Below are 461,373 nucleotides of genomic sequence, written 5' to 3' on the forward strand. Positions count from 1 at the left end.
TTCACATTCGGCTTTCATAAGCAGTACATCTGCGTAACGCATTACTTTGAAGTTAATACTTGAGCGAGTCGCTTCATCTTCTCTTATGTAATAGTTTTGATATTTTTTCCAGCCTGCTCTTCTAATACCTGCAGAGGTTGTAAAATTACTTGCCAGCATTACCTTCGTTCCTTTCAAATAGCTTGAACCCGGTACATAAAAAGTATCTCCAAAACGTTCATCACCTGCTTCATACGAATCTAACAAATCGTCTGACGGATACACATTATACCAGCTTAGGTTACCATATTCCTGTCCTCTAAGTGTAGACTCCTCAAAACCAGTTCCCTGGCTATCACCAACTGCACCCCATTGATCACCTGTTCCATTTTTCTCGTCAAACTCAATCTCAAAAATGGATTCTTTACCGTGTTCTGTTTCGGCCATAAAGTTGTTGTAAAAACTGCCTTTATCCTCCAGACTGAATCCTGTAACACTATTAAAAGCAACTAAAGCTTCGTCATATTTTTTTTCATATAACAATACTTTTCCCAGATAGGCATAAGCCGCTTCTCTATTAGCTCTTCCTGCTGCTTCTGTTGCTCTTGGCAAAAGATTTTGAGACGCAAATACAAGATCTTCTTCTATCAAGGCATAAACATCTGTTTTAGGGCTTCTTGCATTGCCGATAATAGTCCCTGTTTTATAAATTGGTAAATCTCCAAATCGTTTTACTAAAAGGAAATAATAATAGGCTCTTAAAAAATGAGCTTCTCCTAAATATTTGTTCTTTTTCTCTTGTGATAAAACAGAATTTGGAAGAGCATTTATTTTTGCCTCATTATCCAGTACAAAATTAGCTCTCGATATCCCTATGTAACAGGCTTCCCAATAATATTGAATAATATCATTTCCTCCATTAAAAGAAAAATCCTGAAAAGGTTTTTTATTTCCTTCTAATTGTGGGTTTCCTAAAGCATCATGAGCCATTAGATCCATTGCAAAAGAAAAATTTCTTCCATAAAGTCCTCTTGTCTGTAGACCCGCATAGGATGCATTTACAGATGACTGCACCTGTGATTCACTTTTAAAGAAAGTTTCAGGTGATAAAGTGTTGGGATTAGTTAATTCTAATTCACCAGTGTCACATGAAGTTATGGTTAAAACTCCGGACAGAACTATAAGTATATATTTTATTTTTTTCATTATCTTTTATATATTAAAATGTAACATCAAGTCCAAAAATCACAGATTTTGGCTGTGGATATCTTCCTAAATCAATACCTGCAGAATTTGCATTTGCGTCTGCACGTCCAATCTCAGGGTCTAAACCGTCATATTTTGTAACTGTAATTAAGTTCTGCCCGCTTATATAAAATCTTATTTTTGAAAAATAAGCCTTAAATGCATCTCCGGAAAATGTGTATCCCAAGGCTATATTTTTTAGTCTTGTATACGATCCATCTTCAATATAACGCTGGTTTGCAGACGACCAGTTGATATCTGCTCCTTGTGCCCTTGGTAAAGTAGCAGATGGATTTGTGACAACACCATTTACAACAATTGCTCTGTCTAATACAGCAGTACTGGCATTAAACAAACGATTCATACCTTCCAGGTCAAAAGTATTTGCATTGTAAATATCGTTTCCTTGAACTCCTGAAATAAAGCAGTTAAAATCGAAATTTTTGTAAGCTGCATTAAGGTTTAAACCGTAAGTAAAATCCGGATATGGATTTCCAATATTAGTTTTGTCATTTGAATTGATTATTTTATTACCATCGCGGTCAATAATTTTAATATCTCCTGGTTTAATAGTAGTTTGACCTGGTCCGAAAACGGCATCTACTTCTGCCTGGTTTTGATAAATTCCATTGGTTTGATATCCATAAAAATAGAATAACGGCTGGCCTACTTCTAGTCTCGAAAAGTTTTCAAGACCAGCTCTGGCCGATGGTCCGCCTAAAACACTGGTTACTCCCGGTGCTAAACCGGTTACTTCGTTTTTACTTGTTCCTAAATTAGCTATAGCAGACCATGTGAAATCTCCTTTTCTGTCATTGTAGCCTAGTGATACTTCAAATCCGCTTACTTTTACATCGGCAATATTTTGAATTTGAGTTCCGCCGCCAGCAGATCCTACAGAGGCAGGAAGAGGCACTGCAAAAAGAATATCACTGCTTTTATTGTTGAAATATTCAAAAGAACCTGTGAATTTTTCATCAAATAAACTAAAATCTAAACCTATATTTCTGTCTAGTTTTGACTCCCATTTCAAATCTGGGTTGGAAGCAACTCCTAAAGATACACCAGGTGCATTTGCCCCGCCAATTGGGTAATTATAATTTGCAATTAATGTTGCACTATATTGATAGTTATCTATTCTGTCATTTCCTGTTGTACCAGTACTGGCTCTAAGCTTTAATGTGCTGAAAATAGAATTTTCCATAAAACTTTCTTTTGCAATGTTCCAGCCTAAGGCAACTGAGTAGAAGTTACCCCAGCGGTTATTGGCACCAAAACGAGAGGAAGCGTCTCTTCTGCCGGAAACAGCAAGGAGATATTTCTCATTGTAATCATAATTGATACGGGCAATGTAACCAATGTTTTTTTCTACAAAATTGGCTGAACCTAAACTACCTTCATTATATCGCAGCTGATCTATTTCGTTTGAAATACTATAACGGCTTCCTGCTGTTAAAGTTTGCGATTTTCCATCAATTTTAGTAATAACTCCTAATACTTCAATATTATGTTTTCCTGCAATAGTAGTTTTATACGTTAAACTATTATCAAATACAATAGTCTGACCTTGTCCATTTGTTTCATTTGTTGTAGAAAATGCTTGTTTATGATAAGAACCATCCTGAAAACTAGGAACAAAAGTATGGTCCTTACTTGTGTAATAATCTAAGGAGACCTGTGACCTGAATTTTAAGCCTTTGTAAATTTCCAATTCAGCAAAGATGTTTCCAATTATAGATAATCCGTTAATTTTTTGATAACCCAAATTGGCTACACGCACAGGGTTTTCTGCATCGTTACCATCAATAGCACTGGGACCTTGATATCCGCCTAAATTATTTGCATTGTATATAGGGAAATAAGGTGCCATTTTAATAGAATGCTCTAATAATGTTCTACCTCCTGCACTACGTTCCGGATTAGTGGTACTGAAAGATACACCTATATTGCTTCCTACTTTAAGTTTTCCAATATCCTGCGTATTATTAGCTCTAAAAGAATAACGTTCAAAACCAGTGTTGACAATAGCGCCTTCTTGTTTCATGTATTCGGCAGAATAACGGCTTGTTGAAGTCTCTGTACCATTTGAAAAACTTAAATTATAATCCTGCATAAGACCAGTTTGAAAAATCTGATCCTGCCAATTGGTATTTATATTTCCAAATTCAGCAGCTCTTACTGTTAAATCACTTCCTAAGTCTTTTGCATATTGCAGATATTGCTGTGTATTTAATACATCATATCTTTTTGTAACCGTTTGTCCACCCACATAGGTACTGAAAGTTAGCTGCCCCGGACCTTTTTTTCCTTTTTTTGTAGTAACCACAATTACCCCATTAAAAGCTTTTGAACCGTATAAAGCGGTTGTTGAAGCATCTTTTAAAACTGATATACTATCAATATCATTAGGGCTTAAACCTGAGAGGTTACCTGCTAAAACACCATCAATTACGTACAATGGAGCACTGTTACCCATTGTGGCTAAACCACGAATACTAACGGCAGGACTTGAACCCGGCGCACCATTTACAACAGTAACACCTGCTGCACGTCCTTGCAAAGCAGACTCAGCATTAGTAATAGGCACAGCAGCAATATCTTTTGAACTTACTGTTGAAATTGCTCCGGTTACCTTGGCTCTTTTTTGAGTACCATAAGCTATTACTACTTCATTTAAATTTTGTGTCGATTGTACTAATGTTACATCAATTATACTTCGACTCCCTACAGTAATGGTCTGCGAAATTAATCCTACATAAGAATATGTAATTTTATCTGTAGGATTAACGCCTTTTAAAGTATACTTCCCGTCAAAATCTGTAGAGGCGCTATTCTGCGTACCTTCTACATTAATACTGGCACCCGGCAGAGGAAACCCTGAGGGATCTGTAATCACCCCTTGTATGGTCTTTGACTGTGCCATCATATTATGACTGCTGATTATCAGCAATGTGATTATTGCATATTTTAATTTTAACATCATTTCAATTGGTTTTTTGATTAGTTTAAATAGTTATTTGGTTGTAAAGTTTTAGTTATTGTAATGCCTATTCTAAAATTTAAAAGTGGTTTTTATAGCTCTTAATTTTTAATACAAATAAGGATTCAATGCATCATTTGGTTTTCATTTCATATTATAATTTTTAAAAAGATTAATACTTGTTTTCTGGGTTATTTAATTTTTCTTACATCCAAAAATATAAGCTTAACCTAAATTTTGTCTATTAAAAATGATGCAAAAACTATCAATTTTGTAGCATGATAACTACAGAAATAGGCATATTGACGGTTTTTAAGTGATTTATCGAAAAAAACAGAAATAGGATTTTAATAATAATGTTGTTCCTTTTTTAAGCATGAAATAAAAAAAGGATTCAATTACAATTATTCAATAATTACTTAAAAAGGATTTTAAGTGTTAATTACTTTGATTTTTAATATTTAAGGCATTGAAAATCATAAATAAGAAGTCTATTTATTTGAACAAAAAAAAGACGGCATAAACCGTCTTTAAGTCTAATTCAAAATGAATAAATTATTTGCTGTGTGTAGGCAGCTGCCCGTATTTTTCTTTATAACATTTTGTAAAATAAGAAGGAGAACTAAAACCAACCTTAATACTGATTTCGGTTATATTGTCATTGCCCAGCTCTATTAATTCTTTTGCTTTTTCTAAACGAACATTCCGTATAAATTCATTTACAGAAACGCCTGTTAATGTTTTAATTTTCCGATACAGCTGGCTTCTGCTTAAAAATACCTTTGATGCCAGAACCTCAACACTCAATTCATATTCATTGATATTTTCATTAATATAATTCAGGACATTTTTTATGAATTTGTTATCCAGTGTTGTAGTTTTTTCTTTTGCCTTTGGAGTAATGCCGTTATAGAATTTATTAAACATAATCTGCCTGCTTTTAAGCAGCTGCACTAAACTGGACCGTAAAATATCCATATCAAATGGTTTGCTCAGATACATATCGGCACCGGAATCTATTCCTTCTAATTTATCTTTGACTAATGCTTTTGCAGACAGCATCATTAACGGAATATGACTGGTTTTTAAATCTGCTTTAATGTTTTTGCATAACTCTAAACCATTCATAACAGGCATAATTACATCGGTCAAAATCAAATCAGGCTGTTTTTGCAAAGCTGCTTCTAAGCCAATCTGACCATTTTCTGCCGTAATTACTTTATATTCTTTTTTAAGTTCATTTTTTAAATAATTCCGTAATTCTACATTATCTTCAACAATCAAAATGGTATAAACACGATCTTTATGTTCCAGATCATCTGGTGATTGAACAGTTTCTTTTTCAATAGTTGGTGTAAAACTTAGTTTTTTCTCCTTTTTAAATTCTCCCTGCAGTATTTCATTTTCATTGAAGAAATCTTTCCCAATCGGGAATATCAATTTAAAAGTGGTTCCGGCTCCTAATGCACTTTTTACTTCAATAACCCCTTTGTGCAGTTCTACAAATCCGCGAACTACTTCTAAGCCTATCCCTGTGCTTCCGTAATACGCTTTATTTAAATTGTTTACCTGATAAAAACGGTCAAAGATTCGCTTAATGTCTTTTTTATCTAATCCCGCACCGGTGTCTTCAACAATAACCGAAAAAGAAGGATTACTATAGGCAGGTTTTAGTAATGGAAAATAAATTAATTCCTCATTGATTACTACTCTTATTGTTATTTTCCCATTATCCGGAGTAACCTTAAAAGCGTTTGAAATCACATTAAAAATAATTTTCTCAAACATTTTGGGATCTACCCAATCGTTTAATGTTTTTTTATCTGATTGAAATTGCAGCTCAATTCCGCGGCTTTGCGCTTCTTCATCAAAATAGCTTACAATTTCTTTTGTAAAACCAACTACCTCTAATTGCTGTACTTTTAGCGGCATTTTATTAAACTGAAGCTGATTAAAATCCATCAGCTCGTTGATTAATCTTGAAAGCCTGTCAGAGCTTTTTTGAATTGTCTGCAGTTTATTCAAAACACCTCCTGAAAGTTCCTGCGCATTGTTCTTGAGTATATCTGCTAAAGGATTTAAAATTAAGGTAAGCGGTGTTCTAAACTCATGCGAAATGTTGGTAAAGAACTGTAATTTTTTATCATTTAATTTTTCAATCTGAGCCGCTTTTTTCTGTTCAAATTGTATTAATTGTTTTTGTTTGAACCTATTTTGATAATATTGATTTCCAAAATAAATTGCCGCCAGCACTAACAGCGAATAAAAGAGATAAGCAAATGATGTTTTCCACCAGGGCGGTAAAATTTCAATTTTTAATTCTAATGGCTTCTGGCTCCAGGCTCCGTTTTTTTCGGATGCTTTAACCTTAAAAACGTACTTGCCCGGAGCTAAGTTGGTATAAGTTGCAGAGCTTTTACTGCCCACATAATTCCACGAATCTTCAAAACCTTCTAAGTAATAAGCAAATTCATTTCTGGCGGGAAAAGAATAATTTATACCAATAAAATCAATTGTAAATACAGACTGATCATGTTTAAGTATTATTTTTTTTGTTTCTGATATTACTTTTATTAACGGCGAATTTTTTTCAAGCGGCTTTACTGATTTATTGAAAAGTTTCAGATCTGTAAAATAAATGGGAAGCTGTTTTTTGCTTTTTACCAAATTTTGAGGATTAAAACAATTTAAACCTTCGTAACCTCCAAAATACAGCATTCCGTTTTCATCTTTTAGAACAGAATTGTTGTTGAAATCATTTCCAAGCAAACCGTCGTAAGTAGAGTAATTGACTGTTGTTTTATTTTTTAAATCCAGTCTGCTGATTCCCTTTTTTCCACTTAACCAAATTCGTCCGTCATTAGATTCTATAATTGAGGCTATTGATTTTTCATGAAGCCCATTAAAATTTATATACCATTTTAGAGCATCTGTTTTTTTATTGTAGCTGAACAATCCCGCCCCGTCTGTACCAATCCAGATTTCTTTGTTTTTGGCCTGATATAAAGTATTAATAGTGTGTATGCTTTTATGATTTTTGAGCTTTTCTGACATTTTATCGCGTAAAGAAGTCACAGAGAAAGTAACAAAATCCTTTGTACTGACTTTGTATAAACCCGTTGTTGAACCAACCCAAACAGCATCATCTGAATCTACCATTACTTTTCTAATGTCTAAATTCACCATTCCATTGGCATAAAATGGTTTCTGATTGCAATGATGAAAACGACCATCTGACGGAGTATAATAGTGTAGTCCTTTTGCAAAAGTTCCAATCCATATTACACCTCTTGAATCCTCGGCAATACTCATAATATTGTCTGAGGCTAAATCAGGAGTATTTTTTGTGTTGTAATTAATAAAGTTCCGGCTTCCTTTTTTCAAAAAAAAGATTCCCTCATTCCAGCTCGCCAGCCAGACATTTTGCTTTTTATCTATAAAAACTTTAGTAATGTTATTATTCGTTAATCCCGAATAAAATTGACTGTCAGACTTGGCAATATGTTTAAAGTTTTTGGTTTCCGGATTGTAAACATCTACGCCTCCGCCTTCCATAGAAATCCACAACTGACCTTCATGATCTTTGGCAATCCCGGTAACACAATTGGTTTGCAGTGACTGCGGATTTCCGGCTAAACTCTCAATTCCTATAATCTTATTGTTTATCCTGTCAAAAACACCTAAACCCTTATTATAATATCCCAGCCATATTCTTTTTTCTTTGTCTGCATATAACGACCAGACAGAATTAGAACCTAAACTTCGATTATTATATTTACTGTTTTCGTATTTTTTTTGAACAACACCTTCGCTGTTTACAATGATTAATCCGTCATTTTCTGTTGCGCAAAGAATAGTTTCGGGATCTACTGCCAAAATTGACATAATTCTTTTTCTGGTAATAGGATAAGTAACAGCCTGTTTTTCTTTAGAATATAAATTGGCTTTAACCAGACCTTTGTATCCGTTACCAATCCATAAGTTTTGTTTACTGTCAAAAAACATAGATATAATGGTGCCTGACAGTAATTCATTGTTTTTGGCAATTTTTACCTTTTTTACCTCATTTTTTATAGGATCAACTACTTTTAAACCAGAATTAGTTCCTAAATAAATGGTTCCTTTTTTATCCTTTACTAAACAATGGATCAAATAATTTACTGCATTTGGGGTGTCTAATTTAAGGCTTGTAATTTTCCTTGACTTCACATTCAGTTTTAGCAGGCCGTTGTTAAACGTTCCTAAAAAGAGATTGCCTTTATTGTCTTCAATGATACTTCTTACAGAAATTACAGTTTCTTTTTGGCTTTGTTTTCGAAGGTCGATATTCTCAAAAGTATCCAAATTCCGATTATAAAGACATAACCCTTCATCAGTACCTGTCCACAAGCGGTTCTGCGTATCTACATAAACAGTATAAATTAAATTGCTGTTAATAGAATTACTGCGTTTTGAGTCTTGCTCGTAACCCACATAATTTATTCCATCATATTTATATAAACCTGCACCATTTGTTCCCATCCACATAACGCCAAATTGATCTTGTGTGATGGTATAAATACCGCTTTTTGAAGTCTCTTTATCTACCAGACGAAATTGATAGTTTTCAAATGTATTTTGAGAAAACAAGCTGTTGATTATAAAAAACAAAATAGCAATGGCTCTAAAACATTTTTTTGAAGACATTATAAAATGATTATTAAATTAAAATTCAATTTTATATTGTTTTATAAAACACAATATTGGGGCTGTTTTATTTTGATAAAGAAATTTAAAATGCAATATTTAGTTTATTGAATATCCATTTTAATCATTTTTAAATCTTTAGTATCAGAACTGCTGCCATAATACACCTCGTATTCTCCAGAAGTAATATTCATTGTTCTGTTTTTAGCATCATAAAACTCAAATGAAGAAGCCGGTAAATTGATCGTTACATTTTGTTTTTCGCCCCCTTTTAGCTCAATTCTTTTAAATGCTTTTAATGTTTTTAACGGCCCGTCTGTATCATTTAATTTTCGAACATAAACCTGAACAATCTCTGTTCCGTCGCGTTTGCTGCTGTTTTTTATTGAAAATTTTAGCTGCGTATCTTCATTAGATTTTATCTTGCTCTTGCTTAAATTCCCTGCTCCAATATCGAATTTAGAGTAGCTTAAGCCAAAACCAAACGGAAACAAAACATCGGTTGTATAACGGTAAGTTCTTCCTTTCAGCGAATAATCTTCGAAGTCGCCTAATTTATCTGAGTTTTTATAAAATGAAACGGGCAGTTTTCCTGCTGGGTTATAATCTCCAAAAAGAACATCGGCCACAGCCTGACCACCAGATTCTCCCGGATACCAAGCCTGCAAGATAGCGTCGCAGCTTTCTGTTTCAGGTGTTAAAGCAATGGCAGATCCTGAACAGTTTACAAAAATTACTTTTTTACCAGCTGCTTTAAGTTCTTTTAAACATTTTCTTTGTACGGCAGGAAGTTCAATATTAGTTCGGTCGCCGCCTTTAAAACCTGGAAAGGAAACCGGCATTTCTTCTCCTTCCAGTAAAGTCGAAAGTCCGCCTGCAAAAATTACGGTATCTATGCCTTTTAATTTTTGAATCAGGGTTTTGAAATCAATATCTAACTCTTTTCCAAAATCAAATTCTAAATTAGCCTGCCAATTGTTGGATTGAGCAAAAAGAATTTCGATTTTATATTTTCTGCCTGCTTCAACTGCAAACGGAATTTTGCCGGGAACAATGCGCCAGTTGGTATATTTTGCTATAGATTTACCATCAACAAATAATTCAAAAGCTCCGGCAGCTCCGGTTTTAAAAACAAGATTTTCGGTTTCTTTCGCTGTAAATTCGGTTTCGTATTTTGCCGAAAATCCTTCTAGTTTAACTCCCGAAGCAAATTCATGCTGACCTGCAGTGGTCATTTTTATAGGATTTAAAATTTGCTGCGAAACAACACTATTCCCTTCTCTATTAGGATTGTTCCAATAGGTGGCTTTCATTCCTTTTTTCCCATCAAAGGAGAATTGATCAAAATAAGTATCCGTTACTTTATCCTCGACTAAATCGCAGGATTTATCGTATAGGACTTTATTTTCAGTAAGTTTTCCTTCAATTCCTTTTTTAATGGTAATGGTTTTATTGGGCGTTCCGTTATAATTTCCCCATAACATAGGTTCATTATCTGCATTTGGACCTATAACGGCCACTTTATTTATGCTTTTGTTTAATGGAAGTATATTGTTTTTATTTTGTAAAAGCGTCATTGATTTTTGTGCCATTTCCAGTGCTAACTGCTGATGTTCCTTACTGTTAAGCACCGTTGCCGGAATCTGAGTCCAGGGCACAATCGAGTCATCATCCATTTCGCCCAAATCAAAACGGCCAATTAAAACACGAAGCAGACTTTTATTGATTTCTTCTTCTTTAATTAAATCTTTCTCAACGGCTTCGGGCAATTTTTTAAAGGGGTATTTATCCCAGACACATTCTACATCAGTTCCTGCCAGTACGGCTTTTGATGCGGCATGTACATCATCTGATGAAACTTTATGGGTGGTATAAAAATCAGTAACTGCACCGCAATCTGAAACTACCAGATATTGAAATCCCCAATCATCTCGAAGAATACGCTGTAAAAGTCTTGTATTGCTGCAGCAAGGTTCGTCGTCTAAACGCTGGTATGCACACATTACCTGACGAACATCGGCTTCCTGAACCAATGCTTTAAATGCCGGAAGATAGGTTTCGTATAATTCACGCGGATTTACATTATTCAAATTCAATTCATGTCTGCTCCATTCAGGGCCGGAATGAACGGCAAAATGTTTCGCACAGGCCAAAAGCTTACGATATTTTGCATCAGCTGGTCCCTGAAGTCCTTTTACAACCGAAATTCCCATTCGTGAAGTAAGATAAGGATCTTCTCCATACGTTTCTTGTCCGCGCCCCCAGCGCGGGTCCCTAAAAATATTGACATTTGGCGTCCAGACTGAAAGGCTTAAAAAACGTTTATTTTCATTTCCGTTTTGAATCCATTGGTTGTATTTTGCACGGCCTTCATCAGAAACTGCATCAAATACACGAAAAACCAATTGATCGTCAAACGAAGCTGCCATCCCTATGGGTTCAGGAAAAACAGTAACATTATCATTATTAGCATAACCGTGCAATGCTTCACTCCACCAGTTAAACTTTTTGATTCCCAATCTTGGTACAGCGTCACTCTGATCGCACATTAATGCTGCTTTTTCTTCGAGCGTTAATCGGGAAATTAAATCTTCTGCACGCTTTTTAGAACTTAGCGACGGATCTTTATAAGGATATTGCTGTGCGTTTAAATTGAAAAAGCATACTAAACTTAAAAGATATAGATAATTATTTTTCATGTTTTTTCTTTTGATTAAAGATTTTACTGTTTGTTTATCATTTAATTTTTATTGTCAAGATGGAAATAATCAAAATCAACATAACCTCCTAAATCTTTCTCTGCATAATTAAAAAGGCCAAATCTATAGCCCATAAAATGAGGAAGTGTGTAGGGCATTTTTATTATGTTTCCTATAGCAATCCATTCTTTTCCATCCAGACTATAGTAAAACCTGCCCAAATCTGCTTTGTCTTTAAAATTGCATGCAGCTTTAAAATAGATTTTAGTTCCGGTGAAGGAAACGCTTTGAATTTCTTTTGAAATGCCATCTATGGTTTCAACCATGACAATTCTTTTTGATCCGTTTTCGGCTTTTATGCCTACCAGACCAAAATCTTTTTGAAGTAAAGAAAGCCCTGCAAAATCGCCTTCTTTCATTTTAGAAACTTCCAACAGAGTTATTCCTGAACATTCTGGCCCAAACGTTCTTTGTGTGAGCGTATTTTTAGCCTGTGTAAAAGTGTTTGTTTTTGAAGCTGCCTTTAATCTTAAATAGCCTTTTCTTTCTTTTACTGACCAAAATGAATTATCAGGATTGTGGTTCCACTGCCAGACTAAGGGCAGATCTTTGTCTCCTTTCTTTCTGTCAAAATCATCAGAGTTCACAATCCCCGGAATTAACCCTTTACTTTCAGGTAAATCTAAGTATTGAGGTACTTTATTATTTTCGCCCAAAATTGGCCAGCCGTCTTCCCATTTAACCGGAACAAAATAGGGAATTCGCCCTACGCCTCCGTAGTCTCTAAATAAGTACGAAAACCATTTTCCGTCAGGAGTATCGATTAACCCTCCTTGTGCGACTCCTAAATCCTGCAAGCCAATCTTTCCTTCCCACGGCCCCGTAATTTTATCGGCTCTGTGAATAAGCACTGTACGCATTCCGTCTTTTGGCCAAACAATATTAAATAGATAATATTTACCTTTTATTTTATACAATTGAGAACCTTCTGCGCCAAGCATAATAGCATTTCCTGCCGGACTGCTGGCATTTTCTATTAAAACCTGATCTAATCCGTTTTCTTTTATTCCTGATAAATCAGATTTTAATTCTTTGATAAAAAGTCTGCCATTTCCGTACACCATATAAACTCTGCCATCATCATCAAACAAGATACTGTGATCGTGATATGCCGGGCTAAAACTAATTTCTTTCCACGGTCCTTTTTCGATATCTTTTGTCGTGTATACATAAGTCTTTCCGGTAGTCTGGGCAAAAGTGGTTACATAAAATGTATTGTTGTGAAATCTAATATTACTTGCCCAAGAACCCCGCCCATAGTTGTTTTTATCATTATCCAGATTTAGTTCGTCTGTATTTCCTAAAGTATTAGAGGCATAATTTATTATTTTCCAATTAATTAAATCTTTTGATTTCATGATTGGAACGCCCGGGCTCATGTGCATCGTCGTACTGCTCATATAATAATCACTGCCAACTCTGATGATGGACAAATCAGGAACATCTGCAAAAATTACAGGGTTCTGTGCTTTTTGTGCAGCTAATGAAATCCCAAAAAACAGTAATATGCCACTTAAATATTTTTTCATATTCTTTCTAATTGAATTAAAAACGTTTACACTTTTATATTACTTTCGGAGACTTGTAATCTTCTAAAAAGATTTCAATTGAATAACAATGGGGCAAACTTAAATAAATCGTGTCTCCATACCGGCCAGGTGTGTCCGCCCGGATATTCACTATATTTGTATTTAATTCCCATCTCGTCGAATTTCTTCATCATTATTTTACAATTTTCATAAGCGATATCTTCTTTACCGCCCATTGAAATCCATAATTCTTTAATATTTGAATTAATTGTTGCTGCATTGTTTTTCATAAATTCATACTGAGGTTCTGATAAAGCCGAATTATTGGCCCACCATCCTGAACTAAATACACCAATGCTGGAAAACATATCTGAATTTTTAATCCCTGCATAAAGTGTCTGCAGTCCTCCCATCGACAAACCGGCCAATGCTCTGTTTTTAGGATCTTTTGCTGCTTTAAAATTAATTTCTACAAAAGGTACTGCCTCTGTTTTTAATTCATTTTCAAAGGTTTTAAGTGCATTTTCATTGAAGCCTGCACTTCCTGCTACATTTCCGTCAAGCATTACGATCAGCATTGGTTTTGCTTTATTTTCGGCTATTAAATTGTCTAAGATTAAATTTGCTTTACCCTGAGAAGACCATCCTGTCTGATCTTCGCCTCCTCCATGCAATAAATATAAAACCGGATATTTTTCGCTGGCATTTTCATAACCTGGCGGCGTGTAAACATACATTTCACGCCACGAATTGGTTACTTTTGAAAAGTATTGTTTGATTCTTACCTCTCCATGCGGAACGTTTTTTAAGGTATAAAAATCTCCTTCTTTATTGGGAATTTCAATGCCGCTGGCCATACGTCCCATGCCATAAAATGATTTACTTGCCGGATCAGCTACAGCGACACCATCAATAAGTAAAGAATAGTAATTAAACCCTGGATTTATGACATTAGTTGTTACAGTCCATAATCCTTCAGAATCTCTTACCATATCATATTTCTTACCTAAATCAATTTGCAATCTTGAGGCCTCCGGAGCTTTCATTTTAAAAATAACCCTGTTATCCGGTAATATTTGAGGATATTCAGCATTACGAATATTGGTCTGTGCCAGATTGCCTAAAATAGTATAGGATGCAAATTTTGACTGATCTACAGGCTTAAATAAAAACTGCGAAAACATATATAATCCATTTTTCCAGACTTTAAAATCATGTACGCCCGGTTCGATGTAATAAATATGAGGTACATTATTTTTTGATAAATAATCATGTGTACGGGTACTGTTTTCTATAAGCCAGTCTTTATCGCCGCATGAAATCCAAAGCAGTTTGAGTTTCTTTTTTGCTTCTTCGGGATTAGGCAGTAAATCTTGCGGCATCTTCGTATTTGGCGCTGCCGAAAATGCCCCCACCCAGTCAAACTTATCTAAGTTCCCTAATCCGAAATTCAAAGACTGTCCGCCTCCCATAGATAATCCGGCAATTGCACGGTGTTCCCTGTCTTTTAAAACCGGATATTTTTTTTCAATAAATGGAATTAAATCATGTAGAAGATCTTGTTCAAAAACGCTGAAGGCTTTTACCTTTTCAGGGTCCATTATATTTCCAGCAGCACTGTCATCTTTCATTGCCCTTCCATTTGGCATAACTACAATCATGGGTTCAATTTTTCCTTCGGCGTAAAGATTATCTAATATAACCTGCGGATTTCCTCCATTCAGCCATTCTTTTTCATCGCCTCCTATTCCGTGTAAAAGATACAGCACAGGATACTTTTTCTTTTTGTTGAAACCAGGCGGTGTATAAACAGTTGCTTTTCTAACGGAACCTACCGTTTTAGATTCGTAAGTTACGGTTTCGATTTTTCCTTGTTTTGCATTTGGGTCAGCCACATCAAATCCAAGTGGAGCCTGCACTATAAAAGGTTCTTTGCCATTAGATAATGCATAACCGGATAACGATAACATTTTTTCGGCGTAACGTCGGCCTAATTCTCTGTAACCATCAACATTAAAATGCAGAAAATCAGGTTCAGCCTTACATCCTTTTGAAGAAATAACATAGGCGTTTGGTATAACCTGAGGCAGTTTTGCAATAATCTTGTTCATACTGCTGCATTTACCGTTCTGATCTTCATTTACGGTTTCTCCAGAAAGTAACGGTACTTTTTTAGGATCAAGATTTAAGTCTTTTATTAAATTATCATATACAATTTTCACTTTTTGAGGCCAAAGCGTATCGCCTGTATTCGATTCTCCCTGATGCAATAAAATGCCTTTTATGACGCCTTTTTGCTGCGCAATTTTTGCCATTGCTACTAATCTTGCGTATGGATTTCCATCATATTCTTTTACAATGTTTTTTAGCCAGTCTGGAGAACCTGCAACATAAGTTTCGAAATTATTTTTATCAAAAAGTTCTATCTTACAGCCTCCAACAGCAACATTTATAACACCTATTTTTATTTTTTCAGGAAGATTGGATACCATTGTTCTTCCAAAATAATCTATTGGAGTAAGTCCTGTTGTACATCTGCACAAAGGCGGGACTGCTGTGTACCATTTTCCCATTTCACGTCCCATTTCAGGACAGTTAACTGTGGCTAAAACCTGAAAACGCGGATTTACATTTAGCTTATCCTGTGGTTCAATTTTAGCATAACCTTCCATATTGGATTGTCCTAAACTCAAATAAACATGAAAATCTGAGTCTTGTGAATACCCTTTCTGTACTATTAAAAAAAGAATTACGAATTTTAAAAACCTAATTATTGATTTCATTTGTTTTTGGTTTGAAGATTTAAAAAATGAACAACTATTGTGGATGAGCATCATTGGCAGCGGTAACATATAAACCTATCAACGCTCCGGTAAAACCTCCGGCGATATTGGTTGAAAGAATATCTCCGGAAACTGGCCCGCCTAAGTTTTCAAAATTAACGCCATTGACAGCATAACTAAATTCATAATTGTCTCCTTTGGCTTTTACCTGCAATCGTAATGAATTTGTTATTTTGATTTTAGAACTTGCTATAATTTTTGACTGTCCTTTTTCTGTTCTTTCTAATAAAATAAAAGTATCATTTCCTTTTTTTGTGATTCCAAATACATAATTAGAGCGCTCATTCTGAAGACAGGCAATACCTGCCAAATCTTTATCTGACTGCGGTTTGTAATCAACGGTGGCAGTAAATGAAAATGTGTTGTGCTGCTGTCTGTAAAAAAGTGTAGAAGTGGGTTTAACTTCTTTAATATTTACTTCAAATGGTGTTATTTCTAAGCCTTTTTTACTTAATGAAATAAAATTTTCCCGAGGCCCCCGCAATCCTATCCATCTGTAATCTAATTTTTTAGAGGTAAAATTTTCGGTAAAAGTGAAATTTCCGTTCGGAAAAAAACCGTCTTTTCCTGTTTTATTTGTAACTCCTGCAGGCATTTTTAATTTGGGCTGCAGGGGAATTAATCCGTTTTCAAAAACAGGAAAATCACCAGACCAGTCTACAGGCAGTATAAAAGTTTCTCTTCCTGTGTTTACCCTGTCTTGATTATTAGGACGAATCCCTAAAAAAACGCCATAGTATTTATTTTCCGGCCCCTGAATTAAATCAGCATGACCCGCCCAATCTACTTTGCTGCCTCTGTCTTTTGGAAAATAACGCTGTGTAAGTATTGGATTATTTGATGCCGGTTTGAAAGGCCCTTTAGGATTATCACTTACAAAAATAACTTCACTGTGATTGTCTCCTGTTCCGCCTTCAGCACACATCAAATAATATTTTCCGTTTTTTTTATACAAATGCGGGGCTTCAATCCAGATCGGTATTTTAGAAAGATCAACGCCTCCGTCTACAATAATTTTATCGGTGCCGGGAATTACTTTATCTGTATTGAGATCATACTCCCAAATTTTTATTACACGATGTCCTTCATACAATTGTTTTCCTTTATCAGGCGCATCATTATGAACAATATAACCTTTGCCGTTGTCATCAAAAAATATAGAAGGATCAATGCCCCCAAAATCTAATTTTATAGGACTTCCCCAGCCTTTCACAGGATCTTTAGTCTTCACAATAATATTTCCCAGCCCGCCAGAAAATGCTGTTACAATCATATAAAAGGTATCATTATGGGAATTATAAGTAATCCCGGGAGCATAAACGCCTTCACTAATTCCTGTATCATGCGGATTAAACTCTGCAGCATTATTTAAAACGCCTCCCAAATCTGTCCAGTTGATTAAATCTTTAGAATGGAAAATGGGTACACCGGGAAACATAGCAAATGAAGAACAGACCATGTAGTAATCATCGCCTTTTTTTGTAATGGCAGGATCAGGATAACAGCCTTGTAAAATTGGCGTATAAAATTCATCCGGTTTTAATGGGTTGTCGTAATAAACCTGATCGTCGCCAATATAACTGACATTAGAAAAAACAGCAGTTTTTTTAGCTTGCATTTTTTTCTGGATCGCGCTTTGAGCTGTCCCTTTAAAAAAACACAAAAACAGTGCAGCTGTTAAAAAAAAGATATTTCTTTTAATCATTTTGTATACTCTTTATTTATTAGAAAATATTAAAAGCCGGGAGAATGCCTCCCGGCTTTAACTAACAAAACCAAAACCAGTATAAGGTAACTGTAATATCAACACTCATTACTATAATTAAATTTGTTATATAAGTTAAATAATGCCCGAATTTTAATAACCGCTTTTCGGCAGCTTACGATAAAAATGTTAGTCCTAAAATTGATTTAAATTAAGTCAGAAATCGACTTATTCAATAAGTGTATTTAAAACAAATATAATAAAAAACAAAACATACACAATCGGTTGTGTATTAATTTTATTAATGATATTTAAAAAAATAAAGCATAAATAATAATTAATTAAATTTTATAGCTAAAATTATAAATTATATTAAAAAAAGTATTTCCCAAAAGACGCTTCATTATCAAATATAAAATGATCCTTTAAAAATTTTAGTAAAAAAACAAAATGTACTGAAAAACATAAAAATTGAGAAAAAATAAATAAAAAAATATTTTTAAATAAGTTATTTCGTATAATTTATTTAAAATTCGTGCATTTTAAAAATAGAAAGCAATATCAGCCAAAACAACAAATTCAATAAAAAATCAATTAAACAATCGGTTGTTATAAAATACTCCGGAAATTAAAATATCAAAATGCATTCTACTTATTACTGCTCTATTTTTTATTTAAAGTAAGTGAAAACATTAAATACAAAATCAGTCTCGATTTTGCTATTTTTTGTTTTTATCTCTTGTAAAGATTACAAATACATCATTTCTATCATATAATGCTTCAAATCTACTATTCTAATTATTACTTCCAAAACTACTTTTACAAGCTTGTATTGAAAAACTATCTAGTATAAAACCAAAAACACAATGATGAAAAAACAAATTAAAAGATATGCATTTTTACTGCTGATCGTTTATGGAAGCGGTTACGCCCAAACAAAAAAACATCTTGGTACCAGTAAACCAATAGAAGACCGCATTACACTTTTGATGAAAGAAATGACATTAGAAGAAAAGGTTGGACAAATGAATCAATACAACGGTTCATGGGATGTCACCGGGCCAAAACCGGAATCTGGTTCTAATGAAGAAAAATACAACAATATAAAAAAAGGATGGGTAGGCTCTATGCTGACCGTAAGAGGTGTTAAAGAAATTAGAGCAGTACAAAAAATCGCTGTTGAGGAAACCCGTCTTGGGATTCCGTTAATTTTTGGTTTTGATGTAATACACGGTTACAAAACCCTCAGCCCTATTCCATTGGCAGAAGCCGCAAGCTGGGATTTAGAAGCCATTAAAAATTCGGCACGAGTGGCTGCTCTTGAAGCCTCTGCTTCTGGATTGAACTGGACTTTTGCACCAAATGTTGATATAGTCAATGATGCACGATGGGGAAGAGTTATGGAAGGCGCTGGCGAAGATCCTTATTTGGGAAGCAAAATTGCTGCGGCAAGAGTTAAAGGTTTTCAGGGTGAAAATTTCGACAATACCTCAGTTATAGCTTGCGCGAAGCATTTTGCTGCTTATGGCTTTGTAGAAGCTGGCCGAGAATATAACAGCGTTGATATGAGTAATTCAAAGCTATACAATACGGTATTACCGCCTTTTAAAGCAGCTGTCGATGCAGGGATTCGTACTTTTATGAATTCGTTTAATACTCTAAATGGAGTTCCTGCAACCGGAAACAGTTTTTTGCAGAGAGATATTTTAAAAGGAGCCTGGGGATTTAAAGGCTTTGTTGTTTCAGACTGGGCTTCTATAGGCGAAATGATTACACATGGTTACGCGGCTAATGCAGCCGATGCAGCTAAAAAAGCAGCCATAGCAGGTTCTGACATGGATATGGAATCAAATGTATATGTGACTGAATTAGTTCAATTAGTAAAAAAAGGGTTGCTCAAAGAAAGTGTGATTGATGATGCTGTACGCAGAATTCTTCGCGTAAAATTTGAATTAGGTTTGTTTGACAACCCTTATAAATATTGTGATGAAGCTCGTGAAAAAGCAAACATTGGCAGTAAAGCAAATAATGATGACGTTCTGGACATGGCCAAAAAATCTATTGTTTTGCTGAAGAATGATAAAAATCTTCTGCCTTTGAAAAAAACAGGTACTAAAATCGCTTTAATTGGTGCTTTGGCAAATGATAAAAACAGTCCGCTGGGAAGCTGGAGAATTGCTGCCGAAGACAATACCGCAGTATCAGTTTTGGAAGGAATGCAGCAATATAAAGACAACTCATTAGTTTATGAAAAAGGAACGGATGTCGCTGTAAACAAACAATCATTTTTAGACGAAGTAAAAGTTAATACAACTGATTTTTCTGGATTTGAAGCTGCAAAAACAGCTGCAAAAAATGCCGAAGTTGTCGTTATAGTTTTGGGTGAAATTGGTTTTCAAAGCGGTGAAGCCCGCAGCAGAACTGAATTAAGCTTACCGGGAAATCAACAGCAATTGTTAGAGGAAGTTTATAAAGTAAATTCTAATATTGTCTTGGTTTTAAATAATGGGCGTCCGTTAACGTTCCCTTGGGCAGCAGAGCATATTCCTGCTATTGTCGAAGCGTGGCAGTTAGGAACCCAAACCGGAAATGCAGTTGCACAGGTTTTATATGGAGATTATAACCCAAGTGGTAAACTGCCAATGTCTTTTCCAAGAAATGTAGGCCAATGTCCTATTTATTACAATTTGTATAATACCGGAAGGCCGACTGATAAAGACCAAAATGTTTTTTGGTCACATTATTCAGATGTAGAAAAAACACCTTTATATCCTTTTGGCTACGGATTAAGCTATACTTCTTTTGCCTATAAAAATTTAAAAATAGCAAAACCTTCTTTTCAAAAAGGAGAAAAAATTGAAATTTCTGTTGACGTTACCAACACAGGAAACTTTGACGGAAAAGAAATCGTTCAATTGTATATAAATGATCCCGCTGCAAGTATTGTAAGGCCTGTTAAAGAATTAAAAGGTTTTGAGCTTATCGAATTAAAAAAAGGAGAAACAAAAACAGTACATTTTACCTTAACAGATAAGGAAATAGGTTTTTATGACAACGATGGCAAATTTTTAGTAGAACCGGGCATATTCAATGTTATGGTGGGCTGGAATTCAAATGAAGGACTTACGACTAAGTTTGAGCTAAAATAAAGTATTTCAAGAAAAAAAATTAAACACATAGAAACATAGGTTTATTATTTGTGAGGAAAGAAGTTAAAAAGAAACTCGTTTCTCACACATAGCTATGTGTATTAAAACTAAGTGAAACACCTTTTTTTAAGTAAACAAAAGCTATGTTTCTATGTGTTAAAAAAACTACTCCAGCAGGTTAATATATTTTTTTTTACAATTTTATATCCTGAGTACGATAATTCCTTATAAGGTTATTAATTGTACTCAGGATTTTGGCAATATGCCAAATTTGGACAAAAAAAATTAAGTGTTTTATTTACTTTTATTAATATTGCTTCAAATATTCTCAAAAAGAATCAATTACCCATTTTATTTTCAATGAAAATTGATAATAATAACATTAAAATGTAAATGAAAAATATCAAATATATTCTTTTATGCTTCTTTTCACTTATCAACTGCCTGTTTTCTCAAGGAAAATTTGACAGTTACCAATTTAGAAGCATACAGGAAACTACCACAAAAAGAGCTGTTTCTTCTATTAATCAGGATAACAATGGTTTTATCTGGATAGGCACAAACGGTGCTGGTTTGTATCGATATGACGGGGTAAATTATTTTGGATATAAATACGATAAAAAACCCGGATCTGTAAACAGCAACTTTATTTACACCACTTTTATTGATTCTAATAATAATTTATGGGTAGGTACAGATGAAGGATTGTGTTTGTACAACAGAGATTTAGATAATTTTACAAAAATCAATATTGAGGATGTAATTACAAAAGGATATAGTGAACCCATTACCGTAAAAACAATTATTGAAGACAATAACGGCAATTTATTCTTAGGGGCTTATGGTTTTGGATTATTCAAACTTAATATAAAGACTTTAAAAGCTTCGCTGGTTCACTCAAAGGTGTTGGACAAACCTAATTTTCTAATAAAATCTTCGGTAAAAAATAAGCAGGGAATTATTTATTTAGGAACCAGTTATGGTCTTTTAGAGATCGATTTAAACGGAAAAGTTAAACAGGTTTACAAAGACAAATTTAAAAGAGAACCTTTGCTGGACGATATAGAAAGCCTTGTTATTGATAAATTTGGATATCTGTGGATGGGAACGACTGAAAACGGTCTGATAAAAATTAAACCCGAAACTGATAATTATCAATTTGAAAAATACACTATTACCAAAAACAAAATCTTATCGATCGTACAAAGCAATCTGGATTACATCGTATGCGGTACAGAAAATGACGGATTACTGGTTGTAAATTATAAAGGACAAGTCCTTCGAAAATACCTGCACAGTAAATACGATAATTTTAGTTTAAAATCTAATTCCGTTTGGTCGTTATACGAAGACAAAGAAAAACGGCTCTGGTTAGGATATTTTAATAAAGGACTTGGTGTTTTTGATAAACCTAATAACAAATTCAATTCTCTTGAATCACTTGTAAATAATGATAATTCTTTGCAGACTAGTCATGTAACTTCAGTTATAAAAGATAAAAAGGGAAATTTATTAATAAGTAATGAAGGCGGCGGACTCGACATTTATAATCTTACGAATAAAAGTTACATTCACGTTAATCAAAATAATCAAAACTATTACTCTGGTTTAGATGCTTTTGACATTCAGACCATATTTGTAGACAGTAAACAAAATATCTGGATAGGAAGCTGGGATCGAGGAATCTATTTTTTAAAAAATGGCACTACCCGATTCATAAACTACAATACTACAAATACTACAGGATTAAAATCGAATCGAATTTTTAGTTTTTCGGAAGATTCAAAAGGCCGAATCTGGATTGGAACTTTTATAAAAGGGCTGCATTATTTTGATAATAAAAGCAGCACATTTGTGCATTGCGACTCTAAACCTTTTTCAGATAATGCTTTAGACAATGCTTTTATCCGTAAAGTTTTTGTAGACTCAGATAATGTATTGTGGGTAGGAACAATCTTAGGATTATATCAGGTAAGTTTAAAAGACGAATCCGGCTTTAAAGTGGCAAAAATGCGCGATGCAATGTTTAGCGGCATAAATAAACACAATAGTATTCAAACTATTTTATCCATTTATGAATCTAATGATAAAACGATATGGATAGGAACTGACGGGCAGGGATTATTTAGTTATAATAAAAAAAATAAGGTATTTTCTAATTATGATGATTTTCCGGGTTTTAAAGAAAAATCTGTTCGTGCCATAATTTCAGACAATAACGGTTCATTATGGGTAAGCGGCGGATCTGGTTTAACAAAACTGGATTTTAAAAATAAGAAAAGCACCAATTTTAATAAAGATGATGGTCTTATTGATAACGATTTTAATAATAATGCCGTCTTTAAAGATGGAAACGGAGAGTTGTATTTTGGCGGTTATGAAGGCGTAAATTATTTTAATCCTAACGAAATTAAAAAAGCCGAAAAAGCACCACGCTTGTATTTCAGTGATTTTAAATTATTCAATCGATCCGTAAAACCAAATGAAGAGGCTTCGCCTTTAACCAAAGTAATTTCGCAGACTAAAGAAATTACGCTTAACTACACACAATCGGTTTTTACGATTGAATATGTGGGAATTAACTATAATTATTCTAAAAAAAATCAATACGCCTATTATCTCGAAGGTTTTGAAAAAGACTGGAATTATGCCGGAAATAACAGAACAGCAACCTATACAAATCTTGCGCCGGGCAATTATACTTTTAAAGTAAAATCGGCCAATGCAGATGGTTCCTGGAGCAATAACCAATTAGAACTAAAAATAAAAATTCTTCCCCCGTGGTGGAAAACCTTTTGGGCTTATTTAATCTACGTCACTATTTTAATTTTTCTAATTAGATATATTAATAAGATTTATCAAAATCGTTTTAAAGCGAAGCAGGCCATTATTTTAGAAAAAGAAAAAACCATTCAGTTAGAGAAATTAAACAATAAAAAATTACAGTTTTTTACCAATATCTCGCATGAATTCAGGACACCATTAACGCTGATTATTAATCCGCTAGAAGATATTTTAAGAAGCAAAAAATTGTCTCCAGAAATACATAATAAATTAAAAATTGTACACAAAAGCTCTGACAGGCTTTCCAGGCTTATTAATGAGCTTATGGATTTTAATAAATTAGAGTTTAATAAAATTTCGCTTCAGGCGAAGAACATTGAAGTCGTAGCCTTTACAGAAGGAATCATTGGCTATTTTGATGAAGAAGCCGCTGCCCGAAACATTAAAGTTAATTTTGAGTCATCACTTGATGAACTTGAAGACTGGCTGGATCCTAAAATGCTTGAAAAAATACTCTTTAATATTATTTCAAACGCATTTAAATTTACGCCGGATAATGGTTCTATAACTATTTCTATAGATACATCAGATACAGATAATGCATTGATAATTAATGGAGAAAAAGTTCCTTCGTTTTCAATAACAATTACAGATACAGGTTCAGGAATTCGTAAAAAAGATTTAAACAGAATTTTTGACCGGTTCTACCAGGTCAATAATGTAAATAAAGATTATTACGGCAGCACCGGAATTGGTTTAGAGGTTGTCAAAGAATTTATTGAGCTGCATAAAGGAAAAATTGAAGTGGAAAGTGAAGTTGGAGAAGGCACAAAATTTAAGGTAACATTTCCTTTAGGCAGGTCTTTTTATAAAAAAAGTGAAATAATAGATGAGATTTTTAAAACAGAAAAAAACAAAAATCAATTTTTATTTGACACTGCTGATAATCAAACCAATGAAGATGATTTTACGGATGAAGCCATCGACAACCCTGCAGAAAAAACTGCAAAACCTTATACAGTTTTGATTGTCGAAGACAATCCTGAATTAAGAGGTTATTTAAAAGAGGAACTGAGTAAAACCTACAAAGTTATTACAGCCGAAAATGGTAAAAAGGGCTACGAACTTGCGGTGCAAAAATTACCGGATTTAATAATTACAGATGTTATTATGCCGGTTATGGATGGACTGCAGTTGTGTAAAAACATAAAAGGAGATTTAAAAACAAGTCACATTCCGTTACTGATGCTTTCGGCAAAAGCAATGGTAAAAGACAGATTAGAAGGTATCGATTCTGGTGCAGATATGTATTTGAGCAAACCATTTGAACTGGATATTCTAAAATCAAGCCTGGCACAGCTTATTACAAGCAGACAGATCATGTTTAAGAAATTTTACAGCGGCATTACAAAACAAGGAAAAGAAAAAACAACGTCGCTGGATAATGATTTCATTCAAAAAATCCTGCATTTTATTAATGAAAATATCAGCGAACCAGAATTGACTGTAGAACTTTTGTCTTCTAAAATCTTCCTGAGCAGAAGTCAGCTGTATCGAAAAATAAAAACATTAACAGGCATTTCTGTTAACGAGTTTATTAGAAATGTACGATTAGAGAAAGCAAAACAGCTTATTGAACAAGGCAACAATAATATTAACGAAATAAGCTATAAAGTTGGGTTTACTTCTCCCTCCTATTTTGCCAAATGTTATAAAGTTAAATACGGTCATTTACCTAATCAGGAAAAAAAGACAAAAGAATAAACTATACAAAAACAATTTAAAAAAGACAATAATTAACCCGTTGGGTGAAATTAATTTAACACATAGAAACATAGATTTAGAATGCTTAAAAAAGGCGTTTCACTTGTTTAACATAGTTGGCTATGTGTTAGAAACGAGTTTCTTTTTAAGCTCTTTCTTAGTAGAAAAATCTATGTCTCTATGTGTTGAATAAAAATATATGAATTACACCCAACGGGTAATCATTAATTAGTAAAGAGCTTCGGTTTAAAACTGAAGCTCTTTTTTTGTCAGTCAATTTTTTCAAAAATCGCAGCTTTAAACTTCAAATAAAAATCAACATATAAAAAATATTACTGCTGTTTTTTAAATAAACAATATTTTTTAAGCAAAAATTTTAGCAATAGCTCAGTACCTGTTTTTAATGCATTAGAAGCTTATTTTACTGATAACAGGGATTCAGAAGTTTTTTTTGCATCATCTGTTGCACAATATGCATCATCTGTTCTATAATACAACATCTCTACAATTTACTTTCGTTAAGAAAAATTTAAGAAAAAAGTTCTCTTGTCAAAACTCAAAATAATCAACCGGCAAAAGATCAAAATTTTAAATGTTTTTCTAAAACTTAGCGATTAACTAATTATTTCAAGTAAACTAACAACCAAATTTTATGCAGAAAAGAACATTAAAAAAACTATTGTGTTTAATAGTATGTATGTGGGGGAATTTTTTCTTCGCTCAAACTGTTAAAGGTAAAGTAACATCAGGCGGAGCCAACCTGCCGGGTGTTAGTGTAATAGTACAAGGAACAAAAAACGGAACAGTTACCGATTTTGACGGCAGCTTCGTTTTAAACAATGTAGAATCAAAAGCTATCCTGCTTTTTAGTTATGTAGGATATAGAAATTTATCACTGCCGGCAGATACAAAATCTGTTATGCAGGTTACTATGGTAAATGACCTGGAGAAATTAAATGAAGTAGTGGTTATAGGATACGGAACTTCCAAAAGAAAAGATATCAATGGAGCGGTTTCTTCTATTAAAGCCTCTGAAATTCAGGACAAGCCCTTTGTCTCTATCGATCAGGCTCTTGTAGGTAAAGCCGCAGGGGTAAACGTTACCCAAAATTCAGGTACGCCGGGAGGTGGAATTTCGGTACAGATTAGAGGAATTACCTCTATTAATGGTAATGAGCCTTTATATGTTATTGACGGAACGCCGGTTTTTGCAGATAAAAACAACGATTCATTTTCATTCAGCGCATTAGGCGGAGGAAGCGGACAAACTAAAAATTCTGCTTTGTCTGGTTTAAATATTTCAGATATTGAAACTATTGACATCTTAAAAGATGCGTCTGCTACTGCAATTTATGGTTCGAATGGTGCAAATGGTGTTGTTTTAATTACAACCAAAAAAGGAAAAAAAGGAAAATCAAAATTTGCATACGAAACGTATTTAGGTACACAACAAGTAACCAATACAGTTGATGTTTTAAACTTACCTCAGTATGCAGCTTATCAGGCAAAAATTTTCAAATTAAATGGTGAACCTGTTCCTTATCAATATCAAAAACCTAATTTATTAGGAAATGGAACAAACTGGCAGGATGAACTTTTTAGAACAGCTACAATGTATAATCATCAGCTTTCATTCTCTGGTGAAAAAGAAGGAACACGTTTTTACACCTCTTTAAATTATTTTGATCAGGAAGGAATTGTTTTAAATTCAGATTTCAACAGATTATCGATGCGATTAAATGTTGATTCTAATGTAAAATCATGGCTGAAAATTGGTAACAGCTTATCAGTAAGTAAAACATCTCAGCAAGTAGTAAGAAACGATGACAGAGGCGGTTTAGTTATGAACGCATTAAGACAATCTCCAGAATTACCGGTTAGGTTTCCTGATGGTTCTTATGCAGGGCCGACTAGTGGTTTAGGATCTTCGGCAAATGAAGCAACTAATCCAATTGCTTTGGCAGAATACAACAATTCTACTACAGAAAGATTTAAAATTAATGGTAATTTATTTGCTGATTTTACGCTGATCAAAGGATTGGTTTTTAGAACAGAATTAGGGTATGATTTGAATTTTTCAAAAAGTGCCACTTTTGTACCTAAATACACTTTAGGAAGTGTAACTGAAACTTTAAACAAATCATTCAAACAGCAGGATCAAAGCTATTATTGGAATATTAAAAATTATTTGACTTATAATAAAACAATAAACGATAATCACAATTTTACTTTCTTATTAGGTCAGGAAGCGCAGGAAAGCCGTTATGAATATTTAAGCGGTTACAGAACTGGTACCTTTTTAAATAAAGATTTTACAAACTTAAACATAGGAGATATTGATACTGCACTGAACGGAAATGGTTCTGGAAGATGGTCAATGTCATCTTATATTACGAGGTTAAATTACAGTTTTTCTGACAGGTATTCTTTCTCTGCTTCTTTAAGAGCCGATGCTTCATCAAACTTTGGGCCTAATAACAAATGGGGTTATTTCCCTTCATTCTCCGGAGGTTGGACAGTTAGTAATGAAGAGTTCTTTCAGCCTTTATCAAACAGCATAAATTACTTAAAATTTAGAGCAGGTTACGGTTTGGTAGGAAATCAAAATATTCCGGCAAACAGATATCAGACTATTTTATCATTGCTTGCATCTCCTTTTGGAGGTGTTTCTCCAACAATTGACAATTTAGGAAACCCTGATATTAAATGGGAATCTCTTAAATCTTTCAATGCTGGTTTTGAATTGGCAACACTTAACAACAGAGTAAAATTAGATTTTGATTATTATATTAAAAATTCATCAGATTTCCTTACTAAACAAATCAATGACGAATCGAATCAAAGTGCACTTAATTATTACCTGAATACTGGTGAAATTGTAACAAAAGGAATCGAGCTTACATTAAATACAAGAAATATCGTTACTGATAATTTTACATGGGACAGCACGATTATTTTTTCAAAATACAATAATGAGCTGACTAGTTTTCAAGGTCAGGGCAAATCTTTATTAGGAAAAGTACAATTCGATTTATATAACGTTACCAAAACTACTGAAGGACAGCCGGTAGGGCAATTTTATGGATATGTAACAGATGGTTTGTTTAAAAATGCTGCAGAATTAGCCGCAGGGCCAGTTCAGGAAACTGGAACAGGAATTGGGGATATTCGTTTTAAAGACCTTAACAACGATGGAAAAATTGATAGTAAAGACCAAACTGCCATAGGAAGTGCAATTCCTGATTTTACTTATTCATTCACCAATAACTTTAAATACAAAAACTTTAATTTATCAGTTGTTTTGACAGGTAGTCAAGGTAATCAGATTTACAACTTTACACGCCATTATACTGATGGGATTTACCCGGGATTTGGCGATAGATTTGGAAATGTCAGCACTCAGGCACTGCAGGCTTTTGAACCTGGGGTAAACGAAAATACTGATGTGCCGAGAATTACGCTTAATGACCCAAATGGTAACGGTAGAATTTCGAATAGATTCGTTGAAGATGGTTCTTATTTAAGAATTCAAAACGTTTCTTTGAGCTACGATTTACCAAACAAGATATTCGATAACTCTTTTATATCTAAAGTAAGATTGTATGTAAACGTTCAAAATTTATACACGTTTACAAAATATAGCGGTTTTGACCCTGCCCTTGGAAATTTAGATCAAAATATAACACTAAGTGGTATTGATTTAGGACGTTATCCTGTGCCAAGAACAACTTCAGTAGGAGTAAATTTAGAATTCTAAGATTGATAAAAAACATATTTAACTTAATGATTCATACTCATTAACATAAAAAAATAGTTATGAAAAAACTTTTTAAACTTTTTATGATGGGAATGCTGATACCATTGCTGTCTTTATTTTCTTGTTCAGATGATTTTTTAGATGCGCCATCTGAAAATCAGTTAACACCAGCTGATTTACCTGAAGGGGTTACAGCTTTTGACGGAATTGCTGAGAGTTTGTACTTTAAACCGTGGTTTACTTTTAACGATAAATTCCTGATTGCTGTAGGCGATATGTATGCCGGCAACGCTTTTACATTTGACGGTGCTTATGCGCAGTTTAAAGATGCTCAGGTAACCTCACAAAACCCAATCCTTACAGAAGGATACGTTTCGTTATTTTCGGTTGTCGATCAATCTAATAATTTAATGAGTTTAGTAGAAGCCCGAAAAAGCGAACTGCCTGAAGCATCCTATAAAAATGCTATTGCAATATCAAGATTCATGAGAGCAAATGCTTATTTCTATCTGGTAAGAACTTTTGGAGCTGTGCCTATTATTAATAAAGCAGGTTCTGCAGCACAGCCAAAAAGAAATCTTATTTCAGATGTTTATAAATTCATCAAACAAGATTTAGAATATGCTGTCGCAAATTTACCTGAAAAAGCAGCAAAGAAGGGGTACGTTACTAAATATGTGGCTATGGGTATTCTTGCAAAAGTACATTTGACTTTAAATGAATATGGAGAATGTGCCGCTTTAACCCAGAAAATTATTGGAAACCAATATACTTTAATTAAGGATTATGGAAACTTGTTCAGCAGTCCGGAAAATAACAACAGTGCAGAGAGTATGTTTGCTTTACAATGGAAAGCTATTGCAACAGAATGGGGAACACAAAATACAAATCAGGCTTATATAGTTCCCGCAGGTACAGGAATTACAGGCGGTGGTGACGGATGGGGAGTTTACCTTCCTTCTATTTCATTACAAAATGGTTTTGAACCAAACGATACCAGAAAAAAGAGTACTATTATGACCGATGGTGACTTTTACCCTGAATTGTTAAAAGATAATGGTGGTTTTCTTTATAAAAAAATATACTCTTCTACAGCGGCTAATTTTAGAAAATACATTGTAGGTTCTGCTGCTGAAAGAAACGATGTATTTTTTATGAAAACTTCACAAAACACCATCATATTAAGATATTCTGATATTTTATTAATGAATTCTGAGGCGATTTTGGCCGGAGCCGGTTCAACTACTTCCCCAGCTGCTTTAAGTACTTTCAATCAAGTAAGATCAAGAGCAGGATTACCTACTAAAACTGTATTAACAAGAGACGACCTTTTTAATGAAAGAAGAGTTGAGTTTGCTCTTGAAGGACAATATTTCTTTGATTTAAAACGCCGAGGTCTGGCCGAAGCAACAGCAATTATTTCACAGCAGGAAGTTGGTTTTTATTCTGATGATGCCAGAACAGATCTGGTTTCCAGAAAAATAACTCCGGGAAGTAATTATTTTGAACTGCCATTACCGCAGTCTGCTATTGATACTAATCCATCATTATTAGAACCTCCGGTTCCTTTTAACTTTAACTAACTTATATTATGATCAATAAAATAAAATATAGAATTCTAATTCTTTTCGCATTGGCTTCATTTACAGCTTGCCAAAATGACGATGCGGTTACTGCAAACGTAGATGCCATGGTTGCTGAACCCGGAGATTTACTTAATCAGGCCTTTCCATTAAATAAAGTCAGAGTTGAAGGCAAAGGTTTAGAGGGATTAAAAAAGATTACACTGGATAATAAAATTAACATCAGTTTCAATCCAAACTATAACTCAGATAAATCTTTTATTTTCACGATTCCTTTTGATGAAAAACTAGGAAGCAGATTTGGGGTACAGCCTATTACATTTGTAACCGCATCTGGTACGCTGACTAAAAATATTGAAATTTTACAGCCTGTTCCAACGATTACAAAAACAATTCCGGCTGTAGCAACTCCGGGATTTCCTCTGGAAATTGAGGGTACTTGGTTTTATAATATTTCATCGGTAACTTTAGGAGGAAAAGCGTTAAGTTATACTGTAAAATCGTCTTCTTCGATTATTATCGGTTTACCATCAGATGCAGTTTCAGGATCAGAACTTGTGATTACTACACCCGGAGGTGACGCAAAAAAAACAATAAATTTTGCTACGATCGTTCTTGTATCTGATTTTGACGGAAATGGCGTAAGAAAAGATTGGTTCTCTTATGGTGATGTCGCTTCTTTTGATGCAAATACTGCTGGCGGGCCAACAGGCAATTATGCAACATTTACCTGGTCTGGTGCTACCGCAAATGGCTACAACGGAAGCAGCGCCGGAGGAGGAAGCAGTTTCTTAAGCGCAGGTAATACAGATGCTAAAAAAACTTATATAGATATTGATATAAGTGCGAATGTTGCAGGGGCACAATTTGCCATTCAATTAAATACTATTGATGGTAAAGACTATGCCTATAATTTTAAAATCACCGATGTAAACTGGGCGACCAAAACAATTTCAATAGCCGATTTTAAAGATAATTATGGTTATGGGTCAAATTCAGCAGTTACATTAGATGTTTCTAAAATAAATGAAATCAAAATTGGCGTTATTCAAAATGATACTCCTAATCCAAGTGTAATAAAATACGATAATATTAAAATTCGTTACCAATAATTGATTGGCTTTGTATTCAAACTTAAAAAAAGAGGTTGTAATCAAAAACAGCCTCTTTTATAAAAAGTAAACCAAATAAATAACTATAAATAAGGATATTCTCTCTAAAAGAATATTCTATAATAAAAAACAGTATGAAAATTAAATTTTTACTAATGCTGACCTGCTTCGTCTTCCTTTTAAATGCCTGCTCAAAAGACGATAACGAAGCTGCTGATACTTTAGAAACCCCAATTGCAAACGCTCCAAAAGATGTAAATGATAATGGTTTTAAAGCAAAATGGAATTATGTTTCCAATTCAAAAAGCTATCTTTTAGATGTTTCAACCAGCGCAGATTTCACCACTTTTATCTCAAATTACAATGCAAAAGAAGTTACTGATTTAAATGAAGTCGTAGCAGGTTTAACCGGAGGAACACAATATTATTACCGAGTAAGAGCCAAAAATGAAACAGAAATTTCAGGTTATTCAAATGTAATTAGTGTTGTAACAACAGGTTCAAGCGGTATTCCTGAAGACCCTGCTTTTTTAAAGGTAAAAGCAAATAAACTAGCCAGCCCATTTTTTATAGGTATGTCTATAAAAGCTTCGCAATTAACGAATGGAAGTCCTTATGATATCATTTTGAAAAATGAATTCAGCAGTATTTCTGCCGAATACGAAATGAAAATGGATAAAATTTCTACAGCAAGCGGAGTTTACGACTGGACTGTAGCTGATAAAATTGTGGCGTACGGAAATGATAATGGTATTAATGTTCATGGTCATGCTTTAGTATGGCATAATGCAGTGCCACAGTGGTTAAAAGATTTTTCTGGTACTGATGCCGAATTTGCTGCAGAAGTAAAAAAATACATCACGGCTGTTGTTACCCATTATGCAGGAAAAGTAAAATCCTGGGATGTGGTTAACGAAGCGGTAGATGACAGCGGCGCTATGAGAAATACTATTTTTCTACAGCGAATGGGCCCTAATTATGTAAAAGACTGTTTTCAATGGGCAAGAGACGCTGCAAATGCAGCTGGCGACACATCATTATTATTATTCTACAATGATTATGCTACCTCAGCCAATACTGCAAAACAAAATAAAGTTTTTAGCCTTGTCGATGATTTAAAAGCAGGCAATGTAATTGATGGTATTGGTTTCCAAATGCACAACACTTATTTAAGCCCAACCAAAGCTCAAATAGAAGCAGATCTTAACAAAGCTGTGTCAAGAGGTTTGAAAATTCACGTTTCAGAATTAGATATACAAGTAAATCAATTTAATGATATTTCTAGTTTTACAAACGAAAGAAGATTAGCCCAAAAAGAAAAATACAAAGAAATGGTGAAAATTTATAATGCGCTTCCGACAGCAAATAAATATGCCTTAACAATTTGGGGAATGAAGGATAATGAATCATGGATTCCATTTAACGCTGAACTGGGCCACCCAGGAAATGACTGGCCATTACTGTATGATTCAAATTTTGCAATCAAAAGTTCGCATACCGGATTCCTTGAAGGTTTAGATTAAATTTTAAAAAGAGGCTGTCTCAAAAGTCAGAGCAGCCCCTATTTATTTTACACGTTTCTTTGTTCCGTAGGAACATTTCATAGGTAGAAATTATATTATTATCATCGTTTAGTTTGATATACCAGATTATTAAAAAACGATGTCAAAATCAAACGTTCCTACGGAACGTAAATGTGGATGACCTCTATTTTTTCTACCTATGAAACATTCCTAATGGAATGAAACCCGAAATCAAAAAATAACAAGTTATATTCTTTGTTCCGTAGGAACATTTCATTTGCAGAAACAAGTTAAGTTTGCTTTAAAAACAAACAAATAATTATAGTAAAAGAGCTGTCTTGACCTTTGAGACAGTCTCTTTTTTTTTACTAAGAATCTACTAGAAACAAAAAACACCACTTGAAAAAGCGGTGTTTTTTTATGCCTATTTTACTTTCTTATTATATCGGCTTCTTATATACCGTAACATCATCTACCCACATCATAACAGTTGTAAACAAATTAATTTTATTAGGGTTTATAAAATTTGAATCATTTGAACCTACATTCAAGTTGAAAATTATATTATGATTCTCAAATTTATTTAAATTAAGATTAGATACGCTGCTGTTAGTATATGTAGAAACTGTTGTATTATCGACCTTTATAGTTACCGTCACCACATTATCTTTCATTCTCCAAAAACATTCATATAAGTGCCATCCATTGTTTCCGTTTATATTAAATCCACCGGGATATTGTCGCTCTGCTGCGTTTCCTAATTGGTTCGCACCCACAGCAGTACCATAAAAAAGATTCGATGTAAAACGAGATGCATTTGGCGCAAAAGAATATCCTTCCATAATATCAATTTCTCCATGTGTAGGCCATCCATTTTCCTGAACAGTCCAGAAAGCGGGCCAGGCTCCATAAGTATCTGTAAATGATCTGTAATTAGCTCCATCCATTGCTAATAATTTAATATTGGCAGACAGCATATATTCGGTGTTATTTTCAGGTTTATATTGATAAACAGACTTAATAAATCCCGATTGGTATTTAGTGGCACTCAGCTTTGTAGTTTTAATTTCCAGACAGCCTCTTCCATCTCTTGATTGTATTGAAGGCACAGAACTATTGTAGTCACAATATCTGGAGTTGTAATCCGTACGCTGTACCTTTGTCCATTTTGAAAGTGAGGAGCCTACATTAAATGTATCTTCGAATTGTTTTATCCAGGGAGCTCCCGCTACTTTACTAGTACTTCCATTAGTACTTATATTATCCGTCATTTTTTCTGTTTCAGAATTTTCAACGCACGAAGAAAACCCTAAAACACATGTTAGCATTAATGTAATCATGTTTAATTTTTTCATAATTTTTTGGTTTAGATGTTAGTATTTAATTGTAATAATTGTTGGCTTTTAATTTCTTTTATATAATCCAGATTGTTTATAAACTGAAGAGCAGCCCCTCTATACAGTAATTTTTACAATACACATTTGGAGGATATTAGTTCGAAATCAACAGCAAAATTATTACTGATAAAAGTAAGTTTATATGAAAAAACTGAATAGTACATTTGACGCAGTTAATAGCATAGATGTTGTATTTTAATGTTATTTCAATAAAATATAACAGCAATTCCAAGTTCTGGACAATTTGTATGAACTATGCGTAAATAAAAATGTTTTTTTACGTGTTCTTTGATAACGATTTCGAGAATTGTAAAAGTCTTCTAAATAATTATCGCTATCTATTATTTACTAACTATTAAATTATTTATTAACCTTTAATTATTAAAAATGAAAATATAACTGTCAAATATCAGTTAAGTTAAATACTAGGTCAAATACGAACAGATATATAGGCGGCAGTCAAGAAATCTTATTAATTAAAAAATAATACGCTATTTAGGGCGAAATACCCAATAAAATAGAGGCTGCTTCACAAATTGTGAAACAGCCTCTTATATTTTGTAAAGAGAACTCTAATTCAACTTCTAATTTCTAATATAAATAATTCAGAGCTGTAACATCATTAGTATTGAAAGCTCCAGTCTCACTTGAAGTGAAACATGCTCTCATATAAGAAGTTGAATCATACCCTGTAGGTGTACCCGGGATATGAATTGCTCCAACACCGGCTGCTCCTTCATTTGAGTTCTGACCACAGCTCTGACGGCTGAAATAGTCTGTATGGCGTAAACCAATACAGTGTCCAATTTCGTGTGCGGCTACGTGTGCATTTACGTTTGTTGAGTAAGAATCTAACCCGGAATATAATGTAACTGAATTATAAGGTGCCCCTCCTGAAGGGAAACCTGCTACCCCGCCGGCAGATCCGGTTTGTCTCCGGACAACAATGTTTGCACCTGAAGTACTTGAACTAAAAGTAAGTGTAAAGTTAATAGACAATCCTAAATTATTATATCTGTTTATTGCAGCTGTCAATCCATTACGCATAACTGTACTAAGAGCTGTTGTACCAGTGCCTGTTAATCCAACAACTTTAATAGTTCTTGGGGCAGATACTAAATTAGTAGTGCGGTATTGTTCTGTAGTAATACCTCCGTGAAGATCCATTTTATTTAATTGTTCTTCTGTCACTATAATGTCACCTTCTACCAGGAACGCATCCTCAGTGGTGCCATCTAACTTAGTGTTTTTAATCACTTGAACATCTTTGTTATTTAGTGCAAGTGCATCTATTTTATTTAACACATCTTGTGTTACTTTAAGAGATTCTTGATTTGATTGACCTGCTTCTTCTTCTTTATTACAGGACAATACGGCTAGCGCTATAAATGACAACGCTAAAATTGATTTAATTTTCTTCATAATAATAGTTCTTTTTGGTTGTTTAAACAAGTTGATAAATCAGGGGTCTTTACAAAATATTAACAATATTTATATTCAAATTTATATAAATTTTAATCTTAAAATACTTATAAATAAATTATTTAACAAATTTAACATATTTTGTTATATTATTTTTATTAGATTTTTAATAATAATTATCTGATTATTATGGCAAGCCCAATAAAATCAATATTTAAATATAAATCAGCTTGTTAGACAGAATAATCCTGTTTCTAAATTTTATTTTGTTTAGCAGGTATTAAAAAATGATTTTACACTTTTGCATACCGTTTAAAATAAAAAAAGGGCTGCAAAAAGAGAATTACTCTTACAGATTTTGAAGATTTTGAATGAAATAAAAACTAATAAAATTTTTACAAATATTTTAATAACTTTGAATTATCTGCACAGATAAATATTTCAAATAGAAATCATTAAACATTAATTTCATCTTTGCTTTATCTCAATTAAGAAGTAAAAAGATCTGAAACAGTCAATTTTTGAGCGATTGATAACAATGTTACGATTGCCCTAACATTTACAATAAATGAAGAAACCAATTACTTTTCTCCTTTTTATGATAACGACAATCTGTCTCTCGCAAAATGCTGAAAGATGGAAGCAATACATAGAAAAAGAAAACGAAAGAAAATTTGAGAAATACTATTTTACATCTTTAAAAAATGCACATCACAACAAATACAAGGTTGTAAAAAAATTGGACAGTACTTTTTGTATTGTCGAAAATGAAAGTTTAAAATCTAATCGGCCTTTAAAAAAAATTCTACCGGTTAACAATTTATGGAAATTACCCTCAAATTTTTCAAATCATAAGGAAGACAAGCAGTATATAATAGCAGCTGATTCTATCAAAGGGTTAATTATTGACTTGAAATCAATGAACATTTCTGATATCAAAATACTTAATAACCATCTTGTAATCATAAAAAGTGATTCCCAAAAAATTATTGATGAAGTTATAGCTTTGAATAGCGCATCTTCTGTTTCACAGGAATCATTATTGCCAAAAGGTGAATCTAAAATAATAGATCAAAATTTCAGCATCAATTATATAAATAAAGCCATTGTTAATTTCCCTCTTTTAACAGGCGAAAATCAAATTGCATCTGTCAAAGATGATTTTTTTGATTTAAATGATATTGATCTATTAAATAAGCACATTCCTTCTTCAACACAATCTGCTGTTGTATCGAGCCATGCAACGGCTATGGCAACTATAATTTCCGGATTAGGAAACAGTTCTGCATTAGGAAAAGGAGTCGCTCAAAAGGCTAAGATACAATCGTCTGACTTTTTGAATATCTATCCTGATGAAGTAACAACTTTACAAGGTGCTGCCACTCAAAATCATTCCTATGGTACAGAGATTGAGAATTTTTATGGTTCACTCGCTAATGCTTATGATTCTCAGTTATCCTTAAATACTGTTTTAACACATTGTTTTTCCTCCGGTAATAGCGGACTTCAAGGTTATAAATCTATTACCGGTAATTTCAAGCAGTCCAAAAATAGTATCGTATTCGGCTGTGTTGACCAAAACGAAGTAATTATGCCGTTTTCTTCAAAAGGCCCAGCCTATGACGGTCGGATAAAACCAGAGTTAACGGCCTTTAGCACACAAGGAACTTCAAATGCTGCAGCATTAGCTGCAGGCATTATTACGCTTATGAAACAACATTATAAAACTATAAACAATGTTTCTTTGACGAACGCCCAAACAAAAGCAATTTTAATTAATAGTGCAAAAGATTTAGGCAGTAAAGGTCCGGATTTTACCTATGGTTATGGTAATATCAATGCTGATAAAAGTTTAAAAACGATCAGCGAAAACAGAATTATATCTGGCAATTTAATATCTGGAAAGACAAATTCACATATCATAACGCTTCCGGTAAATGCAAAAAACTTAAAAATTACATTAGTGTGGAACGATTTACCCGCTGCAATCAATAGTAATATAAGTTTGGTAAACGATTTAGACATAGAAGTTATTTCGCCAGACAACACTACTTTTTTGCCCTGGATTCTTAATCCTGATGTTCCTGATCAGCCAGCGGTAAGAGGAAAAGATAAAATTAATAATATTGAGCAAGTCACTGTTGAAAACCCTGTATCAGGAATTTATACTATTAATGCTATTGGTTCATATGTCTCGAATACGTCTCAAGAATACAGCATCGCTTATCAATATGAATTGGAAAATCAATTTGAATGGAATTACCCCGTTAAGAATGATAATTTCCCTTATGATGGCAAGACTATTTCCCCTTTCAAATGGAATTCATCTTTTTCCGGTACCTCCGGACAATTGTCTATTAGCTACAATAATGGACAGACTTGGGAAATTATCGCAAATGGCATAAATCTGGATAGTGAACAATTTACTTATACCCCTGCAGGGCAAAAATTTTCAAAGGCAAAATTAAAAATGACCATTGATAATACCGATTATATCTCTGACAGCTTTACGATTTCTTATGATTTAAATATCAGAACCAGCTTAGTTTGTGATGGCACAACAGAAATTAATTGGGACAAACCTGCCGATGTTGCTTCATTTAATATTTATCAGCTGACAGGAGATCATTTAGAATTTAAAGAGCAGACAACAAACACCAATTATATCTATACTGATGGAAAAATTTACACCGTAATTCCTGTATTTGACAATAGCGAAGGAATAAAAAGTGAGTCAACATTACAGTATGCACAAAACTCAAATTGTTATTTCGAGCTGGCTTTTGCGGAAGTTTATGAGGAGAACAAAGTAAAGATTAATGCCAGTCTTTTTAGCTTATTTAATATAAAAAGAATTGACTTAGTAAAAATAATTAATAATGACGAAAATGTTATTAGCGCAATAAATGATATCAATTCAAAAACATTTTCTTTTTTAGATACTGCCCCCATAAAAGGCAGTAATAAATATAAAATAAATATAATTTTAGAAAACAATAATGTAGTAAGTTCTCTAATTCTTGATACTAATTATTTGGGTGATGAGTTGTTTTTTGTCTACCCCACCCTATTAAGCAAAAATGCAGCATTAAATATTGAAACCCAAAAAGAGGAAAACGCTATTTTCTATTTATACAATATCAGCGGGCAAAATATTATCACTTCCCCATTACTTTCTAAAAACAATAACATCAATCTAAAAAATCCTTCCTCTGGAATTTATCTCTATAAAATAATTACAAGCTTAGGCGAAATTCAAACAGGAAAAATTGAAGTTTTTTAAGCTATCGTTAGATGTTTATTTTTTAGGGCAAGGCAAAGAGCCGTGAAATAGATTTATAAAATAACAGATCTTACAAAATTCAGGTATTTTTGTTCTTCCCTATCTCTACTCAAAAAAATAAATTTTAATTATTGTAAAAGAATAAAAATGGATCAACGGCATATAAGAAATAGGCTTTATATTACTCCTGAAGAACAGGAAATCATAAAAAATACCCCAATATTACTAGGCGGTGCAGGTATTGGAAGTGTTATTGCAGAATGTTTATTAAGATTAGGTTTCGAAACCCTGACCATAATCGATGGAGATATTGTCGAATTATCAAATTTAAACAGGCAGAATTATACTGAAAAAAACATCTCACAACCAAAAGTAGAAGCCCTTAAGGAAAGATTACTTGCTATTAACAGCAACGCAAAAATTACGGTTCATAATTGTTTTTTAACGCCTGAGAATGTTGAAGAGCATATAACAGATTATAAAATTGCAATTAATGCTCTGGATTTTACTTCAGATGTTCCGCTTATGTTTGATTCCATCTGTCAGAAGAAAAAAATACCCGTTTTGCATCCGTATAATTTGGGATGGGGCGCATTGGTATTAGTTATTTCAGATGAAGAAGGACTGGAATCTTTAAGAAAACCAAATGAAAAATTTACCGAAATTAATGTAGTCGATTATGTTTTAGATTATATGAGATTTTGGGAAAAGCCTCAGCGATGGCTTGAAGAAATCCTTGAGCAATATAAAAATGAAGGTAAAAATCTTTCTCCTCCCCAACTCTCCATTGCATCCTCGCTAGTTGCCGGAATTTGTACCAATATTGCGTTTGATATCGCTGCTAATAACCCCGTAAAAGTATTTCCTGAGTTTTATTTGACCACTATTAAATAGAAAATTTACAAAATCTGTTTTCATAGTTTATTTTCTCCAATATAAAAGATTTTTCTTAAAAGCTGCTTTCAAAACTCAATTTTGAAGCAGCTTTTTTATTAGTATTTTGAGTTCTATTTTCGATTTTCTTTCCGCTTTTTAAATAACTATTGCAAAAAGAAAAGATAAAAACTGCAGCCTTTTTGTCAGTCTATTTGGCAATTCTATATCACTTAATGCAAATAATTTTACAATAGCAGAATAATTAGGTCTAATCATAAATTATAAAAAAATGGAATTAACTAACGAACAAAAGGTTTTAGAATCTATTGTAAAAAAAGCATGGAAAGATCCGGTATTTAAGGACAATTTAATAAAAAGTCCTGTTGAGACAATAGAAAATTTCTTAGAACATCCAATCCATTTACCAGAAGGAAAAACATTAGCCTTTGTAGATCAGTCCAATTCTTCTACAATCTTTATTAATATTCCTGCTGAACCAGACTTTGAGGATATGGAATTGAATGAAGAACAACTGGATATAATTTCAGGAGGAGCAGAAGCAGATCATACACCGCCTATTATTGTGAGTGCTAGTAATTATTCCACAGGTATTTTTGGATAAAACCAAATACCGCAGGATAATTAACGTGGAATAAAACGTATGTGCTCGCTATGAACATATGCGTTTTTTTAATTTAAAACTACTATTGTGAAAATCTTGTTTACATATTTATTGTTTTTTTTATTTCTGGTAAACGGAACAGGTCTGGATGCACAATCAAAAATGTCATCTAAACATGCCCTGGAAAATATTCCTGAAAATAAGCAAACTGCTGATAGTTTATTAAACGCTGGAGAAAAACACCAAAATGCCGGGAAATTTTTAGAAGCAATGGCTTTGTTCGAAAAAAGTTTGAAAATCTATCAAAAATCAAACAATCAAAAAGGTATTGGAGACAGCTACAATAAAATAGCAACAAACTATTATTATCAGGGAGATTATTTAAAAGCCCTTTCATACTTTACAAAGTGCAAGAAAACGTATGAAAAAGCCAATTTTCATAAAGGAGTTGCCGCAGCATTAAATAACATGGGCGCTGTTTATTATTACTTAGGCAACTATCCAAAGGCATTGGACTTTTACAGCCAGGTAATCAAAATTCAGAAAAAAATAGGCGATAAAAAAGTCATTGCCGCCGCCACACAAAACATTGGAGGAATATACGTTGATATTAGAGATTATACTAATGCGATGGTTTATTCTCAAAAAGCCAATGCCATTTACAGAGAATTAAAAGATTCCATAGGAATTTCTCATAACCTAAATGGGGCAGGTAAAATTTATATGATGCAGAAAGAATATGCAAAAGCCTATGATTATTTCAATCAGGCTTTGGCTATTGCAAATAAAATAGACGATAAACAAAAAACAATAGAAGTACTTTATAATTTGGGAGAACTTTTTAATACTCAGGGCGATCTTACCAAATCCTTGTCGTATTATAATCTTTGTTTGGCCTCTTCTCAAAAAATAAACAGTTTACAATATATAGGCATTACACAAGTTGCTATTGGCAATATATTAAACAAATTGGGAAATACCGACAAAGCGCTCAAAAAATGCAAAACAGGGCTCGATATTGCCGAAAGTCTTGGAGCGTTATCCGTTAAAAAAGATGCCTGCAAATGTCTTTACGAAACTTACAAAGCAAGAGGCAGCAATAATCTGGCGCTTAATTACTACGAAAAATCAAATGATTATAAAGACAGTTTACAATCTGAAGAAACATCTAACAAGATATTGAATATGGAGTTTCAAAAAGCAATGCTTATTGACAGTATAGCCTATGTTACAAAAGTGCATAAAATTGATCTTAAACATAAAGAAGAAGTTCAGAAGAAAGAAAAACAACGAAACTTAATCATTATCTCTCTTGGCTTTATCATACTGATTACTATCGCTTTATGGAATAGATTAAACTATGTTCGAAGATCCAGAAAAGCATTAACGATAGAAAAAGACCGTTCAGAAAAATTACTGCTAAACATTCTTCCGGAAGAAATAGCCGAAGAACTAAAAGAAAAAGGCTTTGTAAATGCCCGCGATTTTAATCTGGTTTCTATTCTTTTTACTGATTTTAAATCTTTTACACAGACTGCAGAAAAAATGACGCCGCAAAATCTTGTTGAAGAAATAAATGTCTGCTTCAAAGCTTTTGATTTTATCTCTGATAAGTACAACATCGAAAAAATTAAAACCATTGGAGATTCTTACATGGCTGCAGGCGGCATCCCTAATCCAGATAAAAATTCATTAAAAAACATTGTTTCGGCCGCATTAGAAATGCAGGAATTTATGATTCAGAGAAAAATAATCAATATAGCGGCAGATGTTCCGGCTTTTGAGATGCGTTTGGGCATTCACGCCGGACCTATTGTAGCAGGAATCGTGGGAGTAAAAAAGTTTCAATACGATGTTTGGGGAGATACTGTGAATACAGCAAGCAGAATTGAAAGCAACGGAATGGTAGAAAAAGTTAACATAAGCGAATCGCTGTATAATTTAATCAAGGATGAAAAATGTTTTGTATTTGAATACCGCGGTAAAATTTATGCAAAAGGCAAAGGAGAGATCAAAATGTATTTTGTCGAGAAAAGCGCAGTTTCACTGGTAAATACTCCTATAGTATTAGATCACAGCTATATATAAATAATATTTTGTCGGTTTTTTTGGCATTTTTATAATATTTTGAAGGACTAATTTTACATTATACAAAAGGAAATAAATCATGGAACAGAACAAAGAAGAAGAGGTTTTACGATTGGTAATTTCTAAAGCCTGGGAAGATGTTAATTTTAGAAAAAGCTTAATTGCAGATCCTATAAAAGCAATCGAAAATTTAACCGGAGCTAAAATTGTATTACCCGAAGGAAAAACACTTGTTGTAAACGATCAGACAGATAAGTCTAAAGTTTACATGAATATTCCAAGTGAACCCAATATAGAGGATATTGAACTAACAGAAGATCAGTTAGAGATTATTGCCGGAGGCGGACAAACAGTTTGGATTGATTTAGTTAATAATTTATTTCCTGCTTTAAAAGATTACATCATAGTTTAAAAATAAAAGGGCAAATTAAATAGTAACCATTTAATTTCTGAACCAGCCCTCTTAAATACTTTAAATCAACGATTACTATTAATCAACTTTAAAAATTTATTATCATGGAATTTACACAAGAACAAAAAATGTACGCACAGATCGTACAAAGAGCATGGGAAGATGCAGATTTTAAAAAAGAATTAGTAGCAAACCCATTAGCTGCAATTGAAAAAGTAATTGGTAAAAAATTGAATTTACCAGAAGGAAAAACATTAGTAGTAAGAGATCAAACTGACGATTCTACAATTTACATCAACCTGCCTGCAAAAGCAAATTTAGATGATGTAGAATTAACAGAGAAAGAATTAGAAGTTGTTGCCGGAGGTTATACAACTCCTGCCGACTTAGCTCTAGAATATATAGCTGTTCCACTTGCTAAATGGCTGTTAAGCTAAAAAACTAACCAATATAAATTTAAGTATCATGGAATTAACTCAAGAACAAAAGATTTACGCAGAAATTGTGCAAAAAGCATGGGAAGACGCTGCATTTAAAAATGAATTAGTATCAAACCCGATAGCTGCAATTGAAAAATTTACTGGTAAAAAATTGAATCTGCCTGCAGGTAAAACATTAGTAGTAAAAGATCAAACCAACGATTCTACTATTTATATCAACATTCCAGTTTCTACAAAATATGCAGATACGGAATTAACTGATGATCAACTAGAAGCTGCTGCCGGCGGTGTTATTGAGGGAGGATGTTTCCCGCCAGATTTTCCAGGCGGAATATGGCACCCAACTCCAACATTCCCAAAAGACATTATTCTTTTCTAAATAAATTAACCAATCTAAAATATTATATCATGGAATTTACACAAGAACAAAAGCTTTATGCAGAGCTGGTACAAAAAGCATGGGAAAATGCCGAATTTAAAAAAGAGTTAATTGCAAATCCTGTTGCTGCAATTGAAAAATTTACAGGAAAAAAATTGAATATGCCTGCAGGTAAAACAATCGTAGTAAGAGATCAAACTGATGATTCTGTTGTTTACATCAACATTCCTGCTGCGACAAAACAACCAGCAGATGCACAATTAAGCGAAGAACAGTTAGAGTCTGTTGCCGGAGGTGTTTCCATATGGCCTCCAATTGGAACATTCCCTTGGGATCCTACACCAACTTTTCCAACTATTCCAATTGAAACAATCTAATCAACCACTATTCTATTAACAATATAAAAAAATATAAAGATGAAATATACTAAAGAACATCAGGAAAAAGGAGCAGAATTAATGAAAAGTCTTATAGAAAAAGCATGGGAAAGTGCTTCTTTCAAAGATCAATTAATAAAAAATCCTCTGGCAACAATTCAGGAATTTACTAACAAAAGCTTTGTATTGCCAGAAAACCAAAGCATTGTAGTAGAAGACCAAACCAACGAATCTGTAATTTATTTTAATATTCCTGCAGAGCCAAACTTGGACGGTTTAGAATTAACTGAAGAGCAGTTAGAATTAGTTGCAGGCGGACTTACACCAGCAGTTGTTATAGGACTTTATGCATTAGGTGTAGCAGCATTTGCAGCAGGAGTACAACTTTATAATCAATAATTTAAATCTTACAGACATGAAAATTTCACAAGACGCTCAAATACAAGGACAAGAATTATTAAAAACTCTAGTCGAAAAAGCATGGCAAAGCCCTGACTTTAAAAATCAATTATTAACTAACCCTCAAGCAGCTATTGAAGCGGTTACTGGTAAAAAATCATCAAGCAATAAAAAAATTGTAGTTGAAGATCAAAGCAGTGATTCTATCATTTACTTCAATATTCCGGCTGAACCAAAATTAGACGAGTTAGAATTATCTGCTGAGCAATTAGAAATCGTTGCCGGTGGTCTTACTCCTTTGACTTTAGTTGTTGTTGTTGGTACTGTAGCCGGCGGCTTTGGAGCTGCAGCTTTATGGGACTACATTAATTAAGAAATAAGAATATAATGTTAAAATAAAAACCCTTGAACGATTTCAGGTTTATTAAATTTTGAAATTAAAGTTCAAGGGTTTTCTCTAAAATTAAAAAAGATGGAAAAGCAAGGGCAAATATCATTATTCGCAGGGATTTTTTTAGTAATTTCCGGATCAATATTAGTGAGCTTTAAATATAATTTCCTTGGCACAGCCAGTTTTATTTTGGCAATTATAGTACTATTTTACAGCGTTGTTCAGCTAAACAAGAATAAGAAATCGTAAACTTATTCGATTAAAAAATATAATACACCCTGTGTGCAAGCGAAGGGTGTTTTTAATTTTTAAACATTCCTACAGCTTTTTTTTTAGCAAATAAAAAAAGCATTACTTCCCTTATCACTCAGCATTCTTTTCACACTAAAGCCTTAGAAAATGAATAATCAATCTACCTGTTTTATCAGCAAAAATTTTGAAACGATTCCTTTCGTGGAAATCATTCTTCCTTATGCAGAATGTTTTCTGGAAAGTCTAAAATCAAAATTACCGGATAATGCCAAAGAAAAACTGCATTTGGAACTGGTAAAAGAGCTGAGCACTTTTTCTGAAATTATTTTACAGCATTCATTAGATTCATTCGTTCTCGAAGGCAATACAGAGATAGAAATTTTTACAGCAAAAATGAATCAATCGTTAGCTGTAGATTTTCCCGTTTTAGATTATATGATGAAACAAAAAACAGCCAATTTTTCTCGTCATATTTCCAAAATCATTGATCGCTTTTATAACGATTATGAAAAGATAAAAGCTGTATTTAAGCTAAGTGAAGTACAAATTACAGATATTGACGCAAGTCTTGGTGACGGTCATAACGGCGAAGGAACTGCTTTGATTCATTTATCAAATAAAACCAAACTGATCTACAAACCCAGAAATGTCAATTTGACCAATTCTTATAATGTACTAATCAATTGGATCAATCAAAAATTAAAATTAGATTTAAAAACATTTCAGGCACTTGATTGCGGCGAATATGGATGGCTGGAATTTGTAAATAACGAAGAAATAACTTCTGAAAATGATTTAGAAGAATATTATCATAAAGCAGGGGCTTTGCTTGCTACGGCCTATCTTTTGGGAAGTAAAGACTGCCATCGCGAAAATGTTATTGCATCTGGAAAAAACCCTGTTATTATAGATCACGAAACCATTATTCAGCCTTTTTTATCAAATGGTCTAATTAATAATTCCTGGGATGACCAATGTAAAATACCTAATTTATCGGTTCTGGAAAACGCTTTGATAGTTAATGACGATACCGGAGTTCCAATACATTTTGCAGGTTACGGTGTTCACAATAACTTACAGGCAACAGAATTGGAAAAAAGAATTATCAACCCAAATACTATAAACTCTAAAAGGGTAACGCGTTTTTTATTCACAAAAATTGCAGAAAACAATATTCCGAAATTTAAAGACAATTACGTATTTCCAACCAATTACAGCAGTAGTTTTCTCGAAGGGTTTTCTATAGTGTATGACCTGTTTTCGAATAATAAAGAAGAATTAAAATCTCTTAATTCACCAATTGAGGTGTTTAAAAATCAAGAAGTAAGGTATGTTTGGAGACCTACTTTTATATATTTTAAGATATTAAAATTTATGCGTACTGCGGCTCTCATGACGAGTTTTGAAGTTTATAATGCCAAACTGGAAGAGTTACTGTCTAAGGCTTACATTGGACAAAATATGGAAAGGTATAAATTTATATTTGATTTCGAATTACAGCAGATGCTTAACGGAGACATTCCTATTTTTAGCCTAAATAGTCTGGATAATGCTCTTAATTGTAATGAATCTTTCAAAATATTCGAATTCAATTGTATTGAAAATATAAAAAGAAGAATTGATGCAATTTCTCCTGAACATAAAAAGGAACAATTAAAATTTATTAATCGCTGGATTAATATTAAAGGAAATTAAAGAGACAATATAGCCCTAAAACGTACTTATTATATCAGCTTATTATTTGTAGCATACGCAATCGCTTCTGTGATACTGGTTACCTCCAGTCTTTCAAATAATTTTCTGCGGTGAAATTTTACAGTATCGGGAGAAACAAATATTTCATCGGCAATTTCGTTTATCGTAAAACCTCTTGTAGAAAGCTGCAAAATTTCTTTTTCCCTTTTTGATAAAGAAACTTTTTTAGATTCTTCCCAATGGTCTTTATCCAGATTATAGTTGTACACTTTATTCTCGCCGTTTTTATGAATTTTAATGTTTCCCGCCTTACGTTCAGATGATAACGAAATAATACAGATCGCTTTCCATATTTTCCCGGTATTGGTTAAAAAAACCGGAGTAAGTTTCTGGTTGATTAAGATTAATTTTCCTTCCTGGTTTTTTAAATGAAAATCATAAGAGATCGTATAGAGAATTCTCTCATTCAGTGGTATTTTTTCATAAAAATCAAATCCAACAGAATTGATCTTCAATAATAACTCCAGATCTATTGAGGGAACGTGTTTAAAATAAAAAGCATATCCCATTTCCAGAACTTCCTCTGCTGTATTTCCGCATAAAAATAACGGATTATCTGAAACAAATTCAAAACCTTGTTCCAAATAATCTATAACATAAATGCTCGTATATGTTGCCCTTGCAAATGCCTTTATAGGTTCTAAATAATTATTTTTTTGTACTCTCTCTTCATCTGTCAAGCCATCAATTGTATTTCTGGAATCAAAAAATGAATTTAAATCTGGTTCTTTCATCATACCTAATTTTAATTCAAATTTAACTTTTTTTTATTATGTCTGAAAAAAATTACAAGGCCATTAGGTAATAATAACATTAAAACTTACTGACTTTCAATTTGTTACTATGCCTTTTCTAAAATGACTGCAGATTTTCTATAAAAGTCATATAAAATCAGGGGTTATCCAAAAATTGACTCATTTACCTTCATTAAATATTCTTTTCTTCTTTGCATTACAATTTAAAACTGCCACTACACAAAAGTGTAGTTTATTGATTTTCAAATAAATACTACTATTTAGTGTAGTAAAATAATGACATATGAAAATTAGCTTTGTTAGGAACCAACGAACCAAAGAACTCATGATTATAACTCAAAATTACCTAGAAAGACTAGAACTAGACCAGCTGAGTGAATTAGCCAAGTTTGTAGTCGAAGAGAACTTCAGTCATCATTGTGAAGATGTAAATAGTAATGAACTTGTAACAGACACTCAGGAAGTGTATGATGAAGAATTAAATTATTTTAAAGATTCTGAAATTTTCGTTGCAAAAGATTTTTCAGGAAATATTCAGGGATCGATTAGAGTAATTAAATGGGATTATAAAACAAAACTCCCCCTTCAGAAAATTTTTAATATCGATCCATTAAGCGTCTTCGGCTATTCTGACCAGTTCTCATCCGTTTGGCACATTGGCCGATTTGCAACTAAAAAAAATCTCAAGGATAAAACTCTTTTTAAAAAATTAATGGTTTGTGCCATTGCTCCCATTTGTGAACAAAAAAATGGTGTTGCCTTTGCCGAGTGCGACAGCAAATTATTAAGAATTATGAACCTGCTGGGAATAAAAGCTCAGGTTATAGGAGCCTCTGCTCACTATCTGGGTTCTGAAACTATACCAATAGCATTGAATTACGATGGCTTAAAGGAGTTTTATAATAACAATAAAAATTTTGTAACCTCCTTCTCTATCGATAAAATATCCCCTAAATCCTTTAAAAAGAGAAAGTATCACTCCCAAGCATGTTAATTCTTCCTCCTAAATAAATTAAGATATAAGCCAAAACCACTATACCCCAAATACTGCACAGTAAAAGACCCAATTAAGATTTTTCAAATTATTGATTAACAGTTAATTCTATTAGAATCATGAATGAAATGATAAAAAATACCACAATAGATTGGTCTTCTCCAGATATTTTGAACCAGATAGTTCAGAATATTAAAAACCCGTTAGAAAACATTATTGAGGCCAGCAAGCCCAGTATAACAGATACTAAAACACAAAGTGAAATTATTTTTTCGAGCAGCAAACAAATTAATGACCTGATTGATGAAATTTTAGATGGAATCAAATCTAAATCGGTAAGCCTGACAGTTCAGGGACGTCCGGAAATTTTTGACATTTATGAATCTAATAAAAATGTTCAGGAATTGTGTGTAAATAAAATTAATCCACAAAAAGTGACAAAATTAGATCAGGACTGGTTACTGAATTTAGAAAAAGAAATTTACAATTCTATCAGCCAAAATGATATGAACCTTTATGAACTGTCTTATAAAATGGCAGTAAGCGAAAGACAGCTGCATAGAAAAATTGCAAATTTAGTTTACCTCACACCCAATAAGTACATCCGAATATTGAAACTTCATAGAGCTAAATACATGATTGACAATTATATACAAAACTCAATTTCACAAATAGCCTATTCTGTTGGGTACAACGATGTACATTATTTCTCAAAATTGTTTTCGTATCAATATGACATTTCACCTAAAGAACTAATAAATTCTTTACGGTAAAACGCTGTTAATCAAAACCATAAAAAATTAAACAAAATATAAATTTAAGACTAAATAAAATGATTTTAACAGAAGAACAAAAAAAGGGTCAGGATGTTTTTTTTAGGATAATTACAGAAGCCTGGGTAAACGATGATTTTAAAAAATCATTAATTACAAACCCCGAAGAAACATTAGAAAAGTTTTTTGGCAGAAAATTACCCATCGGAAAAAAGATCAAAGTGACAGACCAGTCTGATCCCGAATATCTGTACATCAATATTCCTATAAAGATGCAGCAAAAGGATCAGGAATTAGATGAAAAAAAGCTGGACAAATTAAGCGGAGGAACTTCTAATCGCACTAGTAGTACTACTGACTATGAAGGTTTATACGATTCTTTGGGGAATATGTATAAATAGAAAATTTCAGGTGTCAGAAATCACAGATTCTTTGTCTTAATCAACAAACGAATTACAAATAAATTAGTATAACCTTAAAAAAAATAAAATTATGAAAAAAGCACTTTTTTTCTTAGGTCAGTTTAATAACAGAGATGTAGAATGGTTCATTAACAATGGCCAGAAAATAGAATTAGGAAACGGTGAAAGACTTATCCAAAAAGGCAATTTTATTGATAGTCTATACATCGTGTTATCAGGTCAATTATCTGTATGTGCAGAGAATGGTGATAAGCAAGACATTGCAACATTAGGATCTGGAGAGGTTGTTGGCGAAATGTCTTTTTTAGAAACAAGACCGCCGTCAGTTTCTGTAATTGCTAAAAAAACATCCGTAGTTTATAAAATATCCCGCGAGGTGATCGAAATGCGGCTTACAACAAACCCGGATTTCAAAGCCAATTTTTATTATGGTTTAGCCTTGTTTCTGTCTAACAGATTAAGAAAAACAACAGATCAATTAGGTTACGGAACACCGGAAGAAGAAGATTTAATCGATACAAAAATTTTAGATGGTGTTGCACAGGCCGGCTCACGTTTTGGGCAGATTCTGCATCGATTTTCGGAGGCATAATAAAATATAAATTTTAAGACCAAAATTTAAATGAGATTATACTATTCCTTTTTTGCGATATGGATTGCAGCTGTTAATAACTTACAAAGCCAGTCTAAAATTAAATGTGATTTAACTGAAATTTCCAGCATAGCTTTTGACAAAAGCCCAAATATTAAAAGGACTTACTATGCGATACAAAATGCCGAAGGAGAACTTCAGGTACAATGGAGCACATTTGATTTTAATTTAAACTCGGCACTTTCTTATCAAAACAGCAGGCTGAATCTCTATGATGCTGATCCAAGAAATCAGTATATAGACAGATCGCTGAAGTCAAATTCAGTAGATTTTTCAGCTGGTTTGCAAAAAAGATTTAGGACTTCGCAAATTGCCGAAGTAAGTTTAAGATATCTCTATAATGACAGTAATTTTCCGCTTAATACATTCAATCAGTTTGTAGGGCCGTTTTATGGAAATCATACCGGGGTACTTAATTTTTCATTAACACAGCCTCTTTTAAGAGGAAGAGGAAAAAAAACAGCAACAACAGGAGAGAAAACAGCAAGCCTTTATATTGATAAAAACAAATTTGATTACGAGTTTACAAATTCATATGAAATCCTGCAAATTGGTATTGCTTATTGGACTTATTATACCGCATTTAAAAGCCTGGATGTTTACAAACAAAACGAAAGCCGGGTAAGGAACGTATTAGAAATAACAAAAGAATTAATAAAAGCAGACAAAAAACCTGAAAGCGATATGGCTCAGGTAAATGCCGATTTAACCAATCAGGAAAGGTTAACCTTTACTGCACAGCAAAATTTATATAACGCAAGATTAAATTTAGGAAGAGCAATAGGTTTATCTGACGAAGAAAGCCAGCAGCTGGGTGATCCTGCAAGCGATTTTCCGGTGGTTACAGAAAGTGGATACAAGGAAAATATCGATAAAAAAGCACTCATTAAAAGAGCCAAAGACAATCGAGGCGATTTAAAAGCCATTCAAAAAGTTACAGAAGCGGTAGAACTCCAATATCAATTGGCCGAAAATAATTTGAAACCTCAGCTGGATTTAACCGGTTTTGCCTATTACGGCAGCACAAGTGTGGGAAACGGAGTCGATAAAACATTCTCTTCATTTGTAAACAACCAGGGTCAGGATCTTGGCGTGGGAGCAAAATTGACCTTCACATTTGCTTTAAATAATAATCTGGCAAAAGGAAATTATTCGATTAATAAAATTGCTGTACAAGATCAGGCTATAATAAGCGATAATACCCGGCGAAATGTCGATTTAAATATAAATGCAGCACTTAATAACTTAAACAATAGTGTCTTAATTCTTGAAAAAGCAAAAGAATCTATGGGATTTCACAAAGAAGCTTTTGACAACGAACAAATAAAATTTCAAATGGGCCTAACCACTCTTTTAAATTTAATGTTGTTTCAGGAAAGATTCACCTATTCAGAATTAGAATATCTAAATGCAGAACAGCAGTTTTCAAATGCAATTATAAGCCTCAGACACGAAACAGGTACACTTGTCTCTAAAGAAAACCTTGATTTTAAAGTTATTCCAAATGCATTTTACACTGTTCCAAATACAGAAAATTAATAAAAAACCCAGAAACTATGTCAGCAAGTTTTTTCAGAAAATCAGCATTAGAAAAGCTTTCTACTCCAGAAAAATTAGATCAGTTAATTAAAGTTACAGGACCCAAAGCCTGGATCGCGCTTGTTACCGTTGCAGCAGCACTATTTACAGGTGTATTATGGGCATTTATGGGCACAGTAAAAACAAAACTAGATGTAATTGGGGTTGTTCAGGGAGGCGAAGTTCACGAAGTTGTAGCTACATCGCAGGGGCAGCTGGTAGAATTAAAAGTGGCAATTGGAGATCATGTAAAAAAAGGTGATGTCATTGCCACGATACAGCAGCCGGAACTGCACCAGCAAATAGAAGATGCAAAGGCAGTAGTATCAGATCGAAAATTTGAAATGGGAAAACTGGCTTCTTATGGAAGTCAGGGAACACAACTGCAAAGTGAATTGATTAAACAAACGCGCGTAAGTATTCAGGGCGAAATTGAAGCAGAAAAAAAGAAATTAATTTTCCTGAACAATCAGCTGGAATCAGAGAATGGTCTTCTTAGCAAAGGTTTAATAACCAAATCTGAAGTGGCAGTTACGAGACAGCAAATTGAAGCTTCAAAAAATACTATTGAACGTTTAAAAGGACAAACTGTAGAAACCTCGACACAGCAGCACAATTTAGGTTATGATCTGCAGCAAAAAGTAACATTGCAAAGCCAGAGAATTGCTGAAGCCGAACGAAATCTCCAATTTTTAACCGAAAGATACGATCAGCAGAAAAACATAAAAAGCCCGTATGACGGAGAAGTTATAGAGGTTTTAACAGATGCGGGAATTGTTGTCGCTGCTGGAACTCCCCTATTTAAACTCAAAAACCTCAGCGAAGCAAAACTAGCTGTGTTAAAAGGAGTTTTATACATTCCGTCACAAGATGGAAAAAAAATACGAAAAGGCATGGAAGCTTTAGTAGTTCCGTCGACCGTTCAGCCGCAGGAATATGGATTTATAAAAGGAAAAGTAACTTATGTTTCTGATTTTCCTGTTACACAGCAAGGTATGCTGACTTCTGTTAAAAACGATCAGCTAGCAAAAGGACTTTTGGCACAAGGCCCATTATTTGAAGTTCATGTTGATTTTGAAAAAGACCCAAAATCGTATAGCGGATTTAAATGGACATCGGCAAAAGGACCGGATATTTTTATAAAAGAAGGTACTTCATGCATGGGAAAAGTAACCATAAAACAAGAACCTCCTGTAACGATAGTAGTTCCCGCATTCAAGAAATTTTTTGATTTATATTAATAAATACAAATGGGAGATATTGCAAATTTTGTTATTGAAAAACAAGCCCGGCCAGTTAAGGTTCCAACTGTATTACAGATGGAAAGCGTGGAATGCGGCGCGGCAGCTTTAAGTATTATTTTAGGACATTTTGGTAAATTCGTTCCTTTAGAAAAATTAAGAATAGCTTGCGGTGTTTCCAGAGATGGGCTTAAAGCAACTAACATCATTAAGGCCGCTAAAGAGTTTGGGTTAGACGCAAAAGGATATGCCAAATCTATTGAAAAGCTAATGCAGATTAAAACGCCTGCCATCATTTTTTGGAATTTTAATCACTTCTTAGTACTCGAAGGTTTTACCAAAAAAAAGGTATACTTAAGCGATCCTGCCCAAGGAAGATACTCCGTAAGCCATCAGGAATTTGATGATGCTTATACCGGAGTGGTTTTGACTTTTGATCCTAACGAAAGTTTTGAAAAAGGAAATGAGAAAAAAGGACTTATGGGTTCTTTACTTTCAAGAGTAGCCAGTTCTAAATTAAGCATAACTTACATCATTATTGCCAGTTTATTTTTAGTAATTCCGGGTTTAATAATTCCTTCGTTTCTTACCGTTTTTATAGATAAATATCTGGTCAACAATTTTTCTGGTTTTGTAATGCCGTTATTGTTGATAATGGGCGGAATCTTAATTATTAATTCGGTTTTAGTATATCTTCAGCAATACTTTTTACTCAAGCTGGAAACAAAATTAGCCTTAGTTACTTCCAGTAAATTTTTGTGGCATGTTTTTCATTTACCAATTGCTTTTTTCACACAGCGTTATAGCGGAGAAGTTGGCAACAGGGTTTCTTTAAATGATAAAGTTGCCAAATTATTAAGCGGTGATTTAGCTAATGCAGCCTTAAATGTTATAGTGGTCATTTTTTATGCGATATTAATGTTTTCTTATGATGTTACGCTGACCTTAATCGGGATTTTTATGGCGGCATTAAATATCATCATCTTAAAATGTGTGGCCACAGCCAGAAAAGACGGAAGCCGCCGATTGAGTAATGAAACCGGAAAATTGTTAGGTACAACTACTTCTGGAATCAGCATGATTGAAACCTTAAAAGCATCCGGAAGAGAAAATGATTTTTTTACCAACTGGATTGGATATTTGGCCAAAGTAATGAACGCACAGCAAGAACTGGGCTGGTTAACTATTCGATTAAATGTTCTTCCTAGTTTGATCACATCATTAACAAATTTCTTAATTCTGGGAATTGGAGCTTTACGAATTATGGACGGCGAAATGACCCTTGGAGCATTAGTAGCCTTTACTTATTTGATGAACAATTTTATTACACCCGTTAACCAATTGGTAACCGTAGGTAATACACTGCATGAAACAGAAAGTGACATGGGCCGAATAGATGATGTATTGAATTATGAAATTGATAATCAGTTTAGAGAAAAAGAATCCAATAAAAACTCACAGTCTGACCATAACGAAATTCCTAAAAACAAACTAATTGGGTATTTTGAAATGAAAGATGTCACATTTGGGTATAACACAACAATGCCGGCATTAATAGAAAATTTCAATTTAAAATTAAAACCCGGAAGCAGAGTTGCCTTAGTAGGAGGTTCTGGAAGTGGAAAATCAACAGTAGCCAAAATAGCTTCAGGACTTTATGATCCGTGGAAAGGTGAAGTTTTATTAGATGGAAAAAAAAGAGAAACCATTGCAAGAAACATCATTACAAGTTCATTAGCCGTAGTAGATCAGGATGTTATTGTATTTAATGGTACAATTAAAGAAAACATCTCTTTTTGGGATTCTATGATTTCAGAAAAACACATTATAAATTCTGCACGCGATGCTGCAATTCACGATGTTATTTCTGCCAGAAGTGATGGTTATGACAGCGCTGTAATGGAAGGCGGAACCAATTTTAGCGGCGGACAGCGTCAGCGTATCGAAATTGCCAGAGCCTTATCCGGTAACCCGACTATCTTAGTTATGGATGAAGCCACCAGTGCCCTTGATCCAACTACTGAAAAAACGGTAATGGATAATATCAAGAAAAGAGGCTGTACCTGCCTGATTGTAGCGCACAGACTAAGCACTATTATTGATTGTGACGAAATAATAGTAATGGAACTGGGAAAAATAGTAGAACGTGGTTCTCATCAGGAATTGCTAAAACAAAATGGAGTTTATGCGCATCTGATCGAATCAAAATAAATTTAATACCATGTCAGTGAAAGAGAAAATACATATAGGCGTTGAAAATCCATTGATTCTTAATAGTACAGACAGTTTCTGGATGGTTATTTCGGGTGAAGTAAATGTGTTTCATACTAAAATTGATAAAGACGGAGAGTATTTATGCCCTTTAAAATTCCTGTATGCTGCAAAACAAGGCGAATTACTATTTAGCTTATTACCTCGGGATTGTACCCAAAATATTAGATTAATCGTTTATTCGAATGAAGCTAAATTACTGGCAATTCAAAAAAGTGATCTTTTGAATATTGATCCTTTCTTTTTGAAAAATCTGATCAATAAATGGATATCAAAAACATCCTCCGAATTAAATTTTCAAAACACACCAAGAGTTTATACCGCCCTTGATGACTTTAACACAATAAATTTAAAAGAAAATACGGTTGCATATCCTTCACACGGCATAAACTGGGTAAGCTTAAACTGCGGAAGTCTTTCTGCCTTTTCATCTGATATTGTTGTAAATTTTGATGATACTTCTAATTTTCCAATTCCTGTATCGAATAAATTATGGGTAAAATCCCTATCTGACCAAACAGAAATTAAAATACTAAGCACCAGAGAAGTTATAGAGGAAGAAGTGAATCTTTTGATTTCTTTAGAAAAAATACAATCTTATTTTTATGCACAGCTTTGTAAAACAATAGAAAACAATAGTGTTTTTGAAAATGAGCATTTTAATGCTAAACTGGTCAGTGAAGAAGATGAGTTAAAAAACACACTCGAAAAAATAAAATCTATAGTAACAGGCAATAAAAAAAGTGTACCGCATGTAGCCCCTTCAAAGCTAAATAAACAAAACATACTCTATTCTACATGTCAGGTTATAGCAGATCACAGCCAATTTAAATTTGAAGAACCCAAACATATTGATGCAAACGAAACCAGCGCAAAAAACCTGCTGTATGCCATTGCAAAAAGTTCTAAAATAAGAGTCCGCAAAATCATTTTAAGAGATGCCTGGTGGAAAGAAGAAAACGGGCATTTACTGGCCTTTACCAAACAAAAAAACGAACCCGTTGCGCTTATACAAAAAACGTCCAGTTCTTATCTAATAAAAAATTTATCCGATGGCTCTGAGTCAATTGTCAACAACGAAATAGCTGACTCTTTAGAACCAATTGGTTATATGTTTTTTTCTGGGTTCGATGTCAAAATGGATTCCATGAAAAAGGTATTAAATTTTGCTATGAATGGCGTTAAAAAAGATGCCAAATTATTAATTCTGGCTTCATTTGCAGGAAGCCTGATTGGGCTGTTAGTCCCTGTTTTATCAGGAGTTATTTTTGATGATGTTATTCCGGCGGCAGACAGATCCATACATTTAGAAATATTTAGTATCATGATTGTGATCGCTTTTGTAACTGCAGGACTTCAGCTTGTACAGGGTGTATTGCAAATGAGAGTAGAATCAAAATCCAGTATTAATCTCCAGGCAGGTGTAATGGATTATATATTGCGACTACCGGTAACTTTTTATAAAAAATATACCGCAGGAGATCTTACTAACAGGGTTTTGAGTATCAATTCGATCCGGCAAATACTTTCAAATACCTTAATGACGGCAGTATTAAGCGGAGCATTCTCTTTTGTAAATCTGATACTTCTTTTTTATTATGACTCCAGTTTAGCCTGGATTGGTGTAGGTTTAGCTGTAATTGCTATTGTTTTTATGATAACTATTGGCTGTTTAAAATTAAAATACGATCGGGAAGTTTCGAAATATCAGGGAGAAATTCAGGGTTTTCTTTTTGAATTTTTATCCGGTATCAGCAAAATAAGAATAACAGGCGGAGAACGAAGAGTTTTTACCCTGTGGGCAGAAAAATTTTCAAAACTAAAACAATTAGGATTCAGTTCTGGCAGTTATCAGAATTTTGTTGAAATTTTCAATAGCTCCTATCCCCTTTTTACCAGTATTTTCTTTTTCTCTTTTATCTACTACAGTGTAGTCAACCCAGGTGCTGCAGGAGCAAACATAATGTCTGTAGGTTCATTTATGGCATTTATTACAGCTTTTAATAAATTTTTAGGCGATAGTTTAAGGTTAAGTATGGCATTTATAACTTCCTTAAATGTTATTCCGCTGTACGAAAGGGTAAAACCAATTTTAGAAGAAGAAGCAGAATCTATGGATCAGAGTATTGATCCGGGCGAATTGGCCGGAGATATCGAAATGAATTCCGTTTCGTTTAGATACAACGAAAATCAGCCTTTGATTTTAAAAAATATTACCTTCAAAATTAAACCGGGCGAAATGGTTGCTTTTGTTGGCCCTTCGGGTTCCGGAAAATCAACTATTATGAGACTGCTTTTAGGATTCGAACATGCTGAAATGGGCTCTATATATTATGATGGAAATACTTTTGACACCATGAACAAAGAGCTTGTAAGAAGACAAATAGGTGTTGTACTGCAAAATGGAGCATTGATGGCCGGCAGCATTTACCAGAATATTGTCGGGAATTCTGAATTGACCTTAGATGATGCATGGGATGCGGCGCGTATGGCAGGAATGGAAGAAGATATCAAGAATATGCCAATGGAAATGCACACCCTTGTCAGCGAAGGTGCAGGAACATTTTCTGGCGGACAAAGACAACGACTTATGATTGCAAGAGCGATTGTGCATAAACCAAGATTACTGTTTATGGATGAAGCCACAAGTGCGCTCGATAACAGGACCCAAAATATTGTAGCCGAAAGTTTAGACAAACTTCAGGCTACACGTATTGTGATCGCACATAGATTAAGCACCATACAAAACGCAGATCGTATTTATGTTCTGGATCAAGGAGAAATCAAAGAATGTGGCACTTATGAAGAGTTAATGCAGCAAGATGGCATATTTACACAACTGGCTAAACGCCAAATTTCGTAATGATCATGAATAATTCATTTCTCCCCGAACCAATTGATCAAGCTGCATCAATTGATTTATCAGACAAACTTAAAGCTTATCTTTTTAATAAGTTTCCTTTAAATGATGACTGCACAGCTTCAAGTTTTACCGAAGGCACAGAAATTCAATTCTGGGAAGATTTTTTAATGAATTTTTCAAATGGAAAAGATATTTTTAATGCGCTAAAAGAATGTTATCCGTCATTAAATTTTCTAATTGATAAAGAAATTGATAAAGCCGAATTGTATAACAACATGCTTTTAAAAGGAACAACAAACGATATAAAATTAACTTCTTACATAAAATTAGAAGACACAAAAAATATCAGTTTAGAACTTCATGAAAGTATTGCAGGCAAAATCCCGGTTTTAACCATTCCTAATAATGAAGATTTTGTAAAAATACTACAGTCCATAATACATAAAAACAATCCCTTGCCTATTCCTGCATCAATGGGAGCTGTGTTATTAAATGGTCTTAATAACTCGAAACGGTTTAATATCATTAAAAAAAACTGGCTGCAGAACAATCCTTTTGGAGACTGGAATACCGAGTTTTCAAACAACATTATGCTTAAAAAATCTTTGTATAAAGATAAATTGATCATTTTAAGTACAAAACCTTACAGCAATGTAACTGCAAGTCAATTGGGACTGGAAGAAGATTTATGGATTTCATACTCCATTTCTATTCGAAAAGAACATGAATTTACGCATTTATATACGCTCAAAAAATACGGACAGGCAACTAATAACCTGCATGATGAGCTGATAGCAGACTATATTGGAATTGTTAAAACAATATGGAATTATAATAAAGTCTGGATGCTGACCTTTATGGGATTAGAAAATTATCCCCATTACAGAGAAGGTGCCCGACTAGAAAATTATGTAAAAGAAAGTAAATTATCACCGGATGATTTTAAACAATTGATTACCATAATAAAAAATGCTATTGAAAACATTGCCATTTTTGATAAAGCTGTGGGTAAAGTAAAATCGATTAAAGATCAAACATGCAGAATAGATGCGCTTTGTGAAATAAGTTTAATTGATTTAGCATCTGCAAATGGTGCCGCTTTATTGATTGATATTTATTATGAAAATTTTCATCGGACCTTATTTTAATAACTCATTTTAAAAAATAAGCTCAAATAAACATTAAAAGAAAAGCAAAAAAAAATTCCAAATCCCAATCTAAAAATTGGAATTTGGAATTTAATATTATTTGGAATTTAAATTATTTAGTCAAGAATAAAACTTACACTAACATTTGCAGTAATTTCGATTTCTCCAATTGCTAATGTTTCGTTTGAAGCTCCTGCACTATCAGCCTCCATTGACTTCATAGCCGCATACATTGGCTGTGGATGATAAATTTGTGAATTATCTGAAATAACATAAGCTTTCCCTACTTTTTGACCTAAAACTGAAACGTAATCTTCTGCCTTTGCCTTAGCATCTTTCATCGCTAATTTTCTGGCTTCTGACTGTAATGATGTTAATTTAGAAGATTCAAAAGAAACTCTGTCTATACGATTAATTCCCTGCTGTACCAAACCTTCCATCAATTCATCATATTTAGATAAATCTTTTAAAACGATTTCTACAGTTTGTCTCGCATTGTAGCTTGTTTTCTTTTTCTCGTAATCGTATTGCGGATTAAGTGCAACTTGTTTTGTTTTGAAATCTGCTGCAGGAAGGTTCATTTTTTTTATGAATTTTAAAACAGCATCCATTTTTTCGTCATTTTGCTTTTTGACATCTTTAGCATTATTCCCTTTTGTTTCAACCGTAGCTGAAATACAAACCTGATCAGGTGCTACTTTTACTTTTCCTTCTCCATTTACATTAATTTGAGGAATTTGTTTGGTTTCTTGGCTGTAAGACATAGTCATAAACATGATTGTTAAAAATAATACTAATTTTCTCATTTCTGTTATATTTTAAGTTATTGATAAAGGCCTGTCAAAAGTTATGCCAGCATTACAATTTCCCCAATTTAGCCATTCCAAAAAGAATCAAAATTGGAATTAATAATAAAACAACCATAAAGGTTTCATTATAGATTAATGAAGGCTCTTTTATCAAAGTAATTAAGTATCCGCCAATTGCACCTCCAAAATGCGCTGTGTGGCCAATATTGTCATTTTTAGCTTTCATTCCATAAATAGAATACAATAAATATAAAATTCCGAAAAGGTAAGCAGGAATCGGAATTATACCAAAAATTCCAAGCATCATATCAGGGTGAAGCAAAATCGCAGAATACAAAACCCCGGTTACAGCTCCAGATGCTCCAACAGCACGATAACTGTAATCGTTTTTATGAAACAGCATTGTCAATAAACTTCCAAAGATCAAACTTCCAAAATATACTAAAGCAAAGGAAACTTTTCCAAGCCCGTTAGTAACAACCGGAGCAAAAAACCAAAGTGTCAGCATATTAAACGCCAAGTGCATAAAATCGGCGTGTAAAAAACCAGACGAAAGCATTCTGATTTGTTCTCCCGCTCGAATGCTTCCTACATGAAATTCGTATTTTCTAAAAAAATAAAGATCGTTAAAACCTTTATAGCTAATCAGTACATTGGCTACTATAATTCCAATTAAAATGATATTCATAAATAATATTTAATGTGAATGGTAAAGATAATCAATATCAAACATAAGTTGATGAGAATCCAAAATATCGAGCTTATTCATTTTTACATTATATTTGCAGAAAAATTTTTAGATGCAATTTATTGTTTATATAATAGCCTTCCCCTTACTTTGGCTTATCTCTATACTCCCATTTCGTTTATTTTATTTGTTTTCAGATCTTGTCTGCTTTCTTGTTTATAGAATTATTGGATATCGTAAAAAAATAGTACGCGAAAATCTGGCACTTACTTTTCCTCATTTAAGTAATGCTGAAAGAAAAAAAATTGAGAAAAAATTCTACCACCATATGTGTGATATGTTTTTAGAGATGATAAAAACAATGAGTATTACACCTGAAGAAATGGAAAAAAGATTTCATGTAACTAATATTGAATTAGTACATGAATATGCAAAACAAGGTAAAAGTGTAATTCTTGTCGCTTCACATTATGCAAGTTATGAATGGCTTTTAACAATAAACCCTAAAATTGGTTTTCAGGGAATTGCAGTTTATAAAAAAATTGCCAATCCTTATTTTGACAAATTGATTCGAAAAATTCGTTCAAAATACAATACCGAATTAGTCGAAACAAGAAAAGCAATCCCAACAATGGCCCAAAATCAGCGTGATGGAAAACTAAGCATGTATGGACTTGCCAGTGATCAATCGCCTAAATTGGACAGGATTTTTCATTCGATGAAATTTATGGGCATAGAAGTTCCCGTGCATACAGGAGCCGAAATGCTTGCAAAAAAATATAATTTAAGCGTAATCATGGTAAAAGTAAAAAAAGTTTCAAGAGGTTATTATGAAGCTGCTTTTTTATCTATTGCTGATAATCCTAATGATTATAAAAATTTTGACATTACAGAAAAATACCTGAAAGAGGTAGAAAAACAAATTCTTGAAGCTCCAGAATTTTATCTATGGACACACAAAAGGTGGAAACACCGCGTGAATAAATAATTTACAAAAGAAAATCCAAAAAGTAATTACTGCTTTTTGGATTTTCTTTTTTACTGAAATCTACAGTTTTCATCATAAGATTTTTAAAGGCTTTAAAATACATTTTGATGGGTTTTTGTAATATTTTTTTTTGACTTAAAAACTACCCAAACCATATAAATTTGGAGTTAACTAAATCTAATAAAAAAACCTCATCAAAATTTTAACCATGATTAAAAAGTTACTTTTTATATTTTCGTTAATAACAATTACAACATTTGCACAAAGTCCAAAACGCGGAATTGCTTATGGAAATAATTCAACAGCCGATTTATTAGCGCTTAAACCCGGGATTTCCTGGTGGTACAATTGGGGATCACTTCCTGAAAATGACGTTAATGCTAATTATCAAACTCTTGGTGTAGAATATGTTCCAATGGTATGGGGCAAAATAAGTGATGCCGAAGTACAAGTATTTATAGATCGTATTAAACCTGGAGCAAAATATCTTTTAGCTTTTAATGAACCAAATTTTAATGACGGTGCGCGTTTAACTCCGCAGGAAGCTGTAAATGCATGGGTAAATGTAGAGAAAATCTCCGCTGCAAAAAATCTCGAAATTGTCAGCGCCTCTCCCGCTTATAACGGCCCTGATAATTATGGCGGATACAGTGACCCCGTAGCCTGGCACAATCAGTTTTTTCTTTTATGCCCAAATTGTAAAGTCGATTATATTGCTTTTCATACTTATGATAATTCTGCAGGTTCAGTTATTGGTGTTACCGGAAACCTTAAAAATTTCAATCGTCCGGTTTGGGTAACAGAATTTGCAAACCGGGTTATTCAGTCTGAAACAGATAAAATTTCGTTTATGAAACAAATCGTAAACAGCTTTGAAAATGATCCGGATATTTACAGATATTCATGGTTTACCGGCCGTGTTCCTTCAAATTGGACAGATATGCTCGAAGGACAATTACTAAGCCTCACAAGCGGCATTTTAAAACCAATTGGAACTACTTACATAAATGAGAGTTTCACAGCAAAAAAAATGAATGTTCCAGGTAGAATAACTGCCAACAAACATTATAGAAGAAAAGGAACCGGATTACAAAATACTACAGATTCTGGAACCGGACAAAATGTATGTTTTATAGACAGCGGCGACTGGAACGAATTTATGCTAAATGTCGCCAATGCCGGAAGTTATAATCTAACTTTTAGAGTTGCTTCGCCAGCTATTCCCGGAAAATTTGACATTCTGGTAAATGATATTGTAGTAAAAACAGATGAAACGTTTCCTGTAACTGGCGGATATCAAACTTATGCAGACAAAGTTGTAAACGGAGTTACATTACCAAAAGGTGAAGTTTATTTGAAAATTAAATTCAAATCAAACGATATGAATTTTAATTATATTGATGCAGCCTCAGGAAATTTGGGTGTAAATGATCCGAAAACTGATAGTGATTCTTTTACCGTTTATCCAAATCCAATTAAAGTTGAGTCTACACTTCATATAAAATCATTTACAACAGAACCTATATCTCTAAAAATAGTGGATATGAAAGGAAGTGTGTGTTTCTCTTCTAATGATTACTCTACAAATGAAGATATTAAGATTGGTGATAAATTAGCCGCTGGGGTTTATATTGTAAATATTTCGTATGGTTCGGTTACCAAATCAATGAAAATTATAAAGAACTAATTTTTAACTATACAAAAAACGCCTTCCATAAATTTGAAAGGCGCTTTTTTTATTTGTCATTGCAAAAGTTATATTCCTGCAATTACTTTTATTTCATCAATAATTCGAAGTGCTAAAGTATCAGCTTCTTTTTGAGAAGGTGCTTCAGTATAAATTCGAATAATTGGTTCTGTATTAGATTTTCTTAAATGAACCCATTCATTAGCAAAATCAATTTTAACGCCGTCAATTGTCGAAATATCTTCGTTTTTGTATTTCTCTGTCATAGTAGTTAAAATCGCATCAACATCAATTTGAGGTGTTAATTCAATTTTATTTTTGCTCATATAATATTCCGGATAAGAAGCTCTCAATGCCGAAACTGCTATTTTTTTATTCGCTAAATGCGTTAAAAACAAAGCAACTCCCACCAAACTGTCACGTCCGTAATGCAATTCAGGATAAATAATTCCACCGTTACCTTCGCCGCCAATAACTGCATTGTTCTTTTTCATTAATTCCACAACATTTACCTCTCCTACTGCACTTGCTTCGTATTTTCCGTTATGTCCGTTTGTTACGTCACGCAATGCACGGGACGAAGACATATTCGAAACCGTATTTCCCGGAGTTTTACTTAAAACATAATCTGCACAGGCAACTAATGTATATTCTTCACCAAACATTTCGCCGTCTTCACTAATAAAAGCCAAACGATCAACATCCGGATCAACAACAATTCCTAAATGCGCTTTTTCTTTTACAACTAATTCAGAAATATCCGTCAAATGCTCTTTTAAAGGTTCTGGATTATGCGGAAAATGTCCGTTTGGTTCACAGTATAATTTTACCACTTCAACGCCCATTTGTTCTAACAAGTTCGGAATTATAATTCCTCCCGAAGAATTCACACCGTCAACAACAACTTTAAACTTTGCGTCCTTTACAGCCTGAACATCAACTAAAGGTAAATTCAATACTTCATCAATATGAATATCCATATAAGCATCATTAAGCGTAATTTCTCCAAGATTATCAACATCAGAGAAATCAAAAGCTTCAGCTTCGGCAATTTCAAGAATTTTAGCGCCGTCATCACCACTTAAAAATTCTCCTTTTTCATTTAATAATTTTAAAGCATTCCATTGTTTTGGATTATGAGATGCCGTTAAAATAATTCCTCCATCTGCTTTTTCAAGAGGAACCGCAACTTCAACCGTAGGCGTTGTCGAAAGCCCAAGATCTATTACATTAATTCCTAAACCTATTAAAGTATTTACAACAAGATTATGAATCATTGGCCCTGAAATTCTAGCATCTCGGCCTATTACAACTGTTAGTTTTTCTTTTGAAGTATTGTTTTTTAGAAAAGTTCCGTATGCCGATGCAAATTTTACAGCGTCAACAGGAGTCAGGTTATCTCCCACTTTTCCACCGATTGTTCCTCGTATTCCTGAAATCGATTTTATTAAAGTCATCTTTGTGAGTTCTGTTATTTTATTACAAATATAAAAAAGTTACTAAGGTTCTGAGGTGCTAAGAGGCTAAGATTTTAAAAAAAGTTACTATGGCTCGAAGTTGCTAAGAGGCTAAGATTATTAAAAAATAATTAATAACAAAAGTCTAAAGCAGAATAATATAACAAAACGATCTAAAAAAGTTTTCATACTTTTACTAAAACAACTTAGTTTCTTAGCAACTTAGAACCTTAGTAACCTAGATAAAAAAAAATGAATTTCTTAGCCCATATATATCTTTCCGGTGATAATGACTTAATTAAAATTGGCAATTTTATGGCTGACGGCATTCGCGGAAAACAGTTTGAACATTTTCCGCAAGATGTTCAAAAAGGAATTCTTTTGCACCGATTTATTGACACTTATACTGACTCTCATGATGTTTTTAGACAAAGTACAAGGCGTCTACATGATAAATACCACCATTATTCGGGAGTAATTATAGATATAGTTTACGATCATTTTTTAGCCAAAAACTGGGCAAATTATTCCGATGAAAAATTAGAAGATTTTATTAATCGTTTTTACAATTCACTGCATGAAAATTATGCTGTTTTAACCGAAAAAACTCAAGGCTTAATGCCTTACATGATTGAAAGAAACTGGCTTTTAAGTTACAGAACTGTCGAAGGAATCCATCAAATTTTAACTCAGATGGACAGAAGGTCGAGAAATGTTTCAAAAATGCAGTTTGCCAGTGAAGAATTAAAAGAATTTTATACAGAATTTGAACAGGAATTTACTCTCTTTTTTGAGGATGTTCAACAACAAGCCAAACAAAAGTTACTTTCCTTATAAATCTAACCATTTTATAAAATATGTTCTTGTTATGAAAAAAATTTCACTTCTTATTTATTTTATATCTTTTTATAGTTTTGCACAGCATGCTGCAGCACCAACTGGTTTAACAGCTTCAAAAGCAATGGTCGTTTCGGCTCGCATAGAAGCATCAAAAATTGGTGTAGAAATAATGAAAAAAGGCGGTAATGCATTTGATGCCATGGCCGCAACCGAACTGGCTCTGGCAGTAGCCTATCCGTATGCGGGAAATCTTGGCGGCGGCGGATTTATGGTTTACCGAAAAGCAAATGGCGAAGTTGGAAGTTTAGATTACCGTGAAAAAGCGCCGCTTGCTGCAACAAAAAATATGTTTCTGGACAAAGACGGAAATGTAATTCCCGGAAAAAGCACCGAAACTCCTTTTGCAATAGGCGTTCCCGGAACCATAGCCGGAGTTTTTGCCGTTCATAAAAAATTTGGTTCTCTGCCCATGTCAGAAATCTTAAAACCTGTTATTGCACTTGCAGAAAAAGGTGTCGTTGTAACACTAAAACAGCAAAAACAGCTTGAGAATTATCATGATGCCATTGTAAAAGCAAATGGACCAACTACATTAATGGCCGGAAAGTTTAAGGAAGGCGATACAATCAAATATCCTGCGCTTGCCAGTACGCTTAAACGAATTTTAAAAGGCGGAAAAGATGAATTTTACAAAGGCAAAACTGCTCAGGTTTTAGTTGATTATCTTAAGAAAAAAGGCGGTATTATTACGCTGAAAGATTTAGCATCTTACGAAGCAAAATGGAGGAATCCGCTGCAGTTTGATTACAAAGATTTAAAGATTACTTCGATGGGTCCGCCAAGCAGCGGCGGTATTTGTCTGGCACAGATTCTGAAAATGATTTCTCCATTTTATTTATCAAAAATGAAGCATAATTCAGAACAGTCGATTCAGGTAATTGTTGAAGCAGAAAGAAGAGCTTATGCCGATAGAAGTCAGTTTTTAGGAGATCCCGATTTTGTAAAAATTCCAATTAATGGCCTTTTATCAGATTCTTACTTAAAAGAAAGAATGTCGAATTTTGACTCAGAGAAAGCTTCATTATCATCAGAAATAAAAGAAGGAAAAATTACGTATAACGAAAGTACCGAAACAACGCATTATTCAATTGTAGATCAATTTGGAAATGCTGTTTCTGCAACCACAACAATAAATGACGGTTTTGGGTCTAAATATTATTGTGATGAATTAGGCTTTTTCTTAAACAACGAAATGGATGATTTTAGTGCAAAACCGGGATCACCAAATATGTTTGGATTAGTTGGAAACGAAGCCAACAGCATTGCCCCTCAAAAAAGAATGCTAAGTTCTATGACACCGACAATTGTAGAAAAAAACGGAAAATTATTTATGGTTGTAGGTTCTCCGGGCGGGTCTACCATTATAACATCTGTATTGCAGACTATCCTAAATGTTTACGAGTATAATTTAAGTATGCAGGCAGCTGTAAATGCACCTCGTTTTCATCATCAATGGCTTCCGGATCTTATTACATTTGAGCCAAATACGTTCAATTATAATACTATCGAAAGTTTAAAAGCTAAAGGATATTTAATCAACGAAAAAACTACACCTGTAATTGGTAAAGTAGATGCCATTTTGGTTCTGCCAGACAATACTCTTGAGGGAGGTGCCGATTTTCGTGGTGATGACAAAGCTGCGGGATTTTAAAGTAAAAAGATTTTAGTAGAAAAATTTGACAAAATCGAATGTTTAAAGCTAAATTTGCATTCTCCCGTAACTTTTTAAAAATACAATGATAAAAAAACTTTTTCGAAGATTAGAAAGTATTATTGCTTTAGCTCAATCTATTTTGACACCAAAGCAATTCATTTTTTTATCCAGTGTTTTGGTTGGAATTTCCTGTGCGTTTGCGGTAATTGTTTTAAAAACATTTGCCCATAGCGTTTTTTCATTTGCAACTTACATCAGCGGAATTTTAAAATTAGGTTTCATTAATAGTATCCTGCCCATTATTGGTATTTTATTGACTGTTTTGGTCGTGAAAAAAGTTTTAAACGGAACCATTCAAAAAGGAACTTCGCAAATTTTATACGCTGTTGCTAAAAAAGCGAGTATAATTCCGAAAAAACAAATGTACGCACAGATTGTTACAAGCTCTTTGACTGTGGGTTTAGGAGGATCTGCAGGTTTAGAAAGCCCAATTGTGATTACAGGAGCTGCTTTTGGTTCAAACTATGCGCAGAATTATAAATTAGCTTATAAAGACAGAACTTTACTGATTGGCTGTGGTGTTGCGGCAGGAATTGCGGCTGCTTTTAATGCACCTATTGCCGGAGTTCTTTTTGCTATAGAAGTTCTCTTGGTCGATGTTAGTATTTCTGCCTTTACGCCAATTATGATTTCGGCAGCAACCGGAGCTTTGGTTTCGGCAATTGTGTTAGATGAAAGCATTCTTTTATCTTTCAAAAAACAAGAAACTTTTGATTATCACAATATTCCTTTTTATGTAGTTTTAGGTGTTTTAACGGGCGCAATTGCAGTGTATTACTCTAGAAATTTTCAAAAAGTAGAGCATTATTTTTCAGAACTAAAAATGGGACCTTATAAAAAAGCCCTGATTGGTTCTTCACTTCTCGCACTTCTTATTTTTATATTTCCAACACTGTTTGGTGAAGGTTACGAAAGTATCAAAATCCTATCAGAAAGTGATCCCGGGCAATTATTAGATAATACCTTATTTGCCAGCTGGAGAAACAACCAATGGGTTTTATTGCTTTTTGTGGGCTGTACCATGATGATAAAAGTATTTGCTTCGGGACTTACAATTGGAAGTGGTGGAAACGGAGGAAACTTTGCTCCTTCCTTATTTTTAGGATCATATTTAGGTTATTTCTTTTCTAAATTTATCATTCTTACCGGTTTAGCAAAATTACCTATCAGTAATTTTACAATGGTTGGAATGGCCGGAATTTTGAGCGGATTATTTCATGCACCGCTTACTGCAATTTTCCTTATTGCAGAAATCACCGGAGGTTATGGTTTAATGATTCCGCTTATGATTGTTTCGTCAATCAGTTTTGCTATTTCAAAACGTTTTGAAAAATATTCGCTTGACGTAAAAAATCTGGCTAAAAAAGGGCATGCTTTTACCAGCAACAAAGACTCTAACATTTTATCGACTTTAGATATTGACACCATCATTCAAACTGATTATTTAACGGTTTCCCCAGAAGAACATTTAAGCAAATTAGTTGATCTTATTTCACACTCCAATCAGGTAATTTTTGCCGTTGTAAATAATGAAAGAGAACTTGTTGGTGTAGTACATTTTAATGATATTCGAGAAATTATCTTTAATGCTTACCGTGTAAAATATACTTTGATCAAAGACGTAATGAAAACTCCGGCTGCGACGATTTCTTCAAATGACAGCATGGAGGTCGTAATGACTAAATTCGAAAGATCTAAAACCGCTTTTCTTCCCGTTTTACGAAATGAAAAATATTTTGGTATGATCTCAAAATCTATTGCACTTGAAGCCTACAGAATGAAACTTCGTTCCATGACAATAGAATAAGCTTAATATCGGATAAGTTAAAAATTTGGAATATCCGATATTAAGAAGTAATTTTGTAGGATTATGTGGAACATAGACTTAACATACAGAGAAGAATTTCAATCAACATTTGATCGATTATACCAAAAAAGGCTCGATCTGCAAAACAGCAGACCACTGCCCAATATCGCTTTACACAAAATCCGCGAAAGTTTATCGCTAGAATGGACCTACAATTCAAACAGCATTGAAGGAAACACAATGAGTTTACGCGAAACCCAAATGGTAATTCAGGAAGGAATGACTATAAAAGGGAAATCGCTTCGGGAACACTTTGAAACACACAATCACGACAAAGCAATTGATTATTTATATTCAATTGTTGATGATACTTACAAACTTCGAAGCATTGATATTCTTTCCATCCACGGTTTAGTTTTACGTTCTATCGAAGATGATTTTGCAGGTCGTATCCGCAATGGCGGCGTTCGAATTTCGGGAGCTAATTTTATGCCTCCAAACGCCAATAAAGTTTCAGATCTTTTAGATGAATTAATCGATTTTATCAATACAAATCCTTTAGGATTAAACGATATAGAGCTCGCAACAATTTATCATCATAAATTAGTCTGGATACATCCATTTTTTGATGGAAACGGCCGCACCGTTCGTTTAAGCATGAACCTGTTATTAATGCGTTGCGGTTTTCCGCCGGCAATTGTCCTTAAAAACGATAGAAAAAAATATTACGAAGCACTTAATCAGGCAAACAATGGCAATTATCAAAAGTTAACCCTTTTGATGTGCCAGGCACTGGAGCGAACTTTAAATATATATTTAACCGCGATGCCGGACAGCAGTTATGATTATCAGCCTATCATAAATATTGTAAGCGAACCAGAAGCCGCTTACGGTCAGGAATATGTAAGTTTACTGGCCAGAACAGGAAAAATCGACGCCTACAAAGAAGGCCGAAACTGGTACACGACCAAAGAAGCCATCGAGGAATATATGGCAACAAGAAAGAGAAAGCGCTAGTTTAGGCTAGCGTTATTTTGTTACAATTTTTAACATAAACTTCTATACTCTAGTACTAAAAGAACAAATCAAAGTGGTAACTTTGCGTTTTGCTCAAATTTATGCTAGATAAAGACAATACTATTGAAGTTCTTGGCGCAAGAGTTCATAATCTAAAAAATATCGATATTTCTATTCCGCGTGAAAAACTGGTTGTAATAACAGGTCTTTCGGGTTCGGGAAAATCATCATTAGCGTTTGATACCATTTATGCTGAAGGTCAGCGTCGTTATGTAGAAACTTTTTCTGCATATGCGAGGCAGTTCCTTGGCGGGTTAGAACGTCCGGATGTAGATAAAATCGACGGACTTTCGCCGGTTATTGCAATTGAACAAAAAACTACCAGTAAAAGTCCGCGTTCAACTGTGGGGACTATTACTGAAATATACGATTTCCTTCGACTTTTATACGCTCGTGGTGCTGACGCTTACAGTTACAACACCGGCGAAAAAATGGTTTCCTATTCTGATGAACAAATTAAGGATTTGATTATTCAGGATTACAATGGCAAGCGCATTAATATTCTTGCCCCGGTAATTAAAGCCAGAAAAGGACATTATGCTGAGTTATTTCAACAAATTACCAAACAAGGATTTTTAAAAGTTCGTGTAAATGGTGAAGTTCAGGATTTGGTTACAGGAATGAAACTGGATCGTTACAAAACGCACGACATTGAAATTGTAGTTGACAGAATGTTGATTGAAAATACCGAAGACAATCAAAAACGATTGGCGGAAAGTATTAATACAGCGATGCATCATGGCGAAAATGTATTAATGATTTTAGATCAGGATACAAATGAAGTTCGTTATTTCAGCCGAAATTTGATGTGTCCAACAACCGGAATTTCGTATCAAAATCCAGAACCAAATTTATTTTCTTTTAATTCACCAAAAGGTGCTTGTCCGCATTGTAACGGATTAGGAACGGTTCACGAAATCAACGTTAAAAAGATCATACCAAATCCGAAATTATCGATTAAAAGCGGTGGATTTGCTCCGCTTGGCGAATATAAATCTTCATGGATTTTTAAGCAGTTAGAAACTATTGGGGAAAAATTTGGGTTTAAAATTACAGATCCAATTGAAAAAATTCCTGAAGAAGCCATGCAGATGATTTTATATGGAGGAAAAGATAAATTTGCCATCAATTCAAAAGATCTTGGCGTAACAAGAGAATACAAAATTGATTTTGAAGGAATTTCAAATTTCATCAAAAATCAATATGACGAAAGTGCAACAACAAGTATAAAACGCTGGGCAAAAGATTTCATGGACGAAATTAACTGTCCGGTTTGCGAAGGTTCTCGTCTTAAAAAAGAAGCGTTGTTTTTTAGGGTTAATGAAAAAAATATCACTGAATTGTGTGATATGGATATTTCAGATTTAACAGCTTGGTTTCAGGATTTAAATAGTCATTTAACTGATAAACAGCTTTTAATTGCTTCTGAAGTTGTAAAAGAAATCAAAGATCGTTTGAACTTTTTAATGAATGTTGGTTTGAATTATCTGGCTTTAAGCCGAAGTTCAAAATCACTTTCGGGAGGTGAAGCACAGCGCATACGATTAGCAACACAAATTGGCTCACAGCTGGTTGGTGTTTTATATATTTTGGATGAACCAAGTATTGGTTTACACCAAAGAGACAATGAAAAACTGATTAAATCTCTGGAGCAATTACGTGATATTGGAAACTCTGTTATTGTAGTTGAACACGACAAAGACATGATAGAAACGGCAGATTATGTAATTGATATTGGCCCAAAAGCCGGAAAATACGGCGGAGAAATTATCAGCATAGGAACTCCGGCAGAAACTTTAAAATCGAATACCATTACCGCTCAATATTTGAATGGTAAAATGAAATTAGAGATTCCAAAAAAGCGAAGAAAAGGAAACGAAAAATTTTTAAAACTAACCGGAGCAACGGGAAATAACCTGAAAAATGTTTCGATAGAATTACCTTTAGGACAATTAATCTGCGTTACGGGAGTTTCTGGAAGTGGAAAATCGACCTTGATTAACGAGACGCTCTATCCTATTCTGAACGCTTATTATTTTAACGGAGTAAAAAAACCACAGCCTTATAAAAAGATTGAAGGTTTAGAACATATTGACAAAGTAATTGATATTGACCAAAGCCCAATTGGAAGAACACCGCGTTCAAATCCAGCTACTTATACCGAAGTTTTTACAGAAATCAGAAACCTGTTTACCATGACTTCTGAAAGTATGATTCGTGGTTATAAAGCCGGACGTTTCAGCTTTAATGTAAAAGGCGGACGCTGCGAAACCTGCGAAGGTTCTGGGGTAAGAACTATCGAAATGAACTTTTTACCAGACGTTTACGTGGAATGCGAAACGTGTCAGGGAAAACGTTTTAACAGAGAAACGCTGGAAATTCGATATAAAGGAAAATCAATTTCGGATGTTTTGGATATGACGGTTGATGAAGCCGTTCCGTTTTTTGAAAACATTCCGAAAATTTACAGAAAAGTAAAAACAATCCAGGATGTTGGTTTAGGATATATTACACTTGGTCAGCAAAGTACAACGCTTTCGGGCGGTGAAGCGCAGCGTATCAAACTGGCTGGAGAATTATCTAAAAAAGATACGGGAAATACGTTTTATATTCTGGATGAACCTACAACTGGTTTACATTTTGAAGATATTCGGGTTTTAATGGATGTTATCAATAAACTGGTTGATAAAGGGAATACAATCTTGGTTATCGAACATAATATGGACGTTATAAAACTTGCAGATTATATTATTGATATTGGCCCTGAAGGCGGAAAAGGCGGCGGACAATTAATTGCCAAAGGTACTCCGGAAGAAGTGGCAAAAAATAAAAAAAGTTATACGGCTAAGTTTTTGAAAAAAGAATTGGAATAAAATATCGTCATTAATGAGATGGATTAAAATTTATTAAAATCCGTTGTGTCAAAATCACTAACGGATTGAAATCCGTTTCTACAATATGTACCGTTCCTACGGAACTCTATTCTTGGGGCGTATTTATATTTTCAACGGATTAAAATCCGTTGCTACCGACATGTCGTTCCTACGGAACTTTATTGTTGGGGCGAATGAAATATTTTGCTGCAACATGTATTGTTTCTACGGAACTCTATTATTAGGATATAGATATTTTCAACGAATTAAAACCTTTCTTTACAATATAAAATGATTGAATGGTTTTTTAAAATTGATTGTTTTACAAAAGTTCCGTAGGAACGACATGTCGGTAGCGACGGATTTTAATCCGTCGTTGAATAGCCCCAGCGCAAATAAGTTCCGTAGGAACGAAATATCGGTAGCAACGGATTTCAATCCGTTGAAAATATCAATGTGCCAAGCAGTAGAGTTCCGTAGGAACGGCACATATTAAGCACAATTATAATGTGCTATTAAAATTTCATTTATCGCAATTATTTGATAATGAATTAAAAAACTGAATTTCTCTTTTTCTAAACGTTGCTTTTAGATTATAAATTTCCTTTTTTGTAACAATTCTCAAAAAAAGAGTTAATTTAGTATCCCTTTTTTGTCAAAATTTTAAACTTTGAAAGAAAGATGTATTTAGTTAAACTAATGTTTAATTGAAAACTAATGCCTAGCCCTGATGGGAACGGCATCTCCCGATTTAGAAAAACAAGGCTTTTTAGCCATAATTTTTGTTTATCGGGAATATAGTGGACAGCAGGAATCAGCTCCTTCCTTCGACTATAATTAAAATGACAGCTTAATAAAATATAAATAATTAAAATACCTAAAATGAGATTAGAAGATTTTGATAATGATGAGGATAAAGTAATCCAGGACAGTTTAAAACAAAAAACCTGGAATGAAATTAGAACAAATGACAGCTGGGCGATTTTTAAAATCATGTCCGAATTTGTAAACGGTTACGAAAGCATGGGACGTATTGGTCCGTGTGTATCTATTTTTGGTTCGGCGAGAACAAAACCAGATGATAAATATTATTTACTGGCAGAAAAAATTGCTTTTAAAATTAGTAAAGCCGGTTATGGTGTAATTACGGGAGGAGGCCCGGGAATTATGGAAGCCGGAAATAAAGGTGCACATTTAGGCGGCGGAACTTCGGTTGGTTTAAACATCGAACTGCCTTTTGAACAGCATTTTAATCCTTATATCGATCACGATAAAAACCTGAATTTTGATTATTTCTTTGTGAGAAAAGTTATGTTCGTAAAATATTCGCAAGGCTTTGTGGTTATGCCGGGAGGTTTTGGAACGCTGGATGAAATGTTTGAAGCGATCACTTTGATTCAGACTAAGAAAATTGGAAAATTCCCGATTATTTTGGTTGGAGTTGAATTTTGGTCAGGTTTACTGGATTGGGTAAAAACGGTTTTGGTAGAAAAAATGCATACTGTAAGCCCAGAAGATTTGAACTTATTCAAGATCGTAGATACTGAAGATGAAGTTGTTGACGTTTTGGATAAATTCTACAAGAAATACGATTTGAGTCCGAATTTCTAAAAATATTTACAGGGTAAATAAATATTATAAGATTAAGTATTCTTAAAAAAATCTGCATTTATTTTACTTATAAGGTTAAATTTATACCCTTTGCGATATAAAAATTGAAAGCTGTTTTTTAAAACAGCTTTTTTTATGCTATTTTTACATAAAGCCATGAATAAATTTATGCATATAATTTTAGGTATATTTATAATTTTTACGCCAATTCTTGAAATCAATATATAAAATTATAATTCTCATTTTTGTTTTATTTAGTTCAATAAAACAGTACGCACAACATCAGTCTAAGATGGAAGTGGCAGTTAATCTTGAACTAAAGACGCTGAATGTAAAACAGGATATTACGTATTACAATACTTCAAACGATACATTGATTTCTATTGTTTTGAATGATTGGAACAATGCATTTGCGGATAAAAACACGCCTTTGGCCAGACGTTTTTCTGATGAATTTTATCGCGGTTTTCATTTAGCAAAAGCTATTGAAAGAGGAAATACAACAATTTTAAATCTAACCGATTCTAACTTTACTGCACTTGAATGGGAGAGAACTGATAAAAACCCGGATTTTATTGTTGTCAGGCTAAACCAAAAATTACATCCGGGAGAACAAATCACTCTGCATGTCAATTATATTTCAAAAATTCCGAGTGATAAATTCACGCATTATGGATTTAACCAAAACGGAATGAATTTAAAAAACTGGTTTTTAAATCCTGCACGTTTTGAAAATCACCGTTTTATAAGACACAATAACTTTAATCTTGACGACATTGCAAATGCGGTTGTCGATTATGAAGTTGAAATAAAAATCCCGAATGATTATTCGATTACAACGGATTTAAATTCGGTTTCAAAAGACGTTTCGAATTCGGCATTTACTAATTATTCTTTTTCGGGAAAAAACAGATCAGACTTTAATTTAATTATCGAAAAACAAAATAATTTTAAGAGTTATGATAATGGGACAATAGAAGTTCTTTCGGATTTGAAAAACAAGAAAATCAGCGAAATTCAAAAAGCGATTATAATTGACCGGGTTGCTGCTTTTGCAAATGAATTTCTTGGTAAATATCCGCATGAAAAAATTACGGTTTCGCAGGCAGATTATGAAAGAAATCCTTTTTATGGATTGAATCAGCTACCTTCGTTTCTAAGTCCGTTTTCGGATGAGTTTATGTTTGAAGTAACTTTCTTTAAAACTTATTTGAACAATTATTTAAAAAACTCACTTCGTCTTGATCCTCGTAAAGACAATTGGGTTTATGACGGAATCCAGATTTATGCCATGATGAAATACATGGAAGAAAATCATCTGGATGAAAAAATGCTGGGAAAACTTTCAAAAATGAAACTTTTTAAAAGTTACAATATTACCAACCTGACTTTTAATGAGCAGTACAGTTATTATTATATGCTGATGGCCCGTAAAAACCTGGATCAGCCGCTTGGAGATCCAAAAAATACGCTGATAAAATTTAACGAACAAATTGCAAGTAAATACCGCGCGGGTTTAAGTTTAAGTTATCTTGATGATTATTTGAATCATAATATTGTTCCCGAAAGTATTCAGGAATTTTATAATTTAAATAAAACACAGCAGACAAATCGTTATGATTTTGAAAAAATCCTGACTGAAAAAAGTCCAAAAAATATCGACTGGTTTTTTAGAACGATAATCGATTCACGTGAAATTATTGACTATAAATTTACGCATGTTTCCAAAACTGCAGATAGTGTACAATTCTCAATAAAAAACAAAACCGATATTTATGCTCCAATTCCTATTTATGGTTTAAAGAAAAATGAAGTTGTTTTCAAGGAATGGATTGAGCCTAAAAAAACAGATTCTGTTTATCAGTTTGACCGAAAAAATGCGGACAAATTAGTTATTAATTATGATAACGAGGTTCCTGAATTCAATCAAAGAAACAACTGGAAATCGCTAAAAAGTCTGGTTATTACCAATCGTCCTATAAAATTTAATTTTGCCAAAGATCTTGAAGACCCTTATTACAACCAGATTTTATATATTCCAACATTAACGTATAATTATTACGACGGATTAACACCGGGAATTCGTTTTCATAATAAAACGATATTAGACAAACCTTTTACTTTTGATATTAATCCTGCCTATTCCATAAAAGCGGGGACAATTTCGGGTTCTTCTGCTTTTTCTTTGAATCAGTTTTATCGAAACAGTACTTTATATAATGTGCGATATTCTATAAGCCAGAACTATTTTCATTATGCACCAGATGCTACTTATCTGCGATTAAATCCTATGGTGCAGCTGCGAATTCGTGAAGAGAATTTTAGAGATAATAGAAAACAGCTTATTTTATTTCGTCAGGTAATTGTAAACAGGGAAGCAAGCGAATTTATTACAGATAATTCCAGACCTAATTATTCTGTTTTTGATGCACGTTACGTAAACACAAAAACAGAATTGGTTAATCATTTTAATTTCATGACTGATGTTCAGTTTGGCGGAGGCTTTGGAAAAGTTTCCGGAGAAGTTGAATACAGAAGGTTATTTGAAAATAACCGCAAACTAAACTTAAGATTGTTTGCCGGAAGTTTCCTGTATAATAAAACCAATTCTGATTATTTTAGTTTTGGTTTAGATAAACCTACAGATTATTTGTTTGATTATAATATCTTGGGAAGATCTGAAACTAGTGGGATTTTCAGCCAGCAATATGTAATTTCCGAAGGTGGTTTTAAATCAAAATTAAATCCTTCATTTGGTAATCAGTGGATGACAACTTTAAACGCCAGCTATGCATTGTGGGACTGGGTTGAAGTTTATGGCGATGTTGGGCTTTTGAAAAATAAACATAAAAATGTATTTTTTGCTTATGATAGCGGAGTGCGGTTAAACCTTGTTCCAGACTACTTTGAACTTTATTTTCCGGTCTATTCAAATAACGGATGGGAAATGTCTCAAAAGAATTACGATGAAAAAATCAGATTTGTTATCACTTTGGCCCCAAAAGCATTAGTTACTCTTTTTACCCGAAAATGGTTTTAATTAAATAAATTTTAATCAAAAACGTAAGTTATTATCACAAAAAAGATAAAAATCATAAAAATAACATAATTAAAGTACGTAGTTTTCTGTTTTTAAATACAAATAATTAAATTATATTTATTTTAAAGAATTATGATTATTGATTGTTTTTAAGTAATTTCGCAGTCATAACATGACCCCTACAAGATTATGATAACAGAAAAAAGCAATACTACTTTAACTTTTGAAGATTTCAAAACTGAGGTATTAAACGACTATAGAATTGCTGTAACAAGCAGAGAATGTAGTCTTTTAGGTCGTAAAGAAGTATTGACAGGAAAGGCCAAATTTGGAATCTTTGGTGATGGAAAAGAAGTTCCGCAGCTTGCAATGGCAAAAGCCTTTAAAAATGGGGATTTCCGCTCTGGTTATTATCGCGATCAGACTTTTATGATGGCAATTGGCGAATTAACTTCTAAACAATTTTTCGCAGGTTTATACGGTCATACTGATTTAGAACATGATCCGATGTCTGCAGGAAGACAAATGGGCGGACACTTTGTAACGCACAGTTTAAACGAAGACGGATCCTGGAAAGACTTAACAAAACAAAAAAATTCAAGCTCAGATATATCGCCTACAGCAGGACAAATGCCAAGATTATTGGGATTAGCTCAGGCTTCAAAAATTTACAGAAACGTTAATGGAATTACCATTAAAGATAAATTTTCTGTAGATGGAAATGAAGTTGCGTGGGGAACAATAGGAAACGCAAGTACTTCTGAAGGTTTGTTTTTTGAAACTATAAATGCTGCCGGAGTTTTACAAGTTCCGATGGTAATGAGTGTTTGGGATGATGAATACGGAATTTCGGTTCACGCCAAACATCAAACTACAAAAGAGAACATTTCTGAAATCTTAAAAGGATATCAGCGTGATGAAGATTCTAAAGGTTATGAAATTTTTAGAGTAAAAGGCTGGGATTATGCTGAGTTGGTTTCGACTTACGAAAGAGCGGGCGCAATTGCACGTGAAGAACATATTCCGGTTTTAATTCACGTAAACGAATTAACGCAGCCGCAAGGCCACTCTACATCTGGTTCTCATGAACGTTATAAAAATGCAGAAAGATTAGCTTGGGAAAAAGATTTTGACTGTATTCGTCAAATGCGTTTATGGATGATTGCTATTAATATTGCATCACCGGAAGAATTAGCAGAACTTGATTTTGAATTAAAGAAGGAAGTACTTGAAGCTAAAAAAGATGCGTGGAACGATTTCATCAATCCGATAATTGAAGATCAAAAAAATCTTTTGGATTTATTGGAACAAATTGCAGAAGCAAGCATCAATCATAAAGATAGAATCAGAAAATATATTTCAGAATTAAGTGCGATAAAAGCGCCTTTAAAGAAAGAAATTCTGGTTTACGCAAGAAAGATTCTTCGTTTTATTGAAGTTCCAAACAGTAAAGTTCTTTTATCAAACTGGATTACAAATTTTATTGGAGAGACTCAGGGAAAATTCAGCAGTAACCTGCATTCAGAATCGGCACAAAATGTGTTTTCTGTAGAAAAAGTACTTCCTGAATATGCCGAAAATGCAAAACCGGATTTAGACGGAAGAATGATTCTTCGTGATAACTTCGACGTTTTATTCAGCAAATATCCTGAAACATTGATCTTTGGAGAAGATGTTGGGAACATTGGCGACGTAAATCAAGGTCTTGAAGGCATGCAGGAAAAATACGGTGAACTTCGTGTTGCCGATGTCGGAATTCGTGAAGCCACTATTATTGGTCAGGGAATTGGAATGGCTTTGAGAGGTTTACGCCCAATTGCTGAAATTCAATATCTTGATTATTTATTGTATGCTATTCAAATCATGAGCGATGATTTAGCTACTTTACAATACAGAACTGTTGGAAAACAAAAAGCTCCATTAATTATCAGAACCCGCGGACACCGTTTAGAAGGTATCTGGCATTCTGGTTCTCCTATGGGAATGATTATAAACGCTATTCGCGGAATCCATGTTTTGGTTCCGAGAGATATGACTCAGGCTGCAGGATTTTATAATACGCTTTTAGAGTGCGACGAACCGGCTTTAGTTATTGAATGTTTGAACGGTTACCGTTTAAAAGAAAAAACACCTTTGAACTTTGGTGAATTCAAAACTCCGATAGGTGTTGTTGAAACATTAAAAGAAGGTGCAGATATTACTTTGGTTTCTTACGGATCGACTTTAAGATTGGTTCAACAAGCTGCTGAGGAATTACTAGTTTTAGGAATTGATTGTGAGGTTATTGATATTCAGTCTTTACTTCCGTTTGATGTTAATAAAGATATTGTAAAAAGTGTCGCTAAAACAAACCGTCTTTTAGTAATTGATGAAGATGTTCCGGGTGGAGCTTCGGCTTACATTTTACAGCAGATTCTGGAAGAACAAGATGCTTATAAATATCTTGACAGTAAACCGCAGACTCTTGCTGCAAAAGCACACAGACCAGCTTACGGAACTGACGGCGATTATTTCTCTAAACCTTCTGCCGAAGATATTTTTGAGAAAATTTACAGCATGATGAATGAAGTTAATCCTTCTAAATTTCCTAGTTTGTACTAAGGATTTAGAATGTTTTAGATAATAAAAAAAGCTCCAAATTGGGGCTTTTTGCTTTTATTTTGTCATCCTGAGGAACGAAGGATCACACTCGTAACTCGACAAAGATTAGCGACTTTCTACCCCGAATTTCTGGTGTGATCCTTCGTTCCTCAGTATGACAAGATTGCGTAAAAATCCGTATTAATCCGCGCTTTCGCGAAAGCGAATCCGTAAAATCCGTGTTCCAATAGAATTGATTAAATATCTCTCAACATTGCTCTCGCTCTTTCTAAATCCTCAACCGTATCAATCCCAATTCCAACATGAGTCGTTTCGACCATTTTAATGCGTTTTCCGAACTCTAAATATCTCAACTGCTCCAATTTCTCAGAAGCTTCCAAAGATTTCATAGGAAGGCTGTAAAAATCTAATAAAGCCTGTTTTCTAAAAGCATAAATTCCGATGTGCTGAAAATAACGAACTCCAGCTGCTGCATCTCTTGGATACGGAATTACAGATCTTGAAAAATACAATGCAAACTGCGACTGATCTACAACGACTTTCACATTATTCGGATTATTGATTTCGTCTTCGTTGGTAATTTCACGCATTAACGAAGCTAAATCAATCTTTTTATCTTCATCATTTTTAAAAACAGATAAAACCTGTTCTAAAGGTCCGGCTTCAGTAAAAGGTTCGTCTCCTTGCACATTTACTACAATATCAACATCAAGATTGGCAACAGCTTCGGCAATTCTATCGCTTCCAGATTCGTGTTCTTTGATGCTCATTATGGCTTTTCCTCCGTTAGAAACAATTTCGTCAAAAATTAAATCAGAATCGGTTACAACAAAAACATCGTCAAATAAGTTTGTAGAAACCGCAGCTTCGTATGTTCTTAAAATTACTGTTTTACCTCCCAAATCCTGCATTAGTTTTGCAGGAAAACGTGTTGATGCGTATCGCGCCGGAATTACCGCTATTATTTTCATTTTTTATGTCATTGCGAGGAACGAAGCAATCTCATCCTCATAGTTAATTTATATTTTTTATTCTTTGTGAATCTCTGTGTAAATCTCTGTGCAACTTTGTGTAATAACTTTCACAGAGATTCACAAAGATTTACACAAAGGTTCACAGAGTTGTATGTATTACATTATTTTTACCGAAGTCATACTCAATGAACCTGCCAAAAGTTTATCATTAAACAAGTCCAATTCTTCTGACTTTTCTTTTAAACCTAAAGTATACAATAAAGGCAAGTAATGATCTGGAGTTGGAATTGCAATTTGAACCGCTTTACTCATTTTTTCGTACTCAATTAAAGGCTGAAAATTTCCATCTAATAAATAATTATTTACGGTTTCTCTTGCTTCAATTGCCCAATCATAACCGTAATTATCTTTATCGAAATTTCTGAAATCGACTAAACGAAGATTGTGAACAATATTGCCGCTTCCGATAATCAAAACGCCTTTATGGCGAAGCGATTGTAATTTCTGCGCCAGTTCAAAATGGTATTGCCCGGATTTAGTATAATCAATACTTAACTGAATTACGGGAACATCTGCATTAGGATATAAATGTTTAATTACACTCCACGCGCCGTGATCTAAACCCCAATGTTCATCTAAATCAACCTGAACGGGATCTAATATTTTTTGAGTTTCCAAAGCCAATTCTGGGCTTCCTTTTGCAGGATACTGCACATCAAAAAGTGCCTGCGGAAAACCTCCAAAATCGTGAATGGTTCTGGGCATTTCCATTGAAGTTACTTTTGTGCCTTTTGTAAACCAATGCGCCGAAATACATAAAATAGCATTGGGCTGCGGTAATGTCTTAGCCAGATTACGAAAACCAGCCACAAACTGATTTTCTTCAATAGCATTCATTGGGCTGCCGTGTCCTAAAAACAAAACCGGCATTTTATCTGTATTCGAAAACGTAGACGAAATCGAATGTAAATCGTTTAGTGTTGTCATTTGTTAAAGCTTTTTTTTCGCCACTAATTTCACGAATTAGCACGAATTATTTTTTCTTGCCACAGATTAAAAGGATTAAAAAGATTTTTAAGTCTGCTTTTAAAATCCGTGAGAATCTTTTTAATCTGTGGCAACAAAACTATTCTTCAAAACTCTCGTCTTTAAATCCTATCAAATATAATTTATTTTTAGCACGTGTCATTGCCGTGTAAAGCCATCTTATATAATCATGATCGATTCCGTTTGGTAAATACGGCTGTTCTACAAAAACTGTATTCCATTGCCCTCCCTGCGATTTATGGCATGTTATGGCGTACGAGAATTTCACCTGTAAACCATTAAAATATTCGTTTTCTTTTACCTTTTGAAATTTCTTATATTTTGTCGATTCATCTTCATAATCCTTCATTACTTCTTCATACAAACGATTTGATTCTTCGTAGGTTAACGATGGAGATTCACTTTTTATCGTATCTAAAATCAAAACCGTTTCAAAAGGTTTTTGATCCGGATAATCGACCATTCTTATTTTTACTCTTGCAAAAGTAAATCCGTATAATTCTTTGATACCAAACATTTCCAGAACCTCAATAATATCACCATTGGCAATAAATCCGGCCTCATCGGTTTCTTTCAGCCAGAAATAATTGTTCTTTACCACCATTAAAAAATCGCCTACAGAAAGTTCACTTTCTTTAAACAAAATTCTCGTTCTGATTTGTTCGTTGTATTGATTTGCCCTTTTATTGGAACGGACAATAAAAGCCGTGTCTTCAATACTATAATTGCTGTAAGCTGTATTTATGGCATCCTGAATATCATATCCATCGGTTAAACGAACAATATCTTTAAACTTTTTTACATTGAATTTAAACTCCGTAATAAAGCTTTCTTTTAATAATTCACGTAATTCGGTTGCATTGAATAAAATCCCTGAACTTTCTTCCTGACGCATTACTTCATCAAGTTCAATATGTTCGATTTCTTTGTCGTAATGCACGCCCAAAGTATGCGTATCTAAAGCCGGGCTAATATCTAAATTTACCGGAGGAAGCTGCGCTGTATCTCCTAAAAGAATCATTTTGCAATTGGTTCCTGAATACACATAATTAATCAAATCATCCAGAAGCGAACCGCTGTCTAAAGTGCTGTCTGAAATCATCGAAGCTTCATCGACTATAAAAATGGTATTTTTATGTTTGTTGACTTGTCTGGTAAAAGCCACTCCTCCACCCGATGATTTTTTAGGGAAATAGATCTTTTTATGAATTGTAAAAGCCGCTGTATTTGAATAATTTGCAATTACTTTTGCCGCACGTCCGGTTGGTGCAAGCAGAACAAACTTTTTATTAATATCGCCAAGATTATTTACGATTGTAGAAATCACCGTTGTTTTTCCAGTTCCGGCATATCCTTTTAATACAAAAATGGTGTTGTTTGCTGGTTCGGTCAAAAAAATGGCGATTTTTTGAAAAAAAATATCCTGTTTATAAGTAGGTGCAAAAGGAAATCTTTTTTGCAAAACGCCGTAAAACGATGCTGAATTCATAAGGTAAATTTGAAACACAAAGTTCGTTCTTTTTAATGGCAATGACAATTTTAAACCATATAAGTGATATAAGTAAATTTAAGTTTTAGGCTTTGCGCTTAATTCCACGAACTTATAATTGCTTACATGATCTAAAAAAATCAAAATAAACATCCAGTAAGCTTAAATTACTTATATAACTTATATGGTTTAGAAAAAGAAAAAAAAATAACGAAACGATAATCCTGCCCTAACGTTCTTGTAATATTGTTTTTTAAAATTGCAATTATATTAGTTGCTTTTTAATTTGTAAGTTTGTGCTCTCCTTAAATTCTTTCTTGAAACAAAACAGGTAACGAATTGTAAATCAATTATGTCAATACACAATACTAATATTACATCAAAAAATTACAAAAAACTTTCGATTCAGGTTTCGCTGAACGGATTTTCTTTTTGTTGTTTTGATACCTTAAATAATACCATTACTGCGTTTAATGAAGTTCAGTTTGATACTCCTCAAAAACAAAATAAAATTGAAGATTTATATGCATCAGCATTTAAAAACTATCCTGAATTAAAAGAAACTTACGACGACATTTTAGTCATTCATAATAACAATCTTTCGACTTTTGTGCCAACGCCATTATTTGATGAAGATTATTTAGGAAGTTATCTGCAGTATACCACAAAAGTGTTTGAGACAGATTTTTTTACTTTCGATCAAATCACAAATTACGATATGCATTCGGTTTACATTCCGTATATCAATATCAATAATTTTTTAATTGATACCGTTGGTTCTTTCGATTACAAACACGTAAACAGTATTTTAGTCGAGAAAATTTTGGAAGGATCAAAAAACAACGACGAGAAAAAAATGGTGGTTAATTTTAACCCTGAGCATTTTGAAATTATCGTCGTACAAAATCAAAAGTTATTGTTATTCAACTCTTTTGAATATCAAACTCCTGAGGATTTTATTTATTACATTCTTTTTACAGCCGAGCAATTAAATCTAAATCCAGAGATTTTTCAATTGGAACTACTTGGAACAATTCACCAAAACGATCCGTTTTACGACATTGCTTACAAATACATTCGTAATATTTCTTTTCTTGACGTTAGCACCTTAAAAGAAAAGAACAACTATACAACAGCTCAGAATCAAAAACATTATATCTTATTTCAATCATGAGAATCATTTCAGGAAAATACAAAGGGCGTAGGATATTCCCACCAAAAAACCTTCCTGTAAGACCTACGACTGATATGAGTAAAGAAGCATTGTTTAATGTTTTGAATAATCATTTTAGTTTTGACGGCTTAAAGGTTTTAGATTTATTTTCGGGAACCGGCAATATCAGTTATGAATTCGCTTCACGCGGAAGCGCGCCAATTACCTCTATCGACGGTGATTTTGGATGCGTTAAATTCATCAAACAAGTTTCATCAGAATACGATTTTGACATTGCAGCCACTAAAAGTGACGTTTATAAGTTTCTGGAAAACTGCAAAACTTCGTATGATATAATTTTTGCTGATCCGCCTTACGGATTAGATCAAACCGCTTTTGAGAAAATTGTTCTTACTGTTTTTGAAAAAGAATTACTTTCAGAAGATGGAATGATGATTATCGAACATTCGAAATATACCAAAATGGATCATTTAAGTAATTTTTCATTTCAAAAAAGTTATGGCGGTTCGTTTTTCAGTTTCTTTGAATTGAATTCTACCGATGATGATGAAGAACTTCCGGGTGAATCTCCTTTAAAAATTGTTGAAGAAGACGAAGGATAATTTATATCAATTTTCAAATTTTTAAAATCCCAAATTCCAAACTTCAATTGGAATTTGGGATTTTAAATTTTGGAATTTTTCATTTTATCGAATTCTACTTTCGTTTTCATTCACATTCTTTTCCTTGAATTCAGTTTCTTTTACTTTCCCAAAAGAATATTTAACCGAGATTGAAATTTCATGAGCATCAACTACATATCTTGCTTTTGAACTGGTATCATTAATGGTGAATTCTTCTGTTTCAATTACATTTTTAAAAACATTATTACAGATCAAAGTACAGTTCCATTTTTTTAAGAATGTTTTAGAAAGCGCCATATCAACAACAAATCTGGGATTTCTTTCAAAGACACCTTTCTTCTGTTCCGTTAATCCCCAAAAACTCAAAACGAAAGTGTATTCTCTTGGAAGTTTAAATTCGTTGTTGGAGTAATAATACAAATACGGTTTTGAGTCTAAAAATTCAGCCGAAGGATCTTCTATTTTTTCGAGAATAAAAACCAGCGAATTGGTTGTTGTCCAAAATTTATAGGTAAAAGGCAGTTCAAAATCAAGGCTTAAACCAGCTTCTTTATCAAAATTTATATCTTTAAAAGTCATTATATTTTGGCTTTTATCATAGAGAAAACTATTATAAACCGGTTTTTTATTTTGCCAATAACTCACTTTTACTGATTTGTCATTGTATTGAAAAGTCGATGAAATTTCATTATTAAAAGTTGATCCTAAATTGATATTACTGGCGTATATAAAATACGGATTTATATAAGTCGCAATATTACTTAACGATGAATAATTGGGACGCGAAATACTTTTGGCATAATCCAAACTAATATTTTTTGTACTGTCTATTGTCATAGAAAGCTGCACTTTCGGGAAAAGATTCGTGTAATTTTTATCGATCAAAGCCGAAGCATCTGTTCTATATTTTCCGCTTACATTGGTATTTTCAACTCTAAGTCCGGCAGAAAAACTGATCTTTTTAATTTTTCCCGAAAGCTGTGTATAAGCCGCTGAATTCTCTTCTTTAAAATCATAATCTAAAGCCGTATTTTCATTTTCTTCGAAATCAAAAATATTAGTATTTGATTTGGATTTTGCTGCAGAATAAAGTCCGCCGTATTCCAGATTCATTTCGTTTTTAAACTTTTTTTCTAAATCAATTCTTCCCGAAAAAACATCAACATTAAATTTTTGGTTTCGGTTTTGAGACAAAGCAAATTCAGTATCATTATAATTATTTTCGACCATCGTTACTAAATTCTGTTGAAAATTCGAATATTGAAAACCTGCAAAAAGCTGCGTATTAATTGCTTTTATCTTTTTTGAATAATTCAGAAATGAGTTTGCAAAATTCTTTTTACTCGAATTATCGCTCCAGGTTAGAACGTTGTTTTCAATGTTTTGATTTTTATTATACGTAAAAGTATTTATAGGAAAAGTATCTGATCGAAGTCTGGAACTAACATTAAACGAAAAATAATCGTCGTCATTTATTTTGTAAAATAAACCGCCTCCAAAAACATATTGTTTACGTTTTGTTTCGGCCATAACATCATACTTAGATGCAATGCCTACATTTTGAATTTGATAATCAATGCTATGACTTTCCCACGGATTGAGTCTATTATAATTGAAATTAGCTTTCCACTCGAATTTGTTTTTCTTGAAACTCGTATTCAAACCGAGGTAATTGTTGTAGTTTTTCTTAAAAGAAGCAACTTCAGAAATCCCAGTTCTAAAACTATCTTTTTTACTGAATTTTCGAGTAATCAAAATTACCGAACGCCCTTCGGCTTCATATTTTGCAGACGGATTCTGAATGATTTCTATCGTTCTTATATCGGCGGGAGCCAAAGCATTTAAATCGTTTATTCCCACTTTTTGATTGTCAATATAAATCAACGGATTTCCTTTGCCAACAACAGTAATATTTTCTTTATCTGAACTTACCAGAACAGTTGGCAGTTTTGCCAATAAATCGACTGTATTTGGAATTGAATTGTAAACAGAACTTGTAACATCAACTTTAATGTTTCCGTTTGTATTGGTAAACGTTTTTTTGTTTTGAGTGATAACAACTTCTTTTAATTGTCCATTTGAAATGGAATCTTTTGGCGTTTCATTTTGTGCCTTTGCGGCAAATGAAAGACAAAAAAGTAAAAACGCAAGAAGAAGTTTTAAGGGCAGATAACGATTCATTTTTAAAAGTTTTTTTTTTGTAATGATGCAAAAATGCTTCTAAAAAAGGGCTGCGTAGGTTAATTGAAGGTTAATGCGGAGTTAACGTCATTTTTGTTCCATAAAAGCATTATTTTTGGGTGGAGAAAATGGGCCGCAGATTTTACGAATTAAACGGGTTTACGCTGGTTTATTTTTTAAGATTTAGTTTAAATATAATCTGTGTAAACCCGTTTAATCCGTGTCATCCGCGGGCAAAAAAACAAAATGAAACAAAGAATCAATTTATTAATAGCATTTTCGGTTGTCGCGCTGATCGTTTTATCGACTATGCAATGCTATTTGGTAAAAACCACTTACGATTATAAAGTGGCGCAGTTTCATACGCAGATTAAAAATGAAATTGCTCAGATTTCTAATAATTACAGTGACATTGATTCGGTTTTAGTTTCCAGAAAAGAAGCACTTTATACTAATTTATCCGAGAAATACATTCAGGGAAAAAATTCTAAAACTGACATTAAAAAAGGGATTTTAGAAAATGAATACCGAAGCGCATTGACGGCACAAATTCAGCGAAAATTTGAAAGAGATTTACCTAATTTCAAAATCGATTTTGCGATTGTTCTCAACAAATTTATTTTATACAAAAACACCAAAAAAGCCGATACAATTTTTTCTGAAAAACCTTTTATTCGAAACAAATTATACGGAAATCTGGCTTCGTTAAATCATGCTTTTTTAGTCCGAAATTATGTTGGAACTACAAACGGAACTTTTGAAAATCAGGAATATCAATTATTGACGGAAGATTCGATGTACGTTTCGGTTATCGACTGGGAAATGATTATTTTAAGGCGAATGGCTTTTATTCTGGTTTTGTCTTTATTCTCGATTCTCACGCTTATAACGCTTTTTGTAATTGCACTTAAAGCTTTAATAAAACAGAAAAAAGTAAGCGATGTAAAAACCGATTTTATCAATAATATTACACACGAACTTAAAACGCCTTTGGCAACTTTAGGGATTTCGACCAAAATTCTGGAGCAGAAAAACATTCGTGAAAACGATGAAAATTTCAATGCAATTATCAATACAATTTCTCGTCAAAACAATCGTCTTCAAAGTTTAATCGATCAGGTTATGGCAAATTCATTGGCAGAAAACGAAATTGAACTGCAAAAAGAGAAAATCGAAGCCGAAGATTTCCTGCAGATAATTGTAAATGATTTTAAAATCACGTATCCTAAAATTGATATTAAAACTGATTTTCAGACTCAAAAAACGAATTTGATTCTGGATAAATTTCATTTAACAACGGCTCTTTTAAATGTTTTGGAAAATGCTGTAAAATACGGTTCGAACACGATTATTGTAAAAACGAAACAAGTTGAAAATCAATTTTCGATTAGTATTGAAGATAACGGAATTGGAATTGCAAAAAACAAACAATCGCTGCTTTTTGAGAAATTTTATCGTGTTGAACAAGGAAATCTGCACAACACAAAAGGTTTAGGTTTAGGATTGTATTATGTGGATCAAATCGTAAAAGCACATCAGGGTTCTGTTAATGTGATTAGTGATTTAGGAAAAGGAACTCAGTTTACTATTTTATTAAAAGTTTAATTACCATATTTTGAAAAAATTACTTTTAGCTGAAGACGATCACGATTTTGCAGCAATTTTAAAACAATATTTAGAACTTCATCAATTTGAAGTAATCTGGGCAGAAAACGGCGAAATAGCTTTAGACTATTTTAAAAACCAGACTTTTGATATTTGTGTTTTTGATGTAATGATGCCCAAATTAGACGGGTTTTCACTGGCCGAAAAAATAATTACAATCAATCCCGAAACTCCCTTTATTTTTTTAACGGCAAGAAAGTTAAAAGAAGACAAAATTATTGGATTAAAACTAGGTGCAGACGATTATATCGTGAAACCTTTTGAGGTCGATGAACTGGTGCTGCGCCTGCAGAATATCTTGAAAAGAATCGAGCAAAAGAGAAGTCTGGACGGAAATAATATAATTGAAATTGGTTCGTATATTTTTGATAACGAACGTTTAACGCTCAATAATAAAAATCATGTGCAGCAGCTTACAGAGAAAGAAGCGGCTCTTATTGAATATTTATATCTCAATCATAATCAGTTATTAAAGAGAGATGAAATTTTAATGTCTGTCTGGAAAAAAGACGATTATTTTTCAGGAAGAAGCATGGATGTTTTTATCAGCAGGCTAAGGAAATATTTTAATTCAGATCCAAACATAAGTATTGAAAGTGTTCGAAATATTGGTTTGGAATTTAAAATTCAAAAGTAATCCTGCAAATCATATAAAATTAGCTAAACAATTGTGTAACAACGAATAACGATTACAATCCTATATTTGTTAATAACTTAAAAATCTAAAAATCATGAACCTAAAAAGATTTTTCGGAGGGTTATTGACGATCCTCGGGATTGTAGGACTTATATATACAGCTGTCATTTTTGCCGGCGCATCAGCAGAAACCAGAGATATCAAATCGGTAATTATTTACGGCATTTTAGGAATTGTTTTCTTTACGTCAGGAATCAGTCTGGTTCGTACAACAAAGGACGAATCCTAATTTTTTTTTAACACATAGAAACATAGTTTAATAAAACTAAAAAAACTATGCTTCTATGTGTTTAAAAGAAAATCATTTAACCAAAACGGCGGCAATCTTTTCGTAAAGAGGAGTTTTTACGCCGTATTTTTTTCCTTCGCTCACAACGTATTGTGTAAGCGAAATGGCTTCGGTATTTTTTCCTGCCAGTAAATCTCTATGCATAGATGAAGTAGCTTCTTTTGGCGATTTTTCTAATTTTTGAATAGTCTGCGCTACAATATCATGCGGTAATTTTAAGCCTTTTGCCTGCGCCACATCTTCAATTTCATGAAGTAATTCGATATAGGTTACTTTCGATTCTGAATTGCTTAAAATTTCACCAATATTTTGGTTTAAATACGAAGTTGCTGATGCTAAAGCTGAAATAAAAATGAATTTTTCCCAAACGGTTTCTTCAATATTTTCAACTAAATAGCTTTCTATTTTTGCTTTTTGCAGAATATGAAGTAATTCTTCTAATTTTGAAAATGGAGTTGTTTTAGATCCAAAAAACATTTTTTCATAAAACCCGATCCTACGAATGGTTCCAGGCGAAAAAATCATCGAAACAATATAAACACAGCCTAGTAAAACTTCATTATCGGGCACTATTTTTTTAATTCTTTCCTGCGCATCAACTCCATTGTATAACGGAAGAACTATGGTTTCTTTTTTAATGCAGTTTTTTAAAGAAGTAAAACTTTCTTCAATATCATATGTTTTTGTTGCGCATATTAAATAATCCAATACACCAATTTCTGACGGATTATTCGAAACTAAATTCGGACGAACAATCGTTTCAGAATCATCGGTTACAATCTTTAATCCGTTTTCGGCAATCGCTTTTTGAGTTTCGCCGCGTGCGATAAAAATGATTTCAACATCATCAGATTTTTGATAGGCTTTCGCCAAAAGTCCGCCGAAATAACCTCCAACGCCTCCAAGTCCTAAAATTCCAATTCTTTTCATAAAATTTCAATTTAATGCCATGAATTAATGCCGCAAAGGCGCTAAGTCACAAAGTAATTTTTAATCTCGCGAAGCTCAAAAAGAAAAACAAAAACTTAGTGTTTTTGTGTCTTAGTGGCTAAACAAATTATTCCTCCAAAATAGGATTCAAATCAAGCTCTGTAAAATCGTGTTCTGTTTTCGAAATTATAATCGTTGCAACAGTATTTCCAATTAAGTTTGTAATGGCTCTCGCTTCGCTCATAAATTTATCAACTCCTAATAAAAAAGCCAAACCTTCTACAGGAATTTTATGCAGCGCTGTTAAAGTTGATGCTAAAACAATAAATCCGCTTCCGGTTACGCCTGCCGCGCCTTTTGACGTAATCATCAAAATACCAATAACGGTCAGGATTTCGAAGAAACTCAAATGTACATCGTACAACTGCGCCAAAAATATCACCGACATCGACAAGTAAATCGAAGTTCCGTCGAGATTAAAGGAATATCCTGTTGGAATCACCAATCCCACAACCGATTTACTACAGCCCATTCTTTCGAGTTTAACCATAATACTTGGCAGAGCGGCTTCTGAAGAGGAAGTTCCTAAAACCAGTAAAAGTTCTTCTTTTATATATTTTAAAATCGAAAGTATACTTATTTTATAATAGCGTAGAATTGTTCCTAAAATTAGGAAAACAAACAATGCCATGGTGAGATAAACACAAAGCATTAATTTTCCCAGCGGAATCAAAGTTGCTAATCCGAATTTTCCAATCGTATAAGCCATTCCACCAAAAGCACCAATTGGAGCGAGGTACATGACATATTTTAAACCGAGGAAAACCACGTTTGAAATTCGTTCTAAAATTAAAATGGTCTGTTCTCTTTTTTGATAAAAATTCAAGGCAATTCCGCAGACAATTGCCGCCAGTAAAACCTGCAGCGTAAAATTGGAAAAGAAAAACTGAATCCATGAAAAATCCTTTGCGCTTCCATTTGTATATTGGCTTGCGTCGCCAAGAGCCAGTCCCGACTTATCAATTTTTCCAGGCTGAAATAAATAAGCAACTGCAACACCAATTGCTAATGCAACGGTTGAAACTACTTCAAAATATCCTAAAGCTTTAACGCCAATTCGTCCGACTTTTTTTAGATTTCCCATTCCGGAAATGCCTAAAACAATGGTCAAAAATATAATCGGGCCAATAAATAGTTTGATAATATCGACAAACCTTTCGCCTACAATTTTCATTTTCACACCATTATCCGGCGAAAAATGTCCGAGTAAAACACCGGCAATAATGGCTATTAAAACCCAAAATGTCAGGTTGGTAGTTATAGTTTGAAAAAGGCCTTTGTTAGCTTTTGAAACAGGATTTGGAGTAGTTATATTCATGAAGATAGATTAGAGTCTTTCACAAATATATAAAAAAAGCAGACCTATAAGCCGGATTCTGTCCCTGATAAATCAAGGCCTTATCATTTATCTAGATTCCGCATTACTGCGGAACTCAAGCTACCTACCCTTCAACAACGGACGAGAAGCCCTTAAATGCTGATATACTTGGTATTTCACCGCATAGAGTTTACCTGGTTTCACTACAGCATTACCTGTACATACTTTCTGCTGCACTTGTCCTAATCCCGATCGAGATCGGGATCGACGGGCGTTACCCGCTATGCTTCTCTGTGGTGTCCGGACTTTCCTCTCTTCCGATGAATCGGAACAGCGATAAGGCGGTCTGCGCTGCAAAAGTAACACTTTATAGACTAAGAATAATGATTTTAAATTTCTGAATTTCATTTGATTTTCGTAACATTTTAATTTTAAAATAGTTATCTTTAAAATTCCGTAATTTTTAAATTCAGTTTATTATGAAAAGAATGTATCATTACGCAACTGTTTCAAAGGCTTTAGATCAATTGAATGAGAAAGGATTTACTTGTGATTTTAATCGAAATGCAGACATGATTAAAAAGAATCCTGAGAAATTTGAAATTGTTCATGTGTATCGATACGAAGGGGAATCTGACCCCGGCGATGAAGCAGTTGTATACGGAATTAAGTCCGTAAACGGTAAAAAGGGCGTTTATGTAGCAGGTTTTTCCGCCGATTCAGATCAGGAAACTGCCAAATTTTTATTTGATTTAAGTATTAGGGGAAGGTAATTTTTAATGATTACATCCAGTTTTGTCATTTCGACGAAAGGAGAAATCACACTCGTAATTCGACAAAGATTGAAGACAAACTATGCGGAGTCTCTGGTGCGATTTCTCCTTTCGTCGAAATGACATAAACGTTGAAATTTCTACAATTAATCTACTAATCATTGACTGCTTTATTGGTCAAATATATTTAGTCCTTTTTCTTTTTGATTTTAAACTTTCGAGATGATTTTTAGGTGCTTATTAAGGTTAAACTTTCTAGTAAAAATATAAAAATCATGTTTATAAAATGAAATTAAAAACCCTTACTTTCACAAACTCAAAGCACTCAAAATCTTCTCTAATATTTATGATTTTCATATTTGTGATTTGGTAATTTTCAGACTATATTTGCTATCGAATAAAAAAGAATATGGAACAATTTGTAGTATCGGCTCGTAAATACCGCCCGCAGACCTTTAAGGATGTTGTGGGGCAGAAAGCCATTACCAACACGTTGTTGAATGCTATTGACAGCAATCACCTTGCTTCTGCTCTTTTATTCACCGGACCGCGTGGAGTTGGAAAAACTACTTGTGCACGTATCCTGGCCCGTAAAATAAATCAGCCCGGATATGACGATCCAACTGAAGATTTTGCTTTTAACGTTTTTGAGTTAGATGCTGCTTCAAACAACTCGGTTGATGATATTCGTAACCTTATTGATCAGGTTCGAATCCCGCCTCAAACCGGACAATATAAAGTATATATTATTGACGAGGTTCATATGTTGTCTTCGGCTGCTTTTAATGCTTTTCTTAAAACATTAGAAGAACCGCCAAAACATGCTATTTTTATTTTAGCTACAACAGAAAAACACAAAATCATTCCAACGATTTTATCTCGTTGTCAGATATTTGATTTCAAAAGAATTACCGTAAAAGATGCTAAAGAACATTTAGCTGATGTTGCTCAAAGTCAAGGAATCAATTTTGAAGATGATGCTTTGCACATTATTGCTCAAAAAGCAGATGGTGCCATGCGTGATGCTTTATCTATTTTTGACCGTGTGGTTTCGTATTGCGGAACTAACTTAACACGTCAGGCTGTAACCGAAAACCTAAATGTTTTAGATTACGAAACTTATATCACTGTTACAGATTTGATTCTGGAAAATAAAATCCCGGATCTTTTAATTGCCTACAACGATATCCTTTCTAAAGGTTTTGACGGACATCATTTTATTGCCGGATTAGCGTCTCATTTTAGAGATTTGTTAGTAAGCAAAACTCCTGCAACTATTGCTTTATTAGAAGTTGGTGAACAGGCACAGCAAATGTATGGCGTTCAGTCTCAAAAATGTTCTCAGGAATTTTTATTGAAAGGGATTGACATTGCAAACGACTGCGATTTAAAATATAAACTGAGTCAGAATCAGCGTCTTTTAGTCGAATTATGTTTGATGCAATTAGCCTCTATCAACTTTGATGGAGAAAAAAAAAAGCTGAGCAATTCATAATTCCGCCTGCTTATTTTAAAAACGGAAGTTTTTCTATTGTTGAAGTTCAAAGTCCAAAGTCGAAAGTCCAAAGTCAAACAGAAGAAAAAGTCAATGGCAATCAAAATGACAATGGCAATTCTGATGTAAATACTACAACGCAAACTCCTGTTACAGAAACTCCAAAAGTTGAAACTCCTGAAATTCCAAGGGCTGAAATTGGCGGTGAACCTAAAGTTTCTGCATTTTCTTTGGCGAGTATCCGCAAGAAAAAAGAATTAGAACAAAGCAGTAAATCTTACGTTAAACCTACATCTGTTTTGCCTACCGAAGAATTTACAGAAACTGAAATGCTTGTGCAGTGGAATAAATATGCAGAACGTTTAGGTCAAAAAGGTTTAAAGATCATGGAGTCGATCTTATTAATCAACGATCCTGTTTTAAATGGAACCAACATCACTTACGAACTTCCAAACGAAGGTTCTAAGCTAGAATTCGAAAGTCAGATGAATGCGCTTTTAGGGCATTTAAGAGGTCACCTGCACAATCATGATATTACAATTGAAGTAATTGTAAATGAAAAAGTTGAAGCTAAAAGAAGTTTCAACGATCAGGACAGGTACAATCGTCTGCATGAAATCAATCCAAACATTGAGCTTTTGCGTTCTACATTTGGGTTGGATTTACCTAGTTAATATGTTTTTTTTTGCCGCGAATTACACGAATTTCCATGAATTAATTTCAACTCTTTTGCGGAAAAATTCGTAGAAATTCGTGTAATTCGCGGCTCAAAAAATCTTAAATTTTACCGTAATACATCGCTTTTACGATTCCGTCAGAAAGTCCAATTTTAGGAACATAAATCTGGCGCGCCCCACTCCATTTCATTGCATTAAGATAAATGCGTGTTGCGTGAATAATTACGTCCGCACGGTCAGAGTTTAAACCTAATTCAGCAATTCTTTGTTCGTAAGTCAATGAATTTAAAAAGGCATATTGAGAATTGATGTAAATGTATGAAAGTGGTTTTTCCTGCTGTTTTCCAGACATTTTAAACAGTTTATTGATATTTCCTCCAGAACCAATTAAGGTAACTTCGTCATAATCTGCTGTATTGGTTTTAATCCATTTTTCGATTTCATCCCAAACTACATCGTGAACCATATTATTAAGTAAACGAACGGTTCCGGCCTTAAATGATCTTGAACTGATCATTTTTCCGTCAGAGAACAAAGTAAATTCAGTACTTCCACCACCAACATCTACAAAAAGATACGTCTCGTCTGTTTTTAATAAATGATGTAAATCAGTAGAAGCAATAATTGCGGCTTCTTTTTTACCATCGATAATTTCAATTTTAATGTCGGCTTTTTTCTTGATTAAAGCCACAACTTCTTTTGCATTATAAGCTTCCCGCATTGCCGAAGTTGCAAATGCCATATAACGTTCTACTTTATGTACTTTCATCAAAAGGTTAAATGCTTTCATGGCATCAACCATTCGATCTATATTTTCTGGCGAAATTTCACCTACTGTAAAGGCGTCTTGTCCCAAACGTATTGGAACACGAACAAGTGAACTTTTATTAAACTGAGGTTCTTTTCCTTCTTGTTCTACAACATTCGATATCAGAAGCCTCATGGCGTTTGACCCAATATCTATTGCAGCAAATTTCCTTATATTAATCATGCTCACTTTATGATTTGTAATTGAATTTTAATTATTTAGTTTACTTTTTCAGGAGCCTCTTCTTGTACCGCAATTTTATCTTGATAATATTTATAGGTTTCAAATTGTGCTCTAAATGGGGCATGATGATTTCGAGGTTTATATTTATTATCTAATTTGTATGAATGATATCTTACTTTTACATTTCCTTTCCATGCAATATTGAAATTGTCTATTAATTCTTTTTTGATTTCATGGTCATAAACCGGACAGGTTACTTCTACTCTTCCGTCAAGATTTCTTGTCATGAAATCGGCTGAAGAAATATAAACCTCGTTTAGACCAGCATTTCCAAAAATGTATATTCTTGAATGTTCCAGATAATTATCGACAATACTTATAGCTTCGATATTTTCGCTCATTCCCGGAATTCCCGGAATCAGTGAACAAATCCCTCTTACCTGAAGCTGAATTTTTACTCCGGCATTACTTGCTTCATACAGTTTGTCTATCATTTTAAAATCTGATAAACTATTCATTTTTAATTTGATAAACGTTTTTCTTCCGGCTAATGCATGAAGAATTTCACGGTCTATCAGTTTTACAAATTTTGTTCTTGTATAATGCGGAGAAATGATTAAATGTTTATATCTGTGAATTCTGTAATTGATATCGAAGAATTCGAATATTTTTGAAATATCTTTTAAAATTCCCTGATGACATGTAAAAAGTGTTACATCAGTATAAATTTTAGCTGTTGACTCGTTAAAGTTTCCTGTTGAAATAAAACCGTAACGACGATTTTTTCCATCCTCAGTTCTTTCGATTACGCATATTTTACTGTGTACTTTAAGACCTTTTATCCCAAAGATAAGTTCTATACCTTCAGTCTGCATCTGTTCTGCATACGAAATATTCGAAGCTTCGTCAAAACGTGCCTGAAGTTCAATTTGAACGACTACTTTTTTACCATTTTTAGCTGCATTAATTAATGAACTAATAATTTGTGAGTTCTTTGCCAAACGATATAAAGTAATTTTGATACTGGTAACTTTTGGATCTAAAGCGGCTTCACGTAAAAATTTCGTCAAGTATGAAAATGATTGATAAGGAGTATGTATCAGATAATCTTTTTTATTTATTTTTTCCAAAATACTTCCGTCAAGACTCAAGCCCGGAACCGGCAGAGGTTCATTAGGTTTATAAAGTAAATCGTAACGTCCTAAATTTGGAAAACTCATATAATCGCGGCGATTGTGATACCTTCCTCCGGGGATTATACTGTCTGTTTCAACAATTTTCATTTTATCTAAAAAGAAACGCAAAGTATCTTCTTCGATTAAGCTGTCATAAATAAAACGAACCGGCTCACCAATTCGGCGGTCTTTTACTGATGAAGCGATTTTTTCCAGCATACTTTTGCTCAAATCACTATCTATATCTAACTGTGCATCGCGCGTAATTTTGATCATGTGTGCCGAAACACTTTTATAATCGAATATATTAAAGATGTTTTTTAGTTTATAACGAATAACATCATCAATTAAAATTACGTACTGTTTATCATCTTCAGAAGGAAGCACGACAAATCTGTTTATGGTTTTAGGAATTTCAATTAAAGCGTAACGAACCTCGTCATTTTTTAATTCCAGACGTACGGCTAAATATCCTAAAGTATCCTTTAAAACCGGAAAAACAGCTAGGTCATTCAAAATAATGGTAACTAATTCGGGACTTAATTTTTGCATAAAAAAGTCCTTTAGAAAACATTCCTGTTTTGCTGTGATTTGATCTTCGTTTATAATAAATATATTTTCTGCTTCGAGCTCAGCTTCGATATTTCCCAGAATACGTAAGCTTTCCGATTGCTGCTGAATTACAATTTCTGTAATATCCTTAATTAATTGATGAGCAGAGACTCCGCCTAAATATTTTTCGCCGGAAATTCCGGAAAGGCTCAATCTTCGAATTGCGGCATATCGAACTCTAAAAAATTCATCTAAATTGTTTGAAAAAATTCCAACAAAACGAAGTCTGTCTAAAAGCGGAACCGTATTATCTGCGGCTTCCTGAAGTACTCTTGCATTAAACGCTAACCAGCTTTTTTCTCTATCGATATATTTCTGTTCGTACACTTGATTTATTTTAGGTCTTTGGGGAATAATGTTTTATTGGTTTTGCCTTTATTAATTGAGTCCCAGCTTTCTGAATCAAATTGCAATGAAACAAAGCCAGAGGTCGGGACATTATCAATAAAAACATCCCCAAATTTATTAACAAAATTTGTAATAGCCTCGTTATGTCCAAAAAGAATAACGCTTTCTAAACTATTATCACATGATTTGATAACTTTTTCCAGTTGTCTTTCATCAAAAGTATAAAGATCATCTTTATAAACGATACTTTCTATAGGGTATGAAATGTTTTGTGCAAAAATTACAGCTGTTTCTGAGGCACGTGCAGCTGTACTGCTCCATATAATGTAAGTCTTAGGAAGATATTTTGAAATATGTGTCGAAACTTCGTGGGCATCCAAAATCCCTTTCTTCATTAAAGGTCTGTCGAAATCTTTTAAAGGAGCTTCCCAACTTGATTTTGCATGACGTATTAAAATTAAATTTTTCATAAACAGAAGGTTTAAAAACCGCAAAAAATGGCTGCGATTTTATTTAAGTTCTAATTTACAAAAGATATTTTAATACTTCTCTTTTTTTTATTTCTGTTAACATTAAATGAAAATTTTAACAAGAATAAATTATTCTCAAAATTTTAACAATACAAAAAAATTGATTTTTCCATTTATAAAAAAATGTACTTCGTCTATTAAAAATGCATTTTGTCGACATTTTGAATTTGACAATAAATTAACCAAATAATTAATCATTAACCATTTAATACCGATTAAGTAACATTGTTTTTATCAAAAAGCAGGGAAAAATCAGTATTAATTTTTCGTCAAACCTGTCAAAAAAATGTTTTTTTGAGCCAATTTTTAATAAAAAAAGAGCAGTTAAACGAGTTTTTAGGTTAGTTACAGATAAAAAAAATCAAATAGAAAAACTCTAATATAACTTTGATTCTGTTAAAATGTCAAAAATATAACAAACAACAAAACAACTTATAATAATCAAAAACCTACTTTCTGTGAAGTGGTAAAATTATCAAAATTGTAAGTTATTTTTTTATCAGGGCGCAAGATGTGATTTAATGTACTATTTGTCCGTTAAAACAATAAAATAGGACTTATTCTCCATCTCTTAAAAGATCTATTAACCGTTAAGTTAAACATTTCGGAAACAAAAGAATCAAATTAAGTTTTTTACATCACCATTATTTCTAAATCAATTCTATAGTCGATTTACCTAATTACCATTAAACAATCATAGTCCGTTAAAAGTGACTATACCCTCTAAGAATCTTAAAGTAAAAGTATTAAAGTTTAAAAATTAGAGATTATGAAAAACATTACTTCTTTTAAAAATATTAATATTAAGAACGTTCTCATAACGTTAATTCTAATATTTAATATCCATTTATCGTTTTCACAAGTAGATTTAAGAACCTGCGGTTATAGCTGTACATCAAACAATTACACATTGACGGATGTATTTCTTAGTCTGTCTAATGTAAATGGAACGCCTATAACTAATACCACTTGTACAATTGGACAGGTACAGCAGGTATATATCTATCTTAATTATTCTTCAAATTCGAGTTCCAGTATTCATTATGCAAGGTTAAACTCAGATTTACAGATAAATGGTGTTACTACTTTTTTGAATGTTTTATTAGGTGACATAGTTCCCGGAAGCAATAAAAAGTTAATATACGGTCCGTTCAATTGGACTTGTGGTGATGAATTAAGCCTGGAAAATACTATTATTGCCTGGAAAACAAATAAAAATAATGATCCTGGTCCAAATTATACCTGCAGTTCTTACACCAATTCTCAATGTGACTATACAAACACTTTTACCATTTCTAAACCTTTAGCCGTTCAGTTTACTTATAAAGCGTGTACCGTTGGAACAAACATAACTGTTAGTTTTACATCAACTACAAACGGAGGTAAAACCCCATACACTTATGCCTGGGATTTTAAAAATGACGGAGGTGCGCCAGATTCAACCTTACCAAACCCAACTTATACTTATACAACTTCTAACAACACAGCCAAACTAACTGTCACTGATTCTCAGAACTTATCAAATTCATACATTCTTCCTATAATCGCGCCTGCGGAACTGATATTAAGCGAAACCCATACAACAGTAAGCTGCGGCGGAGGTACGTCTAATATTACCTTAGGGGTTACAGGCGGAACTCCCGGCTATAGTTACTTATGGAGTAATGGTGCAATCACTAAAGATTTAAATAATGTTGCTGCCGGAACATATACAGTAACTGTAACTGACAGTAACAATTGTTCTAAACAGCTGACTGTAACTATACCTAGTGGAGATTCTATTAAACCAGTAATTGATCCGCTGCCAGATCCTACTACAATTAATTGTCCGGAAATTCCAGTATTTGCTCAAGCTACGGCAACTGACAATAGCGGCACAGTAACATCATTAACTTATACAGATCAGAGTACTCCTGGTTCTTGTACCGGTACATATTCAATAACCAGAACATGGACTGCAAAAGATGCCTGCGACAACACATCACTTCCTGTAAGTCAAACCATAAATGTAGTAGACGTTACAGCTCCAGCCTGGACAACACAAAGCGGGTCTCTAAACCAGACTGTTGAATGCAGCAATGCCGAGGCTCTGGCTGCTGCACAGGCTTTATTCCCTGCTGCTGCTGATTTATGTGATGCTGATGTTTCTAATATCGAAAAAGTAAGCGGACAGTTCACAGCCTCTGAGGGATGCTCAAATGCCGGAACCTATACCAACACCTGGACCGTAAAAGACGACTGCGGCAATACTTCTGATACTTTTACTCAGGTTATTACCATTGAAGACACAGCGGCTCCTGTATGGTCTACTCAGGCAGGGTCTCTAAACCAGACTGTTGAATGCAGCAATGCCGAAGCTCTGGCTGCTGCACAGGCTTTATTCCCTGCTGCGGCTGATTTATGTGATGCTGATGTTTCTAATATCGAAAAAGTAAGCGGACAGTTCACCGCCTCTGAGGGATGCTCAAATGCCGGAACCTATACCAATACCTGGACCGTAAAAGACGACTGCGGCAATACTTCTGATACTTTTACTCAGGTTATTACCATTGAAGACACAGCGGCTCCTGTATGGTCTACTCAGGCAGGGTCTCTAAACCAGACTGTTGAATGCAGCAATGCCGAGGCTCTGGCTGCTGCACAGGCTTTATTCCCTGCTGCTGCTGATTTATGTGATGCTGATGTTTCTAATATCGAAAAAGTAAGCGGACAGTTCACCGCCTCTGAGGGATGCTCAAATGCCGGAACCTATACCAACACCTGGACCGTAAAAGACGACTGCGGCAATACTTCTGATACTTTTACTCAGGTTATTACCATTGAAGACACAGCGGCTCCTGTATGGTCTACTCAGGCAGGGTCTCTAAACCAGACTGTTGAATGCAGCAATGCCGAAGCTCTGGCTGCTGCACAGGCTTTATTCCCTGCTGCGGCTGATTTATGTGATGCTGATGTTTCTAATATCGAAAAAGTAAGCGGACAGTTCACCGCCTCTGAGGGATGCTCAAATGCCGGAACCTATACCAATACCTGGACCGTAAAAGACGACTGCGGCAATACTTCTGATACTTTTACTCAGGTTATTACCATTGAAGACACAGCGGCTCCTGTATGGTCTACTCAGGCAGGGGCTCTAAACCAGACTGTTGAATGCAGCAATGCCGAAGCTCTGGCTGCTGCACAGGCTTTATTCCCTGCTGCTGCTGATTTATGTGATGCTGATGTTTCTAATATCGAAAAAGTAAGCGGACAGTTCACAGCCTCTGAGGGATGCTCAAATGCCGGAACCTATACCAATACCTGGACCGTAAAAGACGACTGCGGCAATACTTCTGATACTTTTACTCAGGTTATTACCATTGAAGACACAGCGGCTCCTGTATGGTCTACTCAGGCAGGGTCTCTAAACCAGACTGTTGAATGCAGCAATGCCGAAGCTCTGGCTGCTGCACAGGCTTTATTCCCTGCTGCGGCTGATTTATGTGATGCTGATGTTTCTAATATCGAAAAAGTAAGCGGACAGTTCACAGCCTCTGAGGGATGCTCAAACGCCGGAACCTATACCAACACCTGGACCGTAAAAGACGACTGCGGCAATACTTCTGATACTTTTACTCAGATTATTACCATTGAAGACACAGCGGCTCCTGTATGGTCTACTCAGGCAGGGGCTCTAAACCAGACTGTTGAATGCAGCAATGCCGAAGCTCTGGCTGCTGCACAGGCTTTATTCCCTGCTGCTGCTGATTTATGTGATGCTGATGTTTCTAATATCGAAAAAGTAAGCGGACAGTTCACCGCCTCTGAGGGATGCTCAAATGCCGGAACCTATACCAATACCTGGACCGTAAAAGACGACTGCGGCAATACTTCTGATACTTTTACTCAGGTTATTACCATTGAAGACACAGCGGCTCCTGTATGGTCTACTCAGGCAGGGTCTCTAAACCAGACTGTTGAATGCAGCAATGCCGAGGCTCTGGCTGCTGCACAGGCTTTATTCCCTGCTGCTGCTGATTTATGTGATGCTGATGTTTCTAATATCGAAAAAGTAAGCGGACAGTTCACCGCCTCTGAGGGATGCTCAAATGCCGGAACCTATACCAATACCTGGACCGTAAAAGACGACTGCGGCAATACTTCTGATACTTTTACTCAGGTTATTACCATTGAAGACACAGCGGCTCCTGTATGGTCTACTCAGGCAGGGTCTCTAAACCAGACTGTTGAATGCAGCAATGCCGAAGCTCTGGCTGCTGCACAGGCTTTATTCCCTGCTGCTGCTGATTTATGTGATGCTGATGTTTCTAATATCGAAAAAGTAAGCGGACAGTTCACAGCCTCTGAGGGATGCTCAAATGCCGGAACCTATACCAATACCTGGACCGTAAAAGACGACTGCGGCAATACTTCTGATACTTTTACTCAGGTTATTACCATTGAAGACACAGCGGCTCCTGTATGGTCTACTCAGGCAGGGTCTCTAAACCAGACTGTTGAATGCAGCAATGCCGAAGCTCTGGCTGCTGCACAGGCTTTATTCCCTGCTGCGGCTGATTTATGTGATGCTGATGTTTCTAATATCGAAAAAGTAAGCGGACAGTTCACAGCCTCTGAGGGATGCTCAAACGCCGGAACCTATACCAACACCTGGACCGTAAAAGACGACTGCGGCAATACTTCTGATACTTTTACTCAGGTTATTACCATTGAAGACACAGCGGCTCCTGTATGGTCTACTCAGGCAGGGTCTCTAAACCAGACTGTTGAATGCAGCAATGCCGAGGCTCTGGCTGCTGCACAGGCTTTATTCCCTGCTGCGGCTGATTTATGTGATGCTGATGTTTCTAATATCGAAAAAGTAAGCGGACAGTTCACAGCCTCTGAGGGATGCTCAAATGCCGGAACCTATACCAACACCTGGACCGTAAAAGACGACTGCGGCAATACTTCTGATACTTTTACTCAGATTATTACCATTGAAGACACAGCGGCTCCTGTATGGTCTACTCAGGCAGGGGCTCTAAACCAGACTGTTGAATGCAGCAATGCCGAAGCTCTGGCTGCTGCACAGGCTTTATTCCCTGCTGCTGCTGATTTATGTGATGCTGATGTTTCTAATATCGAAAAAGTAAGCGGACAGTTCACAGCCTCTGAGGGATGCTCAAATGCCGGAACCTATACCAATACCTGGACCGTAAAAGACGACTGCGGCAATACTTCTGATACTTTTACTCAGGTTATTACCATTGAAGACACAGCGGCTCCTGTATGGTCTACTCAGGCAGGGTCTCTAAACCAGACTGTTGAATGCAGCAATGCCGAGGCTCTGGCTGCTGCACAGGCTTTATTCCCTGCTGCGGCTGATTTATGTGATGCTGATGTTTCTAATATCGAAAAAGTAAGCGGACAGTTCACAGCCTCTGAGGGATGCTCAAATGCCGGAACCTATACCAACACCTGGACCGTAAAAGACGACTGCGGCAATACTTCTGATACTTTTACTCAGGTTATTACCATTGAAGACACAGCGGCTCCTGTATGGTCTACTCAGGCAGGGTCTCTAAACCAGACTGTTGAATGCAGCAATGCCGAGGCTCTGGCTGCTGCACAGGCTTTATTCCCTGCTGCGGCTGATTTATGTGATGCTGATGTTTCTAATATCGAAAAAGTAAGCGGACAGTTCACAGCCTCTGAGGGATGCTCAAATGCCGGAACCTATACCAACACCTGGACCGTAAAAGACGACTGCGGCAATACTTCTGATACTTTTACTCAGATTATTACCATTGAAGACACAGCGGCTCCTGTATGGTCTACTCAGGCAGGGGCTCTAAACCAGACTGTTGAATGCAGCAATGCCGAAGCTCTGGCTGCTGCACAGGCTTTATTCCCTGCTGCTGCTGATTTATGTGATGCTGATGTTTCTAATATCGAAAAAGTAAGCGGACAGTTCACAGCCTCTGAGGGATGCTCAAATGCCGGAACCTATACCAATACCTGGACCGTAAAAGACGACTGCGGCAATACTTCTGATACTTTTACTCAGGTTATTACCATTGAAGACACAGCGGCTCCTGTATGGTCTACTCAGGCAGGGTCTCTAAACCAGACTGTTGAATGCAGCAATGCCGAAGCTCTGGCTGCTGCACAGGCTTTATTCCCTGCTGCTGCTGATTTATGTGATGCTGATGTTTCTAATATCGAAAAAGTAAGCGGACAGTTCACCGCCTCTGAGGGATGCTCAAATGCCGGAACCTATACCAACACCTGGACCGTAAAAGACGACTGCGGCAATACTTCTGATACTTTTACTCAGGTTATTACCATTGAAGACACAGCGGCTCCTGTATGGTCTACTCAGGCAGGGGCTCTAAACCAGACTGTTGAATGCAGCAATGCCGAAGCTCTGGCTGCTGCACAGGCTTTATTCCCTGCTGCTGCTGATTTATGTGATGCTGATGTTTCTAATATCGAAAAAGTAAGCGGACAGTTCACCGCCTCTGAGGGATGCTCAAATGCCGGAACCTATACCAATACCTGGACCGTAAAAGACGACTGCGGCAATACTTCTGATACTTTTACTCAGGTTATTACCATTGAAGACACAGCGGCTCCTGTATGGTCTACTCAGGCAGGGTCTCTAAACCAGACTGTTGAATGCAGCAATGCCGAGGCTCTGGCTGCTGCACAGGCTTTATTCCCTGCTGCGGCTGATTTATGTGATGCTGATGTTTCTAATATCGAAAAAGTAAGCGGACAGTTCACCGCCTCTGAGGGATGCTCAAATGCCGGAACCTATACCAATACCTGGACCGTAAAAGACGACTGCGGCAATACTTCTGATACTTTTACTCAGGTTATTACCATTGAAGACACAGCGGCTCCTGTATGGTCTACTCAGGCAGGGTCTCTAAACCAGACTGTTGAATGCAGCAATGCCGAAGCTCTGGCTGCTGCACAGGCTTTATTCCCTGCTGCTGCTGATTTATGTGATGCTGATGTTTCTAATATCGAAAAAGTAAGCGGACAGTTCACAGCCTCTGAGGGATGCTCAAATGCCGGAACCTATACCAATACCTGGACCGTAAAAGACGACTGCGGCAATACTTCTGATACTTTTACTCAGGTTATTACCATTGAAGACACAGCGGCTCCTGTATGGTCTACTCAGGCAGGGTCTCTAAACCAGACTGTTGAATGCAGCAATGCCGAAGCTCTGGCTGCTGCACAGGCTTTATTCCCTGCTGCGGCTGATTTATGTGATGCTGATGTTTCTAATATCGAAAAAGTAAGCGGACAGTTCACAGCCTCTGAGGGATGCTCAAACGCCGGAACCTATACCAACACCTGGACCGTAAAAGACGACTGCGGCAATACTTCTGATACTTTTACTCAGGTTATTACCATTGAAGACACAGCGGCTCCTGTATGGTCTACTCAGGCAGGGTCTCTAAACCAGACTGTTGAATGCAGCAATGCCGAGGCTCTGGCTGCTGCACAGGCTTTATTCCCTGCTGCGGCTGATTTATGTGATGCTGATGTTTCTAATATCGAAAAAGTAAGCGGACAGTTCACAGCCTCTGAGGGATGCTCAAATGCCGGAACCTATACCAACACCTGGACCGTAAAAGACGACTGCGGCAATACTTCTGATACTTTTACTCAGATTATTACCATTGAAGACACAGCGGCTCCTGTATGGTCTACTCAGGCAGGGGCTCTAAACCAGACTGTTGAATGCAGCAATGCCGAAGCTCTGGCTGCTGCACAGGCTTTATTCCCTGCTGCTGCTGATTTATGTGATGCTGATGTTTCTAATATCGAAAAAGTAAGCGGACAGTTCACAGCCTCTGAGGGATGCTCAAATGCCGGAACCTATACCAATACCTGGACCGTAAAAGACGACTGCGGCAATACTTCTGATACTTTTACTCAGGTTATTACCATTGAAGACACAGCGGCTCCTGTATGGTCTACTCAGGCAGGGTCTCTAAACCAGACTGTTGAATGCAGCAATGCCGAAGCTCTGGCTGCTGCACAGGCTTTATTCCCTGCTGCTGCTGATTTATGTGATGCTGATGTTTCTAATATCGAAAAAGTAAGCGGACAGTTCACAGCCTCTGAGGGATGCTCAAATGCCGGAACCTATACCAACACCTGGACCGTAAAAGACGACTGCGGCAATACTTCTGATACTTTTACTCAGGTTATTACCATTGAAGACACAGCGGCTCCTGTATGGTCTACTCAGGCAGGGGCTCTAAATATAACATTACAATGTACTGATACAGAAGGATTGAATAATGCTCAAACTCAGGTGCCAATTGCGACAGATAACTGCGATGGAACAGTAAGTTATACTAAAACAAGCGGACAGTTTACAGCTTCTGAAGGATGTTTAAATGCCGGAACATATACAAATAGCTGGATTGCAAAAGATGACTGCGGAAATGTTACCGATAGTTTTATCCAAGTAATAACTATTGAAGATACAACTCCGCCAGCTTTTACTGGAAATCTTCCAACTGATATTACAGTTTCTTGCGATGCAGTTCCAGAACCTGCAAACATTGAAGCTTCTGATAATTGCAGCGGAAATTTACCAATCGTATTCTCTGAAACTAAAAGCAATATTCTGAATGAATGTGGTACAGATTATACTTTAACACGTATATGGTCTACTAGTGATTGTAGTGGAAATCCAATTTCTCATACTCAAATTATTACAGTTAGAGATACAACTCCGCCAACAGGAACTGCTCCGGCAGACGCTGCAGATTTACAAAGTATTGCAAATATTCCAGCAGCAAGTCCGCAAGATATTATAGATGCTGCTGATAATTGCAGCAATACCGTAACTATTACAATTAGTGATTCTAATAACGGAGCAAGCGGCTGTGAAGGAAATGCCTACATCTTAACCAGAACTTATACACTGACAGATTGTTCTGGAAATAAAACAGAACTTGTTCAAACCTTTACTGTTGAAAACAAAGTTTCTGTAACAGGCATAGCTACAAATGTAACCTGTTTTGGAAAAAGTGATGGTTCAATTTTAGTAACCAATAGTCCGGGGTCAACAGTTGTAATTACAAATGATAAAAATGAAGTTGTTGGCAATACCAATTTACCTGCCGGAACTTATACGCTTACAGCAACATCTGCCGTAAATGGCGAAAATCAAACTTGTACTGCAACTGCAACAGTTGTTATTACCCAGCCTGATTATACCATAAAAATATCCGGTTATGTTATGAATGCTGACAGCCATTCAGGAATTCCAAATGTAATGGTAACATTGATTCCGCAAGGAACTACAACAGGACCTATTTTATTACATTTAACCGGACCAGATGGTGGATACAGCTTTACAGGAATGCCTGCAGGAAGTTATTTAGTTCAGGTGCAGGATGCTAATTTAAATAGTGTTTATCAATTATATCCTGTAGATTCAAGTTTGTTCTTTACAACTCTTGAAGATTGTATTTTCCAGGAACATACTTTTAATTATGGAACTTCAACTCTGCCGGTTTTAGGTGATTACGTTTGGTATGATGCAAACAGCAACGGAATCCAGGACGAATGGTACGATGCTAACAATGATGGTGTTGTTACTAAAAATATACCTGATGCAGGTGGTGCGGTCGACTACAGCTTATGGGAATGGATTGATTTAAATGGAGACGGAAGCTATCAGGGTCCATTAAATGTAGGTGAATTAAACGCCGGAGGATTTGGAAATGCATTAAGTCCAAATATTATAGTTGACGGGCCAAACGGTTATCACAAAGAAGTAATCATTGGAATTATGGGATTCTGGAGAGACAGACCAAATAGTGAAAATCCGTATGGAGATTATACTATTAAATTAGTTAAAGATGCAAATCTGGATGCTATGGCTACAGCTTTGGGCGTAACAGGGCTTGTAAAAGTGCTTCCAAATTTAGCTGCTAAAACTGGTAAAACCCAATTACATACTGTATGTTCAATAACCAGCCCAAGCAGCTATATCGTAACTGTTACTCCGCAAGATTTAGTTCATTTGGATGCAGACTTTGGTATAAACTGTAAAGAGTACCAAGATATTGCTGCCAATGATGATAATGCCGGTCCTATTGCAGGAGTTAATCACACTACCACAAATGTTCTAAATGTACTCGTAAATGATACTCTTGAAGGCAATGCCGTAACTGTTTCTGACGTAATTATTACTACAGTAACACCAAACGAGTTTTTACAACTAAATACAGATGGTTCTGTAGATGTTTTACCAAATGCTCCAGTTGGCACACTTACATTAGTATATCAAATTTGTGAAGCAGATCAAACTTCAAACTGCGATACAGCAACGGTAACTATTACTATTGAAGCACCAGTTGTTGCTAATGACGATGTATATGCAAACATTGGCTGTAACACCTTCGGTTTAGTTGGAAATGTGCTGAGTAATGATTTTAAAGGACAAATTCCGGCAACGCTTGAACTGGTAGATTTTACATTGCTTGCAGAAAATGAAAACAATGCAACTACAGATCCAAACATCACGATCGATAATCAAGGAAACGTAACGGTTTCAAGTTTAACACCAGCCGGAACTTATACCTACACTTACCGCATTTGTGATAAACTAATCGCAGAAAACTGTGATACTGCAGTTGTGACCATAACAGTTGTTCCAAGTGAAATTGTTAACATAACCAGTGAGGCGTGCAATGACGACTCAAGCTTAGTAAACTTGTCAAGTTTACTTCCGGAAGGCACACCAATAACCGGAACCTGGATTGACACAAACAATACTAATGCATTGCAGGGAAATGATTTGAATCCATTTGGTCTCGTACTTGGTAATTATACATTCGAATATAAAATTGTCGATGAAAATTGTCCAAGAAGCATACTGTTAAACATGGAAATTAATAATGACTGCCAAGTTTTAGCATGTGGAAACATTTTAGTACACAATGCTTTCTCTCCAAATGGCGACGGAATAAATGATGTATTCGTAATTGACAGCATTGATGATTTGACCTGTTACCCTGGAAATACTGTAGAAATCTATAATCGTTGGGGAATATTAGTATTTGAAACTTCAAATTATAATAATACAACCAATGCGTTTGATGGAACATCCAGAGGCAGAACCACTGTTAAGAAATCTGATGGATTGCCATCAGGTACTTATTTCTACATTCTTAATTATAAATCATTAAATGGAAATAATGAAATTCAAAATAATGAGAAAGACGGATATCTATATCTATCAAAATAAAAAAGCAAGAAATACGCTATATAACACATTCTTATATAGCGTATTACAAAAAAAATAGTAAAAAATTTCTTAATTTTGAATAAAGCGAAAATATTGACTTTTTTGATTGAAAAATAATTAAGAAATCAATGAGTAATAATCAATAATACACATCTACTATGAGAACAAAATTATTTTTCTTCGTCATTATGTTTGTAACTATTTCTGGTTATGCACAACAAGACTCACAATATACTCAGTATATGTACAATGCTATAAATGTAAATCCTGCTTATGCAGGGTCCAGAGGTGTTTTGAGCATCTTTGGTCTCTACAGGACCCAATGGGTAGGTTTGGATGGAGCCCCGGAAACTGCCAGTTTTTCAGCAAACTCGCCTATAAACAATAGCAATTTAGGAGTGGGTTTATCATTAGTAAATGATAAAATTGGACCAACAAATGAAACAACTGTTTCTGCAGACATATCTTATACTCTTCAAACATCTCCAGATTTCAAGCTTTCATTTGGTATTAAAGGAAGTGCCAATTTATTCAACTTAGACATTAGTAAGCTAAATCCGGAAGATCAGGGAGATCCGCAGTTTCAGGATTTAGATAATAAATTTTCACCAAATGTTGGTGCAGGTGTATATTGGCATTCAGATAAAGCCTATATCGGTTTATCAGTTCCAAATTTCATCGAAACCAAAAAATTTGATGATAATGACTTTGCCATATATAAAAGTAAAATCAATTATTATTTAATGGGCGGTTATGTATTTGATCTTGACAAATTGCAATACATAAAATTCAAACCTGCCACGTTGATTAAAATGGTCGAGGGTGCACCGCTGCAGGTCGATGTTTCTGCCAACTTTATGTTTTTTGAAAAATTTGTTGCAGGGCTTTCTTATAGATGGAGTGCATCTGTAAGCGGAATTGTTGGATTTCAAATCACCGACGGGCTCTATTTAGGATACGGTTACGACCGGGAAACCACAAAACTAAATAATTATAATTCAGGATCGCATGAAATATATCTGCGTTACGAATTCTTCAAAAACACCAGCAAAATGGTAACTCCACGTTTCTTTTAAAAATAATAGTTATGAAAAATTTTACACTTCTTATTTTAATAATTCTAAATGTTTTTTCCAGCTATTCGCAGCAGTCAAAATTAAATGCTGGTGCCAAAAAATACGACAGTTATGCTTATGTTGATGTCATTAAAACCTATGAACGAGTAGCTGCAAAAGGATACAAGTCTGAAGATCTGTTCAGAAAACTAGGCGATTCTTATTACTTTAACTCTAATTTTGAAGGAGCTGTCAAATGGTATGAAGAATTATTCGGCATAAACACATCTCCCGAAGCCGAATATTATTACAGATATGCTCAGTCCCTAAAAGCAACCGGAAAAACAGCTAAAGCAAGTAGAATTCTTGACGAGTTCAATGCAAAATTCAAAAATGACTCGAGAGGAAAGCTTTATAGAGAAAACATGAATTATCTTGACAAGATTAAAGCAAATTCCGGGCGTTATACTATTGAAGATGCAGGGATTAATTCTAAATATTCTGATTACGGAAGTTTTATTTATAATAATAAAATATACTTTGCATCTGCAAGAGACACGGGAAACTTCAGCCAGCGAAAACACAAATGGACAGGCGAATATTTTACTAACATTTACGATTCCGATCTGGATCCTCAAAGCGGTTCAACTTCTAAAGTAAATAAAATCAGATCTACCGTAAATACAAGATTTCATGAATCTTCAGTTGTTTTTACTAAAGATGGAAATACTGTTTACTTTACAAGAAACAATTATATTAATGGCAAAAAAGGAAAAGATGCTAATAACGTTACTTTAGTAAAAATTTATAAGGCCAGTCTCGAAAATGGAAAATGGGCAAACGTAGCCGCACTCCCTTTTACGAGTGATAACTACAATACAGCTCACCCAGCATTAAGTCCTGACGAAAAAACATTATACTTTTCTTCAGATATGCCGGGTTCAATTGGTCAGTCTGATATTTACAAAGTTAACATTAACGACAGCGGCAGCTTTGGAACACCTGAAAATTTAGGAAAAGGAATAAATACTGAAGGAAAAGAGACGTTCCCGTATGTAACAAGTGAAAACGAAATTTATTTTGCTTCAGACGGATATCCCGGACTTGGAGGTCTGGACGTTTTTGTGGGCCAAATTGAAAATAACGGAACTATAAGTGATATTCAAAACTTAGGTGCCGATATTAATTCGCCTAAAGATGATTTTGCTTATATCATTGATCCAGTTTCAAGAAGAGGATATTTTTCTTCTAATAAAGACGGCGGACTCGGTTCTGATGATATTTACAAATTTCTAGAAACCAAACGTTTAAAATGTATTCAGGAATTAAGCGGTGTAATTACAGATGCTGTAACCGGAATTATTCTTCCCGGAACTAAAGTTACCTTATATGATGGCATGCAGCGAATAAAAAATTCAACTGTTGCAGATGCAGCCGGACTGTACGGTTTTGATGTCGAATGCGGAAAAACTTATTATGTACGGGCAGAGAAACCGGAATACGCAACTAAAGAAGTCAGCATAACAATACCAAAAGAAACCGGAAAAACCAATCTTCCTATTGCTCTTGAAAAATCTATCTGTAAAGTTACTATAGGAGACGATTTAGGAAAATGTTTTGGTATTAAAATGATTTATTTTGATCTAGACAAATCTAACATTCGAACAGAAGCTGCTTTAGATTTAGAAAAAATTCTCGATGTCTTAAAACAAAATCCAACAATGAAATTAGACATTCGTTCTCATACAGACAGCAGGGCTTCACATCAATATAATGAAGCATTATCTGACCGAAGAGCAAAATCAACCATAACATGGCTCATAAACAATGGAGTTGCTACAAATCGTTTAACCGGAAGAGGTTATGGAGAAACACAGCTTGTAAATTTATGTTCAGATGATGTAAAATGTTCTGAAGAAGAACACCAAATGAACAGACGAAGCGAGTTTATTATTACAGGATTATAAATTTCAAAACCAAGCCATCAATAATTAAAAAGCTGTCTATTATTCATAGACAGCTTTTTTTAAAAAACAACGCTGCAACTCAAGAATGCAGCGAAAACTAACCAACCAGTTCAAATGTTCTCTTTTAAATTTTAACAAATATATTGGTGTAATATTTTTTCCCGGCAGCATCTGTAGTAACCGAAATACCAAAATGAGTATAATCTCCTTCGATATTTTCTTTATGATCCGGGCTTTCCAGCCATGATTTAACTGCTGCGGCCGATGTTTTGTAGTTGTAAGCAACATTCTCGCCAACTTTTTTGGCACCAAGAACGCTTATAATATTGTTTGAACGAGACACAAAATCATTATGATTAACAACATTATTGTCGATCATGTATTTGTTATGCTCTTCGCATTTATAAGAAATGTAATTAATTTTTTCCAATGCATTTAAACCAATACTTACTCTGTAATCGTTTATTAACTGCATTGTTTCTAATTCAGACGCGTTGTAGCTGTAGTCTGTAATTATCTTTTCTGTTGAAGTACTACTTTTACTTTCATTCCCTTCGGCGCTATCGGCAGAGCATGAGTTCATTGTGATAGACATCACAATGAACACCATGGCGCACATAATCTTTTTCATAATCAGTAGTAGTTTAAAGCTTTAAAGTAAATGTTGGGGCAAATTCTTTAAAATTATTATGTGACAATTTTCTCTGTTTTATTGTCCAAACGTATTCAATTTGTCGGTAAACTACAAAAATAATCGACAAAATACATTAAAATTTCTTAAAAATATATAAAATTCTTACAATCAAGACGATAAACGATCGATCTTCCATGAAAAATCAGACTGGCTTGTATAGCGAATTCTATCATGCAATCTGTTAGGTCTTCCCTGCCAAAATTCAACTTGCAGCGGCGTTACAATGAATCCGCCCCAATTCTCAGGTCTTGGAATTGGTTTTCCTTCAAACTCAGCTTCAAGTTTCTTTAAGTTCTCTTCTAAAAAAGCCCTCGACGGAATAACCTCACTCTGATGAGAAACAATCGCTCCCAGCTTACTTCCGTCAGGACGGGAATCAAAATAATTATCAGAAATAATTTCAGAAGTTTTTTGGGCAATTCCTTTTATGATAACCTGACGTTCCATTTCCTGCCAAAAAAATGACAAACAAACGTTTGGGTTCGCTGTAATTGCTTTTCCTTTTTCAGAATCATAATTGGTATAAAATATAAATCCTTCTTCAGAAAATTTCTTCAATAAAACGACACGTGATTTTGGAAATCCATCCAAACCAATCGTCGAAACTGTCATTGCGTTTACTTCGCCGCTTCCGCCAAAATCCTCCACTTCATGAAACCAGCGGTTAAAAAGGTTAATGGGATCTTCGGGAATATTAGTTTCTAATAATTCACTCTTTTCGTAAGATTTTCTATAATTGCTTAAATCACTCATGATTGTTGATTTTAGATATTAGATTGCAGATTTTAGATTTTAGATTTTTTTTGTTTCAAGTTTCAAGTTTGTCTGGCTGAGCGAAGTCTAAGCCTCTCTTGCTGCAAAAACCCTTCGACTCCGCTCAGGGTGACATCCGTTGTTTACATTCCTAAACTTAGCATCTTAGTCCCTCAGCCCCTTAGAACCTTAGATTAAAATTCAAAACTTAACCCATCATCTCCCAAAAGAACATTCGGGAAAATTTCTTCGGCTTCTTCTTTAAAACGCTCAATTCCGTCGTAGCGTGTTGAATAATGACCTAAAACTAAATGCTTCACATTTGCTTTTAAAGCGATCCTTGCAGCTTCTTTTGCTGTTGAATGCAGTGTTTTTAATGCCAAAGGAGCTTCTGATTCTAAAAAAGTAGATTCGTGATACAAAACATCTACATTTTCAATAATCGGAATAACATCTTCATTATAAACCGTATCCGAACAAAAAGCATAACTCATTGCCGGAATTGGGTCAAAAGATAATTTTTCGTTCTCAATTACAGTTCCGTCATCCAGCGTAACATTTCCTCCGTTTTTTATCTTTTGATAATAAGCCGTATGAATATTATAATGCTGAGCTGCTTCGACATTTAACTTTCGTTCTCCAGGTTTTTCCTGAAATAAATAACCATTTGTATAAACCCGATGCTTTAGCGGAATCGTTTTTACAACAACACGGTTGTCTTCAAAAATAACTTCACTTTCCTTCGACTCTAATTCATGGAAAAGCAGACTATAAGTTGTCCAGGATTCTGTCAGCTTTAATTGCAGAAGAATGAGTTCTTTAATTCCTTTTGGTCCATAAATATGTAAATCAGTCGTTCTTCCCAAAAGAGAAAAAGTCGAAATTGTTCCAATTAATCCATAAAGATGATCCCCATGAAGATGCGAAATAAAGATGTGATTAATTTTTGAAAATTTAATCTTATTCTTTCGAAGCTGAACCTGAGTCCCTTCTCCACAATCAATTAAAAACAAACGATTTTTAATTTCTAAAACCTGCGAAGTCGGATTAGTAAGTGTTCTGGGAGTTGCGGCATAACAGCCAAGTATAGTTAGTTTCATTTTAGATTTTAGATTGTTGATTTTAGATTCTAGATAGATAAAACATTTTAGATTTAGCATAAAAAAAATCTAAAATCTAAAATCAGAAATCTAAAATTAAAATCCTAAGTCTCTTTCAATTTCTTCCATTTCGATAATATCGTGTGCTTCTAAAAGAGAAGGAACAACAACTAATTTATCTGAAATAGCATTAAAATCAAGATCACAAGCTACAATTACAAACGATTTTTTTGCTTTTTTATGAAGCTTAACCAGCGGTAAAAAAGCTTTTAAATCATTTTCTGTCAATTCAGAATCTGATGACAAATCGATTATAATATTTTGTTTTTCAAAGGTTTTAAACTGCTGCGTTACTTTTTCTACAAAGCCATTAAAATCGCCTTGCGTATCTTTTATGGTAACGGTATGTCCTTTTTGATCTACTTTCATTTTATAATTTGTGGGGCTAATATAAAAATTGATTTTTCAGAGCGCTAAGGTACGAAGTTTTTTGTTTGTTGTTTCAAGTTTTAGGTTTCAGGTTTCAGGTTTGTCAGGCTGAGCGAAGTCGAAGCCCTCGTCACGTAAAATCCCTTCGACTTCGCTCAGGGTGACATCCAGATATTCACGTTCCAAAACTTGAAACTTTAAACATGAAACTTTAAACTACTGTATTTTAGAAGCTAAAAGATAAATAACCGCCATTCTAATCGCTACACCATTCTCTACCTGATTTAAGATTACAGAATGATCAGAATCAGCAACTTCAGATGTAATTTCTACTCCTCTGTTAATTGGTCCCGGGTGCATGATTACGATTTCTTTTCCAAGAGAATCTAAAAGCGGTTTGTCAACTCCGTATTGCTGTGCATATTCTCGTGTTGATGGAAAGAAGTTAACATCCATACGTTCGTTTTGCACACGAAGCATGTTCGCAACATCACACCATTCTAAAGCTTTGCGTAAATTGGGTTCAACCGTAACACCAAGTGATTCAATATATCTTGGAATCAGTGTTTTTGGCCCGCAGACTTTTACATCTGCGCCTTGCATCTGCAAAGCATATATATTAGATAAGGCAACTCTCGAATGCAGAATATCACCTACAATAACTACTTTTTTTCCGGCAACATCTCCCAGTTTTTCTCTGATAGAATAACTGTCTAATAAAGCTTGGGTTGGATGTTCGTGCGCTCCGTCTCCGGCGTTTACGATACTGGCTTTGACATTTTTAGATAAAAAATAAGCCGCTCCGGGATTAGAGTGGCGCATTACAACCATATCAACTTTCATCGAAAGGATATTATTTACAGTATCAATCAGGGTTTCTCCTTTTTTAACCGATGACTGCGCTGCAGAAAAACTGATAACATCTGCAGATAAACGTTTCTGCGCTAATTCAAAGGAAAGTTTGGTTCTGGTACTGTTTTCGAAGAAAATATTGGCAATGGTAATATCTCGTAATGAAGGAACTTTTTTAATTGGCCGATTAATGACTTCTTTAAAATGATCTGCCGTTTCAAAAATCAGGTTAATATCATTCTCGTTGATATATTTAATTCCTAATAAATGATTTACGCTTAATTCTTTCATGTTTAATGTTTAACTGTTTATTTGTTTAATCGTTTAATCGCTTTCTTTACGATTAACAGTTAACCGATTTAACGGTTCAACTTTTTTAATTTTTTCAATCGTTTAATCGTTCCTTCCGATTAAACAATTAACCGGTTAACCGATTAAACTTAATTTGTCACTAAGTGAACAACATCTTCACCATCATTTTCTTTCCAGCTCACTTTTACTTTTTCGCCATTAATAGCATCCACCTGACGGCCTCTGTAATCAGGCTGAATTGGTAAATTACGGCTGAAACGTCTGTCGATTAATACTAACAATTCAATTTCTGAAGGTCTTCCAAAGGATTGAATTGCAGTTAAGGCAGAACGAATGCTTCGTCCGGTAAACAAAACATCATCAATAAAAATGACTTTTTTGTCTTCGACTATAAAATTTATCTGAGTTTTATTGGCTTCAAGCGGTTTATCGGTTCTGCGGAAATCATCTCTAAAAAAAGTAATATCAAGATAACCTAAAGAAATTTCAGGAGTTTTGTATTCGTTCTCTAAAATTTGCTTTAAACGCTCAGCCAAATAAACACCTCTCGGCTGAATCCCGATTAAAATTGTATCAGAGAAATCAAGATGTTTTTCGATTAACTGACAAGCCAAACGATGGAGTATGATAGTAACTTCTTTTGAATTAAGTAATACTTTTTGGCTCATAAGTAATTGTAATGTTTGGTTGGGCAAATATACAAAATCAGAATTTATTTGTTGGGGTGTTGGGCGGGGAAATATTTTTAGAAAAGAAATCTCTTTTTTTTTAAATCAATTTTAGTTAAATGCTATATTTTAGCATAAGAAATTATTTAACCTTATTTAAAATAATGCCTCTTAAGAAAGCTATTCACAAATCTACACATATCGATCATCCAGTTACTAAACGCAAGTGGAAGATAACCAAAATATTAGCAATTGGCTTTTTTCTAGTTTCAGGTGTTTTTTTCATCATTTGGAATTCGAAACAAATTAATTTAGAAGGCAATTGGACTCCTACTAAAATAGTAATCGATGGTAATGATATTCTATCATCTGATCCGCTTAGTGAACATTTTAGCATTGCAAATCAAATTACAATTATTAGAGGCAAAAATCAAATCCTAATTTCTGTTGGCGGAAAAGAAAAAATCGCAAGTTACATTATTAAGAAAAATGATCTTGGAAAGAATTACATTGAGTTATCCTCTAAAGAAAAAGCTTTAAATGGTGACTTTGAAATGAAAATTGACACAATTGATTCAGGACCACAAGAATATATCGTTGAAGTAAAACTACACTCAAAAAAAACGCACATAAATTTTCAGAAAAATGTTATTGTTCCTCCATGGAAACCTGAACCACCAAGAAGAGGACAAGTTTAAAAAGTAAACCCAAACGACATTCCCAATAAAATTTTCACAATAACCAAAATCGTTTACAACAAATTGAATGTATTTTTATATTTCATTTTAATATACACCCTATTATAAAAGATGAGGCTGTATAAAAAGTCGACATAATCTCTTTGTTATTTTACATGTTTCCTTGTTCTGTAGGAACATTTCATTGGTAGAAAATTATATTGTTATAATGGTTCACGTTCTGTAGGAACGTTTGATTTTGACATTGTTTTTAATAATCTGATCGATCAAACGTTCCTATGGAACGCAAATGTGACTGATAATTATTTTTTCTATCTACGAAACATTCCTATGGAATGATAAATCGGATATCAAAAAGTGATCAATTAAATCACTAAAAACAAACAAAATAATTATAGTAAAAGAGCTGTGTCGACTTTTGATACAACCTCATTTTTTATTCATCAGATTTTATAAAAACAGATTGAAATCTGACTCTTGCAAATTTTAACCATTTTAACAATTGAAAATAATAAATTAATTATAGTTCAATTTAAAATGTTAATATTTTTATAATGTAGTCTTTTTCATTCACGAATTAATCACCAAATAACAAATTAGATTCGATAAAGTGAAATATTTACCTTACAAATAATAATTTAACTTTTGTTTAAATAAATTAGCTGTGGTTTTTCTTATTAACCAAAATTAAACTAATCTATTTTTAACCAAAAACAAATTATCTATGCAAGTATCTAAAATTTTGGAAATACTAATTGCGTTAGGTTTATTTTACTTTCTCTTTAGTACCCTTGTTTCGTTACTCTTTGAATGGTACTCCTACAAAACCCAAAAAAGAGGCCGTTTTCTTTACGAAACAATTCTTAAATTATTAAACGATCCTGTGAACAAAAGCTACGGTGCCAGCTTATACAGCCACTTTAGTATCGATCAGCTTAAAAAAAACAGGGATTCTTACCCGCAGTACATTTCGTCTGATATGTTTGCTGATGCCTTGATTGATATTATTGGGAGTCAATCTGAAACTACAAAATTTGAAAATATTTTTGATCCTAAAGGATCTGCAAATTTAGTAGATGTTAAACTGGTCGAAGAACGCATTGAAGATCCTTATAAGAGATTTCAAAAAGGACTTGAACAAATGAACTACAGTCCATTAAAAAGTTATTTAAGGGCATTTTATGAAAAAACGGAAAACTATACTGAATTAAAGAAAAAAATTGCAGATTGGTTTGATGATTATATGGCCAGAGTAAGCGGCTGGTATAAAACAAAAACAAAAAGAAGCCTCTTTATTATAAGTTTATTAGTTTGCCTGGCGCTGAATGTTGATTCTATTACTCTAATTAAAAAATTAAATACTGATGATAAGTATCGCAAAGATCTTGTGTTAATAGCCGAAAAAAAGGCATTTGAAAATAAAATTAATGCTCAAAAAATTGATTCGGTTGATATTGCTAAAAATATAGAAAGTATCAAATCAGTAATTACTGAAATAGAAGATAGCTCTCTTCCAATTGGATATAATTCTGATTTTTTAAATTCAAAAGAAGAAAAGTTTTTGCCAATGTTCTTGTGGTGGATTTGTGGAATTATAATTTCAGCATTTGCTCTCAGCTTTGGAGCTCCTTTTTGGTTTGAAGTTATGGTAAAAGCAATAAATATTAGAAGAGCCGGAATAAAACCATCTTAAAATTATACAATCATGAACGATATATACAACATTCATTCGCATATTTTTACAGGAAAATGTGCCCCAAAAGACTTTTTACAGGTAGCGGCCAAACTTGGAGACGGAGCTTCTACCTTTCTTAAATGGTTAATATTAACCCGACCAGTCTCCTGGTTAATTACAAAATTGGGAAATTTAATTCCGAAAAGAATTTTACAATTTCTAAAAATTGGTGTTATGGCTTCGCAGGAAGAGGTATTTCTTGACTTGAAAGGAGCTTATGATAACTCTGAATACAGCGGAATAAAAATAGTCGCACTCACTATCGATATGGATTATATGAGTGATCCCGACAAAAAACCCGAAAAAGATTTCAATTCACAAATACAGGATATCTACAAATTGAAAAAAACTTACCCAAGTACATTATTCCCTTTTTATGGCATAGACCCCAGAAATCCGGATATTAAAAACCTCGAAAATCTTAAAAAAGCAATTGAAAGTAAAACCTTTGTTGGAATTAAATTATATCCTGCAAATGGCTTTTTCCCCTTTGATGCACGATTAGACAGTCTTTATCAATATGCCGAAAAAAATAATATTCCTGTTATGACGCATTGTACTCGTGGCGGCAGTTATTATTTAGGCAAAAATGTCTGGTCGGTTATTCCTGATAATCCAACATCAGTCAATCCGGCACATCCTTTAATGCCCGTAATTACTGCGCGTATTTCTAAATACAAAAACGCTTCTGATAAATCATTTAGGGAAAATTCACGAGCATGCAATCTTTTTTCACATCCTGAAAATTATATTCCTGTTTTAGACAAATATCCTAAACTAAAACTCTGCATTGCACATATGGGAGGAGATATTGAAATATTGGGTGTAAAAAATCCAGATGCAAAAAGTGCCAAATTGTATCAGGCAGCAAAAACTCTGGAAGGTAATCTAACATCATGGTATGACATTATCAAACAAAAAATCCTGATAGAAAAATATCCTAATACATTTACAGATATTTCGTATTCATTGTGCGATGAAAATTGTATGATACAGTTATCTGGTGATTTAAAAAATGGCCTTATCCTCCCAGAGCGGGTTTTATTTGGAACAGACTATTTTATGGTTGCAAAAGAAAATACCGAACTAAAAGTCGTTGCCGTTGGTCAAAAGAATTTAAGCGGGTATTTTCCTCAGTTTATGAGCGCTAATAATAAAAGGTATTTGTTTTAATGTCTTCAAAGTATAAATCAGAAAAAAATGTTCAAAAAAGAAAATATAATTAAAGAATTAGAAAAAGGAGAAAAGTCAGGATTTGCAAAAAATTTCAATCGCAATTCTTTCATCAAAGAAATGGACTTGAAACATTCGCAAAAAAAATCTGTAAAACTAGAATCCAAATCCTAAAACTTTTTCCAAAAATTGTATAAGGCATTTTCCTGATTTCTGAAGTAATTTTAATATACAAATTTAAAAACTCAGAGTCATGCAAAATAAAATTACAAGATTGTTAATGGTATTCGTAATACTATTTTCATTTACAAGCTGCGAAGTTATTGGAGATATTTTTAAAGCCGGAATGGGATTCGGAATATTTATTGTGATTTTTATAATTGCGATTATTATCTGGATTTTCGCTAAAGTTTTCGGAGGTAAATAAAACTAAAAAAAAATCCCAAATTCTATTTAATTGGAATTTGGGATTTTTAATATTTGTAATTTATAGATTAAAGATTATACATCTTCTTTCTTTGTTCCTGAATCTTTTCATCATCAAGATATTCGTCAAATGTCATGTAACGGTCGATTACTCCGTTTGGTGTCAATTCTACGATTCTGTTACCAACAGTTTGCGCGAACTCGTGGTCATGCGTTGTAAAAATTACAGAACCTTTAAAGTTTTTCAATGAGTTATTGAAAGCTGTAATAGACTCCAAATCTAAGTGATTTGTTGGTTCGTCAAGCATTAAAACGTTAGCACGTTCCATCATCATTCTTGAAAGCATACAACGTACTTTTTCTCCTCCAGATAAAACTCGGCTTGTTTTTAAAGCTTCTTCACCAGAGAAAATCATTTTCCCTAAAAAACCTCTAATAAATACTTCATCACGCTCTTCTTCTGTTTTAGCGTATTGACGTAACCAATCTACTAAAGTTAAATCATTTTCGAAGAAAGAATGATTTTCAGCAGGAAGATATGCTTGGTTTGTTGTAATTCCCCAATCAAAAGTTCCAGAATCTGCTTTTTGATTTCCGTTTAAAATTTCGTAGAAAGCTGTTGTTGCACGTGAATCTTTTGAGAAAAGAACAATTTTATCTCCTTTTGCCATATTCAAATCAACATCTTTAAATAAAAGCTCACCATCTACAGAAGCAGATAAGTTTTCTACATTCAAAATCTGATCTCCGGCTTCGCGATCCTGATCGAAAATAATCGCAGGGTAACGACGGCTTGAAGGTTTGATTTCAGAAATATTCAATTTAGAAATCATTTTTTTACGAGAAGTTGCTTGTTTAGATTTCGCTACGTTTGCACTAAAACGACGAATAAATTCTTCCAGCTCTTGTTTCTTCTCTTCTGCTTTTTTGTTTTGCTGTGCACGTTGTTTTGCTGCTAATTGGCTAGACTCGTACCAGAATGTATAGTTTCCTGAATAGTGATTGATTTTTCCGAAATCAATATCAGAAATATGTGTACAAACCGCATCTAAAAAGTGACGGTCGTGAGATACTACAATTACAGTGTTTTCGTAGTTTGCTAAGAAATTTTCTAACCAGGCGATTGTCTCGAAATCCAAATCGTTGGTAGGCTCATCCATAATAAGCAAATCTGGATTTCCAAAAAGTGCCTGTGCCAAAAGCACACGAACTTTCATTTTCCCTTCCATATCGCTCATTAAGGTATAATGATACTCTTCGTTAATTCCTAAGTTAGACAACATTGCCGCAGCATCAGAATCAGCGTTCCAGCCGTTCATTTCTTCAAACTGAACTTGTAATTCCCCTATTCTGTCTGCATTTGCGTCATTATAATCCAAATAAAGTTCATCCATTTCTTTTTTAACAGCATACAGAACTTTATTTCCCATTAAAACGGTTTCCAAAACGGTATGCTCATCGAACATGTTGTGATTTTGGTTTAAAACCGACATACGTTTTCCCGGTTCTAAATGAATATGCCCGGAAGTTGGGTCGATATCACCCGAAATAACTTTTAAGAAAGTAGATTTTCCAGCACCATTGGCTCCAATAACGCCGTAAATATTTCCGTGAGTGAATGTGGTATTTACTTCGTCAAACAAAATTCGTTTGCCAAATTGAACTGATAAATTATTGACTGTTAACATGAATGTCTTTTTAATTAATTTTGGTGCAAAAGTACGGAAAAAGGTTCAGAGTTGCAAAGATGCAAAGGGGCTAAGTTTTTTTATGCTGGTGAGAGGGTTTCTTGCAGAGGCGCAAAGATTTGTTTCACGCTGATGAATATTACGCAATCTTGTCATTTCGACTGAAAGGAGAAATCGCACTAGCTAATCGACAAAGATTGGAAATATGCTTTGCAGAGTTTCTTGTGCGATTTCTCCTTTCAGTCGAAATGACAAAAATGAGGTTACTTCGCGAGATTAATTCAATTACAGCTTACTTTCTTTAGCCAGCGCCACTTCTAAGCTTTCGAAATTGGGCAGGACTTTAGAAATTAATCCTTCTTTATTTAGAATAAAATGTGTTGGAAATGAATTTAGCTGTAACGATTCATTCATGTATTCTTTCATATTTGGGATTACAGCATATGAAAGTGGTTTTCTGGCTAAGAATGCTTTTAATTGTTCTGGTGAATCTTCGGCTAAACTTATAAAAAGAATATCTTTTCGGTCTTTGTATTCCTCAGTTAGTTTATTTACCTGCGGAAATTCTCTTATGCATGGCGTACAGTGAATATACCAGCATTTAATGACGATTATTTTTCCTTTCATTGTTTCGTTTGAAACTTCATTTCCATCTAAATCTTTAAATGAAAATGGCGGAAAAGCCGTTCCTTCCATCTTATAATTTTTAAGCGCATCAAAACCTATTTGATTGATCGTAGCTTTTATACTAGTATCTGTTTTTGGCTGAATTTTGAAGAGTTTATAATAGTAAACTGCATCTTCTGATTTTAATCTAATCGGAATAAAATTTCCGTTTGCTAATTGATCTAAAAAAGCTTCTTTTGAAATTTCTTTTGAAGAAGAATCAAGCGCAGTAAAATCTCTGGAAAGCATTATTTTTTTGCTTTGATAAATTGACCAATCGCTGAAAGTTTTTTGAATTTGAATTGGATTTACTTCTGGATTTCCGAATTTATTTTGAGCGAAAGAAGAAGTAAAAATTAGAAATGTAATTATAATGGTGATTGATTTTTTCATGAAGTTTTATACGATAATTCTGAAGTCAAAAGTACTGATTTTTTTTCATGCAATGTCTTTCTGAGGAACGAAGCAATCTCACTTGCTTAATCAATTGTTAGTGTGGCTGCTTCATTCCTCGCAACGACTATTCGTTGTGGTTACTTTACTTTTAAACATAAAAAAACCTGACAATATAATTGCCAGGTTCATAATGCGCTCCTGAAGGTGAAAACCAAATAACAAATCACCTCAATTCACGGCATTTATTCGAAATAAAAATCAGATTAAAAAATAAATAACCAAACTCAATTTTAACCGTCCCAATATTTTTATTTCTAAATTTTCAATCATTTTATTCTAGTTTAAAAAGTTCATTACTTTAAATGATTTCTTGTTTCCTGATTTGTCTGTTACTACAACTAAAAACAATTGTTTAGATGAGAAACTATGACTTTGAAGCAATACTTCTTTATTGTTTTGAATATTTCTGTGACTTACTAAATTTTGTCCAACTATGTTGAATACATCTACCTGAGCGATCTCTTCATTTTCATTTGAAACAGATAATGCATTGTTTTTAAAATATGCAATCGTTGCAGTATTTTTTGAAGAAATATCATCAAGTGCTAATGTTTTTGCAGCTGACTGCAAAGCGAAATAAGCCGCATACGCTTTAGATAATTCAGATGAATTACCACAAGAAGATGCATCCCAGTTTACAGACCAAGTCATTAAACCTCTTAAAGAAGGATATGGCCCGCCTGGCTGCATAGTGTATGTTCTTCCAGAAAAAGTAGTTCCGGTTCTTAAATAATGCATAGCATTTATTCCTTCTTGCGGTGTTAAATAACCGCTGCCTGCTGCACTCGGACAAGCCGGTAATGCAATAAGAACTTTTGAAGCTGGTAAACCATCAAAATGCATTCCTGTTGAAGCAATGTTATATCCTTTTATAACCATATCAGTCAAGGCTGTAACCATATTTGATTTCTTAGCTGAACCGTAATATTGACCATCTAATCCGTTTTCTCCTCCTGTATTGTACAATTGTACCGCTAACAAATCTAATTCATTACGTAAGTTTTGAATGATTGGCAGGAAGGAACCAAAAGTATCTGTATAGGTAGAATATCCGCCTTGTACGTATTGTGTTTCCGGAGCTGCCGTTAATAAGAATCCAGGCCCATAGTAAGCTTTTAATTCTTTGAAAGCATCTACTACGTTTTTTAATCTTGGATAAGCAGAAATACCCGCATAAGAAATATCTCTTAAACCTCCTGCACTAAAATTCATTGATCCGCCTTCAAAATCAATATCAACTCCATCAAATTGATACTCATCGATAATTGCTTTTAGACCATTAACAAAAATATTTTTTTGAGTTACATTCTCTAAAACAACATGACCATTTTGACCTCCAATAGAAACAATAACAGGAACGCCACTATCTCTTAATGATTTTATATCATTTTTCAACAATTGTTTATTGAAAACACCATTGGTCAAATATCTATTGTCATTTGTAGTTAATACTGGTGTATAACCATCACGATTAACTGTTTCTACGAAAGAATAATCAACTACGTTAAACTTACTTCCTACCATTTGAGAAAAATATAAAAATGGAGCACCAGCATTTTCCCAAGAATGTGCATATCCTAAAATAATTTTAGAAGGAAGCGGAATGAATCTATTTGTACCTACTTGAGCAATTTTAATGGTATTGTTTAATGTAGTTACACCAGATTGATTATCGGTTGCTTTGATAACAACTGGATAATCCTGATAAGCAGATGGTATAAAATTATACGTATAGGTATTATTTGTACCTGCTGTCATGTTAAATGTACCTCCATTTATGGTAATCGTAACACCTGAAACCGATCCGTTACTATCAACAGCTGTAACTGAAATTGGCACAGCCTGGAAAGAATTTTGGTATACAGTAGCAGATGGTGAATTCCATGTAATTACAGGTAATGAATTAGGACAGTTTGAACCTGAACAAGTTAATGTAAAACTATATGTTTTTGACTCTGTTGTTCCGTTTGATGCAGTAGCCGTGACGGTTAAAGTATGAGAAACTCCAAACTGATTTGCTGCTGGCGTCCAAGTTGATGTATAAGTTCCTGATGAATTGCTAGCACTTATAGTTTGTCCATCTAAACTAAATACAACAGATGAGATTGTAGTGGCATCTGCAGCGCTTAATCCTACAGTTGCAACAAAATTAATTGCTGATCCTAAATTTATAGCAATTGCCGAAGCTGTTGGCGCTGTAATAGTAACTACTGGCTTAGTTGCAACCACCGCTTGTCTATTAAAATTATAAACCGTTGGAGTTGTTGGAACTGCAAAGTTGGCTAAGTTATTTGGATAATAAGTCTGTTCGCCATTTTCCCATGTATTTAATTTCAAACTTAAAATTTGCGCATAACCTGCTACAACTGAATTATCGAAAGTATAATTTCCTGATGCATCTGTTGTTGCTAAAACGCTTTTCCAGTTATGTGTACTGTCTGTCCAAGGTAAAACGATTTCTACTTTTGCACCAGCAACCGGAGTTGTTCCGTTTTTAACTGTTCCGCTAATTAAGTTTGCCTGAACTTGGGCTGCTTTTGCAGTAGCGCTTGTATTAAAGTTATAAACTGTTGGGTTTGCCGGAACTGGGAAGTTTGCCAGATTATTTGGAAAATAAGCTGTTTCTCCGTTTTCCCAAGAGTTTAATTTCAAACTTAAAATTTGTGTATAACCTGCTACAACAGAATTGTCAAAACTATATTTTCCTTGTGCATCTGTAGTTGCCAAAACACTTTTCCAGTTATGTGTACTGTCTGTCCAAGGTAAAACGATTTCTACTTTTGCACCAGCAACCGGAGTTGTTCCGTTTTTAACTGTTCCACTAATTTTGTTTGTCGTTGATACAACGTCCTGAGTGAAGTTTAACGTCTTATTCGCATTTAAGTTAGAATAAACTGTCGAAGCCGGAGTAAAAGTTTGTCCTGTTAAAGCAGCAGTTACCGTATAATTTCCGCCAGAAGCCAAAGTAAGTGTGTAAGCTCCGCTTGCATTAGTCGCTGCTGTAACATTTCCTGCTGTAGAAGCTGCTGTAACCGTTACACCAGAAACCGGAGTTGTTCCGTTAAGAACTGTTCCGCTTACTGTATAAGTTACAATAACTGCTCCCTGAGTAAAATTCAACGTTTTATTTGAATCAATAGCATTGTAAACTGTTGAAGCCGGAGCATAAGAAAATCCTGTTTTCGCAGCTGTAACTGTATAATTTAAACCTGCTGTTAAACCTGGAACGCTGTAAACTCCGCTTGCATTTGAAACTGCTGTTAATGTTGAACTTCCTGAAACTGCAGAAACTGTTACGCCAGAAACTGGAGTCGATCCGTTAAGAACTGTTCCGCTTACTGTGTAAGTTGGCTGTGTTCCATTAATGATAACTCCTGTTTGATTAACAACAACGTTTGTTAAAGTTACCGGAGTAAAAGTATAAGTCGCTTTTAATGCTGTAACTGTATAATTTTGTCCAGAAGTTAAACTGTTGAATGTAAAATTCCCTGTAGCAGAAACTACTGTTTGAATTACTGCATTACTTGCATTACGCAATTCAACTGTAACATCTGTAACTAAAGCTGATCCGTTTTTTGCGGAACCAGAAATACTTACTGTTCCCGGAACAACGCTTCCAAAAGAAGTATCAACCTGAGTTAATAATGAATTTGGAATTGAGCCTCTTGTATCCTGAGATAATTCCCAGATCATACCTCCAGCTAAGTTTCTTGATTTTATATACTGCACTTTTAAATCTATCGACTGCTTATCTTCATAAGAAATAAACTCTTTTCTAGCAGCATTATATAAATAAGGAACTTTAGTCGTATTATCAAAATATCTAATCCATCCTGCAGAAGCAGCACTTGGTGTAACCTGCATTGTATTTGGATCTAAGTAAGCATGAGAGTTTGTAACCGGATTTCCAACTAAATCACAAATTTCGATACTTCCTGAACGCTCGCATGCTCCTGAACCATCCCAAGTTCCGATAGGGTTTTGAGGATTGGTACATCCTCCAACGATGTCTCTTGGAGCCGAAACGAATAACCCATTTGTTGAATTTGTCGCTACATGATCAAATTTCTTTCCGTAAAACGGTAATCCCATGATTAATTTATTGGCAGGGAAACCAATCACATTTAGATATTGATTAGTCAATTCATCCAGTGATTCAGATTGTGTTGCACCATACAAAGGATCGTTAGGATTTCCACTTGCATACAAAGGAGCATTGTAGCATGTTTTATCATACCAGTTTCCACCAAAATCATATCCGAAATAAGTGATATAATCGCAATAAGTAGAAATGTCTTCTGTCATTCCGTATTGAGATCTGTTGTTTGGCCCTAAATATTGCTGTGATACTTTTCGAACATTGTTTCCTGCTGCGATTGTAACCAGTTTATTTGGCATTGCCTGACGCATTGCTTTCAATAAAAGGACTAAATTTTTATTGTCGTCAGGGCTGTACTTTTGAGGAGGAACAGGTGCACCATTTACAATTTCGGTTCCATCAGTTCCGCCCGAAAGAGGGTATTCCCAATCGATGTCAAATCCATCAATAAACGGATACGTAACAATAAAGTTTGCCATATCTGCTGCCAATGCGGCTCTTGCCACAGGACTTGCGGCAATTGGAGAAAGATCCTGGCCTTTTGTCCAGCCTCCTACAGAAATTAAGACTTTTAAATGAGGATACTTTTCTTTTAACTTTTTCAAGTCATAAAAGTTTCCTTTTACCGGAGCATCCCACGGGATTCCACCTTCCATATGCTCAAAATCGGCATAGGTATCCAAACATTTTAATTTTGTATTCTCCGGATGTGCCGGATCATACGTTGTACCATAAAAAGAATAATTTAAATGCGTTATTTTACTTCCATCAATTTTCGGAACGTTGAAATCCCGGGCATAAATAGACCATTGCGCATAATACCCCACTACTTTTTTTCCGTGGGCAGGTTGGGCCAACGCAAGTAAGGGAAACAGTAACAAAAAGAGCAATCTGTAATAATGTTTCATAATTAATAAATATTGGTTAATAGAAAATAAATAATTGGGCCGCAGCAGTATTACTGCCGGGTTTCGCTCAACTCAGGTTGGAAGGCTGTGCTGATTGGAAATAAACTCAAATTAAATTCTATAGATAAATATTACTATTACTGATTGTTCATAATCAATAGCAAATAGTAGTGACTGATATTTATTTATAATTTTTAAAAAATTAATATTAAATACAAATGATAAATTTGGGACGACTCATCAATCTATACTCTTTTTTTGTCATGTTTAGGTATTCTTTCTATTTGGTTTTAAAATGTTAATACTCCGTTAGTGGTTATTTTTTATATTTTATTATTCGAAGGTTAAAAAGGGATTTATAAAGTTTAACATAATTACCTCTACCAGATATTTCTGGCAGAGATAATTAGCACTCAAAACATTAGCGGTAACTTAAACTTGCTAAATACTAATTCAAACCAAACCTTAAATTAATTTCTTTAAACTTTCATAAACCGACAGCTCTACGTCAGCATGATCTTTTGTATTGCATTGCTCTATTAAACTTTTTAAATCTGCTGCTTTTAAAGTCGATTTATTATCTAAAACAAGCAGTAATTCCTGCGATGCATCACTTAATTTTTTAGACAAAGGCAAAATTGGCTGCACCAAAGGTGCATTTGCACTCAGCTCTATTAAACTTTTATTTACGGCAATCCATTTATTAAAAAATAATGCCACTTTTGCTTTGTTATCTTCTGTTTTATTTGCCAAATATTGTGTTACTGCATCATTAAAAGCTAAAGATTCTTTAGCATCAGGCGTACACGCATCAGCAAAAAGTGTAAACGGAGAATACATTTGATATTCTGTTCCGCCTTTGTTTCTTGTATATCCTTTTAACGGTTCACAAACATTAGAGAACTCATTAACAGATTCTACATTTTGATTATTCGCGATATTTCTTAAAATAACATCTTTGTTTTTAATATGTGTCAATCCTAATTCTTCTAATCTAAAAGAAACATTTTCAAGACGTTTACGCATACTGGCAAGATCTGTAATATTCTCTGCAGACCAAAGTCTTTCTGCAATTGCCGCTGTTCTTGGCCAAACTCTTGAATCTATCGTTTCAGGAGTTGTAAGTTCTGTCCACATTGTTGCTTCTCCACCTAAAATTCTTGCTTTTTCTTCTGCCGTTAAATCAGCTCCTTTTGGCATCGGATCATTTAAATAATGACTTGCAGCCGGATACATTAAGTCAATATAATATCCGTTTGACAGAACCGTTTTATAACCTTTTTTTACTGCATCGACTAATGACTGCCCCGCTGTAACACCTTCATTTGGCCCTCTCCACGAATGTACAATGGCTTCTTTTGAAAGATCTTTTGTCAAGATTTCTTCCCATCCCATTAATTGTTTTCCGTGTTTTTTAAGCATCGGAGCCAACTGCATGGTGAAATACGTTTGTAATTCGTGATTGGTTTTTAAATTATGTTTCTTTTTAAATTCCTGAATTTTCGGATTGGCATCCCAATCTTTCCCTTCATTCTCATCTCCCCCAATATGAAAATAAGCTCCGGGAAATAATGGGCATACCTCATCAAAAAGTTCACTTAATATTTTATATGTTTTAGGATTTGAAGGATCTAATGTTGGCGAAAAAATACCTGCATTTCTTTCAATTCCATAGGTAGCGATTGCTGTACCCTGAATATTTTTTTCAGAAGTTCCCCCTGTCAGCGTAATCACTTTACTTCCTATTTCCGGATAAGCCGTAAGTATTGCAGATCCGTGACCTGGAACATCTATTTCCGGAACTATTAAAATACCACGCTCATCAGCATATTTTACGATATTTCTAATTTCCTCTTGTGTGTAATACAATCCATCCGAAGCTAATTCGATTAATTTTGGATGTTTTTTAGTTTCAATTCTCCAGCCCTGGTCATCAACCAAATGCCAGTGAAAAACATTCATTTTCATTGCTGCCAATGCATCAATATTTCTTTTAATAACATCTACAGGCTGAAAATGTCTTGCTGCATCAATCATTAAACCTCTCCAGGTAAATCTTGGAAAATCTGAAATTTGAGATACCGGAAAATAAAATGATTTACTGTCATTTTGCAGCAGCTGCAATAACGTTTCTAATCCATGCAAAGCACCTAAATCGCTTGTTGCATTGATCGTTATTTTGTTTGATTTTATATCTAAGCTGTAACTTTCGTCTTCGTATAAACCAATTTTTCCGTTTTTATCACAGTTAATCTGTAATTCAGCGTTTGGAAATTCGTTTAGTTTAGAAATAAAACCCTGCTCGAAAAATATACCTGTTCTACCATCTAATCGGCGCAAAAAACGAGTCACTCCTCCAAAAATTCTTGGATTTGGATTTCCGGAAATATTAACTTTAAAGTTTTTGGTTAAAGTAAAATTTCCATCGTTTACAACAACATTCTGAGGCCAGGGCATAAGATTCAACTGCTCTTTTTTAATTTGAGCACCAGCTGTTACACCCGCTAATAGTAGTACAAATAAATATTTCATTTTTATTTTTTTTGGTCGGATGTTTTTCTGAAACATCCATTTAAATTAGAAAAAACAAAACTCAGAAAGACTTCTGCTTACCTCACTTATCGCTTTGAGGTCTATCTGAATTTTGTGGTTTGATTCGCTCTCACCCGAATCTTAAGAAACAACTTTAATAATCAAAACGTTTAAAAGCTTCAATAGCTTCGTATTCTGCCAGTCCTAATTCGTCGTACAGAACAGCTGTATTTTTATTTCGATCTTCTGCTCTTACCCAGAATTCACGAGAATCGTTTCCTTGGAACATTACCCTGTCTTTTTGAGACTGATGGTATAAAATGGCATGACGTTTTAATAAAACTTCTGACGGCGAAAGCGGCACCGCCATATCTATTTCATGAATATCCCACTCGTGCCAAGCTCCTCTGTAAAGCCATAGCCAGCAGTCATCCATGTATTTTTCTGGTTTTAATTGTTTCATTGCTGCAAAAATAGCATTCAGACAAACTTCATGCGTTCCGTGTGGATCTGCCAAATCTCCTGCGGCAAATACCTGATGCGGTTTTATTTTAGCAATGATATCTTTTACAATAGCAATATCTTCCGGCCCTAACGGATTCTTTTTTACTTGTCCTGTTTCATAAAACGGAAGGTCTAAAAAGTGTGTGTTTTCATCTTTTAAGCCAATGTATCTTGTTGCTGCGTAAGATTCTCTTCTTCTAATTAATCCTTTTAGTTTCCTAACTTCCAGAGAATCGATTTGATTTTCTGATTTGTTATTTAAAAATTCAATTACAGATTTGAAGTTGATATCTTTTGGAAGATTTCCACCAGTGAAATCATTACAAACTTCAGCAAATTTTAATGCTTCGTCATCTGTAACTGCAATATTTCCAGAGGTTTGATATACTACGTGTACATCATGACCTTGTTTAATCAATTTTGAAAATGTTCCTCCCATCGAAATCACATCATCATCTGGATGCGGACTAAAAAGAATCACTCGTTTTTTTGCAGGATTAGCTCTCTCCGGACGGTGTGAATCGTCGGTATTTGGTTTTCCACCCGGCCATCCTGTGATGGTATGCTGCAAGACATTAAACATATTAATGTTTAAATCATAAGCAGAACCTTCTTGTGCCAAAAGATCAGACATTCCGTTGTTGTTGTAATCTCTGTCTGTTAACTTTAAAATAGATTGTTTTGTTTTTTGGCACAACCAAACAATCGCTTTACTTTTTAATTCTTGTGTCCAAATGCATTCTCCAACTAACCAAGGTGTTTTGAAACGTGTTAATTCAGAGGCTGCAGACTGGTCTAATACGAAAGTTGCATTAGGATGATTTTGTAAAAATGTAGCTGGAACTTCAGAACTAATATCACCCTGAACGGTTCTCTTGATAATATCGGCTTTGTTTTGTCCCCAAGCCATTAATACAATTCTTTTAGATCTCATAATGGTAGAAACCCCCATTGTGATGGCTCTTTTTGGAACGTTGTCAATTCCATTAAAGTCAGATGAAGCATCTACTCTTGTAATGTGATCCAGTGTAATAATTCTTGTTCCGGAATTGATGTGTGAACCCGGTTCGTTGAAACCTACGTGACCTGTACGCCCAATTCCTAATAACTGAAAGTCTAAACCTCCAGCTTGTTTAATATTCATTTCATAGTCGATACAATATTGATTTAATTCGTCAATAGTTACTGTACCATCAGGAATATTTACATTTTCTGGTTTAATATCAATATGATTAAAAAGATGCTGGTGCATGAAATAATGGTAGCTCTGATTGTTTTCTCTGTTCATTGGATAATATTCATCCAAGTTAAAAGTGATTACATTGCTAAAGCTTAGTCCTTCTTCTCTGTGCATTCTAACTAATTCCTCATATACTTTTATAGGAGAAGATCCTGTTGCCAAACCAAGCACGCAAGATTTATTTTTTTCCTGCTTAGATCTAATTAACTGAGCGATTTCCTGCGCTACAATTACCGATGCTTCAGCAGAACTTTTGAAGATTTCGTTGTGAATTTTCTCAAATCGTGTTTCTTCAAATTTTCCGGCGCTTTTATAGCTGATATCAGGTTTTGTTTCTAAAGCACTTTTCATTTTTTTTCTTTTTTTGGTATGTACAATTTTGGTTTTTGAAACAGTACAAGCAATTTGCATTGCTTATACTGTTTACTAACCAAACTTAAAATCTCATTTTTTTAGAATTTGTTCACTCCAGTATCCCACCAAAGTCTTGTTCCTCCAGTATCTGGACCTCCTAAAAGGCTAACACCTTGTGCATAACCAGTTGGATTAGAAGTTTTCTCATTTACATAGAAATTCAATCTTCTTACAAATGTTCCATTTGGAATTTTTCCTCCAGAATAATTATTTACTGGTAAGAATAATTTTGGATATCCTGTTCTTCTTGTCTCAGCCCAAGCTTCTTGTCCATCAGGGAAACCAGCAATCCATTTTTGTGTAATGATTTTTTGCAGTTTCACCTCATTAGATGCTGCATCAGACCATTTTACAGTTACTAAATTTTGTGCTGCAATATTATTACCCGCGTTTAATGGATCTGTAAAATCAGCTGGTAATGAAACGTCATCACTAGTATAGGCAGATGCACTACCTGCCCCTAATTGTGCAAAAGAAACTGCAATTCCTGACTCATAGAATGATTGAGCAGATCCTCCAACATTCCATCCTTTTAATGCCGCTTCAGCTTTCAAGAAATGAGATTCAGATGCATTAAACCAAGGAATCAAGTTATTTTCTACAATAGGTCCAACTTTTGAGAACAAGTCTGCTTTAGCAGTTCTATAATTAGCATCAACTAAAGTTCCCATTCTAATACCTTGATAAACACCTCCGGTAGCAGTATGGAAAAAAGCTGCTCTTCTTGGATCATTATAACCATTCATGATAGATACAATTGCACCACCTGCGTTAATGTCTGCCCATGGACCTGTATATGTTTTAACAGGATGTTCAGCAATATAAGCCATGTTATCAGCATTAGAAGTAATAACACCTAAACCTGCCAATGCTGCTTCACCTTCTGCTTTTGCTTTTACAGGATCGATATTAGAAATACGTATTGCTAAACGTAATCTTAAAGAATTAGCAAATTTTACCCATTTTTGTATATTTCCGCCTGCTGTCGTTCCATCAGTTGCATCTCCTGCTGCAAAAAAAGTAGCAGAAGCATCAGCCGCTTTTGGAGTTAAGATATCAATTGCAGTTTTTAACTCAGCAAAAAATTGATCGTAAACTGCTTTTTGAGAATCGTAAGGTGTTGATCCGTCAGCGTTTCCAAAACCTGAATAAACGATCGGTCCATAATAATCTGTTGTTTTATGCATTGCATAAACTTTTAAGATAAGAGACCAAGCATAAAACTGAGGATATTTCTCTTTTGTTAATTTCTCAAGATTATAAGCATTAACCATCTCTCTTTGATACTTCTGAACCCATTCAGCACCATTCCATCCATCTAAAAGAGCGTATGTTGAATTATTTGTATTTCCTTCAAAATCATGAGGGGTCCCCATATATCCAGAAAAAATATCTGCATTTAAATTGAACTGAATGTCTCCCTGCCAATCATCTGCAACTAAGATATACATTCCTCTCTGCATTGTTTTAAGAGGAGCTTTTACCTGATTAAAGTCTTGCTCTAATTGTTCATTGCTAAAACCGGTTTCGTTAGTATTTATATCCTCAAAATCACCTGTACAGCTGCCTAATGAAAGAGCTAAAACTGAACCAAATATTAATAATTTATTTTTCATCTGTGAATTTTTATTGTTAATTAAAATCATTTTTTTGATTTATAAGCTACCTCCTCAGAGGTTAATTGTTTGTCATTTTCATATTTTTCTCCATTCAATGAACAAACAAAAGATCTTGCTGTAACCAAAAGGTTTTGTCCTTTTTATTATATTATTTTAGAAAGTTAAATTTAAATTAACACCTATACTTCTTGTTGAAGGCATTCCAAAAATATCAACACCTTGTAATCCTTCTCCAGAACTTAATGTTACGTTTGGATCGAACGGAGCATCTTTGTAGAAGAAAAATAAGTTTTTACCAACAAGAGAAACATTCACTGCATTGAAAATTGAGGTTTTGCTGAAATCAAAAGTGTAACCTAACGATAATTCCCCTAATTTGATATTTGTCGCTTTGTACATATATTCTCCTGTAGCACCGGCTCTATCTCCAACTGAACTATAATAATCTTGTGCGCTCATTGTAGTAACTGCATTTCCATTAGAATCTACTGCATTTATTTTAACTCCACCAGCATCTCTTGCAGCACCAGAAGCTTTGGAAACACCATAAGAATCAAGCATTGCTTCAGTCATGCTCATTACATTACCTCCAAATCTACCATCGATAAGAATATTTAAGAATATTTTTTTGTATTTGAATGAGTTTGAAAAACCTAACATAAAATCAGGATTTGAGCTTCCAAAATCTACCCAATCCGTCTTTTGAATCTTAGCAGCGGCACCAACACCGTCAAGTATCATTTGACCTTGCTCATTTCTTAAAATATTTTTCCCTTGAATTTCACCAAATGGTTTTCCAACTTTTAAAACATATCTGTAGCTGTTTGGATCTCCATTTGTTAAAATAACAGTATTTACATCACCATTTGCACCTGTACCTAAATCAAGTACTGTATTTTTATTTGAAGCATAGTTTAATCCAAGATCCCAAGAAAATGTATTTGTTTCAATTGCTTTACCTGTAAGTGTAATTTCAAAACCTTTGTTTTCGATACGACCAGCATTAAATGCATAGTTAGTATATCCTGTAGTATTTGGAATTGGAGCTGGGGCAGTAATCAATTGATTTTTTGTCTCGTTTCTGTAATAAGTAAAATCAAATCCGATTCTGTTATTTAAAAATCTCCATTCTGTTCCAAATTCATATGAATTTTGCATTTCTGGTTTCAAAGAAGTTCCAGGTTTTGGACCTACTATAGGCGGTGTAACTTGACCACCAACTATCGTATTTACTGGTGAAGTTAAAAAAGCATTAACATCATTACCTACCTGAGCAAAAGATCCTCTTACTTTTGCATAACTAATTGCTTCCGGGAATGTTACCATTTGGCTTAGAATTGCAGACAAACCTACAGAAGGATAAAAGAAACTTATGTCATCTGTATTTACTAGAGTTGAAGACCAGTCATTTCTTCCCGTTACATCAAGATAAATCATGTCTTTATAACCAAAAGTTGCACTTGCAAAAAGAGACTGAACTTCTTTTTTACCTCCAATAGTGTGTGCATTTCTTTCAGCAGATACAAAATTTCCTGTATTAAACCAGTTCGCATTTATTAATCCATTTTTTTGACCTGAATCACTTATATAAGCGTCATTAATTGTAGATTTTGTAATACTTGTACCAATGTTAGCACTGAATGAGAAATCTTCATTGAATTTTGTATTGATAGTAGCAATTAAATCACCATACAATTGTGAACTTTCACTATCTGAGTAAATATATCTACCTGTAGATGGAGCCAATGTTTCATTAGTTCCGGCATACATTCTTTTATCAAAAGTATTATAAAATTTATTATAACCTCCTCTTGCTTTAATACTTAACCAGTCAGTTGCTTTATAGGTAAGAGCCGCAGAAGTAATTAAAGATTGATTTTTATCGATAGATCTGTTTCTGTTTAAGATCCATCCTGGATTTTGAATAATATCCGATGTTGCAGATGGCCATCTTTGATCCATTAAGTTTCTCGCAGGATCGAAAACTTCAAAATTCTTATAATAATCATTAAAATCATTTCCTCTTGGAAATAAATAAACTCCAGTCAAAGGGTTAAAATACAATCCATTTGTTGGTTTATTTATAATCTTTTGCTCTGCATAAGATATCGAACCGTCTACAGTTACTTTATCATCAAATAACTTAACGCTTTGACGAAGTGCAATGTTATTTTTCTTAAACTCGTTTGTTGGGATTATTCCATCAACTTTAGTGTTTGCATAAGTAAGGCTAGTTGACATTTTATCAGATCCGCCATTTACAGATACAGAGTTAATCATTGTTAAACCAGTATTGTAAAAACCTTTTACATGGTCTGGAGATTTTTTAGGAGCACCCCAAGTTTTGTCAGATGATGGTGCAGCACCATAATTAGTTTGAAATTCTGGTAAAGAAACCACATTATCTACAAAAACACTTGCATTATAAGCAGCTGTTACTTTACCTTCTTTTCCTTTTTTAGTTGTTACTAAGATTACACCATTTGCTCCTTGAGAACCATATAAAGCAGCAGCAGAAGCTCCTTTCAGAACTGTCATAGATTCAATGTCATCAGGGTTCATCATTGAGATTGCATCTCCACCATCTCTGTTTCCTCCTGCTGTATCACCAAAAACTTGATTAGCCTGAGCAGAGTTAGAGTTCAATAATGGAACTCCATCAATAACATATAAAGGCTGGTTATTTGTAGCAGATGAGTTACCACGAATAGTCACTTTTACTGCACCGCCAGCTCCAGCAGAGCTTTTTCCAACAATTAAACCAGCTACTTTTCCAGATAAGCTGTTCATTAAGTTAGCATCTTTTACTCTCGTTACTTCATCACCTTTAACCTCTTGGGCTGCATAAGTAAGCGTCTTTTTTGATCTTTTAAGCCCTAATGAAGTTACAACAACTTCATTTAATGCATTTGACGCTGCTTGTCCCATTTTTACATTAATTGTAGCAGCATCGCCTACAACTATATTTTGTGTTTCTAGGCCAACATAGCTAAAAACTAATGTTTGTCCTTTTTGAACCTCAATTGAGTACAATCCGTCAAAATCGGTAGTAGCACCTTTTTGACCTCCTTGTACAGCAACAGATGCACCCGGTAACGGCATCCCATCAGAATCTGTAATCACACCTTTAACATTTTTTACTTGTGCAAGCGAAACCTGCGCCGTAAAAACAATCATAAAGATTAAGAAAATTTTTTTCATGTTTATTTATTTTGTTAGTTATGAGGTAAAATTATTCTTAAGAGATTGTTAAAAAAAATATATTATACAAACTGCTGCAATTTTTAAACGAACGACATAAAACATTCAATAATCTGCGAACCGAAAACGTATTCGTTTCTATTAAAAGCAGAATTCAACCCATTTACAGCTATTTTTATTCAAAAAATTTACAATTCATTAAAAATTATACAAAATCAGCAAATATTTAGAAATCTGGTATTTATATAAAAGGTTTCGCTTCTTTTTAATTTAATAAATTAGAAAGAAGCGAAAAATTAATTAGTCTTAAAACACTGTAAAATAGACACTTAATTACCGCACATGCCCGAAGTTTTAAATTTTAAAGAAGAATATTTTTTATGGATAACATCTAATAAGGAATATTCAGTAAATGAATCCTGTGCCAGTTCCCAAATCATTATTCCTCCTGTATACTCTGCAGCATATTCTACTTTTTTGGAAATTGTGGGTCTGCCGTTATAATATATTTTTCCAATTTCGTCCTGATCTGCAAACTTAGTTCCTGCCTCGACTATTTGCTCAAAAGTTGAACTTGTTACTTCTGGAAAAGTAAAATTATACCCGTAAAAAGGAAGTCCAAGTGTAAGTTTTTCACTTGGAACATTTTGCTGTTTATGCCAAAATTCGATTCCATTTCTTGCGAACTCAAAAGAACTGTCCTGTTCAGCTTTTGCCGGACTCCACGGTCCTGTACTATCATAGGCCATTATATTTATAAAATCAAAAGCGTTTAGTGCTGCGGAATTTATATTTACAAATCGGGTATTATTGGGTAAAGCTGCCGTTAGAAGTTTTTTATTCTCAGCCAAACTCTTTTTTAATTCAACCACAAAAACGCTGTAGCCAGATGTTACTGCATCCCATTCGAGATCAACATCGACTCCGTCTAAATTATGATCTTTTACAAATTTTAGAATATTTTGAATGAATGCCGGACGGTTTTCAGATTTATCAATTAATGCTGACCAGTTTTTGGCCTGCTCTTCGGAAATAACACCTCCTGCCAGCGAAATACTTACAATAATATTCGGGTTAACTGATTTTGCGTATTTAACTACAGCGTCAATATCTCCTGTAAATAGTATGTTTCCATCTTTATCAGGATTAGCAAATGCAATATTTAAATGTGTCAGCTTACAAAACTGAATCGAGGTTATTTTACTGAAACTATCCGTTGATAAATAGCCTACGACTCTTGCAGTTTTTGTTTTTGATTCTTCCAGATCACGCTCTTTTTCGTTTGTGCAGCTATATACTGAAAAAAGCGAACTTATATAAAAAAGGATGAGGCTGTCTCAAAAGTCGAGACAACCTCTTTTTTATTCGGATACCTATCGGAGAAATTTTCCGTTTACGCGATTCTCAACAGCTTGATTTTACTTTTGAGACAGCCTCTTTATTTTTTATCATAATTTTTTTAATTTAATTAGAATGAAAATATGACCTCATTAGGCATAACTAACTTATATTTTTAGGATTTATTTAGTTTGCATCCCACCAAACTTTATTCAGCCAGTCGTTTGTTCCTCCCATTCTTGATAAAGCTTCTAAATAGTTTTTCTCATTTTTCTGCATCTCATCATTAGGATAATATAAACGTTTTGGTGTAACCCCGCCTGTTTCAGAATCTGGATTTGTTATTGGAATTAATACCGGAAATCCTGTTCTTCTCCAGTTCGAATAGGCTTCAATACTATTAAAGATATAAGTAATCCAAAGCTGTGTTGAAATTTGTTTTAATTCTTGTCCGGCAGCTAAAGGTTTAGCATTTAGATATGTATCGATTGCTGCTTGTGTTGCAGGTGCTGCTCCATAAATTTCTAATTGTCTGATACCTGCTTCAACTCCTTTTTTATAGTAGTCTGCAGCAGAACCTGCAACCCAGCCTCTAAATGCTGCTTCAGCAAGTAACAATTGAGATTCTGAATAACTTACGTGTAAAAACGGTGTGGTTTTTTGCTTAAAGTAAGATTGAATTCCAGATGTCGAGCTTGCTCCCATTGGAACTTCCCATTGAAAAAGTCCTGGTTTTACACCTTCATAAGGTGTTTCACCCGGCTGCAATGGCGCTCCCCAAGCAAGGCTGCTCGTTGTTTTTGGAGTTGCATACATTGGTAATCTTGGATCTCCGTTGTCTCTTAAAAAGTCAATAACTAAAGTACTAAAATGATCTCCATTTTCATTTCCTACAAGAGCATATGCTAATCCGTTTCCTCTAAAATCAATAGAAGCAGGATCATCATTAAAAGTAGCATCTAAATGTTTCATAATACAGTTATCAGCATTGCTTGTAAAAACTCCTGCCGCTAAAGCTGCTTTTACTTGTTTTTCTGCTTCTGCCGGTTTAACCTCCGAAATTCTCATTCCCAGACGTAATCTTAATGTATTAGCTAATTTTTTCCATTTAGTAATATCTCCGCCATAAAACAAATCTCCTTTTACAGATCCGCCATTGGCATTTAATTGACTATGGGCTTCTTCTAAATCATGAAAGAATGACATATAAATTTCTTCCTGCGTATCATATCTAGGCGTTACAATTCCTTTAGAAAAACCTAATCCGGCTTCAGAATAAGGAATATCTCCATAAATATCAGTAATACGCTGTGCAACCATTACTTTCATAATTTTAGCCACAGCATTCATATTTACGGCAGACTGATCTCCATTTGTTTTTTCAAGGATATCCACTACGTTTTTTAATTCGTTTTGGTAACCGTTTCTCCAAAGAGCAGTTGCATAACCGTCATCTTTTTTGAATTTGCTTCCAAACTCAGTTACGTTCCATGCACCTGCATAATGCTGTACAAAACCACCTGAATAAATTAAATTGGTTCTCCATTGGTAAAATCCGTCACCCGACATACATAATTGGGTAAACGTAAGCTGTCCTGCCGGATTTGCAGACAACGCAACCGGATCTTTTTCCAGTTCGTCAAAATTTTCGGTACAGCCTACTGCAGTAAACAATGTGAGTACGGCTATTATTATTTGTTTAAATTTCATAATTTCTTTTTTTAGAATGCAACTTTAATATTAAAACCGTACGATTGTCTAAATGGCAGTGAACCATATTCGAAACCTTGTCCGTTTCCAGAAGTATACATTGACTCAGGGTCAATATTTGGAAGGTCTTTATTAAAAGTCAATAAGTTTCTTGCAAATGCCGAAACATAAATTGAACTTATTTTAGCTCCGCCAAAAACACTTGATGGTATAGTATATCCTAAACTCACCTCTCTTAATTTCACATAAGAGGCATCGTAAATGAATGGGGCCGGTGAATTGTTGAATACCGTATTCCAATAATCCTGAGGATTAATAGGTTTTGTATTTTTAACATAAACTGGATTAGCTGCTGTTCCTGTGTTTACAACACCTTCTGCAACATAACCTGCTGTAGGAACCCAAGTAGACTGGCTAAAGTTAGGATCATTTGCAATTGCTTCTGCTCTTGCATGATTATAAGCATCTCTGCCTTCAGTAGTTACATCTAAAAGTCCTTTTGTTGCAGCTAATGAATTTGTCATAGAGTATACATCCATACCAAATTTCATATCGATCAGGAACTGAAGTGTAATACCTTTGTAACTAAATCTATTAGTTAAACCGGAAGCCCAGTCAGGAAGCCCTTTTCCTAAAGCTACTTTTTCATCTGTAAACAATGGTAAACCATTTGCAGCTACTACTTTTTCTCCATTTTCATTTCTTAGGAAATCTCTACCCATAATAGTTCCATACTGTCCGCCAACCTGAGCAACAACAGCTGCTCCAGCCCAGCGAGCTTCAGAAATAGTATAAGTATTAATATCTGGATGAAGTGAGATAATTGAGTTTTTGTTTTTTGAGAAATTCAAGTCGATTCCCCATTCAAAATTGTTTGTTTTTATTGGAGTACCAGATAAGAATATCTCAATACCTTCATTACGTAATTTTCCGGCATTTACAGAAATAAACTCATATCCTGATGTCGCAGATGAAGGCAAATCAAGTGTTTGATCTGATGTATCTTCACGATATACTGTAATATCTGCTTTTAATCTGTTTTTGAAGAAAGCAGTTTCAACCCCAAACTCAACTCCGGTTTTTGACTGATATGTTAAGTTAGGATTTGGTGCCGCAGTATTTTTAATGTTTACAACACTTTGCCCGTCGTATGAAGAAAATGTGGTATAATTTAACGCGTTTTTATAAGCACCCGGTGAATTTGAAACTTTTGCCAATGATGCTCTAAATTTACCATACGAAAAAGTATCGTTTTGAATATTAAATGCATCCGAGAATACAAACCCTAATGAACCTGCAGGATAAAAAGCGCTCTCATCACCGCTGTATATCACACTAAACCAATCATTTCTCCCTGTAAACTCTGCATATAAATATCCTTTATAATCTAATTTTGCAGATCCGTAAACTGAGTTTGTTCTGGTTTTTGTTTCTACCGGAGCATTTTCTGTTTTATTAACAAAATTGCTGATATACTCTGTACCAGGTTCAATAATTTTTGTTCCAAATCTTGAGTTTTGCTCTCTTCTAAAATCTCTTCTTGCCGTACCTAAAATTCCGGAAAAAGTTAAATCTTCAGCAAGTTTAATATCGCTCAAAGCAGCAATAATATCTGTATTCATTTCTGATACATTAATATTATTTAAACCAAGATATCCTTCATCTCTTCCCGGCCAGGTACTTCCGGCTGCCATAAAATCTTTTGAACTAAAAGCATAAGTATCAAGACCTGTTCTAAAAGTAAGAGCAATCCATTTTTTTAACTGATACGTCCCTGTAACGTTTCCTATAAAACGATTTTTTACAGATGAGTTATGGTTTTCTTCTGTAACAAAATATGGATTCAACAAATAAACATTGTTGTTCCATGGATAAATCTGGCCTGTTTCTTCATTTTTATAATTTTTCAGCCAGGCTTGATCAATGTTTGGAGCCAATCCACTTAATGAATATCCTACGTTGTTAGGAGAATCTCCTAAACCTGGTCTGTTATTCGTGTTTTCAGCAATATAATTTACGTTAGCATCCAAAGTAAATTTTTCTGATCTTAAAGTTGCATTCAAAGTTGCATCGTTTCTTTCTAATCCTGATCCCGGAACTACGTCATCATTTTTCAGGTTATTGTAACCAAAACGTACAAATCCGCTGTCATTTCCTCCGGAAATAGCAATCCCGTTTGTTGTAGTAAACCCGGTTCTAAAGAAATCCTGAATATTGTTTTCTACTTTTGCATAAGGTCTCATTGAACCGTCAAATATTTTTACCTGCTGACCTACTGATTCAGAAAACTTAGGTCCCCAGGCATTTGTAGTGTAGCCATAAATTTCTGTTGGTGCTTTTGTTGGATCTGGCAGCGCACCATTTGATCCCGTACCATATTCACTTTGATAATCTGAATATTTAGCATTTACCCGGTCAAAACTCACCCCGCTTGTTAATTCTACACGAAGTTTTCCTTTAGTACCTTTTTTAGTTGTAATTAAAATTACACCATTCAAAGCTCGTGAACCATACAAAGCAGCAGCTGCGGCTCCTTTTAGTACTGTTAAACTTTCAATGTTGTTTGGGTTAATTCCAGAAATTCCGTCTCCGTTATCACGACCGTCAAACCATTTGCTTGTAGCGGCCTGATCATTATTTAAACCAGAGTTATCAATAGGAACTCCATCTACCACATATAGAGGCTGATTGCTTTCGCCTATACTTGAAATCCCCCTAATAATAACCCTTGTACTTCCTGCAACACCCGTAGCTGGTATAGAAACATCAACACCCGCTACTCTACCGGATAAAGCTGTAGTTACATTGGTCGTAATTGCCTTGTTTAACTGCTCTCCTTTTACATCCTGAACAGCATAACCCAATTCTTTTTTCTGTCTCTTAATCCCTAACGCTGTAACAACAACTTCATTTAAATTTTGTGCATCCTGAGTTAACACAACATTTACAGCTGCCGAAGATCCAACTGTTACATTTTTAGTTTTAATACCTATATACGAAAACACAAGAACATCTCCAGCAGATGCCTGAATCGTATACACACCGTCATAATCGGTTTGACTTGCCGTTTTGGTGCCTTGAATAAGGATACTCACTCCCGGCAGCGGCAGCCCATTTTGATCGCTTACCAAACCTTTGATTGTTTTTACCTGTGCAACAGACAATTGCGCCGTAAAGACAAACATAAGGATTAACATAATTTGTTTCATTTTTATCATGGTTTTTGATTAGTTAAGCGATAAATTTATTGTTAAGGTACTGTTAAAAAAAATAATTTATACAAACGGTCAGATTTGTTAAACAAACGACATAAAACATTCAACATTATGCTGTACGAAAACGTTATCCTATTTAAATAAGATATTAATTGGCTTTTTTTACGAAATTTTCTTCAAAAAAATTGCGATTTAGCCAGTAATTATGTAAAGTTGCATAGTAATTACAAAGCTTTACAAATAATAACAAAACGTTAAAAAAAGTTGAACGAAATTCAAAAATTAAAATTTGACATAAAACTTAAAAATCACATTTGGTTTTGGGCTTCTTATTTCACTCTCAACTTTTTACGCTGGGGAGCTTACTTCAACGATTATCCGTATTCATTTAAATCGAACTTGATTGAGTTTTCCCTTCATATACCTTTGGTGTATTTCAATCTTTTCGTTTTAGTACCAAAATACGTCCTTAAACAAAAGTATATTACCTATACTCTTGCACTTATTGTGAGTCTTTTTGGAATTTATTTACTAAAAACTGCCCTTACCTATTATATTATATCCGAAAATATCTGGCCGGAAGCCAACAGAGAATATCATCCTTTTGAAATCAATCATATCGTAGCAGTCTGTATTGGCGAATTGTACGTTTTGGCAATGGCATCATCAGTATACCTAACCTTAACCTGGCTTCGCGAAAGGGAAAGAAACAGATCGCTGAGAGAAAATCAGTTTAAAATCAAACTGAAATATCTTGAAAATCAAATTCAGCCGCATTTTTTTTTTAACACTTTAAATAATCTTTACGCCTTATCTTTAGAATCTTCAGATAAAGTTCCGGATGTAATTATCAAGCTTTCCAATTTGATGGAATATGTGCTGTATGATGTAAAGGGAACCAAGTTTGTACCGCTGATAAAAGAGATAGATTATATCCAGAATTACATTGAAATTGAAAAACTCCGTTTTGAAAATGTAGAAGTTACGATTAATTTAGAATCAAACATTGAAGACATTGTTGTGCCGCCATTAATATTTATTTCGCTGGTCGAAAATGCTTTTAAACACGGCGGAGTAAATAATAATAACTTTAAAATTAAAATCAATTGTAAAGTTATTGACAATAAAATGTTAGACTTTGAAATCTTAAATAATTTTGTAATTTCACAAAATGTTAACCCTAAAGGCGGCATTGGCTTATCTAACACAAAGAAGAGACTAAAATTAATTTACAAGAATAATTTCAGTTTAAAAGATAAAATAAAACTGAATTACTATATAATTCGTTTGCAAATACCTATTCATAATGAAAATTAAATGTGTATTGATTGATGATGAACCTTTAGCAATCAAAGTGCTGCAAAATTACTTTAACAATTTTACAGATTTTGAAGTTATCGGTACATTCAATAATTCTTTAGAGGCTCTGGATTTCATAAACAGTACTTCTGTAGATGCCGTTTTTTTAGACATTAATATGCCAATGATGACTGGCTTTGAGCTGATAAGCTTAATCGAAAACAAAACCAAAGTTATTATTACAACCGCATTTAGAGAATTTGCCGCAGAAAGTTACGATCTTGATGTTCTGGATTATTTAGTAAAGCCAATTCCGCTTCCGAGATTCATTAAATGCATCAATAAAATTACAACCGAATTCAATTTAAAAAACAATATTAAAATTGATGCAGCAAAAGGCGATTCGCATATTTTTATTAAGGTTGATAAAAAAATGATGAAAATTAATATTGAAGAAATTCTTTTTATCGAAGGAATGAAAGAATATATAAAGGTTGTAACACCTGATAAAACCTATATTACGCACAAATCTTTGACTTCATTATCTGAAGAGTTGCCGGGAGATCGTTTTTTGCGCATCCATAAATCCTACGTTATTGCGCTGAATAAGGTCAAATCTATTGAAGGAAACCGTATTCAAATTCAGTCTTACACAATTCCAATAGGCAGAAATTATAGTAAAGACGTAAAAAACAAGATTCTCGAATAAAATTTTAACATTTCTAACTCCATATAAATTAACACATTGTTGAATAAATAAGGTTGTTCGTTTAAATTTAACATTATTTTCGATCAATAATTTTTTTTTGATATACTTAACAAATATATTTACGGTCTTCAAAAAACAATTTTATTAAAAAATAAACCTTATTACAATTATGAGTTCAGAAAATGTTCAAACCAAATGGGGACAGTTTATCTCATTGATAATCGTCTTCTTCTTTTGGGGTTTCGTAGGTTCTGCCAATGACATCCTGATTCCAGTATTCAAAAAAGTATTTACTTTATCGCAAGTACAATCACAGTTAGTTGCCTGGGCATTTTATGCTGCGTATTTTGTAGGTTCAATAATCTTCTTTTTAGTTTCTCTAAAATTAGATGTACTTCAAAAATTCGGTTATAAAAAAACACTTTCAGCTGGTTTAATTCTTTCGGCTGTTGGATCTTTTTTATTCGTTCCGGCTGCAACAATGGAAAGTTTCCCTTTCTTCTTAACCGCTTTGTTTACTGTTGGTTTAGGTTTTTCAATTCAACAAATTGTAGCAAATCCTTTAGCAATTAAAATGGGAAGTCCTGCCACAGGGGCACACCGTTTAACTTTAGCAGGAGGTATCAACTCATTCGGAACTACTATTGGAGCAATTCTTTTAGGTATTGCTTTATTCGGAATGGGAGATAACAAAAACACATCTCTTTCTTTAGAAGATATTAAATTACCATTCATCATTCTTGGCCTTGCCTTTATCGTAGTAGCAGTTTTCATGAACTTCTCTAAAATTGAAGATCCTGAAAAAGAGGAAGAAGTTGTTAAAACAGCACACGAAAAATTCAACATTCTTGATTACCCACAATTATACTTAGGAATGTTAGGTATCTTTATTTATGTAGGAACTGAGGTAACTATCATTAGTAACTTACCCGCTTTATTACATACCGCAGAATTCGGAAATGTATTAGAAGATGCAATTGCGCCTTTTATTGCCCTTTATTGGGGAAGTTTAATGATTGGACGCTGGAATGGAGGAGTTAACGTTTTCAATACTTCAAACTTAGTAAATACTGCATTAAAATTTATAGTTCCTGCTCTTGCATTTGGAGTAATTATTGGAGCTAATATTTTTGCAGCTCATGATGTTTCTTCATTCTATATTTACCCAATCTGGATTTTATTATTTATAGCAGTAAGTTTTGTGGGAGGTAAAAATGCCGGAAAAACTTTAATGCTTTTCGGAATATCAGGATTATTAATGATGGTTGCCGGATTAGCTTATCCAAATCCTGAAATTGCTAAATTCTTCTTTATTTCTGGTGGATTATTCTTATCTATCATGTGGCCTTCTATCTTTGATTTAGCAATTGCTGGTTTAGCTAAAAATACAGGAAAAGCATCTTCTTTCTTAATTATGATGATTCTTGGAGGGGGAGTTATTCCTTTGATTCAGGGAAGTATTTGCGATCTTGACCTTACCAAACCTGAAGGGATTTTTGGAATTACATGGACACATTTCTCTTATATAGTACCACTTCTTGGTTTTGCGTATTTAGGATTCTATGGTTTCTACTGCCCTAAAATATTAAAAAGACAAGGAATCAGCCACGTTGAAAGCGAAGGCGGCGGTCACTAAAATTTTAGAAATACCAATATAAAAAATCCAAATTCCAATTTTATAATAGGAATTTGGATTTTTTTATTTACAAAAAGAAAACCTATGAACCTTTGCATCTCTGAACCTTTGTGCCTCTATTTAGCATTAATAACATTATTCAGGTTCTTCTTAAAAACAGCTCTATTTTGTTCTGATATTTGATAAACAACATCTTTATCTGCGTGAACGATAATCTTATCGATATTCTCGGCCGCAAGAGCATGCGGGTCTTTAATTTTTAAAGTACAGGCTCCATCAAAAAAACCATCATCTTCGATAATTTTCTTTGCCTCAATAGCGGTTCCATCACTTAAAACTGCAGAAATTGTCATTTCTTTATTTAAGGTTTTAGAATAAAATCCGTCCATAACAAGAAGCAGTCTATACGTATTTTTCATTTCAGGACCTTTAAACTCATGCCTCGTAATATTATACCGAAGCCCTTTTGCCAAAGACTGAAATGCTGCAGAACAATCTAATTCAAATGTCGCTACATCGCCGGCATCATTTACACTCTTCAATATTTCAGCTGTCTGCGCATTTATTGAAATAACGGCAAAAAAAGATAAAACTATCAATATTACTTTCATAATCAAAAATTTAAGTTTCCTATAAAAGTAAAAAAAATCGCCTTTTCTCGTTAGAAAAAAGGCGATTTTAATTTTATAACTATCTAAGGATTACTTATTTCCTTTTTCGAAATCAGCTACGAATTGAGCCAGACCGATATCAGTTAAAGGGTGTTTCAACAATCCGTAAATTGCAGAAAGTGGTCCTGTCATAACATCAGCACCAATTTTAGCACAGTTTACAATATGCATTGTGTGACGTACAGAAGCTGCTAAAATTTGAGTTTCGTAACCGTAATTATCGTAAACTTCTCTAATTTCCTGAATTAAGTTTAATCCGTCAGTCGAAATATCATCTAAACGACCCACAAACGGAGAAACATAAGTAGCTCCGGCTTTAGCAGCCAAAAGAGCTTGCCCTACAGAGAAAACAAGAGTTACATTAGTTTTAATTCCTTTATCAGAAAAATATTTTGCAGCCATAACTCCTTCTTTAGTCATAGGCAGTTTTACAACGATTTGGTCATGTAATTCAGCTAATTCCTCACCTTCCTTAATCATTCCGTCATAATCAAGAGCATTTACTTCAGCACTTACATCCCCTTCAACAAGATTGCAAATGTCAACATAATGCTTTAAAATGTTATTTTTTCCGGTAATTCCTTCTTTAGCCATTAATGACGGATTAGTTGTTACTCCATCTAAAACACCTAAAGCTTGTGCTTCTTTAATTTGTGCCAGGTTAGCTGTGTCAATAAAAAATTTCATAATCTATTTAATTAAAATTGGTTGATTTATTTTTTGAGCGTGTCCGCCACGACGAATGTACTTTATCTTTATTTCTTTTCCATAAAAAACTCTGTCACTCACGCAAATCTAGCTGCAAAATTACAAAATCAATATTAATAACCTTTTCAAAATCAAAACCATTTTGAAATTATATGTTACAAATAAATGTATTTTTCACATTTATTTATAGTTTATAATGATTCATAAGTATTTTCTCATATACTTTATCCGGAAGTGCGCGTTTTAAAACAATTGAAAATTTTTGCATAAATACACCAACTTTGTAATGCACTTTTGGTTTGTCTTTTTGTATGATTTTAAAGACCGCTTCTGCCATTTCATTCGGATTACTTCCCGCATCAACATGTTCATTCATTGCTGCAAGCGTATTGCCATAGGCCTTTTCATAAGCAGAATCTTTTAAAACTGGTGCATGATAACGTCCAGATGCAATATTTGTCGCAAAATCGCCTGGGGCAACGTTTGTAATTTCAATTCCAAATTGCTTTACTTCCATTCTTAAAGCTTCGGTAATTAATTCTAATGCTCCTTTTGATGCTGAATAAACACTTCTGTAAGGCAGTCCCATATAAGCCGCAATCGATGTTATATTAATAATAAGACCTGATTTTTGCTTGCGCATTTGCGGCAAAACAGCTTTCATCACCTCGATTGGACCAAAGAAATTTGTTTCAAAATTGTTTTTGATTTCTTCTATCGGAATTTCTTCTAAAGGTCCAGTAATTCCAACTCCTGCATTATTAATTACAATATCTAATCTTCCGGAAGTTTCAATAACTTTATTTACGGCAGTTTTAATTGAATCAGCATTTCGAACATCTAAAGCCGTCAAAGGAAAAACTGAATTCGACACTTTCTCAGGATTTCTGCTCGTTCCGTAAACAACAAAACCTTTTGCATGCAGGAATTCTCCAATTGATTTTCCGATCCCTGAAGATCCTCCGGTAATTAAAACGACTTTACTCATTATTTAAGTTATAAGTTTTTAGTTATTAAGTTATGAGTTTTGTGCCGGAACTTTTAACCTCTAACACTTAACTTCTAACTTCGCTCAGGCCCAAAAATAAAAAAATCCTCCCGAAGGAAGACTGCTTTTATACAAATTCCAAAAAATAAAAAGTGGCAAGCGACCTACATCGCACCGCTCAACCACGTACCCTTGCTATGTTCCCATCCTGGGGGAGTCTGCAGGAGCTGGTCGTGTAGGACTTGCCGGTGCAAATATACAATCTTTTTATATTTTTGCAAGAGCTTTGCTGCTATAAAAATATCGTTGTATATTGGCTTATTCAAATTTTAAACTATGAAAAAATATAACTTCCTAACGGTCATTTTATTAGGAATTACATTAATTGGATGTAACGGCACAAAAAAAGGTGAAAATTCTTTATTTACTATCGATGATTCTGCTTTTCCAGCGCATTTTCTGCCAAAAGAAGCAGTTTCTATCGGAATTTTAAATCCAAATTCGAAAGAAATCGACAGCATTGTTTACTTTGTTAACGACAAAAGAGTGGGAAGTAAAAAAGGAACTGAGAAATTTAAATTTGAACTAAAAGATCAAAAATTAGGTTATCAATACTTAAAAGCTACTGCTTATTTTGGAAGTGATTCATCGGACGCAACAAAAAGAATTGAAGTTGTATCAGACGTTCAGCCTAAGGCGTTAAAATACAAAATAGTAAATACTTTTCCACACGACCCAGAAGCTTTTACTGAAGGTTTAGAATTTCATGATGGCATTTTATTTGAAAGTACGGGGCAAAAAGAAGATTCATACTTTAGATCTGTTGATTATAAAACCGGAAAAGTAATTAAGCAGGTTGATCTTCCTAAAGAATATTTTGGAGAAGGTATTACTTTTATTAATGGGAAAATTTACCAATTAAGCTGGCAGGAAAAAACAGGTTTTATCTACGATGCAAAAACTTTAAAATTAGAAAAGACTTTTAAATACGATAAAGATATTGAAGGCTGGGGAATGACACATGATGATAAATACATTTATCACTCTGACGGAACAGAAAAAATCTGGAAAATGGATCCAAATACTCAAAAACTAATCGATTATATCAATGTGTATTCTGGTTCTTCAAAAATTAAAGCAATCAATGAATTAGAACTAATCGATGGGAAATTCTATGTAAATGTTTGGCAGAAAGACGCAATTGCGGTTGTAAACCCAACATCTGGCGCAGTTGAAGGAATATTAAACCTTGCTGATTTACGCAAATTTATTAAAGCTCCAAAAGCAGAAGTTTTAAATGGAATTGCTTACAATCCTCAAACTAAAACAATTTTTGTAACAGGTAAATACTGGGAAAAAATGTTTGAAATCACAGTTTCAGAATAATAGTGAGACAATATTCAAATTTTTAAATTCCAAATTCCAATAATACGATACAAATTTCACGAGTTTTCACAATTCATTAGTGAAAATTCGTGAAATTTGTGTTTTATAATAATCCTAATCAATGATCACATTAATAAAAAACATAAAAGAACTGCTCCAGGTCCGTGAAACTTCTGTTCCTAAAGTTTCGGGAACTGAAATGGCAGTACTTCCTACTATTAAAAATGCTTTCTTAATTATAAAAGACAATTTAATTGCTGATTTTGGTTCGATGGAAAATTTACCCGAAATCGAAGTTGATAAAGTTATTAATGCTGCTGGTCGCGTCGTTCTTCCAACTTGGTGTGACAGCCATACGCACATTGTATACGCAGGAAACCGCGAACAGGAATTTGTAGACCGCATTAATGGATTTACTTATGAAGAAATCGCCAATCGCGGCGGCGGTATTTTAAATTCGGCTAAAAAATTAAACGAAACTTCTGAAGAAGAAATCTACGAACAGTCAAAACTTCGACTTGAAGAAGTTATGCGCTTAGGAACGGGTGCTGTAGAAATAAAATCCGGTTACGGATTAACTGTTGAAGGTGAATTAAAAATGCTTCGTGTAATTAAGAAACTTGCTCAAAATTATCCAATTTCCATAAAAGCAACTTTTCTTGGCGCGCATGCTTTTCCAACACATTATAAAGAAAACAAAGCAGGTTATATTGATGAAATTATAACTAAAATGCTTCCTGAAATAGCTCAAAATAAGTTAGCAGATTATGTAGATGTTTTCTGCGAAAGCGGTTATTTCTCTGTCGAAGAGACAGAAAAAATTATGCAGGCCGGAATTGAATTCGGCTTAAAACCAAAAATTCACGTGAATCAGTTTAATTCTATTGGCGGAATTCAGGCTGGCATTAAATTTAATGCACTTTCTGTCGATCATCTTGAAATAATGAACTCAGAAGATATTGAAGCTTTAAAGAATACAGAAACGATGCCGGTTGCATTACCATCTTGTTCTTATTTTTTAAGCATTCCGTATACACCGGCACGCGAAATGATTAAAGCAGGTTTGCCTTTGGCATTAGCAACAGATTTTAACCCTGGTTCTACTCCATCCGGAAATATGAATTTTGTTGTAGCAACTGCATGCATAAAAATGAAAATGACCCCGGAAGAAGCTATAAATGCCGCAACAATAAACGGCGCTTACGCAATGGGGCTTTCTGATACACACGGAAGTATTACAAAAGGTAAAAAAGCCAGTTTAATTGTAACCAAACCAATTTCATCTTACTATCAAATTCCTTATGCTTTTGGAAGCAATTTGATTGAAGATGTTATTATTGAAGGTGAAATTATATGATGCACTAAAAAGATTCGCAACGGTTAAAACCGCTGCTTACGTCAATCATCTGGCATTTATATAACATTTCAAATACAGCCAGTGGTTTCAACCACGGGAAACGTATTATCAAACACCGCGTATCCGCAACGGTTGAAACCGCTGCCTATGTCAAGCATCTGTATTTATATAACATTTCAAATATAGCTCGTGGTTTCAACCACAGGAAACATATGGCTAAGAAATAGCTGTAATTGAATCCATAAAAAAAGGCCTGTGAAGAAAAATCACAGACCTTTAATATTTTAGTGGTATTATTACTTAAGCGACGATGAGAATTTATCTCAAGCTGAAACTAGTTTTAGAAACTAATTCGTCATTATCAAAAACATTGATAAAGTATGTTCCTTTAGCAAAATCTTTTCCAGGTAAATCTTCTGTAACATTTACAGTTTTATTTTCATACTTTACAGTAGTTTTAAAGCTGTATGTTAAAGAGTTGTCACCAAAACTTTCTGTTTTTTTCTCGCCTAAAACGTTGTTTTTTGCATCGATAACCTGAACATAATATGTTTTATCTCCAGATTTTGCAATTTGGTTTTCAGCAATTGTAAAACTTATTTTTAAAACATCAGCACGGCTTGCTTTGTCTGTTTCAACTTGTTTTCCTGAGCTTCTTAATTTGTAAGCTGCAGTCTTAGTGTTCGTAATTGATAATTTAGAACCTCTTTCAACTGTTTTTGCAAGCTCCTCATTTTGACCTATAAGTACTTCGTTATATTTTTTAGATTCGCCTAAAACTGTAATTGTACTATCTCTCTGAACCGTTAAAACACCATTTTGTTTTTTCAATTCGTCATTCTCAGCAACAAGAGTTTTCATTTTGCCCTGCATTGCCTGAACTTGAGATCTGTATTTAGAAACGTCGCCTTTAGATTTATTTAAATCTGCCATTAAAGCGACAACTTTATCTCTTTCCTGAATTAATTCATCAGACATTGACGTGTTTTCAGCAATTGCAGCATCATAAGTTGCTTTTAATTCCTGTAAATCTTTCATAACAGATTCTTTTTCTGTCATTGAGGTTGTCAATTCTGTTTTAACCACTTCAGTATCAGAAGAAAGTTTAAAAATATACACTAAGCTACCAATCAGTAGGACTGCTAAAACCGCTATTACCGCTTTTAGACTTGAATTGTTGTTGTTCGTTGGGTTTTCCATATTGAATAATTTTCTTTAATAACAAATTTAAGAATTAATATAGTTAATAACGTAAGTTGTCACAATTATATTATTTTTGGAAAATAAATTTTTTTCATGGAGAAATTAGTTCCTTTTACTGTCAATGATTTGGCAAAAGTCACAAATCATCGTAGTGGTGAAATAAAATTCGGAGAAAAAATGATTGTACTTCCTAAGGGAGCGGATAAAATCAAATTTTTGCAAGAATCGGAAGCGAAGTATGTGTTGTTAGGAATTCCCGAAGATATTGGTGTGCGGGCGAATTATGGAAGACCTGGCGCGGCATCTGCCTGGAAAAGTGCTATTAAAAGCATTGCAAATATTCAGCATAACAGATTTTCTAAAGGAAGCCAGATTATAGTTCTGGGCCACTTAGATGTTACCGAAGAAATGCGCGATGTCGAAAAATTAGATTTTAATGATATCGACGATCGTTCTAAACTAAGTCAATTAGTAGAAAAAATCGATAAAGAAGTTTCGCATATCATATTTACGATAATTAAAGCCGGAAAAATTCCAATTATTATTGGCGGCGGTCATAATAATGCTTACGGAAATATTAAAGGTTCGGCTTTAGCCAAAGGAAAACCAATCAATGCCATTAATTTTGATGCTCATTCTGATTTTAGGATTTTGGAAGGGCGTCACAGCGGAAATGGTTTTTCTTATGCTTATGAAGAAGGTTTCCTTAAAAAATACTTCATTTTTGGGCTTCACGAAAATTATACTTCAAAAAGCGTTTTAGATATCATTAAAAAACTCGAAGATCGTGTACGCTACAATACGTATGACAGCGTAAATATTCGTAAAGAAAAAGATTTCGACAGAGAAATGGCCCTGGCTCTTGAATTTATCAAGACAGATTCATTTGGAATTGAAATTGATTTAGACGCAATTCCAAATATTGCCAGCAGCGCTATGACAATAAGCGGTTTTTCGGTAGAAGAATTAAGGCAGTTTATTTCGTTTTTTGCACAGCATAGAAATGCTGCATATTTGCATATTTGTGAAGGTGCGCCAGATCTTGCCGATTCTCCAAACAATAATTTAATTGGAAAATTAATTGGCTATCTGGTTACAGATTTTATAAAAGCAAATAACGAAAAAGATAAAATTAATTGAAGAGCAAATGGTCTGCAGCCACATATTTCCCAAATAATAGAAGATTCAAATAAACGATTGACCGAATAAACCTATCTTTGCACAGAATTTAGTACTTAAAACTAAAGTTCTTAATTAATAAGATATGTTATTCGAAGATTTATCACTTTCAAAAAGTATACAAAAAGCCGTATTTGAAGAAGGCTACCTAAATCCCACTCCAATTCAGGAAAAATCGATTCCGATTGTTTTAGCCGGACGGGATTTAATTGGCTGTGCACAAACGGGTACGGGAAAAACTGCCGCATTTGCTATTCCAATTATACATCAACTGCACCGAATTGTGGGTTCATCAAAAAAAGCCAAACAAATCCGTGCCCTTATTGTAACTCCTACCCGTGAGCTAGCAGTGCAGATTGGGCAGAGTTTTGACACGTATTCTAAATATACCAATTTAACGCAATTAACGATTTTTGGCGGTGTTTCTCAAAATCCGCAGGTCGATGCTTTAAAAAATGGTGTTGATGTTTTAGTTGCTACTCCGGGCCGATTATTAGATTTACAAAAACAAGGTTTTCTTGATTTAAATCATTTACACACTTTAGTTCTGGATGAGGCCGATCAAATGCTGGATATGGGGTTTATAAACGATGTAAAAAAGATCGTAAAACTTACTCCTAAAAACAGACAAACTTTACTTTTTTCTGCTACAATGCCTCTTGCGATTCGCGAATTGGCAGAAATGTTTTTGCAGGATCCGGAAAAAGTCGAAGTTTCTCCGGTTTCATCAACTGCTGAAAACGTTGAACAGCGCATTTATTTTGTCGACAAAACAGAAAAAAGAAACCTTTTATATCATTTGATTAAAAATGAAAATTTATCAAATGTGCTGGTTTTTTCAAGAACTAAACATGGCGCTGATAATGTTGTAAAAGCACTGCGCAAAAAAGATATTCCGGCAGAAGCTATTCACGGAGACAAATCGCAAAATGCGAGACAGCGTGTTTTAGATGCTTTTAAAAATAAAGAAGTTGGCGTTCTTGTTGCTACAGATATTGCGGCGAGAGGAATTGATATTGATCAATTACCGTATGTAATTAACTTTGATTTACCTAATATTCCGGAAACATACGTGCATCGAATTGGCCGTACAGGGCGTGCAGGAAATGGCGGAATTGCCATTTCATTTTGCGGTAAAGACGAAGAACCTTACTGGAAGGATATTAAGAAATTAATAAAAGTCGATGTAAAAATTATTACAGACCATCCTTACCCATGGCATGCAGGAAGTCCTGAAGCCGGCGAAAAACCTAAAAATTCAAACCGAAGCGGCGGTGCTCACAAATCGAGAAAATCTAGTGCTTCAAAACAAAATAAAAAACGCTGGTATTAACCAGCGTTTCTTGCTTCACTTATGAGGTAATTTAAAATCTTAAACAGCTTAACCGGCTCAAAAGGTTTCACGATAATGTCATTCATCCCTGATGAAATTGCTTCATCTGTGATTTCATCTTTATCAAAAGCAGTCAAAGCCACTATTGGAGTTTTTATGCCTAGCTGACGAATTCTTTTTGTTGTTTCAAACCCGTTCATTAACGGCATATTAATATCCATTAAAATAAGATCAAATTGTTCTTTTTCTAATATTGAAAGAGCGCCAAAACCATCATCAACTACTTTACATACAAAATTATTTTTTTCAATGATTTTCTTGGTCACCAATTGATTAATCAGGTTATCTTCGACGATAAGAATTTTGTATATATCGCTTGAAGTTAAATCGACTTCGATATTTTCAATAATCTTCTTTGTTTTGAGTGGATCGTGTTCAAAAGGGATGGCAAATGAAAAAGAAGTTCCAGCACCAAGGTCGCTTTCCAGAGTGATTGAGCTTCCAAAAAGCCCTAATAATCGTTTTACAATACTTAAACCTAATCCTGTTCCCTGATAGTCTTCTTCTTTTCTGCCAACCTGAACAAATTTTTCGAATATTTTATTTTGATCTACAGCAGCAATCCCAACACCATTATCTTTTATCAGAAAATTTAAATAATAAAACTTCCCTTCTATTCTGTCCAGTTTAACCCTAATTTCAACTTCTCCGTCTTTAGTAAATTTTAAGGCGTTACTAACCAGATTCATTAAAATTTGTGCAAGACGAAGTTTATCCCCAATTAAATATTCAGGGATTGCTGTATCAATTTCAACATTAATTTTATTGTTATTTTTTTGAGATAAAAACGAAAGTGAATTTTTGATCACAGTTATCTCATCTGAAATATTAAATGTTAAACTCTCCAGAACGACTTTATTCTCTTCAATTTTATTGATTTGCAGAATGTCATTTACAAGGGATAATAAATATCTGGCCGAAAATTTTAACGCACTTAGATGTTCACTTTGAGATAATTCTTTATGTTCTTCTAAAAGCATATTTGTGATCCCTACAACACCATACAGCGGAGTACGCAATTCGTGGCTTATAGTAGAAATAAACTGGGTTTTGAGCAAAGAGGCTTCTTCTGCAATTTCTTTGGCTTTTAAAAGCTCCAAATTGTGTTTTTTCTTAAATCCGATATTCTTAACTAATGTAACAATTAAGAAAAGCAGTATAAACGAAATCAAAATAAACAGGATTACAATAATCCTCGATTTTTTAAGGCTTTGTAACTGGGATGTTTTTTCATTTTCGATTTTCTCTATCTGCCTTTTGTATTCATCCAGTTCTAAGTTTAAACCTGCTATAGAGGCTTTTTTTAGCTTTTCCTGACTATAAAGTTCACCTGTGATTTTATTATATATAACCAGATTATCATAAGCTTCTTTATGTTTTCCTATTTTACTTAAAAATTTAGAATACTCTAAATGTGCATATGCCAAATCCGGTTTATCATCTTTAGACTTGTTATAAGAAATCGCTTTTAGAAAATATGTAGTTGCTTTATCATTTTCTTTTTCACTGGCCCAATACATTCCATTTAAAAAATTTAAAGCAATATCATTCGATTTTCCTTTTAAATCATTTTGGTGCTTATTAATATACTGTAAGTACGGCAGTCCTTCTTTATAGTTTCCTATTTTGAAATACGACCAAACTATATTAAGGTTGGTTATAGCAACTTCTTTCAGGTATTTTTGCTGCCTGCCAAATTTTAATGATTCTTTATAATAAGTAATTCCGTCATTGTACATTTTTTTTTCAAAAAAATATAAATTACCTAAATTACTGGTTATCATCATTCTTAAACTAACAATATTAGATCGTTCTGCGTAGAATAATGCTTTCTTATAAAAAAACACAGCCTTATTAACTTCTCCCAAATCGTGAAAATTAATTCCGATTATATTATAGTTCCTCGAAATTAAAGTGTCGTTTTTTATATCAAATGCATATTGCAGGGCAATTCCGGATTTTTTTAAGGATTTTTCGTAATTAGTTTCATCTAAATAGTCACAGGCTTCTTGCGTTAATTTTTTAACTTTTATAAGAGGTACAGTATGGTTTTGAGCTGATAACTCAAGACTAAATATGTTTAAAAAAGTAAAAATTAAAAAACAAAATCTATAATGAAGCATAACTTGGGATATGTTTATTCAAATATACATTATTATAATAATACACAATAGCAGTATTTACCTTAATAATCTAAAGATTTAACAATCATTTTTTAATTGTATCATCCAAAAAAATAGAATACTAAACAAGATATTTAAATATTTCATTAGTCTAACATTTTTTAATATTCTTAATAAAAACTCTTTCAAAAATTATAAGATCTCTGCCTGCTAAGTACTCTTCATTATAAAATATTTAATAAAAATATTACAATAATAAAAAATAACACTATTTTTAACAAAATTAAAAGACACAAGCCCCAAGTGTTTTAGAAGATTGGAGCATTAAAATTAAAAAATTATGTTAGAAAACTTTTTAAAATTTGCAGTAACAGAAAAATTGACTAAAGCACAGCAAAAAACTATTACAGGAGGCGATACACCAGCACAAGAAGATGCTGACAGAAAAGGAAAAGTAGCTGCCAAATAAGTTTATTGGCTGCTCTGTTTTTGTTCAGCCGCAAACTTTATAAAAATTAAAAACCGTAACAAACAAAAGTTATGTTACGGTTTTTTATATTTTAAAAAATATATTAATTTTTTTCTGCTATATCCAAATTCTCTTCTTTACCATCTTCCCATTTTCCAACAACCGAAGTTGCCAGTGCATTTCCAAGTACATTTGTTGCACTTCTAAACATATCACAGAAATGATCAATTGGTAAAATCAAGGCAATACCTTCAACCGGAATTTTAAACATTCCGCAAGTAGCCGCAACAATTACCAAACTCGCTCTTGGTACACCAGCGATACCTTTACTGGTTAACATTAAAACCAAAAGCATAGCCATTTGTGTTCCTAAATCTAAATGAACACCGTAAAACTGAGCAATAAAGATACTGGCAAAAGTCATGTACATCATACTTCCGTCAAGGTTAAACGAATATCCCAGCGGCAGCATAAACGCTACAATTTTATCTTTTACCCCAAAATCTTCTAATTCTTCTGTTAACTTAGGAAAAACAGCTTCACTGCTTGTTGTTCCAAAAGCAATCGCTAATGGCCCAACAATACGTTTTAATAACTCAGTCATTCTTCCTTTTAAGAAAATATAACCTACAACAATCAAGATAACCCATAAAGTACTGATACCTACTAAAAATGAACCGAAAAACTTAAAATAAGTAATTATTAATTCTTCTGCATCTCTAATGGCAAATACTCCCGCAATAGCACCAAAAACCCCAATTGGAGCAAAGTTCATTACATAGTTAACCATTTTTAAAACAATATGCGAAGCTTTATCAAAAGCATTTATAATTGGTTTTACTGTACTTCCTAATGAAGCAGCAGCTAGTCCAAAAAAGATCGAAAATATTACAATCTGTAAAATTTCATTGGTTGCCATTGCTTCAAAAATACTTTTAGGAACAATATGCTCTACAAAATTTTCTACAGATAATATTTTTGTTTTAGCCGTAACCTCAGTAGCCGCTGTCATATCAACATGATCTAACTTTAAACCTACCCCCGGTTTTAAAACATTCACAAAAAATAATCCAATTAATAAGGATATGAAAGAAGCAGTAAAAAACCAGCCAAGTGCTTTTCCTCCAATTCTTCCAACGGTTTTTATATCACCTAATTTTGCAATTCCTACTACTAAAGTGGTAAAAACTAAAGGAGCAATAATCATTTGCACTAATCTGATAAAGATCGTAGCCAGCATTTTTATTTTATTACTAAACGATACTGCTGCCTCCTGTGAAATTGAATTATGAATAATAATTCCCAGCGCTGCTCCAAGTACCATTGCAATTATAATCTGCCCGGTTAATCCTGATAAAAATGATTTCTTTTTGGTTTCTGTAACTTGCATTAATTTACTTTTTGATTATTAAAACATAAGACCCTCACTGTCTTACTTTTATTAATATGTTTTGTTGATTAAATAAAAATCAGCCAAAACAATCGCAGCCATCGCCTCAACGATTGGTACTGCACGAGGCACCACACACGGATCATGACGTCCTTTTCCGGTCATTGGTGTAATTTTTCCTTTATTATCTAATGAGTCCTGAGTCTGCATGATAGTCGCAACAGGTTTAAAAGCAACTCTAAAGTAAATATCCATTCCGTTGCTTATTCCGCCCTGGATTCCGCCTGAAAGATTTGTTTTTGTAGTTCCGTCAGGGTTATATAAATCGTTATGTTCACTTCCTTTCATTTCAGAACCAGAGAAACCGCTTCCGTACTCAAAACCTTTTACTGCATTAATAGAAAGCATTGCTTTTCCTAATTCAGCATGCAGCTTATCAAAAACCGGTTCTCCCAAACCAACCGGAACATTTTGAATTACACATGAAACTACACCTCCAACAGTATCACCCTGCTTGCGGATATCACGAATATATTCTTCCATAATGGCTGCCGATTTTTCATCCGGACAGCGAACTGGATTGCTTTCGATTTTAGAGAAATCTAATTCCTGATATGGTGTATCTAAATGAATTGGACCTACCGAAGATACGTAGGCATTAATTTTAATTTGAGGAAGCATTTGTTTTGCAATAGCCCCAGCTACTACTCTGCTTGCTGTTTCGCGGGCAGAACTTCTTCCGCCGCCGCGATAGTCACGAAAACCATACTTTTGATCGTATACATAATCTGCATGGCTTGGCCTGTAATTATCTTTTATATGCGAGTAATCGTCTGATTTTTGATTGGTATTTGGAATAATAAAACCAATTGGGGTTCCGGTAGTTTTTCCTTCAAATATTCCAGATAAAAACTGAACCGCATCTGGTTCTTTTCGTTGTGTTACGATAGCCGACTGCCCCGGTTTTCTTCGAGACATTTCAACCTCAATTGCTTCTAAATCAAGTTGTATTCCTGATGGACAACCGTCTATAATTCCGCCCAGAGCTTCACCATGAGATTCTCCAAATGTTGTAACCTTATATAGGGTGCCGTAGCTATTTCCTGCCATTGTTATTTGTTTTGAGCAAATGTAAGTTTTATGAATTAAATTAAAAAATTAAAAATTGGTAATATTAATTAAAGATTAAACACTTTAAAAATCACAATTTATTAAAATAGCCTTCGAATTAGTAACCTTTTGATAAAATAAATTCTGTGGGATTTTCTTTTATTTGTGGAACTTCAAATTGAGAAAAATTGAAAAAACGAAATGTCGAACTGGTCATTATTTCTGATGTCCATTTGGGAACTTACGGAAGTCACGCTAAAGAACTAAACAACTATCTATCAACCATTAAACCTAAAACTTTAGTTTTAAATGGCGACATAATCGATGCCTGGCAGTTTAGAAAATCTTATTTTCCTAAAGCGCATTTAAGAGTGATCCAACGCATTATCGGGATGGCTTCAAAAGGCACAAAAGTATATTACATTACCGGAAATCATGACGAGATTCTTCGAAAATTCAGCGACATGAATATGGGAAATTTTTCTTTGGTCGATAAATTAGTTTTGGAATTAGACGACAAAAAAGCCTGGATTTTTCATGGAGACGTTTTTGATGCATCTGTGCAGCATTCTAAATGGATTGCAAAACTGGGCGGATTAGGTTATGATTATTTAATTTTAATGAATCGTTTTGCTAATTGGTGTCTGGCAAAATTAGGCCGTGAACCTTACTCTTTTTCTAAAAAAATAAAGGCCAGTGTAAAAAAGGCTGTAAAATTTATTTCAGATTTTGAAACTACAGCAACTGATCTGGCTATAGAAAAAAACTACGATTATGTTATCTGCGGCCATATTCATGAACCAAAAATCCTTACTAAAGAAAATAAACACGGTTCTACTTTATACTTAAATTCTGGCGACTGGGTCGAAAATCTCACCGCTCTTGAGTATCATAAAAAACGTTGGAAACTATACTCATACACTCATACAAACTTTACAGAAGAAGAAAATCTTTTCGAAATGGAAGATATTTTAACCTCTCAAATGCTGTCTAACATTATTCTTAAAAAGTAAAATACATTAGTATTTACAGGCAATTGCAAAGGCTGACTGTTTTTTGTTTGTATAATTTGCATATAAGAAATGTGAATTATATAACAATTTCTAAAAATGTTATACGTTCTTAGATAGAGAACGATTATACATTTGAAAAAAAATTAATTAACCATTTTTATGAAAAAGATTATATTATCTGCCATTATGCTCCTGGGATTAGCATTTACGGCTCAATCACAAGAAATTTCAAAACACGCTTTAGGATTGCGTTTAGGAGACAATAACGGATTTGGAGGTGAAGTATCGTACCAATTAGGATTAAATCAAAAAAACAGACTTGAATTTGATTTAGGCTGGAGAAACAGCAGTGATGTAGACGCTATTAAAGGAGTTGCTCTTTACCAATGGGTTTGGAACATCGATGGAGGATTTAACTGGTATGCCGGTGTCGGTGGAGGACTTGCTGCCTGGGATCACGATTATTACAACAATAACTTTAGATATAACGACAGCGGGACTTATGTTTTTGCAGCCGGAGATATTGGTATCGAATATAGATTTAAAGAAGTACCTATCACATTATCATTAGATGCAAGACCTGAAATTGGTTCTGGATACTATGACGATGACAATTTTGGATTTGACGTTGGTCTAGGCGTTAAATTCAGATTCTAATTAAAAATAAAAAAAATTGTAAAAAGTAACCTGTCGTTTTAATATGGCAGGTTTTTTTTATGTTTTAGTTAAACAACTGTCACCCTGAGCGTAGTCGAAGGGCCTTAAGGCAAAAAAGGGCTTCGACTTCGCTCAGCCTGACATTTGGCCTCTAACTAATAACTATTTATTTAATAATAATTTCCTTTTTAGAATGTATTTTTACAACCGTATAAGGATAAGTAATAACCTGTGTTACCATTGCATCTGGAGCAGGGCTTTTTTCTTTTACCGTAATGATAATGTTCTTATCGGTTTCTTCAACTTTTTCAATCCCTATAGAATATCCTCCTGTGCTTTTTTCACCCATATTAAGGATAACATAATTCGAATTGGCAATATCAGTCTGCTTCATTTTAGCAGCCAAAAGCGGATCATTTTCAAGCATTTTGATCTCGTTAGGTTCTGTCAAAATTTCGAAAAATTTAATATTTCCTCCGCCGTCAGACTGTTCAGTTAAAACTTCATATAAAGCCGTTGAACTTGTCGTCTTCTTAGCTCCGCAGGAAATCAAAACAAAAATTACTAAAACTGAAATTACTTTTTTCATTACGTTCAAATTTTTAAAATTAATGTTTCTATTCTTTATAATCGTCAATTGCTCTTTGATACAAAGCTTCATATTTAGGCAGAATGTTTTTAATATCAAAATTCTTAGCCACTTCTAATGCATTCATTTTAAACTTATTCAAAGTTTCATCATCTTTTAAAATTTTGATTGCATTTGCCGCCATTTCATCGACATTTCCAACATCGCTTAAATATCCTGAAACGCCATCAAAATTAACTTCCGGCAAACCTCCTGAATTACTTGAAATTACAGGAACTCCGCAAGCCATTGCTTCTAAAGCAGCCAAACCAAAACTTTCTGTTTCTGACGGAAGTAAAAACAAATCGGTCATGCATAAAATCTTATCGATTTCATTACTGTTACCAAAGAAAATTACTTTGTCGTAAATTCCCAGTTCCATACATAAAACCTCTGCTCTTTCTTTTTCAGGACCATCACCCACCATCATTAATTTAGCCGGCATTACTTTCTGGATATTATAGAAAATCTTGATAATATCCGGAATACGTTTTACCTTTCTAAAGTTACTAATATGCGTTACGATCCGCTCATTTTCCTTTGCCATAACATATCGGTGGCAAGGTTCTGTCGGATCTTTTCTAACTTTATCCAATTCAATAAAATTCGGGATTACCTTAATTTTATTCTTGATTTTGAACAATTTCAGCGTATCATCTTTCAAACTCTGCGAAACCGAAGTCACATAATCTGATTTATTGATACTAAAAGTTACCGCAGGTTTGTAAAATGGATGGTTTCCAACAAGCGTAATATCAGTTCCGTGAAGTGTTGTAATCATCGGAAGATTAATTCCTTCATTCTTCAGCATTTGTTTCGCCATATAACCCGCATAAGCGTGTGGAATAGCGTAATGCACATGCAGTACTTCTATTTTATATAATTTCACCATATCAACCAATTTGCTTGACAAAGCCAACTCATACGGCTGATAATGGAATAAAGGATATTCAGGAACGTTTACTTCGTGATAATGAACATTAGGATTTAAAAGTGCTAATCTTACTGGCTGACTGTAAGTTATAAAATGTATTTCGTGTCCGCGTCTGGCTAATTCGAGACCTAGTTCTGTAGCAACTACACCACTACCGCCAAATGTTGGATAACAAACTATTGCTATTTTCATGTATTAAATTTAATTCTACGAAAGTACTCAAAAATCACGTTTAATTAGGCTTTTAAATTGTTAGATTTTCGACAAAATTAGATTAAATCTGGTTGATAAATATTTTTAGAAGCAGCACAATATCTCCAAAAAAAGACCAGTAGTCCCGCTGTCCGCTATATCTTTTATGGCGAACCCCGCCATAAAAGGATACCGCTTCCATCAGGGCTAGATTAGACGGTTTTGTTTTTTTATAAGAACTTGCTTAACCAACTTTGTCAAAGTTTATAAACCACAAAGTTTGTCATTCCGAGGAACGAGGAATCACACAAGTAATTCCGCAAAGCAAGTCTTCAATCTTTGTCGATTCTCCAGTGCGATTCCTCGTTCCTGGGAATGACAGACTTCGGCGAAAACCTGAAACCTGAAACTTGAAACAATCAAAAACAATTAAAACCAAAAAAGGCATAAAATCTAAAATTTCATGCCTTTTCAAATATATTATAAATTTCTCTTAGAAAAATCTGCTGTGCCAGCTGTCGGCAGCAGGAACTTCCCAGGATTCATTGAATTCTTCGATATTGTTTACCAGATTATTGAAAACAATTGTATTCTCAGAAACTGATTTATCTTTTACCATTTTCTTGAAATCAATTAATGGTTTGTGTGCAATATGTTCTCCAAGTTTAAAAGTAACGTTCATTTTGTCTAATAAATCGACATTGTACTTTTTCTCCAAACCTTGAATAAATTCTACCGAACTATCAATAGAACAGCCTGTAGCAGCCTGAACATCCTGATTTACGGCTAATATTATAAAGCGATTGTATTTAAGCAAAAATGAAGCTTCAAGACTTGTTCCATGTGCAGCCCATTCTTCTACAAAAGCTTTTAAATCTGTTTCGATTTCAGAAAACTCTTCCTCAGAAAATTTTCTGTTCGATTGGTAAATCCAAACTCTAGATTCACCAGGTAAATTTTCAAAAGGTATATACATTTTTTAATTTTAGATTGTTGATTGTTTATTTTAGATTTTTTTTAAGTTTCAGGTTTAAAGTTTCACGTTGAAAAACTTTGTCCCTTTGCGCCTTTGCCTCTTTGAACCTTAAAAACTAAAGATCTTGCGCATTCGCAATTAACTCGGCAACGTCCATTACTTTTACCTCACCCTCTTTATGAGCATGTTTAATTCCATCGGTTAACATCGTGTTGCAGAAAGGACATCCGGCAGCGATAATATCCGGCTGAACTTCTAAAGCATCTTCTGTGCGCAGAACGTTTACTTCTTTGTTTCCTGGTTCAGCATCTTTAAACATCTGCGCGCCGCCTGCTCCACAGCATAATCCATTTGCTTTAGAACGTTTCATTTCGACTAATTCAACGTCTAACTTTTGGATTAAATCTCTTGGTGCTTCGTATACTTTATTGGCTCTTCCTAAATAACAAGGATCATGGAAAGTAATTTTCTTTCCTTTAAACTGCCCGCCTTCAACCGTAAGTCTTCCGTCATCAATTAATGATTTCAGGAATTCTGTATGATGAATGACTTCATAGTTTCCTCCTAATTCAGGATATTCATTTTTTAAGGTATTAAAACAATGCGGACAAGCTGTAACGATTTTTTTTGCTTCATAAGCATTTAAAACCTCGATATTCATCATGGCCTGCATTTGAAACAAAAATTCATTTCCGGCTCTTTTTGCAGGATCACCAGTACAACTCTCTTCTGTACCTAATACTGCAAAAGAAACATTTGTACGATTTAAAATGCGTACAAAAGCCTTTGTGATTTTTTTTGCTCTATCATCAAAACTCCCTGCGCAACCTACCCAAAATAAAACTTCTGGCTGTGTTCCCTGGGCTAGCATTTCTGCCATTGTTGGCACTACTAAACTTTCTGACATCTCTTTTTGTTTAATCGTTGATTTGTTTAATTGTTTAATCGGCAAGTTGATCGTATCCTAAGAACGATTAAACGAATTGACGATTAACCGATTAAACTATATTTTTAATTTTCGTTTTTCCAATTCAATCGGTCCTGCTGGCTGTACTGCCATGGCGCACCATTATTTTCAATATTGGTCATCATTGCATTCAGTGACATTGGTGCAGCACTCTGTTCCATTACTAAATAACGACGCATATCCATAATAATAGACAACGGACTAATATTTACAGGACATTCTTCCACACAAGCATTACAAGACGTACAAGCCCATAATTCTTCTGGCGTAATGTAATCATTTAATAATGTTTTATTATCCGGAACAAAAACACCTTTATTGGCATCTATATTTTTTCCAACTTCGGTTAAACGATCTCTTGTGTCCATCATAATTTTACGCGGAGACAATTTTTTACCCGTTTGGTTTGCCGGACATGAAGACGTACAACGGCCGCATTCTGTACAAGTATAAGCGTTTAAAAGCTGTACCCAGTTTAAATCCTGAACATCGCTTGCTCCAAATTTAGACGGAACTGCATTTTCATCAGCCGGAGCAGCCGCAAAAGGATCTGCATTTGGGTCCATCATCAGCTTCACTTCTTTTGTTACTGATTCTAAATTATCAAACTGACCTTCTGGTTTTAAATTGGCAAAATACGTATTTGGGAACGCTAATAGTATATGTAAATGTTTTGAGAAGTATAAATAGTTCATAAAAACCAAAATACCAGCGATATGCAGCCACCAAAATATTTCAAACAACAGTACTACCAATTCGTTTGAAAGACCATTAAAAATTGGAGCAATAAACTGACTTACCGGAAAAGCCCCTGCTTTATGAAAAACTGCTCCCGGAACATTTTGCAAATGCAAGTCAGAAGCATTCATTAGTAAAAACAAGATCATTAAAACGGTCTCGAAATACAAAATGTAGTTTGCATCGCTTTTAGGAAATCCTTTTAAATCAGAATGTATAAAACGTTTCAATCTGATAAAATTTCTTCTAAGCCAGAAAACTGTAACCGCAAAAATTACAAGTATTGCCAATATCTCGAATGAAGCAATTAAAACATCATAAACTACACCCAGATAAGGTGCAAAAATTCTATGCGTTCCTGCTAACCCATCAATAATGATTTCGAGTAATTCGATGTTGATTATAATAAAACCAACATATACAAAAATATGAAGTATTCCGGCAACAGGGCGTCTCACCATTTTTGACTGTCCAAGAGCAATCAAAGCCATGTTTTTCCAACGAGCTTTAGGATTATCTTTTCTATCTACGTCTACTCCTAAATTAATGTTGCGGATGATTTTTTTTACGCTCGCTGTAAAAAAACCAAAACCTACGACGAGAAGTATGGCGAATAAAATATTATCTAAATAACTCATTACAATTATTTTTTATCAGTTGAATTTGTTTCTCCCGCAGGTGCTACATAAGGTTTGTTCTTTTTTCCAAAAAGAGAAACATTTACATAACGCGTTGGATACAGACGAACATCTTGTAATAACAATTCAAGTTCTTTTGAAGTTTTTTCAAGGTTGTTATAAAGTGCGTCGTCGTTTAATAGTTTACCTGCTGATCCTTTTCCGGAATTTAAATTAGCCATAATACCATCGACTTTTGCTAATGTCTGGTTTAGATTACGAACTGTTTTTCCAAGATCGGCTTTATTTAAAGAATCAGATATTTTATTAAAGTTGCTTGACATTTTATTAAAGTTTGTCACAACTCCGTTTATCTGGCCTTTGTTAGTATCTAAAATAGTATTGATACTTCCTGAAGCTCTATGAAACTGCTCCATTGTCTGGCTCAGTTCTGCTAAAGTTTTCTTTAAATCTTCTTGTGTTTTTTTATCTAAAACATTGTTTAATCCGGTAACCAGATTATCAATATTCAAGAGCATTTTATCCAATTTTATAGTAATTGGTTCGATTTTACCTCCTAAAGATTCTGTTAATCCCAGTTTAACTTCAGACGGAAGGGTCTGCCCGTCTTCTGCTGGTTCTTTATCTGCTAAATTTGGAATGATGGCAATTTGCTTTCCTCCTATTAAACTGGCAGAATATAAAGATGCTTTACTTGTTTTAGAAATAGGAAAATCTGTTTTTAATTGAAGTTCAACTAATAATTTTCCTGTTGTTTCATTGATTGTAATTTTATTTACCTTACCAACTACAAGTCCGTTTATGGTAACCGGTGCTGATTGTGCCAGTTCTTCAACATTATCATATTCAGCATATAATGTTTTATAATTAGTAAAAAGGTCTTTTCCTTTTAAAAAACTGTAGCCCCAAATAAATAATAAAATAGACGCTATGACTAATACAGCCGTTTTAATTTCTCTTGTTAGTTTCAAAATTCTAAGTGTTTTGTTACAAAATTAGTATAAATATTCGAACTTGTGACGATTATTTAACAGCATCCTGAATACTGATTTTTTCTCCGTCTTTAGTTGCAATCAAATATGCAGCACCATATCCTTTATTTTTAGCTTCTTCCAGATATTTTTTGGCAGCTTCATAATCGGCTGTTTCCTGATAGAAATATTTATAAATATTGTTTTCGTAGATCATAGTTACATTTTTTAGTCCTTTAAAGTTTTTAGGTTCTAATGGTGTTTTTTTGATACTTGCAATAAGCTGTACCTTAAAGAATGTTCCTTTTGGGGCTGCGGGTGTTTCTACAACTTTAGTTTTCTTTGGGGTCGAAGTATCTTTTACAGGTTTAGCTTCTATTGCTTCCGGAGTTCCTGAACCAAAGTATTCTCTTTTGTAGCTCAAAATAGCTTCTGCAATTGCTTTTGCGATATCATCCTGACCTTCTTCAGAATTTAAAATATTTCCTTCAGCCGGGTTAGAAACAAATCCGGTTTCGACTAATACTCTTGGCATATAAGCTTTATGAAGTACCATAAATGGTGCTTGTTTTACACCGCCTTGTCTGATTTTTTTTCCAAGTCTTTCAAAATTATCTTCAATTTTACTTGCCAGCGAAATACTATTATCAAGGTATTCTTCCTGCATTAAAGTCATTCCAATCATAGATTCTGGAGAATTTGGATCGAAACCTTCATATTTACGTTTATAGTCTTTCTCTAAAGTAATTACCGAGTTCTCTTTTTTTGCAGCTTCAAGATTTGATGCAACTTTACTTAAACCCATTACATAGGTTTCTGTACCGTCTGCAGCTGTATTTTTATTGGCGTTACAGTGTATAGAAACGAATATGTTTGAATTTGCTCTGTTTGCAATATTGGCTCTTTCAACCAAATCAATAAAAACGTCTGTTTTACGAGTATAAATTACATTTACATTAGGATTAAGTTCTAAAATCTTCCCCACTTTTAAAACAATAGCTAAGGCAATATTTTTTTCAATCCGGCCGCTGTAAACCGCACCAAAGTCGTGATCTCCATGACCAGCATCAAGTGTTACTTTAAAAACATTTGCTTGACTGTATGCGCAGAATGACGCTATTGTTAGAAAAAAAGTAAAGATTACCTTAATTTTGTTTAATCTATTCATAAATCTAAAAGTTAATTTTAATAAAACGCAGCTGTTATAATTTTTACAATTGATTATTTTTGCCAAAAAATTATATGTAAGTTTGACATGTCAAAAAACAAGCCATAATTTTACAAAAATAGTATTTAAACCTTTGCAGACAAACTTATTTAATATCGTTTTAATATCATTTTTCCTAACGATAGGATGTGGTAATTTATATTCGCAAGAGATAAAATCTAATAAAAAGCCTTTACAAGCTGCAAAACAAACAGATAAGCCTCAAATTATTCCTAATGACACTATAAAACTTGATACTGTCAGGCCTGCCAAGACTTTTTTAGACGGAAAAGTTAGGTATAAAGCAAAAGATTACGCAAAAATCGACCAAAAGAAAAAACTGATTACTTTATACAACGAAGCTGAATTATACTATAAAGATGTTGAACTAAAATCTGGTATAATTGTTCTGAATTATGAAAAAGATGAAGTATACGCCGGAAGGATTAAAGATTCTGCCGGAGTCTTAGTTCAGTTCCCAAATTTTAAACAAGGTTCGAGTGAAGTTCAGCCTGATTCTATCCGCTTTAACTTTAAAACAAAAAAAGCATTAATTTATAATTCAAGAACAAAACAAGGCGAATTAAATATTAAAGCTGCAGTTACCAAAAAAGAAAATGACTCTGTTTATTACTTAAAAGAGGCGCGTATAACAACGGCTCAGGATATAGACAATCCGGAATACTATTTTAGAACCAGCAAAATAAAATTTGTTCCCGGAAAAAAAATTGTTACTGGCTTAACTCAAATGGTTATTGCCGATGTGCCTACTCCTTTGGCATTACCTTATGGTTATTTTCCGTTAAGTCAGGAAAAAAGCGTTTCAGGTATTATTATTCCAAGTTATAACGATTCGAATACGAGAGGTTTCTCTTTACAAAATGGGGGGTATTATTTTGCTTTAAGCGACAATTATGACTTAACTGTTTTAGGAGATTATTATACTAATGGCAGTTACGCCATGCGTTTTGAATCTGCTTATGCAACCCGATATAAATATAGAGGAAATGTTAATATTCGATTTGAGAATTTAATTAGCAGTGAAAGAGGTTATCCTGATTATTCAAAACAAAATATTTACAACATTCAGTGGTCTCACTCTAAAGACTCAAAATCTAATCCTAATTCGAGTTTTAGTGCATCTGTAAACATGGGGAGCAGTAAGTACTTTAAACAATCTATTAATCAGGCAAACGTTGGGTCTAATTTAAATAATACATTAAGCTCTTCGATTTCATACAACAAAACTTTTAATACCATTCCCGGTTCTCGTATTTCGCTGTCTGCAACGCATCAGCAAAATACGCAGACAGAGCAAATCCTTATGACACTTCCTAACCTTCAGGGAAGTATTGATCGTATTTATCCATTTGTTGGAAAAGACGGGGTTAAAAAAGGTTTTATTAAAAACATTAACTTACAATACAATGTAACAGGTAAAAATAATTTCGTTACCTACGATTCCTTATTTTTTAAGCCTCAAATGTTTAGAGACGCACAAATTGGTATGCAGCACTCTATTCCTATAAGTACGAACTTCAAAATATTTAAATATTTTAGTGCCGGGGCATCAACAAACTATCAGGAAACCTGGGTAACAAAAACTATTGAGAAAGGTTTTGACGAAAGCAAAGGACAAGTTGCAGATAAAACTGTAAATGGTTTTGACTCTTACAGAACTTATAATTTAAGTACTAATTTAGGAACTACTATTTACGGTACATTTAATTTTGGAGAAGATAAAAGAATACAGTCTATCCGCCATGTTATGAGGCCGAGCCTTACGTATTCTTATACGCCAAGTTTTGACCAATATTATGAGCATTATACGGTTGATGCATCTGGTAAAATTTCGACCGATGAATACTCGCGATTTGCAAATGGTATTTATGGCGCGCCCGGTCAAAGTAATTCAAACATTGTAGGGTTTTCATTAAGCAACACTTTTGAAGCCAAAGTAAGGGACAAGGACAGCACCAAGACAGAACCTAAGAAAATAATGCTGCTAAACAATTTAAACTTCAATACAAGTTATAATTTTAGTGCAGACGGAAAAAAAACTTTAGCCTGGCAGCCAATTGTAGTAAGCGGGGGAACACAATTTTTTGACAATAAAATGAATGTCAATTTTGGGGCAGTTTTAAATCCTTATGCTATAGACAATGCAGGAAATGTTATAAACAAGTATAATATTGATAATGGCGGAAGTTTGTTTAGAATGACAAGTGCAAACCTTACCATGAACTATTCTTTCTCGAATAAGGGAACCGGAAAAGAAAAAAACACACAAAGCCAGCGGAATGGAGGTCGTAATGACGATTTATTTGGAACAAACACGGACTTAAATGACAGCCGAAACAGCCAGTTTGCCAATGAACCGGAACGCGATGAAGATGCTGTAAGCGAGTTTTTTAGTTCAAAAATTCCCTGGGATATGACAATGGCATATTCGCTTACTTATTCAAATACAAATCGCGAAAGCAAAATTACAGGTAACTCAATTATGATTTCTGCCAATATGGATATTACTCCTAAATGGAAAGGCGGGGTTTCTACCGGTTTTGATTTTGTTCAAAAAGGGGTTACTTTTACTCAATTCCGTTTTGAGCGAGATTTGTTAAGCTGGAGAATGGCTTTTAACTGGAATCCGATGGGAGCAAATGCTAACTGGAATTTCTTCATTGGAATTAAATCTGGTATGCTGAGTGACATTAAATGGAATAAACGAAGCGCTTCAAATCGATAATTCGTCGACTTAAAATAATTTATTATGAAAAAAATAATCTTTACAGAAAAGGCTCCAACCCCTATTGGCCCATATAACCAGGCAGTGCTATCTGGAAATACACTTTATGCTTCTGGCCAGATTGCTATAAATCCGGCTTCTGGAGAACTTGTAACTGATACTATCAGTAATGAAACTACTCAGGTAATGGAGAATATTGCTGCTATTTTAGAAGCTGCTGATATGACTTTTGAAAATGTTGTGAAAGCTACAATCTTCATCATGGATATGAACAATTTTGGTGCTATTAACACTATTTATAGTTCTTATTTTAACGAAAAAACCGCTCCGGCTCGTGAAACAGTTCAGGTGGCATGTCTGCCAAAAAATGTAAATGTTGAGATTTCTATAATTGCTGTGCAATAGCATCTAATAATAATTGTGCCGTTGCTTCATTTGTACCCAGCGGCACATTATGTACATCACAAATTCGAACAAGCATATTGATATCAACTTCATGTGCGTGATTTACAAGGGGATCTTTAAAAAAGAGCACCATCTTAATTTTACTCTCCGCTACTCTGGCAGCTATTTGGGCATCTCCACCCATAGAACAAGGCAGTAACTTAGTCACTTTTAAGCCTGAATTTTCTGCATTTCTTCCCAATGGTCCTGTCGCAACAAGTTTTACTCTCTCGCTCTGCAAAATGATTTGGTTTTTAATTAAAAACTGAACCATATCGGCTTTTTTATTATCATGAGCAATAATCGCGATTTCAATGATTTTTTTCATGAATTTATAATAAAATTATTACCAAATTTACATAAAAAAAGATTATTCTCACATTAAAACAATGTAAACCAACTACTTAGAAACAAAAATTCAAAAAAGACCAACTTTCTTGCTTTAAATTTAAATACACTATATAAAAAATAAAAAAACCGCAGCACATTACGCAGCGGTCTTATACATTATATTAAAAAAAGGATTTTCTATAATTGCAATGCAACTGCATTTAACAATAATTGTGCAGAAGCTTCATTTGTTGCTAAAGGCACATTATGTACATCACAAACACGAATTAACATATTAATATCGACTTCATGGGCATGGCTCGCCAGCGGATCTTTAAAAAAGAAAACCATTTGAGTTTTCCCTTCGGCTACCCTTGCAGCAATTTGTGCATCACCTCCCATAGGCCCGGAAAGCATTCTTCGTACTTTAAAACCAGCATTTACAGCTTTACTTCCGGTAGTTCCTGTTGCGATAAGTTTAATATTTTCCTGAAGAAGAAGTGTTTTGTTTTTATTTAAAAACTGGACCATATCTGCCTTCTTTCCATCGTGTGCTATTATAGCTATTTCCATAAATTTAATTATTGATTAGCGACATGGTAAGCAATTAAACCATCGATTGGTCTTCTTAACACATTTCCTAATTTAAGCTCGTATTTATCAAAAGTTTCCTGTAATTCATCTTTAAGATAAAATGCTATAGAACCAACAAAATGCACGGGAACTTCTTTACAGTTATCAAACTGTTTGATATAGTTTTTAACGAAAGATTTCATTCCTTTGAAAATAATTTTTCTGCAGAATTCTGTGTCTTTATGTTTAATTAAAAACTTAGCAAAAGTTGCTAAATAAGCATTTGGGTTTGGTTCTTTATATAATTTATTTTTAATAAAGTCAGGGTCAACGTCGTATTCTTTTTCAAGCTCTACCGCTAATTCCTTTGGCATTTTATTAAAATAGTATTTTCTGATTAATTCTTTTCCAAAAACGTTTCCGCTGCAGTCATCCATTACGATATATCCTAATGACTGAACTTTTTGGTGCAATACTTTTCCATCAAAATAACTGCAGTTTGAGCCAGTTCCTAAGATAGATACGATTGCTTCTTCTCCTTTTGGAGTTGTAGCATAAACAGCTGCATAAGTATCTTCCTGAACATCAACAATAGCGTTAGTAAAATACTCCTGAAAGATTTGCTTTAAAGCCTTTTTCATTCTGTCTGTTCCACAACCTGCCCCGTAAAAGAACAAATGTGTTGCATTTTTTTTATTTTGTAAAATATCAAAACGATCATTTAATCTTGCGATAATTTCCGGTCCGTCAAGAATTTCAGGATTTAATCCTAATGTTTGTGTGGTGAATAATACTTTTCCATTATCATCAATTGCAATCCAATCGGCTTTAGTAGATCCACTATCAACTATTAATTTCATTTTTTTTGTTTTTTGGATTAGTTTTTCCTCAATAAGTGTATTTTTTACATTAATTAAAGACGTAACAAAATAAGAAAATCCCGTTACTTGGTGATAACGGGATTTTGTAAAAATATAGAATATTATTTTAAACCTGCAATATGCACAGATAAATCGATCAATTTGCTTGAGTATCCATACTCGTTATCATACCAAGATACTAATTTGAAGAAAGTTGAATTTAAACCAATTCCTGCGGTAGCATCAACGATTGAAGTTCTTTTATCAGAAATAAAGTCCTGAGAAACAACAGCATCTTCAGTATATCCTAAGATACCTTTTAATTCGTTTTCTGAAGCTTTTTTCAATACCGCCAGAATTTCTTCGTAAGTAGTTTCTTTAGCAACTTTTACAGTTAAATCTACTACAGAAACGTCAGCAGTAGGAACACGGAAAGACATTCCAGTTAATTTTCCATTCAAAGAAGGGATAACTTTTCCAACTGCTTTTGCAGCACCTGTTGAAGAAGGAATGATGTTAATTGCAGCTGCACGTCCACCTCTCCAGTCTTTTCTAGAAGGTCCGTCAGCAGTCATTTGAGTTGAAGTAGTTGCGTGAACAGTTGTCATTAAACCTTCAACGATTTCAAAATTATCGTGGATAACTTTAGCTAATGGAGCTAAACAGTTTGTAGTACAAGAAGCGTTAGAAACTACTAAATCAGAAGCTTTTGCAGTTTCGTGGTTAACTCCCATTACAAACATTGGAGCATCTGCAGATGGAGCAGAAATAATAACTTTTTTAGCTCCTCCTTTTAAGTGCTCGCTTGCAGTTTCGATAGTTGTGAAGATACCAGTACATTCTGCTACTACATCAACATCAACTTCATTCCATTTTAAGTCAGCAGGGTTTCTTTCTGCAGTGATACGGATATTTCTTCCGTTTACATAAAGTTTTCCTTCTTTTACTTCTACAGTTCCGTTGAAACGACCGTGAACTGAATCATATTTTAATAAGTAAGCTAAGTGATCTACGTCTAATAAATCGTTGATTGCTACAACTTCTACATTATCTCTATTGAAAGACTCTCTAAAAACGATTCTTCCAATACGTCCAAATCCGTTTATTCCTAATTTTACTTTTGACATTTTACTAAATTTTTGCTTTTGTTTTTATTATACTAATTCAAAGTCTAATTTCCTCACAATAAACTTCTTCTCTTTTAAACTTTTATCTTATATAATTATGTCGACATGATGTCTGACACTCTCAATAATTCTCTATCAATTTCAGATTTACCTTTAATTGCCTGCTCAAGCGGAGTTAAAATAACTTTATCTTCCTTAAGTCCAACCATATAGTTAGATTTTCCTTCAATCAAAGACTCTACTGCTTTTACACCAAGACGACTTGCTAAAACACGATCAAAACAAGATGGTGAACCACCACGCTGCATGTGTCCTAAAACAGATACTCTTACGTCGTATTCAGGTAAATTAGCTTCAACGTAATCTTTTAATTCGAATACGTTTTTACCAATTTTATCTCCTTCGGCGATAACAACTATACTTGATGATTTTCCTGAAGCTTTACTTTTTTGAAGAGAGTCCAGCAGTCTGTCAAGACCTAAATCTTCTTCAGGAATAAGAATTTCTTCTGCACCTGCACCAATTCCGGCGTTAAGTGCAATGTGACCTGCATCTCTACCCATAACCTCTACAAAGAATAAACGGTTATGTGAACTTGCAGTATCTCTAATTTTATCAATACAGTCAACAACAGTATTTAAAGCAGTGTCATAACCTAATGTGAAACTTGTACCATAAATATCATTATCAATTGTACCTGGAATTCCCATAACAGGGAAATTATATTCTGAGTTAAAAATCAATCCTCCGGTAAAACTTCCGTCGCCGCCAATAACTACCAAAGCATCAATTCCGGCTTTTAAAAGGTTTTCGTGGGCTTTTTTTCTACCTTCTGGTGTTCTAAAATCAACAGAACGAGCCGATTTTAAGATCGTTCCTCCTTTATTTACAATATTGTTAACGCTTCGAGGGCCCATTTCTTTAAAATCGCCTTCTATCATTCCTTGATACCCTCTATAAATTCCTATGCATTCTATATTATGATAAGCACATGTTCGAACAACTGATCGTATTGCGGCATTCATTCCTGGTGAGTCTCCTCCTGAGGTAAGAACACCTACTTTTTTTATTGTTTTTGACATTATTTAAGTATTAAAGTTGTAAATTTAGCAAACATTCAGCACTTTTCAGGTTATGTTTATAATAAATTAGTAAAATATGTTAAATTCAAACGTTTTCGTTAATAAGTTTTTTGATACCAAAAATTTCATTTAAAATAATAAATACCCCATTTTTTAATTAATTCTTTAAAAATAACAATACCTGAATGAAGTGTTATAAAAATATTAAGAACAATACTTTAGCAAAAAATAACAAAGGCCTTAAAGTTAGGCATAAAAAAACCATTCGTCGCTGCGAATGGTTTTTTTATATTCTTTTTTAACAATGTGTTAGAAATCGTTGTCAGGAATTAAACCTTCATTATTACTTTGAGGTTTTGGCTTATTCTCCTCTTCTTTTTCTTTTTCAGATTTCTTTTTATTTTTTTCAGCTTCTTTTTTATTGTTATTGAAGTTAATAAAATCTGGATTTAAATTAGAATCCTGAAAATCATCTGAGCTTTTTATAGCTCTTTCGAGTTTATGGCTTTTAAATAGTTTATTGACCAGCTCGCTGAAAGTATCAAAATCGACTTCATAAGAAATACCAACTCCTTGCGTATAACCAATTCCTTGTCCTATATAATTAATATCATTTTCTTTATTAAATAAACGAAGGTTCATAGATCCGTCTTCATTTACCCTGTATAAAATTTCAATATCTCCAACAATAGCAGATTCATTTACCCCTCCAACAGGAACACCTACTTTACCGTTAATAGAAATTCGTTCATTAATCTGTGATGAAATATTGGCTACAAACTGCCCGTCGGCTTCCTGCCCTATTCTTCTGTCTGCCGATATAAAATTCAAATCTATATTAATAAGGTCATTATCTGATTTTATAATCCCTCCCAATAAACTTGCGGCCGTTTCTGCAAATGTTCCTGATAGATCGCTTTGATTAAATCCGTCCTGACTCATAAATGAACCGGTCGACAATAAATACAAGGCTTGTGTCTGGCGAACATCTTTATCGTCTAACTTATATTGTATCTCAGATTTTAAAACATTACTTACCGATGGAAACTGAATATCAAAATTAGGGTCCGGGCTTGTTAAATCTCCTCTTAATCCAATTACTACTTCTACTGGAACTTTTTTATTGAAAGATGAATTGTCTAATAATACCGCAGGATTTGCTGAAGTTTTGTAAACTGCCTCTAAATTCAGCTGTGCTTTCATTGGGTTTCCTTCCCAAATAATCGAACCTCCTTTTTTAACTGCAAACTTTTTATCGATTAAACCTCCATATTTAAAATTATACGTTCCTTCGTATGCCTGGAAATCTCCCCACATATTAAATTTACCCAGCGTATTGATTTTAAACAACAACGATCCGTATCCTTTTCCTTTCATACCGTGACCGGAATTTCGATCAAGAATTACTTCAACCTCGGCATCTGGCGTAATATCAAAATCAAACTCTAATTCAAGTCCGTTATAATTTCTTGTTTTTTCTACAATCCCTTTAGATAAATTATATTTCTCTTTTGGCGTCACAAAATGAATCCAGTTACTTTCACTTGAATTTTGTACGTTGCTGATAGGAATTTTAACTTCGGTTCCCTTTTCAGATTTTGCATCAACCTTAATAAATAAACTTTCTGTTGGACCTTTTATGCTTGCCGTTCCGTTTATAAATGCCGTTCCAAAATAGGCAGCATCTTCGCTGTCTTTAGTATCAAGTGCCAATAATCGTTTTGAAGTTATGGTTAAATCTAATTTCCAGTCTCCAAAATTATGATGTTCAATAGTTCCGTTCAACAATCCTTTTGTTCCAAATTTTGTATCGGTTAACTGATTATTTCTAAACAGGAATTTTTCATCGGTTAAGTCAATAACCGTTCTGTCGCTTAACACATAATCTGTATTGAGGTACGGAATTGTCATTCCGGCTTTTTCAGCATATAAACGTCCGTTGATTTCCGGTTTCTTCAAATTCCCTACAACTGCTGCATTTCCAGAAATAGACCCCCTTACATTTGACAAAACATCACCGCCGACAGTTCCTAAAGTTGCCAGATTAAATCCTTCTAGCTTTAAGTTTAAATCCAGGAATGTCTCTTTATTTTCGACAGTAAAAGTACCGTCTGCCTTAAACGACTCTGCAAAGCCATTTACAATCGAAGAGTTTATGGTAAACTTTTTAAAACTCTGATCTCCCGAAATATCAAAATTTAAAGTTCCTAAATCAACTTTATTTAAATTAAGATGATCTACTACAATACTTGCCGTGGGCTGAAAAACATCTTTATTCTGCTTATAATTTATGTTTCCGTTTAAGTTTCCGTTGAAAACAAATTTCGAATTAAAAGGTGTTATCTTATTGATATCTACATCTTCAAAATTGAGGACGACATCTTTATAGTCTTTTCCTTTGATGACACCGTTTAAATCAATTTTCTGATTTTCGTGCGACAATACAATATTATTTATTGTGAAGTTTTTAAAATACTGATCAAAAACAATCTGATTATCTTTCTTCGCATCTTCGTTTAAATACCATAAATAGTCTTTAAACTTCATTTCAGATTTCTTGATCCCAACTATATTATTTTTGTTTTTATCAATAGTATGAAACAAATCGAGATTGAAATAATCCTGTCCTTGGTCACCGCCTTTAAACTCAGAACGTACAAACAAAGTATCTTTTGATGTTACATTGATTAAATTGAAATCCCGTATTTTATAATACGGCGTTTTTATACTGTCTAACTCAATAAAAGCATTATAAAGCGGATTTTTATTGTCAATGCTGATTCTGATGTTATCAAAAGTATTTTTGGCCGCGCTGATTTGTTTTGACCTGAATCCGAATTTAAATTCCTGCAAATCCGAATCTATTTTTCCGCGAACTACTGTACTCGAATCGATTTTCATTTCAGGATACAGCATTTCGACTACCTTATTATATACATGAAAATTAAAACGCAGGAACTGTCCTTTTTTAACTTTAAAAGGCTTATAATTGGTATAGAGACTTCCAACAGAATTCATGACCAATTTATCCAATTGCGCAAACTGAAATTTCCCCACAATTTTTCCTTCAACAATATCTGATGAATTAACAGTTATGGTACGAAGTCTGTCAGCATCAAAATTTGAACTAACTTTTACTTCATCAAAAACATAAGTTGCTTTTGGATTTTGATATTCTGCATCTTTAATTAAAATATCACCCTGAAGGTTTTCGATCGAATTTCCTGTCAGCTGAACAACGGCATCACCTTTAAAATGCGAAATAGAATCGCTTATGAATTTCAGTTTTCTCAAATCAGAGTTTTCGACATTGATATGAAAATCATAACGGCTTTCTCTTTTGCTTAAATCAACCAAACCGTCAAATATCATGCTCAAATTTGGGTCATTTACAGAGATCTGCCCTTTATAATAAGGAAGCTTGAAATTACCATTTACAACAATATTACTATAGGTATATTTATTGTAATCTAACTTGGCAATATCTCCTTTTATAATAGTGTTCAAATATTTTTCGGAAAAACCAACACCGTCAACATCAACATTTAAAGTTGTTTTACCAATATCTTTTCGGTTTAGTAAGGCTCCAATATTAAAATTATCCAGAACGATATTTCCGGAATAAGAAGCCTTGTCGATGAAATCCATATTATTCATATGAAGATCGACTTTACCGTTTCCTAAATCAGTTGCCATTTTAAAATCGGTTTCCAAAGCTGTTGTCGAGACTTTAGCTCTCCCCACAATATTAAATTTCCCAATTCTTTTCAATTCTTTCGGAAGTTTTTTACCCAAAACACCCGGCAGTAAAACGACAAGATTATCATAACTTGAAATCAATTTATCGAACTTTCCGTCCATAAAAAACTTTTGTTCTTTTGATCCCAAAAGGTTTCTAAAATTGATTGTTCCAAAAATTTTCGAACCGTTTGCATCGGTAAGTCTAAGACGGTTTAGATTCAGGTTGTTTAAAGTTCCTTTTATTTTGGTCCTAACTTTAAAATGCTGATTTTTTCCTAAGCCGTCATAAAAATAACGAATATCGTTTGAAGCAATCGAAGAAGAATCTAATGCAACATTAAACTGCACTTTATCAGTAAAATCAAGAAAATCTTTGATTTTATAATTCAAAATCGCTTTTCCGTAAATCCACGATCTTTTGGTTTTAATCGCTAAATTTTCGACTTTAATCTGCTTCTTAGTATAGCTGAATTTCCCAGCAAAATTAGTAACATACAAACCACGGTGATCTAAAAATGAAAACCTGTGAATTGTAGTATTTACATCAGGCCCATACAATTTAAAATCGCTGATGTAAGCGTTCAGTTTCTTAAAATCTAAAAATTCCGGGTTTCTTTTATTTTCATCCACAACCGAAAAATTTCCATTTGTGATATAGGCATTTTTGGCAGTAAAAAGAAAATGTTTGGTAGTTTTTTTCTTTTCTTCTTTGGTTTCAAACAATTTAATAAACTTATTAATATTGTTTTCGTCTTCGTTTTTATAGGTTTTTAGATTAAAAATCATACCTGTTAAACGAAGGTCCCCAAAAAGTAAATCGCCGTCAATAAGTCTTTTTATGCTTAAAATATCAGTCGTAATAATATCAGAGTAAATCATCGTTTTTTTGTGATGATCTAAAACCAGGGCTTTTTTAAGCTTTACACCGCCAAAAATATTAATAGCAACTTTATCAACACTAATGTTGGTTTTAAAATCAGTATTTAAAGTTTCGGTAAGATATTTTGCAATTTTTGTCTGCACGACAGGCAGAGAAAGAGTGATAGCAAGTACCAGCAAAAGTAAAATTAAGCCAATCAGGGTTCTGGATACTATTTTCTTAACTCTTTTGATAATCTGGTATTATTATAGATTTTGTTTTAATTTAATTTGAACAGACAAAGGTCGGCTGTTTTGATAAAAATTCTTTAATTTTGGGGCTCTGCTTCAAATCAAAGCAATTCAAAATTTGATTTGTCAAATATAATTCAAAATTCGTGCCTTTATATGCAAAATTCAGAGGTTTTTATTCTTGCCATCGAAAGTTCATGCGATGATACTGCCGCCGCAGTTTTACATAACGATAAAGTTCTCTCAAATGTTGTGGCCAATCAATTAATTCACAATCAATATGGCGGTGTAGTTCCTGAGCTAGCTTCAAGAGCCCATCAGCAAAATATAGTTCCTGTAATCGACGCAGCACTTCGTAAAGCAAATGTACAAAAAGAACAGCTAACTGCCATTGCCTTTACGCAAGGTCCCGGCTTAATGGGGTCATTGTTAGTAGGAAGTTCTTTCAGTAAATCATTAGCATTAGCATTAAATATTCCGTTAATTGCTGTAAACCATATGCATGCCCATATTTTAGCCCATTTTATTGATGAAGAAGGCTACGATAAACCTGAGTTTCCTTTTTTAGCTCTAACCATCAGCGGAGGGCATACTCAAATTGTAAAAGTAAACAGCTTTTTTGATATGGAAATTATTGGCGAAACAACCGATGATGCTGTTGGAGAAGCTTTTGATAAGAGTGCAAAAATATTAGGGCTTCCCTACCCAGGCGGACCTTTGATTGATAAATATGCGAAAGAAGGAAATCCGAAAGCTTTTACTTTTACAAAACCAAAAGTTCCGGGATTAGATTTTAGTTTTTCGGGATTAAAAACAGCTATTTTGTATTTTATCCAGAAAAATAAACTGGAGAACCCAAATTTTATTGATGATAACCTAAATGATATTTGTGCTTCTATTCAGCATACGATTATAGAAATTTTGATGGACAAACTAAAACTTGCTGTCAAAGAAACCGGAATTAAACAAATTGCCATTGGCGGAGGAGTTTCGGCAAATTCAGGAATCAGAACTACATTAAAGGAAAGCGAAGCCAAATATGGCTGGAAAACTTTTATTCCGAAATTCGAATATACTACAGATAATGCGGCAATGATTGGAATTGTAGGCTATCAAAAATATTTATCAAGTCGCTTTGAAACTTCTGCGGTGGTTTCTAAAGCACGAATTCAATTTTAATTATGCAGTTATTTTACAATCCGGATATTGACGAAACAACCGAAAGTTTTTCTTTTGATAAAGAAGAAAGCCGACATATTATAAAAGTTTTACGAAAGAAAGATTCGGATATTTTACATGTTACAAATGGTTTAGGTTTATTGTTTGAAACTGAAATTACATTGGCTTCAGACAACAAATGTATTGTGAACGTTCGTTCTATAAAAAAATCTCCTGAACCAAAATTTCGCCTGCATTTAGCCGTTGCGCCAACCAAAATGAACGATCGTTTTGAATGGTTCTTAGAAAAAGCTACAGAAATTGGAATTCAGGAAATTACACCAATAATCTGTGATCGTTCTGAACGAAAAGTAATTAATTTGGAACGCTTTGAAAAGATTATTTTATCGGCAATGAAACAATCTAATGAAACTTATTTTCCTAAACTGAATGATGCCATTTCGTTTAAAGAATTCATGAAACAAAAAAATCAGGGTTTACAATTTATTGCACATTGTGAAGAAACAGATAAAAAATCTTTGAAGGAAACTTTAAAACCAAATGAAGATGTAACTTTATTAATAGGTCCCGAAGGAGATTTTTCTGAAAAAGAAATAGCTTTGGCCATTGAAAACAAATATCAGCCGGTAACTTTAGGGAATACACGTTTGCGAACAGAAACTGCTGCAGTTGTAGCTTGCCATAGTGTTGTATTTTTTAATGAAGTGCCTAATTAAAGACAATCTTGTCATCCTGAGGAACGAAGGATCGCACTAGTTGATCGACACAGATTGACGACTTTCTGTGCGGAGTTTCTTGTGCGATCCTTCGTTCCTCAGGATGACAAAAAAGCCGAATAACAGGCAATTTAAAATTATTATGAAAAAAATATTTTACTTATTATTACTTTTTTCAATTTCATCCTTTTCTCAGGAAATTGCTTTGCTTAAATACAGCGGCGGCGGCGATTGGTATGCAAACCCAACATCGTTGCCCAATTTAATTCGTTTTTGCAATTCGACTATCAATACCAGAATAAAAGCAAAACCTTCGACAGTTGAACCAAGCAATCCTGATTTGCTTTCGTACCCGTTTGTGCACATGACCGGGCACGGAAATGTTGTTTTCAGCGATTCTGATATTACAAATCTTAGAAATTATTTATACGGGGGAGGTTTTCTTCATATCGATGATAATTACGGTATGGATCAATACATTCGAAAAGAAATCAAAAAGATATTTCCTAATAATAATTTAGTTGAAATTCCGGCAAATCATCCTATTTTTCAAAAACCTTTTCCTTTCCCAAACGGATTGCCTAAAATTCACGAACACGACGGAACCCGTCCGCAGGCGTTTGGAATTTTCGTAGAAAACAAACTGGTTTTATTATATACTTACGAATGCGATTTAGGCGACGGCTGGGAAGATCCTGAAGTTCATAATGATCCGGCAAATGTTCGCGACAAAGCTTTAAAAATGGGTGCAAACATTATCAATTATATTTTTACCAATTAAATTTTAAAAAGTGCAGCTTACTCACGAAGAAAATCAATTTGAGAGAAAAATATTTCCAATAACCTTGGTTTGCGATCATATTTATTTTCAGCAGAATATTGGTTCGCTTTTTAGAATTTCTGAAGCTTTTGGTGTCGAAAATATTATTTTTCTTGGAAAAGATATTCCGCTTACGCCAAGAAAAATCAACAAAACTTCCCGCAGTACGCATCTTCATGTACCACATCAAATTATCGAAGAAACAGCTCAATTAATTGACTATTTACAGCAAAACAATTTCGAAGTTATTGCTTTAGAAATTACAAGCAATAGCAAACCTCTAAGAGAAGTTGTGATTCCGAATAAAAAAACAGCACTTTTGATAGGAAGTGAAATTGATGGAATTTCTGATGAACTTTTAAAAATTTGTGATCAAATTGTACACATAAATATGTTTGGAAAAAATTCCAGCATGAATGTTGTGCAGGCAGCAAGTATAGCCTTATACGAAATTACTTCTTTGCAGTCTTTAACATAAAAAGCTAATATTTTCTAAAAAAGTAGAAAATGCAAGGAAAATGTTAAAACACAAACAAACAAGTTACCTAAAGGTTAAATTTAAATCTAAATATAGTTTTTTTGCTCCCAAAACATCAATAAATAAGAATTTACATCATAAAAATAATTTTAACTTTTTTGTAGGAACTAGACTATATAAGGGATTGTTAAAAAAACGTAAATAAATTAATATAAAAATTTGGTCACAAAGTGTTTTTGTTATAAAATTGCGAACTGGTTAACCAAAACTATTATTTTATAACAAAACCCCCTATTATTATGAAAAAGGTTATTATTACTGCATTTACAGCATTAGTGCTGTTTTCTTGTCAAAACGATCAATCTGCTGACGCAAGCGGTTCAGAAGCTGCGGCTGCAAAAACAACACTTCGTTCTTGTGCAACTCAGGACGTGTTAGAAGCTCAATTAAAAGCTGACCCTACATTGGCTATTAGAATGAACGAAATTGAAGCTTTTACAAACAAAACTTTACTTACGGGTAAACTTGTAAATGGTAAAATTGAAATTCCTGTTGTGGTAAACGTTTTGTACAGAACAAGTGCAGAGAATATCTCAAATGCGCAAATTCAATCTCAAATTGATGTTCTAAACAAAGATTTCAATGCGCAAAACTCTGATTTTAACAGCGTACCAGCACTTTTTGCAGGTGTAAAAGCTAACGTTGGAATTACATTTGTTTTAGATCAGGTTATTAGAAAATCTACAACTAAAACTTCTTGGGGAACAGCCGATGCAATGAAAAAAACATCAAAAGGTGGTCTGGCTCCAACTTCGCCAACAACTAAACTAAACCTATGGGCTTGTACTATTGGCGGTGGAATTTTAGGATATGCACAATTTCCAGGAGGTGCTTCTGCAACTGATGGAGTTGTAATCGACTCTAAATATTTTGGTCTTTCAGGAGCTGCAAATGCCCCTTACAATTTAGGAAGAACTGGTACTCACGAAGTTGGTCACTGGATGAACTTACGTCACATTTGGGGAGATGCAACTTGCGGTAGCGATTTAGTTTCTGATACTCCAACTCATAACGAGCCAAATTACGGTGTTCCTGCATATCCACACTATAGTACTTGTTCTGGTACTCCAGTAGAAATGACAATGAACTACATGGATTATACTGATGATAATGCAATGTACATGTTCTCTAACGGACAAAAAAGCAGAATGGCTGCTATCTTCGTAAGCGGAGGTGCAAGATTTTCTTTTGGACAGCCTTAAGCCTTTGATTGTACTCAAAGAAATAACTTACAAAAGCGAGATGTTTTCATCTCGCTTTTTTTTTGTTAAATACAAAAGTTTTAAAAGCTTTTTCCTATTTTTATGGTCTAAAATTAAAATATGATAACGTCAAAAATTATTTCTAACGGAATCTTACGGGCATTAGCTACAATATTAATAATTGGTATTGTTTTATACTTTCTATACGAAATACAAACTGTAATTGTTTATTTATGTATTTCTTTGATATTGTGTCTAATATCAAATCCGCTGGTTTTGTTTTTAAAAAATAAATTAAAATTCAAAGATTCGCTTGCTGCGACAACTGCTATCGTTATTTTTATTTTATTAATGGTTGGTTTTATCCTTTTGTTTGTTCCGTTAATCATTTCTCAGGCAAACAACTTATCGCTTTTAGATACCAAACAGCTTCAGTCCCAGTTTATGGAAACTGAACAAAGCATTGAAACGTACTTTAATATTCAGCATTTTGATTTAAATAAAGTCCTTAGGGATTCAAAAGTCACTTCGATGTTGAATTTTAGTTATTTTACCGGCTTCATCAATTCTATTTTGAACTTTATGGCTGATATGGGAATGGGATTGGTTTCGGTATTTTTTATTACTTTTTTCTTTATTAAAGATCAGGATGATTTTAAATCTACGGCCAGAAAATTACTTCCGGATTCAAATGAAGACAAAATATTAAATTCTATTACCAAGATAAACCATATGTTAACCCGTTATTTTATTGGGCTTTTACTTCAACTTACGGTTGTCTTTATTCTTTATCTGATTGTTTTGATGATTTTTGGAAACGAAAATGCTTTTGTAATTGCGTTTTTATGTGCTGTCTTAAATATTATTCCCTATATCGGGCCTATTATTGGAACGACTTTAGCTGCGCTTTTAACTATGATCAGCTTAATTGGACAGGATTTTAGGTCTGAAATTTTACCAACTACTATTTATGTCGTTATTGGATTTTTACTGGTTCAGGCAATTGATAATAATATCAGCCAGCCTATAATTTCATCAAAAAGTGTAAATTCGCATCCGCTGGAAATATTCCTTATTACTTTAATTAGCGGCATTACCTTTGGAATCGTTGGAATGATTATCGCTGTTCCGCTTTTTACAATGATAAAAGTAATTTTAAAAGAATTTTTTCCTGATAACAAAATTATATCTGTTTTAACCGAAAGAATTTAACTTTGAACACTTCTATTTTAAGTAAAAATATTCAAGATTTTATAACGCTGAATAGCAGTGAATCCATAACAAAATTAGCACTTCAAAAAAATCCTTTTCCAGAGGTTGAATGGATTTTAATTTTAAACCAAATCGAAGCTAAGGCAAAAGCTAAAGACAAATTACCAGTCTGGTTTGCTGCAGAAAACATTATTTATCCGAGTAAAATTTCTGTCGAGCAGACTTCTTCTGAAAAAACGGCGGCTTATAAAGCTTCTTTAATTTCCGGAGAAAGTTTAATTGATCTTACAGGAGGTTTTGGTGTTGATGATTATTATTTTTCCAAACAATTTAAAACTATTACGCATTGCGAAATAAATGAAGATTTATCTGCAATTGTAAAGCATAATTTCAAACAATTAGGCGTTGAAAACTGCCATTTTTATGCCAATGATTCTGCAAATGTTTTAAAGGATCTAAACCAGAAATGGGACTGGATTTACATTGATCCTTCGAGAAGAAATGATGCAAAAGGCAAAGTTTTTATGCTGAAAGACTGTCTGCCAAATGTTCCCGAATCTTTAGATTTTTATTTTGAAAAGGCCGATTCAATTTTAATTAAAACCGCGCCTTTATTAGACATTTCTGCTGGTTTATCTGAATTGAAATTTGTAAAAAACATTCATATTATCGCGCTCGAAAATGAGGTTAAGGAATTGCTTTTTGAAATTCATAAAGAGAATTTGGGTGAAATAACTTTGAAAACTGCCAATATCTTAAAAGATAAAATTGAAACTTTTGAGTTTGTTTTAGGTAACGAAACTCAATTACCATCATACAACCTTCCTCAAAAATATCTTTACGAACCTAATTCGGCAATTATGAAATCGGGCGGTTTTGATGAAGTGAGTACAGCATTCCAAATCAATAAACTGCATAAACATTCTCATTTATATACTTCAGAAGATTTAATTGATTTTCCGGGACGGCGTTTTGAAATCGAAAAAGTAATTTCATACAGTAAAAATGAAATGAAATTGGAGCTGTTAAATCAGCAGGCAAACGTTACAACCCGCAACTTTCCGGAAACTGTAGAAAATATTCGAAAGAAATGGAAAATAAAAAATGGAGGAAATGTTTATTGTTTTTTTACAACTGATAAAAATGAAAGCAAAATAGTTTTAATTTGCAGAAAAATAAACTAAAAATGAAACAACTAATTACTCTAACTCTTTTTTTATTAACCTTTACAGCATTTGCCCAAAAACCTTGTGAATACAGCACAAATGTAACAGACTCGATTGGAACTTATAAAGTAACTAACGAATATTTGATAAGCGAGAAAAACTTTGGCGGAACTTTTAGTTATGTTTTCTTTTCGCTTGCGCAGACTGACGGTTTACCAACTTTAAATTTACAACTTATTCAAAAAAGCAAAGATTTCCTGAAAGCAAATTGTTTTGATAAAAATTCTAAAGTTTATTTACAATTAGAAAATGGAAAAATTGTAACTCTTCTTCATATCAATCAGGAAAACTGCGGAACTTTAATTCGCGACGACAAAGGTTTTGATAACCGCGTAAATACCGGAATTTTCATGTTTATGAAAGACAATTATGAAGATCTGAAAACTTCGCCTGTTTTAATTATGCGAATTAAATACCTGACTGACGTTGAAGATTATATTGTAAAAAAAGAATTAGTGTCTGAACTTAATGGCAAAACGTACCAGCCCAACACGTATTTCATGCAGAATATCAGATGCGTTGAGTAATTAATTCAAGTTGCTGGTTTAATATGATAAAAAAACAAAGCAGCAGTTTAATAAATTTGTTTTGCCAACAAATAAGCCTCAACAATGCTTTGCAAAGACAAAATCATATCATTTTTTTGTTTAATAGATGATATTTTACAAGGAGTTAATCATGTAGGTCATGTTAGAAAACAAGTTTGTGACAGTGAAATTATTTTGACCGTTATTGTTTCTTCAACAAGTTTTTATGGCAATCATTGTTCTGCCATAAAGTTTATGAAGCAGAAGAGTAGAAACAGCAATAAGTGACATCAAAAAATGTTTCCAAAATACATGCAGTGACATTTCAAGGGTTTCTAATAAAAGCTTACCTTATATTTGGGCTTCAATTAAACAAACAATGTTAGTTTTATAAGAAGCCCTTCCAATATTAATTTCCTAAATAAATGAAGGTATTGGTAGCGGTAGTGCCAATGCTTTGACCGAAGGAGTCAACTTGCACAATTTTTAAAAAGCTTTTAGCTGAGTCAATATTACCAGACGTCGAACAGGAAGTTATTCTTACTCTTATGTCCGTGTCAACTGCTGGTTTTATTAAGGCTTTCGTGGCTATATCCCCAATATCTCCATAAGCAGCACTACGAGAATCTCCAAAAAATCCAGTATTTGCAGATGGCAAAATTACGCCAGTTGTAGCGTTTTGCAATTCATAAAAAGCATATGCAGAATATCCAGGAGTCCCGATTGAGCCTATAATACACTCAATATCGTAAATTTTATTGGCTTTTAGTGTAACTACGCCCGTGTTTATCGTCATGTTTCCAGCAATAGCCGTAAAATTTGTTAATGTTTGAACGACATTAGTTATTGTTGAAGATAACTTAGCGTAGAGATATTCAGGTGTATTGTCAGCCATTGGCAAATTAGCCCCAATACCCAAAGCAGTAGCATGGGCTTGTTGGGTGGCTGTTAAACTTGTTTTTGCCCTGCCGTCTAATTTTACGTAACCGTTAAAATCAGAACTCCAAACAGCTTGTGTTATTTGACCATATTCCGCAATTTTTTGACCTGCAATTTTTTGCCAGTTTAAACCATCAAAATAATAATAGCCTACCTCTGTAACGTTTGCTGTTGCAGTATTTGTAGAACCACTTAAATCTGTTACAAACAACATAGCTCCAAGTTGCGCTGTAGAATATGCTGTTTTATTAATAAGTTCAGCTCTTGTAATTCTGGGAGGTATTACACCATCAGGAACTGTAATTACTGATGGTGTACCAGTAACATCAAGCGTTGCTTTTGGGTCTATATTATTTATCCCTATTTGTGAGAAAGATAAAAATGAAAATAAAAGACAAATGAGTAATAATATTGAATTTTTCACTTTTAAATATTTAATGTTATTATGTTAATTAATCTCATTTTAACCATTGTATTTTACAATCTAACATTTTGATGCTTAATGAAGTTGGGAATTTTGAAACCGGGTATTTTTGGTTAAACGAAAATACGAAAAAAAAAACTCAACTAAAAACTCCTGTCTCACTGATTTATTGGTAATAGTTTTTTCTTTTCTAGCGAACAATTGTATCTAAATAACCCGTTGAAATTATTTTTTTTTGCCGTGAAGTTTTATAGTCTTTTTATTATTATAACTCGTTGGTTGTAAATATGTTGAAGCACATTCAACAGTGATTATGTTTTATCAATACAATTAAATAAAACTATTAACTAACAACTTGAATTAATTATTATTCGCAATTCCACTTTTGATTCGCAACCGGGTCTTTTAATCCGGTTTTTAAATTATAATGCCACCATTCTGAATCAAACGAATTGAAACCGTTTTGAATCATTATTTTTTTAAGGAATTTTCGGTTTGCCAAAATTTCTTTAGAAAATTTAGTGTAGTTGTGACCGGCTTCAGGTCCAAAAAAGTCAAAAGCGGTTCCCATTTCAAGTTCTTTTCCGTTTGCATCAACTAACGAAATATCTACGGCTCCTCCTCTATTGTGGATGGAGCCTTTTTTTGGATCTGCAACATATTCGGGATTCGATACAATCGTCCACATCTTCTGCTGGATCGATAAAGGTCTGTAACAATCGTACAGTTTTATTTTATATCCTTTTTTAATAAAATCTTTATTGGCTTCGATTAAAGCTTTAACCGTTTTTAATCGCAGGAAACATTCTGCACAATCATACACTTTAGCCTTCAGGAAATTATCATCTGTGGCATATTTCATATCATAAATAAAATCTTTGCTGTACTCTTTAAGGTTTACAAAAGTTGTGTCCTCAATTTTATGCTCTACAGGTTCTGCATAAGCTTCATTTTGTGCTTTCGCTGAAATCATCCAGCAAAAACATATTAAAAAAAACGAAGATTTGATGTATTGTAACATGAAGTTATAATTTGAGTCATTATTGAAGTAAATATATAAATTTTAATTAAATTCGTTCAACTTAAAAAAACTTACTAATGATGAATAATAAAGCATTGTTTTTATTTCTGAGTTTATTTTTTTTGGTCTGCCAGCTTTCTGCACAACAGACAAAAGCCACAAAATTAGCAAGTAACGAGAGTGATTACGATATTCAGGACAGTGTTTCGATTACAGCACGAGACGGCGCAATATTATCTGCAATGGTTGCCCGCAAAAAAAATGATAACGATGCAAAACCTGTAATTCTTCAATATACGATTTATGTTCGTGACAAAGGCAGAGATCTTAAAACCATAAAAGAATCTGTTGATAAAGGTTATACAGGCGTAATTGTTTACTCTCGGGGAAAACGTTTCAGCCCTAACGAAATTGATCCGTATGAAAATGAAAACAGCGATGTTTATGATGCTATAGACTGGATCAGCAAACAAAAATGGTGTAACGGAAGCATTGGAATGTATGGCGGAAGTTATAATGGATTTACGCAATGGGCGGCTTGCAAAAAGATGCATCCTGCACTTAAAACAATTGTTCCTTACGTAGCAAACAGACCGGGAATGGGACTGCCAATGGAAAACAATGTTTTTATAAACCCAAATTATGAATGGGCTTTTTATGTGGGAAACAACAAATATCTTGATACAGTTACCAATAATAACAGGCCTCGTTTTAGAGGATTAAAATTTAGGTGGTGGGAATCTGGAGCGGCTTATAAAAAACTGGACAGCATTGACGGCGAACCTAACAGATGGTTTCAAAAATGGGTAAGCCATCCGTCATTTGATGAATACTGGCAGAAAATGGCACCTTATAAAAATGATTTTTCGCAGATAAATATTCCTGTTTTAGCTTTTGACGGTTATTACAATGATTCTCAAAACTCAGGTTTATATTATTTGAAAGAACTTCAAAAGTACAGTCCGAAAACACCTTTTTATCTTGTAATTGGACCTTATGGACATTTTGGAACCCAAATTGGCGGCGAAGCCATTTTAAATGATTATAAAGTCGACTCAAACGCTTTAATTGACATTAAAAAAATTACCTATCAATGGTTTGATTTTATTTTGAAGAACGGTACTAAACCTGAAATTCTAAAAGATAAAATCAATTATGAAGTTATGGGTGCCAATGAATGGAAAAGTGCTTCATCATTTGAAAAAATGCATAATGATTTCCTGACTTTCTATTTAACAGCAAATAAATCCGGAGATTTTTATCTGGCCGATTATCAAAAGCCTAAGGAAAAAGAATTCTTATCGCAGGAAGTTGATTTTAAAGACCGACAAATCAGTAATAATAATTATTATCCCAGCCCAATTATTCGTAAAGATGTTAACGTAAATGACGGCTGTTTTTTTATAAGCGAACCCTTAAAAGAAGCTTTAATTGTAAATGGGTCCTTTTTAGGAGAAATCAAATGCAGCATAAACAAAAAAGATATGGATCTGGGCGTTACGCTTTATGAAGTTACGCCAAATGGAGAATATTTTCATTTATCATATTACATAGGCCGTGCCAGTTATGCAAAAAACATTGAAAAAAGACAGCTTTTAGTCCCTAATAAAATTGAAACGATCTCCTTTACTAATACTCATTTCGTGAGTAAGCAGCTAAGTAAAGGAAGCCGTTTATTGATTGCCGTTACTATAAATAAAAATCCGTTTTCGCAGTTAAATTACGGAACCGGAAAAGAAGTAAGCGATGAAACTATTCGTGATGCAAAAGAGCCTTTGCAAATAAAATGGTATAATGACAGCTTTGTGAAAATTCCGGTTTTGAAGTAAATTTTTAAAATTATTCCTTTTTTAATGCATACCAGCCAAAGGCACGCAATCTTACTTTAAAAAATGAGTCTGGCAGGAGTTTATCAAGCTTTTTCCATGCTTCTTCGACAAGTTCTTCTGCTTCTTGACGGCATGCTTCAATGGCTCCGCAATCTTGCAATAAATGAATTATCGATGCTATTACCGCTGTATCCGTTGGCATGGTCTGAAGAGTTTTCCATACGTATTCGCGTTGATTTAAAGGCAATAATCCCATCGCTTTTGCAACTGGCATGGTTATTTTTCCGGCAGTAATATCTTCTCCTTTATCTTTAAGATTATTTTCATACCCCTGCAGATTCAACACATCATCTACTATTTGGTAAGCAACACCAATTGCTTCTAAAAAATTGCTTAGTGCCTCTATTTCCTCTGGTTTCCCGCCTCCTATCAATCCTCCCATTTTAGCCAATGTACAGGCAGGTGCTGCTGTTTTTAACCGATGTATGGTATAGATTCTTTTTTCAAGAACCGAACTTTCTCCAATTTTTACTGCATCAGGCATCATAAAATGAAGTCCGCTGATATCCATTGCCTGACCTGCATGTGCTGCACGCATCATTTCAAAATACAGTTCATATACTTTTAACCTGATATGATCTGTAAGATGAGGATAACGTGTAAACAATTCACCAATAAAATAACAAATATTACCTGCATTTATAGCTAGTGGTTCTCCATAAATAAGATGCAGGGCCGTACCTCCTCTACGGGTGTCAGATCTGTCCTGAATATCATCTACAATTAAGGATCCTGTATGTATCAGCTCCGGCATTGCCAGCCAGTCGATAAATGGCTGAGAGTTTCCACCTACACTATCTATACACGCAAGAAATACATAAGACCTCCAGGCTTTTTTACTCCTGTCTACAATCTCTCTGATGGGTTTTATAACTGAAGAAACATATTGTTCTTTATCCTCCTCACTAAAAAAAGTAACACCCAGCGGACTATCAACCAACCTGTGAAACTGCTCATCGCTAGGGTTTAAAGGCAGTAAAGATTCTACTGATTTTTGGGTCGTATCGCCTACTGCTTTTAAGAAACTTTCGATATTTGTTTTGGTACTAAATCCGTTTCTTTCAATATAACCCTGACCGGAAACTTCTGTATCCATAAATTTTCCTTCGGCACTTACACAGCCTTCCCAAAATGCGGGCGCAGAGAGAATAGTAATAAATTCCTGTTCGGGAAAATCTGCGGTAATAGAAAGAAAAATAGTGAGCTGCGGTATTTCTAATCTCCAGGAAACAGGATAGGATATAAAAGTTCGGGCACTTGTCCAATACTTTTCAGGTAAAAATGAGTAATGCTCTACGCTTGTTCTTTTACCATTCGGATCAATAATAACTATAGCACCTCCGGCATGTTCGCCATTTTTTGTGTTATCAAAAAGATCATAACCAGATAACTGATACCCATTGTCTAGCTGCAGCGCTATCCAGTTCCAGTCCATTTCATGCTTAAATTCAAATGTTGAAGTTTCATCAGCCGGTCTGCTAAATTCATGGTCATACCAGCCGTTCCCTTCTACTTTATAAACCGTGTTACCTATCTGAACTTTTCCGCTTACCTCACACTTTGGAATAAAATAATAAAACATTTCTTCTTTCGTTATACCGCTTACGAATCCATTATTTCCATGCCGTACCGGTTCTGTTAATGGAATAAAATTAAGTTTACAAACCACTCCGTTCAATGGATTCTCAAGCTTTAAATGATAATGACCTTCTTTATTTTTTTTAAAGGAGTTTTCATCGTATTTAAGAGAAAGTTTTTTGGCACCAATATTCGCAGGCTGCTTAAGAAGTCTGTCCGGCAGGGGCATATTTCCTTTCTCATACACTTCTTTTAGAGCGCGGCGAATCGATTTGTTTCCCGCATTCTTTTCATCGTTCTTTTTAATAGCTTTTAATATTTCTGCCGGCGTACTCGGATCTAAAAGAGAATCCATATAATATTTTCCTTCCGTTTTATCTGATAAAGACCAGATTACAGAATGCGTATAATTAAGATCTCCTGTTATCTCATCTTTTACTGCCACTCTGAAAAAAGAAGCAAATAAAGACAGCCGCTTTCCATCCTTAGAAGTAAGATGACAATTTTGATACCACCATTCGATTAGTGATTCATGGTGCGGAAGATCATGAATATTTAAATCAATTGGCCCATCAGCAGGCCAGGTCGAAGGATAGCAGTATGGGATATCTTCCAGGTTTGTTTGTTGTGCATAGGTTTCTTTTTTCATAATGTCAGACATATTCGTTATTACAATAATATTTATTCCGCTCTTCGAACTCACATCGATGGCAAAAACAGTATTAAAAATGGAATGCTGTACTACAACTCAAAACAGGTAATGGTTACTAAGCTGCAATAAAAAATCACGACTCATTTAATAAAATATTGATTTTGTAAGAATAAAGTTAGCATAATTAATCAATATATGCAGATATATTTACACTTAATTTGCTCTATAACAGAATCTTAATGTTGCATAAAAAAATCAGCCTCTTTTTTTATGTCTTTTTTTCTCATATCTTAGAACGTTTTACCACCTAATCTGATAATAAGTTAAATTAGATCGGTTTTTTTGCAATTTATAAACATAACAATGCAGCAGACAATCATAAAGACTGCCTGTTAAAATTAATTTCAGCATAGTTTTATTGATCTTACGGTTGTATTTTTCAAAAACACCTAATTTGGAACACTGCCCAATTAGACCGATAGAAAGAAGATTGTCCTGAAGAAGTTGTGTATGGTATAACGATAAAAAACAAGTATAATTTAACCTTTAAATCTCTCCCGTTATTAAAATATTTTCTTTAATACCTTTGTTTTTTAACATCCTGAAATGAGAGCGTACAGCATGATAAAAAGGATATGAAGTATAGGGAAGATCATATTCTTTTGCATATTTTATTATAATTGGCGTAATGTAAGGATAATACGTATGACCAACACCCGGAAAAAGATGGTGCGCCACATGATGTGTAAAACCTCCGTATAAAAAATTGGCCAGCTTGCTATTTGTACTAAAATCTTTGGTGACAATCATTTGATGTAAAGCCCAGGTTGCAGATAGATTTCCTTCTTCGTCTGTTCCGGGAAAATTAGCATCTTCATCAACATGGGTAGAAACAAGTGCTACAACTCCCAAAACACTTCCGAATAAATGCATGGCTAACCATCCTGCCAAAACCAAATACCAAGGCTGATTAAGCAAAATCATTGGGATAAAAAGGATGTAAAACAGGTTTATAATTTTTGCAGTAAATAATATAAATACCTGCTTTTGCGGGATTGTGTCAACAATCTTTTTTACGTAATTGTTTTTGTTCCCAAAAAAATCTTTAAAATCCCGAATGTAAATCCAGTTTAGGCTGTAAAGCGGGTAAATAAACCACATGTAAATGTGCTGGTATTTATGATATTTAAGCACCGGACTGTTTGGAAAAATCCGAATTATATCGCTTTGTTTAATATCAATATCCCAATCCTGAACGTTTGGGTAAGCATGATGCAGATTGATGTGGCGGCGCATCCAGAGCCAGTGATTGCTTCCAAAAAGTTCTAAAACATATAAGAACCATTCGTTGTGTTTTGCTTTTTTAAACAAAGCCCCATGCGCTGCATCATGAAAAGCATTTATAAAAAGCACAATCATGGTAAAACCACACAGAATATAAAAAAGGAAAAGTAAAGGTGTACTGTTTCCAAAAAACAAAATACAGCCATAAAATAAAAAAAACAAAAACAAAAGGCCTAAAGACTTTACAACGTTTAAAAGGTACAATGATGAATTTTGCAAAACAGTTTCGTTCACTTCTGTGCGTAACTTTTTAAAAAAATCATCAGTACCGGCTTTAAGATAAACCGGGCGTTTTAATTTTTCCATAATCGCTATTGCTAGAAATTGTAATATCAAATTTAATAAAAAAAAGTTAAAATACACTATTTCAAAACATTACATATTAACAAATAGCAGTTAAAATCAATCTTAAAGTAGAATTTCCTTTTAAATGAAATAATCCTGATTTTTTTTTTGCAGCTAATAAAAAATGATCTTTTTATACCAACTTACCCTCCTATTTTCAGGTTTAATCATAAATGCTGCACGCTTTTGTATTTCTGGTAATCCAAACTTCTGTGCAGCACACAAAGCATTGAAACATAAGACAATACATTCATTTCAATTACACTTAAAAATACCTGTGTTTGTAACTTCAAAAAACACCCCATCCTAAATACCCAATACTTTATTTTCTTATAAAAAATCTTATCCTGCATAAAATCTCCTTTATGACTAATAATAACCGTTTTATGTCATTTTTTAACAATACAGTCTATATCTCCAGTACTTTCGGCTTTAAACAATTACCCTAAATTAATACCCCGCGATGCTGAAAACGGAATAAAAGAGTAAGCAAAATCCAAAAACAAAATTATTATGCAAACTGTGAATCCATTAACTATGTATGTTCCTATTTATCAAACTGATGAAGCTCAGGCAACAGCTCAGGCCGCTTATCAAGGCTTTAATAGCGCCGTTACTAAGGCTGCTTTAGATAAAATGGCAATTGTGCATTATGCCAGAATTGCTCTTGTACCCAATACTAACGGAAAAGGTATAGCTGGAATTTTAGTTATAACAGAATTTGACGGAAATATGAATTCTTACTTAGAGGCATTTTTCAATAATTCGACTACAATTAAAGCTGCGTTCCTTGTAATTATTAGTTTATGGGCTAATAAACCCGCAGATTTTCCAACTAATCCTGACCAGATTACGTATACTATCTTTTCGAACTTTATTAATGAGCGTAATCTTAGCCAGTCTCAGGATCTTTATTATGCTTACCCGCAATCAGTAAAGCAAATTGTAGCAAAATTTTCTAAATAAGAAATAAGAAAAAGTATAAACAATTACAGCTGTGTCATTTGATCCGGCTGTTTTTTTCTTTAATTAAAAACTTAATCTTATGAATTATACACAAACGCCTCAGCCTGCAAAACCTGAATTAAATGATATACAAGGGCTTATCATAAATGGATATACGCATCCATGTTCAGTACATATGCTTTTTAAATTCAATCAGGAGGGTACTAATTTGAAATATATCAGGGAATTTTTTAAGGATCTGCTTCCGTATCTGCAAAGTGCAGAAGACTGGGGTGCCTTAAAGCCTGAAATCATGCTGAATATTGGTCTTAGTGCTATAGGAATTGGGATTGTAAAACCAAATCTTGATGTTCCAAACTCCAGCTTTCCTTCTACTTTTAAAAAAGGCCCATGGGATGTAAATAATGCACAGCAGTCACTGGGAGATTATGGCGCAGGCGATCCTGCTGAATGGTGGAATAAAAAGTTCAATAATGATGATGTACATTGTGTTGTGCATGCTTATGCAATGAACCCAGCTGCGCAGGAAAAAATCGTGGGCATTATAAATGATGCTGCTTTAAAAAGTAATGGAATGGTTACGGAGCTAAAGCCATTAAATTCAGAAAGCGGGAGGTTAGAGCAATATTTGTTAGTGCCGTCAGATTATATTCATTTTAGCTACCGGGATTCGATTGATGAACCCGATTTGAATGAAAATCCTGCAGGGAAAGACCAGCAGGATCTTAATAACTTTTTGATAGGTTACAGTACGCTCCCAAATCCAATTCCAGGTCCTCTTTCCGGCCCAGAAGCTGCGTTTGCTAAAAACGGCTGTTATAATGCGTTTAGGATTCTTTATCAGGATGTTGAAGCATTTAACGATTTTCTGGAGAAGCAGTCTGAAGTAATCGCACCGAAAATTATGAACACAAAAGAGTATACGGAAGAATGGCTTGCTGCAAAAATGTGCGGAAGATGGAGAAATGGTTCTCCGCTGGTTCTTTCGCCAGACAAACCTGAACATAGTACTTCTAAAAGTACCGATTTTGGCTATTTAAAAGATGATATGAAAGGGCTTAAATGTCCGTTTTCTGCACATACAAGAGTATCAAATCCGCGTGATGAAGGAGTTGATGTGGCTGGTTCAGATACTGTACCGCGTATTATAAGACGTGGAATGCCATACGGCCCGCCTTTATCAATTGATCCAGATGCCGACCGTGGATTGATTGGTTTATTCCTTTGTGGAGATTTAAGCAGTCAGTTTGAAACACTTTACAACTGGATTAACCTGAATAATTTTAGTGATGTTTTTGACCCTGCAGAAAATACACCGCAAGATCCTTTAGTTGCTAATCGTATTGTGCCTTTACCGGGCAATATTGATCCTAATTTTACAATTCCTATGGAAGATGGAAACAACATCGTTATTGATGGACCTCTGCCTCAATTTGTTGTTACCCGCGGAACTGCTTATCTGCTTCTTCCTTCTATTTCAGCACTTACGGCAATAGCAAATGGGGATGCTTAAATAAGCAATACTTTATAGACAAAAATATTTAATTAAACACCTGTAATAAGTTTTTGCAGGTGTTTTTATTTTAATTTTTCTCCTATTACAAATATATCAGTATCATTCCTATTAAGTAATGTGATTTGATAAAACCCGCCTCCGGCTGTTCCAATTCTATAAATTAGTACTTCATTTGAGTTCAAACTGCCAACCGAAAAAGTAGTGAATGCTCCCGAATTGTTATTAAGAGTGGAGCTTACGGCTATATAATTACTTGAACCTCCGCTCCATTCCTCATGTCCTAAAATTGTAACTACAAGTGTACTGGCAGTACTGGATCGAATTTGTATATTTCCTGTATTTCCTGTAGTCGTTTTATCTGTTCGAAACTCTAGTTCCCCCAATGTTAACGTTGTATTCGCAGGAGTATTGGCATCCAGAGTTGTATTTACCGACACTACCTGCGGGTATAATGCGGTAAAAACAACATCTCCTGCAGTATTTAGCCCTAACACCTTTGCCGGCGTATTTGAAACAGCTGCTGAATTGGAATTTAATTGAGTAAACCTCAATCCGCTTTCTCCAGTTGTACTGCTGTTTATTTCTAAAGTGTTGCCTGGAGTAATTGTACCTATACCTACTTGCGCATTCAGTAAATTACCGGCAAATAGTAATAATGCAATGATTATCAATTTTTTCATATTCTTTAATTTTCAAAAGATGATAATAATATAAACGCACAAAATTTAGTATAAATATAATGACTTCTTAGATAAAGTTAATAATTATGGACTTATGTATCACTATTCCAAGGCCAGACATAAAATAGACATAAAAAAAAACCATCCGCGGCGGCGGATGGTTTTTAACTTTTAATGATTTATAAATTACATCATAAAATATAGTGCTCTTTGCAATATTTCAAGCTGTTTTTCGATCCTATTGGATATTACAAATTTCTTATCCGGTAATTTTGGGATCAGGCTTGAAGATTTCTTAAAATTGAACTTTAAATCCTGTAAAACTTCTATTTTGGTTTTTGAGGCATCTATTAAAAATAAACCTTTGATTTCGCCTATTAACGACATACTATTGTAAAGATGTTTACTAAATAAACAAACCATAAAATTTGCTTTTATACTCTCTAATTTGAAAAACTCTACAAGTTCCGAATACTCGTAGATGACAAATACGGAGTAATCATAATGGTTTGATTTATTCTCGTTTTTCAATAAAAAAGAGTCTTCAGAAAATTCGAAGTCATTTTTAAATTTTCTTTTAAACATCTTTAAAAAAATCCCTTTATTGTCCCTAACTAAAACTCTTTTTTTTCTGATCATTTCTTAAGAATTAGCATTTATTTTTTCTTATAAATAAATTATATTTAATAATACAGTGATAGAAAATTTCTTTTGGAATATAAAATCAGAGCTATTTTATATCATGAAATTTAAGACCTAAAATATTTAAAACAAGAAATTAAAGAGTGTCTAAAGGTAGTACGACAACAAGAATTGAGATAACCAAAAGGAATGAGCCCAATACAATATCGAGCTCATTTTTTTATCAAATTTGGTTATAAATTGTGTAAACTTTTGAGTGCAGTTTATTTGTAGGTGGTTCTTGGCATAAATATTAGTAAAGAAGTAAAAAATCAACGCTGCGGTTTCATTTCATAAAAAGGCAGCAGTCTTGTTGGTTTCTTTTTAAGCTGTAAGTGTTTGAGTTAAATTGTAAATTAGAAAAAATCTTAAATACCTGCGTTAAGCTTTGGAGTTTCTACGGTACTTAAGTTTTTTAACTTTTTTATTTTATCATTCAATTTTAAAACCCGATCTAGTTGTTTTTGCTGAATCGTGTATTTGGTATAATATTTATACCATTCTTTTCCAATAAAAAAGGTTGTCACGGAAACTCCGGTGAGTACACCAATAAAATAATTAGTAATATCCATAATTTCTATTTTTTAAATTTAAAAAGCATTTTTATCCCCTTTCAAGGTTACAATAACGGTTAATAAGCAAATCTTAATATCAGTAATTAAACTCCAGCGCTGCAGATAATGTATATCTGTTGTAACGCGGCGTTTCATGTCGACGACTCTTTTAGTTTCTCCCCTGAGTCCTGAAACCTGGGCCAGCCCCGTAATTCCCGGTTTGACAAAATGACGAACCATAAAATTATTAATATGACAATTGTAATCTGTTGTGTGCTTGATCATGTGAGGGCGCGGCCCAACTATACTCATATTTCCCATCAAAACATTAAAAAACTGGGGCATTTCATCTAAACTTGTCCTTCGGAGAAATTTCCCAATTGGCGTGACCCGCGAATCTCCTTTTCTGGCCTGCTGGCTTTCGTCGCCAGAATTTATATACATACTTCGAAACTTATAACACCAAAAGGGTTCATTTTTTTTACCAGTTCGCAGCTGCCTGAATAAAACCGGCCCTTTGCTCTGTCTTTTAATAAGAATGGCTAACAAAGGATAGAGCCACGACATGATAAAAACAATGACCATTATACTAAAAACAAGATCGAATATTCTCTTAATTAATCGGTTATAGGCATTTTGTAATGGCTCAAAACGAGGTTTAATAACGTGAAAATTATTTAAATGGCTGGAATTGAAATGCTTTTTTGAAATGGATGAAAAATCAGGAACAAATTTTAAACGCATACAATATTTATCGCCAAGCTCAAAAAAATAATTCAAATCTGAAATAAAATCCGGTTTAGATACAATATACAATTCATTAATATTCTCTTTTGATGCATTATGAATAGCTTCGGACAAGGCTTCGCTAAATTCTTCATTGCTTTTATAATCTGCAGCAGCATTTTCGTTGATAATACCCACAAATTGAATAAAAAAGGAATTGTTTTCTAAATGAGACGCTAATTCGATACTGGTTTTATTAAATCCCCATATTGCAACTGTATATTGTTTAAAAACCCATCCTTTAATTTCTCCTATAACCAGCGTAAACAAGATTCTGGACAGCAGAAAATAGAACAGCAAAAAACTCAATTGAAATAAATTGGCCCGGCTTCCAAAAAAGTAAAGAACGTTATCCTGAAAAATAAAAATATAGCTGTGCCATAGGATTCTTTGTGTAAAAAAAGCACGCCAGCTGTTACGAAAAAAGTATTCCAGGCTAAAAAGAACATCTATTCTGTACAATTGAAAATAGGTTACAGAAAATAACCAGCTTAAAATTGTAATAGGGATCATTTTATCCAGAAACAAGGCATTCCAGCCAATCTTCTCTTCGCCTGCAAAATTCAAAAACACTATAGTACCAAGTATCATAGCGATCATATCTGCAATTGCACAGCAAATTATGAAGGTAAATTTATGTCTGTTTCGCATTTTTTAATTTTTTCAATAAATTGTAAAACAATCCTCCTGCTAAACTTCCTATAATTCCGTAAAAAACATCCATTAAATCGGGATTTCTTTTTTGAACTATAAACTGCCCTCCTTCGGCTATACAAACAATTATTGCTGCTATACCTATGTTTTGTATGAAATTTAAATTTTTGATTTGATTTATTTCATTTGAACTTTTTTGCTCATAGGCTTCTAACAGAAAACCAACGGCTAAAAAAGGAACAGCGGTACGCAGGTTGTAATAATGATTACTCCAATTCAAAAGCCATTTTGGCAAATAACTTTCGCTTCTTAAACCAGGATCAGGCAGCCAGGAAAAATAAAAAACAATACCAATAACTAAAAGCAGTATCAACAGAACTATTTTTTGCAGCATTTTACATTATTTAGTTTTCAGCAATATACTTTTTATTGTTTGAGGTAAATTTGCAGTAAGAAAAAACATAAGCTTAAGCTTCTTTTATTCTAAGACTTTTTTTGTACCAGGGTCTCTTTATTTTTGTTTCCTGATAGTGATATCCATAGTTGGGGCCGTAACCATATCCGTATGCGGTTTTCATATTCACTGCATTGATAAGAATACCAACATTTTTTAATTGTTCTTTTTTAATAAAATTATTTATATGAACTAAATTACTCTTATCTGTATAATCATATTTTACAACAAATACAGTAACATCAGCCAAATGGCTAAAATTGAGTGTGTCTGATACTATTTGTACCGGAGCAGTATCTAATATTATAAAATCATAAAGATCCTTTGCTTCTTCAATCAATACTTCAAAATTAGAATTGGTTATTAATTGAGAGGGATTAGGAGGAACTTCTCCTGCGAGCAGGATATCAAGGTTTTTAGAATAATTAGTATCTTTTTGCAGGAATTCTTTCCAGTCATCATTTTTATTCGCCAGATAATTGGTAAGACCTGATACGTTTTTATTGATATTGAAATATTCATGCAATTGCGGATTTCTTAAATCAACACCAATTAATAATACTTTTTTATTAAGGTTACTAATTGTTACAGCATTATGAAAAGCACAAAAGGATTTTCCTTCTCCCTGAATAGAAGAGGTAAACAGTATTATGTTTCCTTTGTCTTCCTTTTTTTTATGCAGCAGGTAACGTATGTTTGAAACCAAGGTACGTGTTGCCTCTGCTATTAATGAGCGGGAAGTAGCAGTGTTTTCTAACTTTTCATTGGTATTTATTTTAGGAATATGTCCCAGAATAGGAATATTGTTAATTACTTTTTGAATATCTTCTTCGTTATGTATTTTGGTATCAAGGTATAAACGAACATATATTATTCCGAAAGGCAGCAGTAAACCAAATAAAAATGCTCCAATCATAAATGATTTGGGCTGAGGAAAAATTGCCGAATAATTTGTTTCGGGTGCATTTAAGGTCTTTAAATTTGATTCTAAAATTGCTCCGTTCAAAACCGCTTCTTCCTTTTTTTGCAATAATGCCACATACGTTTCTTCTTTCATACTAAGATTACTATTGATGTTGCCCAATATTTTATCTTGTGTAGGAATGCTTTTAACTTTTGATTCGGCGATGCTTTGCTGCGATTTGTTGGCTATATTGGTTTGGTTTAAAAAGTTTAAATAACCTTCTAAACTATTTAATATTTCTTGTTTTTGAACCTTTAACTGGGTCATTAAAGTTATATAGGCCGGATTGTTTTTTTGTGCTCTCTGCAGGATCAGTTCACTATCCATAAGTTTTGCATTATAATTTAAAAGCATTTGATTGACTATCGTTGATTCTAAATTATAATTTGTTCCCAAAGCCTGTGCAGCATCAGATTTCCTGATATCGTTAATGGCATAATTGGCTAGTGAAATTTGTTTTTCGTTGAGTAAAGAACTTTCATTTTTCTGGCTCCTGTCGGCAGTTTTTTCGGCAATATAATTGTCCATTACCCCTATTTCATTGTTTTGCAGATATCTTTCTTTTACACTTTCTATGGAATCTTTTTCTTTAGTGAAACTTTTTATCCTTTGATTTAAATAAGCAACCGTATTGGTAAAGGTTTTTTGCTTGTTGATTACAATGCTTTTATCCAGTAAAACGATGATTTCATTTAATATTTTTCTTGAATGTACGGGACTTGAACCAATATGGTTTAATTCTATTGTTCCTTTTGACTTTTCATCGGATAAAACAATTAAAGATGACTTTAAATTCTTTAATGCAATATCTGTTGGTTCAAGACTTATTTTATATTCGTTATCGAAATAATAGGAAGGGTTTTTCTTTACTTTTGAAGCTAATTTAATTTTAAACGGAAGATCTTTTATTTCCTGGTCTCCTTCATATCCTTTAACTCTATAACTTTTTTCTGTATCTGGATTGGTGATAATAAATCCTGCTTTATCTATTTTAATTTCATACGAAACCTGCGGCAGCGAATCTTTAGCAACCGTAAGTTTTAAAATAAAGGGAACTTCGTTTATATATTTATTTTGTATGGCATATACTTTTTCAAAATAACTCACATTTAAATTCAAATTCTTAACTACACCCAGCAAAAACTCATTAGACGTAATAAGCCTGATTTCATCGTCTAAATTATATTCATTACTTTTTTGGTCTGTGCTGATAGTTATAATTTTTGTTTTATCTTCTTGTTTTTTATCAATAAAGATCAAAGCCGAAGTTTGGTAAGTTGGCGGAACTATTTTGATAAAAATGAACGCCGCGCCTACACATAAAATTAAACTAAACAGGAACCAAGGCCAATACTTGAGATACTTTAAAAATTCTTTTTTAAAATCCATAATTATTCAATTAATTATACAACAGTATTTATAACAATAAGCATAATTTGAACTGCTCTTTTTTACTTTGTCATTGTGCAATAAGTAAAACGACTGCTAGAAGAGAAGCTGTTATACCCAATACTTGTATTGGATCTTTAATTAAACCACCGCTGTTTGCTTTTAGTTTATTGGGTTCTACAACAATAACATCGTTCTGCCTGATTCGAAAATTTGGGTTAGACATCCAGGAAGCTGTAGTCAGGTCAACATGATAAACTAAACGTTTTCCATCTACTTCTCTAATCAATTTTATATCTTTCCGAACTGCTGAATAGGTTAAGTCTTTTGCCAGTCCTATTGCATCGAGCAGGCTGATAGATTCTTCACTAAAAGGTATTACACCGGGAGAATTTACTTCTCCCAAAATGGTAAATTTATTATTGAGTACCCGCACCTGCACGGTAGGATTTACTAAATAGCCTTCACTAATCAAACGCTCTTTTATTTTGAGCTCTGCATTGGCCGGTGTCAGGCCTCCAACTTTAATTTCGTTTAAAATAGGCATGGTGATATTTCCCTGAGGAGTAACCAAATACCCCGTTAATTTCATCATTTCTACTGATGTTTGTCCGCCGGTAGTTCCAGCACTAATATTAAATGGCGCCGCTACCAGAGGGTTGATGTCTCCTACGTCAATTTTTAAAATATCATTGGGCTGTATTTTTGTTGACACATAATTTAAATTCGAATTTGCATAGCTGTCCAGATCTTGTAAATACAGCATTTCTTTCTTTGTGGTACAAGACTGAAACATCAATAAAAGCAATAAAATTATCGGAAGTAAAATTTTCTTCATGTTCATCGTAGTATGTTTTTAGTATTTTTTAATTACTCTAAATTCTATTGAAATAAAACTCACTTTTAAGTTATGTTCTCTCTCTCCTCAAAAAAAAAATACTGATGAATCAATATTTATCCTCTTTATTAATGAACTATATACTGTCTCAAAGCGATACTTTTTTTAAGAAAGACAACCAATATTGCGGCTAAACCGTAAAACTTATAAATTTTATAATCTTCGTATAAAACTTCAAAGGCGCGTTTTAAACTGGTACTCATACCTCCCATTCTCATTTTAACGATATAGGCATCGATATAACTCATGTTTATTTTATGTTTGTATAAATAGCGGAGCAAAAATTCAGTATCAGATGCTATTTTAAAATCAAGGTTGTACAGACCATGTTTATCAATTACAGCTTTCTTTAAATAAACAGTAGGATGCAAAGGCAGCCAGCCTTTTTTAACTCTTTTAAGGCTAAAAACACCTCCTATTCTATCGCGGACCAAACGTTCCTCTTTATCATTTGAAACATAAATTCCATCACCATAAACCCCATCTATATTGGGCTCATAATCAAAACGGGCTGCAATTCTTGTTACAGCCTTTTTGTCAAAAAATTCATCATCAGAATGCATTAAACCAATAACATCTCCCGTTGCCAATTGAAGCCCTTTGTTAATAGCATCGTACATGCCTTTATCCGGTTCAGAAATGTACTTGGATATCCTATCTCGATAAGACTCAATAATTTCCTGTGTTCCATCTGTAGAACTGCCATCGATAATGATGTATTCTATGTCATGATAATTTTGCGCCAGCACACTTTGAATTGCTTTTTCTATCGTGGCTTTGCGATTGTAACACACTGTAATTATGGTAATTCTCATAAATAATTATATTTTTAAGATAAAAATTTCACATAATTTCCATATAAAACTAAAACAAAAGATTTCTACTAAAAAAAGTTCTCGATGAACCACCTCAATTGTCGTTAAAACCCTTAAAAATCAAAGTTTTAACTTAAAATCCCTGTATTAATTTCCTTAATAAGGAAATTGAGAAAAAGAAGCTTTCTCCTGATGCAGCAATAGTTTGTCAAAATAGTCAATAGTAGAAACCAAACCTTCCCGCAATTGTATTTTGGGCTCCCAGCCATTTAGTTTATTATGGGCCAGAGAAATATCCGGCTGTCTTTGTTTGGGGTCGTCCTGCGGTAAACCGAGATGAATAATTTTAGATTTTGAACCAGTTAATTCAATAATTGCCTGAGCAAGTTCGAGCATTGTAAACTCATTGGGGTTCCCTAAATTTACCGGCCCTAAAAAATCACGATCTGTACCCATCATCCTAATCATGCCTTCGACTAAATCATCAACATATTGAAAAGAACGGGTTTGCAAACCGTCTCCAAAAATGGTAATATCTTTTTCCTGCAGTGCTTGTACAATAAAATTAGAAACAACTCTCCCATCTGACGGATTCATGTTTGGGCCATAGGTATTAAATATTCGGACGATTTTAATGGCAACTTTATTCTGGTTGTGATAATCCATAAATAAAGTCTCGGCGCAGCGTTTTCCTTCATCATAACAAGAGCGAATGCCTATTGGGTTTACGTGTCCCCAATAACTTTCCGTTTGAGGATGTACCAAAGGATCGCCATATACTTCACTTGTACTGGCCTGAAGGACTTTGGCTCTGACGCGTTTTGCTAATCCCAGTACATTAATTGCTCCCATAACAGAAGTTTTTATGGTCTTTATTGGATTGTACTGGTAATGCACCGGAGATGCCGGGCAGGCCAAGTTGTAAATCTCGTCTACCTCAGCATAATAAGATTCTGTTATGTCGTGTCTTACCATTTCAAAATACGGATTATCGATTAAATCAATAATATTAGATTTAGTTCCGGTAAAGTAATTATCGAGACAAATTACCTCGTTTCCTTCATTCAGTAATCTTTTGCACAAATGTGAGCCTACAAATCCGGCTCCTCCAGTTATCAATATTCTTTTCATGTTAATTCTATTTATTTTTGATTAAATCAATTTTAGTTTGAATTTGAAAAAAGTAATGTGACTTAAAACGTGCCAGATAAAATCCTTCTTTTCCATCTAAAAAACCAAGTTTTAAAAAGTAGGCTCCCAAAAAATAAACAACAGGAAGCAGTCCTGTATTTAAAAGACCGTATTTAATTTTTTGATTTAAGGATAAAAGCGTGTTCTTAGATTTTTTCAGATGTAAATATCTTTGGGCTTCCCAGGTAGAATAAGCATTGTGTTTGTCTATATAATGCTCTAAATTTTTAAAATCTTTATGAACAACCTTTGCTTTGATAATGCCTACTTTACCTTCTATAACCGGGTGTTCATGTACTTCCATATCTAAATGACTCCACAAATCTTCCTCTATTTTTTCGTAAGCCCCTTTTGATTTTTTAAAAAGTGCCGACTTTTGAAAACCATATCCGTATTTGAGTTTTCTTCCCATAAAATAGTTTTCAAAACGTATCGTGAAACCATTATAAGCGGGATCCTGAATTTTATGCTCTATTTCGGTAACAAATTCATCGGTAACAAATTCATCGGCATCCAGAAACAAAATCCATTCGTTGAGAAGGTTTGCATTTTGCAGCGCCCAGTTGCGTTTTTTTGGAAACTTACCGTTCCATTGAAACTGCAGTACTTCGGCTCCCATAGCCGATGCAATAATTGCAGTATCATCAGTACTGCCTGAATCAACAACAATTATTTGAGAGAATCGCTTTAATTTATCCAGACAAAATGGTAAATTTTTAGCTTCGTTTTTAACAGAAACGATTACGGAAATTGGAATTTTATTCAAAACTTCTAAATTTTATTAATTTGGAAGGGTTTCCTCCTACTATAGAATTTTCCTCAACATCTTTAATAACCACTGCACGTGCTGCAACAACAGAATAATTTTCTACAGATACGCCGGGTGCAATAAAAGCATCAGCAGCAATCCATACTCCGTTTCCTATTGTGATTGGTTTTAATATTAGAGGAAAATCTTTTTTAGTATAATCGTGGGTAGAGGCACATAAATACGCTTTTTGCGATATTACCGTATTATCCCCAATGCTTATTTTTCCCTGATTATAACAATCGACTTTAGGCCCCAGGCTGGAATTTTTGCCAAGCTCTAAATTCCATGGAGCCCATACTTTTACTGAGGCATAAACATGCGCTGACCATTCTATTTTTGCACCGAAACATTTTAGCACCAAAACTCTCCATGTTTTAAATAACCGGGAAGCAAACGGGCGAAATAAAATTAACCGTGCAAAATTCCAGATCAATCTTGAAATTTTGTTTTTTAAACTAAAAGAATGACTATAAGCAGCTAAATCCAAAATAGTATCAATTAAGTATTTTTTTATACAAGTCGTTCATTTGATTTGCAACAGCTTTAATTTCATATTTTTCTGCTACAAGTTTTCTTCCTTTTCTGCCCATATTTTGTAATTCATCGGCAGCGGTATTAAGTACCTGCGTAATGATTTTTTCGAGATTTGAAACAGATAAGTTTATCCACCATCCACATTCATGTATTTCTAAATCTTCCCAGGGTGTATCCTGTGTTGTTATTACAGGAACTCCTAATGCCAGGGCTTCTGCTACTACAATCCCAAAATTTTCGCTATGGGTTGGCAGTACCATTACATCTGCAGATCGTAAAAAATCCCATTTATCATTACCATATTTTGCTCCTACAAAATTTACATTTTTTAGATCTTTGGCACTTTTACTTAAGTGTGCTATATAATTTTCATCGCCATGTCCTGCAATTTCAAGCTGCCATCCGTTAGTATTACAATGGCGCCAGGCTTCAAGCAGTAATTCAATGCCTTTTTTAGGATGAATTCGGGATATAAACACCATTTTTTTTGTTCCATAATGCTCTTTAATTCCTTTAACATCGTTTAAATCAATACCATTCGGAATTATGGAAATAGGTGGTTTAAATCCTAAATACTGAATATTCAGTGCTTCCATTTCAGCAGTTGTATGTAAAAATGAGGCTCTTTGAATGGCTTTTTTTTGATACAAAAACAACCCTAATCTTTTCTTCCAGGAGTTGTGAGCCATAATCCAGGGTTCTAACATTCCGTGTGGGGACAGTATTACTTTAATTCCCACTTCCTGAGCTATCTTTTGAAAACCCCAGTTTTGAGGGCTCCAAATACCATTTATATGAACTATATCTGGTTTTTCGGCAAGTAAAAAGGTTCGAAACTCTTCGAGCATAGAAAACCATCTCAGAATACCTGTTTCAAAAAATTTAATTCTAACACCCGGGATATTTATTGGGTGAGAAGTTTTTTTTGTTGCCACAATTATTTCCATATGGGTTTTTAATGCCGTACTTAATAATCTCATATATTCTGTAGTTCCTCCTCCTCCCTTATCAATTCCTGCAATAAAATGGATTACTTTCATACAATTTGATTAATTTCTTTGTAAATAACTTCAACAGCATCAAGAAAATACTCTGTAGTAAATTTTTGCGACTGGGTAAAAGATCTTTCAATCGTTTCTGTTTGCTGAGGTCTGGATAATTTCAATACTTTTTCTATTGTTTTTGCTCCATCCTCTTTCCATTGCTGCCAATGTGATGCATCTGCTGGTTTTTTATCGATATAAAAAGCAGCCATTCCGCCTACTTCATTCATTGGAGCTTTATTGGTCGTAATCACCGGACATCCTGAAGCCATTGCCTCAATAATGGGCCAGCCAAAACCTTCGTCCAGAGACGGAAACAATAAACAAATTGCTCCGGAATAAGCATTATTGACATGTTCGTCTGATAGATTCGTGATAAAATGAATATCATCTTTGAATGGTGATTTCTTGTGCAGAATAGTCAATTCTTCTGACGGTTCTTCACCAATCAAAACCAAGGGTATTTTTGTATTGTATAAATTTCTCCAGGTTTCATAAATTTCCAGTACGCCTTGTCGGTTTTTGTAATATTGGTTTCCGCCAATATGCATAATATAACCCTGGGATAAAAGTATATTGAACTTTGTTTCTAATAAGTCCCGAGAAGATTCTCTTGGCAGAGAAAAAAAAGGGCGGTTTAAACCGTTATAACATACTTTAGAATTAGCAATTTCTCCCAAATGCAGTTTGTGTAAATCCTGACGTGTTTTTTTTGAAATGGAAATAAAATTTTTTCCTTTTGAAAATCCTCTTCTTATATAAATTTGATACAGCCTGCCTGTAAATGATGTTGGGTTTTCCGGTATCATTCCTAATGCCGATTTTAAAGCTAAAAAATCATGGCAGTGCACTACGTGTTTTCTGTTTTTTACCAGCGGTACCCACGGACCAAGAGCCTGATCTGCAAATACAAAAAGGGTATCTTTTGAGGAATTTCGCAATTTTAATTTTACCTCAATTGGAAATACAAAATACTGATCGATATAACCCAGCCATTTTTTAAAAGATTTCATTAAAGGCAGCTTATAAAATCGGGCTTTAGGACTCCATACAGCTACTTCATGTCCTCTTTCTTTCATTCCGTTCAGCAGCATATTGGCATAGCGCGGCATACTTTGATGACCTAAAAACGAAGGATGCGTAAAAAGTACTATTTTCATCACTCTGTTTTCAAATTGATGTTTATACCAGCCAGCAATAACCCTGCAGCAATCACGGCACAGCCCAGCATACTTGGCTGAGCCCATTGTCCTTGGGTGATTAAAAACAACGCAGTTCCGCAGAATGTCAGGGGCAGCAGTTTATAGTTTCCCGGCAATTTTATAGAACTGTAAAAAAGTCCAAACGCTAAAACCAATCTCAAAACGACAAGGCCGCCTCCTAAAATAAGTCCCTGCTCGCCGCCCACACGATTTAATTCGCCTTCTGAAACTAAAAATTTTCTCTGCCCTGTCAGCAGCTGCGCACCTGCATTGGTTCCCATTCCTAAATTGCCTTCAAATAAAGGCGCTTTTAATAATGTCGTAATAGGTTCTGTAAATCCGTTTATGGTTCGCATCACAATAGATCCTCCTTCCTGTCCTTTTGCCGTATCTACACGGCTCATAAAAACCTGTGTCCCCAGATTAAAAATTGATGTAGTTCTTTGTAAAACAATAAATAAAACCAGAATGACTAAAACAGTAGAAATTAACCGTATTAATGATTTTACGCTGGTTGCAGATCCTGCAAAAGCAAAAAATCCAACTAATAAAACGCCTAACACCGCTGTTCTGCTCACGGTTAAAGGCAAAGCTATTATTAAGGCGATAGTGCTGGAGATAAGCAGGATTTTGGAACAGGCTTCTTTTGACAGCCAGAAATAAAATACAAATACAGAAACCAAAATGTAGAAGGCAGATAATCCTGTTGTAAACGAAAATGTTCCCGATGGTCTAAAATACCCCATTGCACCATCAAAACCAGCACTTCCTTCTCCGCCTAAACCCGTATTAATATATGCCGTCTGCGGACTTGTAAATTGAAGATAAATAATCAGGGTCATTAAAATATTGACTGCCAGCATTACCCGTCCTGTTTTAAGAATATCTTCTTTCTTAAAAATGGCTCCGATTATAAAAATCAACGGAAAATGAATGAGCATAATCCTTGCTCCATAAAGACCAACGAAAAGATTTCCGTGTCCGAAAGTAAGCGTAATCGCTAAACCCAATAATGTAAAAATGGAGCTTAAAACTACATAGCCATTTATAAATTTCACATTGAGATAAAAAGCTCTTATAATAATAAAAATAGCAATTGGGTCACGCACAATTAAAAGCGGTGTGGCCAGACTTGGCAAAATCCATTTACGAAGAGCACCTTCAAAAATCCAAAGTAAAAAATACAGCCAAATAGCAATCTTTAAGGATTTATACGATTGTTCTAAATCTTGTACTTTTGCTGCGTCCATCTTTTTTAATTGTTTACAAAATCTTTAATGAAGAAAGGGCATCGGCCATTTCTTTTCCATAAACTGACCAAGGTCTGGTTTGCGCTTTGTTTTGAGCCGCAAGCCCAAATTGTTCCAATATTTCCGGTTTTTCAAGTATTTGAGTAATGACTTCTTTTATGGCTTTTGAAGATCCGGCGGGAACAATCCATCCGTCTTTTCCGTGTTCTATTAAATCCGGGCCTGCAGTACGATTGGTTGTAATAACCGGAATTCCCTGCGACATGGCTTCGGTAATTACCAAACCAAAACCTTCAAAAAGAGAAGGAAAAACAAATATGTCATGTTCGTACATACACTCTAAAACCTCATCGTGAGATAATGATGGAATCCAGTTGTGTTTTTCTAAAGCCTGATTTAATGCTTCGCAATTGGATACTGCTTTATGTCCTACAATTGTCAGTTCTACTTTATCCTGCATTTTTTCGACTGCATCAAATAAATAGGATATTCCTTTTCGCTGCGATAAACCTCCTATGAATAAAATTTTTAGTTTTCGATCCAAAAGAGGCTCGTAGTATTTTTTTCTGGTAACTGTCGGAAAACCGTATGGAATTACTTTTATTTCGGGCAGGTTTCCTTTATAGTTTTCTAATGTTTTTTTGGTAAAACTGCTGGCGACGAAAATTACATCTGCCAAAGCTAATTCTTCATCTTTTTTGCTCAGTTTCCCTAGTGAATCATTGAAACCAAGCAGCGTATCTGACCAAGCCGGATTAATGTCAAATTCTTTCTGCATCAATAATCTGGCACTTTTCCAATACCCAATTGGTAAATCATAAATACAATAAAGCCCTAATTGTTTTGCTTTTTTGAAAGTAGATAAAGCTCCATCTTCATATGCATAAACTCCTAAAAGGTCTTCTTTTTTTAATTCGGTTAAATTATCAGCAACCCATTTATCATGTTTTTGATAGACTTTGTCAATACAGAAAAAGCCTTTTTCGTGTGTTATTAAAAAATCTAATTTAAATTTTGAGGTTAGTAAACGTCCGAATTCAAAAAAGGATCTTGATCGTGTGTATGGCTGCCAGGTTTCGTCTAAACTTCTTCTTTTTAAATCTTTTAGTTTCGGATTATTTCCAAGCTTAAACAATAACTGTCCGGGAAATATAGCAATTGAAGTAAACAGTTTAAAAAGCTGCTGTTCTTTCAATAAACCTGTTACGAGATTTTTTGAATTTGCGTTTAAAGTTGGATGTGAAACCAATAATTTCATACTGCAGAAATTGAATTAATAAACTGCACTGCTATATTATTTAAATCAGAAACCTCAACGTTTTGCGGCGTTATATTCAGATTATTTTTCTCGTATTTAATAATCTGCGGAATCTCATACTGTCCTTTTGCTGGAGTCCAATTTCTTGAAACACAAATCGTATTGATCTGATGTTCTTTGTACGCTGCAAAAACACCGCTTTTTTCTGTTTGGAAATACGGAGTTGTTGATATTCCAAAATCGCTGTCTCTCAAAACCTGTGATATTACTTTTTCAGATTGTACGCCAAGAATTTCATAAGCAATATTATAATTGTCTAATATTGCAGTATAATTAATTAATTCCGGACCGTTTTTACCGATGAAAACAAATTTTATAGGTTTCTCAAACTTATCTGAATTATTGCTTAAATCTTTAATAAAATCTTCAAAAGGGGCTCCGTTATGAATGGTGCCAAACAACACAAACTGAGCAAATTCTATTGGTTCTTTTTTCTCCGCTGTTAACGGTATATTACCGCAAATGGGCAAAACTTCTGCCTTGATATTATGGGATTGAAGAAAGAACTGATACAGTTTATTTTGGGTATTTATAGAATGTGTTTTTGTATTTTGAACAATTTTTTTGGCGATTACCTGCTGTAATTTTCCAATGCATTTGTGTTTAATGGAAGACTCGATATCAATTCCAAGCCATAATTCATGAAACATAATATGCCATTTATGATTTCCTCTAATTTTTTTTAAATATGAAGGCAGCCAGAAAGGCAGTCCTTTTGGGTTGAAGCTGTAAGGAACGTATTGCAGTGAAATCCAGTCGGGTTCAAAATCTTTTAAAATACTTTGCAGCCAAATTAAACGCTGTTTGTTTGGTGCAGCAGCCGGGATTCTATGCACGATTACAGGAGTTTCTTCTACAACCTGAGTTTCGCTTATAAAAGAAACAGCTTCGTGATCGCATAAAGATAAAATCTGTGCTTCATGACCGGATTTTATAAGTTTACCACATAAGCGGCGGGTATAATCGCCTACACCATCGCTGCCAATTTCTGCAGAGCCGCAAATGAAGAGTATTTCCATTTCGTGATTTAATTATTGAATTTTATATGGGAGTTTTTTTCGTTTTTCGTTAATCAAACTGGTACAATTTCAGTACAAAATGGATGTGTTTTTTGTTATAATTGTTTTCAGGTATTTTGATGTTCGATACGTTTTTTTAACACTTTTATCAATAAAATTGACGACTGGAAATAATCTGGGGTAATGATTCCGGACTAAATGCAGGAACTTTTCAATGCCTTTTTTTCCGCGCCAGCTGCCATTTATTAAATGAATAGCGTAGGACTTTCTGTCTAAATAAATAGAATTACCTACCAGTATATTTGCCGGAAGAATAAGCATATTCTCTCTTAAAACCTGTTCCTTATTTTGGTAAGTATAGCCGTATTTTTCGGCTACCGGGGTTATTACTGAACCTATTATTACCTGCTTTAAATTCATTGTTCCATCATCAGCAAATAATCGCAGGTCTTTATATTGTTCTAAGCAATCTTTGACATACGGGTGATTGGGAACCGAGGCAAAAATTGCTCCCTGAACTGCAAAACCTGTAATAATTTCACCGTTTATTGGCAGATACGAAGAGTTTAACTGCTTAATCCCTCCCGCATCTTCAAACAATCCGGGATGTATTTCATGTGCGCTGAAAAAATCATAGTCAAACCATGTTTCATTAAATGGCTTCAATATTTTAACATCTGAGTCCAGATATAAACCACCTTCAGTATATAACGCATATAGTCGAACATAATCTGCCGCAAAAGCCCATTTTTTTGCATGAAAGGCCTCTTTTACAAAAGGAATCGAATCAAAATCAAAACTATCTTTATTCCATATTCGTATTTCAAATTCAGGCAGGTGAATTTTCCAGGTAGCCATACATTCTTTTATAAATGGAGTATAATCTTCACCACTAAACCAGCAGATATGAATTGTTTTTGGAATCATAATTTTCTTTTATCTGTTTTAAAAAATTTACACTTTATAGAATCTTCCAATAACTTTGGCTATTTTAATACCTATTGATTTTCGTGTAATTTCCCATTTAGAATGTGCCAATATGGGATCACTGCAATATTTCCAATAAATAACATCTGAATTTCTGGGGATTTTTCCCTGAACGGCCCTTAATAAATGGTGTGCCTTCCATGGTTTTGGACTTCCCATTCCGTGTGACATTGTCGAATTACCTTTAGAAAACCCCATTCCTTCTTTGCCAATATAACTCACAGGATCATTGTAAACTTCAATGGCTGCATTTAACGCGTCCTGGTCCGGTTTATCAAAAATTTGGAATCCTTCTCTTTTTAAAACCGTTGAATTGTAGGATTGATTTAAAAAAATAGAATTCTCCAAACCTCCAATTGCCGGTCCCATAAGTTCCTGCATCTGAACCCATAAATTTAAAAATGAGCAGTTTTTTTTTAGTAATCCAACAAAACCTGCGTTTACATAAATAGCGTTTTTAAACTGTAAATCGATGTGGTAGTGTTTGTAATAGTTTTTCCAGCCTTGCCGCCGGGGATGATATTCCTGCAAAGGTGAATTCACATCTTCGCAAAGTGCTACGCCGCAGTTTATCCATTGTTCGTAACAGGTCCATGAATCATTTATCACAATATCGGGGTCAAAATAAAACATTGCGTCTGCTTCTTTTGCGGGGCCTTCCCAGAGTTCAAGCATAAAATCTGGTTTGTAGTTTGCCATATTATAGTTGGTCACTATTGGCAGAAAAATTAGTTTTATGTCCTGTATCGGAGTTAATATAATGGCTTCTTTCCATTTACCAATTGTTTCCTTTTCACCTCTTAAAACCCAATTGGGCAATCTGCCTCGATAACCCACATAAATATCGCCTCTAAATCCGTTTTGATATAGTGAATTAGAAAGTGCAGCTACACCAAAATGGTAGTGCCCCTCGAAAATAGTGCATACTGCTGCATTCATATAGTATTATAAATTTAATATGCGTTTAAGTCTTCTTGTTACCCGTTTCGATTGGTTCCTGATATAGGTAATGTAAAATAAATCAGAGCTTTGAACTTTGTATAAACTCATCATACGTTCTTTATGAGTCTGGCTGGAATACATTAATTCGTCTATCGGTTCTGCTCCCAGACGGCCTCTGCCAGAATAGTGTAAATGACTAATGGGTACATTTAAAGCTGGAAATGAAGATTGCTTATTCACAACTATTTTAGATTCCTCAGACAATTGAGAATACCAAATTTTGTATGAGTCTGTGTTTTGTTTGTACCCGCCTTGAATGGCATGAATTAAATCTAAACTATTGGTATAATCTCCAGACCAGGAACTGAGCCAATTATATGGAGGTTTGCATAAATTGAGTAATTTCCATTCTCCAAGTAATGAGGCGATATGCAATAAGGACTGGTCGTGTTTTTTGGGAATTTCAGGATTTTGTCTGAACCATTCTACAGCAGTGTTCATATCTGCAATCATTTTTGAACTTTTTCTTACCAGTATGTGTCCGGCTGTAATGGCTGAATTTAAACTGTCTTTCCCAAAGTTTTCTTTTATTTTTTCGGGCTGCAGATAATTGTGTATGCCACAGGTCGTGTATTCTGTATCGGCGTGGACTAAATCATAACCATTTGAGAATTCAAACAAGCGCTCCCAATTCATTAGCGCCACGATATCATTATCGGTATAAATAAATTCGTCCCAATCTGAAAAGAATGCTAAAAAACGGTATAAAAACCCCATTGGGCATTCTGTTAAAACGCTTCTCAGGTTTTTTATAAAACTTCTGGCTTCTTCCGGAAAATCTTCTACGGTTAAAAATTCAACTTCATTTAAGATATATTGAGAATTTACTTTTTCTCCTCCAAAATGAATTAGTCGAATTGGCAATGTACAGCCGCTTTTTCTAATGGAATAAATTAGGTTTTCGCTGTACCACTGACTTTTTAAATTGGCCACTAAAACAATACCTTTTTTCATCTATATTGGTTTATAAGCTTAAATGCCATTTATAATTTTTCTGCCACATTTTATGGCGAACCGGCCCTGTATAATGCCGAACGGCCATTTGTTTTGGACTGAATAAATACGAAAAATCAAATTGATCGCCTGAATCTAAAATGAAGGTTTTAGGTGTTAAAGGCATATAGGAATTATTTTTTAGCAAATGGTGATAAACGGTTTGCTCGCTAAAATATTCGTAGGTGAAATTATAGGTTTTAAAAAAGTCTAAAGATTCTTTTATGTTCTTAAAAGCTTCATTGGCAAAAATAAAACCGGAGTTTACCTGATATATTTGTTCTGAGTTTAGGGCTTTGTAACGGCTGTCTAAACATCCCCAGCTTACATCTGGCATATACCAGCCGTTTGCTTTGGGTTTTTCTGTTAGTATTAGTTTTAAAACATTGGCGTGTTCATAAAACAAAATATCTGAGTCTATGAATAGTGTTGGTTTTTCGATTGGATGATTTAAATAGTAAAACAGTTTTTTGCCTAATGGATATTTTTTAGCATAATCGATTAAATAGTTTTCATAAGGTTCTAATTCTGCTTTACATAAACCTTTTAAGGATTGTATTTCGTTCCAGTCGAGTCCTTCGGCTACTTTTAGGAAATCAAAATTGCTTTCGAGTTGATTTATTTGTGCCTGAGTATGTGTGCCGTCTGAATATAGGGTCCATTTAATTGGTTTTCCTACGTAGCGAATAAAAGATAAAACAGACAAAACCTGCTCGTGAAAATCATTGAATGAGGAGAAACTGGCGACCTCCATTTCGATAGTTTTTTTTTTACTGACTTGGTTTACCAAATGGTATAATCCTATTGCTACTTGTCTGGCAAACTTTTTACGGTTTACTTTTCCTTTTGCTATGGTTATTTTTTTAGTAAGTCCGCCTTGACCTGGTAATTTATTCATGTTTTTTTGCTCTAATTATTACTAAAAAACTAAATATATAATTTACTATTAATGAAAGACACTGGTTGAAAATACTGTAGTACAAAATGCCTCGAAGCTTTGTTAAATCCCAAATAAAATAAGCTGGTATGACGGTTCCTAAACTGAGCGCAATTACAAATACTGGGTTTAAAAAATGTCCTCTGCTGCCTATCAAATTACCACTCATTGCAGCAATTAATCCGATGCAGTTTGATAACATAATCAAAAAAAGTTCAGACGATAATGAACTGTAAGAAGCTCCTAAAAGCCATAACATTGGAGCAGGAAACAGAAATACAATGAGCATAATAAAGCCTGCTGCCAAAAAAAGGATTAACTGAAAAAATAAAAAATATCTTAAAAGAGTTTCTTTGTTATTTGTTAATCTTGAAAAACGAGGTAAAAATAAGGTACCTGATATAGTGGTAAAAAAAGCCATGAGTGCCGCAAACCTGCCCAAAGCTCCTATACTTGCCAAATCAGTAGAATTGCCAAAAACAGATAATATCCAAATTACGATTTGTCCTGATAGTGCATAAAATATAATATTGGGCAGGATGCGGGTTACGATTCTTAATATTTCTTTGCGAATTACAGGATCTGGTTTTTGGTTACTGTCGACAAACTTTTTATTGATTATTTTGAGTTTAGAATTACCATACATCTGCGGAATTCCGGAAGCCAAAATAAGGACGAAAGTCCAGGGGAAAATAAATATCGTTAAAACGATTAAAACCAATCGTCCAAAACCAACTCGTAATTGATTTTTTTGCAGGCTCGAAATATCCTGATGTAATTTGGGTGTAATTTCTAATAAAGAATCTGATAAAGCCGCATAAAAAGCTGGAATTAATGATAGAAAAATTAAAACTGCTGATAACCAGCCTGCATTGTTTTTTAATAATAAATAAATGATTATGGGCGTAGAAACTGTTAAAGCTATAAATGCAAATTTCTTTCTTAAATCTAAACCCGTCGCCAAAACTTCCCCCAGCTTTTGAGGATTTTTCCATACTTTGCCGCTCAGCGCCATGACTCCGTTTGAAATACCAGAATCTGTAAACATGACTAAAGTGCCTAACATGGTATTGGCGAGCGTGTATAAAGCGTATTCCTGAACTGGCAGCATTCTGACAATCAATATGCCAGACACAAATCCGGTTATTTTTAATATTACCTCTGTACTCCCTACAATCGAAACTAACTTTATGAAATTTAAACTTTTATCGAAATGCTGGTGCTGTTTTATTTTATCTAATGACCAATTCATTTACTAGTTTTAATTTATCATTAAAAAAACTATTCTTTCCAATTCCTTTAACCTGAAAACCTATTGCGTCTAATTTTTTAAAATCCAGAATATTACGGCCGTCAAATAAAAAAGCGGGTTTGTACATATTGTTGTAAATACTTTCCCAATCGTAGGTTTTAAATTCATCCCATTCTGTTAATATCGCAGCTGCATGAGCCTGATTGAGTGCATCAATGGCTGTTTTGTAAACAGAAATCTGATTCAGTTTTGATTTGATTTTCTCTTCAGAAAGTCCTTTCAATTCCCATAGACAAAGCATATCGGCTTTAATTTTTTCTTCAGAAACTTTGGGATCATATACATGAATTTCTGCTCCGTCTTCGATTAAATGCTCTGCTACATAAATCGCTGCAGATTCTCTGGTATCATTGGTATCTTTTTTGAAAGCCCAGCCTAAAAAAGTTATCTTTTTTCCACTTACGGTATTAAAAAGAGAGCAGATAATATTTTTAGCAAAACGGTATTTTTGGTAATCATTTAGAATAATAATCTGCTCCCAATAATTGGCTGCTTCCGGCAGATTAAAATAGCGGCACAAATACACTAGGTTTAAAATATCTTTTTGAAAACAAGATCCTCCGAATCCTACCGAAGCTTTAAGAAACTTAGAACCAATTCGGCTGTCAGTTCCTATCGCAGCGGCAACCTCATCAACATCGGCTTCTGTCGCTTCGCACAAAGCAGATAATGCATTAATTGACGAAATTCTTTGTGCTAAAAATGCATTGGCGGTTAATTTTGATAATTCTGAAGACCAAACATTTGTGGTTAAAATTTGTTTCGGCGAAAGCCAGTGTGCATAAATATCAACCAGAGCCTGAATGGCTTTTTGGCCGCTTTCGGTTTGATTTCCTCCAATTAAAACTCTATCGGCATTAAATAAATCTTCGATAGCAGTTCCTTCGGCCAAAAACTCGGGATTAGAAAGTACTTCAAATTTAACACCGTTGCCGGTATGATCTAAAATAGTCTGCAAAGTTTGAGCTGTTCGAACGGGAAGCGTTGATTTTTCGACTATAATTTTATCATTTTTGGCTATTCTGGCTATTTGTCTGGCGCATAATTCTACAAATTTTAAATCGGCTGCCATTCCCTTGCCTTCACCGTATGTTTTTGTGGGCGTGTTTACGGCTATAAAAATCATATCTGCTGCTTCAATTGCGGCATCAACATCGGTTGAAAAAAACAAATTACGTCCTCTTGCTTCACGAACTACATCTGCAAGTCCAGGTTCGTAAACAGGAAGTTTATCTAAATTTTCTTCGTTCCATGCCGAAATGCGATCTCTGTTTAAATCTACAACTGTTACTTTAATTTCGGGACATTTCAATGCTATAACAGACATTGTAGGCCCTCCAACGTAACCGGCCCCTAAGCAGCAAATATTTTTGATTTTCATTTAGTTCGTGTTTTTTTGGAAGTGTTTTTTTAAACACGTAGAAACATAGTTTTTTAGGAATCTTTAGAAAGACTACAAAAAGAAACTAGTTTCTAACACATAGTTCTCACTTTTTGTCATTCCGAGGAACGAGGAATCGCACAAGTAACTCCGCAACAGCAAGTCGCCAACCTTTGTCGATTCTCTAGTGCGATTCCTCGTTCCTCGGAATGACAAGATTGTGCTGTCTATGTTTGTTAATGCAAGTGAAACGCCTTTTTTAAAACTCCTAAAAAACTATGTTTCTATGTGTTTAAATTAATCTGCCGTATTCGTTATTCGAAATAATTTAAGATCGTATAACCGTATTCTTTTAAATGCTGTTCTTTCTCCATCAATTTTAAATCAGACTGCATCATTTCTTTTACCAATGCAGGTAAATCATATTTACATTTCCAGCCGAGTTTAGTTCTGGCTTTTGTGGGATCACCTACCAATAAATCTACTTCTGTTGGTCTAAAATAGTTAGCATCGACAGCTAACACTTCTGTACCAAGCGGAATTTGATAATCCGGGTTACTGCAATACTTTACAATTCCTTTTTCTCTTATGCCTTTTCCTTTAAATTCTAATTCAATACCAACTTCGGCAAAACTCATTCGAACAAACTCACGAACTGTAGTTGTTTTTCCTGTAGCAATTACCCAATCTTCGGGTTCATCAGCCTGCAAAATCATCCACATCATTTTTACGTAATCTTTTGCATGTCCCCAATCGCGCTGTGCGTCCAGATTTCCTAAGTATAATTTATCCTGCAGTCCTAAGGCTATTCTTGCGGTTGCTCTGGTAATTTTGCGTGTTACAAAAGTTTCTCCGCGAATGGGCGATTCGTGATTAAACAAAATACCATTGCAGGCATACATTCCATAAGCTTCTCTGTAATTTACCGTAATCCAGTACGCGTACATTTTGGCTACTGCATAAGGCGAACGCGGATAAAATGGCGTTGTTTCAGATTGCGGAACTTCCTGTACTTTACCGTACAATTCGGATGTTGATGCCTGATAAATTCGTGTCTTTTTTTCTAACCCCAGCAAACGAACAGCGTCCAGAAGTCGTAAGGTTCCTAAACCATCTGCATTTCCTGTATATTCCGGAGTTTCAAATGAAACAGCTACATGGCTCATCGCAGCCAGATTATAGATTTCATCCGGCTGGATTTCCTGAATAATACGGGTTAAATTGGTACTGTCTGTCATGTCGCCGTAATGCAGAATAAAATTCCTGTTTTCTACATAAGGATCCTGGTATAAATGATCAATTCGGTCTGTATTAAATAAAGAGGTACGTCTTTTTAATCCGTGTACGATATAGCCTTTTTCTAATAAAAATTCACTTAAATAGGCTCCGTCTTGTCCTGTAACTCCTGTGATTAGGGCTGTTTTTTTCAATGGATTCATAATCTAATTGTAAGGCACAAAGGCATTATGCTGCAAAGTCGCAAATTTTATAAAGTCGTAACGATAAAGGGGTTCGGGGTAATTTGAAGGGCAAAAGATCAGTAAACCTTTTGTTTGAAATTTTCAATGTTTTCTAAAAACCAAGAGTAGGTTTTTTGTATTCCTTCTTCGAGTTCAGTTTGGTGTTTCCAGCCAATGCTGTGCATTTTAGAAACATCCATTAATTTTCGTGGTGTGCCGTCGGGTTTGGTATCATCCCAGAGAATATCGCCGGTATGGCCTACAATTTTTTGTACGGCTGCGGCAAGTTCCTTAATTGTTAAGTCTTTTCCAGTTCCAATATTGTACAGGTGTTCCGGAAGTTCGTTTTCGAGAGCAAAAACTACTGCTTCTGCCATATCATCTACAAATAGAAATTCGCGCATGGGTGTTCCTGTTCCCCAAAGTGTTACTACAGCATTATTATTTTCTTTGGCTTCGTGAAACTTACGAATCATGGCGGGCAGAACGTGAGAACTTTTTAAATCAAAATTGTCATGTGTACCGTATAAATTGGTTGGCATCAAGCTCACAAAATCCTTTTGAAATTGTCTGCGGATGGCTTCGCACAATTTTACTCCGGTAATTTTTGCCAAAGCGTACCATTCATTAGTTGGTTCTAAAGGAGCTGTGAGCAAATATTCTTCTTTTAACGGCTGTGGTGCTAATTTTGGATAAATGCAGGAACTTCCTAAAAAAATGAATTTATCTACTGCTAAACGGTGCGCTTCGTTAATGAGGTTGTTTTGAATCAGCATGTTTTCCATTAAAAAATCGTACGGAAAATCATTATTCGCCTTAATCCCTCCCACTTTTGCAGCAGCATCTATAATTACATCGGGTTTTGTTTTTCTGATAAAATCCCGAACGGCTTTCTGTTTTCTTAAATCCAATTCTTTGCTTGAGACTCCAACAAGATTAGTGTAGCCTTTTGCTGTCAGGGTTCTCCAAATGGCGCTTCCCACCATTCCATTATGTCCGGCAATATATATTATGGAATTTTTATTGATCATAGTGTAAATTTTATTTTACAGCAGCGGTGAAGCAATCGATTCTAATTGCTGGTAAACTTGTTTTACTTCCTGAGAATTTTCTTTTTGCAAAACCATCAAAGCATCGGCGGTATAAATCAAAATGCAATTTTTAACGCCTATAAATGTGGTGTGCAATGAAGTTCCTATAACAATATTTCTATTGGCATCGATTGGATGCCCTTTTTGAACCAAATAATCATAAACCGATTCGAAAGAACCAAGATCTGACCAATCAAAATGAGCGGGAACGACTTTAATGTCTTTACTTCGTTCCATAACTGCATAATCGATACTTATAGCAGGAATATTAAGTGACAATTCATAGTTTAAAAAGCCATTATTATTGTTTTCCCAGGCTATTTTTGAAGCTTTAAAAACTTCGGGTTCTTGTTTTTCAATTTCCGCCAAAAATTTTCCTGCTTTAAAACAAAAAAGTCCGCTGTTCCAGAAATAATTTTTCTTTTTAAGATACTTTACCGCCGTTTCAAAATCAGGTTTTTCGTGAAATGCAATTACATTTTCATCCTCAAATTCGATATAACCGTAACCCGTTTCTGGTTTAGCAGGTTCTATGCCAAAGGTTACTAAATAATCCTGATTGGCTAATACAATGGCATGCCATAAAGCATTATTGTATAAATCGCTGCCTTCAATAATATGGTCTGAGGGGGTTATCAATAAAATGTCGTCTGGTTTTGATGCAAATGCGGCAAAGGCAATTGCTGCGGCTGTATTACGGGGGACGGCTTCTACAATATGAGTAAAATGCTTATTTAGTTTTGACATAATCGCATTCGTCATTTTGTAGTTTTCAATATTTCCAACAACTATCATTTTTGTTGAAACATTTTCGTTACGAGCTACTGTTTTTTCAAAAAGCGATTGTCCGTCAAAAAGTTCAAGATATTGTTTTGGAAGTGTTTTTCTGGAAAGAGGCCATAATCTGCTGCCAATTCCGCCGGTTAAAACTACATGAGTAATAGTAGTACTAATTGCCATTAGAATGTATTAAAATTTCTTTTTGATATACTTCGTGACGAAGATTAGTACTCGAAAAACGATGGTCTCTGGTATTAAAATACAACTCGATTCCTTTTTCTTCACAATAAGTTCTTCCGGTAAAATCTTTCTCTTTATATTCATCCCCTAAAATGCGCACATCAATAGTAAAAGATTTCAAAATATCTTCTAAATCCTGTTCTGTTGCATAAGGAACTATTTCATCAACAAACTTGCACGCTTTTAACTGTATATAACGTTCAACAACAGTTTGTGTTGGTTTATTTTTTGTCGGGCGGTCTAATGTTGGATCAGTCTGTAAACCAGCAATTAAATAATCACAATTTTGTTTAGCTTCTTCAAGCATTTTTACATGCCCCGCATGTAACAAATCAAAAGCACTAAAGGTTATTCCAATTTTCATTTTTGTAATGTTTTAAATTAAATAATCAGTTTATTAATGTAGTATTGATCTGTGAAAAATAGTATGAACCAATTTATTAGGGTTTGGGCACTTTTTTTAAATTTTAAAAAAGGGTTCCCCGTGAATAGTTACATTTTACTACTCAAAAAAGAAAAAATAAATTGGTATAAAAACTAAATAAATTGTGGCTTTTGACTGTTTTTAAAAGATTTAAAGTGCAGGATAAAAACCTGAAACTCAAATCAATAATTTCAATCTGAATACAACAATATTTTAAGATAAAATTATGATAATGAGGCTAATAAGAAATTACTTTTTTGTAACTAAATGTCCTTAATAAGGAAAAATTAGCATTAAATCCTTAAATAATTTTCATCTTCGGGAATTAAATTTACATTCAATATTTATGGTGAAATATCTCTTCAAACTGATTAATTTTTGACTATTATCCAACAGAAAATAACTGTTCTCCAAAAGACAATATTCAGAAAAAATAAATACCAATACAGTTTAGCTAATTTTAAAAACCGGTTTACAATTACAATAAATAAATTAAAGATTATGAAATGGTACGTAGTCTATACAAAACCTAAATGGGAAAAAAGGGCAGCAGAACAATTAACGAAATATAACATTAATTGTTACTGCCCTTTGATTAAAAAAACGCAGCAAAGATCTGACAGGAAAATAAAGGTAGAAGTACCATTATTTAATAATTACATCTTTGTGCAAATACCGGAAAAAGATCGTAACATGGTGTTTTATTCTCCGGGCGTAGTTAGGTATTTATTTTGGTTAGGAAGACACGCAATTGTAAAAGACCAGGAAATCGAAACGATAAAAGAATGGCTTAATTGTGGAGATACTGCTAAAGAAATATCTGTTATGCAGTACCAGATTGGAGATAAAATACATTTGAATTCCGGGCCTTTTTGTGATCAGAATGCCGTAATAAAAGACATTACAAAAACGCATTATGTTTTAATTTTAGAATCTTTGGGATATGTTTTAAAAGTAAAACATAAGTAATAACATAAATAAAAAACAGAGTTCTTATATGCGAACTCTTCTTTATCAAAAAATATTAATTGCTCAATCTGAAAATTTCACTTTTTTTGATTCCTAAAATTTTAACCAGCTTATCCAGCTTTGATAATTTTAGGTCAATCATTCCATTTTCAATTTTTTCATATTTTTTTACACTTATTTCCATCTGAATAGCTACATATTCAGGAGTATGATTATTTTGCAACCGATACTCTTTTATTCTTAAGTAGTAATTTTCCATAACCTTAATTTTTAATTATTTATTTTATCTATTTAAGCTTTGTTACTATTTTCCAGATACTTTATCTGGTTGTCTCATTGAAAAAAACCGAAACATCGAATTTAAATATGAACTCAATTGAGACCTCTAAAACTTTTGAAATTTCAATTAATTTAGATACTGTTAAATCAACGTCACCTCGTTCAATCTTGCCATAACCACTGGTACTCATTTTTAGTTCTGCTGCTACAAACTCTCTGGTTAAATTTTTTAATTCTCTTATTTTTCTAATATTTTCGTATACACTATATTTCATAAAACAAAAAAATATAAATAATCCTTATTTTGAAATTACTATTGTACCTTAAAAAATACAATAGAGTGATAATTTGTTTTCATTATACTTTGTAAAAAAACTACTATTTTATAATAACTGTTTAATTATTAACAAAGAATAAAGGTAAATGACCGTTTTTATTTATTATTCTTTTTAAATCGTGGTTAAAAATATATATTGTTTTCAGTTTATAATAATAAATCTGTTCAACGGATTTTAAAATCCGATAAAATACAATTTACAGCCTTTTACAGCTATCATATTAGTGTGATTACAGCAAAAAAAATTCTCAAAAAAATTGTGCAAACCAGCATTAACATCCGCTTTAAAACCTTGATTATGTAAGATTTATAACAATATTTTTTTTACACTTTCAAAGTATTGATATGTCTTATCCTATCACTTTTATAACTTATTAAGGGTCGTTTTGATTTTTTACAAACTTATGTTAGTTGATTGCTTTTTTCATAGGAAACAATCAACTAACTCAATTCATAAATGATAAAAAAAATCAAAAAATTTCTGTTTCTCTTTACATTCATTAGTTCGAGTTTCAATTGTAATGCACAGTTATTTCCAGTTCAGTTAACTCCCGTTTTTAAAAATCCGTACAGCGTTAAAATATCCGACTATGCAACTAGTATGGATACTAAAATGCAGTTAATGATAAACCCGACAGATGTTACAATTTCATATCGACAAGTAAGATTAAAATTGTACATACAAGGAAATGGGATCAATATACAAAGCAGTGATTATATAACAGGACAAAAACCTATTTTTATCAATGGGGGTGAATTTCAGACTTTAACCAATATTGATATTTCTGCCTTATTCAGACTTGAAAACCTGCAGGGAATTACAGCAGCTCAATATGCAAATCCTTTACCGGATGGAATGTATAATTTTTGTTTTGAAATGTATGATTACATCACAAATCAAAAAATATCACAAAAGAGCTGTGCGAGTTTATATCTAATCTTAAATGATCCGCCATTATTAAATACCCCTCAAAAAAACGAGCAAATCGCATCAAGCGACTTCCCGAATATTATGTTTACCTGGACACCACGCCAGATGAATGCCATTAATGTTTCCTATAAATTTGAATTAAAACAGCTTTTAGATCCTTCGCTTGATCCTCAGTTTGCTTTTCAAATGTCACCCATTTTATATGAAGAAACACTTTTTGGAACTGCTTTATTATATAATTTAAATATGCCAATCCTGACTCCGGGGATGCGTTATGCGTGGCGTGTAAGAGCAATATCAACTACCGGGCTTTCAGAAAATGCTATTTTTAAAAATGACGGTTACAGCGAAATTTATTCTTTTAAATATACCCAAAAGTGTAATCCCCCAACATTTGCTTTATCAGAAATTGTAAGTCCAAGTACTGTAAAGATAACTTGGCAGGGAATTCCAGATCATACTAAATATCAGGTTCAATATAGAAAAAAAGCTATTGCAGTAACCAATAAAAGGGGAAAAACAACCGAAAAAACATTTGAATGGTTTTCGACTTACAGTCTTAATAATCAGGTTCTACTAACCAATCTTGAACCTGAAACTATATATGAATTCAGGGTTGGTTCCAGCTGTACAACAGAAGCAGAAGGTGTTCAGAGTTTTACATATTCTAATACAAACACATTTACAATACCTAAAAAGGAAAATGCGATTGCAAGTTATAATTGCGGCATAAAACCAAATTTTAATATCAGTAACCAAAAACCGCTTACGAATTTAATACAAAGCGAAACCTTTACAGCTGGTGATTTTCCGGTAACAATTCTGGAATTAAAAGGTGAAAACAGCCCATATTCAGGACGAGGTTATATCGTTGTGCCTTATCTGGCTGATACTAAAATTGCTGTTGAATTTAACAATATTGTAGTCAATACAGATTATCAATTAATAAGCGGTGTTGTAGAGACGAGTTATAATGCAGATTGGGGGAATGTAGTTGATGTAAAAGAAGTTGTAAATGATTTTAAAGGATTAATAAGTCAAATTACGGACTTGCTCGATAAGGCAAATAAATTAGAAGATCAAAAAGCTTCGGAAACTGTTAATGAAGAAAAATATAATGAAGATTGGAAGGGAATTTATGAAAGCTTAGAGAAAACAAACGAGCAGTATAAAGCCTTAGTAGATTCTTATAATATATCAGACGAATTAGAGAAAAAAATTGCTGATTTAAAACCCGTTTTTGTTGAATTGGCTTCTAATGATTATGCCACAACGGGTAATCAAACCAAAGAAAATTTAGCAAAAATAAATAAAAATTACGATCAATTAAATAAACTACTTAGCGATGAATGTGATGCTGGTTTAAAAAGTATCATAGCTTTTTTAGCCACCGAAAAAGTGAATTATTTAAAACTAGCGACAAGTGAAATTTCAAAAAACACAACTTCAATTTCTGAAAGTAATAAAATATATAAAGTTTCTATTTATGATGAAGAAAACAGCACATTAAAAATTACTCATTACAAAGGCTGGAGTATCAGCAGTCCTGTTCAGAATTTATTTTTGATCGAAACTAAAGACCCTGAATTAAATAAACAAAAAATCACCAAATTTTGGTTAAGCTATAATCCAAACAATGTAGATGGTTATGCTTCAGGCGTTGATGTAGTTATTTATCTTAAAAATCCAGTTCCAAATCAGGATGAGTCTTTCTGTGCGCAAAAAACCACTATCGTAAAAGGTCTTTCTGCACAAGCTCAGTTTGCAGATGCAATGAATCAAATAGTCTTTTATGGAGCATTAGGAATAGGATCAGTTGAAGCACTAGGAAGCATAAAGGCAACAGAATGTATTTCAGGATTTACTCTTGATGCAGGATTTCAAATAGGCATCAATGCAATTGTAAAAAAATATTTAAACGAAAAATTTACAACAAAGCAGTTAATGAAAGAGGTTTCAATACCTAGCGCAGTGACAAGCTGTGCAACTGCAGCTTTAGTAAATAAATGCGGAACAGCCTGTGCAGGAATTAGTGGTTTCGTGGTAGGTTTTGGTGATGATATCTGGGAACAGATAAAAAACGGAAAAAGTTTATCAGAAATAGAAGTAAGCCAAAGCACCTTAAACGGAATAAAGCAGGGAATTTTAAATATTGTAGTTCAAAAAGTAATTACTTTTGGTATTAGTAAATTTTCAGCATGGCGAGGAAAATATACTGCAAAACAGGTTGAAGAAGCTTTACAGGATTTGCAGGCAAATCCTGGGAAGTATGGTTTAGGAATAAAAGCGACTTTTAGATATGGAAACAATTTCGTTTCAAAATTGAAATTAAATTCGACATTGACTGAAAGTGAAAAATCTATTGCTGAAGAATCACATCAAATATTGAATTCTTTGGAGTTTCAAAAAATAACAGATGGATTTGCAAATAAAACGCCTGTTCAAATTGAAATTAATGGAAGAACAATTTCATATGATGATGCTCCTTTTTCTGGTATGACTTGGTTTGAGAAAAATGGGTTTAATGTTGGTAGAGAAGCTTTTGAAAGCGAAAAAGAGTTGATTAAAACTGTTTTGCACGAAATGCATCGTTTACGAACTAGTACCTTAAGAGGAAGCGGATCAGCTACGGAAGTTACAAAAGAAACAAAAGCAGCTTTTGATTTTGCTGAAAGAACATTTAATTTATTTGAATAAGTATGGAAGAAAGAAAGAAATGGTTAAACGTAGTTGAAAAATTTAGAATTGATATTAATACTATTATAAAATGCCCACATTGTGAAAAAGGATATTTAATAACTAAAGATGTCGCTTTTGATGATAATGAAATAGATAAGGGAGGTGAAAGATTTATCGAATGTCCAGCATGTGGTAAATTTGAGGTTGTCTTATATAGAAAACCCCCAGAAAATTGGTATTTAAAAAATAATATAGATGACTTAAGTTAAGTATTTTCTTCTTGTAATGGCAAGGAATTTTAAATATTGTAGTTCAAAAAGTAATTACTTTTGGTATAAGTAAACTTTCAGCATGGCGAGGAAAACATACTGAAAAACAGGTTGAAGATGCTTTAGAGGATTTACAGGCGAATCCACAGAAGTATGGTTTAGAAGGGAATACTTTAAGTAAAAATGTTGAAGATATAATTTCAAAAAAAGTTTTAAAGTATATCACTAAATATGACAAAAGTTGGGAAAAATGGTAGATTATCCCCCTGCTCCCGCACGAATCCTTTCGTGTGCTCATATGCAATTTAAATCTAATATTTCTTTCTAGAGGTATTTAATATATTAAAAATGAGTAGAAATTTTAAATTAATATTATTTGAACGTATGCTGTACGTACCACACGAAAGGATTTGTACGGCAGCGGGGGAAAAATATGAAAAGATATTCCAGAACATCACCTTTAAAATGACAATCTAAAATTGAAGAATAAAAAAAGAGGCTCAGATTAATCTGAACCTCTAAATTCTATTATGTATGTTTTTTTATTGTGTCACCAATAACTGCGGATACGGAGTTGGTGTTGTATTAATTATCACCGTCGGCACGCCTACTTTTACATTTACTAATAATTTACTTAATGTAGGATTTGCTGATAATGTAGAGTTTACATAAATAGCAGAAGAATCATAATATAGATTCGACGGTTTTGCTACTACTACATTTCCTGCAATTGTTGAATTTAAAATGTAATGAAAAGTCGAATTGTACACTACAGGCGCAAACATATTAGAACTGTCTGAAAATTTACATCCTTCAATATAAGTAATCATAGCATTTAAAGTTGCGGCTGATAATGTGTTATTAAAAAAATTAGAACTGTATATCGAAATTGAATTACTGTTGATTACACTCGCTCCGGTATAATTACTAAAATCACAATTGGCAATTACAGGATAATTTTGTGCTCCCATGTCTAAAGCAGTCTGACCTCTGTCGAACTTGCAATCTACCCAGGCATTTAAGTTATTTGGTCGGGTTGCCTTCATTGACATTGCCGTAGTACAATTTATAAACTGACTTTTGTAATACATGGTTTTATCGACATAACTCGATGTGTTATAATCTCCTGCGTATGGTAATAACGGTTCCTGAAAGAAACCTCTGGCACAATTTACAAAACCTAAATACTCAAAAAAGTTATTATCAAGCCCCATAATTTGATACAAGTGAATTCCGTTAGTCTGATCTCTAAAAGTAATAAACCTTAAATTTGCATACGCAATCTGACCAATTCCAACGCCATTTATTTTACCTGCATATATACCCGTGCTGCCGCCTTGCAATGTTAAATAGGCCAGAACAAAATTAGTGTCAGTTCCTGTGTCTAATGTAATTAAAGGGAAATCATCTTTTAAACCTACAATTACCGTTTTTCCGGTTCCCTGCCCAATTATACCATGATTTCCGTCAAGATGAACATTTAAAGTACCGCCTATATAGAATATTCCTTCCGGTAGTTCTGCAATTCCTTTTGTATCAATAAGATTTTGAATATACGCCCTTTGATCTGTTTTTCCGGTTCTTTCCGTTTTCCAGTTCGCACCAAGCGGGTCTGGCAGAGTTTCCCAAGCTGTTCTTGCCCAAGGTGTATATTTTGTTCCTAAAATAGTATTGCTAATAGCAGTTGTAACTGCTGTATTTGTAATGGTACTGGTTTGCTCCGTTCCGTTATATTTTACAGCATTGCTTTTGTCTAAATTTCCCAGTAAATCAAAACCTGTTACAGTTCCGCTTCCTCTTTTGTATGCTCCTTCTCCATCAATTAAAAACATATTGGTTCGGGCCGATATCACATCGTTTGACGTACGCAGGTATTTATTTAAAAAGAATACATTTTGAGCATCAATATCGTAAGATCCTGTTTGAACGGCAGAATAGGCATTACCGCCCCCAAAATCGGTAATTTTTAAATTACCCATATTTTTAGCCGTAAACATTGCTTTTGTACCCAATCCATTTAAATTCCATCCTTCACTGTCTACACCAACAAAAATAGCAGACTGCAATCCGTCAATATCTGTAGCATCGCCAGCCGGGGTTAAATAATTAGAATGTAAATTAACGTTTCCATAGCTTGGCGTTGTGCTATTGCCTTTCATTATTAATTGATTGGAAATTGACTGTGCCTGATGTTTTATAATCTTATTATTTCTAAAATAACCAGATGTACTGCAGTCAAACTTAATCTGTCCGCCAATATTGATCAGCTCATTATTATCTAATTTTGCTCCCGTTGCATTGATATAAACGTATCTTAAAGTTTTAAGGACGCAATTTGTTATAGGTGCACCGGGTTCAAAAGTTACGGTACGGTCTACAAATGAAAGTTGTTCTATGTGTACATTTGTACTTCCGGCAGCGATTTTAATATTAGATATTTTAGATAATGTTGGATGTCCATATAATCTTTGATTACTTTTCATCACAAGATCTACTCCGGAATAATCTCCTTTTTCCAGACGCACAGAACCATATTGATCTAAAGCAGCCTGAAGCGTCGCTTTTTGCGCAAGCGGCAATAAATGAGCCTCAAAATATTTAATTTCTTCTATTTGATTATTTACACCTGTTGGTGGTTCCGGTATGGTAACCGGAGCTTCTTCAAGAGCATATTGATAGTTTTGTGAAAAAACTGCTGTTGAAAAGAGTAAAAAAAATAGTAACTTTTTCATTGTCCCGATATAATATAGGAATTTGTGCCTGTTTTTCTAAGAAATCCAAATCTTACGTTTCCGGCAGCACTGGTAAACTTAGCGCTTCCGCTTGCAGTATAGTTTATTGTTACGCCAGAAGATGCCTGTATTGTTAATACCGCACCATTATGAGCTTCTAAATTAATAGTATCTCCTGTTAACATACTCGTAAAATTAGACGTTAAGGTTAAGGTAGATGATGTCGTACACTCTATTGTATTATTTACATCTGTTGTAGTAATGCTTCTGGAAGAAGTAAATGGAATGACTGCCGCTCTTGGTGTTGTAGTAGTTGTACCAACTATTCTTTCGGCTGTTTTTGCATGCAATGCATAAGGAACGCTCAAAAGCTGTGTAGTTCCCATAATGTTATAGTTAGCTCCTCCTGTTACATCAACTTGTGTTTCTATAAAATACGGGCCTTTTTCCCATGCAATTGCACTAAAAGTACCTGTAGTAATGTTTCCTGTTCCAATTTCGAGAGAAACTAAACCATTGTTATTTGTAGTTGCAGAATGTGTTTCCTGGTAAATAGTAGTTCCTGTCGCACTGCCTTGATGTACAATAACCCTAAGGCTTATTTGCGAGTTTGCAACCAGATCATTATTCTGTGATCGAATAATTGCCTGATAACTCATTTTTTCTGGTGATTGTGCATATAACTTAAACGTAACAGTCACAAGCAATAATAGTATAGTAAGCGCAGATTTCATTGTGTTCTTCTTTATTTTTTTAATATTTTAAACGATTGCAAAATTTTGTTGTCTACATATACCACAAGTATATAAAGAGAAGGGCTGAGATTATTTAAACTAACCTGGGTTTCAGTTTGATTAATTTTGTTTTGCTTTAATAGTCTGCCCAGAATGTCATAAAGTTTATAGGATCGATCGCTGCTTTCAAACTCAGTTCCTTTCATGCTTACATTAACAAAATCTGCTGCCGGATTTGGGAAAACTACTATTGATGCTTCAGGTTCTTCAATTTCCGGATTACCCAGAGTTTCATCTGATTCCTGCTGCTGTATTCCCTGGGCTACATTATAAGCAGTTTGTACTCCAATATAGGTATAGAATACTTGTCCGATTGAATACGTTACAGAACCTGAACTTCCGGTTGCGTTACTCCCGGATGGAATTATAGTTTCCATAGTATCATTTGTCTGCGTATTTTGGCTAATCCCCTTAAAGGGAATAAACGCAGTCATGATTATGAGTAGATTAAGGGGTTTTAAATTTAAATACTTCACAGTGCTATAAGGCTTTTAATTTATACTGCAAAAATATTTAATAGCAAAATAAAATCGATATAACGAATTTTATTTCCGATAAACTACACAAAATGTAGTATTTTAATGACTATTTACCTACATCAAAAAAAATGTTTTTCAATAATTTATCGCTTAATATAAATTACTTAAAAAATATCCGACGATATAATTTAAACAGTAACTGTGAAATTAAATATTTTAATTCCAGTATAAACCAGATGATACTTAATTACAACGGTAGTTTATTTCACTAAATTATATCACTAAATCCTTTTTGTTTAATCCATAATTATTAGATGCCCTTATAAAAAAAACTGCATTAAATTAACAGTTATCTTACTGAATACAAGATATTTACAAACAACAAAGCTAAATATTTTTCTATAACAAACCATCACCAAAATAAAGTTTTTCCTTACAAAGGATAAATTGGTCTGAATAAGGAATTATTGACTTTTAAAACATATCCCGGCAGATAAATTAGGCAGTAAATTTATCTCTAAAAAAACTCCATTATTATCAAAGAGAAAATTGCATACACATGATTGATTTAAAAGTGCCTGCTGATTTTAAAATAATTGCCCCATATAATTTAAAATATGCAATTCATCGATAATAATAGCTTTATACAGAAAATGCAAGTATTAGTAAAAAAAAATTACTTTTTTTGATTAACATATTGATTACTAGGACATAAATATAATTTCAATAAATGCCAAATCAATGATTAAAAACTACTTATAATTCTTTCATTTATTTATTAACGAAGCAGGTAATTGTAAATAAAAAATGCAGTCATTTCTCTTTAATGATCTGTAAACCTGGATTTAAGTCGCGTTTTTCTTTAGTTTCACATTAATTGAATCCTATTATTTTGTTCCACTCTAATTTTAATCCACTTAAATTAAAATGAAAAGAGCTAACAACAATAATTTAGACAACGAGGGAAGTTGGACTAAAATGGCGTATCCCCAAAATACGCTGTATGAAATTTTTACAGAGCAGGCAGCTATCTCTCCTAATTCTATAGCACTTGAATTTGAAGATGAACAAGTTAGCTATAAGGAGCTAGTAAAAAAAACAAATCAGCTGGCAAATTACTTTTTGGCTCAGGGTTTATCTCCCGGACAAATTGCTGCCGTATCTATGGAACGGACTCCCAATTTAATTGCTTCTCTTTTAGCTATTTTACAATGCGGTGCTGCATACTTACCATTAGATCCAAAATTTCCGGCAGCACGTTTACAATTTATGCTCGAAGATTCTGGAGCTAGTTTTTTGCTGACAGCAGAATCACTTGCCGATTCGTTGCCCAATTACTCAAAAACTATATTAATCGAAGACGCTTTGTCTTTAATTGACAACTATCCTGTTACACCAACTGCAGTTTCTGTTTCTTACGCTACTGCAGCGTATATAATCTACACTTCGGGATCTACCGGAAAACCTAAAGGGGTAACTGTCACACATAAAAACTTAGTAAACTTCCTGTTCAGTATGGCAATTGAACCAGGAATAAATGCCGAAGATAAATTATTATCGATTACTACAATTTCTTTTGATATTGCCGGTCTCGAATTATTTCTTCCATTGATTAAAGGTGCGGCTGTAGTTTTTGCTGATTATGAAACTACTCGTGACGGTCAGCTTTTACTTAATCTTTTACAAAAAAAAGGAATCACAATATTACAGGCTACACCTACTACATGGCAATTACTTCTTGATTCGGGGTGGGAAACTCCGCTGGCCCTAAAAGCATTATGCGGCGGAGAAGCTATGCCGTTAAACCTGGCACGCCAGCTAATTTCAAAATGTGATTCACTTTGGAATATGTATGGCCCGACAGAAACAACTATTTGGTCGGCTATAAAACAAATTAATGCAGATGATGAACTAATAACTATCGGGTTTCCAATTGCAAATACACAAATTTATTTATTAGATGAAGAAGGAAAAGCCACAGCACCCGGAACAATTGGAGAAATTGTTATAGGCGGCGATGGAGTTGCTCAAGGCTATTGGAACCGCCCGGAACTTACCACTGAAAAATTCATTTCCAATCCGTTTTCTACTGAACCCGGCTCAGTTCTTTATCGCACCGGAGACTTAGGAAAACTATTGCCAAATGGGGAGTTTCAATGCTTAGGCCGTATAGACCACCAAGTAAAAATAAGGGGGCATCGTATTGAATTAGGCGAAATAGAAGCTGCCTTAAATAGTATTCCTGAAATAAAACAATCAGCCGTAATCGTAAGTAAGTATTTTGGTAACGAAGATAAACTTGTTGCTTATTTAAAATCTGGCGCACAATTACAAGATGAAAAACCAATACATGAAGCACTTTCAAAAATTTTACCCGAAATATTATTACCTTCTAAATACATTTGGGTAGACGAATTTCCAATTACGCCAAATGGAAAAATTGATAAAAAAAACCTGCCTGTTCCTGAACACAGCAGACCGGATTCTGCACCACCGTTCAAAAAACCAAATACCCAATTAGAAAAAGATATTGTAAAGATTTGGAGTGAAGAATTACAAATAGCAAGTATAGGTATCGATGATGATTTTTTTGACATGGGCGGCAATTCTGTACTGGCACAAAAAGTAACTTCTTTAATGAGACAGCGATTATCGCTGGATGTATCTGTTTCAAAAATCTATATTCATCCCACCATTAGGGAACTTGCTGATACTTTAGAAGAAAACAATAATGAAAACAATAATAAAGAAGATTCGTTTGCATTTAAAAAAACGGATAATCAAACCACTTCTGGAGATATTGCAGTGATTGGTATGGCCGGAAGATTTCCCGGTTCTGATACCATAGAGGAATTATGGGAAAATCTAAAAGAGGGAAAAGAAACAATCTCATTATTTACCAAAGAAGAATTAGATCCAAGTTTACCCGAAAGTCTTCGTAAAGACCCATTTTATATAGGCGCCAGAGGGATTTTGCCTTCGGCTAAAACATTTGACGCTCATTTCTTTGGATTAAATCCACAGCTTGCAGCCGCCATGGATCCTCAAATACGCGTGTTTTTAGAAATTTCATTTGAAGCATTAGAACAAGCAGGACATCTTCCTAAACATTATAAAGGAAGCGTAGCTGTATATTCTGGAAGCGAAATCAATACCTATTATGAGAACAATATATTCAACAACAAAGAGCTGAAAAGTTCAGTTGGCGAATTACAAATCTACACCGTAAACGGAAAAGATTTTATTGCTCCGCGTACTTCTTATCATTTAAATTTAAAAGGTCCTTCGGTTAGCGTACATTCTGCCTGTTCAACTTCTTTATTAGCTGTAGCCGAAGCCGTAAAAGCTATAAGAACTGGTATGTGCGATATTGCGCTTGCAGGAGGTTCCAGCGTAACTTGTCCTATAAATAGCGGCCATCTTTATGATGACGGATTTATCAAAAGCCCTGATGGATCTACAAGATCTTTTGACGCTTCTGGAAAAGGTACTGTTTTTAGTGACGGTGCCGGAGTTGTTTTACTAAAAAGACTGGAAGAAGCTGAGAAAGATGGAGATATAATATACGGCGTAATTAAAGGAGTTGGCGTAAATAATGACGGAGGAGACAAAGGCAGTTTTATGGCGCCAAGTCCAAGAGGTCAGGCCGGAGCCATAATTAGTGCCTTTAATGATGCCCAGATATCGCCCTCTGCAATCAGCTACATGGAAGCGCACGGAACTGCAACTCCCGTAGGAGATCCAATAGAAATAGAAGGACTTAAAATAGCTTATGGCAAGCAGGAAAAAAACAATTATTGCGCATTAGGTTCTATAAAAAGCAATATGGGACATACCACGGCGGCTGCCGGAGTTGCAGGTTTAATTAAAGTATTATTAGCCATGCGCCATAAGCAGATACCGCCTATGGTTAATTTTCATGAACCAAATCCAAATATAGATTTTGCAAACAGTCCTTTTTACATCAATAATAAATTAATTGAATGGGAAACTGACAGCATAAGAAGAGCCGGCGTGAGTTCTTTTGGAATTGGAAGTACAAATGTTCATGCAATCGTTGAAGAATATACAGCAGAACCTTTACCATCTTCGGCCGGACGGCCGCTGCAGCTATTAATGTGGTCTGCAAAAAGCCAAAACAGTTTGTTAGGTTACGAAAATGCACTGGGGCATTTTATTGATAAATCAAGAAATATCCCTTTAGCAGACATTGCTTATTCATTGAATATTACGAGAGATGATTTTAATCACCGAAGTTTTTTAGTAACGAATTCTACAGATGATGCTGTTGAAAAATTAATTTCTTTAAAAGCAAAAAACACTAAATCCTCAATCTTAAAAAGTATTCCAAGTGAAATGGGATTTCTATTTCCGGGACAAGGAGCTCAGTATCTGCAAATGGGAAAAACACTTTATGATAACGAAAAAGTATATCGTGAGGCAGTAGACAAATGTGCAGAATTGTTAATGGAAGATTTAAAATTAGATATTCGCGAAATACTTTATCCGGAAACCAATTCAACTGAGGCCGAAGCACGCTTAAAAGATACACGTCTAACCCAGCCAAGTTTATTTGTTACAGAATATGCATTGTCTCAGTTATGGATGAGCTGGGGAATAAAACCAACTTTTCTCTGCGGTCATAGTATTGGTGAATTTGCGGCTGCACATTTAGCCGGAATTATAAATTTAAAAGATGCCTTGCATATCGTTGCAGTTAGAGGCAGATTAATAAGCGAGCTGCCCGGCGGATCAATGTTGGCGGTACGTGTACCAGTAGAAAAATTATATGAACTCATTCCTGATACACTTTCGGTTGCGGCAATAAATTCAAGTCAGTTTTGTGTGGCTTCCGGAACGAAAGAAGATATTGCACTATTTAATCAGGAACTTGATGCACAAGACATTCCAAACAAACTGCTTCTTACAAGTCATGCCTTTCACTCTTTTATGATGGAGCCAATTTTAGATTCTTTCAAAAATGAAATAGAAAAAATAAAACTAAGTATTCCCAGACTGCCTATTATTTCAACAGCAACGGGAACCTGGCTTACAGACACTGAAGCCACAAGTCCAACCTATTGGGTTAACCATTTAAAAAACACAGTACGATTTGCAGATGCTATGGATACTGCATTTGAATTAGAAGATTATATATTGTTAGAAGTAGGTCCCGGTCAAACCCTGATTACTCTGGCTCGCCAGCAGGCTGCCGGTAAAGTCATACCCGCTTTTTCCAGCATAAATTTTCCTAAAGAAGAGCAGGACAATGAATATTCGACTTTATTAAATACCGTAGGTGAATTATGGGCTAAAGGCATAACCCCAAATTGGAGTTCTTTCTACAAAGAACAGCAAAGGCAAAAAATCGAGTTACCGGGTTATGTTTTTGATCGCAAACCCTGCTGGATTGAGCCATTAAATACTGTTCAAACAACGGTAGTTCAAAAAAATATAATTTCTGATATACCTGTCGTTTCAAATACATCCGCAGCTTCAATAGAAACGGAAAATAGTATTAAAACTAAAGAATCAAGAAAGGATTCTGTACTTGTTAGGATTTCAGAAATTATAAAAGAAGCATCGGGCATAACTTATGATCCAGATTCGGCTTCAAATACTTTCCTGGAACTAGGTTTAGATTCCTTATCACTGACCCAATTATCAGGAAGGCTGAAAAAAGAATTTGATTTACCTATTACTTTCAGACAACTCAATGAAGGTTTTCCTACTCCATCACTTTTAGCAGATTATATAGATTTAAATCTTCCTGAAGAGAATTCTATTGAGACTAAAGAGAATGAAATTGTTTCTAACCAAACTATTGATCCCCCTGTTTTAACAAATGAGATACCATTATCATCAACTCAAAATCAAGCCTCATTAGAACAAATTGTCCAGCAAATTCAGCTTTTGAGCCAAAAAGTTGACCAATTACAAAATTTTCAAAATTCTTCTGTAAACGGAAATACTTCATACGTCAATTTAAAAGTAAAACATTTCGATGCCCTTAAATTTAATCCTGAAAATCGGATCGAGACAAACGGAGTTAATGGTGCTCACAAAAAAGAAAAAGCTTTTGATATTTCAAAAATCAATGGCAGCCAGTTATTTGAAACCAATGCTGCAGAAAAAAAATATACCATAATGGCAGATGAACCTCCTGTTCCGGGCAGTAAACTAGGACGGGATGAAAACGGAAATCCGGCATGGTTTATTGAAGATTCTGGTCAAAAAGGAAAATTTACTAAAACGAGGTTATTAGAACCAGATAAACATAATTAATAATTCAAATTGTCAATTTAAGAACTGTGCAATTACATTTAAAAATAGAATTATGATAACAATGAAAAATAAATCTGAAATAAAAACTGAAACTGAAATTCAATTTAATCCATTTTTACCTGAAATTGAAAGAGTAATTCATACCACAAATTCACAGCAGGAAATATGGTCAGATTGCATTTTTGGAGGCAGTGATGCTAATAAAGCATACAACCTGTCTGTTTCTATTAAATTTAAAGGCAACTTGATAATAGACACTTTTGAACAGGCAGTAAAGACCTTAGTACATCGTCATGAATGCTTGAGAGCTGCGTTTAGTCCGGACGGACGCTATATGTGTATTTACAGCGATGTTAATTTTGAAGTTTCGCATAATAACTTTTCTGGCCTAAAAACAGCTGAAAAAGAACTTGCTGTAAAAACATTAGTTAAAGAAGAAGTAAATGCTCTTTTTGACCTTGTTAACGGCCCATTATTCAAAGTTAATTTGATTAAAATTGATGAATTTGAATATTTAATGACCCTGACAATTCATCATATTGTGGGAGACGGACTTAGTATTGATGTTATATTAGAAGAACTTGGCATGCTTTATTCTGCCTTCGTTGAAAATAAAAAACCAACCCTTCCAGATCCGGAACGTTTTAGCGAATATGCCGAAAAAGTTAATTCGTTTATGGAAAGTAATGAATATAAACAGCTGGAAAATTTTTGGCTTAGTATTTATAAAGAATCATCTCCCACAATTGAATTACCTCTAGATCAGGTAAGGCCTTCTTTACGAACCTATAATAGTAATCGTCTGGATTTTCCATTGGATAATACCATCACAAACGCATTAAAAAATATAGGATTAAGTGCCGGCTGCAGCTTAGTTACCACTTTGCTCGCTGCATTTGAAGTCTTTTTATGCAAAATTACAGGTCAAAACGATTTAGTAGTAGGATTTCCTTCTTCGGGAAATACATTATATGATATGAGACAATTGGTTGGAGATTGTGCTAACCTGCTTCCTTTACGCAGTAAAATTAGTTCTGATATCACTTTTTTAGAATACCTGAAACAAAGAAATTCCCAGCTATTTGATGCATACGAATATCAGCAGGTAAGTTTTGGCCATCTTCTTAAAAGCTTGGCCATTACCAGGGATCCTTCCAGAATTCCTTTGGTGCCAGTTGTATTAACTGTTGATATGAATCGGGATATAGAAAGTGAGTTTTCATTTGCAGGCCTTTCTCATGAATTTAAAATTAACCCCAGAGAATACGCAACCTTTGAAATTCAGCTTCATATTTTTAGAACTAAAAATGGTCCCATATTTCAATGGTCTTATAATACTACCCTGTTCAAACAAGAGACCATAAACAAAATGATGCATACATTTGAAGATATTATGAATAAACTAATAAATGGTGCAGATAATCCGCTGTCAGACATAATCGGAAGTCATTATTTAGCTGATTATGATGCTCTAAATAATACTGAAATGCCCTATCCAGATGCGGCCTTAACAGAATTACTTAAAAAACAAGCAGAACTTACACCAAACAACATAGCCCTGGAATTTCATGAATCTAAAACTACTTATCTCGAGTTACACCAAAAAGTAAATCAATTAGCCCATTATTTAAAAGCGCAAGGCATTCAGTCCGGAGATTTTATTGCTGTTTCTGTTTCCCGCAGCCCAGAACTGCTTTATACTTTGTTAGCCATAATGCAGTGTGGTGCGGCTTACCTTCCGCTGGATCCTGAATATCCTAAAGGCCGTTTAGAATTTATGCTTACCGATTCCGGATCGAAAGTTTTATTGACCAGTAAAACATTATTTACCTCCTTACCATCATGGCCGCATATCCTTTTTATAGAAGATGCCATGGAATCATTAAACCAATATGATGCATCGCCTCTTCCTGTTACTGTGAAGCCGGATAATGCAGCGTATATACTCTATACATCTGGATCAACAGGTAATCCAAAAGGTGTTCCTATTACTCATAAAAATCTGGTTAACTTACTTTGCAGTATGACTTTAGAACCCGGTATTAACGAAAACGACAGATTGCTGTCGATCACTACTATTTCTTTTGACATTGCCGGTCTGGAGCTATATTTACCACTCATTAAAGGTGCTGCATTAATACTTGCTGATCATGAAACTGCCAGAGACGGACGACTCTTGCTTGAGCTGGTAAAAAAGGGAAACATCAGTTTTCTGCAAGCCACTCCCACAACCTGGTCAATGCTTCTGGATTCTGGCTGGGATGAACCATTACCGCTTAAGGCACTATGCGGCGGCGAGGCAATGCCTGCAGATCTTGCAAAAGCGCTTACTAGTAAATGTAATACGGTGTGGAATGTCTACGGACCAACGGAAACCACCATTTATTCATCTGTAAAACAGGTAAAAGCTGACGATACATTAATAACTATTGGTAAACCTATTGCAAATACACAACTTTATATCATTGATGAACAAGGACAGCTTATGGCACCAGGAAAAATAGGTGAAATTGCCATTGGCGGTGATGGTCTTGCAAAAGGGTATTGGAACAGACCTGAGCTTACATCTGAAAAATTTATTAAAAATAGTTTTTCTGCTCGTAAAGATGACATAATTTATCGTACCGGCGATTTAGGAAAATTACTTCCAAGCAATGAAATAGAATGTTTAGGACGTCTGGACCAACAGGTTAAAATTAGAGGACACCGTATTGAACCTGGCGAGGTAGAACAAGCGCTGCTGCAGCTTGACGGCATAAAATATGCTGTTGTATTAGCTAATGAAAACTTTCTTGTAGCCCATATTGTACCTGATTCCAGTATAGAAAGTGCCAAAAATCAAATCCCTTTATGGCGCGAAACTTTGGCTGCACGCTTACCGGTACAGTTAATCCCGCATGATTTTAATTTATTGGAGAAAATACCAACAACACTTAACGGCAAGATCGATCGTAAAGCACTATCACAATATAAAGCAAACAAAATACTTCAATACACTGCTCCCCGAACAGAAGAAGAAAATATTGTGGCCGCTATTTGGAAAGAAAGCCTGGATATAGAGAATATCGATATTTTTAGTGATTTCTTTGAAATGGGTGGACATTCGATAAAGGGAGTAAAGGTAATGGTTGAAATAGAGAAATACACTGGTAAACGAATTCCCCTATCAGCATTATTTAAATATTCAACTGTCGAGAAATTTGCAAAACTGTTAAATACAGGTACCGAAATTTATTCAGATTGTTTAGTTCCAATAAGCCCTAACGGAAACAAAGTACCGCTTTTTATCATTCACGGAGCAGGACTCAATGTTTTAAATTTTATTAATCTGAGTAAACACTTTGATGAAGATCAGCCTATTTATGCAATTCAGGGTATTAAACCTAAAGGTTTTGACAGATGGTATGAGTCAATTGAAGCTATGGCCGCTCATTATATAGATGCAATTATAAAAGTAAACCCAAAAGGGCCTTACGCTTTAGCAGGTTTTTCTTTCGGCGGTATTGTGGCCTTCGAAATGACCCGTCAATTAAAGGAACAAGGAAAAAAAGTAAGCTTAACAGCATTACTCGACTCTTATGTTGACTCTTCTTATTATTATGGAAATTACAGACGAAAACAACTCGTTAGATACTTTGATGTTACACATAGAAGACTAGATTTTTTAAAAGAAATGCTATTGAGCTGGAAGGCTTTTAAAATGCGTATTAATAGAAAAAAAGAATATATACTGAAAAGACATTTTGGTAAGAAAGACACAATGACTGAACAAGAAGCACTAGCACTCAAAGAATTTATAGAAGCTGATCGTATGGTAAAAAAAATTGTTGATCGTTATCACCTTAAACCGCAAAACTTTGAAGTAGATTTATTTCGATCAAAAGATGACATTAATTACAGACTTGACCCTACGCACCTTGGCTGGAAAAAGGCTGCGTTGGGAGGCGTAACAATTCATAATATCTCCGGTAATCACTTAGACATTGTAGCGCCGCCAAATGATATAGTTTTAGCGAGGCTACTTCAAGACATCTTAGATGAAAAAAATGAAAACATCTAGGCTCTTTATTTCTTTTTCGGACATAAAGGGCGTTACATTAGTTTCTGGTAAAGAATATTCTTTAGATACTGGCGATATAATCATTTACTCTATTTATCTGCCTAATTTCATTGACTTTAAAGCTAATTTATCACAGTTTCTAAATTCTCCTGAACTAAAAAAAGCAAAACGCTATTATAAGGAAATAGACCGAAACCGATTCATTATATACAGGTCGATTTTAAAACTTCTTTTAGGGGCTTACACTAAATCAGATATAAAAAATATTTATCTTGATTATGATTTTAATAAAAAACCATATTTGGCTTCACACCCGTGGCTCCATTTCAATATCTCACATTCTGAAGACTATGCAGCTATTGCGTTTTCACGTAAAAAGGTAGGACTGGATATTGAATATTTATCTAACGATTTTAAATTTACTGACCTTTTCCCGGATATCTTTGACGATCACGAGAGATTAGTAATTCAGAATGCTGATGATAAAAAAAACGCTTTTTATACTTTATGGACACGCAAAGAAGCCTTTGTAAAAGCATTAGGAAAAGGAATTGATGAAGATTTTAAATATATTCCTTGTGTAGAAGGACAGCATAATTTAGATTTTAAGCTGGTAAAAAACACTCAAAACTGGCAGGTATATAGTTTCGATTTTGCTGAACATTATTTGGCCGCAGTAGCTTTTGAAGGACTTCCATCAACTTCTGGCAATCAGGTATTGTATATTATTCCCGATAGTATGGAAATTTTACTGGAGATGACCCAAAGAAAAAATTATTAACCTGCTAAGAAAAGTTTTTTTCTTAACCCATTTAATATTCAGCTTTAGTAATCTCTGCAGATGTACAGGATTTAAAAAACTTATATGCCCTTTTCTCTGCATAGGAATACGTTGAATTACGCAGCGGAAAAGCACAGTGTCCTCCATACTTTGGGGTTTCCAGATATACATATTCACTCTCTTGGGCAATAGCTCTGGGATAACATCTTTCACCTAAAAAAGGGTCATCAAGAGAATTAATAATTAAAACCGGAGTGGTAATATTTTTAAGGGAAAATTCCGGAGAAACACGTTGATAATAATCATCTCTACTCGCAAAACCATGCAGCGGTGCTGTAAAATACTGATCGACTTCATCAAATGAAGAAATTTTATCAATCTGATCACGGTTTATAAAATCAGGAAACTGTGCCGCTTTGTATTTCAGCTTTTTCTTAATATCAATAGTAAAGTTCTTTAAATAGACTCTGTTAAACCCTTGTTTGAGTATAGCTGCACTTGTTGCAATATGCGTTGGCGCAGAGATAGAGACTCCCGCCTTTATGCGTTTATCAATTTTTGTCCAGCCAAAATAATTCAGGAGCTGAACACCTCCCATTGAATATCCAATCAAATAAACATCTTCGAATCCTTTTTGTAAAACAAACTGAACCACCTCATCCAGATCATCAACCGCTCCGTGATGATAAAGTCTCGGCAGTCGGTTCATTTCTCCACCACAGGTACGGTTATTCCATGCGAAAACTGAAAAACCTTTCTGCTGAAAATAAGCCGCACAGCTATTATTGTACGTTCTTCGGGAATCACCTTCTAAACCATGGCATAGAATTACTGCTTTTTTAGTATCGTTTATAATAAAATCAATATTGATAAAATCTCCGTCACTCAACTCAAGTTTTTCTCTTGTGTATCCCGGAACTTCAAACTTTTTAAACAAAGCAGCATAAATAGTAGATATATGCCTGTTGCGATGAATAATAGAAGGAAAATTATATTCTGATTGTTCAATTACCGGCATGATAAAAAAGTTTTTGGATCTGTTATACAAATCTAAGAAATCAATCAATATGTAATTTAAAACTGTGTTTTTTATTTTAATGTTCACAAATTATTCGTAAAAATGTACAAATCTCCATTGTAAAATTAAACAGTTCAAAATTTATCCTGAAGCAGTCTATATATTCTCTTCTTTTTTAGTCTTCCACCATTGTTTTAATTCAATAAGTTTTGGTTCTCCAATATTAATTAAACCCTTGCCAGAATCGAGCATAGATAATTGAGAATTTAATTTTACTTCGCTATTTACGCTACCAAGAAAAGGTATTATTCTTTTGGAAGATTTATCATTGACATTTGCACAAATTGGAAACTGTATTTGAGACATAAAATTAAAATCACTATATATAAAATCTTGAGTCTCTTGGGCAATTAAAATTATGATTATTCCCATAGATCTTAGTTCTCTTAGCATTGATTCAATTACAGGTCTTGCATTTTTATGTTGTAAAAAGTTTTGAGCCTCATCAATAACAATAATATGTTTCAACTCTTTAATATTATTAGTAACTATAGTGTCGCCGGATTTTTTAATACTATCATACATATATTTTAAAAGATTAAATGTTACAAATTGTTTAATTTCTTTTGTAACATCAGAAGGCATTGAAATGTATGTACTTTGATTAAAGATTGAATAAGCATCTGACTCATTGTATATTCCTGAATTTATCAATTGTTGTATTACACTTGTAGTTGTATCAAATTTTCCTTTATTTTTTTCTAGAATCGTTTCTAATAACTCATTTAATGTTGGAGCTTGATTATATTCAAAATAATAATCTTTAATTTCTCTGACTAAACTTGCAGATTGAACCTGTCCAATACTTTTAAAAAAGGTTCTCAAATCACTCGCAAATGATTCTATATAATTTTGGTTGTTTAAATCGTAATTTTTCAAAGGACTAAAAGGGAAACCATTTTGATGATTAACATCAATAAAGGTTGCTTTTGTTAAAGCTAAAAAAGAATCAAGTTTTTGTTTCGTATCAGTACCTTTAAAATCGAAAAAAGTATATTTTAATTCATAATCAGTTTGTTTAGAAATTTGATAAATTAAATCAAATACAAATTGTGTTTTTCCAGAGCCTGTTGTACCTGCTATCCCAAAATGTCTACTTGTATATTCTGTTTCGTCATTAATTTTTATTTTAATAATATTACCATCTAAGTCAGTTCCTAAACTAAGTTCAATTGGCTTACTAGAACTATTAATTTTGAAAACATTAATTTGAGATTCATTTTGGTTAGAAATATGAACATTTGAACTTCTCATTAATAAGCCTTTATTAATTGCTTTTAAAAGGATGTCTATGTGGTCCCCCTTTGAGATATTACCGCGGTCTATCTGATCATTCCAAATATTTAGACCGTGATTTAAATGAAGCTTAAACAACTTTGAAAATTCTTCTTCAAAAGTATTTTTATTATAATGCTGATCTAATATAGACTTAAAAATTATCGTATTGGCACTATCTCCAATAATAGTTCCAAACAAAGCTTTATCATCACGAAATTCTTTGCCATCTGAACTAGGTATCACCTCGTTTTCAATATCAAAAAATTTATCCGAGAGCAAACTGTATGAGAATGCAATTCGAGGAACAATACCTTCACTTTTAAAATTGTATAAAGTTCTTAACTTATATAGTAATTCATCATTTTCTTTGCTAATTTTAATTCTCATAACTATGGAAATATCCGTTTTTTAAATTTGTATTTGCTCCATCATTAACCAATAAGTATGATTTTGAAACATTATCTGAAATATCTTTAAATCTTTTTGGCGTAATCTCGCTATTTGTTGAAAATAAGACAACTTGTTCTGAAAGTGCAGGATAATATTTTTTAGTAATACTATCCCTATGTTCTTCATCGAGTCTTCCAAGTGGTGTATCAATAAATATGGGTAAGCTTTGAATTGATTCTTTTAGAATGGCTTTTATTAAACAAGAAATATAAATCTGTTTTTCACCTGATGATAAACTCTCTTTTCGGATTTCATTATCATCTTGATCTATAAGAGTTATTTTCATACCTTGACCAGATGCTAAAATTGTTACTTTTACATCTTCAATAAACTTACTATGATTTTCTTCACTATTTAGTTTATGCATTAAAGTTTTCAATTCGACCAGAATTGTTTTTTCTAAACTCTCTTTATGCTTGTTCTTTTGTTCGTCTAAAAACAAATTTAAAACTTCAACATATTCGTTACTTTTCTTAATTTTTAATTTGTTTTGTTCATTTATATCAACTTTCTTGACAAGTGTAACTAATTGTTGATTGAGTCTAACAATATCGTTTTTAAGTTTTGTGATTTGCTGAAGGTTTTCACCTATATTTCTGTTTTTTTCAGTTATGTTATAATCGGCAGTATCCTTTTTTGAAGAATAATCTAAAATTAATTCATCTTCTAAATCAGCATCTACTTTATTAAGAGTCTTATTTAAATCATAAAGTTTAATTTTTGTTTCATTGAATTCATCAATTGTAGTTGCAAATAAATCTTTTGATTGAGTATTAATAACATTGATTGCATCAACAATTAATTTTTTTTCCGAATTATTCAAGTCGTGATCAAATTCTAAGTCTACATAATCATCATTTTCTTTAAATAATTCTGAACCTAACGATTGAGCTTTTTGGTAATAAAATATTTTATCTTTTAAAGACATTGTTGAATTTTCTGGTTCGGGAGGCTTATTAAAAAGCAATTCAATAAAACCCTCTATTTTTTCTGAATTTTCTTTTATAAAGTTCTGGGAAACTTCATTTTTTTCTTGAATTTTAAGGTGCTCATTTACTTCTTCTAATTTTCCAGAGAGCATTGCAAGTGGGATAATTTCACTTAGTTCATTAAATCGTTCATTTAATTCATTCTCTTTAACTTTGAGTTTTTCAATTTCAATAACGACTGCTTCTCTGTCAAATATTGAATTTCCTTGCTTACTATGTTTAGATATTAAATTGTCGTATTCTCGGATGTTCTTTTTAAGCCCATCAATTTCTTTCAACTTTTCAGCATTTTCTTCTTCAAATTTTTCAATATCAATTTCTGAAATTTTAATTTCATTTTCTTTATTAGCAATTAATTCTTGTAAATTTTTTGTTGCACCTTCTTTTTTAAGGTTGTTGATGTAAAAGTCAATATCTTCTATAAGTGTTTCATAAGTGTCTAATCCTAATATTTTTCCTAATGCATCATTAATAAAACTCCCCTCATCTTTTATAGATAAATTTGCAATCTCACCAATCTTTTCGGCATCAAAAAACACGAATTTTGCTGCGTCAATTGGAATGATATAATCATTGATGAAATTAATTTTATCATTTTCTTCATTAAAGATTTCAATATTAGAAATAGAATCAACAATCGACAACGTTTCACTCATTGAAGCAACATCAAAAGTTCTTGTTATAATTATAGTTTCCGAATTTGAAGGCAATGTTCTTAGTTCAGGTAATTCAATTTCTGTGATAATAATATTTACAGAAAAAATAGTTTTGTTTTCTCTTTTTGCAGACCAGTTAAGAGATTGTTGCATAAAAGATGAATAATTTTTTTCTTTTTGTATTTCTTTTTTGAAATTCTCATCTATTTGGGAAATTTTATCACCATAAAGGCACCAAACAATAGCTAAAAGAAAATTTGTTTTACCATATCCATTTCTACCACCTAAAATAATAATATTCTTATCAGAACTCGTAGTTAGGTCAATATTAACCGGATTATAATATTGTCTAAAATTATTTATTTCTATATTTGAAAACTTCATTTTGTTGCTTTTTCGATTATATCATTAATTTTTGGTTGATGATAATTATTTCTTTTCAAAAGTTTTTTTGTTTTTACAGATTCAAGTAAAGTTTTTAGAGAATCATAATTTATATCTTTTGACAGACAAATTTCATTTAGCCGTGTTTCTTGCAATATTTTAGCTTCTTTGATTTTCATATTAAAAAATTTGTTTTTTTTTGCGATTTCTATAAAATTTAATTCTTCTTTTTCATTCAGTTCTTTAGCTTCAAATAAGTTTTTTTGTTTGTAAAAAAAACATAAAGTTTTTCTTCTCCTGACTTATTTGCTGAAGGCTAGCGTTTTTTATTAGAAATAAACTCCATCAGTTCTTTATATTTACCAAGATGTGCCTAATCTTCTTCTTTTCTTTGAAATATCAAATTGGTTTATAATTGAATTTATAAAATTTACTTTTATACTGTCAAGTTTACCTTTATCGATTTTGCTTCTCTGAACATTATACCATCTATATAATTGTATTTCTTCTTCTGGACATCCACATGAATATGGAAGACGATTCTCATTATCTATAAATTCTCTTAAAAGTATAAAGCTTTCCTCCCATGTTTTTAAAACAGATTTGTTTAATGAAGATAATGGAATAAATATATCTGTGTCATATTTTTTATAAGAAAGACCAACTGTTGAATCTTTGTAAAAAACAAATAGTCCAGATTCATCAGCTTTTAGATTATCTAAAATACTCCTTTCATATGTTCCAGATCTAAATTTTATAACATATTCTGCTATTTCTGAAATATGTTTGGGCTCATTAACGTTGTGCAAAAAATCTTCCGTAATTTGTCTTATTGTCCCACCTTTAAAATTCTCAAATTCTTCTTCCCATTTTTTTAATCCAAAAACACTTTTTCTTCCGATGGGTACAAAACCATTTATTCTTTTCAGAGTAGCTCTAACTTTAGCATCATCAGTTTCATAATAAGGGTATAATTCAATAATTTTTTGAGTAATTTCGTTTACTTTTGATGGTTTACCTAATTGTTGTAATGCTTCATACGAGTATTCAAAACCTGATTTTGAAGAATTCCTTTCAAAAATTAAATTATCCTCTAAATCAATATAGATTTCGAATTCTTGATTTACCATTTTTTCTGCAACTGCCATAATTGAGTTGAGAATTTCTAAATTGTCGTTTACTAAAAAATTGGATAAGTAACTTTTAAAACTAAAACTATAAGTTTCTTCAATACGATCACTTAATCTCCCATTAATATCATTTGCAAACAAAACAAAATCAAATTCTATTACAAGTTCTTTTTTAACTAAATAGAAATTATTCCAGTTATGTCTATTTCTGGCAATAAAAAATTTTGGCTGTATAACGTCTTCGCAATTTCCAACAAGTTCATATTCACAAGACCAATAAGAATATATTATATATGTTATAAATTCTTTAGTAAAGTTTGTTTTATTTTGAATGTTAATGGATTCAACTTGAGTATCGCTTATATCTATGTAATATTGAGTATTATCAATATTATATTTTTGAAGTAAATTATCATTAAAGTTTCGAATAAAAAGTAGTTTATTGAATAACTCTTCCAAAATAATTTTCCTAACTTGTCTAACTCTTTCTCGAGTCAAATTTACTTCTTGGGCAATATCATCAAGGGAAAGTTGTGGAGCGTTGTGATAAATTTTAAAAGCTTTTCTAAAGATTTTTGTTTGATTTATATCATATAAAGCGTTTTGATTTATTAGATAATTAATCAATTGAAAAATTGATTCTGATTCCAATATTTCATAAGATATAAAAGGTAAAGAAAATGTTTTCTGAATTAAAAATTTATTTTTTAGTGATATTATATATTTATCATTTTCATTTTTACTTACTTCAACAATAAAATCTTCAATAAGATTGATATATACTTCTAATTCAGAGACCGAACGAGCACCTACATTCCTTATTTTTTTAATATCAAAACCATCTGCAAATAATATTTTATCTGCAAAATTTTTAATCTTCAAATTATCCTCTAAAAATGCTTTGATTGCATTTTGGCTTCTAATTGAAAGGCTATTTGTATTTATTTGAATAAAGCTATTTATTACTTCTCTTTGATTTCTAGATAATTCAGAAATAATTGTTTTACATTTGTCTTCAATTTTGACCTGATAAATTTCGTCAAAACCAAAATCAGTATTTTTATATTTGTTATATAATTCTATTAACTCTTCATTTGATTTCTTACCACAATTTCTGAGTTTATCGAAAGAACTATTTTCTTGATAGAATTTAATTATATCCCCAAGCGTATCAAGCCCACTATATTTACAGGCGTGATAAGAACGAACACTTAAGTTTTCGTTTTTATAAATTTCATCAATTGTCATTAAATATTTTCAAAATTAGATTTAGTCTTTAAAATGAAAGTGAACCAGAAAATAAATCATTTCATCTCTGTTTTCAAGATTTATAACAAATGTTATTCTTTTTTTATAGATTCTTTTTACGGAAAACCATATTGTTCGTTCAAATATAAATATTAATAAAAATCAACAACCACGTATTTATACCTGTTTAATTATCAAACATTATTTAGCAATTCATCTAAAAGGTTACTGTTTTCGTAATTTATATGAGCAATTGAGATTCGTAGATATGCTCCCAGCTAAAAGAATATACAAGAAATCATTACATTTTTTTATGGAAAATGCTTATTTGTATGTCAAGGCAAGTACTGGCAAACAAATAAGAAAAAATTTTATTAGGTAAATAATTTCTTTCAACGGGCTATGAGATATTGGAAAAGAAGGTATTAAAACAAATGTAGAACAAATAAAACAGATACTTGATTTCCTGTATCTATTTACTAAAATTTATCTAATCGAGATCTTCAAATTATCTGAGTTAATCATATCCGTAAGAGGATATTGAACATCAAATCATTGTTTCTATTATCTATTTTTTATGTTTTTTTTTAAAACGTGAAAATTGAACCAGTAAACAAAATAGAAACGTCAATATAAACAACCACATGTCAACAAGTTGATCTAAACAAAAAAGAGGATAATCAAAACTGATCATCCTCTTAAGTGAACGCAGAAGGATTCGAACCTTCGACCGCCTGCTTAGAAGGCAGGTGCTCTATCCAGCTGAGCTATGCGTCCATTTATTTTAAAACTTTATCGCTTAAAGTTTTAGTCGGGGTGGCAGGATTCGAACCTGCGGCCTCCTGCTCCCAAAGCAGGCGCGATAACCGGGCTACGCTACACCCCGAGGCAAAAATTAAGCGGAGAGACAGGGACTCGAACCCTGGCGACGGTTACCCGTCGACAGATTAGCAATCTGCTCCATTACCGCTCTGGCACCTCTCCAAGCTCAAGGAAACGTGTCCTATTTTGCGGTTGCAAATGTAGAACAACATTCTATTTCTCACAACTATTTTTGCGCTTTTTTTTATCTTTTTTCAAACTTTTTTTAAAAACACTTCACAATCAAACAAATAGAATTAACAAAAATTTCATCTTAAATTTAAAATCCATTCGGATTGATACAAAATTTGAATTTATTCAAATAAACAGTAAATTTGCTTGATTAACTAATATTAAACAGAAAATGAACAAAAGAGTTGTTATCGTTTCTGCCGTTAGAACACCTATCGGAAGTTTCATGGGAGGGTTATCTACCGTACCCGCACCAAAATTAGGAGCTGCTGCCATAAAAGGAGCCCTTTCAAAAATTAACCTAGACCCAAAATTAGTTGATGAAGTTTTCATGGGGAATGTAATCCAGGCAGGCGTTGGACAAGCTCCGGCCCGTCAGGCTGCCCTTTTTGCCGGATTATCAAACGAAGTTGCTGCCACAACAGTAAACAAAGTTTGTGCCTCTGGAATGAAAGCTGTAATGTTTGGCGCACAGGCAATCGCTTGCGGCGATGCAGAAATTGTAGTTGCCGGCGGAATGGAAAGCATGAGCTTAATTCCACACTATGTGCAAATGCGTGCCGGAAACAAATTTGGTCCTGCAACAATGCTCGACGGAATGCAAAAAGATGGTTTGACAGATGCTTACGATAACAACGCAATGGGAGTTTGCGCTGATTTATGTGCAGCTGAATACAACATCAGCCGTGAAGAACAGGATAATTTTGCTATTCAGTCTTATGAAAGAAGCGCAAAAGCCTGGGATTCCGGAAAATTTGACAATGAAATCGTTCCTGTTGAAGTTCCGCAAAGACGCGGAGAACCAGTTATCGTTTCTAAAGACGAAGAATATACCAATGTAAAATTGGATAAAATCCCTTCATTAAGCGCTGTTTTCACAAAAGACGGAACAGTAACTGCTGCAAACGCTTCAACAATCAACGATGGTGCTGCAGCTTTAGTTTTAATGTCCGAAGAAAAAGCAAATGCTTTAGGTCTAAAACCTTTAGCCTACATAAAAGGTTATGCCGATGCTGCACAGGAACCAAAATGGTTTACTACAAGCCCGGCAAAAGCTTTACCAAAAGCTTTAAACAAAGCAGGAATTGCAATTGGCGATGTTGATTATTTCGAATTCAATGAAGCGTTCTCAGTTGTTGGCCTAGCCAATTCAAAAATCTTAAATCTTGATAACAATAAAATAAACGTAAATGGCGGTGCGGTTTCATTAGGACATCCTCTGGGTTGTTCAGGAGCTCGTATTATTGTAACTTTACTAAATGTTTTAGAACAAAACAACGCTAAAACCGGAGCTGCAGCAATTTGCAATGGCGGCGGCGGCGCATCAGCAATTGTTATCGAAAGAGCTTAAATAATATTTCATTAGGAGTTATTAGAAATTAATAACTCCTAATTTTTCAACTAATACATTATCTAAATGTTCGGAATCTGCAATCTTGCCATAGTACCCGTTCGATCTGAGCCTAGCGACAGAAGTGAAATCGTTACACAGCTTTTGTTTGGCGAACACATCAAAATTTTAGAACGCCAAAATCAATGGGCTCGAATAAAAATTCAGTTTGATGATTATGAAGGCTGGGTAGATTCGAAACAATATCAGGTAATTTCTGAGGAACAGTATAATCAGTTAAGCAAAGAAGCCATAATTCTAAATGCTGATTTAATTGATTATATCACTGCACCGGATAATTTATTATTGCCCATTCCGCTTGGAGCTTCCTTAACTTTTCTAAACAATAGCGAAATCAACACTTCAAATTTTGATTTTGAAGGAACAAAAACCAGCGGTGCAAAACCAAAAAGTGCACTTATAAGCACTGCTTTTATGTATTTGAACGCACCTTATTTATGGGGTGGAAAAACACCATTCGGAATCGATTGTTCTGGTTTTACACAAATGGTTTACAAACTAAACGGCTACAAAATTCATCGCGACGCATCGCAGCAGGCACTTGACGGAGAACCTTTAAGTTTTATTGAAGAAAGTGAAGCAGGAGATTTAGCCTTTTTTGACAACGAAGAAGGAAACATCATTCATGTCGGCATCATTATGGAAAACAATTACATCATTCACGCAAGTGGAAAAGTCCGCATTGACCGCTTAGATCATCTTGGAATTTACAATCCGGAATTAAACAAACACACACACAATTTGCGTGTGATAAAAAAGATTATTTAAAACACAAATTCCACGAATTATCACAAATTAAAAATCTTTTTAATCAAATATCCCGATAGCTATCGGGAATAGTAGAAAAACAAAATAAACCCGTTTAAATCCGTACCATCTGCGTTCCAATATCACGCATTAATACGAATCCTTTTTCTGAATTCAGAAGGGCTATTTCGCTCATATTTTTCATCAATTAAACAATTAAACAACAAAATTGTTGTATCTTTACAGCAAATAAGTTGTCTTATGAAAAGTATAAAACAAAAAACAGAACCTTTTGATACTAAAAGAAGTATTGAAAACGCATCAGGAAAAGTAATCTCAATTAAGAGATCTACGTTAAACTCCGGAGGTAAAGAATACAGCTGGAGCAATAAACTTGAGCGTGTTGAAGTCATAAGATCAGGTATTCCCTATGATTCAATTGAAGTCATCAGCAGAAGATTAAACAATCCTGTAAAATCAGTTTTAACAATTGTTGGAATTCCGCAGACAACTTATAACAAAAAGAAAAGTGAGCATCTTCTTTTAGACAGCAGAGACAGCGAATTGGTAATTTTAATTAATGAATTAATAGATTACGGTTTGGAGGTTTTCAACGATGAAGAGGAGAAATTTCAACGATGGCTAAAAAAACCAAATCTATCTATAGGAGGAAATACGCCAGAAAATATGCTGGATACAATTACAGGAATTAACGAAGTAAAATTCAGTTTAAATCGATTGGAGTTCGGAAACCTGGCATAATGATAGTATTTAGAATTGAAAGAGAAAAATACCTGGCAGCAACTTTAAAAGGAATTGGTGCATCAATGTCTGAAGGTTATAGGTGGAACAGCCTTAATACCCGCATGGTATATACAGCAGAAAGCAGAGCCCTGGCAACACTTGAAGTTTCAGTTCATTTAGATTTAAGTGAAGATTTACCTGTTGATCGTTTTTATGTAGAAATTGAAATCCCGGACGAAATCACCATTCAAGAAGTACATTTGGAAGATTTACCCGAAGGATGGGATTCTAAACCTCCTATTTTAATAACCCAGACAATTGGCGACGACTTTATAGATTACAACGAAGCCGCAGTTTTAAAAGTTCCAAGCAGTATTGTACCTCAGGAATTTAATTATTTAATAAACCCACAGCATAAAGACGCATCAAAAATTAAAGTCTTAAGCACAGCCAGAATGGCTTTTGATTCAAGATTTAAAACCAAATAACACAGATTAAAAATCATTTTAATCCTCTAAATCTGTGGCAAAAAAATTCGTGAAAATTCGTGTTTATGCACTAATCCGAATCGTTTTTCTAAATTCCGAAGGACTGTTTCCTCTTTGTTTTTTGAAGAATTTATTAAAATGGCTTTCATCCGTAAAACCAAATTCGTACGCAATTTCGTTAATACGCTTATCGCTGAATTGTAAACGATGCTCAATCAATTTCGTCTTATAATTGCTGATATATTGCTGCATCGTTTCACTGGCATGTTTCTTAAAATAACGTCCTAAGTACGTATTCGAAATCCCGAAATAATCACTTATAGATTCTGCTTTAATCTTCTCGGGATAATAAATGTTCGTCTGAATATATTGCAGAATATCCATCGCTCTGGCTTCAGAACCTACATTTACCTGCTCTGGTAAATATTTCGCAATATTTCTTGCCACAATAATAATCAGCGTATTTACCAATTGCTGAATCAATTCCTGATTGTATACATCCTTATCCTGATGTTCACGGCAAATAGCCTCAATCATCACTTTCACCAAACATTTATCGGCATCATTTTTCAAGATACAACCCGGCTGATGATTGGCATTTTGCAGAATATATTCTAAACGTTGAATATTTTCGTTTTGCAGACTGGAATTCTTCAAATAAATATCATTAAACCTCAAAAAGAAAAACTTCGTTTCGGTTTCAATTGTAAAATTATGACAATCTTCAGGCGTCAATAAAAACATATGTCCGGCATCATATTCAAAAATATTCTTGTTGATACACTGCCTTCCTGTTCCGCCTAAAATATAAACCAATTCAAAGAAATTATGACGATCTCCAACATCGGGATATTCATTCAATGTTTCAAAGGAAACCGTAAACGGCTCGTACAAATTTTCTTTTTTCATAATCTAAAGAATTAATTGAAGATGCAAATATACCTAAAAAAGACAAAATTATACAATTTAACACTTTAAAAAATGGTATAATTTTGTCAAAAAAAATTTAAGACATCAATTTTAATATCATGGAATATAGAAAATTAGGCAGCTCAGAACTTGAATTATCAACTATAACTTACGGTGCATTTGCAATTGGCGGAAACATGTGGGGCGGAAACGAAAAGAAAGATTCTATCGACTCTATTCACGTTTCTATAGCTCACGGCGTAACCACAATCGACACCGCTCCTTTTTATGGATTCGGCTTAAGCGAAGAAATGATTGGCGAAGCTTTAAAATCTCAAGATCGTTCAAAAGTACAATTGTTAACCAAATTTGGTTTGGTCTGGGATGGAAGCAATTACGGAAAAGGTGATTTCTTTTTTGATGCCGATGACAACGGAAAAAAGTTACCAATTTATAAATACGCTTCAAAAAACAACATTATCAAAGAAGTTGAAGAAAGCTTAAAACGCCTTCAAACAGATTATATTGACTTATTGCAAATTCACTGGCCTGACTCCACTACTCCAATTCAGGAAACTATGGAGGCTTTAGAAATTCTTATTCAGCAAGGAAAAATTAGAGCAGCCGGAGTTAGTAATTACAATGCAGGACAAATAAAAGAAGCACAAAAAACAATTCAATTGGCTTCAAATCAAGTTCCCTTTAGTATGCTGAATCAAGCCATTCAAACTGATTTAGTACCACTTACGATTCAGGAAAATATCGGAATCATTGCTTACAGCCCAATGGAAAGAGGTTTACTAACCGGAAAATATTTTACCGACAGTAAATTAAAGGATAACGATCATAGAAATGGTTATTTCGGTCAATTTGATCTTCAAAAAGTAAAAACATTGGTCGAAGAATTAAGTTCTCTGGCAAATGCAAAACACATTTCAATCTCACAATTGGTTTTACGCTGGACAACTTTACAAAAAGGAATTACAATTGTTTTAGCCGGAGCAAGAAACGCAGAACAAGCCATTTCAAACGCCAAAACAATGGATTTCGATTTATCAGCTTCAGAACTTGACTTCATTAATCAGGCGATTTCAAAACTTCAATAATATTTTAAACACATAGGAACATAGATTTTTCTTTATCGATAAAGGCGTTTCACTTGTTTAAACAAACATAGCCTGCACAATCTTGTCATTCCGAGGAACGAGGAATCTTCGTGAGAAACTCTACAAAGATTGGCAATTCACTATACGGAATTACTTACGAAGATTCCTCGTTCCTCGGAATGACAAACTTTGAGGGCTATGTGTGAGAAACTAGTTTCTTTCAATTACCTTTTTTAGAAAAAGAAAATCTATGTTTCTATGTGTTTCAAAAAAAAAATCTCAAAAAATTAAATAATTAGAATTTGGGCGTGTCCCTCCGGGCCGGGCTATCCGCTAAATTCCCGATTAACAAAAACTACGACTAAAAAGCCTTGTTTTTCTAAATCGGGAAATATCGCTCCTATCCCTCACGCAACCCAGATTCATTAGAACAAAAAGTAAAATGAAAAAAATATTTATCATCAACGGAAGTCAAAATTTTGCACATTCAGGCGGAAAATTTAATGAAACCGTTACCAACTGGACAATCGAATACTTAAAAAGTAAAAATTACGAAATAAAAACAACCGATATCAAACAAGAAATTGATCTTGATGAAGAAGTCGAAAAATTCGTTTGGGCAGATGTTGTAGTGTATCACACACCGGTTTGGTGGTTTCAATTACCAAATCTTTTTAAAAAATATATTGACGACGTTTTCACTGCCGGACACAACAAAGGGATTTACAAAAGCGACGGCAGAACCAGAACAAATCCTGACATTAACTATGGAACTGGCGGACTTCTTCACGGACGTAAATATATGCTGACCACAAGCTGGAATGCACCTGCTGCAGCTTTTACATTTCCCAGAGAATTTTTCGAAGAGACTTCTGTTGATGATGGAGTTATGTTTGGTTTCCATAAAATGAATAAATTTGTAGGTATGGAAAAACTAAACGGTTTCCATTTCCACGACGTTGAAAAAGGTGCTACATCTAAAAATATTAGTATCTTTAAGTATGAATATATCAATCATTTAGAACAAATCTTTAAAACTTTATAATTATGATATCCATTACTGCAATTCTAAAAAGCAAAAAAGAAAACATAAACCAAGTTCAAAGTATGCTGAATCATTTGGTGACAGAAACCAGAAAAGAAGCTGCTTGTGTTCGTTATGATCTTCATACTGCTGAAAATGTTTTTATCATTTGGGAAGAGTGGAAAGATCAGGATGGTCTTGACATACACAACAATCAATCATACTTACAGGATTTCATTGCAAAAACAGAACCTCTAATCGCTTCTCCAATTCAGGTTTATAAAACAATACAAATATTATAAAAAGTTAAAATAATTTATTTTCAAAAAACTAACTTGCCTTATCTTTAGTCATATTAAATATGAGCAAATATCATCTCGCTGAAATCAATATTGCCAAAATGAAAGGAGTCGATATCAACGACCCAATCATGAAAGAATTTGTAGACAACTTAGATTTAGTAAACACTTTAGCCGAAAACAGTGAAGGCTTCGTTTGGAGATTAAAAGATGATAGTTACAATGCTACAAACCTAAATCCGTACAATGACGAACAGATAATTGTAAATGTTTCTGTTTGGGAAAACATCGAAACTCTGGAACATTATATGTACAAAACGTTTCACAGTGAGTTTTTAAAACGCCGAAAAGAATGGTTTCAAAAATTCGGAAAGGCACACACCGCAATGTGGTGGATTCCTAAAGGACATATTCCTACTCTTGATGAAGCAGTTGAGAAATTAGATTATTTACAGCAAAACGGAGCTTCAAATTTAGTTTTTAATTTAAGAACAAAGTTTTCGGCACCTTCTTAAAAATGATTTTTTTTTTAAATTTATATATAGCCCCTAACAGAGCATTTTTCTGTCTGCATATATTTTTTTTCTACCGATATTTTGTCCCTATGGGATATTATGCAGAAAGATAATTCTAAAAATGCTCCTTTAGGAGCAAAATATCGGTAGAAAAAAAATCCATTAAAAAAATATCCCGTAGGGATTGTACCTCATTTAATCTAACAAAAGCGCGGTCTCAAAGTTTCGGGAACAAAATTTTTATTTAAATTGAATAGCGTCCGGCTAAAACTGGAGACAATTCAAAAAATCCTTTTAATCTTTTAATCTGTGGCTGTAAATAAAAACCTTGCTCCCAAAGCTTCGGCTCTGCGTTTTTACGAGATTCATTCTAAAGCTTGTGGATTTTTACAAATTATTTTAAAACTACGGAAATCCATAAAAACGATTATCAAAAAGCAGTTAAATTGCAACCTGAAATTCAATTTCAAATCAGAAAAAACAAAAAAATGATATAAATTCGTGCAATTTGCAGCTAAAAAAACGTTACAATTTATCACACCAATCACAATCATAAAAGAGAACTTTTAAATACCTTAGCAAATTATAATTCTACTCAATAAAATCAATAAAAATGGCTGAACAATCTTCAATTCAGTGCCCAAACTGCGGAACTCCTATCGATGTCAATGATGTATTAAAACATCAATTGGAAGACAGCATCCGTAAAGAATTTCAACAAAAAGCTACCATTCAAAATAAAGAATTAGAACTTAAAAACGAACAGCTCGAAAAAGCAAAAGCCGAATTTGAAGCAAAAAAGAAACAGGAAAACGAGCTTTTTGCCGAACGTTTAGAACGTGAGAAAAAAACAGCCGAAAAAGAAATTTTTGAAAAATTAAAAGCCAAATTAGAGGAAGAAAATAAGGATCGTTTACTTTTAATGGAAAAAGAACTCTCTGAAAAATCAGAGAAAATCAGGGAATTAAATAAAATGGAAGGCGAAATTGCAAAATTACAGCGTGAAAAACTGGAAATGAAAGAAGCAATCGAAGCCGAAGCGCAAAAGCAATTAAACGCTGCTTTAGTTTTAGAACGTGATAAAATCCGTAAACAGGAAGAAGAAAAAAACGAACTAAAAATCAAAGAATACCAGAAACAATCTGACGATCAAAAAAAGCTGATTGAAGAAATGAAACGCAAACAGGAACAAGGTTCTATGCAATTGCAAGGCGAAGTAATGGAATTAGCGATCGAGGAATGGCTGGCAAATAATTTTCCGTTAGATAGTATTGATGAAGTTAAAAAAGGTGCAAATGGTGCCGACTGCCTTCAAATTGTCAATACAAGAGAGTTGCAAAATTGCGGTTCTATTTATTATGAAAGTAAACGTACAAAGGCTTTTCAACCAGCGTGGATCGAAAAATTTAAAAATGATATTCGAACTAAAAAAGCCAATATTGGTGTTTTAGTTACCGAAGTAATGCCTGCCGGAATGGACCGAATGGGAATGCGTGACGGAATCTGGATTTGTACGTATGAAGAATTCAAAGGTTTAAGTGCCGTTTTGCGTCAGTCATTAATTCAGATAAGTCAGGCTGTTCAGGCGCAGGAAAACAAAGGTGATAAAATGTCAATGTTATACGATTTTTTAACCAGCAATGAATTCCGTTTACAGATTGAAGGAATTGTAGAAGGTTTTACCCAAATGCAGGGCGATCTTGATGCCGAAAAAAGAGCAATGCAGAGAATCTGGAAGCAACGTGAAAAACAAATTGAAAAAGTGGTTCATAACACTTTAGGAATGTACGGATCGATTCGTGGAATTGCAGGAAATGCGGTGCAGACCGTAAGAGCTTTAGAGCTTGATTTTGTTGAAGATGACGATGAAGATCCTAAAGAATTGTTGGAATAACAATGTGAGATGGCACGCGGATTAAACGGATTCGCTTACGCTAAAACACGGATGGGCACGGATTTTTTTTATTTTTTGATGAGAATTAAACATAATCTTGTCATTTCGCGTTCCTCGCAATCACAAAATAAAAAAGGTTCCGATAAATTTCGAAGCCTTTCATTTAATTAACCTTTTTTAAAAGACATTGTAAGCCCAAATTGATTAGAAAGATAAAGCTTATTATTTTCAATAGAATAACCTGAAGTCGTTCTTAATAATTGTACAAATTCGCTTTCTTTTTTTGCGTCACATTTTTTAGTCTCTGATGTAAGATTCGGAAACTGAAGTTTTCCTGCGCCATTCGATACCAAGCTTCCTTTAATACCATTGCATCCTGTTGAGCCAGAAAAACTTGATGAAGTCATTTCGATTTTTGGAGAACTTGAAAAATCTTTTTCAGTAATTACTTTTCCGTTTAAATTCTCTAAAACCCAGGTTTGCTGTAATTTCTTTTCAATTGAGTTTTCGTTAGCAGCGACTGTTGAATTTGCAGTTTTACTTGATTTGCAGCTGTAAACTAGTGATACAGCAATAAATAGCATTAAAATCTTTTTCATGTAAAATAAATAATATAAGTTTTATTTTACAAAAATATTCCGTCTTTAATCCATCCTTATATACTATAAGTTATTTTTAAACCATTCCAAGACATTTTTAAAACTATAAAATTTAATCTACCTTTCTAAAAACCAAAAGTTTAGCAGAAGAATTTGACAACGTTAATCTGTTATTTTCAATAGTATAAGTAGTTGTACTTTGCAGTGCTTTAGTAAAATCCCCTTCTTTATTTCCCGGCGCACAAGCCATTAAAGTCGAAATAACTTTTGAAAACCGAAGTAAATCCTTTTCATAAAAAATTGTCCCGCTTATCGCATTACAGCCTCCATACCCCATAAATCTGTTTTCGGCTGAATTGATTTCGATACGTGGCAGTTCCCGTTGAAAATCAGTAACAAAAACCTTGAATCCGTTAAGCTCTTCCACAACCCAAATATCATGTAAGCGATAATCAGTATTATATTTTCCACAGCCTCCCAGCTTTTTAAACTCAAGCTCTGAATTATTTTTAATTTCGACCGAAACCTTATAAGGAGAAATTGTTCCAGACATTGAATCCTGACAATCTAACTGCTGTATTGTAATGGTCGCTGTCGAAGTTTCATTGCTTACTTTGTACATCTTTATATTTGCATCCATAGCCTTTATTGCTTCAACTGCAGGAAAAACCAGTTTTTCTTTTCCTGGAATCAACGAAGTAAAAACAAAATTCTCATTTCCCATTTTTATTCCCCAAAAAGGTTCGTTTCCGGTTGCTTTAAAATAGACATTCATATCTTCTTCTATAACAGCTGTCTGTGTTACCTCTTTTGTATCAGAATTTTTGCCCGCAGTCGATTTACAACCAATCATTAACGATAGTAAAAGCAAAAGTGATATTATTTTTTTCATAATGATTTTATTTAAAAAGTGCTGTTTTACCAAAACACCTGTAAAATTCTTATGAATTTACGACATTTTTTTGAAATCCTTATTTAGAATCTTTTCAAATTTAAAATTTTTATAACACCGTTAATCCTTTAAAAACCCATACTGCGTAAAAGATTACGATAAAATACGTAATTATTTTTTAAGCCTATATCATAAAAATTAACAGTAATACGTATTTTTATAAGTATAAATACTTATATTTGCGTAGTAATACTTAATTAAAGAAATCATGATTAGAGTAATAGTAGTTGGAAACGGCATGGTTGGTTATAAATTTTGCGAAAAGTTCATTGCAAAATCAGGACAGGAAAAGTATCAGATTACTGTATTTGGTGAAGAACCAAGACGTGCTTACGACCGTGTTCATTTAAGTGAATACTTTGGAGGTAAAACGGCCGATGATTTGTCATTATCAACAACCGAATGGTACGCCGAAAACAATATTATTCTCAATACATCTGAATTGATTACAGATATTAATCGTACAGAAAAAACAATACATACCCATTTAGAAAAAACGCATACGTACGATTACTTAGTTTTGGCAACAGGTTCATCAGCATTTGTTCCTCCAATTGACGGAGTCGAAAAAGAGGGTGTTTTTGTATACAGAACCATCGAAGACTTAGATGCAATTATGGCTTATGCCAAAAAGATAAAGCAAAATGGTGCAACCGAAGCCGCTGTTCTTGGCGGAGGATTATTAGGTCTTGAAGCAGCAAAAGCCGTTAGAGATTTAGGATTGAATCCACATGTTGTAGAGTTTGCACCCCGTTTGATGCCGAGACAATTAGACAAAGGCGCAAGCGATATGTTACAAGCTAAAATTGAAGAATTAAATATCGGTATTCATCTTAACAAAGCAACACAATATATCGATGGAAAAGAAAGCATAACGGGAATGATGTTTGCTGACGAGGAATTGTTAAAAGTAGACATGTTGGTTATATCTGCCGGAATTAAACCTCGCGACGAACTGGCAAGAGTTTCAGGACTTGAAGTTGGATTACGAGGCGGAATTGTGGTAAACAATCAAATGCAGACATCAGATCCTTCTATTTATGCTATTGGAGAAGCAGCACTTTACAATCAAAACATTTACGGACTTGTTGCTCCAGGTTACGAAATGGCTGATGTTGCTGCCGAGCAAATCTTAAATGGTACTAAAACCATGAGAGAAACCATCGATATGTCGACACAATTAAAATTAATTGGTGTCGAAGTTGCGAGTTTTGGTGATCCTTTTATCGAAAATGATAACGTAACTGCCATTATTTATGAGAATAAATTAAGCGGAGTTTACAAAAGAATCAACGTTACTAAAGATTCTAAAACATTATTAGGCGGAATTCTGGTTGGAGATTCAAGCGATTACAATTCACTTTTCCAGATTTACAACAATGCAATGGCTTTGCCTAAAAATCCTGAAGATTTGATTTTAGGTTCAAGAGACGGTTCTGAAGGTTCAAGCTTAGGAAGCGTAATGGATTTGCCGGATACTGCCGTAATCTGTTCTTGCGAAAATGTTACCAAAGGTGCTATCTGCTGTAAAATTTTAGATGAAAGCTGCGCTAGTCTTTCAGATGTTGTGAAAGCAACGAAAGCGACTTCTGGCTGCGGCGGCTGTAAACCAATGGTTTCAGATTTGGTAAAAGCGGCTCAAAAATCACTTGGAAAAGAAGTTAAAGAAGTTATCTGTGAACATTTTAACTACACTCGTCAGGAATTATTCGATTTGGTAAAAATCAATAAATATGAGAATTTTTACGATGTTTTAGATCATCACGGAAAAGGCGATGGCTGCGAAGTGTGTAAACCCGTTGTAGCTTCTATTTTCTCTAGTATTTACAACGATACGGCAAACAAACACATCACTACACAAGATACAAACGACAGATTTTTGGCTAATATTCAACGAAACGGAACCTATTCTGTAGTTCCAAGAGTTGCCGGAGGAGAAATTACTGCCGAGAAATTAATTGTAATTGGCGAAGTTGCGAAACAATTCGATTTATACACTAAAATCACTGGTGCTCAAAGAGTTGATTTATTTGGAGCTCATTTAAGCGATCTCCCTAAAATATGGAAAATCTTAATCGATAACGGTTTTGAAAGCGGTCACGCATACGGAAAATCGCTTCGTGCCGTAAAAAGCTGTGTTGGAAACGCCTGGTGTCGTTACGGAATGGACGACAGTGCCGGATTTGCTATCGAACTTGAAAACAGATATAAAGGGATTCGTTCTCCACATAAATTAAAAGGCGGTGTTTCGGCCTGCATTCGTGAATGTGCCGAAGCCCGAGGAAAAGATTTCGGATTAATTGCTGTTGAAGGCGGCTGGAATTTATACATTGCCGGAAATGGCGGTGCAAACCCAAAACATGCTGTTTTATTAGCCGAAAAAATTGACAAAGAAACAGTTATTAAATACATGGACAGATTCTTAATGTATTACATCCGCACAGCCGGCCCGCTGGTTCGAACTTCAACATGGTTAGAAAAATTAGACGGCGGTCTAGAGTATTTAAAGCAAGTTATTATCGAAGACAGTTTAGGAATCTGCGAAACGCTTGAAGCCGAAATGCAGACTCTGGTAAATACTTTTGAATGCGAATGGAAACAGGTATTAGAAAAACCAAGATTATTAAAACGCTTTAATCATTTTATAAACTCAGACGATAAAGACGATAATGCAGTTTTTGTTCCGTTAAGAGATCAAAAAGCGCCAAAAGCCTGGTCATAAACTAAAAATTATAATTTTTAAACACATAGAGACATAGATTTTACAACTCCAAAAACGTTTTTCACTTCTCTAAAATAAGCAGAAATGATTTTCTTTTGACAATTCTTTTTTCAACTATTAAGTCTATGTCTCTATGTGTTTCAAAAAACAAAAATAAGCTCCAAAAAAAAACAAAAAAATATCAATAACGTTTGCTGTCCTTCTTACCCTCTTTTTTACTGCGCCATCAAAACTCTCTTGATTGTAAAAAGAGGGCTAAGAAACAGGAAATCAAAACAAACTTAAAATGGAAGAAATCTTAAATCAATACGAAACAGTCCATGCAAACGACGCAACAATTTGGTTTAAAGCGGGCAAAGTTGAAGATTTCCCGACCAATCGCGGCGGCTGTATTAAATACAAAAACAAACAGATTGCTATTTTTAATTTTACACGTCGTAACGAGTGGTACGCCTGCCAAAATGCATGTCCGCATAAAATGGAAATGGTACTATCAAGAGGAATGACAGGATCTGCAGATGATATTCCAAAAATTGCCTGTCCTATGCATAAAAAAACATTTTCATTAGTAGATGGTTCTAACTTAAATGGCGACGATTATAAAATTGCAACATACCCAATTAAGATCATTGAAAACGAAGTGTTTGTTGGATTTATAGATTAGTTTAAAAGCCACTCCCGATAGCTATTGGGATTCACAGATTAAAATTATTTTGCCACGAATTAACACGAATTAAATTAATGGAATTCGTGAAATTCGCAGCGAAAAAACCCAATTCAATATCTTTGAAATCCAAATAACAAAAACAATAGAAATAATTGATTTATTGCCACAGATTAAAGGATTTTTAAGATTAAATCTGTGAAAACCTTCCAATCTGCGGCAAAAAATAAAATAATAATTCGTGCTAATTCGTGAAATTCGCGGCGAAAAAAAACAACTCAATACCTTTGAAATCCAAATAACAAAAACAATAGAAATAATTGATTTATTGCCACAGATTAAAGGATTTTTAGGATTAAATCAGTGAAAACCTTCCAATCTGCGGCAAAAAAAAATAATAATTCGTGCTAATTTGTGAAATTCGCAGCAAAAAAACCCAACTCAATATCTTTGAAATCCAAATAACAAAAACAATAGAAATAATTGATTTACTGCCACAGATTAAAGGATTTTTAGGATCAAATCAGTGAAAATCTTCTAATCTGCGGCAAAATAATAAAATAATAATTCGTGCTAATTCGTGAAATTCGCGGCGAAAAAAACTTAATTCCGTATCTTTGAAATCTATTATCTTCAAAAAAATGAGTACACCTTTTCAAAAAGCCAGCGAATGGATTGATGCCGAAAACGCACAAGATCCAAATATCGACATCGATCAAAACAAAGAATATCCAAAAGAATTATTGTATTCAAACAGGATGTACGAAAGGTTGATGCAGTTTGACCCCAATGCTTCAGAAGAAATTCAGATTGCGTCAAAAGCGCAGCACATCTGTCGATGGAAAGTAGCACGTGAATCGTTTCCTATGGATCGTGTTGGTTATTTGAAATGGAGAGAAGAATTGAAAAAATTTCACTCAAAAACCACTGCCGAAATTTTAGTAAAAGCAGGTTACGACCAGACTTTCATAGACCGTGTTTCATTTTTAATAGAGAAAAAATTACTTAAAAAAGATCACGAAACACAATTATTAGAAGATGTTATCTGTCTGGTGTTTTTAGAGTATTATTTAGAGCCTTTTGTTCATAAACACGATGAAGAAAAACTAAAAAACATCATCAAAAAAACCTGGGATAAAATGTCTGACAAAGGACATCAGGAAGCCTTAAAAATCAATTATTCTGAAGAAAATTTAAACCTGATAAAAGCTTCTTTAGGATTGTAAACTGATTATATGAAGAAAAGCAATCAGGAAGCTGCAGATAAAATCACATTCAAAAATTTACGCCGTCTGTATTTTTTTGCGCTTCTTACTATTGCCTTAACCATAATTATCAGCCAAGCTTTAGTTCAGTACAATCTGAATCAGCAGTTAAGCGATTCTAAAATCATCAATTTTTCGGGAAGGCAGAGAATGCTGAGTCAGAAAATTGTAAAAGAAGTTCTAATTCTTCATTACGTTTCTGATACCGTTTCTTCTAAACAAACCTCACATTTACAAAATGTTTTATCTCTTTGGAAAAAAAGCCAAAACGCACTCAAAAACGGCAGTGACAGTTTAGCTTTTCCAAAAGAAAAAAGCGAAACACTCCATAAATTATATCTCGAAATCAATCCGATTTTCAATAAAATCGCGGAGACTACTGATTTGTTTTTATTGAATTTAAAACAGAAAAAACAATCCGAAGAAAATCAAAAACTTGTACAGGTAATTCTAGAAAACGAAGGTTCCTTTCTTTCAAAAATGAATCAAATCGTTACACAATACGATCTTGAAGCACACGAAAAAGTAACAGAACAGCGTAAAATAGAATTTTGGATTTTTGGCTTCACCCTATTGGTACTGCTTTTAGAGTTTTTCTTCATTTTTAAACCCACAAATAAGAAAATCGAAAGATTAATAGCCAAACTTTTATCTTCGGAAAAAAAGGCTTTAAAACTGGCTTACGACACAGAAATCATCAGCGAAATCAAAGAAAATTCGGTTAAAGAATTAAAGTCGCTCAATTATGCAATGGAAAATACATTACTCTATTGCCGAATTGCGCCTGATGGTTCGATTATTCATATTGGAGAAAAATTTGCCAAACTTTTAAACTACACCAAATTTTCATCAAACAAAAAATTCTCAGAAGTTTTAACGATTGACGAAAAAGAACAAATCAATATTGACCGTCTTATTTTTGAAAAACAAAGAAGCGGCTGGCAGGGCGAAATCAAAATTTTAAATAAAGAGGATCAAACCATCTGGCTGGATTTATCAATGGTTCCCGTAACAATTAAAAAAGACGAATTAGAACTTTTGATTATTTGTTTCAACATTACCGAACGTAAAAAAGCACAGCGCGAAGTCGAGCGTTTAAATCTTGAAAACATCACTGAAAAAATCAATCAGCAAAAGATTATTTCAAGCAAAATTGTTGAAAATCAGGAAAACGAACAAAACCGAATCGCCAAAGAAATTCACGACGGAATTGGTCAAATGCTTACCGGTTTAAAATTTAGTCTGGAAAGTATCAATTTAGAAGACAAAGAAAAAGCTGCTCAAAAAATAGAATACCTTAAAAAATTATCACTTGATATTATAAAAGGTGTCCGCACGGCAACTTTCAATTTAATGCCCCCGGAGTTAAGCGATCATGGAATCGTTTCATCTCTTTCTAAATTAACACAAGAGCTTTCTAAACTTACCGGAAAAGAAATTCTGTTTTACAACAAAACCAATTTTGACCAGCGTTTAGATTCTTTAATCGAAATCAATATATATCGACTTACACAGGAAGCCATCAACAATGCCATAAAATATGCAGAATCAACGCATATTATCGTACAGCTTTCGCATAGTGAGACACTTTTAAGCGTTATTATTGATGATAACGGAAAAGGTTTCAACATTAACTCAGTTTACAAAAAACGAAACAGCGAATCAGGCATGGGATTATTGTTTATGAAAGAAAGAATTCAATACATTAACGGCCGCGTTTTCATCAACTCAATTCCCGGCGAAGGCACAAGGATTACTTTTAATATTCCGATACTTAAGTAGAAATTCCATTTTTTTTAATTCCAAATTCCAAATACTTTACGCTTAGAAAACTTTGACAAAGTTGACCACGATCTTGTCAGGCTGAGCGAAGTCGAAGCCCGCACAAAGTAAATCCACAATTAAAAATCAAATAAAATCAATTGCCACCAGCTTTAGCTGAAGGTATACAAAAAAGCATCAAAAAGGCTTTAACCAAACTTACAAATTTGGCTAAAGCCTTTCTTTTATCTATAAAAGCCTCCAGCTAAAGCTGGAAGCAATTAAAAAACAAACTTTGTCAAAGTTTTGAGAACTTTAACAAAGTTAAACACAATCTTGTCAGACTGAGCGAAGTCGAAGCCCGTGCAGTCTTAATCGACAATCTTTGCAGGGCTTCGACTTCGCTCAGCCTGACAATACTAAGTACAATTTTGTAATTTAGAATTCCTAACATTAGAATTTTTAATGTTACAATTTAAAATCTAAAAAATTACGTATATTAGCGTCTTCTTTATAGATGAATATACGTAAAAATCCAGAATAAAATTAAGTAAACTATGAGTAATATCATTCGTGTAGTGCTGGCAGATGACCATGTTTTTGTTAGAGACGGAATCAAATCCTTATTAGAAAACGAAGCAAACATTGAGGTTGTAGGTGAAGCAATTGATGGTGCTGATGCTCTTGACGTAGTGGCAGAAAGCAAACCCGATTTACTTATTGCTGATATTCGTATGCCAAATCTAACCGGCATCGAACTAGTAGAAAAACTTAGAAGCGAAAATAATAGCATAAAAATTATCATGCTTTCGATGCACGAATCCGAAGAATACGTATTGAAATCCATAAAAGCCGGCGCCGATGGTTACTTATTAAAAGGTTCCAGCAAGGAAGAATTCTTAAAAGCACTTCATACCGTTGCTGCGGGCGGAAAATATTTTAGTGGAGATATTTCTTCTATCTTAATTGGTCAATTGACAAACCCTTCTAATTCATTAGAACCTAAACAAAGCTTAGGCGACGAAATGATGATTACAAAAAGAGAGAAAGAAATCCTGACACTCTTATTATCCGGAAAAGGAAACAAAGAAATTGCCGAAGCACTTGATATTAGTAAACGAACTGCCGAAGTACATCGTTTCAACCTGATGAAAAAACTGAAAGTAAAAAACCTAATGGAACTTTCTAACAAAGCAGCAGAATATTCTTTGATTTAAAAAATACGTATAAATACGTAATTATTTTTCAAAAACTGCGTTTTCGCATCTTTTTACTAAGTTATAGTACTTATTTTTACAAAAAAAAATATAAGTGCTATGAAAAATACAAGCTCATTATCGCAATCACACAAGATATTATTCTTAAACACACTGGCATTTACCGTGTGTTTTGCCTGCTGGACTTTAAACGGGGTTTTAGTAACCTTTCTGGTTGATAACGGAATTTTTCACTGGAGCGTTGTTCAGGTAGGATGGCTTCTTGGTATTCCAATTCTAACAGGATCTATTATGCGTCTTCCTATAGGAATCCTGACAGATAAATTTGGAGGAAAATACGTTTTTTCACTTTTACTGCTTCTCAGTTCAATTCCGTTGTTTCTCCTTCCCTATGCCGACAGCTTTTTTATGTTTGCCTTACTAAGCTTTTTCTTCGGAATGGTAGGAACTAGTTTTGCAGTCGGAATTGGTTATACATCTATTTGGTATCCAAAAGAATGGCAGGGACGCGCTCTGGGAATTTTCGGAATGGGAAATGCCGGCGCAGCTATTACAACATTTTTAGCTCCTTCACTATTAAATCATTTTTCAATTAATGATCCGCAAAACGGCTGGAAAATACTTCCTGTTATTTATGCAGTTTCTTTAGTCGTAATTGGAATCGCTTTTTTGATTTTCACTGAAAATAAAAAAGCACAAAGCAATACTAAAACTATTTCTCAAATGCTGGTTCCGTTAAAATCGACACGAGTTTGGCGTTTTGGAGCCTATTACTTTTTAGTTTTTGGCTGTTTTGTAGCCTATTCACAATGGTTATTGCCAAATTTCATGAACGTTTATCAAACCAGTTTAGTTATGGGCGGTTTGTTTGCTACTATGTTCAGCCTTCCTTCTGGTGTAATTAGAGCCTTTGGAGGTTATTTATCGGATAAATTTGGTGCACGAAAAGTGATGTATTGGGTATTAGGCTCATCGGTAATTTTAAGTGCTTTATTAGCTGTCCCGAAAATGGAAATTACAACTGCTGGACCAGGAGTTTTGGCAACCAAAAAAGGAACTATTACAGCTGTTACCAACGACAATATTAAGATTGGTGAAACAGATTTTGCGGTCGCACAAAAAAAAGAAAATAATACTGAAAATGCTATTTTTCCAACTTCTACGTCATGGCAGCAAGTTGTAGTTGCAGAAAACCAAAGTGTAAAGAAAAAAGAACTTCTGGCTAAAGGAATTACAGTTATTAAGTTTGATGCCAATATGTGGGTATTCCTTGTTTTGGTAATCCTAATTGGAATTTCATGGGGAATTGGAAAAGCTGCAGTCTACAAACATATCCCAGAATATTTCCCAAATGAAGTTGGTGTTGTTGGCGGAATGGTTGGAATGATTGGAGGCTTGGGCGGTTTCTTTGGGCCTATTATCTTTGGGTATTTATTAACTGCAACCGGAATCTGGTCAAGTTCATGGATTTTTATTCTGCTTTTTTCAATCGGATGTTTGGTCTGGATGCACTATGCAATTACCAAAAGCGCCAGCAAAAAACAACCTGTACCAGTAAAAACAATTGAAAAGCAACAGCTTGTACCTGTAAACCAATTAAATTGAAAAATAATGACTTTTATCATTCATAAAGGCTTAATTTTCTTATAATTTTACGGTATCAAAATAAAGATACCAGTTTTATGAAAAAAATAAAATTAATTGCTCTGTTACTTTTTGGTACTGGCGCGGCTCTGCAAGCACAAGAATTAGACGTAAATTTACAAATAAGACCTCGTTTTGAATACCGAAACGGATATAAACAACTTCTGCCGGAAGGCCAGAAGGGGACGTCACAAATCTCGCAGCGTTCTCGTTTAAATTTCAATTATAAACAAGAAGATTTAACTGTAAAATTAACTCTGCAAAATACCAGAACCTGGGGAGATGTTGTTCCTGCAGCTACCGCAGATAAAAATGGAGTAGCTGTTTTTGAAGCCTGGGCGCAATATAATTTTACTGAAAAATGGAGTGCCAGAATGGGACGCCAGGTACTTTCTTATGATAATCAGCGTATTTTAGGAGAACAAGATTGGGGACAACAGGCACAAAGCCATGATGCACTTACAATTTCGTATCAAACCGAAAAACAAAAATTAGATTTCGGGGGAGCTTATAACTCAACTGCCGAAAATGTGGTTCAGACACCTTATACTGTTGCCAGTTATAAAACTCTACAATATGTGTGGTATCACAATCAATTTAACGAAGCTTTTGGTTTGAGTTTCTTATTACTAAATACTGGTTACGAATATGCTCCTGATCCTGCCCCTTCTACCAAACTATTGGTAGATTACAAACAAACTTTTGGACCTTATCTAACTTATAAAAAAGGTAAAATTGATACTAATTTTTGGGCATACGGACAAACTGGGAAAAGCACAGATTTGCAAGTGAGCGCGTGGAATGCGGCGGCTAATTTTAATTATAGCATAACTGATTCTTTTAAAGCTGGTTTAGGATATGAATTCCTTTCAGGAAAAGATACAAATGACACAAGTACTGTTATTAAATCGTTCAACCCAATTTTTGGTACCAACCACGGTTTTAACGGTTATATGGATTATTTTTATGTTGGAAATTACTTAAACAGTGTAGGTTTACAAGATGCATTTATCAAATTAAATTACAATGTAAACAAATGGCAGTTTGCTTTGATTCCGCACGTATTCCTATCAGCTGCTGATGTTGTTACACCTGCAAATGAAAAACTTGAATCATATTTAGGAACTGAGATTGACGCAGCTTTTGGATATAACTTCAAAAAAGACATTACAGTTTCAGGAGGTTACTCTCAAATGTTTGGTTCTAAAACTTTGGAATTTGTTAAAGGCGGAGATGCCAGCCATACCAACAATTGGGCTTGGTTAATGATTTCTGTAAATCCAAGAATTTTTAGCTGGAAAAAATAATTTTTCTTCAAAATCAACTTATATATTTTACCCTTTTCCTATTTCGGAAAAGGGTATTTTTTTTATTTACAAAAAACTTAGTATATCTCGTTTAATTATTTATATTTGAATCGATTACGAACCCCAAATTCTATCCCCAATGAAACAATTTCTAAAATTATCAATGTTAACTTTTATTGCAGCTCAAACAGGCATCGCTCAAAAATATAATGATGCCTTAATTTCAAAAAACTCAGAAATAAACTTTGCAAAAACACCAAAAAGAGGAATTAAAAAAGACAACATTATTTATTATGTTGAAAATGATTTACAAACCATATCTGCCTACAAAAGAAGTAAATTGAAATGGCAGACGAATGTAATTTCTGTTTGCGGAAAACCAAAAAAAGGAGAACCTGAAATAAGATATGTAGGATATAATGCAAACAAACTGCTTATAGTTATCGGAAAACATAATTTTGCAGAAATTGACATTAATAGTGGCGAAACAAAATTTGTTGGTTAAGATTAAAAAATACAAAACTATTTAATCTAATTTTCTAAAATATACATTTTTAATTTACCCTTTTTCAGTTTTGGAAAAGGGTATTTTTTTGGTTTTCCTTAAACTTTTTTTTGCTTTTTAAATTGCTATATTTGATATATGAAGAAACTTTTAAACTTAGCATTGCTAATAGTAGTTATCCTTTTTTCTAGTTGTGAAAAGAAAATCAAAGATTTAGAATTTGAGAAAAATGTAATGACTGAAATTTTTCCAAGTTTAATCGATTCAACATGCATAGATATAAGACTCTTTACAAATTTCCCACCCAAATATGGAGAATCAATATATGATAAAACAGGTCATTATATTGGAGTTGATAGTACAAAAGCTACGGAAGAACAAAAGCGAAAATTACTAGAATGGAAAATCAATACAGAAAAAATTAAAAAAGATACTTCGAAAATTATTGTTGCTTTTGATCCATTACTAAAAGATAACAGTCAAAATCTAAGAGAAGATTTCCAAAAACACTTTAAAAACGCTAAAATTTATATATCAAAAGAAAAAAAAGAAAGTGAATACGTTTTTGATTTTAAAAACATAAAACTCAACAATAAATTTGAACTCAGAAATATTTCTCAATTTCCAAAAGAAAGAGGTCTGATTTGGTTAGCCAAATACGATTTTGTTTTTTCCGGAGCAGTTTTCTTTTCCAGAATACAATTTGACAAGGATAAAAAATTTGGAATTTTAGATGGTGGCTTTGCTTGTGGTGACCGTTGCGGACAAGGATTTCGAATTTATATTAAAAAAGCCAATAATAAATGGATTATTGATGACGTTGAAGGAACTTGGGTTGCTTAGTCTTTTTCTATTTTTAAATTTTCCAATAAATGAAACTCATAGCCTGGAATTGCAACATGGCATTCAGAAAAAAAGCAGAATTCATTCTAGCCCATAATCCTGATATTGCTGTAATTTCAGAGTGTGAAAATCCTGAAAAATTAAAATTTCCAAACGAAACACAATTACCAAATGATATTCTTTGGTACGGCACAAATCCGCATAAAGGAATTGGAGTTTTCTCTTATAGCGATTATCGATTTCAATTGCTCGATTGCCATAATCCAATTTTCAAAAATATTCTTCCAATAGCCGTTACTCATGGAAAAATCGATTTTACTTTATTTGCAATCTGGGCAAACAATCCTGAAGATAAAGACGGACAATATGTTACCCAGGTTTGGAAAGCGATTAACTATTATGAAGATCTTATTAAAGAAACCAAAACCATTTTAATTGGAGATTTCAACAGCAATACTATTTGGGACAAACCACGACGAGAAGGAAATCATACAACGGTTGTAAACAAACTGGGAGACAAAAATATTTTTAGTACTTATCATAAATATTTTAATCAAATTCAGGGCAAAGAAGAACATCCAACTTTATACCTTTATAGACACGAGAACAAACCGTATCATCTGGATTACTGTTTTGCTTCAAATGATTTTATTGAAACTCTTGAAAGTGTTCAAATAGGAACATATCAAGACTGGACTACGCTCAGTGACCACAAACCCTTAATAATTAAATTCAATATATAAACCATGAACAACTGGACTCAGCGATGGGACGACCGCTACAGCAGTGAAGAATTTGCTTACGGCGAAGAACCCAACAATTACTTAAGAGATCAACTGGAAAAGCTAAATCCCGGTACTATACTTTTTCCTGCTGAAGGCGAAGGAAGAAATGCCGTTTTTGCCGCAAAATCGGGCTGGAAAGTTTCCGCTTTTGATATTAGTGAAGAAGGAAAAAACAAAGCTTTAAAACTTGCTGATGCTAATAATGTTTCAATTGATTATCAGGTTGGCGAATTAGAAACTCTGGATTTTCAACAAGAACAATTTGATACGATTGCTTTAATTTACGCTCATTTTCCAGCAGAAATTAAATCGGCTATTCATAGACAGCTTGATAAATTATTACGTAAAAATGGTATTATTATTTTTGAAGCTTTCAGCAAAAAACATTTAGAATATCTTGCCATAAACGAAAAAGTGGGCGGACCAAAAGACATTGAATCTCTATTTTCAATTGAAGAAATTAAAGCGGATTTCCCAGATTATGAAATCATCGAATTAGAAGAAAAAGAAATCGAACTCAACGAAGGTTTATTTCATAACGGAACAGGTTCTGTAATTCGATTTATTGGGAAAAAGAAATAAAAAACTCAATTTGACTTATTTTTCTAGTCGAACTATAATTCTACTAAACAGTATTTTAAAAATACAATCAAAAAAATATTCATATCCAAGATAATTCGTAAATTTGGAAAAATACTAATGAGATGGATTTACAGACTAGAAAAATAGAATTTGTACAGGAGTTTCTAAAAATTCAAAGTGAAGAAGTAATTTCTCAGCTTGAAAATTTATTAAAAAGCAGAAACAAAAAAAATGAAGATGAAAGTGATTTTTTGAGTCCATTTTCTATTGAAGAATTTAATAACAGAATTGATCAATCAGAAGATGATTTTAAAAAAGGAAAATATAAAACAACTTCACAACTTCTAGAAAAATATAAGTAATGAAATTGAAAGTTATATGGTCTGAATTTGCAGAAAATGAAATTGATAAAATCTATAACTATTATCTTGAAAAAGCGGGAATTAAAGTTGCTAAAAAAATCATTAAAGAAATCATTTCTGAACCCAAAAAACTTATAAATAATACATTTTCAGCACAAGTTGAAGATCTTTTATTAGACAGAGAAAATAGATACTTATATCTAACTTGTAACAATTACAAGATCATTTATTGTATTGACGATGATAAAAAGTTGATAAAAATTTCAGACGTTTTTGATACCAGACAAAATCCTGTAAAGATTAAACGAACAAAATAACAGAGACGCACAGCAGTGCGTCTCAACAGAACATCTCAATTAAATTCTAATTAATTTTTATACTTCATTCCCATATCTTCAATAGAAAATTTGTCTGTCAATAAATGCAGCAATTTATCTCTTAAAGCAATATACTCAGGCATTTTTACAATTTCGATTTTATTTCTTGGTCTAGGCAGATGCACTTCAACAATTTCTCTTATGGTTGATGCCGGACCATTATTCAAAACTACAATTCGATCAGATAAAAACAACGCTTCTTCAATATCATGCGTAATCATTACAATTGTTTTTTCTCTATTGTCCAGGTTCCATAATTTCAAGACTTCCAATTGCATCGATCCTTTTGTTAAGGCATCTAAAGCTCCAAAAGGCTCATCCAAAAGCAATACGCCCGGATTGATTGCAAAAGCCCTCGCAATAGCAACACGTTGTTTCATTCCGCCCGAAAGCTGTCCCGGCAGTTTATCTTTATGTTCGAATAAATTCACCCTTTTAAGATTCTGAATCACGATCTCATGTTTTTCTTTTTTGGAACATTTCATAACCGAATCGACAGCCTGAAAGATATTCTCCTCTACTGTTAACCAAGGTAAAAGCGAGTAGTTCTGAAAAACGATTCCGCGATCCGGTCCCGGTCCTTTTATTTTTTGACTGGCCAGCTCAACAGAACCTCCAGTTGGCGTAAGCATGCCTCCAATAGCATTCATAATAGTCGATTTTCCACAGCCCGAATGTCCTATAATCGAAATGATTTCTCCTTTTTGAATAGATAAATTAATATCGTGAACGGCAATGTATTTACCTTTTGGAGTTGGAAATGATATCTCTAAATTTTTGATTTCTAAATAACTCATAATGTTGGATTTTAGATTTTAGATTGTTGATTTTAGATTTCTGAGAGTTTCAGGTTTCAAGTTTCAGGCGGCCTACCTTTGTCCCTTTGCAACTTTGAACCTTTGCACCTCTGATTAAGCTTTGTAAGCCACTTTATTTTCGATGAAAGTGAAAAATTTATCAAATAATAAACCAACTATTCCAATAATGATTATAGCAGAAATTACTTTTTCTAAACTTAAGGCATTCCAGCTGTCCCACACAAAAAATCCTATTCCGGCACCGCCGGAAAGCATTTCTCCGGCAACAATTACAAGCCACGCCACGCTGATACTCAAACGCAGTCCGGTAATGATATGAGGCAAACTATACGGAATCAATATTTTGGTGAGGTAACGCATCTTAGAAAAACCGAATGCTTTTGCTACATTTTTATGATCCTGAGGAATTGAAGCAATTCCAAAAGAAGTATTGATTAAAGTGGACCATAAGGATGTAATGAAAACGATAAAAATCGCTGCCAAACCGGTATCTTTAAAAACGACCAATCCAATAGGAAACCATGCCAAAGGCGAAACCGGTTTTAAAAGCTGTACAATTGGGTACATAATTTGTTTGCAAATCGTACTCGCTCCCATTAAAATCCCAATTGGAATTGCAACTAAAGAACCTAATAAAAAGCCCAGCAAAACGGTTTTTATTGAATTGAATAACTGCAGTCCTATTCCTTTATCATTGGGTCCGTAATCATAAAACGGATCGCTTAACATTTCTTTTAAAACTGTAAAGGTGGCCAAAGGTCCAGGAAGTGCCTCTTTAGTATAATAACTTAATAAACTCCAAAAACCAATAAACAAAGCAATTCCGATTCCTGCCAAAGCTGTTGATTTTAGTTTAATGGAAATTGAATTTAAAATCAATTTCCATTTTTCATTTTTTCCGGCATCAATTGCGGTGTTTTCCATCAAAACTTCTGTTTGATCTGCGATATCGTTTAGCGTTAAAGTATCTTTATTAGACATGATATTCTGATTTAAATTTGAAAATTATTTTTTAGCCGCTTTTAAATAAGCCTCCGGGTTTGAAGGATCAAAAACCGTTTTATCCATCGTTAGCGAGAAAGGTTTCATATCATCATTTGGTACTTTTACTTTCAGGCTTTTGGCTACTTCTTCGTATAAATCCTGCAAAATCAATTTATCGGCAATTGCTTTGTAATTTGGAGCTTCTTTCAAATACCCAAATCGAACATATTGTGCCATTGCCCAAATCGCGTATGATTTTCTAGGGTAATTAACCAAGCCGCTTTTGTAAAACAGCATATAATCTTTAGTGTAAACTTCTGTTCCCTGATTACAGCCTAAATCATAATTTCCCATTAATCTATTTTCAATAACATCTGCAGGAGCATTTACATAAGGTGCTTTCCCTATTATCGCAGCAGCTTTTTTACGATTCGCCGGATTGTCCAGCCAGATACAAGCTTCCAGAACCGCTTTCATCACTTTTACAAGATCAGTTCTGCGTTTTTCACTAAATTCCTTATTAACAACCAAAGCTTTTTCAGGATGATCTTTCCAGATGTCTTGTGAAGCCACTTGTGTAAAACCAATTCCCTGTTTTACTGCAACACCACCCCAAGGCTCTCCAACGCAATAACCATCCATATTTCCAACTTTCATGTTTGCCACCATTTGCGGCGGCGGAATCGTAATAATTTTAGATGTTTTTTGATTTACACCAGCAATAGCCATCCAGTTTCTTAGCCATAAATCGTGCGTTCCTCCGGGAAAAGTCATGGCAAAAGTCACTTCTTTTTCTGCCTTAAGTTTGGCCGCCACAACAGGCGCAATTTTATTCATTTGTTTGAAACCTACTTTTCCGCAAAAATCATTCGAAAGTGTTATAGCCTGACCGTTAACATTCAACATCATGGCGATTTTCATTTCAGAACCTGCTTTCCCTCCTACCCCGGTATAAACCGAAAACGGCATTGTATATAGACAGTGCGCTCCGTCTAATTCACCAGTTAAAATTTTGTCACGAACATTGGCCCATGAAGATTCTTTGGTCACCACTACTTCAACTCCATATTTTTTAAACAACCCTAATTCTTTAGCCATTACAATTGGAGAACAATCTGTTAACGGAATAAATCCAAGTTTTACAGGATCATTTTGAGCTGTAACTTCTGTAAAAGAAACGGCTAAAACGAGTATTAAAGTCAGTATTATTCTTTTGAAAACTTCTATTGTATTTATCTGTATATTTTTCATTTTTACAAAATTTAAAAGTTGTTGATTATTATTTTTTAGCTAAAAAATTAGGTTTGATATTTAGCATTACATAAGCAAACTGTGGATTTAAATCGGCGTTGGCAACATTTTTAACCGCTGCAGAAGCCATAGAATTGGTGGCTTTCATAAAAGAATAACCTGCTTCGATATTTATAATTTTGGTTAGGTTGTATTTTACTAGCAGATCAAGTTCGGTTCCTAAATAAGAATTTAGTTTTCCACCAGCCCCATTAGACAAAGTGTTTCCCGACTCAAAACCGTGAATATCCAATCCGAGACTTAAATTGTCTTTGGCATTGTATTTTATTTTGAAGAAGTAATTCAGTAAACCTTGTTTTCCAAAACCGTTTGCAGCATAAAAATAATCCATGCTTCCCCAAAATTTATGAGGCGTTCCGTAAAGTGGGTCAAAGCGATTGTCTTTTGAATCGGCCGTAACTGTTTTTGTTCCGTCATCTCCAGATAAAAAGTCAACTCCGGGACCAATAAACAATTTCCTTCCTACTTGTAATGTTGACGTAATCGAGAACAAATTGGCGTTTAGTGATCGTCCATCTTTATTTTTTCCGCCTTGATAATAATAGCTTCCTGTTAAATTTAATTTTCGGGTTACATTGGTATTGAAGTAAATTCCTGTTGTATTTCGGCTCCAAACTCCTGTTCCGTTTACTTTTGTAGTAACTGGAGGTGTTCCGGCAGTCGTTAAAGTGTATTTGTTGAAATCATCTTTAAAAAATAAAAAGGACAAGTCACCAAAGAAGAATTTTCTCCCCACATAAGCATATTGAAACGACTTGTACATCGTGCCAATTCCGTTGGTTCCTGCACCATAAGCCGGATTTGTACCATTGTAAATTGTTCCTGTATTATTTTCTTTATTCTGATTAAAAGCAGCCCCAACATCAACAGTCCAGCCTTTATTGGCAAATTTAAAGACAATCGCATCGTGACGTCTTCCTTGTTGCAGCCAATCTAAACTTCCCAAGACTTTTTGATCGTCATAAGCAATTTCCTGACGTCCTGCTTTTATAGACAGATTCTGAATTGTACTTACAGTGTCGTTCAAAAAAATCTCTGCCCAGGCTTCGTGCAATAAAATTCCGTTATTTGCTTCTGTCGTTGTCCTGTTGATAGAGGAAGCATCTTGTCCCCAAACACGAACATCTTGCAAAGCGGTAAAAATTTTAAATCTATATCCAGAATATCCGGCATTTAATCTTGTTCTCTGACTTGTAAATAAAGCAGCTTTATCACCTTCTTGCTGCAAAGTTCCTTGCCCGGCGCGCATTTCAACACGTTCTCTTAACTGACCTGTAAGTGTAAATTGTGCTTTTGCTTCATAGTTTCCCAACAACGTAAGTACAAACCCCAGTAGAATAGATTTCGAAAGTTTTGATAAAAATTTAGTGTTGCGTGTTTTTAATATAGGATTGGTTAATTTGCTCATAATAATTATGTTTTTGATTTGTATGAAGCAAATTTATATACGTACTAATACTTAAGTACAATACTTATACCATATCAAAACATTTTTTTTAACCCAAAAAAAGCGCTTGAAAATCAATTTGTTTTCTGCGTTTTCGCATGATGTTGGTGTCAGGTCCTTTAAAACAAGAGATCTCTGGAATTACGTAATTTAACTTAATTAGATAATGAGAGAATTGTTGGAATGGTGAAAAAGAAGTAAGATGCAAGAAGCAAGATGAATGGAGAATGTGATTGCAATGGTTATTTAGCGAACCTGAAACTTGAAACCTGAAACTTGAAACATGAAATCTAAAACCCCTAAAAATACTTATGTTCTATTATCTCTGACTGAAGTTTAGGAATAGCAAGAATACCAATTCTTTTGCCGACTGTTTTGATAAGTTCTTCTTTTTTAAGACTTGAGAGAACGCGAATAACCTGTTCTTCAGTAGTTCCGGCGAAGTCTGCTATTTCTTTTCTTGAAAGTTCAATTTCAATTAAGCCGTTTATTTGACCGAATTTTCGGTGAATGTATAAAAGTAAATCGATAACACGCTCACGTACATTCATATGAGCAATTTTACGGATATTGTTTTCGCTTTTATTAAGTTCATCGGCATAAAACAACATTAAGGCATAAGTAAATTCAGGAACATTTTGAAGGATTTCCATCATGGTTTCATTGCTGAAATTACACAAAACCGTATCTTCTAAAGCATAAGCTCCAATAAGATAGCGTTTGCTGGTCCCGAAACCACGAAAACCAACTGTGTCTCCATTTTTAGTAAGACGAACGATTTGTTCACGTCCGTTAATTCCGGTTTTAACCGTTTTTACTTTTCCTTTACAAATAAAATAAAGTCCTTGAATTGGAGCACCTTCGATAATAAACTGCTGCGATTTTTTGCAAACAAAACTATGCTTCTTTTGAACATATTGTTTCATTTGTTCCAGATGCAGATGTTTTTTAATAAAACAGTTCTCGTTTTCGCAGGTATAACAAATGGCTTGCTCGTCTTTCATGAGTCCTAAATTTTAACCGATTTAAAAACTAATTTGTTGTTCCTCATTTATTTTCATCAAAAATAGAAAAAAAAATTCAAAAAAATAAGTATTTATACGTAAAAATACTTATTTTTGTATAAGTGATTTATCTAAATCTCTGCAGATTCAAAAAATAGTATCTAAAAAAGAACTGTAATGCAAAATACCAAAATCAAAACTACCTGTTCGTATTGCGGCGTTGGCTGCGGTATAATCGTAACCAACGATGCCAAAAACGGCGTGATGGTAGAAGGTGACAAAGATCATCCGGTCAATAAAGGAATGTTATGTTCTAAAGGAATGAATCTGCATTATGTAGTAAACGATACTTCAGATAGAATTTTATATCCGGAAATGCGCGGCAGTAAATCGTATCCGCTCGAGCGTGTGAGCTGGGATACGGCTCTCGATAGAGCTGCAGCTGTTTTTACTTCAATTATAAAAAAACATGGTCCTGACAGCGTTGGATTTTACATTTCGGGACAATGTTTAACCGAAGAATATTATCTGGTAAATAAATTGGTAAAAGGTTTTTTAAAGACCAATAATATCGATACCAATTCCAGACTTTGCATGAGTTCTGCCGTTGTGGGATATAAAAAAACCTTTGGAGAAGATTCTGTACCAATTGCTTATGATGATATTGAACTTGCCGATACACTTTTAATTACCGGCGCAAATCCCGCTTGGTGCCATCCTATTTTATTTAGAAGAATTGAAAAACATAAAGAGAAAAATCCGAAAACAAAAATAATCGTAATCGATCCAAGGCGAACTGATACAGCCGCTTTTGCCGATATACATTTACAGATTATTCCCGGATCAGACATTATTTTATACCATGCAATCGCCAAACGCATTATCGAAAAAGGCTATGTAGACCACGATTTCGTTAAAAACAATGCCGAGAATTTCAAACAATACAAAGATTTGGTTCTAAGTACTTCGCTTGAAAAAGCATCTAAACTATGCGGTATTCCGGTAAACGATATTAAGCTGGCTGCTGATACCATCGGAAAAGCAAAAGGTTTCCTTTCGTTTTGGGCAATGGGTTTAAACCAAAGTGCTGTTGGGGTTGACAAGAATACTGCTTTACTGAATCTCTCTTTATTAACCGGGCAAATAGGAAAACCCGGCTCCGGGCCTTTTTCTTTAACCGGACAGCCAAACGCAATGGGCGGGCGTGAAGTTGGAGGCATGGCTACACTTTTAGCAGCGCACAAAGACATTGCCAATCCCGTGCATCGCAAAGAAGTAGCAGATTTTTGGGGCGTTGACGAACTTTCAGATAAACCTGGTTTAACAGCAACAGAAATGTTTGATGCACTGGAATCAGGTAAAATGAAAGCTGTTTGGATTATCTGCACCAATCCGTTAGTAAGTTTACCTGATTCCCGTCGTATCGAAAAAGCATTACAAAATGCCAAATTCGTAGTCGTTCAGGATATTTCGCACAACGCCGATACAGCAAAATTTGCCGATTTATTACTGCCTGCTGCCGGATGGCTGGAAAAGGAAGGAACGATGACTAACTCCGAACGCCGTATTTCTTATCTACCAAAAGGAATTAATCCGCCTGGAGAAGCACTTCCGGATGCCGAAATCTTAATTCGTTTTGCTAAAAAAATGAATTTCAATGGTTTTGATTTTAATAGTACCGAGGAAATTTACAAAGAACATTGTGCCCTTACCAAAGGCACAAACATCGATATTTCATATTTAAATTATCATCGTTTAAAAACCGAAGGGACTTTTCAATGGCCCGTTCCAGATTATGGACATCAGGGAACTCCCCGTTTATTTACCGATAAAAAATTCTATACACCGTCGCAAAAAGCCATTTTCAATTTACCGGCAGCAATTGAAAATACATCAGAACAGCCAACGCCGCAATTCCCGTTTATTTTAACAACCGGAAGAGTTCGCGACCAATGGCATACGATGACCAAAACCGGAAAAGTATCACGATTAATGACACACACCCCAAGTCCGGTTTTAGAAATAAATCCTATCGATGCTTTCAAAAACAATATTAAAAACGGCGATATTGTAATTGTTTCGAGTAAAAATGGAGAAGTTCGGGTAAAAGCAAAAGTAACCGACTCTGTCAAAGAAAAGGTAGTTTTCCTGCCGATGCATTGGGGAAAACAACTCGAAAATGATTTAAACCGAACCAACAATTTAACCAATACTGTTGTTGATCCGGTTTCAAAAGAACCCGATTTTAAATTCACTACCGTTTCGATTACGAAATATGTAAAACCTTTTCAGAAAATTGCAATTGTGGGTGCCGGTGCGGCTTCATTCCGATTTATTCAAAACTACCGGGAATTCAATACAACCGATGAAATTATTGTTTTTTCGAATGAAATAAACCCGTTTTACAACCGCGTTTTACTACCGGAATATATGACGGGAGAATTCAGCTGGGAACAGCTTTTAAAAGTAAAAGACGGCGAAGCTTTAAACAAGCTCAACATTACTATGAAAGCCGGCGTTGCGATTGATAAAATAGATACAGCCAGCAAAATTATAAAAGACAGTTTAGGCGAAACGCATACTTTCGATTCCTTAATTCTTGCAACCGGAAGCCGTCCTTTTATTCCAGAAAATGCACAGCTTCATCTTCCTGGCCGTTTTACCGTAAGACGCAAAGAAGATGCAGATCGCTTGAAAAAACATTTAGACAGTACCAATCTTCCAGCCGAAGAGCAGCATGTTGTTATTATTGGAGGAGGTTTGCTAGGATTAGAATTGGCAGCTGCTTTAAAACATAAAAAAGTAAAAACAACCATAATTCAAAGAGCTTCCCGTTTAATGGAACGTCAGCTGGATTTAATTTCCAGTAAATTATTGGCCGAAGAGGTTCAGCTTCGAGATATTCAGATTTATTTTGATAATGAAGTCAGCACCGTTTTTGAAACCGATAATCCAAACGAAATTGAAATTGCACTGAAAAGTGGCAGGATCATTACCGCAAATGCAATTGTATATACTATCGGAACAATTCCAAACATAGAAATTGCCCGAGAAAGCGGCCTTTCCTGCGGACGCGGTGTAAAAGTAAATCAGTATCTCCAAACCTCAAATCCAGACATTTTTGCTATTGGAGAAATCGCCGAATTCAACAATAAACTATTCGGAATCACCTCTGCCGCTGAAGAACAAGCTGATATTCTGGCCAACTTTTTAGCAGGCGATATCAGCAGTTATTACAAAGGTTCGGTCTTAATGAATATTTTAAAACTCGAAGATTTAAATCTTTGCAGTATCGGCGATATTGAAATCCCGGAAAACGACGATTCATTTGAAGAAATTGTTTTTGCCGATTTGAAAAAACGTTATTACAAAAAATGCATCGTAAAGGATGATTTGCTTGTCGGAGCCATCTTAATGGGTGATAAAAGCGAGTTCGCCGAATTCAAAACGATGATCGAAAGCAAAATCGAATTATCAGACAAACGAAATTTACTTCTTCGCGGAAGTTCAACCGCAAAACCGGTTTTAGGAAAATTAGTCTGCTCCTGCAGTCAGGTTGGAGCCGGAAACATCGAAGAAACGATTAAAAGCGGGGTCAGCAATTTCACCGATTTATGTAAGAACACAGGCGCCGGCTTAGGCTGCGGAAGCTGTAAAACAGAAGTTAAAGAGATATTAGCGAAGTGTAAAGTTTAGTGGTCAGTGTTCAGGTTTTTAGTGATCAGTAAAAAACTAAAGACGAAACCCGAACACTAAAACTCTGAACTTTGAACACTGCAAACTGAACACTAAAAATTCTGAACACTGAACACTACAAAAAAATGGAATTGACAAGATTAATAGTAAAAGGAGGCGTTATTTCGCCGGGAGAGTTGAGAGAAGTTGTTAATATGGCAATGGATCAGGGTTTGGAATCTATTTCATTTGGCTCCAGACAGGATATTATTTTCCCGAAAAGTTTTAAATCTTTGGATAAAAACGCTTTAGGAAAACATCATTTTGTTTATCCCGATCAAAAAAGTGGAAATAATATTGTTTCGTCTTATGTTTCGACTGATATTTTTAGAAATACAAATTGGCTTACCGGAAATAAATTCCTATATATATTGGAGCTTTTTAAAGAACAGCCAAAACTTAAAGTTAATATAAACGATCCGAAACAACAGCTGGTACCGTTGTTTACGGGACATTTAAACTTCATTGCTTCAGAACACGAAGATTATTGGTATTTATACATTCGTTTACCAAAATGGGAACGTATGGAAGTTTATCCTGTCTTGATTTACAGCTGGGATATTGCCAAATTCTATTACGAAATCGAAAAAATTACCGCCGAAGAATCTATCGGAATTGACTTGATTTTTAATTTGGTCAGCGAAGCTTTAGACACCAATAACAGAACAATTGACAAGCCTTTAAATATTCCGTTTTATCCGTTTCCTTATTATGAAGGAATGAATAGAATGGGAATCGATCAATACTGGCTTGGTCTTTATTGGCGAAATAACTTGTACGATCTTGATTTCCTGAAAGAAATGTGCGATTTATGTTTCGATTGTAAAATTGGAAAAATCTGTATTACGCCCTGGAAATCATTCATCATAAAAGGAATTCCAAAAGATCGAAAACTAGAATGGGAAAAATTCCTAGGCAAAAGAGGGATCAACGTGCGTCATTCTCTCTTAGAACTTAACTGGCATTTGCCTGTTGCAATGGAATGGGCTTTAAGTTTAAAAACTTTTTTAGTTCGAACGCTCGATCAATTTGATATTAGTACTTATGGTCTAACATTTGGATTATCAGAGTATAATCGCGACGGACATTATTTTACTTCAATTGTTGTTGAAAAAAACGAACTTCCAGCAGCTTTAGAATCAATTAAAATCCGTGATACTTATAATGTTTTGTTTGCGAAGAATTTCGACCCAAATACACGTGAATATATCGTTCATTCACAAGACATTGACAAACTTGAACTGCCAACTATTCTAATCGAATTAAGCCGAAAATATTTCGACGAACTCGGAAATACAGCGACAGAGACTACAGAAAACCAGCAGAAAAAAGAAAAACCACAGCAGGATATTTACCAATGCCAGGAATGCCTGACACTTTATAAATCAGAATACGGAGATGAAAGTCAAGGTATTCCAAAAGGTATTTTGTTTACAGATTTAGGAGAAAATTATTGCTGTTCCTTATGCGGAGCACCAAAAAGCAATTTCAAAATTCTGGAAATTGCAGAGAATTAAACATTTACACCATAATAAAATTATTAGGAGCTAATCCCATTGTCCTTCTAAATCCTTTGTGCCAGTCCCGATAGCTATTCGGACTGACACAAAGGATTTTCTCTTCCATCGGGGTAATGGCAATCATTTTTTAAAAGAAATATCGGTAAAATGCATTTTACTGCCCGCCTTTTACATCTCGCTTTTTACAATATTTCACATTTATACAGCAATTTCTTCTATTTTTTCATGTAGAATTGTTAAGAGATTTGAAGTATAAATTTTATCAGAAAAACTAAACATTTCACTTTCAAACACTTAATGTTAAATTTTAACAAAAAACTTAACATTGGGAAACTTGTTTTATAGTTATCTTTACTTAACCATAAATTAACAATTTGATTACATTGTTATTAATAATCCTCATTTAAAAGCACATTTATATGGAAAACAAGAACGAAGAAATTACCCCAGAGAAAATTGATTCACCTACAACTGAAAATATTCAGCCCGCAGCAGAAAATGTAAAGGCTGTAAATGCAACACCAGTAAAAGCACCAGTTCGTAAAGCTGCTCCAGTTAAAACTACTGCAACGGCTAAACCTGCTGCAACAAAAGCCCCGGCAGCATCTGTTACAAAAACAGCAGCAACTACACCAAAACCGGCGGTACGAAGAACTCCTGCTAAAAAAGTACTAACTCCAGCTATTAAACCCGAAGCAGCAAAAACAGTGGTTACAGAAACTGCTGTTACTAATGTAAAAAAAGAAAGCACAAATGAAGTAGTTAAAAGTGAAGAAGCTGCTAAAAATAAATCTGACAAAAAAGAAAAGAAAGTGAAAGACAAAGAAAAGGACAAAGCGAAAAAGCAATTAGCTAAGAAAAAAGAGAAAGCTAAAAAAGACAAACAGAAAGAAAAAGCTAAAAAAGCAAAACTAAAAGCCGCAGCTAAGAAAAAAGAAAAAGCTAAAAAAGCTAAAGATAAAGCAAAAGCAAAAAAAATTGCAAAGAAGAAAGCGAAGTCTCAAAAAAAGGCAAAAGCTAAAAAGAAAAAATAATATCAAAGAAAGGTTTGACTTTAAAAGTTGAACCTTTTTTTGTTTTAACGCACAGTTTTGTCATTTCGACGAAGGAGAAATCGCACTAGAAGCTCCGCAAAGTGAAGAGCAAATCTTTGTCGATTTACGAGTGCGATTTCTCCTTCGTCGAAATGACAAGATTATGTGAAAAAAGGCTTCGACTTCGCTCAGCCTGACAATTAATAATTAACTCCTAACCTCCAATCGCAATCATACTACGATTGTCAAAATGTTTCTTAGGATCATTCATTTCATCCATCGTAACCATTCCGGCGCGGACTTTCTTTTTATTTTGAACAGATTGAGAAATCAAATTTGTAATTGATTCGCCATTTCTATAAGGCGTTAAAAGATCTGTTTCTGAATTGGAAAAAAGGCAGTTTTTTATTTTTCCATCTGCCGTCAAGCGGATTCGGTTGCAGCTGTCACAAAACGGATTTGTAATCGAACTTATGATTCCGAAATCGCCTTGAAAACATTTTATTTTATAATTTCTTGAAGTGAAGTTTTTTTCGTCTTCTAATTTCAGAATCTCTTCAGAAGAAAATTGAGTTCCAACTAAAGATAAAATCTCATTTTGAGAAACCATTTTGCTCCTGTCCCACTCGTTTCCAGCAAAAGGCATAAACTCAATAAACCGAACTGAAATAGGCAGAAACTGCGTTAGTTTAACAAAATCGACAATTTCGTTGTCATTAAAACCTTTCATTAAAACTACATTTACTTTAACCTGAAAATCATTATTCAAAAGCAAATGCAGATTATCTACAACTTTCTCAAACTGATTTCTGAGCGTTATAGAATGAAATTTAGACGAAACCAGTGTATCTAAACTCAAATTGATTTTTTTGACTTTAAACTGTTTTAAAACGTCGATATGACGATCTATTAAAATTCCGTTTGTAGTTATCGAAAGTGAAATATTTAAATCAGCTAATTTTGCGATTATCTCCGGAAAATCTTTTCGTAAAAGCGGTTCTCCGCCTGTTAATCTAATTTTGTCAACACCATTTTGTACAAAAGTCTGGGCGATACCAAAAATCTCTTCAGCCGTCATTAAACTGGCTTTAGGAGAAAGCGCAATTCCGTCAGCCGGCATGCAGTACGTACAACGCAGGTTGCATTTTTCCAACAGCGAAATACGCAGATAGTTGTGTCTGCGCCCAAAAACATCCGTCAAAATTGTGTTAGAGGCTGTCATGATTTTTTCCTTTTAAAATATGAAAGACGTGCATTACATGCGGAAAAACAGCGTCCATCGATTCTCTCGCTCCGTTTGTTGAGCCTGGCAGAGCCAAAACTAAACTTTTGCCCAAAGTTCCGGCTACAGTTCTTGAAAGCATTGCGTATGGCATTCTCTGCTGTCCGTAATCGCGAATTGCTTCTTCGATTCCGGGAATTCTGCTTTCTAAAATTGGTGATAAAGCTTCCGGCGTAACATCTCTTGGAGATAATCCCGTTCCGCCTGTAAAAATTACTAGTTGATTATCTTTTGCGTAAGCTTTTGTTCTTTCCTGAATTATATCTAATTCATCAGGGATGATTTCATAATGAGAAGTTTCAACTCCGTAAGAATCTAATTTTTCCACAATAATTTTTCCAGATCTATCTTCTTTATCTCCTGCAAAAATGGAATCAGAACAAACAAAAACCGCTGCTTTTATCGCATACGGAAATTTATTTTTAAAAGAAGATTTCCCGCCTTCTTTATTAATCAATTTGATGGTCGAAATTTCGATTTCTTTATCAATCGGTTTTAGCATATCATACATTGTAAGCGCTACAATTGATGCGCCGTGCATGGCTTCAACCTCAACTCCGGTTTTATAAACGGTTTTTACATTAAAGATAATATAAATCTCCAATCCTTCAATTTTATATTCAACCGAAGTAAATTCAATAGGAAGCGGGTGACAATCCGGAATCGATAAATGCGTATTTTTTACTGCAAATAATCCAGCCGTTTTTGCCATTTCGAGCACATTTCCTTTCGGAACCAAATTGTTTACTACAGCATCAATTGTTTCTTGTCTGCTGACTTTTACAATTGCCGTTGCGGTTGCTTTTCTTAATGTGCTTATTTTATGCGTAATATCTACCATTCTGTTTTCTTAGGTATTTTGTTTCCAAGTAAATGTATCGTTTTCAAACATTTCTTTGCCAAAAATCGGTACATCGGTTTTTATCCAGTTTACGATCGCTTCAGTTGCTTCATAAACTTGTTTACGTCGCATTGCTGAAACAAAAACGAACAAACAAATTTCGCCTGCTTTTACAACGCCTAAACTGTGGTAAATGTGCATACAGGTCAAATCGAATTTAGCGAAAGCTTTTTCGCGAATGGTGTGCAAAGCTTCATTCGCCATATCCGTATAAGCCGAATAATCGATTGCTACGACAGTATTGTCGTGAATTACATCGGCACGAACTTGTCCTAAAAAGATGTTATGTGCGCCAATTGTGTGTTTCGATTGATGTTTAGCAATCGACTCCGCTATAAATTCAGGAGAAATTGGTCCTTCTACAAATACATTTTTACTCATTTTTTTTATTTGTTACTGTAGTTTTTTTGCCACAGATTATACTGATTAAAGGGATTTTTCTTTTGCCACGACTCGAGCAATAGCGAACAGGCGAAGCAATTACACTAATTTCCACGAATTATTTTTTGATTTTTTTGAATAAAAAATTAGTGTAAATTGTCTAATTCGTGGCAAAAAACTTTACACCAGTAATTCAAAAAAAATCTTTTTAATCTGTGTAATCTGTGGCTATAAATTTATCTCTGTTGCTAATAATTGTTTCATCGCTAAAACTCCGCCAGCAATACTTTTTATATTATTAAATTGATGTTTTTGAAGCAATTCTGCTGCAATTTTACTTCTAATTCCAGATTGACAGAAAATATAAATTGTTTGACTTTTATCCAGTTTTTCAATTTCATTTTCTAAATGCTGCAAAGGAATCTGGATTTGATTTTTTAAACTGATTTTCGGCAGTTCCTCTTCATTTCTAACATCCAAAAATAAAACGGAATCTTTGTTTATTTCATGCAAAATCGATTCAAAACTTATTTCTTCAACTTCAGATTTATTATATTTTTCTTCGAATAATTCTCTGTTTATTAACTGAAAATCACTTTTATCGAAATCGTATTTTTGCTGTTCGTTGTTGAGAATATTATAAACTAATATTTTACCGCTTAAAACTTCTCCAATCCCCAGAATCATTTTTAAAACTTCATTTGCCTGAAACATTCCGATAATTCCAACCGAAATTCCAATTACTCCGGCATCTTCACAATTTAATGCATTAATGTTTTTATCTGGATACAAACATCTGTATGTTGGCCCGTTTTGATAATTGAAAACCGAAACTTGTCCCTGAAACCTAAAAATAGAACCGTAAACCATTGGTTTATTAGTTGCTAAACAAGCATCGTTTATTAAATATTTAATCGAAATATTATCTGTTGCGTCAACAATAATATCATAATTTTCAAATAACGAAATGGCATTTTTACCTGATAATTTCTCAGCAAAAGCGTTGACTTTCACCAGCGGATTCAATTCTGAAATCATCAATTTTGCTTCTTCAACTTTGGATTTCCCAACAGCCGAACTTTTGTAAATTACCTGACGATGTAAATTTGAAATTTCAATTGTATCATTATCTACAATCCCGATTTCACCAACTCCGGCTGCGGCTAAATAAGGCAGAATTGCCGCACCCAAACCTCCGGCACCAATAACCAAAACTTTAGATTTCGATAATTTATGCTGACCATCCTCTCCTATTTCAGGAAGAATCATTTGTCGGTTATATCGGTTTGATGCACTCATAAATTAATTTTATCCTCCGGCAAACGGAGGTAATAAAGCAACAATGTCACTAGTTTGTAAATTGTAATCTGCTGCTTTTGAAACTATTTTTTGATTTACTGCTACGCTAAAAGAAAGTGATTCGAACTCATATTTCTCGTTTAAATCCTGCAATAGTTTTTGCAAAGACAATTCTTCGGAAAAAGATAATTTTTCGAATTCACATTTTGTCTTTTCGGCAACAGCTCCAAAATATTTAATCTCGATCATTTTTATAAATTTAAATTCTGAAAAATGAATTCATCTTCAAAATGTTCCTGAAAATAGGAAATCCAGCTTGAAGTATTTCTAACCACTTCGCCAATTACAATAATTGCGGGCGATGATATATTTTTTTCAGCAACCAATTTAGTGATTGTATTGATAGTTCCAATCACTTTTTGTTCTGAATTTTTTGTTCCGTTTTGAATAATGGCAATTGGTAAATCGTCATTTCTGTTTTCCTGATAAATCGAAATAATTTCTTCCAGTTTATGCATTCCCATCAAAATTACTACTGTTGCAGCCGACTTTGAAGCTAAATGAATATCCTTTGACAATTTATGTTCTGAAGTTGTTCCGGTAATAACCCAAAAACTTTCGGCAACTTTGCGCTGTGTCAGACTAATTCCAACCGAAGCAGGAACGCCCAAAGCAGATGAAATTCCGGGAACAATGGCAGTTTCAATTCCAAATTCTTCTGCGAACTCGATTTCTTCGCTTCCTCTTCCAAAAACAAACGGATCCCCACCTTTTAAACGCACCACATGTCCGTGACTTTTGGCCATTGAAACAATCAAATCGTTGATCTGATCTTGTGTGTAAGCATGGCATCCTAATCGTTTTCCAACAAAAATAATTTCGGCATTTGATGCATATTCTAATAATTCTTCGTTGACCAAAGCATCATACAAAACTACATCGGCACTTTTTAAAGCTTTTATGGCTTTCATCGTAATCAATTCAACGTCTCCTGGTCCTGCGCCAACAATCGTTAATTTTGGTGTTTTTAAGTTTTGCATAATCTTTTAACTTAAATTGATATTCAGATCATTTAATTCGTCGGCCGAATTAATATTCGTTAAAGGAAAGTTTTCACTTTCATCTATATTGATAATTTGATGCGGTACCTTTGCCAGTAAATCCATCATTTTTAATTCATCCGTTTCAATTGCCTTTTTTATAACTGGAAGGATTTTTTTTGAATAAATTCCAATTAAAGGATGCAAGCGGCTTTCTGAAGCAAAAATGGTAATTCCGGCTTCCTCAGTATGTTTTGAAATTAATTCTTTTAATAATTCTGTCGAAATCAACGGAATATCACAGCTCAAAATCAAATTAAATTCGGTTTTAGAATTAGATAACGCTGTATAAATTCCGCCTAAAGGTCCTTTATCTGAAACAATGTCCGGCATTTTTTCATACGGCAGATAATTGTATTCTTTTGATGCCGTAATTAGTTTTATTTGCTCTGTAATAGGTAAAATTGCCTTAATTATATGTTCTATAAATGGTTTTTCCTGAAACAGCACTAATCCTTTTTCAGACTGCATTCTGGAGCTTTTTCCTCCGCAAAGAATAAATACTGTTAGTGTTTCCATGTTTTTTTTTGTTTCAGGTTTTATTATTTATTCTGCCACTCCCGATAGCTATCGGGATTTCACAGATTAAAGTGATTATTTTGAAATACTTTGTCTTGATTCTTTTGCTACGAATTACACAAATTTTCGCAAATTTTTATTTGTAGAAGCCAAAAAAACTTCATTTAAATTTGTTTAATTCATTGCAAACAAAAATCCTTTCTAATCTGTGAATCCCGATAGCTATCGGGAGTGGCAAAAAATTCTGCGTACAGAACTTATGACTTCTATTTTATTATTATTTCAAGGAAAAATCAATTTAACGCTTGCCATCAAAATCACTGTTCCTAATACCATTTTTAATGTTTTGTTAGAGAAAGAACCGCTTCCGTAAAATCCTCCTAACATTCCTCCTACAACTGCAATTGGAACTAAGTAAAAACTTTCCATCGGGATTGTTTTTCCTCCTAAAAAGAAACCTAACATTCCGGCAGTTGAATTCACAAAAATGAATAAACTCGAAACTGCTGCCGATTCTTTTACTGATGCCCATCCTAAAAACAATAAAATCGGACTCAAAATAATTCCGCCGCCTATTCCTAACATTCCTGATAATAAACCTATTGCAAAACCAATTACCAATGCAATTGGAAGATTAATTTTTACTTCTTCTTTTTCTTTAAAATTAAATACTCCAAACAACCTCAACGCTGCAAAAACCAGCACAACTCCTAAAACAATTTTATAAATCGCATTATCTAAAGTTATAAAACCTCCAATAAATGCTGCCGGAATTGAAGCAATTGCAAACGGATAAAAGAGTTTGGGCTTGAAATAATTATTCTTATAATAAAACAAAAACGAAATACTCGAAACAAACAAATTCAACAGCAAAGCCGATGGTTTCATAATTGAAACCGGAAAAGCAAAAATGCTCATTAAAGCCAAATATCCCGATGCTCCGCCGTGCCCAACGCTTGAATATAAAAATGCAATTACAATTAAAGCAAAACTGAATAATAATATGTTTTCAGAACTTAATAGGTTCATTGTTTTTGTTTGTTTCAGGTTTTCTTTGTTTGCTTCGCCAATTCGGCTAAAGCCTCGTGTCAGGTTTCAAGTTGCTAAGCCATATGTTTTATATTACACACTGCTTTTCATCCTTAATCCCCAAAAATCTATTCTCTATACTCTTTATTCTATTTTCTTTTTCTAAAAATCTAAAATCTGAATTCTAAAATCTAAAATTTCTTAATCTATCGGCAATAACGTTACTAATTGTCCTTTTTTATATTCCTGAATATCTTCCGGAACAATAAGTAAACTATTTGCTACGGCAAAAGTGTTGAGCATTGCAGAACTTTGTCCGTCGAGTACTGTGACTTTTGTTTCGTCGTATTTTGCTTTTAAGAATAATGTTTTTCCAGTGCTGTTCTTAATATCCGAATTTAATTTTCGAACTACTTTTGTTTTATGAATTTCTGTAAATCCTAATTTGTTTTTTATCGCCGGTGAAACGTAAATATAAAAATTCGTCAGCGATGAAGCTGGATTTCCTGGCAATGCAAAAACTAAAGTTTCATTTTTTGAGCCAAAGAACATAGGTTTTCCAGGTTTTTGATTGATTTTATAAAACAATTCCTGAACGCCGTTTTGCAATAATGCTTCTTTTACAAAATCATAATCTCCAACTGAAATTCCGCCGGAAATTAAAACAACATCGTATTTTTTCAGAATACTTTTAAGCGCATTTTTTGTCGCTTTTAAATTATCTTTTACTCTGTAAACTTTCGTTTTTTTGATTCCGATAGTTTCTAGTGCTGCTTCCAGCATAACCGAATTACTTTCGAAAATTTTTCCTTTTTTAAGTTTTTTTCCTGGTTGTACTAATTCATTTCCGGTAACTAAAATGGCTGCTTTCGGTTTTTTGTAAACCTCAACTTCTGTAATTCCTAAACAAGCTAAAAATCCAATTGCTGCGGGCGTGATTAAAGTATTGGCTTCAAAAACTATATCCTCTTTTCTAATTTGTTCTCCTTTTGGGCGAACGTTAGAAAACTTCTCAGGCATTGTGGCAATCAAAATTGAATCTTTATTTGCCATTACATGTTCCTGCATTACGACTGTGTCAGCATTATCGGGAACAAAAGCACCTGTAAATATCCTAATTGCTTCTGTATTTTTCAGCTTTATGTTTGAATGATCTCCAGCCTGTGAAGTCCCAATAATATCATATTGATGTCGAATACTGTGCGTGAATGCATATCCATCCATTGCCGACTGGCGAAACGGCGGCATGTCGATTGGCGAAATTACTTTTTCTGCCAAAACATACCCTAACGCTTTGCTAACCGAGATTAGCTTTGTCGGCATTTTTTTGCTGTTTGCCTCAATAATCGCTATCGCATCTTCTACTTTAATCATTCGTGTTATTTTTGCAAGCAAAAAATACTTATTACAAATATAAGTATTTTTACTTAGTTAAATCAATTAAGTGCCTAAATTTTTTAAAAATATAAATTTAGCTTAATTCTTTTAAATACCGAGCGAAAAAATCAAATAGCTTTTAAAGTTGAAGTGTTTGATTTACTTTCTTTTAAAATTACCTTTTGGAAGGTAATATAACCATGCAAAACCAATAAAAAATAGTATTGCTGAAGCTATAAAGGCAGGAATTAATATTTCCTTATTATTTTCTAATGCATTATTTAAGGATGCATATAAAAGCCAGATTTGAATGCTGACATTTAAAATCAGAATAAAAATAAGTGTCGAAAGTATATTGTTCAGCTTATTAGGGTTAGCACGGTTCTGGCTTCGTCTAAAAGTACTCATATCTATAAATTTAAATTATAAAATCTTAGCTGTCTTTTTTCTCGATTAATGCTTTAACAAAAACAGCATTTTCTTTAAATACAACTTCTAACTGCGGTAAAGCTCTTGGCGGCGGACCTGCAATTACATCGCCGGTCATGGCATCAAATGAACCTTCGTGACAAGGACAATGTATAATTCCGGTTCCGGGTTTGTAAAATACGGAACACGAAAGATGCGTACATTTTTGCTCGTAGGCTCTAAATTCGCCGCTTTCTAAGTGAATTAATATATACGGAATTGTACTTCCTTCTAAAACAAAACCACGAGTTCCGCCCACAGGAACATCTTCCTTATTGCATATAAAATGTTCACCTTGCACTTCCTCTTTTGGCAATAAAAAAGCTTTTGCGGTTACGAATCCGCTTCCTACCATTAATCCGCCTGAAACAAAAGTCAGGAATTTAGCAAAATCGCGTCGGCTGACCTGAGTTGATTCCTGTTTTTTTATTGGGAAATCTTTTTTCCAGTTTTGATTTAAATTATCTTCTTTTGACATGGATTTAGATTTAATATATTCTTAATTCATTACTACCTTTTGGCATCATAATATTGACTTTAGTTTTGACTTTTTCCTGTCCAAAAATAAAATTATTGATTGGCGTACTATTCGGTCTCATTTCTTCGATTTGTTCTCTTGTTCCGTAAAACAATGCACCGCTTGGACAAACTGTGGCGCACATTGGTTTTTTGCCTACGCTAGTTCTGTCATAACACATCGTGCATTTCATCATCAAATCGTATTCTTCGACTTTTTTCGGAACTCCAAAAGGACAAGCCATCACGCAGTTTGAACATCCTATACATCTTTCGGTATTTGCAGTATGTACTATACCAAACTCATCTTGCGAAATTGCATCGGCTGGACATACATTGGCACAAACCGGATCTTCACAATGCATACAAACCTGAACTGTGGTTTGAATTGTCGACGAACGATCTACATAATTCACGCTAATTAAGGTTTGTTGGCCATTGGTTTCACATTCGGCACAGGCCATTTCGCAGGCTTTACAGCCAATGCAGCGCTGCATATCTACAAAAAACTCTTCGTTTGTATTAAAATTGGTCAAATTCATAACTTCCTTTTTTATAGATTAAACACTTGCATACGCTTCAGATTCTTTGGCCGGCGGCGCTATTTTTCCCTGAGAATCTAATAAACAGGCACAGACTTTAAACTCCGGAATTTTAGAAATTGGATCTAAAGTTCCCGGCGTTAATTGATTCGCCGATTTATGTCCCGGCCAGTGATATGGAATAAAAACAGTATCTTTTCTAATGGTTTCTACAATATTTGCAGGAAAAGTTCCTTCGCCTCTTCTCGTTGCCACTCTTACTAATTCTCTTTGTTTGATTCCGTATTTTGCAGCTAATTCAGGATGAATTTCTAACATTGGTTCTGGAAACTGATCTACCAGTTTTCCAATTCGGCGTGTTTGGGTTCCGCTTAAATATTGTGAAACTACACGGCCTGTTGTTAATGTTATTGGATATTCTTCATCGGTAACTTCGCCCGGAAGTTTATAAGGCGCAGGATTAAAATGCGCTTTTCCGTCTGGGGTTTTAAACTTTTTATCTTCCCATAATCTTGGCGTTCCGGGATGATCTTCTGTTGGACAAGGCCAAAAAACGCCCATATTATCTTCTACTTTTTTATAGGTGATTCCGAAATAATCTGCTGTTCCGCCTTTTGAAGCGACACGCAGTTCGTTGAAAATTTGTTCGCTATTATCGTACGTGAATTTATCTTTTTCGCCCAAACGTTCTGCAATTTCTAATAAAATCGAAGTATCAGTTCGTGCTTCTCCCGGAGGCGTAACCGCTTGCCTGATTCTGATCACTCTTCCTTCTGCAGAAGTTGTTGTTCCTTCTTCTTCTTCCTGTAAAGATCCTGCCAAAACAATATCGGCATGGCGGGCAGTTTCATTTAAAAAGAAATCTATACATACGTAAAATTCTAATTTTTCTAGTGCCGAACGCACATAATTATTGTTTGGGAGTGAAACCAGCGGATTGAAGCAAATCGAAATTAATCCTTTGATTTCATCTCTATGAATGGCTTCTATAATTTCATAAGCGGTGAGTCCTTTTCCGGGTAAATCTTTTTCATCGATTCCCCAAACTTCAGAAATGTATTTTCTATGTTCGGGATTTTCAATATCTCTGTTTCCAGGCAATTGATCGCATTTATGTCCGTGTTCTCTTCCACCCTGACCGTTTCCTTGTCCGGTAATTGTTCCGTAACCGCAATAAGGTTTACCTATTCTTCCTGTTGCTAAAACGAGATTGATACAGCCTAAAACATTATCAACACCTTTTGAATGATGTTCAATGCCGCGCGCATGCAGTAAAAAGCTTGTTTTTGCTTTTCCCCATAATTCGGCGGCGGCTTTAATTTTTTCTTTGTCAATTCCGGTCACTTCTTCTGCCCATTCCAGAGTATAATCTTTAACAGCATCGATTGTTTCCTGAAATCCTGATGTATAATTATCAATAAAATCATGATCTAACATGTCGTGATCTACCAAATATTTCAGCATTGCGCCATATAAAGCAGAATCTGTTCCGGGTTTTACATCGAGATGAATATCGGCAGTTCTTGCCAGCGGAATCATTCTTGGATCAATAACAATTAATTTTGCTCCGCGATCTCTTGCTTTCCAAATCCAATGTGTTAGGGTTGGGAAAGTTTCGCTGATGTTTGCTCCCGTAACTATAATTACTTCGGCATATTCTAAATCAGAATAATTGTTTGAAGCACGGTCTAAACCAAATGCTTTTTTATTTCCGGCTCCGGCACTTACCATACAAAGTCTTCCATTGTAATCGAGGTTTCTTGTTTTTAAAGCAACACGGGCAAATTTTCCAACTAAATAACTTTTTTCATTGGTTAATGAAACTCCAGATAACATGGAGAATGCATGTTTTCCGTATTTTTCCTGAATTCTTTTTATTTCAGAAATGGTTTTATCCATGGCATCATCCCATGAAACTTTTTCAAAACCTTTTCCTTCTACTCTTTGTATCGGATGTAAAAGTCTATCTGGGTGATTATTCTGCAAATATCTTTGAACGCCTTTTGGACACAAACGTCCTTCATTAAAAGGAAATTCCATCCACGGTTCAAAACCTACTACTTTATTTTCTTTCACTAATAACTGAATTCCGCACTGCATTCCGCAAAAACAGCAATGTGTTTTTACAACGTCATCTGGTTCGTCTCTTCCATCGTAACCATCTACAGGCGCATAATTTAAATGCGGACCAAATGCTTCAATTATTTTTTCAGTTGATACGGGTAGTTTTGCCATGTCTAATTTTTGTTTGTTTTGTTTGCTTCGCCAATTCGGCTGAAGCCTCGTGTCAAGTTTCATGTTTCAAGTTTGCTCATAGAACGTGAAACTTGAAACCTCAAACTTGAAACTTTTATAATTTTATTTGTTTTGTTTTGTTTTAGGTCTCACGTTCTGTGCGGAACTTGAAACCTGAAACCTGAAACTTGAAACCTTTATAATTATCCAAATAAATTTCCGCCTTCTTGTCTGGCTTTTAAGTGTGCTTGTGCCAGGCGGGATCTTTTTCCTTCTGGGCTTAAATCGAGATGAGAAGTTCCGTCTTCGTGGGTAAAATCAAAACCTAGTTCTTTGGTTACGATTTTTAAATCATTGATATGAAGCTGGGTTGCAAATTCTTCTCCAGTATGAGGGCAGACTGCCATTCCTTTTTTGATTCCTTCCTGCTTGTAAATATGTGCTCCTATTTGCGCCGGACGCTGAATGATATGGAAAAATTTTCCAAACGGAATCCAAATCAAAAACATAATTACGGTTACGGCATGAATTACGGCAAGAAAATCATATGCAAAACCTTTCATGAATTGATAGGAATATGTTAAACATAATCCTGTAACTGAAATCGCGATTAATAAAATTAAGGGCAATAAATCGCCTTCAAAAGTCTGTGTTGCAATTAATCCGGGGTTGGTTAATCTTCTTCTTAAATAATAAACAGAGCCTATTATTACTAACCATGATGACCAGTTTAAGGCATGGAAAATCAGAAAAGCCAGAAATGAATTTATTTGAAAATCCATCATTTTAAATCCGAAGAAATGCGCTTCGTAAATGGAAATTGAATTTGGTGCCAATGTAAAGTGAATCCATCCAAATGTAAGCGGTATTGTTATGGCAAAAGCCGATAAACATCCTATAGCTATACAAAAATGGGCAAACCATCTCCATTTACTTCTTGGGTAAATAAACTTTTGAACGACAATATTTTGTACTGATTCTTTCCCCAGAAACCATAAATGCGAAATTATTTTTCCAGTAAAAAGAAATTTAAGACTTCTTTTAAAATACATCCACGTTGGAGGTCTTTGCAGCCAAACGGTATAGCGATACACGATTCCGAAGAAGGCGAAAACGGTTCCGAATAAATAGGTAACTAATGCTGCATCAAAGTTTTGTAATTGTCTTGATCCGTAAAACACCAATATAATTGTAAGTATAGAAACTAGTGTTGCAACAAGTAAGGCTTTGGTATTGTATGTTTTATCTTTCATCCTTAATTTTTAATTTAATGATTACTTTTTTAACTTGGTTTCTCGCAATTTTTACGATTGTAGAACCACCAATTGATACCTGTAGCTAATATAGTGAAAAAACAAACACCAATAAAAAATTGATTTACAGTACCATTAGCAGAAATATTATTTCCTATTAATTTAGAAAATATAAAAGGTCCAAATGCGGCAATTGCGGCTGTCCAGCCAATAACTCCGGCTGCCTGACGCTGATTTTCGGCAAAAATAATTGGGTATTGTCTAAAAGTTCCTGCGTTTCCAATTCCGGTAAAGAAGAACATTCCCAGAATTACGGCTACAAAAAGTGGAAACTGATCCATGCTTGTTGGCGCAACTAATCCTTGTGCTACCAAAATTACAGCTCCGGCTAAAATTCCTAAACCTGTTATGGTTGTTAAGATGGCTCCGCCCACTTTATCTGCCACAAAACCAAATGCGATTCGGCTGGCTGAACCAATTAGCGGCCCGTAAAATGCATATACTAATGGATCTGGTGCGTTTGGAAAATCTCCGTATAAAAATTTAATCATTAAAGGAAAAGCGGCCGAAAGTCCTGCAAAAGTTCCAAAAGTCATTACATAAGTAATCGTGCAGTACCAAGTGTGTTTATTTGAAAATATATCCAGCTGTTCTTTGATAGAGGCTTTCATTGGTATACTTCTCAAATAAAACCAGCTTACAATGGCTAAAAGAATTAAAAATGGTGCAAACCAAAATGCCGCTGACTGCAAATAAATTGGTGTATTTTTAACGGCGGTATTTTCCGGATTGATTTGATTTAATATTTTTTCTGCCAGTTTTGGGTTTGCATTGGCAATTGCTTTTGCCTTTGCTTTTACAGGCAATGAAGTAAAAACAATTGTTTTATCTGTAGAATGTACCGCTGTACTTACTGAATCAACTACGTTTTGTTTTACGTTAGAAAGTATTTTGGTTTGTATTTCTGCATCAAGTGATGCAAAAACCTCTTTTTGTTTTTCTACAGTAGAGTTTTGAAAAACAGTTACAACTTCTTTAGAATCTATACTTGTAAATACGGTTGACGCTCCATAAATCCCGACACTTATAATAAGCGGGGTTACAAATTGTGCTATCGAAACACCAAAATTTCCTATCCCGGCCTGGATTCCAAGTGCTGTTCCTTTTAATCTTTTTGGAAAAAACAGGCTTGTGCTTGGCATGTAAGATGAAAAATCGCCTCCTCCAAAACCTGTTGTAAATGCTAAAACAGCAAATACCCAAAAAGGTGTATTTACATCCATAACGGCAAAACCAATTCCGATTACGGGAATTAATTTAATTGCTGTTGCAAAAGAAACTACGTGACGTGTTCCAAATATGGGTAATATAAAAGTGTGAATTATTCGAAGAAATCCTGCAGCTAATCCGGGAATTGCCGTTAACCAAAAAAGCTGGTCTTTTGAAAAATTAAATCCCAAGCCGGGTAATTTAACGGCTATTACGCTCATCATAAACCATGATGCAAATGATAAGATTAATGTTAATGTTGTTATTGTTAATGTTCTCCATGCAATTTTACTTCCGCCAGAGTTCCAAAACGCTTCATCTTCCGGTTCCCATTTGTCTAACCAAGTTTTCATTATTTCTATTTTTATTAAATTATTTGTCTTCAATTTCTCTTGTAAACTCCGGTGATTTACTTCTCATGGCATTAATAATTGTTCTGTGCATCCATAGCAGACAAAGCACAGAAACTATAAAAATGAATATCCATGAACTGGTCCATAATCCGGTATAATTAAGGAGATATCCAAAGATTATGGGGCCGAAGAATCCGCCGAGCCCGCCAATTAAACCTACCATTCCGCCAACAACCCCAACTTCATTTGGGAAATATTCGGGAATATGTTTATAGACGGCAGCTTTTCCAATTCCCCACGAAATACCAATTAGAATTACCAAAACCAGATACACCCAAAGATTGGCGCTGAAATTAATTTGTGTAATTCCTTTCGCCAGTAATTCTTTCTTTTTGACTTCCTGATTTTGTTTTACAACAATTTCCTGCCATGATTTTTTTACTGGTAAAACAGATTCGCTATTAGCTTCTGAATCTTCTTTGGTATTAATTTGATGTATTTTGCCATTTACGATTATTTTATCTGCCGAAACTCCTGATACAACTCCATTATTCATTGCCAAAACGCCCGGACCTGCGGTATAGATTTCCATTTTTGGAAACATTAACAAAAAGCTGATTACGATTGATGATCCTAAAACCCAATACATCACTTTTCTGGCTCCAAATTTATCTGAGAGATAGCCGCCAAAAGCCCTGATAACGCCTGATGGTAAACTAAAAAGTGTTGCAAACATTCCGCCCATTACTAATGTTGTGCTGTAAACATTCATGAAATTAGGAAGCAGCCATTGTGAGTAGGCCACAAAAAAACCGAAGACTAAAAAATAGTAAGCTCCAAAACGCCAAACTCGCACGTTTTTAAGCGGAGACATTAATTGTGGGATAGTTTTTGAAACTCCGGGATTGGTTTTATTTTTTGCAAAAACAATAAAAAGGATTCCTATTATTACCAATGTAACGGCATAAATTACAGGAAGCATTTTCCAGCCGTTTACTGGGTCTTTTTCAGATAAATGATTCAGTAATGTTGGTGCAATAAAAGTGGTAATAGCTGCGCCGGCATTTCCCATTCCGAAGATTCCTAAAGCTCTTCCCTGCCATTCTTTTGGATACCAGATTGAAGTATATCCAATTCCGACAGCGAAACTTGTTCCTACCAATCCGAAGAAAAAACTCAGCAAGGCAAAACTTAAAAACGAACTGGCAAAAGGCAGTAAAAAAAGTGGAATGGAACAGAGTAAAAGTAAAATCGAAAATACTATTTTACCTCCGTATTTGTCTGTTAAAATCCCTATTGGAAGCCTGAAAATTGAACCTGAAAGAATTGGAATTCCTAACAGCCATCCGGTTTGAACTACTGTAAAATTGAAAATTCCTTTATCTGTTAAATAAGTTATTAAAACTCCGTTTAATGTCCAGCAGGCAAAACATATTGTAAAAGCGAGAGTATTTAAAAATAAAATTCGGTGGGATTGAGATAAACTGCTCATAAAACTTTAATCAATTTTTGACTTATATGAGGTATAGTTCCTCAATTATCAAAACAAAATTAAAGCGACACTTTCTTATAAAGAATGATATATATCATGTGAAAAAGATATTTTTATCTTTAATAGTATTACAACTTAAGCTACTGGAAATAAGCTTTACATTTTAATCGAATAAAAAAGAGACACTCAAAAGTAAAAACAGCTCTTTATTATAATTGACCCATTGGGTATAATTATTTTTAAACGCATAGAAACATAGATTTAACACTCTCAAAAAAGGCGTTTCACTTATTTAAAACACATCCCGATAGCTATCGGGACTATGTGTTAGAAACATGTTTCTTTTTATATTCTTTTATACACATAAACCTATGTTTCTATGTGTTAAATGATTTTTTTTAATTACACCCAACGGGTTATAATTATTTCTTTGTTTTTAATGTAAACTTAACTACCAATGAAATGTTCCTACGGAACAAAGAATATAACTTGTTATTTTTTGATACCCGTTTCATTCCATTAGGAATGTTTCATAGGTAGAAAAAATAGAGGTCAGCCACATTTACGTTCCGTAGGAACGTTTGATTTTGACATCGTTTTTTAATATCCTGGCATATCAAACGTTCCTACGGAACGTAAACGATGATAACAATATAATTTCTACCTATGAAATGTTCCTACGGAACAACGTAATATGTAAAATAAAAAAAGCTGCTCCAACTTTTGAGACAGCCTCTTTTGTAAACTTTGAATTATAAATATGAAACTTAATTTTTTCGATCCATATCTTTTGCATATTCCGGTGATTTCTCTTTCATGAGATTTACTACGATACGATGCATCCAAATCAAACAAATTAAGGATATCGCTAAAATAAACATCCAGGAACTGGTCCAGAAACCGGTAAAACTTAAAAGATAACCAAAAATGATTGGGCCGAAAAATCCGCCGAGACCGCCAAGAAGACCAACCATTCCGCCAATAACACCTACTTCATTTGGGAAATAATCGGGAATGTGTTTGTAAACCGCAGCGGCGCCAATACCCCATGCAGCACCAATCAAAATAACCAGAACGAGATATACCCACATATTGGCTTCAAAATGAATTTGTGTGATTCCTTCGGCCAATAAATCTTTCTTTTGAATCTGCTGATTTTGTTCGACAACAACTTCCTGCCATGATTTTTTAGATGGAAAATATTTATTGTGTACAGCATTTTTATCTTCCTGCGCAATTTGATACGTTTTACCCCCTGCTACAACTTCATTTTCTGAAACTTTGGTGACGGTTCCGGCTTTTGAAGCTACAAGTCCGGAGCCTGAAGTTGTGATATCCATTTTTGGGAACATCAATAAAAAGCTGAGAACAACAGAGGAACTTAAAACCCAATACATCACTTTTCGAGCTCCAAATCTATCCGATAAAAATCCGCCATACGCTCTGATTACGCCAGACGGAAGACTAAATAAAGCGGCAAAAAGTCCGCCCATAACTAAAGTAGTATGATATACATTTAAAAAATTGGGAAGCAGCCATTGTGAAAAAGCTACAAACGAACCAAAAACGAGAAAATAATATAATCCAAATCGCCAGACTCTGGCACTTTGAAGCGGTTTTAATAATTGGCCGACAGTTTTAGACTGTGCTTCTATTTTTTTATTTTTTGTAAAAATTAAAAATACGATTCCCATTAAAAGTAAAGCACTTCCGTAAATTACAGGCAGCCATTTCCAGCCGTTTTCAGGATCAGTTTCAGAGAAATTGGTCAATAATGTCGGGGCAAGAAAAGTGGTAAGTGCCGCGCCGGAGCTTCCCATTCCGAAAATTCCCAAAGCTCTTCCCTGCCATTCTTTTGGATAATAAATCGAAGTATAACCCACACCAATTGCAAAACTGGTCCCAACCATCCCGAATAAAAAGCTTAAAATGGCAAAGGCCCAGAAACTATCTGCAAATGGTAATAGAAAAAGCGGAATTGAGGATAAAATCAATAAGCAGGAAAAAACAGGTTTTCCGCCAAATTTATCGGTTAAGATTCCCATGGGCAAACGCATAATTGAACCCGTTAAAATTGGAATCCCAAGCAGCCATCCAATTTCGACTACACTCCATTCAAAAATTCCCCTGTCGTTTAAAAAAGTAACTAATACGCCGTTTAACGTCCAGCAGGCAAAACAAACCATAAAGGCTAACGTATTGAAAAAAAGAATGCGGTGTGATTGTGAAAGATCTGCCATAGAAAATACTTTTTAGTAATTAATGATTAAAAACTTATTGTGTATAACTCCGATGTTTTGGCGAATAAAATTTCAGTCTGTTTGTATATGGATATATTAAAATTAAGAAAAAAACCTATTAAAACATTAATTATTAATCTTTTAAACTCTAAAAGTAGTTTTTATAAATCTGAAGTATTTTTCTAATTTTTTGAATTGAAGTGCTTTTCAAGACATTTTTGAGTGTTTTTTAAATGCTTAAAAAGTAATTTAAGACATTAAAAACTAGCAAATTAAATGAAAAATATTACAATTTATTATTACGCAGAAAAATATTTTTAACATTTTCAGAAATAAAAACAAACACTCAAAATACTGATAATCAATATTTTAAAAACAAAAATAAATTAATTCAATACTATTACCTTCATCATTTTGAAAAAAAGTTTACTAAACTTTTGGTTTTTATTATATTAAAATTAACTTTGTCTATAGGATTAGTAGAGTTATAAAATAATATTCGAAACCAAAAAAGCTATATTTTGAAAACAACCGAAAGCATATCGTATTATATTCTTCCAAAAAATGATACTTATAACAATTGTTGTTATATGTGCTTCTGTTGTTAATTACCAACGCAATCCGTTCGTTATTAGATTAAATTTTAAATCTAAAAAACGAAATCTCAATTTCACCACCAAGATTACTTTTATTGAATTACAATTGTCTAATTGATGCATAAAACTGCAGCAAAAGGATTTTTGAATATACCTATATTTTAAAAAGAAAATAATTAATCAACTAAAAAACAACCAAAATGAAAACAATGCAAACCTGCTGCTGTAAATAAAAAAAGCCATTTCTGCGGCAACAGAAATGGCGAGGCTTAAAGAACATTTATCACTAAATCAAGGACACAATCAGAGTGCTGAAAATTCAGCTCTCAGGGCGCCTTGTTAATTACTTAAACCATTACAAAGAAATGAAAAAAAATATAAACCTCATTTTATGGGTTACAATTTTGTTAACATCCCTGCAATTTCAGGCACAAAATACAACACCGCTTATCCAATCTAAACTCGACGGAACGGTAGTCGATGATATTACAAATCAGCCAATTATAGGTGCATCAGTTACGATTAAAGGTACTACTCACGGAGTACAGACAGATGCTGAAGGAAAATTTTATTTTCAAACGGGTCAGAAATTTCCTTACACCTTAATCGTAAGTTACATAGGATATAAGAAACTAGAAATTATTGTAGAGAAAAATCCGGTTACGATTCATTTAAAAGAGGAAAGACAAGAACTGGACGAATTAGTTGTTGTGGGTTACGGAACTCAAAAGAGAAAAGACATTACAGGTTCTGTAGCTTCTGTTCCAAAAGCCAACTTATCCCAAGTAACTTCATCAGCAGATAACTTATTACGAGGCGCTGTTGCCGGTGTGGTAGTTACACAAAGTTCTGGTCGTCCGGGTGCATCTTCAAGTGTACGTATTCGTGGAGGAAACTCAATCACAGCGGGTAATGAGCCTTTATATGTTGTTGATGGAATTTTAATTTATAATGACAATAATAACAGTTCTGCCGGAATATCTAACGCCGGAGCGAGTTTAAACGTTTTGTCTACTATAAACCCAGCCGATATTGAATCAATCGAAGTTTTAAAAGATGCGTCTGCAACTGCAATTTACGGTTCACGTGGTGCAAATGGAGTTGTTATTATTACAACTAAAAAAGGAACAAAAGGACAGGATAATATTTCATACCAAGGTTATTTTGGATTTCAAAATGTTTCAAAAAGACTTCATGTAATGAATGCCAGCCAATGGGCTAGTTTACGAAATGATGTTCAGGCAAGTATTGGTCAGGCTCCTTCTTTTTCTGCAGCGCAGATCGAAGCTTTTAAAACTTCCGGAAGCTACGACTGGCAGGATGCAGCGTTTAGAACTGCTGCTCCGGTTCAAAATCATCAATTATCATTTTCTGGAGGAGACGAAAGATCAAGATATGCGGTTTCTGCAGGATACTTTGATCAGGAAGGGACTGTTCTGGGATCTGATTTTAGACGTATCTCTCTTCGTATCAATTACGAAAGAAACTATTCTCAAAACTTTAAATTTGGTATTAACGCGAATTACAGCAATTCACTTTCTAATGGTATAGCCAATAACGGTAGCGGAGGAAGAAATCCAAACCCTTTGGTTAGTGTTTTGTTAACTGCTCCTGTAGTCCCTATTAGAAATGAAAATGGAAGTTATAATGTAACTAACAATCCTTATGCAACTTCGGTTAACGGTTTTGTTCCAAACCCTATTAATGATTTGGAAAATACTATTAACGAAACTAAAATCAACAGGATTCTAACCAGTTTATTTGGAGAATACAAAATCACTAAAAAACTAACGGCTAAAGTGGCTGTAAGCGGCGACGTTATCAATACAAAACAAAACTATTATGCGCCTGCAAATACTACAAATGGTGCAGGAACAAAAGGTTCAGCATCTGTTGGGGATAGATTGGTAAGTTCTGTATTGAATGAAAATACTTTAAATTATAATACCAACTTTGGTGAAAACCATAAGTTCTCAGTTTTAGGAGGTTATACACTTCAATATACGCAAGGTGAAGTGGTTACAGCCGGAGCTAATACATTTGTAAATGATGCCAATACGTATAATGCACTTCAGGATGGTGTTGCGGTAAAACCTGCTAGTGATGCGTTTGAAAGTGTTTTAAAATCATGGCTGGCGAGAGTTAACTACTCTTATAAAGGAAAATACAACTTTACACTTTCTGCCCGTGCGGATGGATCTTCAAGATTTGGTTCTGAGTCACTTTGGGGCTATTTCCCTTCAGCAGGTTTCTCATGGAATATTACTGATGAAGAGTTTGCAAACAACATTAAAGGTGTAACTGAGGCTAAACTTAGACTTACTGCCGGAACAACAGGAAATCAAGAGATTGGAAACTATTTAGCTTTAGCTCAAATGGGATCTGTAAACTATTCTTTTGGAGGAACAATTTACACTGGACTTGCTCCTACCCGATTGGCAAATCCTGATTTGAAATGGGAAAAAACAAACCAGTATAATGTTGGTTTAGATTTATCTCTTTTAGACAGAAAAATCAATTTTGTTTTTGATGTGTATTACAAAAAAACAAACGATTTATTAATTAGCGTTCCGGTGCCGTTAACTTCAGGATATGCAAGTGTGCTTCAAAATATTGGGGGTGTCGAAAATAAAGGTATCGAGATTGGTTTAACGACTGAAAACCTAAAAACAGAAAATTTCTCTTGGAATTCAAATGTAGTTTTCTCTGCTAACAGAAATAAAGTTGCAGCTATAGGAAACGGAGTAAATCAGTTTTTCCCTGTAGTACCAAACGGTTCTTTATTACAGCAGCAGCCAGTTACGGTAAAAGTTGGTTTACCATTAGGAACTTTCTGGGGATACAGAACAAATGGAATTTTCCAGACTCAGGAAGAAGTGAATACACAGCCAAAGATCAACAGTTTAGCGAACACAAAAGTGGGAGACAGAAAATATGTTGACACAAACGGAGACGGTGTAATTACAGCTCTTGACAAAGGAGATTTAGGTTCATCTCAGCCAAAATTTGTTGGAAGTTTCAGCAACACCATTTCTTATAATGATTTTGATTTGAATTTCTCTTTTCAAGGTTCTTATGGCGGAAAAATCTTCAACGCTTTAAACCAGCAGTTAGAAATTTCTACTCTTGGAACAAATGCTAATGTGACGTTAGAAGATCGCTGGACACCAACAAATCCAAGCAACGAAATTCCGAGAGCAACAAGTTCACCGTTAGGAATTGTTTCTGAGCGTTATGTTGAAGATGCTTCTTTCTTACGATTAAAATTAATCACGCTTGGTTATACATTACCAAAAAGCACCTCTAAAAAACTGGGAGCAAAAAGCGTGAAATTCTATGTATCTGCAGAAAACCTTGTTACATGGACAAAATACACTGGTTATGATCCAGAGGTGAGTTCATACGAACAAAACAATTTATATCCGGGAATTGATTTTGGTTCTTATCCAAACTCAAAAACATTCATCTCGGGCTTGAACGTAACTTTCTAAGTAAAAAAATATATCAAAATGAAAAAGATTATAATAACATTCCTTTTAAGTGCCGGACTATTGGTATCGTGCACAGACCTGGAGGTAACACCAACCTCTTTTGTAACCGAAGATAATTACTTCATCACCCAGGATGATGCCGTTGCGAGTGTAACTGCGGTTTATGCTTCATTAAGCCTTGATCCGGGAGAGCAGAGTTTATTTGGTAGAAACCTTTATTTCCTGACAGACATGGCTACAGATTATGCTGCGGCAGGAGTTTCGGCTACAAACCCGCAGGTTAGGGCTTTGAGCAGTTTAACGCACGATGCTACTTCAGACCGTGTTCAGGTGGCGTGGAGACAAATTTATGCCGGAATCAACAGAGCCAATGTTTCTATTGATAATATCCCAAAAGTATCTGGATCTGAAGTTGTAAAAACAAGATTAATCAATGAAGCTAAGTTTATCCGCGGATTACTTTATTTTCAGGCAGTTCGTCTTTGGGGCGGAGTTCCAATTGTTTTGCACGAACCAACTTCTATTCAGTTAGAAAGTTTAAAATCAAGAAGAGAATCTGTAGATAATGTGTATGCCCAAATTATTTCAGATTTAACCGCTGCCGAAAGCTTACCTGCAGTTTATACTGCTGCAGATGCCGGACGTGCTACTTCTGGAGCTGCAAAAGCTATTTTGGCAAAAGTGTATTTGACAAGAAAAGATTATCCAAATGCTATTTTAAAAGCAAGAGAAGTAATCAATGGCGGGTATGGTTATGCTTTATTCGAAAACTTTCAGGATATTTTTACGAAAACAAAAAAGAACGGAAAAGAGCATATTTTCTCTGTTCAGTTTGAGCCAAACCAAGCAGGAAACGGATCTAGCGGAAGTACTTTTCAGGCAACATCTTTTACAGGATTTACGGCAACTGAACCTGCTGATATTATTTCAGATGTAGCCTTGTTTTATGATATTTATGAAGCTGGAGATACGCGTAGAGATGTAAGTTATGCTAAACAGCTGCTTAACCCAACAACCGGAACGCTTTATACTTTCCCTAAACCAATCTTTAAAAAATATCTGGATTTAACCAATTTGGCAACTCCGGCAAACGTAGCGATCAATTTCCCTTTAATTCGTTATGCAGACATCTTATTATCATTGGCAGAAGCCATAAATGAGCAAGGTGCACCAACTGCAGAAGCTTATGAATTGATTAACCAAGTAAGAAGAAGAGCTTACGGAAAACCTATTAACACTCCAGACGCTACTGTAGATTTAGCTGGATTAAACCAAACCACTTTTAGAGCTGCTATTCAGGAAGAGCGCAAAAAAGAGTTTGTTCAGGAAGGACAACGCTGGTTTGACTTAGTTCGCTGGGGAACATTGGTTACAGAAATCAAAAAAGTTACAGCTAAAAACTCAGTATCTGAAAAAAACAATCTCTATCCGATTCCACAGAGTGAAAGAAATATTGACCCAGTTGGTTTACCGCAAAACCCTGGATATTAACTATAAAAACAATCCAAAAAACTATTAAAGATGAAAAATTTTAAAAATAACTTTACAATCAAAAGCTCTGGAAAAGGGCTTTTGATTACAGCATTGCTAGCTGTACAATTTGGCTTTGCACAAGATACTCAAGAGTTCAAAGGGACAATTGGTAAAACATTAGCCGATTCTAAAGAATATTGGCCAGATCCTGTAAAAGCGCCAAAAGGTGCGCCAAATATTGTCTGGATTTTACTGGATGATGTTGGATTTGGGGCTGCAAGTGTTTTTGGAGGTTTAATTCAAACGCCAACTTTTGAAACTCTGGCTAATAACGGTTTACGTTATACCAACTTTCATACAACAGCAATTTGTGCTCCTACCCGTGCCGCTTTATTAACGGGAAGAAATTCTGGAAGAGTGCATGAAAGCGGATTTTCGCACACTATTTTATCGGCTGGATTTCCTGGCTGGGACGGAAGAATTCCATCTGATAAAGGAACAATTGCAGAGATTTTACGTGAAAACGGATACAACACTTTTGCAGTTGGTAAATATGGTGTAACTCCAGATGAAGATGCTACAGACGCCGGACCGTTTGACAGATGGCCAACCGGAAAAGGTTTCGATCATTTTTACGGATTCCTTGGTTCACAAACAGATCAATACAATCCTGATTTAGTGGAAGATCAGGCACATGTTAAACCAGACGGACGTCACTTAAATGAATTAATTACAGACAAAGCAATCAGCTATATTCAAAAACAGCAAAAAGCGGCACCTGGAAAACCATTCTTTTTATACTATGCGCCGGGAGCTGTTCATGCACCTCATCAGGTTGCTGAAAAATGGATCGAACCTTACAAAGGAAAATTTGACGAAGGTTATGATGTATACCGTGAAAAAGTATTAGCAAACCAAAAGAAATTAGGTGTTGTTCCTGCTAATGCCGTATTACCAGAACGCAATGCCCTTATTACAGATTGGAAAAAATTAACTCCGGATGAAAAGAAAGTATACGCAAGATTCATGGAAGCTTACGCCGGATTCCTGACTTATACAGATGCTGAAGTTGGAAGAGTGGTTAATTATCTAAAAGAAAGCGGGCAGCTTGATAATACTTTGATTTTTGTTGCTATTGGAGATAACGGAGCCAGTAAAGAAGGAACTTTGCAAGGAACGATTAACCAAAGCTTATTTTCTCAAGGAAAAACAGAAGCAGAAAATCTTCAAAGCAATTTAAATAATATTGGAGAAATTGGAACTGCAAAAGGTTTAAATACTAATTATCCGTTAGGATGGGCACAGGCAACAAACGTTCCTTTTAAAAACTGGAAACAAGATGCACATTCTGAAGGCGGGACGCGTAACCCATTAATTGTTTTTTATCCAAACGGAATTAAAGACAAAGGCGGAATTAGAAATCAATACAGCCACGTAACAGATTTACTGCCAACAACATTAGCAATTGCAGGGATCAAAGCTCCGGAATATATCAAAGGAGTTAAACAAGATATTATTCAGGGTTCTTCATTCCAGGCTTCTTTAGATAATCCAAAAGCAGAATCTTTACACAAAGTTCAGTACTATTATATCTTTGGAAACAGAGCAATTTATAAAGACGGATGGAAAGCGGCTGCAGCACATTTACCAGATTCATTTGCTGTAAAACAATCAATAGGCAAAAACGAAAAACCTGCTGCAAGCAATTTTAATACTGATGTTTGGGAGTTATACAACTTAAACGAAGATTTTAACGAACGCAACAACCTGGCTAAAAAATATCCTGAAAAACTGGCTGAACTTCAAAAATTATTTGACGAGCAGGCAAAAGAAAACAATGTTTACCCATTGATTGACTGGCAGGATGTTTACAACAGAAGAATTCACAATACAGGAGCTGACAAAGGTAAAACGCTGCAAGATTTAGTAAAACAAGTAACTAAACCTGCAGATACAGAAACTGCAAAATAATGATTCCCACAACCTGCAAGGTTTTTAAGACCTTGTAGTTTTTTTAACGCCATTAAAATCTTCATTTGATTTTGACGGTTTGGAAAATCATACCTACAAGGTTTTAAAAACCTTGCAGGATAAATCAAAAAGTAATGAAAAATAAAAAACAAAATTCTACTACATCCATAGAATTAACAGTTAAATTATTTATTTTCACATTAACATATTAAAATTCAAAAAGATATGAAACGAGTAGATTATGAAATCATAGGAAAAAAAATTGTCGTTGGGGCAATTGTATTTTTAGTTCCGCTGGTAATTTTAGCCGGTGGTTTAGCATTAATTAATCAAATTTTAAAATAAGAAATCATGGCAATAGTTCAACAAGAAAAACTAAAAAGAGATTTAAGTATCAGTTTATTAATATACAGTTTGCCTGTAGTGGCAATTTTCCTGTATTTTAAATTAACAGGCGGAGCGGTAAGCGAATCGCATATTGCGCTTCCTTCATTTTTAGAATTTGCACAACCTGTTTTTGCCAACATCAGAACGTGGGGATTAACCGTGTTTATGATTGTTTTAGGAATAATTGAGTTTACAGCAGGTCTTTATGACGATCAATGGACAGGTGAAGAACGCAAAATTGATATTGTTTCATTTCTGGCACCTAAACTAATTTTACCTCCGATAATTGCTTTTTTCAGTTTAACAGCTTTACCCTATTTATTACCAAATTTAGCAAACACACTTTCATGGGTTCCGTTTTGGGGAGGTTTTTTCCTAATCGCAATTGCCGATGATTTAACACAATATTGGTACCATCGTTTGCACCATCAGGTTCCGTTTTTATGGCGTTTTCACAGAACGCACCACTCTGCTCCCTACATGGGAATGGCAATGGCTTCAAGACAGAACTTTATTTATACTATTTTCTTTTCTCAAATTTATTTAACGGCTACTTTAACATATTTAGGTTTAGGATTACCTGCTTTATTTGTTTTAGTTATTAAAAGTTTCATCACTTTGGGAGCACATTCAAGTATTGCGTGGGACAAACCGTTTTATAAATACAAAGTTTTACATCCAATTGCATGGATTTTAGAACGCTTGATTTCTACTCCGGCAACGCACCACGCACATCACGCCGATACAAGCGGTGACGGCGTTGGGCATTTTAAAGGAAATTTCGGAAACATGTTTTTCATCTGGGATGTCATCTTTGGAACGGGTTTAATCACTCGTAAATTCCCCGAATCTTACGGAACAAAATCATACAAACAGGAAGAATGGTACGCACAATTTTTATGGCCGATATTCAAATCTAAAAAAGAAGGAAGTCCTCTTGCCGAAGGCGTAATATCACTTCCAATAAAGGCCAAACCTACAGGAAATGTAGTAGAAACTGCTGAACAAACTCCGGTTTTAGAGCAGGCTTAATCTTAAAAAGTAATAAAAAATATAAAGTACGGCAGTGTATTCGAATCAACCTTGTAGGTAATAAATAATGAATTGTCTCCAGCTGAAGCTGGAGGTTCAAAATTTGAAATGTAGAAGGCTTTAGCCAAACTTTTTATTCGGCTAAAGCCTTTTTATCCACAAATCTGTTACCTCCAGCTGAAGCTGGAGGCAATTCAAAACAGGAATGTTTGAAAAAAAATAAGCCCTACCCCTGCAAGGTTTTCAAAACCTTGTAGATCTATTATTAGACATTCTAAATTAATTAAGAATACCTACAAGGTTTTGGAAACCTTGTAGGTAATAAATAATGAATCGCCTCCAGCTGAAGCTGGAGGTTCAAAATTTGCAATATGGAAGGCTTTAGCCAAACTTCTTATTCGGCTAAAGCCTTTTTTACCTACAAACCTGTTACTCCAGCTGAAGCTGGAGGCAATTCAAATAAAATCTTTGAAAAAAATGACGATTTTTCATTTGCAAAAAAATTAACTAAAGAAGAAGAAGCGATTTTTGGAGGTATTTCGACCGGAGCGGCATTAGCAGCAGTTTCAAAAAAATTAAAAAACATTCCCGAAGATGCCTTAATCCTGACTTTTAATTATGATACCGGAAAGCGATATCTTTCTGTAGAGGAATTATTCGATTTTTTCTCCTAACAAATTACAAATCAAAAGCTTATAATTGAATAAAAACCCATAAATTTAATTCAATAAAGCTAGAAAAATTTTAATCAAAATTATAACCGAAAAACCTTAAAATTATGGCAGATTTACAAAAACAACAGACCGCATTAGGCGATGTTGCAGCAAGACAATTAGCGATCGCAACACGTACCGTTCCTCAAATTGGAACTATAACCCCACGCTGGTTAACGCATCTTTTACATTGGACACCAGTAGAATCGGGAGTTTTTCGTTTAAATAAAGTAAAAAACGCAAATCACATTGAAGTTGATTGTTCGGCTCGTGACGAAAGGATTTTACCGAATACTTTTGTCGACTACATCGAGAATCCAAGAGAGTACAATCTGGCTGCAGTTCAAACCATTGTGGAAGTTCATACCCGTGTTTCTGATTTATACAGCAAACCATACAATCAGATCTCAGAGCAGCTTCGTTTAGCTATCGAAACAATTAAAGAACGTCAGGAAAGCGAGTTAATCAATAACAAAGATTACGGCTTATTAAGCAACGTTGCGCCTTCTCAAATTATAAAAACGAGAACCGGCGCACCAACTCCTGACGATTTGGATGAATTATTGACAAAAGTCTGGAAAGAACCCGGATTTTTCCTTTTGCATCCTTTGGCAATTGCTGCTTTCGGACGCGAATGTACCCGTCGTGGTGTTCCGCCGCCGACAACTTCTTTATTCGGATCTCAGTTTTTAACCTGGAGAGGAATTCCGCTAATTCCATCTGATAAATTACCAATCGTAAAAGGAAAATCAAAAATTATTCTTTTAAGAACTGGTGAAAGCCGTCAAGGTGTAATCGGTTTAATTCAGCCTGGTTTACAAGGCGAACAATCTCCTGGATTATCAGTTCGTTTTATGGGAATTAATGAAAAAGCCATTGCTTCTTATTTAGTATCTCTTTATTGTTCTTTGGCTATTTTGGTAGATGATGCTATTGCTGTTTTAGAAGATGTAGAAATAGGAAAGTATCATGAGTACAAATATTAACAACAACGGTCTACCAAACATCGACGATTTGCAAAATTTAGCAAACGAGCTGTTCAAAACCCTGCCTAATGAATTTCCAAAAGAAATATCATTAAGTCCGGATAAAGCCGAACACCCGCGTGCGACAAAAATTGCAGAAACGATATTGCATACCGGAAACCTGGATCAGTTTGGCCAGATTCCCGCAGCAAATCCGTCGAATCTCCCGCCTGCGCCGCCTGCATTTAGTGGCTTTGGAGCTTCTCCTTCTGCATTAAATCATGGAAATACAGGAGCTTTTGCTTTATATCCAAATGCCGGAGCAGGATTTGATCCTCAGAACAAAAATTCGTCGTCAGGAGTTCAGGAAAACCATGATTTAAATATCAATGATCCGCATACCGGATTTCATGATGTTAATTTGAAAAATGGAAATCCCGCTCAATTGAATGAAGAATCTGTTTTTTCGCCGTTGTCATTAAACAATCAATATCTGCCATTTCAAACAGAAAATTCTTCTTTTGAAATTGAACTGCAGGCTGCTTTATCATTTGTCGATACACAGTTTAAAAAGCGGGAAGATTTTCCTTTAGGCGGAAATGAAACAACATCATCCTACTATTTTTTAGATCAGAATCCTTTTGCTTTTGATAAAAGAAGTACGGATATAATTGTTGGAAATTCTTTCGAGCATAAAGAAATTAATCTTTTTAAAGGACATCCTTTTGATGCAGCTTCAGTAAAAAAAGATTTCCCGATTCTAAAAGAAACTGTAAACGGTAAGCCATTAGTTTGGTTTGATAATGCGGCAACAACGCAGAAACCGCAATCAGTAATTGATAGAATTGCGTATTTCTACGAACATGAAAATTCAAACATTCATCGTGCGGCACATGAACTGGCAGCCCGTGCATCTGATGCGTATGAGGCTGCTCGTGAAAAAGTAAAAGCATTTTTGAATGCCAGTTCTGCAAACGAAATTGTATTTGTAAGAGGTGCAACAGAAGGAATAAATCTGGTGGCTTCAACCTGGGGCGATCAAAATTTAAATTCCGGAGACGAGATAATTGTGAGTAATCTGGAGCATCATGCGAATATTGTTCCGTGGAAACGCCTTGCTGATAAAAAAGGCTTGAAACTAAGAGTAATTCCTGTTGATGATGACGGACAAATTTTGCTTGACGAATATGCAAAACTGCTCAATTCAAAAACACGTTTGGTTGCTTTTACACAAGTTTCAAATGCATTAGGAACAATAACTCCTGCAAAGAAAATAGTGGAAATGGCACATGCTGCCGGAGCAAAAGTTTTAATCGACGGCGCACAATCGGTTTCGCACATGAAAGTTGATGTTCAGCAATTAAATCCAGATTGGCTGGTTTTCTCAGGGCATAAATTATTTGGCCCAACGGGAATTGGAGTTTTATACGGAAAAGAAGATTTACTAAACGAAATGCAGCCGTATCAATCTGGCGGAAACATGATTCAGGACGTAACTTTTGAGGAAATAAAATACCACAAAGCTCCAAATCGTTTTGAAGCCGGAACCGGAAATATTGCCGATGCCATTGGTCTTGGCGCGGCAATCGATTATGTAACCAAATTAGGAATTGATGCCATTGGTCAGTATGAGCATTATTTATTAGAATATGCTACAAGGCTTTTGAAAGAAATTCCGGGTGTACGATTGATTGGAACTGCCAAAGATAAAGCCAGCGTATTGTCTTTTAATTTACAAGGCTACTCAAACGATCAGGTTGGGCAGGCTTTAAACAAAGAAGGTGTTGCAGTACGCACCGGGCATCATTGTGCGCAGCCTATTTTACGCAGAATGGGAGTCGAAACAACCGTTCGTCCTTCATTAGCATTTTATAACACAACCGAAGATGTCGATACTTTTATAAAAACCATTTGGGAACTTAAAAAAGTTAAATTCTAAAAATAAGAGATTTTCTTCTCTAAAATGATAATTGCTTTTTTTGATATTTTAAGTAATTATACCCTGAAAAGCGATTGTTTTGAGCAATCGCTTTTTTATTAAAACTGCATTTTTACAGCTCAAAAATCAGCGCTTATTTTTAACGAAAATATTCTGCCTTACATTTTTATCAAAAAATCAAATGATTTTCATCAAAAACCAATAAACACGTATACAAAAGTTATCAATGTCACAAAACATAAGTTAATTGTTATTTTTAATGTTAAAAACGTATTAAAAATTAACATTAAATTAGGATATTTGAGAGACTAATTTAAACGAAATGAATATGAAAATTAAATTAAAACATTTTTTGTGGCTGTTTTTACTATTTGTACAAATAGCTGCAGCACAAGAATCGATTTCCGGAAAAGTAACAGATAAAAAAGGACTGCCAATTCCCGGAGCTAATATTGTAGTACAAGGGAAAAATATCAGTGCTCAAACTGATTTTGACGGTTTATTTAAAATTGCCGCAAAAAAAGGAGAAATACTTGTTGTAAGCTACGTAAGTTATAAAACGGTAGAAGTTCCTGCTTCTAATAACATGACAATCGAACTGGATGAAGTTCAAAATGAACTTGAAGCCGTAGTCGTTGTGGGTTACGGAACGCAGTCTAAAAAGAACTTAACGGATAATATCGCCCGTGTAACGGCAAAAGATATCCAGCAGATTCCGGTTGCAAACGTACAAAATGCTTTAGTTGGTAAACTGGCAGGGGTTCAAATTACGCAGACAAATGGTAAAGTTGACGGCGGCATTAATATTCGTGTACGCGGTGCGGCTAGTATTAGTGCCGGAACTCAGCCTCTGTATGTTCTTGACGGAATTCCGTTAATTAATGATGATGAATCGAGCAATGGTGCACCAACAAATCCATTGCTTACTTTAAGTACCAATGAAATTGAATCGATAGACGTTTTAAAAGATGCGTCTTCGGCAGCAATTTATGGTGCACGCGGCGCAAACGGAGTTGTTTTAATTACTACTAAAAAAGGCCGTGAAGGAAAAGGTACTTTTACTGTAAACCTTTCGCAGGGAGTTAGTGAGGCTACGCACAAAAGAAAATGGTTAAATTCAAAACAATATGTTGAATTATTGCAGGAAGCAGGAAGAAATGTCAACGATTTAGAATCTGTTGAAGACGAGTTAGAATATCTATCTCAGGGAACGGATTGGAGAAATGGCGAAGTCGATACAGACTGGCAGGATATTGCCTTAAGAACGGGTTATACTACAGACGCTGATTTTTCTGCTTCTGGCGGAGATGAAAAAACAAAGTATTTCTTTTCTGGTGCTTACAACAATACTACCGGTATTGTTGACAGTAATACTTTAGAAAGATTTACTGCCAGAACAAACGTATCGCACAAAGTTACAGATCGTTTAACATTAGGTATGAACCTTGGTTTTTCGAGATCTTTAATTCACAGAGTTCAGGACGATAATTCATTTTCTTCTCCATTGCAGTCTGTTGCTCAGGCGCCGATTTCTCCGGCAAGATTAGAAGATGGAAGCGCAAACCCAAATACAGAATATTCAAACTACCTTTTAGCAAAAGATAATACGTTTTGGAAAACTATAATGCGCAGGCTGACAGGTAAAGTTTTTGGTGAATTTAGAATACTTTCGTCATTAAAATTTAATTCTGATTTCTCATACGATCTTTTATCTCAGACTGAAGATTACTGGCAGGGTAAAAACGCTCCTTTTATGGCAACAGACGGAGCTGTATTTGCAACTTCTGTAAATACCGAAAATTATGTGTCGAGTAATTATTTTACGTTTGATAAAACATTTGCACAAAAACATACTTTTAATATTGTGGCTGGTATGGAGTTCAATAAATACAACAGAAGATATCAGGATGTAAATAGTATTTATTTTTCAAGTGATGATTTTCAAACTGTAGATGGAGGTGCTGAGGTAAACGAAGGTCACGGAAATGAAACCGATTATGCTTTTGTTTCTCAATTTGGAAGATTGAATTATTCTTATATGAATAAATATCTTTTAAAAGCCAGTATTCGTCGTGATGGTTCTTCTCGTTTTGGAAAAAATGAACGATTTGGAGTTTTCCCGGCATTCTCTGCCGGATGGGTTATTTCACAAGAAGAGTTTTTAAAGGACAGTAAAGCTATTTCAAATTTAAAAATAAAAGGAAGCTGGGGTAAATTAGGAAATGCCGAAATAGGGAATTTTGCTTCGCGTCAGCTTTACAGACCAAATCCTTATAACTTAAAATCAGGTCTTACTTTCGATCAGCCTGGAAATAATGACCTGACTTGGGAAAAATCAGCTCAAACAGATTTTGGTTTTGAAATTGGTTTTATAAACAGATTTTCAATTGAAGCAGATTATTACCAAAAAGATACTGACGGATTGCTTTTTGAAGTTCCGTTACCAATAAGCTCCGGAGCTGCTTCTATCAATAAAAATATTGGAAAAATAAGAAGTAATGGTTTTGAACTTACTATAAATACTAAAAATATTGATACTGAAAATTTTAAGTGGAATACCAGTTTTAACCTTACAACAAATGAATCAAAAGTAAAATCGCTTCCAAACGATAACAGGGATATTATTGTTTCATACAATATTAACAGAGTTGGTGAAAACATTTCCTCTTTTTATTTAGTTGAATATGCAGGTGTTGATCCTGAAAATGGAGATGCTTTATTTTATAAAAACACTAAAAAAGCTGATGGAACAATCGATCACTCAACAACAAATACTTATAGTGAAGCACAGCGTATTATTGCCGGAAATCCTTTCCCTACTTTAATGTCTGGTTTAACAAATACAGTTCTTTACAAAGGTTTTGATTTCACTTTTACATTTCAGGGAGAGTGGGGAGCAAGTATTTATAATTCAGCAGGAATTTATCAATCAACTGCGGCTGATTATTTTGACAACCAAACAGCAGATCAGTTAAACAGATGGCAAAAACAAGGAGACATAACAGATGTACCACAAGCCCGATTTGGAGGATCAAACGGTACACAAGATTCTACACGTTATCTTGACAAAGCTGATTTTGTTCGCTTAAGAAATTTAACTTTTGGCTATACGCTGCCTAAAGATGTATTGAAAGATTTAGGAATGAGCAGTTTAAGAGTTTATTTTACAGCTGTTAACCTATTGACTTTTACAAACTACGAAGGAAACGATCCTGAAGCAAGAAGAGACGATGCAGGAATTGGAGAAGATTTTTATTCAGCACCGCCGGCAAGAACAACTGCAATTGGTGTAAACTTTAATTTTTAAAAAGAAAAAGATGAAAGCAAATAAACTAATCCTATTTATATTTTTCGCTGCGTTTTTTACAAGCTGCGAAAATGAATTAGACATAGAACCGAAACAGAGAGAAGACGCGACCAAAACATTAAGTACCGAAACCGGAGTAACAAATGTTCTAACCGGAACTTATGCGCTTGCAGCAAATGGAAACGCTTACGGCGGCAGGGTTTTATTGTATGCCGATTTACTTGGTGTAACCGGAGTATTAAGTACAACAGATTTAAGATGGCGCGGTACTTTTGGTGAATTAAGACAAATGTATAATAAAAATATGCTGTCTGATAACGTAATTATCGAAGGTACTTATGCAAGATTATATGAAATTATAAACGCATCAAACACGGTTATCGAAAATATCGACAAAGTAAAAGATCCGGACAGGCAAGCGGTTATGATTGGCGAAGCTAATTTTTTAAGATCATTGGCTTATTTTGACTTGGTTCGTTTTTTTGCAAAACCATACGAAAATGGCCAGACTAATAATCAGCTGGGAGTTGTAATAAGACCCAATGCGATTTACGATTTTAGTGTAGATCTTTCAAAAGAAAGAAGTACAGTTGAAGAAGTATATCAGGTTATAGTTGACGGTTTAAATCTTGCTTATACAAATTTACCGGAAGACAATGGTTTTTATGCTGATAAATATGCGGCACAAGCTTTATTAGCAAGAGTGTATTTACAGCAAGGAAAATATGATTTAGCCAGAGATGCAGCAAATGATGTTATTGAAAACAGCGGACATGGATTGTCACAAAGTTATGCTGCAGCTTTTAATCACGATACAGATCAAACAGAAGATATTTTCTCTATTCAAATTACCAAACAAACTGGTGTAAATGATGCTGTAACTTTTTATGCCTCTGAAAGTAATGGAGGCCGCGGTGGTGATTTTTCTATAAGAGATGCATATTTAGCAAAATTCAGTGATCCAGATGACAGAGCCGTTTTTAACTACGAAAACGATGCAAATGGAAGAATTTTAACTTCTAAATTTACAGATCAGTTTGCCAATGTTGGAATTATTCGTCTGGCAGAAATGTATTTAATCAGAGCAGAAGGAAATTTGGAAGAAGGAACAGCTATCGGAAACACTCCGCTTGATGATATCAATATCATCAGAGAAAGAGCTCATGCTGATGATTTGACAACAGTAACAATTGATGATATTTTATTAGAAAGAGAGTTAGAACTTGGAATGGAAGGATTTTTAATTCACGATATTAAAAGAACTAAACGTTCCATTTTAACTGAAACTCCAACTGGAGACCCGTTATTATTAACTTACGATGCTGATAAATTAGTATTCCCAATTCCATTGAAAGAAACGGATGCTAACAAAAAAATCACTCAAAATCCAGGGTATAGAATATAATTGAAACTTTTCTAAAACTAAAAAACCATCTGCCGTTGCAGATGGTTTTTTTATTTATCTATAAATCTAAAAATTCTTTACGATTTAAATTCATTTAAAGATTTCTCAATAATTTCAAGACATTCTTTAATTTGATCTTCAGTCATTACTAATGGCGGAGCAAATCTAATTTTGTTTCCGTGTGTAGGTTTTGCCAATAATCCGTTGTCTCTAAATTTCAGGCAGATTTCCCAAGCTAAATCAGAATCTTCGCCACTGTTAATTACAATGGCATTCAAAAGTCCTTTACCGCGAACAAGCGTAATTAAGTTATTTCTCTCGGCGATTTCGTTTAAACCTTTTCTTAAAATAACACCTAAACGTTCTGCATTTTCAGCCAGTTTTTCTTCCTTTACAACTTCAAGAGCCGCAATGGCAACCGCTGCCGCAACAGGATTTCCACCAAAAGTAGATCCGTGCTGACCCGGTTTAATAACATTCATAATTTCGTTGTTACACAAAACTGCCGAAACAGGATAAACACCGCCAGAAATTGCTTTTCCTAAAATCAAAATATCAGGCTGCACATTTTCGTGGTGAACCGCTAATAATTTTCCAGTACGTGCAATTCCGGTTTGAACTTCATCTGCAATAAATAAAACATTATGTTTTTCGCACAATGCTTTTGCTTTCACCAAATATCCTTCTGACGGAACATAAACTCCAGCTTCGCCCTGAATTGGTTCAACTAAAAATCCCGCTATATTTTTTGATGATTCTAAAGCTTTTTCAAGCGCTTCAAGATTATCATATTCAATTTTTATGAACCCATCTGTAAATGGCCCAAAGTTTTTACGAGCCGTTTCATCATTTGAAAATGAAATAATTGTAGTGGTTCTTCCGTGAAAATTGTTTTCACAAACAATTACCTGCGCCTGATTTTCAGGAATTCCTTTTACTTCATATGCCCATTTTCTGCAAACTTTCAAAGCAGTTTCAACCGCTTCGGCACCAGTATTCATTGGCAGTACTTTATCAAAGCCAAAATATTTCGTTACGTATTCTTCGAAATTTCCTAATTTATCATTGTAAAAAGCACGAGAAGTCAGCGTTAGTGTCTGCGCCTGATCTACCATTGCTTTTACAATTTTAGGATGACAGTGTCCTTGATTTACTGCAGAATAAGCCGATAAAAAATCGTAGTATTTTTTCCCGTCAACATCCCATACATAAACTCCTTCTCCTCTTTCTAAAACCACAGGAAGCGGATGATAATTATGAGCTCCGTATTTATTCTCTTTTTCAATCAAAATTTCTGATTTTGACGAAAGTGCGTTTTCTGTATGTGTCATGATATTTAACTTTAAAAAAGCAAAAGTAATAAATTTTCTAAATCCACAAGCTTAAAAAGTATATTTTGACTTCATATTAACGATTACAAAGTCAAAATAGGTGTTTTTAAAACAATATAGAATCAAATTTAATTTTTAGAAATTTTGACTTTATAATCTTTTATTAAAAAAAATGGCTACTTTTATGGTTATATAGTGTAGTCCCTACGGGACTAATTGCTGGGGACGATATATTTAATGCTACCGATATTTTATCTCTACGAGATACCTTTGAAATGATGGATAAATGTTTAAAAAAGGGTAATATCATCAATAATTCATAATGAATTATGGAAAATAAAATCAATAGCAGCGCAACTCCGTTAGGAGTTAGATATCGGTAGGAAAAAGAATAAGACAACGGTAAAATTTCCCGTAGGAACTATACAGTAAAACACGAATTTATTTCAGGCAAAATATTTAAAAAATAAAACGTTTAATAACTTAACTCCGGTAGGAGTTACAGATCGGTAGAAAAAAAATAATTTAATCACGTTAAAATGTCCCATCGGGACATCTGAAAAAACATATTTATTTTCAAAAACAAAATTTGAAAAAACAAAATTAACATTACAAAATGGATAATTTAGACGAATTTGATATCAATATAATTAAAGAATTAGAAAAAGACGGAAGAATGGCTTTTTCTGCCATTGCTGCCAATTTGAAAATATCAAATACAATGGTACACCAGCGCATTAACCGATTAATGGAACAAGGAATAATTGGCGGTATAAAACCTATTATTCAGGAGAAAAAAATTGGGTTTGACTGGGCATCTTTTACCGGAATTACTTTAAACAAAGATTCTGATTCTGACAGAATTATCGAAGAATTAAAAAATATTCCCGAAATTACTGAATGTTATTATGTAACGGGTTCATTTACGCTTTACATCAAAATTGTGGCAAAGAATCATGAACACATGCGAAGAATTCTTTACGAGAAAATCGACAATATTCCCGGAATCGCCAAAACCGATTCTATTATTGAATTGGGCTGTGCTTTTAAAAGAAATATCATTTTATAATTAATTTATCTGGTGAAATATGCGTTTACGAATACTAATCTTTTTTGCATTATTCTTTTGTAAATCAATACTTGTTTCGCAAACGACGGTTTCAAATCCTGTAAAAAGTGATTTTGCAGAAGCATTATCTGTTTTAGCTTCTGATTATATGGAAGGCCGAAAAGCCAATCAAAAAGGCGGTTATATAGCCGCCACTTATATAGCATCTGCGATGTACTCTTATAAACTGAAACCCTATAATAAAAACGGAAAATCCTTTTTTCAGGAATTTAAAATTCAGGAACATTCCGTAAAAAAAGCCACTTTAGAAATCAAAAAAGGAAATGCAGAAATCATTTCTCTATCTTCTGAAAAAGATTTTGAAGTTACTCCAATTTCGCAATCCATTCAGAAAAAAGAAGCCGAAGTAGTTTTTGCCGGCTATGGTTTAAATATATCAAAAGAAAACTACGACGATTACAAAAACCTTAATGTAAAAAACAAAATCGTTGTTGTTTTTAGCGGATTTCCAAACGATAACGACAGCACTTCTCCAGCATATAAAAAATTCAAAAACATATTTCCCGAAGAAAATGATTTAGAGGAAACCAAACTAAAAACTGCCATTAGCAACGGTGCGATTGCATTGATTATTATTGATACGAAAGAGAATTTTAAACCTGAAACCGCTAAAGAAAACGAAGTTTTTCATTCTTTAGAAAACTCAAAATCAGAAGCAATTCCCGTTTTTAGAATTAGTAAAGTAACTGCAGAAAGTCTTTTTTCAGGAACTTCTATTTCAACAAAAAAAGAGTTCACTTCTACTCTATTAAAAAATGTAAAAATCAATTTTTCGATAGAATTACAATCTGAAACATTTCCAGTTCAAAATGTTTTAGGGTTTATTCCCGGAAAAGACACAACAAAAACAATTATCGTTGGCGCGCATTACGATCATTTAGGAATTAAAAATGATTCTATTTATAATGGTGCAGATGATAATGCTTCTGGAGCATCTGGAATGCTGGCTTTGGCAAAAAATTGGTCAGAATCTAAAATACAGCCTAAATATAATATTCTCTTCGCATCCTGGACTGCCGAAGAAATGGGACTTCTAGGAAGTGAATATTTTGCTCAGAATTTAAAAAATCAAAAAATCCTTCTCTGCATCAATATGGATATGATTTCGAGAAGTGAGCCCGAAGATAAAACGCATAGAATTCTCAGCATCGGAACTGAAAAAGAAACCGAATATTTAAAGAAAATTGCCAGCGAAAGCAACGCTAAACTTCAAAATCCGTTTACTTTAGATTTATGGGAAACTAACGGACATTCCGGAAGCGATTATGCTTCATTTACCGCAAAAGGAATTCCGATTATGACATTTTTCAGCGGCTTTCACGATGACTATCATACGCCGCGAGACATAGCTTCAAAAGTAGATTTAGATAAAATACAGGATGTTTTATTTATTGTCAACAATTCTCTTTTAAAATTCATTGAAAATCAGCCAAACTAAACCAAGATAAACCATGAAAAATAAGCTTCTTATCAAATCGTTTACAATTCTGTCTTTGCTATTAACAAGCTGTTTTGTTCAGGCGCAAAATCCAAAGGGAAAATTATTCATTATTGGCGGCGGCGATCGTTCTGATGATTTAATGAAACAGGTTTTGGATGTAGCAGAATTGGGCAAAAAAGATTATATCGTGGTTTTACCAATGTCTAGCGAAGAACCGGACAGTTCGTTTATATTTTTTAAAACACAAATGGTAAAACTGACACAGAACCCAATCATAATGCTGAATTTCAACAAAGAAACAGCACAAAACAAAACCCTGACAGATTCAGTACAAAATGCTAAACTGATTTTTATAAGCGGCGGCGATCAAACCCGTTTTATGAAAGTTGTTCATAATACTCCAATAAAAACCGCAATTTTAAAAGCGTATGAAAACGGAAGCACAATTTCTGGAACAAGCGCCGGAGCAGCCGTAATGTCTGAAAAAATGATAACGGGAAACCAAAAATTACAAAAAGAATATACAGGAACTTTTTCTGTTATTAAATACGATAATCTCGAAACGTCTGAAGGTTTGGGCTTATTAAAAACGGTTGTTATCGATCAGCATTTTTTAAAGAGAAACCGTTACAATCGTTTGCTTTCTGCATTGATTGAATTTCCTGATTTAACCGGAATTGGAATTGACGAAGCAACCGCTATTATTGTTAGAAATAACAAAGTAGAAGTTGCAGGAGAAAGTGAAGTGATTGTTTTCAAAAATCCAAAAGGTATTGTAAAAGCTAAAAAAGACAATCTCATTTCGATTGAAAAATTAGAAATGAGCATTTATACGGCCGGGCAAAAATTTAATATCAAATAAACATGTTTCAGTATTCTAAAATCTTAAAAATAACTTTTTTTATCTGTTTCAGTTTTCAACTTTCGGCACAAAAAATCAGCACAAAAGAAATTAGCCGATTAGAAAAACTGGCTGAAAAAGTTACTATAATCCGTGATAATTGGGGAATTCCGCACGTTTACGGAAAAACCGATGCCGATGCTGTTTTTGGTTTATTATATGCGCAATGCGAAGACGATTTTAAAAGAATCGAAATAAATTATATAGAAAAATTAGGCCGACTTGCTGAAATTAAAGGCGAATCGGTTTTATATAATGATTTAGAAATTAAACTTTTAATTGATGTTGATGAAACAAAAGCAGATTATAAAAAAGCACCTGACTGGCTTAAAAAACTTTTGAACAGTTATGCCGATGCCATCAATTTTTATCTCTACAAACATCCCGAAGTAAAACCTGCACTTTTAACACATTTTGAACCGTGGTTTCCATTGCTTTGGACTGACGGAAGTATTGGCGCCATTAGTACCGCAGATCTTTCAACTGGAGAATTAAAAGCTTTTTACTCTGGAAATACTGATAAAGTGGCGTATGTAGAAAGGGAAAAATATGTGCAGACAGGCTCAAATGGTTTTGCCTTTGCTCCATCAAAAACTGAAAGTGGGAATTCGATTTTATACATTAATCCGCATACAACATTTTATTTCAGGCCCGAAGTACAAATTTCAAGCGAAGAAGGTTTAAATGTTTATGGCGCCGTAACCTGGGGTCAGTTTTTTATTTATCAGGGTTTTAATGAAAATTGCGGCTGGATGCATACTTCTTCAAATGTTGATGTTGCCGATATGTACGCCGAAAAAATCACCAATAAAAACGGAAAATTTTTCTACGAATTTGATTCTAAACTTTTACCAATTATTGAGAAAGAAATTACAATAAAATATCTTCAAAACGGAAAATTAATTCCGAAGAAATTTAAAACTTACGCTACTAATAATGGTCCAATTATGGCGAAACGAGACGGAAAATGGATTAGTTTAAAATCAAATAATCGTTCCATGACAAGTTTGATTCAGAGCTGGATTCGAACAAAATCGACCAATTTTGACGATTACAAAAAAGCAATGGATTTAAAAGCGAATACTTCTAACAATACGGTTTATGCTGACAGCAAGGGAAATATTGCGTATTGGCACGGTAATTTTATTCCAATTCGGGACAAAACTTTGAATTGGTCAAAAGTTATTGACGGCTCAATTTCTTCAACACAATGGAAAGGATTGCATGATGTCAATGAAACCGTTCATTTGTACAATCCAGTAAATGGCTGGCTTCAAAATTGTAACTCTACCCCATTTTCTGTGGCAGGAAATAATAGTCCGAAAAAAGAAAATTATATTCCTTATATGGCGCCGGACGGTGAAAATTTTAGAGGTGTAAATGCTGTTAGAATTTTCAGTAACAACGAAAAATATACTTTAGACAAAGTTATTGCGAATGGTTATGACACGAAACTATCTATTTTTGAAATATTAATTCCGAGCTTAATTGATGCATTCGAAAAAAATATAAAACCGGAATCTGTTGAATATTCGGAATTAGCAGAACCTATTTCGATTCTGAAAAACTGGGATTATTATGCCAAAGAAAATTCTGCTGCTACAACTTTAGCCGTTGAATGGGCATATAAATTAGACCCAATTATTCAGAAAGCTTATATTGATGAAGGAGAATTAGATCAGGTTGAAAACACTAAAAACTTTGCAAAAAATGCTGTTGCAGCACAAATGATTCCGCAGCTGCAAACAGTTATAAAAGAACTTAACTCAAAATGGGGAACTTGGAAAACCGCCTGGGGCGAAGTCAATCGTTTTCAGCGTTCAAGCGGCGAAATTGATTTAAAATATGATGATACTAAACCAAGTTTACCAATTGGTTATGGTCCCGGTTCGTGGGGAAGTTTACCTTCTTTTAAAGCTAATTATCAAAATAATTCTAAAAAACGATACGGCTACAATGGAAACAGTTTTGTGTGCGCTGTAGAATTTGGGCCAAAAATAAAAGCAAAATCATTACTTGCCGGAGGAAACAGCGGCGATGCCAATTCAAAGCATTTTACAGATCAGGCAGAAATGTATAGAAACGGGCAATTTAAAGATGTTTTGTTTTATAAAGAAGACGTTCTTAAAAATGCCGAACGAACCTATCATCCCGGAAAATAATTTTGGCCGACAAAATATGTTAAATAAACCTCGTGAAATAGCTTCCGAGGTTTTTTTGTAACATAATATTTCTGATATTTGTTAAAAATTGTAAAAAAATGAAAAATTTAGCCACACTAATTTTTGCTGCAATATTGTTTTCAACTACTATGAATGCACAATTAAAACCCGTAAAATATTCTGAAGGAAGCCAGGCATTGAATGGCTTATTTATAAAATCTGCTAAAAAAAGCGCTAATAATCCCGGAATCCTGCTTTTACCAGCTTGGTTAGGAATTGATAATGCTTCAAAAGGAATTGCCGAAGAATTGTCAAAACTAGGCTACAATGTTTTTATCGCTGATATTTATGGAGAAGGAAATTATCCAACAAATACTTCTGAAGCAGGAAAACAAGCCGGATTTTACAAAAGTAATCCCGAAGCTTATCAAAAACGAATTAATGCAGCTTTGCAGGAATTAGTAAAATCCGGAGCAAATGCTGATAATATTGCAGCTATTGGATATTGTTTTGGAGGAACCGGAGTTCTTGAAGCGGTTCGTGGACATCTTAACGTAAAAGGAATTGCTTCATTTCATGGCGGTTTAGGTAAAGATGCAGCCAGAAAAACCGAACCAACTTCAGTTAAAGTTTTAATTTGTCACGGAGCTGATGATCCTTTTGTTCCAAAAGAAGAAATTGCCTCTTTTCAACAGGAAATGCGTGATGCAAAAGCCGACTGGCAAATGATTTATTATGCAAATTCTGTACACTCTTTTACAAATCCTGAAGCCGGAAATGACAATTCAAAAGGCGCTGCTTACAATCCCGTTGCAGCGAAAAGATCATTTGAACATTTACAGTTTTTTTTAAACGAAGTTCTTAAAAAATAACACCTTTTATGGCACACGGATGATACTGATTAAACGAGTTTGCACTGATTATAATAAAATTAATTCGTGCAAATTCGTGTAATTCGTGGCAAAAAACCAGTGCAGATCCGTTTAACCCGTATAATCAGCGGGCAAACCAATAACCAAAATCAAATCAACCAAAAATAACCAATGTCACATAACAAAATTAGAGAAGACAAAACCTGTTTAAACTGCAGGTATGTTGTTGAACAAAAATTTTGTCCAAACTGCGGACAGGAAAATTCAGATTCCAGAAAAACTTTTCACCATTTGTTTATTCACTTCTTTGAAGATTTAACGCATTATGAAAATGCTTTTTGGAAAACAATACGCAACCTTCTTTTTAAACCGGCAACACTGACAAAAGAATATCTTTCAGGAAAAAGATTGTCTTATCTGGCGCCCGTTCGTCTTTATATTTTTATCAGTTTTATTACTTTTCTTTTAATTGCCATATTTCCAAGTAAAGTAGGCGATCAGATCAGTAAAGGTGAAAAAGAAATTTCTACAAAACTCATTAATCAGGATAAAGATGGTGTTAAAAGTAAGTACAAAACCCATTTTGAATTAAAAACGATGAAAGAAATCGATTCGATTCAAAAGTATGGTAAGGAAGATGAAAAACTCTCAGAGCTTGAATACTGGTTATATGAAAAATCAGTTCATGTTACAGAGAATAATACCAAAAGAGAAATTGTAACAAAATTCATTGAATCCTTTTTCCATAATATTCCCAAAATCCTGTTTATAATCATGCCGTTTTTTGCTTTCTTTCTATGGATTTTCCATAACAAAAAGAAATGGTATTATTTTGATCACGGGATTTTTACACTGCATTATTTCTCGTTTTTACTGCTCATTTTCCTCATTATGTTTATTGTAGAAAGAGTCGTTGGATTATTTGGAGAGGACAGCCCGATTAGTTTTATTGCCAGTATAGTTAATGTTGCAGGCACAATTTGGATGTGTTATTATTTTTATCCTGCACACCATCGTTTTTATGGAGAAAGCAGAATTGTATCGTTTGTTAAAAGCGTCATATTATTCTTTATTAACTTCTTTTTTATTCTATTTTTACTAACATTTTATGTTTTATACACATTTATCAATTTACACTAATATTAAATGAAAAAAATTGTAATTCTATTATTAATTGCCTCAGCATTTTCATGTAAAAATGCACAGTCAGTTATATCCAAAGATAATTCGGACCCAACGAAATACGTGAAACTTATCTCTGAAAAAGATCTAAAAAAAATGCTATATGTTGTTGCTTCAGATGAAATGCAGGGTCGTGAAACTGGATCTGCAGGACAGAAAAAAGCTGGTCTTTATATGATTGAGCAATACAAAAAAAACGGCGTATCGTTCCCAAAAGGTGCATCAGATTATTACCAGCATATTCCTGCATCATATTTAAATGCAAAACGCAATCAAAATTTACCTGATTCTGAAAATATCTGGGCTTACATCGAAGGTTCTGAAAAACCAGATGAAGTTTTGGTAATTTCTGCTCACTACGATCACGTTGGAATTAAAGACGGCGAAGTTTATAACGGAGCCGATGATGATGGTTCCGGAACTGTTGCTGTTATCGAAATGGCAAAAGCTTTCGCGAAAGCAAAAAAGCAAGGCCACGGACCAAAACGTTCTATCTTGTTTTTACACGTAACTGGTGAAGAACATGGTTTACACGGGTCTCGTTTTTATTCTGAGAATCCTTTATTTCCAATTGCTAATACTATTTCAGATATCAACATTGATATGATCGGACGTCGCGATGTTGAACATGCTAATACGAACAATTATGTGTATGTTATTGGTGCTGACAGATTATCATCTGACTTACACAATGCGGTTGTTGCTCAAAATGAAAAATACATCAAAATGGACTTAGATTTTAAATTTAATGATCCAGCAGATCCAAATCATTTTTACGAGCGTTCTGACCACTACAACTTCGCAAAACACGGTATTCCGGCAATTTTCTTCTTCAACGGAGTTCACGAAGATTACCACGGTAAAGGCGACGAACCTCAAAAAATCGAATACGATGCTTTAACTAAAAGAACAAAACTGGCTTTTGTACTGGCTTGGGATTTAGCAAATAGAGAGAATAGACCAGTGGTTGATAAACCGATTAAGTAATAAGTTACAAAGGAGCAAAGTTACAAAGTGACAGAGGTTTTTTGAATCTTCAATCATAAAAAAAGGATAAGCTAAGCTTATCCTTTTTTTATGTATATTTTATAATTTAGTTAAAGTTCCAAAATAAAACCTTTGTCACTTTGTCACTTTGAGCCTTTGCACCTCTTCCTAGTCATTCATAGAAATCAAAAACTCCTCATTATTCTTCGTTTTCTTGAAACGGTCATTTACAAAATCCATAGATTCTACAGGGTTCATATCTGAAAGATACTTACGCATGATCCACATTCTTTGTAATGTTTTCTCGTCCAATAATAAATCGTCACGACGTGTACTTGATGATGTAAGATCGATTGCAGGGAAAATACGTTTGTTCGCAATTTTACGATCTAATTGAAGTTCCATGTTACCCGTTCCTTTAAACTCTTCGAAGATAACCTCATCCATTTTAGAACCTGTTTCTGTCAATGCCGTTGCGATGATACTTAACGAACCTCCGTTTTCTACATTTCTAGCCGCTCCAAAGAAACGTTTTGGTTTTTGTAATGCATTGGCATCAACACCTCCACTTAACACTTTTCCAGATGCTGGCTGCACTGTATTATAAGCTCTTGCTAAACGTGTAATTGAATCTAAAAGAATAACAACATCATGTCCACATTCTACCAAACGTTTTGCTTTTTCAAGAACGATATTGGCAATTTTCACGTGTTCCTGCGGTTCTCTGTCAAAAGTTGACGCGATAACTTCACCGCGAACACTTCTCTGCATATCTGTAACCTCCTCTGGACGCTCATCGATCAAAAGAACGATCAAATAAACTTCTGGGTGATTCGCAGCAATTGCGTTAGCAATGTCTTTTAAAAGCATTGTTTTACCCGTTTTTGGCTGCGCAACGATCATTCCACGCTGTCCTTTTCCAATAGGAGAAAACAAATCAATAATACGGGTTGATATAGAACTGCCTTTTTCGGCTAATTTGAATTTTTCAGAAGGAAAAACCGGGGTCAGGTGTTCAAAAGAAACTCTGTCACGAACAACCTGCGGATCATGTCCGTTGATTTTTAATACCCGAACAAGAGGGAAAAACTTCTCGCCTTCTTTTGGAGGACGAACCACACCTTTTACAGTATCTCCGGTTTTTAAACCAAATAATCTGATTTGTGAAGTTGATAAATAAATATCATCCGGTGAAGCTAAATAATTATAATCAGAAGAACGTAAAAATCCGTAACCATCAGGCATCATTTCAAGAACACCTTCACTTTCGATAATTCCGTCGAATTCAAAATCTGAATCTCTGAAATTATTATTCTTTTTATTTTTATTATTTTGGTTCTGGTTTTGATTCCCATTATTTCCGTTCCCATTTTGGTTTGGGTTTTGGTTGGGATTCTGGTTTTTATTCTGATTAGGATTAATCCTTTTAACCGGTGCAGTATTTTCAGTCTTTTCAGCAATTGGTGCTGTTATGTCGTTTTCTGCAGCTTCTTCAACAGTAATTACTTCCTTAGAAGCTTCTTTTTCCTTTTGCAGAGCGACCTTTTTTTCATAAGCTGACTTATTGAATTTTACAATTTTAGGTCCTTTTTTCTCTGGTGTCCTGCTTTCGGCAGCTTCTTCAGCTTGTACTGTCTGCTTATCTTCTACAGCAGGAATTTCAATCTCCTTTGGAGCCTCCTCTACAGTATCAAATTCAAGAACAGGAGCATTTTTATTAACAGTTTTCTTAACCGGAGCGATTCGCGCTCTTTTTGGCTTGTCATTATTTACTTCCTTTTCTGCAATAGTTTCTGCAGGCGGTGCTGATGTCGCCTCCTGATGCGCTAATATCTGAGTAATCAGATTATCTTTTTTAACGCCATTAATCTTTATAGTTTTAGCTAGCTTAGCTATTTCTTGAAGCTCAGAAAGCTTCATTTCTTTTAATGCAGAAATATCAAACATGAATGTTCTATGAGTTTAATTATTTTAAAGGAAATACTGTAAAAAGAATAGGTAGATATTTTTTTTCAATTGCCCGCAGTATGAAGTGCTTACGGTATTATGATGCAATAATACGAATAAAATTTAATCATACAATAGTATTTTAAAAAAAGAAAATATATTTTTGTAAAACAATTTTAGATCATGATACAAAGAATTCAAACCGTATATCTAATTCTTACCTTTGTTGTTACAGGGGTTTTAATGTTTTTTATGCCGCTTTGGACATTAAATACTGGAAAAGCTTTTTATTTTATGCAAGACCAGTTTTATACTATTTTACTAGGTTTAAGCACAATGCTTACCATTATTAGTATTATATCATACAAAAAGAGACAAAATCAGTTTGTGATGAACCGACTGAACATAATATTAAATTTAATTTTATTAGGATTATTTGTATACCGCTCTCTAAATTTATCTGGAGATACAACGACAGTTGTATCTGAGAAAGGTATTGGGATGTTTCTTCCTATTGTTGCTATCGTGTTATTAGTTCTTGCTAATAAGGCCATCAAGAAGGACGAAGATCTTGTAAAATCTGTAGATCGTTTGAGATAAACCTATAAACTTAATTTTTTTGTGCGAAGAGAACCCGAATTTATATTCGGGTTTTTTTGTGCCTAATTTTCGCAGTAAAATGAGAAATCTGAAATCATTTTCAAAAATCAATTTTGTAAGATAATTTATTCATAAATTTGCCTTTTGTTCTAAACTATTTATGGCAGATAAAATAAAGATACACCTTGCTGATGATCATCAGGTACTTATTGATGGACTTACCAATTTACTACAGACGGTTCCAAATTTTGAAATTGCCGGCAGTTCATTGAACGGTATCACTATATATGATGACGTAATAAAGGATCATGCTGATATTTTAGTTTTAGATATCAGTATGCCGCAAAAAGATGGCATTGAAGTTTTGAAAGAATTTAGTCAAAAAGGATTTCCCTGCAAAGTAATTATTTTATCAAGCTATGATGATCTAAAAATCATTAAAGAGGTAATGAAATTGGGAGCCAAAGGTTATTTAACCAAAAAATGTGCAGGCGAAAATATCATTGAAGCTATCGATGCCGTATATCAGGACCAGGAATATTATTCTGATGCTGTGCGGGAAAAAATCTTTAGCATGTTTTCTCAAAACAATCCAAAATTAAGTAAGAATATTTATACTGAAAACCCAATTTTAAGCCCGCGGGAAATGGAAATCATAACACTAATCTGCTTAGAATACAGTGGAAAAGAAATAAGCGAACAGCTTTTTATCAGCATAAATACAGTTGAAACACATCGCAAAAATATTATGAAAAAATTGAATATAAAAAATACAATTGGGCTTGTAAAGTATGCTTTAAAAAACAACCTAATAAACCCGTAAATTAAAAATCAAGAGAATAATATACCGAAATATGTTTTTTATTAGAATTTTAATATCGCTTATTGTACTTATCTCCAATGGAGACAAAGTTTTCGGTCAGCAAAATACTATAGTAAAAGAATCTAATATTTCTATCGTAAAACCAGCAAAAAAAGAGATTTTAGAACAATCAAAAAGAGAGCAGTTACGAAACAAAAAAGTCGTAAGCCTATTTGTTGTTCTAATCGTTATTTTATTTTTTCTTTTCTATCTCGTTTATCAAAACAATAAACTAAAGCAAAAAATTAAGCGAAAAGACACCAAACAAAAAATCCTTTTAGATGTTATAAATGCAGGGATTGACAGTCAGGAAACCGAACAAAAAAAGATTGCAGCTTTTTTACATGACAATATCAATTCGCTTCTCTCTTCTGCAGGATTACATTTGAATGTTTTTACGACTAAAAACAATATCCAATCAGAAGAAATTCAAAAGACAAAAGCTATTTTATCAGAAGTCCACGATTTGCTGCGTGATATTTCACATGATCTTGTGCCTACTCTTTTAGTTCGTTTTGGGTTGATTTATGCTTTAGAAGATTTATGCGAAAGAAACTCTAATTCGAGCATCCACTTTGAGTTTACAAGTTCTGTTGCAGCAGATACACGATATTCTGAAAAATTTGAAACCAAACTGTATTTCATTGTCTCTGAATTATTCAACAATATTATAAAACACAGCGAAGCGCAAAAAGCCCAAATTTCAATACATGAAAATAACAATCAGTTAATCATTATTATTCATGATAACGGAATAGGTTTTGATGCCGAAAAACTAAATGAAATTGAAGGTTTTGGTTTAAACAGAATTCGAGTGCGAATAAAAAAATTAAAAGGAAGTTTTTCTATTATTTCAAGAGCAGATGAAAATACAGGAACATCGATTAAAATAAAAGTCCCAATTTTATAAAACCTTATTTTTTACCAATCTCAATAATTTCTAAATCCTTTATTTTATCATCATCAATAACAAAACGAAGCATCGTTCGCATTTGATGAAAGCCGCTTTTTCCTGCCGCACCGGGATTCATGTGCAATAAATTATTCTTTTTATCAAACATTACTTTTAAAATATGCGAATGTCCGCAGATAAATAATTTCGGCGGATTCGAAGCCATTTCTTCTCTAATACTGGGATTGTATTTCCCCGGATAACCGCCAATATGCGTAATCCAGACGGAAACATTTTCACATAAAAATCTGTTATGAAGCGGAAATTCCAATCTTGCCTGTGCATCATCAATATTTCCGTAAACACAGCGAAGTGGTTTTAGCTTTTTTATAGTATCTGTAACATGTAAATCACCGATATCTCCAGCATGCCACACTTCATCTGCTTGTGCAGCATATTTTAAAATAACATCATCAATGTGAGAGTGAGTATCGGAAAGCAGAAGGATTTTTTTCATTCTTTTTTTAAGGGGACAAAGGTTCAAAGAAACAAAGATACAAAGGTTTTCCTGTAGAGGCGCACTGCAGTGCGTCTTTCGTCATGTTTTCATTTCTTTATAAATAAAAAAAATCCGATCTGCAAAAACAAAACAGATCGGATTTTTATTTACGTTTGGTTTAGACCTGACAGGTTTTAAAAACCTGTCAGGTCTGCAGCATTATTATTATTTCTTCGGATTTTGATTTTTAACTTCTTTCAAATCCTTAGAGTCTTTGGTATCCATCATTTCCATTAGTTTCAACCCTAATAAACCACTGATAGAACCATCAGAACCGCCGTTTCCGGAAATTAAAACATCTGGGATTACTTTAATGTTTCCTTTACCAATTTCCTCGGTTACTTTATATCTCGTAAAGTTATCGCCGCCCATTGCGCTAACCTGAAGCTGGTATGCTTCGGCAGTCGATTTACCAATTGCCATAATCTTTTCAGCCTCTGCAAGACCGGTTTTCGAAATTCTTTCAGCTTCGGCACTCGCATTCAGTTTAGTTGCTTCTGCCTGTGCTCCTGCTCTTGCTTTTGTTGCTTCGGCTTCTGCATTAGCACGCATTTTTGTAGCTTCTGCTTCTGCATTTACATTCAGTTTCAAACTCGTTGCGTCCCCTTCTGCTTTCTTAACAGTAGCATCTGCAGTACGCTGAGCGATTTCAACACTTTGCGAAGCACGTACAATTTCTTTCTGCATATCAGCAATTGCCGTTTCTTTTTCCATTCCCTGACGTTGTTCTTGCGCCATTCTTTGGGTTTGATACGTTTTTTGCTCTTCTTCTGCCAGTTTTCTGTCAGTTAAAGTTTTCATTAATGAATCTGGCGGAACGATATCTCCAATCAAAGTATCTACTGCGTTTACGTTATATTCATCAAGTACTAATTTAATATGATTTTTGGCCGATTCCTGACGTTCTTTTCTGGTAGTCAGGAACGAAATCACATCGCTGTCCTGAGCCGAGTTTCTAAAATAGTTACCAATCGTAGGTTCTAAAACCTGAGAAACCAAGTTATTCATGCTTCCAAAACGTGCAATCACTTTTGGAGCTTCTGCTGCCGGTACGTGAATAATCTGCGCAACGTCAAGATTGAATGGAAAACCGTCTTTTGAACGAACCGTAATTGTAGAAAGATTTTTATCTAAATCATGGGATTCGCTGCGTGCGTTTGCCCAGTTTAAAACTAAATTCGTTGTTGGAACTGCCTCTAATTTTGTTGTGTATTTATTCAATGCATATTTTCCAGGTCCAAATGGTTCCATCCAAACACCACGCTGTCCTTTTGAAACAATGTTACCATGTTTAAAAGTATCTCCGGTTACGTCTTGTCCGTCTTCTCCAATATAAGAAATCACAACTCCAACATAACCAATTGGCACATCTGTCATTGGGTTTTGTTCAATTAAAATTCCCCAGGTATTGATGTAATAAGAACCAGCTAACATAACCTGAGGCTGTAAACCACGATTTCCACCTTGTTCCAAAAACTTATCAAAGTCCTGAAAGTTATTATGGTCGTTAACAAATTTACCTGCAATTTGTCCCTGCGGAATTGGTTCACCGTCCAAAGCGGTTACAATACCAATCATGTTTTCAAAAATTTTAATTTGATCTGTAATTACAATCTCAAATAAAAATGTATTAATACGGTAAGATCCCGTTGTGATAAAAGCAGTCTGACGTCCTTTTTGGCCTCCGTTGTCCAAAAAGGCAGTTGCATCCTGAAAATTATCACTTTCTACTTTTCTGGCCAAGATTCTTCCGGTTGGAATTTCTTTTCCATCTTTACTTAAAACCAGTCCAATTTTTCCTTCCGGAATTAAGGTAAAACTAGTCATGTCAATTGAATACTGCCAAATCCACATTCCCCAATATAAACCCGGAGCCAGTGTTTTTGCCTGATAACCTGCTTCACCTTTTGTAGCGATAATTCGGCCGTCTGGTAATGATTTGTCCGTGCCAAACAAAACAAATTTTTTGGTAACTAAACCAATTTTATCTTCAGGAACCATTACCATTCCGAAGAAAACACGCAAAATAAATTTGTAAAAAACAATGGCAAATAATATTAAAAGTATCCACCAATAAGAAGTAATTTCATTCATAGTTTTTGATATTTAATAGTACAAACATAGGAGAAATATGAACTGTTAAAATGAAAAATTTTAAAAATTAACATTTAGAATTTTCTTGCTAAAATTGTTAAAAAATGATTTTAATTATATCGTTGGAATTGTCAATTTCTGACACGATTTTTAGCTAGGCAAACTATGATTTGCATTTTGGGAGTTAACAGTTTCTAGAGAGGTTCAAAGGTACAGAGAGGCAAAGGTGCAAAGGTTTTTCTTTTTAGATTTTATTGAAATGGAGGTTTATCGGTTTTAAAATATTATACCTATATATAGCTGCAATTTTTCCAATCTTACGTTAAACACACTGCTGTGCGTCTCTACACATAAATTGAGGATAAAAAAACCTTTGAACCTCTGAACCTTTGTTTCTTTGAACCTCATAAAAAAATCTTAGAACCTTAGCAACTTAGAATCTTAGCATCTTCAAAAAAACCTTTGTACCTTTGCACCTCAAAACCTCTGTACCTCACAATGAGATATTTTATTCATTTTGCTTATAACGGAACTCATTATCATGGCTGGCAGTTTCAGCCCAACGCTTCATCAGTTCAGGAAACTTTAAATAAGGCACTTTCGGTTTTATTAAATTCGAAGATAAATGTGATGGGTGCCGGAAGAACGGATACTGGTGTTCATGCCGAGGAAATGTACGGACATTTTGATTTAGAAAAATCAATTGATATTCCGGTTTTGGTGCACAAGCTGAATTCGTATTTACCAAAAGATATTGCGATTTATAATATTATTCCCGTTCACGACGATGCGCATTGCCGATTTGACGCTGTAAAAAGAACCTACGAATATCATATCAATACGGTAAAAAATCCGTTTTTAGAGGAATTGAGCTGGTATGTAAATCAAAAGTTAGATATTGATTTAATGAACGAAGCAGCGAAGCTTTTATTAAAACATACCGATTTTCAATGTTTTTCGAAAGTGAATACAGATGTAAATACTTTTGACTGCACGATTTTTGAGGCGTATTGGAAAAACGAAAACAACAAACTGGTTTTTACAATTTCAGCGAATCGTTTTTTACGAAATATGGTTCGGGCAATTGTGGGAACTTTAATTAATATAGGATTACACAAAATTACGCTGGCAGATTTTGAAAATATTATTGCCAGCAAAAACAGAGAAAAAGCCGGATTTTCGGTTCCGGCGCATGGTTTGTATTTAACCAAAATTTATTACAATTATTTATAGCTGTAGGCTACAGGCTTTAAGCAGTAAGCTTTAAGTACTTTATAAAAGCCTATTGCCTAAAGCCTAAAGCTTAAAGCATCAAAAAAAATGAAAGCAAAAGCATTTGATACCGGTTTATTTAAACGGATTTTAAAATATACGAAACCTTATAAATGGCGTTACTACGGCGTTATTATTTTTGCGGTTTCGCTCTCCATATTTGCAGCACTTAGACCTTACTTATTAAAGCAAACGGTCGACGGCTATATCAAGACACACGACAAGACGGGTTTACTATTATATATTATTTTAATGGGAGGTGTTTTGTTGATGGAAGTTTTCTCTCAATTCTATTTTGTATACTGGGCAAACTGGCTTGGGCAGGATATCGTAAAAGATATTCGAACGAAACTTTTCAAACATATTCTAAGTTTTAGAATGAAATATTTTGATTTGGTTCCGGTTGGACAATTGGTTACCAGATCCGTTTCGGATATTGAATCGATTGCGCGTATTTTCAGTCAGGGATTGTTTATGATTATAAGTGATTTGATGAAAATGCTTGTCGTTTTGATTTTTATGTTTTACATGAACTGGAAGCTCACTTGGATTGTAGTGGTTGCAATGCCAATTCTGGTTTACATTACCAGAATTTTTCAGCGCAAGATGCAGGTTGCTTTTGAGGAAGTGAGAACGCAGATTGCTAATATGAACTCGTTTGTTCAGGAACGTGTAACGGGAATGAAAATCGTTCAGCTTTTTAACCGTGAAAAAATTGAAGCCGAGAATTTCAGGGTTATTAACGACAAACACAGAGTTGCGTGGATTAAAACAATTTTGTACAACTCAATCTTCTTCCCTATTGCCGATATTATTTCGTCGATTACTTTAGGTTTAGTAGTTGTTTTTGGCGGATTCAAAATTTTAAACGGAGATAACTTCACGACGTTTGGGGATTTATTTTCATATACGATGTTTATTGGAATGCTTTTTAATCCGCTTCGACAAATTGCAGATAAATTCAACGAGATGCAGTTGGGAATGATTGCTGCCAATCGTGTTTTTGATATTATCGATACTCAGGATCATATTCAGGACACAGGAACACTTGAAGCTCCTATTTTTGAAGGCAGTATTGAATTTAAACAAATTCGTTTTAGTTATATCCCGGAAGAAGAAGTGATAAAAGGAATTGATTTATCTGTCGATTCCGGGCAGACCATTGCAATTGTAGGTTCGACCGGAGCAGGAAAATCAACTATTATCAATTTGCTGAATCGCTTTTACGAAATTAACAGCGGAACAATTTACATTGACGGACAAAATATCGAAAATTATACTTTAGCATCTTTAAGAAAACAAATTGCAGTTGTTTTACAAGATGTATTTTTATTTGCCGATACAATTTACAACAATATTACGCTTAATAATCCTGAAATTACCCGCGAACAGGTTCTTGATGCGGCAAAGAAAATTGGCGTTCATGACTTTATTATGAGCCTTCCTGACAATTATGATTTTGATGTTAAGGAACGCGGCGTAATGCTTTCGTCTGGACAGCGACAGCTTATTGCATTTTTACGCTCTTATGTAAGTAATCCGAGTATTTTGATTTTAGATGAAGCAACTTCTTCAATAGATACGTATTCTGAAGAATTAATTCAGCGTGCGACTGAAACCATTACAAAAGGAAGAACTTCGATTATTATTGCGCATAGACTGGCAACAATTGTAAATGCAGATAAAATTGTAGTTATGGACAAAGGATTAATTGTGGAACAAGGAACACATCAGGAATTATTAATGAAAACTGATGGTTATTATAAAAACTTATACGATTCTCAATTTTCGGTTGCGAATTAGGCTTAAATTATAAATGCTTTTTGAGATTTAGATTAAAAAAAATAACATCCCGACGTGCTTTCGTAATTTACGTTATTGTGTCTATTCTTATTACGGTTTCTTCTGTATACATATTGAGTAATTTAATTACTGATCTTACAGAAAAATCGAATGAAGAAATGGCACAGCGTAATTTTTTTAAAAAGCAGGAATTCTTGGCGCAGGAATTTTCAAAAATTCTGGAACAGGAAAACCGCATAAAACACGTTTTAAAAATAAGTAACCCTGAGAATTTAGCTTCTAACTTACAAGTTTTATCTTCGGTGCAGGGTACAAATTTATTAGTAGTTGATAATTGGTTTCAAATCAATGACAATAAAATTCAGTTTGGTATTGATTCTATTTCTGATGCCGTAAAAAAAGATGCTGAAGATTTTATTCTTAAAAATAAAAATACAGATCATATCAGCATTATTATTCCGCAGGGAAAGGAATGGGTTTGGAGAGTTTATTTTAAACTCGCTTCAAAAAATACGACGGTGCGTTATGGCTACGACATTAATTTAAAAAAACTGCACGATTATTTTTCTACCGTCGATAAATCGGCTGGTAATTATGCTTTTATTTTTGATCAGTCAGGAAGATGTATTTATCATCCTGAATCTGATTTTATAGGAAAAAATATTTACGAAGTTTCTTCTACCCGTCCTTTTGATACTATATTCAGTAAAAAGCAGGATTATGTAAAAAGAGTTACAATGTCTGAATTTTTGAAGCTTGATGTTATCCGGTTTACAAAAAAAATAGATGTAAAAAATCTGCCTTGGTTTATATGTGTCAATTTCCCAAAAATATTTATTGACGAAAATGTAGCGTTGATTAAAAAATATTCGACCTGGATTTATTCGATTACAACAGTAATGCTTCTGCTGATTTTCTATTTATTCTCGTATGCCAACAGACGGGCCTATAAAGAGAAGGGAATTGCCATTAAAGAAAAAAACCGACTCCTTGTAGAGAATGAAAAAATTGTAAAAGAAAAAGCGCTTATTCAGCTCCAGCATTTAAAAGAGCAGATTAATCCGCACTTTTTATTTAATTCGTTAAACTCACTTTATATGCTGGTAGGAAGTGATGTAAAAACAGCGCAGAAATTTACTTTGAATCTTTCCCGTATTTACCGCTATTTGATAGATCCGCCGGCAAAAAATATTGTACCGCTAAAGGATGAATTATTGTTTATCGAAAAATATATCTTTTTACAGCAGACTCGTTTCAAAGAAGAATTATTCTTTTCGATAAAAATCGAAAACGAAGAAGCTTTGGATAAATTTATCCCATATCTGGCTTTTCAGGTTGTGGTTGAAAATGCTATCAAGCATAATATGGCAACACAGGAAAATCCGCTGACAACAGAAATTCTAATTCAGAAAGATCAGGTTATTATCAGTAATAATCTTCAAAAAAAGGCACACGGTGAACCCAGTACTAATTTCGGTCTAAAATATCTCTCAAGCATTTATAATTTTTACTCAAGAACCAATTTAAAAACCTCAGAAAAAGAAGGCAATTTCGTTTGTATTTTACCATTAATATCCATTCACTCCTAAAAAAAAGCCATTCACTCCTTTTTGTTTTTTTTCTGAACTAAAATCGAATAGTTTCGATGAAAATTAACTTAAACTTAACACCAAAATGAGGGAAAAGGCATTCCTGCATAATGTAAAATTACTTTGCTTACTAATTTTATTATTATTCATTCCTGTTACAGTTCTTTCGCAAAAGAAAAAGAAAAAAGAAACAGAGACTGAAATTGTAAAAGATTCTACTGACTCCAAAAAAGGAAAAAAATATAGTGACCTAATAAAAAAGGGCACACTTAAAAAAGGACTGTTCAATATCATTCAGGTTAAAACCGATGTTTATTTTGAAATTCAGGATAGTTTATTTAAAAGAGAATTTCTGGTTGTAAATAAATTATCTCAGGTCCCTTTTCAGATTAACGAAGCTGGCTTAAATAAAGGAATGAATTATGAAAACAAAATCATTTCCTTTTATAAAGATACAATTGCAAAGAAAGTTTGGATAAAAACATATGTTCCTAAAGTTTCTTCACCAAAAGAAGATGCCATTACAGCATCTGTAATTGATAATTTCTCAGAATCTATTATTGAAGTTTTTGATATTGAAACCAAAAACAACGATTCGAGTGCTGTAGTTATTAAAGTAAATAAGATTTTTGACGGAAAACAAAAAAGCTTCAATGATGTTTTGAGCAGCATTGGTATTGGCGGTTCTGTAAAATCTGACTTATCATATATAGAGAGTTTAAAAGCTTTCCCTAAAAATATTGTAGTAAAATCGCAGCTGACAACTTCTATCAGCGAAGGCGGCGGACCGGCATTGTCGGTAACGCTTGGCGTAACAAGTAATATTATTTTATTGGATAAAACTCCAATGAAAGCTCGTTTTTCTGACAACAGAATTGGTTTCTTCTCTGAAAAGCATTGGTATTTTGCCGATGCACAGCAGGCAATGCTTGAAAAAGAATTGATTACCCGCTGGCGTTTAGAACCAAAGAAAGAAGATGAAGAACGATATTTGAAAGGTGAATTAGTAGAGCCGAAAAAACCAATCGTTTATTACATCGATCCGTCGACTCCGAAGCAATGGAGAAAGTATATTATTGATGGAGTTCACGATTGGCAGGCAGCTTTTGAAAGAGCGGGTTTTAAAAACGCTATTATTGCAAAAGAACCTACTGAAAAAGATTTAGACTTTGACATAGATGATGCTCGCTATTCTGTTATTACGTATGCGGCATCACCAAAATCCAATGCTATGGGCCCTTCGGTTGTTGACCCAAGAAGCGGAGAAATTATTGAAGCCGACATTATTTGGTGGCACAATGTGATGACTTCGCTTCAAAGCTGGATGCGTATCCAGACCGGACCAATTGACCCAAAAGCAAGAGGAAATGTATTTAGCGATGAACATATGGGAGAAGCCATTCGTTTTGTATCGTCTCATGAAGTTGGACACACTTTTGGTTTAAGACACAATATGGGCTCTTCGTTTGCTTATGATGTTGAGTCTTTGCGTTCTAAAGAATTTACAGCAAAAATGGGTGGAACTGCACCTTCAATTATGGATTATGCCCGTTATAATTACGTTGCACAGCCAGAAGATAGTGTTACGGTAATTACTCCTAAAATTGGAGAATATGATAAATATGCTATTGAATGGGGTTACAGATGGTATTCGCCTAACGAAAACGAAACAGCAAAACTAAACGCCTTAATTACAAAACATCAAAATGACCCCATTTATTTTTATGGAGAACAGCAGGCAAATGTAATTGATCCTCGCTCACAATCTGAAGATTTAGGAAACGATGCTGTAAAAGCAAGCGAATACGGTTTAAAAAACTTAAAACGTGTTGTAGACAATATCTTAAACTGGACTTACGACAAAGACCGTTCATATTATGAAACCGGCAAACTGTATATAGGAAGTATTGGGCAGTGGGAAACGTATAACTATCATGTCATGAGTAATATTGGCGGTATTTATCTTAATACGACCGTTCATGGCGACAACAAACAAAGTTATATTCCGGTACCGGCAGCAATGCAAAAAAGAGCGGCAGATTTTTTAGTTAAAAATGCAATTACAATTCCGCAATGGTTATTTTTTAATGACATTTTAGACAAAACAAATCCATTAGAAAATTCGCCTCTAGGCCCTTATGAATACACTCCGTATACTCTTTCAAGAGGATTGCAATATCGTATTATGTATGATTTATTAAATGATGATCGTTTGCTTAGAATGACGGAAAATGAATTGTATCAGCGAAATAAAACAAATGAAAAGGTTTTTACCGTAAATGATTTATTCCAAAAATTACATCAAAGTGTATTTGCAGGAACGATTCAAAACAAATCGTTGAGCATTTTAGAGCGAATGACACAAAAAAATTATGTTGATGTTTTGATTGTTTCAACAAATAAATTGTTTGAAAAAACTGAGCCTAAAAAAGCAATCGAAATTCTGCAGACTTTAAGTATGCCTCATTTGTGCAATTATTTAGATGATGAACATATGGCGAGAAACATTAATCAGTCTGCTTTAAAAAGAGTTACAGAAGTAACATCAGACAAAAAAGGAGAATTGAGTAAAGTGCTTCAATTATTAAGAACAAAAAGAAGTACGGGAGATCAATCGACCCAAAATCATTACCGCGATTTAATACAACGAATCGACAGAGCTTTGAATAATACAACCTTTTAATATATAACCCAAACCCAAAACATGAAAAAAATTCTACATGCCCTACTGCTGTTTCTGGCCATCGCAGGATATGCGCAGGAATCCCGAACTATTACGGGGATCATTCAAGATGAAGCAGATCTTTCGCCAATACCTGGTGCATCGATCTTCGTTGAGAACAATTCCATCTCAAATAAAACTGCTATGGCAGGTATTATTCAAAGTGAAGGTATCGGAACTACTACAGATTTCGACGGTAAATTCTCTTTGAAAATTTCAAAAAATATTACTTCTTTGAGAGTTACTTTCATGGGATACAAATCGTATACGCTTGAACTTTCTGCTCAAAAAAATTATACAATCAACTTAACATCTGAAACAGCAAAACTTCAGGAGGTTGTGGTAACAGGTTACCAAAAAATTGAGAAAAGAAAACTTACTGCTGCCGTTACAAAAATCGACATGGCTGCGATCCAGCAGACTGGGGTTTCTAGTATTGACCAGTTATTGGTAGGACAAATTGCCGGAGTTGCGGTAAGCACACCATCTGGAGCACCTGGAGCACCAGCAAAAATCAGAATCAGGGGTACAGCATCTCTTAACGGCACACAAGATCCTTTATGGGTACTTGATGGGCTGCCATTAGAAGGAAATGAAGTTCCTAAAAACTATGACAAAGACAATATCGACGTATTAAACAACTACTCTATTGCAGGTTTAAACCCAGACGATATTAAAGATATTACGATTTTGAAAGATGCTGCTGCAACTGCTATTTACGGTGCACGTGCTGCAAACGGTGTAATCGTGGTAACTACTAAAAAAGGTAAAGCTGGTAAAATGGTAGTAAGTTTCAATACTAATACATTTATCACGCAGAGACCTCAGTTTTCTAAATTAAATTTAATGAACTCAAACGAGAAAATTGATTTAGAACTTAACATGGCAAGCCGTGCAGATTTAACTTACAGAGATACTGGCGGAGATATTTCTCGTATCTTAAATGGATCTGGCGAATTAGACGCTTACAGAGCTGGAGGATTTTCTTCTTTAAGCCCTGCAACACAACAATCTATCAATTCTTTAAGAGGAAACAACACAAACTGGGGTAACTTATTATATCAAACAGCTATCAACACGCAGCACGGTTTAAGTTTATCTGGTGGTGGAGAAAAATCTGATTACTATTTCTCTTTAGGATACTATGATGAAAAAGGAGCAACTATTGGAACTGGTTTCAAACGTTACAACTTAACATTAAAAAACAACTATCAAATAACAGATAAATTTAAAGTTGGTGTTGGAATTTTTGGTTCTGAAAACAAAACTACATCTTACCTTACAGATACAGATGCGTTTACAAACCCATCAAATTACTCAAGAAACGTAAATCCATATTTAACTCCATACAACGAAGATGGAAGTTATAAATATGACCCAGATATCACTGGTTATTCTGGCCGTTATGTTCCTTTTAACATCTTAGAAGAAAGAGCAAATACTTCTTACGATTTAAAAACCAGAGCTATAAAAGCTTTATTAGATGCTGAGTATAAAGTTACTAAAGACTTAAAAGTAACGTCTCAATTAGGTTTACAGTTAGACAATACTGCCAGCGAAAAATTTGCTGGAAAAGAAACTTATTACACAAGAAAGCAAAAAGAAAAATCACGTTATTTTACTAACGGAGCTTACAATTATTTCCTTCCGGAAGGTGGAATTATTCAAAACTCAAATACAGACTTTTTTCAGTATAACTTAAAAACAATGGTGAGTTATAAAACTGAAATTGCTGAGAAACACGAAATCGAAGCAATGGTTGGTAATGAGTTAAGAAGAAACTACACAACATCTGTTTCAACTAAAGGATTTGGTTTTGATGAGAAAAATTTAACTACACAGCCAATTCTTTTCCCTAACGCTGGTTTCGCTAAGGAATCTGATTATAAACAATATGCTAAAAGTGAAAATGAAAATGCTTTTGCTTCTTTCTTCGCTACTGCTGCATATACTTACAACAGAAAATATAGTGTATTTGGAAGTGTGAGATACGATGGTTCAGATTTATTTGGTGTAGATCCTAAATACAAATATTTGCCACTTTGGTCAACATCTGCATCTTGGGCAGTGTCTGAAGAAGATTTCTTAAAAGACAACCTAACACTTTCTAACTTAAGACTTCGTGCTTCTTACGGTTTACAAGGAAACATTGACAAAAATACTTCTCCTTATGTAATGGGTACAAATGGTACAACTATTATTTTACCTGGACAAAATGAGCAGATTATTGATGTTCAGAGTCCGCCAAATGAAAAATTACGTTGGGAAAAAACTACCAATACTAACGTAGGTGCTGATATAGGTTTATTCAACAATCGTATTAGCCTTGTAACTGATTTATACGGAAGAAAAAGTTCTGACTTAATTGGTTTAAGAGCGCTTCCTTTAGAAAATGGTTTTGAATATACAAATATGAACTGGGCACAGGTAAGTAATAAAGGTTACGAGATAACTTTATCTACTAAAAATATTGACCGTCCAAACTTTCAATGGAATACAAGTATTAACTTTTCTCACAACAAAAGCAACGTAGATCGTATCGAAGTTCGTGATACTGATTACCTGCCAAACAGAGAAGGACGTCCGGTAAATGCTGTATTTGGATTTAAAACAAACGGAATCGACGAAAATGGATATCCTTTATTTATCAACAAAAAAGGAGAAACTGTAAACTCTCAAACATTCTTTGGTTTATACGATCCATTTGCTGATATTTTCCCAGGAGAATTAGCGCAGTCAAATTTATCAGCTGCTGAATTTAGAGACTTATTTGTTTATTTAGGAGACAGAGACCCTAAGTTTACTGGAGGTATTACCAATACTTTTAAAGTAAGTAATTTTGATTTAACAATTGCAGCTTCATTCAACATCAAACAAACTGTAACAAGAACTCCTCCATACAATGGAACAATCGTAGACAGAGGACAAAATTACAGTAGAGATATTTTAGATGCATGGTCACCAACTAATACATCTTCTAACTTACCAGGAATTACAAGTAAAGATTCAGGAACAGGAGATTCTTATATGGCATACCTATGGTATTCTGGACAAAACCAAATTACAACCTACAATTATTTAGATACATGGGTTAGCGAAATGAGTTATATGAGATTAAGCAGTTTGCGTTTAGGTTATACATTCCCTAAAGCATTTACAGATCAAATTAACATTTCAAGCATCAGACTTAATGTTGAAGCTAGAAACTTATTCGTAATCAGCTCTGATTACAAAGGTTACTTTGACCCTGAAACTTTCGGAAACATTTATGCACAACCAGTTCCTAAGTCATTCACTTTAGGATGTAATGTAACTTTCTAATAAAAAATAAAGATGAAAAAATTCTCAAAATATATACTACTTTTTGCTGCAGCACTTGCTGTAACAAGCTGTGATGATTATCTGGATATCCAGCCAGTTGGTCGTGTTATTCCAGAAACATTAGAGCAGTACCGCGCAGTTTTAACAAAAGGATACGACGTATATCCTGAACATAAATCATTAACGGCAGTTCGTACAGACGAATTGACAATGAATGAATTCAGTGATGACGTAACATACTATAGAGATATTTATATTTGGAAAGATGCAAATCCGGATCGTATTACAACTACTTTTCAATATGCAGATTTATACAAAACTATCTTTTATACAAACGTAATCATTAACGAAGCGTCTAAAAAATTAGATGTATCTCCAGAAAGAAACCAATTAGTTGGAGAAGCGTATGCTTTAAGAGCAATGGCTTACTTTGATTTAATTAACCTTTTTGGAAAACCATATAATGCTGCAACTGCTGGTTCAGACAAAGGAGTTCCGTTAGCATTAGAAATTGATTTAGAGCAGGCATTTGTTCCTCAAAGTGTAGAAGTAATTTACAATCAAATTATTTCTGACACTCAGGAAGCTGAAAAATTCATCAACAAAGATTCTCAAACAAAAGGTTTAAACTATCGTTTCTCTAAAGTTGCTTTATACAGTTTAGAAAGCCGTATTTATTTATACATACAACAATGGCAAAAATCGCTTGATGCTGCAAACAAAGCGTTAGCAATCAACAACACTTTAATTGATTTAAAGGCTACACCTGTTTTTGCAACAAAATACGATTCAAAAGAATCTATTTTAGCTCTTGAAGACGGTTTAATAAACAACTTAAAAGGTGCCGTTTATGCTTCATCAGATTTAATTGCTGCTTACAGCAAAACAACTGATTTACGTTTTCCCCTTTATTTCTTAGCAAGCGGAAGCCGTTACAGAATTCAAAAAGGTGGAAATATTGATCAAAAATGTTCTTTCAGAACTTCTGAGTTATATTTAACAAAAGCAGAAACTTCATTAAAACTGAACAACATTGCTGATGCTAAAACAACTGTTTTAAGCTTCATCAAAAACAGATACACAGCAGCTGCTTATGTACAACTTGAAATTGAAGTTAATGCAATGAATGCTGCAGATTTAACAAACTTTATTTACGAAGAAAGACACCGTGAGTTTGCTGTTGAAGGGCAACGTTGGTTTGATTTGAGAAGAACATCTCAAAAACAAATCGTTCACACTTTTGACGGTGACAATTATACATTGATACAAAACGATCCGCGATATACTATTATTTACCCGGCAGATGCGAGATTAAACAATCCCAATCTATAATTTTACCTATTGTTTTTTTTTAAGAGGTCCAGTGCAAGTGCACTGCCCCCAAAAAGTTAGACGCTATTTGGGGGCATTTTTATGGAAAGAAAAGTCAAGCACAGTTATGAATTCAAACTTGAATGTGTAGAATTAGTAGTTGTTAAACATTATTCATTTGCATTAGTATCTAACGAGAAAGGAACCAGCAAATCTAATATACGCAAATGGGTCAGTTTTTACAGGGAATATGGAAGGGCAGGTTTATTATTACGAAAAAATCGGGTTTATCCGATTGATTTTAAATTAAAGGTTTTAAAGTCAATTTATAGGGATTCGTTATCTTTAAGAGAAGCTCGTTTACGATTTAACATTCCTTCGGATTCAATTATCATTAAATGGAAAAAAGATTTTGCTAATTTTGGTTTAGAAGGATTAAAACTAAAACCAAAAGGGAGGCCAAAATCTATGAGTGATTCTAAAGATAAAAAAAGTAAATCCAAAAAACCTTTAACCAGGGAAGAAGAACTTCTGTTAGAGAATGAAGCATTACGCTGTGAAATTGATTTTCTAAAAAAGTTACAAGCCTTAATTCAAGCCGAAGAAAAAGCCAAAAATCGCAAGTCATAATGGAATTAAGGCATCGCTATGATTTAAAATTACTTTTAAATTGTAGTAATGTGGCGCGCAGCAGTTTTTATTATTATCAAAAACAGAGTAAAACAGCTGATAAATACAAAAAAGTAAAAGAACTTATAAAATCAATTTATTATAAGCATAAGGGACGTTACGGATACAGGAGGATCACTAGTGAGTTAAACCTTCAAGGGATAATCATCAATCATAAAACAGTTTTAAGACTAATGAAATCGTTGGGATTAAAAAGTCTTATCAGAGTTAAAAAATATAAATCCTATAAAGGAGAACAAGGCAGGATTGCCCCAAATATTCTGAGCAGAAACTTTAAAGCATCAGTACCTAATCAAAAATGGGCAACCGATATAACTGAATTTAACGTCTCAGGAAAAAAATTATATTTATCACCAATAATTGATTTGTTTAATGGAGAAATAATTAGCTATGAACTGGCTGAAAGACCCGTATTTAACCAAGTAGCTGTGATGCTTGAAAAAGCATTTAAGAAAATACCCAATAATACTAATTTAACGCTGCACTCTGATCAAGGATGGCAGTATCAAATGAAACAGTACCAATACTTATTAAAAGAAAAAGGAATTAAACAAAGTATGTCCAGAAAAGGAAATTGTCTTGACAATGCCATTATTGAAAACTTCTTTGGAACATTAAAATCAGAGCTGTTTTATCTTAAAAAATACAGTTCCATTGGTCAATTAAAACAGGAGATTATTGAGTATATTAATTATTATAATAATGACAGAATAAAACTTAATCTAAAAGCAATGAGCCCGATACAATATCGAGCTCATTATTATAAAACTTAATTATAAATTTGTCTAAACTTTTGGGTGCAGTCTACAAGCTGGGCCTCTTTTGCATTTATTTATATCAAAGAAATTACCGACGGTTTCAACCGCGGGAACGCAATAAAATCACGATTCGTTTCCTGTGGTTGAAACCACAGGCTATATTTGAAATAGAAACATAGATTTTCATTAACGATTTAATAAACATAGCCCGTGGTTTCAACCACGGGAACACAATATATTCACAATCCGTAACCCGCCGCTTAAACCACAAGTATTATGTAAAACATAACAGAAAAGATTAAATAACAACAAAACTGCAAACTCCTATAAAAACTTGTTGTAAAAAAACTATAGACAATTATATTTGCAAAATCATTTAAGGGCTTCTCACTTAAAAATGAAACTTTTTAACTTTATCTCAAAAGGAAAATGAAAATTGCCATTGTCGAAGACGAATATCTTGCTTCCAGTTACCTAAAATCAATTTTAGAACAGCAGGAAATTTTACAGATAGCCGAAATTGCAGTTTTAAAATCGGTAAAAGAAGCGGTCGATTTTTTTAAACAAAACAGTGTCGACCTAGCTTTTATGGATATTCATTTGGGCGACGGAAAAAGCCTTGAAATTTTTGAAAAAGCCACAATCTCCTGCCCGGTCATTTTTGTTACGGCTTACGATTCTTATGCCATTTCGGTATTCAAACATTTTACAATCGATTATCTTTTAAAACCTTTTGAAGAACAAGAGCTATTAGAAGCCCTAACCAAATTCAAAAAAATAAAAGACAGCTTTAATGCCGATGCAACGCTGCAGTCTTTAGTCGCCATCGAAAATCCAGAAACAAGCAAAATACAACGTCATTTTTTAGTAAATCACGGTTACAAACTAATTTCAGTAAACGAATCTGAAATCACTTATTTTGCAGCATCTGGAAAACATTTATTTATCTATGTAAAATCTGGCAACAGCTATTTATATAACAGCACCATTACAGATATTATAAACAGCCTTGATCCGTTTATCTTTTTCAAAATAAACCGAAAATATATCGTACACCGAAATATTATAAAAGAAGTCGTAAAACATTCGCATCAAAAAATAGAACTCATTCTTACCGTTCCTCCCATCGAAAACGATCCAATAATTATCAGTAAAAAAGAAATAAACAATTTCAAAAACTGGCTCGATCAATAAAATTGATTATTTTTTTGAATCGGAAAACGCTAAAATTTACGCTTTCGCAGAAAATCTAAAACTGCATAATTCACAATTTGAAGTTTTAAACTGACCAAATAAGTGTCAAAATCATTCTAAAAAGTTAAAATAGCGTTATAAGAATCATAAAGTTGATATTATGTAACTTACAGTATAACTTTCTTCATTTTAGAATTCTTTATCTTTGAGAGACAAAAATTTAAATGAAAAAGAAAATGCCACATAACAGATTTTATCCTAACGAAGAATTCAAAGAAATAGAAATAAACGCATCATTACAACTTAAATACGCAATTTCAAACAGAGGAAGATTAATAAGCTTTACGGACGAAATTGAAAACGGCCGAATCTTAAAAGGCGGCCTAAGCGATGGATATCCTACTTTTAGATTTAAAGTTAAAAAAGATGACAAAATCATCAACAAATATTTATTTCTCTACAAATTAGTTGCCCAATATTTTCTTCCAAAACAATCAGAAGATCAAACCTATGTCCTGCATCTCGATTACAACCGAAGCAATGACGATATCAGCAATTTACGCTGGGCAACAAAACAAGAAATGATGGCGCACAGCCGCAAAAGTCCTCGTGTGATTCAGGCAAAGAAAAACCTGATCGAACACAACTTAAAAGCCGACGGACGAAAATTAACTACCACAAAAGTCATGTTAATCAAAAAAATATTGGCAAGACCAGAACAAAAAACACGTCTTAAAATGATCGCTAAACAATTCGGCGTAAGCGAAATGCAGATTCGCAGAATTGCCAGCGGCGAAAACTGGGGACACGTGAAAGTTTAATGGTTAATTATGAATTATTAATTGAACGATTGTCAGGCTGAGCGAAATCGAAGCCCACACAAAGCCCTTCCACATAGTTCCATAACAACAAAATATATCGCCACAGATTAAACAGATTAAACGGATTTTAAAAAATCTTTTTAATCCTAATAATCTGTGGCTTTATCTTTTTAATAATTTCTGTCACTCTGAGCGAAGTCGAAACCCACGCAAAGCCCTTTCACATAATCCTGTCATAGCAAAATTATATCGCCACAGATTACACAGATTAAACGGATTTTAAAAAATCTTTTTAATTCTAATAATCTGTGGCTTTATCTTTTTAATAATTTCTGTCACTCTGAGCGAAGTCAAAGCCCACACAAAGCACTTCTATATAGTTCCATAACAACAAAATATATCGCCACAGATTACACAGATTAAACGGATTTTAAAAAATCTTTTTAATCCTAATAATCTGTGGCTTTATCTTTTTAATAATTTCTGTCATTCTGAGCGAAGTCGAAGAGCTTTTTACAAGCAGCGGGCTTCAACTTCGCTCAGCCTGACAAACGAATCAACATCACACATTTACCTTTATTTCTCTTCTCTTACTTCTTGCTTCTTTCATCTCACAACTAACATCACATATTTTACTTTTTTACATGATACTCTTTTTAAAATAAATCATTAAATTCGCAAGCACAAATAACAAACGAAAAATCGGCAAGTGAGTTTCGGAATCTATAAACCTCATTTTCGATAGTTAATACTAAAAACAAAAAAAATGAAATACGACGTTATTGTTTTAGGAAGTGGTCCTGGAGGATATGTAACAGCAATTAGAGCTTCACAATTAGGCTTTAAAACTGCTGTAGTTGAAAAAGAAAACCTTGGTGGTGTATGTTTAAACTGGGGATGTATCCCAACAAAAGCATTACTAAAATCAGCTCAGGTTTTTGATTATTTAAAACACGCTTCTGACTACGGATTGAAAGTTTCTGAATTCGATAAAGATTTTCCAGCAGTTATTCAACGCAGCCGCGGTGTTGCCGAAGGAATGAGCAAAGGTGTTCAATTCTTAATGAAAAAAAACAAAATTGACGTTATCGAAGGTTTTGGAAAACTAAAACCAGGAAAAAAACTTGACGTTACAGATAAAGATAATAAAGTTACAGAATATAGCGCTGATCACATCATCATTGCAACCGGAGCTCGCTCTCGTGAGTTACCAAACTTACCGCAAGATGGTGTAAAAGTAATTGGTTACCGTCAGGCAATGACATTACCAACACAGCCAAAATCTATGATTATCGTAGGTTCTGGAGCAATTGGAGTTGAATTTGCTCACTTCTACAACTCAATGGGAACAGATGTTACTATTGTAGAATTTATGCCAAACGTGGTTCCTGTAGAAGACGAAGATATCTCAAAACAATTTGAGCGTTCTTTGAAAAAAGCCGGAATTAAAGTTATGACAAACTCATCTGTTGAGCGTATCGACACAACCGGTGCAGGAGTTAAAGCATTTGTTAAAACTGCAAAAGGAGAAGAAGTTCTTGAAGCTGACATCGTACTTTCGGCAGTTGGAATCAAAACAAACATTGAAAATATTGGTTTAGAAGAAGTTGGAATCGCTGTTGACAGAGATAAAATCTTAGTAAACGCTTACAACGAAACCAACATTCCGGGATACTACGCAATTGGAGACGTTACTCCGGGTCAGGCTTTAGCTCACGTAGCTTCTGCAGAAGGAATTAACTGTGTAGAAAAAATTAAAGGTCTTCACGTACAGCCAATCGATTACGGAAATGTTCCGGGTTGTACTTACGCAACTCCAGAAATCGCTTCTGTAGGTTTAACTGAAAAACAAGCAAAAGAAAAAGGTTACGAATTAAAAATTGGTAAATTCCCATTCTCAGCTTCAGGAAAGGCTAAAGCTGCCGGAACTCCAGACGGATTCGTAAAAGTAATTTTCGATGCTAAATACGGAGAATGGTTAGGATGCCACATGATTGGCGCTGGTGTTACTGATATGATTGCTGAGGCAGTTGTAGCTCGTAAACTAGAAACTACAGGTCATGAAATCCTTAAATCTATCCACCCTCATCCAACAATGAGCGAGGCAGTTATGGAAGCTGTTGCTGATGCTTACGGCGAAGTAATTCACTTGTAAAAATATACCGTTTTACGGTCATATATAATTTTCAATTTAAAAATCCGATTTGTGAAAGCAGATCGGATTTTTTATTTTGTCATTTCGATCCCGAAACTTCGGGAGAGAAATCGCACTCATATATCCACAAAGAAGTTCCACAAAGCAAATCCCCAATCTTTGTCTTAAAATCTGATTAGTAAAAATAAGTCGTTTTATTATGGCGTGTCCCTCCGGGTCAGGCTGTCCGCTGTATCTTTTATGGCGAACCCCGCCATAAAAGGATGCCGCTCCCATCCTTCACGCACAGTAGTTTTCAAAAGATAAATAATAAATTATAGGCAATTATGATACATCAACCAGTTTTGATAGAGAAATATCCAAAGCTGTTGCAACTTGAAACAAAGTATAAATTGTCATATTCAATTTTCCGTTTTCAAGTCTTTCTATAGATTGACGGTCTTTTTTACATGCGCGAGCTAAGTCAGATTGATTCCAACCCTTCTCTTTTCGAAGTTCGACAATTCGTTGACCTATTTTTTCTTTTAATTGATCTTGTGTCATAAAACAAATGTCAAACAATTTATTTAAAATTTTGTCATCATATATGTTGACAAAATGAATTTTTCATATATCTTTGTAAGATAATTACAGGTAAAATAGAATTTAAAGAAACTAATAGCTTAGTTTTTGTCATTTCGACCGAAGGGAGAAATCGCACAAGAAACTCCACAAAGCAAGTCGCCAATCTTTATCGATTCACGAGTGCGATTTCTCCCTTCGGTCGAAATGACAATACTTTGTCTTAAAAAAATAACAACAATGAACAACGAGAGAAAACTTAAAATTCACACCAAATTTCAAAAAAGAACACACAAAGACATTACAATTCCATCAATAAAACTGGAAGGCAAATGGCTTGAAAAACTTGGATTTAAAAAAGGTGAAATTGTAATTATCGAACAAAAGAAAAACAGACTTATCATTACTAATGAAAAAAACAAAAATTAACACACAGTTTGTCATTCCGAGGAACGAGGAATCGCACTCGTAAATCCATAAAGAAACTCTACAAAGTAAATCACCAATCTTTGTCGATATAAGTATGCGATTTCTCCCTTCGGTCGAAATTGACAATACTTTGACAAATATTATAAACTTTAAAATTTATAAATAAAAATTTGTTAAAAACTTGACATAAAAAAAACATTGAAGTCGTCTTATAATTCTTATTTTTATTCTTTATAAATAAGATTTTATGAAATTACCTTTTATAGAAATAATCGAAGCCACAACGAGTGATCCTAATTTACTAATGTGGAAATTTTATGATGAAGATAAAGAAATCAAAAACGGAGCAAAACTAACCGTTCGCGAAAGCCAGCAGGTAATGCTTTTAAACGAAGGCCAGCTTGCCGATGTTTACGAACCTGGCCTTCATACTTTGTCTACAGAAAATATTCCGGTTTTAAGCAAACTGAAAGGCTGGAAATACGGTTTTGAAAGTCCGTTTAAAGTCGATGTTTATTTTTTCAACACCCATCAATTCATCAATAATAAATGGGGAACTCCTGCTCCTATTCTATTGAACGATCCACAATTCGGGCAAATCAGAATTCGCGCTTTTGGAAGTTTCGATATTCAAATTGTCGACGTTGCCAAATTCTTCCGTCAGTATGCGGGAACCTATCAGCAGCTTACCATTTTTGAATTGCAAAACCAGTTACGTGATTTCGTTGCTCCAAAATTTGGAGAAGTTCTCGCCAATGAAAATATTACAGTAACAGACGTTGCCGGAAATATTACCCAATTAGGTAAAAAAATCGAACCGTATCTAAAACCTTATTTCCTTCAATTCGGAATTGAATTAACGCAGTTTGTAATCACCAGCGTTACATTACCCGAAGAAGTTACGGCACACTACGATAAAATCACCAATATGAATATGGTAACTGATATGGATAAATTTACCAAATTCAATACCGCAACTGCTATTGGAGATAAAGGAACAGCACTTCACGATGCAACCCAAAACGCATTGAGTATGGGAATTCTTCTAAATCAATTACAGCAGAATAAAGAAACCCAAAAAGAAGAAGTAAAAGACGATTTAACGTCTAAACTTCAAAAACTAAAATCTTTATTTGATGCCGGTTTAATCGACGAAGATGAATTTAAAACAAAGAAATCTGAATTATTAAGCCAATTATAATGGAAGAGAAAAAAGTCAATTCGTTTTTAGACAGACTAAAACAAAAAGCTCAAAACCAAACTAATTATGGCGGTGAAATGGAAATCAGCGACGCAAAAATGAATGCAAAAGACTGTCCAAACTGCGGCGCCGGACGAGCAAAACAAGATGGTGTAACACATTGTGCTTATTGCGGATTTGAATTTATAACCGTAAAACTTACTGACGGAGTTTATATTAAAAAAGAAGATAATTCAATTTAAAAAATAAAATTAACGTGTTCGGATTATTCAATAAACAAAAAAACGAAGAAAACCTTCCGGAATGGTATGCAGAACTTCAGGAATCACAACAAAGATGGTTTACCTTCTTAGAAAAACTTGAAGCAAAAATGGAAGAATTTGCAGCCGCAGCCATTCCGGAACTTAAAGAAATTTTACAAAGCGATGACGATTTGTACAAAAGAACTTTCCACAGGGTTTATTCTGGCGTAAACGGTCAATTATCAAACATAAGAGAAAAAGCCCGGGATACTTACGACGAAAAAATTCTGGATGTTTACCAAAATTATAATTCGCAGATTTCGGTTTTAAGCAGACATCATAACCTGGTTTCTAATTTCAGAACCGCTTGTTCTGATCGTTACTACGATTTTGACAATCAATACGAATATTGGAGAAAACAGATCGAAAAAACACAGGAAAGAGATCTTGAAATCGAATATCAAAAAATCCTCGATGAATTTGATGCCATCAAAAATAAATTCAGATGTACACAATGCGGAGGAAGCATCGAAATCGAAAAAATCTTTTTAATCGAAACCTATATTTCATGTCCGTATTGTAAAACGCAAAACACGTTTGCGCCAAGCACACAAGGCAGAAATTTGCAAAACATTGCACGCGGACTTGCTGAACAAAGAACAGCACACTTATACGAAGCTTTTGAAACGGAGGATAAAAAAGAGCGGGAATTATATCATCAGCGACATGAATTAAGTTTAAGCAAAATACATGAATCAGATAAAAAAGTGCTGAATGAAATTCAGGCAAAAATGGATGATCTCGAAGAACAAAGGCAATTTGTTATCAAAAATGCTCCAAAATTATATCAGGTTTATCTGCGCGCCATGTATGACGAGTGGAATAAAATTACGCCCGATTTAAAAGAGCACAACGAAAAAATGTATCAGAATCAGGTACACAATAAATAATTATTAATCCTTAAAAATCAACAAATGTTTAAGAAACTTTTTGGAGCTCTAACTGGAGACAGTAAACAGGAAAATCAAAATTTTGAGCAGGCACAAACATCAAACGAAAACTATGAAGATAATTACAGAAATGATTATCAGGAAGTAGAATACGATCCAGAAACTTTGCACGGAACGCATTATAATGTTGATGATTTTGATGCCGAAGTAGCAGAAAGAGCCGAAGCATGGATTGCTGACCAACGCGCAAGTGGTGAAAACCTTGAAGAAAAAGATATTAAAGGCATATATTTTAGTTACAGAAGAGAAATTTACACCGAATGGAATAATTGCGATTCTGACCAAATGATACGATTTGAACATGCTAATTCATTAAAATATACCGGAATTCAAACTTCAGGATTCATAAAGGTTGAAGAAAATAATCCGTTTCTTGAGCCTGTACACGGCGTAGATTTAAGAACGTATACCGCAATGTGCCTTAAAATAAGTGCCGGAATCGATTATCAGGAAGTTTGCAAAGCAATGGGCTTCGAATCTGTAATTTGGGAAGAGTTAAACACAATCTGGCCCCAGCGTATGGGCGAAGACACTTCATTTACGGTTACAACTTTGTTCGGGCAGTATTATGCAGAAAATGTAACAGTTCCGCAATTAGAAAACCTAAAAGCAGAAATTTCTGAAGAAGGAGCAGCAAATCTTGAAAGAATCAAAACAGACCGTTATTTCTACGAAGAACTTGCCGGAGCGAGACAAGCTGCATACGAATACGGAATCGATGGCGCGCAATGGATTTTAGAAACTTTCGGGATCAACCTTGCTGATTTCCAATCTGCAGCAATGCAGTGGATGACAGAGCAAAATCAAAACTGGAATTCTGAAAATATCACAGAATTCCATGATTATCAACAAGCAAAACAAAAAGAATATGCCGCAAAATTTGCTGCAGAACAAGGCGGCAATATCGCAGACGATGTAAATTTCTAAGTTCAGTTTCTTTAAATAGTAAAAAACCGATTTGTAAACAGATCGGTTTTTTATTCGTTTAGACTTAAACAGAAATTTCAAAAATTACTTCATAAAAATAATATATAATGGAAAACACACCCATTTTCTTTGCCGATGGAGAAAATCCAAAAATGATTGAAGCGTTCAAAAAAGCGCAGGCTACCTTTAAATATTTCTGGAGAGAATTATCCTGGGAATATCGCAGAATAATTCCCGGACTTGATGTTGCCTGTGTTAAACTGGCTTTCACTCAGGAAATAAATGGAGAAACTTTAGTTGAACACATGTGGATTAATGATGTGAATTTTGATGGTGAAACTATTTATGGTGTTCTAGTTAATCAGCCAAATGAATTAACGAATGTAAATAACGGAGATGAAATACAAATTCCAATCAATCAAATCAGTGACTGGTTATTTGCAGCTGGAGGAAAAACCTACGGAGGTTATACTATTCATGCAATGCGTTCAGAAATGAGCGATAACGAAAGAGAAGATCACGACGAAGCCTGGGGATTAGATTTTGGAGATTTCAACGATATTTTTGTCGTTTCTGATCAAAAAGAAAAACCTGAAAATCTTATAGAACATCCTATGAGTAAAAACATGAAAGACAGTCTTATTGATTTTGTAAAAAATAATCCCGAAGAAATAACTGCAAAAGATGAATTAGGTTATACCTTTTTACATAGAGAAGCAATCGCAGGAAATCTCACTTCAATTCAGGTATTATTAGAATCAGGAGCAGATAAAAATGAAAAAACTGCCAGCGGCAAAACAGCACTAGATTTTGCAAAACAATTAAATTGGGAGCATTTAATTCCCTTATTATAATATTTTCATTTAAGATCCGATTTGCTAAACAAATCGGATTTTTTGGTTAATAAATAACCCGTTTATCTTTTTATCGTAAACCAATAAAGTGGTATTTTCGCAGCACCAAATCTAATCTTCGCATGCGATGAAAAAAATATCCTTCATAATTATAATAATCTTGTTTCCAGCAAGTATATTATTTTCTCAAACAAAAAAGGAAAATACTGTTCCAGACCCTCAAAGCGTTTTTTCAAGATCTTATGATTATGTAAATGACTTCGAAAAAATCTTAAGTCCTGATCAAATTACAACATTAAGTAATACCTTAAAAGCATTCGAAAAACAGTTTCTTTACAAAATTACGATTGTAACAACCCCATCTATACAGCCTTATACTTCTTTCCCTGATTATGCTTTAGAATTAGACCGATATTTGTCAAAAGATCCAAAACTAGATCCCACTATTTTAATTGTAGTAAGCAGAGAAATAAGACAAATTCAGGTTCAAAGCATTGACCTTATCCGCTATAAATTAAGCGATAACGACACGCAGAATATTATAACAACTTATGCCGTGCCCGAATTTAAAAAAGGAGATTATGGTAAAGGTTTAGAACTTGCCGTTGATCAGTTTATGAATAAATTAAAAACATATTAATTTATTCTTTACACCTAAAATCTTATATTGTATTCGTTTTAATCATAAAAAGAAAAGTTATGACATTAGAAGAATATAAAAAACAATTTTCAGAAGATGATGCCGTAGGCTGGCTTGAAATTGATAACGAATTTGAACGTCTTTATCCAAATCAGGAACCCAAACATTTTGCACCAGCTATAAGTTATATGCTTGGCGGAGAATATCCGCTGGACGGCGTAAGTATTTATGACAGCAAAAAACAAACAGATCATTTTCACTTTGTAACTTACGGTTTTTCTGAATTATATTATAACGAAGAAAAAGTTGACGGCGAATTCAGCAAATGGGGATTTGAACTTACTTTTAGATTAAAACCATTCGAAGCTGATAACGGAAACCCAAGCTGGGCAGTGACACTTTTGCAAAATATAGCCAAATATGTTTTTGACAGCGGCAACTGGTTTGAAGAATTTCATTACATGCCGGCAAACGGCCCAATCAGGCTGGATACTGATACTGAAATTACAGCATTGCTTTTTGTAAACGACCCTGAAATCGAAAAGAAACAAACACCGCATGGAGAAGTTTCATTTCTGCAGATTGTTGGAATTACTTCTGCTGAATACGAAGCAATAAAAGAAAATCCCGGAACAGTCGAAGAATTGGCAAATAAATTAAAAGAAAACAATCCGCTGTTAATTACTGATTTAACGAGAAAATAAAAATTTACTTTTCAAATATCAAGAATCCGATTTGTAAAAACAGATCCGATTTTTTGATTTCGGCTTGTTAAAAAAGCTTTACTGCGAAACTAATTTTAATAACTTATCTGTAAATAACAGCGTTATGAAAGAAATATGCATTGTTGAATTCACCTCTAATTTAGGCTTAAAAGAACCGCAGACAGGAAAAGAACCAGGTGTAAATCGTTTGCCTGATTGGTTATGGAAACATAATCTGCATAGAACAATTAATCCAAAAAATATCATAAGGGTCGATCCGCCAAAATATTCAAATTCTAAAGATCCTGAAACCAATATTCTCAACACAGATTCATTAGTTACCTACGCCAGAGAGCAAGCCTATTTAATAAACAATTTATTGAGTGCCAATAAATTTCCGTTTGTATTGGGCGGCGACTGCAGCATTCTTTTAGGATCGGCAATGGCTTTAAAGCAAAAAGGCAATTACGGATTATTTTACCTCGACGGCCATACCGATTTTATGGATATTTCTTTATCTGAAACCGGCGGCGCTGGCGGCATGGCAGCTTCAATCGTTACCGGAAACGGGCATCAAAAATTAACCAATATCCTCAATTTATCTCCTTATATAAAAGAAGAAAACCTTTGGTGCGTTGGCAATCGCGAATACGATGATGAATACGAAAACGAAATCAGAAAATCTTCGGCAACATACATAAGCCTTCAGGAACTGCGAAAACAAGGCATTACAAAATCTGTAAAAACATTTCTTTCAGAAGTTGAAAACAAAAACTTAGATGGTTTCTGGCTTCATATCGATGTCGACGTTCTTAACGATGATATAATGCCCTGCGTAGACAGCAGAACGCCTGACGGTTTAACCTATGAGGAATTTAATGAACTTACCTCCTATTTATTTGAAAGTCAAAAACTAAGCGGACTTGAAATTACGATTCTCGACCCGGATTTAGACGAAACCGGACAGTATACAAAAGATTTTGTTATCAATATTACTACTGCTTTCAATAAACACTTCAATCATTGATTTACAAACATAAACATCAAATATTCAATATTTTAGTATTATTTTTAAAACAAAATACAACAACTTAGAATTTGATGAAAATAGTAGAAATTAGAAAAAGTGATTTTGAAGCTTTAAAAATCCTGTTTTTAAAAGAAAGGCAAAGAACATTTTCGTGGCTTGATACATCAGAATTTAAATTAGATGACTTTGAAAAACATACACGAGGAGAATATATTTTAACTGCGCTCATTAATGATATTCCTGTTGGTTTTATTTCTATTTGGATGCCAAATAATTTTATTCACCATTTGTATGTCGATAAGGAATATCAAGGTCAAAAAATTGGAACCGGATTATTGAAAGCCGCAATTCAAAAAACTAAATTTCCGCTTACTTTAAAATGCTTAGAAAACAATATCAAAGCCGTTGAATTTTATAACAGAAAAGGATTTATTGAAAAAGAAAAAGGACGTTCTGAAAACGGAACATATATTTTATTTGAGCTTACAGAAAACATAAATTAACCAAACTTAAAAACCATGAACCAGGAAATTCAGGCATACAATGATTCACAAAGCGTTGAAGACAAAAAAATATGTAATATTTTAAGTACTGCGATTAATGATTTCCTGCAGGAAGCCGAAAGCAAAATCTGGCACCGGCATCCGGTTTGGTTTTTAGACGGAAATCCCGTTGCCGGTTACAGTAAATTAAAAGATTCTGTCAGGCTGCTTTTTTGGAGCGGACAGTCTTTTGATGAAACAGAACTTCAAAACGAAGGGAGCTTTAAAGCCGCCGAAGCGCGTTATACAAGTGCAGATCAAATCAATATCGACGATCTAAAAAGATGGCTCGGCAAAGCCAGAAACATTCAATGGGATTATAAAAATATCGTGAAACGCAAAGGCGTTTTAATTCGATTAAAATAACTCAAACCATTCTTTTAAAAGACTTTAACGCAACTATTTAACTTTTTTTTCATCTATAAAATAAATTAACCTAAAATTTAAACCGATGAAAAAATATTTACTATTTCTTATTTTCTCTTTATTGATTTCCTGCAATAATGATGACAATTCTTCAGCTAATAATCGCTTAGAAGGCAAATGGAGCTGGATTAAAACATCTGGAGGATTTGGCGGTCCTGGTTATCCGGAAGCATCAAGCCAAAAAATCGTAATTGAAATCTCAAATACTACAATTAAAACCTATGCAAACGGAACTCTGATTAAAGATCAAAAGTATTTTATCCGCACCAAAGAATCAATTTTTGGCGGCAATAAAAAAATGATAGTAATTGATAAAGGCAGTTCTATTACGCAAGAAACTTATATAGACCGATCTTATGAAATTAAAGGTAAAAAATTATTTCTGGCAGAAGAATGTCTGGATTGTTCAACATCTGAATATGACCGAATAAAATAGTAATTGTGAATTGTTAACTCGCAGCTCATAATTAACAATTAACAACTATTTCGTAATTTCGTATTTAAGAGAACTTTAGGTTCTCTTTTTTTATTTAATAATTTTCTAAAACCTTCAAAAATGAATATCTTAATCGTATACTCTCATCCAAGCAAAAAGTCCTATACATTTCAGGTTTTAGAACAATTAAAATCTGCTGTAGTAAAACAAAACTGGAACCTTGAAGTTTCAGATTTATACGCTTCAGATTTTCAAAGTGATATGTCTGAAGAAGAATATGAAAGAGAAGGATTTGCAAAACTCAGTCTTCCAATTTCTAAAGACGTTTTAGCTGAACAGGAAAAAATTGCAAAAGCCGATTGTATTATTTTCCTATATCCCGTTTGGTGGAGCGATTGTCCCGCAAAACTAAAAGGCTGGTTTGACCGCGTTTATTCGGTTGGATATGCTTACGGACAAACCGATGATTTTCCGAAAATGAAGACAATTCCGTTTGGACTTGTCATTTGCACCGCCGGGCACCCAAATGCTTTTTTAACCGAAATTGGAATGGCACAAAGTATGGAAACCATAATGCTCGAAGATCGTTTGGGGCAGCGCTTTAAAAATAAAGAAATGCTGATTCTGGGCGGGACTTTAGAGCTGGAAAATGTAATGGAAAATCATTTTTTACAGATTAATGAAGCTATAGCGAAGATTAAAAATTATTTGACCAAAACCCAGCAATAAAAATAAGATACCCATATTATAAAAACAATCCCAAATAATGACAATACAAGAAATTATAGACATTCAAATGTTAGCCTTTAATAATAAATCAATACAAGAAATGATGCCGTTGTATAGTGATGAAATAAAAATTTATAATTTTCAAGACCTTACATTAGCAATTAATGGTAAAAAAGAATGCGAAGAAATGTTTATCAACCTTTTTAAACAATCTCCTGCTATATATGCCGAAGTAATAAAAACCATTTTTTTTGATAACAAAGCAATAGTTCATGAATTTGTATCAGGACGAAATGGAGATGATACTAAAAAAGAGCAAGTAGTCATTTTTGAAATAAAAAATGATAAAATAAACAGAATGGATATAATGAAATAATTAGCAAATAAAATAATGTGATAATTGAAAAATGCAGCGTAAGTATTACCGCAAAGTTTAAATCTAAAATCAAGATCTGTCCGAAATCCCCCTTACAATTGTCTTATAAAAACCTAACTTATTGATTTTTAAAGAATAAATTTGATATATATCTTAAAAATCATAAAAATGAGTATGTCAGATTTTACCACAGCAATAATTGTCAATCAGTCACCAAAGGAAGTTTTTAATGCCGTTACCAATGTGCGCGGCTGGTGGTCTGAAGAAATTGAAGGAAGTACAGCGAAACAAAATGATGGATTTAATTACCATTATGAAGATGTTCACCGCTGTAAAATTAAATTAACAGAAGTAATTCCGAATCAGAAAATTGTCTGGCTGGTTGAAGAAAACTACTTTAAATTCACAGAAGACAAAACGGAATGGACAGGAACAAAACCAACTTTTGAAATTACAGAAAAAGACGGAAAAACAGAACTTCGTTTTACACATTTTGGTTTAAATCAAGAATACGAATGTTTTGAAATATGCCGTGACGCCTGGACAACATACATTCAAAAAAGTTTGAAAAATTTAATCGAAACCGGAAAAGGCAGCCCAAATGCAAGCGGAAAACCTCAAACTGAAAACGAAAAGAAACTATCTCAAAACTAAGAGATTTATTTAGCCCTCGGATTTTACGGATTAAACGGAGTTTCGCTGTTTATTTTTAAATATGCCACAGATTAGAGGATTAAAAAGATTAAAAAAATTGAGTTAATCTTATAATCTGTGGCAAAAAAACTCAGAACCTTAGAATCTTAATCGCTTAGAACCTTAAACTGCATTCGAATTAAGTTTTGAATATCAGTAGTCTTTTAGTAAATTATTTAAAACAAAAACAAGGGTTTCAACTTTAGAATTCAGACAATCTTTTAATTAAAAAATCAGACTAAATAATCTTAATTTTCCTATATTCGTAAGATTAAAAAATTAAAATTATGAATCCCGTTTTAAGGAATATACTGGCTGTTATTGCCGGAATTGTTATTGGAAGTATTGTTAATATGAGTATTATCACAGTAAGTGAATCAATTATTCCACTTCCGGAAGGAGTCGACAATAAAACAATGGAAGGGATTCAAAAAACGATGCATTTATACGAAGCAAAACATTACCTGTTTCCATTTCTGGCGCATACAGCCGGGACTTTTTTGGGCGCAGTTACAACCGCTTTAATTGCAGTTAACCATAAAAAGAAATTAGCTCTTGTTATTGGTGCCTTTTTCCTGTTTGGCGGAATTGTAATGGTCTGCTCACTCCCATCGCCAATGTGGTTTACATTTATAGATTTAGTTTTTGCTTATATCCCAATGGCATATCTGGCTTTGAGATTAGTCTGCAAAAAAAATAAACCATCAATAAAAATCTAATGAAAAAAATTGGTCTCGTAGGCGGTATCAGTTGGGTATCGACTATTGATTACTATAAACTAATTAACGAAGGCGCTAATAAAAAATTAGGCGGACTGCAGTTTGCAGAATGTCTCATTTACTCTGTAAACTTTGGTGATATCCAGGAAAAAACATGGCAAAATTCATTTGATATCTTACTAAATGCTTGTCTAAGTTTGAAAAAAAGCGATGTTGAAGCCATAGTATTATGTGCCAACACTGCACATCTTTATGCAGATCAATTAGAGAAAGAAACCGGATTGCCCCTAATACATATTGGAACCGAAACAGCAAAAGCGATTACGCAAAAAAAACTTACTGCAATTGGGCTTCTGGGAACTTCATTTACAATGGAAATGGATTTTTATAAAGACAAATTAAAAAGTTTTGGAATAAATGTCCTTGTCCCTGAAAATCAAGAAACCCGGGATTATGTACAGTACGTTTTGAAAGAAGAATTAGGCAGAGGAATTATAAATCAGGATTCAAAACAAAAATATATTAAAATTGCAGACGAATTAATTGCACGTGGTGCCGAAGGCATTATTTTGGGCTGTACTGAAATCCCAATGCTTATAGACCAATCTAATTTTTCAGTTCCTGTGTTTGATACCACAAAAATACATGCTGAAGCTATTGTTAATTTCATCCTGTCATAGAAATCAATTAAGATAATAATTTTTATTTGCTTTTTAAGAACGTAATTTTCATAACTTAGTTTGCTGTTTAATCCTTTAAATTATGACTAAGAAAGAAATCGTAGAAAACTTCTTAAAACTTGCTGCAAGCGGATATCCGCATGAAGCTTTTAAGCTTTATGCAGGCGAAAATTTCAGGCATCATAATGTTCATTTTAAAGGTGATGCCCAAACTTTAATGCTGGCAATGGAAGAATCAGCAAGAAAAAATCCAAATAAAATTTTTAAAATTCATCATATCATTGCTGACCACGATCTGGTCGCTGTACATTCGCATTTAAAACAAAATTCAGCTGATTTGGGATTTGTCGTCGTTCACATTTTCAAATTCGAGTCAGGTAAAATTGTCGAACTCTGGGATTTAGGGCAGCCAATTCCGAGTGAAATGATTAATGAAAATGGAATGTTTTGATTAATTGTTAATTATAAATTAATAGCCGAGACTGAAAACTAAAAACTGAGACTAAAAAAATGAACATTAAATACAAAATTCCCGCTTTATTACTTTTGACTTTTCTTTTGTCATACTGCAATTCATCTGCACAAAAAAAAGATGATTATACCGCTAAGATTGACAGTTTGGCTGAACATACAACTTCTCCTATTTTTAATGGTGCTGTTTTGATTTCTAAAAATGGAAAAACATTGTATTCAAAAGCAAAGGGTTTTGCCAATTTTGAAACTAAAAAACCTTTAACAATAAACTCTCAATTTGAAATTATGTCAAACAGCAAGCAAGTCGCTGCGGTTTTACTTTTATTGGAAGTTGAAAAAGGCAAAGTCGATTTACAATCACCAATTAAAAAATATCTTCCTGAATTAACGCAATCCTGGGCAGATTCTGTTACGGTTCATCAGCTTTTAAATCATACACACGGAATTGTCGATTTGCAAAAACCTTTGGCTTTTAAACCCGGAACTCAATTTAGCTACGGAAATTTAAGTTTTAGTCTTACTGGAAAAATTGTTGAATTTACTACCAAAAAAAGTTATGCAGAAGTAGCAAATGCTCTTTTTAGGAAATTAAAAATGAACAATACTTTTTGTTATGCTAAAGATAAAACTCAAAATTTAACTACAGGATATTTTAACTCAAATGGAAAGTTTGAAGCTGTAAAAACTACACAGATTACACCGCAAAGTTTAGGCGCAGACGGAGTTGTTTCTACCGTAAATGATTTATCGGTTTGGAATAATAATCTTCATAAAGGAAAAATCTTAAAGCCAGAAACGTATCAATTAATGCTGAAATATAATATATTGGCACAGCATAATTTCTTCGGAAAAGCAGATGAAGGTTATGGTTACGGTATTAAAATTATTGAGAAAGAAGCCGTAAAATATATAGGACATACTGGTTTAGGCGACGGGTTTTCATCCGTAAATTTATATTTCCCGGAAAGCGGTGTCAGCTTAATAATTTTAGAAAACCAAATGAACGAAAGCCGCGATTTGTTTTATATTTCTGAATTTAAAATCAAAAATATTCTGCTGAAAAGCGATTTAGTACATCAAAAAATAAAAGGCAATGGCAAAGAATAAAACAACAGCAACTGAAAGCAGTGTTATTGATTTTATAAATGCTGTAGACAGCGAAGCAAAAAGAAATGATGCTTTTGAATTGATAAAAATAATGAAGCAAATTACAGGTTTTGAACCTAAAATGTGGGGGCCAAGTATTATTGGTTTTGGATCTTATCATTACAAATATGCCACAGGACATGAAGGCGACGCACCTTTGGCTGCTTTTTCTCCCAGAAAAACCGCAACAACAGTGTATTTTTATTTATCCGAAGAAAAAAGAGAAGAGCTTTTTTTAAACCTGGGAAAATACAAAGTATCAAAAGCATGTATTTACATCAAGAAATTAGCTGATATCAACATCGAAATCTTAAAAAAGATAATTTTACTTTCGATTAAAGAAGTCCAAAATTTATATCCCTCAAAATAAAAATGATCACATTCTTAATTCTATTATTAGTAATAGTACTTATCACTTATAATTTTTTACAACATCCAAAATTTGGAAAAAAACCATCCGGCGAAAGATTAGCTCTAATTGAAAAGTCGCCTCAGTATAAAAACGGAAAATTCGAAAACCAAAGTTTCACGCCAGACCTTGCTGAAGGTGCCAGCTTAATTGGTGTTTTATTTGAATTCATTTTCAAAAAAGTCGATAGAAAAATTCCAGCCGATTTAATTCCGTCAATCAAATCCAATTTGCATGAACTTCCTCCCGATCAGGATGTTTTAGTTTGGTTTGGGCATTCGTCTTATTATATTCAGCTGGAAGGAAAACGATTTTTAATCGATCCTGTTTTTAGCGGTAACGCCTCTCCAATTTCGGGTACTACAAAATCGTTTAAAGGAACAGATATTTATACGGTTGATGATCTTCCTGAAATCGATTATTTACTGCTTACACACGATCATTACGACCATTTAGATTATGAAACGATTCTCAAATTAAAGCCAAAAACCAAAAAAGTAATCACAGCACTTGGCGTTGGTTCGCATTTTGAGTTTTGGGGGTTTCCAACAGAAAATATTATCGAAAAAGACTGGCACGAAAAAATAGAATTAGACGAAAATCTAACGCTTCATACAACGCCGTCAAGACATTTTTCCGGCAGAAGTTTTAAACGCTGCAATACGCTTTGGACATCTTTTGTTTTAGAAAGCAAAGATTTTAAAATGTATTTGGGCGGAGACAGCGGTTATGACAAACATTTCGCAGAAATTGGTGAAAAATTTGGCCCTTTTGATATTGTTTTAATCGATAACGGCCAATATAATAAAAACTGGAAATACATTCATAATATGCCCGAAGATGTTATACAGGCGATGCAGGACCTAAAAGCAAAAAGAGTATTTCCGGTACATTCATCAAAGTTTTCTTTATCACTGCACTCTTGGGATGAGCCATTAATTAAAGTAACAAAACTGAATGCAGATTCAGCAAATCCAATTCCTTTAATTACACCAATGATTGGAGAATTAGTGGAACTGAAAAATGAAAATCAGGAATTTAAACAATGGTGGAAAGGAGTGAGATAATTGTTAATTGTAAATGGTTAATTATAAATTGCTTTAGTTTGTCATTTCGAGGAACGAGAAATCGCACTAGAAATTCCGTATACTAAATCGTCAATCTTTGTCGAATTACTTGTGTGATTTCTCGTTCCTCGAAATGACAAGATTCGCAAAAAACTGTGACTGTGACTGAAAACTAAAAAAAATGAATACTTCAAAATATATAATTCGAAACGCTTTTCCTTCAGAATTTGAAGAAATCGGAAAACTTTTAATTCGTGTTTACTCGCAATTAGAGGGTTTTCCAAAAGAAAACGAACAACCCGTTTATTATAAAATGCTGGCTAATATTGGTGATTTTACCAATCATCAGGAAACAGAACTTTTAGCGGCTGTTGACGACAACAATACTATTCTTGGAGCGGTTGTATTTTTTAATGATATGCAGTATTATGGTTCTGGCGGAACTGCAACTCAGGAAAAAAACTCAGCAGGATTTCGATTATTGGGTGTTGACAATATTGCACGCGGAAAAGGAATTGGTAAACTGCTGACATTAGCATGTATCAAAAAAGCGGCTGAAAACAATCAGAAACAGCTTATTATCCATTCAACACTTGCCATGAAAACAGCATGGAAAATGTATGAGAAACTAGGTTTTAAAAGATCTGAAGATTTAGATTTCATGCAGGGCGAACTGGCGGTATTTGGTTTTAGACTGCCACTCATTTCACAAATTTAACATCTTAAAAACAAAGCCTTGAAGCAAAAAATAACCTTCCTAACAACTGTATTCCTGATAACATGCAATATGTTTTCTCAAAATACCTATGTGTTTTTAGGATCATACAATCGAAATAAAACTGCAGAAGCGATTCAGATATATCAATTAGATACTTTAAACGGAAAACTGATCAAAATAGCCTCGGTAAAAAACATTATAAATCCTTCGTATTTGACTGTTTCGCCAAACGGAAAATATGTTTATGCCTGCACCGATACCAAAACACCAAATGCCGGAAGCGTAAGCAGTTTTGAATTTAATCCCGAAAATAAAAGTCTGACTTTTTTAAACAGCCAGAGAAGCGGCGGCGAAAATCCAGTTTATGTTACGGTTCATAAAAGCGGAAAATGGATTGCAAATGCTAATTATACAGAAGGAAGTGTTTCAGTTTATCCTCTTTTAGAAAATGGAAAAATCGATTCAATTGCACAAAATTTTCAATATACAGACGGAAGTATACACAAGGAAAGGCAAACAAGATCTCATGTTCATTCGGCAGTTTTTTCGCCTCAATTCGATTATCTATTTTTACCCGATTTAGGCGCCGATAAAATTCGCTGTTATGCCTTTGATGAAAATAAAAAACAGCCTTTAACCGAAGCTCAATCTCCATTTACAAAAACTGATTTAGAGGCCGGACCTAGACATTTTACTTTTCATCCCAATCAAAAATTTGGTTATTGTATTGAAGAAATGGCGGGGCAGATAAGTGTTTATAATTATGAAAATGGAGTTTTAAATAAAATCCAGCGCATTGCGACGCATATCAATAAAATAAAAGAAGGTTTTGAGAGTTCAGATATTCATATTTCGCCAGACGGAAAGTTTCTGTATGCTGCAAATCGAGGGAAAGAAAATAACATTGCTATCTTTTCAATTAACGAAAATGGATTATTGAAAAACGTAGGTTATCAATCTACTTTAGGTAAACATCCGAGAGTTTTTGCCATTGACGAAACCGGAAATTTTTTAGTTGCCACTAATGTAAATACCGGAAATATTATTGTTTTTAGAAGAAATCCTAAAACAGGATTATTGAAGAAGACAGGAAAAGAAATTAAAATGGAAAACGTTTCGTGTGTACAGATTAGACAGATTTGATGGCTTAATGGCACACGGATTTTACTGATTGAAACGGGTTTACGCAGCTTTTTGTCATTTCGACTGAAAGGAGAAATCGCACAAGTAATTCCGCAACGAGAACCGCCAATCTTTGTCGATTTACGAGTGCGATTTCTCCTTTCAGTCGAAATGACAAAAAAAATCCTTTTTAATCCTTTTAATCTGTGGTAAAAAAAGAACTAACCATAAAAAACGCTATAAAATGACATTATCAAATTTCAACTTACAGCCCGATTTTTTAGAAGACCAAATTGTAAAATTGATTCCTCTTGAGGAAAATCATTTTGAAGAACTTTATAAAGCTGCTTCAGATCCTTTAATTTGGGAACAGCACCCAATGAAAGACCGCTATAAAAAAGATGTTTTTAAAACTTTTTTTGAAACTGCAATAGATTCAAAAGGTTCGTTTTTAATTCTGGATAAACATACCAATGAAATTATGGGAACCACGCGTTATTACGATTATAATCCCGAAAAATCGAGTGTTGCCATTGGATATACTTTTCTATCCAGAAAATACTGGGGCGGCCCGTATAATAAATCCTGCAAAAAGTTATTGATCGATTACGCTTTTCAGTATGTTGATTCAATACTTTTTCATATTGGAGCAGAGAATTTCCGTTCGCAAAAAGCTGTTTTAAAACTTGGTGCAGAAAAAGTAAATACTATGGTTTTTACGAATAATGGTGTAAGTCTGCCGCACTTTGAATATGAACTAAAAAAGTAATAGTTTGCAGTCGCAGTTATCAGTGACAGTTTTACAAGTATTTTTAATTCATAATTTTTAATTTTTAATTCAACTAGCAACATGAAAAGAATAACCGTTTTCTGCGGATCAAGTTTTGGCACCGAAGAAATCTATAAAGAACAAGCCGAATTATTGGGAAAAATTTTAGCCAAACAAAATATCGCTCTAGTTTATGGCGGAGCAAATGTTGGTTTAATGGGTGCTGTTGCGGATGGTGCTTTGAGTGAAAACGGAACTGTAATTGGTGTTCTACCCAATTTTTTAAGATCAAAAGAAATCGCACATCTGGGTTTAACCGAATTGATTTTGGTAGAAAGCATGCATGAGCGCAAAACCAAAATGAATGATTTATGCGACGGTGTAATCGCACTTCCGGGTGGTTTTGGGACTCTGGAAGAACTTTTCGAAATGCTGACCTGGGCGCAGTTAGGATTACATAAAAAGCCAATCGCAATTTTAAACATCAACGGATTCTATGATTCGCTTTTAGAGTTGCTTCAAACCATGAGTAAAAAAGGTTTATTGAAAGAAGCTAATCAAAAAATGCTTTTGGTAAGCGATGATATTGAGGACTTATTAAACCAAATGGAAAATTATATTCCGCCAACGGTTGGAAAATGGATTGATAAGAAAAATATATAAATCATAATTATATATATTCGCCGTCAAAAATATTCAACCAAAACAAACATGAAGAAAATTACATTTTTATTTTTTACAATCGTTCTTATCACTTTAAAAACATCAGCACAGGATTCAAAAGTTAAATTCGGAATACAAGGAGGTTTAAACTATTCCAGTCTTAGAGGCTATGACGGTTTTGTAGACGACAATCCCGGCTTTGCTTATTTATTTGGGTTTTCTTTTCAACATGAAATCCAAGAAAACTTATCTATAAAAGTTGATTTTAATTATGAGAGAAAAACGCAGATTTCGAAAAGTACAATTAGTTTAATAGACAATGCAGAATCACCATTACCAATTGAACAAAGTATTTATAAATCTAAAACCACAACATATTTAAATTATATTGTACTTCCGATTATGATAAAGTATAATTTCTCAAATGATAAAAGTTTTTACATAAATGGCGGACCTTATTTAGGTTATTTACTTAAATCCGGAATAAAATCAGAGAGTAATGCCCCCTCTATATATAATGGAGACGTAGAAGATACCAAAAATAGAAAATCATTAGATTATGGTATTTCTGCCGGAATTGGAAAAGAATTTAAACTTAACGAAAATCATAATTTTTATATCGAATTAAGAGAGAATTTAGGATTAGCAAATATTGCTAAAGGCGAGGTTATGAATGGCGGTACTATAAAAACAAACTCGCTGAATTTATTAGCCGGATTTACATTTTAATTCATTTTTATCATTTTTCCTACAACAATTTCATAAATTAGAGGTTTCAAGAAAAAGAAGGAAGTTAAACTAACTTCTCAAATTTAACTTATAACATCTAACGTTGAAAAATGAAACCAGAAAACAACAAATTTGCAAAAGCCGAAATGCTGATTAGAAAACCTGTTTCAGAAGTTTTTCAGGCTTTTATTGATCCGGAAATTACGAGTAAATTTTGGTTTACAAAAGGTTCAGGAAGATTAGAAGAAAATCAAAAAACCGAATGGACTTGGGAAATGTATGGTTTTTCGCTTTCGGTTAAAACATTAGTTATACAGGAAAATAAAAAGATTGTTATTGAATGGGGAAATCCTGATGAAACAACTTTAGTAGAATGGATTTTTACCCCGTTAAACGAAAATGAAACTTTTGTAAGCATTACAAACTCAGGTTTAAAAGGAGATTCAGATAAAATTATCGACCAAGTCCGCAATTCTACCGAAGGTTTCACGTTAGTTTTAGCTGGAGCAAAAGCATATTTGGAGCATAAATTACAGCTAAATTTAGTTTTAGATAGATTTCCAAAAGGACTGGCATAAAAAGTTTCAGGTTTCAGGTTTCTTTAGTTTCAAGTTCTCTACAGCAGCCTGAAACTTGAAACATGAAACAAAAAAACAAAACTTATGGATACAAAAAAACCCAAAAATATCGACGAATACATTGGTGCATTCCCCAATGACGTTCAGGAAATTTTAGAAAAAGTTAGAATGACGATTCAGAAAGCAGCACCAGATGCCAAAGAAAAAATCAGTTATTCTATGTCGGCTTTTGAACAAAACGGAATCTTGGTTTATTTTGCTGCATTTAAAAATCATATCGGATTGTATGCTTTGCCAGGCGGTCATGAAGCTTTTGCTGCGGAACTTTCTAAATATAAATCTGGAAAAGGTTCCGTTCAGTTTCCTTTAAAAGAAAAAATGCCGTACGATTTAATCACCAAAATTGTAAAGTTTAGAGTGAAAGAAAATCTGGAAAAAGCGAAAAAGAAATAACCCGAATGAGTTTAGCAGAACATTACAATCAACTTTATAAAACTTCTTCTGAAGCTATTTTAAACAGAAATTACAGTTTAGATTCCAAAATAAATAATCGTTCAGATTCCCGCTTTGGCATTACGTTTCTCCTCCGCCCAAGCGAAAAAATAAAAACCAATATTCAGTTGTTTTTAAAAGAATTAAAAGCTGTTGAACCTAACCAATATTATTATCCTGATTCTGATATTCATATTACGGTAATGTCGATAATTTCCTGTTATGAAAGTTTTAGTTTAGATAAAATTAATGTCGAAGATTATATTAACATAATCCAAAATAGTTTAGCTGATTTGGGCGAAATCAAAATCGAATTTCGCGGCGTTACGGCATCAAATTCTGCAATAATGATTCAGGGATTTCCTTCAGGTGAAACTTTGAATAATTTAAGAAATAAACTTCGGGAGAATTTTAGAAATTCAACTTTAGAACAAAGTATCGACAGCCGATATTCTATTTCTACAGCACATTCAACGGTAATGCGTTTTACAGAAGAGCTTCAAAATCCTAAGGAATTAATTGAAGTTGTTGAGCAATTTCGGGATTATACTTTTGGAGAATTCACAGCCGATAAACTGGAATTAGTTTTTAATGATTGGTATCAAAGAGCAGAAAACACAATTCACTTAGAAGATTTTCTAATAAATTAAATAACCACGAATTTCACTAATTTCCACGAATTAAAAATAAAAATTAGTGAAAATTAGTGAAATTCGTGGCAAACTTATTTTTTAAAAGTTCCAAAATGCCATAAAACCCCAGATGGATCGTGCAGAAAACATTCACTTCCCCAATCTAAATGGCGTGTTGGTGTTAGTTTTACGCCATATTTTTCAGTTAAGTTTAAAGCTAAAAGTTCCTTATAATAACGATCAGCATCATCTACTTCAAGAAAAATCATTGTGTTTTCAATCCAATTTTTATCGTAATAATCTTGTAGATAAAAGGCAGTTTCTCCTGATTTAAAAACAGAAAAATTAGATTCTAAAACTATTTCTTCAAATCCTAAATCGCGATAAAAACTTCTTGAAACTTCAAAGTTTTTTGCTCCAATAAATGGCCGGATTGATTTTATATTATGATTCATCTTTATTGTTTCTTGAAATTATTTATCAAACCCAAGCTGCTTTCGTAAATCTAAATTCAAACTGTACTGTTCCTGAACCGGAATTATTTTTCGTGTATTTTTATTGATATCACTTCCTTCGGCTGTCCATAAAAACGGATAAAAATTGAATACTTCATCGCCTTTTAATTTAGAAACTTCTGTTCTCCAGTCCTTCCATCTGTTGCCTTCATAAAACTTATCTAAATCATTACTAAAACAAAATCCTAAAAACTCAGAATATGTAATATCTAGCGGTTCAAACTCCAGATTATCAGGAGAAAAATAATAAATTTTCCCTGCGTCAGTTCCTAATCCTCCTCCATTTAAAAAATAAAAACCGCCAATTGCATCATCTGCAATTAATAAAAAAGCTGGAGTTTCGCCAAACTCATTAAATGATTTTCCTTTGTTCCAATCAGGCAGCGAACGATTAAATCTTGCACTTCCAGAACCTAAAATTCTAATCCAGCCGTCATCAACTAAAATCCCTCCGGTATTAAAAATAACTGCTCCCATTGTCGAACGCGTTGTAACCTGAGTTTTGTACAAAGCATCTTTTGCCTTTAATGCATCGACCGGTAAAATCTCCACTTTATTTGTTGCCGTTTTAATCCAGTCTTCTACCAGAGTCCAGCCCGTATCTGCTTTATCTATAAGTTCTTCGGCTTTTTTCATTTTGTTTTGTGCAGTCGCTGCAAAAGTTAAAAATGTCAGTACAATTAACGGAAACTTTGGTATCATTTAATGGCTTATAATTATTTAAATCTAACCCTTCTTCAAAATACTTCCTAAACCTCGCCCAATCTGCTCGATTGCTTCCAAGCTTTTGGTTAATGGTGTGGCAGTAAAATCTTCATAGGCGTCCATAGAGCTGATTTTTCGATCGTCTTGTGGATAAACCAGAATGATATTATTATTGTTGAAGAATTTTTCGAATTTTTGAGGTAGTCTGTCAAAAATAGAATGATACGAAACCGAACCTTTTCGGGATAAATTGAAAACAATTAAATCAGTTTCACGAATTTCGTCTGAAATCGATTCAAAATCATCCCATTCTATTACACTTTTAAAACCTAATTTAGCATTCAATCGAAGATTATTAGCAATCTGCTGAATGGTTTGATGCGTTTTATATTCGGCATAAACAACAATCGGAATACTTAGTTCTTGTGATAACCTGCATATTTTCTGCAATAAAAGCTGAAATCCAATTCCTCTTTCTGAAAATGGCGGGCAGATAAATACCAGTCTTTTATCTTCAATAAATGTTTTTTGAAATCTGCTGATAAACAAACTTTTGTCAACATTGTTTATGATTGAATCTACATTTTCTCCAAAAATTTTATCCAGGAAACCTGTTTTCCTTGGCCAGCCTACAATCACAATATCTGACATTATTTCTTTAGAAGTTCTCGCAATTCCACTCGCCGGATTATGGTCGATTCTTGCGATTGTATTTATTTTTACTTCAGATGCCGAACCTTGGATTACAAATTTATCAACCGCTTTTCGATATTTTAAAATATTCTTTTCAGCCTGATCGTTATTTGGCACAATCGTTAAAAGCGTTACAGGATTCGACGATTTCTTATCTTTTATTAAAAGGGCAAAATCCAGCAGACTCGCTGCGGCAGAAGTTTTTGCTAATGGAATTAAAATATGCTCGTCTAAAATTTGATCTTTATCTGTGTTTGTATGCGAAATTTCTTCTTCGCAGATGGCTATTTTCTTCGCTGCTTTTTCGGTTGCAAAAGAGGCTACGATACAAGTAATCAGAATTAAAATAATAGTTCCGTTTAAGATATTTTCATCCAGGATTTTAGCTTTAAAACCCACTAAAATTACGGCAAGAGTTGCGGCGGCGTGCGCACTGCTCAAACCAAAAATAAGCTGTCTTTCGGTTTTGCTGTATTTAAAAACGACTTGTGTAAAAAAAGCTGCAATCCATTTTCCAAAAATAGCCACAACACTCAAAGTTCCGGCAACAATTAAAGCAGTTGGTCCGCTTAAAATCACGCTTATATCAACCAGCATTCCAACAGAAATCAGGAAAAACGGAATAAATAATGAGTTTCCTATAAATTCAATTCGGTTCATTAAAGCCGATGACTGCGGAATTAAAGGGTTTAATGCTAAACCGGCAACGAAAGCGCCAATAATAGGCTCTACTCCTGCCGCTTCTGCCAAAAAGGCGGCAAAGAAAACTACAGAAAGAACAAAAATATAATGGGCGTGTTTTTCACTTTCCAGTTTTTTGAAAAACCATTTGGCAATTCTCGGAATCAATAAAAACATAATGGCAGAGAAAATTGCCAATGAAACCCCCAATTTAATCCAAAAAGCCTGATTTAAACTTCCCTGACTGCTTCCCATAATTACGGCCAGGATAATCAAAACGGCTGTATCTGTTAAAATAGTTCCGCCAACGGTAATGGCAACAGCCTGATTTTTTGCAATTCCGAGTTTGCTCACAATTGGATAAGCTACCAAAGTATGAGTCGCAAACATACTCGCTGTTAAAAAACTGGCATTAAAATCGTATTGCAGTAAATAAAAACAAACCGGAAAACCTATTGAAAGCGGAAGAATAAATGTAAAAAATCCGAATAATAAACTCTTGTTTCTATTGGCTTTAAACTCATTCATATCTAATTCCAGACCCGCAATAAACATAATGTACAAAAGCCCGATTGTCGAAAATAAATCAACGGCAGAGTTTTTAGCCAAAATATTAAGTCCATGAGGTCCAATGATAACTCCCGAAATAATCAAACCAATAATTCCCGGAATATTTATTTTTTTAAGTAAAATGGGCGACAGCAGAATAATAAAAAGTATTAAAGAGAAAATCAATACTGGGTTGCTGAGAGGTAATTCAAATTCGTGTAAAAAATGCTTGAAAAATTCTATCATAATATAATTTTATCTTTTTATGGTATTCTAAATTTTCGTAAAAAGACATTGGTAGAATTAAAACGAAATCATCTAAAGTTTCGGTTAATTTTCAATTTTGGGCAATTAAAAGAAACAGCAGATTTTGATAGTTGCATCTTTACAAAAATACCGAAAAAAGATTAACTTTTTTATGAAAACCCCATATTAAGATATTAAATTTATTTCGTTGCCGAATTAATAAAATTTAATATCTTTTTTAACAAATACGCAAGATTAACATTCAAAATTAATCCTTCATTGCATTATTCAATTATCTTTGTCTTAACAAAAATTGAACAATGGAAGAATGTATCTCTGTTTTTGATATGCTTAAAATTGGCGTTGGCCCTTCTAGCTCACATACTTTAGGTCCGTGGAGAGCCGCCGAACGTTTTTTAGAAGAGTTAAAAAATGAATCGATTTTAGATCAGGTTAAACGTGTAAAAGTCGATTTGTATGGATCTCTTTCCCTGACAGGAAAAGGTCATGCTACCGATCTGTCTGTTATGCTTGGCCTAAGCGGTCAGGATCCTGAATATATTCCGGTTGAAAATATTGCCGGAATCGTTAAAACTATTGAAGATACAAACGAGATCAATCTCGCAAATGAATATAAAATCCCATTTTATTTTCTTCAGGATATTGTTTTCAATAAAGATTTTCTTCCTTTCCATGCAAATGGGTTAAAATTTACGGCTTATAAAAATGACGATTCTGAATATGAATCTACCTTTTATTCTATTGGCGGCGGATTTGTGGTAAAAGAAGAACGTGAAAATGCCAAAATTAAAGAAGTTATAAAATGTGCTTTCCCGTTTCCGATTCAAAATGCGGTTGAGCTTTTAAATTATACGGTTTCTGAAAACAAATCGATTTCTGAGATTGTTTACGAAAACGAAAAATCAATGCGTTCTGAAGAAGTAATTCATTCAGAATTAATGCGTATTTGGAATACAATGCTCGAATGCATGTACATTGGCTGTCATTCTGAAGGAATTCTTCCGGGCGGATTACATGTTCGCCGACGCGCTTTTGATATGCATCAAAATCTAATTGGTCTTTCTAATTATACTGATCCGCAGTCGTGGCTGGAAGAAATTAGAAAAACGGAGGTTAAATTTCGTCAGATTCTAAAATGGGTAAGTTGTTTTGCATTGGCTGTAAATGAAGTAAACGCTTCGTTAGGCCGTGTCGTTACAGCTCCAACAAACGGAAGTGCGGGCGTTATTCCGGCAGTTTTAATGTATTATATGGTTATTGAAAACCATGATGCAGGCGAAAAAGAGATCAAACAATTTTTGATGGTTGCCGGCGAAATTGGAAGTATCTTTAAAAAAGGTTCTACAATTTCTGCTGCAATGGGCGGTTGTCAGGCAGAGATTGGCGTTTCGTCATCGATGGCGGCAGCGGCTCTTTGTGAATTAATGGGCGGTACTCCGGCTCAGGTTTTAATGGCTGCCGAAATTGCAATGGAACATCATCTTGGTTTAACCTGCGACCCAATTGGCGGTTTAGTTCAGATTCCGTGTATAGAGCGAAACACAATGGGCGCCATCAAAGCCATAAATGCTGCTGAACTGGCTCTTGAAACCGATTCTAAAAATGCTAAAGTGCCTTTAGATAAAGTAATAGATACCATGTGGCAAACGGCAAAAGACATGAATTCTAAATACAAAGAAACCTCAGAAGGCGGGCTTGCCATTGCGGTAAACATGGCAGATTGCTAAACATATATTTTTTTGCCGCAGATTAAACGGATTAAAATGGTTTTTTCACGCAGATTTAAGCAGATTTTATTTAAAATTAAATCTGCTTATTTTTTAAAACCTGTATAAAATAAAAAATCTGTAAAAATCCTTTTAATCTGTGGCAAAAAAAACTCAAAACAACTTAATTCAGTGTCCGAAAAAGCTTTCATTGAAAAATATGGAACTTATATCGATGCTTCGATAAAATCACTGCATAATTATTCTATCATAATGGAGGACAGTCAGTTTAGATTAGAGTTTAAAGATGGGAAGCTTTTTTCTGTCGAAATAATCTTTTATTGCTGATTCCCCTTTTACAATTATTCAATACTTTTACATTATCAAAAAAAAATAAAATGTCAGTAGCAAAAAAAGATTATAAAAGAATCACAACAAAGTCATTAATTGAAATGAAAAGCAACGGAGAAAAAATCTCTATGCTTACGGCGTATGATTATACAATGGCTAAAATTGTTGATACCGCAGGAGTCGATGTGATTTTAGTGGGAGATTCTGCTTCAAATGTTATGGCGGGCCACGAAACGACTCTGCCAATTACTTTAGATCAAATGATTTATCACGCTTCGTCTGTAGTTCGCGCTGTAGAAAGAGGTTTGGTTGTAGTTGATTTACCTTTTGGGAGTTACCAGTCTGATCCTAAAGAAGCTTTGCGTTCTGCCATTAGAATTATGAAAGAAAGCGGCGGACATGCTGTAAAATTAGAAGGCGGGAAAGAAATTAAAGAATCTATCAAAAAAATATTAAACGCAGGAATTCCGGTTATGGGACATTTGGGTTTAACACCTCAGTCTATCTATAAATTTGGAACGTACAGCGTTCGTGCAAAAGAAGAACAAGAGGCCGAAAAATTAATTGAAGATGCTAAAATGCTTGAAAAAGTAGGCTGTTTTGGTGTTGTTCTTGAAAAAATCCCTGCAGATTTAGCCGAAAAAGTGGCTAAAAGTATTTCGATTCCGGTAATTGGTATTGGTGCCGGAGGCGGTGTTGACGGACAAGTTTTAGTTATACACGATATGTTAGGAATGAATAATGAATTCAGCCCGCGTTTCTTACGTCGTTATTTAAATTTATACGAAGAAATGACAAAAGCAATTGGTCAATATGCTGCTGATGTTAAATCTAGTGATTTTCCTAATGCTGGAGAACAATATTAGTTTTTTTTTAAGATGCTAAGTTGCTAAGGTTCTGAGATGCTAAGTTTTTTTTAGGTGCAAAGGCTCTAAGGTTTCTTTTTTAAGAACAAAGACTCAAAATAACAAAGGAGCAAAGGCTTTTTAAAATTCAAAAAATTAATTGCCTCCAGCTTTAGCTGGAGGTATTTTTTAAGCTTCATTGAAAGGCTTTAGCCAAACTTTTTCCAATCTACAATCAGAAATCTAAAATCTAAAATTCCCCATACGTCTAAAATGAAAATAGTTTCTAATAAAGAAAATTTACAAATTCTTCATGAAGACAATCACATTATTGTGGTTAACAAGCGCGTTGGCGATATTGTACAAGGTGATAAAACAGGCGATAAACCTTTATCTGATGTTGTAAAAGAATACATAAAAGACAAATACAATAAACCCGGCGATGTTTTTCTGGGAGTAATTCATCGTTTAGACCGTCCTACAACCGGAATTGTGGTTTTTGCCAGAACCAGCAAGGCATTATCCCGAATGAACGAATTGTTCAGTAATCGTGAAACTAAAAAAACGTATTGGGCTGTTGTCAAGAATAAACCTGTTGAAACAGCTGCTAAATTGGTTCATTATTTAAAAAGAAACGAAAAAAACAATACTTCAAAAGCACATTTAAAAGAAGTTCCGGACAGTAAATTAGCAAGTCTGGATTATAAAATAATCAAAGAGCTTCAAAATTATACGGCTCTGGAAATCAATCTTCATACGGGGCGTCATCATCAAATTCGTGCGCAGTTGTCTGCAATTGGTTCCCCGATAAAAGGCGATTTAAAATATGGTGCAGACAGAAGTAATCCTGACGGAGGAATTCATCTTCATGCCAGAAAACTGGTTTTTGTTCATCCTGTTTCAAAAGAAAACATCACAATCATTGCTCCAACTCCGGACGAAACGATTTGGAATGCCGTCTGATTTTTATGATTAAATTGTTAATTTTTTAATTTTTATCGATTAACTTGCATATCCTAAAAAACAAGCTAATCATAAATATGGACTTTAAAAATGACATCGGATACAGAAAAGAAACGCTGAAAAAGTTGTTATATAACATTCAAAAAAGCGAAGATTTGATTGTAAAAGCCTTGTACGATGACTTTAAAAAGCCTGAATTTGAAGCTGTTTTAACCGAGACGAATTATGTTATTTCGGAATTAAAAGATACTATTAAAAACATTAATTCCTGGGCAAAGCCAAAACGTGTCTTCCCTTCTATCCTTAATTTTCCTTCAACAGATTATATTTACAAAGAACCTTACGGCAATGTATTGGTAATTGCTCCGTGGAATTATCCATTTCAATTGGCTTTATGTCCCTTAATTTCTGCTGTTGCTGCTGGAAACAGAGTCGTTTTAAAGCCCTCAGAACTTACTCCTCATACCTCTGCTGTCATTGCTAAAATCATTGAAAAAACATTTCACATCAGCCATGTCGAAGTTTTTGAGGGCGGCGTTGAAGTTTCAAATAAATTACTGGCGCAGCGCTGGGATTATATTTTCTTTACCGGAAGTGTAACTGTTGGAAAAATCGTTGCAAAAGCCGCTGCCGAAAATCTAACACCTGTAACACTTGAATTGGGCGGAAAAAATCCCTGCGTTATTGATGAAACTGCTAATTTAAAACTGGCAGCAAAACGAATTGTGTGGGGAAAATTTATAAATGCCGGACAAACCTGTATCGCCCCCGATTATGTTTTGATTCAAAAAAACATGAAAGTCAATTTCATTACATTTTTAACAGAAGAAATTGTAAAAGCATACGGTAAAAAAATAGACAAATCTCCAGATTTTGCACGAATAGTAAATACCAAAAACTGGGTGCGTTTAGATCAAATGATTGAGCGTGAAAAGGTAATTTTTGGAGGAGAAACAAACCACGATAAACTGTATATTTCTCCCACTTTAATCGAAGAACCAAGTTTAGACAGCACCATAATGAAAGAAGAAATCTTTGGTCCAATTTTACCAATTTTAGTTTATGAAACCGAAGCTGATATTTATAATGTAATCAGCAAGTACGAAAAACCTCTCGCATTTTATATTTTCAGTGAAAATAAATCATTTACTAAAAAATTAATCGCAGATTATTCTTTTGGAGGCGGCTGTATAAACGATACAGTAGTTCATTTTTCTAATAAAAGACTGCCTTTTGGCGGTGTTGGCCATAGCGGAATTGGAGCTTATCACGGAAAATTGAGTTTTGATATTTTTTCTCATCATAAGGCGATGGTAAAAAAAGCAAACTGGCTTGATCTGCCCATGCGTTACGCTCCTTACAAGGATAAACTAGCTTCAATAAAACGAATTTTAGACTGGCTTTAAATTAGAAAAACAATTTCGTAATGTTTTGTAGATTTTTATACGGAATTGATTTAAAATATTATATTTACGTCAACAATAATTTATTACGACGAAGAATATAAAACAACTCTACTTTTTAAAATGAAATCTACACTTGAACAAATTGAGGACATCAAAAGAGATGGCTATTCGATAGATTTTTCTACTGTTTTTACTTACGCTTTTGAAAATTACAAAAAGATAGCTTTGTATTCAGGGTTAATAATCCTTGTATTTTCATTTCTTGCCTTTATAGTAATTATGGGATTAGCTACTTTATTTTATGGTTTGCAGGCCTTCTCAGAAGATTTTATTAAGAACTTCGAAAGTCAAAAACTTACATACATCGAGCAAGTAGTTTCGACAGTAGCAATTGCAGTAGTAACCGCCATATTTGCACCGCTCGGGGCCGGGTTTCTTAAAATGGCAGACTGTGCAGATAAGGATGAGGAATTTAATGTTTCAACAATTTTCACCTACTATAAAGCACCGTACTTTTTTCAATTATTTTCTTTAGCATTTTTGTTAGCTGTTGTAAGTACAGGAATTTCGTATGTTTTAGACAGTACCGGAATAATGTTTTTAGGCGGCGGAGTATCAATAATGATTTCGTTTTTTACGTATTTTTCAATTCCGTTAGTGGTTTTTGGAAATTTAAAAGCTATAGATGCAATTAAATCAAGTATTATTATTGTAAGCAAAAATCCATTAATAATTTTCGCTCTGTTTGTAATAGGATTTCTCGGTTCATTTGTGGGCTTTTTTGCATGTTGCGTCGGATTACTTTTTACAATTATATTCAATACTTCTGTAACGTATGCTGCTTATTTTTCAATTTTCACCGAAGAAGAACAGCCAGATTCTATTGATTCAATTGGAAAATCGGATTTTGAATAAAAAAACTAAGTTCTAAATAAATTATTAAGAGCTTAACCACCTCTTTATTAGAATTTAAATTGCTATTTACTAAACCAAACATATCTCAAAATCTATGGTAGAAAACTATAGTTTTTTCAATCTATTGGTTTCAGGTATTGCCTGTTCTGGTAATGCTCTGAAATCAATTATGACAAACTGGTACGTTTTCAATTCAGACATTATTTTTTATAATAACCCAAAATTTATACTTCTCGGTTTCTCTTTATTGGGCTTTTTAGGGCTTTTGGTTTATCAATTTTTTCGCATTAAAGCAAAAATTGGAAATTTCATTGAAAAAAAGAAAGAAGCAGAAACCGCAGGAAGGGAATATCAGCTTTATATTTTATTTTTTGGAATTGCAGTTATTGTAATCGAAATCATAAATGAAATTTTTAAAATCAGACCGAAAAGTTTACTGGCCGTAAACGTTTCAATAGGTTTTTTTGTTCTTCTTGTCTATATAGTAACAGACAAAATAAAATGGCTGAGAGATAAAATTCAGCAGATTTTCATCTTTAGTTTCTTTATTTACATTACTTATGTTTGCTGCAACATAGTTTTTCTGCCTAAAGATGTTGTTCCTGTAATCGTTTTTTTAATCTCATTTTTCTTTTCATACAATATTTTAAAACCAATAAAAATTTACTGGTTCTTTGTTGGTCTTACTTTTATATTTCTTATTTCAACAGTTGTATTTCAATTAATTCCTCTAAAATCCTCTATTTTATTAATTAATTTCTGCATCCTGATTTTCATTATTAATCAGGTAAAATATGCCGTTTTACAAAATAATCGGGACAATTTCAGGTTTGCAAACGAAATTGTACACAAAGGAAATTCACTAACAATTGCAACAGATCAAAAAGGTGAAATATTATTTTGCAGTGAAACCGTAACCGCAATTTTAGGCTACCAGCCCGAAGAAGTTATGGGACTTAATTTTTGGAAACTCACAAAAGGTGATGAATATAACAAAAATATTTCTCTAATAAATCATGAAGAAAATAAAATTTATACCCGAAAACTAAAAAATAAAAACGGAGAATATAAATACATCCAATGGAAAGATAAAAAATTCTCTGATGATTTAATTATAAGCATTGGCCAGGATGTTACCGAGCAGATCATCGTACAGGACCAATATAAAAACTTAATTCAAACGGCGACAGATATTATTTTTGAAGTCGATGCAGATGGTTATTTTACTTTTATAAATGAATTTGCGTATTCGCTTTTAGGTTATTCTGAAGATGAAATAATTCAAAAACATTATTCAAACTTCATTCATGAAAAATATACAATGAGTGCAGTTGATTTTTATGAAAATTTTGAAAGCAACGGGAATAAATTCCCCATAATAGAACTTCCTATTTTAAAGAAAAACGGTCAGGAATTATGGATATCGCAAAAGATTATCATTCGCAAAAATGACTTAGATCAAACTATTGGTTTTGCAGGAATTGCAAGAGATATTACTGAAATAAAAAATGCCGAAAACGAGAAAAAAAGACGTCTCGAAAAAATCGAGGCTTACAACAATTCGACTAAAAAATTATCAACGACTGACTTTAGCACTTATAATAATTTAAATACCGTTATCGATTATATTATAAAAGAAGCTTCTACAGTAAGCAAATCTAACCGGGTAAGTTTTTGGAAATATTATAGAGACCTGATTACTTGTAAAAACTTATACAGTATTGACAATCAAACCCTGACAGATAAAAACATTCTGGATAAAGAATCTTATCCAATTTATTTTGAAACCTTAAAGAGCAAAGCAATAATAAATGCTCCTGACGTTTTTAATAAATTAGAAACCTCAGAATTTCAAAAGCTTTATTTTACCAAAAATAAAATTAAATCAATGCTGGATGTCCCAATATTTTTAAGCGGACAATTAGCTGGTGTAGTTTGTTTTGAAAGTACTGAGGAACAAAGAGAGTGGGATAATGAGGATATCAATTATGCCAGAACTATTTCTGATGTTGTTTCGCTGGCTATCTCAATGCAGATGCGTTTGGAAACTGAACGCCGATTAGAATTTAAAAGTCAGTTATTATCAGCGCTTTCGCTTTGTACAGAAAAATTTCTGCTGAGTAAATCTACAGAACAAATGTTTCAGGAAACCTATGATTTGATTGGAAGAGCCTCAAAAGCAGATCATATGTTTTATTATGAAAGAGACTTTACAACCAATACCGTTATCCAGAAATACAAATGGTCAAGAAAAGGAATCCCGCATCAAATTACGCCTCTGCGCCATATGACAGAGGAAAATTTAACGGAAATTTTTGAAGCCGCAAAAAACAAACGAATTCTAAATACTTTTACAAGAAAGCTTGAAGATAAATTTTTTAAACAATTACTCATCGATAATGAAATAAAATCAATTTTAATTCTGCCCTTATATATCAACGATATTTTTACCGGATTTATTGGTTTTGATGATTGTGCGAGAGAACGAAAATGGTCTGAAGAGGAAATATATATTTTTCAGGTTTTGGCCAACAATATTTCATCTGCATTAGAAAGAAATAGAAACGAAGCGAAGATTATTGAAAGCGAAGAAAAATTTAAATTAATTGCCAACAATATCCCCGGAACAGTTTATTTATCAAAGTTTGATGCGTTTTCGACTAAAATTTTCCTAAACGACGAGATTCAAAACTTAACCGGATATTCTAAGGCTGAGTTTATCGAAAATAACCTTTCGTTTTTATCCCTTATTCACCATGAAGACCGCGACGAGGTTATTAATAATCAAATCGATAATCTCCAAAACGGAATGCCTTTGCATAATGTTTACCGCATTAAACGAAAATCCGGCGAATATATTTGGGTTGAAGAATTTGGGGATGTTATTAAAAAAGGTGACGAAATTGAATTTGTGGGAGGAATTTACTTTGATATCACCAATAAAAAAGAAACCGAAGACGCTATTAAAGCCAAACAATTAGCAGAAGCGGCCAATAAATCAAAATCTGATTTTCTGGCCAATATGTCGCATGAAATCAGAACACCTTTAAACGGAATTATTGGTTTTACCCATTTATTGATGAAAACTGACTTAGAAGAGATTCAGGAAAAATACATGACAACCATTAATCAATCAGCACACTCGCTGTTGGAGATTATAAATGATATTCTTGATTTTTCTAAAATTGAAGCCGGAAAACTAGAGCTTTTCATTGATTTATATGATATTAAAAAAGTACTCGGTCAGGTTTTCGATTTAATTGTTTTTGAATCCAATCAAAAAAACCTGCAGCTGGAACTCAATGTAGACCAAGATGTTCCTAAATATATTTGGACTGATATTGTTCGAATAAAACAAATCCTGATTAATCTGCTTTCTAATGCCGTAAAATTTACTAATGAAGGTTCTATAAAACTGAATGTTTCTGTTTTATCAAAAACAAAAAATAATTTTTCGACCATACGATTTTCTGTAATTGATACCGGAATTGGAATTATGGAGAAAAACCAAAAGAAAATTTTTAAGGCCTTTTCGCAGGCAGATAGTTCAACAACGAGAAAATTTGGCGGAACCGGTTTAGGCTTAACAATATCAAATCAGCTTTTGGCCTTAATGGAAAGCCGATTACAGCTGGAAAGTAAAATTGGCGAAGGAAGTAATTTCTTCTTCGATTTAAATTTAAAAACCAGCAATCAAAGTACAAACGAAAAATATAATACCGAATTAAAAAATTTGCAAGCCGCCCCTACTGAAAATCAAAATGAGACAAACGGTAAAAATATACGCTTTTTAATTGTTGAAGATAATAAAGTAAACATGCTGCTCTTAAAAACAATTGTAAAAAACCTGTATCATAATGCTTTTATTTTTGAATGTGAAAATGGTTATGAGGCTGTAAAACAATTTGAAAGCATTAATCCAACGCTTGTTTTTATGGATATACAAATGCCGATTATGAACGGCTACGAAACCACAAAGGCTATCAGAAATACTACTACAGGAAAAGATATCCCGATAATTGCCGTAACTGCAGGCGCCGAAAAAGAAGAGCGCAACAAATGCATTTCTGCCGGAATGGATGATTATATTTCAAAACCAATTATGAAAGGCACTGTTGAGGAAACTTTGGTAAAATGGCTAAAATAATTAAAACTAAATCGTCACAAATCATAAGTAATTCCCAAAAATTATATAAATTCGTACAAGAAAAAACATAAAAAGCTTAAATACGATTTACTATGAAATGGAGAGGTTCAAGAGAAAGCGATAATGTAGAAGACAGAAGATCAGTTTCTGGCGGCAAAATAGCTGTTGGAGGCGGTGTTATTGGCATCATTATCTTGCTATTGAATGTTTTTGGTGGTGAGAATGCAAAACTTATCACACCTGTTTTAGAACAAATGCAAGGAGGACAGACTCAAACTGAAGCTGCTGCACCATTAAGCAAAGAAGATGAAGAAATGGGCCATTTTGTAAAATCGGTTTTAGCAAAAACAGAAGATACCTGGGGGAAAATATTTGCCGAACACGGAATGACATATAAAAACCCGAAATTGGTACTTTTTAGAGGTTCTGTTCAAACTGCTTGCGGCGGAGCATCTTCGGCATCGGGTCCATTTTATTGTCCCGCAGATCAAAAAGTTTATATGGATTTAGGTTTCTTTGAAGAACTAAAAACTAAATTTGGTGCGAAAGGCGGAGATTTTGCCATTGCGTATGTTATTGCTCATGAAATTGGACATCATATTCAGACTTTATTAGGTACTTCTGCAAAAATGCATCAGGAGCAGGAAGGCAAAAGCCAGGCCGAAGCTAATAAACTTTCTGTGGCTTTAGAGCTTCAAGCCGATTTTTATGCCGGAGTCTGGGCACATGACAATCAACAATACTTAGACGAAGGTGATATAGAAGAAGCATTAAGTGCTGCAAATGCCGTTGGAGACGACGCAATTCAAAGCAAAATGCAAGGACAAATTGTTCCGGATTCCTTTACCCACGGAACATCAGAACAAAGAATGTACTGGTTTAAAAAAGGTTTTAAAACCGGCGACATCAAACAAGGAACTACCTTTGAGGAAATTTAAAAACACAATAAGCCAAATATAATAACCACTAAAGCATGATTTAACCGTCATGCTTTTTTTTGTTTTTTATTGAACCTTTTTTTGAACCATATAAGTTATGTAAGGTCATTTTAGATTGCTTTGTGATTGTTTCAGTGCAAAAATAATTATAGCTGATATAAGTGATATAGCCGTTTTTGTCATTCCTGTAAAGGTTAGATATTTCGGTAACAAAATTTAACTTTAATAAATTTTGTTGCGATGAGAAATAATAGTCAAGATTGCACATTAGAGAGAAACTATTTAGAGAAATATCGTTTCTTAATAAAAGAATATGAGCAGGTAAAAAATAAAACTCACCCGCTTTATAAAAAAGCGATGGATTTTTACACAGCAAATGACACTTGCAGAAAAAGTTTCTTAAAGTATTATAATCGTTATAAACAGAGCGGGAAATCTCGGGATCTATTACCCCAAAAGCGGGGTCCAAAATATAAAACCAGACGTCCTTTGCCCTTTATAGAACAGAAAGTAATAGAATTACGAGAAAAAGGAAACAACAGATATGAAATTGTTAGTATATTGAATCCCAAATTAGGAAAACATACACCATCATATTCTGGAGTTTATAATATTTTAAAACGGCATAAAATAAATAGATTAACTCCGAAGATTAAAAGGAATCATCAAAAAATAATCAAGGAAAGAATGGGACAGCTGGGTCATATTGATTGTCATTATTTAAGTAAAAGTATTGTTCGAGGAGAAAACAAAAAGCTCTATTTAGTCTGTGTAATTGATGACTACAGCCGGGTTGCCTGGGCAGAATTGGTTCCCGACATCACAAGTTTGACAGTTATGTTTGCCGCATTAAAATGCTTAAACATCTTAAGCAGTCATTATGAAATAAAATTTGAAGAGATATTATCTGACAATGGAGCTGAGTTTGGACCTAAAACAAGCAAGGTAAAAAATAATCATCCTTTTGAAAGAATGTTAATGGAATTAGGCATAGTGCACAGATACACAAAACCATATCGACCACAAACAAACGGCAAAGTAGAACGCTTTTGGAGAACTCTGGAAGATGATTTATTAAGAGATACTGATTTTGATTCTCAAGAAGAACTAAAGGAAGAATTATTACAATATTTATATTATTACAATCATGAAAGGCCACATCAGGGAATTGATGGAAAAAAGCCAATTGAAATGATAAATCCGTTACCGAAATAAGTGACTTTTACAATTCCGACGAAGGAGAAATCACACCAGAAACTCCGCATAGAAAGTCTCCAATCTTTGTTGATCTACGAGTGCGACAAATAATATTAATCGATATTAAGAACATAGCCAGCGGTTTTAACCGCTGGAACGCAACACATATCACACATGCAACATCTCACAATGCATATTAAAATACGCATATTCCAAACGTCCCCGCGGTTGAAACCGCGGGCTATATTTGAAATACAGTAAAATTTGAGCTGTAAGGAATATTGAGCTTTCCCCTTTTTAAACTTATTAGTTACCATAATCCAAGCCTAATCTAAAATGACCTTACATAACTTATATGGTTCAAAAAAATTAAACGCACAAAAAAAGCCTTGAATTTCTTCAAGGCTTTAAATTTCTGGGTGGCTGACCGGGTTCGAACCGGCGACCCGCGGCACCACAAACCGCTACTCTAACCAGCTGAGCTACAACCACCATTTTTGCTTAGCGAGTGCAAATATATAACAAAGGTTTACTTCTACAAAGAAAAAAATGAAAAATTTACATCAAATCTTCTAAGCTATTGACTGCCAAACATCTTTCAACAGTAAAACCTTCAGCAAAATCTTTTCCAACCAGTCTTCCTAAGTCCTGTGCACGATAATTCAAGCTTTCAAAGAAGTTTTTACTTGTAATTGGTGTTGCAGGTTCCTTCGAATTCGGATCATAAAATTGTGTTTTATAAGCAGAAATCGCTTCAACCTTTTTCTTCTCAAAACCCGTAATATCCACTACAAAATCTGGAGTAATGTTTTTCCATTGAATATAATGATACACCAATTTTGGTCTCCAGGCCTCTTGTTTTTCTCCATCTATTGAAGTTTCAATTTTTATCAATCCCGATAAAAAGCAGGCATCAGAAACTAATTTACTGCCTTTTCCGTGATCAATATGGCGATCATCAATTGCGTTGCATAATACAATTTCCGGTTTGTATTTTCGAATCATTTTGATGACTTCCAATTGATGTTTTTCGTCATTCATGAAAAATCCGTCACGTAAGCCTAAATTCTCACGAACCAAAACACCTAAAATCTTTGCTGCCACTTTTGCTTCTTCATCCCTGGTTTCGGCAGTTCCGCGCGTTCCTAGTTCGCCGCGTGTTAAATCTACAATACCAACTTTTTTCCCAAGGGAAACTTCTTTTAAAATTGTTCCGGCACAACCTAATTCTACATCATCCGGATGCGCGCCAAAGGCTAATATGTCTAATTTCATAATTTTTAATATCAATGTCAAAAATCAATTTCAATAACAATTCTGAAAATTAAAATCAATCTTTTGTCTTTATTCTTTATTCTATTCTCTATTCTCTATTCTCTATTCTCTATTCTCTATTCTCTATTCTCTATTCTCTATTCTCAAAACTCTTTTCATCGTCATTGATTTATTGACACTTTCCACCCATTCTTTTTCGGGAATACTTTCTCTTGTAATACCACATCCCATATATAAAATCGCTGTGTCATCCTGAATCTGCATGCTTCGTAAATTTACAAATAAATCAGAACTTATTTTACTGCCCGCAAAACTGCTGTTTAATTCGCCCAGAAAACCCGTATAAAAAGTTCTGTCGTAATTTTCATTTTCAATAATAAAAGCTTTTGCTTTTTTCTTTGGTAATCCACAGACTGCAGGAGTTGGATGAAGCGTATCGATAACTTCTTCCAGAGTTGAATTCTCGTTTAAAACTCCCGAAATATCCGTTTTAATATGCCAGATAGATCCGGCTTTTAAACTATACGGTTCTGTAACCACAACAGAATTGGCAACTTCTCGTAAACGTTTTACAATGAAATCAGTAACATATTGCTGTTCGTCTTTTTCTTTTTGTCCCCAGTGAATTTCGGTTTCTAAATTTGCTTTTTGCGTTCCTGCCAAAGCTGTTGTCTCAAAAGCATTCCCGTTTGCTTTTAGCAGTTGTTCTGGCGTTGCCCCCATCCAAAGTCCAATTTTAGGATGAAAAAAACAATAACAAAAAGTCGTAGGATATAATTGAACCAAATGCTGGAAAGTTTCAACAAAATCAAATTCAGATAAATTTACTTTTTCACTTCTTGATAAAACTACTTTTTTGAATTCTTCTTTTTTAATGGCCTCGATTCCTTTTGAAACTAAATTTTCGTATTTAATTTTAGCCTCTGCATCAAAATTCAGATCATCAATTTCAGTTGCTTCAAATGCAGTAATTTCCTTGACAGCACTAATAATTTCTGATTCATTTTCTGGAATTAAAACAAGTTGTTTTTCATCAAAAGAAGCAAAAACAAATCCTTTTTCACTGTAATCCGTAATTTTATGTAAAGTATCATTTTGCTGTAAAAGCCCAAAAACACTTGAAATATTAGGTTTAGAATAAATTACAAAAGGTAAGTTTTGATTGTAATGTTGTTTTGTTTTTGAGAAAAAATTATTCATGCTCCTTATTCTGTTTTCTTTTTCTCTAAAACAATATTTGTAAGCTTGCAAAGGGAAATCAAATTCCCGGCCTCATCCGTAATTTTAATTTCCCAAAGATGAAGACTTTTTCCTTTATGAATAATTTTAGCTGTGCCAAAAACTACGCCTTCACGAATACTTTTTAAATGGTTTGCCGAGATTTCGATACCGCGAACTTCTTGTTCTTTTGCATTAATAAAAAAGTGTGAAGCGGCACTTCCAACACTTTCTGCCAAAGCTGCAGAAGCTCCGCCATGTAATAAGCCCATTGGCTGGTGAACACTTGGATTTACAGGCATTTTTGCAGTTAAAAAATCTTCTCCAGCGTCGATATATTCGATTTTTAGCGTTTCCATCAAAGTGTTTTTAGAAAACTCATTGCAGTACGCTATAATCTGTTCTTTAGTATAATTCATTAAAATGGACTTTAAAATCGTAAAATTAAAGAAAAGATGAGATACAAATTCGAAAATCCCATTTTAAAATTAAAATTCAACTTCAAACATGTAAGTTTTTTGCTATTTTTACAAAAACAATCAAACATCAATCTTTGGCTGGAAGTTTTTTTTGCCACAGATTACACAGATTAAAAGGATTTAAAAATATACCGCTACGACCTGATAGAAGAGACAGACGAAGAATTGCACAAATTTTCAAAAATTAAAATTCGCGGAAATTTGTGAAATTCGTGGCGAAAAAAAATCTTTTTAATCCTTTTAATCTGTGGCAAAAAAAACTAAACATATTCAAATGCGTCAATACTTTGTACTCTTTATTTTCGGAATAATTCTAGCTTTTAGTTCCTGCCGAACTGATTTTGATACCGTTGCCAGTACCGGAGATTTAAAGTTTTCAAAAGACACCGTTTATTTGGATACTGTTTTTAAAAACATTGGTTCAAGCACGTATCAGCTTAAGGTTTACAACCGAAGTAAAAATGATATTTCCATACCGATTGTACAGCTTAAAAAAGGACTTAATTCAAAATACCGAATGACGGTTGACGGAATGAGCGGCAGCAACGGAAAGATTTTTAAAGATGTTACGCTTTTAGCAAAAGACAGCCTTTACATTTTTATAGAAACTACGGCAGATATTACAGATGCAAATCCTACTGATTTTTTATATACCGATGAAATTCAGTTTGACAGCGGTGCCAATCTTCAGGAAGTGGCTTTGGTAACTTTAATTCAGGATGCTGTATTTTTATTTCCAAAACAAAATGCCGACGGAACAAAAGAAAAAATCCAGATTGAAGGCAAAGATGTCGACGGATTTTATCTGGACGAAAATGATCCTGAAAACGGAAATGAATTAATTTTTACTAAACAAAAACCTTATGTTATTTATGGTTATGCCGGAGTTCCAGAAAATAAAACCGTAACTTTTGAAACCGGGACCAGGGTTCATTTTCATGCCAATTCTGGTTTGTATGTTGGCGATAAAGCTACCCTTCAAATTAACGGAACTGCTTCAACAACCGAGAAACTAGAAAACGAAGTTATTTTTGAAGGCGATCGTTTAGAATCCCTTTATTCTGATATTCCGGGACAATGGAAATCCGTTATTTTTGCTAACGGAAGTACAAACCACTCTATCAATCATTTAACTTTAAAAAATGCTGTTATTGGCTTAGATTTTAAAAATCCGTTAAATGCAATTGAAATTAAAAACACACAGATTTACAACTGCGTAGAGTATGGAATCCTGGCGCAAAATGCTCACATAAACGGTGAAAACATCGTGATTAATTATGCCGGAATTGCAAGTTTATCTTGTGTTTATGGCGGAAATTATAGTTTTACACATTGTACTTTCAACAATAACTGGCAAAATAGTTCTCATTTTGCTGTTACTTTAAGTAATAGTCTAGCCGGAGCATCCCCGGAAACGAATCCGTTGACACAGGCCGCTTTTAACAATTGCATTATTTACGGCTCCAGCACAAATGAATTCAATTTAGCAAAAAACACAAACGCTGCTTTTGTTTATCAGCTAAATAATTGTCTTTTGAAATTTGGAAGCACAACAAATCCTGATTATCAATTTAAAACAGATACGGAACATTATAATAATATTATTCTAAACGAAAACCCGAAGTATTATAATGTTTCTAAAAACCAGCTGAATATTGATAAAACTTCTGCCGCTTTCGCGAAAGGGAATCCGGCGTATATAATTCCGTTAGACATTTTAGGAGCTGTAAGAACTTCTCCTCCAGATCTGGGTGCTTATCAAAGCAAAGATTTTCCGAAGTAAAAAAAATTATAAGTTTCTATATAGTCTATATTCTAACTTTATTTTAAATGAACTTATATCACTTATATGAATAAAAAAGTCGCCGTAAGAAAATATACCTTAAAATTAAACATCGCTTAACGTATCGTATTCATAAAAATAATAAATTTGCTACAATATTGATTTTAAGTTTCTAAAATTCAGATCCTTAAAGCCGTATTACAATCAAACTTTAAACCCCTATTTTTATGAAAAAAAACTACTTTTTGCTCTTATTGCTATTCGTTACAATTGGCTTTGCCCAAATTCCTTCCGGTTATTACAATACCGCAACCGGAACAGGTTATACTTTAAAAACGCAATTGTACAACATTATTAAAGGTCATACTGATAACGGATATGCTGGTTTATATACTACTTACCAAACATCAGACGTCGACAATTTTTACGAAAATGATGGAACTGTATTAGACATGTATTCTGAAAATCCATCAGGAACAGATCCTTATAATTACAGCACAGGAAGTACACAACGATGCGGAAGTTATTCTGTTGAAGGCGATTGCTACAATAGAGAACATATTATTCCGCAGTCTGTTTTTAATGAGCAGTCACCAATGGTTTCTGATGCGCATTTCATAACTCCAACGGATGGAAAAGTAAACGGAGTGCGTTCAAACTATCCACATGGAACTGTAAGTTCAGCAACTTATACTTCACAAAATGGAGGAAAATTAGGATCAAGTTCTGTATCTGGATATTCAGGAACCGTTTTTGAACCTATCAATGCCTTTAAAGGGGATATTGCCCGAATGTATTTTTATTTTGCAACAAGATATGAGAATACCGTTGCCGGATATTCTTATGCAATGTTTGATGGTTCAAGTAATAAAGTTTTCACTACGGCTTTCTTAAACCTCCTTTTGGCATGGCATGCGCAAGATCCTGTAAGTTCAAGAGAAATTGCAAGAAATAATGCTATTTATGCGCGTCAAAATAACAGAAATCCGTATATCGATCATCCAGAATATGTAAATCAAATTTGGGGCGGAACTCCATCTGGAGATACTCAGGCACCAACTACTCCAGCAAGTTTAGCTTCGACTTCAAAAACAGCAACTTCAATTTCACTTTCGTGGAATGCCTCTACAGATAATGTAGCTGTTACGGGTTATGATGTTTATGCAAACAGTGTTTTAAAAACAACTGTATCAGGAGTTACAGCTACGATTACAGGTTTAACAGCTTCTACAGCTTATTCTATTTATGTAAAAGCAAAAGATGCAGCCGGAAATACTTCTGCCTCAAGCAATACAATTTCGGTAACAACCAACAGCAGCGGAACAGGAACTGCAACAGATTTACTTTTCTCTGAATACATTGAAGGTTCTGGAAATAACAAAGCTTTAGAAATTGCGAACAATACAGGAAGCACTGTTAGTTTATCTGCTTACACTATAAAAAAACAAACCAATGGTGCTGGTTCATGGAGTACCGGTTTGGCTTTAAGCGGTACATTGGCAACAGGAAGTAAATTTGTAATTGTAAACAGTTCTATTTCTTCAACTTGTTTTTCTCCAGGTTCAGCTAACATTTCTACAACCGCAACAGAATTAACTTTTAACGGAAATGATGCTGTAGGTTTATTCAAAAACGGAGTTCTAATTGATATCATCGGAACTTTTAATGGCGGAACTGCTAATTTTGCTATTGATGTTACTTTAAGAAGAAAATCAACAGTAACTTCTCCAAGTACAACTTTTAATCTAAGCTCACAATGGGATTCTTATACACAAGATACCTGTAACAATTTGGCAAGCAAAATGGCACAGCCAATCGAAGAAGTTGTGGAACTTTCAGATGAAATTGTTGTTTTCCCAAATCCTTCTGACGGAAACTTCAATATCGGTTTAGGCAATTCAGATTCTCCTTATTCGATAGAAATCCTCTTGTTTTCAGGACAAAAAGTTTTCGAAAAACAAAACACAACAGATTCTGTAATTTCAGTAAGTCATCTTTCAAGCGGAATTTATATTGCTAAAATTACAAGAGATTCAAAAACTATAATTAAAAAGATAGTAATCAACTAAATATTTTTGTTCACACAGATTTGGCGGATAAAGCAGATTAAAATTTTAATAAATATTGACACAGATTTATTAATAACTCTACCCAAAAAGATCTGCTCAATCTGCTGAATCTGCGTGAAACAAAAAAACTTTGCATACGAGAAGACGCACTGCTGTGCGCCTCTACATTGTCATAAAAAACACATATTTTTTTTCACACAGATTTGGCGGATAAAGCAGATTAAGAAATCTAATAAATATTGACACAGATTTATTAATAACTCTACAAAATTAAATCTGCTCAATCTGCGTAAAACAAAAAAAACTTTGGCGTCTTAGCTAGATTAAATACATTTTTTTTGCGAGAAAACATTACACACAAGAAGACGCAGTGCTGTGCGCCTCTACACATGGTAAAAAATACCCATCTTTTTTTAAAAGAGTTTGTTATCAAATTTGCGCTTACTATTTATTTACATTAAATTTGCAGCTCAATACAACAAACTACACATCACAATGATCCATTTCTTTGAAAACCAAAGCAAAACTGTTTTTGCCGTACAAACGCAAAACGAAATTTCAGCTCAAGACATTTCAAAATTAAACTGGCTTTTTGCCGACGCGAATAAGATCGAAAAATCCGTACTGACGGATTTTTTTGTTGGTCCACGTGCCACTATGATTACTCCATGGAGTACAAATGCTGTAGAAATCACTCAAAACATGGGTATTTCGGGCATTATCAGAATTGAAGAATTTCATCCGGCAGCAGAAGATTTTACTGGTTTTGACCCAATGCTTTTTCAAAAATTCAATCAATTAGATCAGGAGATTTTCACTATCAACATTCAACCGGAACCAATTCTGGAAATTGATGATATTGCTGCTTACAATAAAGCAGAAGGTTTAGCTTTAAGCGAAGAAGAGGTTGAATATTTAAATAATCTTGCAGCTAAGCTAGGAAGAAAGTTAACAGATTCTGAAATTTTCGCTTTCTCTCAGGCCAATTCAGAACACTGCCGTCACAAAATTTTCAACGGAACATTTGTAATCGATGGCGAAGAAAAAGAAACTTCTCTTTTCAAATTAATTAAAAAAACATCACAGGAAAATCCTAACGATATTGTTTCTGCTTACAAAGACAACGTTGCTTTTGTAAAAGGACCAAAAGTGCAGCAATTTGCACCTAAATCAGCAGATAAACCTGATTTTTACGAAATAAAAGAATTTGATTCGGTTATCTCATTAAAAGCCGAAACACACAATTTCCCAACAACAGTTGAGCCTTTCAACGGTGCTGCTACAGGATCTGGAGGAGAAATTCGTGACCGTTTAGCCGGAGGACAAGGTTCATTGCCATTAGCAGGAACTGCAGTTTACATGACTTCATATTCTCGTTTAAAGTCCTTCGACTCCGCTCAGGATGACAGGACTTGGGAAAATGCAATGGAAGAAAGAAAATGGCTGTATCAAACTCCAATGGATATTTTGATTAAAGCTTCAAATGGAGCTTCTGATTTCGGAAATAAATTTGGTCAGCCGCTAATTACAGGTTCTGTTTTAACTTTCGAACATTCAGAAAACGACCGTAAAATTGGTTACGATAAAGTAATCATGCAAGCGGGAGGAATTGGATACGGAAAATTAGATCAATCAATTAAAAAGAAACCACAAGAAGGTGATAAAATCGTAATTCTTGGAGGAGAAAATTATAGAATCGGAATGGGTGGTGCTGCGGTTTCTTCTGCAGATACAGGAGCTTTCGGTTCAGGAATCGAGTTAAATGCCATTCAGCGTTCTAACCCGGAAATGCAAAAACGTGCTGCAAATGCGATTCGTGGTTTAGTAGAAAGCGACAATAACCCAATTGTTTCTATTCATGATCACGGAGCTGGAGGACATTTAAACTGCCTTTCAGAATTAGTGGAAGAAACTGGAGGTTTAATTGATTTAGATAAATTACCAGTTGGAGACCCTACTCTTTCTGCAAAAGAAATTATCGGAAACGAGTCTCAGGAAAGAATGGGATTAGTTATTGGTCAAAAAGATATTGATACATTACAAAGAATCGCTGACAGAGAGCGTTCACCAATGTATCAGGTTGGAGATGTAACAGGAGATCACCGTTTTACATTCGAATCAAAATCAAATGGTTCAAAACCGATGGATTATGCTTTAGAAGATTTCTTCGGAAGTTCTCCAAAAACGGTTATGACTGATAAAACTATTGACAGAAAATATGCTGATGTTGCTTACAACGCAGCAGATTTTGAAAGCTATTTAAAAAACGTTTTACGTTTAGAGGCTGTTGCTTCAAAAGACTGGTTAACAAATAAAGTGGACCGTTGTGTGGGAGGAAAAGTAGCAAAACAGCAAAATGCAGGACCTTTGCAATTGCCTTTAAATAATGTTGGGGTTATGGCTCTGGATTATTTAGGTAAAGAAGGAATTGCGACTTCTATTGGCCACGCTCCTATCGCTGCTTTGATTGATCCGGTTGCAGGAAGCAGAAATGCTATTGCCGAATCGTTATCAAACATTGTTTGGGCGCCAATAAAAGATGGTTTAAAAGGAATTTCATTATCTGCAAACTGGATGTGGGCTTGTAAAAACGAAGGTGAAGACGCTCGTTTATACGCTGCTGTTGAAGGCTGTTCAGATTTTGCAATCGAATTGGGAATCAATATTCCAACAGGAAAAGATTCACTTTCGATGAAACAAAAATATCCAAATGACGAAGTAATCGCGCCGGGAACGGTTATTATTTCGGCTGGAGGAAACTGTACAGATATTAGAAAAGTAGTAGAACCGGTTTTACAGAAAAACGGAGATTCAATTTATTATATCAATTTGTCTCAGGATGATTTCAAACTTGGAGGTTCATCTTTTGCACAAATTAGAAACACAATCGGAAACGAAACTTCTACTATAAAAGATGCTTCTTTCTTCAAAAATGCTTTTAACACAATCCAGGAATTAATCGGCGAAAGCCAGATTTTAGCCGGACACGATATCGGAAGCGGTGGTTTAATTACAACTTTATTAGAATTGTGTTTTGCAGATGTGAATTTGGGAGCTAAAATTGATTTCAGCGCTTTCGCGGAAAAAGATTTGTTGAAAATTCTTTTCGCAGAAAACATCGGAATCGTATTCCAAGCTAAATCTGACGCAGCTGTTGAAGCTAAATTAAACGCAAACAATATCGAATTCTTTAAAATTGGTTCGGTACAAAATACAGCAGTTTTAAACCTTGGACTTTGGACTTTAGACATTCCGACTTATAGAGACATTTGGTTCGAAACTTCTTATTTATTAGATCAAAAACAATCTAAAAACGGAAGAGCTCAGGCACGTTTCGAAAACTACAAAAATCAAGTTTTAAATTATACTTTCCCTGCACATTTTACAGGAAAAAAACCAGAAATCGACAATTCTAAACCAAGACCTAAAGCTGCTATTATTCGTGAAAAAGGAAGTAATTCTGAGCGTGAAATGGCAAATGCAATGTACTTGGCAGGATTTGATGTAAAAGACGTTCACATGACCGATTTAATTTCGGGTCGTGAAACGCTTGAAGATATTCAGTTTATTGGCGCTGTTGGAGGATTCTCTAACTCAGATGTTTTAGGTTCTGCTAAAGGCTGGGCCGGAGCTTTCTTATACAACGAAAAAGCAAAAACAGCTTTAGATAAATTCTTTAAAAGAGAAGATACTTTATCTGTTGGAATCTGTAACGGATGTCAGTTGTTTATGGAATTAGAAGTGATTAATCCTGAGCATGAAGTTCATGGAAAAATGCACCATAACGAAAGCCAGAAACACGAAAGTATCTTTACCTCTGTAACGGTTCAGGAAAATAATTCTGTAATGTTATCTACTTTAGCTGGAAGCACTTTAGGAGTTTGGGTTTCTCACGGAGAAGGTAAATTCAAATTACCTTATTCAGAAGATCAATACAACATTGTTTCTAAATATGCATACGAAGGTTATCCTGCAAACCCAAATGGTTCTGATTACAACACAGCAATGATGTGTGACAAAACTGGAAGACACTTGGTTATGATGCCTCATATTGAGCGTTCGACTTTTCAATGGAACTGGGCTCATTATCCAAAAGACAGAAATGACGAGGTTACGCCTTGGCATGAAGCTTTTGTTAATGCAAGAAAATGGATTGAGAAAAACTAAGAAATACATTTTTAATAAAAGCGCCCAAATTTTATCGGGCGTTTTTTTTTGCCACAGATTAAACAGATTAGCACAGATTTTTTCTGAAGAAATCATTTTAATCCTTTTAATCTGTGGCTATAAAAAATAATTCTTGTAATTCGTGCGATTTTTATATAATCTTAAATGCTTTTTAGCCCTTAAATAAAAAATACCCCGAAGCTATCCCTAAATCGAGGCATTTTTTTTTAATTTCTAAAAGCTGTTGCAATACCGGTTACAATATTTGAAGCGCCATAAGCAAACAATCCTGAAGCTGATGCAATTTGGCCAGCAAAAAATTGATTCTCTGCAATTGCATTGCTAAAGAATGTTCCTCCTGCAGCTCCGGCAATTAATCCTAAGCCAATAGCAGCAACAGCCCACCAGGGTTCTGGATCCGGGGGCGGAGGCGGATTCTTCAAAAAGCGTCTCCACCAGCCTGGGTATCTGGTTCCACACCAGCCCATTGCTAAAAAGAAGGCAGTTTCCATAATTTCCTAATTTAGTTAGCGCCTACTCTTTTTGCTTTTCGGCATCCGCATTTGAATGAGTAAAAATAAAATAAGTCTAATCTAAATTAACAGGGTTAATTACTGATTTTAAAAGGGGAAAAACACGGTATTTTTTAGTTGAATCGAAATCTTCTGTTTTAATCAAAATTTAAGTTATATTCGCTACATAGAAATCTGCCGCTGATTTTTATAAACGTCAAAAAACACTTTTAAACCTACATAGAAATGAAAGCCGTACATTTATTACTTATTACGCTATTTTTTGCTGCCTCAAAATCGTACTCACAAGCTGAAGTGAATGTAATTACCCACAATTCAAAAGAGCGTTATATTACGACCACTATTGGCTTTCCTGTTCAGGGAACTTATGCTCCTATTGGCCTAAAACAGCCTATTAGTGTTTTAAATCCTGACGGAACTGGTTCTATTCAGGCCGATGATTTAAGCAAGCAAAAGATTAACTGGGGAATTGAATGCACAGAAGACGGAACTCCAATTTTTAAAGAAGGTTTCAATAGCAAGTCTTATACATTTTGGTATAGGCCAAATGACAGCAAGGAATGGTTTTATTCTCAATTCTCAATTCATTTTGTCAAGAAAAAAATGTTCTTAATGGGGGAAAGAGTAAAAGAATACGAAGATTATAACGTACAATAATCTTTTAAAACACCCTCGCAAATTAAATATTTCTTGATTTTTGGGAATATTCGCTATAAAAAAGAAAACGTTTTCGTGAATTTTTAATAGTGTCTATAAATTTTCCCATAAAATTCCATAAAATAAAAAATCATACCTTATTTTTATTTAATTTGCAGTAAAATTCAATATATTAAACATGGTTTCAATCACACGACTTTTTGATTTTCCCTATTATCAACAAGAAACTTATAACCTTCCGGTTGCTCTTGCAACTAAAAAAAATGGAGTTTGGGAAAAAACATCCAGCGCAGAATATATTGCAAAAGCTAATGCCGTTTCGAGAGCATTATTGCGCATGGGCGTTCAAAAAGATGATAAAATTGCCTTAATTACTTCAAATAACAGAACTGAATGGAATGTGATGGATATTGGTATTTTGCAGACTGGTGCGCAAAATGTTCCAATTTATCCAACTATTGCAGAGGAAGATTACGAATATATTTTAAACCACAGCGGAAGTATCTACTGCTTTGTTTCTGATGATGAAGTATATCAAAAAGTACAAGCCATTAGAGCTAATGTACCTACTTTAAAAGAGGTTTATTCTTTTAATGAAATCCCAGGCTGCAAACACTGGTCTGATTTATTATCAGCCGGAGAAGACAACAGCAATCAAAATGAAGTTGAAGCCAGAAAAGACAGTATTCATACTGATGATCTGGCTACTATTATTTATACATCTGGAACGACAGGAAAACCTAAAGGTGTTATGCTTTCGCATAAAAATATTGTTTCGAATGTTTTAGACAGCGCACCAAGAATTCCGTTTGATCCGGGAAAAAGTACCGCTTTGAGCTTCTTGCCAATCTGCCATATTTTTGAAAGAATGATTTTATACATTTATCAATTTTATGGTGTTTCAGTTTATTTTGGAGAATCTATTGATAAAATCAGTGACAACTTAAAAGAAGTTCGTCCAACAGTTATGACGGCTGTTCCGAGGCTTTTAGAGAAAGTTTACGATAAAATTTATGCAAAAGGAACTGAATTAACCGGTATCAAGAAAAAACTGTTTTTCTGGGCTATTGATTTAGGTTTAAAATATGAACCATACGGAGCAAATGGCTTTTGGTATGAGTTTCAATTAAAAATTGCCCGCAAACTTATTTTCAGTAAATGGAAAGAAGGTTTGGGTGGAAATTTAGATTTAATGGTTTCCGGAAGTGCTGCATTGCAGCCGCGTTTAACTAGAGTTTTTGCTGCTGCAGAAATTCCGGTTATGGAAGGTTACGGATTATCTGAAACATCGCCGGTGATTGCCGTTAACGATCAAAGAAACAAAGGTTTTAAAATTGGAACTGTTGGAAAAGTAATTCGCAACGTTGAAGTTAAAATTGCCGAAGACGGAGAAATTCTCTGCAAAGGACCAAACGTAATGCTGGGTTATTACAAAGATGCTGAAAAAACTGCTGAAGCATTACAAAACGGATATTTCCACACAGGAGATATTGGTGAAATTGACAGCGAAGGTTTCTTAAAAATTACCGATCGTAAAAAAGAAATGTTCAAGACATCAGGAGGTAAATATGTTGCACCTCAGCTTATTGAAAATGCAATGAAACAATCTCGTTTTATTGAGCAGATTATGGTTATTGGTGAGGGCGAAAAAATGCCGGCAGCCTTTATTCAGCCAAATTTTGAGTTTGTAAAAGAATGGGCTAAAATTCATAAAATTACTGTAGGAGATTCTAGTGCAGAAATTGCTTCAAATCCAGATGTTATTAAACGTATTGATGAAGAAGTAGAAGGCATCAACGAAAAATTTGGGCATTGGGAAAAAATCAAACGTTTTGAGCTTACTCCGGATGTTTGGTCTATTGACGGCGGACAGCTTACTCCTACTCTAAAATTAAAACGTAAAATCATTAAAGAAATTTACAAAGACCTTTACGCTAAAATCTATAATCACAATTAAATCAAAATAATTTTAACCAAATGGAAAGGCTGTCTATAATAAGGCAGCCTTTTTTTAATACCTAAAAAACAAAAACTGCAAACAATATATATTTGCAGTTTCTTTGCACAGTTATCTGCTATCCTTTAGATAACTGCTTTTAACAAATTAAATTCTAATTTTTAAGGCACCAATGCAAAATCTTAGCAATGTTTTTAGCATCGTCAATTCCGCGGTGATGTGTTCCTTCAAGCGGAATATTCAGCAATTGTAAAGCACCATTCATTCCGGTTGACCTTTGCAGACCAAACTTTTCGGCAAAATGTTCTTTTACATTAATATGCCCATCACCCATTGGGTATGAAATGCCGAAAGATTTACATTGTTTTTTAAGCATATTCAGGTCGTACTGACCGTAACTTGCCCACGTATACAAATCGGGATTATATTCGTCGATTAACTCATTAATGGCATCTTCAAAACTTACTCCGTTTTTATCCAGTAAATCCTGAGTTATAGTTGTCAATTCGGTACAAAACGGACTCACGTGCGAACGCTGCGGTTTTATTAAAATACCTTTGTTCTTGGTAATTTGTCCGGTTTCTGAATCTAAAACGGCTAATCCGATTTCGATAATTTCGTTTTGCTGGCCCTGCGGGACCGCGCCCTGCCAGCATGTGGCTTCTAAATCAATGATGATAATTTTATCTGTAGTTTTCATTTCTTTAATTTTTAAATATTTTATAATTCTCTATCTCCAAAAGGAGCTTTCCAATCTTTCTTCATAATGATTGCTTTTACTTCATCATAAGAAAGTGGTTCATAATTGTGGCAGTCTACGCCAACATCAAAAGAGCGCGATGTTTCATCGTCAAACAAATGACCGTGTGAGTGGCCGTATAAGTGCCATGTTCCTCTAAATGAACTTCTCCATACTTTCATGGCGTAGTGAAACAAGATTATTTTCTGTCTTCCGTTTGGTGCATCTGCATCTTCAACACTTAACTCGTAGTAATCTTTAATCCACTCAAATCGCTTTTTATAACTCAAAGCCGATTTATCGTGATTGCCTTGTACCAGAAAAATTGAACCGTTTAACTGGTCTAAAATTTCTTTTGTTCGTTCTGGTCTTGCCAGAGAAATATCACCTAAGTGATAAACAATATCTCTCGGACTCACCTTTTCATTCCATCGTTTAATGAGCTCCGAATCCATTTCTTGTACTGTAGCAAATGGACGCTCGCTAAACTTAATTATGTTTGTATGACCAAAATGATGGTCAGACGTAAAAAATATTTTTTGATTCATTTTAAATTTAATTTTTAAACTAAAACCACCAGCGTTTCCGTTGATGGTTTTTCTTTATTTCACGAAGATTTCCTTCAATTGACCAATTACGTTTCCGCTTCCGGAAATTGTGATTTCTCCAATTTTATCTGCGATTTTTTCAACGTATTCCATCTCTTTCAATTTCCACAACATTTCGTTTTCTTCCATCAGCTTTGCTGTGTTCAATAAACTTCTTGTCGAAGCGGTTTCTTCTCTTCTCATAATACTGTTGGCCTGTGCTTTTTTCTCGGCAGCCAAAACCTGGTTCATGATCTCTTTCATATCTCCAGGCAGGATTACGTCACGAATTCCGGCATCAGAAATCGTTAAACCTAAATCTTCTATTTTGGTTGTAACTTCTGTCAAAATAGCTTCGGCAATCGTATCTTTTTTAGCCAATAATTCGTCTAAAGTTAATCCGCCTACAAAAGCTCTTAAAGCCAGCTGCATGGCAACATACAATTGTTTTTCAAAGTCTTTATTGTCAACCAAAGCTTTCATGATATTCACAACTTGGTATCTCACAAAAAAGTTGATTCTTAATCCTGCTTTGTCTTTAGTCAATAATTCTTGCCCTGAAATTTCAACTTGCTGTTGTCTAACATCAATCGTTTTAACTTCGATCGTAATCGAGTTATTCCAAAAGTAATGCGTTCCGGATTTTAATTCTTTAACGAAGGTTCCATTCACAAACAACAAAGCTTTGTCGTTGCTTGCTACAATAAATTTTCTAACAAAGTATTTCAGCTGATTATGTTCTAATAAGTTTACCGGAATATTTTCTGTGATTTCGATTTTAGAAAGATCTGCTTTTTTGAATTCGTTTTTTACAATTCCTTTCCAGAAAGGGTGTCTTCCCGGAGTCAGCGTTCCTTTAAAGTTTCCGTTTACGAAATGCAAAACAATCTCGTTATCGGCAGCCTCAACAACTTCAAGCATTGAAGCTAAAACTTCATTTTGCAATAAAATGTTCAATTCAAAAGGAGCATGAAAAATGGCATTCATATCATAGATCATCACATTTTTGTTTCCAAAAATCCAGTGCAAACCTTCTTCTAATACCTTAATTAATTTTCTGTTTTCGAAAAGCAAACCCACTTGATATGCTTCGATTTTAATTGTTTTTATCATGGTTTATATTTTGTTTAATTTGTTTCAAGTTTCAAGTTTCAAGTTTCAAGTTTTTGAAACATGTGAAAATCTTTGTTTATTTTTTGCCACAGATTTCACAGATTAGAATGATTCTATTTATTCTATTCTCTTGCTTCTATATTCTTTATTCTATTCTCTCTTTCTAAATAAAAAAACCTCTTTGCCTTTCTCCTCCGAAAAAAACGGATGAAGAGTTTGTAATTTGTTTACCCGAATTGTTTTCGATTGTATTTTGCAGAGACGATCCCCAAATCATCTTAACAATCAAATCAAGAAGAAAACAAGTATTTCAAAAAACATTGCTTTTCGCACTGGCTTTATCATGAGTGTGAAATTTTAGTCCCGAAGCCTCGGGAGAAAATCTTAGTTTCACTGACAAAGACAAATCAGCTTTTTTTCTGGTCATCTTTTTAAGAGTGATGGTCTCTTTCAACAGGTTTTTGAGACCCGCGTGACTAACCAATTGTCAAACTGAACGTATCAGTACAGGATTCGAACCTGCAAATTTCTATTGCTCTACCGAACTGAGCTATCGCATTGCTGCGAATGGGACTCGAACCCATGACCCATAGAGTGACGGATAATTTTTTGGAAAACCATCCAAAACCTCCAAACCAAGCTGCATAGAAAAACATAATTCGCTTTCGCGAAAAGTTCCCTACAATGGTGCTATACAGAAACACGCAACTGGGCTTGTTTGATATTTTTAATCAAAGCTGAAACTTTGATGTATTTCATTTTATAAAAGAACTTGTTTTATTTCCTGAACAAATATTCAAATTACACTGCGCAATTATTCTGCGTACTTTTTTTTCTGCCACCAAGGCGCCAAGGCACTAAGTTTGTTTCTCTTTGCGTCTTTGAGACTTTGTAGCGTATAGTACAGGAAGAGAGACTCGAACTCTCAAAAAACTGATTCTAAGTCAGCCGCGTCTACCAATTGCGCCATTCCTGCATTTTTTTTTCTGCCACTAAGGCACTAAGACACAAAGTTTATTTTTCTTAGCGTCTTTGCGCCTTTGCGAGAAAATTGCTCACCAGCTCTTTTTACAATACTTTGTCAATCTCTCGCAAAGTCGCAGAGTCGCAAAGTTTTTACTTTAAGTAAATCTGTTTAATCTGCGTGAAACAAAAAACTTTGCGTCTTTGTGCCTTTGCGGCAAACTCGCGGCCCATACGGGAGTCGAACCCGTTTCTCCCGAGAGACAGTCGGGAAGGTTAGCCAGTAACCCCAATGAGCCAGTTCCTTCTAGAGAACAATGCGATTTCGGAAGGATTATTCATGCTTCTATTATTGTTTTTTTTGTATTCATGAATGCTCCGCATTTCGAGCCTTCAACCTATTGATTAACAGTCAAGCGCTCTGCCAATTGAGCTACGAAATCATAATTTTTGGGCATAAAAAAAGCACCCGGTTAAAGGTGCTTTATAAATTCAATATGATATAACTATCCTATTGCCTGTATTGATGCACCTGTGTTGTTAAACGTCCAAGATCGAATCTCGGGTCTAGCAGTTGTGTGTTATATATGTTGTTATGTAAAGCCATTTTATATGTTGTATTATATTTTGAAATCGTTGTTGATATTTGAATTTCTGTTTTCAAATTTTCTTCGGCAAAGATAAAGTCGAAAAAATCAATTATCCAAATCATTTTTAAAATTATTTTGTTGATTATCAAATAGTTATATTTAAAATTAAAACATAGAAATCCTTGTCCGCATACTGGTGCAGATTCTTTTTTGTATCAAATGACTGTCTCTCATCAGATTACTTTTCAAGATTATATTTCGCTATTTAGATTATGCATTAAACATTTGGTCAATTATTTTTTTAATTATTTTTAGTTATGGTTTATTTTTTATCATTTTTCTTGTCATGTTGAGCGAAGTCGAAACATTTTTTTGTCACACTGAGCGAAGTCGAAGTGCTTTTTAAACGAAATCGAAATGCTTAAAAACAAAAAAAGCGTCCCGAAATAAGGACGCTTTTATATTTTATGTTGAGTTGAACTCTAAAATTTACATTTCAATTTCATAAAAACACATGATACATCCTGATATTTTAGCCGGAAGATTTCCTGCTAAGTGATCAAAATATTGTCTTACTGAAAGTATCATCTGTATTTTTTGTTTTTTTATTACGAGTGCAAATGTAGACGTTTTTTTCTATTTATATAATTCTCTTGTTAATTTTTATTATCGCTGTTTCTTTTCTTTCGATTTGCTTGCCTGACTTAAGCGTTCTGCCTGCGCTCTTGCTTGTTCTATAGTAACGGGTTTCTGCCTCGCCAATTGTTCCATAGCTATTTCAGCTCTTTCTTTGAATGTTAGTTTATGGTTCATCTGAAATTATTTTTAAAAATTCATTAATTGAAGTTTTTCAAAAGTAAGAAAAAGAATATATTTACTATTTAAAAAATATCTAAAACTGTAAAATATCAAATCGATCTTGTATTTTACGGACAGTTATTTTTTTCAAAAATTTTAAATATCTTTGAATTATGAGTACAGAAACCAGACCCAGAAATATTGGCCGAAATATCAGCCGAATAAGAGAACTTCGTGGAATGAAACAAGGAGCGCTTGCGGATGCCATTGGCACAACCCAGCAGACTATTTCCAGCATTGAAACAAGCGAAACTGTTGATTTCGAAAAATTGGTACAAATTGCAAAAGCACTTGGCGTGACGGTAGAAGCTATTGAAAATTTTACAGAAGAATCTGTTTTTAATTTCTTTAATAACTTTTATGATAATAGTGCTAATAATGGTGCTCAAGGAAGTGGAAACACTAATAATACTTGTACATTTAATCCTCTTGATAAAGTTGTGGAACTTTATGAACGTTTGGTTCAGGCTGAAAAAGATAAAGTTGAATATTTAGAAAAATTGATGAAATTGAAGTAATATTTCTTTTTATATAAAATTGAAAAAAGCGCAAAACTTATGGTTTGCGCTTTTTTTATAATTATTTATCAAATCTAAATGGAAAAAATAATTATTTAATTATTCTCACACTAGAACTATCTGCTCTCAATCCATCGTAGCTGAAACCTAAAAAGAACTGTAATCTTTGACCTACGTCATCTTTCGATAACTTTGCTTGGGTTGGACTAAAAAAGACCTCTAATTTGTCACAAATTGTGATTATACCATGTCCATCATGCTTGTAAGATGTAAAATAGCCATCAACATATTCAAGCTGATCTTCTTTATTTTCAATATCTGAAAGGTTTACTAATCTATTTAAATCTTTTCCTTTTCCATACCATTCAAAGGATGTAATTACATTATGTTTTTTTTGCGACTTAAGTTTACATTCTTTAATCAACATTTCAGCTTGTATAGTATCATCTGAATATCCTTGAAGCGCTCTTAATACCTTTAAAATATAAAAATAATAAATTGAATCTAATGCAGTACTGTTAGATTTCCATCGCGCTAATTTACTAACAGCTTCTTCCAATTTTATATTTGAAAATCTAGCTAATTTAAACCACAAATAAAAATTCTTTTCATTTGATGGTTCATCTTCAATATTATCTTCCATCAAATTTAAAATCTTATTAATAGTTTTTGCCTCAAGTTTAGCACTTTCTTTTCTTAAATGTATTCTAACTATTTGTCTTCGTACTCTAGTTGTATTAATGCCCTTTTCTAATTGATTATTTAAATTCTGTAAGATTAAACTAAACTCTTCGAAAAGTTCATTCAAACTGTTCGTACATTCACTTATATAATAATTGTCCTCACTTTCAATGTCATTACGTTTAATTTCTTCAAGAAGAGTTTCAGCAGTATCCAACCAATCAACATATGGCTGTTTGTTTTCCGCTAAAAATTTAGATTTTTTTATTCCAGAAATAATTGCACCAAAATCTATGGCTCTTATTAGAAGTTGTATATGTGCTACATAGCCATGCTTATCAATTTTACTTAAATTTTTACTAGCCTGCCTTGAGCGTTCAAATTCCAATTCAGCCGATGGCACTAAATCATAAAGCACCTCATTTACTTTATCAGCGTTTATATCTACATTGTTACGCTTATTCTCTTCTAATTCTCTCATCAAATCTTCTGCAGCACGTCTTAAGCACATACCTTTAATATGATACAGCAATGAATCTTGTTTTCCTTGTCCCTCAGATAGACTAATTGCTTTATCTGCAAAATACAATGCGTTTTCTCTATTTTTTTTATGATACGCATAAAATCTTGCCAAATGAGAATAATAATGTGCGTTTTCTGGATAAGTATCTTTAAGTTTAATAAAAACCCTCTCCTTATCATCTTCATTTTTTATATCTCTTACTATCGTAGTAAACATTTCACCTGCTCTATCTATTTTTGTACCAATAAATAATGTTTGTAAAATTCCTTCTGTATTAGTTGAAATTCTTTCATTAGTATAACTATCTTCTATAAACTTGATGCAAAAGTCTGCTAGGTTTTGTTTCCAAATATTTTCATGCTCATTATCTGATCCTTGTAATATTTGTATTTTCAATTCTTTAGAGAATAAGGAATGTCTTGGTTTCCAATACTTTTCATTTCCAATTTTTGAATGTGATAAAATTTGTTGTAAACTTAAGGGTAAAAATTTCTCCAAATCAATAGTTTCATCACTAGAAACCTTGATAATTGTCCTAAAAAAAGATACTGGCAAGCTCTCACCTAGGTAATCATGACACATTGCCAAATATAACATTATCCTTTTTTGTTCTTCTGTTTTTATTTCATTTACAAAATTTTGCACATAATTTCTAATAGCAAAAAATTTTTCTTCAAATGTCACTAAACCAATATAGAAGGGTATCTTTTTGAAACCTTCGTTACTTATTGCTATTTCATTTAGTTCCTTTTCTTTTCTTACTAATACATCATTATTATATTCTTTCAAAAATGGCTTATATTCATTTATCAAATCATTTACTTGATTTCCCCAGTCTGTTAGATATAATACGTTACCGTTTTTATTATTAACATTAGAATCTCCCCTTCTAACAATTAAAAACAAAAAAGGTCTACTCTTTCCTAATAATGCACGATAAAATGTATCTATTTCATCTAAAGTTATAGCTTGAGGCGCTTCTATAATAATAAAAATTGGTTTTCTTGTCTGATCATATAATTTAACAATATAATCAACAGTAACTTGACCTCTATATTCTTTCAAAATTAGCGTAGGATAATCATTGTGAAATTCCCATGCAATTCTTCTTGCAAGAGTTGTTCCTCCATATCCGGCTTCATGAATTAATTCTAGTTTACCTTTAGCTTTCTTCAAAGAATTTTTAACAATTTCGAGAAATCCTTTTAATCCTTTTAGTGATGGATGTTTTTTATCCCAATCTTGTCTTAATCCATACCACGAAATTTGCTTAAATCCAGAAAGAAAATCTCTCTTCTCTTCTATTTCATCATAATTTTTAGTATCCAGTCCTTTATGAACAACTTCAAAATCATTTTCTAGTTTTAAATAAAAATCTAAATCTAATACGCCACTCACATTCGAGGTTGCGGTCTCTTCCAAATGTGGAACAACTATTTTATTAGCAAATGAATCTTTAATTCCAAAATTGAAGCTAAACTTTGAAATACCGTCTGATATTTCAGAAACTGTTATAGGTACATGCTTTCCCTTAAGTTTTTTAAAAGGATACACTAATTCCGAAATATCATTAATTGCAAAGACAAAATCAACTAAATCGAAAAAATGTTTCCTAATAATTTCACCGATTCTTAAAACAAAATCATCACTTATTGAATCAGACAAAAAAATAACTTTTGTATTAAAATTAAATTTTGAAGCAAAATTTTGAATTAGTACATCAAATTTATTCTCATACTTTCGTTGCCACTCATCATAGTCATTAGGACGACTTACCCCGCTATTTTTATAACTATTAATAAAATAGTGATAATGTTGTTGATGATTTATGGCAAAAGTTTCTGTAGATGTATTGTCATTTAAGTTTATAACTGTAGGCAATGGCGATTCTTTTGCAAATACTTTATCGTAAAATCCACCTTCTTCTCTCGACAAATAGTCGAAATCTATTATTAAATTCCAAGGCAACAATGAAATATTTTTCAGATATTGCTCATTACTTTTGTCGAATTTATCAAGTACTAAAATATAGTTTCTGCTTTCCTTTTGAAATTTGTTACATACTGAATAAAATGTATCCCATCCATTTATTTCATTTATTTCTAAATCAGAAACAGTTTTTATCTTTTTTTTATTATCAACATAGATGTTAATCATTTTGTAAATTTCATTATAAAACTTTTCTAAATCATTTGTGGTTATTGAATCGTCTAATTTATGTTTAGAATCATTAATTAATCTACCAGTCTTCATTAAGAACTCATAATTTATATTATCAACTTGATCCTCTTCTAATGTCAATTTATGTATATTAAATAATTCCAAAAGTTTTTTCCTATCTGAAATATTATAATTCACATCTTTTTTTGTTCTAGAATCTGCATTTGTATCAATTTGAAATTTTAATATCGATTCAAAAGTTTCATATAAAATTCTTCCAAGATTATTTGAGTGTCTATTTACATCATCTGATAAATTATTTCTTGTTGCTTGTAGCAACATAAATAATTCATAAGTTGAATCATTGAATTTTTTTAGAATTTTTTCTTTCATTGATAATGATTTAGTAGTTAATTTCAAAAGTAATCAATTCATTTAATGATTATAAGAATTGTAAAAAACATAATTTGTTGTACATCATTTATAATCCTTTATTTAGTTATTTTAATGCTGTATTTATATCCAAACCAATTCGATAATATTTGCCCTATACATTGCTTTTTTTTCAAATGTCTAACTAATTTTAATTTTTTCATTAATTTGCTATTACATTTACATCAAAGATCAATGTAATTTTATTAGCTATTTTAAGGTTTTCCACAAACAATAAAAATTATATTAAATATTTTTCGCTTCAAATATATATAAACAAAAAAGCTTAAAACCAAGTAATAACACCTGATTTAAAAGCCAACAAATTAATAACTAAAAGGTTTCTAAAACCTGTTAATAAAACAACCTTAAATCCCAAAAAATCCTTTAGAATTCCTCGTCGTTTCCTCCGCAACCTTATCTAAAGTAATTCCTTTAAACTGTGCAATTGTTCCGCCAACATACGGCAGAAAAGCAGGTTCGCAACGGCGTTCGTGATATTTCTTCAAAAGGTTGTTTGGAGTATTTTTTGGAAGCATAAACGGCGCATCGGTTTCGATCATCATTCGGTCAAGCGGAACGTATTGAATAACTTCTTTTAAATGACTGAAACGTTTAGTATCAGAAATCGCTCCGGTAAAACCAAGATAAAATCCGTTATCGAGATAAGTTTTGGCTTCTTGCAAAGTTCCCGTAAAACAATGCACAACGGCTTTTGGCAATTGTGGTAAATAGTCTTTGGTGATATTCATAAACCTTGTAAAAGCGGCTCTTTCGTGCAAAAACAAAGGTTTCTGAACTTCGATTGCCAATTCTAATTGGGCTTTATAACATTCTTCCTGTTTGTTTCTGGGCGAAAAATCACGATCAAAATCGAGTCCGCATTCGCCAACAGAAACAACTTGTTTCTGCTTTAATAAATTTCGCAGTTTTGAAATGCTTTTTTCATCAAAACTCTTCGCATCATGCGGATGAATTCCGGCTGTCGAATATAATACTCCCGGATATTGTTTTGCGATTTCTAATGAAGCTTCGCTGTTTCGTACGCTTGTTCCGGTCAGGATCATTTGCGATACGTGAGCATCGAGCGCGTCTTGTACAACATCGTCTATGTCGTTTTGGAATTGTTTATTGGTTAAGTTAATTCCTATGTCTATATATGTCATTTTTTTTAAAGTTACTAAGGTCCTGAGAGACTAAGATGCTAAGTTTTTTCTCTTGGAACTTTTATTTTTATATTATTTTTTTGCCACTAAGTCACTAGGGCGCTAAGTTTTTTTGTTTCACGCTCCCGATAGCTATCGGGATTGCAGATTTGAAATGATTTTTATAAATAATCTGCGAGCATCTGCTTAAATCTTTTTAAATCTGCGTGAAAAAATCTTTAACCGCAAAGTTTGTCATCCTGAGGAACGAAGGATCACATCCAATATTCCTCAAAGAGAATCGACAATCTTTGTAGAGTTTCTAGTATGATCCTTCCTTCGTCAGGATGACAAACTGGGCGTTAGACGCACTGCAGTGCGTCTCTACACTGAATACTGCGACCGCGACTGAACACTAAAAAACTGATCACTAACCACTAATCTTCACGACTCCCATCATCGGCCATTCTCACTAATTTTGGAGTGAATTTAGCAACAACATCAACTAAGTCTTGCTGCGCTTCCATAACCTGATTGATATCTTTATAGGCCATTGGGGCTTCGTCAAGACCTGCTCCAATAAGCGTAACGCCGTGATCTTTTAAGATCGTTTTCATCTCGGTTTGAGTGATATTTTTTATGGCCTGAGTTCTGCTCATTTGTCTTCCTGCTCCGTGCGAAGCTGAATTTATGGCGTTCTCCTCGCCTTTTCCTCTCACTAAAAATCCCGGTGCGGTCATACTTCCCGGAATGATTCCCATAACGCCTTTTCCGGCTGGGGTTGCTCCTTTTCTATGTACGATTACTTCTTCGCCGTTCCAGATTTCTTTCCATGCGAAATTATGGTGGTTTTCGACTTTGGCTAAAATTGTTGCACCCAAAGCTTTTTCCATTTTATTATGGATAATCTCGTGACAAGCCGAAGCGTAATCCCCCGCAAGATTCATTGCAAGCCAATATTCTTGTCCTAATTGTGAATTCATATCCAAGTACGCTAAGTTTCTGGCTACTTCTGGAAGTTTACATTCGTCTTTGGCAATTTTGGTATAATGTCCGGCAATTGTTGCGCCCATTCCGCGTGAACCTGAATGCGTTAATAAAGCGACGTATTTTCCTTTTGGAATATTCAAAACGGCATCGTCTTTTGCAAATTCCATGATTCCGAATTCAACAAAGTGATTTCCTCCGCCGGAAGATCCTAATTGTGACCAGGCTTTATCTTTTAAATTCTTCACAAACGGATTCATGTTAAAAGTATCGTTCTCTAAAACCGCGTGATCTGATTTGTACTGACCGTGAAATCCGTGACCAGCTCCAAAAATAGAATTGGCTATTAATTCTTTTTTGAATTTGGTTTCGTTTTCAAAGTAAAAATCTTCGGGAATATCATAAACTGACAATGCCATTCTACATCCAATATCAACTCCAACACCATACGGAATAATGGCGTTTTTTGTGGCTAAAACTCCGCCAATTGGTAATCCGTAACCTTGGTGCGCGTCTGGCATTAAAGCTCCGGCAACCGTCACAGGAAGTTTCATGGCAACTTCCATTTGTTTTCTGGCTCCGTCTTCGATATGATCTAATCCGTAAGCGGAATACGCATTTGGATTTTCATTTAAAGCGATGAAATCTTCTGGTTTTTCATTTGCTTTTTCGATTAAAGCAACGGCTAGTTTGCTGAAAATTTTATCGTCTATATAGTTTTCCGGAGTTTCTAAGACGTTTTTAAAGTTTGTGATCATTTGATCGCGGTTAAATCCGTTTCTTTTGCTGTTTATTTTTAACGCAATTCCGATTATTTTTCCTTCTGGGAATCCTAATTCTAATATATCTGTACCGTTTATTTGTGTTTTCATTTGTTTTTTTATTTTAAGGGGCAGAGGTTCAAAGGAACAAAGGTTTTTTAATCGTACGCAGTTATTTTGCGTAGATTAATTTAGTTTACTTTTTTGCCACTGATTAAAAGGATTAAAATGATTTCTTCACATTTTATGTCATTTCGACGGAGGAGAAATCGCACTTGTGAATCTACAACGAGAATCGCCAATCTTTGTCGAGTTTCTAGTGCGATTTCTCGTTCCTCGAAATGACAAACTGTGTGTTTTATTTAATTGGTGTTTTTTCTACATTCATTTTTTTAATTTTAAAAGAGGTAACATTTAGGAATGGTTTAATTTTCTTGGAACGAAGGAACCATTTCCTGACGACACTCTTTTTTTAAGAGCAATAATCTATAAGCGACTTTTAGGATTCGAACCTAATATTATCATGCCGCGAAGTAGCGCTTTATAGACGGCATCTTATTTTTTGAAAAAGTAATAATTGATGAGAGTATTTTGAACCCTATACGAAGCAGCTCTCACACACGACATTTTTCATTTTTTAAAAGAAGTAAAAAGCAATAAGAGAATTGGGCGGGGCTTTGTCTGTGCCAGAGTCGAACTGGATAACCTTGCTGATTTTACAACTTCGTTATTCCTCCCCTAAATTTGAGACGAAGTATCTCTTATTTACGACATTCTTTTTATTTTATCGGGTTATGAGCGACAAGAGACTATTTATGCGTGTTTCCACTTACACCATCAGATTACCTGAACAGGATTCGAACCTGTAACACAATTCCCTCGAAGTAACTCTTGTCTACGACACCAATGTTTTTTTAAACAAGGCAATAAGTAATAAATGACATATCCTGCTCTAACCATCTGAGCTATATTTTTATAATTAAACAAAAATAGTGAGAATCGAACTCACGACCCGGGCGTTAAAAATGCGAAGTAACACTTATTTACGGCACTTGTTTTTTCTTTATTTTCAATGAACTTTTCCTTTTACAAATATTTGAATACTACTGCGCAATTATTTTGCGCAGCAGATTCTTTTTTACAATTCTATACGGTTGATGTAATTCAACGCGCTGTTTTTATCTTCTAAAGCATTCAAAACATCAAATACTTTATCTGACCAGCCGGCTATTAAATATACATCGTTTTTTTCGATGTTTATTGGTGACTGACCGTAACCTGCCAAATCAAACAAATACAATTTTGCGTTTGGTGCGATAGTTTTGTATCGGTTCCATGAGTTTGCAAATGAGTCTTTTGTGTAAGTGCTATTCCACATTTGAACATCTGTAAACAACATTACTTTATCTACAATTTCTTTTCGGTTTATTAAGTCTTCTATAACCAAATGACCGTTTGTAGCATAACCTACTTCACCTTCGCGTTTGTAATATTCGTTAACGTTGGCCAATACGCTTCGTTTTGGCATATTGATTATTTTCCAACGGTCACCAAACATACCGCTTACTACATTCTGGCAGCGACTTTGCATCAACATACCCAACATCAAACCGATATCGTAAAGCATTACTTTACTTTTAGGTGATATTGCTTTTTGCATAGAACCGGAAACGTCACAGGCAATTACAACCGATGTATTGACATCAAAACCTTTTATGTTTTGTGAACTCGCTATAACAGCATCTTCTAAAGCATCTAAAACCATTGAAGTGTATTTGAAATTCAAATCTTTCACTTCACGATAGGCGGCTAAAAATCGGAAAGGCAATTGTTTTGAGTTGGCGACTGCTTTTTCGTTAGAAAGATAATCGCATACTTTTAACATATGAAAACCTGAAACATTAGCTTCTAAGATATTTCGTAAGTTACGCAACAAAGCCATGTAACCTATTTTACCGCTATCAATCAATTCTTCCCATTTTTGTTTGAATGCTTTTTGTTTTTCAATGTGGTTGTAAAATTTTACTTGACCTAATTGCGACAATTCTGTTTCCCATGTATATGGCGTTTGCAAAGTGTTGTTTACCAATTTATCAAAGATTAATTGCTGTGCTTCGTCTTTTGCTTTTGGATGTACCAAAAACAAGACATCTTTTAATTTTACTGCACCATCACGATTGTATTTTGCGAATTGGTATTCGTCAAATTTGTTGAACGAAACGGCTAAACCTTTTTGTATTTGTTTTGATAAACGGTTTAATTTCTTAACGCCATTTCGTTCGTTTGCCATTTGATAGTAAGCCAATAATTCTGTAATTTCATCTGCACGTTGTATAACATGAGTTATCATTTTACTGATCAATGAATCGCCAGAATATATTTTGGCTAACTCTACTATCAAAACTAATGGTACAGAACGCATATGCATTTCGTTGCGGGCATAAACTGCCAACTTCGCCACAAATACTGGATTACATTTTTTAATCAAGCTTTTGATTCGTTCTAAACGAGTTGTATCTTTTTCATAAAATGAAGCACTTAAGCTTGTTGTTACAACTGCTGCGTACAATTCGTATTCTGATGTTAAAGAAAAAGCTGGTGCATTTTCGTGATTAACTATATTGTTTTTCTCTTTTGCTAAAAAATTGAATTTCATAATTTCTGGTTTTTAAAATTAGACAATGGTTATTGTTTTATTTCCTGAGCAAAGATTTCAGAACTACTGCGCAATTATTTTGCGCAGTAAAAAAGAAATTTTAAATTTGAGTAAAAAAGATTATGAATTTAGAGAAAATCTATTCTGAATTACTTTTGAATATTGGCTTTTCAGCAAATGAAATTCAGAAAAACTGGATGGATTTAGAAAAGGCATATTCAACAAAATCAAGGCATTATCATAACTTAACTCATATTTGGGCTATGATTGGGAGTTTTGAAACGTATCGTGATAAACTTCTAAACCCTGATGAAATATTATTTTCAATCTTTTATCATGATTTTGTTTATTCGGCTTCCAAAAAAGATAACGAACTCAAAAGTGCCGAATATGCTTTGGCCGTTTTATCTGAAAATAACAATCTAAATCGACAATTAGTTTTTGATGCGATTTGCGCAACACAGCAGCATCAGCATAATAATATTGAAGATATTAACTGGCTAATTGATTTTGATTTGAAAATCCTCGCCAAAGACTGGGAAGATTATAAAATCTATTTTGAACAAATTAGAAAAGAATATCGCATTTATCCTGATTTTCTTTACAAACCCGGGCGTGCAAAAGTGTTGAAGCATTTTTTGGAGAATGAGTTTATTTTTCAAACGGAGGAATTTCGGAATTTATATGAAGAGAAAGCGAGAATTAATATTGAAAAAGAGATAAAGTTATTAAGCTAAAAATTGAATCTCGCAAAGACGCTAAGTCGCAAAGTTTTTATTAAAGTTTTAATTACACACTGTTTGTCATCCTGAGGAACGAAGGATCACACAAGAAACTCTACAAAGATTGGCGACTCTCTTCGAGGAATATTGTATGCGATCCTTCGTTCCTCAGGATGACAAAAACTGAGTAAAAACCCTTTTAATCCTTTATCCCGATAGCTATCGGGAGTGGCTTAAAAACAAAAAACTTTGCGCCTTCTCGCCTTTGTGGCAAACCAACACAAAAATGTCACAAAACAAGAATGCCTTAATACGATACAAAACCATCGACAAATGCCTTCAGAACAAATACAGACAATGGACACTCGAAGATTTAATTGAAGAATGTTCTGAAGCTTTATTTGAATATGAAGGCCGGGAAAATCCTATCAGCAAGCGAACCATTCAAATGGATATTCAGTTAATGCGAAGTGAAAAGCTGGGTTACAACGCGCCAATTGTTGTTTACGATAAAAAGTATTATAAATACGAAGACGAAGATTTCACAATAACCGATATTCCGCTGACGGAAACGGATATCAATGTTTTGACCGAAACGGTTTCGATGTTAAAACAATTCAAGGATTTCTCTCTATTTAACGATGTATCTGATATTTTACAGCGTCTGGAAGATAAAATCTATGCTGAAAAGTCGCATACAAAACCTGTAATTTATTTGGATAAAAATGAAAACCTAAAAGGGCTTCATTATTTAGATGAAATTTATCAGGCAATTATAAAGAAGATGGTTCTTATAATTACTTATAAATCTTTTAAATCGAGAGAGGAAACCAAATTTCATTTTCATCCTTTTATATTAAAGGAGTTCAATAATCGATGGTTTCTTGTTGGGAAGAAAAAAGACGGACAGCCTATTACCAATTTAGCGCTCGACAGAATTATTTCAATTGATTACGATTTTAATCTTGCTTATTTAGAAGAAGATTTTGATGCCGATTCTTATTATAAAGATATAATAGGTGTAACGGTAAATTCTGGTTTGCAGCCCAGACGTATCGAATTATGGATTGATGCCGCAAATGCACCTTATGTTATTACAAAACCGCTGCATCCTTCACAGCGATTAATTAAGGAAAATGAAGATCAAAGTATTATTGTGCATTTGTTCATTTCGCCAAATTATGAAATGGAGCGCCTTTTATTAGGTTTTGGAGATTCGATTGAAATTTTAAGACCCGAAAATCTGCGAAACCGGATGAAAAAGATTCTACAAAGAGCCATTTCGAGATATGATCCCGAAAATACAATTAAAAATAACTCATAATTTTTTAAAGAATACAGAATTAAAAGCGATTTAAAAACCAAAAAATGATTTTGACAGTACGAAAAATGTTAAAATCTAAAAAAAGAATAGTATATTTCACTCTAAATAAACCACCAAACCACACTAAATCAGTGGGATTTTTAACTAACCAAAAATTTATTAAAAAATTATATGCATGCATAGTATTTTTTAATTATATTTGAAATCGATATAGTTACCTATGAAAGACAAAACAATAGATTATATTTTGAGAGCTACATGGCAGGCTGTTTCAAGAATGTATAATGAAGAGGCTGCAAAGTACGATGCTACCATGGCAACGGGATTTGCTCTTTTAAGTATGGATAAGGAAGAAGGAACTCCATCAACCGCTTTAGGCCCAAGAATGGGTATGGAAGCAACCAGCTTAACAAGAACATTAAAATCTATGGAAGAAAAAGGTTTAATAGTTCGCAAAAAGAACCCAAGTGACGGCCGTGGTGTTTTAATATACCTAACCGAATTTGGTAAAGAAAAAAGAGATTTATCTAAAAATACAGTTCTGAAATTTAATGAAACGGTTAGAAAACATGTATCAGATGAAAAGCTAAAACATTTTATCGAAGTTTCTGAAATCATTAATGAATTAATTCAGGACAAAAACATATTTAATCAAACAGAAAACACAGAAAATGAGTAATCTTTTGTAAAGGAAAATTCAGATTCTACCCAAAAAAACAAATTTTACAAATATGAAACGCACAATTAAAAAAGTTGCTGTAATTGGATCCGGAATTATGGGTTCAGGTATAGCTTGTCATTTTGCTAACATTGGTGTCGAAGTTTTACTTCTGGACATTGTACCGCGTGAACTGACCGAAGCTGAAGCTAAAAAAGGATTAACACTTGAAAGTAAAGCCGTTCGCAACCGTGTGGTAAACGAACATTTGGCGAATTCATTAAAATCAAAACCATCTCCTATTTACAGTCAGAAATTCGCAAATAGAATTACGACTGGAAATACGACAGATGATATGGCAAAAATTGCTAATGTTGACTGGATTATCGAGGTTGTTGTGGAGCGTTTAGACATTAAGAAGTTAGTTTTTGAACAAATCGAGAAATTCCGTAAACCGGGAACTTTGGTTACTTCTAATACTTCTGGTATTCCAATTCATTTTATGAGTGAAGGAAGAAGCGAAGATTTTCAACAGCACTTCTGCGGAACTCACTTTTTTAACCCTGCGCGTTACTTAAAATTATTTGAAATTATTCCTGGCCCAAAAACTTCTACTGAAGTATTGGATTTCTTAAACGAATACGGATCTAAATTCTTAGGAAAAACTTCGGTCGTTGCTAAAGACACTCCGGCGTTTATTGGAAACAGAATTGGGATTTACGGAATCCAAAGTCTATTCCATTTAGTGAAAGAAATGGGATTAACAATTGAAGAAGTTGATAAATTGACAGGACCAGTAATTGGTCGTCCAAAATCGGCTACTTTCCGTACGGTTGACGTTGTTGGTTTGGATACTTTGGTACACGTTGCTAACGGTATTTACGAAAACTGCCCTAACGACGAACAACACGAATTGTTCAAACTTCCTGATTTCATCAACAAAATGATGGAAAATAATTGGTTAGGAAGTAAAACTGGACAAGGTTTCTACAAAAAAGTAGATAAAGACATTCTTTCTTTAGACTTAAATACATTAGAATACCGCGCTGCAAAAAAAGCAAATTTTGCTACGCTTGAACTAACAAAAACTATCGATAAACCAATTAATCGTTTTAAAGTTTTAGTAAAAGGAACAGACAAAGCAGGAGAATTCTACCGTAAGAGTTTCGCCGGAATGTTTGCTTATGTGTCAAACAGAGTTCCTGAAATCTCAGACGAATTATACAAAATTGACGATGCCATGAAAGCTGGTTTTGGATGGGAAAATGGTCCATTCGAAATCTGGGATGCTATTGGTGTTGTCAAAGGAATTGAAATCATGAAAGCAGAAGGTTTAGAGCCTGCTGCATGGGTTAATGAAATGCTGGCTTCTGGAAGCGAAAGTTTCTATTCTGTAAAAGAAGGAGCGACTTATTTCTATAACATTCCAACAAAATCACAAGTAAAAGTTCCTGGACAAGATTCATTCATTATCCTAAACAACATTCGCGAAAGCAAAAAAGTTTGGAGCAATAGTGGTGCAATTATTCAGGATTTAGGAGATGGAATTTTGAACTTAGAATTCCAATCTAAAATGAATACAATTGGTGGTGACGTTCTACAAGCTATCAATAAAGCAATCGACTTATCTGAAAAAGAATATCAAAGTTTGGTTATTGGTAACCAGGCAGCGAATTTCTCTGTTGGTGCTAATATCGGAATGATTTTCATGATGGCGGTTGAGCAGGAATACGACGAATTGAACATGGCAATTAAATTGTTCCAAGATACTATGATGCGTGTTCGTTACTCTTCTATTCCAGTTGTAGTAGCACCTCACGGAATGACTTTTGGTGGTGGATGCGAAATGAGCTTACACGCTGATAAAGTAGTTGCTGCTGCAGAAACCTATATGGGATTAGTTGAATTTGGTGTTGGAGTCATCCCTGGCGGTGGTGGTTCTAAAGAAATGACTTTAAGAGCATCTGATTTATTCCGCAAAAACGACGTGGAATTGAATGTTCTTCAAGAGTATTTCTTGACAATTGCTATGGCTAAAGTTTCAACTTCTGGTTATGAAGCTTTTGATACTGGACTTTTACAGCATGGAAAAGATGTTATTGTAGTAAACAAAGATCGTCAGATTGCTGAAGCTAAAAAACATGCTTTGTTAATGGCAGAAGCAGGTTACACACAACCTATCAGAAGAAATGACATTAAAGTTTTAGGAAAACAAGCTTTAGGTATGTTCTTAGTGGGAACAGATCAAATGCAGGCTGGAAAATACATTTCTGAGCACGACAAGAAAATCGCAAACAAACTGGCTTACGTAATGGCTGGTGGTGATTTATCTGAAGCAACTTTAGTATCTGAACAATACTTATTAGATATCGAACGTGAAGCTTTCTTGAGTTTATGTACAGAACGTAAGACGCTAGAAAGAATCCAGTACATGTTGACTAAAGGAAAACCTTTAAGAAACTAGTATCAAGTAATAAGAATTAAGTATTAAGAAATGCATCAGTTTGAGAAATTAAAGATTTGGCAGAAAGCAATGGATATTGCAGTTCATGTTTATGAAATTTCTTCCTTATTACCGAATGACGAAAAGTTCAATTTAATTCATCAAATAAAAAAATGCGCCGTTTCTATTCCTTCAAATATTGCAGAAGGTTCGGGAAGAAATTCTGAGAAAGAATTTATGCACTTCTTAGGAATAGCAAATGGTTCAACTTTTGAATTAATAACGCAATTAATACTTGCTAAAAGACTTAAGCTTGTTAGTGAAGATCTTATTCAGCCCACTATTAATCAATTAGTAGAGGTTTCAAATATGAACTTTTCCTTTCAAAGAACATTAAAAGATAAAATCAACAAAACAATTGGAAAATCTTAATACTTAATTCTCCAATCTTAATACAATCATTTATGAAAACAGCATATATAGTAAAAGCTTACCGTACTGCGGTAGGAAAAGCACCAAAAGGGGTTTTTAGATTTAAAAGACCTGATGAATTAGCAGCAGAAACCATTCAGTTTATGATGGACGAGCTGCCTAATTTCGACAAAAAACGTATCGATGACGTTATGGTAGGAAATGCCATGCCAGAGGCGGAACAAGGTCTAAACGTTGGACGTTTGATCTCTTTAATGGGATTAAAAGTGGAAGACGTTCCTGGAGTTACGGTAAACCGTTACTGTGCTTCTGGATTAGAAACTATCGGAATGGCGACTGCTAAAATCCAATCAGGAATGGCAGATTGTATCATCGCTGGTGGTGCAGAAAGTATGAGTTTTATTCCGATGGGAGGTTACAAACCAACTCCGGATTATAAAGTTGCAGCTGCAGGTCACGAAGATTACTACTGGGGAATGGGTTTAACTGCTGAAGCGGTGGCTAACCAATACAAAATCTCTAGAGAAGATCAGGATGAGTTTGCTTACAACTCTCACATGAAAGCTTTAAAAGCACAGGCAGAAGGAAAATTTGACAAACAAATCGTTCCAATTACTGTTGAGCAGACTTTCATCAACGAAAATGGTAAAAAAGAAACAAAATCATACGTTGTAAAACAAGACGAAGGGCCAAGAGCCGGAACTTCAGTTGCTGCATTAGCTGGTTTAAAACCTGTTTTCGCTGCTGACGGAAGTGTAACTGCAGGTAACTCTTCTCAAATGAGCGACGGTGCTGCATTCGTTTTAATCATGAGCGAAGAAATGGTAAAAGAATTAAACCTTGAGCCAATTGCAAGATTAGTAAATTTTGCTTCTTCTGGCGTTGAGCCAAGAATTATGGGTATCGGTCCTGTAAAAGCAATTCCGAAAGCTTTGAAACAAGCTGGATTAACATTAAATGATATCGAGTTAATTGAGTTAAACGAGGCTTTTGCTTCACAAGCTTTAGCAGTTACTCGCGAATTAAACATTAACCCGGAAATCGTAAACGTAAACGGTGGAGCTATTTCTTTAGGACACCCTCTGGGATGTACAGGAGCAAAACTTTCTGTTCAGTTATTTGATGAGATGAAACGCAGAGGTAACAAATACGGAATCGTGAGTATGTGTGTTGGAACTGGGCAAGGTTCTGCAGGGATTTACGAGGTTCTTTAAAAAGAGAATAGAATATAGAATAAAGAGAATAGATGTCTTTCTTTGAGAATAAAGAAATAAACTTTTTTAAATGATAAAATATTTAAAAAGCAAACAAAAAAAATAGTACTAATCTTACTTTTTTGTTTTAATTTCTTAAATTGACTCAAAAAAAACATGAGACATAATTATAAAAACTTAAAGATTTGGAAGATCGGAATTGCAATTGCAAATGAAATTTCAGATGTATTAATAGAATTTCCAAAACACGAACGATATGATTTGAGTTCTCAAATAAGCAGATGTTCAGTTTCGATGCCTAGTAATATTGCCGAAGGATCTTCAAGAACTGATAAGTCTTTCAGTCACTTTTTAGATATTTCTCTTGGTTCTTCATTTGAACTAATTACACAATTATTGATTGCTAAACATAGAAAATATATAAACGAGATACAATTTAACCAATTAGAAATTAAAATAGAAGAATTTCAAAGAATGACAATGGGTTTTCAAAACGGACTAAAGTAAGAGTCTATTTTCTATACTCTATATTCTATTTTCTTTCAAAAAAAACAAAAACAAAATGGCAGATACAATCGAAAAAAACGTAACCCGTGGTGGTCAGTTTTTAGTTAAAGAAACAAAATGCGAAGATATCTTTACACCAGAAGATTTCTCGGAAGAGCAGTTAATGATGCGTGACTCTGTAAAAGAGTTCGTAGACAAAGAATTATGGGCGCATAAAGATCGTTTCGAAAAGAAAGATTATGCGTATACAGAATCATCTATGCGTAAAGCGGGTGAACTAGGACTTCTTGGAGTTGCTGTTCCAGAAGAATATGGCGGATTAGGAATGGGATTTGTTTCTACAATGTTGGTTTGTGACTACATTTCTGGAGCAACAGGTTCTTTCTCAACTGCTTTTGGTGCACATACAGGAATTGGAACTATGCCAATTACACTTTACGGTACTGAAGAACAAAAGAAAAAATACGTTCCGAAATTGGCTTCTGGAGAATGGTTTGGAGCTTACTGCTTAACTGAGCCAGGTGCAGGATCTGATGCTAACTCAGGAAAAACTAAAGCAGTTTTATCTGAAGACGGAACTCATTATTTAATTACAGGTCAAAAAATGTGGATTTCGAATGCAGGTTTCTGCAGCGTTTTCATCGTTTTTGCCCGTATTGGAGATGATAAAAATATTACAGGTTTCATCGTAGAAAACGATCCTTCAAACGGAATTTCTATGAATGAAGAAGAGCATAAATTAGGAATTCGTGCTTCTTCTACTCGTCAGGTTTTCTTCAACGAAACAAAAGTTCCTGTTGAAAACATGTTATCTGAAAGAGGAAACGGTTTCAAAATTGCGATGAATGCTTTAAACGTTGGTCGTATTAAATTGGCAGCAGCATGTCTTGATGCTCAAAGAAGAGTTACTACAGGAGCTGTAAAATATGCTAACGAAAGAATTCAGTTCAATACTTCTATTTCATCTTTTGGAGCTATCCGTTCTAAATTGGCTGAAATGGCAACTAGCGCTTACGCTGGAGAAAGTGCTTCTTACCGTGCAGCAAAAGACATCGAAGACAGAATCGCTGCTCGTGAAGCCGAAGGAACAAGTCACCAGGAAGCAGAATTGAAAGGTGTTGAAGAATATGCTATCGAGTGTTCTATCTTGAAAGTAGCGGTTTCTGAAGACGTTCAAAACTGTTCTGACGAAGGTATTCAGGTTTTTGGCGGGATGGGGTTCTCTGAAGATACTCCAATGGAAAGTGCCTGGAGAGATGCTCGTATCGCTCGTATCTACGAAGGAACAAACGAAATCAACAGAATGCTTTCTGTTGGTATGCTGATCAAAAAAGCAATGAAAGGGCACGTTGATTTACTTGGGCCAGCAATGAAAGTTCAGGAAGAATTAATGGGAATTCCATCTTTTGATACTCCGGATTTCTCTGAATTATTTGCAGAAGAAAAAGTAATCGTTGCTAACCTGAAAAAAGTTTTCTTAATGGTTGCAGGAAGTGCTGTTCAAAAATACGGTCCAGATTTAGATTCTCACCAACAATTATTGATGGCTGCTGCTGATATCTTAATCGAAATCTATATGGCTGAAAGTACTATTCTTAGAACTGAGAAATTAGCTAAAAAAGAAGGTGAAGATAAAGTACAAGAGCAAATCGCTATGGCAAAATTATACTTGTACAAAGCGGTAGATATCGTAAACTTAAGAGGAAAAGAAGGAATTGCTTCTTTCTCTGAAGGTGACGAGCAACGTATGATGTTAATGGGATTAAAACGTTTCACTAAATACACTAACCTTCCAAACGTTGTTGCATTAAGAGAAAAAATCGCAGAAAAATTAGTTGCAGAAAATTCATACTGCTTCTAATAAAAAATAGTTTTTAGCTTTTAATTTGTTTAAACCCGCACAAGTCCGAAACTGTGCGGGTTTATTTTTTTATTTTTTTTTGAACCATATAAGTTATATAAGTTCATTTAAAAAGAATGTTTTTTTTGTAGAGACGCACAGCAGTGCGTCTAACTATGTTTTTTTTATGTTTTGCCACAGATTACAGGATTAAAAGGATTAAAAAATCTGTGAAAATCCTGTAATCTGTGGCATTTTTTTGTAGAGACGCACTGCTGTGCGTCTCTACGGAATATTGGAACGGAATAAAATTAAGTTCTATCTAAAATAAACTTATATCACTTATATGGTTTAACCCTCATTTCACAAATATTTATTAAAATTGAGGTTATGTTACAGAATCAATAGTAAAGTTTCGATTCTAATGTTATAAATTTAGCGTTCTAAAACTTCAAAAAACATAAAATGAAACAAATTAGCCTAATTGCCCTTTTATTTATCTGCCTTTTATCCACAAACATTTTTGCGCAGAAGAATAAGAAGTTCGACATCATCGCTTATTACACTGGTGATTCTAAACTAATTGACGAATATGAAGTCAATAAATTAGATCAAATAATCTTTAGTTTCTGTCATTTAAAAGATGGAAAACTAAGTGTAGATTCATCTAAAGATTCTATTACAATAAAGCATTTAGTTTCTCTAAAAACTAAAAATCCACAATTAAAAATCGTTTTATCTCTTGGCGGCTGGGGTGGCTGCGAACCATGTTCTAATGCTTTTTCGACTGCTGAAGGGCGTTTAAAATTCGCAAAATCAGTAAAAGAAGTAAGTGATTATTTTAAGGTTGACGGTTTAGATTTAGATTGGGAATATCCTGCGATTGAAGGACTCCCTGGACATTTATATCAAGCTGTTGACAAACCAAATTTTACCGAATTGCTTAAAATTCTTCGTTCAACTTTAGGAAAAAAATATGAATTGAGTTTTGCTGCGGGAGGTTTTCAAAAATATCTCGATGAATCGATTGACTGGAAAACAGTTGCGCCATTAGTTAATCGTATCAACATTATGAGTTACGATTTAGTGAACGGATATTCTAAAGTTACGGGACACCACACACCATTATATAGTACAAATCCAAATGAAGAATCTACAGACAGAGCGGTTACTTATTTATTAAAACAAGGAGTTCCGTCTGAAAAATTGATTATTGGAGGCGCATTTTATTCCAGAACATGGAAAAATGTTGAAAATATAAATAATGGTCTTTATCAGGCCGGAGAACATATCGAAGGTGTTAACTTTAAAAACTTTGCCACAACATATACAGAAACAAACGGCTGGAAATATTTCTGGGATGATAAAGCAAAAGCACCATACTGGTATAATGAAAGCACAAAAACTTTTGCGACATCAGATGATATTAAATCTATTAAAGCAAAAACTGAATATGCAAAGTCTAAAAAACTGGGTGGGATCATGTTCTGGGAACTGACTTTAGACAGCCCTCACGATGGCATGGTGAATGCGATTTACGAAGTCAAAACAACTAAATAAAAAATAAAAGGGCAGTTCTTGAACTGCCCTTTTATTTTTTATTTAGTAAATACTTATTTTACTTTAACTTTATCTAATTCTCCAATAAACGGGATTGATTCTAAAGTTTCAGCACGAATGATCGCTTGAAGATAAACTTCTAACTGAATAAATTTTGCCGCATTAATAGCTCCAATTGCTTTTTTAGCCTGTCCATAGGTTTTAGAGTATAATTTTTCATACCCTAAATTATTTTTCAAAGTTCCTTTTGCAAGTTCATCTGCTTTTTCATCTGTAAGCGTATCATAATTAACTGCATAATCGTTAATTAATTGAATTTTTGCTTGTCCTAATGTTTTACGTTCAGTTTCATAAGCATCGTAAACTTTAGAAAATGCCTGAGATTGAGTATCTGATAAATTCATGTAATCTTTTACCAAATCCCCTTTAGATTTTCCGTAAACACTTTGAAGAACATCAATGTCTTCTTTGTAAGTAGATTGTGCATAACAAGAAAACGAAGCCACGGCCATCATTAAGGCAATAATTAATTTTTTCATAATTTATATATTAAGTATTAAACAAAGTAAAAGTAAGTAAATTATTACAGTTTAAAACATTTTTTAACATTACTCAATTCAAATTTATTTATCGGCTTTGGGAGCACTTATTTCTCCATCATAAAAAATTGGGGCTCTATTATTACTGGTGACAGAAAGCGAGGCTCCTCCATCAAAAAAAATAGTAAACATTAGATTATAAACATCATCCCTGCCTTTAACCTCAGCTTTCACACTAAATTTATTTTTCTTCTTTCCTGCTTTTATGTTTTCAGGCATTCCTTCAAATTTAATTCCGCCGTCGCTTCCGTAACCAACATTATATGCACGTCCAAAAAATGGAAGGTCACACGTTGTTTTTTCAGCATTAAACTTTAAGAAATAAGTGTTATAATCTAAAATAATAAGTCGTCCGCCTTGTGGTGTGGCTTTTCGAGCTTCAAAAACAAAATTTTTAGAATCAATTAAAGCTTCAATTTCTTTTTGCTTCTGTAATTCTTTTTCAGCTTTTAGCTCTTTTTTGCTTTTTTCCTGTGCAAAAACAGAAAAATTTAAAAAGCCTGACAATACTAATAAAAGGTATAATTTAGTTTTCATCTTACATCGTATTAAATAAAACAGATCATTTACTTTTTAGTAAATCTCATCATAGCAATATCTCCTGAAATAAAATTCAGCGTTTTTCCATCATCAGCAATATCAAAAGAAGTTATTTTTTTAAGTGTGTTCATGTAGGTTTGTTCACCTTGCAGTCCATCCATGCACATCATTTTGGTAACTGCCATTGGCTGTGTAAAATCAATTTTATTGCCATTTACAACAAGTTTTCCGGTATAGGAGTTGCAGCTGTTATTCCCCGAAACCTGCTTTTCTTTTGTATTGAAATTTATGGTCGGCTTTTTATTCGGATATAAACCTTCAAAAGTAATTCCAGGTCCGGTAATATAATTGAGTTCCCAGGTTCCGTCAAGTTTAGAAACGGCATCACTTTTTTTACATTTAAAAATATTGCAGGAAAGCAATATCAAACTCAAAAAAATAAGAATAGAAATCTTTTTCATCATAACATTAAGAATTAAATATGAACGAATTAGAGAGGTTTTTTCAGAAATTATTCGTTAAAACTATTACGAATTTAAGCAATATTTTTCGGTTTTATATTCAATTGACATTAAATTACCAAGTATAGTTTGACTTTTTTTTAACTTTTAAGATCAAACTATTCCATTCTTTTATGTTAAATTTACTTAATCTTTAATTTAAAATGCCCGCATATATGAAAAAACTGATCGTATCTTTCGCTATAATTACAGTCTTAATAATTGGCTGTAAGACAAATACAAAATCAAATGATGCAAAAACTTTAACCGTAGCGTTAGAGCCAAAAAGCAATAGCAATGTAACCGGAACCGCTACTTTTACAGAGAAAAACGGCAAAGTGACCTTTACTGCAAAAGTTTCTGGTTTACAGCCTGGGGTTCATGCTATACATATTCACGAAAAAGCTGATTGTACTGCTGCCGACGGAAGTTCTGCGGGCGGACACTGGAACCCAACTTTTAAAAAACATGGAAAATGGGGAGTTGGAGAATATCATAAAGGGGATATTGGAAACTTTACCGCTGATGAAAAAGGTAATGGAACAATTACATTAACTACTGATGAATGGTGCGTAGGCTGCGGCGATGCAACCAAAGATGTATTAGGAAAAGGTTTAATCGTACATCAGGGAACAGATGATTTTACAACTCAGCCAACCGGAAATGCCGGCGGAAGAGTTGCCTGTGCAGGGATAATTAAATAATAAAACACTAATAACCACTATATTTCACAAAAATCTAGTGGTTATTTTATTTTTAATTCACTCAAAAACAAGAAAAAAATATAGCTTTGCAGCTATAAATTTAATTCAATGATTAACCCATCAGCACACGGCTGGATAGATAAGTTTTTTAGTGAACAGAAGTTTTCTGAGGCTATTCCTTTTGAAACTACAGATTTCTTTTACTATAAAGTTAGAGAAACCGGTTTTATCTACGGTCATATCATTGCAATTGATTCTCAAATTCCGATTCCGATAAAAGGCTGGTTTAAAACCGAAATTTCTAAAATTGCCTTATTAAATACACTTTATCATGTTTTTTGTTTAGAAAAAAGAAATTCTGAACCAAATAACTTTATCAGCGAAGCTTTAAAATTCTATAAGCAAATGAATCCGGAAGGATTTAATTTATTTAAGATTCTGCTTCCAAAAGACACTCCTTCCCATTCATTAGAAAGTATAATTGATGAAAGAGTACAGACAAATGACAGCATCATCAGCAAAAACTTTTCGCATTTAGTAACCAATGCACTTTTGTTTATTGATGTTTTAGCATTTAGACAATATTTACAGCATGGAGAAATTCCTGAAAAGTATCTAAAACGAATTGAAGAAACTGTTCTTGGAATTGTAGGTTTGGCTTTAAAAACAAAAACTATCAAATCGCAGCACGATGATTTATTAATTAAACTTTTTGAGGCTTCGATACGTTATTCTAAATTTTCGAAAGTTACCGTAGAGACTTTAGAAACTTTACAACTAGACTATTTCAAAAATACTTTAGAGCATTATTATTTAATTGACATGGCTGGAATGGCGTTATGGAGCGATGGTGTTGTCGAAAATGAAGAATCTTATTTCTTGTATTCTTTAGGTTCAATGATGGGCGTTTCTGATGATTTTGTAAAAACAAGCATCGACACCACTCACGATTTTATTACCACTCACAAAAAGAAAATCCCTTATTTTAATTATTCAAATCCGGTTAAGCATTTCTACGATCAGATGACGCATAGTGTTGTAAAACTAATCATAAGAAACAAAAACAGATTAATTAAGGAAATTGTTCAGAGTAAAGAATTAATGGTTCTATTAGCTTATTCTACAACAAGGGATCTGGATGCAAAGGAAAAGAAAAAAGTAAAAAAACAGCTTTTAGATATCTGTAAAACGATTCCGTCATTAACCATATTTTTACTTCCGGGCGGAAGTTTATTACTGCCAATTTTAATCAAGTTTATCCCAACAATGTTACCATCTGCGTTTAATGAAAATCTAGACGAAAACGAATAAAAAAAAATCGCCCTTTTGAGGCGATTTTTATTTTTATAGATTAGTAAGCTGGTAAACTTCATCTAACTCATCATTTGAACTGATATTTACATTTAAATCGGTTACAAAACCAGAATTTAATCCGTAAACCCAGCCGTGAAGCATTAAGTCCTGACCATTTTTCCAGGCTCCTTGTACAATCGAAGTTTTTGCTAAGTTGTAAACCTGCTCTTTTGCATTGATTTCTACAAATGCATTAAAACGTTCGGTTTCGTCAGTAATTGAATTTAAATATTTATCGTGTAAACGGTATTCATCTTTAATATGACGAATCCAGTTATCAATAATTCCAACAGACTGCTGTCCCATAGCAGCTTTTACACCGCCGCAGCCATAATGCCCGCAAACAATAACATGTTTTACTTTTAAAACGTTTACTGCATAATCCAGAACACTTAACATATTCATATCAGAGTGAACAACCATGTTAGCAATATTTCTGTGTACAAAAACTTCTCCAGGTTTTGCCCCAATAATTTCATTTGCAGGAACACGGCTGTCAGAACATCCAATCCACAATAATGGCGGAGATTGTCCTTTTGCTAAATCAGCAAAATAATTAGGGTCTTTTGCTAATGAATCTTCGACCCATTTTTTATTGTTTTCAAGTATTTGCTTATAAAACTCTCTCATTTTTTTTAGGTTTTTTGTAGAATTGTCAATGCTTAAGCATATCAAAAAGACTTTTTTGTAAAGTTATTTAAATTTTGATATTTCTCAAGCCTGATCAATATCTTTATTTATATAATTTGTTTAAAATTTTTCTTTTTGTTCTTTCTTAACCAATGCTCGTTTTGCAACATCATAATAATGTTCAATCGAAACGTGATTGTTATTATCAGGAGTGTTTTCTAATTCGTATGCCTCTTTAAAACCTTTTAGTTTTACTTTGATATTTTCATCAATTGCACGTGTCTCTTTAAACTCACGGATTAAATCTAATACATCATGCGCAATATATTCTGTATCGTGCGCATTAATAATTACTTTACAATTCTCCGGAATTTCGTTTAACGTTTGCTTGATTGCAGCTTTATTTAAAAAAGAAACTTCCTGCGCTAAATCGATATGAATGATATCGCCATCTTCATATTCTTCTTTTTTAAAGATATAAGCTCTTTTTAAATTTCCTCTCAAAACAAAAATTATACTTATGATAATTCCTAAAGCAACTCCTTTAAGCAAATCTGTCGCAACGACAAAGACCAAAGTTGCAATAAAAGGGACAAACTGGTATTTCCCCTTTTTCCAGAAATGCATAAAGGTTGCTGGTTTTGCTAATTTATATCCAACCAAGATTAAAACCGTAGCCAAAGTTGCCAATGGAATTTTGTTTAAAATTGCCGGAATAGACAATACACTTATTAATAAAAGCACACCATGAATGATGGCTGACATTTTAGATTTTGCTCCTGCGTTATTATTTGCAGAAGATCTCACAACAACAGATGTCATTGGTAATCCGCCCAAAAGCGAACTTGCTATATTACCAATACCCTGTGCTCTAAGCTCAACATTAGTATCAGTATAACGTTTTTGAACGTCCATTCTGTCTGAAGCCTCAATACACAAAAGTGTTTCAATTGAAGCTACAATGGCAATTGTAATACCTACAACCCAAACCTGCGGATTTGTAACTGCTGCAAAATTTGGTGTAACGATAATTGACTTAAAATCATCAAAAGACTTTGGAACCGGTAAAGAAACTAAATGCTCTTTTGCAATTGCTAATGAACTTCCTGTAGATATAAAAAATTCATTTAATAATACTCCCAGAATAACGGCTACAAGCGCACCCGGAACTAGTTTTAATTTCTTTAAAAATGGAACTTTATCCCACGAAATTAATATTACAAGTGAAATCAATGAAATTACAACAGCTCCTAATTGAATATGGTTTAAGACATCAAAAAGAAATGAAAATGAATTACTTCCATCATTTTGAATAAAAGCCTGATCGCCTTCAAAATCAGCATCGTAACCAAATGCATGCGGAATTTGTTTCAGAATAATAATAATTCCGATACCCGCCAGCATTCCTTCGATTACGTTTGTTGGAAAATAATTTGATATACTTCCTGCTTTTAAAAATCCTAATGCCAATTGAATTAGTCCCGCAATAAAAACGGATAGTAAAAACACATCAAAAGCACCAAAATCAGTAATAGCTGTTAAAATAATAGCTGTTAAACCAGCGGCAGGCCCAGAAACGCTAATATGTGACTGGCTTAAGTAACCTACCACGATACCACCAATAACACCTGCAATAATTCCAGAAAATAACGGTGCTCCAGAAGCCATTGCAATACCTAAACACAATGGAAGAGCCACCAAGAAAACCACTAAACCTGAAGCAAAGTCAGACTTAAGGTTGGCAAAAAGATTGATTTTTTTTGTCATAATACAATACTAAAAATTGATACATTAGAACCATGCTGTATTTGCTGTAAATACAGTTGTTCTTCAAATAATTCAGAAGTATTATGCCAAGTTGGGCGGTGGAGCAAATATGCTCGGAGAAATATTATCTAATTTTACGATATTTTCAGAAACTATCGTTTTCTTTTCAATGTAAACCGGGATTACAACTTCATGCTGCAATATTGCCGGATAAACAGCTGCTTTTAATTCTTTATGAGAATGCTCTTCTTCAGAAAAACTGAAAAACATAGACGTATCACTGCTTTTCTTGATCATCGTTACAATTGTAGGCGTAGATAAGAAAGCAATAAATATGAATAATAATATGCGGGCAACTAATTTCATTGGGGCAAAAATAGTGTTAAACAAATAAAATCAAAGCGACTGGCTAAAAATTTTATACAATTTTAACAAAAAGATAAAAGCAGAAGGATCAAAATTGACCAATCTGCTTTTTAATACATTCATAAATAATAAATTACAGCGATTCGTCAAGCCATGCATTCATCATCCAAATTGTTTTTTCCTGCTCTGCTATGAAGTCACTCATCATTGAATTTGTACCTTCATCGTTAATTTCACCAGACTTATTCAGGATTTCTCTTTCAATTTTTAATAAATCAGACAATGAATTTACAATTAACTGAACTGCTTTTTCATCATTTGAGATGTTTTTACCAACTGTTAATTTATTATTTTTGATATAATCTTCAAAAGTATGCAGCGGCGTTCCGCCAATTGTCAAAACTCTTTCAGCAATCATATCTATTTTTAATTGTGAATCTGTATATAATTCTTCAAATTTTACATGTAAATCGAAGAAACGTTTTCCACGAATATTCCAATGAATCCCTCTTAAATTTTGGTAGTAAACCTGAAAGTTTGATAATAAAACATTCAATTCTTTCACTAACAATTCTGACTCTTTTACAGGTAATCCTAAAATATTTGTTTTCATAATCTCCATTTTTTATAACTAAGTTTACTACAAAATTAAATTATCTTCATCAAAAAAATTATAAAAAAAAATTATATTTACTTATTTTTGTATCAAAAATTACTATCAAAATGACGATAACTCAATTACAATATGTGTTAGCAGTTGCAGAGCATAAAAACTTTACACTTGCGGCCGAAAAATGTTTCGTAACACAGCCAACATTAAGTATGCAGATTCAAAAAATTGAAGAAGAACTTAATATTTTAATTTTTGACAGAAGTAAAAAACCTATTCAGCTTACGGATATTGGACAGAAGATTGTAAATCAGGCAAAAAATATTGTAAATGAAGCTGATCGTATTAAAGATATTGTCGAACAGCAAAAAGGTTTTATTGGCGGTGAATTTCGCTTAGGAATTATCCCAACCATTATGCCAACGCTTTTGCCTATGTTTTTGAATAATTTTATTAAGAAATACCCAAAAGTGAAGCTTTTAATTGAAGAGCTTAATACAGATGAAATTATTGTAAAACTAAAAAATGGCCATCTTGATGCTGCAATTGCCGCAACTCCGCTTGAAGATGAAAAAATAAAAGAAATCGTTTTATACTTTGAACCATTTGTAGCTTACATTCCGGAACATCATCACAGTTTTCAAAAAGAAGAAATCGAAGTTACTGATTTGAATATCAATGAAATCCTGCTTTTACAAGACGGGCATTGTTTTAGGGACGGAATTTTAAATTTATGTAAAAACGGTACTGATGTCGAGCAAAATAATTTTCAGATTCAAAGCGGAAGTTTTGAAACCCTGATAAAATTAGCCGACGAAGGTTTGGGTACAACGTTACTTCCGTACTTGCACACCTTAGACTTAAAAGATTCCGACAAACTGAAACTACGAAACTTTAAGGAACCAAAACCTGCCCGAGAGGTAAGTTTGATTTACCCAAAGAGCGAATTAAAAATGCAGATCATTGACGCAATTCGATCTACAATTGCCGGCGTTGTAAAAGGAGCAATTGTTTTTCAAAATGTTCAAATCATTAGTCCGCTGCTAAAAAAGCCAGCATAAAAAAAGGAGCCGTTTGGCTCCTTTTCTTTTATACTTTAATTAGTAGTAGACTTTGTTTTAATTCTGGTTTTTCAATAATGAAATTTAATAACCATTCTTGCAATTGTTCCATTTCATAAGGTAACAGTGTTTTGATAGCTTTTTCTAACTCTCTGCAGAAAAGTACCGGGTCGAAACTTACTCTCTCAAGTATTGATTTCGTGTAATCAAACATCATTTTTGACATAATAAAATAAGATTTTGGGGTTATCTATATTTTTAAACTCGCACCAAATGTAAACATTAATCACATATAAAGTTTCTTTTTAACTTATTTTTTTGAAAACTTTATCAACGAATACGTTTTCTTAGTACACATAAATCAATATAGAATAATTCTAAATAATTCGGTTATACCTTTTTAAAGGCCCTGAACATTTCTCGTTTTCCGGGCGGACCAGCCAATTTTTCGACTGTAAATCCAACAGAAATCATACTTCTTTTAACAACTCCGCGGGCGGCATAAGTAACCAAAACTCCATTAGGTTTTAAACTATTGTACATTTTCTGAAAAATTTCAGTACTCCAAAGCTCCGGCTGCACGCGATATCCGAAGGCATCAAAGTAAATCAAATCAAAAATTTCAAAATCGTTTATTTCATCAAAAAATTGTTTCCTTTTGGTTAACGAGAATTGGCTGCTAATTTCTGTTTTCTTATTCCATTCCGTTTTATGCATTTTCTCGAAAATGTTCCCAAATTCCAATGCTTCAAGTTCGGCAACATAATTCATTCCCAAAATTTCTTCTGCGTTTACAGGATAAGCCTCTACTCCAACATAATCAATTTCTTGTTTTTTATGTTCAGATTCTAAAAAAGTTATAAAAGCGTTCAAACCCGTTCCAAAACCAATTTCAAGAATAGAAACAGGATTACGCTCAAATAAGGACAAACCATTTTTTATAAATACATGTTTTGCTTCTTGTATTGCACCGTGTTTTGAATGATAACTTTCATTCCATTCCTCTAAATGAATTGTGGTTGAACCATCTAGCGTTTTAATTATTTCTCTTTTCACAATTTTCGAATTTTGCAATGGATAATTGTTGATCTGTAACCCATTTTCTCAGTCAAATTTAGTCAAAACAAATGCGTAAAGCCTTAAAAAATGACACTTTTTTCATAAATTCTTTATAAAACTCCGCTAAAATTTTAGGATTATTATAAGATAAATAAATCTCAGTTAAACACAGGAATTAATGCAGTTTTACTAAGTAAATTATATATTTTTCCGTAATTTTGCATTCAGGAAAACCTATTCTTCATTAGATCATTGCGTTAGATTTTCATCTGTTAAGAATACAAATTAGATAAAAACTTTACATAATTATGAGTACAACTCAAACAAGCAAAATTGAAATCAGAAAAGCTACTTCGTCTAAGATAAGTTCTGTAGACTTTGAAAACTTAAGCTTTGGTACTGTATTTACAGACCATTTATTTGAATGTGATTACAAAAACGGAAAATGGCAGACTCCGGTCATTAAGCCTTATGCACCGATTTTAATGGATCCTTCTTCAAAAGTCTTTCATTATGGACAAGCGATTTTTGAAGGAATGAAAGCTTACAAAGATGAAAATAATGATGTTTGGTTGTTTAGACCTGATGAAAACTACAAACGTTTCAATAATTCTGCTGTACGTATGGCAATGCCAGAAGTTCCCGAAGATGTGTTTATGGAAGGTTTAAATGAATTATTAAAAATCGATCAGGAATGGATTCAAAGAGGAAACGGAGCGAGTATGTACATCCGTCCTTTTATGATTGCTACCGGCCCTGGCGTTATTGCAAATCCATCTGACGAATATAAATTTATGATCTTACTTTCTCCTGCAAAATCTTATTATGGAGGTGAAGTAAAAGTAATTATCGCTGAACATTACAGTAGAGCCGCAAATGGTGGAATTGGTGCTGCAAAAGCTGCCGGAAACTATGCTGCGCAATTCTATCCAACTAATTTGGCAAACAAAGAAGGTTTCCAGCAAGTTATCTGGACTGATGATGCAACGCATACAAAACTTGAAGAAGCCGGAACAATGAACGTTTTCTTCAGAATCAATGATACTTTATTAACAGCACCAACAAGCGAAAGAATTTTAGATGGTATTACCAGAAAAAGTTTAATTACAATGGCTGAAAAAGAAGGACTGAATGTTGAAGTTCGTCCGGTTATTGTTTCTGAATTAGTTGAAGCTGCTAAAAACGGATCTTTAAAAGAAATTTTCGGCGCCGGAACTGCTGCTGTTATAAGCGTTATTAAAGGTTTCTCATATAAAGGTGAATACTATGAAATGGCTCCAATCGAGAATTCATACGCTTCATTCTTAAAAGAAAAACTAACAAGTCTTCAAAATAAACTTTCTGAAGATACTTATGGATGGACCGTTAAAGTTCAATAATCCAAAATCAGAATAAAAACAAAACCCGATAACGAAATGCTGTCGGGTTTTTTATTATATATCTATTACTTATATCTAAACACATAGAAACATAGATTTAATGTGTTTAATAAAGAATATAAAAAGAAACATATTTCTCACACATAGCTATGTGCATTAATGCAAGTGAAACGCCTTTTTTATAAGCACCAAAAAACTATGTTTCTATGTGTTTAAAACATTTACACACAGAATTTCTATTTATAGTAATTTAGAGAAATCAGGTTTAAAATAATTTGGACCTTTCATTACTTTTCCGTCTTCGCGGTAAATTGGTTTTCCATCTTCTCCAAGTTTACTCATATTACTTCGTTGAATTTCATCAAAAACAGCTTCAATTTTATCCTGTAAGCCGTGTTCAATAATGGTTCCGCATAAAATATACATCATATCTCCAAGAGCATCAGCAATTTCTACTAAGTCATTATTTTGTACCGCTTCAAGATATTCTTCGTTTTCTTCTTTCATTAAATTATAACGAAGCAGTTTTTTAGTTTCTCCCAAATCAGCAATTGGAGTCTGGCTGTGACCTATTTTAAAAGCAGTATGAAATTCAGTAACTGCGTCTAGTTGTTTTTTCATGTTTTTATTCTATTAAATGAGTCGGCAAATTAGCAACAAATCGTATACAATTCTCTAAATTTGTCAAAAATTATTTTTAAATATGTTTAGTCAAGGACAATTAATATTCGGACTCTGTTTTTTTATTGCATTTGTAATCGTAATGATTTTTGCTTATCGCAAAGATCTTGCACTACACAAAATTTTTTACAAAGGAAATTACAAAGTATTACTTGTATTTCTTCTTTTTATCGCCCTTTTATTTGTCATCAAAATCTTTTTAAAGAGATAATACAATCTATTATTTTTAGTTATTAGTTTAGACTCCCAAGAAAATTTATAACTTTACGAAAAACCTGCACCAATGAAGATTCTAAAATATTTATTCCTTTTACTTTTATTAAGTTTAGTTGCTCTTACCGTTTTTGTTGCTACCCAAAAAGGGATTTTTTCTGTTGAAAGAAGTAAAGTAATCAATTCGCCAAAAGCAACTGTATATAATTATGTAAATGATTTTAGAAATTACGAAGACTTCGAATCCTGGGCAGTTGAAAATCCGTCTTTAAAATTTACTTTCCCAAATAAAACTACCGGTAACGGAGGTTCATTTTATTGGTCTGACGAAGAGGGAGCCGGAAATGCCATTACACTAAAAACAAAAGACGGAGAAAGTATTGAACAAAAAATGAAATACGATGGCACCGAAGCTGATGTAACCTGGACTTTTAAAGATACTCTTGCAGGAAAAACAAAAGTAACATGGAAAGCAAAAGGAACAATGAGCTTTATGTTCAAAATATATGCTGCATTAAATGGGGGATCTGATAAAGTTATTGGAACTATTTATGAAAAAAGCCTTGCAAACATTGACAAAAACCTTGATTACGAAACCAAAACTTATGCAGTAAAAGTGGATGGAGCAGTTAAAAAAACCGAAACTCCATATATCAAACAGACATTTACAAGCGAGATTTCTAAGGTTAATAAAAATGCAAGAATTGTAATTCCAAAACTTATTCATTTTAGCGAAACCAATGATTTAAGCACAAACGGAAAGCCTTTTATTATTTATCATACTTATGATTCTGCAAAAGGCTTGGCAAAAATTTCAATTTGTTTACCAATTAACAAAGAGATTTCGATTAGTGCCGGAAGTGATATTTTATCAGGAAAATTAAATGCTTTTGATGCTGTTAAAACAACTTTAAAAGGAGATTATACGCATACTAGTGAAGCAATTACAAAAACAACAGCGTATATTAACAATCAAAAAATTATACCTGAATTAAGCTGGTCACATCTTGAAATTCTATCTGTAAGCAAATTAGATGTAAAAAGTCCTTCTAAATTAGTTACAGAAATTTATTTCCCAATTAAACCAAAAGTAGTTCCTGCTTCTGTTACAACACCAGTTTACACTTCTGGAACTGATACTGGAATTGAAGTTGACGCTGAAACCGGAACGCCAACAACACCAAAACCTGCAGTACAGAAACCTGCAGTACAAAAACCAGTTACACCAAAACCCACAGCGCCCGCAACAACAACTCCTGCTAAAACAGAAGAAGACTCTGAATTTTAATTTTTTAAAGGTGAATTAAACCTTTTGTTTAAAATTCAATCTAAGTCAATATAAGGTTTGATAAATCAAAAAGTTTGATCGACGAAAAGGAATTTATACAACAATTATTAGATCCTAAAACGCAAAATACAGCGTTTCAAAAGCTTATATCTGATTATCAAAAACCGCTGTATTCTCATATTCGAAATATTGTTTTGAATCATGATGATGCAGATGATGTTTTACAGAATACTTTTGTAAAGGTATTTCAGTACTTAAAAAACTTTAAGGGAGAAAGTAAACTCTTTTCCTGGATGTATCGAATTGCGACAAACGAAGCTTTGACTTTTTTAAATCAGAAAGCAAAATTAAAAGGCATAACTTCTGAGGATTTACAAAACAAAACGATCGACAATCTAAAATCTGATGCTTATTTTGATGGAGATGAAATCCAGATCAAACTTCAAAAAGCAATTGTTACACTGCCAGAAAAGCAGCAGCTGGTTTTTAAGATGAAATATTTTCAGGAATTAAAATATGAAGAAATCGCAGAAATTCTTAGCACATCCGTTGGTGCATTAAAAGCATCATATCATCATGCGGTGAAAAAAATAGAATTATATGTTACAACAAATTAAACCTTTTATAGCAAATCTTATCTTACAGACATTATGAAAGAATTTAAATTAGAAAACGAACCGAAAGTAAAATCAGGATTTAAAACTCCTGATCATTATTTTGATACTTTTTCGGCAAAAGTTTTAGAACAGATTAATGAAAGAGAAGTAAAAGTAATTCCTCTTTATAAACGCAAAAAAGTTATTTCGATAGCTGCTGCGGCCGCGGTTTTTATTGCCTTTATGATTCCAACAGCAAATCACTATTATAAAGCATCAAAAGAGCTTGACGAAGCAACGCTGGAAACGTACCTGGCTTATCAATCGAATTTAAACCAATACGATTTAATTAAAGAGTTAGACAGTAAAGATATTGACAAACTAAATAAAAATGTAGCCCTTGAGGAGGAAACTTTGGAAGATGCTTTAGCTGCAAATCCTAATATTGAAAATTTAATTTCTGAATAAAAACAAAATTATACAAATATGAAAATCAAAAATATATTAGCATTACTTCTGTTTTTAGTTACTTTTTCATTTTATGCACAAAATGATAAAACAGATGAAAAGCGTGAAAAAATCAAAGCTTTTAAGGTTTCGTTTTTAACAACAGAACTTGAGCTTACACCTGCAGAAGCAGAGAAATTTTGGCCAATTTATAATGCGTATGATGACAAACAATTTGAATTGCGCCATGATAAAATGAAAACGTATCTAAAAAAATTGGACGATGACAATATAAATTCAATTTCAGAAAAAGAAGCCGTTACATTGTTGTCACAAATTGAATGCACAGATAAAGAATTGTATCTTTTGCGCGAAAAGTTTATGACAAACCTAAAAAAGGTATTACCGGCAAAAAAGATATTAAAGCTTAAAAAATCTGAAGATGATTTTAACCGAAAATTGTTGAAACAATATCGGGACAAAGCAGGAAAATAAATTTCCTTGAAGAAACAACAGCGATAAGAACCCTATATAATAATACTTACTTTATTATTTAGGGTTCTTATTTTTTATTTAAAGTTTAGTCGGACTACTTTATTGTATCCTGCTGCAATTGCAACATTTCTGTTAACAAAACGAATTGTAAAAAGTTTAGAATCTGTAGACAATTGTGTCCAGTTTTCACCTCCATTTTGAGAATATTGAATCCCTTCAGAACCCACACAAATAATTTCTTTACCATTTCCACCCGGAACATATTGTATGCATGAAGCGTATCCAAAGCCCAGATCCTGGCCAATTAATTCCCATGTTTTTCCACCATCTTTGGTAAAAGCCTTATTACCCGATTTTTTATTTGGAAGATCATAATCACCGCCTGCAATAAAACCATGCTTTGAATCGTAAAAATCGGCAGTATAAATACCCGTCATAGTTTTTCCCTGAACAATAGGCGTTTCAACTACTTTCCATGTCTTTGCTTTGTCAGGAGAATAAAAAACACGTGCTTTTTTTCCACCAGAAACCAGCCATGTATCGTCACCTTTTACAACTATATTAGTATTACTTGCGGCAAAAGCCGCTTCGCCGGTTGCGTTTGTAGGCAATTTATCCGATAGTAATTTTGTCCATGTTTCTCCTCCGTCACGAGTTACAATTACTGAAAAAGTATCTTCTGTAGGGTCTCCAATTGCTATTCCTTCTTTATCATTCCAAAATTGCATACTGTCATAAAAAACCTTTGCATTAACTTCTTTATAAACTAACTTAACTTTATGGTCTTTCTTTGAAACTGAATAAAGCAACGCCGGATTAGCAACACTTAGCAAAAAGATATTTTTTGAATTTTGCGCAATACTTCTAAATTCTAATTTTAGTGTATCACGATAAATATGTTCTTCAAATTTTTCTTTTTTATTTAAATCATAATAACCAAAACGAGAGTTATCTCCCCCATACCAGACCTTATCTTTATCAATTAAGATTGCTCGTATGCTAATTTTATCCTGAAATAATGTATCAATTTTTACTGATATAAAACCACTATTATAAGCTTTTCTATTACTGATATTAAGCGTTCTAAAAGACATTAATAAAATAAAAACACCAAAAAATAAAATTAGTTTTTTCATAAAAATTAAGATTTGTTCAATGCTAAAATACAATTATTTCTAACATCTCAAATATGTTTTGTTTATTTTCAGAAAATAATAATTTTTCGGCTTTTTTTGTTCAATCAAAATTCAAATACAATTCAACAAAAAAACATAACAACCTACAAATGTGTTATTTACATGCATAAATATCAAATATTAATTTATGGCACAGTAATTGGATATCTCCTATCACAAATAATTTAATATGATTTAGTCATGAAAACGAAATTACTTTTAATAGCGGTTGTAGCATTAGTTTTTGGTTCTTGCGGGGCACAAAACCAAACTACTGTTTACGCAAAAAATTCAGATATAAGTGATAATTTAGATTTAAGAGCTGTTGCTTCAATGTTTGGAGAATCTGCTAATCTTCAAGATTTTGAAAGAAGATTAAATGATCCTAAATATCAAATCTCAAACCTTGATTTAAATGGTGATGACCAGGTTGATTATTTACGTGTAATAGAATCTGTAGAAGACAGAACTCACGTTGTAATTATTCAGGCCGTTTTAGACCGCGATGTTTATCAGGATGTAGCTACGATTGATGTTGAAAGAGACAATTACAACAAAGTAAGCGTACAAGTTGTAGGTAATACTTATTTATATGGTGACAACTATATTTATGAGCCGGTTTATAGTGTAGCTCCAGTAATTTATACTTCATTTTGGGTTACTAATTACAGACCATACTATTCAACTTGGTATTGGGGCTACTACCCTACCTATTATGCAGCATGGAGACCTTATCCTGTGTACAGATACAGAAATAACATAAATGTATGTATCAACGTTCATAACAGTTACAATTATGTAAACATCAGAAGAAGTTACAGAGCTCCGGTTCTTTATGAATCAAGACGTACTTACGGTTATGAAAGAATGAGACCAAACAATAGTTTTGCTCAAAGACATTCTAATGTAAGCAACAGATATGATTTAGATCAAAGAAGAGTTGCAAATAGAGAATCTAACAGAACTCAAAATACTTACAATTACTCTAACAGATCAAATACAGGAAGAGTATCTTCTACTGAAAACAGAAATACAAACAGAGATTACAACAACGGCAGAAATAATTCTGATAGAAGTTACAGCAATACAAATCGTGTAACAATTAATAACAGAGATAACGCAGCTACTGTTAATAACCCTGTTAGAACTGAAAATACCACGAGAACAGAACCAAGAATAGATTATAACAGAAATAACTCAGCTGCTGTTCAAAGAGGAAGTTCAGAAAACAGAAATTATAATACTAATAGAGCATCTTCACAAACGAATGAAGCACCTAGAGGTTATTCTGAAAACAGAGCCAGCAGACCAAATGCAACTCAATCTGCTCCTGTTCAAAGAACAGAAGCTCCAAGAAGTTACTCTGAAAACAGATCAAACTCTCAAAACAGTTCAAACGCTTCAAGACCTCAAAGTGCCCCACAACGTTCTGAATCACCAAGAATGAGTCAGGAATCAAGAGGCAGCCAGCCACAAAGAGAAGGCGGTTCAAGCTCTAGAGGCGGTGGAAGAAGAGGTTAAGAATATCTAAATTTATATTAAAAATTAAAAGCACAATTTGGGGATTGTGCTTTTTTTTATCTTTTTAATTATAATTGTCGCTAATTTGTTTTAAAACAGTAAATTTGCAACCGTCTTTTATTAAAAATATACATGAGCGCATCGCATAAAAACTTACATAGTAAGTTGTCTATTGGGGGGTTATTGATAACATTAGGGATTATTTATGGAGACATTGGTACGTCTCCACTTTATGTAATGAAAGCTATACTTGGCGAACATACCATAAATGCTGACATCGTATTGGGAGGTATTTCTTGTGTTTTTTGGACTCTTACTTTACAAACTACAATAAAATACGTTCTTATTACTTTAAGTGCCGATAATCATGGTGAAGGTGGTATTTTTGCATTATATGCATTAGTCAAAAAGACAAAAATCCAGTGGCTTATTGTACCTGCCATTATTGGAGGAAGCGCCTTGCTTGCTGACGGTATTATAACACCGCCAATTTCGATTTCATCAGCAGTTGAAGGTATTAGGGCATTCTACCCTACAATGGAAACTAAGACAATTATTTCCATTGTTATTACTATTCTTTTTATCTTATTTACAATACAGCAGTTTGGAACTAAATTAGTTGGTAAGTTTTTCGCACCAATGATGCTTATTTGGTTTGCAATGCTGGGAACATTAGGATTTATCCAAATTTTACACTTCCCGGAAGTTATTAAAGCTATAAATCCATATTATGCTTACCATTTACTTTCGGTTCATCCTGATGGCTTTTTTGTTCTTGGATTTGTATTTTTATGTACAACCGGAGCCGAAGCTTTGTACTCAGACATGGGACACTGCGGTAGAAAAAACATTAGAATCAGCTGGGTTTTTGTAAAAGCAACTTTAGTATTAAATTATTTTGGTCAGGCTGCTTACTTAATTCATCATGAAGGAAGTACATTACAGCAATTAGGCGGAGAAAATGGAAACCCGTTTTATCTAATTATGCCACATTGGTTTTTACCATTCGGAATTGTAGTTGCAACTTTAGCAGCCGTAATTGCTTCTCAAGCCCTTATTAGTGGATCATTTACATTGATAAACGAAGCAATGCGTTTAAATTTCTGGCCAAAAGTAAAAATCAAATATCCTACAGAAGTTAAAGGACAATTATATATTCCGTCAATTAACTGGTTATTGTTTTTTGGTTGTGTTGGAATCGTATTACACTTCGAAAAATCAGGAAATATGGAGCATGCGTATGGTTTAGCGATCATTTTATGTATGATTATGACAACCGTTTTGCTGAACTATTATTTAATCATGAAACGCGTAAAACTATACTTTATGGTTCCGCTTATCACAATTTATTTATTGATCGAATTTAGTTTCTTAATCGCTAACATTACAAAATTTGCCGAAGGAGGTTATGTAACTTTAATCATTGCAATACTTCTTATTTCGATAATGACAATTTGGTACTTAGCTAAGAAAATCAACAAAAGCTATACTAAAATTATCAAAATTGAGGATTACAAAAAGGTATTGGTTGAATTGAGTAAAGATTTATCGATTCCAAAATATGCAACGCATTTGGTTTACATGACAAATGCTAACCGTGTTGACGAGCTGGAAGAAAAAGTAATTTATTCGATTTTACAAAAGCGTCCAAAAAGAGCTGATATTTACTGGTTTGTACACGTAAA

Annotated in this window: 351 protein-coding genes, 7 tRNA genes, 2 other RNA genes and 1 pseudogene (2 of these 361 cut by a window edge); 197 read left to right on the forward strand and 164 right to left on the reverse strand. The window is 33.9% G+C overall.

Annotation, left to right across the window (positions count from 1 at the left end):
* The 7 genes from AABD74_RS18945 to AABD74_RS18975 all read right to left on the reverse strand — a co-directional run.
* Positions 1-1,185, reverse strand: the 5' portion of a protein-coding gene (locus tag AABD74_RS18945; RefSeq protein WP_406843940.1) for a RagB/SusD family nutrient uptake outer membrane protein. The gene continues 309 nt to the left of window position 1, outside the view; only the first 1,185 of its 1,494 coding nucleotides appear in the window; the start codon lies at positions 1,183-1,185; its stop codon lies beyond the left edge, outside the window.
* Between the two features lie 13 nt (positions 1,186-1,198).
* Positions 1,199-4,207, reverse strand: a complete 3,009-nt coding sequence (locus AABD74_RS18950; RefSeq protein ID WP_406843941.1) for a SusC/RagA family TonB-linked outer membrane protein — start codon at positions 4,205-4,207, stop codon at positions 1,199-1,201.
* 552 nt (positions 4,208-4,759) lie between these two features.
* Positions 4,760-8,890, reverse strand: coding sequence for a two-component regulator propeller domain-containing protein (locus AABD74_RS18955; RefSeq protein ID WP_406843942.1), 4,131 nt, complete (start codon positions 8,888-8,890; stop codon positions 4,760-4,762).
* Positions 8,891-8,994: 104 nt separating this feature from the next.
* A complete protein-coding gene (gene xyl3A, locus AABD74_RS18960) occupies positions 8,995-11,589 on the reverse strand; it encodes a xylan 1,4-beta-xylosidase (RefSeq protein WP_406843943.1) in 2,595 nt (864 codons plus the stop codon).
* A gap of 41 nt (positions 11,590-11,630) precedes the next feature.
* The gene (locus AABD74_RS18965) at positions 11,631-13,178 is read right to left on the reverse strand and encodes a glycoside hydrolase 43 family protein (RefSeq protein WP_406843944.1); all 1,548 of its coding nucleotides are present in this window, start codon (positions 13,176-13,178) and stop codon (positions 11,631-11,633) included.
* 74 nt (positions 13,179-13,252) lie between these two features.
* A complete protein-coding gene (locus AABD74_RS18970; protein WP_406843945.1) occupies positions 13,253-15,961 on the reverse strand; it encodes an alpha/beta hydrolase-fold protein in 2,709 nt (902 codons plus the stop codon).
* Positions 15,962-15,995: 34 nt separating this feature from the next.
* Positions 15,996-17,639 carry a glycoside hydrolase family 43 protein gene (locus tag AABD74_RS18975; RefSeq protein WP_406843946.1) on the reverse strand — a complete coding sequence of 548 codons (1,644 nt, stop codon included), beginning with the start codon at positions 17,637-17,639 and terminating at the stop codon, positions 15,996-15,998.
* Between the two features lie 956 nt (positions 17,640-18,595).
* Between AABD74_RS18975 and bglX the strand changes: the two genes are divergently transcribed.
* The 6 genes from bglX to AABD74_RS19005 all read left to right on the forward strand — a co-directional run bounded on the left by bglX (position 18,596) and on the right by AABD74_RS19005 (position 33,398).
* Positions 18,596-20,875, forward strand: coding sequence for a beta-glucosidase BglX (bglX, locus tag AABD74_RS18980; protein ID WP_406845646.1), 2,280 nt, complete (start codon positions 18,596-18,598; stop codon positions 20,873-20,875).
* Positions 20,876-21,268: 393 nt separating this feature from the next.
* A complete protein-coding gene (locus AABD74_RS18985; RefSeq protein ID WP_406843947.1) occupies positions 21,269-25,423 on the forward strand; it encodes a two-component regulator propeller domain-containing protein in 4,155 nt (1,384 codons plus the stop codon).
* 652 nt (positions 25,424-26,075) lie between these two features.
* Positions 26,076-29,180 carry a SusC/RagA family TonB-linked outer membrane protein gene (locus AABD74_RS18990; protein ID WP_406843948.1) on the forward strand — a complete coding sequence of 1,035 codons (3,105 nt, stop codon included), beginning with the start codon at positions 26,076-26,078 and terminating at the stop codon, positions 29,178-29,180.
* A gap of 59 nt (positions 29,181-29,239) precedes the next feature.
* Positions 29,240-30,763 carry a RagB/SusD family nutrient uptake outer membrane protein gene (locus AABD74_RS18995; protein ID WP_406843949.1) on the forward strand — a complete coding sequence of 508 codons (1,524 nt, stop codon included), beginning with the start codon at positions 29,240-29,242 and terminating at the stop codon, positions 30,761-30,763.
* 8 nt (positions 30,764-30,771) lie between these two features.
* On the forward strand, positions 30,772-31,875 hold the full coding sequence (locus AABD74_RS19000) for a hypothetical protein (protein WP_232680221.1): 1,104 nt from the start codon (positions 30,772-30,774) through the stop codon (positions 31,873-31,875).
* A 134-nt stretch (positions 31,876-32,009) separates the two neighbouring features.
* Entirely contained in the window at positions 32,010-33,398 is a 1,389-nt protein-coding gene (locus tag AABD74_RS19005; RefSeq protein WP_406843950.1) for an endo-1,4-beta-xylanase, read from the forward strand.
* Positions 33,399-33,838: 440 nt separating this feature from the next.
* Here the strand turns inward: AABD74_RS19005 and AABD74_RS19010 are convergent, their stop codons facing one another.
* Both AABD74_RS19010 and AABD74_RS19015 read right to left on the reverse strand, forming a co-directional pair.
* On the reverse strand, positions 33,839-34,753 hold the full coding sequence (locus AABD74_RS19010; protein WP_406843951.1) for a glycoside hydrolase: 915 nt from the start codon (positions 34,751-34,753) through the stop codon (positions 33,839-33,841).
* A 633-nt stretch (positions 34,754-35,386) separates the two neighbouring features.
* Entirely contained in the window at positions 35,387-36,217 is an 831-nt protein-coding gene (locus tag AABD74_RS19015) for a M57 family metalloprotease (RefSeq protein ID WP_406843952.1), read from the reverse strand.
* Positions 36,218-36,785: 568 nt separating this feature from the next.
* On the opposite strand from AABD74_RS19015, the gene AABD74_RS19020 reads away from it, so the two are divergent.
* The 11 genes from AABD74_RS19020 (at position 36,786) to AABD74_RS19070 (ending at position 47,431) form a co-directional block, all read left to right on the forward strand.
* On the forward strand, positions 36,786-39,500 hold the full coding sequence (locus AABD74_RS19020; RefSeq protein WP_406843953.1) for a S8 family serine peptidase: 2,715 nt from the start codon (positions 36,786-36,788) through the stop codon (positions 39,498-39,500).
* A 147-nt stretch (positions 39,501-39,647) separates the two neighbouring features.
* Complete coding sequence (locus AABD74_RS19025) at positions 39,648-40,394, forward strand: HesA/MoeB/ThiF family protein (RefSeq protein ID WP_406843954.1); 747 nt, start codon at positions 39,648-39,650, stop codon at positions 40,392-40,394.
* A gap of 271 nt (positions 40,395-40,665) precedes the next feature.
* A complete protein-coding gene (locus AABD74_RS19030) occupies positions 40,666-40,998 on the forward strand; it encodes a hypothetical protein (protein WP_232680209.1) in 333 nt (110 codons plus the stop codon).
* 87 nt (positions 40,999-41,085) lie between these two features.
* Positions 41,086-43,086, forward strand: a complete 2,001-nt coding sequence (locus tag AABD74_RS19035) for an adenylate/guanylate cyclase domain-containing protein (protein WP_406843955.1) — start codon at positions 41,086-41,088, stop codon at positions 43,084-43,086.
* 79 nt (positions 43,087-43,165) lie between these two features.
* Entirely contained in the window at positions 43,166-43,498 is a 333-nt protein-coding gene (locus tag AABD74_RS19040; protein WP_232680205.1) for an NHLP leader peptide family RiPP precursor, read from the forward strand.
* A gap of 104 nt (positions 43,499-43,602) precedes the next feature.
* Positions 43,603-43,935 (forward strand): NHLP leader peptide family RiPP precursor, encoded by a 333-nt coding sequence (locus AABD74_RS19045; RefSeq protein WP_232680203.1) that lies wholly within the window; start codon positions 43,603-43,605, stop codon positions 43,933-43,935.
* A 28-nt stretch (positions 43,936-43,963) separates the two neighbouring features.
* Positions 43,964-44,317, forward strand: coding sequence for an NHLP leader peptide family RiPP precursor (locus AABD74_RS19050; protein WP_232680201.1), 354 nt, complete (start codon positions 43,964-43,966; stop codon positions 44,315-44,317).
* Between the two features lie 29 nt (positions 44,318-44,346).
* The gene (locus tag AABD74_RS19055; RefSeq protein ID WP_406843956.1) at positions 44,347-44,694 is read left to right on the forward strand and encodes an NHLP leader peptide family RiPP precursor; all 348 of its coding nucleotides are present in this window, start codon (positions 44,347-44,349) and stop codon (positions 44,692-44,694) included.
* Between the two features lie 39 nt (positions 44,695-44,733).
* Positions 44,734-45,093 (forward strand): class IIb bacteriocin, lactobin A/cerein 7B family, encoded by a 360-nt coding sequence (locus AABD74_RS19060; RefSeq protein ID WP_232680184.1) that lies wholly within the window; start codon positions 44,734-44,736, stop codon positions 45,091-45,093.
* A 16-nt stretch (positions 45,094-45,109) separates the two neighbouring features.
* Positions 45,110-45,466, forward strand: a complete 357-nt coding sequence (locus AABD74_RS19065) for an NHLP leader peptide family RiPP precursor (RefSeq protein WP_232680182.1) — start codon at positions 45,110-45,112, stop codon at positions 45,464-45,466.
* Positions 45,467-45,883: 417 nt separating this feature from the next.
* Entirely contained in the window at positions 45,884-47,431 is a 1,548-nt protein-coding gene (locus AABD74_RS19070; RefSeq protein WP_232680180.1) for a type 2 lanthipeptide synthetase LanM, read from the forward strand.
* A 29-nt stretch (positions 47,432-47,460) separates the two neighbouring features.
* Here AABD74_RS19070 and AABD74_RS19075 read toward each other — a convergent pair whose 3' ends face one another.
* The gene (locus tag AABD74_RS19075; RefSeq protein ID WP_232680178.1) at positions 47,461-48,228 is read right to left on the reverse strand and encodes a response regulator transcription factor; all 768 of its coding nucleotides are present in this window, start codon (positions 48,226-48,228) and stop codon (positions 47,461-47,463) included.
* A 301-nt stretch (positions 48,229-48,529) separates the two neighbouring features.
* Between AABD74_RS19075 and AABD74_RS19080 the strand changes: the two genes are divergently transcribed.
* The 9 genes from AABD74_RS19080 (at position 48,530) to AABD74_RS19120 (ending at position 60,188) form a co-directional block, all read left to right on the forward strand.
* The gene (locus AABD74_RS19080; protein WP_232680176.1) at positions 48,530-49,240 is read left to right on the forward strand and encodes a hypothetical protein; all 711 of its coding nucleotides are present in this window, start codon (positions 48,530-48,532) and stop codon (positions 49,238-49,240) included.
* Between the two features lie 128 nt (positions 49,241-49,368).
* On the forward strand, positions 49,369-50,013 hold the full coding sequence (locus AABD74_RS19085) for a helix-turn-helix transcriptional regulator (RefSeq protein ID WP_232680174.1): 645 nt from the start codon (positions 49,369-49,371) through the stop codon (positions 50,011-50,013).
* 59 nt (positions 50,014-50,072) lie between these two features.
* Positions 50,073-50,414, forward strand: a complete 342-nt coding sequence (locus tag AABD74_RS19090; RefSeq protein WP_406843957.1) for an NHLP leader peptide family RiPP precursor — start codon at positions 50,073-50,075, stop codon at positions 50,412-50,414.
* A gap of 91 nt (positions 50,415-50,505) precedes the next feature.
* Positions 50,506-51,027: a cyclic nucleotide-binding domain-containing protein gene (locus AABD74_RS19095; RefSeq protein WP_406843958.1), complete on the forward strand. Its 522-nt coding sequence runs from the start codon at positions 50,506-50,508 to the stop codon at positions 51,025-51,027.
* Positions 51,028-51,057: 30 nt separating this feature from the next.
* Complete coding sequence (locus AABD74_RS19100; protein WP_406843959.1) at positions 51,058-52,626, forward strand: TolC family protein; 1,569 nt, start codon at positions 51,058-51,060, stop codon at positions 52,624-52,626.
* Positions 52,627-52,643: 17 nt separating this feature from the next.
* Positions 52,644-53,906, forward strand: a complete 1,263-nt coding sequence (locus AABD74_RS19105) for an NHLP bacteriocin system secretion protein (RefSeq protein ID WP_232680165.1) — start codon at positions 52,644-52,646, stop codon at positions 53,904-53,906.
* Positions 53,907-53,915: 9 nt separating this feature from the next.
* Positions 53,916-56,117 (forward strand): NHLP family bacteriocin export ABC transporter peptidase/permease/ATPase subunit, encoded by a 2,202-nt coding sequence (locus AABD74_RS19110; RefSeq protein ID WP_406843960.1) that lies wholly within the window; start codon positions 53,916-53,918, stop codon positions 56,115-56,117.
* 10 nt (positions 56,118-56,127) lie between these two features.
* Entirely contained in the window at positions 56,128-59,040 is a 2,913-nt protein-coding gene (locus tag AABD74_RS19115) for an NHLP bacteriocin export ABC transporter permease/ATPase subunit (RefSeq protein WP_406843961.1), read from the forward strand.
* Between the two features lie 5 nt (positions 59,041-59,045).
* Positions 59,046-60,188, forward strand: a complete 1,143-nt coding sequence (locus AABD74_RS19120; RefSeq protein WP_406843962.1) for a DUF7005 family protein — start codon at positions 59,046-59,048, stop codon at positions 60,186-60,188.
* A gap of 116 nt (positions 60,189-60,304) precedes the next feature.
* Here AABD74_RS19120 and AABD74_RS19125 read toward each other — a convergent pair whose 3' ends face one another.
* Together AABD74_RS19125 and AABD74_RS19130 are read right to left on the reverse strand one after the other, a co-directional pair.
* Entirely contained in the window at positions 60,305-60,994 is a 690-nt protein-coding gene (locus AABD74_RS19125) for an SIMPL domain-containing protein (protein ID WP_232680156.1), read from the reverse strand.
* Between the two features lie 52 nt (positions 60,995-61,046).
* Positions 61,047-61,685, reverse strand: a complete 639-nt coding sequence (locus AABD74_RS19130; RefSeq protein WP_406843963.1) for a rhomboid family intramembrane serine protease — start codon at positions 61,683-61,685, stop codon at positions 61,047-61,049.
* Positions 61,686-61,797: 112 nt separating this feature from the next.
* On the opposite strand from AABD74_RS19130, the gene AABD74_RS19135 reads away from it, so the two are divergent.
* Positions 61,798-62,673 (forward strand): lysophospholipid acyltransferase family protein, encoded by an 876-nt coding sequence (locus tag AABD74_RS19135; RefSeq protein WP_406843964.1) that lies wholly within the window; start codon positions 61,798-61,800, stop codon positions 62,671-62,673.
* Positions 62,674-62,881: 208 nt separating this feature from the next.
* Entirely contained in the window at positions 62,882-64,360 is a 1,479-nt protein-coding gene (locus tag AABD74_RS19140; RefSeq protein WP_406843965.1) for a glycosyl hydrolase, read from the forward strand.
* A 68-nt stretch (positions 64,361-64,428) separates the two neighbouring features.
* On the opposite strand, the gene glmM is transcribed toward AABD74_RS19140, so the two are convergent.
* On the reverse strand, positions 64,429-65,817 hold the full coding sequence (gene glmM, locus AABD74_RS19145) for a phosphoglucosamine mutase (RefSeq protein ID WP_232680147.1): 1,389 nt from the start codon (positions 65,815-65,817) through the stop codon (positions 64,429-64,431).
* 252 nt (positions 65,818-66,069) lie between these two features.
* Between glmM and AABD74_RS19150 the strand changes: the two genes are divergently transcribed.
* The 8 genes from AABD74_RS19150 to AABD74_RS19185 all read left to right on the forward strand — a co-directional run bounded on the left by AABD74_RS19150 (position 66,070) and on the right by AABD74_RS19185 (position 81,440).
* A complete protein-coding gene (locus AABD74_RS19150) occupies positions 66,070-66,654 on the forward strand; it encodes an ACP phosphodiesterase (protein WP_232680145.1) in 585 nt (194 codons plus the stop codon).
* Between the two features lie 31 nt (positions 66,655-66,685).
* On the forward strand, positions 66,686-68,368 hold the full coding sequence (ggt, locus tag AABD74_RS19155) for a gamma-glutamyltransferase (protein ID WP_406843966.1): 1,683 nt from the start codon (positions 66,686-66,688) through the stop codon (positions 68,366-68,368).
* Between the two features lie 85 nt (positions 68,369-68,453).
* Positions 68,454-70,238, forward strand: coding sequence for a chloride channel protein (locus AABD74_RS19160; protein ID WP_232680140.1), 1,785 nt, complete (start codon positions 68,454-68,456; stop codon positions 70,236-70,238).
* A 63-nt stretch (positions 70,239-70,301) separates the two neighbouring features.
* Positions 70,302-71,255: a Fic family protein gene (locus AABD74_RS19165; protein WP_232680138.1), complete on the forward strand. Its 954-nt coding sequence runs from the start codon at positions 70,302-70,304 to the stop codon at positions 71,253-71,255.
* 101 nt (positions 71,256-71,356) lie between these two features.
* On the forward strand, positions 71,357-74,188 hold the full coding sequence (gene uvrA, locus AABD74_RS19170; RefSeq protein ID WP_406843967.1) for an excinuclease ABC subunit UvrA: 2,832 nt from the start codon (positions 71,357-71,359) through the stop codon (positions 74,186-74,188).
* A gap of 882 nt (positions 74,189-75,070) precedes the next feature.
* Positions 75,071-75,799, forward strand: a complete 729-nt coding sequence (locus AABD74_RS19175; RefSeq protein WP_056200002.1) for a TIGR00730 family Rossman fold protein — start codon at positions 75,071-75,073, stop codon at positions 75,797-75,799.
* A 292-nt stretch (positions 75,800-76,091) separates the two neighbouring features.
* Complete coding sequence (locus tag AABD74_RS19180; RefSeq protein WP_406843968.1) at positions 76,092-78,839, forward strand: aminopeptidase; 2,748 nt, start codon at positions 76,092-76,094, stop codon at positions 78,837-78,839.
* Between the two features lie 189 nt (positions 78,840-79,028).
* Entirely contained in the window at positions 79,029-81,440 is a 2,412-nt protein-coding gene (locus AABD74_RS19185; protein ID WP_406843969.1) for a thiamine pyrophosphate-dependent enzyme, read from the forward strand.
* Positions 81,441-81,676: 236 nt separating this feature from the next.
* On the opposite strand, the gene kdsB is transcribed toward AABD74_RS19185, so the two are convergent.
* From kdsB to AABD74_RS19200, 3 genes are all read right to left on the reverse strand, one after another.
* A complete protein-coding gene (gene kdsB, locus AABD74_RS19190; RefSeq protein WP_406843970.1) occupies positions 81,677-82,411 on the reverse strand; it encodes a 3-deoxy-manno-octulosonate cytidylyltransferase in 735 nt (244 codons plus the stop codon).
* Positions 82,412-82,570: 159 nt separating this feature from the next.
* Complete coding sequence (gene ygiD / locus AABD74_RS19195) at positions 82,571-83,401, reverse strand: 4,5-DOPA dioxygenase extradiol (protein ID WP_406843971.1); 831 nt, start codon at positions 83,399-83,401, stop codon at positions 82,571-82,573.
* Between the two features lie 139 nt (positions 83,402-83,540).
* Positions 83,541-84,950: an ATP-dependent RecD-like DNA helicase gene (locus AABD74_RS19200; protein ID WP_232680126.1), complete on the reverse strand. Its 1,410-nt coding sequence runs from the start codon at positions 84,948-84,950 to the stop codon at positions 83,541-83,543.
* A gap of 352 nt (positions 84,951-85,302) precedes the next feature.
* Between AABD74_RS19200 and AABD74_RS19205 the strand changes: the two genes are divergently transcribed.
* On the forward strand, positions 85,303-86,124 hold the full coding sequence (locus AABD74_RS19205; protein ID WP_232680124.1) for a DUF3822 family protein: 822 nt from the start codon (positions 85,303-85,305) through the stop codon (positions 86,122-86,124).
* Positions 86,121-86,726 (forward strand): RsmD family RNA methyltransferase, encoded by a 606-nt coding sequence (locus AABD74_RS19210; RefSeq protein ID WP_232680122.1) that lies wholly within the window; start codon positions 86,121-86,123, stop codon positions 86,724-86,726. The genes AABD74_RS19205 and AABD74_RS19210 overlap by 4 nt, the downstream gene beginning before the upstream one ends.
* An 84-nt stretch (positions 86,727-86,810) precedes the next feature.
* Here the strand turns inward: AABD74_RS19210 and AABD74_RS19215 are convergent, their stop codons facing one another.
* On the reverse strand, positions 86,811-88,928 hold the full coding sequence (locus tag AABD74_RS19215) for a TonB-dependent receptor domain-containing protein (protein WP_406843972.1): 2,118 nt from the start codon (positions 88,926-88,928) through the stop codon (positions 86,811-86,813).
* A 246-nt stretch (positions 88,929-89,174) separates the two neighbouring features.
* Here AABD74_RS19215 and AABD74_RS19220 point away from each other — a divergent pair, with 246 nt between their 5' ends.
* The 3 genes from AABD74_RS19220 to AABD74_RS19230 all read left to right on the forward strand — a co-directional run bounded on the left by AABD74_RS19220 (position 89,175) and on the right by AABD74_RS19230 (position 91,519).
* Entirely contained in the window at positions 89,175-90,533 is a 1,359-nt protein-coding gene (locus AABD74_RS19220; RefSeq protein WP_406843973.1) for a sensor histidine kinase, read from the forward strand.
* A gap of 10 nt (positions 90,534-90,543) precedes the next feature.
* Positions 90,544-91,230, forward strand: coding sequence for a response regulator transcription factor (locus AABD74_RS19225; RefSeq protein WP_406843974.1), 687 nt, complete (start codon positions 90,544-90,546; stop codon positions 91,228-91,230).
* A gap of 94 nt (positions 91,231-91,324) precedes the next feature.
* Positions 91,325-91,519, forward strand: coding sequence for a hypothetical protein (locus tag AABD74_RS19230; RefSeq protein WP_232680113.1), 195 nt, complete (start codon positions 91,325-91,327; stop codon positions 91,517-91,519).
* Between the two features lie 72 nt (positions 91,520-91,591).
* Here the strand turns inward: AABD74_RS19230 and AABD74_RS19235 are convergent, their stop codons facing one another.
* From AABD74_RS19235 to rnpB, 3 genes are all read right to left on the reverse strand, one after another.
* On the reverse strand, positions 91,592-92,509 hold the full coding sequence (locus AABD74_RS19235) for a ketopantoate reductase family protein (protein ID WP_232680111.1): 918 nt from the start codon (positions 92,507-92,509) through the stop codon (positions 91,592-91,594).
* Between the two features lie 127 nt (positions 92,510-92,636).
* Positions 92,637-93,887 (reverse strand): cation:dicarboxylate symporter family transporter, encoded by a 1,251-nt coding sequence (locus tag AABD74_RS19240; RefSeq protein WP_406843975.1) that lies wholly within the window; start codon positions 93,885-93,887, stop codon positions 92,637-92,639.
* Positions 93,888-93,918: 31 nt separating this feature from the next.
* An RNA gene (gene rnpB, locus AABD74_RS19245) (RNase P RNA component class A) lies at positions 93,919-94,240 on the reverse strand.
* A gap of 126 nt (positions 94,241-94,366) precedes the next feature.
* Between rnpB and AABD74_RS19250 the strand changes: the two genes are divergently transcribed.
* Together AABD74_RS19250 and dnaX are read left to right on the forward strand one after the other, a co-directional pair.
* Positions 94,367-94,660: a hypothetical protein gene (locus tag AABD74_RS19250; RefSeq protein ID WP_057120656.1), complete on the forward strand. Its 294-nt coding sequence runs from the start codon at positions 94,367-94,369 to the stop codon at positions 94,658-94,660.
* 409 nt (positions 94,661-95,069) lie between these two features.
* Positions 95,070-96,155: a DNA polymerase III subunit gamma/tau gene (gene dnaX, locus AABD74_RS19255; RefSeq protein ID WP_232680108.1), complete on the forward strand. Its 1,086-nt coding sequence runs from the start codon at positions 95,070-95,072 to the stop codon at positions 96,153-96,155.
* 100 nt (positions 96,156-96,255) lie between these two features.
* Here the strand turns inward: dnaX and AABD74_RS19260 are convergent, their stop codons facing one another.
* Positions 96,256-96,402, reverse strand: a complete 147-nt coding sequence (locus AABD74_RS19260) for a hypothetical protein (protein ID WP_406843976.1) — start codon at positions 96,400-96,402, stop codon at positions 96,256-96,258.
* A 52-nt stretch (positions 96,403-96,454) separates the two neighbouring features.
* Here AABD74_RS19260 and AABD74_RS19265 point away from each other — a divergent pair, with 52 nt between their 5' ends.
* Entirely contained in the window at positions 96,455-96,829 is a 375-nt protein-coding gene (locus AABD74_RS19265; RefSeq protein WP_232680104.1) for a hypothetical protein, read from the forward strand.
* 103 nt (positions 96,830-96,932) lie between these two features.
* Here AABD74_RS19265 and AABD74_RS19270 read toward each other — a convergent pair whose 3' ends face one another.
* From AABD74_RS19270 to AABD74_RS19280, 3 genes are read right to left on the reverse strand one after another with little or no spacing between them, the layout of a single operon-like run.
* A complete protein-coding gene (locus tag AABD74_RS19270; protein WP_232680102.1) occupies positions 96,933-97,823 on the reverse strand; it encodes a Ppx/GppA phosphatase family protein in 891 nt (296 codons plus the stop codon).
* Between the two features lie 35 nt (positions 97,824-97,858).
* A complete protein-coding gene (ppk1, locus tag AABD74_RS19275) occupies positions 97,859-99,937 on the reverse strand; it encodes a polyphosphate kinase 1 (RefSeq protein WP_406843977.1) in 2,079 nt (692 codons plus the stop codon).
* 5 nt (positions 99,938-99,942) lie between these two features.
* The gene (locus tag AABD74_RS19280; protein WP_232680098.1) at positions 99,943-100,428 is read right to left on the reverse strand and encodes a histidine phosphatase family protein; all 486 of its coding nucleotides are present in this window, start codon (positions 100,426-100,428) and stop codon (positions 99,943-99,945) included.
* A gap of 829 nt (positions 100,429-101,257) precedes the next feature.
* On the opposite strand from AABD74_RS19280, the gene AABD74_RS19285 reads away from it, so the two are divergent.
* From AABD74_RS19285 to AABD74_RS19295, 3 genes are all read left to right on the forward strand, one after another.
* Complete coding sequence (locus tag AABD74_RS19285; protein WP_406843978.1) at positions 101,258-111,760, forward strand: PKD domain-containing protein; 10,503 nt, start codon at positions 101,258-101,260, stop codon at positions 111,758-111,760.
* A gap of 158 nt (positions 111,761-111,918) precedes the next feature.
* Entirely contained in the window at positions 111,919-112,836 is a 918-nt protein-coding gene (locus AABD74_RS19290) for a type IX secretion system membrane protein PorP/SprF (RefSeq protein ID WP_232682313.1), read from the forward strand.
* An 11-nt stretch (positions 112,837-112,847) separates the two neighbouring features.
* The gene (locus AABD74_RS19295) at positions 112,848-114,782 is read left to right on the forward strand and encodes an OmpA family protein (RefSeq protein WP_406843979.1); all 1,935 of its coding nucleotides are present in this window, start codon (positions 112,848-112,850) and stop codon (positions 114,780-114,782) included.
* Between the two features lie 124 nt (positions 114,783-114,906).
* On the opposite strand, the gene AABD74_RS19300 is transcribed toward AABD74_RS19295, so the two are convergent.
* The 6 genes from AABD74_RS19300 to pyrR all read right to left on the reverse strand — a co-directional run bounded on the left by AABD74_RS19300 (position 114,907) and on the right by pyrR (position 119,590).
* Positions 114,907-115,413, reverse strand: a complete 507-nt coding sequence (locus tag AABD74_RS19300; RefSeq protein ID WP_232682311.1) for a CAP domain-containing protein — start codon at positions 115,411-115,413, stop codon at positions 114,907-114,909.
* Between the two features lie 171 nt (positions 115,414-115,584).
* On the reverse strand, positions 115,585-116,229 hold the full coding sequence (pdxH, locus tag AABD74_RS19305; protein WP_232682310.1) for a pyridoxamine 5'-phosphate oxidase: 645 nt from the start codon (positions 116,227-116,229) through the stop codon (positions 115,585-115,587).
* Positions 116,230-116,423: 194 nt separating this feature from the next.
* On the reverse strand, positions 116,424-117,329 hold the full coding sequence (locus AABD74_RS19310; protein ID WP_232682309.1) for a ribonuclease Z: 906 nt from the start codon (positions 117,327-117,329) through the stop codon (positions 116,424-116,426).
* A 96-nt stretch (positions 117,330-117,425) separates the two neighbouring features.
* Positions 117,426-117,758: a ribonuclease Z gene (locus AABD74_RS19315; RefSeq protein WP_232682308.1), complete on the reverse strand. Its 333-nt coding sequence runs from the start codon at positions 117,756-117,758 to the stop codon at positions 117,426-117,428.
* 216 nt (positions 117,759-117,974) lie between these two features.
* Positions 117,975-118,901 (reverse strand): aspartate carbamoyltransferase catalytic subunit, encoded by a 927-nt coding sequence (locus tag AABD74_RS19320; protein ID WP_406843980.1) that lies wholly within the window; start codon positions 118,899-118,901, stop codon positions 117,975-117,977.
* 149 nt (positions 118,902-119,050) lie between these two features.
* The gene (pyrR, locus tag AABD74_RS19325) at positions 119,051-119,590 is read right to left on the reverse strand and encodes a bifunctional pyr operon transcriptional regulator/uracil phosphoribosyltransferase PyrR (protein WP_232682307.1); all 540 of its coding nucleotides are present in this window, start codon (positions 119,588-119,590) and stop codon (positions 119,051-119,053) included.
* 119 nt (positions 119,591-119,709) lie between these two features.
* Between pyrR and AABD74_RS19330 the strand changes: the two genes are divergently transcribed.
* From AABD74_RS19330 to AABD74_RS19350, 5 genes are all read left to right on the forward strand, one after another.
* Complete coding sequence (locus tag AABD74_RS19330; RefSeq protein WP_406843981.1) at positions 119,710-120,288, forward strand: hypothetical protein; 579 nt, start codon at positions 119,710-119,712, stop codon at positions 120,286-120,288.
* A gap of 724 nt (positions 120,289-121,012) precedes the next feature.
* On the forward strand, positions 121,013-121,981 hold the full coding sequence (locus AABD74_RS19335; protein WP_406843982.1) for a hypothetical protein: 969 nt from the start codon (positions 121,013-121,015) through the stop codon (positions 121,979-121,981).
* A gap of 12 nt (positions 121,982-121,993) precedes the next feature.
* Positions 121,994-123,196 (forward strand): amidohydrolase family protein, encoded by a 1,203-nt coding sequence (locus tag AABD74_RS19340; protein WP_406843983.1) that lies wholly within the window; start codon positions 121,994-121,996, stop codon positions 123,194-123,196.
* Between the two features lie 27 nt (positions 123,197-123,223).
* Positions 123,224-123,370: a hypothetical protein gene (locus AABD74_RS19345; protein ID WP_406843984.1), complete on the forward strand. Its 147-nt coding sequence runs from the start codon at positions 123,224-123,226 to the stop codon at positions 123,368-123,370.
* Positions 123,371-123,449: 79 nt separating this feature from the next.
* Complete coding sequence (locus AABD74_RS19350; protein ID WP_406843985.1) at positions 123,450-123,623, forward strand: hypothetical protein; 174 nt, start codon at positions 123,450-123,452, stop codon at positions 123,621-123,623.
* A 67-nt stretch (positions 123,624-123,690) separates the two neighbouring features.
* On the opposite strand, the gene AABD74_RS19355 is transcribed toward AABD74_RS19350, so the two are convergent.
* The 10 genes from AABD74_RS19355 to AABD74_RS19400 all read right to left on the reverse strand — a co-directional run bounded on the left by AABD74_RS19355 (position 123,691) and on the right by AABD74_RS19400 (position 147,206).
* The gene (locus tag AABD74_RS19355; protein ID WP_232682302.1) at positions 123,691-125,310 is read right to left on the reverse strand and encodes an ABC-F family ATP-binding cassette domain-containing protein; all 1,620 of its coding nucleotides are present in this window, start codon (positions 125,308-125,310) and stop codon (positions 123,691-123,693) included.
* A gap of 285 nt (positions 125,311-125,595) precedes the next feature.
* A complete protein-coding gene (locus AABD74_RS19360; RefSeq protein WP_406843986.1) occupies positions 125,596-126,369 on the reverse strand; it encodes a TlpA family protein disulfide reductase in 774 nt (257 codons plus the stop codon).
* Positions 126,370-126,708: 339 nt separating this feature from the next.
* Positions 126,709-131,439, reverse strand: coding sequence for a T9SS-translocated chitinase ChiA (gene chiA / locus AABD74_RS19365; RefSeq protein WP_406843987.1), 4,731 nt, complete (start codon positions 131,437-131,439; stop codon positions 126,709-126,711).
* 465 nt (positions 131,440-131,904) lie between these two features.
* The gene (locus AABD74_RS19370) at positions 131,905-133,971 is read right to left on the reverse strand and encodes a beta-N-acetylhexosaminidase (protein ID WP_406843988.1); all 2,067 of its coding nucleotides are present in this window, start codon (positions 133,969-133,971) and stop codon (positions 131,905-131,907) included.
* A 154-nt stretch (positions 133,972-134,125) separates the two neighbouring features.
* Entirely contained in the window at positions 134,126-136,066 is a 1,941-nt protein-coding gene (gene nagB / locus AABD74_RS19375) for a glucosamine-6-phosphate deaminase (RefSeq protein ID WP_232682298.1), read from the reverse strand.
* A 101-nt stretch (positions 136,067-136,167) separates the two neighbouring features.
* Positions 136,168-137,745, reverse strand: coding sequence for a RagB/SusD family nutrient uptake outer membrane protein (locus AABD74_RS19380; RefSeq protein WP_406843989.1), 1,578 nt, complete (start codon positions 137,743-137,745; stop codon positions 136,168-136,170).
* A 156-nt stretch (positions 137,746-137,901) separates the two neighbouring features.
* Complete coding sequence (locus tag AABD74_RS19385; protein ID WP_406843990.1) at positions 137,902-140,949, reverse strand: SusC/RagA family TonB-linked outer membrane protein; 3,048 nt, start codon at positions 140,947-140,949, stop codon at positions 137,902-137,904.
* A gap of 329 nt (positions 140,950-141,278) precedes the next feature.
* Positions 141,279-142,277, reverse strand: a complete 999-nt coding sequence (locus AABD74_RS19390; RefSeq protein ID WP_406845647.1) for a glycosyl hydrolase family 18 protein — start codon at positions 142,275-142,277, stop codon at positions 141,279-141,281.
* 196 nt (positions 142,278-142,473) lie between these two features.
* The gene (locus AABD74_RS19395) at positions 142,474-143,997 is read right to left on the reverse strand and encodes a SusD/RagB family nutrient-binding outer membrane lipoprotein (protein ID WP_406843991.1); all 1,524 of its coding nucleotides are present in this window, start codon (positions 143,995-143,997) and stop codon (positions 142,474-142,476) included.
* A gap of 11 nt (positions 143,998-144,008) precedes the next feature.
* Complete coding sequence (locus AABD74_RS19400; RefSeq protein ID WP_406843992.1) at positions 144,009-147,206, reverse strand: SusC/RagA family TonB-linked outer membrane protein; 3,198 nt, start codon at positions 147,204-147,206, stop codon at positions 144,009-144,011.
* A gap of 270 nt (positions 147,207-147,476) precedes the next feature.
* On the opposite strand from AABD74_RS19400, the gene AABD74_RS19405 reads away from it, so the two are divergent.
* From AABD74_RS19405 to AABD74_RS19415, 3 genes are all read left to right on the forward strand, one after another.
* Complete coding sequence (locus tag AABD74_RS19405) at positions 147,477-148,529, forward strand: sensor histidine kinase (protein WP_406843993.1); 1,053 nt, start codon at positions 147,477-147,479, stop codon at positions 148,527-148,529.
* Positions 148,519-149,220 (forward strand): LytTR family DNA-binding domain-containing protein, encoded by a 702-nt coding sequence (locus AABD74_RS19410; protein WP_232682294.1) that lies wholly within the window; start codon positions 148,519-148,521, stop codon positions 149,218-149,220. The genes AABD74_RS19405 and AABD74_RS19410 overlap by 11 nt, the downstream gene beginning before the upstream one ends.
* Positions 149,221-149,389: 169 nt before the next feature.
* A complete protein-coding gene (locus tag AABD74_RS19415) occupies positions 149,390-150,856 on the forward strand; it encodes an MFS transporter (RefSeq protein WP_406843994.1) in 1,467 nt (488 codons plus the stop codon).
* A 116-nt stretch (positions 150,857-150,972) separates the two neighbouring features.
* Here the strand turns inward: AABD74_RS19415 and AABD74_RS19420 are convergent, their stop codons facing one another.
* The 4 genes from AABD74_RS19420 to ffs form a co-directional block, all read right to left on the reverse strand.
* Positions 150,973-151,467: a hypothetical protein gene (locus tag AABD74_RS19420; protein WP_406843995.1), complete on the reverse strand. Its 495-nt coding sequence runs from the start codon at positions 151,465-151,467 to the stop codon at positions 150,973-150,975.
* Positions 151,468-151,557: 90 nt separating this feature from the next.
* The gene (gene fsa, locus AABD74_RS19425) at positions 151,558-152,214 is read right to left on the reverse strand and encodes a fructose-6-phosphate aldolase (protein WP_071638751.1); all 657 of its coding nucleotides are present in this window, start codon (positions 152,212-152,214) and stop codon (positions 151,558-151,560) included.
* Between the two features lie 205 nt (positions 152,215-152,419).
* The gene (locus tag AABD74_RS19430) at positions 152,420-153,223 is read right to left on the reverse strand and encodes an SDR family oxidoreductase (RefSeq protein ID WP_406843996.1); all 804 of its coding nucleotides are present in this window, start codon (positions 153,221-153,223) and stop codon (positions 152,420-152,422) included.
* Positions 153,224-153,373: 150 nt separating this feature from the next.
* Positions 153,374-153,471, reverse strand: an RNA gene (gene ffs / locus AABD74_RS19435) — signal recognition particle sRNA small type.
* Positions 153,472-153,559: 88 nt separating this feature from the next.
* Between ffs and AABD74_RS19440 the strand changes: the two genes are divergently transcribed.
* Together AABD74_RS19440 and hutI are read left to right on the forward strand one after the other, a co-directional pair.
* Positions 153,560-154,609, forward strand: a complete 1,050-nt coding sequence (locus AABD74_RS19440; RefSeq protein ID WP_406843997.1) for a glutaminyl-peptide cyclotransferase — start codon at positions 153,560-153,562, stop codon at positions 154,607-154,609.
* Positions 154,610-154,730: 121 nt separating this feature from the next.
* Positions 154,731-155,966: an imidazolonepropionase gene (hutI, locus tag AABD74_RS19445; protein WP_232682289.1), complete on the forward strand. Its 1,236-nt coding sequence runs from the start codon at positions 154,731-154,733 to the stop codon at positions 155,964-155,966.
* Between the two features lie 318 nt (positions 155,967-156,284).
* Here hutI and AABD74_RS19450 read toward each other — a convergent pair whose 3' ends face one another.
* Positions 156,285-157,166: a hypothetical protein gene (locus AABD74_RS19450; RefSeq protein WP_232682288.1), complete on the reverse strand. Its 882-nt coding sequence runs from the start codon at positions 157,164-157,166 to the stop codon at positions 156,285-156,287.
* A 96-nt stretch (positions 157,167-157,262) separates the two neighbouring features.
* Here AABD74_RS19450 and AABD74_RS19455 point away from each other — a divergent pair, with 96 nt between their 5' ends.
* Complete coding sequence (locus tag AABD74_RS19455; RefSeq protein WP_232682287.1) at positions 157,263-158,309, forward strand: formimidoylglutamase; 1,047 nt, start codon at positions 157,263-157,265, stop codon at positions 158,307-158,309.
* A gap of 124 nt (positions 158,310-158,433) precedes the next feature.
* Positions 158,434-159,681 carry a DEAD/DEAH box helicase gene (locus AABD74_RS19460; protein ID WP_071638758.1) on the forward strand — a complete coding sequence of 416 codons (1,248 nt, stop codon included), beginning with the start codon at positions 158,434-158,436 and terminating at the stop codon, positions 159,679-159,681.
* On the opposite strand, the gene AABD74_RS19465 is transcribed toward AABD74_RS19460, so the two are convergent.
* Positions 159,678-161,864, reverse strand: a complete 2,187-nt coding sequence (locus AABD74_RS19465) for a response regulator (protein ID WP_406843998.1) — start codon at positions 161,862-161,864, stop codon at positions 159,678-159,680. The two genes, AABD74_RS19460 and AABD74_RS19465, sit on opposite strands and share 4 nt — an antisense overlap.
* A gap of 340 nt (positions 161,865-162,204) precedes the next feature.
* Between AABD74_RS19465 and AABD74_RS19470 the strand changes: the two genes are divergently transcribed.
* On the forward strand, positions 162,205-162,333 hold the full coding sequence (locus tag AABD74_RS19470; protein ID WP_406843999.1) for a hypothetical protein: 129 nt from the start codon (positions 162,205-162,207) through the stop codon (positions 162,331-162,333).
* Positions 162,334-162,436: 103 nt separating this feature from the next.
* On the opposite strand, the gene AABD74_RS19475 is transcribed toward AABD74_RS19470, so the two are convergent.
* Together AABD74_RS19475 and aroC are read right to left on the reverse strand one after the other, a co-directional pair.
* Positions 162,437-163,723 (reverse strand): dicarboxylate/amino acid:cation symporter, encoded by a 1,287-nt coding sequence (locus AABD74_RS19475; protein ID WP_406844000.1) that lies wholly within the window; start codon positions 163,721-163,723, stop codon positions 162,437-162,439.
* Positions 163,724-163,774: 51 nt separating this feature from the next.
* Complete coding sequence (gene aroC / locus AABD74_RS19480; RefSeq protein WP_406844001.1) at positions 163,775-164,833, reverse strand: chorismate synthase; 1,059 nt, start codon at positions 164,831-164,833, stop codon at positions 163,775-163,777.
* A 188-nt stretch (positions 164,834-165,021) separates the two neighbouring features.
* Here aroC and AABD74_RS19485 point away from each other — a divergent pair, with 188 nt between their 5' ends.
* Complete coding sequence (locus tag AABD74_RS19485; protein WP_232682282.1) at positions 165,022-165,846, forward strand: UDP-2,3-diacylglucosamine diphosphatase; 825 nt, start codon at positions 165,022-165,024, stop codon at positions 165,844-165,846.
* Positions 165,847-166,005: 159 nt separating this feature from the next.
* A complete protein-coding gene (locus AABD74_RS19490; RefSeq protein WP_232682281.1) occupies positions 166,006-166,503 on the forward strand; it encodes a hypothetical protein in 498 nt (165 codons plus the stop codon).
* A 166-nt stretch (positions 166,504-166,669) separates the two neighbouring features.
* Here AABD74_RS19490 and AABD74_RS19495 read toward each other — a convergent pair whose 3' ends face one another.
* The 7 genes from AABD74_RS19495 to AABD74_RS19525 all read right to left on the reverse strand — a co-directional run bounded on the left by AABD74_RS19495 (position 166,670) and on the right by AABD74_RS19525 (position 173,715).
* Entirely contained in the window at positions 166,670-167,092 is a 423-nt protein-coding gene (locus AABD74_RS19495; RefSeq protein ID WP_232682280.1) for a protease complex subunit PrcB family protein, read from the reverse strand.
* 28 nt (positions 167,093-167,120) lie between these two features.
* On the reverse strand, positions 167,121-168,257 hold the full coding sequence (gene bshA, locus AABD74_RS19500) for an N-acetyl-alpha-D-glucosaminyl L-malate synthase BshA (RefSeq protein WP_406844002.1): 1,137 nt from the start codon (positions 168,255-168,257) through the stop codon (positions 167,121-167,123).
* A gap of 493 nt (positions 168,258-168,750) precedes the next feature.
* Positions 168,751-169,233 (reverse strand): hypothetical protein, encoded by a 483-nt coding sequence (locus AABD74_RS19505; protein ID WP_031455874.1) that lies wholly within the window; start codon positions 169,231-169,233, stop codon positions 168,751-168,753.
* A gap of 115 nt (positions 169,234-169,348) precedes the next feature.
* The gene (locus AABD74_RS19510) at positions 169,349-170,140 is read right to left on the reverse strand and encodes a (Fe-S)-binding protein (protein WP_053470181.1); all 792 of its coding nucleotides are present in this window, start codon (positions 170,138-170,140) and stop codon (positions 169,349-169,351) included.
* A 104-nt stretch (positions 170,141-170,244) separates the two neighbouring features.
* Positions 170,245-171,576, reverse strand: coding sequence for a 4Fe-4S dicluster domain-containing protein (locus AABD74_RS19515; RefSeq protein WP_406844003.1), 1,332 nt, complete (start codon positions 171,574-171,576; stop codon positions 170,245-170,247).
* 5 nt (positions 171,577-171,581) lie between these two features.
* Entirely contained in the window at positions 171,582-172,547 is a 966-nt protein-coding gene (locus tag AABD74_RS19520; protein ID WP_232682277.1) for an MlaD family protein, read from the reverse strand.
* 52 nt (positions 172,548-172,599) lie between these two features.
* Complete coding sequence (locus AABD74_RS19525) at positions 172,600-173,715, reverse strand: N-acetylmuramoyl-L-alanine amidase (RefSeq protein ID WP_232682276.1); 1,116 nt, start codon at positions 173,713-173,715, stop codon at positions 172,600-172,602.
* An 82-nt stretch (positions 173,716-173,797) separates the two neighbouring features.
* Here AABD74_RS19525 and AABD74_RS19530 point away from each other — a divergent pair, with 82 nt between their 5' ends.
* Both AABD74_RS19530 and AABD74_RS19535 read left to right on the forward strand, forming a co-directional pair.
* Positions 173,798-176,500 (forward strand): putative LPS assembly protein LptD, encoded by a 2,703-nt coding sequence (locus tag AABD74_RS19530; protein ID WP_406844004.1) that lies wholly within the window; start codon positions 173,798-173,800, stop codon positions 176,498-176,500.
* A gap of 24 nt (positions 176,501-176,524) precedes the next feature.
* Entirely contained in the window at positions 176,525-176,905 is a 381-nt protein-coding gene (locus tag AABD74_RS19535) for a Rid family detoxifying hydrolase (protein WP_406844005.1), read from the forward strand.
* Here the strand turns inward: AABD74_RS19535 and AABD74_RS19540 are convergent.
* From AABD74_RS19540 to AABD74_RS19565, 6 genes are all read right to left on the reverse strand, one after another.
* Entirely contained in the window at positions 176,886-177,260 is a 375-nt protein-coding gene (locus tag AABD74_RS19540; RefSeq protein ID WP_232682315.1) for a methylglyoxal synthase, read from the reverse strand. The two genes, AABD74_RS19535 and AABD74_RS19540, sit on opposite strands and share 20 nt — an antisense overlap.
* Before the next feature lie 212 nt (positions 177,261-177,472).
* Positions 177,473-177,847 carry a methylglyoxal synthase gene (locus tag AABD74_RS19545; RefSeq protein WP_232682273.1) on the reverse strand — a complete coding sequence of 125 codons (375 nt, stop codon included), beginning with the start codon at positions 177,845-177,847 and terminating at the stop codon, positions 177,473-177,475.
* 8 nt (positions 177,848-177,855) lie between these two features.
* Positions 177,856-178,707 carry an N-acetylglucosamine kinase gene (locus tag AABD74_RS19550; protein ID WP_232682272.1) on the reverse strand — a complete coding sequence of 284 codons (852 nt, stop codon included), beginning with the start codon at positions 178,705-178,707 and terminating at the stop codon, positions 177,856-177,858.
* A 122-nt stretch (positions 178,708-178,829) separates the two neighbouring features.
* Positions 178,830-179,834 carry a type I glyceraldehyde-3-phosphate dehydrogenase gene (gene gap, locus AABD74_RS19555; RefSeq protein ID WP_073416488.1) on the reverse strand — a complete coding sequence of 335 codons (1,005 nt, stop codon included), beginning with the start codon at positions 179,832-179,834 and terminating at the stop codon, positions 178,830-178,832.
* A 95-nt stretch (positions 179,835-179,929) separates the two neighbouring features.
* On the reverse strand, positions 179,930-180,916 hold the full coding sequence (pfkA, locus tag AABD74_RS19560) for a 6-phosphofructokinase (protein ID WP_053470187.1): 987 nt from the start codon (positions 180,914-180,916) through the stop codon (positions 179,930-179,932).
* Positions 180,917-181,225: 309 nt separating this feature from the next.
* Positions 181,226-185,716 carry a translocation/assembly module TamB domain-containing protein gene (locus AABD74_RS19565; RefSeq protein WP_406844006.1) on the reverse strand — a complete coding sequence of 1,497 codons (4,491 nt, stop codon included), beginning with the start codon at positions 185,714-185,716 and terminating at the stop codon, positions 181,226-181,228.
* A gap of 207 nt (positions 185,717-185,923) precedes the next feature.
* On the opposite strand from AABD74_RS19565, the gene tsaD reads away from it, so the two are divergent.
* The 8 genes from tsaD (at position 185,924) to AABD74_RS19605 (ending at position 193,187) form a co-directional block, all read left to right on the forward strand.
* The gene (tsaD, locus tag AABD74_RS19570; protein WP_406844007.1) at positions 185,924-186,946 is read left to right on the forward strand and encodes a tRNA (adenosine(37)-N6)-threonylcarbamoyltransferase complex transferase subunit TsaD; all 1,023 of its coding nucleotides are present in this window, start codon (positions 185,924-185,926) and stop codon (positions 186,944-186,946) included.
* Between the two features lie 2 nt (positions 186,947-186,948).
* A complete protein-coding gene (locus AABD74_RS19575) occupies positions 186,949-187,662 on the forward strand; it encodes a 16S rRNA (uracil(1498)-N(3))-methyltransferase (protein ID WP_406844008.1) in 714 nt (237 codons plus the stop codon).
* A 142-nt stretch (positions 187,663-187,804) separates the two neighbouring features.
* Positions 187,805-188,443 (forward strand): DUF4159 domain-containing protein, encoded by a 639-nt coding sequence (locus AABD74_RS19580; protein ID WP_232682268.1) that lies wholly within the window; start codon positions 187,805-187,807, stop codon positions 188,441-188,443.
* A 10-nt stretch (positions 188,444-188,453) separates the two neighbouring features.
* Complete coding sequence (locus tag AABD74_RS19585) at positions 188,454-188,960, forward strand: TrmH family RNA methyltransferase (protein WP_232682267.1); 507 nt, start codon at positions 188,454-188,456, stop codon at positions 188,958-188,960.
* Positions 188,961-189,259: 299 nt separating this feature from the next.
* Entirely contained in the window at positions 189,260-190,222 is a 963-nt protein-coding gene (locus AABD74_RS19590) for a zinc metalloprotease (RefSeq protein ID WP_406844009.1), read from the forward strand.
* Between the two features lie 120 nt (positions 190,223-190,342).
* Positions 190,343-191,434 carry an AI-2E family transporter gene (locus tag AABD74_RS19595; protein ID WP_232682265.1) on the forward strand — a complete coding sequence of 364 codons (1,092 nt, stop codon included), beginning with the start codon at positions 190,343-190,345 and terminating at the stop codon, positions 191,432-191,434.
* A 2-nt stretch (positions 191,435-191,436) separates the two neighbouring features.
* Positions 191,437-192,618, forward strand: a complete 1,182-nt coding sequence (locus AABD74_RS19600; RefSeq protein ID WP_406844010.1) for a THUMP-like domain-containing protein — start codon at positions 191,437-191,439, stop codon at positions 192,616-192,618.
* A 2-nt stretch (positions 192,619-192,620) separates the two neighbouring features.
* Complete coding sequence (locus AABD74_RS19605; protein ID WP_406844011.1) at positions 192,621-193,187, forward strand: hypothetical protein; 567 nt, start codon at positions 192,621-192,623, stop codon at positions 193,185-193,187.
* Positions 193,188-193,596: 409 nt separating this feature from the next.
* Here AABD74_RS19605 and AABD74_RS19610 read toward each other — a convergent pair whose 3' ends face one another.
* Together AABD74_RS19610 and AABD74_RS19615 are read right to left on the reverse strand one after the other, a co-directional pair.
* Complete coding sequence (locus AABD74_RS19610; protein ID WP_406844012.1) at positions 193,597-194,550, reverse strand: hypothetical protein; 954 nt, start codon at positions 194,548-194,550, stop codon at positions 193,597-193,599.
* A gap of 367 nt (positions 194,551-194,917) precedes the next feature.
* Complete coding sequence (locus AABD74_RS19615) at positions 194,918-195,523, reverse strand: M15 family metallopeptidase (protein WP_406844013.1); 606 nt, start codon at positions 195,521-195,523, stop codon at positions 194,918-194,920.
* 125 nt (positions 195,524-195,648) lie between these two features.
* On the opposite strand from AABD74_RS19615, the gene AABD74_RS19620 reads away from it, so the two are divergent.
* A complete protein-coding gene (locus tag AABD74_RS19620; protein ID WP_406844014.1) occupies positions 195,649-197,400 on the forward strand; it encodes a CocE/NonD family hydrolase in 1,752 nt (583 codons plus the stop codon).
* 10 nt (positions 197,401-197,410) lie between these two features.
* On the opposite strand, the gene AABD74_RS19625 is transcribed toward AABD74_RS19620, so the two are convergent.
* Together AABD74_RS19625 and AABD74_RS19630 are read right to left on the reverse strand one after the other, a co-directional pair.
* Positions 197,411-199,687, reverse strand: coding sequence for a polyprenyl synthetase family protein (locus tag AABD74_RS19625; protein ID WP_406844015.1), 2,277 nt, complete (start codon positions 199,685-199,687; stop codon positions 197,411-197,413).
* Positions 199,688-200,236: 549 nt separating this feature from the next.
* Positions 200,237-201,340 (reverse strand): fatty acid desaturase family protein, encoded by a 1,104-nt coding sequence (locus AABD74_RS19630; RefSeq protein WP_406844016.1) that lies wholly within the window; start codon positions 201,338-201,340, stop codon positions 200,237-200,239.
* Positions 201,341-201,892: 552 nt separating this feature from the next.
* Between AABD74_RS19630 and AABD74_RS19635 the strand changes: the two genes are divergently transcribed.
* Both AABD74_RS19635 and AABD74_RS19640 read left to right on the forward strand, forming a co-directional pair.
* The gene (locus tag AABD74_RS19635; RefSeq protein WP_232682258.1) at positions 201,893-202,345 is read left to right on the forward strand and encodes a hypothetical protein; all 453 of its coding nucleotides are present in this window, start codon (positions 201,893-201,895) and stop codon (positions 202,343-202,345) included.
* A gap of 79 nt (positions 202,346-202,424) precedes the next feature.
* The gene (locus AABD74_RS19640; protein ID WP_406844017.1) at positions 202,425-203,858 is read left to right on the forward strand and encodes a Dyp-type peroxidase; all 1,434 of its coding nucleotides are present in this window, start codon (positions 202,425-202,427) and stop codon (positions 203,856-203,858) included.
* A gap of 65 nt (positions 203,859-203,923) precedes the next feature.
* Here AABD74_RS19640 and AABD74_RS19645 read toward each other — a convergent pair whose 3' ends face one another.
* The 26 genes from AABD74_RS19645 to AABD74_RS19770 all read right to left on the reverse strand — a co-directional run bounded on the left by AABD74_RS19645 (position 203,924) and on the right by AABD74_RS19770 (position 230,651).
* The gene (locus tag AABD74_RS19645) at positions 203,924-204,541 is read right to left on the reverse strand and encodes a hypothetical protein (RefSeq protein WP_406844018.1); all 618 of its coding nucleotides are present in this window, start codon (positions 204,539-204,541) and stop codon (positions 203,924-203,926) included.
* Between the two features lie 186 nt (positions 204,542-204,727).
* The gene (locus tag AABD74_RS19650) at positions 204,728-205,126 is read right to left on the reverse strand and encodes a hypothetical protein (protein WP_406844019.1); all 399 of its coding nucleotides are present in this window, start codon (positions 205,124-205,126) and stop codon (positions 204,728-204,730) included.
* Positions 205,127-205,590: 464 nt separating this feature from the next.
* Positions 205,591-205,794 carry a hypothetical protein gene (locus AABD74_RS19655; protein WP_406844020.1) on the reverse strand — a complete coding sequence of 68 codons (204 nt, stop codon included), beginning with the start codon at positions 205,792-205,794 and terminating at the stop codon, positions 205,591-205,593.
* Positions 205,795-205,812: 18 nt separating this feature from the next.
* A complete protein-coding gene (locus tag AABD74_RS19660; protein ID WP_406844021.1) occupies positions 205,813-207,213 on the reverse strand; it encodes an exopolysaccharide biosynthesis polyprenyl glycosylphosphotransferase in 1,401 nt (466 codons plus the stop codon).
* Complete coding sequence (locus tag AABD74_RS19665; protein WP_232682252.1) at positions 207,197-207,610, reverse strand: VanZ family protein; 414 nt, start codon at positions 207,608-207,610, stop codon at positions 207,197-207,199. Before AABD74_RS19665 ends, AABD74_RS19660 begins: the two co-directional genes overlap by 17 nt.
* A 73-nt stretch (positions 207,611-207,683) precedes the next feature.
* On the reverse strand, positions 207,684-210,023 hold the full coding sequence (locus AABD74_RS19670; RefSeq protein ID WP_232682251.1) for a polysaccharide biosynthesis tyrosine autokinase: 2,340 nt from the start codon (positions 210,021-210,023) through the stop codon (positions 207,684-207,686).
* A 70-nt stretch (positions 210,024-210,093) separates the two neighbouring features.
* The gene (locus AABD74_RS19675) at positions 210,094-210,867 is read right to left on the reverse strand and encodes a polysaccharide biosynthesis/export family protein (RefSeq protein WP_406844022.1); all 774 of its coding nucleotides are present in this window, start codon (positions 210,865-210,867) and stop codon (positions 210,094-210,096) included.
* 122 nt (positions 210,868-210,989) lie between these two features.
* Entirely contained in the window at positions 210,990-211,736 is a 747-nt protein-coding gene (locus AABD74_RS19680; RefSeq protein ID WP_406844023.1) for a glycosyltransferase family 2 protein, read from the reverse strand.
* Positions 211,737-211,892: 156 nt separating this feature from the next.
* Entirely contained in the window at positions 211,893-212,867 is a 975-nt protein-coding gene (locus tag AABD74_RS19685) for a UDP-glucuronic acid decarboxylase family protein (protein ID WP_406844024.1), read from the reverse strand.
* Between the two features lie 7 nt (positions 212,868-212,874).
* On the reverse strand, positions 212,875-213,693 hold the full coding sequence (locus tag AABD74_RS19690; RefSeq protein WP_406844025.1) for a glycosyltransferase family 2 protein: 819 nt from the start codon (positions 213,691-213,693) through the stop codon (positions 212,875-212,877).
* Positions 213,686-214,096, reverse strand: coding sequence for a putative colanic acid biosynthesis acetyltransferase (locus AABD74_RS19695; protein WP_232682246.1), 411 nt, complete (start codon positions 214,094-214,096; stop codon positions 213,686-213,688). Before AABD74_RS19695 ends, AABD74_RS19690 begins: the two co-directional genes overlap by 8 nt.
* A gap of 136 nt (positions 214,097-214,232) precedes the next feature.
* The gene (locus AABD74_RS19700; protein WP_232682245.1) at positions 214,233-215,312 is read right to left on the reverse strand and encodes a glycosyltransferase; all 1,080 of its coding nucleotides are present in this window, start codon (positions 215,310-215,312) and stop codon (positions 214,233-214,235) included.
* On the reverse strand, positions 215,309-216,475 hold the full coding sequence (locus tag AABD74_RS19705) for a glycosyltransferase family 1 protein (protein WP_232682244.1): 1,167 nt from the start codon (positions 216,473-216,475) through the stop codon (positions 215,309-215,311). The genes AABD74_RS19700 and AABD74_RS19705 overlap by 4 nt, the downstream gene beginning before the upstream one ends.
* Positions 216,475-217,767, reverse strand: coding sequence for a hypothetical protein (locus AABD74_RS19710; protein ID WP_406844026.1), 1,293 nt, complete (start codon positions 217,765-217,767; stop codon positions 216,475-216,477). The genes AABD74_RS19705 and AABD74_RS19710 overlap by 1 nt, the downstream gene beginning before the upstream one ends.
* A gap of 13 nt (positions 217,768-217,780) precedes the next feature.
* Positions 217,781-219,025: a glycosyltransferase family 4 protein gene (locus tag AABD74_RS19715; RefSeq protein ID WP_406844027.1), complete on the reverse strand. Its 1,245-nt coding sequence runs from the start codon at positions 219,023-219,025 to the stop codon at positions 217,781-217,783.
* Positions 219,022-220,104, reverse strand: a complete 1,083-nt coding sequence (locus AABD74_RS19720; RefSeq protein ID WP_406844028.1) for a hypothetical protein — start codon at positions 220,102-220,104, stop codon at positions 219,022-219,024. The genes AABD74_RS19715 and AABD74_RS19720 overlap by 4 nt, the downstream gene beginning before the upstream one ends.
* 69 nt (positions 220,105-220,173) lie before the next feature.
* Positions 220,174-221,031 (reverse strand): glycosyltransferase family 32 protein, encoded by an 858-nt coding sequence (locus tag AABD74_RS19725; protein ID WP_406844029.1) that lies wholly within the window; start codon positions 221,029-221,031, stop codon positions 220,174-220,176.
* A 27-nt stretch (positions 221,032-221,058) separates the two neighbouring features.
* Positions 221,059-222,030, reverse strand: coding sequence for a hypothetical protein (locus tag AABD74_RS19730; protein WP_406844030.1), 972 nt, complete (start codon positions 222,028-222,030; stop codon positions 221,059-221,061).
* A 6-nt stretch (positions 222,031-222,036) separates the two neighbouring features.
* Entirely contained in the window at positions 222,037-223,047 is a 1,011-nt protein-coding gene (locus tag AABD74_RS19735; RefSeq protein WP_406844031.1) for a hypothetical protein, read from the reverse strand.
* 10 nt (positions 223,048-223,057) lie between these two features.
* Entirely contained in the window at positions 223,058-223,984 is a 927-nt protein-coding gene (locus tag AABD74_RS19740) for a hypothetical protein (protein WP_232682237.1), read from the reverse strand.
* Complete coding sequence (locus tag AABD74_RS19745) at positions 223,977-225,275, reverse strand: lipopolysaccharide biosynthesis protein (RefSeq protein ID WP_406844032.1); 1,299 nt, start codon at positions 225,273-225,275, stop codon at positions 223,977-223,979. Before AABD74_RS19745 ends, AABD74_RS19740 begins: the two co-directional genes overlap by 8 nt.
* Positions 225,256-226,716, reverse strand: a complete 1,461-nt coding sequence (locus AABD74_RS19750) for a UDP-glucose 6-dehydrogenase (RefSeq protein WP_406844033.1) — start codon at positions 226,714-226,716, stop codon at positions 225,256-225,258. Before AABD74_RS19750 ends, AABD74_RS19745 begins: the two co-directional genes overlap by 20 nt.
* Positions 226,717-227,030: 314 nt before the next feature.
* On the reverse strand, positions 227,031-228,155 hold the full coding sequence (gene gmd / locus AABD74_RS19755; RefSeq protein ID WP_406844034.1) for a GDP-mannose 4,6-dehydratase: 1,125 nt from the start codon (positions 228,153-228,155) through the stop codon (positions 227,031-227,033).
* A 98-nt stretch (positions 228,156-228,253) separates the two neighbouring features.
* Positions 228,254-229,204 (reverse strand): GDP-L-fucose synthase, encoded by a 951-nt coding sequence (locus tag AABD74_RS19760; RefSeq protein ID WP_311202636.1) that lies wholly within the window; start codon positions 229,202-229,204, stop codon positions 228,254-228,256.
* Positions 229,205-229,222: 18 nt separating this feature from the next.
* Positions 229,223-230,227, reverse strand: coding sequence for a mannose-1-phosphate guanylyltransferase (locus AABD74_RS19765; protein WP_232682232.1), 1,005 nt, complete (start codon positions 230,225-230,227; stop codon positions 229,223-229,225).
* Positions 230,217-230,651 (reverse strand): adenylyltransferase/cytidyltransferase family protein, encoded by a 435-nt coding sequence (locus tag AABD74_RS19770; RefSeq protein WP_406844035.1) that lies wholly within the window; start codon positions 230,649-230,651, stop codon positions 230,217-230,219. The genes AABD74_RS19765 and AABD74_RS19770 overlap by 11 nt, the downstream gene beginning before the upstream one ends.
* Before the next feature lie 561 nt (positions 230,652-231,212).
* Here AABD74_RS19770 and AABD74_RS19775 point away from each other — a divergent pair.
* Positions 231,213-231,680 carry a UpxY family transcription antiterminator gene (locus AABD74_RS19775; protein ID WP_053470229.1) on the forward strand — a complete coding sequence of 156 codons (468 nt, stop codon included), beginning with the start codon at positions 231,213-231,215 and terminating at the stop codon, positions 231,678-231,680.
* A 55-nt stretch (positions 231,681-231,735) separates the two neighbouring features.
* Here AABD74_RS19775 and AABD74_RS19780 read toward each other — a convergent pair whose 3' ends face one another.
* Both AABD74_RS19780 and AABD74_RS19785 read right to left on the reverse strand, forming a co-directional pair.
* A complete protein-coding gene (locus AABD74_RS19780) occupies positions 231,736-231,939 on the reverse strand; it encodes a helix-turn-helix transcriptional regulator (protein WP_053470230.1) in 204 nt (67 codons plus the stop codon).
* Between the two features lie 61 nt (positions 231,940-232,000).
* Positions 232,001-232,234, reverse strand: coding sequence for a helix-turn-helix transcriptional regulator (locus AABD74_RS19785; protein ID WP_232682230.1), 234 nt, complete (start codon positions 232,232-232,234; stop codon positions 232,001-232,003).
* Between the two features lie 519 nt (positions 232,235-232,753).
* Between AABD74_RS19785 and AABD74_RS19790 the strand changes: the two genes are divergently transcribed.
* Positions 232,754-235,924 carry a fibronectin type III domain-containing protein gene (locus tag AABD74_RS19790; protein WP_406844036.1) on the forward strand — a complete coding sequence of 1,057 codons (3,171 nt, stop codon included), beginning with the start codon at positions 232,754-232,756 and terminating at the stop codon, positions 235,922-235,924.
* A 2-nt stretch (positions 235,925-235,926) separates the two neighbouring features.
* Entirely contained in the window at positions 235,927-236,175 is a 249-nt protein-coding gene (locus AABD74_RS19795; protein WP_406844037.1) for a hypothetical protein, read from the forward strand.
* A gap of 542 nt (positions 236,176-236,717) precedes the next feature.
* Here AABD74_RS19795 and AABD74_RS19800 read toward each other — a convergent pair.
* From AABD74_RS19800 to AABD74_RS19810, 3 genes are read right to left on the reverse strand one after another with little or no spacing between them, the layout of a single operon-like run.
* Positions 236,718-238,907: a hypothetical protein gene (locus tag AABD74_RS19800; protein ID WP_406844038.1), complete on the reverse strand. Its 2,190-nt coding sequence runs from the start codon at positions 238,905-238,907 to the stop codon at positions 236,718-236,720.
* Positions 238,904-239,641 carry a hypothetical protein gene (locus AABD74_RS19805; protein ID WP_406844039.1) on the reverse strand — a complete coding sequence of 246 codons (738 nt, stop codon included), beginning with the start codon at positions 239,639-239,641 and terminating at the stop codon, positions 238,904-238,906. The genes AABD74_RS19800 and AABD74_RS19805 overlap by 4 nt, the downstream gene beginning before the upstream one ends.
* Positions 239,642-239,652: 11 nt before the next feature.
* On the reverse strand, positions 239,653-240,078 hold the full coding sequence (locus AABD74_RS19810; protein ID WP_406844040.1) for a T9SS type A sorting domain-containing protein: 426 nt from the start codon (positions 240,076-240,078) through the stop codon (positions 239,653-239,655).
* 1,029 nt (positions 240,079-241,107) lie between these two features.
* On the opposite strand from AABD74_RS19810, the gene AABD74_RS19815 reads away from it, so the two are divergent.
* Genes AABD74_RS19815 through AABD74_RS19825 form a run of 3 tightly spaced genes read left to right on the forward strand, consistent with a single transcriptional unit; the run spans position 241,108 to position 251,306 of the window.
* Entirely contained in the window at positions 241,108-246,465 is a 5,358-nt protein-coding gene (locus AABD74_RS19815) for an amino acid adenylation domain-containing protein (RefSeq protein ID WP_406844041.1), read from the forward strand.
* Between the two features lie 52 nt (positions 246,466-246,517).
* The gene (locus AABD74_RS19820) at positions 246,518-250,525 is read left to right on the forward strand and encodes a non-ribosomal peptide synthetase (protein WP_406844042.1); all 4,008 of its coding nucleotides are present in this window, start codon (positions 246,518-246,520) and stop codon (positions 250,523-250,525) included.
* Positions 250,512-251,306, forward strand: coding sequence for a 4'-phosphopantetheinyl transferase family protein (locus AABD74_RS19825; protein WP_406844043.1), 795 nt, complete (start codon positions 250,512-250,514; stop codon positions 251,304-251,306). Before AABD74_RS19820 ends, AABD74_RS19825 begins: the two co-directional genes overlap by 14 nt.
* Positions 251,307-251,337: 31 nt before the next feature.
* On the opposite strand, the gene AABD74_RS19830 is transcribed toward AABD74_RS19825, so the two are convergent.
* The 8 genes from AABD74_RS19830 to AABD74_RS19865 all read right to left on the reverse strand — a co-directional run bounded on the left by AABD74_RS19830 (position 251,338) and on the right by AABD74_RS19865 (position 259,503).
* The gene (locus AABD74_RS19830; protein WP_406844044.1) at positions 251,338-252,324 is read right to left on the reverse strand and encodes a YheT family hydrolase; all 987 of its coding nucleotides are present in this window, start codon (positions 252,322-252,324) and stop codon (positions 251,338-251,340) included.
* Between the two features lie 156 nt (positions 252,325-252,480).
* Entirely contained in the window at positions 252,481-254,049 is a 1,569-nt protein-coding gene (locus AABD74_RS19835; RefSeq protein WP_406844045.1) for a DndE family protein, read from the reverse strand.
* Complete coding sequence (dndD, locus tag AABD74_RS19840; protein WP_406844046.1) at positions 254,039-256,141, reverse strand: DNA sulfur modification protein DndD; 2,103 nt, start codon at positions 256,139-256,141, stop codon at positions 254,039-254,041. Before dndD ends, AABD74_RS19835 begins: the two co-directional genes overlap by 11 nt.
* Positions 256,138-256,320 carry a hypothetical protein gene (locus AABD74_RS19845; protein WP_406844047.1) on the reverse strand — a complete coding sequence of 61 codons (183 nt, stop codon included), beginning with the start codon at positions 256,318-256,320 and terminating at the stop codon, positions 256,138-256,140. Before AABD74_RS19845 ends, dndD begins: the two co-directional genes overlap by 4 nt.
* A gap of 180 nt (positions 256,321-256,500) precedes the next feature.
* Positions 256,501-258,519, reverse strand: coding sequence for a DNA-directed RNA polymerase subunit alpha C-terminal domain-containing protein (locus AABD74_RS19850; RefSeq protein WP_406844048.1), 2,019 nt, complete (start codon positions 258,517-258,519; stop codon positions 256,501-256,503).
* A 703-nt stretch (positions 258,520-259,222) separates the two neighbouring features.
* Positions 259,223-259,296, reverse strand: a tRNA-Arg gene (locus AABD74_RS19855).
* A 34-nt stretch (positions 259,297-259,330) separates the two neighbouring features.
* Positions 259,331-259,405 (reverse strand) — tRNA-Pro (locus AABD74_RS19860).
* 14 nt (positions 259,406-259,419) lie between these two features.
* Positions 259,420-259,503, reverse strand: a tRNA-Ser gene (locus tag AABD74_RS19865).
* A 241-nt stretch (positions 259,504-259,744) separates the two neighbouring features.
* Here AABD74_RS19865 and AABD74_RS19870 point away from each other — a divergent pair.
* The 4 genes from AABD74_RS19870 to AABD74_RS19885 all read left to right on the forward strand — a co-directional run bounded on the left by AABD74_RS19870 (position 259,745) and on the right by AABD74_RS19885 (position 262,962).
* On the forward strand, positions 259,745-260,923 hold the full coding sequence (locus AABD74_RS19870) for an acetyl-CoA C-acyltransferase (protein WP_232682217.1): 1,179 nt from the start codon (positions 259,745-259,747) through the stop codon (positions 260,921-260,923).
* A gap of 66 nt (positions 260,924-260,989) precedes the next feature.
* A complete protein-coding gene (locus tag AABD74_RS19875) occupies positions 260,990-261,751 on the forward strand; it encodes a C40 family peptidase (RefSeq protein WP_232682216.1) in 762 nt (253 codons plus the stop codon).
* A 240-nt stretch (positions 261,752-261,991) separates the two neighbouring features.
* On the forward strand, positions 261,992-262,492 hold the full coding sequence (locus tag AABD74_RS19880; protein WP_232682215.1) for an antitoxin Xre/MbcA/ParS toxin-binding domain-containing protein: 501 nt from the start codon (positions 261,992-261,994) through the stop codon (positions 262,490-262,492).
* Positions 262,492-262,962 carry an RES family NAD+ phosphorylase gene (locus AABD74_RS19885; RefSeq protein WP_406844049.1) on the forward strand — a complete coding sequence of 157 codons (471 nt, stop codon included), beginning with the start codon at positions 262,492-262,494 and terminating at the stop codon, positions 262,960-262,962. Before AABD74_RS19880 ends, AABD74_RS19885 begins: the two co-directional genes overlap by 1 nt.
* Before the next feature lie 63 nt (positions 262,963-263,025).
* Here the strand turns inward: AABD74_RS19885 and AABD74_RS19890 are convergent, their stop codons facing one another.
* Positions 263,026-263,871, reverse strand: coding sequence for an AraC family transcriptional regulator (locus tag AABD74_RS19890; RefSeq protein WP_232682213.1), 846 nt, complete (start codon positions 263,869-263,871; stop codon positions 263,026-263,028).
* Between the two features lie 119 nt (positions 263,872-263,990).
* On the opposite strand from AABD74_RS19890, the gene AABD74_RS19895 reads away from it, so the two are divergent.
* The 5 genes from AABD74_RS19895 to AABD74_RS19915 all read left to right on the forward strand — a co-directional run bounded on the left by AABD74_RS19895 (position 263,991) and on the right by AABD74_RS19915 (position 268,709).
* Positions 263,991-264,977: an aldo/keto reductase gene (locus tag AABD74_RS19895; protein WP_406844050.1), complete on the forward strand. Its 987-nt coding sequence runs from the start codon at positions 263,991-263,993 to the stop codon at positions 264,975-264,977.
* A 442-nt stretch (positions 264,978-265,419) separates the two neighbouring features.
* Positions 265,420-266,022: an NAD(P)H-dependent oxidoreductase gene (locus AABD74_RS19900; protein ID WP_406844051.1), complete on the forward strand. Its 603-nt coding sequence runs from the start codon at positions 265,420-265,422 to the stop codon at positions 266,020-266,022.
* Positions 266,023-266,024: 2 nt separating this feature from the next.
* On the forward strand, positions 266,025-266,303 hold the full coding sequence (locus AABD74_RS19905; protein ID WP_406844052.1) for a putative quinol monooxygenase: 279 nt from the start codon (positions 266,025-266,027) through the stop codon (positions 266,301-266,303).
* Between the two features lie 59 nt (positions 266,304-266,362).
* Positions 266,363-266,815 carry a DUF3291 domain-containing protein gene (locus AABD74_RS19910; protein WP_406844053.1) on the forward strand — a complete coding sequence of 151 codons (453 nt, stop codon included), beginning with the start codon at positions 266,363-266,365 and terminating at the stop codon, positions 266,813-266,815.
* A gap of 613 nt (positions 266,816-267,428) precedes the next feature.
* On the forward strand, positions 267,429-268,709 hold the full coding sequence (locus AABD74_RS19915) for a DUF2130 domain-containing protein (RefSeq protein ID WP_406844054.1): 1,281 nt from the start codon (positions 267,429-267,431) through the stop codon (positions 268,707-268,709).
* 167 nt (positions 268,710-268,876) lie between these two features.
* On the opposite strand, the gene AABD74_RS19920 is transcribed toward AABD74_RS19915, so the two are convergent.
* A complete protein-coding gene (locus tag AABD74_RS19920; RefSeq protein ID WP_406844055.1) occupies positions 268,877-269,308 on the reverse strand; it encodes an META domain-containing protein in 432 nt (143 codons plus the stop codon).
* Positions 269,309-269,420: 112 nt separating this feature from the next.
* Positions 269,421-270,200, reverse strand: a complete 780-nt coding sequence (locus AABD74_RS19925) for an META domain-containing protein (RefSeq protein WP_406844056.1) — start codon at positions 270,198-270,200, stop codon at positions 269,421-269,423.
* Between the two features lie 268 nt (positions 270,201-270,468).
* On the opposite strand from AABD74_RS19925, the gene nirB reads away from it, so the two are divergent.
* From nirB to AABD74_RS19990, 13 genes are all read left to right on the forward strand, one after another.
* Positions 270,469-272,982, forward strand: coding sequence for a nitrite reductase large subunit NirB (gene nirB / locus AABD74_RS19930; RefSeq protein WP_406844057.1), 2,514 nt, complete (start codon positions 270,469-270,471; stop codon positions 272,980-272,982).
* A 286-nt stretch (positions 272,983-273,268) separates the two neighbouring features.
* Positions 273,269-273,646 carry a nitrite reductase small subunit NirD gene (gene nirD, locus AABD74_RS19935; protein ID WP_232682772.1) on the forward strand — a complete coding sequence of 126 codons (378 nt, stop codon included), beginning with the start codon at positions 273,269-273,271 and terminating at the stop codon, positions 273,644-273,646.
* 641 nt (positions 273,647-274,287) lie between these two features.
* Complete coding sequence (locus AABD74_RS19940) at positions 274,288-274,872, forward strand: DUF4202 domain-containing protein (protein ID WP_406844058.1); 585 nt, start codon at positions 274,288-274,290, stop codon at positions 274,870-274,872.
* Positions 274,873-274,881: 9 nt separating this feature from the next.
* On the forward strand, positions 274,882-276,693 hold the full coding sequence (locus AABD74_RS19945; protein ID WP_406844059.1) for a type IV pili methyl-accepting chemotaxis transducer N-terminal domain-containing protein: 1,812 nt from the start codon (positions 274,882-274,884) through the stop codon (positions 276,691-276,693).
* 536 nt (positions 276,694-277,229) lie between these two features.
* Positions 277,230-277,889: a response regulator transcription factor gene (locus tag AABD74_RS19950; RefSeq protein WP_232682769.1), complete on the forward strand. Its 660-nt coding sequence runs from the start codon at positions 277,230-277,232 to the stop codon at positions 277,887-277,889.
* Between the two features lie 99 nt (positions 277,890-277,988).
* On the forward strand, positions 277,989-279,494 hold the full coding sequence (locus AABD74_RS19955; protein WP_232682767.1) for a nitrate/nitrite transporter: 1,506 nt from the start codon (positions 277,989-277,991) through the stop codon (positions 279,492-279,494).
* 77 nt (positions 279,495-279,571) lie between these two features.
* A complete protein-coding gene (locus AABD74_RS19960) occupies positions 279,572-280,840 on the forward strand; it encodes an alginate export family protein (protein WP_406844060.1) in 1,269 nt (422 codons plus the stop codon).
* Between the two features lie 139 nt (positions 280,841-280,979).
* Positions 280,980-281,345 carry a hypothetical protein gene (locus AABD74_RS19965; protein WP_406844061.1) on the forward strand — a complete coding sequence of 122 codons (366 nt, stop codon included), beginning with the start codon at positions 280,980-280,982 and terminating at the stop codon, positions 281,343-281,345.
* 138 nt (positions 281,346-281,483) lie between these two features.
* A complete protein-coding gene (locus tag AABD74_RS19970; protein ID WP_406844062.1) occupies positions 281,484-282,188 on the forward strand; it encodes a hypothetical protein in 705 nt (234 codons plus the stop codon).
* Between the two features lie 29 nt (positions 282,189-282,217).
* Positions 282,218-282,931 carry an endonuclease/exonuclease/phosphatase family protein gene (locus AABD74_RS19975; RefSeq protein WP_406844063.1) on the forward strand — a complete coding sequence of 238 codons (714 nt, stop codon included), beginning with the start codon at positions 282,218-282,220 and terminating at the stop codon, positions 282,929-282,931.
* Positions 282,932-282,934: 3 nt separating this feature from the next.
* Positions 282,935-283,555 (forward strand): bifunctional 2-polyprenyl-6-hydroxyphenol methylase/3-demethylubiquinol 3-O-methyltransferase UbiG, encoded by a 621-nt coding sequence (locus tag AABD74_RS19980; protein ID WP_232682762.1) that lies wholly within the window; start codon positions 282,935-282,937, stop codon positions 283,553-283,555.
* Positions 283,556-283,677: 122 nt separating this feature from the next.
* On the forward strand, positions 283,678-283,917 hold the full coding sequence (locus tag AABD74_RS19985) for a hypothetical protein (RefSeq protein WP_232682761.1): 240 nt from the start codon (positions 283,678-283,680) through the stop codon (positions 283,915-283,917).
* Positions 283,917-284,234, forward strand: coding sequence for a type II toxin-antitoxin system RelE/ParE family toxin (locus AABD74_RS19990; RefSeq protein ID WP_232682760.1), 318 nt, complete (start codon positions 283,917-283,919; stop codon positions 284,232-284,234). The genes AABD74_RS19985 and AABD74_RS19990 overlap by 1 nt, the downstream gene beginning before the upstream one ends.
* 50 nt (positions 284,235-284,284) lie before the next feature.
* Here AABD74_RS19990 and AABD74_RS19995 read toward each other — a convergent pair whose 3' ends face one another.
* The 5 genes from AABD74_RS19995 to AABD74_RS20015 all read right to left on the reverse strand — a co-directional run bounded on the left by AABD74_RS19995 (position 284,285) and on the right by AABD74_RS20015 (position 289,858).
* On the reverse strand, positions 284,285-285,091 hold the full coding sequence (locus AABD74_RS19995) for an ABC transporter ATP-binding protein (RefSeq protein ID WP_232682758.1): 807 nt from the start codon (positions 285,089-285,091) through the stop codon (positions 284,285-284,287).
* A 114-nt stretch (positions 285,092-285,205) separates the two neighbouring features.
* Positions 285,206-286,093: a nitrate ABC transporter permease gene (ntrB, locus tag AABD74_RS20000; protein ID WP_232682757.1), complete on the reverse strand. Its 888-nt coding sequence runs from the start codon at positions 286,091-286,093 to the stop codon at positions 285,206-285,208.
* 24 nt (positions 286,094-286,117) lie between these two features.
* Entirely contained in the window at positions 286,118-287,347 is a 1,230-nt protein-coding gene (locus AABD74_RS20005; protein WP_232682756.1) for a CmpA/NrtA family ABC transporter substrate-binding protein, read from the reverse strand.
* Between the two features lie 28 nt (positions 287,348-287,375).
* Positions 287,376-288,815, reverse strand: a complete 1,440-nt coding sequence (locus AABD74_RS20010) for an alginate export family protein (protein WP_406844064.1) — start codon at positions 288,813-288,815, stop codon at positions 287,376-287,378.
* A 338-nt stretch (positions 288,816-289,153) separates the two neighbouring features.
* On the reverse strand, positions 289,154-289,858 hold the full coding sequence (locus AABD74_RS20015; protein WP_232682754.1) for a Crp/Fnr family transcriptional regulator: 705 nt from the start codon (positions 289,856-289,858) through the stop codon (positions 289,154-289,156).
* A gap of 177 nt (positions 289,859-290,035) precedes the next feature.
* Between AABD74_RS20015 and AABD74_RS20020 the strand changes: the two genes are divergently transcribed.
* The 3 genes from AABD74_RS20020 (at position 290,036) to AABD74_RS20030 (ending at position 296,147) form a co-directional block, all read left to right on the forward strand.
* Complete coding sequence (locus AABD74_RS20020; RefSeq protein WP_232682753.1) at positions 290,036-293,554, forward strand: nitrate reductase; 3,519 nt, start codon at positions 290,036-290,038, stop codon at positions 293,552-293,554.
* 125 nt (positions 293,555-293,679) lie between these two features.
* The gene (locus AABD74_RS20025; protein WP_406844065.1) at positions 293,680-295,110 is read left to right on the forward strand and encodes a rubredoxin; all 1,431 of its coding nucleotides are present in this window, start codon (positions 293,680-293,682) and stop codon (positions 295,108-295,110) included.
* A gap of 422 nt (positions 295,111-295,532) precedes the next feature.
* On the forward strand, positions 295,533-296,147 hold the full coding sequence (locus tag AABD74_RS20030; RefSeq protein WP_406844066.1) for a hypothetical protein: 615 nt from the start codon (positions 295,533-295,535) through the stop codon (positions 296,145-296,147).
* A 214-nt stretch (positions 296,148-296,361) separates the two neighbouring features.
* On the opposite strand, the gene moaA is transcribed toward AABD74_RS20030, so the two are convergent.
* From moaA to AABD74_RS20115, 17 genes are all read right to left on the reverse strand, one after another.
* The gene (gene moaA / locus AABD74_RS20035; protein WP_406844067.1) at positions 296,362-297,369 is read right to left on the reverse strand and encodes a GTP 3',8-cyclase MoaA; all 1,008 of its coding nucleotides are present in this window, start codon (positions 297,367-297,369) and stop codon (positions 296,362-296,364) included.
* On the reverse strand, positions 297,356-298,270 hold the full coding sequence (moaCB, locus tag AABD74_RS20040) for a bifunctional molybdenum cofactor biosynthesis protein MoaC/MoaB (RefSeq protein WP_406844068.1): 915 nt from the start codon (positions 298,268-298,270) through the stop codon (positions 297,356-297,358). Before moaCB ends, moaA begins: the two co-directional genes overlap by 14 nt.
* Before the next feature lie 9 nt (positions 298,271-298,279).
* A complete protein-coding gene (locus AABD74_RS20045) occupies positions 298,280-298,711 on the reverse strand; it encodes a molybdenum cofactor biosynthesis protein MoaE (protein WP_406844069.1) in 432 nt (143 codons plus the stop codon).
* Between the two features lie 228 nt (positions 298,712-298,939).
* The gene (moeB, locus tag AABD74_RS20050; RefSeq protein WP_406844070.1) at positions 298,940-300,010 is read right to left on the reverse strand and encodes a molybdopterin-synthase adenylyltransferase MoeB; all 1,071 of its coding nucleotides are present in this window, start codon (positions 300,008-300,010) and stop codon (positions 298,940-298,942) included.
* Between the two features lie 9 nt (positions 300,011-300,019).
* Positions 300,020-300,259, reverse strand: coding sequence for a MoaD/ThiS family protein (locus tag AABD74_RS20055; protein WP_406844071.1), 240 nt, complete (start codon positions 300,257-300,259; stop codon positions 300,020-300,022).
* Positions 300,260-300,261: 2 nt separating this feature from the next.
* Positions 300,262-301,050, reverse strand: coding sequence for a uroporphyrinogen-III C-methyltransferase (gene cobA / locus AABD74_RS20060; protein WP_406844072.1), 789 nt, complete (start codon positions 301,048-301,050; stop codon positions 300,262-300,264).
* 6 nt (positions 301,051-301,056) lie between these two features.
* Positions 301,057-301,629: a molybdenum cofactor guanylyltransferase gene (locus AABD74_RS20065; protein ID WP_406844073.1), complete on the reverse strand. Its 573-nt coding sequence runs from the start codon at positions 301,627-301,629 to the stop codon at positions 301,057-301,059.
* Between the two features lie 282 nt (positions 301,630-301,911).
* Positions 301,912-302,658, reverse strand: a complete 747-nt coding sequence (locus tag AABD74_RS20070; RefSeq protein WP_406844074.1) for a sulfite exporter TauE/SafE family protein — start codon at positions 302,656-302,658, stop codon at positions 301,912-301,914.
* Between the two features lie 201 nt (positions 302,659-302,859).
* Positions 302,860-304,032 (reverse strand): gephyrin-like molybdotransferase Glp, encoded by a 1,173-nt coding sequence (glp, locus tag AABD74_RS20075; RefSeq protein WP_232682743.1) that lies wholly within the window; start codon positions 304,030-304,032, stop codon positions 302,860-302,862.
* 162 nt (positions 304,033-304,194) lie between these two features.
* The gene (locus tag AABD74_RS20080) at positions 304,195-304,443 is read right to left on the reverse strand and encodes a DUF6755 family protein (RefSeq protein ID WP_053470284.1); all 249 of its coding nucleotides are present in this window, start codon (positions 304,441-304,443) and stop codon (positions 304,195-304,197) included.
* Positions 304,444-304,468: 25 nt separating this feature from the next.
* The gene (locus AABD74_RS20085; protein ID WP_232682741.1) at positions 304,469-304,981 is read right to left on the reverse strand and encodes a ubiquinol-cytochrome c reductase iron-sulfur subunit; all 513 of its coding nucleotides are present in this window, start codon (positions 304,979-304,981) and stop codon (positions 304,469-304,471) included.
* A 10-nt stretch (positions 304,982-304,991) separates the two neighbouring features.
* Positions 304,992-305,561, reverse strand: a complete 570-nt coding sequence (locus tag AABD74_RS20090; RefSeq protein ID WP_406844075.1) for a 4Fe-4S dicluster domain-containing protein — start codon at positions 305,559-305,561, stop codon at positions 304,992-304,994.
* A gap of 18 nt (positions 305,562-305,579) precedes the next feature.
* Positions 305,580-307,796 carry a molybdopterin oxidoreductase family protein gene (locus AABD74_RS20095; RefSeq protein WP_406844076.1) on the reverse strand — a complete coding sequence of 739 codons (2,217 nt, stop codon included), beginning with the start codon at positions 307,794-307,796 and terminating at the stop codon, positions 305,580-305,582.
* A gap of 203 nt (positions 307,797-307,999) precedes the next feature.
* Positions 308,000-309,049: an MFS transporter gene (locus AABD74_RS20100; protein WP_232682739.1), complete on the reverse strand. Its 1,050-nt coding sequence runs from the start codon at positions 309,047-309,049 to the stop codon at positions 308,000-308,002.
* A 29-nt stretch (positions 309,050-309,078) separates the two neighbouring features.
* A complete protein-coding gene (locus AABD74_RS20105) occupies positions 309,079-310,671 on the reverse strand; it encodes a magnesium transporter MgtE N-terminal domain-containing protein (protein WP_406844077.1) in 1,593 nt (530 codons plus the stop codon).
* 19 nt (positions 310,672-310,690) lie between these two features.
* A complete protein-coding gene (locus AABD74_RS20110) occupies positions 310,691-312,163 on the reverse strand; it encodes a nitrate/nitrite transporter (RefSeq protein ID WP_406844078.1) in 1,473 nt (490 codons plus the stop codon).
* Between the two features lie 767 nt (positions 312,164-312,930).
* The gene (locus AABD74_RS20115) at positions 312,931-314,403 is read right to left on the reverse strand and encodes a nitrate/nitrite transporter (protein WP_406844079.1); all 1,473 of its coding nucleotides are present in this window, start codon (positions 314,401-314,403) and stop codon (positions 312,931-312,933) included.
* A gap of 961 nt (positions 314,404-315,364) precedes the next feature.
* On the opposite strand from AABD74_RS20115, the gene AABD74_RS20120 reads away from it, so the two are divergent.
* From AABD74_RS20120 to AABD74_RS20160, 9 genes and pseudogenes are all read left to right on the forward strand, one after another.
* Positions 315,365-318,490 carry a SusC/RagA family TonB-linked outer membrane protein gene (locus AABD74_RS20120; RefSeq protein WP_406844080.1) on the forward strand — a complete coding sequence of 1,042 codons (3,126 nt, stop codon included), beginning with the start codon at positions 315,365-315,367 and terminating at the stop codon, positions 318,488-318,490.
* 18 nt (positions 318,491-318,508) lie between these two features.
* Complete coding sequence (locus tag AABD74_RS20125; protein ID WP_406844081.1) at positions 318,509-319,981, forward strand: RagB/SusD family nutrient uptake outer membrane protein; 1,473 nt, start codon at positions 318,509-318,511, stop codon at positions 319,979-319,981.
* A gap of 30 nt (positions 319,982-320,011) precedes the next feature.
* Entirely contained in the window at positions 320,012-321,934 is a 1,923-nt protein-coding gene (locus tag AABD74_RS20130) for an arylsulfatase (RefSeq protein ID WP_406844082.1), read from the forward strand.
* Between the two features lie 351 nt (positions 321,935-322,285).
* Entirely contained in the window at positions 322,286-323,353 is a 1,068-nt protein-coding gene (locus AABD74_RS20135; RefSeq protein ID WP_406844083.1) for a sterol desaturase family protein, read from the forward strand.
* A gap of 473 nt (positions 323,354-323,826) precedes the next feature.
* A pseudogene (locus AABD74_RS20140) lies at positions 323,827-324,027 on the forward strand (cysteine synthase A); the annotation flags it as partial.
* 104 nt (positions 324,028-324,131) lie between these two features.
* Positions 324,132-325,052, forward strand: coding sequence for a family 2A encapsulin nanocompartment shell protein (locus tag AABD74_RS20145; protein ID WP_232682731.1), 921 nt, complete (start codon positions 324,132-324,134; stop codon positions 325,050-325,052).
* Positions 325,036-326,970 carry a family 2A encapsulin nanocompartment cargo protein cysteine desulfurase gene (locus tag AABD74_RS20150; protein WP_406844084.1) on the forward strand — a complete coding sequence of 645 codons (1,935 nt, stop codon included), beginning with the start codon at positions 325,036-325,038 and terminating at the stop codon, positions 326,968-326,970. The genes AABD74_RS20145 and AABD74_RS20150 overlap by 17 nt, the downstream gene beginning before the upstream one ends.
* Before the next feature lie 328 nt (positions 326,971-327,298).
* On the forward strand, positions 327,299-330,277 hold the full coding sequence (locus AABD74_RS20155) for a SusC/RagA family TonB-linked outer membrane protein (RefSeq protein ID WP_406844085.1): 2,979 nt from the start codon (positions 327,299-327,301) through the stop codon (positions 330,275-330,277).
* A 10-nt stretch (positions 330,278-330,287) separates the two neighbouring features.
* A complete protein-coding gene (locus tag AABD74_RS20160) occupies positions 330,288-331,682 on the forward strand; it encodes a RagB/SusD family nutrient uptake outer membrane protein (RefSeq protein ID WP_406844086.1) in 1,395 nt (464 codons plus the stop codon).
* Between the two features lie 77 nt (positions 331,683-331,759).
* Here the strand turns inward: AABD74_RS20160 and rocD are convergent, their stop codons facing one another.
* Entirely contained in the window at positions 331,760-333,013 is a 1,254-nt protein-coding gene (gene rocD / locus AABD74_RS20165) for an ornithine--oxo-acid transaminase (RefSeq protein ID WP_406844087.1), read from the reverse strand.
* Between the two features lie 616 nt (positions 333,014-333,629).
* Here rocD and AABD74_RS20170 point away from each other — a divergent pair.
* The 7 genes from AABD74_RS20170 (at position 333,630) to AABD74_RS20200 (ending at position 341,687) form a co-directional block, all read left to right on the forward strand.
* Positions 333,630-334,082 (forward strand): Lrp/AsnC family transcriptional regulator, encoded by a 453-nt coding sequence (locus AABD74_RS20170; protein WP_291146431.1) that lies wholly within the window; start codon positions 333,630-333,632, stop codon positions 334,080-334,082.
* A 19-nt stretch (positions 334,083-334,101) separates the two neighbouring features.
* Entirely contained in the window at positions 334,102-335,580 is a 1,479-nt protein-coding gene (locus tag AABD74_RS20175; RefSeq protein ID WP_406844088.1) for a M20/M25/M40 family metallo-hydrolase, read from the forward strand.
* A gap of 13 nt (positions 335,581-335,593) precedes the next feature.
* The gene (locus tag AABD74_RS20180) at positions 335,594-336,445 is read left to right on the forward strand and encodes a cyanophycinase (RefSeq protein ID WP_406844089.1); all 852 of its coding nucleotides are present in this window, start codon (positions 335,594-335,596) and stop codon (positions 336,443-336,445) included.
* Between the two features lie 2 nt (positions 336,446-336,447).
* Positions 336,448-338,646 (forward strand): penicillin acylase family protein, encoded by a 2,199-nt coding sequence (locus tag AABD74_RS20185; protein WP_406844090.1) that lies wholly within the window; start codon positions 336,448-336,450, stop codon positions 338,644-338,646.
* Positions 338,647-338,744: 98 nt separating this feature from the next.
* Positions 338,745-339,518, forward strand: coding sequence for a dienelactone hydrolase family protein (locus AABD74_RS20190; protein ID WP_406844091.1), 774 nt, complete (start codon positions 338,745-338,747; stop codon positions 339,516-339,518).
* 171 nt (positions 339,519-339,689) lie between these two features.
* Positions 339,690-340,658, forward strand: coding sequence for a DUF3667 domain-containing protein (locus AABD74_RS20195; RefSeq protein WP_232682716.1), 969 nt, complete (start codon positions 339,690-339,692; stop codon positions 340,656-340,658).
* Positions 340,659-340,664: 6 nt separating this feature from the next.
* Complete coding sequence (locus tag AABD74_RS20200; RefSeq protein WP_406844092.1) at positions 340,665-341,687, forward strand: M28 family peptidase; 1,023 nt, start codon at positions 340,665-340,667, stop codon at positions 341,685-341,687.
* Positions 341,688-341,855: 168 nt separating this feature from the next.
* Here the strand turns inward: AABD74_RS20200 and rho are convergent, their stop codons facing one another.
* A complete protein-coding gene (gene rho / locus AABD74_RS20205; protein WP_406844093.1) occupies positions 341,856-343,634 on the reverse strand; it encodes a transcription termination factor Rho in 1,779 nt (592 codons plus the stop codon).
* Positions 343,635-343,817: 183 nt separating this feature from the next.
* Here rho and AABD74_RS20210 point away from each other — a divergent pair, with 183 nt between their 5' ends.
* The 3 genes from AABD74_RS20210 to AABD74_RS20220 all read left to right on the forward strand — a co-directional run bounded on the left by AABD74_RS20210 (position 343,818) and on the right by AABD74_RS20220 (position 346,006).
* Positions 343,818-344,234 (forward strand): DUF4293 domain-containing protein, encoded by a 417-nt coding sequence (locus tag AABD74_RS20210; RefSeq protein ID WP_056202617.1) that lies wholly within the window; start codon positions 343,818-343,820, stop codon positions 344,232-344,234.
* Between the two features lie 160 nt (positions 344,235-344,394).
* Entirely contained in the window at positions 344,395-345,057 is a 663-nt protein-coding gene (locus AABD74_RS20215) for a response regulator (protein WP_406844094.1), read from the forward strand.
* A gap of 31 nt (positions 345,058-345,088) precedes the next feature.
* Entirely contained in the window at positions 345,089-346,006 is a 918-nt protein-coding gene (locus AABD74_RS20220) for a sensor histidine kinase (RefSeq protein WP_406844095.1), read from the forward strand.
* Between the two features lie 4 nt (positions 346,007-346,010).
* Here AABD74_RS20220 and AABD74_RS20225 read toward each other — a convergent pair whose 3' ends face one another.
* Entirely contained in the window at positions 346,011-346,505 is a 495-nt protein-coding gene (locus AABD74_RS20225) for a metallophosphoesterase (protein ID WP_232679485.1), read from the reverse strand.
* A gap of 207 nt (positions 346,506-346,712) precedes the next feature.
* Positions 346,713-348,641 (reverse strand): SPFH domain-containing protein, encoded by a 1,929-nt coding sequence (locus AABD74_RS20230; RefSeq protein ID WP_232679483.1) that lies wholly within the window; start codon positions 348,639-348,641, stop codon positions 346,713-346,715.
* A gap of 498 nt (positions 348,642-349,139) precedes the next feature.
* On the opposite strand from AABD74_RS20230, the gene truA reads away from it, so the two are divergent.
* The 10 genes from truA (at position 349,140) to lpdA (ending at position 366,277) form a co-directional block, all read left to right on the forward strand.
* A complete protein-coding gene (truA, locus tag AABD74_RS20235) occupies positions 349,140-349,874 on the forward strand; it encodes a tRNA pseudouridine(38-40) synthase TruA (RefSeq protein ID WP_406844096.1) in 735 nt (244 codons plus the stop codon).
* An 87-nt stretch (positions 349,875-349,961) separates the two neighbouring features.
* A complete protein-coding gene (locus tag AABD74_RS20240; protein ID WP_232679479.1) occupies positions 349,962-351,716 on the forward strand; it encodes an ABC transporter ATP-binding protein in 1,755 nt (584 codons plus the stop codon).
* Between the two features lie 77 nt (positions 351,717-351,793).
* On the forward strand, positions 351,794-353,305 hold the full coding sequence (locus tag AABD74_RS20245; protein ID WP_406844097.1) for a histidine kinase: 1,512 nt from the start codon (positions 351,794-351,796) through the stop codon (positions 353,303-353,305).
* 85 nt (positions 353,306-353,390) lie between these two features.
* Positions 353,391-355,988: a zinc-dependent metalloprotease gene (locus AABD74_RS20250; protein WP_406844098.1), complete on the forward strand. Its 2,598-nt coding sequence runs from the start codon at positions 353,391-353,393 to the stop codon at positions 355,986-355,988.
* A 21-nt stretch (positions 355,989-356,009) separates the two neighbouring features.
* Positions 356,010-359,348 carry a SusC/RagA family TonB-linked outer membrane protein gene (locus AABD74_RS20255; RefSeq protein ID WP_406844099.1) on the forward strand — a complete coding sequence of 1,113 codons (3,339 nt, stop codon included), beginning with the start codon at positions 356,010-356,012 and terminating at the stop codon, positions 359,346-359,348.
* Positions 359,349-359,360: 12 nt separating this feature from the next.
* The gene (locus tag AABD74_RS20260; RefSeq protein ID WP_406844100.1) at positions 359,361-360,680 is read left to right on the forward strand and encodes a RagB/SusD family nutrient uptake outer membrane protein; all 1,320 of its coding nucleotides are present in this window, start codon (positions 359,361-359,363) and stop codon (positions 360,678-360,680) included.
* A gap of 81 nt (positions 360,681-360,761) precedes the next feature.
* A protein-coding gene (locus AABD74_RS20265; protein ID WP_406843840.1) for an IS3 family transposase occupies positions 360,762-362,122 on the forward strand; the annotation gives its coding sequence in 2 pieces (ribosomal slippage) (positions 360,762-361,245 and positions 361,245-362,122; 1,362 coding nt in all).
* Positions 362,123-362,536: 414 nt separating this feature from the next.
* Positions 362,537-363,301, forward strand: coding sequence for a LytR/AlgR family response regulator transcription factor (locus AABD74_RS20270; RefSeq protein WP_406844101.1), 765 nt, complete (start codon positions 362,537-362,539; stop codon positions 363,299-363,301).
* A gap of 224 nt (positions 363,302-363,525) precedes the next feature.
* Positions 363,526-364,122 carry an HNH endonuclease gene (locus AABD74_RS20275; RefSeq protein WP_234984732.1) on the forward strand — a complete coding sequence of 199 codons (597 nt, stop codon included), beginning with the start codon at positions 363,526-363,528 and terminating at the stop codon, positions 364,120-364,122.
* 766 nt (positions 364,123-364,888) lie between these two features.
* Positions 364,889-366,277 (forward strand): dihydrolipoyl dehydrogenase, encoded by a 1,389-nt coding sequence (gene lpdA / locus AABD74_RS20280; RefSeq protein ID WP_232679466.1) that lies wholly within the window; start codon positions 364,889-364,891, stop codon positions 366,275-366,277.
* A 324-nt stretch (positions 366,278-366,601) separates the two neighbouring features.
* Here lpdA and AABD74_RS20285 read toward each other — a convergent pair whose 3' ends face one another.
* Positions 366,602-366,820, reverse strand: a complete 219-nt coding sequence (locus tag AABD74_RS20285) for a helix-turn-helix domain-containing protein (RefSeq protein WP_406844102.1) — start codon at positions 366,818-366,820, stop codon at positions 366,602-366,604.
* A 258-nt stretch (positions 366,821-367,078) separates the two neighbouring features.
* Here AABD74_RS20285 and AABD74_RS20290 point away from each other — a divergent pair, with 258 nt between their 5' ends.
* The 29 genes from AABD74_RS20290 to AABD74_RS20430 all read left to right on the forward strand — a co-directional run bounded on the left by AABD74_RS20290 (position 367,079) and on the right by AABD74_RS20430 (position 387,293).
* Complete coding sequence (locus AABD74_RS20290) at positions 367,079-367,267, forward strand: SymE family type I addiction module toxin (RefSeq protein WP_406844103.1); 189 nt, start codon at positions 367,079-367,081, stop codon at positions 367,265-367,267.
* A gap of 247 nt (positions 367,268-367,514) precedes the next feature.
* A complete protein-coding gene (locus AABD74_RS20295; protein ID WP_232679462.1) occupies positions 367,515-368,468 on the forward strand; it encodes an SPFH domain-containing protein in 954 nt (317 codons plus the stop codon).
* A complete protein-coding gene (locus AABD74_RS20300; RefSeq protein ID WP_232679460.1) occupies positions 368,468-368,710 on the forward strand; it encodes a hypothetical protein in 243 nt (80 codons plus the stop codon). Before AABD74_RS20295 ends, AABD74_RS20300 begins: the two co-directional genes overlap by 1 nt.
* Before the next feature lie 14 nt (positions 368,711-368,724).
* Positions 368,725-369,660: a hypothetical protein gene (locus AABD74_RS20305; RefSeq protein ID WP_406844104.1), complete on the forward strand. Its 936-nt coding sequence runs from the start codon at positions 368,725-368,727 to the stop codon at positions 369,658-369,660.
* Positions 369,661-369,684: 24 nt separating this feature from the next.
* Complete coding sequence (locus AABD74_RS20310) at positions 369,685-370,647, forward strand: DUF6620 family protein (protein ID WP_073484915.1); 963 nt, start codon at positions 369,685-369,687, stop codon at positions 370,645-370,647.
* 107 nt (positions 370,648-370,754) lie between these two features.
* Positions 370,755-371,501: a DUF2314 domain-containing protein gene (locus tag AABD74_RS20315; RefSeq protein WP_232679457.1), complete on the forward strand. Its 747-nt coding sequence runs from the start codon at positions 370,755-370,757 to the stop codon at positions 371,499-371,501.
* A gap of 127 nt (positions 371,502-371,628) precedes the next feature.
* The gene (locus AABD74_RS20320; RefSeq protein ID WP_232679455.1) at positions 371,629-372,141 is read left to right on the forward strand and encodes a YgcG family protein; all 513 of its coding nucleotides are present in this window, start codon (positions 371,629-371,631) and stop codon (positions 372,139-372,141) included.
* Positions 372,142-372,200: 59 nt separating this feature from the next.
* Positions 372,201-372,845, forward strand: coding sequence for a suppressor of fused domain protein (locus tag AABD74_RS20325; protein ID WP_406844105.1), 645 nt, complete (start codon positions 372,201-372,203; stop codon positions 372,843-372,845).
* Between the two features lie 124 nt (positions 372,846-372,969).
* Positions 372,970-373,872 carry an arginase family protein gene (locus tag AABD74_RS20330; protein ID WP_406844106.1) on the forward strand — a complete coding sequence of 301 codons (903 nt, stop codon included), beginning with the start codon at positions 372,970-372,972 and terminating at the stop codon, positions 373,870-373,872.
* Positions 373,873-373,946: 74 nt separating this feature from the next.
* Positions 373,947-374,378, forward strand: a complete 432-nt coding sequence (locus AABD74_RS20335; RefSeq protein ID WP_406844107.1) for a GNAT family N-acetyltransferase — start codon at positions 373,947-373,949, stop codon at positions 374,376-374,378.
* Positions 374,379-374,393: 15 nt separating this feature from the next.
* On the forward strand, positions 374,394-374,783 hold the full coding sequence (locus AABD74_RS20340) for a DUF1801 domain-containing protein (RefSeq protein ID WP_406844108.1): 390 nt from the start codon (positions 374,394-374,396) through the stop codon (positions 374,781-374,783).
* 85 nt (positions 374,784-374,868) lie between these two features.
* Positions 374,869-375,279: a hypothetical protein gene (locus AABD74_RS20345; protein WP_406844109.1), complete on the forward strand. Its 411-nt coding sequence runs from the start codon at positions 374,869-374,871 to the stop codon at positions 375,277-375,279.
* 120 nt (positions 375,280-375,399) lie between these two features.
* Complete coding sequence (locus AABD74_RS20350) at positions 375,400-376,008, forward strand: NAD(P)H-dependent oxidoreductase (protein ID WP_406844110.1); 609 nt, start codon at positions 375,400-375,402, stop codon at positions 376,006-376,008.
* A gap of 37 nt (positions 376,009-376,045) precedes the next feature.
* The gene (locus AABD74_RS20355; RefSeq protein WP_406844111.1) at positions 376,046-376,384 is read left to right on the forward strand and encodes a nuclear transport factor 2 family protein; all 339 of its coding nucleotides are present in this window, start codon (positions 376,046-376,048) and stop codon (positions 376,382-376,384) included.
* A 168-nt stretch (positions 376,385-376,552) separates the two neighbouring features.
* Complete coding sequence (locus AABD74_RS20360; RefSeq protein WP_232679439.1) at positions 376,553-377,038, forward strand: SRPBCC domain-containing protein; 486 nt, start codon at positions 376,553-376,555, stop codon at positions 377,036-377,038.
* Between the two features lie 326 nt (positions 377,039-377,364).
* Positions 377,365-377,796: a hypothetical protein gene (locus AABD74_RS20365; RefSeq protein ID WP_406844112.1), complete on the forward strand. Its 432-nt coding sequence runs from the start codon at positions 377,365-377,367 to the stop codon at positions 377,794-377,796.
* Positions 377,796-378,476, forward strand: coding sequence for an aspartate/glutamate racemase family protein (locus AABD74_RS20370; protein ID WP_406844113.1), 681 nt, complete (start codon positions 377,796-377,798; stop codon positions 378,474-378,476). The genes AABD74_RS20365 and AABD74_RS20370 overlap by 1 nt, the downstream gene beginning before the upstream one ends.
* Before the next feature lie 82 nt (positions 378,477-378,558).
* On the forward strand, positions 378,559-378,927 hold the full coding sequence (locus tag AABD74_RS20375) for an ester cyclase (RefSeq protein WP_232679434.1): 369 nt from the start codon (positions 378,559-378,561) through the stop codon (positions 378,925-378,927).
* Between the two features lie 59 nt (positions 378,928-378,986).
* The gene (locus AABD74_RS20380; RefSeq protein WP_406844114.1) at positions 378,987-380,057 is read left to right on the forward strand and encodes a serine hydrolase domain-containing protein; all 1,071 of its coding nucleotides are present in this window, start codon (positions 378,987-378,989) and stop codon (positions 380,055-380,057) included.
* Positions 380,044-380,466 (forward strand): DUF1801 domain-containing protein, encoded by a 423-nt coding sequence (locus AABD74_RS20385; protein ID WP_406844115.1) that lies wholly within the window; start codon positions 380,044-380,046, stop codon positions 380,464-380,466. Before AABD74_RS20380 ends, AABD74_RS20385 begins: the two co-directional genes overlap by 14 nt.
* A 2-nt stretch (positions 380,467-380,468) precedes the next feature.
* Positions 380,469-381,572 (forward strand): MBL fold metallo-hydrolase, encoded by a 1,104-nt coding sequence (locus AABD74_RS20390; RefSeq protein WP_406844116.1) that lies wholly within the window; start codon positions 380,469-380,471, stop codon positions 381,570-381,572.
* Between the two features lie 181 nt (positions 381,573-381,753).
* A complete protein-coding gene (locus AABD74_RS20395) occupies positions 381,754-382,290 on the forward strand; it encodes a GNAT family N-acetyltransferase (protein ID WP_406844117.1) in 537 nt (178 codons plus the stop codon).
* 18 nt (positions 382,291-382,308) lie between these two features.
* Positions 382,309-383,433 (forward strand): lactonase family protein, encoded by a 1,125-nt coding sequence (locus tag AABD74_RS20400; RefSeq protein ID WP_406844118.1) that lies wholly within the window; start codon positions 382,309-382,311, stop codon positions 383,431-383,433.
* Positions 383,434-383,656: 223 nt separating this feature from the next.
* Complete coding sequence (locus AABD74_RS20405) at positions 383,657-384,181, forward strand: GNAT family N-acetyltransferase (protein ID WP_406844119.1); 525 nt, start codon at positions 383,657-383,659, stop codon at positions 384,179-384,181.
* An 81-nt stretch (positions 384,182-384,262) separates the two neighbouring features.
* Positions 384,263-384,844, forward strand: coding sequence for a TIGR00730 family Rossman fold protein (locus tag AABD74_RS20410; protein ID WP_406844120.1), 582 nt, complete (start codon positions 384,263-384,265; stop codon positions 384,842-384,844).
* Positions 384,845-384,892: 48 nt separating this feature from the next.
* Positions 384,893-385,573: a porin family protein gene (locus AABD74_RS20415; protein WP_406844121.1), complete on the forward strand. Its 681-nt coding sequence runs from the start codon at positions 384,893-384,895 to the stop codon at positions 385,571-385,573.
* A gap of 110 nt (positions 385,574-385,683) precedes the next feature.
* The gene (locus AABD74_RS20420; protein ID WP_406844122.1) at positions 385,684-386,151 is read left to right on the forward strand and encodes an SRPBCC family protein; all 468 of its coding nucleotides are present in this window, start codon (positions 385,684-385,686) and stop codon (positions 386,149-386,151) included.
* Positions 386,152-386,235: 84 nt separating this feature from the next.
* The gene (locus tag AABD74_RS20425; protein WP_406844123.1) at positions 386,236-386,604 is read left to right on the forward strand and encodes an iron chaperone; all 369 of its coding nucleotides are present in this window, start codon (positions 386,236-386,238) and stop codon (positions 386,602-386,604) included.
* A 5-nt stretch (positions 386,605-386,609) separates the two neighbouring features.
* Complete coding sequence (locus tag AABD74_RS20430) at positions 386,610-387,293, forward strand: 2'-5' RNA ligase family protein (RefSeq protein WP_406844124.1); 684 nt, start codon at positions 386,610-386,612, stop codon at positions 387,291-387,293.
* 74 nt (positions 387,294-387,367) lie between these two features.
* Here AABD74_RS20430 and AABD74_RS20435 read toward each other — a convergent pair whose 3' ends face one another.
* Genes AABD74_RS20435 through AABD74_RS20445 form a run of 3 tightly spaced genes read right to left on the reverse strand, consistent with a single transcriptional unit; the run spans position 387,368 to position 390,664 of the window.
* On the reverse strand, positions 387,368-387,730 hold the full coding sequence (locus AABD74_RS20435) for a VOC family protein (RefSeq protein WP_232679410.1): 363 nt from the start codon (positions 387,728-387,730) through the stop codon (positions 387,368-387,370).
* An 18-nt stretch (positions 387,731-387,748) separates the two neighbouring features.
* On the reverse strand, positions 387,749-388,492 hold the full coding sequence (locus AABD74_RS20440; RefSeq protein ID WP_406844125.1) for a DUF2625 domain-containing protein: 744 nt from the start codon (positions 388,490-388,492) through the stop codon (positions 387,749-387,751).
* Positions 388,493-388,516: 24 nt separating this feature from the next.
* On the reverse strand, positions 388,517-390,664 hold the full coding sequence (locus tag AABD74_RS20445; RefSeq protein WP_406844126.1) for a cation:proton antiporter: 2,148 nt from the start codon (positions 390,662-390,664) through the stop codon (positions 388,517-388,519).
* 320 nt (positions 390,665-390,984) lie between these two features.
* On the opposite strand from AABD74_RS20445, the gene AABD74_RS20450 reads away from it, so the two are divergent.
* The 8 genes from AABD74_RS20450 to AABD74_RS20485 all read left to right on the forward strand — a co-directional run bounded on the left by AABD74_RS20450 (position 390,985) and on the right by AABD74_RS20485 (position 403,171).
* Positions 390,985-392,412, forward strand: coding sequence for an L-serine ammonia-lyase (locus tag AABD74_RS20450; RefSeq protein ID WP_406844127.1), 1,428 nt, complete (start codon positions 390,985-390,987; stop codon positions 392,410-392,412).
* 377 nt (positions 392,413-392,789) lie between these two features.
* Positions 392,790-393,608 carry a 3-methyl-2-oxobutanoate hydroxymethyltransferase gene (gene panB, locus AABD74_RS20455; RefSeq protein ID WP_232679403.1) on the forward strand — a complete coding sequence of 273 codons (819 nt, stop codon included), beginning with the start codon at positions 392,790-392,792 and terminating at the stop codon, positions 393,606-393,608.
* A 252-nt stretch (positions 393,609-393,860) separates the two neighbouring features.
* A complete protein-coding gene (locus tag AABD74_RS20460; RefSeq protein WP_406844128.1) occupies positions 393,861-394,550 on the forward strand; it encodes an RluA family pseudouridine synthase in 690 nt (229 codons plus the stop codon).
* A gap of 77 nt (positions 394,551-394,627) precedes the next feature.
* Positions 394,628-395,956 (forward strand): aldehyde dehydrogenase, encoded by a 1,329-nt coding sequence (locus AABD74_RS20465; RefSeq protein ID WP_406844129.1) that lies wholly within the window; start codon positions 394,628-394,630, stop codon positions 395,954-395,956.
* Positions 395,957-396,076: 120 nt separating this feature from the next.
* A complete protein-coding gene (locus AABD74_RS20470) occupies positions 396,077-396,871 on the forward strand; it encodes a hypothetical protein (RefSeq protein ID WP_232679394.1) in 795 nt (264 codons plus the stop codon).
* A gap of 94 nt (positions 396,872-396,965) precedes the next feature.
* Positions 396,966-401,018 carry a PAS domain S-box protein gene (locus AABD74_RS20475; protein WP_232679392.1) on the forward strand — a complete coding sequence of 1,351 codons (4,053 nt, stop codon included), beginning with the start codon at positions 396,966-396,968 and terminating at the stop codon, positions 401,016-401,018.
* A gap of 92 nt (positions 401,019-401,110) precedes the next feature.
* Positions 401,111-401,956, forward strand: a complete 846-nt coding sequence (locus AABD74_RS20480; protein WP_406844130.1) for a neutral zinc metallopeptidase — start codon at positions 401,111-401,113, stop codon at positions 401,954-401,956.
* 240 nt (positions 401,957-402,196) lie between these two features.
* The gene (locus AABD74_RS20485) at positions 402,197-403,171 is read left to right on the forward strand and encodes an integrase core domain-containing protein (RefSeq protein WP_406843531.1); all 975 of its coding nucleotides are present in this window, start codon (positions 402,197-402,199) and stop codon (positions 403,169-403,171) included.
* A 400-nt stretch (positions 403,172-403,571) separates the two neighbouring features.
* Here AABD74_RS20485 and AABD74_RS20490 read toward each other — a convergent pair.
* From AABD74_RS20490 to AABD74_RS20505, 4 genes are all read right to left on the reverse strand, one after another.
* Positions 403,572-403,645: transfer RNA gene (locus tag AABD74_RS20490), tRNA-His, on the reverse strand.
* A 66-nt stretch (positions 403,646-403,711) separates the two neighbouring features.
* The gene (bshB1, locus tag AABD74_RS20495; RefSeq protein ID WP_406844131.1) at positions 403,712-404,428 is read right to left on the reverse strand and encodes a bacillithiol biosynthesis deacetylase BshB1; all 717 of its coding nucleotides are present in this window, start codon (positions 404,426-404,428) and stop codon (positions 403,712-403,714) included.
* A 123-nt stretch (positions 404,429-404,551) separates the two neighbouring features.
* Positions 404,552-405,628, reverse strand: a complete 1,077-nt coding sequence (locus AABD74_RS20500) for a chorismate-binding protein (RefSeq protein WP_406844132.1) — start codon at positions 405,626-405,628, stop codon at positions 404,552-404,554.
* A 5-nt stretch (positions 405,629-405,633) separates the two neighbouring features.
* The gene (locus tag AABD74_RS20505; RefSeq protein WP_406844133.1) at positions 405,634-406,065 is read right to left on the reverse strand and encodes a PaaI family thioesterase; all 432 of its coding nucleotides are present in this window, start codon (positions 406,063-406,065) and stop codon (positions 405,634-405,636) included.
* A 334-nt stretch (positions 406,066-406,399) separates the two neighbouring features.
* Here AABD74_RS20505 and AABD74_RS20510 point away from each other — a divergent pair, with 334 nt between their 5' ends.
* From AABD74_RS20510 to purL, 3 genes are all read left to right on the forward strand, one after another.
* Complete coding sequence (locus AABD74_RS20510; RefSeq protein WP_406844134.1) at positions 406,400-407,908, forward strand: hypothetical protein; 1,509 nt, start codon at positions 406,400-406,402, stop codon at positions 407,906-407,908.
* A gap of 227 nt (positions 407,909-408,135) precedes the next feature.
* Positions 408,136-409,977 carry an endonuclease gene (locus AABD74_RS20515; RefSeq protein ID WP_406844135.1) on the forward strand — a complete coding sequence of 614 codons (1,842 nt, stop codon included), beginning with the start codon at positions 408,136-408,138 and terminating at the stop codon, positions 409,975-409,977.
* 495 nt (positions 409,978-410,472) lie between these two features.
* Positions 410,473-414,144 carry a phosphoribosylformylglycinamidine synthase gene (gene purL / locus AABD74_RS20520; RefSeq protein ID WP_406844136.1) on the forward strand — a complete coding sequence of 1,224 codons (3,672 nt, stop codon included), beginning with the start codon at positions 410,473-410,475 and terminating at the stop codon, positions 414,142-414,144.
* A gap of 227 nt (positions 414,145-414,371) precedes the next feature.
* On the opposite strand, the gene AABD74_RS20525 is transcribed toward purL, so the two are convergent.
* Positions 414,372-414,656 (reverse strand): hypothetical protein, encoded by a 285-nt coding sequence (locus AABD74_RS20525; RefSeq protein ID WP_232679375.1) that lies wholly within the window; start codon positions 414,654-414,656, stop codon positions 414,372-414,374.
* 246 nt (positions 414,657-414,902) lie between these two features.
* On the opposite strand from AABD74_RS20525, the gene AABD74_RS20530 reads away from it, so the two are divergent.
* The gene (locus AABD74_RS20530; RefSeq protein WP_232679373.1) at positions 414,903-415,334 is read left to right on the forward strand and encodes a hypothetical protein; all 432 of its coding nucleotides are present in this window, start codon (positions 414,903-414,905) and stop codon (positions 415,332-415,334) included.
* Between the two features lie 178 nt (positions 415,335-415,512).
* Positions 415,513-417,291, forward strand: coding sequence for an AMP-dependent synthetase/ligase (locus tag AABD74_RS20535; RefSeq protein ID WP_406844137.1), 1,779 nt, complete (start codon positions 415,513-415,515; stop codon positions 417,289-417,291).
* 154 nt (positions 417,292-417,445) lie between these two features.
* Here AABD74_RS20535 and AABD74_RS20540 read toward each other — a convergent pair whose 3' ends face one another.
* From AABD74_RS20540 to AABD74_RS20570, 7 genes are all read right to left on the reverse strand, one after another.
* The gene (locus AABD74_RS20540) at positions 417,446-417,991 is read right to left on the reverse strand and encodes an exonuclease domain-containing protein (RefSeq protein WP_406844138.1); all 546 of its coding nucleotides are present in this window, start codon (positions 417,989-417,991) and stop codon (positions 417,446-417,448) included.
* 20 nt (positions 417,992-418,011) lie between these two features.
* Positions 418,012-418,578 carry a metallophosphoesterase family protein gene (locus AABD74_RS20545; protein WP_406844139.1) on the reverse strand — a complete coding sequence of 189 codons (567 nt, stop codon included), beginning with the start codon at positions 418,576-418,578 and terminating at the stop codon, positions 418,012-418,014.
* 54 nt (positions 418,579-418,632) lie between these two features.
* Complete coding sequence (locus AABD74_RS20550) at positions 418,633-419,730, reverse strand: slipin family protein (RefSeq protein WP_406844140.1); 1,098 nt, start codon at positions 419,728-419,730, stop codon at positions 418,633-418,635.
* A gap of 902 nt (positions 419,731-420,632) precedes the next feature.
* A tRNA-Leu gene (locus AABD74_RS20555) sits at positions 420,633-420,706 on the reverse strand.
* A 213-nt stretch (positions 420,707-420,919) separates the two neighbouring features.
* Positions 420,920-420,992: transfer RNA gene (locus AABD74_RS20560), tRNA-Asp, on the reverse strand.
* Positions 420,993-421,013: 21 nt separating this feature from the next.
* A tRNA-Asn gene (locus AABD74_RS20565) sits at positions 421,014-421,136 on the reverse strand.
* Between the two features lie 813 nt (positions 421,137-421,949).
* Entirely contained in the window at positions 421,950-422,096 is a 147-nt protein-coding gene (locus AABD74_RS20570; RefSeq protein ID WP_406844141.1) for a hypothetical protein, read from the reverse strand.
* A gap of 158 nt (positions 422,097-422,254) precedes the next feature.
* On the opposite strand from AABD74_RS20570, the gene AABD74_RS20575 reads away from it, so the two are divergent.
* A complete protein-coding gene (locus tag AABD74_RS20575) occupies positions 422,255-422,659 on the forward strand; it encodes a helix-turn-helix transcriptional regulator (RefSeq protein WP_406844142.1) in 405 nt (134 codons plus the stop codon).
* 91 nt (positions 422,660-422,750) lie between these two features.
* On the opposite strand, the gene AABD74_RS20580 is transcribed toward AABD74_RS20575, so the two are convergent.
* The 4 genes from AABD74_RS20580 to AABD74_RS20595 form a co-directional block, all read right to left on the reverse strand.
* The gene (locus AABD74_RS20580) at positions 422,751-426,416 is read right to left on the reverse strand and encodes a hypothetical protein (RefSeq protein WP_406844143.1); all 3,666 of its coding nucleotides are present in this window, start codon (positions 426,414-426,416) and stop codon (positions 422,751-422,753) included.
* Between the two features lie 407 nt (positions 426,417-426,823).
* A complete protein-coding gene (locus tag AABD74_RS20585; RefSeq protein WP_406844144.1) occupies positions 426,824-427,621 on the reverse strand; it encodes a TatD family hydrolase in 798 nt (265 codons plus the stop codon).
* Between the two features lie 416 nt (positions 427,622-428,037).
* On the reverse strand, positions 428,038-429,459 hold the full coding sequence (locus AABD74_RS20590) for an RtcB family protein (RefSeq protein WP_406844145.1): 1,422 nt from the start codon (positions 429,457-429,459) through the stop codon (positions 428,038-428,040).
* A 1,027-nt stretch (positions 429,460-430,486) separates the two neighbouring features.
* Entirely contained in the window at positions 430,487-432,004 is a 1,518-nt protein-coding gene (locus AABD74_RS20595) for a TROVE domain-containing protein (protein ID WP_406844146.1), read from the reverse strand.
* A gap of 122 nt (positions 432,005-432,126) precedes the next feature.
* Between AABD74_RS20595 and AABD74_RS20600 the strand changes: the two genes are divergently transcribed.
* The 9 genes from AABD74_RS20600 (at position 432,127) to AABD74_RS20640 (ending at position 442,704) form a co-directional block, all read left to right on the forward strand.
* Positions 432,127-432,741 carry a hypothetical protein gene (locus AABD74_RS20600; RefSeq protein ID WP_406844147.1) on the forward strand — a complete coding sequence of 205 codons (615 nt, stop codon included), beginning with the start codon at positions 432,127-432,129 and terminating at the stop codon, positions 432,739-432,741.
* Positions 432,742-433,012: 271 nt separating this feature from the next.
* The gene (locus AABD74_RS20605) at positions 433,013-434,050 is read left to right on the forward strand and encodes a helix-turn-helix transcriptional regulator (RefSeq protein WP_406844148.1); all 1,038 of its coding nucleotides are present in this window, start codon (positions 433,013-433,015) and stop codon (positions 434,048-434,050) included.
* A gap of 220 nt (positions 434,051-434,270) precedes the next feature.
* On the forward strand, positions 434,271-434,729 hold the full coding sequence (locus tag AABD74_RS20610) for a MarR family winged helix-turn-helix transcriptional regulator (protein WP_406844149.1): 459 nt from the start codon (positions 434,271-434,273) through the stop codon (positions 434,727-434,729).
* A gap of 52 nt (positions 434,730-434,781) precedes the next feature.
* On the forward strand, positions 434,782-437,172 hold the full coding sequence (locus tag AABD74_RS20615) for a 3-hydroxyacyl-CoA dehydrogenase NAD-binding domain-containing protein (RefSeq protein ID WP_406844150.1): 2,391 nt from the start codon (positions 434,782-434,784) through the stop codon (positions 437,170-437,172).
* Between the two features lie 30 nt (positions 437,173-437,202).
* Positions 437,203-437,583 (forward strand): four helix bundle protein, encoded by a 381-nt coding sequence (locus AABD74_RS20620; RefSeq protein ID WP_026984654.1) that lies wholly within the window; start codon positions 437,203-437,205, stop codon positions 437,581-437,583.
* A 32-nt stretch (positions 437,584-437,615) separates the two neighbouring features.
* The gene (locus tag AABD74_RS20625) at positions 437,616-438,797 is read left to right on the forward strand and encodes a thiolase family protein (protein WP_406844151.1); all 1,182 of its coding nucleotides are present in this window, start codon (positions 437,616-437,618) and stop codon (positions 438,795-438,797) included.
* 156 nt (positions 438,798-438,953) lie between these two features.
* Positions 438,954-439,304 (forward strand): four helix bundle protein, encoded by a 351-nt coding sequence (locus AABD74_RS20630; RefSeq protein ID WP_253789085.1) that lies wholly within the window; start codon positions 438,954-438,956, stop codon positions 439,302-439,304.
* Between the two features lie 55 nt (positions 439,305-439,359).
* On the forward strand, positions 439,360-441,165 hold the full coding sequence (locus tag AABD74_RS20635; protein ID WP_406844152.1) for an acyl-CoA dehydrogenase family protein: 1,806 nt from the start codon (positions 439,360-439,362) through the stop codon (positions 441,163-441,165).
* A 444-nt stretch (positions 441,166-441,609) separates the two neighbouring features.
* Entirely contained in the window at positions 441,610-442,704 is a 1,095-nt protein-coding gene (locus AABD74_RS20640; protein ID WP_406844153.1) for a glycoside hydrolase family 18 protein, read from the forward strand.
* Positions 442,705-442,757: 53 nt separating this feature from the next.
* On the opposite strand, the gene AABD74_RS20645 is transcribed toward AABD74_RS20640, so the two are convergent.
* From AABD74_RS20645 to AABD74_RS20655, 3 genes are all read right to left on the reverse strand, one after another.
* Entirely contained in the window at positions 442,758-443,243 is a 486-nt protein-coding gene (locus tag AABD74_RS20645) for a hypothetical protein (protein WP_232679337.1), read from the reverse strand.
* A gap of 84 nt (positions 443,244-443,327) precedes the next feature.
* Positions 443,328-443,840, reverse strand: coding sequence for a DUF4251 domain-containing protein (locus AABD74_RS20650; RefSeq protein ID WP_232679335.1), 513 nt, complete (start codon positions 443,838-443,840; stop codon positions 443,328-443,330).
* A 29-nt stretch (positions 443,841-443,869) separates the two neighbouring features.
* Positions 443,870-444,307 carry an META domain-containing protein gene (locus AABD74_RS20655; protein ID WP_406844154.1) on the reverse strand — a complete coding sequence of 146 codons (438 nt, stop codon included), beginning with the start codon at positions 444,305-444,307 and terminating at the stop codon, positions 443,870-443,872.
* A 212-nt stretch (positions 444,308-444,519) separates the two neighbouring features.
* On the opposite strand from AABD74_RS20655, the gene AABD74_RS20660 reads away from it, so the two are divergent.
* Together AABD74_RS20660 and AABD74_RS20665 are read left to right on the forward strand one after the other, a co-directional pair.
* A complete protein-coding gene (locus AABD74_RS20660; protein WP_232679331.1) occupies positions 444,520-445,047 on the forward strand; it encodes a superoxide dismutase family protein in 528 nt (175 codons plus the stop codon).
* Between the two features lie 108 nt (positions 445,048-445,155).
* A complete protein-coding gene (locus AABD74_RS20665) occupies positions 445,156-446,358 on the forward strand; it encodes an LETM1-related biofilm-associated protein (RefSeq protein ID WP_232679329.1) in 1,203 nt (400 codons plus the stop codon).
* Between the two features lie 33 nt (positions 446,359-446,391).
* Here the strand turns inward: AABD74_RS20665 and can are convergent, their stop codons facing one another.
* The 4 genes from can to AABD74_RS20685 form a co-directional block, all read right to left on the reverse strand.
* Complete coding sequence (gene can / locus AABD74_RS20670) at positions 446,392-447,030, reverse strand: carbonate dehydratase (protein ID WP_232679327.1); 639 nt, start codon at positions 447,028-447,030, stop codon at positions 446,392-446,394.
* Between the two features lie 120 nt (positions 447,031-447,150).
* Positions 447,151-448,797, reverse strand: a complete 1,647-nt coding sequence (locus tag AABD74_RS20675) for a SulP family inorganic anion transporter (RefSeq protein ID WP_406844155.1) — start codon at positions 448,795-448,797, stop codon at positions 447,151-447,153.
* 81 nt (positions 448,798-448,878) lie between these two features.
* A complete protein-coding gene (locus AABD74_RS20680) occupies positions 448,879-449,163 on the reverse strand; it encodes a hypothetical protein (protein ID WP_232679323.1) in 285 nt (94 codons plus the stop codon).
* A 133-nt stretch (positions 449,164-449,296) separates the two neighbouring features.
* A complete protein-coding gene (locus AABD74_RS20685; protein WP_180858241.1) occupies positions 449,297-449,776 on the reverse strand; it encodes a Dps family protein in 480 nt (159 codons plus the stop codon).
* 110 nt (positions 449,777-449,886) lie between these two features.
* Between AABD74_RS20685 and AABD74_RS20690 the strand changes: the two genes are divergently transcribed.
* Positions 449,887-450,834 carry a LysR substrate-binding domain-containing protein gene (locus tag AABD74_RS20690; protein WP_406844156.1) on the forward strand — a complete coding sequence of 316 codons (948 nt, stop codon included), beginning with the start codon at positions 449,887-449,889 and terminating at the stop codon, positions 450,832-450,834.
* Between the two features lie 28 nt (positions 450,835-450,862).
* Here AABD74_RS20690 and AABD74_RS20695 read toward each other — a convergent pair whose 3' ends face one another.
* Positions 450,863-451,060, reverse strand: coding sequence for a hypothetical protein (locus tag AABD74_RS20695; protein WP_053471796.1), 198 nt, complete (start codon positions 451,058-451,060; stop codon positions 450,863-450,865).
* A 164-nt stretch (positions 451,061-451,224) separates the two neighbouring features.
* On the reverse strand, positions 451,225-451,890 hold the full coding sequence (gene mnmD / locus AABD74_RS20700) for a tRNA (5-methylaminomethyl-2-thiouridine)(34)-methyltransferase MnmD (RefSeq protein WP_232679318.1): 666 nt from the start codon (positions 451,888-451,890) through the stop codon (positions 451,225-451,227).
* Positions 451,891-452,201: 311 nt separating this feature from the next.
* Here mnmD and AABD74_RS20705 point away from each other — a divergent pair, with 311 nt between their 5' ends.
* Positions 452,202-453,272: a branched-chain amino acid aminotransferase gene (locus AABD74_RS20705; RefSeq protein WP_406844157.1), complete on the forward strand. Its 1,071-nt coding sequence runs from the start codon at positions 452,202-452,204 to the stop codon at positions 453,270-453,272.
* A gap of 240 nt (positions 453,273-453,512) precedes the next feature.
* On the opposite strand, the gene AABD74_RS20710 is transcribed toward AABD74_RS20705, so the two are convergent.
* Positions 453,513-453,893 carry a nucleoside triphosphate pyrophosphohydrolase family protein gene (locus tag AABD74_RS20710; RefSeq protein ID WP_053471798.1) on the reverse strand — a complete coding sequence of 127 codons (381 nt, stop codon included), beginning with the start codon at positions 453,891-453,893 and terminating at the stop codon, positions 453,513-453,515.
* A gap of 343 nt (positions 453,894-454,236) precedes the next feature.
* On the opposite strand from AABD74_RS20710, the gene AABD74_RS20715 reads away from it, so the two are divergent.
* The 4 genes from AABD74_RS20715 to AABD74_RS20730 all read left to right on the forward strand — a co-directional run bounded on the left by AABD74_RS20715 (position 454,237) and on the right by AABD74_RS20730 (position 456,992).
* A complete protein-coding gene (locus AABD74_RS20715) occupies positions 454,237-455,454 on the forward strand; it encodes a transcriptional regulator (RefSeq protein WP_232679313.1) in 1,218 nt (405 codons plus the stop codon).
* A 74-nt stretch (positions 455,455-455,528) separates the two neighbouring features.
* A complete protein-coding gene (locus AABD74_RS20720; protein WP_406844158.1) occupies positions 455,529-456,071 on the forward strand; it encodes an RNA polymerase sigma factor in 543 nt (180 codons plus the stop codon).
* 33 nt (positions 456,072-456,104) lie between these two features.
* The gene (locus tag AABD74_RS20725) at positions 456,105-456,518 is read left to right on the forward strand and encodes a hypothetical protein (RefSeq protein WP_232679311.1); all 414 of its coding nucleotides are present in this window, start codon (positions 456,105-456,107) and stop codon (positions 456,516-456,518) included.
* 18 nt (positions 456,519-456,536) lie between these two features.
* Positions 456,537-456,992 (forward strand): sensor of ECF-type sigma factor, encoded by a 456-nt coding sequence (locus AABD74_RS20730; RefSeq protein WP_232679309.1) that lies wholly within the window; start codon positions 456,537-456,539, stop codon positions 456,990-456,992.
* A gap of 74 nt (positions 456,993-457,066) precedes the next feature.
* Here AABD74_RS20730 and AABD74_RS20735 read toward each other — a convergent pair whose 3' ends face one another.
* The gene (locus AABD74_RS20735) at positions 457,067-458,128 is read right to left on the reverse strand and encodes a WD40/YVTN/BNR-like repeat-containing protein (protein WP_406844159.1); all 1,062 of its coding nucleotides are present in this window, start codon (positions 458,126-458,128) and stop codon (positions 457,067-457,069) included.
* 240 nt (positions 458,129-458,368) lie between these two features.
* Between AABD74_RS20735 and AABD74_RS20740 the strand changes: the two genes are divergently transcribed.
* Both AABD74_RS20740 and AABD74_RS20745 read left to right on the forward strand, forming a co-directional pair.
* Positions 458,369-459,688 carry a hypothetical protein gene (locus AABD74_RS20740; RefSeq protein WP_406844160.1) on the forward strand — a complete coding sequence of 440 codons (1,320 nt, stop codon included), beginning with the start codon at positions 458,369-458,371 and terminating at the stop codon, positions 459,686-459,688.
* Positions 459,689-459,820: 132 nt separating this feature from the next.
* On the forward strand, positions 459,821-461,373 hold the 5' portion of the coding sequence (locus tag AABD74_RS20745; RefSeq protein ID WP_232679303.1) for a KUP/HAK/KT family potassium transporter. It continues 427 nt past the right edge of the window; only the first 1,553 of its 1,980 coding nucleotides appear in the window; its start codon is at positions 459,821-459,823; its stop codon lies off the right edge, out of view.

Origin of the sequence: Flavobacterium soyae, assembly GCF_045348165.1 — a bacterium.
In the GTDB taxonomy this organism is placed as follows: domain Bacteria; phylum Bacteroidota; class Bacteroidia; order Flavobacteriales; family Flavobacteriaceae; genus Flavobacterium; species Flavobacterium soyae.

Coding starts and splice junctions, on each gene's coding strand:
- AABD74_RS19940 (WP_406844058.1), top strand. CDS start 274,288: ATGAGTACACCTTTTCAAAAAGCCAGCGAATGGATTGATGCCGAAAAC.
- AABD74_RS19700 (WP_232682245.1), bottom strand. CDS start 215,312: ATGAAAGTAATCCATTTTATTGCAGGAATTGATAAGGGAGGAGGAGGA.
- AABD74_RS19280 (WP_232680098.1), bottom strand. CDS start 100,428: ATGAAAAATTTAATTTTAATACGTCATGCAAAATCAAGTTGGGAAGCT.
- AABD74_RS20220 (WP_406844095.1), top strand. CDS start 345,089: ATGTTTTTTATTAGAATTTTAATATCGCTTATTGTACTTATCTCCAAT.
- bglX (WP_406845646.1), top strand. CDS start 18,596: ATGAAAAAACAAATTAAAAGATATGCATTTTTACTGCTGATCGTTTAT.
- panB (WP_232679403.1), top strand. CDS start 392,790: ATGTCAGTAGCAAAAAAAGATTATAAAAGAATCACAACAAAGTCATTA.
- AABD74_RS19775 (WP_053470229.1), top strand. CDS start 231,213: ATGAAATGGTACGTAGTCTATACAAAACCTAAATGGGAAAAAAGGGCA.
- AABD74_RS20440 (WP_406844125.1), bottom strand. CDS start 388,492: ATGATACCAAAGTTTCCGTTAATTGTACTGACATTTTTAACTTTTGCA.
- AABD74_RS20325 (WP_406844105.1), top strand. CDS start 372,201: ATGACATTAGAAGAATATAAAAAACAATTTTCAGAAGATGATGCCGTA.
- AABD74_RS19510 (WP_053470181.1), bottom strand. CDS start 170,140: ATGTCAGAAAGTTTAGTAGTGCCAACAATGGCAGAAATGCTAGCCCAG.
- chiA (WP_406843987.1), bottom strand. CDS start 131,439: ATGAAACATTATTACAGATTGCTCTTTTTGTTACTGTTTCCCTTACTT.
- AABD74_RS19140 (WP_406843965.1), top strand. CDS start 62,882: ATGATTAAAAAGTTACTTTTTATATTTTCGTTAATAACAATTACAACA.
- AABD74_RS20130 (WP_406844082.1), top strand. CDS start 320,012: ATGAAAAATTTTAAAAATAACTTTACAATCAAAAGCTCTGGAAAAGGG.
- AABD74_RS19400 (WP_406843992.1), bottom strand. CDS start 147,206: ATGAAACAAATTATGTTAATCCTTATGTTTGTCTTTACGGCGCAATTG.
- AABD74_RS20725 (WP_232679311.1), top strand. CDS start 456,105: ATGAAAGAATTTAAATTAGAAAACGAACCGAAAGTAAAATCAGGATTT.
- AABD74_RS19990 (WP_232682760.1), top strand. CDS start 283,917: ATGAAATTGAAAGTTATATGGTCTGAATTTGCAGAAAATGAAATTGAT.
- AABD74_RS20365 (WP_406844112.1), top strand. CDS start 377,365: ATGAATCCCGTTTTAAGGAATATACTGGCTGTTATTGCCGGAATTGTT.
- AABD74_RS19010 (WP_406843951.1), bottom strand. CDS start 34,753: ATGAAAAAATTAAACATGATTACATTAATGCTAACATGTGTTTTAGGG.
- AABD74_RS20680 (WP_232679323.1), bottom strand. CDS start 449,163: ATGAAATTAGTTGCCCGCATATTATTATTCATATTTATTGCTTTCTTA.
- AABD74_RS20190 (WP_406844091.1), top strand. CDS start 338,745: ATGAAAAATTTAGCCACACTAATTTTTGCTGCAATATTGTTTTCAACT.
- AABD74_RS19845 (WP_406844047.1), bottom strand. CDS start 256,320: ATGAAAATCAAAGAAGCTAAAATATTGCAAGAAACACGGCTAAATGAA.
- AABD74_RS19175 (WP_056200002.1), top strand. CDS start 75,071: ATGAGATTAGAAGATTTTGATAATGATGAGGATAAAGTAATCCAGGAC.
- gap (WP_073416488.1), bottom strand. CDS start 179,834: ATGTCAAAAGTAAAATTAGGAATAAACGGATTTGGACGTATTGGAAGA.
- AABD74_RS18990 (WP_406843948.1), top strand. CDS start 26,076: ATGCAGAAAAGAACATTAAAAAAACTATTGTGTTTAATAGTATGTATG.
- AABD74_RS20135 (WP_406844083.1), top strand. CDS start 322,286: ATGGCAATAGTTCAACAAGAAAAACTAAAAAGAGATTTAAGTATCAGT.
- AABD74_RS19525 (WP_232682276.1), bottom strand. CDS start 173,715: ATGAATAGATTAAACAAAATTAAGGTAATCTTTACTTTTTTTCTAACA.
- AABD74_RS20150 (WP_406844084.1), top strand. CDS start 325,036: ATGAGTACAAATATTAACAACAACGGTCTACCAAACATCGACGATTTG.
- AABD74_RS19810 (WP_406844040.1), bottom strand. CDS start 240,078: ATGGAAACTATAATTCCATCCGGGAGTAACGCAACCGGAAGTTCAGGT.
- AABD74_RS20480 (WP_406844130.1), top strand. CDS start 401,111: ATGAAATGGAGAGGTTCAAGAGAAAGCGATAATGTAGAAGACAGAAGA.
- AABD74_RS20005 (WP_232682756.1), bottom strand. CDS start 287,347: ATGAAAAATATACAGATAAATACAATAGAAGTTTTCAAAAGAATAATA.
- fsa (WP_071638751.1), bottom strand. CDS start 152,214: ATGAAATTTTTTATTGACACAGCTAACCTGGCACAAATTAAAGAAGCA.
- AABD74_RS19380 (WP_406843989.1), bottom strand. CDS start 137,745: ATGAAAAATAAATTATTAATATTTGGTTCAGTTTTAGCTCTTTCATTA.
- AABD74_RS20020 (WP_232682753.1), top strand. CDS start 290,036: ATGCAAAATACCAAAATCAAAACTACCTGTTCGTATTGCGGCGTTGGC.
- AABD74_RS19970 (WP_406844062.1), top strand. CDS start 281,484: ATGAAGAAACTTTTAAACTTAGCATTGCTAATAGTAGTTATCCTTTTT.
- AABD74_RS20270 (WP_406844101.1), top strand. CDS start 362,537: ATGAAAATTGCCATTGTCGAAGACGAATATCTTGCTTCCAGTTACCTA.
- AABD74_RS20260 (WP_406844100.1), top strand. CDS start 359,361: ATGAAAAAATTCTCAAAATATATACTACTTTTTGCTGCAGCACTTGCT.
- AABD74_RS19315 (WP_232682308.1), bottom strand. CDS start 117,758: ATGAAAGTAGATCAAAAAGGACATACCGTTACCATAAAAGATACGCAA.
- AABD74_RS19765 (WP_232682232.1), bottom strand. CDS start 230,227: ATGGCAATTAGTACTACTATTACTCATGTAGTTTTAACCGGCGGAATT.
- AABD74_RS19825 (WP_406844043.1), top strand. CDS start 250,512: ATGAAAACATCTAGGCTCTTTATTTCTTTTTCGGACATAAAGGGCGTT.
- AABD74_RS19360 (WP_406843986.1), bottom strand. CDS start 126,369: ATGAAAAAATCAATCACCATTATAATTACATTTCTAATTTTTACTTCT.
- hutI (WP_232682289.1), top strand. CDS start 154,731: ATGATCACATTAATAAAAAACATAAAAGAACTGCTCCAGGTCCGTGAA.
- AABD74_RS20485 (WP_406843531.1), top strand. CDS start 402,197: ATGAGAAATAATAGTCAAGATTGCACATTAGAGAGAAACTATTTAGAG.
- AABD74_RS19340 (WP_406843983.1), top strand. CDS start 121,994: ATGAACGATATATACAACATTCATTCGCATATTTTTACAGGAAAATGT.
- AABD74_RS19595 (WP_232682265.1), top strand. CDS start 190,343: ATGATAACGTCAAAAATTATTTCTAACGGAATCTTACGGGCATTAGCT.
- AABD74_RS19875 (WP_232682216.1), top strand. CDS start 260,990: ATGTTCGGAATCTGCAATCTTGCCATAGTACCCGTTCGATCTGAGCCT.
- AABD74_RS19905 (WP_406844052.1), top strand. CDS start 266,025: ATGATATCCATTACTGCAATTCTAAAAAGCAAAAAAGAAAACATAAAC.
- AABD74_RS20175 (WP_406844088.1), top strand. CDS start 334,102: ATGCGTTTACGAATACTAATCTTTTTTGCATTATTCTTTTGTAAATCA.
- AABD74_RS19230 (WP_232680113.1), top strand. CDS start 91,325: ATGAACCTAAAAAGATTTTTCGGAGGGTTATTGACGATCCTCGGGATT.
- AABD74_RS20740 (WP_406844160.1), top strand. CDS start 458,369: ATGAAAACGAAATTACTTTTAATAGCGGTTGTAGCATTAGTTTTTGGT.
- AABD74_RS19645 (WP_406844018.1), bottom strand. CDS start 204,541: ATGAAAAAATTGATAATCATTGCATTATTACTATTTGCCGGTAATTTA.
- pfkA (WP_053470187.1), bottom strand. CDS start 180,916: ATGTCAAAAACAATAAAAAAAGTAGGTGTTCTTACCTCAGGAGGAGAC.
- uvrA (WP_406843967.1), top strand. CDS start 71,357: ATGCTAGATAAAGACAATACTATTGAAGTTCTTGGCGCAAGAGTTCAT.
- AABD74_RS19450 (WP_232682288.1), bottom strand. CDS start 157,166: ATGGAAAACCCAACGAACAACAACAATTCAAGTCTAAAAGCGGTAATA.
- AABD74_RS20530 (WP_232679373.1), top strand. CDS start 414,903: ATGAAAGCCGTACATTTATTACTTATTACGCTATTTTTTGCTGCCTCA.
- AABD74_RS20435 (WP_232679410.1), bottom strand. CDS start 387,730: ATGAATCATAATATAAAATCAATCCGGCCATTTATTGGAGCAAAAAAC.
- rocD (WP_406844087.1), bottom strand. CDS start 333,013: ATGACACATACAGAAAACGCACTTTCGTCAAAATCAGAAATTTTGATT.
- AABD74_RS19835 (WP_406844045.1), bottom strand. CDS start 254,049: ATGAGAATTAAAATTAGCAAAGAAAATGATGAATTACTATATAAGTTA.
- AABD74_RS19620 (WP_406844014.1), top strand. CDS start 195,649: ATGATGAATAATAAAGCATTGTTTTTATTTCTGAGTTTATTTTTTTTG.
- AABD74_RS20735 (WP_406844159.1), bottom strand. CDS start 458,128: ATGAAAAAACTAATTTTATTTTTTGGTGTTTTTATTTTATTAATGTCT.
- AABD74_RS20475 (WP_232679392.1), top strand. CDS start 396,966: ATGGTAGAAAACTATAGTTTTTTCAATCTATTGGTTTCAGGTATTGCC.
- AABD74_RS19915 (WP_406844054.1), top strand. CDS start 267,429: ATGGCTGAACAATCTTCAATTCAGTGCCCAAACTGCGGAACTCCTATC.
- AABD74_RS19895 (WP_406844050.1), top strand. CDS start 263,991: ATGGAATATAGAAAATTAGGCAGCTCAGAACTTGAATTATCAACTATA.
- AABD74_RS19015 (WP_406843952.1), bottom strand. CDS start 36,217: ATGAAGAAAATTAAATCAATTTTAGCGTTGTCATTTATAGCGCTAGCC.
- AABD74_RS19055 (WP_406843956.1), top strand. CDS start 44,347: ATGGAATTTACACAAGAACAAAAGCTTTATGCAGAGCTGGTACAAAAA.
- AABD74_RS20025 (WP_406844065.1), top strand. CDS start 293,680: ATGGAATTGACAAGATTAATAGTAAAAGGAGGCGTTATTTCGCCGGGA.
- AABD74_RS19495 (WP_232682280.1), bottom strand. CDS start 167,092: ATGAAAAAAGTAATTTCAGTTTTAGTAATTTTTGTTTTGATTTCCTGC.
- AABD74_RS20240 (WP_232679479.1), top strand. CDS start 349,962: ATGAAAGCAAAAGCATTTGATACCGGTTTATTTAAACGGATTTTAAAA.
- AABD74_RS19470 (WP_406843999.1), top strand. CDS start 162,205: ATGTTAGAAAACTTTTTAAAATTTGCAGTAACAGAAAAATTGACTAAA.
- AABD74_RS20195 (WP_232682716.1), top strand. CDS start 339,690: ATGTCACATAACAAAATTAGAGAAGACAAAACCTGTTTAAACTGCAGG.
- AABD74_RS20010 (WP_406844064.1), bottom strand. CDS start 288,815: ATGAGCAAATTAACCAATCCTATATTAAAAACACGCAACACTAAATTT.
- AABD74_RS20385 (WP_406844115.1), top strand. CDS start 380,044: ATGGCAAAGAATAAAACAACAGCAACTGAAAGCAGTGTTATTGATTTT.
- rho (WP_406844093.1), bottom strand. CDS start 343,634: ATGTTTGATATTTCTGCATTAAAAGAAATGAAGCTTTCTGAGCTTCAA.
- pyrR (WP_232682307.1), bottom strand. CDS start 119,590: ATGAGCCAAAAAGTATTACTTAATTCAAAAGAAGTTACTATCATACTC.
- AABD74_RS20065 (WP_406844073.1), bottom strand. CDS start 301,629: ATGGAAACACTAACAGTATTTATTCTTTGCGGAGGAAAAAGCTCCAGA.
- AABD74_RS20170 (WP_291146431.1), top strand. CDS start 333,630: ATGGATAATTTAGACGAATTTGATATCAATATAATTAAAGAATTAGAA.
- AABD74_RS20650 (WP_232679335.1), bottom strand. CDS start 443,840: ATGAAAACTAAATTATACCTTTTATTAGTATTGTCAGGCTTTTTAAAT.
- AABD74_RS20430 (WP_406844124.1), top strand. CDS start 386,610: ATGAGTTTAGCAGAACATTACAATCAACTTTATAAAACTTCTTCTGAA.
- AABD74_RS19460 (WP_071638758.1), top strand. CDS start 158,434: ATGTTATTCGAAGATTTATCACTTTCAAAAAGTATACAAAAAGCCGTA.
- AABD74_RS19505 (WP_031455874.1), bottom strand. CDS start 169,233: ATGTATATACCTTTTGAAAATTTACCTGGTGAATCTAGAGTTTGGATT.
- AABD74_RS20320 (WP_232679455.1), top strand. CDS start 371,629: ATGAAAAAAATATCCTTCATAATTATAATAATCTTGTTTCCAGCAAGT.
- AABD74_RS19630 (WP_406844016.1), bottom strand. CDS start 201,340: ATGGAAAAATTAAAACGCCCGGTTTATCTTAAAGCCGGTACTGATGAT.
- AABD74_RS19820 (WP_406844042.1), top strand. CDS start 246,518: ATGATAACAATGAAAAATAAATCTGAAATAAAAACTGAAACTGAAATT.
- pdxH (WP_232682310.1), bottom strand. CDS start 116,229: ATGAGTGATTTAAGCAATTATAGAAAATCTTACGAAAAGAGTGAATTA.
- AABD74_RS19800 (WP_406844038.1), bottom strand. CDS start 238,907: ATGAAAAAGTTACTATTTTTTTTACTCTTTTCAACAGCAGTTTTTTCA.
- AABD74_RS19795 (WP_406844037.1), top strand. CDS start 235,927: ATGGAAGAAAGAAAGAAATGGTTAAACGTAGTTGAAAAATTTAGAATT.
- AABD74_RS19270 (WP_232680102.1), bottom strand. CDS start 97,823: ATGATTAATATAAGGAAATTTGCTGCAATAGATATTGGGTCAAACGCC.
- AABD74_RS19235 (WP_232680111.1), bottom strand. CDS start 92,509: ATGAAAAGAATTGGAATTTTAGGACTTGGAGGCGTTGGAGGTTATTTC.
- AABD74_RS20250 (WP_406844098.1), top strand. CDS start 353,391: ATGAGGGAAAAGGCATTCCTGCATAATGTAAAATTACTTTGCTTACTA.
- AABD74_RS18995 (WP_406843949.1), top strand. CDS start 29,240: ATGAAAAAACTTTTTAAACTTTTTATGATGGGAATGCTGATACCATTG.
- AABD74_RS19040 (WP_232680205.1), top strand. CDS start 43,166: ATGGAACAGAACAAAGAAGAAGAGGTTTTACGATTGGTAATTTCTAAA.
- AABD74_RS20575 (WP_406844142.1), top strand. CDS start 422,255: ATGAGTACAGAAACCAGACCCAGAAATATTGGCCGAAATATCAGCCGA.
- ygiD (WP_406843971.1), bottom strand. CDS start 83,401: ATGACAACACTAAACGATTTACATTCGATTTCGTCTACGTTTTCGAAT.
- AABD74_RS19925 (WP_406844056.1), bottom strand. CDS start 270,200: ATGAAAAAAATAATATCACTTTTGCTTTTACTATCGTTAATGATTGGT.
- nirD (WP_232682772.1), top strand. CDS start 273,269: ATGGAAGAAATCTTAAATCAATACGAAACAGTCCATGCAAACGACGCA.
- AABD74_RS19285 (WP_406843978.1), top strand. CDS start 101,258: ATGAAAAACATTACTTCTTTTAAAAATATTAATATTAAGAACGTTCTC.
- AABD74_RS20635 (WP_406844152.1), top strand. CDS start 439,360: ATGGCAGATACAATCGAAAAAAACGTAACCCGTGGTGGTCAGTTTTTA.
- AABD74_RS20355 (WP_406844111.1), top strand. CDS start 376,046: ATGACAATACAAGAAATTATAGACATTCAAATGTTAGCCTTTAATAAT.
- AABD74_RS19100 (WP_406843959.1), top strand. CDS start 51,058: ATGAGATTATACTATTCCTTTTTTGCGATATGGATTGCAGCTGTTAAT.
- AABD74_RS19685 (WP_406844024.1), bottom strand. CDS start 212,867: ATGAAAAGAATATTGATAACTGGAGGAGCCGGATTTGTAGGCTCACAT.
- AABD74_RS19660 (WP_406844021.1), bottom strand. CDS start 207,213: ATGCGAAACAGACATAAATTTACCTTCATAATTTGCTGTGCAATTGCA.
- AABD74_RS20460 (WP_406844128.1), top strand. CDS start 393,861: ATGAAAATAGTTTCTAATAAAGAAAATTTACAAATTCTTCATGAAGAC.
- AABD74_RS19395 (WP_406843991.1), bottom strand. CDS start 143,997: ATGAAATTTAAACAAATAATAATAGCCGTACTCACATTGTTTACTGCA.
- AABD74_RS19080 (WP_232680176.1), top strand. CDS start 48,530: ATGAAAATTAGCTTTGTTAGGAACCAACGAACCAAAGAACTCATGATT.
- AABD74_RS19150 (WP_232680145.1), top strand. CDS start 66,070: ATGAATTTCTTAGCCCATATATATCTTTCCGGTGATAATGACTTAATT.
- AABD74_RS19105 (WP_232680165.1), top strand. CDS start 52,644: ATGTCAGCAAGTTTTTTCAGAAAATCAGCATTAGAAAAGCTTTCTACT.
- AABD74_RS20445 (WP_406844126.1), bottom strand. CDS start 390,664: ATGATAGAATTTTTCAAGCATTTTTTACACGAATTTGAATTACCTCTC.
- AABD74_RS19200 (WP_232680126.1), bottom strand. CDS start 84,950: ATGAATTCAGCATCGTTTTACGGCGTTTTGCAAAAAAGATTTCCTTTT.
- AABD74_RS19635 (WP_232682258.1), top strand. CDS start 201,893: ATGCAAACTGTGAATCCATTAACTATGTATGTTCCTATTTATCAAACT.
- AABD74_RS19950 (WP_232682769.1), top strand. CDS start 277,230: ATGAGTAATATCATTCGTGTAGTGCTGGCAGATGACCATGTTTTTGTT.
- AABD74_RS20015 (WP_232682754.1), bottom strand. CDS start 289,858: ATGAAAGACGAGCAAGCCATTTGTTATACCTGCGAAAACGAGAACTGT.
- AABD74_RS19165 (WP_232680138.1), top strand. CDS start 70,302: ATGTGGAACATAGACTTAACATACAGAGAAGAATTTCAATCAACATTT.
- AABD74_RS20180 (WP_406844089.1), top strand. CDS start 335,594: ATGAAAAATAAGCTTCTTATCAAATCGTTTACAATTCTGTCTTTGCTA.
- AABD74_RS20405 (WP_406844119.1), top strand. CDS start 383,657: ATGACATTATCAAATTTCAACTTACAGCCCGATTTTTTAGAAGACCAA.
- AABD74_RS19655 (WP_406844020.1), bottom strand. CDS start 205,794: ATGGATATTACTAATTATTTTATTGGTGTACTCACCGGAGTTTCCGTG.
- AABD74_RS19420 (WP_406843995.1), bottom strand. CDS start 151,467: ATGAAAGTAATATTGATAGTTTTATCTTTTTTTGCCGTTATTTCAATA.
- AABD74_RS19160 (WP_232680140.1), top strand. CDS start 68,454: ATGATAAAAAAACTTTTTCGAAGATTAGAAAGTATTATTGCTTTAGCT.
- bshA (WP_406844002.1), bottom strand. CDS start 168,257: ATGAAAATAGCAATAGTTTGTTATCCAACATTTGGCGGTAGTGGTGTA.
- AABD74_RS19350 (WP_406843985.1), top strand. CDS start 123,450: ATGCAAAATAAAATTACAAGATTGTTAATGGTATTCGTAATACTATTT.
- AABD74_RS19815 (WP_406844041.1), top strand. CDS start 241,108: ATGAAAAGAGCTAACAACAATAATTTAGACAACGAGGGAAGTTGGACT.
- AABD74_RS19900 (WP_406844051.1), top strand. CDS start 265,420: ATGAAAAAAATATTTATCATCAACGGAAGTCAAAATTTTGCACATTCA.
- AABD74_RS20465 (WP_406844129.1), top strand. CDS start 394,628: ATGGACTTTAAAAATGACATCGGATACAGAAAAGAAACGCTGAAAAAG.
- AABD74_RS19410 (WP_232682294.1), top strand. CDS start 148,519: ATGAAAATTAAATGTGTATTGATTGATGATGAACCTTTAGCAATCAAA.
- AABD74_RS20685 (WP_180858241.1), bottom strand. CDS start 449,776: ATGAAAACAAATATTTTAGGATTACCTGTAAAAGAGTCAGAATTGTTA.
- AABD74_RS20695 (WP_053471796.1), bottom strand. CDS start 451,060: ATGTCAAAAATGATGTTTGATTACACGAAATCAATACTTGAGAGAGTA.
- AABD74_RS20215 (WP_406844094.1), top strand. CDS start 344,395: ATGGCAGATAAAATAAAGATACACCTTGCTGATGATCATCAGGTACTT.
- AABD74_RS20225 (WP_232679485.1), bottom strand. CDS start 346,505: ATGAAAAAAATCCTTCTGCTTTCCGATACTCACTCTCACATTGATGAT.
- AABD74_RS19115 (WP_406843961.1), top strand. CDS start 56,128: ATGTCAGTGAAAGAGAAAATACATATAGGCGTTGAAAATCCATTGATT.
- can (WP_232679327.1), bottom strand. CDS start 447,030: ATGAGAGAGTTTTATAAGCAAATACTTGAAAACAATAAAAAATGGGTC.
- AABD74_RS20285 (WP_406844102.1), bottom strand. CDS start 366,820: ATGACACAAGATCAATTAAAAGAAAAAATAGGTCAACGAATTGTCGAA.
- AABD74_RS19785 (WP_232682230.1), bottom strand. CDS start 232,234: ATGAAATATAGTGTATACGAAAATATTAGAAAAATAAGAGAATTAAAA.
- purL (WP_406844136.1), top strand. CDS start 410,473: ATGATCCATTTCTTTGAAAACCAAAGCAAAACTGTTTTTGCCGTACAA.
- AABD74_RS19850 (WP_406844048.1), bottom strand. CDS start 258,519: ATGACAATTGATGAAATTTATAAAAACGAAAACTTAAGTGTTCGTTCT.
- AABD74_RS20030 (WP_406844066.1), top strand. CDS start 295,533: ATGGAAAACAAGAACGAAGAAATTACCCCAGAGAAAATTGATTCACCT.
- AABD74_RS19710 (WP_406844026.1), bottom strand. CDS start 217,767: ATGGACGCAGCAAAAGTACAAGATTTAGAACAATCGTATAAATCCTTA.
- AABD74_RS18975 (WP_406843946.1), bottom strand. CDS start 17,639: ATGCAAGCTAAAAAAACTGCTGTTTTTTCTAATGTCAGTTATATTGGC.
- ggt (WP_406843966.1), top strand. CDS start 66,686: ATGAAAAAAATTTCACTTCTTATTTATTTTATATCTTTTTATAGTTTT.
- AABD74_RS20415 (WP_406844121.1), top strand. CDS start 384,893: ATGAAGAAAATTACATTTTTATTTTTTACAATCGTTCTTATCACTTTA.
- AABD74_RS20410 (WP_406844120.1), top strand. CDS start 384,263: ATGAAAAGAATAACCGTTTTCTGCGGATCAAGTTTTGGCACCGAAGAA.
- dnaX (WP_232680108.1), top strand. CDS start 95,070: ATGGAACAATTTGTAGTATCGGCTCGTAAATACCGCCCGCAGACCTTT.
- AABD74_RS19240 (WP_406843975.1), bottom strand. CDS start 93,887: ATGAATATAACTACTCCAAATCCTGTTTCAAAAGCTAACAAAGGCCTT.
- AABD74_RS19125 (WP_232680156.1), bottom strand. CDS start 60,994: ATGAGAAAATTAGTATTATTTTTAACAATCATGTTTATGACTATGTCT.
- AABD74_RS19345 (WP_406843984.1), top strand. CDS start 123,224: ATGTTCAAAAAAGAAAATATAATTAAAGAATTAGAAAAAGGAGAAAAG.
- AABD74_RS20535 (WP_406844137.1), top strand. CDS start 415,513: ATGGTTTCAATCACACGACTTTTTGATTTTCCCTATTATCAACAAGAA.
- moaCB (WP_406844068.1), bottom strand. CDS start 298,270: ATGGTAGATATTACGCATAAAATAAGCACATTAAGAAAAGCAACCGCA.
- AABD74_RS19615 (WP_406844013.1), bottom strand. CDS start 195,523: ATGATTTCAGCGAAAGCACAAAATGAAGCTTATGCAGAACCTGTAGAG.
- AABD74_RS18965 (WP_406843944.1), bottom strand. CDS start 13,178: ATGAAAAAATATTTAAGTGGCATATTACTGTTTTTTGGGATTTCATTA.
- AABD74_RS19415 (WP_406843994.1), top strand. CDS start 149,390: ATGAGTTCAGAAAATGTTCAAACCAAATGGGGACAGTTTATCTCATTG.
- AABD74_RS20545 (WP_406844139.1), bottom strand. CDS start 418,578: ATGAATCAAAAAATATTTTTTACGTCTGACCATCATTTTGGTCATACA.
- aroC (WP_406844001.1), bottom strand. CDS start 164,833: ATGGCAGGAAATAGCTACGGCACCCTATATAAGGTTACAACATTTGGA.
- AABD74_RS20470 (WP_232679394.1), top strand. CDS start 396,077: ATGAAATCTACACTTGAACAAATTGAGGACATCAAAAGAGATGGCTAT.
- AABD74_RS19045 (WP_232680203.1), top strand. CDS start 43,603: ATGGAATTTACACAAGAACAAAAAATGTACGCACAGATCGTACAAAGA.
- AABD74_RS19465 (WP_406843998.1), bottom strand. CDS start 161,864: ATGCTTCATTATAGATTTTGTTTTTTAATTTTTACTTTTTTAAACATA.
- AABD74_RS19945 (WP_406844059.1), top strand. CDS start 274,882: ATGAAGAAAAGCAATCAGGAAGCTGCAGATAAAATCACATTCAAAAAT.
- AABD74_RS19300 (WP_232682311.1), bottom strand. CDS start 115,413: ATGAAAAAGATTATGTGCGCCATGGTGTTCATTGTGATGTCTATCACA.
- AABD74_RS18970 (WP_406843945.1), bottom strand. CDS start 15,961: ATGAAATCAATAATTAGGTTTTTAAAATTCGTAATTCTTTTTTTAATA.
- AABD74_RS19770 (WP_406844035.1), bottom strand. CDS start 230,651: ATGAAAATTGGAATAACCTTTAGTGCTTTTGATTTGTTACATGCGGGG.
- AABD74_RS19550 (WP_232682272.1), bottom strand. CDS start 178,707: ATGAAATTAATAGTTGATAGTGGATCTACTAAAGCCGATTGGATTGCA.
- AABD74_RS19370 (WP_406843988.1), bottom strand. CDS start 133,971: ATGAAATATTTATTTGTACTACTATTAGCGGGTGTAACAGCTGGTGCT.
- kdsB (WP_406843970.1), bottom strand. CDS start 82,411: ATGAAAATAATAGCGGTAATTCCGGCGCGATACGCATCAACACGTTTT.
- AABD74_RS20070 (WP_406844074.1), bottom strand. CDS start 302,658: ATGAACCTATTAAGTTCTGAAAACATATTATTATTCAGTTTTGCTTTA.
- AABD74_RS20310 (WP_073484915.1), top strand. CDS start 369,685: ATGTTTAAGAAACTTTTTGGAGCTCTAACTGGAGACAGTAAACAGGAA.
- AABD74_RS19065 (WP_232680182.1), top strand. CDS start 45,110: ATGAAAATTTCACAAGACGCTCAAATACAAGGACAAGAATTATTAAAA.
- AABD74_RS20615 (WP_406844150.1), top strand. CDS start 434,782: ATGAAACGCACAATTAAAAAAGTTGCTGTAATTGGATCCGGAATTATG.
- AABD74_RS19650 (WP_406844019.1), bottom strand. CDS start 205,126: ATGTTTAAAAGAAAATTTAAAAATGACTTCGAATTTTCTGAAGACTCT.
- AABD74_RS19430 (WP_406843996.1), bottom strand. CDS start 153,223: ATGAGTAAAGTCGTTTTAATTACCGGAGGATCTTCAGGGATCGGAAAA.
- AABD74_RS20185 (WP_406844090.1), top strand. CDS start 336,448: ATGTTTCAGTATTCTAAAATCTTAAAAATAACTTTTTTTATCTGTTTC.
- lpdA (WP_232679466.1), top strand. CDS start 364,889: ATGAAATACGACGTTATTGTTTTAGGAAGTGGTCCTGGAGGATATGTA.
- AABD74_RS19130 (WP_406843963.1), bottom strand. CDS start 61,685: ATGAATATCATTTTAATTGGAATTATAGTAGCCAATGTACTGATTAGC.
- AABD74_RS19720 (WP_406844028.1), bottom strand. CDS start 220,104: ATGGAAATACTCTTCATTTGCGGCTCTGCAGAAATTGGCAGCGATGGT.
- AABD74_RS19960 (WP_406844060.1), top strand. CDS start 279,572: ATGAAAAAAATAAAATTAATTGCTCTGTTACTTTTTGGTACTGGCGCG.
- AABD74_RS19215 (WP_406843972.1), bottom strand. CDS start 88,928: ATGAATCGTTATCTGCCCTTAAAACTTCTTCTTGCGTTTTTACTTTTT.
- AABD74_RS19095 (WP_406843958.1), top strand. CDS start 50,506: ATGAAAAAAGCACTTTTTTTCTTAGGTCAGTTTAATAACAGAGATGTA.
- glp (WP_232682743.1), bottom strand. CDS start 304,032: ATGATTAAAGTAGAAGATGCGATAGCGATTATTGAGGCAAACAGCAAA.
- moeB (WP_406844070.1), bottom strand. CDS start 300,010: ATGAGTGCATCAAACCGATATAACCGACAAATGATTCTTCCTGAAATA.
- AABD74_RS20665 (WP_232679329.1), top strand. CDS start 445,156: ATGATTAACCCATCAGCACACGGCTGGATAGATAAGTTTTTTAGTGAA.
- AABD74_RS20590 (WP_406844145.1), bottom strand. CDS start 429,459: ATGAAAACACAAATAAACGGTACAGATATATTAGAATTAGGATTCCCA.
- AABD74_RS19110 (WP_406843960.1), top strand. CDS start 53,916: ATGGGAGATATTGCAAATTTTGTTATTGAAAAACAAGCCCGGCCAGTT.
- AABD74_RS19025 (WP_406843954.1), top strand. CDS start 39,648: ATGGATCAACGGCATATAAGAAATAGGCTTTATATTACTCCTGAAGAA.
- AABD74_RS19060 (WP_232680184.1), top strand. CDS start 44,734: ATGAAATATACTAAAGAACATCAGGAAAAAGGAGCAGAATTAATGAAA.
- AABD74_RS19965 (WP_406844061.1), top strand. CDS start 280,980: ATGAAACAATTTCTAAAATTATCAATGTTAACTTTTATTGCAGCTCAA.
- AABD74_RS19180 (WP_406843968.1), top strand. CDS start 76,092: ATGGAAGTGGCAGTTAATCTTGAACTAAAGACGCTGAATGTAAAACAG.
- AABD74_RS20450 (WP_406844127.1), top strand. CDS start 390,985: ATGGAAGAATGTATCTCTGTTTTTGATATGCTTAAAATTGGCGTTGGC.
- moaA (WP_406844067.1), bottom strand. CDS start 297,369: ATGACAGCCTCTAACACAATTTTGACGGATGTTTTTGGGCGCAGACAC.
- AABD74_RS20370 (WP_406844113.1), top strand. CDS start 377,796: ATGAAAAAAATTGGTCTCGTAGGCGGTATCAGTTGGGTATCGACTATT.
- dndD (WP_406844046.1), bottom strand. CDS start 256,141: ATGAAGTTTTCAAATATAGAAATAAATAATTTTAGACAATATTATAAT.
- AABD74_RS20550 (WP_406844140.1), bottom strand. CDS start 419,730: ATGATAAAAACAATTAAAATCGAAGCATATCAAGTGGGTTTGCTTTTC.
- AABD74_RS20605 (WP_406844148.1), top strand. CDS start 433,013: ATGTCACAAAACAAGAATGCCTTAATACGATACAAAACCATCGACAAA.
- AABD74_RS19870 (WP_232682217.1), top strand. CDS start 259,745: ATGAACAAAAGAGTTGTTATCGTTTCTGCCGTTAGAACACCTATCGGA.
- AABD74_RS19725 (WP_406844029.1), bottom strand. CDS start 221,031: ATGATTCCAAAAACAATTCATATCTGCTGGTTTAGTGGTGAAGATTAT.
- AABD74_RS19310 (WP_232682309.1), bottom strand. CDS start 117,329: ATGAAACTAACTATACTTGGCTGTTATGCCGCAACTCCCAGAACACTT.
- AABD74_RS20580 (WP_406844143.1), bottom strand. CDS start 426,416: ATGAAAGAAAAAATTCTAAAAAAATTCAATGATTCAACTTATGAATTA.
- AABD74_RS20505 (WP_406844133.1), bottom strand. CDS start 406,065: ATGAATTATACTAAAGAACAGATTATAGCGTACTGCAATGAGTTTTCT.
- AABD74_RS20425 (WP_406844123.1), top strand. CDS start 386,236: ATGGATACAAAAAAACCCAAAAATATCGACGAATACATTGGTGCATTC.
- AABD74_RS20335 (WP_406844107.1), top strand. CDS start 373,947: ATGAAAATAGTAGAAATTAGAAAAAGTGATTTTGAAGCTTTAAAAATC.
- AABD74_RS19455 (WP_232682287.1), top strand. CDS start 157,263: ATGGAGAAATTAGTTCCTTTTACTGTCAATGATTTGGCAAAAGTCACA.
- AABD74_RS20145 (WP_232682731.1), top strand. CDS start 324,132: ATGGCAGATTTACAAAAACAACAGACCGCATTAGGCGATGTTGCAGCA.
- AABD74_RS19880 (WP_232682215.1), top strand. CDS start 261,992: ATGAAAAGTATAAAACAAAAAACAGAACCTTTTGATACTAAAAGAAGT.
- AABD74_RS20610 (WP_406844149.1), top strand. CDS start 434,271: ATGAAAGACAAAACAATAGATTATATTTTGAGAGCTACATGGCAGGCT.
- AABD74_RS19790 (WP_406844036.1), top strand. CDS start 232,754: ATGATAAAAAAAATCAAAAAATTTCTGTTTCTCTTTACATTCATTAGT.
- AABD74_RS20110 (WP_406844078.1), bottom strand. CDS start 312,163: ATGAGCAGTTTATCTCAATCCCACCGAATTTTATTTTTAAATACTCTC.
- AABD74_RS19830 (WP_406844044.1), bottom strand. CDS start 252,324: ATGCCGGTAATTGAACAATCAGAATATAATTTTCCTTCTATTATTCAT.
- AABD74_RS19070 (WP_232680180.1), top strand. CDS start 45,884: ATGAATAATCAATCTACCTGTTTTATCAGCAAAAATTTTGAAACGATT.
- AABD74_RS20630 (WP_253789085.1), top strand. CDS start 438,954: ATGAGACATAATTATAAAAACTTAAAGATTTGGAAGATCGGAATTGCA.
- AABD74_RS19670 (WP_232682251.1), bottom strand. CDS start 210,023: ATGGATTTTAAAAAAGAATTTTTAAAGTATCTCAAGTATTGGCCTTGG.
- gmd (WP_406844034.1), bottom strand. CDS start 228,155: ATGAATCCATTGAAAAAAACAGCCCTAATCACAGGAGTTACAGGACAA.
- AABD74_RS20095 (WP_406844076.1), bottom strand. CDS start 307,796: ATGGCAAAACTACCCGTATCAACTGAAAAAATAATTGAAGCATTTGGT.
- AABD74_RS19120 (WP_406843962.1), top strand. CDS start 59,046: ATGAATAATTCATTTCTCCCCGAACCAATTGATCAAGCTGCATCAATT.
- AABD74_RS20120 (WP_406844080.1), top strand. CDS start 315,365: ATGAAAAAAAATATAAACCTCATTTTATGGGTTACAATTTTGTTAACA.
- AABD74_RS20625 (WP_406844151.1), top strand. CDS start 437,616: ATGAAAACAGCATATATAGTAAAAGCTTACCGTACTGCGGTAGGAAAA.
- AABD74_RS20375 (WP_232679434.1), top strand. CDS start 378,559: ATGACTAAGAAAGAAATCGTAGAAAACTTCTTAAAACTTGCTGCAAGC.
- AABD74_RS19220 (WP_406843973.1), top strand. CDS start 89,175: ATGAAACAAAGAATCAATTTATTAATAGCATTTTCGGTTGTCGCGCTG.
- AABD74_RS19975 (WP_406844063.1), top strand. CDS start 282,218: ATGAAACTCATAGCCTGGAATTGCAACATGGCATTCAGAAAAAAAGCA.
- AABD74_RS19320 (WP_406843980.1), bottom strand. CDS start 118,901: ATGAAAGAATTAAGCGTAAATCATTTATTAGGAATTAAATATATCAAC.
- AABD74_RS20275 (WP_234984732.1), top strand. CDS start 363,526: ATGAAAAAGAAAATGCCACATAACAGATTTTATCCTAACGAAGAATTC.
- AABD74_RS20715 (WP_232679313.1), top strand. CDS start 454,237: ATGAAGATTCTAAAATATTTATTCCTTTTACTTTTATTAAGTTTAGTT.
- AABD74_RS19735 (WP_406844031.1), bottom strand. CDS start 223,047: ATGAAAAAAGGTATTGTTTTAGTGGCCAATTTAAAAAGTCAGTGGTAC.
- AABD74_RS19355 (WP_232682302.1), bottom strand. CDS start 125,310: ATGTTAACAGTCAATAATTTATCAGTTCAATTTGGCAAACGAATTTTG.
- AABD74_RS20290 (WP_406844103.1), top strand. CDS start 367,079: ATGAACAACGAGAGAAAACTTAAAATTCACACCAAATTTCAAAAAAGA.
- AABD74_RS20540 (WP_406844138.1), bottom strand. CDS start 417,991: ATGAAAACTACAGATAAAATTATCATCATTGATTTAGAAGCCACATGC.
- AABD74_RS20160 (WP_406844086.1), top strand. CDS start 330,288: ATGAAAGCAAATAAACTAATCCTATTTATATTTTTCGCTGCGTTTTTT.
- AABD74_RS19295 (WP_406843979.1), top strand. CDS start 112,848: ATGAAAAATTTTACACTTCTTATTTTAATAATTCTAAATGTTTTTTCC.
- AABD74_RS20345 (WP_406844109.1), top strand. CDS start 374,869: ATGAAAAAATATTTACTATTTCTTATTTTCTCTTTATTGATTTCCTGC.
- AABD74_RS20100 (WP_232682739.1), bottom strand. CDS start 309,049: ATGAAAGATAAAACATACAATACCAAAGCCTTACTTGTTGCAACACTA.
- AABD74_RS20200 (WP_406844092.1), top strand. CDS start 340,665: ATGAAAAAAATTGTAATTCTATTATTAATTGCCTCAGCATTTTCATGT.
- AABD74_RS20210 (WP_056202617.1), top strand. CDS start 343,818: ATGATACAAAGAATTCAAACCGTATATCTAATTCTTACCTTTGTTGTT.
- AABD74_RS19805 (WP_406844039.1), bottom strand. CDS start 239,641: ATGAAATCTGCGCTTACTATACTATTATTGCTTGTGACTGTTACGTTT.
- AABD74_RS20330 (WP_406844106.1), top strand. CDS start 372,970: ATGAAAGAAATATGCATTGTTGAATTCACCTCTAATTTAGGCTTAAAA.
- AABD74_RS19515 (WP_406844003.1), bottom strand. CDS start 171,576: ATGAGTTATTTAGATAATATTTTATTCGCCATACTTCTCGTCGTAGGT.
- AABD74_RS19750 (WP_406844033.1), bottom strand. CDS start 226,716: ATGAAAATCAAAAATATTTGCTGCTTAGGGGCCGGTTACGTTGGAGGG.
- AABD74_RS19090 (WP_406843957.1), top strand. CDS start 50,073: ATGATTTTAACAGAAGAACAAAAAAAGGGTCAGGATGTTTTTTTTAGG.
- AABD74_RS19075 (WP_232680178.1), bottom strand. CDS start 48,228: ATGATGAAAGAACCAGATTTAAATTCATTTTTTGATTCCAGAAATACA.
- AABD74_RS20730 (WP_232679309.1), top strand. CDS start 456,537: ATGAAAATCAAAAATATATTAGCATTACTTCTGTTTTTAGTTACTTTT.
- AABD74_RS20295 (WP_232679462.1), top strand. CDS start 367,515: ATGAAATTACCTTTTATAGAAATAATCGAAGCCACAACGAGTGATCCT.
- AABD74_RS19985 (WP_232682761.1), top strand. CDS start 283,678: ATGGATTTACAGACTAGAAAAATAGAATTTGTACAGGAGTTTCTAAAA.
- AABD74_RS19330 (WP_406843981.1), top strand. CDS start 119,710: ATGCTATATTTTAGCATAAGAAATTATTTAACCTTATTTAAAATAATG.
- AABD74_RS19545 (WP_232682273.1), bottom strand. CDS start 177,847: ATGGAAATAGCTATAATAGCACACGATGGAAAGAAGGCAGATATGGTC.
- AABD74_RS19020 (WP_406843953.1), top strand. CDS start 36,786: ATGAAGAAACCAATTACTTTTCTCCTTTTTATGATAACGACAATCTGT.
- AABD74_RS20640 (WP_406844153.1), top strand. CDS start 441,610: ATGAAACAAATTAGCCTAATTGCCCTTTTATTTATCTGCCTTTTATCC.
- nirB (WP_406844057.1), top strand. CDS start 270,469: ATGATTAGAGTAATAGTAGTTGGAAACGGCATGGTTGGTTATAAATTT.
- AABD74_RS19705 (WP_232682244.1), bottom strand. CDS start 216,475: ATGAAAATAGTACTTTTTACGCATCCTTCGTTTTTAGGTCATCAAAGT.
- AABD74_RS20155 (WP_406844085.1), top strand. CDS start 327,299: ATGAAAATTAAATTAAAACATTTTTTGTGGCTGTTTTTACTATTTGTA.
- AABD74_RS19490 (WP_232682281.1), top strand. CDS start 166,006: ATGAAAAAGATTATATTATCTGCCATTATGCTCCTGGGATTAGCATTT.
- AABD74_RS20515 (WP_406844135.1), top strand. CDS start 408,136: ATGAAAAAAAACTACTTTTTGCTCTTATTGCTATTCGTTACAATTGGC.
- AABD74_RS20660 (WP_232679331.1), top strand. CDS start 444,520: ATGAAAAAACTGATCGTATCTTTCGCTATAATTACAGTCTTAATAATT.
- AABD74_RS20585 (WP_406844144.1), bottom strand. CDS start 427,621: ATGACATATATAGACATAGGAATTAACTTAACCAATAAACAATTCCAA.
- AABD74_RS19745 (WP_406844032.1), bottom strand. CDS start 225,275: ATGAATTGGTCATTAGATAAAATAAAACAGCACCAGCATTTCGATAAA.
- AABD74_RS19910 (WP_406844053.1), top strand. CDS start 266,363: ATGAGCAAATATCATCTCGCTGAAATCAATATTGCCAAAATGAAAGGA.
- AABD74_RS20645 (WP_232679337.1), bottom strand. CDS start 443,243: ATGAAAAAATTAATTATTGCCTTAATGATGGCCGTGGCTTCGTTTTCT.
- AABD74_RS19000 (WP_232680221.1), top strand. CDS start 30,772: ATGATCAATAAAATAAAATATAGAATTCTAATTCTTTTCGCATTGGCT.
- AABD74_RS20570 (WP_406844141.1), bottom strand. CDS start 422,096: ATGAACCATAAACTAACATTCAAAGAAAGAGCTGAAATAGCTATGGAA.
- AABD74_RS19535 (WP_406844005.1), top strand. CDS start 176,525: ATGAAAAAAATAATCTTTACAGAAAAGGCTCCAACCCCTATTGGCCCA.
- AABD74_RS19665 (WP_232682252.1), bottom strand. CDS start 207,610: ATGCTGCAAAAAATAGTTCTGTTGATACTGCTTTTAGTTATTGGTATT.
- AABD74_RS20600 (WP_406844147.1), top strand. CDS start 432,127: ATGAATTTAGAGAAAATCTATTCTGAATTACTTTTGAATATTGGCTTT.
- AABD74_RS19385 (WP_406843990.1), bottom strand. CDS start 140,949: ATGAAAAAAATTTTCTTAATCTTTATGATTGTTTTTACGGCGCAGGTT.
- AABD74_RS19210 (WP_232680122.1), top strand. CDS start 86,121: ATGAGAATCATTTCAGGAAAATACAAAGGGCGTAGGATATTCCCACCA.
- AABD74_RS19675 (WP_406844022.1), bottom strand. CDS start 210,867: ATGAACATGAAGAAAATTTTACTTCCGATAATTTTATTGCTTTTATTG.
- AABD74_RS20675 (WP_406844155.1), bottom strand. CDS start 448,797: ATGACAAAAAAAATCAATCTTTTTGCCAACCTTAAGTCTGACTTTGCT.
- cobA (WP_406844072.1), bottom strand. CDS start 301,050: ATGCAAAACTTAAAAACACCAAAATTAACGATTGTTGGCGCAGGACCA.
- AABD74_RS19680 (WP_406844023.1), bottom strand. CDS start 211,736: ATGAGAATTACCATAATTACAGTGTGTTACAATCGCAAAGCCACGATA.
- truA (WP_406844096.1), top strand. CDS start 349,140: ATGAGATATTTTATTCATTTTGCTTATAACGGAACTCATTATCATGGC.
- AABD74_RS20230 (WP_232679483.1), bottom strand. CDS start 348,641: ATGAATGAAATTACTTCTTATTGGTGGATACTTTTAATATTATTTGCC.
- AABD74_RS20340 (WP_406844108.1), top strand. CDS start 374,394: ATGAACCAGGAAATTCAGGCATACAATGATTCACAAAGCGTTGAAGAC.
- AABD74_RS19980 (WP_232682762.1), top strand. CDS start 282,935: ATGAACAACTGGACTCAGCGATGGGACGACCGCTACAGCAGTGAAGAA.
- AABD74_RS20705 (WP_406844157.1), top strand. CDS start 452,202: ATGAGTACAACTCAAACAAGCAAAATTGAAATCAGAAAAGCTACTTCG.
- AABD74_RS20525 (WP_232679375.1), bottom strand. CDS start 414,656: ATGGAAACTGCCTTCTTTTTAGCAATGGGCTGGTGTGGAACCAGATAC.
- AABD74_RS19640 (WP_406844017.1), top strand. CDS start 202,425: ATGAATTATACACAAACGCCTCAGCCTGCAAAACCTGAATTAAATGAT.
- AABD74_RS19580 (WP_232682268.1), top strand. CDS start 187,805: ATGAAAAAAATATTTTACTTATTATTACTTTTTTCAATTTCATCCTTT.
- AABD74_RS20090 (WP_406844075.1), bottom strand. CDS start 305,561: ATGAATTTGACCAATTTTAATACAAACGAAGAGTTTTTTGTAGATATG.
- glmM (WP_232680147.1), bottom strand. CDS start 65,817: ATGACTTTAATAAAATCGATTTCAGGAATACGAGGAACAATCGGTGGA.
- xyl3A (WP_406843943.1), bottom strand. CDS start 11,589: ATGAAAAATAATTATCTATATCTTTTAAGTTTAGTATGCTTTTTCAAT.
- AABD74_RS19605 (WP_406844011.1), top strand. CDS start 192,621: ATGAAACAACTAATTACTCTAACTCTTTTTTTATTAACCTTTACAGCA.
- AABD74_RS20300 (WP_232679460.1), top strand. CDS start 368,468: ATGGAAGAGAAAAAAGTCAATTCGTTTTTAGACAGACTAAAACAAAAA.
- AABD74_RS18950 (WP_406843941.1), bottom strand. CDS start 4,207: ATGATGTTAAAATTAAAATATGCAATAATCACATTGCTGATAATCAGC.
- nagB (WP_232682298.1), bottom strand. CDS start 136,066: ATGAAAAGTGCTTTAGAAACAAAACCTGATATCAGCTATAAAAGCGCC.
- AABD74_RS20395 (WP_406844117.1), top strand. CDS start 381,754: ATGAATACTTCAAAATATATAATTCGAAACGCTTTTCCTTCAGAATTT.
- AABD74_RS19575 (WP_406844008.1), top strand. CDS start 186,949: ATGCAGTTATTTTACAATCCGGATATTGACGAAACAACCGAAAGTTTT.
- AABD74_RS20315 (WP_232679457.1), top strand. CDS start 370,755: ATGGAAAACACACCCATTTTCTTTGCCGATGGAGAAAATCCAAAAATG.
- AABD74_RS20080 (WP_053470284.1), bottom strand. CDS start 304,443: ATGAGTACTTTTAGACGAAGCCAGAACCGTGCTAACCCTAATAAGCTG.
- AABD74_RS20620 (WP_026984654.1), top strand. CDS start 437,203: ATGCATCAGTTTGAGAAATTAAAGATTTGGCAGAAAGCAATGGATATT.
- AABD74_RS19955 (WP_232682767.1), top strand. CDS start 277,989: ATGAAAAATACAAGCTCATTATCGCAATCACACAAGATATTATTCTTA.
- AABD74_RS18985 (WP_406843947.1), top strand. CDS start 21,269: ATGAAAAATATCAAATATATTCTTTTATGCTTCTTTTCACTTATCAAC.
- AABD74_RS20710 (WP_053471798.1), bottom strand. CDS start 453,893: ATGAAAAAACAACTAGACGCAGTTACTGAATTTCATACTGCTTTTAAA.
- AABD74_RS20690 (WP_406844156.1), top strand. CDS start 449,887: ATGACGATAACTCAATTACAATATGTGTTAGCAGTTGCAGAGCATAAA.
- AABD74_RS19730 (WP_406844030.1), bottom strand. CDS start 222,030: ATGAATGCAGCAGTATGCACTATTTTCGAGGGGCACTACCATTTTGGT.
- AABD74_RS20255 (WP_406844099.1), top strand. CDS start 356,010: ATGAAAAAAATTCTACATGCCCTACTGCTGTTTCTGGCCATCGCAGGA.
- AABD74_RS19005 (WP_406843950.1), top strand. CDS start 32,010: ATGAAAATTAAATTTTTACTAATGCTGACCTGCTTCGTCTTCCTTTTA.
- AABD74_RS20350 (WP_406844110.1), top strand. CDS start 375,400: ATGAATATCTTAATCGTATACTCTCATCCAAGCAAAAAGTCCTATACA.
- AABD74_RS19030 (WP_232680209.1), top strand. CDS start 40,666: ATGGAATTAACTAACGAACAAAAGGTTTTAGAATCTATTGTAAAAAAA.
- AABD74_RS20115 (WP_406844079.1), bottom strand. CDS start 314,403: ATGGCAGATCTTTCACAATCACACCGCATTCTTTTTTTCAATACGTTA.
- AABD74_RS20390 (WP_406844116.1), top strand. CDS start 380,469: ATGATCACATTCTTAATTCTATTATTAGTAATAGTACTTATCACTTAT.
- AABD74_RS19335 (WP_406843982.1), top strand. CDS start 121,013: ATGCAAGTATCTAAAATTTTGGAAATACTAATTGCGTTAGGTTTATTT.
- AABD74_RS20420 (WP_406844122.1), top strand. CDS start 385,684: ATGAAACCAGAAAACAACAAATTTGCAAAAGCCGAAATGCTGATTAGA.
- AABD74_RS19740 (WP_232682237.1), bottom strand. CDS start 223,984: ATGAATAAATTACCAGGTCAAGGCGGACTTACTAAAAAAATAACCATA.
- AABD74_RS19625 (WP_406844015.1), bottom strand. CDS start 199,687: ATGAAAAAAGAAACCTATGCACAACAAACAAACCTGGAAGATATCCCA.
- bshB1 (WP_406844131.1), bottom strand. CDS start 404,428: ATGAAATTAGACATATTAGCCTTTGGCGCGCATCCGGATGATGTAGAA.
- AABD74_RS20085 (WP_232682741.1), bottom strand. CDS start 304,981: ATGTCAAAAGAAGATAATTTAAATCAAAACTGGAAAAAAGATTTCCCA.
- AABD74_RS19250 (WP_057120656.1), top strand. CDS start 94,367: ATGAAAAGAATGTATCATTACGCAACTGTTTCAAAGGCTTTAGATCAA.
- AABD74_RS19780 (WP_053470230.1), bottom strand. CDS start 231,939: ATGGAAAATTACTACTTAAGAATAAAAGAGTATCGGTTGCAAAATAAT.
- AABD74_RS19920 (WP_406844055.1), bottom strand. CDS start 269,308: ATGAAAAAGATTTTAATGCTATTTATTGCTGTATCACTAGTTTACAGC.
- AABD74_RS19715 (WP_406844027.1), bottom strand. CDS start 219,025: ATGAAATTATTGGTTTCACATCCAACTTTAAACGCAAATTCAAAAAAT.
- AABD74_RS19185 (WP_406843969.1), top strand. CDS start 79,029: ATGATAACAGAAAAAAGCAATACTACTTTAACTTTTGAAGATTTCAAA.
- AABD74_RS18955 (WP_406843942.1), bottom strand. CDS start 8,890: ATGTCTTCAAAAAAATGTTTTAGAGCCATTGCTATTTTGTTTTTTATA.
- AABD74_RS20510 (WP_406844134.1), top strand. CDS start 406,400: ATGCGTCAATACTTTGTACTCTTTATTTTCGGAATAATTCTAGCTTTT.
- AABD74_RS19995 (WP_232682758.1), bottom strand. CDS start 285,091: ATGAGTTATTTAGAAATCAAAAATTTAGAGATATCATTTCCAACTCCA.
- AABD74_RS19135 (WP_406843964.1), top strand. CDS start 61,798: ATGCAATTTATTGTTTATATAATAGCCTTCCCCTTACTTTGGCTTATC.
- AABD74_RS20055 (WP_406844071.1), bottom strand. CDS start 300,259: ATGATCGAGATTAAATATTTTGGAGCTGTTGCCGAAAAGACAAAATGT.
- AABD74_RS20360 (WP_232679439.1), top strand. CDS start 376,553: ATGAGTATGTCAGATTTTACCACAGCAATAATTGTCAATCAGTCACCA.
- tsaD (WP_406844007.1), top strand. CDS start 185,924: ATGCAAAATTCAGAGGTTTTTATTCTTGCCATCGAAAGTTCATGCGAT.
- ntrB (WP_232682757.1), bottom strand. CDS start 286,093: ATGTCTAATAAAGATACTTTAACGCTAAACGATATCGCAGATCAAACA.
- AABD74_RS20105 (WP_406844077.1), bottom strand. CDS start 310,671: ATGAAAACTTGGTTAGACAAATGGGAACCGGAAGATGAAGCGTTTTGG.
- AABD74_RS20125 (WP_406844081.1), top strand. CDS start 318,509: ATGAAAAAGATTATAATAACATTCCTTTTAAGTGCCGGACTATTGGTA.
- AABD74_RS19885 (WP_406844049.1), top strand. CDS start 262,492: ATGATAGTATTTAGAATTGAAAGAGAAAAATACCTGGCAGCAACTTTA.
- AABD74_RS20595 (WP_406844146.1), bottom strand. CDS start 432,004: ATGAAATTCAATTTTTTAGCAAAAGAGAAAAACAATATAGTTAATCAC.
- AABD74_RS19890 (WP_232682213.1), bottom strand. CDS start 263,871: ATGAAAAAAGAAAATTTGTACGAGCCGTTTACGGTTTCCTTTGAAACA.
- AABD74_RS20500 (WP_406844132.1), bottom strand. CDS start 405,628: ATGAATAATTTTTTCTCAAAAACAAAACAACATTACAATCAAAACTTA.
- AABD74_RS19475 (WP_406844000.1), bottom strand. CDS start 163,723: ATGCAAGTTACAGAAACCAAAAAGAAATCATTTTTATCAGGATTAACC.
- AABD74_RS19085 (WP_232680174.1), top strand. CDS start 49,369: ATGATAAAAAATACCACAATAGATTGGTCTTCTCCAGATATTTTGAAC.
- AABD74_RS19440 (WP_406843997.1), top strand. CDS start 153,560: ATGAAAAAATATAACTTCCTAACGGTCATTTTATTAGGAATTACATTA.
- AABD74_RS20655 (WP_406844154.1), bottom strand. CDS start 444,307: ATGATGAAAAAGATTTCTATTCTTATTTTTTTGAGTTTGATATTGCTT.
- AABD74_RS19590 (WP_406844009.1), top strand. CDS start 189,260: ATGAAAAAGGTTATTATTACTGCATTTACAGCATTAGTGCTGTTTTCT.
- AABD74_RS20045 (WP_406844069.1), bottom strand. CDS start 298,711: ATGAGTAAAAATGTATTTGTAGAAGGACCAATTTCTCCTGAATTTATA.
- AABD74_RS19050 (WP_232680201.1), top strand. CDS start 43,964: ATGGAATTAACTCAAGAACAAAAGATTTACGCAGAAATTGTGCAAAAA.
- AABD74_RS19205 (WP_232680124.1), top strand. CDS start 85,303: ATGTCAATACACAATACTAATATTACATCAAAAAATTACAAAAAACTT.
- AABD74_RS19290 (WP_232682313.1), top strand. CDS start 111,919: ATGAGAACAAAATTATTTTTCTTCGTCATTATGTTTGTAACTATTTCT.
- AABD74_RS20380 (WP_406844114.1), top strand. CDS start 378,987: ATGAACATTAAATACAAAATTCCCGCTTTATTACTTTTGACTTTTCTT.